Genomic DNA, 460,088 nt, shown 5'->3' with positions numbered 1-460,088 from the left:
GGGTCTGTCGTCGGTATCGAGCACCACGGCCGCACCGTGGCTGCGCTTGTCGATCAAGGTGACCGCGTTGTGCACGGTGTCGGTGGACGAGAGCACCACGGGGGACTCCAGCACCGGGTGCCGGGACTTCACCGAGGCGATCGTGCGTGCCACCTCCTCCAACGGCAAGTCCTGGGGCAGGATCGCCACGCCCCCGCGGCGGGCGACGGTCTCGGACATCCGCCGCCCGCTGACCGCGGTCATATTGGCCACCACCACCGGGATCGTGGTGCCGGCGCGATCGACCGGGGTCAGGTCGACGTCGAACCGGGAGCCCACATCGGAACGGGACGGGACCAGGAAGACGTCGCCGTAGGTCAGATCGGAACTCACGGTGTGCCCGGGCAGGAATCGCATGGTTCCAGGGTAAGTGGCTTTGACCATCACGCTGCACCGGGTCTTCGAGTCCCCGGGACAGGATCGACAGTTCTGCCGGCTCCTAGGCGCCCGATGTGTGCCGCAGCAGTGCCTCAAGAACACGGTCCCACTCCGCTTCCGGCGGTAGTTCGTGGCCCACGCCCTCCAGCGGCAGCAGAGCGGCATTCGGGATTGCGTCCGCGAGCGCCTCGCCGTGGGCGAACGGGAACAGCGGGTCGGCGGTGCCGTGCACGACCAACGTCGGCACGTCTATGTCGGCGAGGGTGCCCTCTGGGTCACGTCCGGGATCAAGGTGCTGATGATTGACCATCGCCGCGATGTCGCTGCTGCGGTCCACGATCCGTTCAACGACCCCGCGCACTCGGGCCTCACTGAAGCCGCCCCGCATCAAGGCACGCTGGTCCTCGATCAGCATCTCGACGACTGCTGTCCGGTCTGCCCAGTCCGGCTCCGGCCGTCCGCCGGCCGCTTCGAAGTATGCGGCCAGTTCAGGGTCGGTCTGCGGCAACCCCTCGGGTGAACCGGGCAGTGCTGCGGTGGTAGCAATAAGGGTCAGGGAGCCGACGCGATCGGGGAACTCGACGGCAACACATTGAGCGATGACGGCGCCCATCGAAACCCCGACGAGGTGAGCCTGCAGGATTCCGAGGGCCTCGAGCAGGGCGACCACGTCGCGGCGCAGGTCGGCACCGGTGTAACCCGGCTTTCCTCGCGGGTACGTGGTAGAGCGACCGGTGTCCCGGAAGTCGTAGCGAACGACGTAGCGCCGCCCGGCAGCAAGACGCTCGCAGAACCCGTCCTCCCACCAGTCCATGGCGCTTGACATCCCGCTGATCAGCAGGACGGCGGGATCGCCAGGCTGGCCAAACGCCTGGGTACACAGTGCAACGCCGTTGACGTGAGCAAAGCGCTCAATGCTCATGGGTCGCGACATTACCTGCTCGAGAGTCATCGGGTCCGATTGGCATACGCTCCCGCTTCGAGCCGGTCGCACGATCGACGCTAATTGCGACTCCCGTCCGTTCGAGGTGTGTGGGTCAACCGGCCGGCACGTTTGCGCACGGTTGACTACCGATAGCACGGTGCGTTGTCGCACACCTGGCACACCAAGTGTTGGTCCAGGACGAGCGTCGTACCCTGTCAAACCGACTGTCTGCCTACTTCACGTCCTCTCGGACGAAATTGGGGTCCTAGTTGAACTGCGGTAGAGCCGGCCCACTGACCGAGGCCACCACCACCACCGTGGTTTATCATGAAGCGCGCGCACCGACGCGTGCCACTACCCTGCGGATCAACGACACCCCAGTCGACGTCGCTCGGGTAGGGAAGGAGACACGAGTGGGTGAACTTCAACGCATCACCTCCCCGTCGTCCCTGCGAGGTCTGAGTCCACGGCGGCTGCGCGCCCTCGCCGCGGAGATCCGCGCCTTCCTGGTCGCCGAGGTGTCCAAGACCGGAGGGCATCTCGGTCCGAATCTGGGCGTGGTGGAGTTGACCATCGCGCTGCACCGGGTCTTCGAGTCGCCCCGGGACCGGATCGTCTTCGACACCGGCCACCAGGCCTATGTGCACAAGTTGCTCACCGGACGCACCGACTTCTCCGCGTTGCGTAAACGCGGCGGGTTGTCCGGCTACCCCGCGCGGGCGGAGTCCGACCACGACGTGGTGGAGAACTCCCACGCCTCCACCGCGATCTCCTGGGCTGACGGCATCGCCAAGGGCAACGTCATCGCCGGGCGCACCGACCGCCACGTGGTCGCCGTGATCGGTGACGGTGCGCTGACCGGCGGGATGGCCTGGGAGGCCTTGAACACCATCGCCGACGGCCCGGACCGACCGCTGGTGATCGTTGTCAATGACAACGGGCGCTCCTACTCACCCACGATCGGGGGACTGTCCCGGCACCTGGACGCCATGCGCGTCGACCCCAACTACGAACGCCTCCTGGGCTGGGGGAAGCGCACCCTGAACCGTGGCGGCCCACCCGGACGGTTGACCTACGACGCCCTGCACGGCATGAAGAAGGGCATCAAGGACGTGCTGCGGCCCTCGGGCTGGTTCGAGGGGTTGGGGATCAAGTACCTCGGCCCGGTGGACGGGCACGACCTGCACGCGCTGGAGCGCGCACTGCGCGCGGCAAAGGACTTCGGTGCGCCCGTCATCGTGCACACCATCACCCAGAAGGGCCGCGGTTATGCCCCGGCCGAGACCGATGCTGCCGACCGGTTCCACGCCGTCGGGGTGATCCACCCCGAGACCGGGCTGCCGGTGCAGGCCTCCCGGTTCGGGTGGACCAAGGTGTTCGCCGATGAGATATGCAGGATCGCGCGGGTGCGCTCCGACGTCGTCGGGGTCACCGCGGCCATGCTGGGCCCGGTGGGCCTGGCGCCGATGGCCGAGGAGTTCCCGGACCGGGTTTTCGACGTCGGCATCGCCGAACAACATGCCGTGACCTCCGCCGCCGGGCTGGCGTTCGCCGGGATGCATCCGGTGGTGGCGGTCTACGCCACCTTCCTCAACCGTGCGTTCGACCAGGTGCTGATGGACGTCGCCCTGCACAAGGCCGGGGTGACCTTCATGCTGGACCGCGCCGGATTGACCGGAGACGACGGCGCCAGCCACAACGGTATGTGGGACATGGCACTGCTGCGCAGTGTGCCCGGGTTGCGCCTGGCCGCCCCGCGCGATGAGGACACCCTGCGCCGTGCGCTGCGTGAAGCCGTCGACGTGCGCGACGCCCCCACGGTGCTGCGTTACCCCAAGGGTGCCCTGCCCGAGGCGATCCCCGAGATCGGCAAGCAGGGCACGGTGGATGTGCTCGCCAGGACCGCCGGTGACGGCGGGGCCAGGGTGCTCGTGGCCGGATTCGGCGCTTTCGCACGCACCGCTATCGAGGTGTCGCAACGGTTGGCCGACCAGGGGATCGGCGCCACCGTGGTGGACCCGAGGTGGGTGCTGCCGGTTCCCGATGACCTGGTGGAACTTGCCCGTGCCCATCACCTGGTCGTCACCATCGAGGACGGTCTGGTGAGCAACGGCCTCGGCTCGGCGATCCGGGACCGCCTGGCCGAGCGCGGGCTGCACACGCCGGTGCAGGCGCACGGGATTCCACTGCGGTTCCTGAGCCACGCCACCCGGGCCGAACTGGTCGCGGACCTGGGCCTGCGCGGCCAGGATGTCGCGTTGCAGGCGGCCTCGGTGGCAGTGGAACTGACGCACCAGGCAACGGTGGGGCGCGAACAGTTTCCGCGCACCGCGGTGGATCGCTAGGCTCGGGAAGATCCTTCACACCTCGATCGAACCTCTAGGGCGGGTATGCGCAACATCGTGGTCTTCAGCGGCAGCGCTCATCCGGGGTTGGCCGGGCAGATCTGTGCACACCTGGGTGTGGAGGTGGCACCCTCACGCGTCAAGCGATTCAGCAACGACTGCCTGGAGGCCCGACTGGGGGAGAACTGCCGCCAGCGCGATGTCTACATCATCCAACCACTGGTGCCGCCCACCCAGGAGCACCTGATGGAACTGTTGCTGATGATCGACGCCGCCCGCGGCGCCTCGGCCGCGCAGATCACCGCGGTCATGCCGCACTTCGCCTACGCCCGCTCGGACAAGAAGGACGCCTCCCGGATCTCCCTGGGCGGGCGCCTGGTGGCGGACCTGCTCACTACCGCCGGCGCGAACCGGGTGCTGACGATGACCCTGCACGCACCCCAGGTGCACGGGTTCTTCTCCGTTCCGGTGGACCACCTCACCGCGCTGGGGGTACTGGCCGAGCACTTCCGGGGTCGGATCAATACCGAGGAGACGGTGGTGGTCTCACCGGACCTGGGCAACGCGAAGTCCGCCACTGTGTTCGCCCGGTTGCTCGGGGTGCCGGTGGCGGCCGGCAGTAAGCAGCGCCTGACCGATGACCGAGTGGTGATCGACGCCATCGTGGGAGATGTGGCTGGCAAGCGAGCCATCGTGCTCGACGACGAGATAGCCACCGGGGGCTCGATCGTGGAACTGCTCGAGCGGCTGCGGGAGGAGGGATGCGTCGAGGCCGCGGTGGCGTGCACGCACGGGCTGTTCACCGGCCGGGCTGTGCCGCGGCTGAGCCAGCATCCGATGATCTCCGAGGTGGTCACCACTGATACCGTTCCGGCGCCGGAGGGGTGGCCGGAGTTACGGGTGCGCTCGATCTCGGGACTGTTCGCCGAGGCGATCCATCGCATCCACCTGGGTGAGTCCGTCTCCAGCCTCTTTGACGGCGTGGACCCCGCCTACGCCCCGCCCCAGCCCGGTCTTTTCTGACTTCCGCCGCTCCGGGCTGGGGAGGGGCCCGGGGTCAGGCCGTGCGTGCCAGGTAGGGGGTGATGCCGCCCAGGTGGAACGGCCAGCCGGCGCCCATGATCATGCCCAGGTCGATGTCCTCCCGGTCTCCCACGACGCCCTCGGCGAGCATCAGGTCCACCTCCTGGGCCAGCGCGTCGCGCACCCGGTTGAGCAACTCGGTCTCACTCTGCGCGCCGGCCTGCTCGGCGCGGGAGCCGAAGTAGGAGCCGATCTGCAAGTTCACCGGTGAACCGGCGCCGGGCCGGCCCTCGAACTCCACGAAGCGAGCGCCGTCCTCCACGATCCGGCGCAGGCCGGGCGAGGTGGGGTACCGGTCGCCCAACTGCTCCCGCAGCGTTTCCAGCACATGTTCGGCCACCGCCGGACCCACGAGCTGCAACAACTGGAAGGGTCCCATCGGCAGCCCGAGGGGACGCAGCGCCGCATCGGCCACCTGCACGTCGGTACCGTCCTCCAGTGAGCCGAGGACTTCACCGAGCAACCGCACCAGCAACCGGTTGACCACGAACCCGGGGGCGTCGGCCACCGCGATCGCCGTCTTGCGGCACTCCTTGGCGAGAGCGAACGCGGTCGCGTAGGCGGCGTCATCGGTCTGCTCCGCACGCACGACCTCCACCAGCGGCATCTGCGCGACCGGGTTGAAGAAGTGCAGGCCCACCACCCGCTCCGGATGGTTCAGACCGGCGGCCATGGCCGTCACCGACAGCGCGGAGGTGTTCGTCGCCAGGATCGTTTCGGGCGCGATGACCTGCTCGAGTTCGGCGAAGACCGCCTTCTTCACCTGCAACTCCTCGAACACCGCCTCGATCACCAGGTCCTTCCCGGCCAGGTCGGCCAGGTTGGTGGTGACGGTGACCGCCGAGCGCAGCCGGTTGGCCTCATCGGCGCCGATACGTCCGGACTCGGCGAGTTTGTCAACCTCGGCGTGCACGAACGACAGGCCCCGCTGAGCACGCTCGTCGTCCAGGTCCCGCATGACCACCGGCACCTTCATCCGTCGGGCGAACAACAGCGCCAACTGGCTGGCCATCAACCCGGCACCGGCGATCCCGACCGAACGCATCGGGCGGGCCAGTGCCGAATCGGGTGCACCGGCAGGATTCCTCGCCCGTCCGGTGGTCAGCCCGAAGGCGTACACCCCGGCGGAGAACTCCGGAGACAGGATGAGTTCGGCTAGTGCGTCGTTCTCGGCTTCATAGGAGACCTCCCGGTCACCCCGGGACGCCACCTCGAGCAGGTCCAGGGCCCGATAGGGGGCCGGTGCGGCGCCGTGCAGGCGTTGGTCCACCTTGGCCCTGGCGCCCTCGATCACCTGCTGCCACACCTGTGAGTCCTCCGGATCAGGCCGGTTCACCTCTACCTCCTCGCGCAGGATCGCCGCGCTCCAGCGCAGGGACTGGGCCAGGAAGTCCGCAGAGTCAAGCACCGCATCAGCCAGCCCCATCTGCACCGCCTGGGTGGCATCGAGTTGACGGTTGTTGCGAAGCGGGTTCTCGATGATCACCTTCACCGCGTTCTCGATCCCCACCAGGTGCGGGACCAGGAACGTGCCGCCCCATCCGGGGATCAGGCCCAGGAAGGTCTCCGGGAGCCCGATGTTGCGCACCGGCGCGGCCACCGTGCGGTAGGTGGCGTGCAGCGCCAGTTCCAGCCCGCCACCCAGGGCGGCGCCACCGATGTAGGCGAAGGTGGGCACCGGCAGGTCGGTGAGCAGGGCGTACACCTCGTGCCCGGTCTCGGCGATACCGCGCGCATCGGCCTCGGTGATGATGGCGGCGGCGCCGTGCAGGTCGGCACCCGCGGCGAAGTGGAACATCTTGCCGGTCACCGCAGCCGCCACGATCTCGCCCGCACAGGCACGGGCGGTGATGCCCTCCAGCGCGGTGCGCAGTTCGGCCATCCCGCCGGGCCCGAGCGTGTTCGGCTTGGTGGGGCCGGCCTGGTTGTCCAGGGTGATCAGGGCCAGGGTGCCCACGTCCTCCAGTTCGACGTCGCGCACCAGGGCGCGGGTGATGCGTTCGCTCATCGGCTCTCCTCGGTGTGGTGGGGGTTCTCCCAGATCACGGTGCCGCCCTGGCCGAGACCGACACACATGGTGGTGATGCCGTAACGCACCTCGGGGCGGGTTTCGAAGGCCCGGGCCAGCTGGGCCATCAGGCGCACCCCGGAAGCCGCCAACGGGTGACCCACAGCGATGGCACCGCCGTAGGGGTTCACGCGGGGGTCGTCGTCGTCGATGCCGAAGGCATCCAGGAAGGCCAGCACCTGCACGGCGAACGCCTCGTTGATCTCGAACAGGCCGATGTCCTCGATGCTCAGCCCGGCCAGTTCGAGGGCACGGTGCGTCGCGGGCACCGGGCCCACGCCCATCACCTCCGGTGCGACGCCGGCATAGGCATAGGAGACCATCCGCATCCGCGGCGCCAGGCCCAGTTCGGCTGCGGTGTCAGCGGCCATCAGCACCGCTCCGGTGGCGCCATCGGTCAACGGGGAGGAGGTGGCCGCCGTCACGCGTCCGCCCGGACGGAACGGGGTGCGCAGGTCTGCCATTGCGGCCACGGTGGTGCCCGGGCGCGGGGGTTCGTCCGCAGTCGCCAGGCCCCAACCGCGTTCGGGGTCGGGAATCCCGATCGGCACCAGATCGGCCCCGATGTGCCCGTCGGCGAGCGCCTGGGCGTACTTGGCCTGGGAGGCGGCGCCGTAGGCGTCGGCACGCTCCCTGGTCAGTTCGGGGTAGCGGTCGTGCAGGTTCTCGGCGGTGGCACCCATCACCAGGGCGTCGGAGGAGACCAGCCGCTCGGTCATGAAGCGCGGATTCGGGTCCGCGTCGCCGCCGAGGGGGTGGCGGCCCATGTGCTCCACCCCACCGGCCAGGGCCGCATCGATCGCCCCCACGGCGATCGAGGCCGCCACCTGGGTGACCGCGGTCATCGCACCGGCGCACATCCGGTCGATCGCGTACCCGGGCACGTGCTGGGGCAGCCCGGCGAGCAAGCCTACGGTCCGGCCCAGGGTCAGGCCCTGGTCCCCGGACTGGGTGGTTGCGGCGAAGGCCACCTCCCCGAGGCGCTCCGGCGGCAACTCCGCGTTGCGGCGCAGTAGGTCCCGCACCACCGCCACCGCGAGGTCATCGGCGCGGGTGTGGGCGTACAGGCCGTCCGCGCGGGCACGCCCGAACGGGGAGCGCGCGGCATCGACCAGGACGACATCACGACCGTGCAACGTCATCGTCTACCTCCAAAGCGTGAGACTGTCAGTACTAGATACTATTGCGCACTTTATCTCACGGCGAGGCGGTAGTGCTCAGGGGGCGTTCTCGCCTGCCGTTTCGGGGGCCTCGTCTGCCGTTTCGGGGGCCTCGTCCGCTGTGTCGGCGACCTCGGGCACCCCGACCGGCGTTCCGGTGGCCAGCGCCTGGGTGAGGCGTTCGGTGACCTGCTCCACCTGCCAGCGTCGGGCACCCAGGTCCCGGAGCGCCTGGGCGACGAGTTCCTCGGCGGCCGACGACGGCGGTCGCCAGGCAATGCGGCGCTGGGTGTCCGGGGAGAGCAGGTTCTCCTGCGGTAGTTCCAGTTCGTCCGCCAGGGCCCGGATCGTAGGCCGCACCGCATCGAGCCGGACGGCGGCCTCGGGGTTACGGTCCTTCCACGAGCGTGGCTGGGGCAGGGCGTCGGGGGAGTGCGGGGCTCGGTGCGCGGGAAGTTCGTTCTCGGGCAGTTCCAGCGCCGTCTCGATGGCGCCCGCCCAGGTGCGCAGCCGGCGGCGCGCACCACGGTTGGTGAACGGACGCAGTGCCAGAAGTTCATCGGTGTTCTTCGGCAACGCCTGGGCGGCGGCGATGATCGCTCGGTCCGGCAGCACCCGGCCCGGCGCCAGGTCGGCCTGCGCGGCCGCGGCATCACGAGCGATCCACAACTCCCGGACCACCGCCAGACCGCGCCGGTCACGGATCTGGTGGGTCCCGGAGGTGCGCCGCCAGGGGTCCACCCTCGGGGGAGGAGGGGGCGCGGTGCGGACGTACTCGAACTCCTCCAGGGCCCACTCCAACTTGCCCGCCTCGTCCAACTGGCGATACAGGATCTGGCGCAACTCGATGAGCACTTCCACGTCGAGAGCGGCGTAGCGCAACCAGTCGTGCGGAAGCGGACGGGTGGACCAGTCGGCTGCGGAATGCTCCTTGGCCATGGTCAGGCCGAGTTCGGCCTCCACCATGGTGCCCAGGCCCACCCGGGCCCGTCCCAGCAGTCGCCCCGCCAGTTCGGTGTCGAAGAGCGAATCGGGGCGAAGCGCGACCTCGGCCAGGCTCGGCAGGTCCTGGTTCGCGGCGTGCAGCACCCACTCGGTACCGCCGAGGGCCCGTGACAACTCGCCCAGGTCGGGCACCCCGAGCGGGTCGATCAGGGCGGTCCCGGCGCCGGCCCGGCGCACCTGGACCAGGTAGGCGCGCTGACCGTACCGGTACCCCGAAGCCCGCTCGGCATCGATCGCGACGGGTCCGGTGCCCTGCGTCAGGCGCTTGATGACTTCGCGCAACTGCGCGCCGGTGGCGACCACCTCGGGTACGCCGCCGGACGGCTCGGTGAGGGGCTGCGGCTGGTTCATCGGCGCCGGTTCAGCGACGAGACGTTATCCGGCATCGGAGGCAGCCCGGCCGCCTGGCAGGCCAGGAGCGCCCAGGCGCGCAGGTGCGGGGCCAGGTCGGTGCTGGTGGGTGTCCAGGATGCACGCACCTCGATCTCCACCTCACCTCCGCGCAGTTCCAAGCCCCCGAAGGTCTCCGAGAGCACCCGGGTGACAGTACCGGACAGGGAGTGGTAACCCGCATCCTCGGTGGCCAGGGCGTCGGTGAGCCAGCTCCAACCGACCTCCCCGAGCATCGCATCGGCGCCCAGTTCGTCCTCCAGGCGGGCCCTGGCCATGACGATCACCCGGAAGGTGCCGTTCCAGGCCTCCTGACCCTCCGGGTCGTACAGGACCACGAAGCGGCCGTTGCCCAGGAAGTCATCCGGGTCGGTGCTCGGGTTGATCTCACCGGTCAGGGCCAGGGCATAGGGAGCGATCCGCGTGGGCGGAGGCACTTCCTCCAGGCGCAGCTCCGGGCGCAGCCGGTGCCCACGCAGACTCAACAGCGCGGCCTCGAACTCCTCGGGCGCGACCTGACCTGGTGCGTTCACCCGTCCAGGTTATGCCGGGTGGCACGTGGCGCCGGTAGGGCGCGCCGCTCCCGACGACACCGCCCGTTGGGTAACGTAGCCAGGTGCGCACCAAGGACTCCCGACCCTCCGATACGCCGGGCGCCCCAGCGGTCCGGCCCATCCTGGTGGGTGGTGATATCGGCGCCTATGCCACCGCGAGGGCCTTCCATGAGGCCTATGGCGTCTCCAGCGTGGTGCTGGCCGGGGTGCAGGTGGGCGCGGTCGCCCACAGCGCGATCGTGGACCTGCGGATCCGCGCCCGGCTGAGCAACACCGACACGCTGGCCCAGACGATCCTGGAGGTGATGGCCGAGCAACCGGATTCCACCCACCTGGTGCTGGGCAGTGCGGACTGGCTGGTGACCGCGATCGTGGCGGTCCGGGACCGGCTCGAGGACACCGGCGCGGTCGTGCCCTATCCCGGAGCCCACCTGCTGGAGCAGGTCGCGGACAAGTCGGTGCTGATGGCCATGGCCGAGGAGGCCGGCGTGCCCCATCCCCGCACCGCCCGGGGTGTGCCCGCCGAGGAGGAGCCACCGGGCGGCGATCTGGACTTCCCGGTCGTGGTCAAACCCGCCAGCACCGCCGCCGCGCAGGACGTGGACTACCCGGGCAAGGCGAAGGTGCACACCGTCGCCGACGCCGGGCACCTGCGCGCACTATGGCACACGATGGCCACCGCCGGGGTGTCGGTGCCGATGCTGGTGCAGGAGTACATCGACGGCCCGGACAGTGCGATGGCGGCGGTGAACGTCTTCATCGATCCCGGTGGGCGGGTGCGCCTGGCCCAGTTCGGTCAGGTGCTGCTGGAGGAACATGCGCCCAGCGCGGTCGGCAACTCCGTGGCACAACTCACCGGAGACCCGGTGGGCGCTCAGGCCCGAGCGGTGGCACAGGTGGTGAACCTGCTGCAGGCCATCGGATGGCGGGGATTCGCCAACGCGGATCTGAAGCGGAGCCCGGACGGGCACTACCAACTGCTGGAGATCAACCCACGCGTGGGGCGCAGTGGGTACGCGGTGACCGCCTCCGGGTACAATGTCGCAGCCATGTACGGCCAGGCCTTCCTGGACCTCGGTCCGGGCCGGGATGAGCGCGCGGGTCCGGTGCGCCAGATGACGGCGCAGGCCGGCGGCGGCGAACCCATTCCGGTGGCAACGGCCCAACACCTCTTCGCCGTGGTGCCCTGGCCGGTGCTGCGCCGCTACCTGCCCCCGCCCGGGCGCGGGCAGGTGAACCGGATACGCCGCAGCGGGGCGGTGACGAACCCGCTGTACTACCGGGCCGAGCGCCACCCCCGGCGGCTGCTCTACGTCGCGATGGCGATGGTGAACTACGCCCGGAAACTGGCCCGGCACCATCCGGGGGCCTGAGGGTCTGCGGCCCGGCGTAGGCGACCGTCAGCCGACGTGGTCGGTACCGGAGTAGAAGTGCAGCACCGGCACCTCAAGGGTGTCCTTGGCCGTACTGGCCCAGTCGGAGTTGAAGATCTCCTGCACCGCCTGGGGCTCGGTCACCACGATCAGTTCGGTGATGCTGCGATCCCGTTCGGCGGCCGTCAACTGGGCCATCGGATCGGCATTCGTCAGTGCCCCGGTGGCGGTCGCCCCGGCCTGTTCGAATAGGCCAAGGGAGGAGGCCAACGCGTCCCTGGCCGCGGCCCGGTCCGCCCCGGCGTCCTCGGTGCCGGTGGCCGTATCCCATGCCTCGCGCAGGTCTCCCAGGCTCAGATGGTTGATCACCTCGGTCACCGTGGAGGCATCGGACCCCACGGGGACCAGCACCAGGTACTGCATCTGCTCGGTTCCGGCGTGCAGTTGCAGGATCCGGTGCACGTCCCGGGGTCGCAGGGCTTGCGCGGTCAGAACGGCGGTGCGTGGCATGGCACCGAGTCTACGGACGGGCCGGCGCATCGCCACCGCAGTACCGTGGCTGCATGTTGTTCGCCTTCTCCATCGCACCAGCCACCACCGACGCACCGGACGGCTCGGTCAGCGCCGCGGTGGCCGACGCCGTCCGGGTGGTCCGCGACAGCGGGCTGCCGCATGAACTGACGTCGATGTTCACCACCATCGAGGGGGAGTGGGAGGAGGTGATGCCGGTGATCAAGGGCGCCTGTGACACCGTCGCCGCCCACTCCGACCGGGTCTCACTGGTGATCAAGGCGGATCTGCGCCCGGGACGTCGAGGGGAGTTGACCGGCAAGGTGAACAGGGTCGAGGAGTTGCTCGATGAGTGATCCCGGTGCGCACCGCCGGGGAGCGGGCCGCCACCACCACTTGGACGACTACGAGATCGGCCCGTTGCGCCCTACGCGGGGTTGATGAGCGCACAGTCGCTGGCACGGTGGCCCGTGGCAATGACCGTGCGGTGGCGTTCTACCGCCGCCAGGGGTTCACCACCGACGGCGCCAGCCGGGAGCGCCGGGACGGCATGACCGAGATCCGCATGCTCCGCCGCGCCGCGGGCTGACTCCCAACCCCGGTCATCTCCATCCGGAGGTGACCTCACCCCTGCGGGACGAACTCGCTGTGGCCGTGGGCGCGCAACTGGGACCGCAACTGTTCGGCGGCTGCGTCCATAGCGGCCGGGTCCGGGTCGCGCTCGGCGTTGCCCGGGTCGAAGTCATCGGGGGAGACGCTCGGCCAGACGTGCAGGTGCACGTGCGCCACCCCGTAGCCCTCCACGAGCAGGCCCACCCGGCGCGGGTCGAACGCGTTCCGCTGTGCCCGGCCGATGTGCCGGGCCACGGTGAACAGGTGCTGGGCCAGGTCATCGGGTACGTCCAGCCAGTGATCGATCTCGGCACGGGGAACCACCATGGTGTGCCCGGGCCGTAGGGGCTCCACCGTCAGGAACGCCACGCACTCCGGATCGGACCAGACGAACCGGCCCGGGATCTGCCCGTCGATGATCTTGGTGAAGACGCTGCTCATTCCGCCACGGTACCGGTCCTGGCCGGGGCCGGTCCTGTCGAAGGGATCCGCCCAGCAGCGCCGTGAGCGGACGGAAGGGCTCAGCCGAGGACGACGACGCAATCCGCACCCAGGTGCACCCGGGCGCCGTCGTCGGTCAGGAAGGTGCCGTCCGGATCCCAGGCCGCCAGCACACCACGCCCGGTGCCGGCGGGAAGCGGGACCTGCTGGGCGGTGCCGGTGGTGAGCGCGACGACGGCGGAGCCGCGCCGCATCGTCAACCAGCCGGCGTCGTCGTCGAAATCCACCGTGGTCACGGTGCGGTCGCCCCCGGCCAGGTCCGGGTGGTCTCGGCGTAGCGCGACCAGGTCGGTGTAGAAGGCGAGCAGCCGGGCGTGGTCTGCCCCGGCGGGTTCGGACCAGTCCAGCACCGAGGCGGCGAACGTTCGCCGATCCTGGGGGTCGGGCACCGTCAGGTCGGCACGGCCGTAGAGCTGGGCCCATCCGTGATCGCCGAACTCGGCCTGGCGGCCCGCACGGATCGCCTCGGCCAACCCCTCCTCGGCGTGGTCGGTGAAGAAGAGCCAGGGGGTGGTGGCACCCCACTCCTCGCCCATGAACAGCATCGGGGTGTAGGGGCCGGCCAGCAGTAGCGCCGCCCCGATCGCCAGTCGCCCGGGGCTCAGGGTGGCACTGGGACGGTCGCCCAAGGCCCGGTTGCCGACCTGGTCGTGGGTGTTGAGGGAGGCCACGAAAGCATGTCCGCTGACCTCTGGCGGCACCGGTGCGCCCCAGTGGCGGCCGCGGAAGGAGGAGTAGGCGCCGTCGTGCACGAACACCCGCGTGAGCGCTTTGGCCAAGGTGGGGGCATCGCCGAAGTCGGCGTAGTAACCGTGCCGCTCTCCGGTGAGGTAGGCGTGCATCGCGTGGTGGACGTCGTCGGCCCACTGCGCGTCCATGCCGCGCCCGCCCGCGGTGACGGGGGCGACCATGGCGGCGTCGTTGAGGTCCGATTCCGCGATCAGCCCCAGGGGCCGGCCAACCCGGCTGCTCAGGTCCGCCACCGCGCGAGACAGTTCGGCGAGCAGGTGCTCACCGGAGTCATCCTTCAACTCGTGCACCGCATCCAGGCGCAGTGCGTCGATGTGGAAGTCATCCAGCCATCGCAGGGCGCACTCGATGATGAAGGCGCGCACCGGTGCGGAGTCGAGGCCGTCGAGGTTGACCGCCGCGCCCCAGGGCGTGTGGTGGCGGTCGGTGAAGTAGGGGCCGAACTCGCCCAGGTAGTTACCGGAGGGCCCCAGGTGGTTGAAGACGACGTCCAGCGCCACGCCCAGGCCCGCGTTGTGGGCGGCGTCGACGAACCTGGCAAGCGCGGCCGGACCACCGTAGGGGTGCTGTACGGCGTACAGACCGACGCCGTCATACCCCCAGCCGCGTTCACCCGGGAAGGCCGCGACCGGCATCAGCTCCACGATGTCCACACCCAGGGCCACCAGATGGTCCAGCCGTTCGATCGCGGCGTCCAGCGTTCCGCCCGGGGTGAACGTGCCGATGTGCAACTCGTAAATCACGGCACCGTGCACGCCCTTGCCGGCCCACTCCCGGTCGGTCCAGTCGAAGTCGGTCGGGTCGTACCAGCGTGAGGGTGCGTGCACGCCCTGGGGCTGCCACGGCGAGCGGGGATCGGGGCGCAGCGGGCCGCCGTCGAGGCTGAAGGCGTAGTCGGTGCCCGTCTCCAGTACCGGCTCGCTGGCCCACCAGCCCTCGCCCTCGGGACGCATCGACGCTCGCGCACCGATGCCGGGCAGGTCGATCTCAACCCGTTCGGCGTTCGGGGCCCACACTCGGGCGGGGACGCTCAACTCTCCTCCTGGTCCGCGGGGCGGTCGGCTACCTCCAGGACGGCGACCGGGCCGTGTCGCAGGACCTCGCTCACCGGTTGGGCGCCCCCGGGATGCTCGGCGCCGCTGATCACGTCATGCCAGTGGCCAGGTGGCAGCACCACGGTGTGCTCACCCCACCCACCCAGGCGGCCCAGGGCGACCGGGAGCCGGGTCGCGATCGTGACCGCCTGTGGTTGCTCGTCGGCCGAGCGGGCGAACGCGATCGCGTGGCCGGTGGAGGTTGCCAGTGGTTGGTAGCCGGCGCGGGCGCCGACGAAGACCTCGGGACGGCGCCGGCGCAGTCGCAGTACCGCGGCGACCAGGCGCAGTTTCTCCTCCACCAGCCCGGAGGGTCCGGCCCCGGAGTCCAGCCGGCTGAGCATCTCGGTGAGTGCGTGGTGATCCACGGGGCCGCGGTTGTCCGGATCCACCAGGGCCACCCGGGTGGTCTCGCTGCCCTGGTACACATCCGCCACGCCGGGCACCGTCAGTTGCAGGGCCTTGGTGGCCAGGGTGGCCACCCGCACCGATTCGGTGGTGCGAGCCACCCAGGCCTGCATCAGTTCGTGCACTGCCGGGTCGGTCACCAGGTGCTCGGCGAAGTCGACCAGGGCCTGCTCGCCCTCGGCGTCCACGGAGGTCCAGGTGGTCCAGTCCTTGGCCTCCCGGGCCGCCTTGATCAGGTAGTCGCCCAGCCGGGAGGCGTTGATCGGGCCCTTGCCGGTCCAGGTGCCGGCCAGGGTCTGCCAGGTCAGGTTCTCCGTGCGTCCGTGCAGGTCCGGTCGGACCGGGGCGGTGACCTCACGCAGTTGGTGCACCAGGTGGATCCACGCCTCGGCGTGCTCGGAGATCACCCCGATGCGGGCCCGCACGTCCTCCCCGCGCTTGTTGTCGTGGGTGGATCCGGCGGTCATCGAGGCCGGCCGTGCGGTCTGGATGGCACCGGCCCACGCGTGCAGTTCGTCCGGTCCCACCGAGAAGGCGCCGGGGGCGCCACCGACCTCACACAGGCTGGTCAGGTGCGTCCACCGATAGAAGGCGGTGTCCTCCACACCCTTGGCGGTCACCGCGCCACACACCTGCTGGAATCGTGTGATCACCTCGCCGCGGCGGGCCTCGTGGCGTCGTCCGGCGCTGCCGGTCTCGCGTCCCAGGACCAGGTCGGTGACGACGTCGAGGGTCTCCAGCCGCTCCGGGGACAGCCGGGTCGCGGCCTGCTCGGCCCACTGGGCCACCACCGCCTGTGCGGCGGCGGGGGCGGGCTCGCCCGGCACCACGTAGGCCCGGTACCGGTCTGCGGCCACCACCAGTTCGGTGAGACAGTCGGTGATCGCGGCGCGGGTGTGATCGCGCAGCCGCACGTCGTCGTGGCAGATCTCCGAGATCACCCCGGCCAGCCGGCCTACCTCGGCGCGCAGGGAGGTGGTCAGGATCTCGCGTTTGGCGTCCGCCACCAGTTCCGGGAGCAAGCCGAGGGTGTCGCCGGTGAGTTCATGCATCAGCGCGCCCAGCGGGGCAGACCCGGCCGGGTCGATGAGCACCTGCCCGATCCGCCACGACGCGTCGTACCCGGTGGTCCCGGCCGTGGGCCAATCGGCGGGGATCGTCTCGTGCGGTTCCAGGATCTTCTCCGCCACGCTCCACCGACCACCGGTGGCCTCGTGCAGGCGCCGGAAGTACTCACGTGGATCGGCCAGCCCGTCCGGGTGATCGATCCGCAGGCCATCGATCAGGCCCTGCTCGATCAACTCCAGCAGCAGTGCGTGGGTGGCCTCGAACACCGCCGGTCGTTCCACCCGCACCGCCAGCAGGGTTCCCACATCGAAGAAGCGCCGGTAGTTCAGTTCCTCATCGGCCACCCGCCAGTACGCCAGCCGGTATTGCTGGCGTTCCAGCAGTTCGGCCAGGGGCAGGTGCTCGGTTCCCGGGCGCAGTGGGAAGCGGTGTTCGTAATAGCACAGCACCGGGTCCGTGCCATCCAGGCCGTGCCCGGGTTCGTTCACATGGGCCACGGTGAGTTCCCCGGCCGCCATCGCCGCCCCCAACCGCCGCCCGAGCACCGGCATCAGCACCTGAGAGTCCTCAGCCCAGTCCACGTCGAACCACTCGGCGTAGTCGGAGTCCGGACCGTACGTGAGCATCGACCACAGTGCCGCGTTCTCACTCGCAGGGGTGGGTGCGGCCATGTGGTTGGGAACCACGTCCACCACGATGCCCATCTCGCGGGCTCGGGCGGTGGCCACCAGTCGTTCGAATCCGTCCCGCCCGCCCAGAGCAGGGGAGATCCGGGAGTGGTCCACGACGTCGTAGCCGTGGGTGGAGCCGGGCGCGGCGGTAAGGATCGGGGAAAGGTACAGGTCGGTGACGCCCAGGGAACTCAGGTAGTCGATCCTGGCGGCGGCGGCATCGAAACTCAGGTCCGGTCCGAGTTGCAGCCGGTAGGTGCTGATCGGGGTGCGCGGCATCAGCGGTCCTGGTGGCGCGTCGGTTCCTGTTCATCGCCCTCGTCGGTGCCTTGGGAGGGCGGCCGGGACAGCACCACGATCGAGCGCGAGGTCACCGTCAGCGCCGCGTCCGGGTCGTGCAGGTGCGTGAGGTCACTCTCGGGGTCGGTGCTGACCGCCACCACCCAGGAGTCGCCGTAATCGGGTCCGGGCAGGTGGAAGGTGAGGTCCTCGTTGCCGGAGTTGATGAGCATCATGAAGGAGTCGTCCACGACGCGCCGGCCCCGATCGTCGGGCTCCTCGATCGCTTCACCGTTCATGAACACCGCGACCGCACGCTGATCCTCGTCCTCCCACGCCTCGGGATCCATGGGAGCCCCGGAGGGGTTGAACCACGCCAGGTCGGGAAGTTCGGGCAACCCGTTGGAGGCTGAGTGGGAGCCGTCGAAGAACCGGCGCCGGCGCAGCACCGGATGGTCCTGGCGCAGGGCGATCAACCGCGAGGTGTACTCCAGCAGGGAACGCTGCTCCTCGTCGAGGTCCCAGTCCATCCAGGCGATCTCGTTGTCCTGGGCGTAGACGTTGTTGTTCCCACCCTGGGTGCGGCCCATCTCGTCGCCGTGGGAGAGCATCGGAACCCCCTGGGACAGCAGCAGGGTGGTGAGGAAGTTGCGCTGCCGACGCAGCCGCAGGGCGTTGACCTGCGGATCGTCGGTGGGTCCTTCGACGCCGCTGTTCCAGGACCGGTTGTGATCCTCGCCGTCCTGGCCGTCCTCACCGTTGGCCTCATTGTGCTTGTCGTTGTAGGAGACCAGGTCACGCAGCGTGAACCCGTCGTGGGCGGTGACGAAGTTGATCGAGGCCACCGGGGTACGGCCGGTGTGCTCATACAGGTCGGAGGAACCGGCGATCCGGCTGGCGAACTCACCGAGTGTGCCCGGCTCGCCGCGCCAGAAGTCTCGGACCGTGTCGCGGTACTTGCCGTTCCACTCCGTCCACAGCGGCGGGAAGCCGCCCACCTGGTAGCCGCCCTCGCCCAGGTCCCACGGCTCGGCGATGAGCTTGACCTGGGAGACCACCGGGTCCTGGTGGACCAGGTCGAAGAAGGAGGAGAGTCGGTCCACCTCGTGGAACTGCCGCGCCAGGGTGGCGGCCAGGTCGAACCGGAAACCGTCCACGTGCATCTCGGTGACCCAGTACCGCAGCGAGTCCATGATGAGTTGGAGCACGTGCGGGGAGCGCATCAACAGGGAGTTGCCGGTGCCGGTGGTGTCGAAGTAGTGACGCTTGTCGTCATCGACCAGCCGGTAGTACTCGGCGTTGTCTATCCCACGGAAGGACAACGTGGGGCCCAGGTGGTTGCCCTCGGCGGTGTGGTTGTACACCACGTCCAGGATCACCTCGATGTCGGCCTCGTGCAGGGCCTTGACCATCGACTTGAACTCCGCCACCTGCTCACCCCGGCCCCCGTAGGCCGCGTAGGCATTGTGCGGTGCGAAGAAGCCGATGGTGTTGTAGCCCCAGTAGTTGCTCAACCCCTGTTCCTGCAGGTGGGGGTCCTGGACGAACTGGTGCACCGGCATCAGTTCGATCGCGGTGACACCCAGGTCCTGCAGGTGCCCGATCACCGCGGGGTGGGCCAGGGCCGCGTAGGTGCCGCGGATCTCCTCGGGTACCTCCGGGTGCAACCGGGTCAGCCCGCGCACGTGCGCCTCGTAGAAGACGCTCTCGTGGTACTCGTGGTTGGGTGGCCGGTCGTGGCCCCAGTCAAAGTAGGGGTTGGTCACCACCGAGGTCATCGTGTGGGGGGCCGAGTCCATGGCGTTGAGTTCTCCGCCCTCACCCTGGGCGAAGGTGTAGGAGAACAGCGCCTCGTTCCCATCGATCTGCCCGTCGATGGCGTAGGCGTAGGGGTCCAGCAGGAGTTTGGCCGGGTTGCACCGGTGTCCGGCGTCGGGGTCGTGCGGCCCGTGCACCCGGTATCCGTACCGTTGCCCGGGTCGCACCGAGGGCAGATAGACGTGCCACACGAACGCATCGACCTCGGTGACCTCGATCCGCTCCTCGGAACCCTCGTCGTCCAGCAGGCACAACTCAACTCGCTCGGCGGCTCCGGAGAAGATCGCGAAGTTCGTTCCGGAACCGTCATATGTGGCGCCCAGTGGATAGGGGCGGCCGGGCCAGGTTTGCATGACGACTAGGGTCTCACGCTCATCCCTCGAGCGCGCTCCGCATCAGGTGGACGAGGGCGTCGAGCTGCACCGAGTCACCGGTGCCGACCTCGACGTCGGCGCCATCGAGTGCCCGCGCGGCCAGACCGGCCTTGGCGTCGATCAGTTCGGCGATCTTGGTGTCGATGGTGTGCGCGGCGAGGATCCGCCAGGCGGTCACCGAGTCATCCTGGCCGATCCGGTGCACGCGGTCGATCGCCTGCTCCTGCTCGGCTGCCGTCCAGGACAGTTCTGCCAACACCACGTTGGAGGCCGCGTGCAGGTTCAGCCCGACGCCAGCGGCTGTCAGCGAGCACACCGCCACCGCGACCTCCGGATCGCTCTGGAAGGCGTCGATGGCGCTCTGGCGGGCCTTGGCTGACTGATCCCCACGCACCGAGACCGTGCGTAGGCCTGCCTCGGCGAGCATCTCCTCAGCGGTATCCATGACGTCGATGTGCTTGGCGAAGAAGACCACCTTGCCCACCGAGCGCACCAGCTGGGCGGTGTAATCGGCGGCCAGGGCGGACTTGGCCTGACCGATCTTGCGCACCATGGTGAACACGTTGTCGCCGCTTTTGGCGTTCCGGGAGGATTCCAGTTCGGCCAGGGCCACCTTGCGCAGCAGGGCCACGTCGAGTTGGCCCGGGGGAACGTAGGAGACCTCCTGGGCCGCCTCCAGTCGGCGGTACTGGGCGGCCAGACGGCGACCGACCTCGGCCTCGGCCGCACGGATCGAACGCCCGATCTCATCGTCCAGTTCCACCGGTAGGTCGGCCACGCGCTTGGCCGGCAGGTCCTTGGCCACCTCGGACTTGGTGCGGCGCACGATGCCCAGATCGATGACCGCGGCGCGGGCCGCCGGGTAGAACGCACGGTCGGCCGGGGTGAGCCCGGTGGCCTCGAGCGCCTGCATCAGCTCGGTGCAGGCCTGTTGCCCGTCGGTCCAACCCAGGAACTGCCAGATCGCGTTGAAGTCCTCCACGTCGTTGATCAACGGGGTACCGGTCAGCGCCATCATCAGCGGCTTACCACCGGGCGCGCCGGCGCGGATCTGGCGGGACAGGTTGAGCACATGCTGGGAACGCTGGGAGGACAGGTTCTTGATGAAGTGGGCCTCATCGACCACCATCGAGCGGAAGCCGAGGGTGGACAACCAGGACAGGTGCCGGTCCAGCACGGTGTAGTTGACCACGAACACGTCGGCGAAGGCGTCCATGTCATCGCCGTCGCCGTGGATCACAGTGACCCGGCGCTGCGGTGTCCACCGCTGCACCTCCCGCGCCCAGTTGATCTTCACCACGTTGGGCACCACCGCCAGCATCGGATAGGTGTCCGCGACGGAGGCGGCCAGCACCGACTGGGCGGTCTTGCCCAGCCCCGGTTCGTCGGCGAGCAGGAACGAGCGGTGCCCGCGACGCACCGCCTCCAGGAGCCGTATCTGGTGCGGCATCAGGTCCATCCCGGGTGGGGAGAACCGGTCGAAACGAGGAATCGGCGGCAGGTCCATGGTGGCCACCCCACCCCCGGAGCCCTGTTCGAAGGCCCGGTACAGGGGATCCATCAGGTCCCATCCGGACAGGTACCCGGGGCTGGACTCGGCGCGCAACTGCTGCAGGTCCGGGGCCAGGAACGGGTTGGCCCTGATCCTGGCCTTCACGGAGGCCGGCACCACCTGCTTCTCCGCCAGTTGGGCCGGCACGGTCTCCCGCTCGGGTACCTGTGGGGCCTTGATCTCCATCTCATCGGCGCTGAGGGCCTTGCCCGAGTCCAGCAACCAGTCCCGACGCATCCGCTGGGCGGCCGGGGAAGGGGTGGCGTCGTCCTTGAGGACATTCAGCAGACTGGTGTCCTGGGCGGCGGTGCGGGCCAGGATGGTGGCCACCCCATCGAGCCGCTTGAGCAACTCCGTGCGGGTGGCTGAGGAGATGTCCTCATCGGCCTTGATCCGGGAGCGTTCCTCGCGGACCAGCAGGGCGATCACCTGGAACTTGGTGCGGTTGGTCGGGCCCACCCGGCCGCTCTTGGCGGCCTTGGCCTCCACCTCCCGAACGCGGCGCGCCAGGATCGGCAGCAGGGGTGCGTCCTCGTCGGGTCGGATACGGCCCGACGGGCGCCGCCGAGTAGTGGTCGCCACATGTCCTCCAGTGCATGGGTGCGCGCGGATCTGGGAATGCGTACACCGAACGCCCCATCCGCTGGTCGAGTGCGGATGTGCGTTGGTGGGCGATACTGGGATCGAACCAGTGACCTCTTCCGTGTCAGGGAAGCGCGCTACCGCTGCGCCAATCGCCCGTGAGGTGGGTACGGGATTCGAACCCGTGTATACGGCTTTGCAGGCCGCTGCCTCGCCTCTCGGCCAACCCACCAGTGCTGCTTCTAGGACCCGATGAGTCCCGCGTGGGCCGGGCCACCGAGCGGACGACGGGACTCGAACCCGCGACCCTCACCTTGGCAAGGTGATGCTCTACCAACTGAGCCACGTCCGCGTGCCACGCTTGTGCGTGCGTCCAGAACTTTAACCCACCGGCGTCGGCTGAGTCCAACCGGGCTCGCCGTTACGGTTGAGGCATGAATCACGGTCGGGCGGAATTCGCCGGGGTGGTGGCTCGGCGGGCCGTCGACTACGCCGATCTTCGCACCGATGCCCGCGCCCTGGCCGGTGGGGGCTGGTGGGCCGTGGTGGCAGAGTTCGACGGACCCTGGCACGCCTGGCGCTTCGCCGATGTGCAGCGGGAGGCACCCCCTGGCCATGCCCGGTCCGGCGAGCCGGCCCGGGCCCGCGAGGCTGACGACGGCGATACGGCGGACGCGGGTGCCTGGCACGGCCCGGCGGGGTCGTCCTGGGTGTCATCAATGTCACAGCAGGACTATGTGGATGCGGTGGTCCGGGTGCGTCGCTACATCCGGGACGGCGCGGTCTACCAGTCGAACATCTGCCGGATACTCGCAGCGTCCATGGCAGCACGTCCCGACGCCGGCGCCCTGGCCGCGATGCTCGCCGAGGGCAACCCTGCGCCGTACGCCGGCTACATCGACGTCCCGGGTGGTGCGGGCGCCGACGGCGCAGTGGGCCTTCCGCCCGCGTGGGTGGTCACCGCGTCCCCGGAACTGGGTCTCGGAGTCTCTGCGGGGATGGTCACCTCCGGTCCGATCAAGGGCACCGCACCCGCGCCGGAACTGCTCGCGGCGAAGGATCGCGCGGAGAACCTGATGATCACCGACCTGGTGCGCAACGACCTGCACCAGGTGTGCGATCCGGGAACGGTGGCGGTCACCGACCTGCTCGCGCTGGAACACCATCCGGGCCTGGTGCACCTGGTGTCCCGGGTGCAGGGCCGGCTCTCGGCCGCGGATCTGAACGTCGGCGGTGCCGGCTGGTCGGACCTGCTCGCGGCGACCCAGCCCCCCGGGTCGGTCTCCGGTGCGCCGAAGGCGGCCGCGCTGGAGATCATCGGGGAACTGGAACCGGCTCGTCGCGGACCCTACTGCGGGCAGATCGGCTGGATCGACGCCGACGCGGGTACCGCGTGCCTGGCGGTGGGCATCCGGACCTTCTGGTGGGAGTCGGGCACCCTGCGCTTCGGCACCGGAGCTGGGATCACCTACGGGTCGGACCCGCAGGGGGAGTGGGCCGAGACCGAGCTCAAGGCCGCGCGACTGGTGGGCCTGGCCTCGTCCTGACCCCAACGCGGGGACGAGGCGGTGGCGGCCACCGGGTAGGAGCGGGGTGGCGGTGCACCGCCACCACCTCTGGCACAGTAGTGACCATGATCGTGTGGTTCGACGGATCCATCCGCCCCTTTAGTGCCGGCCTCGTTGACGCCCTCGACCACGGACTGACCGTGGGTGACGGGGTGTTCGAGACCTGCGAACTCCGCCGGGGGCAAGTCTTCGCCCTGACTCGGCACTTGCACAGGCTCCACCGTTCGGCCACCGGGCTGGGCCTGAAGGCGCCGCAGGAGCAGCAGGTGCGCGAGGCTGTGGAGGCAGTCGCCCAGGAGTGGCGGCGCACCCGGGGCGAGGAGGAGTTGGGCCGGTTGCGGATCACCTGGACCGACGGGCCCGGGCCGCTGGGCTCGGAGCGCTTGGAGACCCCCGGCACGCTGGTGGTCGCCGCTGCCCCCGGCAAGGCTCCCGGGCCCGTGCGGGTACGGGTGGTGCCGTGGACGCGCAACGAACGCTCCGCCGTCGCCGGGCTGAAGACCACGTCCTACGCCGAGAACGCCCGCGCGCTCGCCTACGCCGCCGAGCAGGGCGACGGGGAGGCGATCTTCGCCAATACCCGGGGGGAGCTGTGCGAGGGCACCGGTACGAACATCTTCCTCGAGTCCGACGGGGTGCTGATCACCCCGCCGTTGGAGTCGGGCTGCCTGGCCGGTATTACCCGAGCGTTGGTGCTGGAGTGGGCCGGGGATTACGGCATTGAGGTGCGCGAGGAGACGTTGCCGCTCTCGGCGCTGCACGAGGCGCAGCATGCGGCCCTGACGTCCTCCACGCGAGGGTTGGTACCGGTCGTGGCGGTGGACGGACGCGAACTCCACCCCGGCCCGGCCACATCGATGCTCGGGCGGGAGTTCACCGCTCGCTCGGTTCAGCAGATCGATCCGTAGCACGCGAGGCAACTGCGGCCCCGATCACGCTCGCGGTGTGCAGAACCTGAGCGCGGGGCTGGTAATATCGTCTACTGCGTCCACACGACGCCCCGGGCGATTGGCTCAGCGGTAGAGCGCCTCGTTCACACCGAGGAGGTCACTGGTTCGATCCCAGTATCGCCCACCACACCGAGAGGCTCCGGGCCGGTGGAGTCCGCGGACCGGAGCCTTTCGCATATGTACCAACGGTTCCGAGCCGGGGGTGCCGGCACGTGTCGTGTGCGGAGGGCCGGGGTCGCCGGCATTGCCGTGTGAGGACCTGGGCGTCCCTGGGTAGGATCAACCGGTCCCTGCACCCCACCTGAACCAGGAGTTCGCCGTGTCCGATGACGCAGTGCACGCCCCGTCCCAGCAGCACACCGGGGGCGAGCCGGGCACCACGGGAACCGACCTGTACGGCGATCGCCGCGAGGTAGTCGCGATGCGGGTGAACGGGGAGTTGCAGGACCTCTTCCGCAGCGTGCCCGCCGGCGCCGACGTCGAACCGGTGCTCATCGACAGTCCCGACGGCCTGGACATCCTGCGCCACTCCGCTGCCCACGTACTCGCCCAAGCCGTGCAGCAGGCCGACCCGCAGGCGAAGCTGGGTATCGGACCGCCGATCAAGGACGGCTTCTACTACGACTTCGACGTCGCCGAGCCGTTCACCCCGGAGGACCTGAAGAAACTGGAGAAGGCGATGCAGCGCATCATCAACTCCGGGCAGACCTTTGCCCGCCGGGTGGTCGGTGAGGACGAGGCACGCGCCGAACTCGGTGCCGAGCCGTACAAACTGGAACTCATCGGGTTGAAGGGCAGTAACGCCGCCGACGACGCCGAGGGTGCTTCGGTGGAAGTCGGTGGCGGTGAACTGACCATCTACGACAACCTCGACCGCACCGGCGAGGTGGTCTGGGGCGACCTGTGCCGGGGCCCGCACCTGCCCAGCACCAAGATCATCGGCAACGCCTTCACCCTCATGCGCAGCGCGGCCGCGTACTGGCGGGGCAGTGAGAAGAACCCGCAACTGCAGCGCATCTACGGCACCGCCTGGCCGAGCAAGGCTGAACTGCGCGGGCACCTGGACCGGATTGCCGAGGCGGAGCGCCGCGATCACCGCAGACTGGGCGTGGAGTTGGACCTGTTCTCCTTCCCGGAAGAGTTGGGCTCGGGCCTTCCGGTGTTCCACCCCAAGGGGGGTGTGCTGCGCCGTGAGATGGAGGACTACGTGCGGCGCCGCCACATCGAGGAGGGGTTCGAGTACGTCGCCACCCCGCATGTGACCAAGGAGGGCTTGTTCCACACCTCCGGCCACCTGCCCTACTACGCCGACACCATGTTCCCGCCGATGGAGTTCGAGGGCTCGAACTACTACCTCAAGGCGATGAACTGCCCGATGCACAACCTCATCTATCGCTCGCGCGGCCGCTCCTACCGGGAGCTGCCGCTACGGCTGTTCGAGTTCGGCTCGGTGTACCGGTACGAGAAGTCCGGGGTGGTGCACGGCCTGACCCGGGTACGTGGGCTGACCATGGACGACTCCCACTCCTACGTGACCGCCGAGCAGGTGCCCGGGGAGATCCGCCACCTGCTGGACTTCATCCTCGGGCTGCTGCGCGACTTCGGCCTGACCGACTACTACCTGGAACTGTCCACCCGCGGGGAGGGGGACAAGTTCATGGGAACCTCCGAGCAGTGGGAGGAGGCCACCGCGGTGCTGCAGCAGGTGGCCGAGGAGTCCGGGCTGGAACTCGTGCCCGACCCCGGCGGTGCGGCCTTCTACGGACCGAAGATCTCGGTGCAGGCCCGCGATGCGATCGGGCGCAGTTGGCAGATGTCCACCGTGCAGTTGGACTTCAACCAGCCCGAGGGCTTCGACCTGGAGTACCAGGCCGCCGACGGCACCCGGAAGCAACCGGTGATGATCCATTCGGCCAAGTTCGGCTCCATCGAGCGGTTCATCGGTGTTCTCACCGAGCACTACGCCGGTGCGTTCCCGCCCTGGCTGGCGCCGGTGCAGGTGGTCGGGATCCCGGTGGCGGAGGTGTTCAACGAGTACCTGGAACAGGTCGCCGAGACGTTGCGGGCCGAGGGCATCCGGGTGGAGGTGGACACCGGCGATGACCGGTTCGCCAAGAAGATCCGAACCCACACCAAGGCCAAGGTGCCCTTCCAGTTGATCGCCGGTGGCGAGGACGTGGAGGCCGGGGCGGTGTCCTTCCGGTTCCGGGACGGTTCCCAGCGCAACACGGTGCCGGTGGCCGAGGCAGTAGCGCTGATCATCAAAGCGGTGCGGGACCGGGTGCAGGTCTGATCGCCCGGCCTCGGGTACGGGCGTGCACGTGCCGGCGAACAGGGCTTCCCCGCCCGCAGTCCGTAGGATCACCGGTATGCCGATCGGACCAGACCAGCCACCGGAGCAGGACGGGGCGTCCCTGCCCGGGACCCCGGACGGCTTCGAGCGGCTGTGGACCCCGCATCGGATGGCCTACATCGACGGTGAGGCCAAGCCTCGTAGTTCGGATGCCGGTGCGGACTGCCCGTTCTGCCGGGCACCCGAGGGTGAGGATGCCGAGGCCCTGATCGTGCACCGCGGTGACCACTGCTACGTGGTGCTGAACCTGTTCCCGTACAACCCCGGACACCTGCTGATCTGCCCCTACCGGCACGTGCCGGACCTGACGGACATGGACACCGGAGAGCGTCACGAGATGGTGGATCTGAGTGAGACCGCCATGCGGGTGCTGCGTACCGCGAAACGGCCCGACGGGTTCAACCTGGGCATGAACTCCGGCCACAGCGCCGGAGCGGGGGTCGCCGCACACGCCCACCAGCACGTCGTGCCGCGGTGGGCGGGTGATGCGAACTTCCTTCCGATCATCGCCCGCACCAAAGCGGTACCCGAACTGCTCGCCGACACCCGAGCGGCGCTGGCCGCGGCGTGGACCGGGTGAGCCGGTGCTGGGCAAACACGGCAGGGGAGTGAGCGGCCGGATCTTCGGGCCGCTCGCGCAGTGGCTGCTGCGCCGGGGGATCGGGCCCAACACTGTGTCCGTCACCGGCACCGTGGCGGCAATCGTGTCCGCGCTGGTCCTGCTCGGAACGGGCCGGTTGGTGATCGGGCCGATCGTGATCGGTCTGATCCTGTTGACCGACTCGATCGACGGCATCATGGCGCGTGAGGGCCCCGGGCCAACGGATTTCGGTTCCTTCCTCGACTCCACCCTGGACCGCCTGGCCGATGCCGCGGTGTTCCTGGGACTGGTGATCTACTTCGTACGGTTCGCCGAAGGGCCCGTGAGCGATTACGGGGTGGTCGCCGCGACGGCGTGCATGGCGCTGGCGATGACCGTCTCCTACTCCCGGGCGAAGGCCGAGTCGTTGGGACGGACCGCCAGTGTGGGGCTGGCCGAGCGGGCCGACCGGCTCGTGGTGACGCTGGCTGCCGCTCTCGCCGTCGGGCTGGGGCTGAGTCCGTGGCTGCTGGTGGCGGTGCTGGCACTGTTGGCGCTGGCCAGCGCGGTCACGGTGACCCAACGGATCGTGGCGGTCTGGCGTCAGGGGGAGGCCCGATGACCTCCGCGCGTCTGTTCGCCCTGGCCTGGCGGGTGCTGCCGCATCTGCCGGAGGTGTGCACCCGGGCGCTGTTCGACGTCGCTGCCCGGGCGGTGCATGTCCTACGGATACCGGTGGTGGGTCAGTTGGAGGCCAACCTGTCCCGGCTACGCCCGGACCTGGACCGGCGGGCGCTGCGCCGGGTCAGCCGGGCCGGGATGCGCTCCTACCTCCGATACTTCGGTGAGGTCTTCACGCTGCGGGGACTGCGTCCGGAGCAGATCTCGGCCCGGGTCCGCGCCGTCGATGACCGGGTGGTCCGGCGCCACCTCGACCAGGGCCGGAGCGTGGTCGCGGCGTTGGGGCACACCGGCAACTGGGACCTCGCCGGGGCCTGGTGCGGTCAGCACCTGGCCCGGGTGCTGACCGTGGCCGAGGTACTGGAACCGAAGGAGTTGTTCGAGGAGTTCCTGCGCTTCCGGGCCGATCTGGGGATGGACGTGCTCGGGCTGACCAAGGACGGCTCGGTGCTGCGCACCCTGATCCGCAGATCCCGTGAGCGCACGTACCTGGTGCCGTTGCTGGCAGACCGGGACCTGAGCCGGCGCAGCGTGGAGGTCCGGGCCGCCGGGCACCCGATGCGGGTGGCCCCCGGCCCGGCGGCGTTGGCGCTGGCGCTGAAAGCGCCGCTGGTGCAGGTCTTCATCCGGCACGAACGGTTGCGCGGGCGCTCCCGCAAGGCAGCAGGCTCACCGTGGGGGACCGTGATCGAGTTCGTTCCGATCGAGGTCCCGCACCACCTCAGCGGGAGCGAGCGGCTGGTTGCGATCACCCAGGCCTGGGTGGACGTGCTCGTCGAGCGCATCCAGGCCTATCCGGACCAGTGGCACATGCTCGCGCGTGTCTTCACCGCTGACCTCGACCCACAGCGCCTGGCCCGGGCGCGCGCCGGGGCCGACGACGACGTGCTCGCCGGCGTTGTGGCGAACGACGACGTCAGGGACCGGGGGGCGACGACGGTCACCGACGACGGCGGCGCGCCCGAGGCGGCCACAAGGCCCGAGCAGGACGGGCCGGGGCAGCAGCGGCCCGAGAACCGCGAGGGCGATCGCTGATGCGAATCGGTCTGGTCTGCCCCTACTCCTTCGACATGCCAGGCGGCGTGCAGTTCCACGTGCGTGACCTGGCTGAGAAGCTGCTCGAGCAGGGCGAGTCGGTGCAGGTGCTGGCCCCCGCGGATGAGCGGACCGAGATCCCGGACTACGTCACCTCCTCCGGTGGGGCGCTGCCGGTGCGCTACAACGGTTCGGTGGCCCGCTTGAGCTTCGGGCCGGTTGCCGCCGCCCGCACCCAGCGCTGGCTGGCCGGCGGTGAGTTCGACGTCGTGCACATCCATGAACCGTTCGCTCCCTCGGTCTCCCTGATCGCACTGCGCCAGGCGGAGGCACCGGTGGTGGCCACCTTCCACTCCGCCCAGACCCGGTCCCGGGCACTGCAGGCGGCCTACCCCCTGGTGCGCCCGGGTCTGGAGCGTATCCGGGCCCGGATCGCCGTCAGCGAGGATGCCCGCAGCACCGTGGTGGACCACCTCGGCGGGGACGCGGTGATCATTCCCAACGGAGTGTTCACCAGGCGGTTCGCCCAGGCCCGCGGCGAGCAGGAGTGGGTGGGGAGCGCCGAGGAGCCCACGATCGCCTTCCTGGGACGGTTGGACGAGCCACGCAAGGGCCTGCACGTGCTCGCCACCGCGGTGCCCATGGTGCTGCAGCGCCATCCGGGAGCCCGGTTCCTGATCGCCGGGCAGGGCGATGCCGCACCGGTGCGTGCCGATCTGGCGCACTACGGGGCTGCGGTGCAGTTCCTCGGCGGGATCAGCGAGCGGAGCAAGTCGGCGCTGCTGTCCTCGGTGGACCTCTATATCGCGCCCCAGACCGGAGGGGAGAGTTTCGGGATCGTGATCGTCGAGGCGCTCAGCGCCGGCGCCGGGGTGATCGCCTCCGATCTGCCGGCCTTCCAGCGGGTCCTCGATGGTGGCCGTAGCGGGTACCTGTTCCGAACCGGGGACGCCGCCCATCTGTCCGAGGTCATCGATGAGGCGCTCACCGACACCGATGGACGCCTCCGACGGCACGAGCACGCGCGCGAGGCGGTGCGCCGGTACGACTGGGACACCGTCACCGCCCAGATCCGGGAGGTCTACCAGATGGTCGCCGAGGCCGCACAGGTCCAGGCCACCCCCCGACGCCCGAACCTGCGCGACTGGCTGGGCCGGAACCGATGAGCGCCGCCGAGATCGTCCTGGTCGCCCTCGCGGTGGCGGCCCTGCTGGCCCTCCTGCTGTGGAGCGTGGCCCAGCGCCTGGATCGGCTGCACCGCCGCGAGTTCCAGACCCGCGCCACCCTGGAGGCACAACTGGTGCACCGCGCAGACACCGCCGCGGAACTGGCTTCCAGCGGGCTGTTGGATCCGGCAAGTTCGGTGCTGGTGGCCGATGCCGCGCTGGCCTCGATGGGGGCGGTGCGCCTGGTCGGGGAGGAGGAGACCAGTGGAGCGGGCACCGCGGAGCGCGGGCTGATCGAGAGCGACCTGAGTCGTACCCTGCGGGCGGCCCTGGATGCCGAGGGAGAGGGCGCCCGGCCGGTGCCACCCCAGCCGGGGGACGAGGCCGACCTGGTCGGCAAGATGCGCCAGGTGCAGAACCGGGTGCAATTGGCGCGCCGGTTCCACAATGACGCGGTGGTGCAGATCCAGCAGATCCGCCGGCTGGCGCTGGTGAGGATCTTCCGGTTGCCCGGGCACGCACCGATGCCGGTCACCTTCGAGATGGATGACGCGCGTGTGTGAGTTCTGCCTCTAAGGTATTCCCCATGTCGGAGAACCTGCCGCCCCAGCAGAACGGCTCGGGGGCGCGCAATGATGCGTGGAGCGTGCATGACGCACGCCCGGGGGCCGCGCATCAGCACGGGGATCAGCCGGCCGGGGCGCCCTACCCACCACCGGCCCCCGCGCCCGCCGGCCAGCAGTACCCGCCGCCGCCGGTCCAGCAGACTGCCCAGCCACAACAACAGAGCGGGGTACGGTCGGCCGCTACCGGGCACACCTATCCCCGAGCGGTACGCCCCGGTGGGTTCGCCCCCTCTCCGGCCCAGTACGGCAGCATGGCCGCCGGCCACGCACCGCCACAGAACACCACCGGGGAACTGGAGCAGGTGTGGTGGTCCGGGCAGCCGGAGAGCAACCGGTGGGTCTTCAACTGGGTCGCCTACGCCGCCGGTGGGTTGATGATGCTGATCCTGATCGGGATCATCATGTACAACACCGGGACCTCGGCCACCCTGGCCGGCTTCCTGCTCGCATTGGTTCCCCTGACGATCGTGCTCGCCGGCGTGGTGTGGCTGGACCGTTGGGAACCAGAGCCCAAGTCGCTGCTGCTGGTGGCCCTGTTGTGGGGTGCGGGCGTATCCACGCTGACCTCCTACTGGCTGAACACCGCAGTGGTCATCCGGATCTTCGAGGCCACCGGCGATCCGGAGCAGGCCACCCTCATCGGTGCGGTGGTCGTGGCCCCGGTGGTCGAGGAGATCACCAAGGGCCTGGGCATCCTGCTGATCTTCCTGCTCCGCCGCGAACACTTCGACGGCCCCGTGGACGGCGTGGTCTACGCCGCCACCGTCGGTGCAGGCTTCGCCTTCACCGAGAACATCCTGTACTTCGCCCAGAGCGAGGACGTGGTCTGGCTCGTGTTCGTGATGCGGGGCCTGGCTTCGCCGTTCGCGCACGCGTTGTTCTCCGCGTGCGTGGGTATCGCCCTGGGACTGGCGGCCCGCCGGTCCACCGCGGTTGCGGTCGGGCTCGCCTTCCCCGCCGGTCTGGTGGCCGCGATGGGCCTGCATGCACTGTGGAACGGCAGCGCCAGCCTGGGCAACACCTTCCTGCTGTTGTACTTCGTGGTACAGGTGCCCCTGTTCATCGCGACCATCGTGCTCATGGTGTGGCTGCGACGGCAGGAATCGGATGTGGTCCGGGCCCGGTTGTCCGAATACGCCCACGCCGGTTGGTTCGCCTGGCACGAGGTGGACATGCTCGCCTCGCTGCGCACCCGCAGCCAGGCCCGGCAGTGGGCAGGGACCTTCGGTGAGTCGGCCAAGCAGGCGATGAAAGCCTTCCAACGCGACGCCACCCAACTGGCCTATCTGCGCCAGCACGTGCTCACCGGGCGCGGAATGAAGCGGGCCCACCGCAGCGAGCACGAGATCCTCAACCAGCTCCAGCAGGACCGGCACACGTTCGTCTCCCGCGCCCAACGCTGATCGGCCCGGCATCCCAGGGTGGGGCGCAGTAGAGTAGAAGATGGTCACCTGACCCCACATCAACTCACGCGGAGGTTCACACCCGTGGCAGACGTCCCTGTTTCCCCCACCACCGGCACCGCGCGCGTCAAGCGCGGTATGGCGGACATGCTCAAGGGGGGTGTGATCATGGACGTGGTCACCCCCGAGCAGGCCAAGATCGCTGAGGACGCCGGTGCGGTGGCGGTGATGGCACTGGAACGGGTACCCGCCGACATCCGGGCTCAGGGCGGTGTCTCCCGGATGAGCGACCCGGACATGATCGACGGGATCATCGAGGCAGTCTCCATCCCGGTGATGGCCAAGGCCCGGATTGGTCACTTCGTCGAGGCGCAGGTGCTGCAGGCCCTCGGCGTTGACTACATCGACGAGTCCGAGGTGCTCAGCCCGGCCGACTACACCCACCACATCGACAAGTTCAACTTCACCGTGCCGTTCGTGTGCGGGGCCACCAACCTGGGTGAGGCCCTACGGCGCATCAACGAGGGCGCGGCGATGATCCGTTCCAAGGGGGAAGCCGGCACCGGGGACGTGTCCAACGCCGTGCAGCACATGCGCACCATCCGCACCGAGGTTGCCCGCCTGGCCTCCCTGCCGGCCGATGAACTGTACGTGGCCGCCAAGGAGCTCCAGGCGCCCTACGCCCTGGTCCGCGAGGTCGCCGAGGCCGGGCGGTTGCCGGTGGTGCTGTTCACCGCCGGGGGTATCGCAACCCCGGCCGACGCGGCCCTGATGATGCAACTCGGGGCCGAGGGCGTCTTCGTGGGCTCGGGAATCTTCAAGTCCGGTAACCCCGCCGAGCGCGCAGGGGCGATCGTCAAGGCCACCGCCGCCTACGACGACCCCGACGAGTTGGCGAAAGTCTCCCGCGGGCTCGGGGCGGCCATGGTCGGGCTGAACGTCGATGACATCCCGGTGCCGCACCGGCTGGCCGAACGCGGCTGGTGAGGCCCCGGGCAACCAACCTCGGCCCCGGCTGGAGCCTGGGCGAGGACGGGCTGTTCTGGCGCCGGGCCGCGCGAGTGCTGCTGGTCGATGAGCAGAACCGGTTGCTGCTGGTGCGCGGGCATGACGTGGACCAGCCCGAGCGCACCTGGTGGTTCACCGTCGGCGGCGGCATCGACCCGGGGGAGAGCGCGCGGGAGGCGGCGGTGCGCGAGGTCAGGGAGGAGTCCGGACTGGCCGTGAGCGCAGCGGACCTGGTGGGTCCGGTCCTGACCCGCTCGGCGATCTTCGACTTCCAGCGCGAGCAGGTGCGTCAGGACGAGGAGTTCTTCATGGCCCGGATCGAGCGGCCCGGCGCCGTCCGTACGGACGGCTGGACCGCCGTCGAACGCAGTTTCATGGACGAGGCGCGTTGGTGGGATCTGGCCGCACTGGCTCGGGTGCAGGTGGAGGTGTTTCCGGAGAACCTCGCCGAGTTGACCCTGCAACTGTTGGGCGGCTGGGACGGCCGGGTGCGCCACCTCGGCCTGGCCCCCGGGACCGACGACGCCGCCTCCACGCCCCGCCGGTGAGCACGCCACGGGTGGGGGTGCTCGCCGTCCAGGGGGACGTGCCCGAGCACCTGCGTGCCCTGGAGGCGGTGGGCGCACGTGCGGGCACGGTGCGCCACCGCGCCGACCTGGGGACCATCGACGCCCTGGTGCTACCGGGCGGGGAATCCACGACGATCGCCACGCTCCTGGTGCACCGGCAGATGATGCAGCCGATCCGCGAGGCGATCGCCGCCGGGATGCCGGTGTACGGGTCCTGCGCCGGCATGATCCTGCTGGCTGATGAGGTCCTGGACGGGGCTGCCGGCCAGCGTGGTCTCGGTGGCCTGGACATCACGGTGCGACGTAATGCGTTCGGCTCGCAGGTGCACTCCTTCGAGACCGATCTGCTCGCGCCGGAGGTTCTCGGTGGGGACAGCGACGCGGAACCGCTGCGGGCGGTGTTCATCCGCGCGCCCTGGGTCGAGCGTGCCGGTCCCCAGGTGCAGGTGCTGGCCCGTGTGGGTGCCGGCCCTGCTAGCGGTAGAATCGTGGCCGTCCGCCAGGGTGTGTTGATGGCGACGGCATTCCATCCGGAGATCGGATCGGACCTTCGCATCCACCGCGCATTCGTCGACATGGTCCTCACGCACCTGGGTTGAGCGCAGGAGAGGAAGATATGGCCGGTCACTCGAAGTGGGCCACCACCAAGCACAAGAAGGCAGCCAACGACGCCAAGCGTGGCAAGTTGTTCGCCAAGTTGGTCAAGAACATCGAGGTGGCTGCTCGCACCGGGGGTGGTGACCCGGCCGCGAACCCCACCCTGTACGACGCGATCCAGAAGGCCAAGAAGACCTCGGTCCCCAACGACAACATCGACCGGGCGGTCAAGCGGGGGTCTGGCCTGGAGGCCGGCGCCGCTGACTACGAGACCATCATGTACGAGGGGTACGCGCCCGGCGGTGTCGCGGTACTGGTGGAGTGCCTGACCGATAACCGCAACCGCGCGGCCTCCGATGTGCGGGTCGCCTTCACCCGCAACGGCGGCTCCCTCGCCGACCCCGGCAGCGTGTCCTATCTGTTCAACCGCAAAGGTGTGGTGATCGTTCCCAAGGCGGACGGCCTGACCGAGGACGACGTGCTGCTGGCGGTCCTGGAGGCCGGGGCCGAGGAGGTCAACGATCTGGGGGAGGCCTTCGAGGTGCTCAGCGAGGCCACCGACTTCGTGTCGGTGCGCTCCGCGCTGCAGGAGGCCGGGATCGACTACGACTCGGCCGAGGCGTCCTTCGTGCCGACCACCCAGATCGAGGTCGACGCCGACGGCGCCAAGAAGGTGCTCAGCCTGATCGAGGCGCTGGATGACTCCGACGACGTGCAGAACGTCTACGCCAACTTTGACGCCTCCGATGAGGTGCTCGCCGCCGTCGAACTCTGAGATCGCGGCGGGAATGCTCCCGTGTCGCTGCGCCCCGGTGTGGGCGCGCGGTGACACAGTGCAGACATGACCTATCGCATCCTGGGCGTGGATCCGGGCCTGACCCGGTGCGGGATCGGGGTGATCAGCGTGGGCCCGGGCCGCAGCGTGCAACTGGTCGAGGTCGAGGTGCTACGCACCGACGCCGCCGACCCGCTGGCCCACCGTCTGACCGCTTTGGACCGGGCGCTGACCCAGTGGCTGACCCGGCTACGGCCGGACGCGGTGGCGGTGGAGCAGGTCTTCGCCCAGCACAACGTGCGCACGGTTACCGGGACCGCGCAGGTGGCCGGTCTGGCGATGGTGGCCGCCACCCGCGCCGACATTGCCGTAGCCACGCACACGCCCAGTGAGATCAAGGCCGCGGTCACCGGCAGCGGACGAGCCGGCAAGGACCAGGTCCAGGAGATGGTCCGGCGGATCCTGCGCCTGGCCGACAAACCCCGCCCGGCCGACGCCGCCGATGCCCTGGCACTGGCGATCACCCATGCCTGGCGGGCGGGCGCCGCAGGGCCACGGCCCGCTGTCACGATGACCCCGGCCCAACGTTCCTGGGCCGAGGCCGCCGCACGCAGCCGTCGCACACCGGCCGCGCCGCGCACGGGCACCGGTGCGGCGGGTCGGCTACGCGCGGGCGGTGCGATCGGTTAGCCTCGTACGCATGTTCGTCGCTGGAAGTTCCTCATGATCGCCTCCCTGCGGGGGCACGTCCGCCACATCGGGCTGGAGTTCTGCGTCCTGGAGACCGGGGGAGTCGGCTACCGGGTGCACGCCACCCCCGGGACGCTGGCCACCCTGCGTACCGGCGCCGAGACCGAACTGGCCACCTCGATGGTGGTCCGGGAGGACTCGATGACGCTGTACGGGTTCGCCGAGCCGGACGAGCGGGACATCTTCGAGCGGCTGCAGAGCGTGAGTGGTGTGGGTCCGCGGTTGGCGCTGGCGATGCTCGCGGTGCACACACCCGATGGCCTGCGCAGCGCCCTGGCCACCGAGGACGTCAAGGCCCTGACGAAGGTCCCCGGGATCGGGGAGAAGGGTGCCCGGCGCATCATCGTCGACCTGGGCGACAAACTCGGGCCACCGAGTTCCGGCGCCGCACCGGCACAGGCGGCCCTCCCGGGCGCGCGTTCGCGCGCCCAGGAGGACGTCTCGGCTGCGCTGGAGGGGCTGGGATGGCCCGCCAAGGCCGCGGCCAAGGCCGTGGACAAGGTGTTCGCCGAGGACCCCGGCTTGGAGACGGCAGCGGCGTTGCGCATCGCGCTGCAGCACCTGGGAGGCGGCGGGAATGGCTGAGGAGGACACCGAGGGTCTGCTGGCCGCCGAGGCCGACGAACTCGAACGCGCCGCCGAGACGGCCCTGCGCCCGCGCCGGCTGGAGGAGTTCATCGGACAGGCCGTGGTGCGCGACCAACTCTCCCTGGTCCTGGACGCGGCCAGGGCCAGGCGGCGCAGCCCCGACCACATCCTGTTCGCCGGCCCTCCGGGACTGGGTAAGACCACCCTGGCCATGATCGTGGCGGCCGAGGTGGAGGGGTCCTTGCGGTTGACGTCGGGGCCGGCGATCCAGCACGCCGGTGATCTGGCGGCGATCCTGTCCTCCCTGATGGAGGGGGACGTGCTGTTCATCGATGAGATCCACCGCTTGGCCCGTCCCGCGGAAGAGATGCTGTACCTGGCGATGGAGGACTTCCGGGTTGATGTGGTGGTCGGCAAGGGCCCCGGTGCGACCGCCATTCCGCTCACGTTGCCGCCGTTCACGGTGGTGGGGGCCACCACCCGGTCCGGGCTGTTGCCGGCACCGCTGCGGGACCGGTTCGGGTTCACCGCACACATGGACTTCTACTCCCCGACCGAATTGGAACAGGTGTTGACCCGGTCCGCACGGCTGCTGGACGTGCACCTGCAGCCCGAGGCTGCCACCGAGATCGCCACCCGCTCCCGGGGCACCCCGCGGATCGCCAACCGGTTGTTGCGCCGGGTCCAGGACTGGGCCCAGGTGCGCGGCAGCGGGGCGGCGGACCTGCAGGCGGCGAAACGCGCCCTGGAGGTCTTCGAGGTCGACGCCCGCGGGCTGGACCGGCTGGACCGGGCCGTGCTTACCGCGCTGTGTCGCCGGTTCGGTGGCGGTCCCGCCGGTCTGACCACCTTGGCGGTCGCGATCGGGGAGGAACCGGAGACGGTCGAGACCGTGGTCGAGTCGTTCCTGGTGCGGGAGGGGCTGATCGCCCGGACTCCACGCGGCAGGGTGGCCACGCCCGAGGGATTCGCCCATCTGGGCCTGGCCCCGCCGGCCCCGGAAGGGACCCTGTGGTCCTGACCGACGCCCCGATGGCCTAGAATCGGCCAGACCCTTTCCGTTCGCTGGTGGAGACGTGCCCATGGATCCCGTAATGCTCATCTTCCTTGTTGTCATCTTCGGGCTGTTGCTGTTGATGATGAACAAGAATCGCAAGCGGCAGCGCGATGACCTGGAGATGAGGCGTTCGTTGTCGGTGGGCGATGAGGTGATGACCTCCTCGGGCATGTACGGCACCGTGACCTCGGTCGATGGCAACGTGGTCACGATCGAGTCGACCCCCGGGGTCCCCTCGCGCTGGTATCTCCCGGCGATCGGCAAGAAGGTCGACCCGGCCACCGAGTACGCCAGCGCCGATGATGAGACCACCGCATCGGAAGCGGCAGCCACCGAGTCCGATGCGGGCGGCACCGGGACCTCGACCCCGGACGGATTCCTGTCCGAGGACCAGGTGCGCCGCCCGTACCGGGACGACAAGAAGGACTGATCCACTCGGCCCGCCACCGGGCCGCTGACACCGGTACCGCGGGTGCCGGACGGGAAGAAGACGACGTTCGTGGCGAAACCAACTCCCTCAGCCGTGCGCCCGGTGCGCACGCTGGTGATGTTCTTCATCGTGTTCGGCATGCTGTTCGGCACCCTCACCGCCGGCACCATGCTCAGCGACGCGACCTGGCGGCCCAACCTGGCGTTGGACCTGGAGGGTGGCACGCAGATCATCCTGACCCCGCGCACCGATGACGCCGCCGAGATCACCGACGAGCAGGTCGGCCAGGCCATCGAGATCATTCGCCAGCGGGTGGACTCCTCGGGTGTGGCTGAAGCGGAGATCTCCAGCCAGGGTGGCTCCAACATCGTGGTCGGGCTGCCCGGGGAACCGACCGAGGAGACGCTGAACCTGGTGCGCCAGAGTGCGCAGATGCGGTTCCGGTCCTTCCTGGCCGAGACCGGCCCCGGACCGATCGACCCGGACATGCTGACTCAGGCTCCAGAGGACCTGGACCTGGGGGATCTCGACCCCGAGGACCTGGACCTTGGGGATCTCGACCCCGAGGACCTGGACCTGGAGGACCTCACCGGGTCCGACGGCGTCGAGGAGGAGCAGGGCACCGAGGACACCGGCGCCGATGGCGCCACCGGTGGCGTCGTGGCGGCCTCCACGCAGGACCAGGGCAGCGAGGACGAGAGTGCAGGGGAGGGGGCCGAGGAGGAGGCCGCACCGACACCGCCGACCCGAGAGGAGATCGAGGAAGCGGCTTTCGCGGCTGCGGACCTGGACGGGGACGGTGAACTCTCCGACACCCCCGAGTCGACCCCGACCGATGCCTCCGACCAGGCGTGGGTGACCGAGCAGATCCTGTTCGACTACTACACCCTGGACTGCACCGACCCGGAGAACCTGGTCGGCGGTGGCGGGGACGATCCCGATGCCGCCCTGGTCGCCTGCTCGGTGGATGGCACCTCCAAGTTCATCCTGGGCCCGATGGAGATCCCCGGTACCGACATCGAGAGCGCCAGTTCGGGCTTCCGCGTCACCGAGGGTGGCGTGGTGACCAACGAGTACGCAGTGTCGATGCAGTTCAACAGCGAGGGTGCGGCCACGTTCCTGGAGGTCACCCAGCGCATCTCCCAGCCGCAGTACGTCCAGTCCGGAACCCACCGCTTCGCAATGGTCCTGGATGGTCTGGTGCTGATGGCACCCACCGTGCAGAACCCGATCCCGGGCGGTTCGGCTGAGATCAGCGGTAACCTGACCCGGGAATCGGCCCAGCGCCTGGCCAGCCAACTCAACTTCGGTGCACTGCCGATCGAGTTCGAGGTGCAGAGCGAGGAGCAGATCTCGGCCACCCTGGGTTCGGAGCAGTTGCAGCGAGGGCTGCTTGCCGGTCTGATCGGGCTGGGCCTGGTGGTGGTCTACGCCCTGATCCAGTACCGGGCGCTGGCGATCATCTCCCTGGCCAGCCTGGTACTCGGCGGCAGCCTGACCTACCTGGTGGTCGCGCTGATGTCATGGCAGATGGGTTACCGCCTGTCCCTGGCCGGCGTTGCCGGGTTGATCGTGGCGATCGGGATCATCGCCGACTCCTTCATCGTGTACTTCGAACGCATCCGGGACGAGGTCCGAGAGGGCCGACGCCTGCAGGACGCGGTCGATCAGGGTTGGAAACGTGCCCGGCGCACCATCGTGGCCTCCGATGCGGTGAACCTGATGGGTGCGGTGGTGCTGTACTTCGTGGCCGTGGGCGGGGTCCGTGGCTTCGCGGTCATGCTGGGCCTGATCACCCTGATCGACCTGCTCGTGTTCGTCTTCTTCACTCACCCGTTCATGAAGGTGCTCGTCCGTACCCGCTTCTTCCAGGAGGGTTCGAAGATCTCCGGGCTCGATCCCGAGCATCTGGGTGCGGTCGTCTCGGCTTACCGTGGCCGGGGCCAGATCCGCTCCCGCGCGGAGCGCGAGGCCATCAAGGACAACGCCGCGGCTGGTCAGTTGACCATCGCTGAACGACGCCGGGCCGAGGCCCTGGCAGCGGTCTCCGCACGTGCCTCGGCGAGCCCGGACGAGCCCATCGGCGCAGAACCCGAGGATCCGGATTCGGCCACCACGAGCGAAGGTGAGGACCGATGAAGAAGTTCTCCGAACTGGGCAATGAGTTGTACACCGGGAAGAAGTCCTTCCCGATCGTGCAGAACCGGCGCCGGTGGTTGAGCATCGGCCTGATCCTGATCGTGGCCTCGCTCTTGGTGCTGGGCATCCGTGGGCTGAACCCGGGCATCGAATTCCGGGGTGGTTCGGAGTTCACCGTCTCCGGGACCCAGATCACTGACCAGCAACCCGCCCATGATGCGGTCGCGGAGATGGATTCCGGCCAGGTACCGCGTGTCTCCAACATCGGTTCCGACACCATCCGCGTCCAGACCGAGCAACTCGATGACGCCGAGACCACCCGGTTGCGCGAACTGCTCGCCGAGGCCTATGAGGTGCCGGTCAATGACGTGACCAGTTCGTTCGTGGGGCCCACCTGGGGTCAGGACGTGACCGCCAAGGCGTTGCAGGGCATGCTGATCTTCCTGGTCCTGGTGGCGGTGGTGATGGCGGCCTACTTCCGGCACTGGAAGATGGCGGTCGCCGCGCTGACCGCCCTGGTCCACGACCTGCTGGTCACCGTGGGCATCTACGCCCTGGTGGGCTTCGAGGTGACCCCGGCCTCGATGATTGGGTTCCTGACCATCCTGAGTTACTCGCTCTACGACACGGTGGTGGTTTTCGACAAGGTCCGGGAGAACACCACGCTGTACTCCGAGCAGACCAAGTACACCTACGCCGAGGCCGCGAACCTGGCGGTGAACCAGACCCTGGTCCGTTCCATCAACACCTCGATCGTGGGTCTGCTGCCGGTGGGTGGGATCCTGTTCGTGGGCGCCTTCCTGATGGGTGCCGGAACGTTGCGTGACATCGCGCTGGCCCTGTTTATCGGGTTGGCCGCCTCCACGGTCTCCTCGATCTTCATCGCCACGCCCATTGAGGTGGCGCTGCGCGAGCGCGACCCGGCGGTGCGCAAGCACACAGCCAAGGTCCTGGAACTCCGGGAACGCCGAATCGCCCAGGCCGAGGCCGAGGGCACAAGCGTGGACTCCTCACTGACCGCGGCCCGGGCCGGTGGCCTGGTCGCGGGGGAGCACCTTGGCCAGGCAGCCCAGCCCAGGCGCCGCAAGCCTCGGGGGCGCGGGTGAGCCCTGATGCCCTGGCGTCCTCGATCCGTGCTGGGTTGCGCCAGGTACCGGATTACCCTGAGCCCGGCGTGCTGTTCCGCGACATCACGCCGCTGCTGGCCGACGCGAAGGCATTCGGTTCGGTGATCGAGGCCTTCGCCGGGTTCTTCGAAGGCCAGGTCGATGTGGTGGCCGGGATCGAGGCACGCGGGTTCCTGCTCGCCGCGCCGCTGGCGGCGGTCCTCGGCACCGGGGTGCTCGCGGTACGCAAGGCCGGCAAACTGCCCCCACCGGTGCACCAGCAGCGTTATGACCTGGAGTACGGCAGCGCCGAACTGGAGGTTTCCGGCGTCGGGATCCGGTCCGGGCAGCGGGTCGCGCTGCTCGACGACGTGCTCGCCACCGGTGGCACAGCGCGGGCCGCTGCACAGTTGCTGGAGCGTATCGGCGCTCGGGTCGAGGGCATCGCGGTTCTGCTGGAGTTGGCGGAACTGGGTGGCCGGGGCAATCTGACCGACTGGCCGGTGCACGCGCTGCTGACGGACTGAGGCGGCTCAATCGGCGCAAGGTTGCGTACCATGGGTAGATGGACGAACGCACCCCGGTGAGCACCACCACTCCCGCCCCGGCGGACCCGGTGGTGCCCGGATCGCGTGTGCGATCTGCGCTGGGCAGGTTCGGCGCCCGGACCAGCACCACCCCGAAGGCACTGGAGCCGCTGCTGGCCGTGGTGCGGTCCAACCATCCCAAGGCGGATCTGTCCCTGATCGAGCGCGCCTACCAGGTCGCGGCGCGAGCCCACGAGGGCCAGTCGCGCAAGAGCGGGGACCCCTACATCACCCACCCGGTAGCGGTGGCCACGATCCTGGCCGAGTTGGGACTGACCCCGCCCACGCTGGCCGCCGCGCTGCTGCACGACACGGTGGAGGACACCAGCTACAGCCTGGAGCAGCTGCGGGAGGAGTTCGGCGACGAACTCGCGCTCCTGGTCGACGGCGTCACGAAACTGGACCGCGTCTCCTACGGCGAGGCCGCCCAGGCCGAGACGGTGCGCAAGATGGTGATCGCGATGGCGCGAGACATCCGGGTGCTGATGATCAAGCTCGCTGACCGTCTGCACAACGCCCGGACGTGGAAACACGTCTCGGCCAAGTCCGCGGCCCGCAAGGCCCGCGAGACGATCGAGATCTACGCCCCGCTGGCCCACCGGCTGGGCATGAACACCATCAAGTGGGAGTTGGAGGACCTGTCCTTCGCCACCCTGTACCCGAAGGTGTACGAGGAGATCGTGCACCTGGTGGCCGAGCGCGCGCCGGCGCGCGAGGAGTTCCTGAACAAGGTCCGCACCCAGGTGATCGATGACCTCAAGGCGGCCAAGATCAAAGCCACGGTCACCGGGCGGCCGAAGCACTACTACTCGATCTATCAGAAGATGATCGTGCGTGGGCGTGACTTCGCCGATATCTATGACCTGGTCGGGGTGCGCGTGCTGGTGGAGTCGGTGCGGGACTGCTATGCCGTGCTGGGTGCGCTGCACGCGCGCTGGAACCCGGTGCCGGGGCGGTTCAAGGACTACATCGCGATGCCGAAGTTCAATATGTACCAGTCCCTGCACACCACGGTGATCGGCCCCACGGGCAAGCCGGTGGAGATCCAGATCCGCAGTTATGACATGCACCGTCGGGCCGAATACGGCGTGGCCGCGCACTGGAAGTACAAGCAGGCCGCGCGCAGTGCGGGCCGGCGCAGCACCGATGCCGACGAGATGCCGTGGCTGCGCCAGTTGGTGGACTGGCAGCGCGAGACCGCTGATCCCGGTGAGTTCCTGGACTCCCTGCGGTTCGAGATGTCGGGAACCGAGGTGTACGTGTTCACCCCCAAGGGGGACGTGCTGGCGCTCCCGTCCGGGTCCACGCCGGTCGACTTCGCCTACGCGGTACACACCGAGGTGGGTCACCGCACGGTTGGCGCCCGCGTGAACGGGCGGTTGGTGCCGCTGGAGTCCGCGCTGGAGCACGGCGACACCGTGGAGGTCTTCACCTCCCGGGCCGAGGGCGCCGGCCCGAGCCGGGACTGGCTGGGTTTCGTCAAGAGCCCCCGTGCCCGCAACAAGATCCGCCAGTGGTTCACCAAGGAGCGCCGCGAGGAGGCGATCGAACAGGGTAAGAGCGCGATCGCCCGCGCCCTGCGCAAGCAGAACCTGCCCATCCAGCGCATGCTCAGCCACGACACTCTGATCGTCCTGGCCGATGAGATGCAGTACCAGGATGTCTCCGCGTTGTACGCGGCGGTAGGGGAGGGGAACATCTCCGCCAGCACCGTGGTGCGCAAACTGGTGGCGGGTCTGGGCGGTGAGGACGGTGCTGAGGAGGATATGGCCGAGGTCGCCCGCCCGGGTGCGGCCAGGACGCGATCCCGCACCGGGGAGTCCGGCATCATCGTCGCCGGTATGGACGACGCCGATGTCTGGACCAAGTTGGCGCGCTGCTGTACGCCGGTGCCGGGCGACCCGATCGTGGGGTTCATCACCCGCGGCTCGGGGGTCTCGGTGCATCGTGAGGACTGCGGCAACCTGGAGGGCTTGCGCGATCAACCGGACCGGATCGTGGCGGTGGAGTGGTCACCCTCGGCCCAGAGTGTCTTCCTGGTGCAGATCCAGGTGGAGGCACTGGACCGCAGCGCCCTACTCTCCGACGTGACCAAGGTGCTCTCGGACAATCACGTGAACATCCTCTCGGCGAACGTGACGACCTCCCAGGACCGGGTGGCGATCCTGAAGTTCGTGTTCGAGATGGCCGAGCCGTCACACCTGGGCCACGTCCTGCGTGCGGTGAACCAGATCGACGGTGTCTTCGACGTGTTCCGTCTCACCGGAACCAAACCGGCCGGTCCGCCGCAACGCGCAAGCACCGCGGTTGAGTCGTCGCCGCAGCGGCCGGAGTCGCCCGATCCAGCTCCGGCGAGGTTGTCTTCTGGTACCAAGTCGGACCAGGACCAGCCTGCTAAGAAGCCACAGGGTGCCGAGGGCGAGCGCGTTGTCCCGCCGGTGCGCACGCCTCGAGAGGTGCTCACCGGACGCAGCGTCGAGGAAACCTGAACCGGTTCGCCGGCGGGTGGGTCCGGTCAGCACCCACACCGGCCGTCGTCGCCGAACTGTGTCGCCGCTGCCGGTGCACCCTGTCAGCGGCGCAATCTCAGCGGGCGTCGTCGGCGGCCTGCAGTACCTGTTCGAGCCAGGCCTTCCGGGCGGCCAGAGCATCGGAGGCCTTGGTGATCGCCTTCTCGTCGCCGCTCGCCTCGGCCCGGGCCAGGTCCTTCTCCAGGCTCTCGATCGCCGCCTCCAACTGGGCCGCGGCGCCTTCGGCGCGGGCCCGCACCCTCGGGTTCGACTTGCGCCACTGCGCCTGTTCCACGTCCCGGATCGCCTGCTCCACCGCCCGGAGGCGCCCTTCGACCCGGCCGATATCGGCGCGGGGCACCTTGCCGGCAGCCTCCCAGCGGTCCTGGATGTCGCGCAGTGCCGCCTTGGCCCGGTCCAGGTCGCGCACCGGCACAAGGGCCTCGGCCTCGCTAAGCAGCTGTTCCTTGACCTTCAGGTTCTCGCCGTACTCGGCGTCGATCGCGTTGTTCGCGGCCTGCCTGGCATCGAAGAACACGTCCTGCGCGGCGCGGAACCGCGCCCACAGGGCGTCGTCGTCCTTACGGGAGGCACGCCCGGCGCGCTTCCACTCCTCCATCAACTCACGGTAGGCGGCTGAGGTGCCGCCCCAGTCGGTCGAGGTGTTCATCGCCTCGGCGCGGGCGATCAATTTCTCCTTGGTGGCCTTGACCTCGGCGTGGACGCGGTCGAGTTCGGCGAAGTACTGGCGCCGCACCCGGTCGAAATGGGTGCGGGCTGCGGAGAAGCGCTTCCAGAGCGCGTCCTCGGTGCCACGGTCCAGTCGTGGCCCCGAACGCTGGGCCTGCTTCCACTGCTCGAGCAGGTCCCGCAGTCGCTGCCCGTCCTGGCGCCACTGGATGCGGGCCGGGTCGCGCTCGGCGATCTTCTCCGCCCGCTCCACGATGGTGTTGCGTTCGGCCAGCGCCTTCTCCTTGGCTGCGGCACGGTCGGCGGCCAGTTCGGCCTTGCGCAGTTGGGCCTGGGCCTCCAGGGCGGCCACCTGGTCGCGGAGGGACTGCAGATCGCCCACCACAGCGGGTTCGGCAATGGCCTCACCCAGGGTGGCCAGCGTCGCATCCAGGTCCTTGGCCCCGAGTTGACCCAGCCGTGCGGCGAACAGGTCCACCTGAGCCTTCAGGTCCAGGTACCGGCGGATGTACAGTGCCATGGCCTCCTCGGCGGAGACTCCGGGGTACTGGCCCACCACCCGGTCACCTGAGGGTTCCTTGACGTAGACGGTGCCATCGTCGTCGACCCTGCCGAACTCCGCGGCCGCCGCGACCTGCTCGGGGTCCATCGGTGCCTCGGCACCGCCGGGCTGTGCGGCAGTGGCCCGAGCGGCAGGCGGGTTCGGAGCGGCCGCAGCCACCGGTGCGGGCGGACCACCGGGGCGGGGCCGGGCGAGCATGCTCGGCTTGGGTACCGAACTCGGCTTGGGCGTCGGCCTTGGCTCTCGCGCGGGCGACTCCTCGGCCGCAACCGGCTCGGCTCCTGCTTCCTCGGTGCCGTCAGCCTCGTCCGTGGCTGCGCCCGCTTGGGCGCCTGTGTCCTGCTCGGTGGCTGCGGCTACATCGCCTCCATCAGCCGGTGCGCTGACGGCGTCGGCATCGTGGATCACCTGATCTGCTCCGTCGTGTGTGGTGCCCACGGGCTCGGGCTGCGCCTCGGGGGTGCTGGGGTGCTCCGGTGCACTCATTGGATCTCCACATTCTCGATGATCACGTCGATCGCAGGTCGTTCGCCCTCGGTTCCGAGTCCGGCGGACCCGACCTCGGCAAGGAGGTCCAGGCCTTCGGTGACAGTACCGAACACGCTGTACCCACCGGCGTCGTCGGCCGGCAGCGGCACGTCGGCGAAAACGAGGAAGAACTGGGAGCCCATGGACTCCCCATCCCCGCCCACGCGGGCCATCGCCACGGTACCGGCGGGATAGACGTCGTCCTCGGGTGCGTTCTCGATAGGGCCGAAGCTGTACCCGGGCCCACCCGTCCCGGTTGCGGTGGGGTCACCGCACTGCAGGAGGGACTCGGGCAGCAGCCGGTGGCAGGCGGTGCCGTCGAAGTACCCGTCCGATGCCAGGTGCACGAAGTTGGCCACCGCCTGGGGTGCCGCAGCACCGTCGAGTTCGAGTTGGACCGTGCCCACGCTGGTGTCGACGGTGGCCTGCCAGGTACGGTCTTCGGCCAGCGAGGCGTCCGGCGCGGCGTCGTACTGGGGGGCGTCGATGCTCGGCAGGGGCTCGGGATCGGCTGGTGGCGCATCCTGGTCGGCTTCATCGATCGGATCGGTCTGCGCGCCGGGGTCGGTCGGGGTCTCGGCCTGATCGGAGTCGTCACCACCGAAGCCATAGGTCAGCAGAGCGATGACCAGACCGGACAGCACCAGGGTGCCCACCACCACGATTGCGATGGTGCGCTGACGCCGGACTTTGGCCCGTTGCTGGCGAGCGAGGCGCTTGTCGTGCAACTGGCGCGCCCGTTCGCGCTCTCGTTTGCTGGGGCTCAAGCCCGGTTCCTCCTGTAGTGCGTCGGTGCTGGCGCTTGCTGAGCGCACACCAGTCTAGATAAACGCTGCCATATCTGCGGCCGCCACTAGCGCTCTTATGGGTCACGGGATGGTCACAAAGCACGGTGCGTGCCGGTGCCACCGGTTCCGGGCACGGCCCACGATGCGGCCGCTGCGTCGGGGCCGGCCGCTTCGGTGCCAGAATGTGCCCATGGCCCGTCCCGCACCACTGTCCGGATTCCCCGAACTACTCCCCGGCGAACGCATCGTGGAGGAACACATCACCGCCACCGTGCGGCGCGTGTTCAGCCTGCACGGCTACGCCGGCATCGAGACCCGGGCCGTGGAACCCCTGGACCGGCTGGTGGCCAAGGGCGAGACGTCGAAGGAGGTCTACCTGCTGCGCCGGCTGCACGCGGACGAGACCGACACCACCGACGACCGCACGCTGGGCCTGCACTTCGACCTGACGGTGCCGCTGGCCCGCTACGTGGTGGAGAACGCCGGCCGGTTGCAGTTCCCGTTCAAGCGGTTCCAGATCCAGAAGGCCTGGCGCGGGGAACGGCCCCAGGAGGGCCGCTACCGGGAGTTCCTGCAGGCCGATATCGATGTGGTCGGCGCCGATGAACTGCCCTTCCACTACGAGGTGGAGGCGGTGCTGGTAGCCGCGCACGCGCTGAACGCGCTAACCGGTGACGGGCTACCGGCGGTGCGCATCGGAGTGAACAACCGCAAGGTCTCCCAAGGGTTCTACGAGGGCGTCGGGGTCACCGACGTCGAGGGCACCCTGCGCACCATCGACAAACTGGACAAGATCGGCGACGACGGCGTACGGGCCGTGCTGACCGACCAGATCGGGTTGACCCGGTCCCAGGCCGAGGCTGCCCTCGAACTGGCCCGGATCAGTGGCACGGGCGCGGAGGTGGAAGCCCGGGTGCGCAACCTCGGGGTGAGCCACCCCCTGCTGGAGGAGGGCCTGGGGCAACTGCGCGCACTCGTCGACGCCGCCGGGGCCGAGGTGCCGGGCGTGGTCACGGCCGATCTGCGGATCGCCCGTGGCCTGGACTACTACACCGGGACCGTTTACGAGACGGTGCTGGTGGGGCACGAGGACCTTGGGTCGATCTGTTCCGGGGGCCGGTATGACTCCCTGGCCACCGACGGACGGCGCACCTATCCGGGGGTGGGCCTGTCCATCGGAGTGTCCCGGCTGACCTCCAGGGTCCTCTCGGCAGGCCTGATGCACGCCACCCGGTCGGTACCGGCCGCGGTGCTCGTGGCAGTCACCGATGAGGACGAGCGTGCCCGCAGCAACGCCGACGCGGCAGGGTTGCGTGCCCGTGGCATCCCGGCGGAGGTGGCTCCCAGCGCGGCGAAGTTCGGCAAGCAGATCCGGTACGCCGACCGGCGGGGCATCCCGTTCGTGTGGTTCCCCGCCGGGACCCGGCGCGAGCGCGCCGAGGTCAAGGACATCCGGTCGGGGGAGCAGGTCGCCGCCGACGCCGCCGCGTGGACACCGCCGGCTGACGACCTGTGGCCCCGGGTGCTGCCGGGACCGGCTCCGGCCTGATCGCAGGTCCGGCGCGGCCGCGCACGCCGAACCCACGAGCCCGCGGCCGCGCACGCCGAACCCGCGCGCGGTCAGCGCTGCCGGCCGGGGCGGGTCCGCGCAGCGGTGTGCCGGGGCTTGCGGCCCTGCTTGGCGGCCGTGGGGACTTTGGCTGCCCTCGCCGGCTTCGTCATCGCACGCCGTCCGCTGCCGGCGTCGTGCGTGCGCCGGGGCCGGGCGCCGCCCCGATCCGCGGTGCCGCCCGGTGCTCCGGTGTCGGGACGAAAGTGCATCGGACGGCCGGCCACGACCGCCCGGTCGAGGCGACGAGAAGCCTCGTCGGTGACCTGTGCGTTGACCTCCACGAGGGAGAAGCGGGAGAAGATCTCGATCTTGCCCAGGTCGGATCCGCGCAACCCGCCCTCGTTCGTGATCGCACCGACGATCGCCTCGGGACGGGCGCCGTGGGTGTGCCCGACGGCGACCCGGTAGACCGTGCCCCGAGAGGTGCGCCCGGGGGTGCGCCGGGTCATGGGACGGTCGGCCCCGGAACGGGCGGAATCGAACCTGGCACGCGCCGGCCGCTCATCGCGGCCGGTGTGTGCCGATGCAGCCACGGCGCCGGGGCGCCGAGCGGCGCCGGAACGATCGGCGCCGGCCACCCCGAGCGTGCCGGACTCGCCTCCGGCGCGGTCCTGGCGGGGAGCCGGGCCGTCATCACCCACCTGTAGTGCCAGTAGTGCCGCCGCCACCTCGAGGGGTTCGACCGCGCCGTCGTCGGTGTAGGCCTGCAACTGCTCGCGGTAGAGGTCCAGGCGGCCGCGGCCGATCCGCTCGCCCAGTTCGGCCAGCACGCGCTGGGCGCGGTGCTTGCTCACCTGGGCCGGAGTAGGGATGTCCACCTCCTGCAGCGAGCTGCCCGTGACCCGCTCGATCGCGGTCAGCCGGTTGCGCTCGCGCGGAGTGAAGAACGTCAGTGCGGTACCGGAGCGCCCGGCCCGGCCGGTGCGCCCGATCCGGTGCACGTAGGCCTCGACCTCGCGCGGGACGTCGAAGTTGACCACCAGGCCGATCCGGTCCACATCGAGGCCACGTGCGGCGACGTCGGTGGCGATCAGCACGTCCAGGCCGCCGCTGCGCAGTCGTTGCACGATCCGCTCACGTTCCCGCTGGGGCACGTCCCCACTGATCGACGCCGCGGGGGTGCCGCGGGCGGTCAGTTCCAGGGCGACTTCCTCGGCGGTGTCGCGGGTGCGCACGAACACCAGGGTGGCATCGGCTGCCGTCGTGGCCAGCACCCGGGACAGCGCCCCCACCTTGTGCCGGAACGGCACGACGGCGTAGGTCTGGGTGATCATGGTGGTGGTGGAGGACGGAGCGGACGTGGCCAGTTCGACCGGGTTGTTCAGGTGCTCCCTGGCCACCTTGCGGATCGCGGAGGGCATCGTGGCGGAGAACAGGGCGACCTGCTTCGGGGTGTCGGTACCGGTGTGGGTGAGGATCACCTCGACGTCCTCGGCGAAACCCATCCGCAGCATCTCATCGGCCTCGTCCAGCACCAGATAGGAGACCCCGCTCAGGTCCAGGCTGCCGCGCTCGGCCAGATCGATCACCCGGCCGGGGGTGCCCACCACCACCTGCGTGCCCGACTTGAGGGCACGGAGCTGGGTGACATAGGAGGCGCCGCCGTAGATGGGAAGCACGTCCAGGCCGGGGGAGGTCGAGGCCATCTGGGTGAGTGCATCGGCCACCTGGATCGCCAGTTCCCGGGTCGGGGTCAGCACCAGGGCCTGCACGCCCGCCCGGTCGGCGTCGACGGCGGCCAGCAGGGGCAGGCCGAAGGCGGCGGTCTTGCCGGTCCCGGTCTGGGCGACACCGGTGACGTCGCGTCCGGCCAGCAGCGGCGGGATGGCCGCGGTCTGGATCTGGGTCGGCTCGCGATAACCCATCTCGGTGATCGCGGTGAGCAGGTGCGGGGCAAGACCCAGGTCCGCGAAATTGCTCGTGGCAGGGGTGCTGGCGTCAGGCATGACGGTGTCCAATCGAAGACGAGGTGGAACTGTGCGGACCCGGTTGGTCCGCGTCCGCCTCGGCCCGACGCCGCCGATGCGCTTCTCGCACCACGGTCGATGGTCACGAAGGTGCCATCGCAGGGCCTGTGCGCGGCTCGTGCGCTCCAGAAGGCACCACTGTATCGCCCAGCGCTCCGCCCGCCCCAGCAGTGTGCGCAACCTCACCGGCCTTCGCGCGGCCACATCGCGGGCCCGGCGAGCCGGTCGGCACGCCGTGTGCCGCGAGGATGCGGCTGGCATGATCGCAGTATGGAGGCAGCGCTGGGACAGTTGCGTGCGTCGATCGCCCGCGCGCAGTTTCCGCTGACCACCGCGACCAGTGCGGCGGCCACCCAGGACCGGTCGCGGCTGCTGGATCAGATCGACGACTACCTGTTGCCTCGTTACGCGGACGTGGACGCACCGCTGCTGGCGGTGGTGGGCGGGTCGACAGGGGCGGGCAAGTCCACCCTGGTCAACTCCCTGATCGGTGCCCCGATCAGTGCCTCCGGAGCCCTGCGGCCCACCACCCGCAGCCCGGTGCTGATTCACCACCCGCAGGACAGGGACTGGTTCGCCGGGAACCGGGTACTTCCGACTCTGGTGCGCACCCACGGCGAAGGGACCGCACCACAAGCCAGTTCCGTGGATGTGCCCCCGGGGCGCGCCGCCCTGCGGATGGTGACGTCGGAGGCACTGCCCGCGGGCCTGGCGTTGCTGGACGCTCCCGACCTGGACTCGGTGGTCGAACAGAACCGGGAACTCGCTCATCAACTGCTCGCCGCGGCCGACCTGTGGCTGTTCGTGACCACAGCCCACCGGTACGCCGACGCGGTGCCCTGGGAACTCCTCAACCTGGCGGCCGAGCGCAACGTGGTCATCGCGGTGGTGCTGGACCGGATTCCGCCCCGGGTGCGGCAGGAGGTACACGCCGACCTGACGCGGATGCTCCGCGGCAACGGGCTGGGCGCGGCGCCCCTGTTCGACATACCCGAGTCGGACCTGACGAGCCAGGGCCTGCTGCCGGACGGTGCGGCGCAACCGGTACGCGACTGGCTGCACGGATTGAGCGCGGACGCCCAGGCCCGCGGTGAGGTGGTGCGCCGCACCCTCACCGGGGCCACCGGCCACGCCCTGGGCCAGGCCGAGACCCTGATCGAGGCACTCACGGACCAGGACGCCGCGGCCCAGCATCTGCACACCCTTGCCACGCAGGCCTACCGTACCGATGCGGTGCGCGCGGCCCTCAGCGACGGCGCGATGCTGCGCGGGGAGGTGCTGGCCCGCTGGCAGGACCTGGTCGGCGCCGGCGAATTCTTCCAGAATCTGCAGTCCCGGATCGGCCGCGCCCGGGACCGGATCAGTGCTTACGTGACCCGGAGGCCCCCGCCGGAGCAGCAGGTCGAGGTGGCGATCACCGACGGGCTGCACGCACTGCTCACCGCCCACGCCGACGCCAGCGCCGAGCGGGCCCGCGCGGCCTGGGCGAGGGACGGTGCCGGACGTGATCTCGCCGCCCGGGCCCTGCCCGGGCGGGCAAGTGCGGACTTCTCCGAGCGGGCCGCCGGGCAGATCCGCGCATGGCAACGGCACCTGCTCGAACTGGTCGGCTCCGAGGGCGCCGGGAAGCGCACCACCGCCCGGTTGCTGGCCTTCGGGGTGAACGGCGTCGGGGTGGCCCTGATGGTGCTCGTCTTCGCCTCCACCGGCGGTCTGACCGGAGGGGAGGTGGCCGTCGCCGGTGGCACCGCCGTCGTCGCCCAGAAGGTCCTGGAGGCGGTCTTCGGCGACGACGCCGTGCGACGGCTGACCACCGCCGCACGAACCGACCTGCTCGCGCGGGTCGAGGACCTGATGTCCGTCGAGGTCGCCCGGTTCACCGACCTGGTGCCCACGGACCCGCCCCGAGACGCCCGCGCACGGCTCACCGAGGCAGTGGCGCTGGTGCGCGCGAGGATGAACACGTGAGGCGCGTTGGCGGGGACCTGGCCTCGCGTATCGGCGCCCTGGAGCAGGCCACCGCCCTGGTGGAGGGATTGGACCCCGCCACCCTGCCCACGCCCGGCCCGGTGCAGCAGGCCCGGGCGGTTCTGGACCGGGTGGCGGCACGGCAGGGTCTGTCCACCGCGCACACGGTCGTCGCCTTCGCCGGTGCCACCGGGTCGGGCAAGTCCTCGCTGGTGAACGCCGTCAGCGGAACCCAGGCGGCCACGGTGGGAGCCCGCCGGCCCACCACGGCCACCGCGGTGGGGGTTTTCTCCGGCGACGCCGACGGGGCCGCTTTGCTGGACTGGCTCGAGGTGGACCAACGCCGGCACGAGCCCGAGCTGGCCGAGGGCCTGATCCTGGTGGACCTGCCGGATGTCGATTCGGTCCACATCGACCACCACCGCATCGCCGACGCTCTGATCGAAACGGTGGATGTGCTCCTCTGGGTGCTGGACCCCCAGAAGTACGCCGACGCTGTGGTGCACACCCGGTACCTACGCCCGATGGCACAGCATGCCGAGGTCACGGTGGTGGTGCTGAACCAGATCGACACGCTCACCCCGGACGACCTTCAGGCGGTGCTGGCGGACCTGGACCGGCGCCTGGCCAAGGACGGGATCGCCCCGGCGCACGTGCTGGCCACCTCCGCCACCACCGGAACCGGCGTGGCGCGGTTGCGGCAGGTGGTCACCGACTTCGCCGGAGCCCGCACGGCGGCGCACGCCCGCCTGGCGGCCGAAGTGACCGCCGCCGCGGACGAACTCGCGCGGGCCTACCCGCCCCCGCCGTCGGCGTCACTGAGCACGGTCCAGGTGCGCGAGGTGCACACGGCGATGGCGCGGGCGGCCGGGGTCGAGCGGGTCGGTGCGGCCGTGGCGGGTTCGTTCCGGCATCGCTCCCGGGCCCGCACCGGGTGGCCCTTGACCCGCTGGGTGCGGCGTCTGCGCCCCGACCCGATCAGCAGGCTCCGCCTGCCCACCACCGCGCCGGACCGGGCCAGGCAGATCATGCCCCAGGGGCCTGAAGACCGGAGCGAGGAGCAGGAACCGGTGACCACCGTCACCTCGCGCCCGGACCCGGGGGCGGTCGAGGTGGCCCGGGTGGACGCCGCCCTGGCGCGGATCGGCCGCACCCTCGCCCAGGACGCGCGCGAGCCCTGGTACACCTACCTGCGCACGGCGGCACAGGTAACCGCTGAGGCGCTGACCGACACCCTGGACGCCGTGGTGGTGCGCACCACCCCGCGACCCCGGCCGGCCCGGTGGTGGCCGGTGGTCTCCTTGCTGCACTGGGTGCTGCTGGCGCTGCTGGCCGCCGGCGCGTTGTGGCTCGGTGTGCTGGCGGCGGCCGGCTACCTGCAGATCCCCACCGGTCCACCGCCCCGACTCGGCCCGGTTCCGCTCGGCCAGCACGGCGCCGTGCTGCCGGCAATCCCGTGGCCTACCGCACTGTTCCTGGCCGGCCTGGCCGGCGGTCTGCTCCTCGCCGGCATCTCCCGGATCGCAACCGGCATCGGAGCCCGACGGCGGGGCGCGCGTGCCGTGCGTGACCTCACCCGGGCCGTGGGTTCGCGGGTGGATGAGGCCGTCGTGGCCCCGGCCCAGCGCGCCGCGGAGACCGGGGCACGCTACGCCGAGGCGGTGCAGGCCGCCCGGGAGGGGCCACGGTCCAGACGGCGAGCCGGCTCGGCGGTGATCTAGGATCGTCGGTGCGCCGGGTCAACCCGTGGCCGGTGCACCGATGAGGAAGGACCACCCGTTGCTACGCACCCACCCCGCAGGTGCCCTGCGGACCACCGACACCGGTTCCACCGTGACCTTGGCCGGGTGGGTGGATCGTCGCCGTGACCACGGCGGGGTGGCGTTCATCGATCTGCGCGACGCCAGCGGCATCGTGCAGGTGGTGATCCGGGACGAGGAGGTAGCCCACCCGCTGCGGAGCGAGTACGTGCTCTCGGTGACCGGCACCGTCGGGGTGCGACCGGAGGGCAACGAGAACCCGGCCCTGGCAACCGGTGAGATCGAGGTCACCGCGACCGAGGTCGTCGTCCTCAACTCCGCCGCCGCACTGCCATTCCAGGTCTCCACGGCCCTGGAGGAGAGTGCTGCAGTGGGAGAGGAGGCGCGGCTGAAGCATCGCTACCTGGACCTGCGCCGCCCGGGCCCGGCGCGCGCGCTGCGGCTGCGATCGGCGGCGGGCGCGGCGGCCCGGGATGTGCTGGCCGCCCACGACTTCGTCGAGGTGGAAACTCCCACGCTGACGCGGTCCACCCCCGAGGGGGCGCGGGACTTCCTCGTGCCGGCGCGGCTGCAGCCCGGCTCGTGGTATGCGCTGCCGCAGAGCCCGCAACTGTTCAAGCAGCTGCTGATGGTGGCCGGGATAGAGCGCTACTACCAGATCGCCCGCTGCTACCGGGATGAGGATTTCCGGGCCGACCGGCAGCCGGAGTTCACCCAACTCGACATCGAGATGGCATTCGTCAGCCAGGAGGACGTCATCGCCCTCTCGGAGCGGATCATCGGCGCCCTCTGGGCGCTCATCGACGTGTCGATCACCACCCCGCTGCCGCGGATTACCTACGCCGAGGCGATGGCTCGCTATGGCACCGACAAGCCGGACCTGCGCTTCGACCTCGAGTTGACCGAGTGCACCGAGTACTTCGCCGACACTCCCTTCCGGGTGTTCCAGGCACCCTACGTAGGTGCCGTGGTGATGCCCGGTGGCGCCGACCAGCCCCGCCGGCAGTTCGATGCCTGGCAGGAGTGGGCCCGCCAGCGCGGGGCCAAGGGCCTGGCCTACGTCACGGTAAGCACCGACGGCACCCTCGCAGGCCCGGTGGCCAAGAACCTCTCCGACACCGAACGGGACGGCCTGGCCGCACACGTGGGCGCCGCACCCGGGGACGCGATCTTCTTCGCCGCCGGACCGGTCAAGGCGTCCCGGGCGCTGCTCGGCGCAGCCCGGGTGGAGATCGCGCAACGGTGCGGGTTGATCGACCACGACGCATGGTCACTGCTGTGGGTGGTGGACGCTCCGGTGTTCGAACCCGCCGGTGAGGCCGTCGCTGCCGGGGACGTGGCGGTGGGTACCGGTGCCTGGACCGCGGTGCACCACGCTTTTACCGCACCGAAGCCGGAGTTCCTGGAGACCCTCGAGGACGACCCGGGCGCAGCCTTGGCGCACGCCTACGACCTGGTTTGCAACGGGCACGAGATCGGCGGCGGCTCGATCCGGATCCACCAGCGCGAGGTGCAGCAGCGCGTCTTTGCGATCATGGGCCTGTCGGAGGAGGAGGCGAACGAGAAGTTCGGGTTCCTGCTCGAGGCGTTCGCCTACGGGGCGCCCCCGCACGGCGGCATCGCCTTCGGCTGGGACCGGGTGGTGGCGCTGCTGGCCGGTAGCGAGTCGATCCGCGACGTGATCGCCTTCCCCAAGTCCGGCGGTGGGATCGACCCTCTCACCGACGCGCCGGCCCCGATCACCGCCCAGCAGCGCAAGGAGGCCGGCGTGGACGCCCGCCCGGCACCGGCAGGTGCGCGCGGTGACGACGGGGATCGGGACGGCGGCAGGGACGAGGGCGCATCCGCGGGAGCAGGCGGTGGGCAGTAGCCCGACCCCGCCCGAACCACCACCCCTGACCGGCCTGCCAGGGCCATGGGCGCAGCACCCGTTCGTGATCGGGGACCGCTGGCGCTGGCATGAGGCCCGGTACCTGTGCGCACCGCGTGCGCTGGTGGTGGGCATGGCCGCCCGGGCCGGTCACCACCCGGGGCGGGCCCGCTCGATCACGGCGCTCGGGGATCCCGGTGCGGTGGCCGAGTTGGTGGCGAACCGGAGCGAGGAGGTGCTGCACGGGTTCGCGCCGCAGAGCGTGTCACTGCCACCGGGCGCTTGGGACCTGCTGCCGGCCGCGCTCCGTGACCGGTGGAACCTGCCGCGCCGGGGGCGCTGGGACTGGATGTGGACCGAGCAGGTACCACCGGCGCACCACCTCGAGGACCAGGTGGTGCCCTTGGAGATCCCCCGGCACCTCGAGCAGATCCACGCCGTGCAGGCGGTGGCTTTGCCCGGAACCCACTTCGGGCCGGACCGGTCCGGGAGCACCTGGTTCGGCATCTGGCGGGGCGCCGCCGAACTGGCCGCGGTGGCCGGGTCCTTCGACTGGGTCAACGCGGTGCACCTGGGCGGCATCGGAACCCGCCCGGACCTGCGCGGCTCCGGCCTGGGCAGTGCCCTGACCGCCGCCATCACCCGCGCCGGGGTGTCCCGATTCGGGCGGGTCAGCCTCGGTGTGTACGCCGACAACCTTCGGGCCAAGGCGCTCTACGCCCGGCTCGGCTACGCCGTCGGGCATGAGTTGGACTCCCGGCATGTCGCCGCCTGAGGCGGCGAGGCACCGCGACGGAACCGCGGGCACCTGAGCTGGCGCGGTCCACCTGGAGGTGGCACGGCGAGATCAGTGCGTGATGCCGAACCGGGCGTACAGGGCGCGCATCGGGCGCGGCGCCCACCAGTTGTAATGGCCCAGCAGTGTCATCGAGGCCGGCACCAGCAGCATCCGGACCAGCGTGGCATCGATGAAGACCGTCACGGCCAGGGCCACGCCCGCCTGCTTGATGGCCAGCAGATCGCCGGCCACGAACCCCAGGAACACCACGATGATGACCAGTGCGGCGGAGGTGATGATCCGCCCGGACCGCTGCAGGCCGTACTTCACCGCGTGATCGTTGTCGCCGGTGGCGTCGTAGATCTCCTTGATCCGGGCGAGCAGGAACACCTCGTAGTCCATCGCCAGGCCGAACCCGAACGCCACTGCCACCGCCACCACGTAGGACTCCAGCCCACCCACGGAGGTGAAGTTGAGCAGACCCTCCAGTTGCCCCTCGGCGAAGATCCAGGTGGTGACCCCCAGCGAGGCAGCCAGTGAGAGCAGGTTCACCACCAGGGCCTTGGCCGGGATCAGCAGGGATCCGGTCATCAGGAACAGCAGGATGAAGACGGCCAGGACAACCACGGCGGCGGCGTAGGGCAGCCCGTCCAGCAGGGCCCGGGTGAAGTCAACCTGGTTGGCACCCTCCCCGTAGACCCAGAACGTCGGCAGCGACGGATCGGTCTCGCGCAGTTGCCGGATCTGTTCGACCACGTCCGTGGCCAGGGACCCACCGGGGTCATCGGTATCCACACGCACCCCGAGCAACACGTAGTCCGCGCCGACCTGCTGGCCGGGGTCGATGCCCAGGACCTCGGGGACGTCGGTGATCCGGTCACCCAGGCCGTTCGCCCCGGCCTCGGTGCCCTCCACCAGCACCCCCATCGTGGGCGCCGCGGCCAGCGGGTAATCCTCGTTCACGATCGTCAGGAAGTCGCGCTGGTCGGAGTCGCTGGGCAGCAACTCGGTGGTGGAGTTGCGCAACTGCAGGTTCATCAGCGGTGAGGCGGCCAGCATCAGCAGCATCGAGACCAACACCAGCACCAGCCACGGACGGCGCTGCACCCGTCCGGCCAAGCGGGAGAACATCCCATCGGCCGGGGGCACGTCGCCCAGACCCGCCACGATCCGCCGCAGGCCGGGGATGCGCCGCAGCAGCGGTGGTTTCAGCATCCGCCGGCCCATGAGCACCAGGAGGGCAGGCACCAGCGTGATGGCGGTGAGTAGGGCGATCAACACCACCGCCACCCCGGCCGCTCCCAGGGAGCGCAGGATGTCCGGGCGCAGCAGTAGCAGGCCCAGGATCGAGATCGCGACGATCAGGGCCGAATAACTCACCGTGCGGCCCGCGGTCCTCAGCGTGGCCCGGACGGCGGTCCGCACCACGTCATCGCCCCCGGTGGAGCGGCGCCGTCGCCGGCGGGCGGGTACGGCGTCGGTCGCGGCAGCTGCGGCGGACAGTTCGGCGCTATGGGCGTGCAAGAGTTCCTCCCGGAAGCGCGAGACCACCAGCAGGCCGTAGTCGATGGACAAGCCCAGACCCAGGATGGTCACCACGTTGACCACCACCGAGTCCAACTCGATCACGTGGCTGAACGCCAGCAGCGCTCCCAATCCGCCGGCGATGGAGGCGAGCGCGCCGGCCAGGGGCATCCCCGCGGCCAGGAAGCCACCGAAGACCACCACCATGATCAACAGCGAGACCGGCAGGGCGACCAGCTCCCCGGTGATCAGGTCCCGCTCCATCTGGGAGATCACCGCCTCGGTCATCAGGTCGCTGCTGGCCACGATCCCGGAGGCCACCGGTGAGACCCGTCCGGGGAAGTCCCGCAACAGGTCGGTGACCTCGGCCACCGCGGCGTCGTGCACCTCGGGGTCCAGGCCGAGCTGCAGGGTGACTGTGAGCAGGAACCCGTCGGCGTCGGCCGAGGTCAGTGCCGCCGCCCGGGGATCGGACAGCCCGCCGGGGAACACGAACGGGCTGAGGACGCCGTCCACACCATCGACGGTGAGCAACTGGGAGTTCAGCGTCGCTGCGGCCCGGCCGGCCTCGGCCACCCCGTCGGGGTTGTCCAGATCCAATCCCAGCACGATCAGGGAGATCTCCTCGCCGCTGGGGGAGTGCTCATCGAGGAGTTCCCGGGCCTTGGTGCTCTCCGAACCCGGCACGGTGGGCTCCCCGGAGTGCAGCCGCTCGAACAGGCCCTGGCCACCGAAGCCGGTCATCGTCAGGGTGAAGAGGAACGCCGTGAGGAGGAACCACGCCAGTACGATCCTGCGCGGATAGCGGGCTGCCAGCCGCCCCAGTCGGTCGAACACGATGTGATTCTATGGTGGCCGGGGCGCGCGCGGGACCGGTGCCGTCACGGGGCGGCCTAGGCTTGGGTCGTGGACCTGTTCGACTCAGTCAGCACCGATGAGGCCGGGGTGCCCCGGGTGGATGACCGGGCACCGCTGGCGGTGCGAATGCGCCCCGCCGGAATCGATGAGGTGCTCGGCCAGGACCACCTGCTAGCCCCGGGCGCCCCGCTGAACCGCCTGGTGACGCCGTCGGAGGCGGGTTCGCTACCGCCGTCGTCGGTGATTCTCTGGGGTCCGCCCGGTACCGGAAAGACCACTGTCGCCTACCTGGTGGCACGTGCCGGTGGGCGGCGGTTCGTCGAACTCTCCGCGGTGACCGCCGGGGTCAAGGACGTACGGGCGGTGATCGATGACTCCCGGCGCCGGCTGGCCGGCAGCGTGGAGACGGTGTTGTTCGTCGACGAGGTGCACCGGTTCTCCAAGACCCAGCAGGACGCGCTGCTGCCGGCGGTGGAGAACCGGTGGGTCACCCTGGTGGCGGCCACCACCGAGAACCCGAGCTTCTCGGTGATCTCCCCGTTGCTGTCCCGGTCGTTGATGCTCACCCTGCATCCACTCGCGCCCGAGCACGTCGACGAGTTGCTCACCCGGGCCCTGGCCGACGAGCGTGGTCTGAAGGGCCGGTTCAGCCTGACCGCCGATGCCCGGGCGCATCTGCGCCGGCTGGCCGGTGCGGATGCGCGTAAGGGCCTGACGATCCTCGAGGCCGCCGCGGGCACCGCCAGCGCCGGTGGGCGGACCGAGATCGACCTGTCCGCGGTGGAACGGGCCATCGACGTGGCCGCGGTGGCCTACGACCGGGCCGGGGACCAGCACTACGACGTGGCCTCGGCACTGATCAAGTCGATGCGGGGTTCCGACGTCGATGCCGCGCTGCACTACCTCGCCCGGATGGTCCACGCCGGGGAGGATCCGCGTTTCATCGCCCGGCGGATCGTGATCGCGGCGAGTGAGGAGGTCGGCATGGCCGACCCGAGCGCGCTGCAGACCGCGGTCGCGGCCGCGCAGGCGGTGGCGATGATCGGGATGCCCGAGGCCCGTATCATCCTGGCCCAGGCGGTGGTGCACGTGGCCACCGCCCCGAAGTCCAACCGCTCCTACCGCAGTATCGACGCCGCGCTGGCCGATGTGCGGGCCGGCCGGTCCGGTTCGGTCCCGGTGCACCTGCGCGACACCCATTACGCCGGCGCGGAGCGCCTGGGTCACGGCGCCGACTACGTCTATGCCCACGACCAACCGCACGCGGTCGCCGCCCAGGAGTATCTGCCGGAGGAGTTGCGCGGTGCGCGGTACTACCGGCCCAGCGACCGCGGGTACGAACGCTCCGTCAGCGAGCGTCTGGAGCGGATTGAGACGCTGCTCGGCCGCACCGAGCCGGAGGATCCCGCGACCTAGTCCGATCGCACCGGGGCGAACGGGGACGATCCCGCCGGGTGGTGCGCCCCGGCCCCGCTCAGGGGTCCGTGCGACCCGGGTCGCGGGGGATGAGCAGCGCGCCCAGTACACCGATGATCGCGATGCCGACGAACACCGGCAGCCGGGTGCCGGTGGCCTCGGTCACGAACCCGGCGAGGACCGGGCCCACGGCCGAACCCAGTCCCCAGATCATCGAGTACAACCCCAGGAACAACCCGATCAGGCGCACCTGCACCACCTGGGCCGAGTAGATGCTCTCCAGGGTCGAGGAGGCACCGACAGAGGCACCGGCGACGACGGCGAAGGCCACGGCCACCACCACATTGCCCGAGACCAGCAGCAGCAGGGAGGAGATGCCCACCAGCGCCAAGCCCACCTGGAACACCTGCCGGGCGCCGTACCGGTTCACCAGCCATGGCAGTGGCAGCCTGCCGAGCAGTTGGAACAAGCCACGCAGGCCTGCCAATGCCGATGCCAGGCCGAGGACGAGACCGGCCGAGACCATCGCCGGGACCTGGTAGAGGAACAGCACGGAGGAGGCCACCCCGGAGCACACCGCCACGTACAGCAGGCGGCGCATCGTCTCATCTCGGATCGATTCGGCAAGAGCGGCCCGCAGTGTGCCGGCCTCGCCCCGGGAGACCCCGGTGCCCGACGGGCTGACCGCGGCCCCGAACAGGAAGCTCCCCGTGACCAGCACCCCGGACAACACCATCGCGGGTCGCCAACCCCAAGCCTGGGCAACGAAACCCAGCAGCGGCAGGAACACCGGGCTGGCGAAGGCGCCCCACATGGTGTTGACGGTGATCGCCCGGGTCCGATCGGCCGGGACCCGCCGGGCGATCGTGGCGTGCACCACGGTGTAGTAGCCGGCAGTGCCGACGAAGCCCTGGGTCAGGACCGCCCCGGCACCGAAGGCCAGGGGCGTGTGGGCGGTGACGACGAGGGCGGTTCCGGCGATCACTCCGGCCGCGGACACCACGAAGACAGGGCGCGGCCCCACGGTGTCCACCACCCGGCCGGCGGTGACGGTGCCCAGCCCCACCGCGAGCATGCCGATGCCGTAGGCCGATGACAGCACCGACTCGCTCCACCCGGTGTCGACGCGGATCGGTTCCAGTAGCACCCCGTACCCGTACAGCCATGAACCGAAGGCACAGATGACCACCAAGCCGAAGGCGATCGTGGTGGTCAGCGGGAGTCGATCCGGCCGTGCTTGCCTCACGCGGGCCACTATCGCACGGTCGCTGGCGGGTCCCGCGCTGGGGTGCCGCCGGGGCCGACCGGCCGGCCCGGGTGAGCACCACCACGTCCGAGGCTGATCGAACGGCGTGCCACGGTGCGCTAAACTAGGGAAGTTGCCCAGTCCGGGCACACCTGGGGTCCTAGCCAGCAGCGGCGAGAATCGACCGGCCGAGACAGCCGGTGTCCCTCCGCTCAGAGTCGGCCCCACACCCGCGCCGCCAGCGGATCCGCGGGTGTGACGTTACGAGAACACGACAGGAAGAACACAACACACATGGCCAGCAAGAACCAAACCCGCCGTCAGGTCCGGCTCTCCCGGGCCCTGGGTATTCCCCTGACCCCCAAAGCGGTCAAGTACTTCGAGAAGCGACCCTACCCGCCGGGTGAGCACGGCCGCGCTCGTCGCCGGACCGAGTCCGACTACGCCGTGCGACTGAAGGAGAAGCAGCGTCTGCGGGCCCAGTACGGTCTGCGTGAGGCTCAGATGCGCCGCGCCTTCGAGGAGGCGCGCCGCGAGCAGGCCCTGACTGGTGAGTCCCTGGTGGAGTTGCTGGAGATGCGTCTGGACGCCCTGGTGCTGCGCGCCGGGTTCGGCCGCACCATGGCCCAGGCCCGTCAGGCTGTGGTGCACCGCCACATCCTGGTGAACGGCAGGGTGGTGGACCGTCCCTCCTACCGGGTCAAGCCCGGTCAGGTGGTGCAGGTCAAGCCCCGCAGCCAGACCATGGTGCCGTTCCAGGTCGCCGCAGCCGGCGCCCACCGGGACGTGCTGCCCGAGGTTCCAGCCTACCTGGACGTGCAGTTGGAGAAGCTCAGCTTCGAACTGGTGCGCCGACCCAAGCGGGCCGAGGTCCCGGTCACCGCTGACGTGCAACTGGTGGTGGAGCACTACTCCCGCTGATCCCGGGGGCACCCGATCTGTCCGGCGCCCTGGTTCATGGCCCTTGCCGTGTACCGGGGCGCCGGTGTCTATAACCCGGGTAGTGTCTGACCAGTTGCCGCCGATCGTGAGAATTGGAGGATTCATGTCCGTAGGAGACATCGCCGGCCTGATCGCTGCCGTGGCGTTCGTGGCATTGGTGGGGTTTCTGGCCGTGCCGATCCTCAAACTCGGGCGGGTGCTGGACGAGGCCCGCCTCTCGGTCCGGAACATCACCACCCAGACCCTGCCGGTCATCGATGAGACCGCCGAGACGATCCGCTCCACCAACAGTCAGTTGAGCAAGGTGGACACCGTCACGACCGCGGCCGCGGAGGTGAGCACGAACGTCTCGGCCCTGACCTCCCTGGTGGCCGCCACGATCGGCGCTCCCTTGGTCAAGGTGGCCGCGTTCTCCCTGGCGGTCCGGTCCATGTTCGGCCGGAAGGGCACGCCGTGAAGCGCCTCTTCTGGATCGGCGTGGGAGTCGCGGCCTCGGTGGTGGTGCTGCGCAAGGTCCAGCAGGTGAACAGCCAGATCGGCGAGGTCGCCCACGCCGTCAGTCCCGCCGGCATCGCCGACTCGGTGAGTTCAATGGCGCGCAACCTCAAGGAGGCCGTCACCACCCTGCGTGAGTCGATGGCCGAGAACGAGGCGGCCCTGTCTGCGGCCCTGCTGCCCAGCGAAGCAGAACAGGAGCGCGCCCGGGCTCACCGTCGCTCCGCCCGGGCCGAGGAGCCCCGCGGCTGGGACGACGACGAGGACGCCTTCTTCTGACGCCGGGCCATCCCCCTGACGATCGACAAACCAGAGCACCCATCGAGGACGTATGCGTACCGCCGAGATCCGCAACCGCTGGCTGGAGTTCTTCCGGCAGCGTGACCACGCGATCGTGCCGAGCACGTCGCTGGTCTCGCCCGACCCGTCGATCCTGTTCACGATCGCCGGGATGGTGCCGTTCATTCCCTACATCCTGGGCACCCAGAAGGCACCCTGGCCGCGCGTGGCCAGCGTTCAGAAGTGCCTGCGCACCAATGATATCGAGAACGTGGGCCGGACCACCCGGCACGGCACGTTCTTCCAGATGCCTGGCAACTTCTCCTTCGGTGACTACCACAAGGAAGGGGCAATCAACCTTGCCTGGGAACTGCTGACCGGCTCGGTCGAGTCCGGTGGCTACGGGTTCGATGCGGACCGTCTCTGGGTGACGTTGTGGGACCAGGACGCCGAGTCCTTGGACGTGCTCACGAAGGGTCTGGGCCTGGACCCGCGCCGCATCGTGCGGCTGCCCCAGCAGGAGAGTTTCTGGGACACCGGGCAGGACGGCGGGCCGGCCGGTCCGACCGCGGAGTGGCACTACGACCGCGGCCCCGAGTACGGGCCCGAGGCGGCCGGCGGTGCCCAGGCGGTCTGGCCCGGCAGCACCGAGGGCGAGGACCGCTACATCGAGGTGTGGAACCTGGTCTTCGATGAATTCATCCGGGGGGAGGGGACCGGCAAGGACTACCCGCTGGTCGGGACGTTGGAGCAGAAGTCCATCGATACCGGCGCCGGCCTGGAACGGATCGCCTACCTGCTCCAGGGCAAACAGAACATGTATGAGATCGACGAGGTCTTCCCGGTCATCTCCCGGATGGAGGAGATCTCCGGCAAGCGCTATGGCGCCGACCCCGAGAGTGACGTGCGGCTGCGGGTGATCGCCGACCACGTGCGTTCGGCCCTGATGGTCATCGGTGACGGCGTCCGTCCGGGCAACGAGGGCCGTGGGTACGTACTGCGGCGCCTGGTGCGCCGCGCCGTGCGGGCCGCACGGCTGCTCGGTGTGGACACGGCCGCGCTGCCCGAACTGCTCCCGGTCTCGCGTGACGCGATGAGCCCGTCCTACCCCGAACTGGCGCAGGACTTCGACCGGATCAGTCAGGTCGCCTACGCCGAGGAGGAGGCCTTCCTGCGCACACTGACTACCGGGACCACCATCCTGGACACCGCGGTGTCGCGCGCACGGTCGGAATCCGGCTCGGGAACCCCGGAACTGTCGGGCGACCAGGCGTTCGCACTGCACGACACCTACGGTTTCCCGATCGACCTGACCTTGGAGATGGCCGCCGAGCAGGGTGTCCGCGTGGACGAGGCCGGGTTTGCCGACCTGATGGCACAGCAGCGCCAACGCGCCCGTGCCGATGCCTTGGCGAAGAAGACCGGCCAGGTCGAGGTCGCCACCTATGCCGATCTGGCTCGCCGGCTCGATGCACCGGTGCAGTTCCTCGGGTACACCGACGCCGTGGCCGAGGCCCGTGTGATCGGGCTGCTGGTGGACGGCGAACCGGTGCGTTCGGCCCAGGCGCCGGCCGATGTGGAGGTGGTGCTGGACCGTACCCCCTTCTACGCCGAGGCCGGCGGTCAGCTCGCCGATCAGGGCACCATCAACTTCTCCGGCGGTGGGATCGTCGACGTCGCCGACGTGCAGAGCCCGGTCACCGGGCTGTCGGTGCACCGTGGCCGGTTGCTGGAGGGCACCCTGGCGCTGGACGAGACCGGCGTGGCCGCGATCGACACCGAGCGCCGCCGCCAGATCGCCCAGGCCCACACCGCCACCCACATGGTGCACAAGGCGCTGCACGAGTTCCTGGGCACCCAGGCCACCCAGGCCGGATCCGAGAACGCCCCATCCCGGATGCGGTTCGACTTCCGGCACGGCTCGGCAGTACCCGCCTCGGTGGTCTCCGAGATCGAGGAGCGGGTCAACCTGCGCCTGATCGAGGACCTGGACGTCACCGACGAGGTGATGAGCCAGGACGAGGCCCGCGAGCAGGGTGCCATCGCGCTGTTCGGAGAGAAGTACGGCGACCGGGTCCGGGTGGTCTCCATCGACGGGGACTGGTCCAAGGAACTGTGCGGAGGCACCCACGTGCGCCGCTCCGGCGAGGTCGGGCAGGTGACCCTGCTCGGGGAGTCCTCGATCGGCTCCGGGATCCGTCGCGTCGATGCCCTAGTGGGTTACGGCGCCTACGCCCAGGGAGCCAAGGAGCGCGTGCTGCTGGGCCAGCTCACGCAACTGGTCGGGTCACGGCCGGAGGAGCTTCCCGAGCGGATCTCGGGCCTGCTGGGCAAGTTGAAGGAGAGCGAACGGGAACTGGACAGGATGCGTTCGGCCCAGTTGCTGGCCGGGGCGGCGGAACTGGCCGGACGCGCCCGGGAGGTCGGTTCCGTGCAGGTGGTCGCCGCCGACACCGGACAGATCTCCGGTACCGACGCACTGCGCACACTGGTCCTCGACGTGCGCGAGCGGCTGGGCGCCGACACCCCGGCGGTCGTGGCGCTGGCCGGGGTCAGCAACGACCGTCCGGTCATCGTGGTGGCCACCACGGGGCCGGCCCGTGCCGCGGGCATCAAGGCCGGCGCACTGGTTCGTACCGCCGCCCGGGTTCTCGGCGGCGGTGGCGGCGGTAAGGACGAGATCGCCCAGGGTGGCGGCACCGACCCGGGGGCGGTAGGCGCCGCACTGTCCGCACTGATCAGCGACCTGGGCGGTGATGATGCCTGAGACGCCAGACCATCCGGCCCCGGTGCGCACCGGCGTGCGTCTCGGCGTGGACGCCGGCAAGGTCCGGGTGGGCCTGGCGTTGTCCGACCCCGAGGGTCTGCTGGCCACGCCCGACCGAACCCTGGTACGGGCCCGGGACGACGACGGCGTGGCCGCGATCGCGCAGCAGGTCGCCGAGGCCGGGGTGATCGAGGTCGTGGTCGGCCTGCCCCTGCACATGTCGGGTCAGGAGGGCGCTGCGGCCCGGGATGCCCGGACGTACGCCGCACGGGTTGCAGCCGCGATCGCGCCCGTACCGGTGCGCCTGGTCGACGAGCGGTTGAGCAGCGTCACCGCGCACGCCCAGCTTCACAGCGCCGGACGGCGTCAGAAGCAACACCGCGAGGTGGTGGACCAGGTTGCGGCCGCGGTGATCCTGCAGAGTGCCCTGGACGCCATGCGTGGCGGTCACCAGGTCGGTGAAGTCGTTAAGGTGTGTGAGGATCCACCGGTCGATGAGGAGGCGCGGACGTGACCGACTTGTTCGATGAACAATTCGGCACCGAGGAGACCCCCGCTGCCGCGACATCCACCGGGCAGCGCCGGGCCAGTCGGGAGCGTGCCGCGAAGCGCCGGGCCCAGCGTCGGCGCAACGCGATTACCTTCGTGGTCATGGTCGCATCGATCGCGCTGCTGTTGGGCGGCGCGTTCGTGCTGATCCGCCCCCTGTTCCAGGGGTCTCCGGAGGAGCCGGAAGTGACCGACTTCCCCGGTCCGGGATCCGGCGAGGTCGAGGTCGTGGTGAACACCGGCGACACTGGCACCGACATCGGGCGCACACTCGTGGAGGCCAACGTGGTGGCCACCGTCGGCGCCTTCACCGAGGCGTACAACAACAACCCCCAGGCCGTCCAGATTCAGGCCGGCACCTACACCCTGCGCGAGGAGATGGCCGCGGTCGATGCGGTGCAGGCACTGCTGGACCCCGGCAGTCGCGCGGACCTGACCGTGACCATCCCGGAGGGCTGGCGGGCAACCCAGATCTACGAACGTGTCGCCGCCCGGCTGGAGGTGCCACTGGAGGATGTAGAGGCCGCCGCCGAGGAGTTCGCAGCCTCCGAACTCCCGGATGCGGCCGAGGGTGAGATCGAGGGTTGGCTGTTCGCGTCCACCTACACCGTGGAGACCGACACCGAGCCGGCGGAACTGCTGCAGCAGATGGTTGACCTGACGGTGCGCCAGCTGGAGGAGCGGGAGGTCCCCGAGGACGAGTGGCAGGACACCCTGATCATTGCCTCCATCCTGGAACTGGAGGTGAACAACCCCGAGCACTGGGGCCAAGTGGCCCGCGTGGTCGAGAACCGCCTGGCCGGCTGCTCCGGTGACGGCACCCTGGGGATGGACACCACCTACGCCTACGGTCTGAACAAGCCGGCCTGGGAGATCACCCGCAGTGAGTGGCAGGAGGACCACCCCTACAACACCCGTCGCGTGGCGGGCCTGCCCCCCACCCCGATCGGTGCACCGGGCGAACCGGCTATCGAGGCTGTGCTGAACCCGCCGGAGGGTGAGTGGTGCTACTTCGTCACCGTCAACCCCAACACCGGCGAGACCCGGTTCACCGATGACATCGACGAGCACCGGCAGAACCAGGAGTTGTACCGGGAGTGGCTCGCCCAGCAGGACGGGGACGAGGACGAGGACGGCGAGGACTGAGCAATGCCCGACCCGCGCCGCGCAGCGGTGCTCGGCCATCCGGTGGCGCACTCGCTGTCACCGGTGCTGCACCGGGCCGCCTATGCCGAGTTGGGCCTGACCCACTGGACGTATGAGCGGCACGACGTGACCGAGGATCGGTTCACCGCTTTCCTCACCGGGCTCGATCCCAGCTGGGCCGGGCTGTCGGTGACGATGCCCCTGAAGCAGGTGGCGCTGCGCTCGGTGGATCACATCGAGCCGCTCGCCGAGGTGGTCGGGGCGGTCAACACCGTGCTGTTCCCCGGTGGCGGGGTCCGGGTAGGAACGAACACTGACGTATACGGCATCGTGACCGCACTGATGGAGGTGGCGCCCACACAGTGGCAGCCGCGTACCGGGGTGATCCTGGGTGGGGGAGCCACTGCCAGTGCAGCGTTGGCGGCGCTGGGCCAACTGGGAGTCACCTCCCCAGCGGTGGTGGTGCGCTCACCCGGGCGCGCGGGCGCCGTGGTGCGGGCCGCGGCTCGGATGGGGGTGTCGCCGTCGTTGCTCACCTGGGGCACACCCAGGGCCGACGAGGCCCTGCTGCGCGCCGACGCGGTGGTCAGTACCGCACCCCGAGGCGCCGCGGACCCCCTGGTCCCGTTGATCCTCGAGGCCGACGTGCATCCCGCGCAGGTGCTCCTGGACGTGGTGTACGACGGCTGGCCGACCGCGATGGGCCGCGCCTGGGCCGCGCGGGGCGCGCCCGTGGCCGGCGGGCACCTGATGCTGCTGCACCAGGGGGTGGAACAGGTGCGCCTGATGACCGGACGCAGCGCACCGACCGAGGTGATGCGCGTTGCGTTGGAGCGGGCACTGGCGGAGCGGTCCTGATGGGGCCCGTGGTGGTCGTCGGGGTGGCTGGGCTGTTCGGCCTGACCGCGATGGCGCTCACCCCCTGGCTGGTCTCCCTGGCCCGGACCGAATCGGTCTGGTTGCGCAGCGGGCTGCACCCGCTGTTGGCAACGCTGGGTGGTGCCGGGGCGGCCTCCTGGGCTGATAGCGTGTTGGAACTTCTCGTGCTAGGGACAGTCGCACTGGCCTGTTCCCTGCTGGTGGTGGTGGACCTGGCCGCGCACCGGCTGCCCGACATCCTCCTCACTCCGCCCTACCCGATCGCGCTGGGCTGTTTCGCGGTGCTGGGTGTCGTAGAGGGGGACTACTCCGACCTGTGGCGTTCCGTTCTCGCCGGTGCGGCACTGGCCGCCGGCTACCTGGTGCTCGCGCTGATCTCTCCTTCCGGGATGGGGATGGGGGATGTGAAACTCGCCGGCCTGCTCGGCGTGGTGCTCGGGTGGTACGGCTGGGAGGAGGTACTCACCGGCACGATTGCTGCGTTCGTGCTCGGGGGGTTGTTCGCCGTGGTGTTGCTGGTCACGGCCCGGGCCGACCGGAAGACCCAGGTGGCGTTCGGACCATGGATGATCCTGGGGTCCGTGGCGGGCCTGGTCTGGGGCGGCGCGGTATTCGGCGGATGAGCAGACAACGACGACCACAGGTACGCGTGCGAGCCTCCAACGAGGTCCCCGGAGGGCCGGGGCCATGACGGCGCACCGGCCCGCGAGCCAAGGGCTCAGCGGAGCCTGAGCGTGCGCAGCGTCGGCCCGCCCGAGGTGCCCCAGTGGGAGAGTTGGGCCAGGAACAACTCGGCGCAGGCGATCGCGTCGGTCAAGGCGTCATGGGCGGCGTACCGGGGCAGCCCGTACCGCCCGCGCGCCGCCGCCAGGTTCAGGCCCGCGTTCTCCTGATCGCCCCGGTTCCACCCCAGGATCCGGCGCTGCAGCGCGAGCGTGTCGATCACAGGAGGCACGAACGGGGCGCCGTACAGCAGTTCGCATGCACGGGAGAGCAGGGTGGTCTCGATGGTGGCGTGGTGGGCCACCAGGACCCGCCCGCGGCATGCGTGCAGCATCTGTTCGACCGCCTCCGGCAGCGGCGCTCCGGCGGCCACCACATCGTCGGTGAGCCCGTGCACGGTCACGTTCGGCCCCACCTCCCGACCCGGGTTGACCACCACCCGGCGGCCGCGGCCGAGCAGGATGCGCCGTTCCTGCACCGGCACCCAACCGATGCTGAGGATGTCTGCGGAGTCCAGGTCCAGACTCGTGCACTCCAGATCCACGGCCAGCACGGCGAGGTCACCGGCGGGGGTGGAGTCCGCGGGCGCCGGCTCGCGGTAGTAGCGCGCCAGGGGACCGCGTGCATCCCGTGCGGCCCTGGCCCGGCGGCGATGCAGGGAGTCGGCGAACCAGGTGACCATGATCTAGGAGACCATCTCGGTGCGGTACAGGTAGGGGAGCGTGGCCTGGACGCGCCGCACCACGGCGAAGGCACCCTTGAGGTGGCGCCGTTCGAACGGGGACAACTGCGCGGGCAGCACCCGGGAGTTCAGCGACTGCCCGCGCGCATGCTGCTCGACCTGGTGCCTGGTGCGCAGGGCGGTGACGAACTCGTGGGCATCGACCAGATCCGCGGCGTGGTCCGCCGAGAGAACTCGGGTACCGGCCGCGGCCTGCAACCGGTCCACGGTGCTCAGCGCACGCCGTCCCAATGCCAGCGCGGACAGCCGGGCGATCTGGGTGATCGGCGCCAGTGCGCCGGCCTTGATGTCCAAGGTGGCACGCTGCTCGCCCGAGCGCTCCAGGACGAACTCGCGGAAGAATCCCAGTGGGGGCTTGGTCCGCTGGGCGGCATGGGCGAGGTGGGCCAGGAAGAGCCGGGATTGCGGGGCCCGTTCGAGCTCGACCTGTCGGATCGGCTCGAACAGGGAACGATCGCCGGACACCGGGCGCATGTCGAAGAAGATCTGGGCGTGCAACAGGGCCTGCGGCTCCGGATCCCCGATCCAGTGGATGAGGTAGTTGCGCCACTGGTCCACCGGAACCCGGAACCGGGGGTTGGTGGACATGATGTCGCCCGGGCACCTCGGGTACCCACTGGCTTCCAGGCCACCGACCACACGCTCGGCCAGTTCGGCGAAGTACCGGCTCTCGGCACGGTCCGGCCTGCGGGCCAGGACCAGGGCGTTGTCCTGGTCCGAGTGCAACCCGGTCTCCATCCGGCCCTGGGACCCCAGGACCACCCAGCAGTACCGCATCGGGGGCGGGCCCAGGTCGGATTCGGCCAGGTGTAGCAACCGGCGGGTGACACCGTCGGCCACCGCGGTGATCAGCCGCGACACATCACCCGGGGCGGCGTGCGTACTTGTGGCGGAACTGACCACCTGCGGTAGCCGCGAGACCACCGCCGCCAAGGCGCGCGTCGAGGTCTGCTTCGTGATCTCGGTCAGTAGCAGGGTGGGGTTGTCGCGGGCCAAGCGCATCAGGTCCCCGGCGGTGATGACGCCGAGGAGCCCGCCGTTGTGGATCACCGGGAGGTGATGGAAGCCGTGCAGGGTCAACTCGGCCAGCGCCTCCATCGCCAGCCGGTCGGAATGGATCGTGACCGGGCCGGGCGTCATCACCGTCGAGACCGGGGTGGAGACCGGCAGGCCACGGGCCACCACCCGCGAGCGCACGTCCCGGTCGGTGAAGATCCCGACCAGGTCCTGCTTCTCCGTGACCAGGAGCGCGGAGACCCCTTCTGCCTCCATCAAGTCGGTGGCCTCGGCAACCGTGGCCATCGGGGTGGTGGTGACCGGAGCGCGGTGCACGAGTTGACTGATCCGGGTACGCAGCAAGGCGCTGCCCGGGTCCTGCACGTGGACGGTGGGAACCGTATCGCGCAGCCGCCCCACCTGCTGGCGCATGAAGAACTGGGCGAACGCATCCGAGCGCGCCATCAACCGGCGGAAGTCCCGGGCGGGCAGCAGGTAGCACAGCGAGTCCTCCACCGCCACGATCCGGTAGAGCGACGGACCGGCCGTCAGCACCGAGGACAACCCGAACGAACTGCCCGGCTCGTCCCGATCGGCCAGGGCACCCAGGGAGTCCAGGATGTCCACGGCTCCGGAGCGCAGGATGTGCACGTAATCGTTCCCCGCTCCCAGTTCGACCACGACCGTTCCGCGCCGGAAGTAGGCCACCTCCAGGGACTGGGGCAGTTCGTCCAGCAGTTCGGGGGGGAGATCCTGGTACGGCTCGTGTGCGGCCAGGAAGTCCCGGATCTCGGCCAGTTCGGCGTCCATGCCCCGATCCAACCGCATCGGTCGCGCCGGGGCGATCCGCCGTGCCGTCGGGGAGTCGGTACCGGCCTGGTCCACAGCGCGGACGGCGGGTGCTCGGGCCGGACCTGGCGTGGGAGGATGGACGGATGCTCAGATGGTTGACCGCAGGTGAGTCCCACGGGCCGGCGCTCGTCGGGGTGATCGAGGGAATCCCGGCAGGGGTGGAACTGACTACCGCGCAGATCCAGGACCGCCTGGCCCGGCGCCGACTGGGGTACGGCCGGGGCGCGCGCATGTCGTTCGAGGCCGATGAGGTGCGACTGCTCGGTGGGGTGCGCCACGGCCGGACCCAGGGTGGACCGGTGGCGATCGAGATCGGTAACACCGAGTGGCCCAAGTGGGAGCACGTGATGGCTGCCGACCCCGTCGATCCGGCGCTGCTGCAGGTCGACGCCGGTACCGGTGACGCCCGCGAGGTGGCCCGCAACAGGCCGCTGACCAGGCCCCGGCCCGGCCACGCCGACCTGACCGGGATGATCAAGTACGGCTTCGACGAGGCCCGGCCGGTGCTCGAGCGGGCCTCAGCGCGTGAGACCGCCACCCGGGTTGCCCTCGCCACCGTGGCCGAAGCCCTGCTGCGGCAGAGCGCCGGGATCGAACTGGTCTCCCAGGTGGTAGCCGTGGGTGAGGTGGAACTGCCGGACGACGCCTCGCGCCCCACCCCGGCGGACGTGCCGGCGCTGGACGCCGACCCGATCCGGTGCTTCGACCCGGAGACCTCGGCGAGGATGGTGGCCGAGATCGACGCCGCGAAGAAGGACGGGGACACCCTCGGGGCAGTGGTGGAGGTACTGGCCTACGGACTGCCCCCGGGGCTGGGCTCCTACGCGCATGGGGACCGCAAACTCGACGCCCGCCTCGCGGGCGCGCTGATGGGCATCCAGGCGTTCAAGGGCGTGGAGATCGGTGACGGTTTCGCCACCGCGCGACGGCGTGGCTCCGCAGCCCACGACGAGATCGAGCGGGTCGGCGGCCGCGTGCGGCGGCGCACCAATAGGGCCGGCGGCATCGAGGGCGGGATGAGCAACGGGGAGGTGCTGCGGGTGCGTGGGGCGCTGAAGCCGATCTCCACCGTGCCTCGCCCGCTGGACACCATCGACACCACCAGCAGCGAGGCGGCCAAGGCCATCCACCAGCGCAGCGACGTCTGCGCCGCTGCGCCCGCGGCGGTGATCGCCGAGGCGATGGTGGCGCTGGTGCTGGCCGAGGCGCTGACGGAGAAGTTCGGCGGCGATTCCCTCCCCGAGATCCGCCGCAACCTCGAGCATTACCTGCAGACGATCCCGGAGCACCTGAGATGACCGCCGCGGTGCTGGTTGGCCCGCCGGGCGCGGGAAAGTCCACCATCGGACGCATGGTCGCCGAGGTGCTCGAGGTTCCGTTCGCCGACACCGACGCCATCGTGGAACAGACCTCCGGGCGGACCATCTCCGACATCTTCATCGTCGATGGCGAGGAGACCTTCCGGGAGATGGAACGCCGCGCGGTCCAGGAGGCGTTGGCCACCCACGAGGGCGTGCTGGCCCTGGGCGGTGGCGCGATCCTCGACGAACGCACCCGCGCCGATCTGGCTGCTCATACGGTCCTCTTCCTGTCCGTGGGCCTGGCCGATGCGGCCAAACGGGTCGGGCTGAACACCGCCCGGCCGCTCCTTGTGGGCAGCCCGCGCCGCCAGTGGCAGGAGTTGATGCAGGCCCGGCGCCCGCTCTACCTGGAGGTGGCCGACGCGGAGGTCTCCACCGCAGGGTTGAGCCCCACCCAGTCCCGCGATGCGATCCTGGCGGTGCTGGAGCACCGATGAACACCATCTGGGTCGATGCCGAGCACCGCTACCCGGTGCAGGTGGGAACCGGGTTGCGCACCGCGCTGCCTGGGCACCTGCCCGGCGCAGCCGCCCAGGTGCTGCTGGTGTACGCCCGGGCACTGGGCGGCGCCGCCGCCGACCTGGCCGACCAGGTGCGGGCCACCGGTCGCAGCGTGGTGCCGATGGAACTGCCGGACGGCGAGGCCGCCAAGGAACTACCGGTGATCGCCCGGGCGTGGGACCTGCTCGGTGAGCACGCGTTCACCCGCACCGACGTCGTCGTCGGCCTGGGTGGGGGCGCGGTCACCGATGCGGCCGGGTTCATCGCCGCGTCCTGGTTGCGTGGCGTGGGGGTGGTGCACCTGCCCAGCACGTTGCTGGGGATGGTGGACGCTGCGGTAGGAGGCAAGACCGGGATCAATACCGCGGCCGGGAAGAACCTGGTGGGCGCCTTTCACTCACCGCTGGCGGTGTTGTGCGACACCGACCTGCTGGGCACCCTGCCCGAGGCGGACCTGCGTGCCGGGATGGCCGAGGTGGTCAAGTGCGGATTCATCGCCGACCCGGCGATCCTGGAATTGATCGAGTCCGACCCCGCTGCGGCACTGGACCCGGCCGGCGCGGTCCTGACCGAGCTGGTCCACCGGGCGATCACGGTGAAGGCCCGGGTGGTCAGCGCCGATCTGCGCGAGGCCGACCAACGCGAGATCCTCAACTACGGGCACACCCTGGCCCACGCGATCGAGAACGCCGAGTCATACCGGTGGCGCCACGGCGATGCGGTCGCGGTGGGGATGGTCTTCGCGGCCGAACTGGCCTGGCGCACCGGCCATCTTGGTGCGGACGTGCTGGAGCGGCACCGTCGGGTCCTGAGGAGTCTCGGGCTTCCGATCCACTACGACGGGGCGCCCTGGACACGGCTGGCCGAGGCGATGCGCCGCGACAAGAAGGCCCGGGGCGGTGTGCTGCGGTTCGTGATCCTGGAGGGGACCGGTGCCCCGGTACGGCTGCAGGGTCCGGATGAGGAGGAACTCGTGGCCGCCTTCGAGTCGGTCAGCAGCTCCGGGGCTGTGGCGCCCTAGGATTCGAGGGTGGCTACCGTGCTGGTCCTGAACGGACCCAACCTGTCCCGGCTGGGCGCCCGGGAACCCGAGATCTACGGGCGCTGGGACGCCGAGCGCCTCCGTTCCGCCGTGACGGGGTGGGCCGCGGATCTGGGCCTGAGCGTGCAGTGGCACCAGAGCGATGACGAGGCCGAACTGGTGCGGTTGCTGCATACCGCAGCCGATGACGGCACCGACGTGGTCATCAACCCGGCCGCCTTCACGCACTACTCCTATGCGCTGCGCGACGCGGCCAAACAGGTCACCGACGCCGGCGGGCGGTTGATCGAGGTGCACCTGTCCAACCCGGCGAGCCGGGAGGTCTTCCGACACACCAGCGTCATCGCCGGTGTGGCCTCGGGCACCGTAGCCGGGTTCGGGGCGCACTCCTACCGGCTTGCCCTGCACGCCTTGAGTGATCAAGCACGAGGCGTTGATTCTACCGAATCAAGTCCCTAGGCTGTTGCCATGTTCGTCATCACGGCTGATCAGGACGCCTCCAGCAGGACCGGTGACAAGGTCGAGCAGATTCTGAGGCGGATGGCCCGGGCGATCCCGGCCCAGGAGGTGGTGCTGCCGTTCCAGCGGACGGTGGGCGATGAGATCCAGGCGGTGTTCGACTCCGCGCCGGTGGTACTGGCTTCCGCGCTGGAACTGACCCGGGCCCAGGATTGGGCGGTGGGCATCGGTATCGGGGCGGCGGACCTGGCCGAGGAGGCCCGATCCTCCTCCGGCGCGGCGTTCGTGTGCGCCCGCACCGCGGTTGAGCGGGCCAGCAGCAAGGCGGTCACCGTACCGCTTGCGGTGGTGGCCGACGGCGTCGAAGAGGGGGCCGCCGATGAGGTCGAGGCGCTTGTGCAACTTCTCGCAGCCGTGGTGCGCAGGCGCAGCGACGCCGGATGGGAGGTGGCCGACCTCCTGCGCGATGGCGCCGGGAGTCAGCGGGCGGTTGCGGCCGAACTGGGCATCACCCCGCAGGCGGTAGGGCAGCGGCTGCGGGTCGCGCTGTGGAGCGAGGAGCAGGCGGTGCACCCACTCGCCGCACGCCTGCTGGCCGGACTGGACCGGTCCGCCGACGCCCACGGGGAGGGGCGATGACGGTGCTGTTCACCGTACTGGTGGTGCTGGCGGCACTGGGCTTGTCGGCCGGGGTGGGTTACCCGGTGGCGGTCTGGGTGCTTCGACGAGCCGAACGCGTCGATCGGGCAGAACGCGTCGACGGGGATGCCGAGGTCCCTGCGGACGAGGGCCCTACTGACGCGGTCGGTGCTGCGCACCCCGGGGCCTGCCGTGCACCGATGATGCGCCCGGAAGAGGTGCTGCGCGGGGGCACCTGGATCGGCATCTTGGAGCGACTGGCGATCACCGGAGCCATTCTGGCCGGGTACCCGGCCGCGATCGCCGTGGTGGTCGCGGTCAAGGGGCTGGGCCGCTTCCCCGAACTCAACACCGCCACGGGGGTCTCCGAACGCTTCATCATCGGCACCCTCGCCTCGGGACTCTGGGCGGCCGCGGTGGGCCTGGGCGCACTGTGGGGCCTGGACGCGTTAGGCTGAGGCGCCCTTTCCCCTCCACGACGAAGGACCACGTGTGGCCACGACGAACGACCTGAAGAATGGCATGGTGCTCAAGATCGACGGACAGTTGTGGTCCGTGGTGGAGTTCCAGCACGTCAAGCCCGGAAAGGGACCGGCCTTCGTGCGTACCAAGATCAAGGGCGTGCTCTCCGGCAAGACGGTCTCCAAGACCTTCAATGCCGGTGTGAAGGTGGAGACCGCCAACGTCGACAAGCGGGACATGCAGTACCTGTACGCCGACGGCGAGGACTACGTCTTCATGGACACCAGTGACTACGAGCAGTTCCCGGTATCGGGATCGATCGTGGGCGATGCCGCGAACTTCATGGTTGAGGGCCAGGAGGTCATCGTGGCGATGCACGACGGTACCCCGCTATACGTGGAACTCCCGCCGTCGGTGAACCTGACCATCACCTATACCGAGCCCGGCCTGCAGGGCGACCGTTCCTCCGCCGGGACCAAGCCGGCCACGCTGCAGACCGGATACGAGATCCAGGTACCGCTGTTCGTGGACGCCGACACCACGGTGAAGGTGGACACCCGGAGCGGGGAGTACCTCGGTCGCGTGAGCGGCTGAGGTGAGCGCCCGCAGCAAGGCCCGCAAGCGGGCCCTCGACGTGCTCTACGAGGCCGATCAGCGCATCCGCAGTTCCGCCGGCGAGGGAGCCGGCGAGGGCGCACCCCCGGTTGGCGACGTGCGGGCAGTGATGATCCAGGTCCTGGCGGACCGAATCGCCCACCCGGGTACGCAGACCTCGCTGCCGGAGTACTCGGTGCAGATCGTCGAAGGCGTCGCTGAGCACGTGGACCGCATCGATGAGGCGCTGAGCACCTTCTCCCAGGGCTGGACCCTGTCCCGGATGCCGGCCGTGGACCGGGCCGTGCTGCGGCTGGCGAGCTGGGAGATCCTCTATCACGAGGAGGTTCCCGACGCGGTCGCGATCGATGAGGCGGTGCGGCTGGCCAAGTCGCTGTCCACCGATGAGTCACCGGCGTTCGTCAACGGGTTGCTCGGACGGATCGCGCAGATGGGTTCCAGCCTGCTGGATTGAGACGGGTCGAGGCCCGGACACTTCCCGGTGGGGTGATCGGGTCCGCCGAGGCGGTAGAGTGTCCCTCGGCACTGATCCTTTAAGCCCGTCCCGTGAGGCGGGGAAGGAGGCACGCCGGATGAACTCTGGCAGCCCAGGGACCGAGGTTCTCGGTCCCGGCGATATCTCCCGAGCACTGACCCGGATCGCACACGAGATCCTGGAACGCAACAAGGGCGCAACGGACGTGGTGCTGCTGGGCATCCCCACCAGAGGTGTCCCACTGGCGCAGCGACTGGGCCGCCGCATCGTCGAGGCCGAACCCGACCTCGGCCCGGTCGGGAACACCGAGCAGTTGGTCGGGGCGGTGGACATTACGATGCACCGCGACGATCTGCGCATCAACCCGACCCGCGCGCTGACCCCCACCCACCTGCCGGCACGGGGGATCGACGACGTCGTCGTCGTGCTGGTCGACGATGTGCTCTACTCCGGTCGGACCGTACGCGCGGCCCTGGACGCGATCTCGGACCTGGGCCGTCCGCGTGCGGTCCAACTGGCGGTCCTGGTGGACCGCGGCCACCGGGAGCTGCCCATCCGAGCCGACTACATCGGCAAGAACCTGCCGACCTCACGCGCAGAGCGGGTGAGCGTGCACCTGGAGGAGTTGGACGGGCGGGACGCGGTGGTACTGGCATGAGGCATCTGCTCTCCACCGCCGACCTGTCCCGGGCCGAGGCGATCGGGATCCTCGATACCGCCGAGACGATGGCCCAGACCCAGTCGCGCCAGATCAAGAAGTTGCCGGCGCTGCGTGGCCTGACCGTGGTGAACCTGTTCTTCGAGGACTCCACCCGGACCCGGATCTCCTTCGAGGCGGCTGCGAAACGGCTGTCCGCTGACGTGATCAACTTCTCAGCCAAGGGATCCTCGGTGTCCAAGGGCGAGTCGCTCAAGGACACCGCGATGACACTGCAGGCCATGGGTGCCGACGCGGTGGTGATCCGGCACGGTGCCTCCGGCGCTCCGCACCGGCTCGCGCGCGCGGGGTGGATCGACGCCCCGGTGCTCAACGCCGGCGACGGCGCGCACCAGCATCCCACTCAGGCCCTGCTCGACGCTTTCACGATGCGCCGGCGCCTGCTCGGCGGGCAGCCGCGCGGGGCGGACCTGGCCGGGCGACGGGTGGTGATCGTGGGGGATGTGCTGCACTCCCGGGTGGCGCGGTCCAACGTGGACCTGCTGCACACCCTGGGGGCGCAGGTGCTGCTCGTGGCGCCGCCCACGCTGCTCCCGGTGGGGGTGCGGGCCTGGCCCTGCCAGGTCACGTTCGACCTGGACGCCGCGATCGCGGACTTCGAACCCGATGCGATCATGACGCTGCGCGTGCAGCGGGAGCGGATGTCCAGCGCCGGGGGAGGCTTCTTCCCTTCTCCGATGGAGTACGCCCGGCGTTACGGCCTGGACGCCACCCGGGTGAACGCCCTGCCCGAGCACGCGATCATCATGCACCCCGGACCGATGAACAGGGGCCTGGAGATCAGCGCCGCGGCCGCGGACTCACCGCGATCGACGATCGTGGAACAGGTCACCGGCGGTGTCGCGGTGCGTATGGCAGTGCTCTACCTGCTGCTCGCCGGCGCCGATCCGTCCGTCCAAACCGAAGTCTCGCTAGAGGAGTCCTGAGTCGATGCCGAACAGTTACCTGGTGCGTGGTGCCGCGCTCCTGGGGGGTGAGCCCACGGATCTGTTCCTGACCGAGGGTGCCATCGCCGCCGTCGGCGCCGAGGCCGGAACGGCCACCGACGGCAGCACGCAGGTGGTCGACGCTCGCGGCCTGATCGCCCTGCCCGGGCTGGTGGACCTGCACACCCACCTTCGGGAGCCGGGCCGGGAGGACGCCGAGACGGTGGCCTCCGGGACCAGGGCCGCTGCGGCCGGAGGCTTCACCTGCGTGCACGCGATGGCCAACACCGATCCCGTGGCCGATACCGCCGGCGTGGTCGAGCAGGTGCTGCACCTGGGCGATGCGGCCGGCTGGGCGCAGGTACGTCCGGTGGGCGCGGTCACGGTCGGTCTGGCCGGGACACAACTGGCCGAACTCGGCGCGATGGCCGACTCAGCGGCTGCGGTGCGGGTCTTCTCCGACGACGGAAAGTGCGTGTCCGACCCGGTGCTGATGCGCCGGGCACTGGAGTACGTCAAAGCCTTCGACGGCGTGATCGCTCAGCACGCCCAGGAGCCGCGGCTCACCGAGGACGCGGTGATGCACGAGGGGCGGGTCTCGTCCCGGCTGGGCCTGACCGGCTGGCCGGCCGTCGCCGAGGAGGCGATCATTGCCCGCGACGTGCTGCTCGCCGAGCATGTCGGCTCGCGGGTGCACATCTGCCATCTGTCCACGGCCGGGTCGGTCGATATCGTGCGCTGGGCCAAGGCCCGCGGCATCGCGGTGAGCGCCGAGGTCACTCCGCACCACCTGCTGCTCACCGATGACCTGCTCACCGACTACGACCCTGCATACAAGGTGAACCCGCCGCTCCGGACGGCCGAGGACGTCGCCGCGGTGCGCGCGGGCCTGGCGGACGGCACCATCGACATCGTCGCGACCGACCACGCGCCGCACACGGTGGAGGACAAGGACTGCGAGTTCGCTGCGGCCGCCTTCGGGATGACCGGCCTGGAAACGGCCGTGAGCGTGGTGGTCGAGGCGATGATCACCTCGGGCGAGCACGACTTCGGTTGGTCCGATATCGCCCGGGTACTCTCCAGCGCCCCGGCGCGGATCGGCGGGGTCACCGGGCAGGGCCAGGATCTGGTGGCCGGCGCTCCGGCGAACCTGACCCTGATCGACCCGGGCGCACGCACCGTGGTGGACCCGCTGACCCAGGCCACCGCCAGCCCGAACAGCCCCTATGCGGGACGGACCCTTCCCGCGGCAGTGGTGGCCACGTTCTTCCGCGGACGGCCCACCGTCCTGGACGGGCAGCCGCAGGATGACCGGAGGACCTCATGAGCAACCCGAACGAGCCGGCCTACGGTGAGCGCGAGGCACTCCTGGTGCTGGAGGACGGCACCCTCGCCCGCGGGCGGGCCTACGGAGCCCGGGGCACCGCCCTGGGAGAGATCGTGTTCGCCACCGGGATGACGGGCTACCAGGAGACGCTCACCGACCCCTCGTACCACCGTCAGATCGTGATGATGACCGCCCCGCACGTGGGCAACACGGGCATGAACAGCGAGGACCCGGAGTCCCAGCGGATCTGGGTGAGCGGATTCGTGCTGCGCGACCCGGCCCCACGGGCCTCCAGCTGGCGGGCCGACGCCGAACTCGAGGATGAACTGCGCGAGCAGGGTGTGGTGGCCATTGCCGAGATCGACACCCGGGCCATGACCCGGCACCTGCGCGAACTCGGCGTGATGCGCGCCGGTATCTTCTCCGGACCCGACCTGCCCACCGTCCCCGGGGCCCAGGGTGTGGCCGCACTCGTCGAGCGGGTCCGGGCCATCCGGCCGATGGCCGGGCAGAGCCTGTCCGAGGAGGTCAGTACCTCCCGGGCCTATACCGTGGAACCGCCCGAAGGAACCCCGGTGCGCGGCACCGTGGTCGCGGTGGACCTGGGCATCAAGGCGATGACGGCGCAGCGACTGACCGAGCGGGGGCTGCGGGTGCACGTGGTGCCCGCGACCACCACCCTCGACGAGATCCTGGAGCACCGCCCGGACGGGGTGTTCTTCTCCAACGGTCCCGGTGACCCTGCCGCTGCCGACGCGCAGGTGGACCTGCTCCGCGGTGTCCTGGAGGCCGGCATCGGCTTCTTCGGCATCTGCTTCGGCAACCAGTTGCTGGGCCGCGCCCTGGGCTATGACACCTTCAAGCTCGACTACGGGCACCGCGGACTGAACCAACCGGTCCGGGATGTCCTGACCGGGAAGGTGGAGATCACCACCCATAATCACGGCTTCGCCGTCGACGTTCCGGTGGGTGAGCCCTCGAACTCCCCATACGACGGCGGCCGCTACGGCCGGGTCCGGGTCTCGCACGTCTCCCTGACCGACGGTGTGGTCGAGGGCCTGCAGTGCCTGGACATTCCCGCCTTCTCCGTGCAGTACCACCCCGAGGCCGCCGCCGGACCGCACGAGGCGGCCTACCTGTTCGACCGGTTCGTGGCGATGATCGCCCCCGAGACGGCGGCCATGTCCGCCGGTGAGGACACCTGATGCCCCGTCGCACCGACATCTCCAGCGTGCTGGTGATCGGCTCCGGGCCGATCGTGATCGGCCAGGCCGCTGAATTCGACTACTCCGGGACCCAGGCCTGCCGGGTACTGCGCGAGGAGGGCCTGCGCGTGATCCTGGTCAACTCCAACCCGGCCACGATCATGACCGATCCCGAGTTTGCTGACGCGACCTACGTCGAACCGATCACCCCCGAGGTGGTCGCCTCCATCATCGCCAAGGAGCGGCCGGACGCGGTATTGCCGACACTGGGCGGACAGACCGCGCTGAACACCGCGATCGCCCTGGACGAGTCCGGGGTGCTGGCGGAGTACGGCGTGGAGATGATCGGGGTCAATACCGCCTCGATCCACCTGGCCGAGGACCGGGAGGCGTTCAAGGAGGTGGTGGAGCGCTGTGGTGCCGAGAGCGCCAGGTCCACCATCGTGCACACCCTGGAGGAGGCTGTCGCGGCGGTTGAGGACCTGGGCTACCCGATCGTCGTGCGCCCCTCCTTCACGATGGGCGGGCTCGGCTCGGGCATCGCCTTCGACGAGGAGCAGTTGCGCCAGATCGCCGGCACGGGCCTGCACTACTCGCCTACCACTGAGGTGCTCCTGGAGGAGTCGATCCTGGGGTGGAAGGAATACGAGCTCGAACTGATGCGCGACTCCGCGGACAACGTGGTCGTGGTCTGCTCGATCGAGAACGTCGACCCGGTGGGGGTGCACACCGGTGACTCGGTGACCGTGGCGCCGGCAATGACGCTGACCGACCGGGAATACCAGAAACTGCGGGACGTGGGCATCGCGGTGATCCGCGAGGTCGGTGTGGACACCGGCGGCTGCAACATCCAGTTCGCCGTGCACCCGCGCACCGGCCGGGTCGTGGTGATCGAGATGAACCCGAGGGTGTCGCGTTCCTCCGCGCTGGCCTCCAAGGCCACCGGTTTCCCGATCGCCAAGATCGCCGCCAAACTGGCCACCGGGTACACCCTGGACGAGATCCCGAACGACATCACCTCACCCGGAGGAGCGCTGCCGCCGGGGTCGGCGCGGGAAGGCAGGCCCCCGAGCACGACCGCGGCGTTCGAACCCACACTGGACTACGTGGCTGTCAAGGTGCCCCGGTTCGCCTTCGAGAAGTTCCCCGCAGCCGATCCGATGCTGACCACCACCATGAAGTCGGTGGGGGAGGCGATGGCGCTGGGACGCAACTTCACCGAGGCACTGCAGAAGGGGTTGCGTTCGATCGATGCCCCGGAGATCGCCTTCGACTACTCCGGTCCTGCACCGGACGCGGACGCCACGGCCGAGTTGCTCGAGGCGATGGCCACCCCGACCCCGGACCGCCTGATGCAGGTGCAGCAGGCGCTGCGCGGAGGCGCCACCGTGGAAGCGATCGTCGAGGCGACCGCGATCGACCCGTGGTTCCTGGACCAGCTGGTCCTGCTGCAGGAGGTGGCCGAAGAGCTCGCCGGGTCCCAGCGCCTGGACCGTGACGTGCTCGCCCGAGCCAAACGGCACGGGTTCTCCGACGTCCAGATCGGCGCGATCCGCGGCCTGAGTGCCGCGACGGTGCGGGAGTTGCGCAACGCCTTCGACCTGCACCCGGTGTACAAGACGGTGGACACCTGTGCGGCGGAGTTCGCGGCGCGCACTCCCTACCACTACTCGACCTACGAGTCCGAGACCGAGGTGGTACCGCGGGACCGTCCCGCCGTGCTGATCCTGGGATCGGGACCGAACCGGATCGGGCAGGGGATCGAGTTCGACTACTCCTGCGTGCACGCCGCACTCGCGCTGCAGGAGCAGTACGAGACGGTGATGATCAACTGCAACCCCGAGACCGTCTCCACCGACTACGACACCGCGGACCGGCTCTACTTCGAGCCCCTCACCCTCGAGGACGTGCTGGAGGTCTATCGCGCCGAGTGCGCGGTGGGCGAGGTTGCCGGAGTGATCGTCCAACTCGGTGGGCAGACCCCGTTGTCGTTGGCGGCGGACCTGGAGGCTGCCGGCCTGCCGATCTGGGGCACCCCTCCGGGTGCGATCGACGCCGCCGAGGACCGCGGCCAGTTCGGCCAGGTGCTGGTCTCGGCCGGCCTGCCCGCGCCCGCGTTCGGGACCGCGATCTCCCTCAACCAGGCCAGGGAGGTGGCCGACCGGATCGGCTACCCGGTGCTGGTGCGGCCCTCCTACGTGCTGGGGGGACGCGGCATGGAGATCGTCTACGACGAGGCGCAGCTCGGGGACTACCTCTCCCGTGCCACCGGTGTGCACGGGGAGCACGCTGAATACGCCGCGCTACCGGCCCCGGTCCTGGTGGACCGGTTCCTGGACCAGGCCATCGAGGTCGACGTCGACGCCATCTACGACGGCGAGGAGTTGTTCCTGGGCGGGGTGATGGAGCACATCGAGGAGGCCGGGATCCATTCCGGAGACTCATCCTGCGTGCTCCCCCCGATCACGCTCTCGGACTCCATGGTGCAACGGATCCGTGCCTCCACCGAGGCCATCGCGGCCGGGGTCGGGGTACGGGGGCTGTTGAACATCCAGTTCGCCCTGTCCGCGGACGTGCTCTACGTGCTGGAGGCCAACCCGCGTGCCTCCAGGACCGTTCCGTTCGTGTCCAAGGCCACCGGCGTCCCACTCGCCAAGGCCGCGGCACTGGTGATGTCGGGCACCACGATCGCGCAGTTGCGCGCCGACGGGCTGTTGCCCCAACAGGACGCCGCGGCCACCGGCGTGCATGCACCGATCGCGGTGAAGGAGGCGGTGTTACCGTTCAAGCGGTTCCGCACCGCCCAGGGCAGGGTGGTCGACACCGTGCTCGGGCCGGAGATGCGCTCTACCGGTGAGGTGATGGGCTTCGACGTGGACTTCCCGTTGGCCTTCGCCAAGTCCCAGTCGGCCGCCTTCGGTGGGCTGCCGGAGAGCGGCACCGTGTTCGTCTCCGTGGCGGACCGGGACAAGCGCTCCCTGGTGCTGCCGGTCAGCCGGCTGGTCGAACTCGGCTTCACGATCCTGGCCACCAGCGGCACCGCCAGCGTGCTGCTGCGCAACGGGATCCCGTGCACCGTGGTGCGCAAGGCCTCCGACGGCCCGGGCCCGGGCGGTGAGGGCACCATCGTGGACCTGATCAACGCCGGCGGCGTGGACATGGTGGTGAACACACCCGGCTCCCGGCGAGCCCGCGCCGACGGGTATGACATCCGTGCCGCGACCACCGCGGCGGATAAGGCCATCGTCACCACCACCCAGCAACTCAGCGCCGCCGTCCAGGGCATCGAGGCACGCCGGCGCGGCCCGTATGAGGTCCGGTCCCTGCAGACCTACGCCCAGGTCGACCGGGTCGGGCCGTGAGCGCGGACTCCGCCGCGGCGCCGGCCCAGGGAAGCACCGGGTTCGGCAGCAGGCTGGCCGCGGCGATGGACGCGCGCGGTCCCCTGTGCGTGGGGATCGACCCGCACCCGCAACTGCTGGCGCACTGGGGCCTGGACACCGGAACGAGCGGCGTGCGTGAGTTCTCCCTGCGCGCCCTGGAGGCGGTCGGCCCGCACGTGGCCGCCGTGAAACCGCAGGCGGCCTTCTTCGAACGGCTCGGCAGCGCGGGCTCGGCCCTGCTGGCCGAGGTGGTGCAGGCGGCTCGCTCGGCCGGGGTGCTGTGCATCGTCGATGCCAAGCGCGGTGACATCGGCTCCACGATGGCGGCCTACGCGCAGGCCTTCCTCGGCGACGACTCGGATCTGGCCGGCGATGCAGTGACCCTCTCCCCGTTCCTGGGCTATGACTCCCTGGCACCTGCACTGGACCTGGCCCGCCGCACCGGCCGTGGGGTGTTCGTGCTCGCCCTGACCTCCAACCCCGCCGGTGCGACCATCCAGCACGCCCGCGCCGAGGACGGACGCACCGTGGCTGCCACGATCGCCGCCCACGCCGCTCGCAGCAACGCCACCGAGGTGGCCGCCGGTGCCCCCCTGGGCAGCGTCGGACTCGTGGTCGGGGCCACCGTGGCGAACGCTCCGGAGATCACCGGAACCGACCTGGCCGCCGTGCGGGGTCCGTTGCTCGCCCCGGGGCTGGGTGCTCAGGGCGCCAGCGCCGCCGACCTGCCCGGCACCTTCGCAGACGCGATCCCGGCGGTGCTGGCCACCGCCTCCCGCAGTGTGCTGGGTGCCGGACCCGACCCGGCCGCGATGGCCCGGACTGCTCGTGCCCTGGCCGGGGAACTGGCCGAGGTCACCGGTCGCTGATGCCGACAGACCCAGGGACCGGCACCGAGGGCATGCGCGGTTCGATTGAACTGCCTACCCGCTGTGGGCTAGGTTGCAACTCATCCCATTCGTCGAATCGAGGTCGAGCACCGTGGCCCTACCGCCGTTGACACCCGAACAACGAAGCGTGGCGCTGGAGAAGGCAAAAGCCGCACGTGCCGCGCGCGCCGAGGTGAAGAACCGCCTGAAGTACTCCGGAGCCACCCTCTCGGAAATCCTGGAGGAGGGACGCAGCGTCGACGCCGTCGGAAAGTTGAAGGTCCTCGCCCTGCTGGAGTCCCTGCCCGGAGTCGGAAAGGTGACCGCACGCTCGGTGATGGGCGAGATCGGCATCTCCGAGTCCCGCCGGGTACGCGGCCTCGGTCCGCACCAACGTGCCAAACTGGTTGAGAAGTTTGGCTGAGCACGACCTACCCGCCACCACCCACTCCCGCCTGACCGTCCTGGCCGGCCCTACCGCGGTGGGGAAGGGCACCATCTCAGCCGATGTGCGTCGCCGCTATCCCCGCGTCTGGCTCTCGACCTCGGTCACCACCCGCCCGCCCCGGCCCGGAGAGGTCGAGGGCGTGCACTACCACTTCGTCAGTCCCGAGCGCTTCACCCGGATGCAAGAACAGGGGGAGTTGCTGGAGTGGGCGGTGGTGCACGGCCGGAACTCCTACGGAACCCCGCTGGCGCCTCTGCAGGAGCGGCTGCGGGCGGGGGAGCCGGCGTTGCTGGAGATCGACCTGCAGGGTGCCCGCCAGGTGCGGATGCGCATGCCTGATGCGCGGTTCGTCTTCCTCGCCCCGCCCAGTTGGGCCGAACTCGTGCGCCGCCTCACCGGACGGGGCACCGAGGATGCCGAGGAACGCGAGCGCCGCCTCGCCACCGCGAGGGTGGAGATGGCCGCGGTGGATGAGTTCGACCACATCATCGTCAACGACGATGTGGCGCGCGCCACCGATGAGTTGGTTTCCCTCATGACCGACGGGTAAGATGGGTCGCTGGACCATCTATCGACGTCGCGTGAGGATCACTGAACACCATGGCAGGAACTGTCGCTGCACCCGAGGGCATTACCGACCCACCCATCGACGAACTGCTCGAGGCTGCTGACTCCAAGTACGCCTTGGTCATCTACGCGGCCAAGCGCGCCCGGCAGATCAACTCCTACTACGCCCAGCTCAACGAGGGGCTGCTGGAGTACGTGGGTCCGCTGGTGGAGACCGAGCTCCAGGAGAAGCCGCTCTCGATCGCGATGCGGGAGATCAACGAGGGTCTGCTCACGGTCGAACCCAACAAGGGCTGAGTCCCTCGTGCGCATCATCCTCGGTGTCTCCGGGGGGATCGCCGCGTACAAGGCAGTCCTCGCGCTCCGCCTCCTCACCGAGGCCGGCCACCAGGTGCGGGTCATCCCCACCGAATCCGCGCTGGCGTTCGTGGGAAGGCCCACCTGGGAGGCACTGTCGCACCAGCCGGTGACGACATCGGTCTTCGACGGCGCGGACACCGTCGATCACGTGCGGCTGGGCCGGGAAGCCGACCTGGTGATCGTGGCACCGGCGACGGCGGACCTGCTCGCCCGGGCCGCCACCGGGCGTGCCGATGACCTGCTCACCGCGACCTTGCTGACCGTGCACTGCCCGGTGCTGATCGCCCCAGCCATGCACACCGAGATGTGGCACCACCCCGCCACCCGGGACAACGTGGCCACCCTGCGCCGCCACGGTGCGCATGTGCTGGACCCGGACAGCGGGCGCCTCACCGGTGCCGACACCGGCCCCGGACGCCTGCCCGAACCCGCTGACATCGTGGCCGCGGCCCTTGCACTGGTGCACCGGGACGAAACCCCCGGCGCCGCCGCCGGTCCACAGGCCGTGGCGCCGTCGGCGCCCCTGGCCGGGTGCACCGTGGCGATCAGCGCAGGCGGCACCCGCGAGCCCCTGGACCCGGTCCGCTTCCTGGGAAACCGGTCATCGGGCCGGCAGGGCCTGGCCCTGGCACGGCTCGCCGCGGACCGGGGTGCCACGGTTCACCTGGCTGCGGCGAACGTCGAGGCCGCCCTGCTGGCGGACCTGCCACCGCAGGTCCGGATCGAGCAGGTGGAGACCACCGCGGAGCTCCAGGCGGCGATGACCACCGCCGCAGCGAACGCCCACGTGGTCATCATGGCCGCCGCCGTGGCCGACTTCCGGCCGGCCAGCATCGTCGAGGCCAAGATCAAGACCCACGACGCCGACGGCAACCGGCGGCAGACCCCGGCGATCGAGTTGGTGGCCAATCCGGACATCCTTGCTGCCCTGGTGGCCTCCCGGCCGCCCGGGCAGGTCGTGGTCGGCTTCGCCGCGGAGACCGGTGCCGATTCCGCCGAGGTGCTGGAGCACGGCCGCGCAAAGGCACGCCGCAAAGGGGCGGACTTGCTCGCCGTCAACCGGGTGGGTGCGGGCGCCGGATTCGGGGATGTCCCGAACGAGGTGGTCATCCTGGACTCCGACGGCGGCGAGATCGGCCGCGCCGGGGGCACCAAGACCGAGGTGGCGGCCGGAATCCTGGACGCGATCGCCGCCCGCCTGGGCTCGGCCGCGCGCTCCTGAGCGAACGTCGCCAACGGCGAGGCTGGAAGGGATTGCCCGGAACGCGGGCGTGCCCCGGTCCCGACGGGCTCGTGTGGGCGCGAACCACTAGGCTCGCGTCGTGAGTATTCGACTGTTTACCTCCGAGTCCGTCACCGAAGGGCATCCGGACAAGATCTGCGACCTGATCTCCGACTCCATCCTGGACGCCATGCTGAAGCAGGACCCGGCCTCCCGGGTCGCCGTGGAGACGATGGTCACCACGGGGCTGGTGCACGTAGCCGGTGAGGTCACCACCGACTCCTACGTGGAGATCCCGCAACTGGTTCGTGATGTCATCACCGAGATCGGCTACACCTCTTCCGACATCGGCTTCGACGGTCGCTCGTGCGGCGTGTCGATCTCCATCGACCAGCAGTCTGCCGAGATCGCCGCCGGGGTGGACACCTCCCTGGAGACGCGCCAGGGCACCGCAATCGACGACCAGGACCTGCAGGGCGCGGGGGACCAGGGCCTGATGTTCGGTTACGCCTGCTCCGACACCCCCGAGTTGATGCCGCTGCCGATCCTGATGTCGCATCGGATCACCCAGCGTCTGGCCGAGGTCCGCAAGCAGGGCATCGCGGCCGGCCTGCGACCCGATGCCAAGACGCAGGTCACCATCGGCTACGAGGGCGAACGCCCGGTGACGGTGGACACCGTGGTGCTGTCCACGCAGCACGAGGCGCACCTGGACCCCGAACGCGACCTACCGCCGCTGCTGCGCGAACACGTGATCGATCACGTGCTGGGCGGGTTCGCCGCGGGCATGGACCTGGACGTCTCCGACGTCACCACGCTGATCAATCCCTCCGGTGCGTTCGTGCTGGGCGGGCCGATGGGCGATGCCGGGCTGACCGGCCGCAAGATCATCGTCGACACCTACGGCGGGATGGCCCGGCACGGAGGCGGGGCGTTCTCCGGAAAGGATCCCTCCAAAGTTGACCGTTCGGCCTCCTACGCGATGCGTTGGGTGGCCAAGAACGTGGTTGCCGCCGGTCTGGCCAGCCGTTGTGAGGTCCAGGTCTCCTACGCGATCGGTCGGGCCCACCCGGTGGCGGTGTACGTCGAGACGTTCGGGACCGAGACCGTTCCGGCGCAGTCGATCCAGAACGCCATCACCGAGGTGTTCGACCTACGTCCGCTGGCGATCATCGACCACCTCGACCTGATCCGGCCCATCTACGCCGCCACCAGTAACTACGGCCACTTCGGCCGCGAGGTACCCGAGTTCACCTGGGAGCGCACCGACAAGGTGGCGGACCTGCGAGCAGCCGCCGGCTGAGCACCGCCGCACCTGGACCGGCACCGCGACGGGTTTCCCGCTGTGGGCGCTTCATGGTGGGATCGGCACATGAGCACCCACCAACCCGCCCTGCTTCAGGTGGATGCTCCCGGCCCCGAATCCGAAACTGGCCCCGGGCTCGTGGCCCAGGTTCTGGTGGTGACCCCGCTGGCGCACCTGGACCGCCCCTTCGACTACGCCGTGCCACCGGAGATGTCGGCTGCAGTGCGTCCCGGGGTCAGGGTCAAGGTCCGGTTCGCCGGTACCGAACGCGATGGCTTCGTCATCTCCCTCGGCCCACCGGCCACTGCCGGGCGTGCCCTGTCGCCGCTACGGCGGGTGGTCTCGGACCTGCCGGTGCTGACCGAGGAGGTGTTGGCCCTGTGCCGGGCGGTAGCCCGGCGGTACGCCGGCACCGTCACCGACGTGCTGCGCCTGGCCGTCCCGCCCCGGCACGCCGGCGCCGAGAAGGCGGCCCTGCAGCGCATCCTCGCCGCGAGCGGGCAGGGCCAAGCGGACGCCGACGACGACTCCCCCGCCCAGCAGGCCCCGTCCGGTGGCGACGGGGTCGGCCCGGGCTCGACCCAGGAGGTCAGCTGGCCCACGGTCACGGCGGTCGCGGATGAGCAGGTGTGGTCGCCGTATCCCGGGGGTTCTGCGTTCCTGCGCCGGCTGGCGGCGGGGGAGTCGCCCCGCGCGGTCTGGTCGGCGCTTCCGCGCGCCATCCAGGGAGCCCACTGGGCCGAGGCGATCAGCCACGCCGTGCTGGCCACCTGCACCTCCGGGCGATCCGCCGTCGTGGTGCTGCCGGACACCACGGACGTGCACACCCTTGGCGCTGCCCTGACCCGCGTCGGCGTGGCGCACGAGGTCCTCGCCGCCGATCAGGGCCGCTCGGCCCGGTACCGCCGGTTCGTCCTCGCCCTGACCGGACAGGTGCAGGTGGTGATCGGGACCCGGTCAGCCGCCTTCGCGCCGGTGCCTGACCTGGGCCTGGTGGTGTGTTGGGACGACGGTGACGACTCCCTTGCGGAGATGCGCACCCCGTACCCGCACGCCCGCACGGTGCTGGTCCAGCGTGCCACCGGTGCCGGCGCCGGTGCGCTGATCGGGGGGTACGTCCGCACGCCGGCGGCCCAGTTGCTGGTGCAGCAGGGCTGGGCCCGGTCACTGCACGCCGACCGGACCACCGTGCGTGCCGCGGTCCCCAGGGTACAGGCACCCGGCGAGGTGGAACTGGAAGCGGAGGGCCCGGCCGGGCGGGCTCGCATCCCCGGGGTGGCGTGGCGGTTGCTACGGAGCGGTTTGCAGTCCGGCCCGGTTCTGGTCCAGGTGCCGCGCAGGGGGTACCTGCCCGCGATCTCGTGCGCGGGCTGTCGCACCCCGGCCCGGTGCCGGGCGTGTCACGGCCGGCTGCGCCTACCGGCCCGGGGAGCCACACCCGGGTGCGGTTGGTGCGGGCGAATCGCGACCGGCTGGCGGTGCGCCGAGTGCGGGCGCGCCGAACTGCGGTCCGCCCGCGTGGGTAGCGACCGAACAGCGGAGGAACTGGGCCGCGCCTTTCCCGGTGTGCCGGTGCTCGTCTCCGGCCGGGACGGGGGAGTGGTGCCCGGTGTCGATGACCGGCCCCGGCTGGTGGTGGCCACCCCAGGGGCCGAGCCGGTGGCCGAGGGCGGCTACTATGCCGCCGCGCTGCTCGATGCGGCGGTGACCACCGAACGTCCCGAACTGGACGCCGGGGTGGAGGCATTGCGGCGGTGGTTGCGGGCGGCGGCGCTGGTGCGATCGGCCGCGGACGGGGGCGGGGTGATCCTGCTCGGTCACGGTGCCCCGGTGCCGTCCCAGGCCCTGGTGCGGTGGGACCCCATCGGGCTGGCGCAGCGCGAACTGGATGAGCGGGCCGAACTGGGCTTCCCCCCGCAGGCCCACATGGCCGCGCTGTCCGGCCCGGCTTCCGCGGTGCGCTCCTTCCTGCGTGCGCTGCAACTGCCCTCTGGTGCGGAGGTGCTCGGGCCGGTCGAACTGCCCGGCGTCCCGCAGGCCGAGGGCTCCGGCTCCGGGCCGCAGGCGGAGGAAACGATGGTGCGCGCCCTGGTGCGCGGGCCCCTGGGCCAGGGCGAGCCCATCAACATCGCACTGCTGCACACCCAGGCCCACCGCAGTGCGCGCAAGGAGCCGGGTACCGTCCGGGTCCAGGTGGACCCGGTGCAATTGTGGTGAGGGCCAGCACCTAGACTCGGGAGGCCGCCACCGGGTGCGGCCGTGGACGAGGGAGAGGCGAGATCGATGCGCGTGCTGTTCTGCGGGACTCCCGCCGTGGCGGTGCCGACGCTTCGTGCCCTGCTGGACAGCGACCACGACGTGGTCGGCGCCCTGACCCGCCCTCCCGCGCCGGTGGGGCGGCGCCGCCGGTTGACCCCCAGCGCGGTACACCAGGCAGCATCGGAGCACGGTCTACCGGTCGTCACCACCGACCGGCCCCACGGCGAGGATGAACTCGCACAGATCACCGCCCTGGAACCCCAGATCAGTGCCGTGGTCGCCTACGGCGCGCTGCTGCGCGAGCCCGCCCTGTCCGCGCTGCCCCACGGATGGGTCAACCTGCACTTCTCCCTGCTGCCGGCCTGGCGCGGTGCTGCTCCCGTCCAGCACGCGATCCGGGCCGGGGACACCCGGACCGGAGTGAGCACCTTCCGGATCGAGGCCGGGCTGGACACCGGCCCGGTGTATCTCACCCAGGACCATCCGATCCGCCCCTGGGACACGGCGGGAGAGCTGTTGACCGAGCTGGCCGATGTGGGTGCGCCGCTGCTCGTGCGCACCCTGGATGAAATCGAAGCCGGCACCATTTCGCCGGTTCCGCAGCCGGAGACCGGGGTCAGTCACGCCCCACGACTCAGTGCCGCCGACGGGCACGTCAACTGGTGCGCGCCGGCACAGGTGGTGGACCGGCAGATCCGGGCCACCACACCGGCACCCGGGGCCTGGACGACCTATGAGGGCCGCCGGATGAAGATCGGGCCGGTCCGTCCCGATGCGCAAGCCGCTGCCCTGGCGCCCGGGGTGCTCGAGGCAGGCGCGCAGGCCGTGCTGGTGGGCACCGCCTCCACCCCGGTGCGCCTGACCGATCTGGCGCCGGCCGGTAAGGGATGGATGGATGCCACCGACTGGGCCCGCGGAGCCAGGTTGCCCAGCGACGCCCGGTTCGAGGGGACCGATGATGACTGAGGAGCACCGCGGGCGCCGGGGCACCGGCCGGCCCGGGCCGCGAAGGGGGCCGGACGGCGCGCGAGGTGGGCCGAGGCGTGGGGACCGGCGGCAGACCTCGGGCCGGCCCAGCCGCGGGGGCACGTCCGGTACGCCCGGGCCCCGTGCAGGCAGCCGGAATCCGCGCGCACAGGCTTCCCCCGCGCGCGTGGTGGCACTGGAGGTGCTCACGGCGGTCGCCGAGTCCGACGCCTACGCCAACCTGGTGTTGCCACCGTTACTACGCGAACGCGGAATCAGCGGGCGTGATGCGGCGTTCGCCACCGAACTCACCTACGGCACCTTGCGACTGCAGGGCCGTTATGACGCCATCATCGGCCTGGTCTCGGACCGGGCGGCCAGGAGCCTGGACCCGGCGGTGGCCCGGGTGCTGCGGCTGGGCGCCCACCAGATCCTGGCCATGCGCGTGCCGAACCACGCCGCCGTCTCGGAGTCCGTCGCCCTGGCACGCGGCTCCATCGGGGCCGGCCCGGGCAACTTCGTCAACGCGATTCTGCGCCGGATCAGCGAACATGCACTGGAGCACTGGCTCACACAACTGCCCAGCCCGGTCACGGACACCGGACTGGACGTGGACGCCGCCGCCATGGTCCACTCCCACCCGGCCTGGGTGGTCCGGGCCATCCGGGCCGCACTGGGACCGGAGGCCGGCGCGGACCAGGTCGAGGCGGCGCTGGCGGCCAACAACACCGCGCCCGCGGTTTCGTTGTGCCTGCGTCCCGGCCTGGCCGTTCCCGGGGACCTGCCTGCCGACACCGCCACACCGGGCCGGTGGGCGCCGACGGCGCAGATGCTGGCCTCCGGGGACCCTGGCGCCTTGGCCGCCGTGCGCGCCGGCACCGTCGGCGTACAGGACGAGGGGAGCCAACTGGTCACCCTGGCCCTTGCGGACACCGATCTGGAGGGCACCGACTCCACCTGGCTGGACCTGTGCGCCGGCCCGGGCGGGAAATCCGCACTCCTGGGCGCCCTGCTCGCCGAACGCGCGCCCGAAGGCGTGCTCACCGCGAACGAACTGGCCCCGCACCGGGCGGCGCTGGTGGCCGACTCGGTGCGGGCGGTGCGAGGCGTACTGCCGGGACTTCAGGTGCGCACCGGTGATGGTCGCGACGTGGGCACCGCCGAGCCCGGTCGGTACGACCGCGTCCTGGTCGATGCGCCGTGCACCGGCCTGGGGGCGCTGCGCCGTCGGCCCGAATCCCGGTGGCGTCGCACCCTGCAGGACCTGGCCGCACTGACCACCCTGCAGCGCGAACTGCTCACCTCGGCCCTGCGCGCCGTCCGTCCCGGGGGAGTGGTGGCCTACGTCACCTGCTCCCCGCATATGGCCGAGACCAGTGTGGTGGTCACCGACGTGCTGCGAGACTTCCCCGGCGCCACGCTGCTGGACGCCGCTGCCGCGCTCGGCCGGGTCTCGGTCACCCCGCCCGGTGACCTCACCGGGCCGATGGCGCAACTGTGGCCGCACCGGCACGGCACCGACGCGATGTTCCTGGCACTGATCCGGCGGTGACGGCCACGGCCATGAGGTGCCGGTCGAGGAAGTAGGCTGGCGAGCCATGGCGATCCTCATCTCACCAAGTGTGCTGAACGCGGACCTGTCCCGCCTCACCGAGGAGGTCGAACGGATCAGCGCCGCCGACTTCGTGCATCTGGACGTCATGGACAGCCACTTCGTCCCGAACCTGACGTTCGGGTTACCGGTGGTACGGGCACTGTTGGAGCACGTCTCCACCCCGGCCGATGTTCATCTGATGATTGAGGACCCGGACACCTGGGCGCCGCAGTTCGCCGAGGCGGGTGCGGCCTCGGTCACCTTCCATGCCGAGGCGTCCGTCGCCCCGATCCGGCTGGCCCGGCGGCTGCGTGAAGCAGGTGCGCGCGCCGGGATCGCGCTGAAACCCGACACCCCGGTGGAGCCCTACCTGGACCTACTCGGCGAGTTCGACATGGTCCTGGTGATGACGGTGGAACCGGGGTTCGGCGGCCAGCCGTTCCTGAGTTCGATGCTGCCGAAGATCACCCGGGCCCGACGTGCGATCGAGCAAGCCGGCCTGGACGTGTGGGTGCAGGTGGACGGCGGCGTCTCCCGGGACACGATCGCCCAGGCCGCCGGCGCCGGTGCGAACATGTTCGTCGCCGGATCCGCGGTGTACCGGGCCGCGGACCCGAACGCGGAAATCGCCGCCCTGCGCGACCTCGCCACCGCCGCCTACCCGGCCTGACGGGCCTCCCGGGGAAAGCGCCGTGCGGGCACAACCGGACCCGGATGTGGCACACTAAGGCCAGCAAGAGACGTGCTCCGGGGTCGGTGAAAATCCGAACCGGCGGTGATAGTCCGCGACCCGGCCGACGCATTCGTGCGGCGGGCGGTTGACCTGGTGGAATTCCGGGACCGACGGTTAAAGTCCGGATGGGAGGATGCACGCGGCGCCGATACGTATCGGCGCCGGCCGAGGTTGCGCCGCGCAACCCAGGCGGACCCCGGGTCACGCCTGGGAAGGAGAGGCCGCCGTGGCCCGCAGCACCGTCACCTTGGTGGCGCCCCGAGCAGGACCCGCGCTGAGCGTCCTGGCCCCGGTGGTGGCCGGCATCTCGGTGCTGCTGGGCTGGGAACTCCTCGCGTGGTCGTTGGACTCCCGTTCCCTGCCAGCGCCCAGCGCCCTGGGCCCGCGGCTGCTCACCGAGTGGCGTGAGGGCGGCCTGGCCGGATACGCCACCACCACCATGGCCGAGGCACTGCTGGGGTGTCTCATCGGGTTCATGGTCGCGGTGCCGCTGGGTTACCTGATCGCCCGCTCGGCGGCTGTCTCCGCCGCCCTGGGACCCTACGTTGCCGCGACCCAGGCGATCCCCGCCGTGGCGCTGGCGCCGTTGCTGGTGCTGTGGATCGGGTACGGCCTGGTGCCGATCGCTCTGTTGTGTGCCCTGCTGGTCTTCTTCCCGATCCTGATCAACACGACCCTCGGCCTGACCACGCTGGACCCCGATGTCATCGATGCGGCCCGGGTGGACGGAGCCGGCCGGGGCCGGTTGCTCTGGCACATCGAGGCACCGCTGGCGCTGCCGTCCCTGCTCGCCGGGGTACGTAACGGCTTCGTCCTGTCCGTCACCGGCGCTGTGGTCGGGGAGTTCGTGATGGGCGGTCAGGGTCTGGGGATGCTGCTCACGGTTTACCGGGACCGGCAGGACACCGCCGGCCTGTTCGCCGTCCTCATCGCACTGTCCGTGTTGGCGATGACCTTCTTCTTCGCGATCCGCTACCTAGAACGACGACTGCGTTGGTAAGGAGAACCATGAACGCACCCGCCGCCCTCCGCCGCTCCCGCCCCCGCATCCGCGGCCACCGGGTCCGACGGCGTACCACCCGCGCCCGGGGGACGATCGCTGCGGCCGCACTCGCCGTCGCCGTGCTGGCCGGCTGCGCCGGACAGTCCGGGCCGGGGGATGTGGAGGGAGCCGGCGCCGGGCAGCAACCCGACGCCGCGGAGTCGACCGAGGTGACCATCGGGCTGACCTACATCCCCGATGTGCAGTTCGCGCCGTTCTACCTGGCGCAGGACGCCGGATACTTCGAGGCCGAGGGTCTGGAGGTGGACCTGCGCCACCACGGCGCCTCGGAGTCGCTGTTCGGCGCTCTGGAAGCGGGAGAGGAGGACGTGGTGATCGCCGGGAACGATGAGATCCTGCAGGCGGTCAGCCACGGCACCGACGTGGTGTCGCTGGCCACCATCTACCAGGACTACCCCGTGCAGATCTTTGTGCCGGCCGACTCCGAACTGACCGAGGTCGCTGATCTGGCCGGGCGCAACCTCGGGGTTCCCGGGCCTTTCGGACAGAGTTGGTTCGGGCTCCTGGGCTACCTGGACCGCGCCGGTCTGAGCGAGGATGAGGTGAACATCGAGCACGTGGGTTTCACCTTGTTCAACGCGCTGTCCGAGGGTCACGTGGACGCCGTGGTGGGCTTCGTCACCGCCGACGCCGCTGCCTTCGCCACCGCCGACTTCCCGGTGCGCACGATCGCTGATCCCGACGTGCTCCCTCTGGTGAGCGTCGGACTGGGTGCCTCGCAGGAGTGGCTCAACGACCACTCCGAGGCCGGACCCGGTCTGATCCGGGCTGTGGAACGAGCGGTGGATGACATCCGCGCCGATCCGCAGGTAGCCGTGGACGCTGCCAGCGCGCACATCCCCGGGACCATGACCGACCAGGATGAGGCAGCGGCACTGCTCACCGCGGAGGCGATGGTCGAGCTCTACGGCACCGGAGAGTTCGGCGCGCAGGACCCGGAGGCGTGGGAGGAGATGGCCGAGTTCATGGACCAGGTGGGACTGCTCGACGAGCCCGTCCCAGCAGATGAGGCCTACACCACGCAGTGGCGCTGAGCGCAGTAGGCTGGGCTTCCGTGAAGACGTTCGAGGAGCTGTTCGATCAACTGCAGCAACGTGCTACCGACCGCCCGGCAGGTTCGGGCACGGTGGCGGCCCTGGATGCCGGTGTGCATACGATCGGGAAGAAGGTCATCGAGGAGGCTGCCGAGGCCTGGATGGCGGCCGAGCACGAGAGTGCCGAACGCACCGCGGAGGAGATCTCCCAGTTGCTCTACCACCTTCAGGTGCTGATGCTCGCCCGCGGGCTGACCCTGTCCGACATCTACCGCCACCTGTGACCACCCGGCGCTGACCAAGGAGAGACGCGTGCTGCGAATCGCCGTCCCGAACAAGGGATCTCTCGCCGAGCCCGCCAGCCACATGCTCCGTGAGGCCGGCTACCGCCAGCGTCGCGACGGACGCGAACTGGTGCTGCCCGACCCCGACAACAACGTGGAGTTCTACTTCCTCCGGCCCCGCGACATCGCGGTTTACGTAGGGGCCGGAACCGTGGACGCGGGCATCACGGGCCGGGACCTGCTGCTGGACTCCGGGGTGGACGCGGTGGAACACCGTGCGCTGGGCTTCGCCGGCTCCACGTTCCGGTTCGCCGCCCCGGCCGACCAGATCGCAACCGTGGCCGACCTCGCCGGTAAACGCGTCGCCACCTCCTACGCAACCCTGGTCGATGACCACCTGAGGGCCCGGGGCATCGAGGCCGAGGTGGTCCGGCTGGACGGGGCGATCGAGTCGACCGTGCGCCTCGGGGTGGCCGATGCAGTGGCCGATGTGGTCGAGACCGGGGCCACGCTCCGAGCCGCGGGACTGGAGGTATTCGGTGAGCCGATCCTGCAGTCCGAGGCGGTTCTGATCCGCCCGGCCGGGCCGGAGGCTCCCGGGCTGGTGGTCCTGGATCGTCGCGTGCACGGGGTGCAGGTGGCCCAGCGGTACGTCCTGATGGACTATGACTGCCCGGTCAGCGTGGTCGAGCGTGCGGTCTCGGTGACGCCCGGTTTCGAATCACCCACCGTTTCGCCGCTGCACGACAAGGGGTGGGTGGCGGTCCGGGCGATGGTGGAGCGGGACCGCACCAACCAGATCATGGATCAGCTCTACGAGGTGGGTGCCCGGGCCATCATCGTGACCTCCATCCACGCCAGCAGGATCTAGCGGCACCATCCCGCCCGGGCTGCGCACGAGCAGGTGGCCGCTGCGGATGCGTCCCGGCAGCCACGGATGCACGATGGAGCAGGAGGTCGCAACGCACCATGTCCCGCCAGGACGATCCGTACCGGCCCTTCCGGCCGCGCGCCACGCGCGTGATCATCCCCATCCTGTTGGTGGCCTGCATCGCCGGATCCGCAGCAATCATCGTGCGTCTGGTGCAGTTCTCCGGTGACTACTCCGCCCAGATCCTCTCGGTCGTCCTGGTGCTGGCCCTGGTGGTGAGCTTCCTGCTCCGGGTGCTGGCGATCCGCGCCGTCCCCGACACCGAGGGGCTGCGGGTGTACAACATCGTGCTGCGCCACCACCTGCCCTGGCAGCGGATCGTCTCGGTGCACTTCGGGGACCGGTCCTGGGTCCAACTGGACATCGCTGACGGCACCACGTTGTCGGTGATGGCGGTCCAGCGCGCCGATGGGACCTACGCCCGCCAGGAGGCCGCCCGGTTATCGGCCCTGGTCACCGCCGCTGAGGGTGTGGGCGAGGACCCCGGCCACCGCCGCGGTCAGGAATGAGGCCGGGTCCTGGTCCAACCCACGTCCCATGGTGGACAGCGGTACCGGGCTCTGCGCCAGCGCCTCGGAGAGCCCGTCGGTGCCGACCGGATACAGGCGGTGCCCCGCCGCGGTCAGCGCACCGGACTGCTCCTGGATTCGATCGGCCACCTCGGCCAACGCGGCCGGCAGTACCGGAACCGGGATGTGCACCGGACGCAGCGCCACCTTGGTCAGCGCGGTCAGGGAGTGGTGCGAGATGCCGTAGTGACGGGTGCGCCGGTCGGCGCCGGAGACCCGCAACACCGCCACCGGGGCGCCACCGAGAGCCGCGGCGGCGTTCAGGGCCTCGCCCACGGCCACCCCGGAGAAGCCCCAGGCGGTCCCGGTACCCACGTTCCCGGGGCCCTGGGCCACGACCACCAGATCTGCGCCCAGCACGTGCCGGGCGACCAGGAGGCCGGTGTGAACGTTCACCGCTTCGTGGTCTCCGCCGAAGGCCTGCCCCACCGAGATGGTCCCGATCAGCCAGTCTGCCTCGCGCAAGCCTGCCACGGCGCGGGAGAACCACACCGGCAGCGCGGCGTCGTCGGTCATCAGATAGGCGACCCTGGGCCTGGCTGCACCGGCCTGTCCGGCCGCCCACCGGGCGCCGGCCAGCACCGCCGGGAGGGCGGAGTGCAGGTCCGCCACCACCACCGGCAGACCGTTCAGGTCAGCCGCGTCAGCCAATTGGGAATGGAACGGGGACTCCTGCTCATCGGCCGCGAGCACCATAGTCTGCAGCGGGGTATAGCGGGACTTGATGATGTGGCCGGGTCCGGGCGGTGGATCCGGGGGCAACCGATCCGGGAGCGCCACCACGAAGGCGTATCCGCCGGTACCCAGGCCGCGGGCCAGGGCGGTGGTGTTCAGCAGCACCCGGTCGCCCGGGCGCGGATGTCCCACCAGATCGGGGTAGGCGAGGGCGCGTAGCGTCTCATCGCCCACGCTCACCTGCACCTCGATCGACCCGGTCCAGGCCCGACCGAGTTCGGTCACCACACCCTCGCGCCACGTGATCACCTGGGCAACCTACCCGCTTCCCGGCGCTCCCGGGCTGTGATGACCGGCGCACTGGCGCCTCACGGGCACGGTTTCGAGCCAGGGCTGCGGTGCTCCACCCGCAGGTTCGGCATTAGCCTGGGGGTATGAGTGCACGCCTGGACGCCGCCGAACGGCTGCTGGCGCTGGTGATTGCGCTGTCCCACACCACCCACCGGATGACGAAGGGGCAGATCCGTGCGGGCGTGGCCGGGTACGCCGATGCCCGGTCGGATGAGTCCTTCGAGCGCATGTTCGAGCGGGACAAGGACACCCTGCGCAGCCTGGGCGTGCCCCTGGTCACGCTGACGGACCCGACCCACGAGGATGATGTCGGCTATCGCATCGACACCACCGCCTACGCACTGCCGGCGGTCGACTTCACCCCGGCGGAAGTGGGGGTGCTCTCGCTCGCGGCCCGGGTGTGGCAGGACTCGCGACTATCGGCCCAGGCCCAGCGCGGCCTGACGAAACTGCGGGCCACCAGCGCCAGCGCCCAGGAACTGGAGCCCGCCCTGGCGCTCCGGGTACGGGGCCCCGATGCTGCCTTCGACGAACTTCTGGAGGCGATCATGGCCCGCCAGGCCGTGCAGTTCGACTACCGGGCGGCCAACACCGGGACCGTGGCCCGGCGCACCGTGGAGCCGTGGCGATTGTTCGCCAAGGACCGGGGTTGGTACCTGGTCGGATTCGACCGGGACCGGGACGCCCAGCGCCGTTTCCGGCTCTCCCGTATTGCCGGGCGCGTGCACCGGGAAGGGCCGGCCGGTGTCGTCGTCATCCCCGGCCCGGAGGCTGGCCGGGACCAGGCCCCGCGCACCCGGGTCCGGGTGGGGGTACTGCCCGAGCGGGCCGCAGCGCTGCGGGTCAGGGCCACCGCCCCCGCGCAGCCGGACCCGGAGGGGAGGCGAGAGGTGCTGGAGATCGACGCTGCCGACCCCGAACTGATCGCGGAGGAGCTCGCCGGGTACGGCGAGGCCGTGGTGGTGCTGGATCCGCCGCAGGTGCGCGAAGCGGTGTTGCGACGGCTCCGGGCGATCGCGCACGTCCACCCCGGGCAGGACGGAGTACCCCGTGCGGGCTGAGAACTCCGCGGACCGGGTGGTGCGTCTGCTGGCTCTGGTGAGCTATCTGGACGATCACCCCGGGGTGAGGGTGGCCCAGGTCGCAGAGCACTTCGGCGTCAGCGAGGCCCAGGTGCTCAAGGACGTGGACACGTTGTGGGTCTCCGGTACTCCGGGGTATCAGCACAACGACCTGATCGACTTCGCCGCCGATGATCATGAGCGCAACATCCTCACCCTGATCGAGCCCCAGGGGATGGAGACCCCGTTGCGACTCGGTGCCGTCGAGGCGGTGTCGCTGCTGGTGGCGTTGCGCTCCCTGGCCGAGACCGCGGGGGCGGGGGAGCAGGAGGTGGTCGCCTCGGCGCTGGAGAAGCTCACCGCCGCTGCCGGGAGCGCCGCGCACGCGGCCCGGTCTATCGATGTAGGCACGGGCCGGTCCGGATCCGACGGGATCGATGATCGGCTGGACCAGGTGCGTATCGCGATCGAACAGGGCCGCCAGCTTCACCTGAGATATGTCTCGGCTGCCGACGTGGTCTCGCATCGCACGGTGGACCCGTTGCGCTTGCTGACCGACTCCCAGCGCTACTTCCTGCACGCGTGGTGCCACCGCGCACAGGACCTGCGCCAGTTCCGGGTGGACCGCATCCTGGACCTGGAGGTCCTGGAGGCATCGGCTGCCGACCATTCCGACCTGCACACCGCCGACACACCCGATCCGGAGCTGGCCAGCGCGCGCTGGCGGGTCCGCCTGGAACTGGCGTCCCGGGCCCGGTGGGTAGCCGAACAGTTCGAGGTGGCCGGGGTGACCGAACTCGGCGAGGGCCGCTTCGCCGTACAGATCGATGTGGTGGACCCGTCCTGGTTGCGCAACCTGGTCCTATCCCTCGGCCCCGACGTCTTGGCGGTGAGCCCGCCCGAGGTCGCCGCGGAACTGTCCGCCTTCGCTCGCCAGGCGCTGGGAGCCTACGACGAGGACGCGGCAGCCACCGGTCAGTAGCGGTGGGACCCGCGCATGGCCGGGGGCGCCTAGACTGCGGGATATGTGGTTCGCGATCTGGACGGTGCTCATCCTGGGCGCGCTGGCCTTCCTCGCCTACCTGGGATGGCGGTTGTGGCGGGGCTCGATCCAGCCGCTACTGGTCGAGTTCGGCCGGGCCGCAGAGGTCACCGGTCGCCTGGCGGTGCAGGTGGCGCAGTTGCAGCAGGCCCACCCCGACCCGGTGTTCACCTCGGACGTCTTCGCCGATGCCGCCCAGCGCGAGGGATTCGCGCGGTTGCGTCATGAGGTCAGGCAGATCCGGCGAGATCGCAAGGCCGAGCGCAGAGCCCGTACCTACACCCGATGGCGGGAACTGGGTCAGCCGTTCTGAGACCGGCGTTGCCGGAGCGGTCGGGGTAGGAGCGGGCCGGGGAGTTCACGACGTGTTCGTTCAGCGACACTGACGGCACCGGTCAACGGGGGATACACTCGGCAGGTAGACTGGGTGGAAATACGCCTCGTCGTGGAGGGATCCTTTATGTTGCGCAATCCGGCCTTCTGGGTCGTCCTGTTCCTGGTCATCGTGCTGCTCTTCGGGGCGAACAAGCTCCCAGCCCTGGCCGGCAGCGTGGGCAAGTCGCTGAAGATCTTCAAGAAGGAGGTCAACGAACTCCAGGAAGATGGTGAGGCCAAGTCCGAGCAAGACTCCGGTACCGCCACCATCTCCTACGACCAGCCCACGGCGAGCACGTACCAGCCACCGCAGGCAACCCGGCACACCAGTTCACCCGCTGAGCCTCCGAAGTAGGAGTGGCGCAGCGCAACACCCGGCGCCGCGACCCTGAGGGACGGATGTCCCTGTCCGCCCACCTGAAGGAGTTGCGGCGGCGGTTCATTCTGGGTGCAGTGGGCGTCCTCGTCGGCGCCATCGCGGGCTGGTTCCTGTCCGATCAGGTGCTGGTGATCATGCAGGAGCCGATCGAGCGGCTCCAGGCCGAGGGCCTGAGCGCGCAACTGAACTTCCAGGACGTCACCTCCGCACTGGATGTGAAGGTGCGGGTCTCCTTGACGCTGGGCCTGATCCTGTCCAGCCCGTGGTGGATGTACCAGGTCTGGGCCTTCATCAACCCGGGCCTGACCACCAAGGAGAAGCGCTACACGGTCGGCTTCGTGGGCGCCGGTGTCCCGCTGTTCGTCGGCGGGGTGGCGATGGCGTGGATCGCCCTACCCAACACGGTCCGGCTGCTCACCCAGTTCACCCCTTCGGGCGATACCGCCTCGAACTTCATCAACGCCACCGTCTACCTGAAGTTCGTCATGCAGTTCGTGCTGATCTTCGGGTTCGCCTTCCTGCTGCCGCTGATCATGGTGGCACTGACGTTCCTCGGTGTGGTGCGTGGCGTCACGTGGCTGCGGGGGTGGCGCTGGGCAGTCATCCTGATCTTCGTCATCGCCGCACTGGCGACCCCCACGGCTGACCCGGTCACCTTCATCCTGATGGCTATCCCGGTGATCATCCTGTACTTCATCGCGGTGGGCGTGTGCGTGCTGCGCGACCGCAGCAGGGACAAGAAGGCCGCCGCGGACGACTCAGCGGCCGAGGGGCCGGGGGACGAGGGACCAGCACAAGGCCGAACACGCGACGACGACGGCGCACCAGGCGGCGGTGGCACCGTGGGTGAGGGGTCGGTCGAACCGGCCGGCCAGATAGCCGGGGGCGGTGCAGCAGAGACCGCCGCGGACGACCCGGTTGAGGAACTTCCGCGCGGGACCGGTTCGGGCACCGCCCCGGCGTGAGTCGTCCCCAGCCCAGTGGGCCCGTTCCCGGCTGCAGGGCACCCGTGTGACCACCGTCGGTGTGGTAATCAACCCGACCGCCGGGAACGGGCGAGCGCAGGCACGGGGCCTCGAGGTGATGGCGACGTTGAGCGCCAACGGCGTCCGTACGGTGGACCTGAGCGGTCAGGACGCCGAGCACGCCCTGGCCCGGGCCCGGGCCGCCCTGGACACCGTCGACGCTCTGGTGGTGGTCGGTGGTGATGGGATGGCGCACCTGGGCGTGAACGCGATCGCCGGTACCGGTGTCGCGCTCGGTCTGGTGCCGGCTGGTTCGGGCAATGACCTGGCCCGCGCGCTGGGCGTCCCGGTCGGTGACGTACCCGGCGCAGTACGGATGATCCTGCAGGCCGTGGCCGAGGGACCCCGGTACATCGACGCGATCGCGACTAACTCCACCGTCGCTCCGGCCCGGGTACCGCGCTGGACGGCCTGTGTGCTCTCCGCGGGCCTGGATGCGGCCGTGAACGCCCGGGCGAACACCTACCGCTGGCCCGGTGGTGCGGCGCGGTACCTGCGCGGAGTGGTGGCGGAACTGGCGACCTTCACGCCGTACCACTACCGGATCACCATCGATGGGCAGGTGCGCACCCAGTTCGCCACCTTGGTGGCACTGGCCAACGGGCCCACGTTCGGTGGCGGCCTGAAGATCGCCCCGAACGCCGAGTTCGACGACGGCTTGATGGAGGTGGTCATCGCCGACACGCTGAACCGGCGCCAGATTCTTCGGATCTTCCCGCGCCTGTACAACGGTACGCACCTGTCGCACCCGGCCGTACACGTGGTGCGGGCGCGGGAGGTGACCCTCGAGCCCGGGGGAGAGGTCCCCCCGCCGCGAGCGTTCGGCGACGGAGAGGACCTGTTCGCATTGCCGCTGACGGCGAAGGTGCTGCCTCGGGCGGTGCCGTTGCTGGCACCCAGCCCGGAATCGTCGCCACGGCGCCCGGCACACCGGCGTTGAAGCCGCTCGGGCGCTACGGGCACGGCAGCGGGGTGCCACGGCACTTAGGGTGGTGAGTATGGCCAGTCCTGCCGAACGATATGCCGCCGCACGGGCGAGGGCACGGATCGAACGTAGCCAGTTCGGAACCTTCGAGGCTCGGATGGAGTTCGAACTGGATGACTTCCAGCGCGAGGCGTGCCTGGCGGTTCAGGACGGACACGGAGTCCTGGTGGCTGCCCCCACCGGGGCGGGCAAGACGGTGGTGGGGGAGTTCGCGGTCGACCTGGCACTGGCCACCGGTCGCAAGGCCTTCTACACCACCCCCATCAAAGCGCTGTCGAACCAGAAGTACCTGGATCTTGCCCGCGAGTACGGCACCGAACGGGTCGGACTTCTCACCGGGGACACCTCGATCAACTCCGAGGCGCCGGTGGTGGTGATGACCACCGAGGTGCTGCGGAACATGCTCTACGGTTCCTCACCCACTCTGGCCGGCCTGGGGTTCGTGGTGATGGATGAAGTGCACTATCTCGCGGACAAGTTCCGCGGCCCGGTCTGGGAGGAGGTGATCCTGCACCTGGCCGGCGACGTGCAAGTGGTCTCGCTGTCCGCGACGGTCTCCAACGCCGAGGAGTTCGGCGAGTGGCTCACCGCTGTGCGGGGCGGTACCGCCGTCATCGTGGCCGAGCGCCGTCCGGTCCCCTTGTGGCAGCACGTCATGGTCGGCTCACGCATGCACGATCTGTACGCCCACGACGTCGATCCCACGGACCCGGGGGTGGACCCGCCCATCAGCCCGGATCTGATCGAGGCGATCCGCACCGCCGAACGGCCTCGGGACCACCGTTCCCGCGGCCGCAACCGCCACCCGGGCCGTCGTCCCCGGGGCCCGGTGGTGCGCCCCGCGCCGCGTTCGGTCGTGGTGGAGCAACTGGACCGCGCCGGACTGCTGCCGGCCATCGTGTTCGTCTTCTCCCGGGCCGGCTGTGAGGGTGCGGTGGCCCAGCTCCAGGCCAGTGGGATCAGATTGACCACCGTGGCGGAGGAGAAGCGGATCGCGGCGATCATCGAGGAACGCTGCGCCGACCTTCCTCCCGAGGACCTGCAGGTGTTGAACTTCTGGTCCTGGTCCCAGGCGCTGCGCAACGGGATCGCCGCGCACCACGCCGGCATGCTGCCGGTGTTCAAGGAGACTGTGGAGGCGCTGTTCACCGCCGGGCTGGTCAAGGTGGTGTTCGCGACCGAGACCCTGGCACTGGGGATCAATATGCCGGCCCGCAGCGTGGTGCTGGAACGGCTGACCAAGTGGGACGGGCAGACCCATGCCGAAGTCACGCCGGGGGAGTACACCCAGTTGACCGGCCGAGCGGGGCGACGCGGTATCGACACCGAGGGACACGCCGTCGTGCTGTACTCATCCGGTTTGGACCCGGTGGCGCTGGCCGGCCTCGCCTCCCGGCGCACCTACCCGCTGCGCTCCAGTTTCCGGCCCACCTACAACATGGCTGTCAACCTGATCGCCCGCGCCGGCTACGCCCAGGCGCGGGAGGTCCTGGAGACCTCCTTCGCCCAGTTCCAGGCTGACCGCGGCGTGGTGGGACTGGCCCGCCGGGCCCGGCGGCTCACCGAGGCGATGGACGGTTACGCCGAGTCCATGCGCTGCCACCTGGGGGACTTCGCCGAGTACATGGACCTGCGTCGGTCGATCTCGGACCGGGAGTCGGAGTTGTCCCGGGCGCGTTCGCGCGCCCAGCGCCAGGCGGTCTCCGACCTAGCCGCCACACTGCGGCGCGGGGATGTGATCCAGGTGCCCTCCGGGCGCCGCTCCGGGCACGTGGTGGTGCTGGAGGCCCCCTCGGCTCCGAGCCTGGACGGGCCGGTGGTGTCGGTGATCACCGCCGATGCACGACTGCGCAAGCTCTCCGGTGCGGACCTGCCCTACGGGACCACCGCGGTGACCCGGATCCGCATCCCGAAGGGATTCAACCCGCGCAAGCCCGCGGAACGGCGGGACGTGAGCTCGGCGATGCGCACCGCACTGGGTGCACTGGCCCATGATGACCCGGCGACGATGAAGAAGGCCCGCGCCAAGGTTCCTTCCACCGCTGCCACCGATGACACTCTCGGATCGCTGAAGAAGCAGTTGCGTGCCCACCCCTGCCACGGGTGCTCGGACCGGGAGGAACACGCCCGGTGGTTCGAACGCTGGCACAAACTGCGCCGCGAGCACGAGGGTGTGATGAAGCGGATCGAGGGCCGCACCTCCTCCATCGCCCGCGACTTCGACCGCGTCTGTGACGTCCTGCTCTCGCTGGGCTATCTGCGGCACAAGGACGATGAGTGGAGCCTGACGGGTCAGGGGTCGTGGTTGCGCCGGCTGTACTCGGAGAAGGACCTGGTGTTGGCTGAGTGCCTGCGCTCAGGACTGTGGGACGGGCTGAACCCGGCGGAACTGGCTGCGGTGGTCTCGGGCGTGCTCTTCCAGTCACGCTCGGATGAACCTGCCGTACCACCGATCCCGGGCCCACCCGACGGTGTGCTGGCGCTGGCTGTCACCGGGACCGCGCGCATCGCCCGGCAGATCGCCGCAGCAGAGGCGGATCGCGGCCTCAGCCCTACCGAGCCGGTGGACCTGGGCCTGGTCCGGGCCATGTACCGGTGGGCCTCCGGCCGCGGCTTGGAGGATGTGCTGGAAGCCGACGAACTCGCTGCCGGTGATTTCGTGCGGTGGGCGAAGCAGGTCCTGGACGTGCTCGACCAGTTGACCCATGCTGCCCCGCAAGAGGATCTGAGGACCAACGCTCGCGAGGCGATCCGGACGGTTCGCCGGGGCATCGTGGCCCACGGCACCTGGTGACATCCCGCCCGCCCGGGGCACCGGGCCACGCCATCCGGCGACACGCCGACAGATCACGATTCCTGCGCCCGTCCTGACCTGCGTGGACATTGTTGACCTGCACGAACACCAGGTTGGCGGAACCGGGTCGGGCAGGTATCTTCTCTCTGGTACTGCTGGGGACCCATTGAGGCAGGCAGTGACCGACCAGGCCCGCACGTTCCATAGAAAACGTGAACCCTCCTGCGGTTCCGGACCGAAGGATGTGCGGGCCGGTCGGTGCCCCTGCACCGGCGCGCTCCTGCTGGCCGTCCCCCCGGTGCGCACCGACGACGTATCCTCAGGTGGTGCCCCACACGACCTCCCGCCGACTCCCGGCGTCGCTGCTGGCCGCCCTTGGCGGCGTGCTCACCGACGCGGCTTTCCCGGACCGGTCCATTTGGCCGTTGGCCTTCGTCGGCGTCGCGCTGCTGGTGCTGTCCATCCGGAGGGACTCGGCCCGGTGGGCCTTCGCGATGGGCACCGTGTGGGGCCTGGGGTTCTTCTTGCCGCACGTGTGGTGGGCCAACTACGCCGTCGGGGCGGTGCCGTGGGTGGCGCTGGCGCTGTCACAGTCGTTGATCACCGGCGCGGGGCTGGCGATCTGGGTGTGGGTCCGGCGTGGCTCGCACATGCAACGCCTGCACCTGATGGCCGCGATCCCGTTCGCCCTGGTGTGGGTGATCACCGAGCAGGTGCGCCAGGTCTGGCCCTTCGGTGGCTTCCCCTGGGGCCGCCTCGGCTTCTCCCAGACAGACGGCCCACTGCTCGCGCTGGCCTCGGTAGCGGGTGCGCCGCTGGTCTCGGCCGCGGTGGTCGGCATCGGGTACCTGTTGGCCAGTGCGGTCGTGCGGCTGGCGCGGATGGACCTGGTGCGCGGGCCGGGGGCGTTGGTCGCCGCCTTCGCCCTGGTGGGTGTTTCGGCGCTGATCCCGCTGCCCACTCAGGCCGAGGAGGGCACCCTGCGGATCGGGGCGGTGCAGGGGAACGTGGCCACCCCGGGCCTGGACGCTTTCGCCCAGGCCCGGGAGGTGCTGGACAACCACGTCTCCGGCACGCGCAACCTCCTCGCTGAGCACGGAGAGGGACTGGATCTGATCGTGTGGCCGGAGAACTCCTCCGACTACAACCCGCGTGTGGACGAGATCGCCGGTGCCGGGGTCGAGGAGGTCCTCCGGGCCGGCGACGTTCCGTTGCTGATGGGAACCGACCGGCACACCGGGGACGCCAGGTTCAACGAGATGGTGCTGTGGGAGCCCGGGCAGGGCGATACCTTCGCCTACGCCAAGCAGATCCCGGCTGCCTTCGCTGAGTACATCCCGATGCGCGAAGTCGCCCGGTTGTTCTCCCCGGCCGTGGACCTGGTGCGCACCGACATGGTGGGCGGCACCGCTCCTGCCGTCGTGCCCGTACCGGCGCCCGCCCTGGACCGGGAGGTGCTGGTGGGCACCCCGATCTGCTTCGAAGTGGCCTACGACGCGTTGAACCGTGAGGCGGTGCTTGCCGGCGCGGAGGTGCTGCTGGTGCCCACCAACAATGCCTCCTTCGGGTTCACCGCCGAATCCACCCAGCAACTTGCCATGTCCAGGCTCCGGGCGGTCGAACACGGGCGGGCCACCATCCAGATCTCCACCGTGGGCGTCAGCGGCGTGATCACGCCCAACGGGGTGCTCACGCGGAGCACCGAGCTATTCACCCCGGACCACTTCGCGACCACGGTGCCGTTGCGCTCCACCCTGACGATCGCCGACCGGATCGGGGACTGGCCGATCATCGCCTCCACCGGGGCGGTTCTGTTGTTGTTCGGGGCCGGCATCGTTACCGGGCGGTCGAGCCGACGTGCGGCCGCCGGATCAGGGACAGCGCGAACCCGCCAGGGCTCCGCACCCCGACGGGGGACGTCGGAGGGGTCGAGGGCCGGCGCTCCGAGGCGGGCGGTGGCTACGAAAGGGACACGGTGACCGCCAGTGCCGCCAGGGTGGTGGTGGTCATCCCCACCTACAACGAGCGCACCTCGCTCCCGGTGACTCTGTCCCAGTTGCGTCGGGCGGTACCGGGCGCGGACGTCCTCGTCGTCGATGACGCCAGCCCGGACGGCACCGGGGCCTGGGTGGACGCTGCGGCGACGGACGACCCACAGGTGCACGTCCTGCACCGCGCCGGCAAGGAGGGACTCGGCCCGGCCTACCTGGCCGGGTTCGCCTGGGCCTTGGGCCGCGAGTACGACGTGGTGGTGGAGATGGACGCCGACGGATCTCACCGTGCCGAGGATCTGCCCGCACTCCTGACGGCGCTCACCCCGGGAGTGGACCTGGTCATCGGGTCACGCTGGACCCCTGGGGGAGCGGTGCAGAACTGGCCCGCGCACCGTCGGTGGCTGAGCAGGAGTGCAAATCGGTACGCCAAGGTGGCCCTGGGCCTGGGTGTTCGCGACGCTACAGCCGGTTTCCGGGCCTACCCCGCCGATACCCTGCGGGGCCTCGACCTGGCCGGGGTGGCCTCCCAGGGGTACTGCTTCCAGGTCGATCTGACCTGGAGAGTGCACCGCGGCGGGGGGCCGATCGTGGAGGTCCCGATCATCTTCGTGGAGCGTGAACAGGGCACCTCCAAGATGGACCGGGCCATCGTCGTGGAAGCGTTGTGGCGGGTGACCGCGTGGGGCGTGCAGGCCCGCGCCTCGCGGTTACGTGCATGGGCTCAGGCGCTCTGGCGGCGCAACTGACCGCTGCGTAACAGGGCCAGGCGCTCGTCCAGCAGTTCCTGCAGTTCAGCCTCGGTACGCCGTTCCAGCAGCATGTCCCAGTGTGTCCGTACCGGTTTTGTCTGTTTCGGCTCGGGCCGGGAGGCATCGCGCAGTAGGGCTTCGCCCCCACCGGGTGCCTCCCACACGGGTGGGATATCGGCATCGGCGGCGAAAGGGATCACCAGGGTGCGCCCGTCCGGGCAGTCGTAGACCGCCTCGATCCGGGGGGCAAGTTCCACGCCCTCCTCGGTCTCCAGACTATTCGCGCCGATCAGCATGCCTCGTAGTGCTCGTTCAGCCATCGCCCTCTCCTTCCGGGATGGATGGTGCGTCCACCTACTACAACCAGTAAGCATGGGCCGGTGTTCCGGGTCGCGGGTGAAGGTGCTGTGAAATTCACGCGCGGGGTACGTGCGTTGCCGGTAGGCCTAGGCTGTGGGGTATGAGCGAGATCACGATGAAGTACCGGCAACTCGGCCCTTCCGGTTTGACTGTCTCAGTGGTGGGGCTGGGCTGCAACTCGTTCGGGGTAACGGTGCCCACAGAACGGGTCACGGATGTGGTCCGGGCGGCACTGGACGCCGGGATCACGTTCTTCGACGTCTCCGACACCTACGGGTCCACAGCCGGGGAGTCGGAGGAACTGCTGGGAAAGGCGTTGGGCTCCCGGCGTGCCGATGCGGTGGTGGCGACGAAGTTCGGGATGGACACCGGCGGCTTGAACGGGCCGGACTGGGGTGTTCGTGGCTCCCGGCGGTATATCCGAAAGGCGGTGGAGGGCTCGCTGCGCCGTCTGGGCACCGATCACATCGACCTGTACCAGATGCACCGGCCCGACCCACACACCCCGGTCGCCGAGACCTTGGCGGCCTTGCACGAACTCGTCGCCGAGGGCAAGGTGCGCTACCTGGGTTCATCGAACTTCACCGGATGGCAGATCATCGATGCGGACTGGACCGCGCACACCGCCGCAACGACACCGTTCGTCTCGGCCCAGAACGAGTACAACCTACTCAGCCGGGGCCTGGAGGCCGAGGTGATCCCGGCCCTGGAGCACATCGGCGGCGGGTTGCTGCCGTTCTTCCCGCTCGCCTCCGGTCTGCTCACCGGCAAGTACCGGCGCGGGCAGGACGCCCCCGAGGGCACCCGGCTGGCGCGACGGCCGGACAGGCTTGCCGGCGCCGACTTCGACATGATCGAAGCCCTGCAGCACTTCGCCGAGGAGCGGGACCTGTCCATGCTGCAGGTGGCAATCGGCTGGCTGGCGGCCAAACCCGGCGTTGCCTCGGTGATCTCCGGAGCCTCCAGGCCCGAGCAGGTGCGCTCCAACGCCGCGGCCCTGTGGCACCCCGAGCCGGACGATCTGGCCGAACTGGATCGCATCACCGACCCGGCCACGTAAGCGACGTCCGCGTCCGGAGCCGAGCACGGTCACTCCGGGCGCACAGGAATTCCCCTTGGGGGCGTGGGTCGGGAGGAGTAATCTCCAAGACCTGCACCTCGGCGATCGGATGGAGCGGTATGACCACGGCGACAGCAACCGCCGCTACTGTCGAGAGGCACCCGGCAGACAGCCACGACCTGCTGCGGGTCCACGGGGCGCGGGAGAACAACCTCACGGGTGTGGACCTGACGATCCCCAAGCGCCGCTTGACCGTGTTCACCGGAGTGTCGGGGTCGGGCAAGAGTTCACTGGTCTTCAACACGATCGCCGCCGAGTCCCAGCGGATGATTAACGAAACTTACCCGGCGTTCGTGCAGGGCTTCATGCCCGCCATGCCCCGCCCGGACGTGGACCTGCTGGATGGCCTGACCACCGCGATCATCGTCGACCAGGAGCCGATGGGCGCCAACCCCCGCTCCACGGTCGGCACCGTGACCGACACCGGCACCATGCTGCGGATCCTGTTCGCGCGCCTCGGGCAGCCCCACATCGGCTCGGCACAGGCGTTCTCCTTCAACGTCGCCTCGATCAGCGGCGCCGGGGCGGTGGCGTTCGAACGCGGCGGGCGCGAGGTCAAGGAACGGCGGGATTTCAACATCGTCGGCGGGATGTGCCCGCGCTGTGAGGGCCGGGGAACGGTCTCGGACTTCGACCTGGAGGCGTTGTATGACTCCTCCAAGTCCCTGGCGCAGGGGCCGTTCAGCATCCCGGGTTGGGGCCCGGACGGTTGGTACGGACGTATCTACCAGGGCACCGACTTCCTGGACGCCCACAAGCCGATCGCGGACTTCTCGGCCAAGGAACTCGATGCGCTGCTGTACAAACCGGCGACCAAGATCAAGGTCGACGGCGTCAACGTCACCTACGAAGGCGTGATCCCCAAACTGCAGAAGACGATCTTGGCCAAGGACAGGGAGGCGATGCAACCGCACGTGCGGGCCTTCGTCGACCGGGTGATCACGTTCCGGACCTGCCCGGACTGCGAGGGCACCAGGCTCAACGAGACCGCTCGGTCCTCTCGGATCAACGGCCTCAACATCGCCGAGGTCTCCGCGATGCAGATCACCGATCTGGCGGGGTGGGTGCGCGACCTCGCCGACGAGGCTGACGGCGGCACGGGGGGTACCCACCAGGAGCATGGCAGCGCCGGGCCGTTGCTCGATACCCTGGCGGCCACGCTGGACAACTTCGTCCAGATCGGGCTGGGTTATTTGTCGCTGGACCGCCCCTCCGGCACCTTGTCCGGGGGCGAGGCTCAGCGCACCCGCATGATCCGGCACCTCGGTTCGGCGCTGACCGATGTCACCTACGTCTTCGATGAGCCCACCATCGGGTTGCACCCCCACGACATCGAGCGAATGAACACCCTGCTGCTGCGGTTGCGTGACAAGGGCAACACCGTGCTGGTGGTCGAGCACAAGCCGGAGGTGATCGCGATCGCCGACCACATCGTGGACCTGGGCCCGGGCGCCGGGAGCGCCGGGGGGCAGGTGGTGTTCGAGGGGGGCCTCGCCGATCTTCGCACCAGCGGGACCATCACCGGCGAGCACCTCGATGATCGAGCCGCCCTGAAGGACCAGGTGCGCACCGCCGCGGGCGCTCTGGAGGTCCGGGGCGCCAGCACGCACAACCTCAAGGACGTCGACGTCGATATCCCGCTGGGAGTGTTGTGCGTGGTCACCGGGGTGGCCGGGTCGGGCAAGAGTTCGCTCATCGAGGACTCGGTGGCGGGCCGGGACGGCGTGGTCGTGATCGACCAGGGTGCGATCAAGGGCTCGCGGCGCTCCAACCCGGCCACCTACACCAGCGCGCTGGAGCCGATCCGCAAGGCGTTCGCCAAGGCCAACGGCGTCAAGCCCGCACTGTTCAGCGCCAACTCCGAGGGCGCCTGCCCGGCCTGCAGGGGTGCCGGGGTGATCTACACCGAACTGGGCTTCATGGAGACCGTGGAGTCGGTGTGCGTGGAGTGTGAGGGCCGCCGGTTCCAGGCGGCGGTGCTGGAGTACACCCTGGATGGGCGCACGATCGCCGAGGTGTTGGCGATGTCGGTCGCCCAGGCCGCCGAGTTCGTCGCCGACGGTCCGGCGCGGACCCCGCCGGCGCACAAGATCCTGCGCCGGATGGTAGAGGTAGGCCTGGGGTACCTCACCCTCGGCCAGCCGCTGACGACATTGTCCGGCGGCGAGCGGCAGCGGCTGAAACTGGCGACCCGGATGAGCCAGAACGGCGGAGTGTACGTGCTGGATGAGCCCACCAACGGTTTGCACCTGGCCGACGTGGAGCAACTGCTGGAGTTGCTGGACTCCCTGGTGGAGCAGGGCACCTCGGTGATCGTGATCGAACATCACCAGGCGGTGATGGCGCACGCGGATTGGATCATCGACTTGGGGCCGGGCGCCGGGCATGACGGCGGGCAGGTCGTCTTCGAGGGCACCCCCGCCGACCTGGTGGCCACCCGGGCCACCCTGACCGGTCGGCACCTGGCCGACTACCTCAGAACCCGGTGACGCCGACCTTGCACCGCCGCTTCGCCGACGTGGCTGACGGAGGCACCGGTCGGCGAACGCCCGGGAGCGGGCCTCAGCGGGGAGCGGTGGCCTCGTAGATGCGTTGGTCCTCGCGCACGCCGGCGAAGCGGAACGGGCCGCGCGTCTCGTGCCGGTTGCCGTAGTTCGACGGGTCACTGCGCGGCATGATGCGCTGTCGCGCGAGGTAGGTGTTGTCATCGATCCGGGGACGATCGGCCAGGATCTGCTCGTTGGTGCCGTTGCGGATCTGTGCCCGGTAGCCGCTCATGACCGTGCCGGTGAGGAACTCCGCGACGGCGCCGGAACCGTAGCTGGCGATCGCCACCCGCTCACCGGTGAGGTCCGCGGGATCGTCCAGCAGGGCCAGCAGCGCCAGGTAGACCGAGGCGGTGTAACTGTTCCCGATCCGGCGGTTGTAACCCATCGTCGGCGCGACCTGGGCAGTGAGCGTCTCGGTGGGCACATCCGCGCCGGCGTGCTTCGCCAGGTACTGGTGGGCCTTGGCGGCCATCTTGGTGAACGGCTGGTGGTAGCAGAACCGGTTGATCGCCTCGAATGCCGATCCGCCCTGGGCGCGGTAGTCATCGAAGGCACCGGCGACGGCGTCGAGGTAGGCGCTGATCGAACTGTGCCCGTCCACGATGGCGGTCACCCGGTGGTTGGGGCGCCAGAAGTCCATGACGTCCTCGGTGAACACCCCGGCGGCCGGCTCCAGGGCGAGCAACGCCGGATCGGCGGACACGGTGAACGCTGCAGCCCCGGCGCCCTGTGTGGGCTCGGCGGTCGAGCCCAGTTCGTAGCGGGCGATATCGCTGGCGATGACCAGCACTTTCTCGGCCGGGTTACGGGCCACGAGCGCGGCGGCGAACTGCATGGCAGCGGTAGCGGAGTAACAGGCCTGTTTGAGTTCGACCACCCGAACGTTCGGAGGCAGGCCGAGCAGCCGGTGGGCGTAGACACCGGCCGACTTCGACTGGTCGATCCCGGTTTCGGTGGCGAACAGCAGGGTGCGGATTCGCTCGCGACCGGCCCGCTCCACCACCGGTAGAGCCGCCGCCGCCCCGAGGGTGACGATGTCCTCGTCCTCGGCCACCACGCTCATCTCGGTCTGGCCCAGGCCCCGGTAGTACTTCGCCGGGTCGGCCCCGAGCCGTTCGGCGATGTCCGCCAGGTCGATGCGGAAGCCGCCGGTGGCCATCGCGAGGTCGTCGATACCGATCACGGAACTGCTCACTCCTGGTTCGAGGGGTTGGATGTCTGGGTGCTGCGTTCGTTGCGTTCGATCGCCACATGTGCCGCCATGAGTTCACCGGGGTTGGTCTGGGCTGCGAGCAGGGACAACTCCCCGCACCACACCGCGGCGGCACACAATCCGGCGAGCCTACGCGCGTTCTCCCCTGGTGCGCGATCGGCGCGCAGCCCGAGCCGGGTGAGGGTGTCCTCCACGAACGTCAGACCCTTGCCGCTACCGACCGTTCCCACGATCAGATTCGGCAGCGTGCAGGAGAAGTAGAGGTCACCACCGTCGACCTCGGCCTGGGTGATGCCCTGCGAGCCCTCCACGATGTTGGCCGCGTCCTGTCCGGTGGCCAGGTAGAAGGCCAGCAGCATGTTGGCGTAGTGGGCGTTCGCCGACCGGATACCACCGGCCAGGATGGTGCCCACGAGGTTCTTGCGGGTGTTCAACTCCGCGATCTTCTCCGGGGTGCTGCGCAGCCACTTCTGCACCACCTCGCGGGGGATGTGCGCCTCGGTGACCACGTGCTTGCCGCGGCCCAGGATTCCGTTGACCGCCGTCGCCTTCTTGTCCGAGCAGTAGTTGCCCGAGATCGAGCCGTAGCGCAACTGCGGCCACTGCGCCATCAAGTGCGTCATCAACCGCTCGCTGGCCAGGGTCACCATGTTGTGGCCCGAGGCGTCCCCGGAGAGGATCTCGAAGCGCAGGAACAGCAGCCGCCCGGCGATCTCACTGTGCATGTCGATCAGTTCGGCGAACCGGCTGCTCGCCGACACCACCTGCTGTAACTCGGCGAATCGGCTGCGGATCTCGCTGAGCACCTGCACCGCGACGCCTGCGCCGTCGAGTTCGAAGTAGACCGAACGGCTCATCCGCTCGGTCACCAGCGTGGTGCCGATACCGTTTTCGATCAGCCGGGAGATCCGGGCCCCGCGGCCCACCGAGGGCCACAGCGGGGCTTCATAGGTAGCCAGCGGGACCTCGTGCTCGCCGGCGATGACGTTCCCGCTCAGTCGTATCGGCCCGACCCACCTCAGGGGTACGGGCGCCGCCTGTTCGCTCATCGCTCTATCATCCTCACTGCGCCGTCACGACGCTCGTGCGTGGGGGCCGCGGCCAGCGGCAGTCTGCGCACACCGGACTGTTCCCAGTGCCGCAACATCGGCTCGAGGTCGCTGCCGCAAGGAGCGAGCACGATCCCGCAGTCACCCCCGCCGGCCCCGGAGGCCTTGCCGGCAGCCCCGATGCGCTCGGCGGAGGTCACCAGGTGAGCAAGCGCCGGTGTCTCGATTTCTATTCCCAGTCCTGCGCCCAGACCGATCAGCAGGTTCCGCGCTGCCCGCACCGCCGCGAGCACGGCCGCACTATCGTGCTGTTGCAAGCCCGTGATCAGGTCCTGCACCCGGGCGCGGCTACCCGCCAGGAACGTCTCGTAGCGCACATCCTGGGACAGACGTCGCGCCCGCACTTCAGCGACCAGCGACGTCGTCGAGGCCGCCGCGCCGGTCCAGCCCACGATCAGGTCGAGGCCACTCGGTGCGGGCAGCGGGGTGACCTGCAGCAGCGGCCACGGCGCACGCATCGCGGCGAGCACACCCACCCGGTGGCGAAGAGCCGCGACCGCGGCCCGGTCGGGGGAGTGGTAGGCGAGCCACCCGCCGAAGGTGCTCGCCGCGACGTCGCCCCCGGAGGCCGAGGGCGACACCTCGACCGTGGCGAGCAGTGCCACCTTGAACTGTTCGAACGCGGTCAGGCCCAGTCCGTAGAACTGATCGAGCGCCCGCACCACGGCGACCGTCACCGCCGCGCTGGAGCCGAGCCCGTATTTGCGGCCGTCGGCGTCGTCGAGTTCGCTGGCGATATCCAGGCTGTGCCAGCGGGGCTCGATTCTCAGATCGGCCACGAGTGCCTCGACCGTGCGGATCGCCGACAGCACGTGGTCCAGCGGACGTTGCCGCGGTTCGGGCACCACCCGGGCACGTTCGTCCCGCTCCCAGCGCAGTGGCTGCGGCCCGTAGTGCGCCGAGCGGACGGCGCCGTGCCGCTGCGCGGGGGCCACGCGCACGCTCACGTACCGGTCGACGGCCACGAGCACAGCGCTGCCGCCGGGTTCGACGACTGCGTACTCACCGGCGATGAAGAGTTTGCCCGGCGCCTGGATCATCGGGTGCTCTCGACGCACACGCCGGGCCCGGGGCCGGCGATGAGAAGGTCTACACCCTCGAACGCGGCGGCGAAGCGTTCGGTCACGGCTGTCGTGTCCGGTGGTCGGCACAGCACCTTGACGTTGGGTCCGGCGTCCATGGTGGCGTAGGCCGGCACGCCGTCGGCGCGCAACTGCGCGACCAGGTCGAGCGCGGCGACCGTGTCGGCATTCCAGTACCGCACCGGTGGTGCGGCGCCGAGCATGGTGGCGTGCATCCGCAGCGCGTTGGCCTCGGCCAGTTCCCCGACGGCCTCGAAATCGGCGCCCGCGATCGCCCGGCGCATGGCCGCCAGTTCGGTTGGTACCGAGGCCACCCAGGCCGGGAAGAACGGGGAGGTCGCCGCGGTGCGGCGCATCGCCTCCCGGCTGCCCACCGGCTTGCGCCCGGGGGACAGGACTGCGACGACGAGTGCCAGCTCGAGCGCCGACGCGGGGAGGGGCTCGGCGTAGGAGGAGGCGTCGTCGCGGCCGGCGTGCCACTGGACCAGGGCGCCGAAGACCGATCGGGCCGCCGAGCCGGAACCGCGGCGTGCCAGTCGGGACAGGTCCCGCTCGCTCAGTTCCAGTCCGTAGGCGCTGCTCGCCGCAGCGGCAAGTGCGGCGAAGCCCGAGGCGGACGATGCCAATCCGGCGCCAGTGGGGATCTCGTTGGCGGTCTCCACGACGGCCCGTACCGGGCTTCCGGCCAGTTCGCGCACCAGATCGAGGAAGGAGCGCACCCGGGTGAGGTCATCGCCGCTCATGGCCTCTCCGCGCCAGGTCGCGACGTCGTCGTCGGCCTCGGGCGCCAACGTGACGGTGGTTCGGGTGGGGGCCACGTCGAGAGTCATCGACAGGCTTCCGGTGGCCGGTAGGTTGAACGACTCATCGCGCTTGCCCCAGTACTTGATCAGCGCGATGTTCGGATATGCCACGGCGGTGATGCTCATGTCGCCCCCAGCGTGACGATCCACCCGGCGACGGCACCCGCGGCCGTCATCGCCGACTGCACCGCCTGCCCGCTGGCGGCGTCCGGCGTCACGGCGATCACGCAGCCTCCGCGTCCGGCGCCGGTGAGTTTGGCTCCCGCTGCGCCGGCGTGCAGGGCTGCAGTGACCAGACGGTCGATCGCCGGGTGCCCGACGCCCAGGTCGGTGAGCGCATCCTGCGCTTCGGTGAGCCGCCGGCCGAAGGCGGTCAGGTGCGCCTGCTCCAGATCCAGCACCGCGGCTCTGGTCAACTCCCCGAGACGGGCCAGCAGCGAGCGGCCCAGGGCCGGGTCGGCGTCCACGATCTGGCGCACGCCGGCGACGGCATCATCGGTGGAGGCCCGCACGCCGGTATCAGCGACCACGAAGCACACTGGGGCGCCCAGGGTCAGAGGGGTGGCGACATGGTCGGCGAACAGTAGCGGTTCCCGGGCCCGGGTGGCGTGCGCATCGATGCCGCTGGGGTTCCCGTGGGCCACCCGCTCGGCGGTCTGCACGAGTGCGAAGCGGCTCGCATCGTCCAGTGCTGCCCCCGCGTAGGCCCGCACGGCCTCGACGATCGCGTTCGCGGCAGCCGCGCTGGCACCCAGGCCCGCCTGAGGTGGGATTCCGCTGCGTACGACGATCTCGACATCCTCGGCCGGCAATCCGAAGAACGTCAGCGACTCGACCGCGGCGACGCCCACCGAGGCGAACCGCTGGGGTAACTCGGTCACCGGCAGGCTCGCATCGCCCGTGCTCAGCCGGAGCGGACCGGGGCAGTGGTGCACCTCGGCAACTGTGCGCAGCGGGGTGATCGGCAGTGCGATGGCCGGGTGGCCATAGACGGCGGCGTGCTCACCGACCAGGATCGCCTTGGCGTGCGCCGAGCCCGTGGGCAGGACGGCGGGTGGAGGCATCCAACGGCTTTCGGCAAGGCGGACGTGAACGGAGACCATCCTAATGACTCAGCGGGCGCTGAAACCCCACTCGGCGAGCCGGGGAAGAGCGATCTGCCACACATGGTCGAACCAGGCCGTGAACGGCTCCGCGGCGCGCAACCGGGCCAGGTCGTCCCCCGTGACGAAGACCACCTCGTCGACCTCGCCCGGCTCGGGCACGAGCGAGGCCGGGTCGACCCGCCCGGCGAAGACGTGGTTGTACTCGTGTTCGTACAAGCCGCTGGCGCTGTCATGTACGTGGTACCGGACGGTGCCCAGTTCCACCAGGTCGGTGACCGGGGCACCGAGTTCGTCCTGATGGCGCCGCGCGACGGCGTCGGCCGGCAGTTCGCCGGGGAAGGGGTGCCCGCAGGTGCTGTTGGTCAACATCAGGGGAGAGTGATACTTCACCGCGGCCCGCCGCTGCAGCAGCAGCCGGCCGTCGTGGTCGAAAGCGAACAGCGAGAACGCGCGGTGCAGCGTGCCGGGTTCGCGGTGGACCTCGAGTTTCTCCGCCACCCCGGTCGCCCGGCCGTCCTCGCTGACCGTTTCCACGAGGATCTTCTCCTGAGCCGCCATCCGTACCACCTTTGCTGTTCGGTCATCCGGCTGTGATGACTGATTCACTTTACCCGGGGCGTACACGCATCAGATGGAGGGAGCGGCTCGAGCTCCCGGTGGGTGCCCACGACCCGGTCTTCACCGCCCTCGCCAGGCAGTCCGGGCTGGTGGCAGGAGATGGCGACGCCACCGCGTGGATGGAGGCCTCCGCGCGGCCGCAGCCGGCCGGGGCAGAGCGGGTGAAGGTCTCCTCTGAGTCCGCCCCCGCAACCGCCCTCCACCACGGTCTCGGATTCCGGCAGTCGTCCACGACGCCGTGGTACCGAAGGCCGCCACGAGGCAGGAAGGCTCCTTCGTGACGGAACTGCGACGGAACTGCGCTAGCGCAGCCGGGTAAGTTTGTCCGGGTTGCCCAGGACATAGGCCCTGGTGACCACACCGTGACCGATGTCGATTCTGAAGACGCGCTCCACGCCGTCGGAGATCAGTCGGAACGCCGGACGTCCGTTGACGCCAATGAGGTCGGTTCGGCTCGGTGGTGTCTTGGTTGTCACGCCCACCAGGAACCGGATCACATGATCGGGGCCGTAGATCGGGCGGAGTGCGGCGCGTGTTCTGCCGCCGGCGTCGCTGAGCAGCACCACGTCGGGGGAGACCAGCGACATCGCCGTGGCCACGTCGCCGTCCATGATCGCGGTGCCGAGCCGGTTCAGGAGGCTCCGGTGCCGGTTGAGGTCGGCCTCCTGGGGGATGGGACCGAGTTTGGCCCCGGCCCGGTGGCCGAGTTGGCGGCAACTGGCCGGGGTGCGGCCCAGCATCGGGGCGATCTCGGTGTAGGGGTAGTCGAAGGCGTGGCGCAGCACGTACACCGCGCGCTCCTCCGGGCTCAGCCGGTCCATGAGGTGCAGCAGGGCGAAGTCCAGGCTCTGCCGCTGATCCGCGCTCTCATGCGGTAGGAGCGCGGTGTCGATCGGTTCCGGTAGCCAGGAGCCCACGTAGTCCTCCCGGCGGCGTTGCATGGTGCGCAGCCGATCCAGGCTCAGCCGGGTGGCCACGGTGGTCAGCCACGCCTGGGCCTCGCGCACGTGCTCCGGGCGTTGGGTGTGCCAACGGATCCACGATTCGGCCGCGACGTCCTCGGCATCGGCCCAGCTGCCGAGGATCCGGTAGGCCACGCCCAGCATCCGTCCATTGAGCCGTTCGAACTCCTCCTTGGCCAGTCCGAGCGGCTCGGTCGGGGCCGAGGTCATAGATCCTGGGCCTGGAGACCTGTGGCGATCGCGATCCGGTTCCATACATTGATCGTCGCGATCGCGATGATGAGGTGTCCAGTGCCTTTCTCCCCCCAGCGCCGCACCGCCTCGTCCCAGACCGCATCACTGACTCCGTGCTCACCGAGTCTGGTGACCTCATCGGTCAAGGCGAGCGCGGCCTCCTCGGCGGGCGACCACAGGTCCAGCCCGCTCCATCCGGTCTCCAATGCGGCGATGCGCTCGGCAGACTCACCGAGTTTGCGGGCGTCGCGGGTGTGCATGGCCAGGCAGTAACTACACCCGTTTATGGCCGAGGCCCTGATCTTGACCAGTTCGTAGGTGCGCTGGTCATTGACCTTGCGCGCGTAGCTCTCCAGCGCCAGCACGGGGGCGTAGGCGAGCGGAATGACTTTCTGTAGGTGCATGCGGGGCATCGTGTCCTCCTGGCATTCGGGGATCGCTCTCATCACACAGGACGTCTGCGCCGCCGGGAGCGTGACAGCGCGACACGTGCTGGTGAGTACCGCAAGGCTGGGCCCGGCAGAGCTGCCTTGGCTATAGTCATCAGAGGAGCCAGGAGAACCTGTCGACCGTGATGTTGCGGGGGAGCGAGCAAGTGGCGGGCAAGTCCGGCAAGAACCGCGGAACGCTTTCCGGCGGGCAGGTGTTCTCCTACTCCCTCGGTGATGTCGCAAACAATGTGACGTTCATGATGACGTCGATGTTCCTCATGGTCTACATGACCGATATCGCGGGCCTGTCCGCCGGTGTGGCGGGCGCGATCTATGGCGTCACCAAGATCTGGGCGGGCGCTGCAGATCTGATCGCGGGCCAGGTCGTGGACCGGATCAATACTCGCTGGGGCCGGCTGCGTCCCTGGATCCTCTTCGGCAGCACACCCCTGGCGATCGTGTTCGTCCTGCTGTTCAGTGTGCCGGCGGGTCTGAGTCCCGCGCTCACGATCGCCTGGGTATTCCTGCTCGATGCCCTGTTCCAGTTGGCCTACTCCTTCGTCAACATCCCCTACGGGTCGTTGGCGGCGGCGATGACGCAGGACCCGGTCGACCGATCGAAGTTGTCCGGTGCCCGGTCGATCACCAACTCGTTGACCGCCGTCGTGCTCTCGGCTGTGGTGGCTCCGCAGTTCCAGGACACCACCGGGGACCACGTCCGTCTCCAGTTCACCCTCACCACCGCCGCACTGGGCGTGGTGGCCGTGGTGTTGTACCTCATCTGCTTCAGGAACGTCAAAGAAGTGGTGCCGCGCAGCGCCACCAAGATCTCACTGAAACGCACCTTGCGGATGATCCGCCACAACCGCCCGCTGATCGTGCTCTGCCTGGCGGCGTTCTTCCTGCTCGCGGCCATGTTCATGATGAACGCGGTGGCGTTGTACTACGCCCGGTACATCCTGGGCAATGCCGGTTGGTACACCTTCCTGGCGTTGGCACAGACGGTGGGGACGGTACTGGTGGCCTCGTTCGTGCCCACCATCACCTCGCGGTTCGGGAAGCGCAACGGCTATATCGGGGCGGCAGTCGTCACCGTGCTGTCGTTCGCAGTGATCTATCTGGTTCCCGACGGGAGCCTGCCGTTGGCGATCCTGGGGTGGTTCTTGTTCGGGGTAGGCACCGGCGGGACGAATGCCTTGATGTTCTCGATGCAGGCGGACACGGTCGATTTCGGAGAATGGAAGACCGGAGTGCGCGCCGAAGGCGGGTCCTACTCGATCCTGTCCTTCATCCGCAAGACCGGACAGGGGGTCGGCGGTTGGGCCGGTGCGGCGGTGATCGGTGCGTTCGGGTACGTGGCGCAGGCGGAGGCCCAAGACGCCACCGCGCAAGAAGGGATCCGCTTGGCAACCGGGGGAGTGCCGGCATTGGTGGCCGTGATGGCCACCGTGGTGATGATCTGGTACAACCTCGACCTCGACCAGCACCGCACGATCGTACGTGAACTCAACGCCCGTCGCTCCCAAGGAGTAGTCAGCGCTTCCTACGGCGTGGAGACCTCCCGGGTGCTCGTGCAGGAACTGGGGGACGAACGTGACCTCCTGCTTCGGCCCCGGAAACTGGGCACCTTGCCGGTGGTCACGATCTTCGAGCGGGAAGGGGCTGGCGCAACCGATATCGGGCCGGCCGTGGCCGAGAAGCTGGGGGTGAGGTTCGTCGCGCAGAAGTTCACCTCCGATGAGGTCGCCGAGGCCGATGCCGAGGTGCTGGTCTCCGATAGCGCTTTCGAACGGTGGCTGCGCACGGTGTCCTTTACCGGCACCCAGGACGCGGACATGGCCAGGGCACTGGAGACGGCGGAGGATCATTCGATCGCCGAGCGGAACCGCCGTGAAGTGTTGGAGTCCGCCCGGGACGGCGCGGTGATCGCCGGTCGCAACGGTGCCCTGGTGTTGGGACGGGCGGTCGGGGCGCTGCACGTGCGATTGACGGCACCGCTCAGCACCCGGACCGAGCGGGTCATGTCCAAGACCGGGCTGGATGAGCAGGGAGCAAGGGCCCGGATCGAATTCGAGGACCGGGTGCGCGCCGAGATGTCGGCCAACCTGTATCAGTGGGACCCGCACACCGATGAGTACTACGACCTGGTGATCAATACCGGCACGGTGACCTACGCCCAGGTGGTGGACATGATCGTGGGTTTCTATCGCAGCAAGTATCCGCACGGGGAGGAAACTGCGCCGGTGGACCGCTGAGCGTCACGACCCCCCCCGGCGGCACCCGCATCGCAACGCATCCCATCGCGCAAGAGGAATCGAGGAACTCATGTCAACGCGTTCTGAACCCGAACAGCCGGCTCTCGGCGTGCGGTCCAAGTCGACGATCGAGGTGGACGGACTGCGCTTCCGCAACCTCGACGACGACGGGCAACTGGCCCCGTACGAGGATTGGCGATTGCCGGCGGGGCAGCGGGCGGCGGATCTGGTGTCGCGGATGACGCTGGAGGAGAAGGCCGGGTTGATGCTGATCGACACCGTCAACGCCGGCTGGGGTGGCGCCCTCACCGACGTGGCCCGGGACTACGTGGGCCGTCAGCACATGCGCCGCATCGTCTTCCGCAATGTGGTCGCGGTGCCCGGCCAGGAGCGCCAGGGCGATGACAGCCACCCGTTCATTGCTGGTTCCTCGGTGACGCCGGAGCAGGCGGCATTGTTCATGAACGCCGTCCAGGAGATGGCCGAGGGAAGCCGGCTGGGGATCCCGGTGCTGGCCAAGTCCAATGCGCGCAACCACATCGACCCCGATGCCCGGGCCGGGATCAATGAGAGCCACGGTGCCTTCTCCGGATTCCCCAAGGAGGCCGGCCTGGCTGCCGCTGCACTTGGTGCCGGCAGTATGGAGCCGATCACCGAGTACGCCAAGGTGATGGGCGGGCAATGGCGCGCGATCGGGCTTCGCGGGATGTACGGGTACATGGTCGACCTGATCACCGAACCGCGCTGGTATCGCAGCCATGAATGCTTCAGCGAGAACGCCGAGCACACCAGCGACATCGTCACGGCCCTGTTGCAGACCCTGCAGGGCGCCGTTGTCACCGACGGTTCCTCGCTGAGCACCACGAGCGATGTGGCCATGACGATCAAGCATTTCCCCGGCGGGGGCCCGCAGGAACTGGGTCTGGATCCGCACTATTCCTTCGGCAAGACCCAGGTGTACCCGAGGGAGAACTTCGGGGAGCACCTGGAACCATTCCGGGCGGCGGTCGACGCCGGGGCGGCGGCGATCATGCCCTACTACGGGGTGCCGATGCACGTCACGTACGACGGCGTCACCTACGACCAGATCGGGATGGCCTTCAGTGAGCAGATCGTCAACGATCTGCTGCGTGAACGCTTGGGATTCACAGGTTATGTCAATTCCGACACCGGCATCGTCACCGATCGTGCGTGGGGCCTGGAGGAGGCCTCCGTGCCCGAGCGAATCGCCGCTGCGATCAACTCCGGCAGTGACACCCTGTCCGGCTTCCACGACGCCAACGTCATCATCGACTTGGTCCAAAACGGTCTGGTCACGACCGAGCGCATCGATCTGGCGGCACATAGGCTGCTCGTCCCGCTGTTCCGCATGGGCCTGTTCGAAGACCCCTACGTGGAGCCGAGCAGGGCGAACGAGGTATTCGCCAGCCCGCGGTCGGCGCAGGTCGCACGGGACGCTCAGCGCCGCTCGGTGGTCCTGCTGGAGAACCGCGACCGGGGTGATGCCACCGGCCCGGCGTTGCCGTTGCGCGCCGAGTCCACGGTGTACGTCCTGGGAGAGATCGACACCCAGACGCTGGCTGCGCGAGGCTTCACCGTGATCGACGGCAACGCGCCGGACCGTCCCAGCGCCGCCGGCGTTGACCACGTGCTGGTCAGGCTGAGCGCCCTGACGCTAGGTACAGCGGACTACAAGAGCGCCGATCCCGGCTCGGGGATGCGCCCGGACAAGGTCAACCCGATCGTCTTCCCCAGCGTGCGGGGCTTGGACGGGCAGAGCCCCTACGGGGCCGCAGACGCGGGCGTGGCCTATGGGGCCGAGGAGTGCACCGACGACGGCCTACTCTTCGGCGGTCCATTGCCCTGGGAGGTCAGCATCATCGACTTCTCCGGCATGGCGCAAGCCGAATCCTGGCGCGTGCAACCCTGCCTCAGCACGGTCCAGCAGGTCATGGCTGAGATTGGCGATCCGACGAAGGTGATCCTGGACGTCTACTTCCGCCAGCCCTTCGTCCTGGATGAACACAGCGGGTTGCGGGATGCCGGCGCGATCGTGGCGACCTTCGGCATCTCCGATGAGGCCCTGCTGGACGTCCTCACCGGCGAGTTCGCGCCCCGGGGGAGGATGCCCTTCGCGCTGGCGGGCACCACGGCAGCCATCGAGGAGCAGGCCAGCGACCTGCCCGGCTATGACGACACCGCGGACGGGCCGCTGTACCCCTACGGACATGGGCTGACCTACGTGGACACCGCGCCGCCGGAACGCACCTGACCGCGGCTGTCCCCACTTCCGGCGCAGTCGGAGGCAGCACGAATCACCGCGCCTTGGCTCAGGCCGCGTCGAGAAGCGCGATCTCCTCGGCGGTCAGCGCCAGATCCGCCGCCGCGGCAGAGTCAGCGATCGATGCTGGGCGCTTCGCCCCGGGAATCGGGATCACCACCTCGCTCTGGGCGAGTTCCCAGGCGAGCGCCACCTGCTGCGGGCTCACTCCGCGTTCCTGCGCCACCTGCGCGAATGCCGGGTGCTTCGCCGCCAGTTCCTTGGCATCGGTCAGTCCGCCGAGGGGACTCCAGGCCAGGAACGCCAGGCCGAGTTCGGCGCAGACAGCGACCTCGGGCAGGCTGCTGCGGAACTTCGGGCTGAACTGGTTCTGCACACTCACCAGAGAGTCACCGAGGACTGCGTGCGCGGTCCGGATCTGGGCCGGGTCGACGTTGGACAGACCGACCATGCCGACCTTGCCGGTGTCGACGATCTCCTGCAGGATCCCGATCGTCTCGTCATAGTCTCGGGTCGCATCAGGGCGGTGGTGCTGCCACAGCCAGATCTGGTCAACGCCAAGCCGGGACAGGCTCGCGTCGACCGCGCTGTGCAGATGTTCGGGTGAACTGTCCTGGGACCAGGAGCCGCCGTCGCCGCGCACACTGCCGCCCTTGGTGGCCAGGTACACCTGGTCCCGGAGCCCGAGTTCGTCGAGCAGTCCAGCGATCAGTTTCTCGTTCTCGCCCTGGGCCGCCACCCCCAACTGCTCACCAGGCCCATAGGCATCCGCAGTGTCGAACAGTGTCACCCCGGCCTCGAGTGCGGTGCGGATCGTCTCGGCGAGTTGCGCCCGTGGCTGCTCGCCGGTCTGGTCGAAGGTCATCAGGCCCAGGCCGATCGCTCCGACCTCGACGCGACCGACTGTGCCGTTACCGATTGTTCGTTGCTTCATGTCGTTCACCCTACGGTGAGTGTGCGATGGCAGCGAGGTTAGGGCGAGGACCGGCGCCTTTGTCGCTCAGCCGAAACCTAGGGGAACTGGCTCCAGTCCGCGGGAAGCTACCATGACGGGCTCGACTCGGCGAGGGCCCACACACCCGATGCCTGAACACCGATAATGCACATTATGTCATTCCATCGTGGGGGGCGCACACCCCTGCGTGCACGCCGCCACTCCCCTCATGTCGACCGCTGTCAGCGTCCCGGCTTCTGCAGCAACCGTCCCGGGCGTGGCCAGCGCGGGACCTGCTCGGTGAAACGAACGTAGTGATCGCCGAAGCGTCGACGCAGCCGCGGCTCCTCATAGAGATGCAGGGTCAGGTTGAAGCACGTGGCGACAACGGCGCCGTATGCCAGGATCCGCGGACTGCGCCACAGCACCGCCTGCCCGGCGATGATCGACAACACCCCCAGGTACTGCGGGTTCCGCGTATACCGGTAGAACCCGGTGGCCACCAGGTCTTCGGTCTCGGCCACAGGCGCAGGTGTCCCCCGTGCGCGGACGAACCGGACGAAGCAATCCGTCACGATCGCGCTACCGCCGAGCACGAGTCCCAAACCGAGGATCCGTGACAGCGGGCCCCCCGGAAGGTGTGCCGAGGCCTCCCCTCGCACCTGCCACGGCAGCACGCCGGCCACCATCCCGGGCGCGGCGAACGCGAAGATCGTTGTGGTGATCGCCGCTGTGCGCTTCTGCACCGCTGGTCCTTCCGGCCGGAGGGGCAGATTAGCACGGTATCAGCGGGGTTCGGGTCCTGCTGCGCCGGGTTCGCCCCGCTCCCCCGGATGACGTACAGCGGCCCCCACCGTCGCACCCAGGTAGTCTCGATCAATGGATCACCTCACCCCGAACCCGGATCTGTACAACGTCGCGTACCAGGCCGAGGACTTCCAGGGCATGCCCTACCGCTACGTGGGTTCCTCCGGTCTGCGCTCCCCCGCGATCGGCCTGGGCACGTGGAAATTCGGCTTCCCCGACACCGGGGACGGTGCCCGCTCCGATGAGCAGACCGCACTGCAGATTCTGGACCGCGCACACGAGTTGGGCGTGCTGTTCTGGGACACGGCGAACCGTTACAACGCCGCCTCGGGCAACTCCGAGCGGATCATCGGCCGGTGGCTCGGCGTAAACCCGGGGCGCCGGCGTGACGTGGTGCTGGCCACCAAGACCCATGGCGGGATGGACGGGCACACCCCGAACCACTCCGGGCTGTCCCGGCTGCAGATCACCGAGTCGGTCAAAGCCTCCTTGGCGCGCTTGCAGACCGAGTGGATCGACGTGCTCTGGTTCCACCGGTTCGACCCGGTGGTCCCCATTCAGGAGAGCCTGGAAACGGTCGCCGACCTCGTCAGCCAGGGCAAGGTGCACTACCTGGCGGTCTCGAACTTCACCGCTGATCAAGTGCGTGCCTACCTGGAGGTCAGCGAAGGCATCTCCCGGCGAACCCGGCCGATCGCGGTGCAGAACCGGTTCGACCCGTTGAACGGTGAGGTACTGCCCGGGGTGCTCCAGGTGTGCGCCGACCAGGGCCTGGCATTCGTGCCGTACTCCCCCTTGGCCCAAGGGCTGCTCACCGACCGCTACCTCGATGCCAACAAGGTCGGCCCCGGAGACCGGCTGCACGATGAGGGTATCGAGATCGACCCCGCTCAGATCGCGGTGGTGCGCCAACTCGGCGAGCTCGCACAAGCCTGGGACCTGCGGATCAGCCAACTCACCCTGGCCTACCTCCTCACGTTGCCGGGAATGGGCACCCAGATCCCGAGCAGCTCGACCCCGGCCCAATTGGAGACCAACGCGGCCGCCGGCCGGGTGCACCTGTCCGAGCAGCAATGTGACGCCGTCGCCCGGGTGCTGGGCCGGGAGTGCTAGTACCCGCGACGGCGATCGGGGCATTCGTAGGCACCATCAGGAGCCCCCGTAGCGGGTGAGCAGTTCCGCGCCCAACCGGGCGAGTTCGGCCCGCACCGACTCCGGTTCGAGGACCTCGACGGTCGCGCCCCATCCGGCGAGGTGCTCGGCGATCGACAGCGGCAGGTGGGCCGCCAAGCGGACCCGCACGCGCCCGTCCCCGGAGGTCTCGAGCAGTTCGCAGTGCCGGCCGAACTGGCGCTCGAGGACGGGGAGCGCGCGGGCCGGCGCAAGCACCGTCGCGGCGACGCCCGAGCGCAGGTGCTCCACCTCCTCGACCACCTGCTCCCACTCCCGGCCCAGATCCAGGGCCGCCGGCCGGGCCGCCGCCTCCGTCAGCATGGTCGCCTCGCGGATCCGGTCGACCCGGAAGGTGCGCCGGCCATGTGGGGTCCCGGCGACGAGGTACCAGACGCCGCCCTTGTCGACGAGCCCCCACGGGTCCACCGTGCGCGTGGCCGCCGCGTGGGTGCGGCCCTCGTACTCGAGCGAGAGTCGGCGGTGGCCGACGACGGCCCCTTGCAGCGTTTCCAGGACTGGCGGCCGTTCCCAGCCGTACGCGCCCCATCCGGCGGTGTCGGTGGTCACGGCGTCGGCGGCGGCCGCGGCGTCCGCACGGAAGGTTTCCGGAAGGGCGCGCATGAGTTTTCGCAGGGCCGACCTGGTCGCCCCGGACCCAGCCCCTGCGTGGCCGGCAAGGAGGAACAGTGCCTGGCTCTCGGCAGCGGTCAGACCGGTCAGGTCCGTGCGGGCGCCGCCGACCAACGACCAGCCACCGCCCCGGCCTGGCTGGGAGTAGACGGGCACCCCCGCGGTTGACAACGCTTCGAGGTCGCGGCGAGCGGTGGCCAGGGAGACCTCGAGTTCGGCGGCGACCTCGGAGGCGGTGACGCGTCCACGTGCCTGCATGAGCAGGAGCGTGGCCACCAGACGGTCGGCGCGCATAGATCGAATTCTTGCAGGAAAAGTGCTCACAGGATGAGTACTTATGCGGTGCAGCATGGTGGCATCGCGGTCCGGAGCACCGGCCGCTACACCACCAAGGAGGACCGATGTTCCGGGGATTCGCCACGATCAGTTTCTACGCCGACGACCTTGCCAAGGCGTCCGAGTGGTACACGGAATTGTTCGGCTTCCCGCCCTACTACGCCTTCCCACCCGCCCCCGCCGAGGCCGCCTACATCGAGTTCCGCATCGGCGACGACGAGGACGAGTTCGGCTTGATCGATCGCCGCTACGCTCCCGCGGGAGCGGCGAACTCGCCCGGGGGTGCCGTCATGTACTGGCACGTCGACGACCTGCCCGCAACGGCCGAGCGGCTGCTCAGCATGGGCGCGACGGAGTATGAGCCGATCACGCCCCGCTCGGCCGGGTTCACCACGGCGTCCTTCGTCGACCCCTTCGGCAACGTCCTCGGGATCATGCACAACCCCCACTACCTCGGTATCGCCGAGTCTCGGGCCCAGCGGGAACGCTAGAACGCATTCCGGCGAACGGAACCTTGAGTCGCCGCCCTCATTGCGCCGCCCGAGGCCCAGCGGTGCTCAGTTGCGCCAGTAGTTGTTCGCCGCCGCCACGGTGGCGAACTCCACCGCCACCACGTGCGCGGCGGCAGTCAGCGAGTCCGGGTTGGTGGCGTAACCAGGACGAAGCAGTTGGCGGACGCTGGTGTCGGGCTGCATGGCACCGACGGTCTTGCGGGCCAGCATGATCGCCAGCTCGCGGCCCTGCTCGGGCGTATCGGTGATGAGTGTGTTGTCCGGTACCAGGGCCACAGCCGCCTCCGTGTGTGCATCGATGGGTCGAGGACCGTTCAAAGGGCCCCGGCTTCCCAGCCTACTGCCGGTCATGACATTCTTCTAGATCGACTTGTGAAAACTCCGCGCGTGGTGCTGGGAGGCAACCCGGCCGCAGACCTCCAGGGGGTGGCCGGACCGTCTCAGGTTCCGTCGTCGTCGGCTGCCTCATGCAGTGCCTGCAGCCACTCGCCCCAGAACGCTCTCCAATGCTCCACAGCGGCCGGACCGGCCAGGTTACTGTGCGTGACGGTCACCCGGACCTGGCCGTCCGGGCGCGGGTCGAAGGTGAACAGCACCACACCCTCGTCGACCCCGAGCCGTACTGCTGTGGAGGTCGGTCGAGATCGCAGAGTGGAGGCCAACCCGCCGAGCAGATCGGCGCGGCCGGACTCATCGAGCAGGCCCGCGCGTAGCGCGGTGCCGGCCAACGGCAGGGTGCGTGAGACGCCCGCCTCAAAGGTGCCGTCAGCGCGTTGATGAGGCGCTCGTATCCCGGTGATGCGTTCATACCCGACCGTCACCGCCTGCGCCCACCAGCCGCCGATCTCGTGATTCTGCTCCAGGAACGTGGCGATCGCGGCGTGTCCCGCGTCGCGACCAGGACCGGCGTCGATCACCTCGCGCCACTGGTTCCAGGTGCGGCCAGTGCGCTCCACGACCTGCTCGTCGCTTTGCTGGGGCGGGTGTACCCAGCCGGGTTCGCCGGCGGCCGGCGACAACCTCCGGCGGGCGGCACCGGATACCTCCCCGGTCTTGGCCATCCGTTCGCGCACACGCCGTGTGAAGGACTCCTGCTTGGTCATATGAGCCCCTTTCGCGGATACCGGGGCGGTGCCGCGTTCAGCGTGCGGAGGGGCTAGGCAGGTACTGCGCGAGGGCAGGTGCACCAGTCGGCATCGGCGACCTGGGCGCGGACCTCGGCGACGTGATCTCCGCAGCCCTCCCACGTGGTCTTGCGACAACGCGCGCACTGTACCGGCTTGCACATGAACATCGGCTCCTTACCTCGGGTCCAACCAGCCTAGTAGTGCCTGCGGGATGGGTGCGGCGGTGCGGCGACTACTCCCCACCTAGCCGTCGGCGTCGCCCTGGTGAGCCGCGGGGCGCTCGAAGGCTCCGGTGCCCCCACGCTGCCAGGGCTGCGGGCCGCCCAGGGGTCGGTAGTCCACGCCCACAGCGTCCAGACGCTCCAGGTGCCCGGTCAGACGGGGTGTGAATTCGTCCCAGGTGCGCCCGGCCGGGTCGGACCAGGCGACCTCGGCGTGGGCGCAGGCGCGCGGGAACAGGTGGTATTGCGCCCGGCGCATCGTGGGGATGTACTCGGTCCACACGTTGGCCTGCGTGCCCAGGATCTTTCCCCTGTGCTCCGGTGGCACGCCCTCGAGGGGGTCGAAGGCATAGACCTTCTCGACCGGGAGGTGTCCGCCGATGCTGTACGGCTCGTCCGGATCGTTGCTCTGGTAGTAGTCCAGGTACAGGTGGGAGGTGGGCACCATGACCACCTCTCCCCCGGCGCGGGCGGCCTCGACCCCGTACCCGGCGCCTCGCCAGGCCATCGTGACCGCACCGTCGAGGTGACCCTCGTCGTTGATCTCGTCCCACCCCACCAGGATCCGGCCACGCTCGGCCAACCAGTCCCGCACCTGCCGGGTGAACCAGTTCTGTAGATGGGAGGCATCGGGCAGTCCGCGGCGTTCGGCGAGTTCGGCGGCGGCCCGGCTGGCCAGCCACTCGGTGCGGGGAGCCTCATCGCCGCCGGCGTGGATGTAGCGGGAGGGGAAGACGTCCAGCAATTCGGTGAACACCGAGAAGACGAACTCCATCGCCTCGTCGGACAGGTTCAGCACCTCATCGAAGATGCCGAAGGTGTCGGCGACGGTGTGCCCTTCCCCGGGGTTGTTGCTCAGTTCGGGGTAGGCGGCCAGGACCGCGCGCACGTGGCCCGGGAAGTCCAGTTCGGGCACGACCTCGAGGCCGCGTTGGGCGGCGTAGGCCACGACTGAGCGGAGTTGGTCCTGGGTGTAGTAGCCGCCGTGCGGGGTTCCGTCGCCGTCCTCAGCCCCAGGTCTGCGAGTCTGGTGCCGGGTGCTGCCAACCTCATGCAACCGGGGGTGGGACTTCGACTCCATCCGCCACCCCTGGTCCTCGCTCAGGTGCAGGTGCAAGACGTTGTACTTGTGCGTCGCCAGGAGATCGACGAAGGAGTACAGGTCCGCAAGTGGCATGAAGTGTCGGCCCACATCGAGCATCACTCCGCGCCAGGCGAATCGCGGGGCATCGGTGATCGTCACCGCGGGGACCTGCCACTGGGCGCCGACGGGCGCGGGCCGGTACACCGCCGCCGGCAGCAGTTGTCGCAACGTCTGGACCGCCCAGTTCAGGCCCCGGTGATCTCCGGCGTGCACGTCGATCCCGTCGCCGGTCACCTCCAGCCGGTAACCCTCGTCCGGCAGCGACTCGTCCCGGTGCAAGCGAAGCGCGCCATCATCCCTGCCGGGCAGGTCCAGGCCGGTCCCGGGCGCCAGCAGGCGGCGGACGACGGCGGCCCACTCCTTGGGGCCGGCGATCGCCAGATCCTCGGCGAGGGTGAAGGACCCCTGCCCAACCTCGGTGGACCGGGGTTGCGGGACAAGGGTGAAGGAGCCGGACATGCGTGACCTTTCTCGTAGGGGTCGGACCAGCCTAGTTGGTGCCGATGTGCCCGGTGGCCCCGGCAGGGATGTCGGTGGCCTGGGGCACACTGTCCAGGGTGACCAATCGCCCCACCGTGCCCCTCGCCTGGGTCGACCGGATCGATGAGATCCTGACCGCCTTGCCGCAATGTGAGATCGAGGACGCCTGGACCGGTGTGCGCTGGCGGGTCGCCAATGCCACCGTGGCGCATGTGTTCGGGGGTGAGGACCAACTCTTCCGCATCATGTTCCGCGCCGAACCGGCGGAGGTGATGGCCTTCGAGCACCTGGGTGAACCGTACTTCCGGGCCGAGTGGGGTGAGAACGTGGTCGGGCTCGTCCTCGATGAGCGGACCGACTGGGGCGAACTGGCCGAGTTCCTCATCGACTCCTACTGCGTGCAGGCACCGGGGCACCTGGCTGCCACGATCGACCGCCCGGGCTGATCACTGGAAGGGCGCAGGGTCACCGGCGCCGATGCGGACCACCTCGGCGTCGCCTTCGGACAGGTCCACCACCGTGGTCGGCATGCTGCCGGACTCACCGGAGTCCAGGATCGCATCCAGGGCGTGATCCAACTCCTCCTTGATCTGCCATCCCTCGGTCAGCGGTTCGGACTCCCCCGGCAGCAGTAGCGTGGAGGACAGGAGTGGCTCGCCCAACTCCTCCAGCAGTGCCTGGACCACCGTGTGGTCCGGGATCCGCACCCCCACCGTCTTGCGTTTGGGCTGCAGCAACCGGCGCGGCACCTCCTTGGTGGCGGGCAGGATGAAGGTGTACTGACCGGGAGTCGCAGCCTTCACTGCACGGAACACGGCGTTCTCCACGTGCACGAACTGCCCGAGTTGGGCGAAGTTGCGACACACCAGCGTGAAGTGGTGGCGGTGGTCGAGTTGTCGCAAGGCCACGATCCGGTCTTTTGCCTCCTGGTTCCCCAGGGCCGCGCCCAGGGCATACCCGGAATCGGTCGGGTAGGCGATCAGGCCCCCCGCACGCAGGATCTCCACCACCTGACGGATCGAGCGGGCTTGCGGGTTGACCGGGTGTAGATCGAAGTAGCGCGCCATGGTTCACCCTAACCAGATGGCTGGGGCCTCGCCCACCTCGCTCCGCGCAGGGTTCCCGGCGGGTGAACCGCCGGCGGGTCGAATCGGCTGGGTCAGCCGGTGCGACGAGCCGCGCGCCGTCGCGCGAGTTCATCGCCGCGGACATCCGCCGGTTCATCGCTGGCCCGCTCGGTCGGGAACTCGGCCAGGCTGCCCTCAACCTCGCGCCACACCCTGCCCACAGCGATACCGAACACTCCCTGGCCGCCCTGGACCAGGTCGAAGACCTCATCGGCGGAGGTGCACTCGTACACGCTGGCACCATCGCTCATCAGGGTGATCTGTGCGAGATCCTCGACACCGCGCTCGTGCAGGTGATTGACCGCCGAGCGGATCTGTTGCAAGGACACCCCGGTGTCGAGGAGTCGCTTGACCACCTTCAGCACCAGGATGTCGCGGAAACTGTACAGCCGCTGCGTTCCGGATCCGCTGCCGGGACGGATGCTCGGCTCCACCAGCCCGGTTCGGGCCCAGTAGTCCAGTTGCCGATAGGTGATACCTGCCGCGCGGCAGGCCGTGGGGCCCCGGTAGCCGGTGTCGGCGTCCAGGTCCGGGAGGGTGTCCCCGAACAACATCCCCTGCGCGCGTTGCAGGGTGTTCTCGGCGGCGTCCGCCTGTGCATCCATGCCGCTGCCACCCATCGTCCGTCCTCACGTTCGCTCTTGAACACTCTACGCCCCGGCGTCGTGATTTGCCCATCACCACGCCCGGATGTCATGAACGCTATTGCCCAGGGCGGGACAGGTCAACGACATGCGCAGTTCAATGCGGTTCGGCGTGTCGCGACGGCGTGTCTTACCTTCAACCTGAGGTTGAGGTTTACGCTACTCCTCGCGGGGGTCGGCGAAGTCTTCCGCGGCCACCGAATCGAGGAACTCACGAAAATGTGCCACCTCGGCCTCTGCTTCGTCGATACCGACCGGCTCGCTCACCCGCATGTTGCCGTCCGTGTCGGTCTCCAGCACCACCGCTGCCTCATCGAGCACGTCCTCCGCGCACCACACATCCACCTGAGCCCGCAGAGCCAGCGCAATGGCGTCGGAGGCCCGGGAGTCCACCCGCGCGCCGTTGGAGAGCACCAGTTCGGCGATGAAGGTGCCTGCGCGCAACTCGACGATGTTCACCTGGGTCAGTGCCACGCCACAGGACGTCAGCACACTGACCATCAGATCGTGGGGGCCGGGCCGGGGCGGCTGCATCCCGGCGTGGGCAGTGGCGATCGCTACGCCCTCATGCGGCCCGATCACGATCGGCAGGGAGCGCTCGCCCTCGGCCTCCCCCAGGAGCACGAGCACGTCCTGCTCGGGTGCCTGCATACGCACCCGGACTCCGGTGACGCCCATCTTTCGCACACCTCCAAACTACGCCGCCGCGTGCGAAGTGGACAGCCCAACCGGCCACCGTGATCCAGTTGTGTCCGATCAGGTCAGCCGGTCCGCCCCTGCCCGCAGTATGGCGGTGTGCACCTGGGCCAGAGTTTCGGCCAGGTCCGCCGCCATCGACTCGGCCCGCGCGCGTGCCCCCGTCGAGGATGGACCACTGCGCACCGAGCGCACCGGTGCGATCACCTGTTCGATCAGGTCCACCTGACGCTCCGCCGCGATGCGGATCGCACGCAGGTGGCGTTCGTCGATGCCCTGCTCTGCCAGTTCACCGGCGAACTTGGCTACCGGCACCAATGCGCCGGGGAACTTCCCCCCGGCGTCGGCCACCAGGACTCCGGCCTTGACCAGCGCCTCGATATCGGCCTCGGTCCGCCCGCTCGCTTCAGCCAGTTGAGCGGTCGTGTAGCGAGCGCGACCCGCCGCCACCACCAGGTCGCCGTCCTCAGTCACCACCCGGGCACCGGGAGGTGACACTGCCGCCAGACCGGCATCGAGTTCGGCCAACCGGTCCCGGATCACTTTCAGCGGCAGGAAGGAGTCACGCTGGGCGGCCAGCACGAATCGCAGGCGCTCCACGTCCGATTGGCTGTAGCTGCGGTAGCCCGACGGGGTGCGACGCGGCGAGACGAGCCCCTGCTCCTCAAGGAAGCGGATCTTGGAGACACTGGCCGCAGGGAACTCCCGTTGCAAGATGCCCAGTGCCGATCCGATGGACATCGTGGGCACCCGGGACACCCCGGGCGGCCATGACTCGCCGTCCCCGTCCCCGGTCTGCTCCTCCGCCCGGGCGGTGTTGGAACTCACCTGCCCGGCTCACCTGCGTCGTCGGCTCCGGTGGAGCGGTTCGGTGAGGGGTGGAAGGTCAGGCGGTACTTCCCGATCTGGACCTCATCGCCCATCTGCAGCACGCCTTCGTCTACCCTGGTCCGGTTCACGTAGGTGCCGTTCAGACTGCCCACGTCGCGGACCACGAAGTTGCCGCTCTCCTTCAGGAACTCGCAGTGCTTGCGCGAGACGGTCACGTCATCGAGGAAGATGTCGGCCCTGGTGTCACGGCCGGCGGTGGCCCGGTCGGCGTCCAACAGGAACCGGGCGCCTGCGTTGGGTCCGTGCTGGACGATCAGCAGTGCGGATTCCGGGGGCAGTGCCTCCACGGCTGCACGGGCGTCAGTGTCGATCGGGCCGTAAGCACGCTCCTCGGGCTCCCCGGGCGTGACCTTGCCCAGATGCGCGGTCGTGTGCACCGCCGAAGGGCCGTCCTGGGCCCCTGGATCGTCCTGACCCGTGCTCATCGCAACTCCTCCTATGACCTCGATCCACCCGAGGGTGCCGGTCGTCCCCACTCTAGGCCCCATGAGCCGACCAGGGGAACGTCTTGTCAGGACCCGGCGCCGGTTCAGCCAACCGGTACCGGTCGCCTCGAACTCAGTCTTCCGCCTCCACAGGGACCGCGTAGCGGGGCGCGTCGACCTCGCGGATCGCGGTGATCTGGACCAGGTCGCGCTGCTCGACCTCCACGACCGCCCCCACGTTGCGGAATCCGGCCAGCGCACCGCCAGGGATGTTCAGCGCGACCGAGATCGTCTGGGGGTCCCCGATCGCACGCCACTCCATCTGCTCGCCGAGGGCCCGGCCGTCCGCGAGTACCCCCTCCTCGGAGTCCACGAACGCGGAGGAGGCGATCAGGCGCTGCCCGGAGACCTCTACGGCCTCGGCTCCGGCGTTGCGCAGTTCTTCGAGCATGTGCACCATCGTCTGCGCGCTTACTTCGTGGGCACCACCCACCGTCACCACGACCCCGGGGCCCTCCACCGGCTCCGTCCCGGCCAGCACCCCGTGCACTACCTGGTACTCCTCAGCCAGGCGCTGGGTATCCGACCCGCTGCGCAGGGTGCTGCGGTCGCGCAACAGTTGCTCACGTTCTGCGGTCAGATCCTCGTTCCGCTGGGTCACCTCATCGAGTAACCGGACCAGGTCGTCCTGCCGCAGGGCCGCGAACTCATCGCCCTGGGTCTGGCGCACCTGTACCACGATGCCGAACCCGAGCACCGCGCACATCAGTGCGATCAGGAACTGGGACCGGAGCGCAACGGGCTTTCGTCTGCGTTGGGGGTCGGTCCGGCCGGTGCGCGGCTGCTCTGCCACAGGGGGCTCATCGCCGCCCGAGCGGTCTGCCTCGGGCAGGTCGGTGGCGCCTGCGTCCCGGTCCGCATCGCTGCCGGGCACCGCATCGTCCGCATTCCTACGCATGGTTCAGGCCTTGAAGACGTGGCGACGGATGGCGGCCGCATTGGAGAAGATCCGGATCCCCAACACCACCACCACGGCGGTGGACAACTGCGAACCCACACCCAGCTGGTCGCCGAGGAAGACGAGGAACGCGGCGATGAGCACGTTGAACAGGAAGGAGGTGATGAACACCCGGTCGTCGAAGACGTCCTCCAGCCGGGCCCGCAGCGCACCCAGTAGCGCGTCCAGTGCCGCCACCACCGCGATCGGTAGGTACGGCTGGAGTTCGGAGGGCACACTGGGCTGCAGGAGCAGCCCGAGGAGAATGCCGAGGATCAGGCCGATCACCGCGACCATGGCATCCCTCCCTCCGTCCGGCTCCTACCTGCGTTCCAGGGCTCGCTGCGGGCCTGAAGCGCTCCGCACTTGGCCAAGTCTCGCACGTCAGGCTACCCGTCTGCTGGGCCATCGATGCTGATCTCAGGCCTCGTCCACCACCTCGGCGTGCCGGAGGGAGGAGTACCCGGCCCCCGGTAGACGCAGGTGCTCCTCCTGGGTGAGTGAACTAGGAATCGAGAACGCTGCGGACAACGCGGTCAGATGCGACTGGGCGCTGGATCGAGCGAACGCGGTCCGCATCGATTCGGGATCCCCGATCGCCTCGATCCGGTAGGGCGAGACCAGCGGTTGCAGGTCCACCAGGATCGCCGCGCCGGCCGATCGGATCGCGGTCATGCTCGTCAGCCGGTGCCCGTTCACCGCCACCGCCTCGGCTCCGGAGGCCCACAACCCGTTGGCCACGACCTGCAGGTCGAAATCCTGCACCCGTTCATCCTCGGAACCCGGTTCGTCCGCCGCCGCCCGCACCGAATCCTCCAGGGTGATCACCAGGCCCGGCCCCTGCACCGGCACCGTTCCGACCACGGCCTCCAACTCGGCGGTGCGGGCCAGGAAGGCCTCGTCCTCATCCCCCAACGCCTGGCTTTGCAGTTCGGCGATCTCATCGCGCAACTCGGAGTTCCCGGTCCTAAGGTCCTCCCCGGTGGCACTGCGTTCTCGGATCTGCTCCACGATCAGGGTTCGCGCGCTGCTCGCGGCCGGCTGCGGCGCGCGGAGCGCCTGGGTCGCCACCACGGTCCCCATCCCGATCAGCACGGCGAGTACCAGAACCACCAGGCGCCGCCGCAACGTCGTCGGTGTGTTGATCCCGGCCGCCCGGGCCCGCGCCACGGCGGCATACCCGGGGTCCAGCGGCTTCTCCATCACCGCGGTCAGCAAGGTCATCGAGGCATCCTTGCGGCGATGCCGGCTCTGCTCCTGTTCCATTGCCTACGGCCCTGGTGTTGACTGCGGACCGCGCCGGTGCGTGGAGGCGCGCGCATCCGAGACCACGATGGCACGGAACTGGTTCAGATAGGCCAAGCCGGCGCACCAGTACAGGTAGACCCCCCACAGCGCCGACGCCCAGCCGAATGCCCAGGCGATATCGGCGGCCAGGTGCCCGGTGAGTTGGTCCACCTGGGTCAGCAACAGCACCGGGAAGGCGTACATGAGCGCGAAGGTGCCGGCCTTGCCGATGTCGTGCACCGGGAATCCGGGGAAACCGCGTGCGACCAGGAAGGGCACGCACAGCCCCACCACCAGGTCGCGGGCGAACACCGCCACCAGCAGCCACCAGGGCACCACCTGTTGGACCGCCAGGCCGATGATCACCACCGCGATGAAGAGCCGGTCCGCGGCAGGATCGAGCAACCGGCCTAGACGGGAGGCCTGGTTCAGCGCGCGTGCGATCGCCCCGTCCACCCAGTCGCTGATCCCTGCCAACGCCAGGACTACCACCGCAGCCAGGTACTGCTCGCTGAGGATGAGCACCGCCACTACCGGCACCATCAGCAACCGCAGCGCCGAGATCACGTTGGGTACGGTCAGGATCCGGTCACTCGCCGCATCGGTGGCGCCCACAGCCTGGGCCGCGAGCTCGGCCTCCCCACCTCCGGCACCGATCCTCCCGTCGCGGACAGCCCCGGTCCGGCCGGCTCCGGGGGCGCCCGGAGCAGAACCGGCCGGGGGGTCTGCTCGCTGTCTCACCCGCTCAGCGTACCCAGTGCGGACCCGGGAGTGGGTGCAGCCGGCACACTCCCGACCCGCTCCGCTGCGCACAGGTTCCCACCGCTGCCGCGACCCGTCCAGGCAGCGGCGGCCCACCGCCGTCGTCTCCTGCCCTGGACTCACCCGACCGAGATCACCCGGAGCTCCCGGCATCGTTCTACTCTGGTGCTCACACCAATCCGGCGGCGCCGCTTCCGAGTTTCCCGGGATGGTGCGGAAAGGGGTCGGAGCAGCCGTGATCGAGATCCTCACCGGGCTCGGGTTGGCGATGTCCGCGGGACTCTCTGCCTACATCCCGCTGCTGGCCCTGGGCCTGCTGGGTCGCTACACCGGCATCGTGGAGTTGACCGCGCAGTGGGCCTGGCTGGGCAATGGGTGGGTGCTGCTCGTGCTCGGGGTTCTCCTGGTGCTGGAGGTCTTCGCCGACAAGATCCCCGCGCTGGACCACCTCAACGACCTGATCCAGACCCTGATCCGACCTGTCGCGGGCGGGGTCGCCTTCACCGCCGGGTCCAGTTCCCTGACCACCGGCAACACCGATCCCGGCCAGGTCTTCAGCGAGGGCGCTCTGCTGCCGTTCCTCATCGGCCTGACGCTGGCGCTGGCCGTGCACGTGGCCAAGGCGACGCTGCGTTCGGTGGTCAATCTGTCCACCGCGGGCGTTGGCGCACCGGTGGTGTCCACGGTGGAGGACATCTCGGCGGTTTCGATGACGATCATCGCGATCCTGCTCCCGGTGCTCGTCCTGGTCTTCCTGGTCAGCGCCGCGGTGATGGGCCTCTGGATGATGCATCGCCGGCACGCTCGCGCACTGCGGGCTGCCGACGCGTGATCGTTACGCGTAACCTGTTCCTATGCAGATCGGCTACTTCCTCCCGCAAGGCTGGCGCTTCGACCTCGTCGGCATCGATCCCTCCCGGCACTGGGAGGTGATCAACGGCCTGGCTGCACGTGCCGACGCCGGCCCGTGGGACTCGGTCTGGGTCTACGACCACTTCCACACCACTCCGGTACCGAGTCAGGAGGCTACCCACGAGGCGTGGACCCTGATGGCCGCCCTGGCCGCCAGCACCAGCAGGGTCAAGCTCGGCCAGATGTGCAGTTGCATGGGCTACCGGAACCCGGCCTACCTCGCGAAGGTCGCCGCCACCGTCGACATCATTTCCGGTGGGCGCGCTCAGATGGGTATCGGTGGGGGCTGGTACGAGCACGAGTGGCGGGCCTACGGGTACGGCTTCCCACGAGCGGGCATCCGGCTCGCGATGCTCGACGAGGGTGTGCAGATCATGCGGCAGGCCTGGCGTGAGGGACAGGCCACCTTGGAGGGCAAGCACTACCAGGTCGACGGCGCGATCGTGCAGCCGCAGCCACTGCAGCCCGGCGGTCTGCCGTTGTGGATCGCCGGCGGCGGGGAGAAGGTGACGCTGCGGATCGCCGCGAAGTTCGCGGACTACACCAACTTCGATGGCACGCCCGAGGGCTTCGCGCACAAGAGCGCGATCCTGGCTGAGCACTGCCGCAACGAGGGTACCGACTTCGAGGCGATCACCCGGTCGGCCAGTTACAACGTGCTCCTGGGTCGCGACCGGGCCGAGGTCGAGGCGAAGATCGCCGCCTTGGGTGAACGCCTGCTCCCGCACCTGGGCCAGGACAGAACCACGGAGGCGCTGGGGGCCTACACCTCCGAGGCCGCGCTCGGCGTGGGTACCCCGGAGCAGGTTGCCGAACGCCTCAGCGCGATGCGGGACGCGGGCGTGGGGTACGGAATCTTCTACTTCGGCGACGCCGCCTACGACACCTCCAGCATCGAACTGTTCGAAGAGCAGGTGGCGCCCGCGCTGCTGTCCTGACCGGCCACCCCAAAGGGAGCGACATGACCCGCCCGGACCAATCTCACCCACCAGATCCCGGGGATGACCTCCCGCCGCGCCCTGAGGAGGAGATCGCCGATGCCGGTCGGGCGGCCCCAACCGGGCCGGACGACGACGTGAGTGCTCCGGGCGCCTCAGGTCCGGTCCCGGAGCGGCGGGGCAGAATGCCGGACTATCCGCCCAGCCCACGGCCCCTGGACGGTTCGATCACCTCCCCCAGCCCCGAGATCGCCGATCCGGGTTATCGTCCCCCGGATTATCCCACCGAGGACGCCGGGCCGGAGCAGACGGAGCAGAACTGAGCCGGATCGACATGGCGATGGCCACGGCCGCCGACGCCGGGGGCATCGTGGCCCTGCGCGACCACCTCGCCAGGTGGCAGATCAGCAGGGGGATCCAGCAGTGGCGGCCCGGTGAGGTCAATCCTGCGGTGATCGCCGACCAGGCCTCCGGTGGACAGTGGTTCGTACTCCGGGACCTCTCCGGATCCGGTGCTGCTGCCGCTGTCATCGCCAGCGCCCGGGTGCTCAGCGCGGACCCCCATGCCTGGGGGTCTGACCTGGGTAACGACGGAACTGCGGGCTACCTGCACGCACTGATGGTCCATCGCGACCACGCGGGCCAGGGCCTGGGCGCCGCGGTGCTGTGCTGGTTCGAGCGCTTCACGCTCGCCTGCGGGCGCACGCTGGCCCGGCTGGACTGCGTGGCCGGTAACGCCGTCCTGCGTGGCTACTACACCGGCCACGGCTACCACGAGCACGGCATCACCGAGTTCGGCCCGGACCGGCAGTGGAGGCCGGTGATGCGCCTGCAAAAGGTCCTCGACGGTTCCGACGCCGGATTCCGATAGGTTCGGGAACCATGAGCGATCACGGCATCGACGTCACCTTTACCGACCTACCCGCCCGGGTTCTGGCCGACGCCGCACTGCAACGGGCCAAGGACCTTGGTGCCACCCACGCGGACTTCCGGTTGGAGCGCATCCGAAACCAGTACCTCGTGGTCCGCGATGGCCGGTTGCAGACAGCCACGGATACCGAGGACCTGGGTCTGGCGGTGCGGGTGGTGTACCGCGGTGCGTGGGGCTTCGCCGCCGGAGTGGTCCTCACCGCCGCCGAGGCGGTGCGTCTGGCCGAGCAGGCGGTACAGGTGGCGACCGTGGCTGCTCCGATGACGACCGACCCGGTGCAACTGGCCCCCGAACCCATTTACCGTGACGTCACCTGGTCCAGTTCCTACCGGGTGAACCCCTTCGGGGTGGCCACCGCGGACAAGTCCGAGGTCCTCATCGACTGGACCCGGCAACTGCTCCGGTCCGGCGTTGTTGACCATGCCACCGCGTCGTTGCTTGCGGTCCAGGAGAACAAGTTCTACGCCGACCTCGCCGGCACCGTCACCACCCAGCAGCGCATCCGCATGCACCCGGAGTTCGAGGCGATGGGCGCCGATGAACGCACCGGGGTTTTCGACTCGATGCGCTCCATCGCCCCACCAGCCGGGCGCGGCTGGGAGTACGTGGCTGAGGCCGGCTACGACTGGGACACCGAATTGGCCCGGACCCCGGAACTGCTCGCCGAGAAGCTCACCGCTCCCAGTGTGCAGGCCGGAGAGTACGACCTCGTCATCGACCCCTCCAACTTATGGCTGACCATCCACGAATCGATCGGGCACGCCACTGAACTGGACCGTGCCCTGGGCTATGAGGCCAACTACGCCGGGACCTCCTTCGCAACCCTGGATCAACTCGGCACCCTGCAGTACGGCTCCCCGGCGATGAACGTCACCGGCGACCGCACCACCGAGCACGGCCTGGCCTCGATCGGGTACGACGACGAGGGCGTGGCCACCCAGTCCTGGGACATCATTTCCGACGGGGTCCTGGTGGGTTACCAGCTCGACCGCTCGATGGGTGCGGCCCATCCCGAACTCAACGACGGACGCTCCAACGGGTGCGCCTACGCCGACTCCCCCGGACACATCCCGATCCAGCGGATGGCCAACGTCTCCCTCCAGCCGGCGCCGTCCGGGCCGGACACCGACGGCTTGATCTCCCAGGTCGAGCGGGGGCTGTACATCGTCGGTGACAAGTCGTGGTCGATCGATATGCAGCGCTTCAACTTCCAGTTCACCGGCCAACGCTTCCACCAGATCATCGACGGCGAACTGGGGCCGCAGGTGCGCGATGCCGCGTACCAGGCCACTACCACCGACTTCTGGGGCTCGATGGAGGCTGTCGGCGGCCCCCAGACCTACGTCCTCGGAGGCGCCTTCAACTGCGGCAAGGCGCAACCGGGTCAGGTCGCCTCCGTCTCCCACGGGTGCCCCTCGGCACTGTTCCGCAGCGTCCGGATCCTCGACACCACAGCAGAGGCAGGCAAGTGAGCATGAGTACCGCCACGCCCCAGCAGCTCATCGAGCATGCCCTGGCCGGATCCTCGGCCGAGCACACCATCGCCCTGGCCCGTGTCGGTTCCAGTGCGAACCTGCGCTGGGCGAACAACACCCTGACCACGAACGGGGCCATGCGCGAGGTGCAGGTTACCGTGATCTCCTTCCGCGGCACCTCCGATGGCGTCGCCACCGGAGCCATCACCGGCACGGCCGCCACACTCGAGCAGGTCGAGTCACTGGTCACGGCCGCCGATGCCGCTGCCGCGGTTGCCGACCCGGCCCAGGACGCTACCGAGTTGCTCACCGCCGCCGAAGCCACGGCTCCGAGCGAGCCCTGGGACGATCCTGCCGAGCAGACCTCCATCGAGGTCTACCGGGACTTTGCAGCCGAGTTGGGTGAGATCTTCACCCGCGCCCGGGAGCGCCGGCAGGTCCTCTACGGGTTCGTCGACCACGAGGTGGTCACCACCTACCTCGCCTCCTCCACGGGCGTGCGGCTTCGGCACACCCAGCCCAGTGGGCACTACGGCATCACCGGGAAGAACGAGGCGTTGACCTCCTCGGCGTGGGTGGGCGGCGCGACGCGGCAGTTCACCGATGTTGACCCGGCCGCGCTGGAAGTGGACCTGATCCAGCGCCTGGAGTGGTCCGAGCGGACTGTCTCCCTGCCCGCCGAGCGGTACCAGACCGTCCTGCCGCCCACCGCGGTCGCCGACCTGCTGATCTACGCCTACTGGTCCGCCGGTGCGCGAGTGGCTCACGAGGGGCAGTCGGTCTTCTCCAAGCGTGGCGGAGGCACCCGCATCGGGGAACAGATCGTCAAGCCGCAGGTGCGGCTGTACTCCGACCCGGCCTACCCCGGTCTGGAGTGCGCGCCCTTCGTGCAGGCAGCGGCGTCCTCCAACGTGTCCAGCGTGTTCGACAATGCCCTGCCGCTACGCAGCACCGACTGGATCGCCGACGGCAGGCTCACCTCTCTCCTGCAGACCCGGCACTCTGCCGGGCTGACCGGTCAGGAGGTGACCCCCGCGATCTCCAACCTGGTGCTGGACGTCGAGGGAGGGGCTGGGACCACCCAGGACCTGGTCGCTGGGATGGACCGGGGCCTGCTGGTGACCTGCCTGTGGTACATCCGTGAGGTGGATCCTCAGAACCTGCTGCTGACGGGTCTGACCCGCGACGGGGTGTACCTGGTGGAGGGCGGTGAAGTGGTCGGTGCGGTGAACAACTTCCGCTTCAACGAGTCCCCGGTGGGTCTACTGAGCCGCTTCGACGCGGCCTCGGCCACCCAGGCCAGTTTCTCCCGCGAGTGGGGCGACTACTTCCCGCGCACGGCCACCCCGGCGCTGCGGATCGGTGACTTCAACATGTCCTCGGTCTCTCAGGCCCAGTAGCCCGCCGGGCCGGACACGACCCTCAGGCGAACCGCACCTGCGCGGTGAACTCCTTCCCGGCGTCCATGCTCAGGTCCACCAGGCGCAGACCCGGGGGCATCTGGGCGTTCAGGTCGATCGTGGTGTCGGTGTACCGGGCCAGTTTCTTGCGCACCACCACGAGCACGAGTGAGACCAGGGGGTTGCCCGAACGCGCCTGGATCTCCCCGATCCGGGCGACCATCCCGGAATCGACCTCGGCCTCGAGCCGGATCTGTGCCGATGCCGAGAGCAGGCCCTTGCGGACCCGGGCGGTCACGTCCAGGTGGAGACGGCGCGCGGAGGGTGTCTTGACCTCCACCTGGAGAGAGGTCAGGGTGAGCCCCGAGTTCGCCAGTTCCCCCGCCACGAGATCCTTGGCGCGTTCCACGGCTTCCTTGATCGGAACCGAGACCCGTCCGTGACCGTGCGACTGGGCGGTCGCGGCGCCCGGGTCCATCAACGCCCACAAATTCTGATGGCCGTCGTAGGCCACACCGGCGGGGATGTCCTCCACCTCGACGTGGGCCGTCACCGGGATACCCTCCACATGGATCGGCTGGGCGAGCACCTCGAGGTGGTGCACCGTGACCGGCTCGGCGGAGGCGACCGGAGGCACGTCGGTCAAGTCCGCACTGTCGAGCCTCAGCGAGCGGTGACGCTCCTCCAGGCGCATTCCGGTCAGGTCGACACGGACGTCCCCCAGGTCGGTCCCGGCCGGCACCACCTGTACCCGTACCTGCTCCCAGAGGCGGGCTGCGTCGTCGTTGTCGTCGTCGTCGTCGATAAGGCTGAGCACGCCCTGTCGGATCCGGTGTTCCCAGTCCGGCCCCGATTGCGGGACCGGTCCGGTCCCGAGGTTCAGGCCGGCGACCTCGGGGGTGGTGGAGACGCTTGATCGCGCAGGTTCAGTCATGGGCTCACGGTACAGCCGGGGCCCGCGATCGTCCCAGCGCCGACCGGCGGGTGAGGGATCAGGTGTCGCGCAGCGCCTCGATCAGGAGTTACGCAGGGCCTCGATCAACTCATCCTTGCTCATCTTGGACCGCCCGTCGATGTCGAGTTCGGCCGCACGGTCGTTGAGCTCGTCCACGGTCCACTCCTCATAGGCAGGCGAGGAGCCACCGGACTCGCCCACATCGGACCGGGAGGTGTTGGCTGCGGCGTTAGCGATCCGCGCAGACTTCTGCTTGGACTCGCCCTCCTCACGCAGCCGCTCGTACAATTCCGGATCCTTCACGCTCGGGCCGGGGTCCTCGCTACCGCCTTGCTTCGCCATCGTGATCTCCTTCCGGGATGACGCGTCGGGATCAGCACGCCGCACCTGTCGCATCAGCACCTCGATCGTGTCACTCCTGGAACCGATCTGCATCCCGGAGATCCCACGCCGGGCCGCCGGGTGCAGCGGTGGCGGCTGGTGCGGATGCGCACCGGCACCGAACCGGCGACCATTGTCGACATGGTTACCGATGAGAACGCCCTGACCGACTTGCCCCAGCAGCACCAGGACTGGCCCGGCCGGACAGCTGCCCTGGATCCGGTGCCCGATCACGGCGAGGCCAGTTACACCGGCCGGGACCGGCTGGTGGGCAAGCGTGCCCTGATCACCGGAGGGGACTCCGGAATCGGCCGTGCCACCGCGATCGCCTTCGCCAAGGAGGGGACCGAGGTGGCCATCTCCTATCTGCCCGAGGAGGCCGAGGACGCCGAACAGACCCGGCAGGAGGTGGAGCGCACCGGTCGTTCCTGTCATCTGCTACCCGCTGACCTGCGCACCGAGCAGGCCAATCTCGAGGTAGCCCGGGACGCTGTCCGGGCGCTGGGTGGCGTTGACGTGGTGGTCGCGAACGCTGCCTACCAGATGGCGGCCGGATCCCTGGCCGACTTCCCCCCGGAGCAGATCGAGCGCACCTTCGCCACCAACGTGTTCTCCACGTTCTGGCTCATCAAGGCCCTCGACGATCACCTGGACGCAGGCGCCAGCATCATCATCACCACCTCGATCCAGGCCTTCGAACCGTCCGAACCGTTGCTGGATTACGCCGCTTCCAAGGCGGCCCTGAACAACCTGGCGGTGAACCTGGCCGGTGAACTGGGCCCGCGGGGCATCCGCGTGAACGCCGTCGCACCCGGACCGATCTGGACACCGCTGATTCCCAGCACGATGCCACCGGAGAAGGTGGACGGGTTCGGATCGGACACCCCCCTGGGCCGGGCCGGTCAACCGGTGGAGGTGGCGACCGCCTTCGTCTACCTTGCCTCGGATGAGGCAAGTTACGTCTCCGGCACGGTCCTGGGCGTAACCGGCGGACGCGGAGTGTTCTGACACGGCAGAATGCCAAGCGGAGCCAGGACCGAAGGAGGGTGCTCAACACGATGGAACTGACCCGCGAACAACTGGATGCGCTGTATAACCTGACGGTGGTCTCCGATGACGGGCAGACCATGGGGCCGGTCGGGCACATCTACATGGACGACCAGACGCAGCAGGCCACCTGGATCACCGCCAAGACCGGCCTCTTCGGCCTGCGTGAGGTGTTCATCCCGTTCCAGGGTGCCAGGGTGGAGCCGGAGGCGATCAAGGTCCGCTACACCAGGGACTTCATCATGGACGCCCCCCGGTTCGACTCCGACGGACACATCAGTGACGCCGAGCAGGACGAACTCTTCCGCTACTTCCGGGTGAGCCGTCCCCAAGCCTCAGACCCACCGCTCGACCCTCCCGTGCCGGCCGAACCGGCAGGTGCGCCGGTGAGCGACGAGGCGGGTCCACTGTCGGACCGTGAACCCGACCTCCCGGTGGACGACGGGCTCGACCGGAACGGCGGTGAAACGTCCGTGGCCGCCGATCCGGATCCGGTACCGGTGGAGCAGGCGGTCACCCCGGACACGGAGGGTCCGGACCCGGGCGCCGGGACGCCGGGTGGGCAGGATCCGGGCCACCCCCGCAGCCAGACCCCGGAGGCGGAGCCCGGGACCACCGACGACCGTGCCTGAGGCTCCCGATCTGCACGTGGCACCCGATGGGCTCGCACGTCCCGCGTGGGCGGCACGGAGTGAGTTGCTACGCCACTACTACGACAATGAGTGGGGCATGCCGGTGCGTGATGAGCGTGGCATGTACGAGCGTCTCACCCTCGAGACCTTCCAGTCCGGCCTGTCCTGGGCAGTGATCCTGACCAAACGACCTGCGTTCCGGGACGCGTTCGGCGGCTTCGACCCCGACGTCGTGGCCGCCTACACCGGTGCCGACGTGGACCGGCTGCTCGCGGATGCGCGGATCGTGCGCAACCGGGCGAAGATCCTGGCCGCCGTCACCAACGCCCGCGCCACCATCGACCTTCGCGCCGAGGGCGGGCTGGCCGACTTCGTCTGGTCCTTCCAGCCTGTGACCACCCCGCGCCCACGACGGATGTCCGAGGTACCCACCCGGTCGGTCGAGTCGGAGGCGCTGGCCAGGGCGCTGCGCAGCCGCGGGTTCACTTTCGTGGGGCCCACCACGATGTTCGCCCTGATGGAGGCGGTCGGGATGGTCGACACCCACCTCGTGGGCTCTCATCGCAGGGGCTCCTCCGGAGTCTGGCCCGCCTGACGGCACTGGAGTTCGCCGCCGGGGTTTGCCAGGATGGCTGGCGATGTCTGCCTACGTACTCGCGATTCGAAACCATCCTGAATCCGGTCCCGGCCGGTACCCCGCCTGGCTCAGGGCTGCCGGCCTCGAGGTGGAGGTGCGTCCCGGAGAAGACGGACTGCCCGGTGACCTGCGGGGCATCAACGGGCTGATCATGCTCGGTGGTGGGCTCATGCCCGACGACGACGCTGCCGCACCCTGGCTGGCCGAGGAGCGCACCCTGGTGGCCCGGGCTCTGGAGGAGCACGTGCCCGTCCTGGGGATCTGCCTGGGCGGGCAATTGCTTGCCCACGTCGGCGGTGGGCAGGTGCGCGCCGATCACGGTGTGATCGAGCGGGGCGCTACGCGCATCCGTTTGACGCCGGCGGCAGCCGAGGACGGTCTGCTCGGCCGGTTGCCGGCGAGTTTCTACGCGATCGAGAATCACCGGGACGCGATCACCGAGCTACCTCCGGGGTCGGTGCATCTGGCCTACTCCGAGGACTGCCCGAACCAGGCGTTCCGCCTCGGCGACGTGGCGTGGGGCCTGCAGTTCCACCCCGAGGCCAGTTCCGCCAATGTGGCCCGCTGGGACCCGGCGAAAATCCGGGCCGACGGGTTCGACCACGACGAACTCATCCGACTCGCGCAATCGGTGGAACCCGAGAGTGAGCGCGCCTGCCGCCAGATCGCCGAGGCGTTCGCCACCGCGGTGCACCAGCACGCCGCAACCTGATGGCTCAGCGATCGGGTGCCGGATCTGCGGGTAGGTCGCCGCAAAAGGCAAGGTAGGCGCCATCGTTATCGGCCAGCACCCGAAGCACGTTCTGGTGGCCGAGTTTGCCCAACTCCTCCTCGGACCAACCGCGGCTGCGCAGTTCATCCATCAGGTTGGGATAGCCGGCTACGTCCTGCAGGCCCGCGGGCATCGTTCCGGCGCCGTCGTAGTCCCCGCCCAGGCCTACGTGGTCGATGCCGGCGACCTCGCGGACGTGCTCGATGTGGTCGGCCACCGTGGCCACACCTACCTGCGGAGCCGGTCCGCCCTGCTCGCTGCGCCGCCAGTCCCAGTAGGCCGCGGAGAGGAATGACGGCACGAACGTGACCATCTGCACTCCCCCGTTCCCGGGTAGGGCCGCGATCACCTCATCGGGCACGTTCCGCGGGTGCGGGTTGAGCGCGGCGCAAGAGGAGTGGGTGAACAGTACCGGGGCTACTGTTCGCTCCAGCGCCTGCGCCATGGTGCTGGGCGCCACGTGGGACAGGTCCACGACCATCCCGATCCTGTTCATCTCGGCGACGACCTCGTGGCCCCTCGCGGTGAGCCCGCCGTGTTCGGGAGTGTCCGTCGCCGAGTCCGCCCAGGTGGTGTTGTGGTTCCAGGTGAGTGTCATGTACCGCACCCCTAGACGCGCGTACTGGCGAAGCGCAGGCAGGGAGTCGGCGATCTGGTGGCCACCCTCGATCCCGATGAGGCTGGCGATCCGGCCGGTGTGGAGCAGCGCCTGCACGTCCGCGGCGGTGCGTGCCAGGTGCAGGTGCTGAGGGTATGCCGCCACCATTCGGTGGATCAGGTCGATCTGCTCCAGGGTGGCCTGCACCGCGGCAGCACCGGTGAACTCCGACGGTAACCACGCCGACCAGAACTGCCCCGCCACTGCTCCGCGGTGCAGCCGGGGCAGATCGGTCTGCATCTCGTCCTGGTGGGTGTCCAACCCGGCCACGCTGCGGCCCCGGGCGGCACGGCATTTCCAGGGCAGGTCGTTGTGTCCGTCGATGATCGGGATGGGTGCCGTCATGGTCCCACCCTGGCACGGATCCGGTGGCAAGCAGGTCGACGTCGGCGATGCCCGGGTAGGGCCTTCAGGTACGGGGTTTGCCCACCACCGCGACCGGGCAGGGAGCGTGATGCAACACACCGTGGCTCACCGAGCCCAGGAGCACCGAGCGTGTCACGCCGCGGCCCCGGTTGCCCACCACGAGGAGGTCGGCTCGCTGCGCGGCCAGCCGTAGCGCCCCGGCCGGGTGTCCCATCAGGGCTTTGCCGTCGACGTCGACGTCCGGGTATTCCTCGCGGAACGGTGCCAGTTCCTCGCGGATCATGCCCTCGGTGGCGCGGGTGGCGTGCATCATGTACTCCCCGTAGCCACCGGCGGGCCCGTACCAGTTCGGGTCGGGCATCACCCGCACCGCCGTGAGTTGGGCCTCCCGTCGCTGCGCCTCGCCGAAGGCGAACGCCAGCGCCTCCCTGGACGTGGCCGAGCCATCGATGCCCACCACGACCTGGTCGTAACTGGTTTCGCTGGGCCCGGGAATCACGATCACCGGCGCCTGAGCGCGTGCGGTCAACCGCATGCTGCTCGAACCGAGCACCAGGCCGGAGAAGCCGCCCCGACCCCGGCTGCCGGTCACCAGTGCGTACGAGCCGGCGGACTCCTTGGCCAGGGTCTCCACCACCTCACCGGTGAAGTGCTGGGTGGAGATCTCCAGTTCGCTGAAGGCCTCCCGGGCGATCTCGGCGCCGGTCTTCAGGATCTCCGTGGCCATCTCCTTGTGCGCGGCACGCAACTCCGGGGTGATGCCGTAGGGGTCACCCCAGGGTTCCTGGACGGTGACGATCCGCAGTTCGGCGCCCATCCGGTCCGCCTCGCGGGCCGCCCAACTGATCGCTTCCTCGGCGTGGGCGGAGCCGTCGGTGGCCACCACGATCGGTTTGATGGTGTTCACGGGGAAACTCCTTCAGTGGTCGGATACCTCTATCGGACCGCGGCACAGCACCGGAAACCAGGTCCGAAGGTCCTGCGGTCTCAACCCAACCGTATTGTGGTCAGGCAGGTCGGCGCTTGGACATCGGTGCTGATGTGCTGGGTGGCGCTGAGCCCGTCGACGGAGACCTCGAGTGTGGCCTCGACATCCTTGGGCAACCAGACGCCGATGAACCCGTTGTCGAAGGTGGTCATCTCCTCGTCCACGTAGACCTCGCCATCGGCGCCGGTGATCATCACGTCCATCGCCGTGTTCGGCAACTCCGCCTGGCAGGTGGTCAGGGAGTGGTAGAAGCAGTCGTGGGTCTGGTTGAGGTACGGGGCGAAGGAAAGGTAGAACTCTTCACCTTCGATCGGCACTTCCTGCTCCGTCGTGCCGTCGCTGAGCAGCAGGGTGTCGGCCCGCACCGAGGCGAGCAGGTCACTGGGGCGGTCCGGACCCCCGAGGCGGTCCATGTGGTCGATCAGGTCAGCGGTCTGCATGCCATCCAGACCGTGCGGGGCCAGCAACTGCTGTGCCGGGTCCTCCTGGTCGGCCGAGCATCCGACCAGGACCAGTCCCAGGGCAGCAGTAAGGGCGATCAGGGCTCGTCTCATGGGGAAACGGTAACGACCGCACCAGCCCTGGAACTAGGACCAAGGGCCCGGCCACCGGATCCACCGGCCGTCCCGGTCCGCCGTGACCCACGAGCGCAGGGCGGCCCGTCCACGCCGCCCGAGGTGCGCAACTGCCACATTCGCGCCCATGATGGACCACGATGACCGAACGCCATGATGAATTCTGGAACGAGCGACTCGCTCAGGACTGGACGAGTTCCGGCGTGGGCTACCAGGCCCTGGGCCGCCCGTTCAACACCTGGATGTATCGCATCCGCCGACACGTCTTCGCCCGGGAAGTCGCAGCCCTTGGTGTCGACTCCCGGACCCAGGTGCTCGACGTCGGCTCGGGTACCGGTCTGTACCTGGCCTGGTGGCAGGCCGCTGGTGCCGGGCACGTCACCGGATCGGACCTGACCCCGGCCGCGGTGACCCGGCTGCGCGAACGTTTCGGGACGCTGCGGATCGAGGAGTTCGACGTGACCGCCGGACCGGGCCCGTTCGAGCCGGGTAGTTTCGATGTGATCTCCTGCATGGACGTGCTTTTCCACATCACCGACGACGAGTTGTACCGCGGCGCCCTGGCCAATGTCGCGGCGCTGCTGCGCCCGGGCGGACGGTTCATCTTCACCGAGAACTTCCTCAACCGGGCACCGGACCGCTCCGAGCACCAGGTGAACCGGTCACGGCAGTGGATCACCCGCGAACTGGCGCGCAATGGCCTCCGCCTGGAGCGTCGCACGCCGAGTCTGGTGCTGATGAACGCCCAGGTCGATGCGCCCTGGTGGTGGCGTAAGACGTGGGGCGGACTCCTGCGTGGGCTCACCCTGACCCCACCCACCGGCTGGGCCACAGGTGCGCTGCTGTACCCGCTTGAACGGGTGCTCACCCGGGTGCTGGCGGAGAGCCCGACGACGGAACTGGCCATGGCCAAGCGGGTCTGACCCCTGCCGGGCCACCACCGAGCGGTTGGTGGCCCGGCTTGGGTCGGCGTGGGCTCAGCGTTCTCCGGCGAGGGCGCCGGTGGCGCGGTGTGCCAGCGGCATGATCATGGCGGCCAGGATCCACTTGATGATTCCACCGAGGAGGAACGGGACCACACCGACGGACACCAACGTTCCGACGTCATGGGGCATCCCGAGCATCGACAGGACCACCCCGAGGTAGGGCACCCCGATGATGAACGGGATGAGGCTGGCACCGGCGAACCCGGCCAGCGCCAGCAGGGGACGCCGGTCCCAGTGCCTTTGGGCCAGCCAGCCGATGAAGGCCGCGGCCGGGATGAACCCGATGATGAAGCCGAAGGACGGACTTGCCACGCTCGCCGGTCCCCCCATCGCACCGGCGAACACCGGCAACCCGGCCACCCCGGCCAGCAGATAGGCCATCATCGCTGCAGCCGCCCGACGCGCGCCAAGGCTCGCCCCGACCACCAGCACCCCGAGGGTCTGCCCCGTCACCGGTACCGGCCACAGCGGCACCGCCACCTGGGCGAGCAGGGCCACCAGCGCGGCACCGGCGATGACCAGCCCCACCTGCGCCGCGGTGCTGCGGGAGCGGATCAGCGCATCGGCAAGGACCGGACGGGCCATCCCCCAGCCCGGCGCGGGGATCGCCGCGCTCATCGACGCAGCGACGCCAGCGCCGCGTTGAACGTCGCCGAGGGTCGCATCACCGCGTCGGCCTTGGCCGGGTCAGGGCGGTAGTACCCGCCCAGGTCCACCTCCTGGCCCTGTACGTCGAGGAGTTCTGCCACGATCGTCTCCTCCTGCGCGCGCAGGGTCGCGGCCACCGGTCCGAACACCCCGGCCAGGGCCGCGTCGTCGGACTGGGCGGCCAGTTCCTCCGCCCAGAACAGCGCCAGGTAGAAGTGGCTGCCACGGTTGTCGATGCCGCCCAACCGGCGGGTCGGGGACTTGTTCTCCTCCAGGAAGGTCCCGGTAGCCCGGTCCAGGGTGTCCGCGAGCACCTGGGCCCGGGCGTTGCCCTGGGACTGTGCCAGGTGCTCGAAACTGACCGACAGGGCCAGGAACTCACCCAGGCTGTCCCAGCGCAGGTAGTTCTCCTTCTGTAGTTGCTGGACGTGCTTGGGCGCCGATCCTCCGGCACCGGTCTCGAACAGGCCCCCGCCGTTGATCAGCGGGACCACCGAGAGCATCTTGGCGCTGGTACCCAGTTCCAGGATCGGGAACAGGTCGGTCAAGTAGTCGCGCAGCACATTGCCGGTCACCGAGATGGTGTCCGTTCCGGCACGCATCCGCTCCAGGGTGAAGCGGGTGGCAGCGACCGGGTCCATGATGTGCAGATCCAGCCCGTCGGTGTCGTGCTCGGCCAGGTAGGTGTTCACCTTCTCGATCAGCCTGGCATCGTGGGCCCGGTCTGCGTCGAGCCAGAACACCGCGGGCGTGCCGCTGGCCCGGGATCGGTTCACGGCCAGTTTGACCCAGTCCCGGATGGCCACGTCCTTGGTCTGGCAGGAGCGCCAGATGTCGCCGGCGGTCACGGTGTGCTCGGTGAGCACCGCTCCGGCCGAGGTGACCAGGCGGACCACCCCGTCGGTGGCGATCTCGAAGGTCTTGTCATGGCTGCCGTACTCCTCGGCGGCCTTGGCCATCAAGCCCACGTTCGGCACCGAACCGATGGTGGCCGGGTCCAGTGCGCCATGGGTGCGGCTGTCATCGATCGTGGCCTGGTAGACCCCGGCGTAGCTGGAGTCCGGGATCACCACCAGCGTGTCGGCCTCCTCCCCGTCCGGACCCCAGGCGCGCCCGCCGTTGCGGATCAGGGCCGGCAACGAGGCGTCGATGATCACGTCGCTGGGCACGTGCAGGTTGGAGATCCCGCGGTCCGAATCCACCTGGAACAGGCGCGGACCCCGCTGGAGTTCGGCGGTGAAGGAGTCGCGGATCTCCTGCCCGGCGGGCAGGTCATCCACGCCCGACAGGATCGATCCCAGACCGTCGTTCGGGCTCAGCCCGGCCTCGGCGAGCACCTGGCCGTACGTGGCGAACGTCTCCGGGAAGAAGGCCCGGACCGCGTGCCCGAAGATGATCGGGTCGGAGACCTTCATCATGGTCGCTTTCAGATGCACCGAGAACAGCACGTCGGCATCCTTGGCGGCCTGCACCTGGGCCTTGAGGAAGGCCTGCAGGGCATCGGCCCGCATCACGGTGGCATCGACGACTTCCCCTGCCTCGACCGGCACCTGCTCGCGCAGCACGGTGACCGTGCCGTCTGCGTCGACGTGCTCGATGCGTAGGGTGTCTGCCTCGGTCAACACCACGGACTTCTCGTTGTTGCGGAAGTCGTCCTCGGCCATGGTGGCCACGGTGGTCCCCGAATCACTGGACCACTCCCCCATCCGGTGCGGGTGCGCCTTGGCGTAGTTCTTCACCGACGCCGGTGCCCGCCGGTCCGAGTTGCCCTGCCGCAGGACCGGATTCACCGCGCTGCCCATGACGCTGTCGTACCGTGCGCGCGCGTCCCGCTCGTCGTCGGTGGCGGGGTTGTCGGGGTAGGGCGGTAGGTCGACCCCCTGGGCACGCAACTCGGCGATGCCGGCCTTGAGTTGGGGCACCGAGGCGGAGATATTTGGCAGCTTGATGATGTTGGCCTCCGGAGTCTCGGCCAGTTGACCGAGTTCGGCCAGCGCGTCCTCGGTGCGCTGCTCCGGCGGGAGCACGTCAGCGAATGCGGCGATGATGCGGCCCGCGAGCGAGATGTCCCGGGTCTGCACCTGCACGCCCGCGCTGGCGGCGAACGCCTCGATTACCGGCAGGAGTGAGTAGGTCGCCAGTGCCGGCGCCTCATCGGTCTGGGTATAGATAATCGTGGGAGTAGCCACAGGGTGCACTTCCGTCCGGGTCGACAGCGGTTGTTCGATATCAAGATATCGTCTTCCGCCCCGGTCGCGCCCGGTGCGCAGTCCTGACCGGCCGCGCCCGCCCACCGGCCCGGGTGAGCCGGCAGTACTGACGACGCCCACATCCTCACGGAAGCGTAACGATCGGGCGTGACCTTGGCCACGTGGTGCGGAGAGGGCCGGGCGGGGTGCGCGGGTGTCCCCGGTGGAGCCGCACAGGGGGCGTACGGGTACCGAGCCACGCCCCACCGAAACCCCAGCGTGCCGCATAGACCGCGGGATCGTGCGGGTTGGACCGGGGCCCCGGGGTCCGCCGACGTGGGCAGGCACGGGTCGTCGCCGGAGTTCGGCGCGTGCGCCGGCGCTGCCGGTTCCCGCGTGCACTGGCGCTGCCTCCCCTTTCGGAACAGCACCCAGCGGCCCCTGGCATGTGCCCGCCGGGATCTTCTATGCCAGACTGACATGCGTTGTTTGCCAGTGGATGGTGATCGGGCGGGCTTGGGATAGGTCGCTTCGCTCGGGTGTGCGCCTGCGTCACGTCCTGCGGAGTCATCCTCGCCTCAACCCTGGACCGCACCCTGTGCCGCATCCCGACGGCGGGACACCCCCGCCGAGAACTGGAGACATTCTCAGGTGCCAGTGATCGAAGCCCATGGCGTGTACAAAAGATCTTCGGGCGTCGGCCGGAGCGGGGCGTGGGGTGGCTCCAGTCCGGTGCCAGCCGGGAGGAGTTGCGCGAGCGGGGTCTGACCGCTGCCGTCATCGACGCGTCCTTCGACGCCAACGACGGGGAGATCTTCGTCGTGATGGGCTTGTCCGGTTCGGGCAAGTCCACGCTGATCCGGATGGTCAACGGACTGCTCGAGCCCACCGCCGGCGACATGATCGTCGCTGGTGACAACATCACCGGCTTGCGAGGCCGTGCGCTACGGGAGATGCGCCGGCAGAAGGTGTCCATGGTCTTCCAGCACTTCGCGCTGCTCCCCCACCGCACTGTCGGGGAGAACGCCGCGCAAGCCCTGGAAGTGCGCGGAGCCAACCGCGCCGACCGGCAACGGGCCGCCGAGGAGGCGCTGCGCATGGTCGGGCTGGACGGCTGGGGCGGGTCCTATCCCGATGAACTCTCCGGCGGGATGCGTCAGCGGGTGGGACTGGCCCGCGCGCTGGCCTCCGGCACCGACGTCATGCTGATGGATGAAGCATTCTCCGCGCTGGACCCGTTGATCCGCCGGGAGATGCAGGATCAGTTGATCGACCTGCAGCACACCCTGGGAAAGACGATCCTGTTCATCACCCACGATCTGAACGAGGCGATGCGGCTGGGCGACCGGATCGCGATGATGCGCGACGGCCGAATCGAGCAGATCGGCACCTCCGAGCAGATCCTCAACGACCCCGCGAACAGTTATGTGGCCCAGTTCATCCAGGACGTCGACCGCACCCGGGTGCTCACCGCCGGGGCGATCATGGAGCGACCGGTGGCGGTGATCGGAGCGGAGTCAGGTCCGCGCACCGCACACAAGTTGCTGCGCGAACACCAGATGTCCGCACTGATGGTGGTTGACCGTAGCCGACGGCTGCGTGGGGTCGTCTATGAGACGGACGTCGCGCAGGCAGTGCGATCCGGAGCGAACAGCCTCGAGGGTGTGCTCGGGCAGGCGCACCAGGTGCACACCGACGACACCCTCGCGCAGTTCATCGCGACAGCAGCGCAAGCCAAGGTGGCGCTGGCCGTGCTGGACCGCGACGAGAGGCTGGTCGGCGTGATTCCCAGGGTGACGTTGCTCAACGCCCTAGCCGATCCGGAGGACCCTGAGATGACCGAGAACCTGAGAACCGGTCCGGTTGCAGGCGCAGCGAGCGCGGGAGCGGGGCTGCCCTCATGAACCTCTATGCGGATGAGACCGATGGCACCGGAATCCCACGGTTGGACATCGGGGAGTGGATCGAGGCGGGGTTCCGGTGGATCCAGGACAACCTGAGCGTGGTCTTCGACGGAATCCAGAGCCTCATCAGTTGGGCGACCACCAACCTGGCCGGCCTGCTGAACACCCCCGATGCTCTGCTGCTGGCTGTCCTGTTCTCCGCCGTTGCCTGGTTGCTGCGGGACTGGAAGCTCGCCCTGCTGTCGCTGGGCATGTGGCTGTTCGTGATCAGTGTCGAGCAGTGGCAAGGCGCGATGCTCACCCTGGCCATGGTCATCATCGCCACGTTGGTGGCCCTGCTGCTGGCCATACCGATCGGCATCGCGGCGGCCAAGTCGGACCGCGTCTCCCAGATCGTGCGCCCGGTGATGGACCTGATGCAGACGATGCCCGCCTTCGTCTGGCTGGTGCCGGTCATCACCCTGTTCAGCGTCGGGGTCGTCCCCGGGGTGATCGCCACCGTGATCTTCGCGCTTCCTCCGGGGGTGCGCCTGACCGAACTGGGCATCCGGCAAGTGGACGCCGAAGTCGTCGAGGCCGGGCAGGCCTTCGGCAGCACCGGTTCGCAGATTCTTGCGCGGATCCAATTGCCCCTGGCGATGCCCACCATCATGGCTGGGGTCAACCAGGTGATCATGCTGGCCCTGTCGATGGCGGTGATCGCGGGACTGGTCGGTGCCGGGGGTCTGGGCGCCGAGGTCACCCGCGCGATCAGCACCATCGACATCGGGCTGGGTTTCGAAGCAGGCCTGTCCGTCGTCGTCCTTGCCATCTACCTCGACCGGGTGACCGCCGCTGTCGGCGGACGCAAACCCGGAACACCGAGAGCCGCGCGACTCAAGAAGCTACTACGCGCCGGACGTGTGTCCACCCATCGGCCCGGTGGGGACCGCGACCACCAGTCCACAACTGCATGAATCCGGATCGAGAGCCGACAATGGGTCCCGCTGAGCGCGGCGGCCCCGACATGGAAGGAAACAGATGAGGACCTCCCCACGACGTACCCGGAGCCTGCTCGCCGTGACCGCTGCGAGCGCCCTGCTACTGGCTGCCTGCAACGGCGACACCGACACCGACGATGACGGCGCTGCGCCCGACAACGGCGCCGAGGCCGAGGAGAACGGCGCCGCCGGTGCCGAGGGTCCGGTCATCCTGGGCATCCTGCCCGACTGGACCGACGGCCTGAGCATGGGCTACCTGTGGCAGGAGATGCTGCAGGACCAGGGCTATGAGGTGCAGATCGAAGAGATCGGCCAGGCCGGGCCGCTGTACACCGCCGTGGCCGGCGGCGACTACCACGTCTACCCCTCCGCATGGCCGGAGGTCACGCACGCCGAGTACATGGACACCTACGGCGATGACCTGGAGGACCTGGGCCACTACTACGAGGGTGCGGTCCTGACGCTCGCCGTCCCGGAGTACACCGAGATCGATTCGATCCCGGAACTGGCCGAGAACCCGGACATGTTCGACGGCCAGGTCATCGGAATCGAGGCCGGCGCCGGACACATGGGCGTCACCGCCAACTCGGTGTTCCCGACCTACGGGCTGGATGAGAACTTCACCCTGGTCGAGTCCTCCACCGCGGCGATGCTCACCGAGTTGAGCAGCGCCATCGACGCCGAGGAGGATGTTGTGGTGACCTTGTGGCACCCGTTCTGGGCCAACGCCGAGTATCCGGTGAAGGACCTGGAGGACCCCGAGCAGGCGCTCGGTGAGCCCGAGTCCCTGAACTTCATCGCCAACTCCGAGTTCTCCAGTGAGTTCCCGGAAGTCGCCGAGGCGATGGGCAACTTCCCCGTCCTGGACAACGACCAGTTCGGTGAACTCGAGGATCTGATCGTGAACGTACACGAGGGCGACCCGGCCGCCGGCGCGCGCGAGTGGATCGAGAACAACCAGGACATCGTGGACTCGGTCTTCAACTAAGGACCAGCGTTCCTGACGAACGTGGGGCCCGGCCGGACGGCCGGGCCCCACGTTGTCTCTCGGCCGAGCACGTGCAACGGCGGTACGCCCGGCTACGGCTGGGTCAGGGTCAGCTGCTGGGACCGGCGTGGATCTCATCCCCCGACGCGATCGGCTGCGCCATCCCCTCCACCAGCACTCCACCGTTGGTTCCCGGGGGCATCCGCTCCACCCGACGTCGGCCGACCTCCAGCCGCTGCACGGTGCCGGAGTCGTAGGACTCACCACCGCGCAGCACCCGCACGTGATCCCCTTCAGTCAGGTAGCCGCTGGCGAGCTTGCCCACGGCCATCGTCCCCCGGCCGGTCTGGGTGAAGGTCTGCTCGACGACGAACCGGGCAGGTTCGGCCGCCTGCACCGCATCGTCGGGGCCCGGTTTGGCCGTCGTGTCGACCTGACCGGGCTGCGCCGAACCGGCCGCCCGGGTCGGGCTGGAGACCTCGTAGTCCCGGCCGAACAATCGCTTGAGGAAGCTCATGGGGGCAGTCTAGGTGGGGGGTCACCCGCTCCAGGCCCCGTCCATGCCCTCGAGACCATCGAGCCACCAGGAGTAACGCAGTCGCAGGGCTCGCTCGAGCAGCGCCAGCAGGCCGGCCACGGTGATGCTCGTGTTCAGCACCGGTCCGAGATTCCAGGGGGAGGTGTAACTGAACTGCGCCAGGATCCCGACCAGACCGGAGAGGTTCTCGGGGAGGTCGGAGGCAACGTCGTCGCTGAGATCGGCCAGCCACTCCAGCCCCTGGGGCACCTGCAGCACGATCACCGCGAGTAGCACCATGAAGGAGGTCACGCTGATCGTGGTGCTCAGCCCCGGCCGTCGCCGCTCCAGGTCCGCGCGCCACCGTTCGGCGCTGCCGGGCACCGGGACGAGTTGCTGCTCCTTCCCTTCGGGGCTGACCAGGTGGGCCCGCCGGATGCCATAGGTGCTCGTGCGCACGTCGATCCCGGATCCGTCATCGAGTCCGAACCGGGCCGGCAACCGCTGGGTGCGGTCCTGGCGTCCGTCGCGGTAGAACGCGACGCGTCCGTCCCAGTCCAGGAAGTTGACCTCGACGTGCCAGTGAGCGTCGTCGTGCTCGATGGCGAAGACGCTCCGCCACAGACCCTGCCACCAGTGGAAGGGCTTCAGCGGCTTGCCGTCCCCCGGCTTCTCCTTGCTCATCGGCACTGATCGTAGGGGCTGTGCTGGCTATCATGTGCACATCAGTCCCGGCGCTCCGGGCCGGGTGGCGACATGGGCGCGTGGAGGCAACCACGGAGATCACTCATCAGGTGGTGGTGTTCGACGCCGCCGACCTGAACTCCGAGAGTCGGTTCTGGGCCGGCGTGCTCGGCGGGACCGTGGACTACGAGGACGACTGGCACACCGTGCTCGTGGATGGCAGCGCCAAGGTGGCTGTCCAGTTGGCCCCTGAGCACGTGCCGCCGCAATGGCCCGACGGGAACCCGCAACAGATCCATCTGGACCTGTGGGTCGCGGACATCGAGGAGGCGCACGAGGAGGTACTCGCGCTCGGCGCCGTATTGCTCAAAGCCGTCGACGACGAAGCCCCCGGTGAGGGCTTCCGCGTCTACGCCGACCCGGCCGGGCACCCGTTCTGCCTGTGCTGGGTGAAACGGTCCGAGGCCGCCTGATCCGTGGCGACGGCGACGTCGAAAGCCTTGTAGTTCGTCGGCCCGAGGAGGATGCTTGATCGTGTGAAGCCGATCGAGTTCGAGCTCGAACGCACGATCGGGGCGCCGATCGAGCAGGTGTTCGCACGCCTGGTCGACATCGAGGGGCACAACGACTGGATGGCGGAGGCCGGAAGCATGCTGAAGCACACTCGGCAGACCTCTCCCGGCGAGCCCGGCGTCGGAACGACCTTCGTCGATGAAACGACTCAGGGCACCATGCCCGGGGAGATCGTGGAGATGACGGCGCCCCACACGGTCGTCTTTCACTGGTGGGATAGGTCGAAGTCGGGCACACTCAAGTTCGAAGGCTGGCCGAGTTACCGACTGGAACCCGCCGGTGACAACGAGACACGGGTCCGCCATCGCGGCAAGTTGATCTCCTACGGGCTGTGGCGCCTCGGCACACCCATCTGGCGGCGCTTCGCGGTCAAGGAACGAACCATCACAGTCGACGCCCTGAAAGCCTCCTTCGAGCGGACTCCCACGCTCTAGGGAGTTTGGTGGGAAGGCGTGGTCCCGAACCCGCTGCGGATTGGTGTTCTCGCCGGCGCTCAGCACGCCGGTACGGATTCGATCCATGCTCCGATCGGAGGCGAACAGTGAGCGCATCGAAGGTTGTCTTCCTGCCCGGGGCCGTACTTCCCGCGGCGCTGGCCTACTCCGAACTCGTTGACCTGTTGGGCGATGACGTCGAGGCGATAGTCAAAGACCTCGAGGTCTATCGCGGGGCCTCCCCGCCGGCAGACTACTCCCTGGACACGGAGGTCGCCGGGGTTCTGCGTGAAACCGGGGCTCGCGGGTGGACTCGCTTTCACCTGGTGGGCTACTCCGGCGGTGGCGCCGCAGCCCTGGCGTGTGCGGCATCGGAGCCGTCGCTCCTGTTGACCCTGAGTCTGCTCGAACCGGCGTGGGGCGGCCACTGGGACTGGAGCCCGAGGCACGAGCGGTTGTGGTCCGAGTACGACGCGCTGGCTCAACTTTCGGACGAGGATTTCATGGCGGCCTTCACGCGGTTACAGGTGCGGTCTGAGGTTCGGCTGCCTGAGCCGCGATCAGCGCCACCGCCGGTGTGGATGTCCCAAAGGCCCGCTGGGATCCGGGCCCTCATGCGCACCTTCAAGACTTACGATCTGGACCGCAATGCCTTGAGGCGGTTCGACCGTCCTGTCTACTTCGCGCTCGGCGGCTTGAGTAACCCCGACCAGTACGGCGAGATTGCCGAACGGCTCGGTGGGGTATTTCGTGACTTCACGCTCGAGGTCTTTCACCAGCGGCACCACTTCGACCCGCCACATCGTCAAGAGCCGAGCCGGCTCGCGGAATCGCTGCGCAGTGTCTGGTTGCGCGGTGATCTGCTGGCGTCAGCGGGCGCCGACTGACCGATCACGCCAGGCGTTCACGGGCGCGGGTCAGATCCTGGCGGTGCTCCGACAACACCTGCCACAGGTCCCCTCTTCTTCTTCCGCGCCTGCAGGGTGAGCAGGTCCGGAGCGCGGCGCACCAGTGCCTCCGCGACCGTGCGGGCGAAGGCACGTACGGTCTCGAAGTCCGCCTCGGGCCGCAGCGGCACCACCACGTGGTACCCGCGCGAGCCGGTGGTCTTGAGGAAGGTGCGCAGCCCCAGGTCGTCCAGCACCTCCCCCACCATCACGGTGGCTCGCCGCACCGCCCCGAGCCCGGGAACGGTGGGGTCAAGGTCGAAGATCAGTTGGTCCGGATGATCCAGGTCCGCAGCCGTGCTCAACCATGTGTGCGGGTGAGGCACGCCTGCCGGGCCAGATAGACCAAGGTAGCCTCGTCCTCGATCATCACCTGACGTTGTGGACCGTCGGCGGTCCGCACCTGCACGGTGGCAACGAAGTCCGGGAAGTGTTGGGGAACCCGCTTCTCGTAGAACGAGGGCCCTTCGATCCCATCGGGGAATCGCTGCATGCCGATCGGACGGCCCCGCACGTGCGGCAGCATGTCGGTGGCGATACCGGCGTAATAGCGGGCCAGGTCCTCCTTCGTCACCTCCGGGGTCTCCGTTGCCGGGAACAGCACCTTCTGCGGTTTGCTGACGTCCACCCCGGCGATGGTCAGACTCATGCACGCCAGCGTGCGCGCCACGGACCGGCGCGACAACTTGGGCGACGGCAGGATGCGCCGCCGGCCCGTGCTCTCGCTGAGGCCCCGGTTCTGCCTTACAGTGTGGGAACCACCGGCCAGGAGGCAGTCGTGACCACCCTCCTACGCATCGTGCGGACGTTGCCGGACCTGCCTGACGGGCCGGCCGTTCAACTGCGTGCGGTTCAACGACATCAACGCCCTGGCCCGCGCCGACGGTTCCTACAAGGCAACAGCGGACGGGCAGCCGGTGGGGTCGAGTTTCTTCGGTCAGTCCTCCTTCGGTACCCATGCGATCGTCAGCGAGCGCAACCTCGCCAAGGTGCCCGAGTGGCGCCCGACGACGAGTACCTCCTGGGATCCTTTGGTTGCGGCGTGCGGACCGGCGCCGGTGCGAGGACCAGGTCGAACAGATCCACGACCTGACCGGCGGAGGCGCCACCCATGCGTTCGACACCACCGGTGTGGGGCGCGGGAATGACACTGGACCTATTACCCGTGATGCCGTTGCGCGACACTCCGGCTACTCGGGCCACCGTCCTCGTGCTGGATTCGGCGCACGTCGATCATGGTTACTTCGCCCGTTCCTTGTCCGTGGCTGCCCCGGACGCCGCGCCGCGCGCCCTCGCGGGGATGGGACTGCTGCCATTGGCGCCGGAGCGTGTCGACACCGAGGAAGCCGTGCAGACCTAGTCGGGACCACCTGGCCGGACGAGGCCCAACTCGTACGCCGCCACCGCAGCCTGGGTGCGGTCGCGCAACTCCAGTTTGCGTAGCACCGCGGCTACGTGCGTCTTGACGGTACCCTCGCCGAGGTACAGGCTCGACGCAATCTCCAGATTTGACCGACCCTGGGCGATCTCCCGCAACACCTGAGTCTCTCGTTCCGTGAGCCGTTGTAGTGCGGTAGCGGGAGCCACCCTCCGGGCGGCGTACTCTCGTGCCAACCGGTCGACCAACTCCGGCGCGAGCGCCATTTGGCCATCTGCCGCTGACCGGACGGCGTGGCGTATTTGCTCGGGCGGCATGCTCTTGAGGAGATAACCCACCGCCCCGGCGCGCAGGGCGTGCACAACGAGGTCGTCGTCCGCGAACGTGGTGAGAGCCACTGCTCGGACACCACCCAGTCTTGGATCGGATGAGATCCGTCGTGCAGTCTCGATGCCGTCGAGCACAGGCATCCGAATGTCCAGCAGCGCCAAGTCAGGGAGGTGTTCGGCGACGCGCGCCAGCGCCTCCCGACCGTCCGCGGCCTCGGCTGCCACGATCACGTCGCCGTCGAACTCGAGCACCATCCGCAGTCCCTGGCGGACGAGCGGCTCGTCGTCCGCGATCACTACCCGCACCGTGTTCACGCCTCAACGCCCGCGAGCGGGATGCGGGCCTCCACTCGCCAGCCGTCCGCGTGCCGATGCGACGCCAGGCTGCCGCCGAACAGGTCGAGGCGCTGGCGGAGGCCGTCCAGCCCACGCCCTGTGCCGGCTGTCGGCGATGGCCGAGCCGGGCCGGGGTCTGTCACGACGGTCACCAACTCGCCATCCTTGTGACAGATGCGCACCCGAGCCGTGCAGGCATTGCTGTGGCGAGTCACGTTGGTCAGCGCTTCCTGCACGACCCGGTAGATGGTGGTGGACACGCTGCCCGGAATCGCGCACGCCTGGACGTCAAGGTCCACGGTCAGCCCGCCGCCGCGAAACCCCTCGACCAGATCAGGTAGATGTGCCATGCCCGGCGCATCGTCGGTGGCCGGTCCCAGAAGGCCGAGCGCCCGGTGCATGTCCGCCAGCGCCTCGCGCCCGACCTGCTCGATCGCGCCGAACGCCTGAGCCGCTGAGGCCTGCACGACCCGCTCGCGAGCCCCCCCGGCCCGCAGCGTGATCAACGTCAGGGCGTGCGCCAGCGAGTCGTGCAGGTCCCTGGCGATGCGGCCGCGCTCCGCAGCGACCGCATCCCGCGCCGCGCGATCTGTGGCCACCTCCACGGCCACTCGTCGGTCGGTGGCGACCCGCAGCCCATGGCCGGCCATCCAGGCCGAGCCGATCAGCACTGCGTTGACGACAAGGTCTGCCACCGGTTCTGCCCCGCTGACCGCGTCGTACCCGAGACCACAAGCGAGCGTGGCCGCGACGCCGACCAGTCCCCTTCGCAGGGATGCGAACCAGCCGAGCGAAGCCAGCAGGAACAGTAGCGCGAGATAGGGCACTGCCACCGCCACCGGACCGACCAACGGGGCGGCGAGCAAGCCGACTGCAGCAACAAGTATCGAACCCAGTGGTGCGCGTCGTCGTAGCCCTAGTGCGGGCAGGATCAGCACGTGTTCAAGATGGTGCCAGACACTCGGCCCGGCCCCGTCCGCGGCGATCAGGAGCAACTCTGCCTGTGCGGCGGCCGTCACCGCCACGCCCAGGAGGACGTCACGAGTAAGCGGTGAACGGGGCAGCGCGGCCACGCCACAATTCTAGGGAGGGCGTGCACCGAGTACCTCTATCTCAAGGCAGAGACGATCGAGACCTGCGTGGGATGTGACCCGACCGCGAACCCGCTTCATTTGAAGGGTACTGAGTTGGTACATCACAACCCGCTCTCGGAGAGGAGCCCCCATGTCGACCCCTGTGCCCACCCCCGCTGTGCCATCAACGACTCCCCCTTCGACCATCGAGACGCGGATACGCCGAGCGAGGATTGCGGCCGCTCTGGCTGCGGCAATCCTCATCGTCAACGGCGTGCTCACGTTCTTCGACGGCGACCTCAGCGACCACACGACCGGCATCGGGCTCGTATCGGAGGTGACCGCGGGTGCCGCCTTCCTGGCGGGTGCCCTGGCATTGGCCCTGATCGTGCCCGTCACCGGCTGGGGGGCGCTGCTGTGGTGGCTCGCGCCTGCGGGCTTAACGATCGCTGGGGTGATCATGCTCGGCGTCCCGATCACCGGACAGGAGCCGGCGGAGTGGCTGTTCCTGCTGGCGGTGGTGCCGACGTCCCTCGGGCTCATCGCTGCCGGCGTGCTCGGCAGCCGCCGTCGGTGGCCGTGGTGGACCGGCGCCGGGCTCGCCCTGTTCCTGCCGATCATGTTCTTGGCGCCGTTCAACGGCCTGCTGATGGCGCTCGTGTGGTTGGCGGTCGCGATAACCCTGCGAGCCGAGTGAAACCCCATACTGGCGCCCCGCACGCCGGCCGCGACTATATTGTCGAGGGCGTCTCGGTGCCGCGTGTGTTCATCCCCCGTCAAGGCCGTGCTGGTTCATTAGCGCCGAAGCCCGAGCCGGCGTTCGGACAGCCCCGGGACCAAGGACCCTGGCTTGCCGTTCTGACCGTCGATAGCGTGAAGTCTCATGGGAGCACCGGCGATCTCCTGCCAGGGCCTCACCAAGCACTACGGTGGGGTCATCGCTCTCGATGGGCTCGATCTGGTGGTCCCCGAGCGGTCTCTGTTCGGGTTTCTCGGTCCGAACGGGGCGGGCAAGACCACCCTGATGCGGCTGCTCCTCGGCTTGGCCGCGCCCTCGGGGGGCACGGCGCAGGTACTCGGATCCGACATCGTCAGTGCGAGCATGCAGGTGCGCAGGCAGGTCGGCTACCTCGCCCAGCAGCCACGGTTCCATGAGGACCTCACAGCCCGGCAGGTTCTGCGGTACGCGCGTGGGTTCTACCCCCTCGACCCCGACGCTCGCATCGAGGACGACATCACCGAGACGCTGGACCTGGTCGGTCTGACCGCGAAGACTCACGCCCGCTCCGGTGAGCTCTCCGGTGGCCAACGGCAACGACTGGGGATTGCGCAGGCTCAGATCCACCGCCCCAGGCTTCTCATTCTCGACGAACCCGCCGCGGCGCTGGACCCGCTGGGCCGACGCGATGTCCTGGACGTCATGCGCCGACTGAAGGAGACAACGACCGTCTTCTACTCCACCCACATCCTCGACGACGTCCAGCAGATCAGCGACGAGGTCGCAATCCTGCGGAACGGCCGCCGTGTCCTCCAGTCCTCAATGGTCGATCTCCTCGACGAGGCCGACACCTTCGTCCTGACGTTGACCGGGGCTGTCGGTCCCGCCGTGACCAGCCTGCGGGCTCAGCCCTGGGTCACCGAGATCCGCGAGGTCCCCGGCGACGACCGAGTCTCCGTCACGGTCCGGGTGAGTGACGAGGAGCTCGCCCAGGCTCAACTGCTGCGGCTGGTCCTGAGCCACGACGAGGTCCGGGTGGTCGAGTTCGGTCGCCGCAGGTCCGAACTCGAGGACGTGTTCATCAACGTCGTGGAGGGAGACGTTCGATGACAACGCCATCGTCCTTGTCCGGGCTGACCAACCAGTTCCGTCGGGAATCAGGTTCTTGGTGGAACACCCGGCGGTGGTGGACGCAGGCCCTCGTGTGGTCCGCTCTGACCAACGCGCTGGTCGTGTTGGTGCTCTGGGTCCTGCCCCGGCTGGACGTCGCCGCTGGCACGAGCGACATGACCCCGACCGAGAGTGCGGTCCAATTCGCTGGCATGGCAGGCATTCTGGTCTCCGTCGGCGTGGTCGTCACCGCCCAGGGCATCCTGCTCGACGAACGGCGCAGCGGCGTGCTGGAGTGGATGCTGTCCAAACCGCTGGCTCGTAGTGCATTGCTTGCGGCGAAGTTCCTCGGCCACGCCCTCGCCCTGTTCGTCGTGATCGTCCTCGTGCCATGGCTCGGCGTGCTGGCCCAACTCTCCCTTGCCGACGGAGCGCTGTGGCCGCTAGACCAGTGGCTCGGTGCCGTTGCACTCATCGGCTGCCTCGCGGTCTTCCACCTTGCCGTAGTGCTCATGCTCAGTGCGCTGACCTGGTCGCGCGCCCTGGTGGTCGCGCTGCCGCTGGCCGGCATACTCGGCACCGACCTCCTCGTCGCTACCGCGCCCCGCGCCTTCGAAATACTGCCTTGGAGTCTGGCACGCATAGCCGGGCCGGTCCTGTCCGACGGGATGCTCATGACGATCGGCCCGCTCATCAGCACCGCCGTGCTCACCGTCATCAGCCTCGCAGTGGCATCCCTGGCGCTGAAGCGGACGGAACTGTGAGCAGCAGAGCAGGCGGGCGGCGACTATTCAGGTGGCCCGAATCGGGGATCACTCTCTGTTGGCGGTACGCATCGTGACGGGTGTGGGCAGCTCCACGGTCCGCGACACCGTGCACTCCCGGTCATGGCTGGCCTTGATAGCGGGCGCGATCCGGGCCCGCGCGGCATCGCCCTCGGCACCGGCCGGGAAGCGCAGGTGGAAGGTGACCTCGACGTCCTGCAGGTGGTTGCCGTCGTCGTCGGAGACCTTCGTGCCGGTGCACCGGACGGTGAACTCCTCGGGCTCGGCGCGGCGGCTGGTCATGTGATCCACATCGACGCTGGAGCACCCGGCGATCGCGGCCAGCAGCACCTCAACCGGTGTGAAGTCCGTGCCGGTGCCGTCCCCGAGGCTGATCACACCACCTCGGGCGTTGCGCACCTCGTAATGACCCAGGGAGGTGCGTTGCAATTCGACGCTGCGATGGCCGGGCGCGCCGCCGCGCTCATCGGGCTCGATTGATTGGCTGTGGTCGGTCACTGCTGCTCCCTGGTCCGAGTCGTGGGCTTGCCGGGCCGGCCGGATGAGTCCACGGCTCCTCGGAGGATCCGGTGGATATCCGGCCTGCACCGATGTCTCGGGGATTCGCGGAGTCCCCAGTATCGGCCAGCGGTCCCGGCGATTCGCGTGGACTGAGTCTAGTGGCCGGCGCACGAGGCCCCCGATCAACGTGTTCGTCACGCAGACCCAGCGCCTACGGCCATCGCATGAGCAGCAACGGTGCAGCGAGTGCGGGCATGACAACGGCGATGACGCCTGAGGTGAGCATGACTAAGGCATCTGACCAACGTTCATGCTGGTCAGACGCCCCACTGCGTCGGGCTGGCGGGATTTGAACCCACGACCCCTTGACCCCCAGTCAAGTGCGCTACCAAGCTGCGCCACAGCCCGTTGCCCCGCGCCGATCGCCTTCCGGCCGACTGGGACGCGACGATGCTACCCCACTCCCCCAGGATGGGCCGAATCGGCACGTACCCGGCCGCGGACCGGCATGATCAGTTCACCCACCCCAAGCGATGAGGCTCGCTCACCCCCCATGCAGGTCCTGTTCATACACCCGGATGAAGGTGGGGTCGGCCATGTGGATCGGACTCTCGTGCACCAGCGTTCCGGGGCTGCGGGCGGCGATGTGATGACCGTCGCCGGTGTAGATCCCGATATGCCCCGGCCACCACACCAGGTCACCGGCAACGGCCTCCGCTGCCGGGATCCGGTAACCGGCACCGGCCTGCAAGTCCGCCGTGCGGGGCAGGTCGATGCCCACCTGGACGAAGACATACTGCACGAACCCGGAGCAGTCGAAGCCGGCCGGGGTACCCCCGCCCCACACGTACGGCACCCCGTTGTACTGGCGGGCGACATCGATGACGCGATGCGAGGAGGCTGGCCCCTCCGCGATGCTCGTGGAGGCCGGCCCCTCCCCGAGGCTCGTGGACGTAGGCTCCTCCTGCCCGGGTGAGGGTCCATCGAGCGCCGCCGCACTGGCACCGCTGGCGATCAGGGCAAGAGCCGTTGCCGCCGCGACCAGGCAGCGCACCAGGACGGGGCCACCGCGCCGACCCCCGTTGCGATACGCGCCGCCCGCCCGGCGGCCCGCAACACGAACCGGCTGCTGGGTCCGGACCGTGACCATGGCGTTCCTCTTCCCGCTGGGCCGGTGCGGGGTGTGGCAATGCTAGAGCAACCCGCGCCACCGGACCAGCCCCGCGCCCGAGCTGGAACACCTCCCTCGTTACCGGCAGACTGAGAGGATGCCGATCACTTCCGTACGCAACCGGATGAGCCGGGCCCTACTGGGCATGGTGGCCGGGCCCGACGGCGCCCAGGCCAGGTACCGCATCCACGGCACCCCCGGCCCGCGCTGGTACGGCGCAGGCTCACCCATTCAGATCGTGCACGGGGACGCCTCGATGTACATCGGCGGAGTGCGCGCCCTCCTGCTGCAGTCGCTGCACCCACTGGCCATGGCCGCTGTCGACGACTTCTCCGACTACCGCACGAACGTGTGGGGACGCCTGGCCCGCACCGCTACCTTCATCGCCACCACCACCTTCGGCACGGCCGAGCATGCCCAGGAGGCAGTCGATATCGTCCGCGCGGTCCATCGGCGGGTCAACGGCACGGCGCCCGACGGCAGGCCGTATCAGGCCGACGACCCGCACCTGCTGGCCTGGGTGCACATCGCCGAGATCGACTCCTTTCTCACCGCGCACGAACGCTTCGGCCGTCGCAGCCTCGACGAGGCCGATTACGACACCTATGTCTCCCAGTCCGCGAGGGTGGCCCTAGCCCTGGGGTCATCGGAGGTGCCCACCACGCGGGCCGAGTTGCAGCACAGGCTCCAGCAGTTCCGGCCGGAACTGCAGAGCACCCCGGCCGCCCGTGATGTGGCGACGTTCATCCACACCGTGCCGGTGCCGGTGGCGGTTCGACCCGGCTACCGCGCCCTGGTGCGAGCGGCGGTGGCCACCTTGCCGCGGTGGGCCCGCGAGCCCCTGGGGCTCCCGGACCGCCCGCTCCTGGACCGAACTCTGCACCGCCTCAACGGCACCGCGATGACCTCCGCGATCCGCTGGCTCACCACGGCCGAACCCATGCAACGTCCCGAGCGTCGTCCACCCGGCCCAGCCGCCGGTTCCAGGAGCCGTGCACACCAGGCCTAATCATGACGAATGGCACTGGACGCACCCTGTCCAGCCTTGTCAGGCTGCCTGCGATGCCTACTGAAGCCGCCATCGGCACCACCCGCGCCCCACTCGTCGTACGGATCGGACTGGTTCTGGCCGCCGGCGTGGGTATCTGGGCCCTGATGTCCTGGCTCACCGCCAACCTCTACGGCGGGCAGTCGAGCATCCCGGTGCGCCTGGCCAACGCCGCCCTGATCTCAGGTTTGGCGATCCCGATGGTCTTCCTCGCCCGTCGCTATCTGGACCGGCGCGCATGGTCCGGGTTAGGACTTGGCGTGTCCGCGAGGGCATGGCGTCCGTTCCTGATCGGCGTGGTCGCCTTCCTGGTGCCCAGTGCCCTGGGACTTGGTGTCGCCCTGGGCACCGGGTGGCTCAGCCTGCAGGCCCACGTGCCGGTGGCGCACATCCTGGGCTGGGCCGTGTTGTTGGTGGTCCTGGTGTTCTTCTTCGAAGCGCTCCCGGAGGAGTTGATCTTCCGCGGATACCTGCAGCGCAACCTCACCACGGTGATGGCCCCGTGGCTGGCGGCCATCGCCCAAGCGGTGTTGTTCACTGTGTTCGGGACCGCCCTGTGGGTGGCCTCGGAAGGGTGGGGGGTACTGGCTGAGCGCGGCATCATGTTCCTGGCAATGGCAATGGCCGTGGTGCTGGGTCTGCTGCGGATCCAGACCGGCAGCGTGTGGACGCCGGTCGGTTTCCATCTCGCCTTCCAGGTGGTAGCCCAGACCGTGCTGAGCCAGCGGGTGGGCACCGCCAACGAACCGGGCCTGATGATCGCCGCAATCATCAGCGCCTTCGTGCTGGGCACCACGGTGGTGTCACTGCTGCACCGCACCGAGGCGAACTGGTCCCGCCCCGAACCGGAATGAGGGCGCCGATGTGAGGTACCTCATAGCGTGTTCATCTGGCGTTTACCTGGATGTCGTCTGAATCTCGCCTGCGAGTGCTGAAGTGTTGGTGTGCGAGTACTAGTCACCCAGGCCAGGGCCGCGTGAGTACCACCCAGGTCGGCCTCCCCCCGGCAAGCGCAGTGCAGGCACCCGTTGCTCCCCTGCGCAGTCCCTTGCATTTCCTCCCCTTCCACGGGAAGAAGCTGCGGGCCGCGGAATGGGTCATGGTGTCGATCGGGATCTACGTCCTGATCACCGCAGTGGCCCTGATCGGGTCCGGGTTCAAGCTGGCTGCCGGCGACGGCGCAGGACAACTGTTCCAGTTCGCGTCCAACCCGTTCATCGGGCTGATGATCGGACTGCTGGCCACCGCGCTGACCCAGTCCTCCTCCACCACCACCTCGATCACGGTGGGCATGGTGGCCGGCGGGCTCCCGATCGGGATCGCCATCCCGATCATGATCGGCGCGAACATCGGCACCACGATGACCTCCACCCTGGTGAGCCTGGGCATGTCCCGGGACAAGGAGACCTTTCGCCGGGCCTTCGGGGCCGCCACCGTGCACGACATGTACAACCTGTTGTCGGTGGCCATCTTCTTGCCCCTGGAACTGGTCTTCGGGATACTGCACCGTTCCTCGGCGTGGCTGACGGCGCAGACCTCCGGATCCGACGGCGGAGTCGTCGCCACCGTGTTCACCGCGGTGGGCGAGGTGGTACGAGCGGTCACCTCTCCCGGCTCGGCGTTCCTGACCGGCCTGGTCTCCCCGTTGCCGGCCGTGGCCGCCGGGCTCATCCTGATCGTGCTGGGTGTGCTCGGCATCCTGGCCGTGATCAACCTGATCGGCAGACTCCTCAAGGTGCTGATGGTGGGCCGGGCCCAGCGCATTCTGCATGCGGCGATCGGCCGCGGCCCGTTGAGCGGGATAGCCTCGGGCACCCTGATGACCGTGATGGTCCAGTCCTCCACCACCACCACCTCACTCGCGGTGCCGCTGGCCGGGTCCGGAACGTTCTCCCTGAAGCAGATCTACCCCTTCACCATCGGCGCGAACATCGGTACCACCCTCACCGCACTGATCGCGGCTTTCGCCTTCACCGGTGCCGAGGCGGGGCCGGCGCTGCAGGCGGCGTACGTTCACTTGCTCTACAACGTCTTCTGCGCCCTGGTGATCTTCGGCCTGCCACTGCTGCGCCCGCTACCGGTGCTCGGCGCGCAATGGCTGGCGAGCCTGGCGGTCAGGTCCAAGGTGTACGTGGCCGCCTGGGTGCTGGGTATGTTCGTGATCGTCCCGATCACGCTGATCGCCGCTACCGTGTGGTGATGGCACCTTCTCCGCTGCCGCAGCCCCAGCACAGCAATGGTGATGAGGCGAGCCTGAACGAACTGCTCGCCGAGGCTGAGCGCACCGTGGAGCGGTTGCGCCAGGAGTTGGCGCAACGGCAGCAGGTACGTGCCGAGAAGGAGCTTACCGCGGCCCAGCACGCCGAGATCGATCGGCTCACCGAGCACCTGGCCAATGCCCAGGTGCACTGGGGCCAGGTGCGCTCATTCTTCGCGGCCGCTATGGCCGAACTCGTCGAGCCCGAGTCCGCAAACCAGGAGCGCGGCGGGCAGCACCAGCCCCGGGCCTGATCACCCCGGGTGGTGGATGTGATGGCGCGGTGGCCGGTCTGTTCACACCCTCAACGGCGCCGGCGCTTCTCCCGCACCCGTACGCTGATCTCGATCGGGGTGCCGGTGAAACCAAAGGTCTCCCGTAGCCGTCGTTCGATGAATCGCCGGTAGCCGGGGTCCAGAAATCCGGTGGCGAACACCACGAACCGGGGTGGGCGGGTGCCGGCCTGGGTGGCGAACAGGATCCGGGGCTGCTTGCCCCCGCGCACCGGGTGGGGGTTGGCCGCGGTCAGGTCACCCAGGAACGCGTTGAGCTTCCCGGTCGGTACCCGGGTGTCCCAGGACTCCAGGGCGGTCTCCAGTGACCGGACCAACCGGTTCGTGTGCCACCCGGTCAGGGCGGAGATGTTCACCCGGGGCGCCCAACGCACCTGGACCAGGTCCAGTTCGATCTCCCGCTCGAGCAGGTCCCGGCGTTCCTCATCCATCAGGTCCCACTTGTTGAACGCGATGACCAGGGCTCGCCCGGCGTCGATCGCTTGCTGGATCACTCGGGTGTCCTGCTCGGTCAGCCGCTCCGAGGCATCGATCAGCACCACCGCGACCTCGGCCTTCTCCAGCGCTCCCTGGGTGCGTAGCGAGGCATAGAAGTCAGCCCCGTAGGTCTGGTGCACGCGGCGCCGGATTCCTGCGGTATCGACGAACCACCAGTCCCGCTCGCCCAGCCGGACGAGTTCGTCCACCGGGTCCCGTGTGGTGCCGGCGACCTCGTCCACCACCACCCGGTCGGTGCCGGTCAGGGAGTTCAGTAGAGAGGACTTGCCCACGTTCGGGCGTCCGATCAGGGCCACCCGTCGCGGTCCCTCGGCCAGATCCCGCCCGGCAACCTGGGAGGTGGCCGGCAGCAGTTCCATGGCCCGGTCCAGCAGGTCACCTGAGCCGCGCCCGTGCAGCGCCGAAACCGGGTAGGGCTCGCCCAGCCCGAGTGACCACAGCATCGCCGCGTCGGCCTCGGCCCGCTGGCTGTCCACCTTGTTCGCGACCAGGACCGTGGGCCGGCCGGAACGACGCAGCAGCCGCACCACGTGCTCGTCGGTGCTGGTGGGTCCCACCGTGGCATCGACCACGAACATCACCGCATCGGCGACCTCGATCGCGGCCTCGGCCTGTTCGGCCACCCGACCCGGCAACCCCTTCGCGTCATGCTCCCAGCCGCCGGTGTCCACCAGCATGAACCGCCGCCCAGCCCACTCCGCCGGGTAGAGCACCCGGTCCCGGGTCACGCCCGGGGTGTCCTGGACCACGGCCTCGCGCCGGCCCAGGATGCGGTTCACCAGGGTCGACTTGCCCACGTTCGGGCGCCCGATCACCGCCAGCACCGGCAGCGGGCCCTCCGGTTCCTCGCCGGTGCCCTCGGTGTCATCGCCGGACAGCAGCGCCAGGTCCGCGTCGGCCAGGTCGTAGGCCTGCAGGCCGGCACGCAGCGCCTCGGCGCGCTGGGCCTGCTCGGGTGATTCGCTCAGATCCGGCGACTGCTGCTCCCAGGCGGCGGCGTCGTCGTCGGGCATGGCGGGGTACTCGGTGGAATTCACCCCGCCATCATCGCGCACCGGCACGGGTGTGCGCGCCCTCTGCTGCTGTGACGGAGGTTTCAGATCTCGGTCGCCGAGTGCAACGGCACCCCGGTGGTGGTCGAGGCCTGGCGCACGTGCTCGCTCATCTTCTCTTGAATCACCGTCATTGCCTCGGCCACGGCCGCGCGTCCGGTGCCAGCCTCGGGATCGGCCGGCACGAACGGCGCCCCGTAGACCACGTGCAGTTTGGCGCGTGGGCCGGGTACGTGTCCGGCCTTCTCCCCCGGCGGCCGGGTGCCCAGGATCGCCACCGGCACCACCGGGGCGCCCGAGCGTACCGCGAGCCATGCGATGCCGGCCTTGGTCGACCTGACGTCGCCACTCCCGCGGCTGCCCTCGGGGAAGACCCCCACCAGGCGGTCCTCGTTCAGCATCGTCAGCGCGGTGAGCAGCGCCGCCCGGCCGTTCCGGCGGTCCACCGGGATCTGACCGGCCCAGCGCATCAGGAAGCCGATGACGAAGACCTTGAAGATCTCCTCCTTGATGATGATGAACGACGAGCGCGGGATCACCCCGTGCAGCAACGGACCGTCGATGATGCCGGTGTGGTTCGCCGCGATCAGGACCCTGCCGGTCCTGGGCACGTGGTGGGCGCCGATCACCTTGGTATTCCACAGCACCTTCGCCAGCACCCAGCCCACGCGGCGCGACCAGATCGGGCCCCATCGGCGGATATGCTCGGGCTTGATCGCCTGCCCGGGGCTGGACGGGTCGGGCTTCGCCGTCCGTTTCGGCTTCGGGCCGCCGGGTCGTGCGTCACTCATCGCGTTGCCTCCACCAGATCCCGGACCGCCGCGACCGCCTCATCCAGGCTCATCTGGGAGGTGTCCACCGGGATCACGCCCGGCGCGGCGGTGCTGAAGTTGGACACGGTGCCGTCCTCGGCGTCACGGCGCAGCACCTGGTCACGGGTCGCCTCGATCGCCTCGGCATCGACACGCCCGTGAAGTTCGTTGGTGCGCCGAGCCAGGCGCGCGTGCTCATCGGCGAGCAGCAGGATCCGCACCTGAGCCCGCGGGGCCACCACGGTGGTGATGTCGCGGCCCTCGGCGACGATGCCGCGGCCTTGGCTGAACCCGCCGGGACGGCCCTCGGCGGCGATCACGGCACGCTGACGCTCTTGCAGTTCGGCCCGTACCGCCAGGTTCGTGGCCACGGCCGAGACCCGGGTGGAGATCTCCGAGGTGCGGATCCGGGTGGTCACGTCGTGATCGCCGACGGCGAAGGCCGGGTGGGCCGGGTCGGTGCCGATCCGGAGCGGCATGGCGCGGGCCTGAGCGGCCACCGCGTCGGTGTCGGTCAGGTCGATGCCCTGGTGCAGGCACCACCAGGTCAAAGCCCGGTACATGGCCCCGGTGTCGAGGTAGGCCAGGCCGAGGTCGGCCGCAACGCGCTTGGAGATGGTGGACTTGCCGGTGCCGGAGGGGCCGTCGATGGCCACCACGAGACCGGACGGGCTGGTCATGGCGCCACCACCCGCCAGCCCCGGTCGCCCAGGTCTCGCTCGAGCCGGCCGGCGGCATCGGGCAGTACCGACACGATCGCCATCCCTACCTTCTGTTTCGGGGAGTGTTCCATCGCGAAGTCCTCGATGTTGACGCCGATCTGACCGATCTCGGTGAACAGCCGGCCCAGCTCGCCGGGTTCGTCGGGAACCAGCACCGTCACCTCGGCATAGTGGCGGCGAGCACCACCATGCTTGCCCGGTATCCGCCCGGCGCCCTCGTTACCGGCACCGATCAGTGCCGAGACCGCACCCGCGGCACCCTCCGCGAGGGGTCCCTCGGTGGCGGCCCGCTCCAGGGCGGTGATCACCTCGTCCAGGTCCGCCCGGACCGCTCGCAGGCCGTCGTGAACCGCGGCGGCATTGCCGGTGATGATCGCCGCCCACAGGCGTGCGTCGCTGGCCGCGATGCGGGTGACGTCGCGCAGGCCCTGACCCGACAGGGCCAGCGCCTCCGGCGCGGCACCCACCAGCCGGCCGGCCACCAGGGACGCCATCATCTGGGGCAGGTGGGAGACCAGCGCCACGGCCTCGTCGTGCTCAACCGGCTCCAGGTGCACCGGGCTGGCGTCCAGGTCGGCGGCCAGGTGCCGCACCGTGCGCACCGCAGCAGGGTCCACCTCGGGGTGGGCGGCGATCACCCAGGGACGGCCGGCGAACAACTCCGAGGTGGCGGCGGCCGCACCGGCACGCTCCCGGCCCGCCATCGGGTGCGAGCCCACGTACCGGCGCAGGTCCAGCCCCTCGACCTCGCGCAACTCCTCCAGCAGGACCCCCTTGACGCTGGCCACGTCGGTGACCACGGCCCCGGGGAACTCCCGCAGCGCCTCAGTGATCAGGTCTGCGGTGACGTCGGGCGGGGCGGCGATGATCACCAGTGCGGGGTCGGTGTGCTCGGGTCCCCGGATCTGGCCGGCGCCGACGTCACGCGCCAGGGCGACGGCGGTCGGTGAGGCGTCCTGCAGCCACACCGGCACATCGAGGCTGCGCAGGCCGAGACCGATGCTGGCGCCGAGGAGACCGGTGCCCACGATCAGGACCGGACCGGTGGTCGAGGCCAGCGAATTCACGTCCCGCACCATACCTCGCATTCGCGAGTCGGCCCCACCACCCCGGCCTCAGAGGCCGACGTCAGCCATCAGCCGGCCCAGTTCGGGTCCGTCGATGACCCGGGTGCGTCCCGGTTTGAGCCGGTCGAGTCGGATCGGGCCCATCCGGGTGCGCGTCAGTCGCGTCACCGGGTAGCCCACCTGCGCCAGCAGCCGACGCACGATGTGGTTGCGGCCCTCGTGCAGGGTTATCTCCACCAGGCTGGCCTCCGGGGAACTGTCCAGCACGGTGAAGGCGTCGGCGTGGACCGGGCCGTCCTCCAGGACCACCCCGGACTTGAGGGTGCGGCCCAGGCCGCGCGGGACCTGCCCCTGCACCTGGGCAACATAGGTCTTGAGCACCTCGTAGGAGGGATGGACCAGGCGGTGGGCGAGTTCGCCGTCGTTGGTCAGCAGCAGCAGACCGGCGGTGTCGGCGTCCAGGCGTCCGACGTGGAAGAGTCGCTCGGGGCGGTCCGCCACGTAGGTGCTCAGGTCCGGGCGGCCCTGCTCGTCCGCCATCGTGGAGTACACGCCCAGCGGCTTGTTCAGGGCCAGGGTGGTGACCTTCTCGTCGAGCTGCACCCGCAGCCCGTCCACGTGAATCACCGCGGTGCGCGGATCCACCCGGACCCCGAGTTGGCGCACCACCTGTCCGTCCACGCTGACCCGGCCGGCGCTGATGATCGCCTCGCACTTGCGCCGGGACCCCAGGCCCGCCCCGGCCAGCACCTTCTGCAGCCGTACCCCCGAGGGGGTGTGCACCTGTTCGCTCATCGTTCGTGCGCTCCCATCAGCCCAGTCCGTCCACATCGGCCAGGGAGTCCAGGTCCGGGAGATAGGGCGCCAGGGGCGGAAGGTCCTCGATGGTGCGCAAGCCCAGTCGTTCCAGGAAGTAGGCCGTGGTGCGGTAGCGCATCGCCCCACCCTCCTCGTCCTGCCCGGCCTCCTCGATCAGACCACGGGTCAGCAACGTGCGCACCACCGAGTCCACGTTCACCCCGCGGATGGCGGCGATCCGGCCACGCGAGACCGGCTGGCGGTAGGCGATCACGGCCAGCGTCTCCAGGGAAGCCTGCGTGAGCCGGGCGGTCTGGCCCTCGAGCACGAACGCCTCGACGGCGTCGGCGAATGCGGGCGCGGAGTACACGCGCCACCCTCCCCCCGCCTCGCGCAGTTCGAAGCCGCGGGGGCGCGGGCCCTCGGCGTAGTCGCGGACCAGCTCGGCCAGGGCGGTGCGGATCTGCTCGGTGGGGACCTTCAGCACGCTGGCCAGGTGCTCGGTGGCGACGGGGGCGTCGGTGACCATCAGGATCGCCTCCAGCGCCCCGTGCAATCCACCGGGCTCACCCAGCACCGGCAACGGCCCCTCGGTGTCCGCACCGCCGGCTTCGGACGGCGCGGAACCGTCGTGGCCCGCGGGAGTTGCGTCGTCGTCGGTGATAGCCGCACCGGGATCGCTGGGGTGCTCCTGGTTCATCGTTCCTCCGTTGCATGAACGGCATCGGCGTGCCGGCCCGGACCTGCGGGCGCGGCGACATCGTCATAGTCATCGGTCACGTCGACGTCGCCGTCGTCGCCGCCGGTCCACCTGATGGTCAGTTCGGACAGCGCGTCGGCCTGGTCGAAGGCCACCACGTCCTCACGATAGAGCTCCAGCAGCGCCAGGAAACGAGCGACCACCACGTTCAGTGCCGAGGCATCCTGGGCGAGTGAGCGGAAGGTCACGTTGCGCTGGCGGCGCAACCGCTGCACGATCATCGCGGCCTGCTCTCGCACGCTCACCACCGGGTTGTGCAGGTGGGACAGGTCGACCCCGGCCGGTTCGTCCTTGGGCGCCAACGTGGCCGCAGCCAGCGCCGCGAACTGCTCAGGTGTGACGCGCAGGATCAGTTCGGGCAGCAACTCGGCGAACCGGGGCTCCAGGCTCACGCTTCGGGCGTGGGAACGTCCCAGCCGGAACCACTCGCGCTGGAGGTGGGCGGCGACCTCCTTGAACGCCCGGTACTGCAGCAGCCGGGCGAACAGCAGGTCCCGGGCCTCGAGCAGTTCCAGGTCCTCGGCCTCATCAGCGCTGCCCCGCGGCAGCAGCCGTGCGGCCTTCAGGTCCAGCAGCGTGGCGGCGATCACCAGGAACTCACTGGCCTGGGACAGGTCCCACTCGCTCTGGGCGCGCAGGTGGGCGATGAAGTCGTCGGTGACCACCGCCAGGGCCACCTCGGTGACGTCCATCTTGTGCTTGGCGATCAGGGAGAGCAGGAGGTCGAAGGGCCCGGAGAAGTTCTCCAGCTGGACCTCGAAGCCCGGTCGGGAGGCCAACTGCACCGACCCGGCGGGCTGGTCGCCCGCGTCGCCCGGCTCTTCCTCGGCGCCGCCCGTCTGGTCGCCGACGTCAGGCGACGTCGCCACGGTTGATCAACTCGCGGGCGAGTTTGCGGTAGTTGTAGGCGCCGGCGTGGTTCGGGGCGTAGGAGGTGATCGGTTCGGTCGCCACCGAGGCGTCGGGGAACTTCACCGTCCGGGTGATGACCGTTTCGAACACCTGCTCCCCGAAGGCCTCCTGCACCCGGGCCAGCACCTCGCGGGAGTGCAGGGTCCTCGCGTCGTACATGGTGGCCAGGATGCCGTCCACGTGCAGGCGCGGGTTGAGCCGGTCGCGGACCTTCTCGATGGTCTCCACCAGCAACGCCACCCCGCGCAGGGCGAAGAACTCGGTCTCCAGCGGGATGATCACCCCGTGTGCGGCGGTCAGGGCGTTCACGGTGAGCAACCCCAGGGAAGGCTGGCAGTCGATCAGGATGACGTCATAGTCCTCCGTGGCCGGGCGCAGCACCCGGGCCAGCGCCTGCTCACGCGCCACCTCGTTGACCAGTTGCACCTCGGCGGCGGACAGATCGATGTTGGCCGGCACCAGGTCCAGGCCCTCCACCGAGGTGGGATGGGTCACCGCCGTGATGTCGGGTCGTTGCGCCATCAACTCGGTGTAGATCGTCCGGTCCAACTCCAGCGCGTTCACGCCCAGCCCGGCCGAGGCGGCACCCTGCGGGTCCAGATCCACCAGCAGCACCTTGCGCCCGTACTCGGCCAGGGCCGCGCCGAGGTTGATCGTGGTGGTGGTCTTGCCGACCCCGCCCTTCTGGTTGCACATCGCGATGATCCGCGCCGGCCCGTGCGCGCCCAGCGGCTCGGGGACGGGAAAGTCGCGCGCGGTCTGCGCCGGGTTGTCGGTGCTCACGCCGCCAACTTACTGCCCGGAACAGTCAGGACAAACTATGCGCGCCGGGCAGCCCTCCGGTACCCGCGACGTTCCATGTCCTCTAGGCTCCGGGAGTGCCCTTTCAGATCAGGCGACTCGGCGCTGCCGACAAGACCGAGGCGATCACGCTGGGCCGGGAGGCCTTCGGCTTTCCCGTGGGCCCCCGGCACGGGGATGCCCAGCGCCGTCCGTGGCCTCCCCCGGGCACCACCGAGTGGGGCACCTTCGACGGTGCCACCCTGGCAGCCAAGGCGGCGCGCCGTGCCTACCGGTCCCATTTCGGTGGCGCGCTCGTGCCCACGTGTGGTCTCGCCGGGGTCACGGTCGCAGCCGAGTACCGGGGCCGCGGTCTGCTCTCCCCGCTGCTGGCGCAGGTGCTGGAGCACGCCCACGGCGAGGGTGACGTGATCTCAACCCTGTTCGCCTCCGCCCCCGGGATCTACCGCAGGTTCGGTTTCGAGCTCATCGCGAGTCAGGACACCGTCGAGATCGCCAGCACGGTCGCGGCCGAGGTGCGGCCCGGCACCCCCCTGGTGCGTACCCGGCGTGCCACCGCCGCAGACTTCGACGCGGTGTTCAAGGTCTACACCCAGTGGGCGAGCAAGCAGAACGGGCCGCTGACCCGCACCGGGCCCTGTTTCCCGGCGGTGGACCTCACCGAGGAGTTCACCGGGGTGACCCTCGCCGTGGGCCCGGACGGCCAGGTCCTGGGCTACGCCTCCTGGGATCGCGGGAGCGGGGACGGATCGGATGCCGTGCTGAACGTCGTGGAGATTCTCGCCCTGGCCCCCGAGGCCTATCGCGCGCTCTGGCGGACCCTGGGCTCCTTCAGCGCGGTGGTGGCGCGGATCAGGTTGCGCACCTCCGGGGCGGACGTGGCCCGGTTGTTCCTCCCGCCGCGGCAGTGGCGCACCACCTCGGTCAACCCGTACATGCTGCGCGTGGACGACGTCGCCGCCGCCTTCTCGGTGCGCGAGGTCCCGGTCCGCCGGGAGACCATCTTCGCCGTCGCTGGGGACGGCCTGGGCAGCATGGACGGCACCTACCGGCTGCGCCCGCCGGGCGAGGCCGACGACGACGCCCCGGCGTGCTCGCGCATCGGCGCCGTGGGGGATGGACCTCCGGATGCGCCGGTGTACACCCCCGGCGGGCTGGCGCTGGCGTGGTCCGGTGCACAGTCGAGCGCGAACATCCGCATGGCCGGTGGACTCAGTGGCGGGGACGCGGCCACCGACGCCGTCCTCGACCAGGCCCTCGGCGGCTGGCCGGTCCACATTCGTGACGACTTCTGAGCCGGCACCGCTCGGTGCACACGCCGCGGCACAGGTCCCGGTGACGCCTCCCGGTGGGGCGAGCGTCCGTCGACACACCTGCCCGCGCGGCCCTGCCGGCACGGGCGTGCCGACTCACCCGAGCGCGCGGGGGTGGGAGGCGGCGTAGACCTCGCGCAGCGTCTCGCGGGTCAGGTGGGTATAGATCTGGGTGGTGGTGACCGAGGCGTGCCCGAGCAGTTCCTGCACCACCCGCACGTCCGCTCCCCCGGCGAGTAAGTGGGTGGCGTAGGAGTGGCGCATGGTGTGCGGGGACAGGTGCGCCTGCACTCCGCCACGTTCCGCGGCCTGCTGCAGCACCGCCCAGGCGCTCTGCCGGCTGAGCGGGTTGCCCCGCTGGTTCAGGAACAACGCAGCGTTGCCCTTGCCCTTCGAGGCCAGCACCGGACGCCCCCGCACCAGATAGGCCTCCAGTGCCTGCACCGCGAACCGACCCATCGGCACCACCCGCTCGCGCCGGCCCTTGCCGAACAGGCGCACGCTGGCCGCGGACCGGTCCAGCCCCACGTCGTCCACGCTCAGTCCCACCGTCTCGCTGATCCGCGCGCCGGTGCCGTAGAGGACCTCCAGCAAGGCCCGGTCGCGCAGTCCCAGCACCCCCGGGGCAGCCGAGGCACCCTCGAGCACCTGCTCGATCACCTCCACCGGAATGGCCTTGGGTAACCGCTTGGTGGCTCCGGGAGGCTTGACGTTGGCGGCCGGATTGTGCGTGGTGCGGCCCTCCAGCGCCTCGAATTTGTGCCATCCCCGCACCGCGACAACCGTACGGGCAGCGGAGGACGCCGAGAGCGCGGTCCCCCCGTCGGCACCGGAACGAATCGCCTCCACGAACGCCCCGACATCGGTCTCGGTCACGTGCTCCAGGTCCGTGCGCGGCAGGGCGGCCAGGAACCGGGCGTAGCGGTTCAGGTCCCGTCGGTAGGCATTCAGGGTGTGCTCGGACAGGCCCCGCTCGATGCCCAGGTGCGCCAGGTACTGGCGCAACACATCCGTGAAGGTGGCCGCGCCGTCGTCGTCGGCTCGCGCCGGGTCGGCCTTCGCTGGGCTGGCCACCGGCTCAGAAGGGCAGGAACGGATCGACTGCAATCGCCACGAACAACACGGTCAGGTATGTGATCGAGGCGTGGAAGACTTTCATCGCGCGCAACTTCTTGCCATCGCCATCGCGGGCCCGCCGGAACAGCGACAGGCACAACCACAGGAACCAGCCCCCCGAGCCCGCAGCGGCCACGAGGTACAACCAGCCCATACCCGCTACCGGCACCAAGGCCAGCGAGCAGGCGATCATCGCCACGGTGTAACCGATCATCTGCCGGGCCACCCGGGTGTCGGCGGAGACCACCGGCAGCATCGGGACGTTCGCTGCGGCGTAATCAGCCTTGAACTTCATCGACAGCGGCCAGTAGTGCGGCGGGGTCCAGAAGAAGATGATCCCGAACAGCAGCACCGGCGCCCAGGACAGGGACCCGGTCACCGCCGACCACCCGATCAGCACCGGCATACAACCGGCAGCGCCGCCCCAGACGATGTTCTGGGTGGTGTGGCGTTTGAGCAGCATGGTGTAACCCACCGCGTACATCACGATCGCAGCCAGGCACAGCACTGCGGCCACCCAGTTGACCACCAGCCCGAGCCAGGCCACCGAGAAGACGCCGAGAGCGAAGGCGAAGACCATCGCCTGGCGCACCGTCACCTCTCCGGTGACCAGCGGGCGGTTCTTGGTCCGATTCATCACCGCGTCGATGTCGCGGTCGTAGATCATGTTGAACACGTTGGCCGAGCCGGCCGCGGCCGCACCGCCGATCAGGGTGACCACCACCAGCCACCAGCCCGGGAAGCCGCCCTGGGCCAGGAACATCGTCGGCACCGTGGTGATCAGCAGCAGTTCGATGATCCGCGGCTTGGTCAGGGCGACATAGGCCTTGAGGGTGGATCTCCAGGTCCGCTCGGGGTCAGCGCCTTGCCGCGCGGATGCCTGCGGACCGACCGCCGCGGACGCGGGCGGCGTCCCGGCTACCGCCGGACTGGTTGCCTCGGTGTGCGACACGACCTCACCATCTCCATGCAGCACAACCGAATCCGACTGCCGGGGACCCAGACCTGTGCTCACTCGTCTGCCTGCCAGTCTAGGGGCCCTCGGCCGTGGTTCGCGCATAGGCCATGCCACCGCGCGACGTCCACAAGGTGGGAAGGTGCTGTTCCCCCGAGACGGAAAGCGCTATCCTCGAATCAGATGCGTTGGCGTGGGCCCATCGCACCCGGCTCCGGCGCACCAGGTGTGCGAGCGGGGGAAGTCGGTAGGCTCGCACCAGCAGAACCAACCCCGAGCCCCTGCGCGATCCGCGCACCAGGCTGGTGCAGCCCACCAGCATCCCAGAACTGCACGTCCACCGGCCCCGCCGCGGGGTCATCGAAGGGAAGCCCGTGAACGCCAAAGCCCCCAAGGCCACCACCACCGGATGGACCGACCTTGATCTGCGCGCAGTTGATACCGCTCGCGTGCTCGCCGCCGACGCGGTGGAGAAGGCCGGCAACGGCCACCCTGGCACCGCGATCAGCCTCGCGCCTCTGGCGTACCTGCTGTACCAGAACACCATGGCTTCAGACCCGACCGATCCGCACTGGCTCGGCCGGGACCGGTTCGTGCTGTCCGCCGGGCACTCCAGCCTGACCCAGTACATCCAGTTGTTCCTGGGCGGGTTCGGCCTGGAGGTTGCCGACCTCGCGGCACTGCGCACCTTCAACTCCAAGACACCCGGCCACCCCGAGTACGGCCACACCGACGGTGTGGAGACCACCACCGGTCCGTTGGGACAGGGGCTGGCCACCTCGGTGGGGATGGCCTACGCCCAGCGCCGGGTACGCGGTCTCCTCGACCCCGACGCCGCGCCGGGTGAGTCGCTGTTCGACCACCACGTCTATGTGATCGCCTCCGACGGCGACCTGCAGGAGGGCGTCAGCGCCGAAGCCTCGGCCCTGGCCGGCACCCAGGAACTGGGCAACCTGGTGGTGATCTGGGACGACAACCAGATCTCCATCGAGGGCGACACCGACATCGCCTTCACCGAGGATGTGACGGCCCGCTACTCCGCTTACGGCTGGCATACCCAGCACGTGGACTGGACCAACAACGGCACCGAGTACCGCGAGGACGTCGACGCCCTGGCTGCTGCCCTGCAGCGGGCCAAGGAGATCACCGACCAGCCAAGTTTCATCCGGTTGTCCACGATCATCGCCTGGCCGGCACCCACGGCCCAGAACACCCACGGCGCCCACGGCGCCAAGCTGGGCACCGAGGAGGTCGCGGGGCTGAAGAAGGCGCTCGGGTTCGACCCGGAGCGCGACTTCGAGGTGGCCCCCGAGGTGCTCACCCATGCCCGGGGCCTGGTGGACCGGGGCGCCAAGGCACACGCGGACTGGAACACCAGGTTCGACCAGTGGGCGCAGGACAACCCCGAGCGCGCCGCGCTGCTCGAGCGCCTGCGCGGGCGTGAACTCCCGCCGGGCTGGGCCGATGAGCTCCCGGTCTTCGAGGCCGGGAAAGACGTGGCCACCCGCGCTGCCTCCGGTGCCGTGCTGGCCGCCCTGGCCGACCCGCTGCCCGAACTGTGGGGCGGCTCGGCCGACCTGGCCGGTTCGAACAACACCACCATGAAGGGTGAGCCGTCGTTCCTGCCGGCGCACCGCTCCACCGAGCAGTTCGAGGGCAACCCCTACGGGCGCACCCTGCACTTCGGAATCCGCGAGCACGCGATGGCGGCGATCGTGAACGGGATCGCGCTGAACGGGCTTACCCGACCCTACGGCGGCACCTTCTTCACCTTCAGCGATTACATGCGTCCGGCCGTGCGGCTCGCCGCCCTGATGGGTGCTCCTTCCACGTTCGTGTGGACCCACGACTCGATCGGGCTGGGTGAGGACGGTCCCACCCACCAGCCGGTGGAGCACCTGGCCGCGGTCCGGGCCATCCCGGGGCTGGCCCTGGTGCGCCCGGCGGATGCCAACGAGACGGCCCGGGCATGGCGGACGATCCTGGAGCGTGACCAACCAGCCGGCCTGGTCCTGACCCGACAGGGTGTGCCGACCTTCCCCCGCGGCACCGACGGGTTCGCCGAAGCCGACGGCCTGTCCAAGGGTGCCTACATCCTGCAGGAAGCCTCTACCGGCGAACCGCAGGTGCTCCTGATCGCCACCGGCTCGGAGGTGCAGCTGGCCGTCGAGGCCCGGACCGCGCTGGAGGCCAAGGGGGTGCCGACGCGGGTGATCTCGGCCCCCTGCCTGGAGTGGTTCGAGGAGCAGGACGACGCCTACCGCGAAGAGGTGCTCCCGGCCACCGTGCGTGCCCGGGTCAGCATCGAGGCTGGTGTCGCCCTGTCCTGGCACCGATACCTCGGCGAGGCGGGGCGCGCGGTCTCCCTGGAGCACTTCGGTGGGTCCGCCGACTACAAGACGTTGTACCGCGAGTTCGGCATAACCGCCGAGGCCGCCGTCGCCGCTGCCGAGGAGTCCCTGGCCGCAGCCGGCGGGCCAGCCTGAGCGAAGGAGAACTGCCATGACCGACACCGCCCTGACCCGGATCAGCCGCGCCGGCGTTTCGGTGTGGCTCGACGACCTGTCCCGCACTGCGCTGCGCGACGGCAGATTGGCCGATCTGATCGATACCCGGAACGTGGTGGGGGTGACCACCAATCCCACCATCTTCGCCGGCGCGGTCAGCAAGGGCACCGCCTATGACGCCCAACTCGCCGAACTTGCCGCGGCCGGGTCCGACGCCGAGGCGGCGGTACTGACGTTGACCACCGACGACGTACGCACCGCCTGCGACTTGTTCGCCGACGTGTACGACCGAAGCGGCGGCCGGGACGGGCGGGTCTCGATCGAGGTCGACCCCCGGTTGGCGCACGATACCGAGGCGACGGTGGAGGCCGCGCAGATGCTGTGGGAGACGGTGGACCGGCCCAACGTGATGATCAAGATCCCGGCCACCCCCGAGGGCCTGCCGGCGATCACCGCTGCGATCAGCGCCGGGATCAGTGTCAACGTGACCCTGATCTTCTCCCTGGACCGCTACCGGGCCGTGGCCCAGGCATACCTGGACGGGTTGGAGCGGGCACACGCCGCTGGACGCGACCTGTCCACGATCCGATCGGTTGCCTCGGTGTTCCTCTCCCGGATCGACTCCAAGGTCGATGCCGCCCTCGATGAGATCGGAACCGACAAGGCCGCATCCCTGCGTGGACGCAGCGCGATCGCCGGGGCGCGGCTGTCCTACCAGGTGTTCGAGGAAGTCTTCTCCTCCCCGGTCTTCGCCGAACTCGCCGCGGCCGGTGCCCATCCCCAACGTCTGCTGTGGGCTTCCACCGGGACCAAGGACGACGCCTACCCCGACACCATGTACGTAGACGAACTCGTCACCACGGACGTGGTCAGCACGATGCCGGCCGCTACGCTGGCCGCCGTCGCCGACCACTCCGGCGCCACCGGCGTTGACACCGTTCGGGGAACGTACGAGCAGTCCCAGTACGTGATCGACGAGGTGCAGCGCCTGGGCGTGCACTACGACGAGATCCTCGACGACCTGGAGGCCGCCGGCGTGCAGTCGTTCATCGACAGCTGGGAGGAATTGCTGGCCACGGTCGAGACCGGCCTGCGCGAGGCGACCGAGGGAACCACCCCCGGTGTGTCCGTATGAGCCTGGTCCGTCCCGAGGGCGCCAGTGCCAACCCGCTGCGTGACCCCGCGGACCGGCGCCTGCCCCGCATCCCCGGACCGTGCGGAGTGGTGCTCTTCGGGGTCACCGGTGACTTGGCCAAACGCAAGTTGATCCCCGCGATCTACGACTTGGCCAACCGGGGTCTACTTCCCCCGGGCTTCGCCCTGACCGGCTTCGCACGGCGGGACTGGGATCGGCAGGACTTCGAGCAGATCGCTTACGAGGCCGTCCGCGAGCACGCCCGGACTCCGTTCGACGAGGACGCGTGGCGCCAGCTCCGGCAGGGCATCCGGTTCGTCCAGGGTGAGTTCACCGACCCGGAGGCATTCGAGAGACTGGCCCGCACCGTCAAGGAACTCGACGTCGAACGCGGCACCGGCGGGAACCATGCGTTCTACCTGTCGATCCCGCCGGCGCAGTTCCCGGTCGTGTGTGAGCGGCTGGCCGCCTCGGGCCTGTCCCGGGACGACAACGGCGCCTGGCGTCGGGTGGTCATCGAGAAGCCTTTCGGGCACGACCTGGCCAGCGCCCGCAGCCTGAACGAGGCCGTGGAGCGGGTGTTCCCGGCCGAGTCGGTATTCCGGATCGACCACTACCTGGGCAAGGAGACCGTCCAGAACCTGCTCGCGATCCGGTTCGCGAACATGATGTTCGAGCCGGTCTGGAACGAGGCGTACGTGGACCACGTCCAGATCACCATGGCCGAGGACATCGGTATCGGTACCCGGGCGGGCTACTACGACGACATCGGCGCGGCCCGGGACGTCATCCAGAACCACCTGCTCCAGCTCCTCGCCCTGACTGCGATGGAGGAGCCGGTCTCATTCGACGCCGACGCCCTCCGGGCGGAGAAGGAGAAGATCCTCTCCGCAGTACGGCTGCCCGCGGACCTCGGCAAGCACACCGCCCGCGGGCAGTACGCGGCCGGTTGGCAGGGTGGTCGGCAGGTACAGGGCTACCTCGCGGAGGAGGGCATCGACCCGGCTTCGGTTACCGAGACCTACGCCGCGATCCGGCTGGACATCGACACCCGCCGCTGGGCCGGGGTGCCGTTCTACCTGCGCACCGGCAAGCGCCTGGGCCGCCGGGTCACCGAGATCGCGGTGGTCTTCAAGCGCGCCCCGCACCTGCCGTTCGACCTCAATGACACCCAGGTGCTGGGCCAGAACGCCATCGTGATCCGTGTCCAGCCCGATGAGGGCGTCACGCTCCGGTTCGGCTCCAAGGTTCCCGGGACAGCGATGGAGGTCCGGGACGTCACCATGGACTTCGGGTACGGGCACGCCTTCACCGAAGCGTCCCCGGAGGCCTACGAGCGGCTCCTGCTCGATGTGATGCTCGGCGACCCGCCGCTGTTCCCCCGCCACCGTGAGGTGGAACTCTCCTGGCAGATCCTGGATCCCATTATCGAGTACTGGAAGGCCAACGGTAGCCCGGATCCGTACCGGCCCGGGAGTTGGGGCCCCGAATCGGCCGAACAGATGCTGGCCCGTGACGGACGCACCTGGAGGCAGCCGTGATCGTCACGCTGCAAGGCACCACCAGCGCCGAGGTCGGCGCAAAACTGGTCGAACTGCGTGAGCAGGGCGGGGCTCGAGCGCTCGGCCGCGTCCTCACGCTGGTGATCGTCTCCTCCGGGGGCGACGTGGAACCCGCGGTGGAGGCAGCCAACCGGGCCAGCAGGGAACACCCGTCCCGGGTGGTGGTGATCGACCCCGGTGACGCCGATCATCCCGCCCGCCTGGACGCCGAGATCCGGGTGGGCGGAGACGCCGGGGCGAGCGAGGTGGTGATCCTGCGCCCGCTCGGCACCACCAGGGACGCTGTCGACACCTTGGTCACACCCCTGTTGCTGCCGGATGCCCCGCTCGTCGCGTGGTGGCCCAAGGAGCCCCCCGCGAACCTTGCCGAGGACCCGTTGGGCCGGATGGCCCAGCGCCGGATCAGTGACGTCGGCGAGGTCTCCCGTGGGGTGGAGCGCCTGCACGAACTGCGGGAGGGCTACTCCCCCGGCGATACCGATCTGTCCTGGGCCCGAACCACCCTGTGGCGGGGCCTGAGCGCCGGCGTCGTCGAGGGCGACCCGGGCGCCACCATCACCGCCGTCACCGTGCGCGGCAACACAGACCGGCCCTCACTGCACCTGCTCGCCGCATGGTTCGCCAGTGCCCTGGAGTGCTCGGCCCTGGTGGTGCACGACGAGGAATCCAGCGTGATCAGCGGGGTGGACCTGCACCGCGAGACCGGCACCATCTCGTTGCACCGCCCCGAGGGCTCGGCGACGGTGACGATCTCGACCGAGCACGAGCCGCAACGGCAGGTGGCGATGGCCAAGCGTCCGCTGGAGGACTGCCTGATGGAGGATCTGCGGCATCTGGACCCCGATGTCATCTACGGCCGGGCACTGCGCTCGGGCCTGAAGCACGTGGAGGTGCGATGAACACCCTCGAACGGTTGTGGTACACGGTGGACGGCTACTTCGCTGACCAGCTCCGACCCCCGGACCCGATCCTGACTGCGGCGATGCGTGACGGTGCCGCGCTGCCGCAGATCCAGGTCTCCGAATTGCTCGGAGGGTTCCTCAGCGTGCTGGCCCGCGCAGCAGGGGCGCGCCGCGTCCTGGAGATCGGGACGCTCTTCGGCTATTCCACGATCCATCTGGCCCGTGCTGCGGGTGAGGACGGGGCGACGGTTTCGCTGGAGTACTCCTCGGAGCACGCCGCGGTGGCCCGCGGGAATATCGAACGGGCCGGGCTGAGCGAGAGGGTGGAGATCCTTGAGGGCCCGGCCGTCGAGTCGCTGCCGAGCCTGGTCGATGGTGATCCGTTCGACCTGGTGTTCATCGACGCGGACAAGGAGAACAACCCCTCGTACCTGGACTGGGCCCTGCGGCTCACTCATCCGGGGTCGGTGATCGTTGTGGACAACGTGGTGCGCGCCGGTGCTGTGGCCGACGCCGGAAGTGACCGGCCCGATGTCCAGGGCACCCGCACCATGGTGGAGGCGATCGGGGCAGCGGTGCGCGAGGGCACCCTGGAGGCCACCGCGATGCAGTCCGTGGGCGCCAAGGGCTATGACGGGTTCCTGATCGCCTACGTCGTGTAAGGAGTGGCCCGGTGCGGCCCGGGCCGTTGGCTGACGCGACCGGGCAGCCACCAGCCCATGGTCAGCGACCGCGACGCTTGCGCAGTGCCTCCAGCGCTTCATCCAACAGCGCCGCGCCGTCGTCATCGGAACGCCGTTCCTTCACGTACGCCAGGTGGGTCTTGTACGGCTCGTTCCGGGGCGGCTCGGGCGGGCTGCTCTGGTTCTGTCCGGCCGGCATCCCGCACCGTGGGCAGTCCCAGGTCTCGGGGATTTCGATGCCCGCCTCCTGGGCGAAACTGGGACGGGTCTCGTGGCCCGCCGCGCACCAGTAGGAGACGTGCACGCGCGGTGCGGCGTCGCCTCGCTCGGCCTCTCCCATCGGTCCGGCGCCGACTCGGGACCCACGGATCGCACTACCACTTGCCACGAAGGAACTCCTAGATCGCGAACTTCTGGACCAGACCCAGCAGCACGATGACCGTGCCCCAGATCACGGCACACCCGATGGTGATCCGGTTCAGGTTGCGTTCGGCAACTCCGGAGGATCCCAACGATGTGGACACGCCCCCGCCGAACATGTCCGACAGGCCCCCACCCTTGCCCTTGTGCATCAGGATGGAAAGGATCAGCATCGCGCTGGTCAGCACCAGGAGCACCTGGAGGACGATGTTCAATGCGTCCACGTACGAATCCTCATCTATTGAATCAGCGCAGCCGGGATCACCGGCCGCAGGGCACCGGCATGAGTTTACGCGATCAATGGCCGCGGAGGGAAACCCGCCTGCTACAGTCCGACCTGGTGCGCCTGGTATCGGGCGATGTTCGCGAACTCCTGCGCGTCCAGGCTCGCCCCACCCACCAGGGCGCCGTCGACGTCGGCGTGGGCCATGATCGAGGCGACGTTCGCGGACTTGACCGATCCGCCGTAGAGCACGCGCACCGAGGCGGCGACCTCCTCGCCGTAGAGTTCGGCCAGTCGGGCCCGGATCGCCCCGCACACCTCCTGGGCGTCCTCCGGTGTGGCCACCTCACCGGTCCCGATCGCCCACACGGGTTCATAGGCGATCACACTGTGGGCGACGGCCTCGGCGGAGAGCCCCTCGAGCGCACCGTCCACCTGGGCCAGCGTGACGGGTACGTGGCGGCCCTCCTGGCGCACCGCCAGGCCCTCGCCCACGCAGATGATCGGGATCAGCCCGGTCTTCAGTGCGGCCCGGGCCTTGGCGTTGACCAGGGCGTCGTCCTCGGCGTGGTATTGCCGCCGCTCGGAGTGGCCCACGATCACATAGTCGACCCCCAGGCGGGCCAGCATCGTGGCGGAGATCTCTCCCGTGTAGGCGCCCTGCTCGTGTGCGGAGACGTCCTGGGCGCCGACCTTGATGCTGAGTTTGTCCGCATCAATCAGGGTCTGCACCGAGCGCAGGTCGGTGAAGGGCGCACACACCGCCACCTCGACCGACTCGTAGTCGTGCTGGGCGTCCCGGAGCGTCCAGGCCAGTTTCTGCACCAGATGTGTGGCCTCGTGGTGGTCCAGGTTCATCTTCCAGTTGCCCGCCATCAGCGGGGTGCGTGCTTGCGTCATCTTCTGCCTCTCTTGGCTCTGCGGCGCGGTCGACGGTGGCTCACCTCGCCGGCTCCACCGGCGCCGTCGGATAACTCGGACCTCAGTCGGTCAGAACGTCGATCCCGGGCAGCGTCCTGCCCTCCAGGAACTCCAGGGAGGCCCCGCCCCCGGTGGAGATGTGCGCGAAGCCCGCCTCATCGAAGCCGAGCAGGCGCACTGCGGCCGCGGAGTCTCCACCGCCGACGATGCTGAAGGCCCCGGCGCTGGTGGCATCGATCATGCCCTGCGCCACCGCCTCGGTCCCCCCGGCGTAGGCCGGAAACTCGAAAACCCCCATCGGGCCGTTCCACACCACCGTGCGGGCCCCACGGATGACCTCGGCGAAGGCCGCCGACGACTCCGGACCGATGTCCAGCCCGATCTGGTCGGCGGGGATGGCGTCGGCCGCCACCACCGTCGGGGCGGCGTCGGCGGAGAACTCCGGGCCCACCAGGATGTCGGTGGGTAGCAGGATCTGCACGCCCCGCTCGGCCGCGGTGGCCAGGTAGCCCTTGACAGTCTCGATCTGGTCCGACTCCAGGAGCGACTTGCCCACCTGGTGCCCCTGCGCCGCGAGGAACGTGAACACCATGCCCCCACCGATCAGAAGGGTGTCGGCCTTGGTGAGCAGGTTCTCGATCACGCCGAGTTTGTCGGAGACCTTCGATCCACCCAGCACGACGACGTAGGGTCGGGCCGGGTCCTGCGTGGCCCGTTCCAGTGCGGCGACCTCACGCTGCACCAGCCCTCCCATCGCGTTCGGCAGCCGCGTGGCCACGTCATAGACGCTGGCCTGCTTGCGGTGCACCACGCCGAAGCCGTCGGAGACGAAGACATCGGCGAGTTTCGCCAGGTCATCGGCCAGCGCTCCGCGCTCGGCGTCGTCCTTGGACGTCTCCCGGGCGTCGAACCGGATGTTCTCCAGCAGCACCACCTGCCCGGGACCGGCCGCGTCGACCGCGGCGCGGGCGGCCGGTCCGACCACGTCACCGGCCAACGTCACGTCCTGGCCGAGGAGTTCACCCAGCCGCCTGGCGACCGGGTCCAGGGAGTAGTGCGGGTCGACCTTCCCCTTGGGCCGGCCCAGGTGAGCGGTCAGGACCACCACGGCACCGGCCTCGATCAACCGGCTGATGGTGGGCAGTGCCGCCCGGATACGGCCGTCGTCGGTGATGGTGTCACCGTCCAACGGAACGTTGAAATCGGCCCGGACCAGCACCCGCTTTCCGTGCAGGTCACCGAGTTCGGCGAGGGTGGGCATCGTGTCTCCTTCTCGTCTCTCACATGATCTGCCGGGCCACGCCGGCGGTGCAGTCTCAGACAACCGCGCCCGCGTGCATCGTGCACGCGGGCGCGGTGACCGTCACTGCTCTCAGAGCTGCTCGCCGATGTAGTTGGTCAACTTCACCAGACTGGTGGAGTAGCCCCACTCGTTGTCGTACCAGGCCACCACCTTCACCTGGTTGCCGATCACCCGTGTCATCGGAGCATCGAAGATGCTCTGGTGGGGGTTGGTGATGATGTCGCTGGACACCAGCGGGTCCTCGGAGTACTGCATCGTGCCGGCCAGGTTGCCCTCGGCGGCGGCCTTGGCGGCGGCGTTGATCTCCTCCACCGTGGTATCCCGGGACGCGATGAACGTCAGATCGATGGCCGAACCGGTGATGACCGGTACCCGCAGCGCGAAGCCGTCCAACCGCCCGTCCAGTTCCGGTAGCACCTTTCCGACGGCCTTGGCCGCACCGGTGGTGGTGGGCACGATGTTCTGTGCCGCTGCGCGGGCCCGGCGCAGGTCCTTGTGCGGTCCGTCCTGCAGGTTCTGGTCCCCGGTGTAGGCGTGGATGGTGTTCATCAGGCCGCGCTCCAGGCCCACGGCCTCGTGCATCGCCTTGGCCAGCGGCGCGATGCAGTTGGTGGTGCAGGAGGCGTTGGAAATGATGTGCTGGTTCGCCGGGTCATAGGTGGTGTGGTTGACGCCCATGACGAACATGCCGTCGTCGTTCTTGCCGGGGGCGGACAGGATCACCTTCTTCGCACCGCCGTCCAGGTGCGCCTTCGCCTTGGTGCCGTCGGTGAACAGGCCGGTGGACTCGATCACGATGTCGGCACCGAGTTCGCCCCACGGCAGCGCGGCGGGGTCCTTCTCGGCCAGCGCCCGGATCTTCTTGCCGCCGACGATGATGTTCTCGTCGTCGAACCCGACCTCCTGGCCGAATTTGCCCAGCACGGTGTCCCAGGTGAGCAGGTGGGCAAGGGTCTTGTTATCGGTCAGGTCGTTGACACCGACGATCTCGATGTCGGCACCGCTCTCGGCCACGGCGCGGAAGTAACTCCGTCCGATACGACCGAAGCCATTGATTCCGACGCGAATGGTCACTATGTCCTCCTCGTCGCGCGAAAGGCGCGTCCTGTGCGGTAGTCGGCGGGCCTGTGGGCCCGGCCTCGGACGTGGCACACACCCGGCTGGTGCCGGTGTGTGCCCCACGGTTAACGCTACACCCGTGTGTGGCGGGACACCTTGTGACAAAGGTCCCAGCCGCCGGGCGTCCTACATGTCGAGCATCTCCTGGGTCAGGTTCGCCTCAGTGTCCGGCACGCCCAGTTCGTAGGCGCGCTTGTCTGCCATCGCCAGTAGCCGGCGGATCCGCCCGGCTACGGCGTCCTTGGTCAGCGGGGGGTCGGAGAGCTGACCGAGTTCTTCAAGAGAGGCCTGCTTGTGCTCCAGGCGCAGCCGGCCGGCCTGGAGCAGGTGCTCGGGCACGTCCTCCCCGAGGATCTCGAAGGCCCGTTCCACCCGTGCTCCGGCGGCCACCGCTGCCTGGGCCGACCGACGCAGGTTCGCGTCGTCGAAGTTTGCCAGCCGGTTGGCGGTGCCGCGGACCTCGCGGCGCATCCGCCGTTCCTCCCAGACCAGGACCGCGTCGTGGGCGCCCATCCGGGTCAGGATGGCGCTGATCGCGTCCCCGTCGCGGATCACCACCCGGTCCACCCCTCGCACCTCGCGCGCCTTGGCGATGATGTCCAACCGGCGCGCGGCGCCCACCAGGGCCAGGGCGGCCTCCGGGCCCGGGCAGGTGACCTCCAGCGCCGAGGAACGGCCCGGTTCCGTCAGGGACCCGCGGGCCAGGAACGCTCCCCGCCAGGCGGCGACGGCGTCACCTACGCTCGCTGAGACCACCTGCGGGGGTAGGCCACGCACGGGCCGGCCGCGGGAGTCCAGCAGACCGGTCTGGCGGGCCAGTGCCTCACCTTCGCGGACCACCCGCACCACGTAGCGGTTCCCCCGGCGCAGGGCACCCCCGGAGACCACGATCACCTCGGAGGTATGCCCGTAGATCTCATTGATTGCCTGGCGCAAGCGGCGGGCAGCGATCCCGGCGTCCAGTTCGGCCTCGATCACGATCCGGCCGGAGATGATGTGCAGGCCACCGGCGAACCGAAGGGTGGCGGAAACCTCAGCCTTGCGAGCCGAGACCCGGTCCACCTTCAGCCGGGCCAGTTCATCCTTCAGGTCCGTGGTCAAAGACATGAGCGTCATCCTGCCACTCATCCAGACTTCTCCCCTACGTCGCCAAGGAACCGGTCGAACGCATCACGATACGCCGCCGCGAGCCGCAGCGGGTCATGATAGGGACCACCGTCACCCTGGCCGACCTGCCGTAGCAGCAGCCGGGCCCCATGGGTTCTGGCGTGGCTCTGCAATTCGTCCAGGTCCTCGATCGATGCGGGGTCGGCGATCACAGTGTCCAGTTTCAACCCGGGTGCGTAAGACTGCAACGAGTGCAGGTGATCCACCGCGGTGTAGCCGGTGGTTTCGCCCTGCTGCGCGGAGAGGTTGAGCGTCAGGGTGAGGCGTGCCTCGTGCAGCGCTTCGGCGATCTCGGGCACCATCAGATGCGGCATGACCGAGGTGAACCACGAGCCCGGTCCGAGCACCACCACATCGGCCTGCCGGATCGCCTGCACAGCGTCAGGGCAGGCCGGCGGGTCCACGGGGATCAGCCGGACCCGCTGCACCACCCCGGAGGTCACCGCCACCCTGGACTGGCCGCGCACCAGCGCCTCCTGCCCGTTGGGCAACTTCACGTCCGCCTCGATCTCCAGGGGCACCGCCGCCATCGGCAGTACCCGGCCTTCGGCACCGAGGAGTTTGGCCACCCAATCGAGACCGGAGACCTCATCGCCGAGCAGCTCCCAGAGCGAGACGATCAGCAGGTTCCCCAGCGCGTGCCCGTCCAACGGCCCGGAGGAGGTGAATCGGTGCTGCAGAACGTCGCTCCAGGTGTGCCCCCAGTCGGACTCGTCGCACAGTGCCGACAGCGCCATCCGCAGGTCCCCGGGGGGCAGCACGCCCAGTTCCTGGCGCAGCCGGCCCGAGGATCCGCCGTCATCTGCCACCGTCACCACCGCGGTGACGTCGCTGGTCACGTGCCTCAGTGCGCGCAGACTCGCGGCGAGGCCGTGCCCCCCGCCCAACGCAGCGACCTTCAGCGGGTCCGGTCTGCCGCCCGGGCCCCGTGGTGACGTCGGTGCCGCCGTCATTCCCGGCCCAGGTCGCGGTGGATGACACCGGCGCGTTGGCCGCGGGATCGCAACTCCGCGGCCATCGCCTCGCTCAGCGCGACGGACCGGTGCTTACCTCCGGTACATCCAATCGCGATGGTCACGTACGGTTTCTGCTCGCGCAGGTACCCGTCCAGCACCGGCTCGATGGCATCGATGTACCGGGTGATGAAGTCGGAGGCCCCGGGCAGGGACAGGACGTAGTCCCGGACCGGCTCGTCCTTGCCGGTGAGGTGGCGCAATTCGGTGACCCAATAGGGGTTGGACAGGAATCGCACGTCCACCACATGGTCGGCGTCCAGCGGGAGTCCGTACTTGAAACCGAACGACACCACGGTGATCTTCAGGCTCTGGTCGCTCTCCTCGGCAAGCAGTTCGCGTACCGCACGGGCCAGGTCGTGCACCGAGGTGTTGGAGGTGTCGATCAGCACGTCGGAGCGTCTGCGCAGGTTGTCCAGCAGCCCGCGCTCCTCCTTGATCCCATCCAGGAGCCTGCCCTCCCCTTGCAGCGGGTGCGGGCGGCGGACCTGCTCGAACCGGCGCACCAGGACCTCGTCGCCGGCGTCGAGGAAGATGAGCCGGTACTCCACACCGCGCCGGCGAAGGTCGTTGAGCACCTCGATCAGGTCGGCGAAGAACTCCCGGGAACGCACATCCACCACCGCGGCCAGGCGGCGTACCCCGCCCTCGTTCGACGTCATCATCCCGGCCAGGGCCAGCAGCATCCGGGGTGGCATGTTGTCCACCACGTACCAGTCCATGTCCTCCAGCACCGCAGCGGCGCGGGAGCGCCCGGCTCCGGACATGCCGGTGATGATGATGATCTCCGGCCGGGTGTCCTCCGGAGGCGGCGTCTGCTCTTCCAGCAGCGGGATTCCCCGGGGGAACGTGGAGGGCGCCTGATCCCCCGGCTCTTCGGTACTCATGCCACTAGGTTCTCACGCCATCGCCACCAGGTGGCGGGTTCGGGACGCCGCCCGTGCCCGGCGTCGGATTGAGCACGGCATGGACGGTTCGGGCGAGCCCCGGCCCGATCCCGGGCACGGCCAGGATCTGGTCCACCGACGCGGCGCGCAGTTTCTTCACCGACCCGAACTCGGTCAGCAGCGCCTGCTGACGGGCCGGCCCCAGGCCGGGGATGGCATCGAGCACCGAGCGGGTCATCGCCTTGCTGCGCCGCTTTCGGTGGTGGGCGATCGCGAAGCGATGTGCTTCGTCCCGGATGCGCTGGAGCAAGAAGAGAGCGTCGGAGGTGCGGGGCAGCACCAGCGGGTAGTCCTCGCCCGGTAGCCACACCTCCTCCAACCGTTTGGCCAGGCCCACCACGGAGACATCCTCGATGCCCAGGTCGTCCAATGCTAGAACCGCAGCGGCCACCTGGGGGGCGCCGCCGTCGACCACCACCAGTTGCGGCGGGTAGGCGAACCGTTTCTGGGGCCGTGCCGCTGGGGCGGCCGACGACGCCTCCCCCGGTGTGAGGGCCCGGGGTGGTGCCTGGTCGGGCACCGAGGCCGCCCGCGCCGTGCTTCCGGGGTCGGCGTGCGGCTGGGTGAGCAGGTCCGGACGCGGAACCGACGGATCCGGCCCGGGGGCACCGTCCTCCACTGCGGCAGCGACGTCGTCGTCCTCGGTTCCCGACCCAAGCACCCCGGCCAGGTAGCGCCGGAAGCGGCGGCTGAGCACCTCATACATCGCCTCGGTGTCATCGCGGGCACCGTCGCCGTGGGCGCCGCGGACCACGAAGTGGCGGTACTCGCTCTTACGGGCCAGGCCGTCCTCGAACACCACCATCGAGGCCACCTGCTCACTGCCGGCGGTGTGGGAGATGTCGTAGCACTCGATCCGGAGAGGTGAGGTCGGCAGATCCAGCTGCTCCTGGAGTTGGGCCAGCGCGTGGGATCGGGCCGTCAGGTCACCGGCGCGGCGGGTCTTGTGCAACGCCAGAGCCTGCTGGGCGTTGGCCTCCACCGTCTCGGCCAGCCGCCGCTTGTCCCCGCGCCGTGCCACCCGCACACTCACGTTCGCCCCGCGCAGGCTCCGCAGCCACTGCTGCACCTGGGCGAGGTTGTCCGGCTCGGCCGGAACGATCACCTCCCGGGGTACCGCCTGCGGATCGGTGGTGCCCCCGTAGACCTGCTGGAGCAGCCGTTCGACCAACTCACCCTCGGACAGGTCCTCCACCCGCTCGGTGACCCACCCACGCTGGCCGCGGATCCGCCCGCCCCGGACGTGGAACACCTGGACCGAGGCCTCCAGTTCGTCGGCGGCCATCGCGAACACGTCGGCGTCGGTGCCATCGGGCAGCACCACAGCGTTCTTCTCCACCACCTTGCGCAAGGCGCCCAGGTCATCGCGCAGCCGTGCGGCACGCTCGTAGTCCTGCTCGGCCGCCGCCGCGCGCATCTGCGCCTCGAGGCGGCGCTCGAACTGCGCGGTGGTCCCCGCCATGAAGTCACAGAAGTCCTCGGCCAGATCCCGGTGCTCCTCCGGCGAGATCCAGCCCACGCACGGGGCCGAGCACTTGCCGATATAGCCCAGCAGGCACGGGCGCCCGGCGGCCTTGGCCCGTTTGAACACCCCCGCCGAGCAGGAGCGGATCGGGAACACCCGCAGGAGCAGATCCACCGTCTCCCGGATCGCCCAGGCGTGGGAATAGGGACCGAAGTAGCGGGTGCCGGGCCGCTTCGCGCCGCGCATCACCTGCACTCTGGGGAACTCCTCACCCATGGTCACGGCAAGGAACGGGTAGGACTTGTCGTCGCGGTACTTGACGTTGAACCTGGGGTCGAACTCCTTGATCCAGGCGTACTCCAGCGCCAGGGACTCCACCTCGGTGTTCACCACGGTCCAGTCCACCGAGGCGGCGGTGGTCACCATCTGCTGGGTGCGCTGGTGCAGGCCGGCGAGGTTGCCGAAGTAACTCGACAGGCGCGAACGCAGGTTCTTCGCCTTGCCCACGTACACGACCCGCCCGTGGGAGTCCAGGAAGCGGTACACCCCCGGTGACTCGGGAATCTCCCCGGGACGGGGACGGTAGGTCGAGGGATCAGCCACGGTTCCACCCTAGTTCGACCCGCGCCCGGTCAGCGCCGGGGTAAGGGCGGCTCAGGCGCTCTTCTTGGACCGTGCCTTGGTGGCCCGCCGGACCGAGCGTGCCTTCGGCCGCGACGGGGTGGCCACCAGCGTGATCGGCTTCGTCCGCACGACCGCGTCGGTGCCGACGATCTCGGCGATGAACCTGCCGGTGTGGCTCGCCCCCACCTGGGCCACCTGCTCGGGTGTGCCGCTGGCCACCACGGTGCCACCACCGATGCCGCCCTCGGGACCCATGTCGATCACCCAGTCGGCGTTCTTGATCACATCGAGGTTGTGCTCGATCACCACCACGGTGTTGCCCTTGTCGACCAGGCCCTGCAGGACACCCATGAGTTTGCGGATGTCCTCGAAGTGCAGCCCGGTGGTCGGCTCGTCCAGCACGTAGACCGTGCGGCCGGAGGAGCGCTTCTGCAACTCCGAGGCGAGTTTGACGCGCTGAGCCTCACCGCCGGACAGGGTGGGGGCGGGCTGACCCAACCGCACGTACCCCAGGCCCACATCGACAAGGGTCTTCAGGTGCCGGGCCACGGCGGGCACGGCAGCGAAGAAGTCCGCGGCCTCGGTGATCGGCATGTCCAGCACCTCGGCCACCGTGCGGCCCTTGTAGTGCACCTCCAGGGTCTCGCGGTTGTACCGGGCCCCGTGGCACACCTCGCATGGCACGTAGACATCGGGCAGGAAGTTCATCTCGATCTTCAGCGTGCCGTCACCCGAGCACGCCTCACAGCGACCACCCTTGACGTTGAAGGAGAACCGGCCCGGGGTATACCCGCGCACCTTCGCCTCCTGGGTCTCGGCGAAGAGCTTGCGCACGTGGTCCCACACCCCGGTGTAGGTGGCCGGGTTGGAGCGCGGGGTCCGCCCGATCGGGCTCTGGTCCACGTGCACCACCTTGTCCAGGGTCTCCAGGCCGGTGACGCGCTTGTGTCGGCCCGGAACGGTGCGTGCCCCGTTGAGTTCGTTCGCCAGCACCTTGTACAGGATGGAGTCCACCAACGTGGACTTACCGGAGCCGGAGACCCCGGTGACGGCGATGAAACAGCCCAGCGGAAAGGGCACGGTGACGGACTTGAGGTTGTTCTCCCGCGCCCCGTGCACCACGATCTGGCGCTTCGGGTCCGGTTCGCGCCGTTGGGCCGGGATCGGGATCTCCCGTCGCCCGGCCAGATACGCCGCGGTCACCGAGTCCTCCTGGGTGAGCAGGTCGGCGTAACTACCCGAGTGCACGATCCGTCCGCCCAACTCCCCCGCTCCCGGCCCGATGTCCACGACCCAGTCGGCGGTCCGGATGGTGTCCTCATCGTGCTCGACCACGATCAGGGTGTTGCCCAGGTCACGCAGCCGGCTGAGGGTGTCGATCAGACGCCTGTTGTCACGTTGGTGCAGCCCGATGCTCGGCTCGTCCAGCACGTACAGCACCCCGACCAGGCCCGAGCCGATCTGGGTGGCCAGCCGGATCCGCTGGGCCTCCCCTCCGGAGAGGGTCCCCGCGGCCCGGGACATCGACAGGTAGTCGAGCCCGACGTCGAGCAAGAAGCCCATCCGGGCGTGGATCTCCTTGAGCACCTGGCCGGCGATCGCCGCCTCGCGGGGGCTCAGTTCGAGCGCGTCCAGGAACTCCTTGGCCTGGTCGATCGGCAGACTGCACACCTCGGCGATGGACTTGCCGCCGACGCGCACCGCGAGCACCTCGGGTTTCAATCGCGCCCCATGGCAGGCCGGGCACGGTACCTCCCGCATGTAGCCCTCGTAGCGTTCGCGGGACCAGTCCGAATCGGTCTCGGAGTGGCGCCGTTCGATGAAGGAGATCACCCCTTCGAAGCCGGTGGAGTAGGACCGCTCCCGGCCCCACCGGTTGCGGTAGCGCACGTGCACCTTGTGGTCCTTGCCGTGCAGGATCGCTTCCCTGGCGCGCCTCGGCAGGGCCCGCCACGGCACGTCCATGGAGAACTCGAGTTCCTCGCCCAGGGCGCCCAGCACCCGCTCGAAGTAGGCCGCCGACCCGGTGGTCCACGGCGCCACGGCACCCTCGGCCAACGTCAGGTCCTCATCCGGGATGACCAGATCCGGGTCCACCTCCAGGCGGGTCCCGATCCCGGTGCACTCGGGGCAGGCACCGTAGGGTGCGTTGAAGGAGAAGGTGCGCGGCTCGATCTCATCGAGTGTCAGTGGGTGGTCGTTCGGGCAGGCCCGGCGCTCGGAGAACCGGCGCACCCGCTCCGGGTCCTCCGGCTCGGCGTCGACCAGGTCCACCAGGAGCAGTCCCTCCGCGAGCCGCAACGCGGTCTCCACCGAATCGGTCAGTCGCTGGCGGATGTTCTCCCGGACCACCAGCCGGTCCACCACCACCTCGATGGTGTGCTTGAGGTTCTTCTCCAGCGTGGGCGGTTCTGCCAGTGGAACGGTCTCACCATCGACCCGAGCCCGGGCGAATCCTTGTGCGCCCAGGTCACGGAACAGGTCGGCGTACTCCCCCTTGCGGCCACGGACCACCGGAGCGAGCACCTGGAACCGGGTCCCCTCGGGCATCTGCCGCAACTGATCCACGATCTGCTGCGGGGTCTGGGCGATGATCTTCTCGTCACACACCGGGCAGTGCTGGGTACCGGCCCGGGCGTACAGCAACCGCAGGTAGTCATACACCTCGGTGATCGTGCCCACCGTGGAGCGCGGGTTGCGGTTGGTGGATTTCTGGTCGATCGAGACTGCGGGTGACAACCCCTCGATGAAGTCGACGTCCGGCTTGTCCATCTGCCCCAGGAACTGGCGGGCGTAGGCGGACAGGGATTCCACGTACCGGCGCTGCCCCTCGGCGAAGATCGTATCGAAGGCCAGCGACGACTTCCCCGAACCCGACAGCCCGGTGAAGACGATCAGCTGGTTCCGGGGGAGGTCGAGGTTGATGTTGCGCAGGTTGTGTTCCCGCGCGCCGCGGATCAGGAGGTGGTCACTCACGTCACCAATGGTAAACGCTGGCACCGACATCGTACAACTGTTCGACTGCGTGTGTTCGGCCACACCGCACCCGCCGGTCACCTGCGGTGCACCGGCCACACCGCACCCGCCGGTCACCTGCGGTGCACCGGCCACACCGGCACAATGGGTCGATGAACACCTCCGCAGCCTTCGTCCCCGGCCACGCCGAGCCCGGAGGTCCCAGCATCGCGTGGGACCTGGGCGTCGTGCAGATCCGCAAGGCCTCGGTATCGGAGCAGGACAACAACGCCTACCTGCTCACCGAGACTTCCTCCGGAGCGCACCTTCTCATCGACGCCGCCGATGATGCCGACCGGCTGTGCGCACTGCTCGCCGAGCCCGGCCCCGCCGGCGAGGTCGCCGCGATCGTGACCACGCACCAGCACTGGGACCACCACCGGGCCCTCCCGGCCCTGGTCGAGCACACCGGTGCGCCCGCCCTGGCAGGAGCCGACGACGCCGCGGCGCTGCCCGTGCCCGTGCACCGTCACCTCCGGCACGGGGACCGCGTGCGGCTGGGCGCGCAGCATCTGGACGTGATCGGACTGCGCGGACACACCCCCGGGTCGGTTGCGCTGGCCTGGACCGACACCAGCAGCGGGGTGGTGCACCTCTTCACCGGCGACAGCCTGTTCCCCGGGGGGGTGGGCCGAACCACGAGCGAGGAGGACTTCGACTCACTACTCACCGATGTGCAGACCAGGATCTTCGACGTCTACGACGACGATGCCGTGGTCCACCCCGGGCACGGCGACAACACCACCCTGGGCGCCGAACGTCCCGAACTGGACCATTGGCGCGAACGCCGGTGGTGAGCCTCGCGTACTAAGGTCGGCGCATGAGGATCTTCGCCGTCGAGTACATCTATGACGTCCAGCGCACCGAGGACCTGAACGAACTGCGGCCCTCGCACCGGGAGTTCCTCGGGAGACTGCACGACGAGGGCACGCTCCTGGCCTCCGGTCCATGGCTGGACAATGCGGCCCCGGGTGCCCTGCTGATCCTGCGCGGCGAGTCCGACGCCGAGGTGTCCCGCCTGCTCGACGAGGACCCGTTCCAGCGGGCCAAGTTGATCACGCACCGTACCCTGCGTGCCTGGAAGCCGGTTTTCGGGCCGTTCGAGGACGACTGAGCAATCTTCAGTTCCCCAGTGCCCGCGGTGGTTTCACCGGCTTGGGCTTACCCTTCCGCCGGCGTCCGATCGTCAACGAGGCCACCGTGGTGACGATCAGGATGCTCAGGACCGCCAGCAGGGAAACATTCGTCGGGATCTCCGGCACCACCTCGATCGGCTCACCGCTGTTGAGGAAGGGCAGGTCGTTCTCGTGCAGAGCGTGGATGATGGCCTTCACCCCGATCAGCGTCAGGATCGCGGCGAGTCCGTAATGCAGGTAGACGAGTTTGTCGAGGAGCCCGTCGATCAGGAAGTACAGCTGGCGCAGGCCCAGCAGTGCGAACGCGTTCGCGGTGAGGACCAGGTAGGTCTCCTGGGTGACGGTGAAGATCGCGGGGATGGAGTCCACCGCGAACAGGACGTCGGCAGACCCGATCGCGATCATCACGATCAACATCGGGGTGACGTACAGGAGGCCGTCCTGCCGGACGAAGAGTTTGTCGTCGGCGTAGTCGTCGGTGGTCCGGAACAGCCGGCGCACCAGCCGCAGCATGGCGTTCTCCTGGTACTCCCCCTCCTGTTCGGAATCCTGGCGCAACTGACCGATCGCCACCCAGATCAGGAACGCGCCGAAGATGTAGAAGATCCAGGCGAACTCGTTGACCGCGGCGGCGCCGACGAAGATGAAGATCGTGCGCAGCACCAGCGCGATGACGATGCCGATCAACAGCACCTTCTGCTGGTACTGCCGCGGCACCCGGAAACTCGACAGGATCAGCACGAACACGAACAGGTTGTCCACACTCAGTGACTTCTCCAGCACGTAGCCGCTGAAGTACTGCTGGCCGTACTCCGAGCCCCAGGTGACCCACACCACGACGCCGAAGATCAGCGCGATGAGCACGTAAGCGGCAGACCAGAGGCCCGCTTCCCTCAACTGGGGCTCATGCGCCTTGCGCACGTGACCAAGGAAGTCGACCAAGAGCATGGCCACGATGACCCCGACCGTGACACCCCACACCCACAGGGGCACATCCATACCTAACCTCCGGCGACACTCATGATGGGCACCGGAGGTCTCTCCCACCCACACTCGTGGGCTGGCGGCACCGGATGGACACCTACGCTCATCGTGATGACGACGCCGCCATGGTCGGGATACTCCCCTCCAACGGGCTCACGCTAACAGGTGCCCGCGCAGTTCGACACCCGCACGCCCCTGTCACCTCCATCACAGCGGGAGCGCCGCGGTTGGTCAACGAGCTCCGTAGCGAGCCGACCGAGGGTAACCTTCGTACATCACGCGGGCTCGCTAGCTCGAATCCACCACCCGGAGGCCTTCACGTGAGCATCCAGTCCCAGATCCAGGCCAAACGCGGCTTCCTGGCCCCTTCGATGCAGCGAGTGGCCGATGTCATCCTGACCGACCCCCACGTGGTCCTGGAAGGCACGATCTCCGAACTCGCGCGCCGCTCGTCGACGTCGGAGACCACGATCGTGCGGTTCTGTCGTACCCTCGGGCTGCACGGCTACGTGCAGTTGCGCCTGGCCCTGGCTACCGAGATGGGCCGCGAGGATGCGCGCCGTCTGGACACCTCCTTCCACGGTGCGGATCTGACCGGGGGCGCGGAGGCCGACGACACGTCCCTGGGGTCGATGATCGCCACCATCGGTTTCACCGAGAGCCTGGGCATCGAGGAGACCATCGCGAAACTGGACCTCGGGGTCCTGGAACAGGTGGTCTCCGCCATCGACCGAGCGGACCGCATCTCCGTCTACGGCGTCAGCGCGTCCGGCTGGTCGGCGGCAGACCTGCACCGCAAGCTCTTCCGGATCGGGCGCCACTCGTCCCACTTCGTCGACGGCCACGAGGCGGTCCTGTCCACCGCGTTGATGCGGCCCGGCGACGTGGCGATCGGTCTCTCCCACCGTGGCACGACCACGGAGGTGATCGGCTTTCTCGCCGCAGCCAAGAGCCGGGGGGCCACCACGGTCGGGATCACCAACGTGGCCGGGTCTCCGGTCGCCACAACCTCCGACCTCAGCCTGTTCACCAGCGTGCGCGAATCCCAGTTCCGGGCTGGTCCGATGGCCTCGCGGACCGCGCAACTCGTGCTGGTGGACTGTGTCTTCGTGGGTGTGGCCCAGCGCCGGCTGGATGACTCGGTCGCGGCGCTCCGGGACACCTACGACACGGTTGCCAAGTACCGGCAGACGTGATGGACGGCCTGGAGGCGACCCTGCAACGGGCTCTGGACTCGGCGACGCTGGCCGCGCGCGCCCCGGTCACGCCACCGGGTCACCACGGCGAGCCGGGTGCGGAACCACGAAGGGGTACACCGGCTGCGCACGCGGTGATCGCTCACCGGGGTCATGTCGTGGCGACGGCGCACGCCGGTGCCGCTGAACTCTTCACGCCCGACGGCGGCCTGCTCGCCGACCCACGCCCGCTGGGTCCCGGCGATGTCTTCGACCTCGCCTCGTTGACCAAGGTGCTCGTCGGGGTGACCGCGCTGACCCAGGTGCGCTCCGGCGTCATCGGCTTGGAGGATCCGGTGGTGCGGCACCTGCCGGCGTTCACCGGCGACGGGCGCGAGGACGTGCTGGTGCGGCACCTGCTCATCCATACCTCCGGCCTGCCCGCGATGTTCGAGCACTGGGACACTCCGGCGCACCGGGGCGAGCGGGTCGCGGTGGTGCTCGCCCAGCGCCTGCGGCATCGGGCCGGCCGCGTGCACAGCTACTCGTGCGTGGGCTACCAGGTACTCGGCCTCCTGCTCGAGCAGGCCACGGGGCAACCGCTGCCGGAGTTGCTGGCGCGGGAGGTCACCGGCCCCCTGGGCATGGCCGATACCGGCTACCACCCCGCCGAACCCGACCGGGTGGTGCCCACCGAGTACCAGGACGACCCGGCCCGGGGGCTGGTGCGCGGCCAGGTGCACGACGAGGCCGCGTGGGTGCTGGGCGGCGCCGGGAACGCCGGGGTCTTCGCCACCGCTGCCGATGTCCTGACCTTCGCCGAGGCGATCCGTACCGCGACCGGCCCGATCGATGACGCCATGCGCAACCTCCTCAGCACGGATCTGCTCGATGCCCGCGGGCGCGTCGCCGCCGGGTTCGGCCAGGCCGTCGGTCTACGGGTGGGCGACGCCTCATTCATGGGCGTCGACGCCGACGGGCTTCTCGGGCACACCGGATTCACCGGCACCTCGCTGGTCATCGACCCGGCCCGGGAACTGTCGGTGGTCCTGCTGACGAACCGGGTGCACCCCTACCGTTCGGCGTTCACGGTGATGGGGTTGCGCCGGGCCGTGGTGGAGTTGGCCCAGGCATGGGTGGATCGGGCCTGATCAGCCCTGTTCCAACGCCTGCCGCAGCACCCCCCCGGCCTGGTCCAGCGCCTGCTCGGCGCCGGTCCGGTCCAGTCCGTGCCGGATCATCAGCGCCGCCACCGGAACGCGCAGATCCGATTCATCCAACGCTCGGCTCGCCTGCGCCCTATCCACACCGGTGACCGCCATCACCAGCCGCTCGGCCCGGTCCCGTAACTTCGCGTTCGTCACCGATACGTCCACCATGAGGTTGCGGTAGGTCTTGCCGAGCCGGATCATCACCCCGGTGGAGATCATGTTCAGCACCTGCTTGGTGGCCGATCCCGCTTTCAACCTGGTGGAGCCGGCCAGCACCTCCGGTCCGACCGCTACCTCGAGTGCGTGATCGACCACGAGGCCGAGTTCCGATCCGGTGTTACAGGCCAGTCCTACTGTCAGCGCTCCGGCCTCGCGGGCAGCACGGAGCGCACCCAGCACATAGGGCGTGCGCCCGCTGGCTGCGATCCCCACCACCGCATCACCGGCTCGCACCGAGGCGGCGGCAACGTCCTGGGCGCCTTGGTCCGGGGAGTCCTCGGCCCCCTCGACGGCGTCGAACATGGCGGTGCGGCCACCGGCGATGATGCCCTGGACCAAGGAGGGATCGGTGTGGAAGGTGGGTGGGCACTCGGCCGCGTCCAGCACTCCGAGCCGCCCGGACGTCCCGGCCCCGAAATAGAACAGGCGGCCACCGGCCCGCAGGCAATCCGCGACGGCGTCGACCACCGCCGCGATCGCCGGCAGCACCGCGCCCACCGCTGCCGGGACCTGCTGCTCCGCCTCGTTCATCGCCGCCATCACCTCTAGGGTGGGAGCCAGGTCGAGGCCCTGGTGGCGGGGATCGACCTGTTCGGTGGCCAGTGCGTCGATCGTTCGATCAGGTGGGGTGGGGGCGTGGTGACTTGTCATGTTCGGCACAACGCTGGTGCGCAACCAGCCGACTCCTCGGGATCGCCGGCGAGGCAGACTCGCCGCTGCGTGGGGGTGGGCCCGTCCTCCCGCGGGCCGCGGGAGAACGGGGTGGGCGGACTATTTCATGGTTCCCTGGGCAACCGACCCCTGGAGGCGACGCTGGAATATGACGTAGATGACCAGCACCGGGATGACCGTGATGACCACGGCGGCGAACATGGCGCCGTAGTCGGTGCGGTAGCCGGCCGAACTGACGAAGGAGGCGATGCCCTGGGACAGTACCCAGTTGTCCCGGTTGGTGTTCAGCGCCACCGGGAGCAGGTACTGGTTCCAGAGCCCGAGGAAGTTGAAGATCGCCACCGAGGCCATCCCCGGTACCGCCATCGGCAGCATGACCGAGAAGAACGTCCGCCAATGCCCGGCGCCGTCGACCTGCGCTGCTTCGCTCATCTCCACCGGCAGACTGCGGAAGAAGGCGTACAGGAAGAACACCGTGAACGGAAGTGCGAAGGCCACATACACAACGATCAGCCCGGGCAGGGTGTTGCGGATGCCCAGGTTCTCCATGACGAAGAACAACGGCACGATGGCCAGGAACACCGGGAAGGTCAGCCCTGCGAGCATCATGTAGTAGATGCCCCTGCGCCCGGGAAACTCATACCGGGCCAGGATGTAGGAACACATCGCCCCCAACAGCATCACGAGGAACAGTGCTCCGCCCACCACCAGGACGGTGTTGACGAAGTACCCCCCGATCCCGTGCTGGGTCCACGCCGTGACGAAGTTGTCCAGGTTCACCCCCGTCGGCAATGCGAACGGGGACGAAAAGATGGCCGTGTTCGTCTTGAACGAGGACATCAACGTCCACAGCATCGGGAGGATCACGATAATGGCCCAGATCGCCAGCACGACGTGGGCGCTGCCCATCACCACCCGGTCCCGGCCGTCCTCGCGACGGTGACGCACCTTCACCGCCCCCGCTGCCGGGGGCCTGGCTTCGGTTTGCAGGCTCATCAGGATGTTCCCTTCTCATCGCGTCCGCCGAGGAGACGGTTGACGCTGAAGACGATCGCCGCGAAGAGCAAAGTCACCAGGGCCAGCACCACGCCCATCGCGCTGGCGATCCCGAAGCGTCCGTCGGTGAAGGCCGTGCGGAACAGGTACTGCGACATCACCAGGGTGTCGTTCGCCGGACCGCCACTGGGGTTGAGGGCTTGGACGTAGACGAAGCCGTCCAGGGCGATGATGCCCAAGTAGATCCAGGCCGTCTGCACGTTGTTGCGGATCAACGGCAAGATGATCGAGCGGATGGTCCGGAACCGACCGGCCCCGTCCAGGCGGGCAGCCTCGAACGTTTCGGCCGGCACCCCCTTGATCGCTGCGATGAACAACAGCATGTAGAACCCGACCATGCCCCAGATGATCACGAACATCGTCACCGGCATCGCGGTGGCAACCCGGCCCAACCAGGGATAGGACTCGAACTGGTCCAATCCGAAGGCGGTGAGGATCCCGTTGATCAGACCGATATTCGGGTCGAAGATCAACCGCCACATCAGCGCGATCACGATCGCCGGGATCGCGTACGGGAAGAAGGACACCACCCGGTAGAAGTCCGATCCGGCCAGGCCACGCACATTGCCCCTACCGGCACCACCGACGGTGATCAGACTGGCGAAGATCAGCGCAATCGTGATCGTCACGAACGGCACAACCAGGGCCAGGCGGGTGCTGTTCCACACGGCGGTACGGAACAGATCATCGTTGAACAACCGGACGTAGTTGGACATACCGATCACGTCGAACTCGGCGGTGAAGCCGGTCCAGTTGGTCACCGAGTAGTAGGCCGCTTGCGCGAACGGCCAGATCACGAAGACGAGGAACAGGCCCAGGGGCAGGCCGAGGAACATCACGAAGAAGCTGATGTAGTCCAAAGTCAGCGGGTGGCGCCGACGACGCCGGGGGGTCTTGATACCCCCCGGCGTCGGCCCAGCCGTGACGGCCAGGGCACGCCCTGGGTCCTGGCTGGTGGCAGTCACGTCACCTCGATGATCTCGATCGAGTCGTCCTCACGGATCTGGTCGCTCTGCGACTGCAGCGCCTCAGTGAGTTCGTCCACGCTGGTCTGGCCATCCAGGAAGGAGTTCCAGTGCACCAGCATCTCCTGGTTCATCCCATAACGACTGACGAAGTCGTGGGTGTAGATCGCTCCGGAGGCCGCTTCCAGCATGTCCGTCTGGGAGACCAGTGCGGTGGATCCGAAACCATCCTCGGGTACGGTGCCGGCGACGATGGTCGGAGCCAGCTTCTCCTGAGCGAAGTACTCCGCCGCCTCACGAGAGAGCATCGTGCGCAGCAGTTCCTTGCCGGCCGCAAGGTTCGCGGCGTCGGCGGGAACGATGAACGGCTCACCAGCGGTGGAGTGGAGCGCCGTTGCACCCAGTGCCGGACTGTCGGTCAACGACATCGCGGGGAATCCGCGCATCTCGAAGCCGTCGGCGGTCTGGTCGGACATTTCGTTCTCGATCCAGGAGCCCGAGGGGTACAGGATCGCCTGCTGCTCCTGCGACCACTGTGCCTGCGCAGCAGTGAACTGAGTGCCGGAACCACCGGGCAGGAAGTAGCCGGCGTCCACGATGTCCTTCATGTGCTGGAAGACCTCCTGGAGCGCTTCGTGCCTCCAGGCATCCGGCTCCAGGTTCTCCAGGGCCAGTCGGAGTTCGTCGCCGGCCTCCTTGATCGCCGAGTCGATGGCCAGCGTCTGGTAATAGGTCGCAGCCTCCTGGCCCCACACGAACAGATACAGGTCCTCGTCCTGGGCTGCCGCCCCGAGTTCCTTGGCCTCATCCCAGGTGGTCGGCGGCTCCCAGCCGTACTCCTCGAACAGCGACCCGGAGTACCAGAGGCCGTAGACGGTCAGCACATAGTTGATCGCGACGAGCCGGCCACCGAAGGTGCCCGGTTCCAGAACGCCGTCGAACAGGGTGTCCCGGATCGTCTCACCCTCCAGGTTCGGAGCGTCGATGACGTCGTCGAGTTCCTCGAGCTGGTTGAGAATCGTGGTGAAGCCGATCTGCTGGGCACCGGCGTTGTCGATCAGGTCCGGTGGGTCACCACCGACGAACCGGGGCTGCAGTTCCGGCGCGATGTTGACGGTGCCGGAAACGTCGAAATTCATGTCGGGGAACCGCTCCGCCATGATGTCCGCGGCGAACTCGACGTAGTCGATGCCGTAGCCACCGTCGAAGATCACCGCCTCCACCGATGACGTCTCGTCCACGCCGAACGGGTTCTCCGTGTCGACTTCTTCCGCCTCGCCGTTGCCATCCTCCGTCGGGTCCTCGGTCGGATCACCGTCGGAGCCGCCAGTGGCACAGGAGGCGAGGGTCACGCCCAGGGGCGCGCCCATCGCGGCAATCAAAATGCTACGTCGCTTCATCGACGTACCGTTGCTGGTCATCACTGACACCTTTCTTCGGGGTTTCGCGCTGCGGCGGGCTCTGCCGCAGCCGGGTCGGGGTGGATGCGTGTGTGGTGTACCGGGCCTGGACCGCCTTGATCGCTCACTGCGGCACCGCCTGGGCCGGACGTTCGCGCCGGTCCGGCCGCTCGGCAAGGCGGTCGGTCCGACCGGGCCTGCGGTGACCGAGCACCGCGGCGGCCGAGGCGGCGATCCGCTCCAGGGTGGCGTCGTAGTTGCGCTGGGCCACCAGCAGGTAGAGCAGGTCCAGGACGAACAATTGCGAGTGCTTGGCCGACAGGTCCGCCGGGTGCAGGTACCGCTCGGGTACCGAGGCGATCAGGCAGGCATCAGCCAGTTGGCCCAGAGGCGAGGTGAGCCGGTTGGTGATGGCCACGGTGTAGGCCGCAGATGACTTCGCCCGCCCCAGCATCTCGATCGTCTCGCTGGTCAGCCCGGAGTTGGAGATCCCGATCGCCACGGTGTGCTCATCCTGGATCGAGGCGCTGGCCAGGCCTGCGTGCACATCTCCCCAGGAGTGGGCGTTCACCCCGATGCGATAGAGCCGGTTCCGCAGTTCCGATGCCATCGCCGCGCTGCCACCGGTCCCATAGATGTCGAGGTGACGGGCGCCTGCGATCCGGTCGGCCACCTGACCGCAGAGTTCCAGGTCAAGCAGCGCGGCGGTGGCGCGCAGAGAGCGTTCGTGGGCGTTCAGCACGTTGCGCAGCACGTCCTGGGCGGAGTCGTCCGGTCGCAGACTGCGGCCGATGTCGGCGCGACGCTCCTCATCGGGCGTCCGGGCGGAATCAGCCGCGACTGCCACGCGGAACTGCACGTAGCCTCCAAACCCCAGTAGCCGGCAGAACCGGGTCACCGTGGCAGCCGAAGTGCCTGCCCGGTCAGCGAGGTCGGTGATCGACAGTTCCAACGGCGCCGTGGGCTGGGCCAACAGGAGTATGCCGATCTTGGCCATCGTCTCCGACATCTGCGGCAGCAGCGCCTCGATCCGCTCGATCACCCGGACGGGTGTATCGGCGGAAAGCGACGACTCTGACCTCATGAAAATTCCTCTCACGCCTCGGCGCGCTTACGTGAAAGATATTCTCACCACCGCGCAGGGTCAAGGATCCCTTGGTCACAGATTGATCACAGGTGCTCGTGAAGGTAGAGATAGCGTCATCCGTGAGCATTGGCTCAGGTGGGCCCTAAAATGGGAAGTCGGACCAAGGAGGTACGACGATGGCAGAGGCCGACCGCGCAGGTGACGCGCCTAAGGACCGCCGACGGAACGACGGCGGTCGGCCCGGGCGCGACGTAGGGCGAGACGCCCAGGATGTTCCGCCCCACTGGCGCACCGAGGGCCTGCCGGACTCCCCCCAGCCGCCGCGGTTCCGCTGGGGCCGGATGCTGGTCCTGGTGGTGGTCGGCTGGCTGGTGCTGTTCGGCCTGACCACGACCCAGGACCAGTTGGCCTCGCGGGTCACGACCATCCCGTACTCCGAATTCACCGAGCAGGTTGGCGAGGGCAACGTCGAGACAGTGTTCTCCAGGGGTGACACCATCGAGGGCGTACTGATCGAGGCCGCCGAACTGCCCGAGGACGGGGGCACCTACACCGAGTTCGTCACCGAACGCCCGACCTTCGCACAGGACGATCTGCTCTCCGAGTTGGAGCAGCACGGCGCCGTGGTGGCGGCCACCCCGCTCGTGCAGGAACGCGGGATCCTGTCCAACCTGCTCATCTCCCTGTTGCCCTTGGCCCTGATCGTGGCCTTCTGGGTATGGCTCTTCCGGCGTCAGGCCAAGGCGATGGGGGGCATGGGGGGCGAAGGTCTGCTCGGCAGCGGCTCCAAGAAAGTCAAACCGGTTGAGCCCGAGTCGGTCCGGGTGAATTTCGACGACGTTGCCGGTATCGATGAGGTCAATGCCGAACTCACGCAGGTGGTCTCCTTCCTGAAGGAGCCCGACCGCTACACCAACCTGGGTGCGAAGTTGCCCAAGGGCGTGCTCCTGGAGGGGCAGCCCGGCACCGGAAAGACGCTGATAGCGAGGGCAACCGCGGGCGAGGCGGACGTACCGTTCTTCTCTGCCAGTGGTTCGGAGTTCGTCGAGATGATCGTCGGCGTCGGGGCCCAGCGGGTCCGCCAGTTGTTCGAAGAGGCGCGCAAGGTGGCCCCGTCGATCATCTTCATCGACGAAATAGACACCATTGGTCGCGCCCGTTCAGGACCACAGGCTTCCGGGTCCAACACCGAGCAGGAACAGACCCTGAACCAGATCCTCACCGAGATGGACGGATTCAGCGGCTCCGAAGGAGTCGTGGTGCTGGCGGCTACGAACCGTTCGGACATGCTCGACCCCGCGCTCACCCGTGCCGGACGGTTCGATCGCAAGATCACCGTTTCGGCTCCGGACCAAGTGGGCCGCCGACAGATTTTGGAGGTCCACACCCGCGGCAAGCCACTGGGCCCGGACGTGACCCTGGAGGACGTGGCGAAGTCAGCCCCGGGCATGACCGGCGCCGACCTGGCCCACCTGGCCAACGAGGCTGCCATCCTGGCCGTCGAGCGCGGCGGTACCGCACTGATCGCGCGCGATTTCGCGGTCGCCCTGGAGAAGGTCCAACTCGGCAGCGAACGTTCGATGGTGATGCCCCAGGAGGAGAGGGTCCGCACCGCCTATCACGAGGCCGGACATGCCCTGCTCGGTATGCTGCAACCTGGTGCGGATCCGGTGCGGAAGGTCTCGATCATCCCCCGTGGCCGCGCGTTGGGCGTGACCCTGTCCACCCCCGAGACCGATCGGTACGGCTACGACGTGGACTACCTCAAGGGCCGCATCATTGGCGCCCTAGGCGGTATGGCGGCTGAGCAGGAGATCTTCGGTGTCATCACCACCGGTGCCGAGTCCGATCTCCAGCAGGTCACCGCGATAGCGCGGCAGATGGTGGGCCGATGGGGAATGTCACCGACCGTAGGGCCGATCCAGGTGTACCCGCGCGAAGGTGATCCCCGCCAGTCCGGGGCCTCGGACCAACTGCTCGCCACCGTTGACGACGAGGTCCGGGCCCTGATCGCTTCGTGCTACGACGCCGCCAGGCACCTGCTGCGCGAGCACAGGCCCAAGCTCGATGCCATCGTGGCGGCGCTGCTGGAGCATGAAACACTCGATGAGTATCAGGCTTATGAGGCCGCGGGCGTCGAACAGGCGCCCGCGCGCCCGCTCCTGGTCGGAGCGCTGCCGGGCTCACCTGGTCATGACTCCGGCGGAGCGCAGCAGCAATCCACAGCCGACGGCACGTCCCGCGACTGAGCGCGCTCAGGCGGTCGCCTCGCTCATCTGTCGCAGTTCCTTCTTCAGATCGGCGATCTCATCTCGTAGCCGTGCGGCCAGTTCGAATTGCAGTTCCTCGGCAGCGGTGTGCATCTGATCGGAGAGTTCCTGGATCAGCCCCGCCAGATCCGATGCGGCCGCACCAGCCAGTGCCTGCCGTCCGGTGGTCTGGCTGCGCGGAGTCGGTGCCTGGCCGCGGCCCTTGCCCTGCTGACGGTAGCCACCGGACAGGAGTTCGGCGGTGTCGATGTCCTCCCGGGCGAGCATGTCGGTGATATCCCCGATGCGCTTGCGCAGCGGCTGCGGGTCCACGCCGTGGGCCTTGTTGTAGGCGACCTGCTTCTCCCGGCGCCGGGAGGTCTCCTCGATCGCGGCACGCATGGAGTCGGTGATCCCATCGGCGTACATGTGCACTTGGCCGGACACGTTCCTGGCCGCGCGCCCGATCGTCTGGATCAAGGATGTCCCCGAGCGCAGGAACCCCTCCTTGTCCGCATCGAGGATGGACACCAGGGAGACCTCGGGCAGGTCCAGTCCCTCACGCAACAGGTTGATCCCGACCAGCACGTCGAACACCCCCGAGCGCAGTTCCCGGAGTAGTTCCACCCGGCGCAAGGTGTCCACCTCCGAGTGCAAATATCGCACCCGCACCTGTTTCTCCAGGAAGTAGTCGGTCAGGTCCTCGGCCATCTTCTTCGTCAGGGTGGTGACCAACACCCGCTCATCGCGCTCGGCGCGCGCGTTGATCTCGGCGAGTAGGTCGTCGATCTGGCCCTGGGTCGGCTTGACCACCACCTGGGGGTCCACCAGCCCGGTGGGCCGGATGATCTGCTCGACCACCCCGTCGGACTGGGACAGCTCATACGGCCCCGGGGTCGCCGAGAGATAGACCGTCTGCCCGATCCGGTCCAGGAACTCCTCCCAGCGCAGCGGCCGGTTGTCCATCGCGCTGGGCAGGCGGAACCCGTGCTCGACCAGGGTGCGCTTGCGGGACATATCACCCTCGAACATCGCCCCGATCTGGGGCACCGTGACGTGCGACTCGTCGATGACGAGCAGGAAGTCCTCCGGGAAGTAGTCCAGCAATGTGTGCGGTGCCGACCCCGCCGGCCTGCCGTCGATGTGGCGGGAATAGTTCTCGATCCCGGAGCAACTACCGATCTGACGCATCATTTCGATGTCGTAACTGGTGCGCATCCGCAGCCGCTGGGCTTCGAGCAGTTTGTTCTGTGACTCCAGGACCTGCAGTTGCGCGGTGAGTTCGTCCTCGATCGACTCGATCGCCCGCTCCATCCGCTCCGGGCCGGCCACGTAGTGCGAGGCGGGGAAGAGGTAGGTCTGGGTCTCCTGACGGACCACGTCCCCGGTGAGTGGATGCAGGGTGTACAGCGCCTCGATCTCATCCCCGAACATCTCGATCCGTAGCGCTAGTTCCTCATACACCGGGATGATTTCGATGGTGTCACCGCGCACCCGGAACGTGCCCCGGGTGAACGCCATGTCGTTTCGGGTGTACTGCATCTGCACGAACTGGCGCAGCAGGTCATCCCGCTCGATCTGTTGGCCGACCTCCAGCGGCACCATCCGATCCACGTACTCCTGCGGTGTTCCTAATCCGTAGATGCAGGAGACCGAGGCCACGACCACCGTGTCCCGGCGGGTGAGCAGGCTGTTGGTCGCTGAGTGCCGCAGTCGCTCCACCTCGTCGTTGATCGAGGAGTCCTTCTCGATGTAGGTGTCGGACTGCGGGACGTAGGCCTCGGGCTGGTAATAGTCGTAGTAGGAGACGAAGTACTCCACCGCGTTGTTCGGCAGCAGGTCACGGAACTCGTTCGCCAGTTGCGCCGCGAGCGTCTTGTTCGGGGCCATCACCAGCGTGGGGCGTTGCACCTGTTCGATCAGCCAGGCCGTGGTCGCCGACTTCCCGGTACCGGTGGCACCCAGGAGCACCACATCTTTCTCCCCGGCGTTGAGCCGCTCGGTGAGTTCGGCGATGGCGGTCGGCTGGTCCCCGGAAGGGGTGAAGTCCGAGACCACCTCGAAGGGCGCTACCGCCCGCTGCAGATCGGTCACAGGTCGCATGCGACCACAGTACGACCTCGCACCGACATCGGCCCGGGTCATTTCTCCCCCGGCGTCGCCGCGCAAACCCCGAGGCCGTGCACGCGCACCCGCGCCGGTCCGCAGCCACCTCGGAATACCAGCCACAGGGCCTACCGTGCCCGGCGGACTCCTAGACTGGCGCCCATGACCGCTCCCCCGACCCACCTGCCCGTGGACGATCGAGCGGTCCTCTGGTCCGTGCCGGAGCCGGACCGGTCGCGTGCCCTGGCCGAACGGCCACTGCTGGTGATGCTGCACGGGTTCGGCTCCAACGAACACGACCTGGCGAGCCTGTTCCAGGCCCTGGGTCACCGGTACCTGATGGCGAGTCTGCGTGCACCGCTGCCCCTGCAAGGGTTGAGTGGCTCCTACGCATGGTTCCCCCTCGACCCGGAGCGACTGGCCGCGCCGAACCCTGCCCTGGCCGACGCCGCCACCCGTGGGGTGCTGCGCTGGTTGGAGCACACCCATGCCCGGGTGCGCACCGCCGGCCCGGTGGGCCTGCTCGGATTCAGTCAGGGTGCGGCGATGTGCCTGCAGATGCTGCGTCACCAACCGGAGGCCTTCGCTTGTGCTGCGTTGCTCTCGGGCTTCGTGGTGCCCGGCCTGCACGGCGGCGATGAGGCGCTGGCCCAGATCCGCCCGCCGGTGTTCACCGGGGTCGATCCGGCCGACCCGATCATCCCGCCGGCGGCGCGGGAACGCCTGGAATCGTTCGCCCGGGAGCACACCACCCTGTCCGCCCGGACCTACCCCGGCGTCGGGCACGGAATCTCCTCGACGGAACTGCACGACGTCGTCACGTTCCTCGAGGAGCACCTGCCTCGCAGTTGAGGCGCTCCGGCACGTGCGCCCCACCGGGAACGTGTTCTCGTGCTATACCTCTTGTGCTGACTGAACATTCAGTCATATCGTAAGGACATGCCGACCACACCGCATCCACCACCCCCCGATCCCACCGAGGATCCGCAGACCAGCGCCGGCAAGTCACGAATCCTGCAGGCTGCCACCGAACTCTTCGGAGAGCGCGGCAGCAGCGCCACGAGTTTCAAGCGGATCGCCGAACGCGCCGGCGTCGCCCCGGCCCTGATCGTGCACCACTACGGTTCGAAGGAAGGGCTGCAACTCGCCTGCGATCAATACGTCGTGGACACGGTGCACCGGGTCAAGACCGAGGGCGCGCCCGGCAGTTCCCTCGATCCCCTCGGCCCGCTCTGGGCCTTCAAGCAGTACGGTCCCGTGATGCGCTACCTCGCTCGCCGCCTCGGTGAGGACAGCGACCACGTCAACGACCTGGTGGACAGCATGGTTGATGACGCCACGCAGCGAACCGCCGAGGCCGAGCAGATGGGCATGATCCGGCACAGCGACGACCCCCGCACCATGATCGCCGTGCTGACGGTGTGGTCGTTGGGCGCGCTGGTGATGCACGACCACCTGGAGCGGCTCATCGGTGAGGATCTGCTCGGCGGCTCCGGACCACCGCTCTCCTACCTGCGCGCCGCCACCGAGATTCTCGGCGAAGGGATCCTCACCCCCGATGCGTACCAGGCACTACGCGCCGGCATCACCACACCCCCACGGAAAGGGAACGCAGATGAATCCCGTGATTGAGACAACCGACCTGGTCAAGACCTTCGGCTCCACGCGCGCGCTGGACGGCCTCGACCTGCGGGTGGAGGCCGGGGAGGTGCACGGTTTCCTCGGACCCAACGGTGCCGGGAAATCCACCACCATCCGGGTGCTGCTGGGCCTGCTCCGGGCCGACGGTGGCACAGCCAGGCTGTTCGGGTCCGACCCGTGGGCGCAGTCGGTCTCGCTGCACCGGCGCCTGGCCTACGTCCCTGGTGACGTCGAACTCTGGCCCAAACTCACCGGAGGTGAAGCGATCGACGTGTTCGCGCGCCTGCGTGGCGGAGTGGACCGGCGTCGCCGGGACCGGTTGGTCGAGCGGTTCGACCTGGACCCCACGAAGAAGACCCGCACCTACTCCAAGGGCAACCGGCAGAAGGTGGCGCTGATCGCGGCGCTGGCCTCCGAGGTGGAGTTGCTGCTCCTGGACGAGCCCACCGCGGGCCTGGACCCGCTGATGGAGGTCGTCTTCCAGGAGACCATCCGAGAAGCACGCCAGCAGGGCACCACCGTGCTGCTCTCCAGCCACATCCTGGCCCAGGTGGAGGTCCTGGCGGACCGGATCTCGATCATCCGGCAGGGCCGGATCGTCGAGAGCGGATCACTCCGTGACCTGCGGCATATGACCCGCACCACGTTCATCACCGAGACGAAGACCTCGCCGGAAGCACTGGGCGAACTGCACGGGGTGCACGACCTGACCCGGCAGGACGGCCAATGGCACTTCGATGTCGACGGTGACCGGGTCGACGAGGTGCTGCGCGCCCTCAGCGCATTAGGGGTGCAGTCCATCGTGGCCCAACCCCCGACCCTGGAGCAGTTACTCATGCGCCACTACGGGGACGACGTCGCGGCGCGGGTGGAGCAGACGCCGGGCGAGCGGTCATGAGCACGATCACCGCCCGTCCCGCGGAACACGCGGAGCGCTCCGTGCAACGCAACAGCCCGGGTACCGGTACCGCCGCCCTGGTGCGCCTGGCACTTCGACGCGATCGGATCAGAATCCCCGCATGGGTGGCCGGCTTGGGGCTGTACGTCGTGTACGTCTCGACCGCACTGCCCGCGATCGCCGGCACTGAGGAAGAACTCGGCGCCCTGGCGCCGCTGTTGGAACAGCCCGTGGGACGGATGTTCACCGGACCCGCCTACGGCATGGACGCGCTGACCCATGAGCGATTCTTCGCCAGCGGCTACGTGCTGTACCTGTTCGTCCTCGCCGCACTGATGTCCATCCTGCTCATCACCCGGCACACCCGGGCCGAGGAGGAGTCCGGCCGGGCCGAACTGGTCCGCGCCAGCGTGGTCGGGCGGCACGCGCACCTGACCGCGGCTCTCATCGTGGCCGCGCTGGCCAACCTCGGCGTACTGGTGGTCATCACGGCGATGTCGGTGGCCGGAGGGTATGGCGCTGTGGGCTCGCTGCTGATCGGAACGGGCACCGCCCTGGTCGGCATGGCCTTCGCCGGGATCGCCGCGGTCACCGCCCAACTCAGCGAGAACAGCCGTCCCGCATCTGGCATGGCCGGCGCCGTACTCGGGGCGGCGTTCGCGTTGCGCGCCCTTGGCGACATGGCGGCGGTGGGTGGCACGGCGCTTTCGTGGGCCTCGCCCCTGGGCTGGGCCTCCCAGACCGCGCCGTTCGTGCACGACCGGTGGTGGCCGCTGGCCCTGCTGGTCGCCCTGGCGATCGCGGCCGTCGCGGCCGGTTTTGCCCTACAGCACCGACGGGACCTGGGCGCAGGCCTGCTTGCGTCATCGAAAGGCCCGGCGCGGGCACGCGACGTCCTCGGCACTCCCCTGGGCCTGGCCGCGCGGCTGCAGCTCGCCGCCGTCGTCGCCTGGGGGCTGTCCATCACCGCCCTGGGCGTCCTCAACGGTGCCTTCACCCAATTGATGGTCGAGGCCGCCGACGACATGCCCGAGGCATTCCGGGACGTGTTCGGTTCCCAAGCACTGATGGAGGGCTACCTGGCGTTCATCGCCGCGTTCAATGCCTACATCATCGTGGCCTACATCGTCTTCGCCGTCCAAGGGCTGCGAGCCGAGGAGACCGGCGGGCGCGCCGAGGCGGTGCTGGCCACCCCCACCAGCCGGGCAACGTGGGCAGGCTCGCACCTGCTCGTCATCGCACTCGGTGCGACGGTGATCATGATCGTGGCCGGTGTGGGAACCGGGCTGGGTGCGGCCATCTCCACCGGGAACTGGTCGCTGGTCGGCACCCTCCTGGGCGTGCATCTCAACCTGCTTCCCGGGCTGCTGTTGGTGCTCGGGCTGAGCGGGTTGCTGTTCGGCTGGCTTCCGACGCTGATGGCCCCCCTCGGATGGACAGTGGTGGGTCTCGTCGTGGTGGCCGGCGTCTTCAGCGACCTTCTCGACCTGCCCGACTGGGTGCAGCAGTTGTCACCGCTGAGCCACCCGGCGCAACTACCGGTGGAGGACTTCGCCGCGACGCCGTTGGTGTGGCTGGGCGGGCTGACGGTGCTCGGTGCGGGGCTGGGGCTGGTGGGCCTGAGCCGGCGCCAGATCTACGTGCGCTGAGACCTGCGGACGCGCCGGCGCGACTGCGGTGAGGTGCCCACCACGTGGGACGCCATGCCTTGAGTGCCGGCTCCGGCTGCGCCTGGCGCGGGGAACAGGCAGGATGGCCACGTCACTGAATCCACGGATGAGGAGTACACCATGGCTGTTGTCAGCAAGGCGAGCACCGCATGGAAGGGCGACCTGTTCAACGGCTCCGGAGCCACCAGTCTGCAGACCTCCCAGGTGGGCACCTTCGACGTCTCCTGGAAGGCACGAGCCGAACCGGGCGCGGGCACCACGAACCCGGAGGAACTGATCGCGGCGGCGCACGCCTCCTGCTTCTCCATGGCCTTCGCCAAGGAGTTGGCCGACAACGAGACACCCCCCACGGCACTGGAGACCAGGGCCGAGGTCACCTTCGAACCGGGCACCGGCATCACAGGGATCACGCTGCGCGTGACCGGCACGGTCGAGGGCATCAGCGCCGCGGACTTCGAGCGGCTCGCCGAGGGCGCCAAGGACGGGTGCCCGGTCTCCCAGGCGCTGGCCGGGGTCGAGATCCACCTGCAGGCCACCCTCGCCTGAGCAGGGCGCAGGGTCGCGGTTCACCCTTGGCCCGGATGCCAGCCGGTCTTCCCGATCCAGGACTGCAGACGAGGCCAGGCGGCGGTGAACCACGGCTCCTTGGCCTCTGCATACTCACCGGTCGTGGCCGTACCGGCGACGGTGCGTCGCTTCAGGTCGGCATACTCGGCCCGCGCTTCCCCGTCGGCGCGCAGCCAGTCCCGGAACGCCAGCGCGTAGCGCCACCCGGGGCCACCCACGTGCCGCACGTGCAGGTTCACCGGCCTTCCCGGGTCGGCGTTGGTGTAGAGGCGTTTGCGCCACTGCGCCGGTTCGGGTGCGTGGGGTTTGGGTACATCGCCCTCGATCGCGGTGTGCCGGATGAACCCCGCGGTGCGTAACGGCTCATCGAGGTCCACCGCGGCGTCGAGGTCTACGACGCCCAGCTGCAGGTCGATGACGTCCTTGGCCACCAGGCCGGGGACCGCGGTCGAACCGATGTGGTCGGCCGTCTCGACCTGCTCCCCCACGGCGTGCCGGATCCGGGCAAGCAGGTGCTCGGCCTGCACGGCCCAGGGGCGATCCAGCCCGGTCGGACCGGCACCCGTTACGGCACCCGTGCCCCCGGGAGGCTCCATCAGCATTGCGGGGCCCGGCCCACGCTCGGCCCGCCGGTTCTGCGCGATGTTGTGCGCGAACGGCGCCAGCCGGGTGTGCCACAGGTCCTCGATCTCCCCGCGCACCTGCGCCTTGGGTCGCTCGGTTTCCAGCCACACGTCCGCCACGGCTCGGCGGCGCTGATCGTCGGTCTGTGCCCGTATCCGCGACCAGGCATCTGCCTCGGAGAGTCCGCGCCCGGTCACCAGGCGGCGATGACGCTCGATTTCGCCCGCTCCTGCCACCAGGACCAGGTGATACCGGTCGGCCAGGTCATTCTCCACGATCAGCGGTACGTCGTGCACCACGATCTGCCCGGGTGGCATCCGGCTCAGGAGTGCCCGGGTGCGGTCGGTGACCAGCGGGTGGACCACCGCCCCCAGCCGCGCGCGGGCCTCCTCGTCGTTGAACACGATCCGGCCAAGGGCCGGCCGGTCCAGGGAGCCGTCGGGTTGCAGCACCTCGGGCCCGAAGGCCCGCACCACCTGGGCCAGGCCGTCGGTGCCCACCTCGACCACCTCCCGGGCGAGGACGTCGGCGTCGATCAGGCGTGCGCCGAGGGCGGTCAGCACCGCCGCCACGGTGGACTTCCCGGCCGCGATCCCGCCGGTGAGGCCGATGTTGAGCACGCTCCGACAGTAGTGGTTCGGGCGGCGGTCGTGGTGCGCCCGGCTCCGCACCGTGCTCGTGCTCAGTCCACCGCGCCGTCAGGCACGACGTCGTCGGTCTCGGTGGCCAGGGCACACTCCACCGCCGCGACCACCGCCCGGGTGGCCCCGGCCACGCCGAGCACCTCGACCGGCGGTAGGTGGGCGAACCCGGCCCGCGTCGTCGTCGGCCCTTCCACGCGCCATCCCCCTCCTGCGGCGGCATGCAGCCCGGCGTACATGACCGCGTTGCACCCGTAGGTGCCCGCGCTCAGGGAGAGTTCTGCCTCGATGCCGACCTCATGGATCGCCCGCCGCATCGCCTTCACCGGCAAGGTGGTGAAGTAGGCGCTCGGGCCCGCGGGGATCACCGGTACGTCCACGGGCTGCTCCCCGGCGTTGTCCGGGATCCGCGCGTCGATGAGGTTGACCGCCACGCGTTCCAGGCCAAGGCGTTCCCGGCCCGGCGCGAGCCCCAGACTGAGGACCACCTGCGGGCGGTATCGCCTGACCAGGTCGCCGATGAGCCGCACGCAGCGCGAGAAGTCCACGGGGAGGACCTCGGTCTCCCAGCCGGGGTGATCCTGCAACGCGGTGGCCACCTCGAGCGAGGGGTTGCTGGCGTGGCCACCGAAGGGTTCGAAACCGGTGATCAGCACTGTCGTCGTGGACATCGCGCCCACTCTAGCCACCGGACAGAGCAAGGCCCCTCACCCGAACCCGGGTGAGGGGCCTTGCGCGGGCTGATCAGTGTTGATCAGCGTGGACGGCTCAGTTGCCGGTCAGCTTCTCCCGCAGGGCAGCCAGCGCCTCATCGGAGGCGAGGGTGCCGCCGGTGTCGGCCGGCGCAGCGGTGTAGCTGCTGCTGGAGGACGAGGACGGGGAAGCGGACGAACCGCTGTCCTCCTCGCCGACCGGAACCTCGGAATCGGCCTCGATCGCGGCGGCCACCTGCTTCTTGTGGGCCTCCCACCGGGACTGTGCCTCGGCGTACTGGGACTCCCACGCCTCGCGCTGGGCCTCGAAGCCCTCGAGCCACTCGTTGGTCTCCGGGTCGAAGCCCTCGGGGTACTTGTAGGTGCCCGCCTCGTCGTACTCGGCGGCCATGCCGTACAGCGACGGGTCGAACTCGTCGCTGTTCGGGTCCACACCCTCGTTGGCCTGCTTCAGGGACAGCGAGATGCGGCGACGCTCCAGGTCGATGTCGATGACCTTGACGAACACCTCATCGTCCACGGTCGCGACCTGCTCGGGCAGTTCGACGTGACGCTGGGCGAGTTCGGAGATGTGCACCAGGCCCTCGATGCCGTCCTCCACGCGCACGAACGCACCGAAGGGCACCAGTTTGGTGACCTTGCCCGGCACCACCTGACCGATCGCGTGGGTACGGGCGAAGGCCTGCCACGGGTCCTCCTGGGTGGCCTTCAGCGAGAGCGAGACACGCTCGCGCTCGAAGTCCACGTCGAGCACCTCGACGGTGACCTCCTTGCCGACCTCCACGATCTCGCTGGGGTGGTCGATGTGCTTCCAGGACAGTTCCGACACGTGCACCAGACCGTCCACGCCACCCAGGTCCACGAACGCACCGAAGTTGACTATCGAGGAGACGACACCGGGGCGGACCTGGCCCTTGGCCAGCGTCTGCAGGAAGGTGGAGCGCACCTCGGACTGGGTCTGCTCCAGCCAGGCGCGCCGGGACAGCACCACGTTGTTGCGGTTCTTGTCCAGTTCGATGATCTTGGCTTCGATCTCCTGGCCGATGTAGGGCTGCAGGTCACGCACCCGGCGCATCTCCACCAAGGAGGCGGGCAGGAAGCCGCGCAGCCCGATGTCCAGGATCAGGCCACCCTTGACGACCTCGATCACGGTGCCGGTGACGACGCCGTCCTCTTCCTTGATCTTCTCGATCGTGCCCCAGGCACGTTCGTACTGGGCGCGCTTCTTGGACAGCAGCAGCCGGCCTTCCTTGTCCTCCTTCTGCAGGACAAGTGCTTCCACGTGCTCGCCCACCTCGACGACCTCATCGGGGTCGACGTCGTGCTTGATGGACAACTCGCGGGACAGGATGACGCCCTCGGTCTTGTACCCGATGTCGAGGAGGACCTCGTCACGGTCGACCTTGACGACAGTGCCCTCGACGATGTCACCGTCATTGAAGTACTTGATGGTCGCGTCAACGGCTGCGAGGAAGTCTTCTTCCGAGCCGATGTCATTGACTGCGACCGACGGGACGCTGGTCGAGGCGGGGGTAGTGATAGTCATTGAGTAGTGGACTCCGTTGCGGACAGGGATTGTTGGGATATCTGGCGTGGCACGCCGCACCCGGATTGACCGGGACGGGCCGAGTCTGATCACAATGACCGGACAACAGGCCCGCTTTCGACCGCGACACCACGTGGATGACAAGCCATCCGGGCATGCGGGCACGAGGCACCGACAACGCAGTCTAGTGCCTGCGGGCAACCGTGAGCAACGTGATCTGCGCAGCCAGGTTCCGGCCCGCCCCGAGCCGCCTATGCGGGTTAGGCTCGGAGGATGCTAACCCAGCAGCGCACGCCCCGGGCCTTCGTGATCACCGTGTCCGATCGGAGCGCGGCCGGAGAACGTGAGGACCGCTCCGGTCCGCTGGTCGAACAACACCTCACCGACCACGGTTTCGCGGTGACCCGTCAGATCGTGCCCGACGGCGTGGAAACGGTGCGTACCGCCCTCACCCAGGCGCTGGACGGCGGCGCCGACGTCGTGTTCACCCTGGGTGGCACCGGCGTCAGTCCGCGGGACCGCACCCCGGAGGCGATCGCACCCATGCTGGAACTGGAACTGATCGGGGTGGCCGAGGCGATCCGCGCACACGGGCTGAGGACCACGCCGACGGCCGCGCTGTCCCGCGGGCCGTGCGGTGTGATCGGAACCACCGTGGTGATCGCTCTGCCCGGCTCCTCGGGTGCCGTACGCGACGGTCTCGAGGTGGCGGTTCCGTTACTGCCCCACCTGCTGGACCAATTGCGCGGAGGAGACCACTGATGACGGTGACGCACAAGGATGAACGCCTGAACATGATCCAGGTGACCGAGCAGACCCTGGACGTCGCCGAACACATGGCCGCAGTGGACGATCCCCGGTGCGGAGCGGTGACCACCTTCGTGGGGCAGGTGCGCGATCACGACCCGGGCGTGCCCGGCGCGGTCACCTCGATCAGTTACTCCGCCCATCCCGACGCCCAGTCGGTGCTCGAGCGTATCGTGGCCGAGGTCTCCGGCGGCGACGATCCGCTGCGGATCGCGGTGAGTCACCGGGTGGGTGACCTGGTTGTGGGCGACCTGGCCCTGGTGGTGTGCGTGGCCAGCCCGCACCGCCCACAGAGTTATGCGGCATCGCGTGAGGTCGTGGAACGGATCAAGGTCGAGCTGCCCGTCTGGAAGAAGCAGCACACCGCCGATGGCGCCGGCCACTGGAGCGGCATATGAGTTCCCAGCCGGTACCGGTGACGATCGGGTCCGCTCCTGTCCCGCCCCGGACGGTTCCGGACCCGGACCCGCGGCGCGGCAGCCCACTGGTGGACACCTTCGCACGGGTGCACCGGGACCTGCGCATCTCCCTGACCGACCGTTGTTCGCTGCGCTGCACCTATTGCATGCCCGAACAGGGCATGGAGTGGCTGGCCCGCTCCTCGATCCTCTCGGTGGATGAGATCGTCCGGGTCGCCCGGATCTGCGCCGAGGCGGGCATCTCCACGTTCCGCCTCACCGGCGGTGAACCGCTGCTCCGCCGCGACATCGTCCAGGTGGTCTCCGAACTGGCGGCGCTTCGCACCCCGGACGGCAAGCCGGTGCAGGTCGCCATGACCACCAACGGCATCGGCCTGGACAAGGTGATCACCGCCCTGGTCGATGCCGGCCTGGCCCGGTTGAACATCAGTTTGGACACCGTTCAACCCGAACGCTTCGCCGAACTGACCCGGCGCAACCGGTTCAAGGACGTGATGGCCGGTATCGAGGCCGCCTCCCGCTCCGGGCTGCGCCCGTTGAAACTCAACGCCGTGGCGATGCGCGGGGTCAACGACGACGAACTGGTGGACCTGGTCGAATTCGCCCTGTCGATGCAGGCACAGATGCGGTTCATCGAGCAGATGCCGTTGGACGCCGGCCACACCTGGGACCGGAAGCAGATGGTGACTCGCGAGGAGATCCTGGCGGCCCTGGGCAAGCGCTGGGAACTCCACCCGGTGCCGGGTCGTGGCGGTGCTCCCGCGGAGAAGTTCCGACTCGATGACACCGACAGCCACGTCGGGGTGATCGCCTCGGTCACCGCCCCGTTCTGCGGGGCGTGCGACCGGTTGCGTCTGACCGCCGACGGCCAGTTGCGCAACTGCCTGTTCTCCACCGACGAGTACGACCTCATCCCGGTGGTGCGGGCCGAGGACCCGGAGTTGAACACCGATGAGCGCATCGACGCGGTGCTGCGGGCCTGCATCGACGCCAAGAAGGCTGGGCACGGCATCAACGATCCGGGCTTCCTGCAACCTGCACGTGGGATGAACGCCATCGGCGGCTGAACCCCCAGGCGCCGACCCGGCACAGGGCGGGCGTCAGCCCCCGGCGAAGGGCGGCAGCACGTCCACGGTGGCGCCGGCGGGCACCGGATCCTGGGCCGAGGACGACCGGCGCCCGTTGACCAGGATCGAGCACCGGTCCAGCACGTCGCCGGTGCCCGGACCACCGTGTGCGGTCAGGTCCCGGAGCAGGTCACCGACCGTGCCTGCGGCGGACTGCACCTCGGTCCGCCCGATCATCTCGGCAGCGACGGCGAACAGCCGCACCCGCACACTCATGCCGTCCTCCGCGATTCATCCGCGGGCGCCGCGCCGCCCGCCGGCGCCGGTGGCCCGTCGCCTGCCTCCTCACGGCGCCAGGACCCGGACCGGCCCCCGTCCTTGGCCTCGAGGCGTACGTCGGAGATCCAGGTGGCCCGGTCGATGCCCTTGACCATGTCCACGACCGCCAGGCCCGCCACCGACGCCGCGGTGAGGGCCTCCATCTCCACCCCGGTGCGGTCCGCGGTGCGAACCGTGGCGACGATGCGCACCCCGCCCTCGGCCGGCTCGACGTCAACGTTCGCCCCGTGCACCCCGATCACATGGGCCAGCGGCAACAGATCCGCACACTTCTTGGCGGCGTTGATTCCCGCGATCCTGGCCACGGCGAACACATCGCCCTTCGGTGCGGTGCCGTCGTGCAGATGGCCCATCACCTCAGCGTTGCAGTGCACGAACGCACTGGCCGTTGCCGACCGTATCGTGGGTGACTTCTCGGTGACATCGACCATTCGGGCGTGGCCCGCCTGGTCCAGGTGGGTGAAGGCGGTCATAGATGTCCTCCCGGTTCGACGACGGCCTCGACGATGTCGCCGGGCTCGACATGATCGATGTGCCCGGGAACGATGGCGTACCCGTTTGCCCGTGCGAGGCTGGCCACCAGGTGTGACTGGGACCCGTGCCTGGCGGCCGGGCTGATCTCGGCGTGCCCATCGGCGCCGGGCCGCACCCGGGCGGGCAGGTACTGGTCCCGCACGGGCGGGGTGCGCCATCCCTGGGTGGCCCGGGCCGGCACAGTGGCGGGCAACATGACGTCCGGCGGTGCACCGTGCAGCAACTGCAGCGCCGGCCGGACGAACACGTGGAAGGACACCCATGCGCTGACCGGGTTCCCGGGCAGGCCGAACAGCCACGCGCCGCCGTACCGGCCGAACGCCTGGGGCTTGCCCGGCTGCATCGCGACCTTGCTGAAGGTGACGTCCTCGGACCCGGCGAACACGCGGGTCAACGGGTCGTAGGCGCCGGCGCTGACTCCCCCGGTCAGTACGATCACATCCGCCTGCGGCTCAACCTGGGCCAGGTGGTCGGCCAGTTCGGCGGGGTCGTCCCCGACCGGTGCGGCGCTCACCACCTCGGCACCTGTCTGGCGGGCCAGCGCGCTGATGAGTAACGAGTTGGAGTCCGGGATCTGGCCCCTGGCCAGGTCCGCGCCCGGTGGCAGCAGTTCGCTGCCGGTGGCGATGACGGCGACCTTCGCCCGTGGGTGCACGCCGACCCTGCCCTGGCCGGTGGAGGCCAGCGAGGCCAGGGCCGTCGCGTTGAGGTACGTGCCGGCCGGTGCGACGAGGTCCCCGGGCATCATGTCCCCGCCGGCGGATCGCACGTGCCGGCCGTGCGTCTGGTGCTGGTTGATGGTCACGGTCGCGGCGAGTGCGCCGTGCGGGTCGGTGCGGTCGGTGTGCTCCAGCTGCACCACGGTGTCGGCGTCGGTGGGCAGCACCGCCCCGGTCATGATCCGGGCCGCCTGCCCCTGCCCGAGCGCCGGGTCCAGGCCGCTGCCCGCGGGCAGGTCGGCGACGACGTCGAGCGTGACCGGGGTATCTACGGCTGCACCGGCCACGTCGGCGAACCGGACGGCGTAACCGTCCATGGCCGAGTTGTCCCATGGCGGAACCGGGAAGCGCGCGTGCACCGCTTGGGCGAGGCGTAAGCCGTGGGCCTCGGTCAGCGGGAGGTGCTGGGCCGTCAGCGGCCGCATCCCGGACAGGATGCGCTCGCGCTGGTCGGACACCGGGATCAGGTCACTCATACCAGTTCCGGTTCCTGGCGTAGGTGGTCCACGGCTCCGGGGGCCAGCACCGCACTGGTCCAGCCGGCCCGGATGAGCAGGCGGGTGGCCCGTGCAGCTCGAAGGCCTGCGGAGCAGTAGGTGACCACATCCTGCTCATCGTCCAGTCCGGCCCGGCGCAGCAGGTCCGTGACCGCCTGCGTCTCGTCTGCCCCCCGGGCTGCCTGCAGCAGCGCGCTGATCGGCACGTTCACTGCTCCGGGCAACGCGTCATGGGCGGCCTCATCCGGCTCGCGCACGTCCAGCAGCACCGTCGCCACCTTGTCGGTCCGGTCTCGGCGCTGCTGGAATGCACCCAGGTCCAGGGTGGTGACCCCGTCCGGTGGCCGGACCGCCCCCAGGGGGTTCCCGACTGCGGCGCCGGGCGCGGACGCGGTTGCGCCCATCGCCGGCACGGCCTCATCGGCGCCCCGGCCGGTGTGCAACGGGACCTCGTGAACTCGCATCGTGAGCGCGTCGATGACGGCGACCCGGCCCAGCAGCACCTGGCCCATCCCGGTGATGAGTTTGATCGCCTCGGTGCCCATCATCGAGCCGGCGATGCCGCACAGGGACCCGATCACCCCGGCCTCGGCACACGAGGGCACCGTGCCCGGCGCCGGCGGGCGGGGGAACAGGTCACGCATCGTGACCGGCGCGGCGGGTGCCGGTGGCGCGGACCAGAACACCGACACCTGGGCGTCGAAACGCAGCACCGAAGCCCACACCAGCGGGATCGCCAACTCCGCGCAGGTGTCTGCCACCAGATAGCGGGTGGCGAAGGTGTCGGTCCCGTCCAGTACCAGATCGTGCCCGGTGAGGATCCGGGCCGCGTTGTCATCGGTAAGCCGCTCTTCGTGCAGTCGCACCTGTGCACCGGGGTTGAGCCCGAGCACCCGCCGCCGGGCGGTCTGCGCCTTGGAGGATCCGAGGTCTTCATGGGAGTGGATCACCTGCCGGTGCAGGTTCGAGGCCTCGACCACGTCGTCGTCGATGATCGTCAGGCTGCCGACCCCGGCAGCGGCCAGGTACTGCAGCACGGGTGCACCGAGTCCTCCGGCTCCCACCACCAGCACACGGGCGGCTGCGAGACGGCGCTGGCCGATCTCACCGAACTCCGGCAGCAGCGTCTGACGCGCGGTGCGGGCCGCTTCCGTCGCGGACAGAGCCGGCACCGGTTCGACCAGGGGCGGCAGGGACGTCATCGCTTCAGTCTAGGTCTGAAAAACTCCACGTGCCCTCGCCTACTCGGTCACCGTGACGATCCCCGAGGCACCTCTTTCGGCATCAGCCATCACATGGCTGACCATCGGGTAGTTCCCGGCCTCGCCGAAGACGGTCTCGACGAACCCGCCCTGGGCCACCGCGACCGAGAGCGCCTGACTGCCGCCGCCGGTGTTGCCGAAGGCGTCCACCCCGCGGTTCAGGTGGTAGCCGCCCTCGTGGAAGACGGTGTCGAACTGCGAACCGACGATGTGGAAACTGCTGCCCCGGTTGGGGCCGGCGTTGAGCACCCAGAACCGCACCCGCTCCCCCACCCGTGCCGGGAGCGGCTGCTGACGATACTGGAAGGCGATGCCGTTGAACGCGACCGCATCAGCGGAGCCGGCCCGGGCGCGGTCGGCGTCCACCTCGGCAGCGTTGCCCCGCTCGTGCCCGCTCGCCCGGAGGTAGGCCTCGGACTGGACCAGCACGTAGTTGCGGTCCACCGGCTCCAGGTCGTCGGGTTCGATGATGACCGCCCCGAACATGCCGGCCCCGATATGGCTGGTCATCGGGTCGGTGCCGCAGTGATAGAGCCAGATCCCGGCCATCCCGGCAGTGAAGCGGTAGACCAGCGACTCCCCCGGGGCGATCGTGCGCATCGGCTCGTCGGGGGCCAGCGACCCCGCGTGGAAGTCGATCGAGTGCCCGATCGTGCCGTCGTTGACCAGGGTGATCTCGAAGACGTCCCCGACCCGCCCGTGCACCGTAGGACCGGGCACCTGACCGTTGAAGGTCCATCGGCGCTGCCACACTCCCGGGGCCACCTCCAGTTCCACCTCCTGGGCGGTCAGGGTGAGTTCGTGGACGGTGCCCGCGTCGGTGTCCAGCGGCGCCAGCTCGGGATCGACGAAGCCGGTGACTTCTGCCGCGTCGGGCAGGATCGGTGGTCGTGGCCCGGCGGCATCGTCCTGCCCGCCTCCGTGCCCGGCGTGACGATGGCTGCCCGCCGCGGCGACGTCGTCATCGTCCCCTTCCGGCCCGGACGGGCCGGTCGGCGCCGGCCCGTCGCTGCCGACCGCGCTGACGCTGAGCACCATTCCCATCTGCCGGTGCCCCACGATGGTGCACCAGCCTTCCAACGACCCGGAGATGACACCGGCGTCCAACGTGGCCGAATCCCCGGCGGCCAGCCGCGGCGTCTGCTCACCGCCCAGGATCAGGTCGTGTACGTCGGAGGTGTCCTCATTGATCAGTTCGATCACGAGCCTGTTCCCCACGGGGACCTCGATGTGGTCGGGGCTGAACCGCATGTCGTCGGCCACCACCTGCACGGTCGTGGTCCGCCCGGTCGGGACGACGTCCTCGGCCGCGCCGGTCCCCGCAGTACCGGCGGGAGTGCCCAAACCGGCTGCGGCCGGATCCATACCCACCCCCACGGCGGTCGCCACCGCCAGCGCGGTGATCGCCCCCACGAACTGACCGCCACGCCAGAACGGGCCCCGGACCTGCTCACGGGAGACCGCCGCAGTGCTCTCCGTGCGCTCGGCGCTCCCGGCATCGGCAGCCGCTGCCTCCTGTTCCTTGCGCAGTGCCCGGCGGGCCCGGATGGCCCCGAGCATCAACGGGATGAACCAGGCCAGACCGGCCAGCGTCACCACCGAGGTGGTCACCCGCACCGCACTGGGCACCGGGAGCAGGAAGATGACCAGGCCGAGGTTGATGAGGACCAGGCGGGCGGCACCGGCCCGGTTGAACCACCATTGGGTGGTCCGCACCGCCGCCGGGCCCCCACCCAGCACGACCGGGATCAGGTAGGACATCGCGCCGGTGAGGAGTTGCGCGGCGAAGCCGGCCACGATCACCGCCACGACGGGGCCGAACCCGGCGGTCAGTTCCCCCCAGGTCGAACTCATCATGGTGTTCAGCGTCAGCCACCCCAGACCGACTACCGCCCAGATCATCGCGGCGGCCACCGAGGCCGGGGCGAACTCGCGCGGCGGGCGGGTGCGCGCGGGCCGCACCAGCGCCCGGCCCCACCAGACCAGCGCCAGAGCGTAGGCCAGCAATCCCGCGCCGACCACGGCCAGCACACCGGCCAGCGCCCCGGTCAGGACCACCACCAGGGCCGCGCCGAACACCGGTAGAGCCCGCTTGGCCAGGTGCTCGGCCCGCTCGTCCATCCGGGTGCGCAGCATCGTGGGCCACAGCGTGATCAGTGTGCCGGTCACGGTCAGTCCCACCCAGCCGAGCACATTCAGCATCGAGTGCGCCAGGAGCAACTGGCCGTGCAGGGGGTCGGCGTACCCGCGCGCCAGCAACACCCCGAACAGTGCGCCGACCGGGAGGAAGACGGCCGCGGCCAGGTAGTAGTGCACGGTGATCCGCATCCGGCCCGGCAGTGCGTGCCGCAACCGGCGCCACAGCGCCAGGAAGTGCGCCGCCACGGCGGTGACCACCAGGACGGCGCCGGCCACCGTGAGGGGCCAGATCGTGGTGGGCACCCCGATCATCACCACCGTGACACCGACCAATAGGATGGCCAGCCGCCGGGACTGACGACGGCGGTCATCCAGTTCCGTGGGAGTCTTCAGCAGGGCCTGGGCGAAGTAGACGCTCCAGACCATGATCGAGTGGGTGGCGGCGCCCAGGAGCACCAGGTGCACCATCAGCCAGCGGGACTCGGGCACGAACGGGTGGGCGATAGCCATGATCACCGCCACAACGAGCCACAGCAGGGCGGGCCGGTCCCGCATCGCCCAGACCCCCCGGGTGGTGGACGCACCCGCATGCGGCGGGGAGGTGGTGGTTCTCATGCCCGGGCCGCCGGTGTCGATCGGCTCCTGCCGGCCCAGACCGCCACGCCCACCGCGCTCAGTGCCAGCAGCAGCAATGCCGCGATCGTCAACAGGCCCCCGACCTGCCACACCCTGTTCACTTCCGTCACCATTCCCAACATGCGAACCACCATCCCGGCGTGCAGGACCGTCAGGGGCGCCCACAGCACCGGGTGATAGGGCAGCGAGATCCTCAGTACCGCCGGCAGGATCACCGGGGCGTGCGCCAACACCATCGACATGCCAAAACCCAGGAAGATCCCGTGCACCACCAGGTCATACCAGTGCGGCACCCCGGCCGGTGCACCGATCATCCAGACCAGGCCCGCCACGGCCAGCCACGCGTACCCGGCGAGCATCGCGACCGCGGCGAACCTGGGCAAGCCCTTGGCCCGAACCATCCGGCGGGCCACATCATGCCACCCGAGGTAAGCGGCCAGGAGGAGCAGCGTGAGACCGAAGGCGGCCGCTCCCGCACGGGAGAAGACCATGGTCGCCAACGCCGCGAGAACCAACGCACCGGCCAGCGTCAGGACGATCGGCTCGGCCCAGCGGGGCAGGGAGATCCGGGCCAATTCCACCCGTTCGGCGGCGATGGTGAGCACGATGAATCCGGACAACAGCGCGACCAGGTCCACGATCTCCACCCGGATCCAGAACGCGGCCGCGAACAGGGCCAGCAACGCACCGAGCAGTTGCACCAGCACGGTGTTGTCCCAGGACCGCCGCCAGAGTTGCAGGTAGACCGCGCACAGCACGGCCGCCCCGTTGACCAGTAGCAACTGGCCCAGCACCGCCGGTGCCGGGCTGAGCAGCGCCAGGGCGCCACCACCGAGCAACGTCGGTGCGAGGAAGCCCCAGGCGCTGCGCAGCGCGACCGCGCGCTCAAGCGAGATCAGGGCGCCCAGGAAGCCCAGCACCATCAGCATGCCGTGCAGCACGGGCAGACCCGCCGAGGTCACCGGGGCGGGCAGACCCAGCAGCAGCAAGGCGGCATTCAGCCCGGCGAGCATGCTCACGCCGGCGGCCAACAGCAGTACCAGCCGGCCTGCTCGCGTGCTCCGGCCGGTTCCGGTCGCCGGTCGGACCGGTTGCGCCGTCGTCGTCAATGACCCCTCCGTGCTAGTCGCGCTGCAGCCGCAGCCGCCAAGCCTCCGGGCCCTCCTCCAGGTAGGTCACCGAGATGCTGCCGGCCTCCCGTTCGGCGATCTGGGCCAGCAGCGGCTTGGGGTCGTGCGGGGCTACCAGCACCATCGCCTCACCGGAACCGATCGCGGACAGCGCACCGAACACGCTCCCATGCCGGATCCGGTGCGGGATGAGGCGTACATCCAGTTCGGGCAGGTCACCATCGTGCTCACCGCAGGCGCACCCGGCGGGCTCCTGGATCACGTTCAGCATCGGGCGGGCGTCGGTCATCGCTGGCTCCTCGGGTGAGCGTCGGGCTGGGACGCCTAATTATTACATATGCAGGTTGTGCAAATCCCCAAGCCGCCGCGACACCCCTCACGTGCCCCCGGGCGCACCGCGCTGGAGACCTGTTGCGCTGCCGGACCGGAGCCGCGATGCGTCCTGGAAATCCCATCGGGAATACGCACGCGGCGCAGCCGGCAAATGCCCGAACGGTCATCCTAATGCATTCTCCGCGACGGTTGGAATAGAGCGCTCAAGCCGCATTTTCCAAGGCCAGCGTTGCCAAATTCAATGGTCAATTGATTCGGCAGGAACGCTTGCGGGGGCCCCGGGATCGGCCTAGATTGCTCGTGAGGGCAGTTCCTTCAAATTGCGAGGATCCAATGATGGACCGGCAGCCGGTGGATGGTTTGGGAGTACTGGAATCGCCGGTGCGCAAGGAACTCCTGGAACACCTGGTCGAGTTGTTCCACAGCCGTGACCTGGATTCCGCAACACCGCCCGGACGCACGGCCAGGGAATTGGCCGAACTCACCGGCCTGCACGTGACCACGGTGCGATTCCACCTCGAGCGACTGGTCGGCGCCGGCTTCCTCGACGCCCACTTCGAGCCGCCCGCCGGGGTGGGCCGTCCGCGCAAGATCTACACCTCGCACCTGAGCCGCTGGCCTGCGCCCACCACGAGCCGGCACCACGAGGCGCTGGCCGGACTCCATGCCGGTCTCGAGGCAGGCAAGGACGGACCCGCCCGGGCCGAAGAGGCCGGGCTGGCCTGGGCCCGGGCTCGGGTGCAGGCCGGACCCGGACTCTCACCGGCCCCGGCTCGCACACCCGGCACCTGGCTGGCCAAGATCGGCCGGCTGATCGATGAACTGACCGATTGGGGCTACGGGCCGAACGTGCGCACCACCGGCGCGTCGGTGGAACTGACGTTGCACTACTGCCCCTTCCTTGCCCTGGCCACCGAGGATCCCGATGTGGTCTGCGCGGCCCACCGCGGTCTGCTGCGCGGCACGCTCGAGGCCATCGGGGAACCCGAGGTGCGAGTCAGTCTGCAACCCAAGGTGGGCCCGCACGCCTGCCGCGCCCACCTACGAACGATGACACCGCTCACCGGAGGTCCAGCATGACCACCACCACGCCCCCCACGATTGAAGGCCCCCTCAGCGGCGCCCTGGTGGGTACCCGGCGCTTCTTCGGTAGCGCCGAGGTCAGCGAGGACAAACGCAGCCTGCACCTGTCCGGCGGGCGCGCCGGGGACTCCTTCTACCGGGACCGGTGGAGCCATGACAAGGTGGTGCGCTCCACCCACGGGGTCAACTGCACCGGTTCGTGCTCCTGGAAGGTCTACGTCAAGGACGGGATCATCACCTGGGAGGCCCAGCAGACCGACTACCCATCCGCGGGGCCGGACCGGCCCGAGTACGAGCCCCGCGGCTGCCCACGGGGCGCGGCCTTCTCCTGGTACACCTACTCCCCCACCCGGGTCCGCTACCCCTACGTGCGGGGGGTGCTGCTGGACATGTTCCGCGCCGCGAAGGCCAAGTACACCGACCCGGTGGTGGCCTGGGGCTCCATCGTGCAGGACCCCGAGTCGGCGCGCACCTACAAGAGCGCCCGCGGCAAGGGTGGCATGGTCCGGGCCACGTGGACCGAGGTGGTGGACATGCTCGCGGCCGCGCACGTCTACACGATCAAACGCTGGGGCCCGGACCGGATCGCCGGGTTCTCCCCGATCCCGGCGATGTCACCGGTCAGTTACTCCTCCGGCTCCCGGTTCCATGAACTCATCGGTGCGCCGATGCTGAGTTTCTACGACTGGTACGCCGACCTGCCCAATGCCTCTCCGCAGATGTTCGGGGACCAGACCGACGTGCCCGAGTCCGGGGACTGGTGGGACGCCGGATACCTGATCATGTGGGGCTCCAACGTCCCGGTCACCCGCACCCCGGACGCGCACTGGATGATCGAGGCCCGCTACCGCGGGCAGAAGGTGATCTCGGTGGCTCCCGACTACGCCGAGAGCGTCAAGTTCGCCGACGAGTGGGTCGCCTCGGCTCCGGGCACCGACGGTGCGCTGGCGATGGGGATGGGTCACGTCCTGCTGAAGGAGTACTTCGCGGACCGGCAGGTGGACTTCTTCACCGACTACAACCGCCGCTTCACCGACCTGCCCTACCTGGTCACCCTCGATGAGGTCGAGGACACCGACGGCACCTACCGGCCGGGGAAGTTCTTGGTCGCCGGGGACTTCGACAACCCCCAGCGCGACAGTGAGAACGCGATGTGGAAGCCGGTGGTGCTGAATGAGACCAACGGCGAGGTTGCGGTCCCGAACGGTTCGATCGGGCACCGGTTCGGCCCGGAAGGGTCCGGGAAGTGGAACCTGGACCTGGGCGACATCAAACCGGCGCTGAGCCTGTACGGCTATGACGACGGCGGTTCGGCCGCCCTGGTGCAACTGCCGCGGTTCGACAATCCCGAGGGCGCGCTGAACCTGGACGTTCGGGGCGTGCCGGTTCGCCGCATCGGTGGGCACCTGGTCACCACGGTGCTGGATCTGCTGCTGGCCCAGTACGGAGTCGCCCGCCCCGGTCTACCCGGAGCCTGGCCGGTCGACTACGCCGACCCGTCGGTTCCCGGCACCCCGGCGTGGGCCTGCGACATCACCGGGGTCCCGCCGGAGCAGATCATCCGGCTGAGCCGGGAGTGGGCCCAGAACGCGATCGACACCCAGGGTCGCGGGATGATCCTGATGGGCGCCGGGACGAACCACTGGTACCACTCCGACCAGATCTACCGGGCGATGCTCCTGCTCACCACGATCACCGGCTGCCAGGGCCGCAACGGTGGCGGGTGGGCGCACTACGTGGGCCAGGAGAAGATCCGGCCGATCATGGGGTTCCAGCACCTGGCCTTCGCGCTGGACTGGATCCGCCCGCCCCGGCACATGAACCAGACCGCCTACTGGTACGTCAACACCAGCCAGTACCGGTACGACACCTTCGGTGCCGAGAACCTCAACGGTTCCACCGGGGTGTTCAACGGCAAGAGCACCATGGACCTGCTCGCCCAGTCCGCCAGGTTGGGATGGACCCCCAGTTACCCGCAGTTCGACCGGAGCAGCCTGGAGGTCGCCGACGAGGCCGCGAGGGCCGGGCAGGACGTAGGCCAGTACGTGACCCGGGCCCTCAAGAGCGGGGACCTGAGATTCGCCGTCGAGGATCCCGAGGCGCCGCAGAACCACCCGCGGATCCTGTCGCTGTGGCGAGCCAACCTGTTCGGGTCCAGCGCCAAGGGCAACGAGTACTTCCTCAAGCACCTGCTGGGCACCGACAACGCCGTCAAGGCCACCGAGGCGCCGCCGGAGCATCGTCCGGAGGGCATCGCGTGGCCCGAACGGGCACCGGAGGGCAAGCTGGACCTGCTGCTCAGTCTCGACTTCCGGATGACCTCCTCCACCCTGCTCTCCGACGTGGTGCTACCGGCGGCGACGTGGTACGAGAAGCACGATCTGAACACCACCGACATGCACCCCTACGTCAACTCATTCAACCCGGCGATCGACCCGCCGTGGCAGTCCAAGACCGACTGGGATACGTGGAAGGCCATCGCCAAGCGGTTCTCCGAGTTGGCCGTCGACCACCTCGGTGTGCGCAAAGACGTGGTCACCAAGCCGTTGTGGCACGACACCCCGGAGGCGATGGCCACCGTGCACGGGCGGGTCAAGGACTGGAAGACCGGTGAGGTCGAACCGGTTCCGGGCAAGACGCTACCGGTCCTGGCCGAGGTGGTGCGGGACTACCCGGCCACATACGAGCGGATGACGGCGGTCGGCCCGTTGCTGGAGAAGGTCGGCATGCTCACCAAGGGAGTGGCCTACGACGTCAAGCGGGAGGTGGATCTCCTCCGCCACCGCAACGGCACCGTGCGTTCCGGTTCGGCCAAGGGCCAGCCACGCCTGGAGACCGATGTCCAGTTCGCCGAGTCCATCTTGCACCTGTCGGCCACCTGTAACGGGCACCTGTCCACGCTGGGGTTCAGGAACCTGGAGCAACGCACAGGTACCCGACTGCACGACCTGGCCGCCGAGCACGAGGGCAAGCAGATCACCTTCGCCGACACCCAGAACGCGCCGGTGCCGGTGATCACCTCCCCGGAGTGGTCCGGGTCGGAGAGCGGCGGGCGGCGCTACAGCCCGTTCACCATCAACATCGAGCGGCTCAAACCGTTCCACACCCTCACCGGGCGCCAACAGTTCTATGTCGATCACGACTGGATGCTCGGGATGGGCGAGGGTCTGCCCGTGTACCGGCCGCCGCTGAACATGACCGACCTGTTCGGTGAATCCCCGATCGGGAGCCAGAACGAACTAGGGGTCTCGGTGCGTTACCTGACCCCGCACAACAAGTGGTCGATCCACTCCGAGTACCAGGACAACCTGTTCATGCTCAGCCTGTCCCGGGGTGGGCAGACGATCTGGATCTCCGACGTCGACGCGGCCAAGATCGGGGTGGCTGACAACGACTGGATCGAGGCCGTCAACCGCAACGGCGTCGTGGCCGCCCGCGCCATCGTCAGCCACCGCATGCCCGAGGGCACGGTGTACATGCACCACGCCCAGGACCGGCTGATCGACGTACCGCTGACCGAGACCGACAACAAGCGCGGGGGGATCCACAACAGCCTCACCCGGATCCTGATGAAACCGAGCCACATGATCGGCGGATACGCCCAACTGTCCTACTTCTTCAACTACATCGGACCCACCGGCAACAACCGGGACGAGGTGACGATGATCCGCAAACGCACCGCCCCGGTGCGTTACTGACCCCCAGAGGCGCTGCCCACGTTCCCCGGCCGGGCCCTCCCGGCCCCGAGAAGGAGATCACATGCGCATCATGGCCCAGATGGCGATGGTGATGAACCTCGACAAGTGCATCGGGTGTCACACCTGCTCGGTCACCTGCAAACAGGCCTGGACGAACCGCTCCGGCACCGAGTACGTCTGGTTCAACAACGTCGAGACCCGGCCCGGCCTCGGGTACCCGCGCGGCTATGAGAACCAGGAGGAGTGGAAGGGCGGCTGGGAACTCAACTCCCGCGGACGCTTGAAACTCAAGGCCGGCGGCCGGATGAGGAAGTTGGCCACGATCTTCTCCAACCCCAAGATGCCCTCCATCCAGGACTACTACGAACCCTGGACCTACGACTACGAGACGTTGCTGAACGCCCCCGCTCAGCAGACCTTCCCGGTGGCTACCCCGCAGTCGCTGATCACCGGGGAGCGCATGAACATCACCTGGTCGGCGAACTGGGACGATGACCTGGGCGGCTCCGGCGAGCACGCGGCCAAGGACCCGATGCTCGCGGGCATCGAGGACAAGGTGAAACTGGCCTTCGATGACACCTTCATGTTCTACCTGCCCCGGATCTGTGAGCACTGCCTGAACCCCAGCTGCGCGGCCTCGTGCCCATCGGGCGCGATATACAAGCGCAGCGAGGACGGGATCGTGCTGGTGGATCAGGACAAGTGCCGCGGGTGGCGGATGTGCATCACCGGCTGCCCGTACAAGAAGGTCTACTTCAACCACAAGACCGGCAAGGCCGAGAAGTGCACCTTCTGCTACCCCCGGATCGAGGTCGGCATCCCGACGGTGTGCGCCGAGACCTGCGTGGGCCGGCTCCGTTACATCGGCCTGGTGCTCTACGACGCCGACCGGGTGCTGGAGGCGGCTTCGGTGAAGGACGAGCACGCCCTCCTGGATGCCCAGCGCTCGGTGTTCCTGGATCCTCATGACCCGCAGGTCCAGGCCGAGGCCGAACGGGCCGGCATTCCGCTGGACTGGATAGAGGCGGCCCAGCGGTCCCCGATCTACACCCTGATCAACGCCTTCGAGGTGGCGCTGCCGCTGCATCCGGAGTACCGCACCATGCCGATGGTGTGGTACATCCCGCCGCTGTCCCCGGTGGTGGACGTGATCCGGGACACCGGCCACGATGCGGAGGACCAGGACAACCTGTTCGCCGCGATCGACGCCCTACGGATCCCGGTGGAGTACCTGGCGAACCTGTTCACCGCCGGAGACACCGCCCCGGTGACCAAGGTGCTCCAGCGGTTGGCCGCGATGCGTTCCTACATGCGCGACATCAACCTGGGCCGGGAGGCACAGGCGATCATCCCGGAGTCGGTGGGGATGAGCGAGGAGGAGATGTATGAGATGTACCGCCTGCTCGCCCTGGCCAAGTACGAGGACCGCTATGTGATCCCCTCGGCTCATGGCGAGGACGCCCACGCCCTGGAGGAGATCGCCACCGACTGCCCGGTGAGCGGCTTCGACGAGGACCTGATGACCGGTTCGGGACCCTTCGGAGAGGGGTCCGGGCACGGCCAGGGCACCAGGGTGGCCGCGGAGAATTTCGCGGTGCTGCAGGAGCGCCAGACCTCCGACACGCTGGTGGGCGGGCAGCCCAAGTCCGGTCGGGTCAACCTGTTGAACTGGGATGGCAAGGGCGTGCCGGAGGGGATGTTCCCACCGGCGCCGGAGTCCGAGGAGTCGGGGTCCCGATGAAACGTTGGCTGCGCCACCGCCGCTCCCGGCCCACGCTGAGCCCCCGGGAGCAGGCTGACACCTGGCAGATCGTGTCCTTGCTGCTCGGTTACCCCGAGCCCCGGCTCCTGGCCCTGTTACCCACCCTGGCCGAGGTTGCCACGAGCCTGCCGGAGCGGGTCGCCGGACCCCTGAACGACTTCCTCGAGCATGCCCGGCGCAGTGATCCCTCGGACCTGCAGACCCAGTACGTGGACACCTTCGACGTCACCCGCAAGTGTTGTCTGCACCTGACCTACTTCCTGCACGGGGACACCCGCAACCGTGGCGCCGCCCTGGTGCAGTTCAAGCAGGCTTATCGCAAGGCCGGGGTGGTGCTCCACGATGAGCGGACCGAGCTGCCCGATCACCTGTGCGTGGTGCTGGAGTTCGGTGCCACGGTGGACGCCGACGCCGCCTGGACGCTGCTGAACCATCACCGGGTCGGTATCGAACTGCTGCACCAGGGCTTGCTCCGCCGGTCCGCCCCCTGGGTCGACGTGGTGCGGGCATTGCGAGCCACGCTGCCGGATCTGGATGAGGACGACAATCTGGCCCTGGCCCGGCTGATCGCCGAGGGACCCCCGCACGAGGACGTCGGTATCGACAACGCGCCCTACGCGCTGGATCCGGCGCTGGACCAGTTGCGCACACCCCCCGGGTCCGATGGGTGCGGCACACCCACGGGCGCCCAGGAGCCCACGTTCCTGGGCTCCACCATCGACGTTGGAGTTCCGCGATGACCACGTTCCTGTGGGTGATCTTCCCCTACATCTGCCTGACGATCTTCGTGGGCGGTCATATCTGGCGCTATCGCTACGACAAGTTCGGCTGGACCACCCGCTCCTCGCAGTTGTATGAGTCACGGTTGCTCCGGATCGGCAGCCCGTTGTTCCATTTCGGGATGCTGTGGGTGGTGATGGGCCACTTCCTCGGACTGGTGATCCCCAAGACCTGGACGCAGACCGTCATCAACGATGAGGCCTATCACGTGGTCGCCGTGACCGGCGGCATGCTGGCCGGCGCCGCAGCCCTGTCCGGCCTGGTGATCCTGATCTACCGGCGCCGGATGACCGGTCCGGTGTTCTCGGCCACCACGGCCAACGACAAGTTCATGTACCTCGTGCTGGCGGTGGTGATCCTGCTGGGCTGCCTCAACACCATCCAGTCCTCCGGGATGATCGCGGTGGCGGGCACCGAGCACTACGACTACCGCGAGGGGGTGTCGGTGTGGTTCCGTTCCATCTTCTGGTTCCAGCCTCAGCCCGAACTCATGACCGGGGCCCCGTGGAGTTTCCAGGCGCACTCCCTGACGGCGTTCTTCCTGTTCGCGATCTGGCCGTTCACCCGCCTGGTGCACGTCTTCTCCGCCCCGTTGGGCTACGTGGTTCGGCCCTACATCGTCTACCGCAGCCGGGATGAGCGCCCCGTCGCCGCGGTGGGCAGCCGGGCCCCGAAGCGGGGCTGGGAACAGAACCGTTGAGCCCCGGGGCTACCCCCTCCTTCGACGTCGTCATCCTCGCCGGTGGCCGTGGACGCCGCATGGGAGGGCAGGACAAGGCCGCCCTGCCGGTAGCCGGGCGGCCGATGCTGGCTCGGGTGCTGGAGGCTGCGCAAAGGGCCCGCGACGTCGTCGTGGTCGGGCAGGTGCATACGCCCGACGGCGTACGGCAGGTCAGTGAGGAACCTCCCGGTGGCGGACCGGTCGCCGGGATCAACGCCGGTGTGGCCGCCCTCGGCGAGCCGGCACCGTGGACGTGTGTGCTCGCGGTGGACCAGCCGGACGCCGGGGCTGCGCTGAGCGCGATCATCGGCGCTCTACCGGCCATCGACCCCCTGGTGGAGGTGGTGTGCCACCTCGATGCCACGTCTCACGCGCAGTGGCTCCTGGCCGCCTATCGCCACGACGCACTCGTCCAGGCTCTCGCCCCGCACGGAACCGGCCACGGCGTCCCTGTCGGGCGCCTGGTCTCGGACCTGCGGTTCCAGTACCTGCGGGCCGGGGCCGAGCACGTCGGCGACATCGACACCTGGGCAGACCACGCCCGCTGGGAGCAACGCCTCGGCGGGCACTGAACCACACCGCAGGCGCGCGGGTGTAGGCTAACTACCGCTTGTAGTACTACACCCCTCGTTCTGCGGGAGCGTCATGGAAGCGTTGGAACTGGCCCGGTGGCAGTTCGGCATCACCACGGTCTACCACTACTTCTTCGTGCCGATCACGATCGGGCTGTCACTGCTGGTGGCCATCATGCAGACCTGCTGGCTGCGCACCCGCGATCCGCAGTGGCTGCGGCTGACCAAGTTCTTCGGCAAACTCTTCACGATCAACTTCATCCTCGGACTGGTCACCGGCATCGTGCAGGAGTTCCAGTTCGGGATGAACTGGTCGGACTACTCCCGGTTCGTCGGCGACATCTTCGGCGCACCCCTGGCGATCGAGGCCCTGCTGGCGTTCTTCCTGGAGTCGACCTTCCTGGGCCTGTGGATCTTCGGCTGGGGCCGGATCCCGGAGAAGCTCCACGCGGCCAGTATGTGGATCATCCATATCGGCACCGTCCTGTCGGCCTACTTCATCCTGTCCGCGAACTCCTTCATGCAGAACCCGGTCGGGTACCACATCAACGAAGAGAACGGCCGCGCCGAACTCACCGACTTCCTCGCCGTGCTCACCAACAAGGTGCAACTGGCGGCCTTCCCGCACGTGCTCACCGCGGCCTGGATGACCGGCGGGGCGTTCGTGCTGGCCTTCACGCTGTGGCACCTATGGCGCAGCACCGACCAGACGCCCGCGGCGGACAAGCCGATGTATCGCAAGGGCGCCAAACTGGGCGCCTGGGCGCTGCTGATCTCCGGGGCGCTGGTGATCGTCACCGGTGACGTGCAGGGCAAGGTCATGTACGACGTGCAGCCGATGAAGATGGCCGCCGCCGAAGGCCAGTACCACGACGTCCCGGAGGGAGTGGGCGCCCCCTTCTCCATCATCACCGTGGGCACCCTGGACGGTCGGGAGGAGATCTGGGCGTTGACCGTCCCCAAGTTGCAGTCCTACCTGGCCACCGGGTCACTGACCGGTGCCGTGGAGGGTATCAACCACATCCAAGAGCGCTACGAGATGACCTACTCCGGCCACGAACTGACCGAGGCGGATGACTACCGCCCGATCATCCCGGTGACGTACTGGAGCTTCCGCCTCATGATGGGACTCGGCTTCGCCGGGATGGCGGTGGCTGCGGCGGTGCTCTGGCGGTTGCGAGGCCGGGGCTCGGAGCACGATGAGGACCGGGTCAGCGACCGGCACTGGCTCTGGGCGGCGGCGACGGTGCTGTTCATGCCGCTGCTAGCCAACAGTTTCGGGTGGATCTTCACCGAGATGGGCCGCCAGCCCTGGTTGGTGATGGGCCTGATGACCACCCGCACCGGCGTCTCCCCGGGTGTGACCACCTTCGAGGTCGCCACCTCCCTGGCGGTCTTCACCCTGCTCTACGGGGCCCTTGCGGTGGTGATGGTGAAACTGAGCCTGCGCTACGGCCGGGCCGGCGCCGAACACGTACCCGAGGACGCCTCCTTCGACCCGGGCGAGCGGTCCGACGACGACGAATTCGTCTTCACCTACTGAGCAGCGCGGAAGGACTACGACTGATCATGGAACTGACCACCATCTGGTTCGTCCTCATCGCGGTGCTGTGGGTGGGGTACTTCGTGCTCGAGGGGTTCGACTTCGGCGTCGGCATGCTCCTGCCGGTGCTCGGCCGGGACGATGTCCGCACCGAAACCCTCGACGTGAAGCCGGAGAGCGGCGAGACCCGGCGGCGTCAGATGCTCTCCTCGATCGGTCCGGTATGGGACGGCAACGAGGTGTGGCTGCTGACCGCCGGCGGGGCGACCTTCGCGGCGTTCCCGCACTGGTACGCCACCTTGTTCTCCGGTTTCTACCTGCCACTGCTGTTAATCCTGGTGGCGCTGATCATCCGCGGTGTGGGGCTGGAGTACCGCGGCAAGGTTGACTCGGCGCTGTGGCGGGCGCGGATGGATGTGATGATCGTCGTCGGCTCGCTGCTTCCCGCGGTGTTGTGGGGGGTGGCGTTCACCAACATCGTCCGAGGGGTTCCCATCGATGCCGAGATGGAGTACGTCGGCGGGTTCTGGGCCCTGCTGAACCCGGTGGCCCTGCTCGGCGGGTTGGTCACGCTGGCGCTGTTCCTGGTCCACGGCGCCTTCTTCATCGCGTTGAAGACCGATGGGCAGCTACGTCACGACGCGCGCGCCCTCGGCCTCAAACTCGGGGGTGGTGCCGCGGCGTTGGCCGTGGTGTGGTTGGTCCTCATGCAGTCCGGGACCGGCACGGCGCTGTCCTGGGCGATGGCGATGGCTGCGGCCGTGGTCTTCCTCGGCGGCCTCGTGATGGCCCGGCGGGGACGGGAAGGGTGGGCCTTCACCGGCACGTTCGTGACGCTCGGGCTGGCAGTGGCCTCCCTGTTCGTCGCGCTCTTCCCCGACGTGATGCCCTCCACGCTTGATCCCGCGAACTCCTTGACGGTGCACAACGCGGCATCCTCGGAGAAGACTCTGGGCATCATGACCTGGGTCGCGGTGATCTTCATCCCGATCGTGCTGGCCTATCAGGCATGGTCCTACTGGATCTTCCGCAAGCGGGTCTCCGGGCACCACATCCCCACCGGTGTGCACATCGCCGCGGTGACCGAGGAGAGCACCACGCAGCGATGAAACCCTTCGACCCTGCTCTGCTGCGTGACCTGCCGGCTATCCGAGGGCCGGTCGGGTTGCTCGGCGTACTCGGCGTCGTCTCCGGGATCGCTGCGATCGCACAGGCGGTGCTGGTGGCCGTCGCGGTGGCCAGGGTGGTCACCGGCACGCCCTGGGGCTGGGTGCTGGGGGCAGTGGTAGGCCTGATCGTCCTGCGCGGACTGCTCGCTGCCGCGGCCGAGTACGTCGCCCGGGTCACGGGGCAGAAGGTGGCAGGCATCGTGCGTCTCACCGTGATGCGGCACTGGTTGACCCATACGGCGGAGCAGCGCCCCAGCGACGATGAGGCGGTGACCCGCGCAGGGGAGGGTGTGACGACGATCGAGCCGTACATCTCCCGGTACCTGCCGGCGCTGGTGACCGGTGTGGTGGTGCCGGTCCTGGCGGTGGCGACATTGCTGTGGGTGGATTTCTGGAGCGCCCTCATCGTGCTGCTCACGCTGCCCCTGCTGCCGGTCTTCGCGGCACTGATCGGTCAGCACACCGCGGCCGAGACCGAACGACGCTGGGCAGCGATGGAGTTGCTGTCCGGCCACTTCCTGGATGTGGTCAAGGGCCTACCCACCCTGGTCACCTACGGGCGCGCCCGCGCCCAGGTGGGCGTCGTCCGCAGTGTCGGTGAGCGCCACCGGCGGGCCACCGGGAAGACGCTGCGCACCGCGTTCATGACCACCACCGCCCTGGAGTTGTTGGCAACCATCTCGGTGGCGCTGGTGGCGGTAGCGGTCGGGCTGCGCCTGGCCTACGGAGCGATGGACCTGCAGGTCGGCCTGATGGCGATCCTGCTGGCGCCGGAGGCCTACTGGCCGATCCGTCGCGTCGGTGCGGAGTTCCACAACGCCGCCGACGGCGCCACCACCCTGGACCGGGTGCACGGGAGTTTGCGCACCAACCGACTGCACCGGGGCGCCTCGCCCGTACCGCAGGTGGGGCCCGCATCCACAGCCACAGTCGGGCTCAGCGGCGTCAGTTACGCCCACCCGGGTCGCACCCGAACGCTCGTTGACGTCACGCTGAACACCCCGGCCGGGCCCGGCCTGACCGTGCTGACCGGCCCCTCCGGTGCCGGCAAGACCACCGTCCTGGAACTCATCGCCGGCCTGCGGGAACCTGCCAGCGGCGCCGTGCGCGGCGGTGATGTGCATCTTGCCGCGCAACGTCCGGTGATCCTGCCGGGCACGGTCCGGGACAACCTGGCCCTCGCCGGTGCGAGACCGGACGAGGCACGCATCGCTGCCCTGGACCGGGTCGGTCTGTGGACTGCGCTACGTGACCGGGGCGGGCTGGACACCGACCTGGGCGACGACGGCTTCGGCCTGTCCGCCGGTCAGTTGGCACGCCTGGCCCTGGCGCGTGCAATGCTGAGCGAGGCTGACCTGGTGCTCCTGGATGAGCCCACGGCCAATGTCGCCGCAACTGCGTTGCCGTGGCTGCATGAGTCGATCACCGACCTGGCCGGGACCCGCCGGGTCATCGTAGTCACCCACGATGAGGACCTGGCCGGGCTCGCCGACCAGCGTTGGCGGATCGATCCTGCTCCTCGTCCGGCCCCGCCTGCGCCGGTCCGGCCCGAGGCCGAAGTCGATACTGGCGCCGGGGCGGTGGGTGCGCAGGTCGCGGCCCCGCGCCCCGGTCAGGTCGCCCCGATCGTCACGCCGGACGGCCGGCGCGGCCTGATCCTGGCCTGCGTCCTGGGTGGACTCGCGCTGGCGGCCGGGATCGCCCTGACTGCCACCTCCGGGTGGCTGATCGTGCAGGCCTCCACCCAGCCGGTGATCCTGACGTTGCTGGTCGCGATCGTGGGGGTGCGTGCCTTCGGCCTGGCTCGTCCGGTGTTGCGTTACGCCGAGCGCATCGTCTCCCATGACGTGGCCCTGGAGGACCTGGCAAGCCGTCGGGCGAACGTCTTCGCCCGGCTGATCCCGCTCACCCCGGCCCGGTTGGGCCGGCGCAGCCGCGGCCAGTTGCTCACCGCCCTCGTCCGGGACCTGGACGACGTGGTCGATGACCAGATCCGGGTCACCGTGCCCGGGTGGTCGGTCGCCATCGCCTCGGTGATCGGTAGCGGCATCGCGCTCTTGCACTCACCGGCCGCAGCCGGGGCGGTGCTGGCCGGGTCCGCGCTCGTGGGGATGATCGGGTGGCTTGCCACCCGCGCCGAACTGACCGCCCAGCACCAGGCGGTCCTGAGCCGGGGTGAACTGCAGCATCGCACCACCGCGGTGGCCGGGCGGATGCTTGCGGTCCAGGCGGCCAGCGGCATCCGGCGCCTGCGCCATGACACCTCAGCGTTGCTGGCCCCGGTGGCCCTGGCCCAGCGGGCGCACCAGCGTGCCGAGCGCCGCCTCATCGGGGTGCGCGCGATGGCCTTGGCCGCAGTGTGGCTCACGCTCGCGGGCACGGCCGCGGTGGTGCTGATGCTGGCGTGGCAGGCGCACTCGGTCGGATCACTGTCGGCTCCCTACGCCGCGTTGCTGGCACTGCTGCCGATGGCCCTTGCCGACGTGTGGGGGGAGGTGCCGGACATCGCCGGTGCCCGGGCCCGGGCGCGCGCCGCCGCGAGCCGGGTCTCGGCGCTCCTGGACTCCGAGCCCGCCATCGCCGATACCGGTGCGAGGCCGGTGCCCGGCGACCAGCGCCACGGCCCGGACCTGGCGTTGAACCGCCTCAGCGCGCGGTGGTCCAACGATCCCCTCCGGCCACCGGCGCTGACCGGACTGGACCTGAAGCTGCCCCCGGGCGCCCGGGTCCAGCTCACCGGGGCGAACGGATCCGGTAAGTCCACCGCTCTGGCTGTGCTGGCTCGCCACCTCGATCCATCCGCAGGCCGGTACCTGCTCGGTACGGCGAGCACCACCGACCTGCAGACCGAGCAAGTGCGGGCGCTGCTCGCCGTCGTCGACGACGAGCCGCATGCCTTCGCCGGGCCGCTCCGGGCGAACCTGGCCCTGGCCCGACCCGAAGCCGACGACGAGGAGCTGGTCGCCGCGCTCGTGGCTGCGCACCTGAGTGACTGGTACGCCACCCTCCCCCACGGGTTGGACACCACCATCGGCGGCCTCTCCGGTGGCGAGCGTGCGCGGCTGGCCCTGGCCCGTGCGGTGCTGTCCCGGCGCCCTGTGGTGCTGCTGGATGAGCCGGCCGCTCACCTGGATGAGTTCACTGCGCAGACCACGCTGCGGTCCATGCTGGAGGCCCTGATGCCCGGGACCACAATCGTGCTGGTCAGCCACCGCAGGGTGCCCGGCGCGCACTTCGATGAGGTGGCCCTGGGCGGCGCTGGATCCGGGACCGGTGGCACGCAGGCGGCGGCGTTGGCCGGAACCAGCGGCTGAAGAAGGCCGGCGGTCATACTGGGCTGCATGGGTGAACTCACCGGAGCCGGCTACTTCGAGGTCGACCGCGAGGCGGCAGCACACGCCAACCGGGACTGGTGGAGTGCCGTCGCCGATGACTATCTGGGCGAGCACGGCCCTTTCCTCGGCGACGCCGACTTCTGCTGGTGCCCGGAGGGCCTGCGCGAGAGTGAGGCGCAGCTCCTCGGTCCGTTGGAGCGGCTGCGCACCGAGGATGTGCTGGAGGTCGGCGCCGGCGCGGCCCAGTGCTCCCGGTGGCTGCGCGGCCAGGGCGTGAGCGCCATCGCCTCCGACGTGGCGCCGGGGATGATCGCCGCCGCCGCTGAACTGGACCGACGCACCGGCATCGCCGTGCCGGCGCTGGTGGCCGACGCTCGCGCGTTGCCGTTCGGCGACGCCTCCTTCGACGTGGTGTTCACCGCCTTCGGTGCCATCCCGTTCCTGGCCGACGCCGATCGGGTGCACACCGAGGTGGCCCGGGTACTGCGCCCCGGTGGCCGGTGGGTGTTCTCCGTGACCCACCCGATCCGTTGGGCCTTCCCCGACGACCCCACCAGGCACGGCATGTCGGTGGTGCGCTCCTACTTCGACCGGACCCCCTATGCCGAGACCGGACCCGAAAGGGAGGTGCTCTACAGCGAGTTCCACCGCACCATGGGCGATCACATCGGCGACCTGGTCGGCGCCGGGCTGCGGGTGACCGGCCTGGTCGAACCCGAGTGGCCGCCGGGCAACACCAACATCTGGGGCGGATGGGGGCCCGAGCGCGGGGCCTTCCTTCCCGGGACCGCGATCTTCGCCACCACCCTGCGATGAGTGGTCCCATCGGCGGGCGGCGGAAAATCAGGGTGATATTCCGCCGGCTGCTCGTACCGTATTTCCATGGCCTCCACGACATTCATCCCCACCGGATTCAGACCCCCGACTTCCCTGGTCACCGACCAGTTCCGGCTCGAGCCCCTGGGCCCCCAGCACAACGATGCCGACCTGGCGGCATGGACATCGAGCGTGGAGCACATCCGGAACACCCCGGGCTACCCCGATGGCCGCTGGCCTCCGCATGAGGGGATGTCGCCCGAGGACAATCTGCGGGATCTGCGACGCCACGCGGACGACTTCGCCGCCGGAAAGGGCTTCACCTTCACGGTCCTGGACCCAGCAGACGGCGACGTCATCGGCTGCGTGTACCTGTACCCCGCCGCCTCGCCGGACTACGACGTCGACGTCCAGTCGTGGGTGCGGGCCGACCGCGCGGATCTGGACACGCCGCTGGCCGACGTTCTGCACTCCTGGCTACGCGCGGCCTGGCCCTGGCAGCGGCTGAACCGCTTCGGGCGCTGACACCGGCGCAGGTCACCGGAGCCGGCCCCCGGAGCGGCCGATCCTCAGTGGCCGGCGGTGCGCCAATCGGTGCCCACGCCCACCGAGACCTCCAGCGGCACCGTCAACTCGGCGGCACCGGACATCTGCTCGCGCAGGATCTGCTCGACCTCTTCGCGCTCGCCGGCCGCCACCTCCAGAACCAGTTCGTCGTGCACCTGCAGCAGCATCCGGGAGGCCAGGCCGCGATCAAGGAGGTCGCGCTGCACACCGAGCATGGCCACCTTCATCAGGTCCGCGGCGCTGCCCTGGATGGGGGCGTTCAGGGCCATCCGTTCGGCCATCTCCCGGCGCTGGCGGTTGTCGCTGGTCAGGTCCGGCAAGTAGCGGCGCCGACCCAGGATGGTCTCGGTGAACCCGGTGCTGCGGGCATCCTCGACCACGCCGGTCAAGTAGTCGCGCACCCCACCGAAGCGTTCGAAGTACTCCTCCATCAGGGCCCGCGCCTCGGCGGTGGCGATCTTGAGTTGCTTGGACAACCCGAAGGCGCTGAGGCCGTAGGCCAGGCCGTAACTCATCGCCTTGACCTTCGCCCGCATCGGGGCGCTCACCTGGTCAGGTTCCACCCCGAACACCCGCGAGCCCACGAAGGAGTGCAGGTCCTCCCCGGTGCGGAACGCCTCGATCAAGCCCTCATCACCGGACAGGTGGGCCATGATCCGCATCTCGATCTGGGAGTAGTCGGCGGTGAGCAGGGTCTCGAATCCCTCGCCCACCACGAACGCCTGCCGGATCCGGTGACCCTCCTCGGTGCGGATCGGGATGTTCTGCAGGTTCGGCTCCGCCGAGGACAACCGGCCCGTGGCCGCGATCGTCTGGGAGTAGGTGGTGTGGATGCGCCCGTCCTCGGCCACGGTGCGCAACAGGCCCTCGACCGTTTGGCGCAGCCGGATCAGGTCCCGATGGGTGAGCAGGTGCTGCAGGAACGGGTGCTCGGTCTTGACGAACAACTCCGCCAGGGCGTCGGCGTCGGTGGTGTAACCGGTCTTGGTCTTGCGGGTCTTGGGCATATCGAGCTGGTCGAAGAGGACCTCCTGGAGTTGCTTGGGTGAGGACAGGTTCACCTCCCGACCGATCACGTCGTAGGCGCTCTGAGCGGCCTCACGCACACCGGCGTCGAACTCCGACTCCAGGCCGCGCAGGTAGCCGGAATCGGCGGCGATGCCGACCTTCTCCATCTGTGCCAGCACCTGCGCCACCGGCAGTTCCAGGTCCTGCAGCAACCCCGTCGCCGCCCGGGACTCGACCTCCTCGGCGAGCGCGTCGCCCAGCGCCCGCACTGCCGCAGCCCGGGTGGCGCTGAGGGTGGCCTCATCGGGGCCGTCCAGATCCAACGTCTGCTGCCCGTCGGCCTCCTCGGTCCGCAGTTCGCGCTGTAGGTGGCGCACGGTCAGGTCCGCCAGGGCGTAGCTACGCTGATCCGGGTAACACAGGTAGGCCGCCAACGCGGTATCGAAGGTGACCCCGGCCAGCGCCAGCCCCCGCCCGCGCAACCGGTGCCAGGCACTCTTGGCCTCGTGCATCACCTTGGGCGCGTCCGGATCGGCCAACCAGCGCGCCAGTACCTGCTCCTGCTCGGGTGCTACGTCGGCGAGGTCCACCTCGATGGCGTTGCCGTCGTCGTCGGCGATCGCCACCGCCCACGCGTCCGCACCGGCCGGCCCTCCGCTGCCGCGCACATCCAGCCCGAGCACCTTCCCGGTACGGGTACCCAGCCACTCCCCCGGTGGTTCGGTGGCCAGGGTGACCTCGAAGACACCGGCGTCGGCCGACTCGGCGTCGGTGGGTTCCATCGCGAACAGCCGGTCCCGCAGCACCCGGAACTCCAGGGCATCGAAGACCTGGTGCACCTGTTCACGCTGGTACGCGCGCCGGGCCAGATCGTCCAGGGTGTAGGGGAGCTCGAGATCCCGGCGCAGTTCGTTCAGTTCCCGGTTCAGCATGACCTGATCGAGGTGGTCGCGCAGTTTCTCCCCAACTTTGCCCTTGATCTGCGGGGCCTGGGCGATGATGCCGGCCAGGTTCTCATACGCCCCGATCCACTTCGCGGCGGTCTTGGGGCCAACGCCCGGAACTCCGGGCAGGTTGTCACTGCTCTCCCCCACCAGGGCGGCCAGGTCAGAGTAGCGGGCCGGGGGTACCCCGTACTTCTCCTGCACCGCCTCCGGGGTCATCCGCACCAGGTCCGAGACACCCTTGCGCGGATACAGCACCGTGGTGGCGCCATCGACGAGCTGGAAAGTGTCCCGATCGCCCGAGCACACCAGCACCTCCATCCCTGCCCCCTGGGCCCGGGTGGCGTAGGAGGCGAGGATGTCATCAGCCTCGAAGCCCTCGATTCCCACCGTCGGCACAGCCAGGGCGGCCAGCACCTCCTCGATGAGGGGTATCTGGCCCCTGAACTCATCGGGGGTCTCATCACGGGTGGCCTTGTACTCGGGGTAGCTCTCCTTGCGGAACGTGGCGCTGGAGACGTCGAAGGCGACCACTACGTGTGTGGGGGTCTCATCGCGCAACAGGTTAATCAGCATGGAGGTAAAGCCGTACACCGCATTGGTGGTCTGCCCGGTGGTCGTGGCGAAGTTCTCCGCCGGGAGGGCGAAGAACGCCCGATAGGCCATCGAGTGGCCATCGATCAACAGGAGCCTGGGTCGCGCGTTCTCACTCACGCCTGACAGCCTATGACCCATGACCGACACCGACGAGAACAACACCATCTACACGCCCGAGGAACTCGCCCACACGCTGATCGTCCGTCTGGGCATCGAACTGGACCAGATCGGTGCTGAGCGCGCCACCGGACGGATGCCGGTGGCGGGCAACACCCAGCCGGCAGGACTCTTGCACGGCGGCGCCAGCGCGGCCCTGGCCGAGACACTGGCGTCGGTTGCCGCCCACGCCCACGCCACGGCCGGTGCAACGGGAGGTCAGTCCCGCAGCGCCGCAGGGGTGGACCTGAACATCACCCACCACCGCGCGGTACGCAGCGGCTGGGTGCACGGGGAGGCCCAGGCGTTGTACCTGGGCGGGCGCACCGCCAGCTACCACGTGGTCATCACCGACGACGACGGCGCTCGCGTGGCGACCGCGCGCCTGACCTGCCAGTTGATCACCATGCGCTGACCGGCTCGCGCTCCCGCGCGCCTACGCCCGTCCGTCTACTCGCGGCTACGCGCTCCGTCGGCGAGGAGGTCCTCGGCCCGGTCGGCCAACTCACTCAGTGACACCCCGGCCGGTGGTGTGGGCGGAAGACCCCGGGAGCGACGTCGCCGGGCGATCAGTTCGTCGATACCACGTCCGCGCCGCTCCCGACCCTTGGCCTGCTGCTCCATGCGACGTAGCAGCGCTGCGGTGGGGGTCATCCTGCGGGCGCCGACCACGGTGAAGCCGAGTCCGGAGAGGAAGCGCTGCTCGCTACGTGAGCCGCTGATCGGCATCGTGACCACCTGCTCGGCACCCGCCCGGGCGCCCACCAGGCCCAACTGGCCCATCAGCGCCCGGCCGGCACCCCGGCGTCGGAACGCGGTCTGCACATAGAGGGCCTCCATCTGCAGGTAGGCCACGTCGGAGAACAGGTTCGCCTCGATCACCTGCGCCAGGGCGACCCCGACGACCTGGTCATCGGCTTCGGCGAGGACCATGTAGGCGTTCGGAAGGGCGTACCAGGCACGCAGGTGCCCGTCCAGGTCCGCATCGGGGTTGACCAACTGCGCACCCAGTGGGGACTCGGCACGCACTGACCGCAGCACCGGGACGACGGCATCCAGGTCAGCGGGCTCAGCGAGCCGGGCCTGCACTACGCGCACCAGTAGTTCCCTTCGACGACTTTCGGCACCTTAGCGCAATTCGTTGCCGAATTGTGACCTTCGAGTTCAGTCGTCGGAACGGCCGCCGACCTGCTCGATCACTGCGTCGGCCACCTCGCGCATCGTCAGGCGCCGGTCCATGGAGGTCTTCTGGATCCACCGGAAGGCCTCAGGCTCGGTCAGACCCATCTTGGTCATCAGCAGTCCCTTGGCCCGATCCACCCGCTTGCGGGTCTCGAACCGATCGGTCAGATCGGCGATCTCCGACTCCAGGGCGGTGATCTCCTTGTGGCGCGACAGTGCGATCTCCAACGCCGGGAGCAGGTCCTCGGGCGTGAACGGCTTGACCACGTAGGCCATCGCGCCGGCGTCCCGGGCCCGCTCCACGAGCTCGGTCTGGGAGAACGCAGTGAGCAGCACCACCGGAGCGATGCGAGCCTTGGTGATCCGCTCGGCGGCGGAGATGCCGTCGAGCTGGGGCATCTTGACGTCCATGACGACGACGTCTGGTTCCAGCTCGGTAGTCATCGTGACGGCGGTCTCGCCATCCCCGGCCTCACCCACCACCTCGTAACCGGCGTCCTGCAGGGTCTCCACCACATCCAGGCGGATCAGGGCCTCGTCCTCGGCGACCACGACGCGGCGCTTGGGCCGATCCGGGTCGCCTCCGCCACTGCGCTCAGCAGCGGGGACCTGGATGTCGTCCAGGTCCAGGGGCTGGTTGTCCTTGGTGCTTTCCGGGGCCGCAGCGCCGTTCTGATCCTCGCTCACAGTGACAAACTCTATCCCTCCCGAGCGTCCGAGCGCGCGGCTGTTGACGCTTAGGCTCGTGTGAGACTCGCGACAGTGTTCTCGCTACGCTGTCCGGCAGCGGTAGGCTGGTGCCGGATCCGCCCCGATAGCCCAACCGGCAGAGGCGTTCGGCTCAAACCCGATCCAGTGTGGGTTCGAATCCCACTCGGGGCACCACATTTGCCAGCAAGCGATACACCCGGAGCGGTGTTTTCGCAGGTCACGGCGTTATGCATAGTGACATCATCGCCATTTCGCGCATCTGGCACAAGGGGCTACAGCCCAGAAGTGTTGTCAAAAGTGTTGTCACGTCGACACCCCAGGAGCTTCGTGGAGATCATCCTGTTGCTCACCACCAAGAAGGGCAGTTACTCCGGCAGCGCCAACGGGGTACCCCTGTTCTGACCCCACCACGAACGATCCTGCCGGGCGTCGCCCACTGCCAACACGGGTGCTGAACCGCACTGGGTTCGATGGAGACTCGGATTATTGGATTCCGACCAGGGGTTGGTCGGTCCGTTGAGCAGCATAATAGGCCTGCTCGTGCTCGGCTGGCGGTAGGTCGCCGAGGTAGCTGTGCAACCGGTCGTTGTTGTGCCAGTGCACCCAGCCCAGGGTGGCCAGTTCGACGTCCTCGACGGCCTTCCAATGGCCGCGCGCTCGGCGCGGATCGGACCGCGGATGAGTTCGGCCTTGTAGTAGCCGTTGGTCGTCTCGGCTAGGGCGTTGACGTCCCTATAGGTCAAGACTTGGCGTGGGAGCCTCTTGAGCGGCTCGTTGCCGGGCGCGGTGGTCGGTCATGACGGCCTGGTAGATCTCGCGGGCGAGGTACCGCTTGAGGCAGCGGATGATGTCGCGTTTGGACAGTCCTTCGGCCGTGCGTCTGGTCACGTAGTCGATGGTCGGTTGGTGGAAGCGCATGCGGACGATGACCTGAGTTGGCTCACGGCCAACTCAGGCGATGCCCAGCGGGGCTCTGAGCGTCGGTGCGTGGGCGCGTGTGAGGTCGTCCAGGATGGTGTCGTGCTGGCCGATCTCGGTGTTGAGGCTCTGGTAGCGCCTGGCCAGCGTCCGCAGCGCGTGCTTGGCACTGGCGGTCGGGGATGAGACCGCTCCCGGACGCAAGGCTGCGCACCTGTCGATGAGGACCATGTCCGACAGGCCGGTGAGCTTCTCACGCAACTCGGCGGGCACGGTCACGATGAGGGCCTTGAGCGTGACGACCGCGCTGGTGCGGGCCTTTTGCGTGCGGTGTCGCGCGCGATCTTGACCTGACGGATCATCTCGGCGGTGCCGTCGGCGGACTTCGGGATCGCGAGGGCCTCGCCGCCGAGAACTGCACGAGCGGCTGCTTCAGCATCCAGGGTGTCGCTCTTGCCGTTGCTGCGTCGTCCGCGGCGGTCGCCACGGTTGACCTCGATGACGCGGTGCCCCGTCCGGCGCAGGAAGCTGGCCAGACCAACGCCGTAGCTGCCGGTGCCCTCGACCCCGAAGGCGATGACGCGGCCGTTCCCGGCCAGCGACGCTGCCCACGCCTCAAGCTGGGCGTACCCCTGGCGGTTGGCGGCGACGTGCTGTGCTGCGATCCGTGCGCCCAGGTGGTCGATGGCGACGTGCACGTACTTGTGGGTGTCGACGCCGACGATGAGTCGCCGGGCGGCAATCTGCTCGACGGGCACTACGGTCATACTGGTCATGGCTGCCCTTCCGGTGGTCGGAGCCAACTGGCCAGGGCGGGCAGGACAAGACTGTGATGGGTCGGGTTTGACGATCAGGCCCCTATTGCGTCACCGCCTCCCCGGCCAGCCGGCGTGTGCGTTGATCGCCACCTTGACCCGTGTGCCGACAGATCAACGCCAAGGCACCACGGCCAGTCGTAAGCAAGGGCCAGGCACCGGCCAGGCAGCGCTCTCATTCTGCTCACAGTCATAACTGTCGCCGACGGTGCCGATCGAGGGGACCGCGCCGATCTCGGCGAGGTGTTCGCCGTAGCGCAGCGAGGTGAACTGGGACCCGGCATCGGAGTGGCACCGAAGCCCGTCCAGGTGGGTGCCGCGGGACCAGCGGGCCATCTCGATGGCATCCAGGACCATCTGGGTGCGCATGTGCCCAGCGACCCGCCAGCCGACGATCATCCGGGAGAACGTATCGATGATGAAGCACACGTAGGCGATCCCGGCCCAGGTCGGTACGAACGTCAGATCCGTCACCCACAACTGGTTCGGGGCGGTGGCGGTGAAGTCGCGCTTGACCAGGTCCGGATGCCTGGGCGCGCCCTGGTCCGGGCCGGTGGTGCGCACCCGTCTGGTGCGCACGGCCCCGGCGATGCCCTCAGCGCGCATCAGCCGAGCGACCTGGTCCCGGCCTACGTTGTGGCCGGCCCGGCGGGCCGCCTTCCACAGTTCGCGCACCCCGTAGACGCGGTAGTTGTCCTGCCACAACTGGCGCAGCACCGTCCTCAACTCGACATCGCGTACCGCCCGGGCTGAGGGCTGGCGATTCTTGGCGGCGTAGTAGGTGCTCGAAGCGATCTGTACCCCTGCCGTGCGCAGGACGGTGCAGATCGGCTCGACTCCGAGCCTACGACCATCGACGACCTCCTCCCGATTGGCGTCGTTGAACGCCACGATCACTTGTGTTGGCGGTCGAGCTCCGCCCCGAAGAAACTGGCGGCCCGCTTCAGGATCTCGTTGGCCCGGCGCAACTCACGTTTCTCCTGCTCCAGCGCCTTCTCCCGGGCGCTGCGCTCAGTGCTGATCCCCGGCGCGTCTGCGGCGTCGATGTCGGCCTGCTTGACCCAACTCCGCACCGACTCCACCCCATAACCCAGTTGATCAGCGACCCTCAACACCGTCCCCTGCGACGTCCCCAACTCTGCACGCAGGGCGCGCACCATCCGCACCGCAGCCGCCTTCTCTTCCTCGCTGTACCGACGTGTCGTCGGCTTCCCAGCAGAACCTTGTCGTGGCATGAGACCACCCTCGTTCCCAAACTCAGGAGTCTCTACCAAACCCAGTGCGGTTCAGTGGCACCCCAGTAGGCGTACCAGCCGGCCCCGCCCAGCGCACCGGCGAACAGCGCCCAGCCCCACCAGGGCGTCCCGCGCAACCACGACGACAAGTTGTGCATGAAGCCGCCGCGTGCAGGCGTCGGTGGTGCGTCGCCCGTGCCCTTGTAGGGGTCAAGGATGTCCACAGTCGCCTCCATGTTGGATGGTGGCGCTCTATGTGCGGCAGATGGTCAGTCTGTGCAGTCGGCCAGGAACCGCAGCAGCATGGTGGCCTCGTCCGTGGAGAACAACTCATCCAATGCCAGGTTGAACTCCAGCTTCCGTGCCACCGGCACGTTCACGGTGTCGTACCCACTGGACATGAGGATCCCGGAGGCCATGAGTCGTGCCGTGCGTTTGTTGCCATCGAAGTAGAACTGCGCCCTGGTGGCCGAGGCGAAGTAGATCAACGCCCGCTTCCTGGGGTCGGCGACAGTATTCAGATACTCCACCATCCCCTCATACCGTGCCATTAGGTCGGCACCGCCGGCCCCGTGCTCGATACCCTCCACGGTCCCACCGCTGGCCAGTCTCACGCTCCCCCCACCGGTGACATCACCTTCACCGCGAAAGTGCCCAGACTCGATCGCTTCGTGCCTGGCCAACAGGCCGTGCAGCCGGTCGGAGGTGTCTTTGGACATGATGAAGGTGCCATCGGCGACCATCTCGTCCAGTTCGTTGTACGCCTCGGACAGCGCTAAGACTTGGTCTTGCTCGAAGCGTGTGCGACCGCCCACGGTGCCGCCCTCCAGCAGGGTGCGCACATCGGGCAGGGTGAACGTATTCCCTTCCAGGGCGGCAGCGTTCCACACCAGATCTGGCAGGCGCGCCCTGAAGCGAGCCCGGGCCCGATCGGTACCCGAAGGTTTTATGCCGTCCACGTCGAAGTGATCGAAGGTGATGCCAAGGGCGTCGCGCTGCGCATGCCGCTCAACGGGGTCCACCGGTGCGGACAGGTGCACGTCTTGCGGCTCATCGCGGCCGGGTCGGGGGCGCTTGAGGTACTGATTGGAGCCAACAGCCCACTTGCCTGGCCTGTTCACCATGTCGAGGCCTCCTTCAGTGCTATATCGGCAACCTCGCCGCCGAGGCTGATGGAGTCCATGACGATCTGCATGGGGGCGGCGTAGCTGACGTGGTTGTGCACGAACGACCCTTGGTGCAGTTCAGGTTCGGCGGGTACCACGATTAGCGCGGCCCCGGCTGGTGCTGGGCCTTGGTACCACTGTCGTCCTGTGAGCAATCTGGTGAAAGCAGACGGGTCCTGGTACCACACCACTGTGGGCTCGGGGCAATCGTCGGTCAGGTCCGGCAGGATGAGCCCGGCTGCACCTGAGACAGCCCACGCTTCTCCGTAGGTGTGACCGGTAGAGGCGATGTGCCCCAAGGTAGGGGCTTTGCGGGTGTAGAAGGCGCCTGGGCGCAGTCGTACGCCTGCTGCTTCGCCGGCCTGGCGGGCAATCTCCAGCGGCTCACCGTTGGCCCAGCGCTGCAGGCGGTCCTGCCAGGTGCTGATGGGTAGTTCACCGGGGTTGTAGTCGTCCAGCATTGCGCGTGCGGCTGCCGGCGCCAACGGGTCTGATAGTGGCTCGGTAACGGCGGGGATCGATTGTCCGCAAGCGGCGAGGATCTCTACTAGCGTCGCGATAGACGGGGAGACTTCCGATGCGAGCACGCGGTGGATCGTGGAAGCGGACACCCCGGAGCGCCGGGCGACCTGACTGATAGTCAACCCGGAGTCCCTGATGGCGGCCTGAACTAACGACCCGAATGAGTCTCGCATATATGGGAGCATAGCAGGCAGGTAACGCATATATGGGAGCCTGTGGCCTAAACCTCGATCCACCGATCGGGTAACCGGGCGGTGGATCGAGGCTTAGCGATGTGCAGTCCCCCGATCCTGGGGATGGCGTGCAGTGTGAGCAGCCGGTGGTAACTGTCCCATGTGCTTTCTGAGACGCGCTTGCTCTTGAGCCACTTCAGCGCGTAAGGCTCGAAGGTGTCGGCGCTTACCGTGGTGCGCTGCCCCCTCTCCGCCTTGGAGAGCATGTCCCTGAGTTCCTGGCGCGCTGCTCGCTCTGTTTCGAAACCACGTCTGGTGCGTTGGCGTCGGCCGAGTTCTGGCCGGTCTGGGTCCTTGTGTTCGCGCCAGGAGATTCGCCACCTGGGACCGGTGGCCGATTGATATGGGGTGATCGAACCTTCACCATCGCTGCGTCTGCGGCGTGTGCTCATGCTGCGGTCTGGGGGATGTCGAAGGCGTCGAGTACGGCATGGGTGGGGATGAGAAGTTTGCGGCCCAACTTACGACCGGGGAGTTCCCCTTTTTCGATGGAGCTGGCCACGGTGCGGGCGTCGATGCCGAGTAGGGCGGCGACCTCGGTGTGGGTAATGGCGATCCTGTCGGTGGTGCGCAGGTCGTGGACGGAGGTGATGCGTTTGTTGTTGGTCATGATCCCCCTATGTGCGGCAGATGCGACTGCGTGTCCTTGGTGCTCCGGCGAGGCCGATTCGGGCACTGAACGCGCCATGTGTCGCGGCCCGTTTTGAGATGTTCCGCTTCTGAAGTGTTGTCAAAACCTGTTGTCACGCCGTAGTGACAGCAAGCTCTGAGTGGAGAAAGTGATGTATCGTTGCAGGTCACAGCGTTATGGTCGGTGAAAGGGCCCAGTGTTGGTGTGGGGGTTTGAATCCCACTCGGGGCACTGACATACTGCCACCTCCAAACCCTTCCGATTGCACCGACGGCTTGCTCTCGCGGTGAGTTCCGGGGCTGTGGGGCCCGGTCGATCTCATCCTGCCGCCGGCGACGCTATCGCCGTGCGCCGGTGCGTCGTGATCTTCACTGGGGTCGAGGCAGCAGAAAACAGTGTGCGGATACCCCCACGGCACGATCAACCTCGCCAGTCAAAATGAGACCCACGTCACATTTGCGGCTAAGGTGGAGAGAACTCGACGGGGAGGTTGAGATGCCCACGCACTCAGCGGCTGAGAGCGGCCGGGGGGCCGCCGACGGCACCAGTCCGCGACCGGTCGTGACCATCTGGGGACAGTACGGCGCCGGAGCCGAGGCCATCGGAAGGGTCGTGGCCGAGCGGCTCGGACTGCCCTACCACGAGCAGGCCTTCAGCTCCGAGGAGATCGCGGGTGGTACCGATGCCGGATCGTTGAAGAACCGGGCGACCCTGGCCCAGGTCTTCTCGGCGATGGGCGGGGCCTACGGAGGCTTCGAGGGGCGCGACGTCGTCACGACCCAGAAGGAGAAGCGCGACCTCGTCGCCGACAACAACGACACCGTGTGGCGCTACGCCGAGGAGGGCGGGGTGATCATCGGGCGTAACGCGACGGTCATCCTGGCCGCGCGACCGCGCACCGTGCACGTCCTGCTCACCGGCGACGTCAAGGACCGGGTGCAGCGGGCGGCGGAGGCCACCGGGATCCCGGTCGACAAGGCGGCCCGGCGTCAGGGCCGCGAGGACCAGGTCCGCGCCGACATGTCGCGGGTCCTGTACGGCTGGGATCCGCACGATCCCGCCCGCTACGACCTCGTCATCAACACCAGCCGCATCCCTGAGTTGGCCGTCGCCAACGTGATCGTCGACGTCATCGAATCGAGTACGCGATGAGCACCATCCACCCCGGAGGGGCAGCAATGGCCGCCCCCACGCCATCTTCGCCATTGACCGGCCCGCGCACTCTGACCCTGCGGAACTACCTCGCCTACGCCGCCGGAGACGCCGCGAACAACCTGTCCTTCACGATGGCCGGGATGTTCCTCATCCTCTACTTCACGAACGTCGTGGGAGTGGAGGGGGCGATCGTCGGCACAATGTTCCTCTTCGTGCGCCTCGTCGACGCCATCAGCGACGTCGCAGTGGGCCGGCTGATCGACGCCAAGAAGGCCGGGCGACTGGGCAAGTTCAAGCCGTTCATCCTGTGGTTCTCGTTGCCACTGCTGGTGTCGAGCTGGGCGATCTACTCGGCGAAGATCATTTTCCCCGACATCTCCGGCGGCGCGGCAGTCGCCTATATGTACATCACCTACATCCTGATGGGATCGATCTTCTACACTCTGGTAAACATCGCCTACGGATCGATGGCGCCCTCGATCACCCAGGTCCCGGCCGAGCGCGGAAAGCTCGCCGCCTTCCGCGGCTACGGCGCCGCACTGGCCGTCCTCGCGCTGGCCTTCATCATCGCCCCGCAGATCCGGGCCAACGAGCAGGACCCCGCGGCTTTGCAGCAGTCGCTGTTCATCACCACCGGCGCCTTCGTCGTCGTCGGCATGCTGCTCTACCTGTTCCTCGTGTTCAACACCCAGGAGCAGGTCGCCCGCCCTATGGCCACCGTCTCCCTGCGCGACAGCCTGCGCACCCTGGTCGCGAACAAGCCCCTGTTGCGGCTCTCGCTCGGCGCCGTGCTCTTCCTCACCGGGATCACCGCGTTCAGCACCCTGGGCGCCTACATCGCTATCTACGTCCAACGCGACGCCCAGTACATCGCCTGGAACACGCTGGCCCAGACGCTGGCGATCTTCATCGTCGGGCCACTGATCCCCACCCTGGTGCGCACGATCGGCAAGCGCAGCGGATACTTACTGTTCGGTGGCGTCGGCATCCTCGGCGCCGCAGTTCTCGGGCTAGCCCCCCTGGGCGAGATCGCGATGCTCGGCCCGGTCGCGTTCTTCTTCGTCGGCATCGGCCTCAATGGCGTCAATACCCTCATGTGGGCCCTGGAGGCCGACTGCGTCGAGTACGGCGAGTGGCAGACCGGCCAGCGCACCGAGGGCACCACCTACGCCGTCTTCTCCTTCACCCGTAAGATGGGCCAGGCGCTCGGCGGCTTCGTCGGCGGCCTGGCGCTGACCTGGGCAGGATTCAGTGCGACGGCCGCCTCCTCCGGGGAGGACCAGGCGGCCGGGGTCGCCGGCAACATCCAGATCTGGGCCGGCGGGCTGGTGGGCGGATTCATCCTGCTCTCGCTGCTGGTGATGGCTGCCTATCCGCTGACTGAGAAGAAGTTCCGCGAGATCACCGAGGCGATCGCCATCCGCCGCACCAACGAGCCGCGCTGACCGGGCCGGCGGGCTCCTGACCTCTCGGTTGGCCGCCTACCCGCCCGACGGCGGCTCTGGATCGGCCCGAAAGTCCTGGCGCGGCGGGGCAGGCTGGGGCGGGTTGGGTCGATACCGCCCAGACGGAGTGTTAGAGCAGGTTCTCGTAGCCCAGGGCGACGAGGTTCTTTCGGGAGGTGGCCAGGCAGTCGAAGGGGTCGCGGCCGTACTGGTTGTCCTGCTCGATGAACAGGTACTTGGCTCCCGCCTCGATGGCGGTGTCGATGACTTCGCGCCACTCGAGGGTGCCCTCGCCCACCTCGGCGAACTGCACCACCCCGGTGAAGGCCTGCATGAAGGCCTGGAGGTCCCCGGCCCTCAGCGCCTCGAAGGCCGAGGGGTCGAGATGTCCGATCCGGTAGTCCTTGAGGTGCACCAGGTCCACCAGGCCGGCGTACCTCTGCAAGGTGCGAACCGGATCCTTGCCGCCGCGCTGGACCCAGTGCACGTCGATCTCCAGGCGCATGTTCGGGGCGGCGTCACGGATGATGTCGAGGATCAACTCCCCGTCCAGCTTCGCGAACTCGATGTGGTGGTTGTGGTAGTGCAACGTAAGCCCGTGCTCGGCCAGCCGCACGGCTGCCTCGTCGGCCTGCCGGCAGAAGTCCAACAACTGCTCGTGGGAGGCCATCGCGTCGAAGGGCATCATCCCGATGCGCAGCCGCTCGGCACCCAGCGCCTTGGCGTCCGCGACGATCTTGTCGAAGTCGGAGGTCAGCGAGTCGTTGGGGGCGCCCTCGGGCGCCTGGACGGCGGCTGACAGCGCCCCGAAGTCGATGCCAAACTCCTCGCGGGCGCGTACCATCTGGTCGACGTTCTCCGCCGTCATCGGGATCTGCGAGACCTCCACGGCCCGGAACCCGACGTCTTTCTTGAGCCGGCGCAGTATCTCGAACGGTCCGGCCTCCTCCACCGCGGACTTGAGCATCATCATCTGCACACCGATGGTGGCCATTTGGATCTCCTCCTGTGATCGTGGCCGGTAGCCGGCTCGGGCGGGTGGTCAGTGCGTCGTGGCGGCCTCGCGGAACAGTTGAGGGTGGCTCTGGGCATAGACCTCCTGGACGATCCGCAGGCTCTTGAGTGCCTCGGCGGGAGTGATCCAGAAGGGCTGGTCGTCCTCGAGCCGACGGTAGAAGTCGTCGATGAGGATCTCGTGGGACACCCCCCAGTAGGTGCGCCCGCTGGTGGGCGCCTCCCGTTCGGTCACCACCTCCACCCGGCCGTCGGCCCGAGTGATGCGCAGGTCCCCGCGTAGGGACAACGAGCCATGCTCGGCGAAGACGTCGAGGGTGACGGGGCTGTGCACCACGTTGGCGAGGGTGCCGTAGAAGACGCTGCGTGCGCCGTCCTCATGGGTGAGCAGCAGTTCGGCGGTGTCCTCCACCTCGATCACGTCCGCGTACATCCGCGTGGTGGCGCAGCCGGAGACGGTGGCCACGTCCCCCACCAGCCACTGGAGCAGGTCGATGGTGTGGATCGCCTGGTTGATGAGCAGGCCGCCACCGGCTGTCTCCCACCGCCCGCGCCAGGGCTTGGCCTGGTAGTAGCCGGCCGTGCGGGTCCACATCACCGTTGCGCTGGCTCCCTGCACCGCGCCGAGTTCGCCGGAGTCCAGCACGCGCCGGGCCGCCTGGGAGGTGAGGTTGTAGCGGTTCTGCAGGCACACCCCGATCCGGGCCGAACTCTGCGCGGCGGCCGCCACAATCCGCTCCCCGTCCGACAGCCGGTGCGCCAGTGGCTTCTCGAGCAGCACGTTGACACCGGCGGCCAGGCAGTCGATCACCACCTGGGTGTGCTCGTGGTGCGGGGTGCAGACATGGACGATGTCGGGGCGCACCTGGTCCAGCATCGAGCCGTGGTCCGGGAAGGCCGGGACCCCGTAGCGCTCGCCCGCCGCCGCCGCTGTGGCCGGGTCGATGTCGCAGAGGGCGATCAACTCGATGTTGTCGAGGTCCTCAATGGCCTCGAAGTGGACGGTGGACACGTCCCCGCACCCCACCACGGCAGCGGTTCGCTTCATCTGGTCCTCCAGCAGGGGCAGGCCGGCCGCGTGCTCGTCGGTACTCGATGCCCTCGGCCACCTCGGCGAGGGCACGCATCCGGCGCAGGACCTCCTCGCGGTGGTCGTCGGGGCGGATGAAGAAGGAGAAGATCCGCACGTACCTGGCGCCGAAGTGATGGGCCACCTCCACCGCGTGCTGGGCGCGCTGGAGGTGGGCATCGAAGTCCTCGTCGATGAAGACCTTGCCGATCGGTGACCCGATCGCCGAGACCTTGAGGCCGTGCTCGGCGAGGATCCGGGCGGCGTCGGACAACTGCTGGGGGGTCGAGGTCCAGGACGTTGACGTCCCAGGCGCTGCGGAACTCCAGGTGCGTGAACCCCAGCCGGCCCAGCACCGCGCACTGTTCCTGCAGGTCGGGCGAGATCTCATCGGCGAATCCGGAAAGGGTCCACATGGTGATGTTCTCCTCGTTGAGGTGCTGATCGGCCTGAGCCTGATCCTGCTCAATCCGGGCCGTGCTCGCACCTCGAGCCTAGTCGTTGTCACCCTTTGCCACCGGGGCACCGCTTCACCTCTCGTGACGCACGTGACTGGGGCACACTAGGTTGACCGGTACCTAACGGAGGGGTTGTCATGGCGGACAAGGTCAGGCTCGGCATCATCGGCTTCGGCGCCCAGGGCCGGGTCTATGCCGACTTCATCGACAAGGATCTGGTGCCGAACATGTCGATCGGGGCGATCGCCGACATCGACCCGACCGCACTGGAGCGGGCCGCCCAGGCGTATCCCGAGGTCCCCCGCTACGAGGACTACCGCGAGGTCCTCGCCTCCGGGAAGGTGGACGCCGTCATCACTGCAACCCCGCACTACCTGCACCCGCAGATGGGCATCGCCGCCCTGGATGCCGGGATCCACGCCCTGGTGGAGAAGCCCGCCGGGGTGTACACCGCCCAGGTCAAGGAGCTCAACGAGTTCGCCGCGACCAAGCCCGACCTCACCTTCGGGATCATGTTCAACCAGCGCAACAACCCGCTCTACCGGCGGATCAAGGAGGTCGTCGGCGCCGGGGAGATCGGCAAGATCCGGCGGACCAACTGGGTGATCACCACGTGGTGGCGCCCCCAGCCCTACTACGAGCAGTCCGCGTGGCGGGCCACCTGGGGCGGTGAGGGCGGCGGCGTGCTGGTCAACCAGGCCCCGCACCAGTTGGACCTGTGGCAGTGGATCTGCGGGGTACCCAAGTCGGTGCATTCCAAGGTGGCCTACGGGTTCCGCCGGGACATCGCCGTCGAGGACGAGGTGACGGCGGTGGTCGACTACGGCGACGGCGCCACCGGGGTGTTCGTCACTGCGGTGCACGACATCGTGGGCACCGACCGCTTCGAGATCCTCGGCGACAAGGGCAAGATCGTCGTGGACGGCTCCCAGACCGCTACCGTCACCCGCCTGGTGAAGGACGAGCGGGAACTCTCGGACGAAATGGACATGGAGGACGTGCGCAAACTGTTCATGGGCGAGTTGGACCCCTCGAGCCTATACACCCAGGAGGTCCTCGAGTTCGACTCCCCGTGGGGTGCCCAGCACGCCGGGGTGCTGGAGAACTTCGCGGCGAACATCCTCGACGGCACGCCCCTGCTTGCGCCGGGCGACGAGGGCATCAACGGTGTCCGCCTGGCCAACGCGATCCACCTGTCCTCCTGGCTCGGACGCGAGGTCCCGCTGGACTTCGACGAGTCCGAGTACCTCAGGCTGCTCAACGACCGGATCCGTGCGGAAGGCAAGTTCCCCGAGCGCTGACCTGCCCGCGACGCTGCGCCGCGCCTCACCCGATAGCGAACGAGCACACGTTGAGTCGACGATCGCCGCCTCAACCGCCAACCGTGCCGGAGCGGTAGCGTCGCAGCGCAGGGGCGAGGTGCCTGCTGTCCTGGCAACACGGCAATGGAGATCACACGTGGCAGCACGGCCCCGCTTCGAGGAACTCGCGTGGCGATCGACCCCGATCGGTGAGCTCAGCCTGCGCCGCCGGGTGGAGCCGACCCTCGGGGTCGACGTGTACGAGGGCTCGCCTCGCGCTGGCCGAACTCGACGAGCAGGCCCTCGACGTCGTCGTTGGCGGAATGGGGCTGGGGTATACCGCGCGGACGGTGCGGGGCTTCCACGCCATCCTGCTGGACATCGACCCATTGACAGATTCAAACGACTCTCCGTAGCGTGCACTGCGCTGAGTCGAAACGCCAAAGGAAGCTCCAGAGAATGCAAAGAGGCATCACTTCCACGCGCATGATCGCCGCTACGGTCGCGCTTCTCGTCGCCCCCACGCTTATTGGGGTAGCGCCCCAGGCCACCGAGGTCAGCAACGGGTGGGAGGGCCCGTTGCCAGCACCGATACGCCCGGACATACCCCCAGGAATCGAGGCCTACGGCGGTGAACTGCCACTGGGCTCCCCGAGTCTGACTGAGGAGCGTGAGGTTGTCGACCTGGCGCCTGGCGTCACCTACACGGCGGTGACCCGGGGGGAGGCCGACGGCGTCTACACCGTCAACGTGCTGTTCACCACCGATCAGGCCGAGGCCCGCGAACTGAGCCGCGATCTCACCGCCGACGGATACCGCAATCGCGTGGAGCGGATCGTCCGGGAGATTCCCGACGACCCATCGTCCACCTCACCGGTCGGCTGGGTGGTGCGAACCGGGAACTTCGCCAGCACCGAGGCAGCGGCCGAACTGCAGGACGTCCTGGAGTCTGATGGACACCCGCGCGGTGCGGTGCGCCACACCGGTGAGGACGGTTTCCGCACCTCAGGGCCATGGGTGGTGAACATCCTGGAGATCGATCCCACCGAGTTCAACGGGACAGTGGAGCCAGTGCTCGCGAACGGCATGATCCCCGGTCTGGCGACCGTGCCGGAAACCGCCGTCGAGCATGAGGCCCTCGCCGCGGTGAACGGCGGGTTCTTCTGGGTGGCTGGTGAGGACGGCGTGGACGGGCAGATCGCCGGCCTTGCCATGACCGACGGCGATCTCGTCAGCGGACAGGCACAGGTCAGCCCGAACACCGACTTCGTGGACTTCCGAAGCGCTCTGCTGTTCCAGCCCGGTACTGACATGGTTGCGTCCGTGGACTCCGTCGGCGCTGAGCTCACGGCGACCTCCGGTGCGGTGAGCGCGCATGTGCACGGACTGAACCGCATCCCGCTCGATAAAGAACTGGTCCACCTCACCCCGGCCTTCGGCCCTGATACCGCGCCGGCTGCGGCCACCGAGCCCGGCACCGGCATCGAGGTAGCGCTGGACGAGGACGGTGTGGTCAGTGAGGTCCGGGAAGAGCGCGGCGGGGCCATCCCGGCCGATGGGTCGGTGCTCGTGGGGATCGGCTCCGGTGCGGAGTGGCTGGCCGAGCACGCTGCGGTGGGTCAAGCGCTGGCCGTCGACCACCACGTCACCACGGCCATCGGGGAGGCACTCTCCGATGAGGTAACCGGCTTGGTCAACGGTGGTCCACGGCTGGTGACCGATGGGCAGAAGGACCTGCAGCCCTGGGCCGATGGGTTCGCCGGATCTGCGGACTTCTTCTTCAGTTGGAGCATCAGCCGCCACCCGCGCACCGTGGCCGGAATCGCCGAGGACGGCACCGTCTTCTTCGTCACCATCGATGGTCGCCAGCCGGGGGTCAGCGCCGGGGCAAGCATCTGGGAAGCAGCCCGCGTTGCCCTGTCACTGGACGCCGAACACGCCGTCAACCTCGACGGCGGTGGGTCCACCACGATGGTGATCGACGACGTGCTCGTCACCAACCAGCCCCTGCGCGCCATCGCCGATGCGATCGTGATCGTGCCGCAGGAGTAGGTCCGGCAGAGTCTCGGCGTCAACCGCTGCCCCGATTGCTCTGGGACCTCGACACGGTCACCAGGCCTGGGCACCCCAAAAACCGTTCGGCGCGAATAGTCGCGCGACGCAGTCCTCCAAGTGCCCGACTTGCGCCATGAGGTCGACGACGGTGAATCGGTTGCGGATCATGTTTGATCGAACGTAACTCTCCCGGAACTTTTGCATGTCGAGGCCGATCTGAGCTGGGTGGGAGACAGCGCCGACGGCGTCGAGCCATTCCTGGACCTTCCCAGCGGGGACGAGTTGGTCGCGCAGTCGCCTGCGAAGTCCGGGCCATAGGTGCCGGATGGTCTCCAACCGTGCCCGCAGGTGCTCGGCGTCGACATATTTCTCCAACGAGCGCGCGACCGATGGCTCCACCATCGGGCCGTCCAACGCCGCTCGGACCGTGCGCTCCGCCTCCTCGCGGCTCGGCCAGGCCGCCACCGCCGCGTCCACGTCGATCCCCGTCAGGTCTAACTCCAGGACAACCTCGTACAGTGCTGCGACTGCTACGGTCCCCAGACCGACCTTCAGTCCGTGAGAGAGCGGGGGGTCAACGGTCATTCCCAGACCCTCCATCTCCCACAGGTGCGAGAAGTGGTGACCCGAACCGGATGCGGGTCGCGAACTCTGGTGCGCTTGCATCGCCAGACCGGACATCACCAGGCCCTCGGTGAGTTTGCGGACCGCTGCGGCCTCTCCGCGGACAAGACTTACCGGATCGGCCAGAGCGTCACGTAGCGGGTCCTGGACCAGACGCCAGATGTGATCATCGACCGGCTCGATCCCCAGGGCATCGGCGATGAGCCAGTCCGCACCGGCAGTCAGTTTCTCAACCAGGTCGCCGTAGCCCGTCGCGGTCAACCATGAGGGCGCCGCCGCAAGAATCCCCAGGTCCCCGACTATTCCGGCCGGAGCCGGGCAGTTCCGGGTGATCTTGAATCCGTCCCTGGTGATTGAGGCCCCGAACGCGGCGTAACCGTCCTGGGAGGGTGCGGTGGCGACCACCAGGTACTCCCGGTCCGATTCACCGGAGGCAAGTTTGGTGATGTCGTTCAACGTCCCCGATCCCACACAGACCGCGTGCGCTGCGACATTCGCGAGATGGTCGCGCAGCGCTTGCACGTTGGTGTAATCGCCGTACAGCGTGGGTGTACCCGGGAAGATGAACGCCGGCTCGACCTCGACACCGGCAGCGCGAAGCGACTCCTCGACTCGTCGGCCGGCGACGGCGTAGGTGTTGTCATCGGCAATAACGATCGCCCGGGCTGCATGGCCGAACAGATCGGTGAAGACGATGCTGACCTGCGCCAGCGCATCGTTGCCAAGCGCGATCCGGCGGGTATCGGTTGCTGCGGCCAGGGCGGCGTCAATGCGTTGATTCGTCATGGTTTCCCTTCATGGCGCGAGTGGCCGCTCGCCGGCTGCGCACGCGAACTCATCCCTTCACCGTTCCGGCAGTCAGCCCGCTGACGATCCAGCGCAGGGAGAAGATGGCGAAGAGGATCCCGGGCAGGATGGAGATCATCGTCGCCGCGGCCATCGGACCCCAGTCGATTGACTGGTGGGAGATGTAGGACTGGATCCCGGTGGTGACCACCGCGGTGTTCCGGCCGCCAAGAACCAGCGGCAGGATGTAACTGTTCCATGCCCAGACGAAGGACAGCATCAGACTCGCTGCCAGTCCCGGCAGGAGCAGTCGGAGCAGGACATGACGGAACGCTGTCCACCGGGTTCCGCCGTCAACGGCGACTGCCTCTTCGAGTTCCGGGGGCAGGTCCTCGATGAACGAGCGCAGCATCCACACCAGCATCGGCAACGTGACCAACTGGTAGGCGAGGATGAGGCCGAGATAGCTGTCCCGCAGGCCCACGCTCTGGAACATCAGGTAGAGCGGAAGGATGATGAGGAGTTCCGGAGCGAACCGTAGCGACAGGATCCCGAACGCGATGCTCTCCTGGCCCTTGAACCGGAACCGGGCAAGGCTATAAGCCGTGGGCAGTCCGATCACCAGGGTGAGTACCAACGAGCCGAGCGTGACGATCAACGAGTTGATGAACGGCTGCAGGAACCGGTCGTCGCTGAAGACGGTGAGGTAGTTGTCGATGGTCGGGGTGAAGACGAACTTGGGCGGGTAGGTGATGATGTCCTGCGGCGCCTTGAGCGACATCATGAAGATCCACACCAGCGGGGCTAGTGCGAACAGGCACCACAGCGTCAGTGCCCCGGCGGCGACCGATTGCTTGATCAGCCTGCGTCGTCTTCTCCCGCGCTGGTACTGCACGTCGGGCATGGTCACGACAGTGCCTCCTTCCGCCGGAACTTCAGCATCAGGTACGAGCTGATATAGCACAGCAGCCACAGCACGATCAGGCTTGCCATCGCCGCACCGAAGTTGAGGTTCCGGATGCCGTCGAGGTAGGCCTGTACGTGCAGGTTCGTGGTGGCGTTGACCGGTCCCCCTGCGGTGGTGGTGTAGATGATGTCGAACATCTTCAGTGAGTCGATCCCCCGGAAGGTCACGATCACGACCAGGATCGGCACCAGCAGCGGCAGGGTGATCTCGAAGAAGTTCCTGACCGGTCCAGCACCGTCCACGGCGGCCGCCTCGGCCAGTTCCTGCGGAACACTGCGCAGACCGGCTTGGGCGAGAAGCACAACGAACGGGGTGAAGATCCACACGTCGATGAGAATGACGGACATCAGCGCGGTGTCGGGACTGCTCAGCCACAGCAGGGTGGGCAGCCCGGCCGATTCCAGGATGTAGTTGACGACGCCGTTCTCGGTCAGCATGACGTTCCACATCAGCGCCGCGATCACTGGGGGCAGCAGTAACGGCAGGACGATGACGAGCCTGAAGTAGGACCCTAATCGGCTGTAGTTGAGCAGCAGAGCCAGGGCCATCCCGATGAGCAGTTCCAGTGCGACCACGCTCAGTGCGTAGGTGAAGGTGATGTTGATGGCGTGCAGGCCGTCGCCTGAGGTGAACAAATTGACGAAGTTCCGACCCCAGTTGAATTCCGGGTCGCCCCGGTTCAGCCGGTAGGACGTGAACGCCCAGTACGTGCCGGTGAGGAAGGGATACAGGATCGCGACGATCACGGCGATACCAGGCAGGACGAGTAGGTAGGGCAGTGCTGGTCTGTGCTTCATAAACTCAAGTCCCGATGTGGGGCCCAGGGGCAGGGCGGAACGTTCTGGGGGTCGGCGGGTCGGCTTCCACGGCGGCACCGGACGAGCGATCCCTGGTGGCCCGGGCGAGCCGGGGCCACCAGGGTCTCGCCGCCTACTCAATGACGGCGTCGATCCGTTCCGCAGCGTCGTTCAGCGCGTCCTCGACGGACTCCTGCCCGAGGACGGCGGACTGGATCGCCGTAGCCCATATGTCGCCCGCCTCAGTCCAGGTGGCGGAAGGGGAGTATGCCCATTCGGCGTACTCATGCAAGATCTCCTGCCAGACCTCGTTGTAGTCACCCCAGTCCTCGGTGGCTGCTGACATCTCCGGGCCTTCGGCCACCGAGACGCGGGTGGGGTTCATGTTCCCGTGATCAATCGCCTCGGTCATGACTTCCTTGGACGTTGCCCACTGCATGAACAACCATGCGGCTCCCTTGTCCTCGGAGTGCGCGTTCATTCCCAGCGACCAGATCCACATGCTCGAGCCCCGTCCGGCCGGCCCTTCCGGCGGCAGGGCATAGCCCACTTTCCCGGCGATGTTGCTACCTTCACGCTCGAAGTCCGGTGCCATGTGGTCGGCGTCGATGTAGAAGGCGGCGTTGCCCGCGAGGAAGTCCTGCTGTGCCTCATACCAGGTGTAGGTGGCCGCTGCCTGCGGGGCGTGACTCATTAGGTCGACCCATTGCTGCGTTGCTGCGATCGACTCCGGTGAGTTGATCGCGGCTTGGCCGTCGACGATGTCGACCGCGCCGTGGGCAAGAAAGAAGGTGCTGAAGGGGTTGAGGGTCGGGAACGTTCGATCGCCGCGGCTGACGAAGCCCGAGACCGTCTGTCCTTCGAACTCGTAACCGTCCAGGCGTTCGGCCGCCTCGATCAGTTCATCGATCGTCTGAGGCACCTCGACGCCGGCATCCTCGAGAATGTCCTGGCGATAGAACAAGGCGTAGCCTTCCTCATTCGCCGGAAGTGCCCACAAGGATCCCTCCCCCGCGCCGCCCCACTCCGTGGTGTCCCAGCGCTGAGAGGCGATGGCGGCATCGAAGAAGTCGTCGAAGTCCCAGTCCGGTGCGGTGTAGCGCTCGTCCTCGACCCAGGGGTCGAGTTCCTCGAGCCACCCGGCCGCCGCGTACTGATAGTTCATCGGTTGCGATGTCATCAGGACGTCGTAGTCGGAACTTCCAGCCTGGAGTTCGGTGAGGACGCGGACCATGTAGTCGGTCTCGGTGAGGGTCTCAAGCGTGACGTCTATGCCCGTCAAGTCCTCGAACTCCGGCAACTGCGCGGACAGGGCGTTGGCCAGCGGGTGCTCATTGAACAGGAGGTTGAGCTCGCTACCTTCGTAGTTCCGCCAATCGAACGATTCGACTTCGTCCTCGGGCGGCCCTTCTGAGCCGCCTCCATTCACACAGCCGGCCATCAGTGCCAAGACGGCGATGGTGCCCAGCCCCGTGACCAAGCCGCGACGTGTGGACATTCGGTGGTGCTGTCGCATGAGTTCTCCTTGGGCTCCTTCGCGAGCGGCTTTACTCGCGTGATCCCACAAGGTAGACCAACTGCTCGTAAGTGTGCGTACAGTGCTCATATGAGCAAAGTGCAGTTGGAGACACAAATGCGCTGCGCCTATGCCGCGATGCAGCATCTGCGCTACGGACGGTCCCTCATCGAAATAGCCGAGGAGCTGGGCATCTCGAGGTTCAAAGTCGCTCGTATGGTAAAAGAAGCACGCAATCTCGGTCTGGTGGAGGTGCGCCTGCACGTACCGGACCACGTTGATACCGAGATGTCGTATGCGCTCGCGCGGCGGTTCGGTCTGCGGAGCGCCGTCGTGGTGGCGACCTCAGTCGATGAGCCTGTGGCGGTCCGTGAGCAACTGGGGCGCGTAGGCGCCAGGGTGGTCGCAGAAGCCGTGCACGAGGACGACGTCGTCGGCGTCACGCCTGGGCGCACCATTGCCGAACTGTGCCAGGCGATCACCCAGTTTCCCACCTGTGATCTCGTGCAGGTGACTGGTGTTGCTGCCACCGACTGGGAGAAGGGCATGCAGGGGATCATGTCCCTGGGTGCACTGGCGGGGAGCCTGTACCCGCTGCATGGCCCTTTCGTCACCACCGACGAGTCATCCGCACGGGTGATCGCATCTCAACCCAGCGTGGCGCGATCCCTGCGGAAACTGGAGCACCTCGACAAGGCAGTGCTGTCGATCGGTGGCTGGCCCGACGGGTCCTTGCTTGCCACACAGTTGGAGGAACTGGGTGAGTTGAGATCGCTACGGGAACGCGTCGTCGGGGAGATCGGCACCACCCTCCTCGATGCCGACGGCCAGGTGGTCGACGCAATCCAGGGCCGAGTCATCGGCATCACGACCGAGCAGTTGGCTGCGATACCGGTCCGGATGGGGGTGGCCGGCGGTCCCGGGAAGCGCAAGGCTGTCCGAGCCGCCTTGCGGTCCGGGCTGATCGATGTGCTGGTCACAGATGTGCGAACGGCGCGCTATGCGATGGAGGGGCCTGGACGGATTGGACCCTAGTTCCTATGGAGAGTCCTGCGTGGATGCCCAGATGTGGCGCAACTGGTTGAGCACCACAGCGCTTGCCGGGGTGAGGTAGCGGCGCGGGTGGAGTAGTACGTGGACCTCGCAGTCCGGCAGTCTCGGTCCATCAAGCACGTGGAGGAGGCCGTCGCTGATGTTGTCGGTGGCGGCGATCGCCGGGAGGGCGGCCCAGCCCAACCCGACTGTCACGCATCGCTTGATGGCCTCAATGCTGCCGAAATGAGACCGGCGCCCGGCGGTCTCACCGTAGTGACGGAGATTGGTGGCGATGTTGTCGCTGTAGCCGCATCCCTCCTCGATGAGTAGCGCATCCTGGCGCGCAAGCAGTTCCCAAGTGACGGGGCCGTCAGGTGCCCTGCCTGGGCCGGTGAGCAGAACCAGTGCCTCATGTCCGAGCAACTCTGATCTCAACTCCGAGGCGGGAAGGCTGGGCTCCAATGTGAGTGCGAGGTCGACCGTACCTCGCCGGACGTGCTCCATAGCTTGACTGATTCCCCCGGGCGTCAGCCATATATCGATACCCGGTTCCGTCTCTCGCAGAACGGTCACGACGGGGGGTAGCCGGTAAGTACACAATGACTCCGGCGCCATCATGCGCACGGTGCCTCGGACGTCGTCGTCATCGTGAGTGGCGACGGCTTCCAGCCGGCCCTGTGCGTCCAGTACGTCTTCAGCGCGGGGAATCAACTGTGCCCCGGCCTCGGTAACGTGCACTCCGCTGGGCAGGCGATCCAGCAGCCTCGTGTGCAACTGGTGCTCAAGTTTCTGGATGTGACTGGTCACCGTGGACTGGGTGTAACCCAGTTCCAAGCCCGCATCCGTGAAACTGCGCAGGCGTGCCACGGCCAAGAAACTCCGCAACAGACGAGTATCCATTACCCCTCCTATCAGGAATGGCGATATGAACGATCGCCATTCATCGTTGGACGCGATACCGGTCCCGGTCTCACTGTAGAACTATGAGCGGACCAAGCCCTCAGCAGAACGAAGCGACGCTAGGTACCACCCCAGGAGGAATGGGGAGAACGGCGTTGCTGACGGTGACCGTCCTGACGTTTCTCAACTACGCGGCGTTGCTGCCGGTGGTACCGATGTGGGCGTCCAGCGGCGGAGCCGGGGGCCTTGCGGTGGGAAGCACCACAGCAGTGATGATGGGCGCCACCGTGGTTGCTCAATGTGCGGCACCCCTGATCTTCAAACTGTTCCGGCTGCGCGAGATGATGGTCCTCGGCGCACTCCTTCTCGGCGTGCCCGCCCCGTTCTACATCCTCTCCGCGCAGATGTGGGCCATTAGTGCCCTCACGATCATCCGTGGCCTCGGCTTTGCGCTGGTCGTGATCGCTGGTGCCACTTTGGCTGCTGACCTTGCCAGGACAGGCCGCCTCTCATCATCCGCTTCTCTCTACGGGACTGCGGCCGCACTGCCCAACCTGGTTGCGTTGGCCGGTGGGCCCTGGGCCGCACAGGCCTTCGGCTTCGGCCTGGTGTTCTGGCTCTCGGGAGGTGCCTGTCTCGTAGGCGCCGGACTCTCCCTCATGCTCCCCGCCCGGGCTCGCGGTAGATTCACGCTCGGTTCGGTCCGCAACGTAGGTCGGATAGCCACTCCGATCGGGCTTCTTCTACTCACCGCCGCGGCCTTCGGAGCAACCACAACATTCCTGCCGATCTCGGGGCCGAGCACAGCAGAAGCCTCCGTCGCCTTGCTCGTAGCCTCCGTGATGCTGATCGTCGGACGACTCGGAGCCGGCGTCATCGGTGACCGAACTCGACCCGGAAATCTCTCGCTAATCTCCGCACTGCTGGTAGCGGGCGGACTGGCCCTGACCTCCGAAGCCCTCCGCGGCACCCCATCGGTACTACTCGTCGCGGCGGCAATGATCGGGGCCGGGTTCGGCGCCAGCCAGAACGACACTTTTGTGCTGACGCTCCACCGTCTCGGACCTTCTCGATCCGGCACGGCTAGCACCCTATGGAACATGGCCTACGACGGCGGACTCGGAGCCGGCGCACTCGTGCTGGGGTGGACTCTCGGCAACACTGGCTACGTTGGCGCATTCTTGTTGATGAGCATCGCCATCGCCGCCATCGCAACCACGACGGCAGGGCTGCACCTGCGCCGTCGTCACCGCAGCGCAACGGTCCTCAACCCACTGAACTGACCTAGTTGTCCTGCCGCACCAGCGGTCCCAGGACGCCGGGATGGCCGGGCGTCGCCATCGGGCCAGGTCCTCGGGACCGGCTACCGACTGGATCTTCTCGAGGCTGCGAACCACTCTTCGTGGTGAACGCCGTCGGTGCACCAAGAACGCATCACTGTGCCAGTTCGGCGAGGAAGGCGAGCAGGAGTCTGTTGAACGCTTCGGGGTTGTCCTGGTGCGCTTGGTGACCGGCCTCGGGGATCTCCTCATAGTGGAAGCGCCCACCGTCGACCGGCCACCGCCTCGCGGTCATCGCTGTGAGCCGACCGGCCGCACTGGCATCAAGCGCCCCTCGGGTGGCAAGGACGGGCACAGCGAACCGCTTGCCCTGCAGTCCGTCTCCAGCGCCGCGAGAGACATCGACAAGCCTGCCAAAGTCTTCCCGGGTGACACCCGATGTAGTGGCACGCACATACTCCCGGGCCCCTGATGTTGTTGCGGTGCCCTGTGGCAGTTGCTTGCGGATCAGCCGGGTTGGCAGCAACGCGCCGATCATCCCGGAGAGCCGCCAGGCAAGACGCAGTCGTGCCTTGACGCCTCGGCCGGTGGGGTTGATGCACGGGGCGCCGATAGTCACAAGTCCGGCGGCTCGTTGGGGACTCTCCAGGACGACTCGCTGAGAGACCATCCCACCCAACGACTGGCCCACCAGTACGGCACGGTCCGAGCCGTTGACCTCATCCAGCAGAGCCAACAGATCCGCACTCATATCATCGGCAGTTGGTTCGTCCAGGCCGTGCGGGACGGACGCGCCATGGCCCCTGAGATCCCATAGCAGGACCCGATATCCAGTTGCGACCATTGGCTGGACCTGGCCGTCGAACATGCGGCGGTCCATCCACCCGCCATGGGTGAAAACAACCAGCGGCCCGCGCGACGGTCCGTGCACCTCGGCTTCGAGCACGGTACCGGCCCTGGGCACCTGCACCGGCTCAATATGTGGGAAAGCGTCCATGTCTTCCTTCCACTTCTGAGGTTCTTTCGGGTGTGGCTGCACTCAGGTCAAGCATGCCCGCAGTGAGGCCTCGACCTCTTCGGGACCGGCGTCCGGGCCGAACGCGAGGTGATGCAGGATCGCGCCGTCCACCTGAGTGAGGACGCGGCGCGCGGTGGCAAAGGGTTGTGGGAAGCCCAGCGTTTCCAGGACCCTGGCTGCCGCGCTCTCGACCTGGCTGCGACCCGCCGCGAGCACGGCTCGTACCTCTGGGTCGTGGAAGGCCTCGGTGAACAGGGCGAGGCGCGCTGCGGTCAGGGTGCGCTGTGGTCCGGTGGCCTCGCGGATGAAGGTGCTGAGTGATGCCACGAGATCATCGACGTTCTGCGGCGGGCCCTCTGCGGCGAAGGTGTGCTGCTCGGTCGCCACGAGATGGTCGACGACAGCGTGGAGCAAGTCTGCGCGGGTACGGAAGTGGTTGGATGCGGAGCCCTTCGGTAGGCCAGCGGCCGCATCGACCCGCCCATGAGTGAGGGCACGTATTCCCTGAGTGCCGAGCAGCTCGACGGATGCGTTCAGCGCTTGGTCACGTGTGCCCATGGCGCCCTTCGTCGTTGCCGTTGTCGTCTGCTTGCCTTGTTGAGGCGAAACGCGACAGTACGTTCATGGCGCGATACCTGACCGTCGGAAGGCGTCTGGCCGTCGATATGCGGCTGAGGACCCGGGAGGCCCTGACCATGCGTTGCCCAGCCCGGCGCCGTCGTCGATCGAAGTCCTGCAGACCTTGCGTGGTCGAACCTGCCGTGCTCAGGCTCTCCGCGAGGGTGACGGCGTCGACGATGGCCTCGCAGGCGCCCCGGCCCGCGTTCGGAGCCATCGCGTGGGCGGCATCACCGAGGATGACCCTGTGGTCACGACTCAAGGAGCCAATCGGAGGCATGTCGTAGAGCACCCGCTGGTCGATGTCGACCGGATCAAGTCTGGTTACCACCTCGCGCACGATCGGGTGCCAGTCGCCGAAGAGGGCGGTGAGAAGTTCGGCGACGTTTCGGTAGCTCGGCTGCTCGGCCAGAACGTCCTCGCGCACGGAGGCGAACCAGTTGGTCATCCCCGCCTCCTGGGGTGTGACGCCGAAGACCCGACCCTCTCCCCCAGGTCTCGCACGCTGCCTCGACCCGACCGGGGACGACACCCCGGAAGGCCACCGCACCCAACGGCCGCGGATCCACCGTTCGGCCGGCGACCATGGTTCGAAGGCGACTGTTGATGCCGTCGGCTCCGATCACCAGGTCGGCCTCGGGCAGATTGGCCGCGTCTTCCACGGGCGTGGCCCAGCGGACTGCGCCCTCAAGTGCGCCCTCGTACAAGATGCGGTGCAGTGCCGGCCGCGAGATGAGATAGGCGGGTTCACGCGAGGTGATCCGGGCGAAGGTGGTCCCCTCCGGGCGTCGGAAGGTCGCACCGTGCTGGGCGACGCCCGCCTCGCGCACCCGATCTCCTACGCCCAAGCGGTCCAGCGCTGCGATGGCCTCGGGCCACATCCCCAGGGCCGTCCCGGCCTCCGGTAAGCCGTCGGCCCTCTCCAGGATCTCCACCCGCCACCGGGTGGCCAGCAACGCCCTGCCCACGGCGAGTCCGCCGATGCCAGCCCCGACAATGATCGCCCGTCCGGTCATCCCCAGATAGTACTACGTTTATAGTACGCATTAACCTAATCAGTAGTGTCAGGCGCTGGGGCGAGGTAGCACCAGGCGCTGACGCGGGCCGCCCGACGGCTGGCCGTTGGCGCGGGCTCCCGCCACGACTGAACTGCGGACCCTCGGTACAGTAACTGCGTCCCCATCGACGGAATCGGAGCCCGTGATGAGCCAGTATCAGGTGATCAACCCAGCCTCGGGTGAGCAGGTGGCTTCGTTCCCAGCATTCACCGGTGAGCAGGTGGAGGCGGGGATCGCTGCTGCCGCTGAAGCGTATCGCACGTGGAGGGCGACGCCGGTGGCTGAGCGCGCCGCCGGGGTGCGCCGGGCAGCCCGGCTGCACCGCGAGCGTCGGGAGGACCTGGCCCGCATCATCGTGCAGGAGATGGGCAAGCCCTACCTGCAGGCGATCGAGGAAGTCGACTTCGCAGCCGACGTCAACGACTTCTATGCCGACCACGCCGAGGCGATCACCCGGGAGGAACCGGTGGACATCCTCGGAGAAGGAAGCGCGGTGGTGCGACGTGCACCGCTGGGCGTGCTGCTGGGGATCATGCCGTGGAACTTTCCCTACTACCAAGTGGCCAGGTTCGCCGCACCCAATCTGGTGGTGGGCAACACGATCCTGCTCAAGCACGCCCCGCAGTGCCCCCAGTCGGCTGCGGCGATCGAGCAGATCTACCGGGACGCAGGTCTGCCCGAGGGGGCATACGTCAACGCCTACCTCACCAACGACCAAGCCGCCGATGTAATCGCCGACGACCGGGTCCAGGGTGTGTCGCTCACCGGTCGGAGCGGGCTGGGGCCGCGGTCGCGGAGGTTGCCGGGCGGCACCTGAAGAAGGTTGCCCTGGAACTGGGTGGATCGGACCCGTTCATCCTGTTGTCCACTCACGACATGGACGCCACCGTGCAAGCGGCGCTACTGGCGCGGTTGGACAACTCCGGGCAGGCCTGTTCGGCCGGCAAACGGTTCATCATCATCGAGGAGTTGTACGACGAATTCCTGGAGAAGTTCCAGGCTGCGATGGCGGCGGTGGAACCGGGTGACCCCACGTCGGTGAACACCGAACTTGGCCCGTTGTCCTCCGTGCAGGCGGCCCGGAACCTGCAGGACCAACTGGACCGTGCCGTAGCCGACGGTGCCACGTTGCGGCTCGGCGGCCAACGTTCCGGGGCGTTCTTCCCCCCGGCGGTGCTGACCGACGTCACCCCGCAGATGAACGCCTACGGGGAAGGGTTCTTCGGTCCCGTAGCCATGGTGTTCCGGGTGAGCAGCGAGCGGGACGCCATTGAACTGGCCAACGACACCGGGTTCGGCCTGGGTTCCTACGTCTTCACCACCGACCAGCAGCAGGCGGACCGAGTGGCCGACGAGTTGGACGTGGGCATGGTGTTCATCAACATCGTGGCCGCCGATAGCCCCGAGTTGCCTTTCGGCGGTGTGAAGCGCTCCGGGACCGCGCGGGAACTCGGCCTGCTGGCACCTTCATCGACCTGCTGTGCGACGACGACGCTCGCGCCCGGGCGGCGACCGAGTTCGCCGAGCGGTCCGAAGCCGAGGGGATGGAGCCGCTACTGCCGGCGAACTTCCAGCCGCCGACCCACCTGCCGTGGCCGGAGTACGTGCGCGACCGGGAGGGCAACCGTCGCTGGCTCGGTACCGGAGCCCACGGCTGAGGCGGTCCCGCGCCGTCCGCATCTGAGAAGCCCGCACGCCCGGCCCGGCACCGATGCCGGGCCGGACGGGCTGCCCGGGAGCCCTCAGCAGGTCAGCGCGGCCGCCTCACCCTTCTGCCACGAGCACTCCAGGTCCGGGTCGGACTCGCTCGCGGGATCGATCGCCATCGGGGCAACCGCCGCACCACCGTCCTCGGAGTGCGACGCCAGGGTCACCGCGATCTGGTCCTCGATGTCGCCGATGCCCACCAGATGGTTGTTGAACAGCATCGCGAACACCAGGTCACGCCCGTCGGCGTCGGTGACATAGCCGCTCAGGGCGGTCACGCCGGTCAGACTTCCGGTCTTGGCGTGCACGTTCCCCTGGGCCGGGGTCTCACACATCCGCGAGTTCAGGGTCCCACCGACCATCCGCTCCCCCGCGCAGGCCACCGGGAACTCGGCATACCAGTCCTCGAACCAGTCGGCCTCCTGCACCTCGTACAGGAAGGTGGCGAACTCACCGGCGGGGATCTGGTTGCCGCGGGACAGGCCCGAGCCGTCCACCAGACGCAGCTCACTGGTCACCCCCAACGACTCCAGGTAGCCGCGAAGCACCTCGGCGCCGCTGGACCAGTCGCCACTGCCGGCGACCTCATCGCCGAGGGTCTTCAGGAGCACTTCGCCGTGGCCGTTGTTGGACAGTTTCATGAACGGGTTGAGCAGTTCCGTCAGCGTCATCGACTCGTGCGTTGCCACCACCTCGGCACCGCTCGGTGTGGACACGCCCGTCCGGATGTCACCGGTGACCTCGACGCCATGGTCCTGCAGCGCCCTGTCGAACACCGCCGCGGCCTTGCCGGCCGGCTCCCACACCGCGCGCCACACCCGCCTGGCATCGGCGTCCGCGGCAATCGTGCCACTGACCGTCCAGGTGTTCGAGCCCCGCTCACGCGTCACGCTGATCGAGGTCGACCCGCCCGGCGCCACGGTGGTGGCTTGGTTGTCGATGGTGATGTAGTCGGATTCGGGGATGACCGAGACCTCAGCGGCCTCGCCGGCACTGCCCGGAGCGGTGTCGATGATGACCGTGCCGGCGTCGTAGTCCTCATTCGGGCCCACCGACAGTGCGGAGATCTGGGCGGAGTAGTAGAAGTCCTCATCGCCCCAGGACCAGAACGGGCCCAGTCGTTGACTGTCGAACCGGGTGTCGTCGGCAACCAGGTCCCCGTGCACCCGGCGGATACCGGCGTCGGCCACTTGCTCCGCCAGCGCGGCGTAGTCCTGCTCCAGCATGGTGGGGTCGCCGTCGCCCTTGAGGTACAGGTCCCCGTGCACCACCTCGGAGTTCCCGCGCCGCTCACCGTCGGTGAGCACCGTGGTGGTGTAGGTGTAGTCCGGCCCGAGCAACTCCATCGCCGCCGCCGATGTCAGCATCTTCACGTTCGAAGCGGGCATCAGTCGATAACCCGGGTTGTGCTCGTACAGCCGCTCCCCCGTCCGGGCGTCCTGGACCACCACCCCGGCCAGCGCCCCGTCCAACCGGGAGTCTGCCAGGATCCGGTCGACGTCCTCGACCCAGGCCGGAGCATCCCCGCTGGGCATGGTGTCGTTGCCGGTCATCGGTGCCTGTGCGGCGATCACACCGGCCGCCAGCGCCACCACCGCGCCCAGCGGTGCCTTGTATCCACGCAACATCGAGTGCCTCACTTCGTCGTAAGAAAGGGACGCCCGGACCGTAGCGCGGTAACCAAACGTCGTCAACCATGGTAAATGTCTTTCGAGCGGTTTCAGCCGGACCTGGCCAGCAGCATCACCACGTTCAACACCGCAATCGCCATCGCCCCGTAGAACGGCAACCGGCGCGGTGCCGCCACCGAGGCGGCTGCCAGCACCCCCGCGACCGCGAGCACCCCCCAGGCCCACCAGGGCACCGGTCCCGCAGGCCCGAGCACCCCTACGGCCGTACCGGCGAGAAGAACGACGACGGCAAGGCGCCCGCAGGTAGGTGCGCCGAGCCGGTGGCCCAGCCCGCGCACCCCGGTGGCGGCATCATCGCTCAGGTCCGGCAGCACATTGACCAGATGCGCTCCGACCCCGAGCAGACCACCGACGGCGAGCATCCACCAGGGCGGCAGCATCGCGGGAGTCAACGCCAGCCATGGAACGGCCGGCAGTGCAGCGAATGCGGCGGCATAGGGCACCCATGACCAGACCGTCGCTTTCAGTCCGGCGTTGTAGACCCAGCCCGAGCCGACCAGCACCAGGTGCGCCAACGCCGCAGGCCAACCCAGCGCCAGGCTCGAGGCGAGACACACCAGCGCCGATGCGACAAGAGCCGCCACGACCATCGCTTTGGTCAACTCGCCCGTGGCCAGCGGCTTGTCCGTACGCCCCACAGCCCGGTCCCGGTCCGCGTCGAGCAGGTCGTTGGACCAGCCGATCGTGAACTGCCCGGTCAGCACCGCCAGTGCTATGACGGCGATGGTCCCGGCGTCGTGATCTGCCTCCACAGCCAGCAGCGTCGCCAGGGTGGTGACCACCACGGAAGGGGCGGGATGGGTGGCACGCAGCAGAGCGATGACGATGCGCACCCCCCGAGGCTACGCGGTCCCGCCCGCGCCGGCACAGGACGCGAACCCTGGCGAATGTCCGTACGCTCGAGAAATGACACAGGTGCTCGCCGTCGCGCCGGTGCTTCCTGCGCACCGGTACAGCCAGAGCCAGCTCACCGATGCACTGGTGCCGATCATCGGAGTGGACGCCCCGGGCGAACGCATGCTGCGGCGCATCCACGGCGGCTGCGAGGTTGACTACCGGCACCTGGCACTGCCCCTGGAGCGTTACGCCGCGCTGTCCGATTTCGGGCAGACCAACGACGCATTCATCGAAGCTGCCGTCGAGTTGGGTGCCCTCGCCCTGACCAACGCCCTGCGGGAGGCCGGGCTGACGCCGCAGGATGTCGACCTGGTGGTCTCGGTCACGATCACCGGGCTTGCCGTGCCCTCGCTTGAGGCGCGGATAGCCGAACGGGTGGGGTTGCGCCCCGACGTGGTGCGGCTGCCCATCGTGGGCCTCGGGTGCATGGCCGGCGCCGCAGGCACGGCGCGGCTGCATGACTTCCTGCGGGGACGGCCCGACGGCGTTGCTGCCCTGATCAGCGTGGAGCTGTGTTCCCTGACGATCCAGCGTGGTGATGACTCCGGAGCGAACCTGGTGGCCAGTGGGTTGTTCGGCGACGGCGGTGGCGCGCTCATCGCGACCGGAGCGGATCACCCGAGCGTGCCGAGCAGCACCGGCCCGCGGGTGCTGGACTCGGCCAGCCGCCTCTACATCGGAACCGCCGAGGCCATGGGCTGGGACGTGGGCAGCACCGGACTGCGCATCGTGCTGGGAGCGGAGGTACCCGATCTGGTCCGCGACAACGTGGGCGACGACGTCGCGGCCTTCCTCGCCCGCAACGGCCTGACCATCGCCGATGTGGGCTGGTGGGTGTGCCACCCCGGTGGCCCGAAGGTGATCGACTCCCTCGCCGAGACCCTCGGCCTGCCGCACGCGGCCCTGGAACTGACCAGCCGATCCCTTCGGGAGGTGGGCAACCTCTCCTCGGCCTCGGTCCTGCACATCCTGCGGGCCGCCTTGGACCGCTCGCCCGAGCCGGGTACCTCCGGCCTGATGATGGCGATGGGCCCGGGGTTCAGCCTGGAACTGGTGCTGTTGGAGGCCCGATGACGTCCCAGATCCTGTTCACCGTGCTGATCGCGGCCGTCGGGCTGGAGCGGGTGGCTGAACTGATCGTCGCGCGCCGCAACGCGGCGTGGGCCTTCGCCCGTGGCGGCTGGGAGGCCGGTGCCGGTCACTACCCGGTGATGGTGGTGCTGCACACCGGGCTGCTCGCCGGCGCCCTGGTGGAGGTCTGGTTGACCCCGGCCCCGTTCGTGCCGGTGCTCGGGGTGACGATGCTGGTGCTGGCGCTGGGCTCCCAGGGATTGCGCTGGTGGTGCATCTCCTCCCTGGGACCGCGCTGGAACACCCGGGTGATCGTGGTGCCCGGGCTGCCCTTGGTCCAGGGCGGCCCGTACCGGTGGCTGCGCCACCCCAACTATGTTGCCGTGGTGGTGGAGGGCCTCGCCCTGCCGCTGGTGCACTCTGCCTGGATCACCGCAGCGGTGTTCACGGTGGCCAACGCCGCGCTGCTCACCGTGCGGATCCGGACCGAGAACCGCGCGCTCGTCGCCGCAGCACCGGCACAGGGCTGAGGCGTGGCCGTTGATCTGGTCATCGCCGGTGGCGGCCCGGCCGGGCTGGCCACCGCACTGCACGCGGTCGCGGCCGGAATGTCGGTGGTGGTGCGTGAGCCGCGCGAGGGCGTGATCGACAAGGCTTGTGGGGAGGGCGTGATGCCCGCAGGGATCGCCCACCTGGAGCGACTCGGTGTGCACCCGAAGGGGCAGGACCTCAAGGGAGTGCGGTACTGCACCCCGGGTCGGCAGGCCGAGGCGCGTTTCCTGGGCCCGCCGGGGCGCGGGGTGCGTCGCACCGAATTGCACCGCGCACTGCTGCGGGTCACTCGCGAGGCCGGTATCGCCATCGAGCACACCCGCGTGCGGGCGGTCGAATCCCACGCCCGGGGCGTCATCGTCGATGGCACCGTCGCCGGGTACCTCATCCTGGCCGACGGCCTGCACTCCCCCGGGCGCCGGATGCTCGGACTGGACCGGCCCACCCGTGGGCCGGGACGGTACGGGTTGCGCCAGCACGTACGCCTCGCGCCGTGGACCGACCATGTCGAGGTGCACTGGTCCGCCCACGCGGAGGCGTATGTGACCCCGGTTGCCGAGGACGAGGTCGGCATCGCGATCCTGACCAGCCGACGGGCACCCTATGAGACCCAGCTGGCCGAGTTCACCGACCTGCGCGCGCGCCTGGCCGGGGCGGCGCCCGCCTCCTCGGTGCGCGGCGCCGGACCGTTGCGCCAGCATGCCCGACGGCGAGTGGCCGGCCGCGTCCTCCTGGTCGGCGATGCCGGTGGGTACCTCGATGCGATCACCGGTGAGGGCGTCAGCCTGGCGCTCGCCCAGGCCCAGGGCGCGATCGAGGCGATCGTGCAGGACCGTCCCGGCAGGTATGAACGGACGTGGCGCCGGATCGTGCGCCGCCACTCCATCCTGACGCGGGCGCTCGTGGTTGCTGGCGCCTCCCCGCTCCGGCCGCACCTGGTATCGGCAGCCCAACGCCTACCGTGGTTGTTCTCCGCCGCCGTCAACGAGGTCGGACGCGCCTGAGCAGGGCTCGGTCCGGAAGCCGATCGCCTTGTGGCTGCCGTCGCAGAACGGCTTGATGGTCGAGACCCCGCAGCGGCACAGTGCCACGGTCCGGCGCGCCATGGGGATGGGCGTGCCATCGGCTCCGAGGAGGGTGACACCACCCCGGACCAGGAGCGGTCCGTTCGGATAGGCGGTGATGCTCGGTTCAGGGGGCTGGTTCATACAGGTCCTCCGTCACGGGGTCAGGCATCGGTCAGCGGCTTGCGCAGGGAGGAGCGACCCTGCTGCCAGGCATCCAGCAGGTGCGCCCCGACCCAGTCATCGACCCTCAGGCAGGCCATGGCGCCGAACACGATGTCCTCGAGGAGTGCCGGCTCATCCTCGGCGAGCGAGCCGGCCATGTCGTGCCCGGCGATCTGTTCGTGAACGGCGTCGGCCTCCACATGCTCATCGAAGTACCAGGTCACCTCCGGTCCGAACCCGAGCCGGCGGAAGCCTTCACCGTAGTGCCGGTTGGGGATCGAGGAGGTCATCTCGAAAGCCGCGAGGTGCCCGATCACGGCACCCCGCAGCCTGCCGTTGATACCGAACATGGACATCAGGTTGTGCGAGGCCAGCGTGACCGCCGGGACATGGTCCACGTAGTGCCCGTAGTGGTCGCAAAGGCCCGCCCCACGCACAGTGCCGGCGAAGATCGCCGAGTGCATCCGTCCGGGATTGCCGCCGCCGTACTCATCGGCCTGGATCTCCACCAGGGCGGCCTTGGCGCGGCCGGTCAGGCGTGGGATGGCCCAGGAGTGCGGGTCCGCCTCCCGGAGGGTGTAAATACTGCGGTGTACCAGGAACTCCCGGGCCTGCTCTGCGGTGGCGTGCTTGGCCACATAACGCGACAGGCTCGGACCGCTGGGGCCGGGAGCGGTCAAGTCGAACAGCGCCTCGGCAACCGCCCCCGCAGTGGCCGCCGGCAACTCAGGAGGGCGGATCCGCTCCCGCAACGCGGACTCGAAGGCGTGCTCGAGGTCGGTGCGCAGCCGGATCAATTCGGGGGACCACTCCCACCGGTCCCCGAACTCGTCGAAGGATCCGTAGGCCAGGCTGTAGAGCGCGAACAGGCTCAGTTGCACATCGTCGTCGGTGATGACCTCACCCGCGCGCGCGAGCGCGTGGTCACCGATCGTGGCCAACTCACCGACTCCGTCTATACCAGGACCGCTGAGGAGGTTGAGCAGGTACGAACTCAGTTCCCCGCGGGGTGAGAAGGGGCTGAACGGTGCTGAACCCGGCGGGAGTGCGGCCACGGTCCGGACCTGCTCGCCGAGGGTGTCTTGAGTCATGTTTGCGCTCCCGTATCGGGCCGCGCCGCGGTGGCGCGAGCCTGAACGCACTTTCTCACCGGCATCTGCGGTGTGCATCTCGGCTCGGGGCCCACATCACCACCGTTGCCGCCGGCGCCGGGATACCCGAGACTAGGGGTACCCGCGTCGATGCAGGAGGCCGTCATGGTGCCGAGACCCGAAGTGGACGAACGCGAGGCCCGACGGGTCGCCGAACAGTCCCGGGACACCCGGTGGGACCAGCCGAGTTTCGCCAAGGAACTGTACCTGGGCCGCTTCCGACCGGAGATCCTCCAGAACCACCTGGCCCCGGATTCCGACCCGGATGAAGGCGGTGCGGCCTTCCTGGGGCGACTGCGCGAGGTTCTGGCCGGCATCGACGGTGCCGCGATCGAACGCGCGGCGAAGGTCCCCCAAGATGCCCTGGACGCTTTGGCGCAGGCCGGGGCCTTCGGGATGAAGATCCCGACCGAGTACGGTGGTGCGGGCCTGGGGCAGGTGTACTACAACCGCGCGCTGATGCTGGTGGGAACGGTCAGCCCCGCGCTTGGTGCGTTGTTGTCGGCGCACCAATCGATCGGGGTACCCGAGCCGGTACGCCAGTTCGGCACCGAGGAGCAGAAGGCACGGTTCCTGCCCAGGTGCGCTGCCGGTGAGATCTCCGCATTCCTGCTGACCGAGCCCGACGTGGGCTCCGACCCTGCCCGTCTGCACCTGAGGGCCACCCCCGACGAGGACGGCAACTACGTGCTCGACGGCTCCAAACTGTGGGCGACCAACGGGTCTATCGCCGATCTGCTGGTGGTCCTGGGCCGGGTCCCGGAGCAGGACGGACACCCCGGCGGGATCACCGCGTTCGTGGTCGAGGCGGACTCCCCCGGCATCACCATCGAGCGGCGAAATGCGTTCATGGGTCTGCGCGGCCTGGAGAACAGCCTGACCCGCTTCAGCAACGTCGTCGTTCCGGCCGCGAACATGCTCGGCCAGGAGGGCCGGGGCTTGAAGATCGCGCTGAGCACGCTGACCACCGGGCGGCTGTCGATCCCGGCAATGTGCGTCGCGGCCAGCAAGTGGTCCCTCAAGATCGGCCGGGAGTGGGCACGGGAGCGGGTGCAGTGGGGCCGGCCAGTGGGCGAGCACGCCGCAGTGGCGCACCGGATCGCTTTCATGGCCACCAACACCTACGCCCAGGAGGCGGTGCTCGAACTCACCTCCCGGCTGGCCGACGCCGACCGCGCCGACGTGCGGATCGAGGCAGCCCTGGCCAAACTCTTCACCTCCGAGCGGGCCTGGCTGATCGCCGACCACCTCGTCCAGATCCGTGGGGGCCGCGGGTACGAGACCGCGGACTCCCTACAAGCCCGCGGCGAGCGTGCGGCGCCGGTGGAGCAGGTCCTGCGCGACCTGCGCATCAACCGGATCTTCGAGGGATCCACCGAGATCATGCACCTGCTCATCGCCCGGGACGCGGTCGACACCCACCTGTCGGTGGCCGGTGACATCATCGACCCCGACGCCGCCGGGCAGGACAAGGCCCGCGCCGCCGTCCGGGCGGCGGGCTTCTACGCCGCCTGGCTCCCCGGTCTGCTCGCCGGCCAGGGGATGGTGCCGGGGTCCTACGCCGACTTCGGCCCGCTGGCCAGGCACCTGCGGTTCATCGAGCGGGCCAGTCGCCGGCTGGCCCGGTCCACCTTCTACGGGATGGCCCGCTGGCAGGGCGGGCTCGAGCACAAGCAGGGTTTCCTGGGCCGAGTGGTGGACATCGGCGCCGAACTCCTCGCGATGACCGCGGTGTGCCTGCGCGCGCGGACGCAGCAGGAGGACGGTAGCGCCCCGAATTCTGCTCGGTTGGCCGCGTCGTACTGCCGTCAGGCGCGGCGCACCGTGGCCCGGCTGTTCCACGACCTGTGGATCAACACCGATGCCTCGGATGAGCAGACCGCCCGAGCCGTACTCCGCGGGGACCTCAACTGGCTGGAAGCGGGAATCCTGGACCCCTCCGAGAACACCGGGCCCTGGATCGCACCGGACGAGGCTCTGCGCTAGCCCACCGGGGGCCCAGCATGCGGACGCCGCCGGCATGCCTGTGTCCGCACCGACGCGGCTCTGCGAGGCTCAGGTCACCAGCGAACGGAGGACGTATGCCCAGCAGCGAGACGCAGAGCCCTGAGACGCCCTTCGATCCCGTGCTACGCGAGCAGGTGATCGAGCGTGCCATCAGCCTGCTGGACGAACTCGACGAACTGGCCGGCGCCCTGCACGCCGACCCAGAGACGGCATTCGACGAGCACCGCTCCGCTGCCCGGATCGCCGACCTGCTCACGCGCCACGGCGCGGACGTAGAGGTGGGGGCCTACGGATTACCGACGGCGTTTCGCGCCGGCGCCGGCACGTCCGGCCCTAAGGTGGCGATCCTGGCCGAGTACGATGCCCTGCCCGAGATCGGGCATGCCTGCGGACACAACCTGATCGCCGCAATGTCGACCGGGGCGTTCCTGGTGGCCCGGGACCTGCTGTCTCAGGCCCACGACGGCGACCCTGCGTCGGGTGCCGGCACCGTGGAACTCATCGGCTCCCCGGCCGAGGAGGGCGGTGGCGGCAAGGAACTCATCCTGCGGGCAGGCGGCTTCGACGACGTCGACGCCGCCCTGATGGTCCATCCCGGCAACACCGACCGACTCGACGGGATGTTCCTGGGCATGCGGCATGTGGAGGTCACCTACACCGGGACAGCGGCCCACGCAGCGGTGGCCCCGGAGCGCGGGTACAACGCCCTGGATGCTGTGGTCACCGCCTACCAGTCGGTGGCCCAGGTGCGCCAGCACATCCTGCCGACCGACCGGGTGCACGGCATCATCACCGACGGCGGTCAGGCGCCCAACATCGTCCCGAACCGAGCGGCGGCGCACTTCTACGTACGCTCCGCCGGTGTGGACAGCCTACGTCACCTGTCCGCCCGGGTGGACGCGGCACTGCGCGGTGCCGCGACGGCCACCGGCACCACCGCCGAGATCGTCTGGGACCGCCAGCCGGCCTACCTGCCGGTCCGCTCCAACTCGGTCCTGACCCGGAGTTTCGCGGGTGCGCTGTCCGGACGGCGCGACCTGTCCGCCAGATCCGGCGGCGGTGCCTCCACGGACATGGGGAACGTGAGCCAGGTGGTCCCGGCGATCCATCCCAGTCTCGACACCACCGGCGCCGACATCCCCGCCCACACCGCCGAGTTCGCCGCCTCCACCCGCACTCCCCCCGCCCGGGACGCCCTGTTGGAGGGGGTGATCGGGATCGCGGGCACCGTGCTGGACGTGCTCAGTGATCCCCAGGTGCTGGCAGCCGCCCGGGCCGAGTTTGCCGAGACCGGCGGGCCCGTGCGCTGGCAGGACTGATCAGTCCACCTCCAGGGAGTCCACCAGTTGTGCGCAGCCGGCCTCGATCAGCTCGCGCTCGCTGGTCCACTGGCAGTACAGGTGCAGGAGCTGGTCCTGGGAGAAGAGCCAGTAACCGAGGTAGTCGTAGTTGCTCAGACGCACCGACTGGGTGATCGCGGGGTGGCCGGCCAGCAGCGTCATCTCCGCCTCAGAGATCTCCTCGGCCCCGATCTGGTCGCGGTAGTCCGCCAGCCGGTCCTCCACGGCCGCCAACGGCACCCGGTTGCACCCGTCGGCGGCGCCTTCCCAGTCCAGGCCGTCGTAGATCGCGACGTTGACCACGTTCAAGATCACCGGATCCGCCACTGGCTCGGCCACCCACAAGTCCACCAGGTTCTCCACCGGATTGTCCTCGTAATAGGAGAACGTCTCCACGAACCCCTCCGGGGTGGACCACTGGGCACCGGCCAGGTCCAATGACGCCAGCATCAACCCTTCGTCCTCATCCAGGGCGTCCGGATCACCGCACTCCAGGAACTCCGGGGGCAGGGTGACGCGCTCACGATCGCCGCTGTCATCGCCGTCGGGCTTCTTGGCCTGGTCGGCTCCCGGGGCAGCCCCACCCGGGTGCTGAACCTCATCCTCGGGGGTGCACCCCAGGAGCATCCCGGTCAGCCCTGCCGCAGCAAGCGCCGCTGCCCAGCGGTTCGCGCGCATCACGACGTCCTCCTGTCGACCGATCTCACCGGGCCGTCGGCCCCGCCGATCAGATTAGCTCAGTGCCCGCCGGAGGACCTGCGGTCCTGGCGAAATGTGTGTCGTGGCACACACGGGTAACCAAGCACCGCTATGGTGGTGCATCTGGCAAACCGTTGACCATCCCGGCCGCGGTTCGTCAGGACACCGACGTCCAGTGCCACGCTGATCAGGAGGCCGAACGAATTATGACCCACGGACGAGGAATGTGGCGCAGGATCGCCGCCACCGCGGGGGCGATCGCCGTAGGAGCGGCCCTCACCGTCCCGGCCCATGCCGCCGGTGAGGACGAGGAGGTCGAGGACGACCTCGACGAACAGGGCGAGTACGACGAGTTCGCCGGTGACGACGTCCTGACCATCGCCACCGGCCAGTCCATCGAGAACTGGAACCCCTTCATCCAGATCTACGTGATCGAGCACCAGTTCCGGCAATTGCAGTACGAGCCCTTGGTGCGGATGAGCGCTGAGGACTACAGCCCCTCAGAGGGACTGGCCGAAGACTGGGAGGAGTCCGAGGATGGGCTCACCTGGACCTTCCACCTGCGCGAGGCCACCTGGCACGACGGAGAGGAGTTCACCGCCGACGACGTCGTGTACACCTACCACATCATCGAGAACGACCCAGTGATCAGTGCCCGCAATGCCGACGTGGTGGAGTTGATCGAGAACGTCGAGGCGATCGATGACCGGACCGTGGAGTTCACCCTGAGCAGCCCTTCGGTGAACCTGGAGGGCAGCGACCAGGTGATCGTGCCCGAACACATCTGGTCCGAGTACGAGGGTGAGTGGAACGAATACGGGAACGACGACTTCCCGATCGTCGGGATCGGTCCGTACCAAATGGTGGACTTCTCCACCGACGCCTACATCCGGTACGAGGCCTTCGATGACTACTGGCAGGGCGCGCCCGGCTTCAGTGAACTCGTCTACCAGTACTACACCGAGCCGGACACCGCGGTGGCAGCCCTGGAGGCCGGTGAGGTCGACCTGGTCGGCGGGTTGAACGAGGCCCAACTGGGCCGGGTCGAGGGCCTGGACCACGTCACCACGAACGTGGCCCCGGACCGGCGCTGGCTGGCGTTCCGGTTCAACACCGGTGCCGTCACCCGCGATGGTGAGGAGTTCGGCAGCGGGCACCCCGCCCTTGCGGACCCGCAGGTGCGCCGCGCGCTGCACCACGCGGTGGACAAGCAGGAACTGATCGAACGCGTCCGCGGCGGCTACGGCGAGGTGGCCCACTCCATCGTGCCGAACGTGTTCAGCACGATCCACTGGGAGCCCAGCGACGACGAACGGATGGACTTCGACCTCGAGGAGGCCGGCCGCTTGTTGGATGAGGCCGGCTACGAGATGGGCGACGACGGCGTGCGTGTGGGTCCCGACGGCGAACCGTTGTCCCTGGTGTTCGGCGTGGATGCCGGCAACGCCGAGCGCGAAGGCACGGCCCAGTTCATCGCCGAGTGGTTCAACGAGATCGGCGTGGAGACCGAACAGCGCATATCCGAGGACGTCCAGGACGAGTTCGACGAGGGCAACATCGACCTGGCCTTCACCGGCTGGGGCATCAACCCGAACCCGACCTACAACCTGAACCGGCAGAGCTGCGGGCAGTTGCCCGCCGCACCCGGCGACGGCACCACGGACACCTTCTACTGCAACGAGGAGTTCGACTCGCTGGTGCGGGACCAGGAGTCCGAGACCGACCCGGACGCCCGGGCGGAGTTGTTGTTCGAGGCCCAGCGGATCCTGTACGAGGACTCCCCGATCATCTTCCTCTGGTACCCCACCGTGATGGAGGCCTACAACAGCACCGCTGTCGGGGACTTCACCACCCAGCCGGCCGATGAGGGCATGATCATGGGCCAGATCGGCTCCTGGGCCTACCACTCCGCGAGCCCGACCGGCGAGAGCGTCGGCGGGGCGAGCACGGCCGTGCTCATCGGTGTCGGTGTGGTGGTGCTGCTCGGGGTGGCCGTCCTGGTGGTGGTCCTGGTGCGTCGTCGTCAAACCGCCGAGGAACGCGAGTAGATGACGTCCGATACAACGACCGCGCTGCCGGCCGGGTCCGGGGACGACCCGGCTGGTGGCGCGCCGGACGCCCGCGCCCGATCGGGCGCGGGCACGGGGCTGGCGAAGTATCTGCTGAACCGGGTCAGCGGCGCGATCGTGTCGCTGCTAGCGGTGCTGTTCACCGCGTTCTTCATCTTCCGGATCCTGCCCGGGGACCCCATCCAGAACCTGATGACGGACATGCAGTCGGCCTCTCCGGAACTGGAGCGGGCACTGCGGGCCGAGTGGGGTCTGGACGACCCCCTGCACATCCAGTTCTGGTCCTACCTGACCGGAACCCTCAGCGGAGACTTCGGCACCTCGATCCAGTACCAGGTCCCGGTTCTGCAACTGTTCGCCGACCGGGTGTTGCCCACGGTGCTGCTGGGTGGGGTGGCGCTCATCCTGTCTGTGCTGATCGGGTTCTCACTCGGCGCGAAGTCGGCCTGGCTGAACGGCTCGAAGTTCGACCGGCGCAACGTCAACATCGCGCTGATCTTCTTCTCCGCTCCCACCTTCTGGGTGGCGATGATCGCCATCATCATCTTCTCCCGGGAACTGCGCCTGTTCCCGACCGGGCGGATGGTCTCGGCGCACACCCCGGACCGGTTCTGGCCCCAGCTCCTCGACATCGCCCACCACATGGTGCTGCCCACCATCACGCTCACCGCGATGATTTACGCCGGGTACCTGCTCACCATGAGGGCCTCGATGCTCGACGAGATGGGCAATGACTACATCACCACCGCGCGCGCCAAGGGGTTGCGTGATGTGGTGGTGCGGCGCCGGCACGCGATGCGCAACGCCCTGTTGCCCACCACGACGTTGGTGTTCATGGCGATCGGCAACGTCATCAACGGTGCGCTGGTCACCGAGATGATCTACACCTGGCCCGGCCTCGGCTACACCTTCTTCCAGGCGATCGCGGTGCCGGACTACCCGGTCCTGCAGGGACTCTTCGTGATCTTCGCCTCGGCCACGGTGCTAGCCAACCTGGCCGCCGACATCCTGTACTGGTTCATCGACCCGAGGGCGCGCAAGACATGAGCACCGAGAACGCCGCCGCCACCGTGCGCAGCGCGCGCGCACTGCGTATGCGCCGCTGGCGCCAGTCCATGCGCACCATCTGGAACGACTTCCGCCTGCAGCGATCCGGGGTCGCCGGCCTGATCGGGCTGAGCGTCTTCGTGATGATCGCGATCATCACCCCGATCGTGGTCGCAGAGGAGTCGCTCAGCGTGACACAGGCGACCGGTGGCCGGATGGCACCGCCCACCTCGGAGTACTGGCTGGGCACCGACGAGTTCGGCCGGTCGGTGCTGCTGCTGACCCTGTACGGCACCCAGGTCACCCTGGTGATCGGGATCGCCGCGGCCCTGGTGGCGATGGTGATCGGCACGTTCGTGGGCATCGTCGCGGGGCACTTCGAGGGCCGCGTCTCCTGGGTGCTGATGCGGATCGCCGAGTGGTTCATGAACCTGCCCACCCTGGTTCTGGCGATCGTGCTCGTGGTCGTGCTGGGACGGAGCATGTGGGTGCTGATCATCGCGATCGGCATTACCTCCTGGGCCGGGACCTCCAGGGTGATCCGGGCGCAGACGCGTGGTATCGAGGGCCGCCCCTACCTGGAACGTGCCCGGGCCCTGGGTGCCGGGCACTGGCACCAGATGGGCCGGCACGTGCTGCCCAACGTCACCCCGCTGGTGCTCGCCAGCACCATCATGGCGATCGCCGGGGCGATCCTGACCGAGTCCACCCTGGCGTTCCTCGGCCTGTACGACCCGAACAACCTCTCCTGGGGCATGCTCCTCAACCGCGCTTGGTCCAACGGTGCGATGAGCGCCGGGGCCTGGTGGTACGTGCTGCCCCCGGGCTTCATGATCCTGCTCGTGGTGCTGAGTTTCACCCTGTGCGGCCGGGCCCTGGAAGTGGCCCTCAACCCCCGATTGCGTCGGTGAGCCTCGTGACATTGCTTCAGATCCAGGACCTGCACGTCACCTACTCCGGCTCACGCGGGACCATCCCGGCGGTGCGCGGGGTCGACCTGAGCCTGGACCCCGGCCGCACCATCGGCCTGGCCGGTGAGTCCGGGTGCGGCAAGTCCACCCTGGCCGCGGCGATCCTGCGGTTGCTGCCCCCGCGGACCGAGGTGACGGGCAAGATCCTGCTCGACGGCAAGGACGTCCTCGAGATGTCCTTCGGCGCGCTGCGCGCGGTCCGGTGGTCCTCGGCGTCGATCATCTTCCAGGGCGCGATGCACGCGCTGAACCCGATGCACAGGATCGGGGTGCAGATCGCCGAACCGATCCTGCTGCACGAGCAGGTCGAGGAGAAGGTCGCGCGCAAGCGGGTGGCCGAGTTGCTCGACCAGGTCGGGCTCCCGGTGTGGCGATCCTCGAGTTACCCCCACGAACTCTCCGGCGGGCAGCGCCAGCGGGTGATGATCGCCATGGCCCTGGCGTGCAACCCGGACCTGATCATCGCCGACGAGGCCACCACCGCGCTCGACGTGATGGTCCAGGCCCAGGTCCTGGACCTGATCAGCAATCTGGTCCGGGACCGTGACGTGGGGATGATCATGATCAGTCACGACCTGTCGGTGCTGGCCGATACCTGCGACGAGGTGGCGGTGATGTATGCCGGCAAGGTGGTGGAGCAGGGCCACGCGCACGAGGTGTTCGCCGGCGCCCGCCACCCCTACTCCGACGCGCTCGCCTCCGCATTCCCGGTAATCGGGGACGTCGAGGCCCGGCACCGCCCACGCGGTCTGGCAGGAGACCCGCCCGACCCGACCGACCTGCCGAGCGGGTGCACGTTCCACCCGCGCTGCCCGGTGGCCCGGGACGACTGCCTCACCGTGGTCCCGCCGCTGGAGGCCCTGGCTGATGATCCGCAGCGGCGCAGCGCCTGCCACGTCGCCCAGGACGGTCTGCCGATCCGCACGCCCGCTCCCGTCCGAATGGAGGAGTCCACCACGTGAGTGACCAGATCCTGTCCGCACGCGACCTGCACGTCACCTTCGGCCTGCCCGATGGCCGTGAGGCCAAGGCGGTCGCCGGGGTCAACCTCGACGTGGCCCCCGGGGAAATCGTGGCCCTGGCCGGTGAGTCCGGTTGTGGCAAGACCACGCTGGCGCGCACGCTGCTCGGGCTGGAGGTGCCTACCGCCGGCACGGTAACCTTCGGTGGCAGGCCGCTGGGCACCAAGGTCCGGGAGTTGCGTGCCTTCCGGAAGAAGGTGCAGTTGGTGCTGCAGGACCCCACCGGCGCCCTCAACCCCCGGCACACCGTCTACGACGCGGTCGCCGAGGGTCTGCGGATCCACGGGATCGACGACGACGAGCACACCCGGGTCTGCGAGGCGCTCGCCCAGGCCGGGCTGCGCCCGCCCGAGCGGTTCCTGCTGTCCTACCCGCACGAACTCTCCGGCGGCCAGCGTCAGCGAGTGGTGATCGCCGGGGCACTCGCGCTGGATCCGGCCATCATCATCGCCGACGAGCCGGTGGCCTCCCTGGATGCCTCGGTGCGCGGGGAGATCCTGGCGCTGCTGCTGCGCCTGCGCCGGGACTTCGGCCTGGGCGCCCTGGTCGTCACCCACGATCTCGGTCTGGCCTGGTCCATCGCGGACCGGATCGCGGTGATGTATCTGGGCCGGATCGTGGAACTGGGCGATGTGGAACAGATCCTCACCAACCCCCAGCACCCTTACACGAAGGCGCTGGTCTCGGTGCTGCCGGACTCCCCCGTCGGCGATCACATCGTGCTCGCCGGTGAGCCACCCGATGCCACGTCGGTGCCGGGCGGGTGCCGGTTCCACCCGCGCTGCCCGGTGCTGGCCAGTGGTGAGGCGGACCACGCCGGGGTCGCGTCGGACTGCCGCACCGTGGATCTGCCGGTGCTGGCCGCCCACTCCTCCGAGCGGCAGGTGGCGTGCCACTACGCCCATCGGGTGCTCGGAGCGAGCCTGGGTCCGGGTGCCGGTGAGACCGAGCAGGTGCGGGCCGACCTGACCTGATCTGCCCGCGCCCCGGGATCTCAGGTCAGGGCCGGCTCGTCCAGGTGGATCGCGGCGTCCTCGACCACGGCCGGTACTCCCAGCGGGACCGTCGCCGAGCGGGTGCCATGACCGAACCCGACGTCGGTCAGCACCGGCACACCGAGCGGTCTGAGGCGGTCGGTCAGGACCTCATCGATCCCGTCCTCGCAGTCGTGCCAGGACCCCGCGACCACCGCGGCGACGCCGGTCAGCCAGCCCGATCGCAGGAGTTCGGTGAGCATCCGGTCGATCTGGTAGCGCTTCTCATCCACATCCTCGATCACCAGGATCGACCCGGCCGCGCTCCGTGGTCCGGTGGGCCCACCCACGCCGCTGGCGAGCAGGCTCAGGCACCCGCCCATGGTGATCCCGCCGGCCCGTCCCCCGATCAGGGCACGGGCACCGGTGGTGGTGATGGTCCGGACCAGTTCGGGTTCGAACAGCATCCGGCGCAGCATCGCCCTGGTGGGTTCGTCGCTGGTGAAGGGTTCGGCACCGATCATCGGGGCGTGCAGGGTGACCACACCGAGGCGGGCGCCGATGGCCTGGTGCAGGGCGGTGACGTCGGAGTACCCGGCCAGGATCTTGGGCCGCGCCCGGCTCATCGCCTCGAAGTCCAGCAGGTCCACCATCCGGAAGGCACCGTACCCGCCCCGGGCACAGAGGACCGCATCGATCCCGGGATCGCACCAGGCGGCTTGGAAGTCGGCAGCCCGTTGGGCGTCGGTGCCGGCGAGGTAGTCCAGTTCGGGGTGGGTCACCACAGCATGCGGGGCCACGGCCACCTCCAGGCCCCAGGAACGCAGCACCTGCACGCCACGCTCGAGCCGGTCGGCCGGGACCGGGCCGCTCGGGGACACCACCGCCACGGTGTCCCCGCGCCGCAGCCGGGGCGGCCGGATGCGCTCGGGCTCCACCTCAGCCGTACCGGTGCTCGGTGGCCGCAGAGACCAGCGTGCAGACGGCCTTGAAACACCGGATCATGTCGTAGGCCGTGGCGCTGGTGAACTCCACGGTACGGTCCCCGGTCCGCACCACCGTGGGCACCACTGTCGCGGCCTCGGCGAGTTGGGTGGCGTCGGTCTCGACCTGCACCGTGAAGGGACCCTGGTTCACACCCTCGACCTGCCCGGCCAGGGACATCGCGGCGGCGGCGGACTCCTTGATCTGGGCGTGGGTACGCGCGGGCGGCCGGCAGTTCGCGGTGTACCGAGCCACGTAGTCCTTGACCGCCACCGTGCGCGCCTGCGGCGCGTAGGTGGCGGCATCGGCACAGGTGCGATCATCACCGGTGATCAGCACGACCGGCACGCCGTACGCGGCTGCGACGTGGGCGTTCAACAGCCCCTCACTGCCGATCCGACCGTTCACCAGCACGCTGGTCAAGGACCCGGGGATGTAGGTGTGCGAGAGCACGCCCTGGGTCCCGGCCGCGGTGTGATAGCCCAGGAAAGCCACGCCATCCACCGCGCCGCGCTGGATACCCTCGACCATCGTCAGTTCCTTGTGCCGCCCGGTGATCATCGTGGCCCGTGGGTCCAGTTCCTCCAGGAGCAGGTTGCGCATCGTCGAGTGGGCCTCGTTGACGAGCACCTCGCTCGCGCCCCCATCGAAGAATCCCTCGATAGCGGCGTTGACGTCGGAGGTGAACAAGGGTCGGCAGCGTTCCCACTCGGGCGCCCCCGGTTCGCAGTCCGCGGGCCAGGTGACGCCGGTGGCGCCCTCCATGTCCGCCGAGATCAGTATCCGCATCCTCCTACCGTAGCCGCGCACGCTTCGCCGTTTGGTTCAGCGCGCGGAGAACTCCTCCCCCACGGTGTGCAACCGGATGGAGTTCGTGGTGCCCGATTTCCCGGGGGGCATTCCGGCGACGACGACCACCTGGTCCCCGTCCGCGGCGAGGTCATCCCCGCGTAGCACGTTGTCGAGCTGGTCGACCATGTCGTCGGTGTGCTGGACCTGGTCCACGGTGAAGCTCTGGATTCCCCAGGACAGCGCGAGTTGGTTCCGGACACCTTCATCGGGGGTGAACGCCAGCAGCGGGATCGCCGAACGGAGCCGGGACATCCTACGCGCGGAGTCACCGGACTGGGTGAAGCAGGCCAGGTACTCCGCCCCCAGGGTCTCTCCGATCTGGGCGGCGGCCTTGGTGATCACACCACCTCTGGTGTGCGGTGTGGCCCGTAGCCGGGTGACCCGTTCCAGGCCGTGCACCTCGGTGTTCGTGATGATGCGTGCCATCGTCTCGACGCACTCGATCGGATACTGGCCCACCGAGGTCTCCCCGGACAGCATCACCGCGTCGGCACCGTCCAACACGGCGTTGGCGCAATCGGAGGCCTCGGCGCGAGTGGGCCGGGGCGCGGAAATCATCGACTCCAGCACCTGGGTGGCCACGATCACCGGTTTGGCGTTGCGCAACGCCAGTTCGGTGGCACGCTTCTGCACCAGCGGCACCTGCTCCAGCGGGAGCTCCACGCCCAGGTCGCCGCGGGCCACCATGATGGCGTCGAAGGCATCGACGATCTCCGCGAGGTTGTCCACCGCCTGGGGCTTCTCGATCTTGGCGATCACCGGGACGGTCCGTCCCTCCTCGTCCATGATCGCCTTGACGTCGTCGTAATCGGCTGCGGAGCGCACGAAGGACAGCGCGATCATGTCCGCCCCCAGGCGCAGCGCCCAGCGCAGGTCCTCGGCGTCCTTCTCCGAGAGCGCCGGAACGTTCACCGCGACCCCGGGCAGGTTCAGTCCCTTGTTGTTCGACACCGGGCCGGGGACCTCCACGCGGGTCACCACGCGTGGGCCGTTCACCTCGGTGACCCGTACCGCGACCCGGCCGTCGTCGATCAGGATCCTGTCGCCGGCGTTCACGTCCCCGGGCAGGCCCTCGAACGTGGTGGACACCAGATCCTTGGTGCCCGGGACGTCCTCGGTGGTGATGGTGAAGATGTCACCCTCGGCGAGGTCGTGGCCGCCTTCGACGAAGCGTCCGAGCCGGATCTTGGGACCCTGCAGGTCCACCAGCACCGCCACCGCACGCCCCGAGGCCCTGGCCGCAGCACGCACGTTGGCGTACACCGCCTCGTGGGTGGCGACGTCGCCGTGGCTGCGGTTGATCCGGGCCACGTCCATCCCGGCATCGACCAGTTTCCGAACCATGTCCATCGATTCGGTGGCGGGGCCCAAGGTGCACACGATCTTCGCTCTTCGCATGCTCCAACCCTATTGTGTCTGCGGGGTGGCTCGTGCCACTGCCCCGGGCCGCTCACCCGACTTTGATCGCTACCGTGCCGGCCGCGATCGGGGCGGGAAGTTCGGTGTGCCCACGCAGATAGGAGTCCACCGACGCCGCCGCCGACCGGCCCTCCGCGATCGCCCACACGATCAGGGACTGCCCGCGTCCACAGTCGCCGGCCACGTAGACGCCGGGCACGCTGGTGCCGAAGTCCTCACCGCGGACGATCCGGCCCCGCTCATCGACCTCCACCCCGAGTTGGCTCAGCAAGCCGTCGGCGGGCACACCGGTGAAGCCCATCGCCAGCAGGACCAGTTGTGCCGGGATCTCCCGCTCGGTACCCTCGATCGGCTCCGGGCGTCCGGAACTCAGGTCCACCTGCACCACCCGCAACGCTCGCACCCGGCCGTCGTCGTCGGCCAGGAACTCCGCGGTGGAGGTGGCGTAGACGCGTTCGCCACCCTCCTCGTGGGCGCTGGAGACGCGGTACAGCATCGGGTGGGTCGGCCAGGGCTGGTTCTGCGGACGTTCGACCGGTGGCTGGGGCATGATCTCCAGTTGCAGCACCGAGCGCGCCCCCTGCCGGTGCGCGGTACCCACGCAATCGGCGCCGGTGTCACCGCCGCCGATCACCACCACATCGGCGTCGGTCGCCAGGATCTGATCGGGGACGTCCTCACCCACGGCGGCCCGGTTGGCCTGGGGCAGGAACTCCATCGCCTGGTGGATCCCGGCCAGGTCGCGCCCGGGTACGGGAAGGTCGCGGGCCAGTTCGGTGCCCATGGCCAGCACTATCGCGTCATATCGCTCCCGCAGATCGGCGCCGCTGAGGTGGCCCGGACCGCCGATATCCACCCGGGGACGGAACCGGGTTCCCTCGGCCTCCATCTGCGCCAGCCTGGCATCCAGGTGACGCTTCTCCATCTTGAACTCCGGGATCCCGTAGCGCAGTAGCCCGCCGACCCGGTCCGACCGTTCGAAGACCGCCACGGTGTGACCGGCCCGGGTCAGTTGCTGGGCGGCGGCGAGCCCGGCGGGGCCGGAGCCGATCACCGCAACGGTGGAGCCGGTGAGGCGGTCCGGGATCTGCGGGGTGACCAGGCCCTTGTCGAAGGCGACGTCGATGATGGTCTGCTCGATGTTCTTGATCGTCACCGGCGGCTGGTTGATCCCGAGCACGCAACTGGTCTCACACGGCGCCGGGCACAGTCTCCCGGTGAAGTCGGGAAAGTTGTTCGTGGCGTGCAGCCGCTCGATCGCTTCGTCCCACCGGCCGGTGCGGGCCAGGTCGTTCCACTCCGGGATCAGGTTGCCCAGCGGGCAGCCGTTGTGACAGAAGGGGATGCCGCAATCCATGCAGCGGCTCGCCTGCCGGGTGAGCATCGCCGAGTCCTCCGCGCGACGCTCTTGCACCTCCTTCCAGTCCCGTATCCGGACCGGTACCGGGCGGCTGGCGGGCAGTTCGCGTTCGCGCACCCGCAGGAAGCCTCGGGGATCAGCCATGGGTCGCCTCCAGCACTCGGTTCCAGACATCGGGTTCACTCAGGTCCGCGCCGGCGGCCTCGACCTCGGCGAGCACGTCGGTGACGCGGGTGAAGGCCAGCGGCACCACCTTGGTGAAGCGGCGGGCCAGGTCTTCGGGATCGGCCAGGAGGTGTGTGGCCACCGGGGAGTCGGTCTGCTCGGCGTACTCGGTGAGCAGCGCGGTCAGCTCCGCCGCGTCCGCAGCGCTGACACCGGACAGGTTCAGGTCACCCGACGCCAGGGCCTGGGCGTTGATCAGTTCCGCCTCGAGGTCCAGCACGTAGGCCGTCCCCCCGGACATGCCGGCGGCGAAGTTGCGCCCCGTTCCGCCCAGTACCACTACCGTGCCGCCGGTCATGTACTCACATCCGTGGTCACCGACGCCCTCGACCACCAGCGTGGCGCCGGAGTTGCGCACCCCGAACCGCTCCCCGGCGGTGCCGCGCAGGAACACCTGGCCGGACGTGGCCCCGTAGGCGATCACGTTGCCGGCGATGACGTTCGCGGCGGCGTTGAAGGTGGCCTCGGCCGGTGGCCGTACCACCACCCGTCCACCGGACAGGCCCTTGCCGACGTAGTCGTTGGCGTCCCCGAACAGGCGCAGGGTGATCCCCGGCGGCAGAAACGCTCCCAGGGACTGCCCGGCCGATCCGTGCAGGGTGACGTCGATGGTGTCCCGGGGCAGACCCTCGCCCCCGTAACGGCGGGTCACCTCGTGACCGAGCATGGTGCCCACGGTGCGGTTGATGTTGCGTACACCGACCTCGATCTGCACCGGTTCGCCCCGTTCCAGGGCGGCTTCGGCGCGGGCGATGAGTTCGACGTCCAGCGCCCGATCCAGCGCGTGGTCCTGGCTGATCCGTTGCCGTGGATGGGACCCCGGCGGCAGTGACGGCTTGGCCAGGATCGGGGTGAGGTCCAGCCCGGCGGCCTTCCAGTGGTCCACCGCGGCGGAGGTGTCGAGCAGGTCGACCTCCCCGATCGCCTCATCCAGCGACCGCAGCCCGAGTGAGGCCAGGATCTCCCGGACCTCCTGTGCCACGTACTCGAAGAAGGTGACCACGTCTTCGGGTCGGCCGGTGAAGCGCGCGCGCAGGTCCGGGTTCTGGGTGGCCACCCCCACCGGGCAGGTGTCCTGGTGGCACACGCGCATCATGACGCAGCCCGAGACCACCAGCGGGGCGGTGGCGAACCCGTACTCCTCCGCGCCCAGCAGGGCTGCGATGACCACGTCCCGGCCCGTCTTGAGCTGACCGTCGGTCTGGACCACGATGCGGTCCCGCAGGTTGTTCAGCACCAGGGTCTGCTGGGTCTGGGCAAGGCCGATCTCCCAGGGTGCCCCGGCGTGCTTGAGCGAGGTCAGCGGGCTCGCACCGGTGCCGCCGTCATGGCCGGAGATCAGCACCACGTCCGCGTGCGCCTTGGACACGCCGGCAGCGACCGTGCCCACGCCGATCTCGGAGACGAGCTTGACGTGCACCCGGGCCGCGGGGTTGGCGTTCTTGAGGTCATGGATGAGTTGGGCGATGTCCTCGATGGAATAGATGTCGTGGTGGGGTGGCGGTGAGATCAGCCCGACCCCGGGGGTGGCATGCCGGGTCTTGGCCACCCACGGGTAGACCTTCGCCCCGGGGAGCTGTCCGCCCTCACCGGGTTTGGCGCCTTGGGCCATCTTGATCTGCAGGTCCTGGGCGTGCACCAGGTACTCCGAGGTCACCCCGAACCGCCCGGAGGCGATTTGCTTGATCGCGCTGCGTCGCCGTGGGTCGAGGAGTCGCTCGGTGTCCTCCCCGCCCTCCCCGGTGTTGGACTTGGCTCCGAGCCGGTTCATCGCGATCGCCAGCGTCTCATGGGCCTCGGCGGAGATGGACCCGTAGGACATCGCCCCGGTGGAGAACCGTTTCACGATCTCGTTGACCGGTTCGACCTCGTCGATCCCGATCGGCGCGCGCCCGGAGTCCGCGAAGGAGAACAGCCCTCGCAGCGTCATCAACCTGCTGGCCTGGGAGTCCACCCGGCGCGCGTAGTCCTTGTACAACTCGTAGTTGCGGGTCCTGGTCGAGTGCTGCAGACGGAACACGGTCTCGGGGTCGAACAGGTGGGGTTCGCCCTCGCGGCGCCACTGGTACTCCCCTCCGATCTGCAGCCGCCGGTGCGCCGGGGCGATACCGCTTCGGGGATAGGCGGTGGCGTGCCGGGCCGCCACCTCGGCGGCCAGCACCTCCAGGCCCACCCCGCCCAGGGGCGTCGGGGTGGCCGTGAAGTAGCGGTCGACGAGGTCCTGGGACAGCCCGAGTGCCTGGAACACCTGGGCACCGCGGTAGGAGGCCATGGTGGAGATGCCCATCTTGCTCATCACCTTCAGGACTCCCTTGCCCAGTCCCTTGATGAGATTGTGCACGGCCTGTTCCGCGGAGATGTCGCTGAGCACACCGGAGTGGACCAGTTCCTCCACCGATTCCATCGCCAGATAGGGGTTCACCGCGGCGGCGCCGTATCCGACCAACAGGGCCACATGGTGTACCTCGCGCACGTCACCGGCCTCGACCAGCAGGCTGATCCGGGTGCGGGTGTGCTTGCGGAGGGTGTGGTGGTGCACGGCCGCGCACAGCAGCAGGGACGGGATCGGAGCCAGGAGGGCGTCGGAGTCACGGTCGGAGAGCACCACGAAACTGCTGCCCTGCTCGATCGCGGCGTCGACCTCGGCGAAGATCTCCTCCAAGCGGGCCTGCAGCGCGCTCGCGCCGCCCTCCACCCGGTACAGCCCGGAGATCGTCACCGCGGCGAAGCCGCGCCCCGGACCCGGGGTGCGGTGGATGTTCTTGATCTTGGCGAGTTGATCGTTGTCGATCACAGGGAAGGGGAGGACGAGTTTGCGGGCGTGCTCACCGGTGGCCTCCAGCAGATTGGGCTCGGGACCGATGGCCCCGCCGACGGCGGTGACGAGTTCCTCGCGGATGGCGTCCAGCGGCGGGTTCGTCACCTGGGCGAAGAGTTGGGAGAAGTAGTCGAACAGCAGGCGGGGGCGCTCGGAGAGCACCGCGATCGGCGTATCGGTACCCATCGACCCCAGTGCCTCCGCACCGGTGGCCGCCAGCGGCCGCAACAGGATGCGCAGTTCCTCCTCCGTGTAGCCGAAGGTTTGCTGCCGGCGCAGCACCGAGGACCGGGAGTGCGCCACGTGCTCGCGCTCGGGTAGGTCCTCCAGGTTGATCTGGTTCTCCGCGAGCCACGTCTGGTAGGGATGGGCCCGGGCCAGTTCGGATTTGATCTCCTCATCCTCGATCACCCGGCCGGCGCCGGTGTCCACCAGGAACATCCGGCCCGGGGCGAGGCGTCCCTTGCGCACCACCTCGGCGGCGGGCAGGTCGAGCACGCCGGACTCGCTGGCCAGGACCACCAGGCCGTCGGCGGTGATCCAGTACCTGCCCGGGCGCAGCCCGTTGCGGTCCAGCACCGCGCCGATGTACCGCCCGTCGGTGAAGCACATCGCCGCGGGTCCGTCCCAGGGCTCCATGAGGGTGCCGTGGTAGGCGTAGAACGCGCGCCGCTGCGCGCTCATCGAGGTGTGGTTCTCCCATGCCTCGGGAATCATCATCAGCACCGCGTGCGGAAGGGACCGACCCCCAAGGTGCAGCAGTTCCAGCACCTCATCGAAACTGGCCGAGTCGCTCTGCTCCTCACGGCACACCGGCATCAGCGGCGCCAGGTCACCGAGCGCCGGGGAGACCAGGGTGCCCTCCCGGGCAGCCATCCAGTTCCGATTCCCGCGCACGGTGTTGATCTCCCCGTTGTGTGCCACCGCGCGGAACGGTTGCGCCAGTGGCCAGGAGGGGAAGGTGTTGGTGGAGAACCGGGAGTGCACCAGCGCGATCTCGGAGGCGAATCGCGGATCGGACAGGTCGGTGAAGAACGGCTTCAACTGGGTGGTGGTGACCATCCCCTTGTACACCAGCGTGCGGGATGAGAGGGAGGCGAAGTACACCCCGGCCTCGTGCTCGGCTCGCTTGCGCAGCCGGTAGGCCCGCCGGTCCAGATCCAGCCCGTGCAGGGCGCCGGCCGCATCGGCGACCACGAGATGGCGGAAGGTGGGCATGCAGGCCCGGGCGGTGGGGCCGACCAGGCCGTCCTGCACCGGCACATCCCGCCAGGCGAGCACATCCAGGCTCTCCTCGGCGGCGATCCGCTCCACCTGCTCCGCAGCGCTGTCGGCACCGGCTGCGTCCAGCGGCAGGAAGGCCAACCCGATAGCGTAATATCCGGCGCCCGGAAGTTCCGCCTCGATTACCGCACGTACGAACGCATCCGGGACCTGGGTGAGAATGCCCGCGCCGTCGCCGGAGTCCGCCTCGGCGCCGACCGCGCCCCGGTGGTCCAGATTCGCCAGTGCGCGAAGTCCGGCGTCGACGATGTCACGACCGGGTGTGCCCCGCAGCGTGGCCACGAACGCAACTCCACAGGCGTCACGTTCGGCGCCGGGATCGTACAGTCCTTGCGCCGGAGGGATGGCGCTGAACGTTGCGTAGGGTCCTGCGTGCTGCGGGCTACCGCTCATCCGATCATCCTTGCCGCCACCAGATCAGATCATCCGGTGGACTTTACCGACGCTTGAAGGTTGGGCAAGATAAGCCCATAACGGATTTACAGTACCTATGCTGTCAAGCCGCAAAGGGTCACTAGGCCCTACCGACGTCCTCCGGGTCGATCGTGGAGGTATCGGGATCGATGTGCGCCCCCGTGCTCCCACCGGGGCTCGTCCCCGCCGCGGTGTCGTCGTGGGTCGACCCGGCGTCACCGGATGTCTCGTCGCCGTCGGGCGCCTCGGCGTCGAGGCCCTCGCCGGCCTCTTCATCCGCGGGCTCGCGCCCCGGCAGCCACACACTCGTGTCGTGGTGGGAGCCCCGCCTGCGCAGTACCACGAATGCGATCAGCGCCGCCACCGCCAGGCCGAGGGCAGCCCAGGCGTTCAACCGGATACCGGCGAACTCCAGGGCCGGGTCCATCCGCAGCCCCTCGATCCAGAACCGACCCGAGGCGTACATCAGCACATACAGGGCGAACACCTGGCCGCCGCCGAGCCGCAGACGCCGGTCCAACAGCACCAGCAGCGCCGCCATGAACAGGTTCCAGATGAGTTCGTACAGGAACGTCGGGTGAACCAGCGTGCCCGCCTCGAGGCCGTGCGCGGCGAGGATGTGCCCGTCGATCTGCAGGCCCCACGGCAGGTCGGTGGGACCACCGAAGAGTTCCTGGTTGAAGTAGTTGCCCAGCCGGCCCACCGCCTGGGCGACCAGCAGCGCCGGCGCGATGGCGTCGGCCATCGGAGCCAGGCGCAGGCCCCTGCGACGCAGGACCAGCCACCCGGCCAGGGTGCCCAGGGCGATGGCACCGATGATGGCCAGCCCCCCGCGCCAGATGTACAGGGCCTCCAGCGGGTCCGCACCGGGCCCGAAGTAGGATGGGTAATGGGTGAGCACGTGGTAGATCCGGGCACCGATGATGCCCGCCGGGACGGCGACGATCAGCATGTCCGCGAACGCCCCGTCCGGGCCGCCCCTGGCCCGGTATCGCCGGATGGTGATGATGCTCGCGAGCAGGATCCCGGTCAAGATCGCCAGCGCGTAGGCGCGCAACGGCAACGGCCCGAGATACCAGACCCCCTGAGCGGGACTCGGGATACCGGCGGTGGCGAGCAACTGGCCCATCAGTGCTCCCGGCTCACGGTCGACCGGTCGGCCGCGCGCACGCCCTCGGCGAGCTCAGCGGTCAGCGCACTCAGGTCCGCAAGGGCCGCGTCCCGGTCACCATCGGTGCGGACCAGGGTGCGGACCAGTGCCGAACCCACGATCACCCCGTCGGCGTAGGCCGCTACCTGGGCCGCCTGCACGCCGTTGGAGACCCCAAGGCCCACACACACCCGGCTCGCACCGGCGGCGCGGGTCGCCGCGACCAGATCCGCCGCGCGCGCCCCGACTTCGGCCCGGACGCCCGTCACCCCCATGGTGGAGGCGGCGTAGACGAACCCGCGGCATGCGGACGCCGTCATCGCCAGGCGCTCGGTGGTGGAACTGGGCGCCACCAGGAACACCCGGTCCAGGTCATACTCCTGCGCCGCACTGATCCACTCCTGTGCCTCATCGGGAATGAGGTCCGGGGTGATCAGGCCCGCTCCCCCGGCGGCCGCCAGGTCCCGCGCGAATTCGCGCACGCCGTACCGCAGCACCGGGTTGTAGTACGTCATCACCAGCGTGGGGGCGCCGGTGGCGGCGACCTCGCGGACGGCGTGCAGTACGTCGGTGGTGCGGGTGCCGGAGTCCAGGGCCGCTTGCACGGTCTGCTGGATCACCGGCCCGTCCATGCCCGGATCGGAGTAGGGCAGTCCGAGTTCGATGATGTCCGCCCCGGCCGCCACCGCGGCCTTGGCCGCGGCGATCGAGCCCTCCAGGTCCGGGTAGCCCACCGGCAGATAGACCATCAGCGCCGCCCGGCCCTCGGCCCGGGCGGCATCGAGTACAGCAGCGGTGGCGCTCATTCGGCGTCCGGCTCCTCATCGATCAGGCCGAACCAGTCGGCCGCGGTGGCCACATCCTTGTCACCACGCCCGGACAGGCTGACCAGCAAGGTGGCCTCGGAGCCGTCGCCGGCCTCCGCGGCCAGTTCAGGGCCCAGTTGCAACGCTCCGGCCAACGCGTGGGCGCTCTCGATCGCCGGGATGATGCCTTCGGTGCGGCACAACAGCGCGAAGGCGTCCATGGCCTCGGTGTCACTGATGGGGCGATACTGCGCACGCCCGATATCGGCCAGCCAGGAGTGCTCCGGGCCAACCCCCGGGTAGTCCAACCCGGCCGAGATCGAATGCGAGGGCAGGGTCTGACCGTCGGCGTCCTGCAGCAGATAGGAGTGTGCGCCGTGGAAGACGCCCGGTGAGCCCTTGGTAATGGTGGCCGCGTGCCGGTCGGTGTCCACCCCGTCACCGGCCGCCTCGCAACCGATCAGGCGCACCTGAGCATCATCGAGGAAGGCGTGGAAGATGCCCATCGCATTCGATCCGCCGCCTACGCAGGCCACCACCGCATCGGGGAGTACCCCGTAGCGCTCCAGCACCTGCGCGCGGGCCTCGGTCCCGATGATCTTCTGCAGCTCCCGCACCATGGTGGGAAACGGGTGCGGGCCTGCCACGGTGCCGAAGACGTAGTTGGTGGTCTCGACGTTGGTGACCCAGTCCCGGAAAGCCTCGTTGATCGCGTCCTTCAGGGTGCGGGTGCCGGTGCGCACCGGCACAACCTCGGCTCCGAGCAGGCGCATCCGGGCCACGTTCAACGCCTGGCGCCGGGTGTCCTCCTCGCCCATGTAGATCGTGCACTCCAGGCCGAACAGGGCAGCCGCAGTGGCCGTGGCCACGCCGTGCTGCCCGGCGCCGGTCTCGGCGATGATGCGCTTCTTGCCGACCATCTCGGTGAGCAGGGCCTGGCCGAGCACGTTGTTGATCTTGTGTGAGCCGGTGTGGTTCAGGTCCTCGCGCTTCAGCAGCACCCGGACTCCACCGGCATGCTCGGCGAACCGGGGCACCTCGGTGATCGGGCTCGGCCGGCCGGTGTAGTCGGCGTGCAGGGCGTTCAGCCGGGCGGCGAAGTCCGGCTCCGTCCTGGCCTTCTCCCAGGCCGCGGAGAGGTCGTCCAGCGCGGCGATGAGAGCCTCGGCCACGAACCGGCCGCCGAAGTCACCAAAGTAGGGGCCCACGGCCAGTCGCAACTGCTCGGCGCGATCCTGCAGGGTCATCGGGACCGGACCGCACGCAGGGCCGGGTGCGAACCGGCGGCCACCATGTCCGCCACCGCCGCCCGGGCATCATCCCCGGTCACCAGTGCCTCCCCGACCAGCACCGCGTCGGCGCCGGCGCGGGCGTACTCGAACACGTCGTGCGGTCCTCGCACACCCGAAGCCGCGACCTTGACGATGCCGGAGGGCACCAGGGGGGCGAGTTCGTTGAACCTGTTCCGGTCCACCTCCAGGGTGTGCAGGTTCCGGGCGTTGATGCCCAGCACCGAGGCCCCGGCGTCCACGGCGCGGTCCACCTCCTCGGCGGTGTGGGCCTCGACCAGCGCGGTCATCCCCAGCGAGTGGATCCGCTCGGTCAGGGCCGTGAGCACGTTCTGCTCCAGCGCCGCCACGATCAGCAGCACCACGTCGGCACCGTGGGCCCGGGCCTCCCACACCTGATAGGGCGTGACGACAAAGTCCTTGCGCAGCACCGGCACGTCCACCACCGCCCGTACCGCGGACAGATCGGCCAGGGAACCGCCGAACCGGCGGGCCTCGGTGAGCACGCTGATCACGCACGCTCCCCCGGCCTCGTAATCAGCGGCCAGTTTCGCAGGATCGTCGATCGGTGCCAGGGAACCCTTGGACGGGCTGGACCGCTTGACCTCGGCGATCACCGTGACGGCATCGGCCTTGGCGATGACCTCGCGGGCCTGCATCGCCGAGGGGCGCGCGTCCGCGCGCTGCTTGAGTTCATCGAGGCTCACGTCGGCCTCGCGTGCGGCGAGATCCTCACGGACCCCTGCCACGATCTCCTCCAGAACAGTCACGCTGCACTCTCCTCCCGGTCCCATCGTAGGGGCCTGAGGTCGTGTGGATGACCGAGGGCCCGACTACCTGTCCGCGTCCTGCGCTTCGGCCTCCCTGCTCTGACCCCCGTCGCCCTCGGCGGACTGCACCTGTGCGGCCGGGGACTGCCCGTCGTGAGCCTCCGGTGCCTCGGGAGGTGCGCCCTGCAGATCGGACTTGCGCGATTCGGCGGCGATCGGACCGGGGCTGCGCAGGTGCGCCAACTCGTCATCGGGGTCCGACCTCGCGGGCTGGCTGGGTTGGCCCATCCCCAATCCGCGCAGCACCAGTGAGATCACCGCACCGGCCACCAGCACGATCACACCGGCCAGGATCACCGGGGTGGACGGCAGGATGATCCCGATCGCCACGATCACCGCACCCATGGCCGACACACCCGTCAACGCCCAGCCTGCTGGTGTCCCGCCGTGGTTGGCGTGCGGGGCGTGCGACGGTGGCTCGGACGGCGGCAACGGCGGGTACTGGGACGAGTTCGACATGGGTGCAGATCCTCCTGGAATGCGGCTGGACACAGCCTATCGTTCCTGACCGGAGGCATCGCGCCCAGCGCCCCGCTCGCCGGGCTCGTCCTGCCCACCGTGCTCATCGTCGGTCACGCTGGGATCCAGACCCCTACTGAGCGCATCCCAATCCGCCCGGGAAGTAGCCTGTCCCGCCGCAGCGCCGTTTGTTCGCGTCCCGGCCGCCCCAGCACCCTCGGCGCGCACCGCAGCGCGTTCGTACCTGGCCGCCGCCGGCGCCCAGGTGCCGGCCCGGAACGGCAACACCAGGGCCACCAGGACGGTCGATGCCAGCAGCACCACCACCACCCAGGGCCACACGGTCAGTTCGGCCGCGCCCGTGATTTCCCGGACCCCGCCGACCTCCCCGGCCGCCGAGCGCGCCGCCGGGTCCGGGTCGGCGATCAGCACGATCCCGGCGATCAGGGCCACCACCGCCGCCAGGGCCGCCGCTGCCGGTGCCAGGATCCGCACCACCGGGCCGGACAGGCCCACGGCCAGTCCCGCGACCACCACGACCAGGGCCGCACTGGGCACCACTGGCGCCGCTCCGGCACCGGAGACCCGCACCGGCTGGGGACCCAGCGTCGTCACCGCCTCGGCACCGACCCAGGTGAGCAGGCTCAGACCGAACGCGCCGGCACCGAGCAGCACCAGCACCAGGACCACCCGGCCGCGGCTCATTCCTTCGCCCCGGCCACCACGGTCCGCACCCCCGCGGCCCGCTGCACCGCCCGGACAGCAGCCGCCGCCTTGTTCCGGGACTCGAGGTACTCGCTCTCGGGGTCGGAGTCGGCCACGATCCCACCGCCGGCCTGCACGGTAGCCCGCCCGTTCTTGATCACGGCGGTGCGGATCGCGATCGCCATGTCCATGTCCCCGGCGAAGTCGAAATAGCCCACCGCACCCCCGTAGATCCCGCGGCGCGCCGGCTCGAGCTCATCGATCAGCGCGATCGCCCGTGCCTTCGGCGCGCCGGAAAGAGTCCCCGCCGGGAAGGTGGCCGTGAAGGCCTCCAGCGCCGTGGCATCGGGCCGCAGATGCCCGGTGACGGTGGAGGCCATGTGCATGATGTGGCTGTAGCGCAGCACCTGCATCAGTTCCACCACGGTGACCGTGCCGGGTTGGCACACCCGGCCCAGGTCGTTGCGGGCCAGGTCCACCAGCATGATGTGCTCGGACCGTTCCTTGGGGTCGGCGAGTAGTTCCTCGGCCAGTTCCTTGTCCTGCGCCGGGGTTGCTCCCCTGGGCCTGGACCCCGCGATCGGGAACCCGGTCACCTCGCGGCCCTCGACCTTCACCAGCGTCTCCGGGGAGGAGCCCACCACATAGAAGTCCTCCCCTTCGGTGTCGGCCAGGTGCAGGTAGTACATGTATGGGCTGGGGTTGATGGTGCGCAGCACCCGGTAGACGTCCAGCGGGTCGGCGGGGCTGTCCAGGTCGAGTCGCTGGGACAACACCACCTGGAAGACCTCGCCGTCCACGATCGCCTGCTTGGCGGTGCGCACCCCGGAGAGGAAGTCCTCCTTTGGGGTTCGGAACCGCAAATCGGGCTCGACGGCGGCGTCACCGGTGACCAATGGTTGGGCGGGCGCGGGCGTGACCATGGCCTCCTGCATGGCGTCCAGGCGAGCCACCGCGTCGTCGTAGGCCTCCTCGACGCGGGCGTCGGTGTCATCGAAGTTGATCGCGTTGGCGATCAGCCACACCGACCCCCCGGCGTGGTCGACGGCAGCGAGATCACTCGCCAGCCCCAGGCACACCTCCGGCACGTCGAGCTCGTCCGGAGCGTGCCCGGGCAACGAGGGCTCCCATTGATGGATCACGTCCCAGCCCATCGAGCCGACGAGGCCGCCTGTCAGCGGCGGCAGGCCCTCGATGGCGGGCGTGTGCAGCTTCTCCAGAGCCTCACGCAGCACCTCGAGGACCGGACCGGTGGTGGGGATGCCGGCCGGGACGTCACCGCGCCAGCGGGCCCGGCCCTGGTGGCACGTCAGTACCGCCCGGGCCCGGACGCCCACGAAGGACCAGCGCGACCAGACTCCGTCGGCACCGGCCGACTCCAGGATGAAGGTGCCCTCCCGTCCCGCGCTGAGCCGGCGGTACAGGCCCACCGGGGTCACGTCGTCGGCCAGCAGCCTGCGAACCACCGGGATCACCCTTCGGTGGTCGGCGGCCATCGTCAGGAAGTCCTCCCGGGCCGGCCACGTGTGGCCCCAGGGCAGGTCCGTGGGCGGATTCGGTGTGCCCGGGGCGGGCGCGTTCATGCCCGCACCGCCGAGAGTGCACCGCCGGCGTCGAAGCAACTGTGGGTACCGGTGTGACAGGCCGCGCCGTGCTGGCGTACCTGCACCAGCAGCGCGTCGCCATCACAGTCCAGTTCCACCCCGCGCACTTCCTGGACGTTGCCCGAGGTGTCACCCTTGCGCCAGTACTCACCGCGGGAGCGGGACCAGAACGTCACCCGCCCGGAGGTGAGGGTGCGATGCAGGGCCTCATCGTCCATCCAGCCGACCATCAGCACCCGTCCGGTGCTCTCCTCCTGGATGACGGCGGCCACCAGGCCCTGGTCGTCTCGTTTCAATCGCGCAGCGACCTCGGGCGCCAGCGTTGCGGGGGATTCTTCAGGCACGGTGTCATCCTCCCACGCTCGCGGCGCTCTTCCACGCCCGCGCTCAACCGCTCTGCACCACCCAGGAGGCGTACATGTCGGCGTACCGGCCGCCGGCCTGCACCAGTTCGTTGTGCGGCCCGAACTCCACAATCCGTCCGGCGTCGACCACCACCACCAGATCTGCTGCCTCGGCGGTGGACAGCCGGTGCGCGATGGCCACCGAGGTGCGTCCGGCGGTCAGGGAGGCCAGCGCCCGGCTGATCCGGGCCTCGGTGGCAGGGTCGACGGCGGAGGTCGCCTCATCCAGGATCAGTACGTCCGCATCGGCCAGGTAGGCGCGGGCGATCGCGACCAGCTGGCGCTCCCCGGCGGACAGGGACTCCCCCCGCTGGCCCACGTCGGTGTGCACCCCGTGGGGCAGGGTGGCCAGCCAGTCGTCCAGGCCCAGGTCCCTCATCGCGGCGGCGACTTGTTCGGCGCCGGCGCGGGTGCGTCCGTACGCGACGTTCTCGGCGATGGTGCCGTCGAAGAGGAACCCCTCCTGGGGCACGATCACCACCCGCTGGCGCAGATCGGCCAGCGCGATCCGGCGCAGGTCCACCCCGTCCAGGCTCACCGTGCCGGTGGCCGGATCCATGAACCTGGTGAGGAGTTTGGCCAGGGTGGTCTTGCCCGAACCGGTCTCCCCCACGATCGCCACCCGGGCCCCAGCCGGGATGTCCAGGTTGATGCCGGTCAGCACGGAGTCACCACCGGGATAGGCGAAACTCACGTCGGTGAAGTTCAGGGCCGCCGGGCCGCGCGGCCCGAGCGGAGCGGGTTCGGCAGGCTCATCGATATCCAGCGGGGTGTGCACGATGGCGATCACGCGCCGCCACCCGGCCACGGCGTTCTGTAGTTCGTTGAGCACCTCGGTGGCGCTCTGCACCGGGCCCACGAAGATCTGCACCAGGAACAGGAACGCGAGCAGGACGCCGATGCTGATCCCCCCGTCCAGGCCCAGGTACACCCCGGCCACCACTACCCCGGCAAGCGCGACCGAGGACAGCAGCACCCCGGAGGAGAAGGCGATCGAGGCGTACGTCTGGGCGCGCACCGCGGCGTCGCGGTGGCTGGTGATGGCCTGCTCGATCCGGCCCCTGGTCCGCTCGCCCGCCCCGTAGGCACGGATGGTGGAGGCACCCACGACCGCCTCGGAGACCGCAGCCAGCATCGCACCGATGCGTACCCGAACCTCGCCGTAGGCCTTGGAGAGTGCCTTCTGCGCCCGGGGCGCCAACAGCATCATCGGCACGAACGCGGCCCAGACGAGCAGGGTGAGTTGCCAGGAGTAGACCAGCATCACCACGGTGGCCCCGAGGATCTGCAGCGAGGACAGGATGAGCATCAACCCGCCCCACTGCACGAACAGCGAGATCGTGTCCACATCCGAGGTGACCCGGGAGACCAGCGACCCGCGGCGCTCGGTGTTCTGCGTCAGGGAGGACAGATCGTGGATGTGCCGGAAGGCGCGAACGCGTAGTTGGGCCAGGCCACCCTCGGCTGCGCGGAACAGCCGGTAGTTCACCCAGGACGTGCACGCTCCGGTCAGCAGCAGTCCCACCGCGGCGATCGCGCACAGGCGCATCACCAGGCCCACGTCCACCCCGCCCGGGGCCAGGATGCCGGCATCGGTGGTGCGTTGCACCGCCAGCGGCACGATCAGGCGTCCTGCGGTGGCCACCAGGGCCAGGGCCATGGTGAAACCGATTCCGACGCGCATGGCCGGGGAGAGTCGGATCCCTTCGGCGACGGTGCCGAAGACCCCGAGTTCGGAGGCTTCGGAGATGCGTGCGGAGGATCTCTGCTCGCTCATCGTCACTCCCGCTGCCCCTCTCGCTCCTGGCGTTGCACCTGGTAGGCGGTGACGATCTGGCGGTAGCCGGCATCGCGGGTGAGCAGTTCGGCGTGGGTGCCCCGATCCACCACCTGCCCTCGCTCGAGGTGCAGCACGGAGTCGGCCATCGCGATGCTCGCTGTGCGGTAGGCCACCAGCACCACGCTGACACCGCCCACGTGCTCACCCAGGCCGCGCAGGATCTGCTGTTCCACCATGGGGTCCACCGCGGAGGTGGCATCGTCCATGATCAGCAGCCGGGGGCGGCGGATCAGGGCGCGGGCGATCGCGAGGCGCTGGCGCTGCCCCCCGGAGAGGCTGGAGCCGCGCTCCCCGATCACCGTGTCCAGGCCCTCGGGCAGGTCCTTGATGAAGCCGTCGGCGCGTGCCACTTCCAGAGCGGACCACACGTGCTCGTCGGTCCACGCCGACGACTGTTCGAGGGTGACGTTGTGACGCACTGTGTCCTCGAACACGAAAGCCTGCTGGGACACCAGGGCCACCGCCCCGGTGCGATGGGCGGTGGACACCTCACGGGCGTCGAGGCCGTCGTAGCGCACCACCCCGGAGGTGGGGTCGCTGAGCCGGGCGAGCAGGTCCACCAGCGTGGACTTGCCCGAACCGGTGGAGCCGACCACCGCGAGGATCTGGCCGGGCTCGACGGTGAAGGAGACGCCGGAGAGCAGGTCCTGGGTGCCGGCCGAGCCGTCCGCGTCGCGGCGCGGCACCGTCAGTGTCACGCACTCGGCGGACAGGTGCATCCCACCGCCGGCGGTGAGCACCCCGGTGCCCTCGCTCAGGTACCCGCGCGCGTCGACCACCCGGGAGATCCGGGCGTGCCCGACCAGGGACCGCGGTAGGTCACCGAGCACGAACCCGATGGCCCGTACCGGGAAGGTCAGGATGGTCAGCAGGTACGCGGTGGTGACCACCCCGCCGGTGTTCATCAGGCCTGCCTCGATCCGGACCGCACCCACGGCCAGCACCCCCAGCGTGGCCAGGGCGGGCAGGTACTCGATTGCGGGATCGAACACCGAGCGGATCCGCCCGACGCGCACGTTCGCAGCCCGCAGGTCGTCTGCTGCCGCAGCGAACCGCTCCTCCTCCAGCGCCTCGGTGCCCAGCGCCTTGACGACGGCGGCGGCCTCGAAGCTCTCGTGCGCGGAGTCGGCGACCACCGCTCGCTGATGCTGCACCTCGGTAACGGCCGGGTTGACGAAGCGCCGGTAGACGGCGTTGAGCACCAGCACCATCGGGAGCACCGCCACTCCGATCAGCCCCGTGACCGGATCAGCGATCAGCATCGCGGCCGAGGCGATGGCGATCATCACCAGCACGCCCAGCGCGAACGGCAGGGCCTGGAACACCCCGCCGGCGGCCTCGGCGTCGGCGTTGGCGTTGGAGAGCAACTGTCCAGCCGGGTGCCGCCGGTGCCAACTCATCGGCAGGCGCAGGTACTGCCGGGTGACCAGGCGGCGGTGACCGGCCTGCACATCCATGGTGCCCCGCCCGGCGAAGACGCGGCGGAGCGCCACACTCAGGGCGGTGACCAGACCGATCCCGAGGAGCACCAGACCCGCGATCCAGATGCGGGCTGTCGGGACGTCGGACCCGGACAGCGCCGGCACCACCACGGAGTCGGTGATCTGACCCAGTGCCCACCCCGAGCCCACCAGGGCGGCCCCGTAGACGGCACTGGCCGTGATCGCGACGGCGAACGTGCGTTTCTGCGACGCGATTCCCCGGCCGATCAGCAGCAGCGAACGGCGCAACGCGCCACCGGGAAGTGCGTATGCCCGAGAGGTTGCTGCCTCAGGCGGTCCTGCCATGACGGGATCTGCTCCTCGATGGTGATGTGCGCACCATGCTCCCATGCGCCGCCTACCGTCATGTACAACGACACTGTGACGTAGGTCCTGTTGTGCGATCGTGAGGGGATGGACTGGTATCGCTGGGAGCAGCGCGAATTGGCGAGCACACTGCGGGCGGTGGGTCCCGACGCTCCCACCCTGTGCGAGGGGTGGCGGAGCCGGCACCTAGCCGCGCACCTGTACCTGCGGGTGCACCGCCCGGGAGGGTTGGTCACCGGGCTCCTGCCCGGACTGACCGATACCGACACCCGCACCATGGAGTTGGGTGAGGCCCACGCCGATCCGGAGGCTTACGAGGGGTTGCTGGATCGGTTCCTGGCCGAGCCTGCCGCCTGGAACCCGATGGCACTGGCCGGAGATGCGATCCACCTGCTGGAGTACGTGGTGCATCACGAGGATGTCCGCCGCGCCGACGGGCCGGTGCAGCCGCGCAATCTGGCGCCGGAACAGTTGTCTACCCTATGGGTGCAGGTCCGCCGGGCAGGCAGGACCACCCAGGCCCGGGCCCGCACCGGTATGGTGCTGGTGGTGCCCGGTGGGCCCAGGGCGGTGGTGCGCCGCGCGCGGCGCAGCATCGCTGTCACCGGCGAACCGGTGGAACTCGCGCTGTACCTGACCGGCCGCACCGAGCACGCCGACGTCGACGTCGTCGCGGTCGCAGCGCAGGAGCCGAGGTGTGAGCAGTGATCTGCAGTCAGCGACGGACGGGGAACCCGGCCCCGGCCAAGGCGTCCTTGACCTGACCGATCGTGAGGGTGCCGTAGTGGAAGACGCTGGCCGCCAGCACCGCATCGACTCCGCAGTGGGCGACCGCAACGAAGTCCTCGACGCTGCCGGCGCCGCCGGAGGCGATCAGCGGGACGCTGACCCGCTCACGCACCGCCGTGGTCATCTCCAGATCGAAACCGGCTGTGGTGCCGTCGGCGTCCATGGAGTTCAACAGGATCTCCCCCACCCCGGACTCGGCCGCCTGCACCGCCCAGGACACCGCGTCGATGCCGGTGCCGCGCCGCCCGCCATGGGTAGTGACCTCGAACCCGGATCCGGTCGTGGTGCCCTCGGGCACCCGCCGGGCGTCCACGCTCAGCACGAGCACCTGGGACCCGAACCGCTGGGCGATCTCGGCGATCAGTTCCGGACGCTGGATCGCGGCTGTGTTCACCCCGACCTTGTCCGCTCCGGCACGCAGCAGCGCATCCACGTCGGCCACGGTCCGCACGCCACCGCCGACCGTCAACGGCACCGACACCTCCTCTGCCGTGGTGCTGACGACGTCCACGGTTGTGGCCCGGTCCTCGGTGGAGGCCGAGATGTCCAGGAACGTCACCTCGTCAGCCCCCTCGGCCACGTACCGCTTGGCGAGTTCGACCGGGTCGCCCGCGTCGCGCAGGTGGGCGAAGTTCACCCCCTTGACCACCCGTCCGCCGTCCACATCCAGGCACGGGATCACCCGTAGCGCCACGCTCATCCGGTGTCCTCCTCCTCGTTGCTGCCGTCCTCGCCGTCCTCGCCGTCCTCCCCGTCCTCGCCGTTCTCCTCCATCGCCGAGACCGCGAGCACATCGATGAGGAACACCAGCGCCTCGGTGCCGAACGCCAGTTCCGGGGGCGTCACCAGGATCAACCGGGATCCGACCTGCTCATCGACAAGCCCGTTCTGCCAGGCCGGGATCAGGCCGGTGAAGGGGATTGTGGTGGGCAACATGCCCTCCCCCCAGAGGGTGTCGGTGATCTCGCCGGTGCTCCAGGAGTAGGTGGAGTAACGCACCGTGACGGCCTGTCCGTCGCGGACCTGGGGGCCGTCACCACGCAGCACCGGAACCACCTGCAGGTCTACCGGTGGGTCGGCATCGGGTACCTGCACCACGGGGATCCCGTCGTCGTCGGTACCGACCTGCGGGGTCTGGTCGTCATTCTTGGGTGCCGGCACCGGTTCGCCCCAGGCGGTGGTGTGGCGGATGTCGTACACCAGCACGGTGGGGTTTGGCCGTTCCCGGGTACCCAGTTCCACCCGGAGCAACCGCGAACCCTCGGTGCGTCCGAGGAGTTCGGCGTGCAGCACCCCGGCTTCCTCACCGAGCACCATGATCTCCGGGGTCTCCTGGTAGTTCTCCCTGATCGTCTCCCCGGTCACCGCGTCGATGGCGAGGTAGGACAGCATCACCGCGGCGTCATCGCGCAGTTCGGTTCCCTCGCCGGTGATGATTTCCTCGGTGTAGGGCGCCGAGATGCTCAGTGGCGTCTCGAAGTCGACCCGAGGCTTCGTGCCGAACTCCCCGGAAACCCACACCTCGCCGTCGGACTCCGGATCCGGTTCCTGCCGGCAGGCCACGGCCGCACCGAGCGTGGCCAGGCTCAGCGCACTCAGGACGGTTCGGCGGGATGGCAACACAGATCCAGAGTCTACGGCTCCCGAGCCACTGCCTCAGATCACCGGCATCGGACCCGGGTGGGCCTCATCCATGCTGGCGATCAACCGGTCCACGCGCTCATCGGAGGAGCGGAACGGGTCCTTGCACAACACCGTGCGGCCGGAGTAGTCGTTCAGTTTCAGGTGCACCCAATCCACGGTGAAGTCCCGGCGGCGCTCGGTTGCGGCACGGACGAAGTCGCCCCGGAGCTTGGCCCGAGTGGTCTGCGGCGGTGTGGTGGTCGCCGTCTCCACCTCCTCCGCCGAGACCATCGTGGCGGCCAGGCCGCGGGCCTCCAGTTTCGGGAACAACCCGTGCCGCGGTGAGATGTCGTGATAGGCCAGCAGCAGCCGGCTCACCCGGGCGTCGGTCAGCGGCACGTTCTTCCCGGCCAGGTACCGGTCCAGGAGCCGTTTCTTGATCACCCAGTCAAGTTCGGTCTCAACCGGTTCGAGGTTCCCGGTGCGCAACCCCTCCAGCCCACGCGACCACAGGTCCAGCACCCAGCCGTCGTAGGGGCCGTGCTGGTCGCTGGCGGACAGGAAGGTGCGGGTGCGCTCCAGGTAGTACTCCTGAACATCCAGAGCACTGGCCGTGGTGCCGTGCGCCAACGGAACCTGGGTGGAGGCGGTCAGGTCGTGGGAGATCTGGCGGATCGCCCGCACCGGGTTGGCGAAGGTGAAGTCACGCAGGATCACCCCGGCTTCCAGCATCCGCAGGATCAGGTCGGTCATGCCCACCTTGAGCATCGTGGTGGTCTGGGACATCGAGGAGTCCCCGCTGATCACGTGCAGGCGGCGGTACAGGTCGGCGTCGGCGTGCGGTTCGTCCCGGGTGTTGATAATCGGGCGGGACCTGGTGGTGGCCGAACTGGTCGCCTCCCACATGTGGTCGGCGCGCTGGGAGAAGCAGTACCGGGCCCCACCGCTCCCGGGCAGCACGTGCCCGGCACCGGTGAGGATCTGGCGGGTGATGAGGAACGGGATGAGCGCGTGGGCGATACGGCTGAAGTCCGAGCGCCGCCGGATCAGGTAATTCTCGTGGCACCCGTAGGAGTTCCCCGCCGAGTCCAGGTTGTTCTTGAACATGTGGATGGTGCCGTCGATACCGTCGGCGGCCATCCGTTCGGCGGCGTCGGTCAACAACCCGACCATGATCTGCTCGCCGGCCCTGTCCTGAATGAGGAGTTGGCGGAGGTCATCACACTCGGCCGTGGCGTACTCGGGGTGTGACCCCACATCCAGGTACAGGCGCGCACCGTTGCCCAGGAACACGTTCGACGACCGGCCCCAGGCCACGACCTTGCGGAACAGGTACCGGGCGATCTCCTCGGCCGAGGGCGTGCGTCCCGAGGTGGTGGCCGAGGTGATGCCGAACTCGGTCTCCAGGCCGAAGATGCGCGCGGTCATTCGTTCAGCAACGATTCCAGGGCACTCGCATCGAGCCGACGGAACGCCCGGCGGGGCCGAGTCCGGTCCAATATGGCCGCTTCCAGGCCGGTAGCGGGTATCCGGCGCCGTTTCCCGTCCTCCTCGACCTCCGCATCCGGACTGCCCAGGGCACTCACCGCCAGGCGCATCACCTCGCTCAGCTCCAGGCCGGTGCGCCACTGCTCGGCCACGATCCTGCCGAGCCGGTCAGCCGCACCACCCATGACCACGAAACCGTGCTCGTCGCTGACCGACCCGTCGTAGGAGAGCCGGTAGATCTGGTCGGTGTCCTGATCCGCGCCAACCTCGGCGACGGCGATCTCGACCTCCAGCGGCTTGGACTCAGTGGTGAACACCGCCCCCAGACTCTGCGCGTAGGCGTTGGCCAGGCCCCGGGCGTTGACGTCGGTGCGGTCGTAGGAGTACCCACGCAGGTCCGCGTAGCGGATCCCGGCCACCCGCAGGTTCTCGAACTCGTTGTACTTGCCCACCGCGGCGAAGGCGATCCGGTCGTAGATCTCGGAGATCTTGTGCAGTGCCCTGGAGGGGTTCTCGGTGACGAAGGCGATCCCGCCGACATAGCCCAGAGCCACCACCGAGCGGCCGCGCGCGATGCCCTTGCGCGCGAAGTCCGCCCGGTCCTTCATCAGTTGTTCCGGGGAGACGTAGTACGCCTGCGTCATGACCGGTCTCCTTCCTCGGTCTCGGCGAGCCGGGCGTTGATCTCCTCCGCGTGTCGGCCCAGGTCCGCCGCCGGGATCCGGGTGAACCCCTCGACGTCGATGCGCACCACGATCGGGTAGATCTTGCGCAGCAGGTCCGGGCCGGCCGTGGCCGAGTCGTCATCGGCCGCGTCGACCAGGGCCCGCAGCGCGGTACGCACCGCGGCGTCGGGATCGAGGTCGGGTTGCCAGAGCTTCTTCAGTGAACCGCGGGCGTAGACCCCGCCGGACCCGACGGCGTGGTAGTCACGTTCCTCATACCGCCCGCCGACGACGTCGTAGGAGAAGATCCGACCGGTCCCCTCGCCCTGGTCGTAGCCGCCGAACAGCGGGATCGCGGCCAGACCCTGCAGAGCCAGGGGAAGGTTGGAACGGACCATCGTGGCCAGCCGGTTCGCCTTCCCCTCCAACGACAACAGCGCACCCTCGATCTTCTCGAAGTGCTCCAACTCGAGTTGGAACAGGCGCACCAGTTCCACGGCGAGGCCGGCGGTGCCGGCGATCCCGATCGCGGAGAACTCGTCGGCGGAGAACACCTTTTCCATCCGCCGGTGCGAGATCTGGGAACCCATCGTGGCGCGCCGGTCCCCGGCCATCACCACACCACCGGGGTAGGTCAGGGCGACGATAGTGGTGGCGTGGGGGGCCGGTAGCGAAGCCACGTCCAGTTCCTGCCCGGCATAGCGTCGCCCGGGAAGGAGTTCGGGTGCCGCCTCAGCCAGGAATTCGGTGAACGAGGCGCTACCCGGACGGGTATAGACCGCCGGCAGCCGGTCCCCGGCTGCGCCGGTCACTGGCCGCCCTTCTGCACGAAGCCGCGAACGAACGTCTCCGCGTTGGTCTCCAGCACCTCATCGATCTCATCGAGGAGCGCATCGACCTCGGCATCCTGGGCGCGGGCACCCGCGCCGGTCGGGGCCGGAGTGGGTACGTCGTCGTCGGGCGGGTCGGACGGGCGCTTCTGCTCGAACTGGCGGGCCACCGATGCCTCCTAGGTACGCCGGGAGAACTGTTACCTCGATCCTACGACGCGCGGGCTCGCCCCGGCGTCATGGATTGCCGAGTGCGGCAATCAGATCCTCTGCCCGCGGGTGGGCAGCCAGCAGATCACCCACGTGCTCGGCACTGCCCCGGTAGGGGTCGGAGGTCGGCACCCGCGTCAGGTGTGCCCGGCCGGGCAGGTCGAAGACCACCGCGTCCCAGTTCGCCGCCTCCACCTGGGGGCCGTACCGCCGGAGCGTCTCACCGCGGAAGTAGGCCCGGGTGTCGGACGGGGGGTTGGCGATGGCGTGCTCCACCTGCTGGTCATCGACTAGGATCTCCACTCCCCCCGCTGCGGCCAGGCGGGCGTAGACGCCCTTCTCCGGGCGTAGATCGGACCACTGCAGATCCATCGCGGCCAGGCGGTGGTCGTCCCAGTCCGTCCCACGGCGGGCGCGCATGCCCTCCAGCAGGCGGAGTTTGGCCACCCACTCCACCTCCCGGGCGCACTGGGCCGGGTCGGTGGCCAGCCTGGACAGCACCTCGCGCCATCGCAGCAGGACGTCCCGGGTCTGCTCATCGATCCGGCCGCGCTCGTGCAGCGCCGCCCCGATCACGTCCGCGTAGATCTGTTGGATCTGTACCGCGGTCATGCTGCGGCCATCCTCCAGATCCACCTTCTCCCCCAGTGTCGGGTCCCGGCTGATCGTGCGGACCGCCGCGACCGGGTCGGCCAGTCGGAGCGCGGACAGTTCCAGCGGGACCTGCCCGGTCTCCAGCAGCCAGAGCAGGAGCGCGGTGGTCCCGAGCTTCAGGTAATTCGACACCTGGACCAGGTTGGCGTCACCGATGATCACGTGCAGGCGCCGGTAGTCGCGGGGATCGGCGTGGGGTTCGTCCCTGGTGTTGATGATGGGGCGGCGCAGGGTCGTCTCCAGGCCGACCTCCGCCTCGATGAAGTCGGCCCGCTGGGAGATCTGGTAACCCGGGTTCTCGCCATGCTGACCCAGGCCCACCCGGCCCGCGCCGCAGAAGATCTGCCGGGTCACCAGGAACGGGGTGAGGTAGTCCACGATGTCAACGAAGGGCACCCGGCGGTCCACCAGGTAGTTCTCGTGGGTGCCATAGCTCGCACCCTTGCCATCGGTGTTGTTCTTGTACAGGGTCACAGTAGGCATGCCGGGGATCTGGGCGAGCAACCTGCTGGCTCGCAGCGCGATCTCGTCGCCGGCCCGGTCCCAGGTAAGCGCTGCCAGCGGTCCGGTGGTCTCGGGTCCGGAGTACTCCGGATGGGCGTGGTCGACATAGAACCTGGCTCCATTGGTCAGCACGGCGTTGGCCACCAGCCCCTGATCCGGCTCCGGCGCGCCGCGGCGCTGTTCCCGGATGGCCGGCCAGTGTGACGTCGAAGCGGCATCGCTCGCCTCGGATCCAGGGGTATCGGTGAGTTGGCTCGGATGGGCCGCCCCGCGCTCCAGCCGCCAGCCCCGGGCATCGTTGAGCGGATCCTCATCGGAGTAGTCCCACCGCGGTGAGGTGCCTTCCGGGAGCGCGTGCCGGGCGTAGGCGGTGACCATCTGGGCCGACATCAGCATCGGGTTCAGCCCGGGACTGTCGCCCATGATGCCGAACTCGGTCTCCATGCCCACGATACGCCGCACACTCACCCACCCAGCCTAAGCGGCCGATCGCGGCGACGCCGCGTGTGCCTAGAGGTACTGGCCGGTGGGGCGCACGGACTCGATGGTGCGGCCGGCCTCGGGTGAACCCTTGTGCTGCACGATCGTGCGGATGAACACGATCTGCTCACCCTTCTTGCCCGACACCCGCGCCCAGTCGTCGGGGTTGGTGGTGTTGGGCAGATCCTCGTTCTCCTTGAACTCCTCCAGCGCGGCGTCCAGCAGGTGCTCCACGCGGATGCCCCGCACCCCGGAGGCGAGCAGATCCTTGATGGCCTTCTTCTTGGCCCGGTCCACCACGTTGGCGATCATCGCCCCGGAGTTGAAGTCCTTGAAGTACAGGATCTCCTTGTCCCCGCTGGCGTAGGTGACCTCGAGGAACTGGTTGTGAGGTTCGGTGGCGTACATCCTGCCCACCACCTGCTCGATCATCGCCGCCACGGCACAGTCCGGGTTGCCGTCGTGCTCGGCCAGGTCGTCTGGGTGGATCGGCAGGTCGGCCGTGAGGTACTTGCTGAAGATGTCCCGCGCGGCCTCGGCGTCGGGTCGTTCGATCTTGACCTTCGCGTCCAACCGCCCGGGCCGCAGGATCGCCGGGTCGATCATGTCCTCCCGGTTGGAGGCACCGATCACGATGACGTTCTCCAGTCGTTCCACGCCGTCGATCTCGCTGAGCAACTGGGGCACGATCGTGGTCTCCACGTCCGAGGACACCCCGGTGCCGCGGGTGCGGAACAGCGACTCCATCTCATCGAAGAACACCACCACCGGGATCCCCTGGGAGGCCTTCTCCCGGGCCCGGGAGAAGATGAGGCGGATGTGCCGCTCGGTCTCCCCGACGAACTTGTTCAGCAGTTCGGGGCCCTTGACGTTGAGGAAGTAGGACCGCGCCCGCCCGGCGGCGTCGGTTTCGGCGTCCTGGGCGGTGGCGGTCCTGGCCAGCGAGGTCGCCACCGCCTTGGCGATCAGGGTCTTTCCGCACCCGGGCGGGCCGTACAGCAACAGCCCCTTGGGGGGTTTGAGGCCGTGTTCGCGGAACAGTTCCGGGTGGGCGAACGGCAGCTCCACGGCGTCACGGATCTGGTCGATCTGGGCCGCCAGGCCTCCGATGTCGGAGTAGTCCACGTCCGGGATCTCCTCCAGCACCAGGTCCTCCACGTCCGAACGCAGGATTCGCTCGAAGGCGAACCCGGTGCGCCCGTCCACGGTCAGGGTGTCCCCCACCCGTACGTGCTCGTCCTGCAGCGACCCGGCCAGTCGCACCACGCGCTCCTCATCGGAGCGGCCCAGCACCAGTGCCCGGTCCTTGTCGAGCATCTCCCGGACCGTGACCAGTTCCCCGACCGGCTCGAACCCGCCGACGCCGACCACGGTCATCGCCTCGTTCAGCTGCACCTCCTGGCCCAGGGTCAACTCCTCCAGGGCCACCGAGGGTGAGACCCCGAGCCGCAACTTGCGGCCTGCGGACATCACATCGGCGGTGCCGTCGGAGTGCGCGCGCACGAACAGCGCGTAGGACCCCGGCGGCTTGCTCATCTCCTCCAGTTGGGTGCGCAACTCCACCAGTTGGGCACGCGCAGCGCTCAGTGCCTCGACCAGGCGTTCGTTCTTGCCGGCGAGGTCGATCGCCTGCTGGCGCAGTTCGCGCTCGCGCCCCGAAGGCGCCCCACCGGTGTCCACTGAGGGCATCTGAACCTCCTGGTGACCACTGTAAGCCAGGACCGACGACGACGGCGCAGCGGAGTCGGCCTGGTGGCCGCACCCTGATCAGGGCGCTGGGTCTTGGTCAGGCGCTGAGTCTTGATCAGGGACTGGGTCGGCCCCGGTACCGGACCGGTCTTCCGGTGGGTTCGGGGAGTCGGCGGCCGCCGCACGACGGCGCTGCTCGCGGCGTACCTTGCGCAGCCTCTTCGCGCTCAGATCCCGCTCGGCCAGGTCAGCGGAGAGATCGGCCTCGTCGAAGTCGGCCGCCGGTTCGGAGTAGGCCCCCGGCGCCGGACGACGACGGCGCAGCGGTGCCGGGGTGTCCGGTGCCATCCGCCGGGTGGTGAGCAGGAATCCGGTGTGGCCGATCATGCGATGCTCGGGCCGCACCGCCAGGCCCTCCAGGTGCCAGCCGCGCACCATCGACTCCCAGGCCACCGGCTCGGTGAACCGCCCGTCGGCCTTCAGGTCCTCGGCCAGCCGGGAGAGTTGGGTGGCGGTGGCCACATAGGCCAGCAGCACCCCACCGGGGGCGAGCGCGTCGGCGCACACCTCCAGGTTCTCCCACGGCGCCAGCATGTCCAGCAGGATCCGGTCCACCGAGCCCGGTTCGGCGCGCTCGGGCAACACCTCGGCCAGGTCCCCCACCGCCAGTTCCCACGCGGGGTGGTCACCGGCGAAGAAGTCGGTCACGTTGCCCTGGGCGATCTCGGCGAAGTCGGCGCGACGCTCCACCGACAGCAGCGAACCGTGATCACCCACCGCCCGCAGCAGCGACAAGGTCAGCGCCCCCGAACCCACCCCGGCCTCCACCACGCACGCCCCGGGGTAGATGTCGGCCTGGGTGACGATCTGCGCGGCGTCCTTGGGGTAGATCACCGCGGCACCACGGGGCATGGACAGCACGTAGTCACTCAGCAGGGGTCGCAGCGCCAGGTAGGCCACCCCGCCACTGGTGGTGACCACGCTGCCCTCGGGCGCACCGATCAGTTCGTCGTGGGCGAAGGAGCCCCGGTGGGTATGGAAGATCTTGCCGGTCTCGAGCACGATGGTGCTCAGCCGTCCCTTGGGGTCGGTCAGTTGCACCTTGTCGCCCGGTCGCAGCAGGCCTCGGCGGACCTGGGCTCCGGTAGGGATGTCGTGGCTCACGGCCGGTGAGTCTACGCGCCCAGCGCGTCGATGACGTGCTTCACGTCGAGCACCCCGCGGATGCCGGTCCGCCCGCTCGCCGGCGCGCCGAGCACGACGATCGTGCCGGCACCTGCCTGTGCAGCCCTGGCGACCTGGGCGACCGCCTCACTTCCGCGGGTGGTGGAGATCACCGCCACCGGGGGCACCGGCACCGAGACGGCGCCGAGCGTGGTGCGCGGCCGGGACGGCGCCGGCACCGAAGCGGCGGCCTGGTCCTGGACCAGTCCGGTCGGAGCGCCGTCGGCGGCGGTCAGCACGGTCACCGCGTGGCCCCCGCCGGCGCGGTCCCAGTCGGTCAGGCTGGCGGTCTCGGGCAACACGAGCGCCGGTTGCACCAGGGCGCTCAGATCCACCCCGGCGGTGGCTCGCTGGGCCTTGGCACGGCGCACCTCGGACTGCGCACCGAACCACAACACCCCGGCGATCAGCAGTGCCCAGACCAGGCGGAAGGTGCCGGTTCCCCCCAGCAGCAACGGCCACAGGCCCCAGAGGGCCACCCCCAGGGCCAGCACCTGGCCGCCACGGGCAGCCACCATCGTGCCGCTGGCGCGGTTGCCGGTGAGTTTCCAGACCGCAGCCTCCAGGATCCGGCCCCCGTCCATCGGCAGGCCCGGGAGCAGGTTGAACGCCGCCAGCACCGCGTTGACGTACACCACCGCGGAGAGCATCACATCGGCGGCGCTCCCCTGGCCCGCTGTGATCGGTATCCACATGAGCCCGGCGATCAGGGCATTCGCGGCCGGTCCGGCCACCGAGACCACAGCCGAGCGGCCCGGCCGGTCCAGGCCGTGGTCGAAGGCCGTGTGCCCGCCCCACAGGGTGAGCACGTACTCGGTGACGGGCACCCCGTAGAGCCGGGCGGTGAGCCCATGAGCCACCTCGTGGACCAGGATCGAAGCCAGCAGACCCGCCGGCAGCAGCGCCGCGATGAGATAGGTCCGCGGCGAGTCGCCGAGCAGCGCCTGGAATGTGGGCAGGAAGAGCACATACAGCACCGCCCCGAGCACCACCGAACCGGGCGCGAGGATCAGCGGCGTTCCCGCGATCCGCCCGATCCGCCAGCCCCGGGTGCGTGAGCGTCTCATCCCCGCCTGGTGCTTCCGGGCATCCTCACCGGCGCTGCCGGCAGGCGGTGAGGATCTGGCGCAGGTGGTGTACCGAGACCCCCTCGAGGGTGTCCAGCAGGACTCTCCCGGGTGCGGCGGGGATGGGCAGCAGCGCCGGAACCCCGATGGTGCAGGCACCTGAGGCCTGGGCAGCGGTCAGCCCCGGGACGGAGTCCTCGATCGCGATCGAGCCGGCGGCACTGACGCCCAGCCGGTCCATCGCAGTGAGATAGGGCTCGGGGTGCGGCTTTCCGTTGCTGACCGTGTCACCGGTGACCACGGCGGAGAAGGTCCCCTCGGGCAGGGAGTCGATGAACACGTCGGCCAGTTGCGCGTACGACATCGTGACCAGTGCCAACGGCACGCGCCGGGCGCGCAGTTCGTGCAGGAGTTCGGCCGCCCCGGGTCGCCATGGGATGCCGCCGTCCGCGACCCGGAGGGTGACCCGGTCCAGCAGGGTCTGCACGATCTCCTCGGTGGTGCCGCGGATCCCGGCCCGTTCGCGCAGGTGCTGGGCCGAGACCGACAAGGGCAGCCCCACCAGTTCCAGGGCGAGGGACTCATCCCACGTTCCCCCGTGTTCGGCGCACAGTTCCTGCTCAGCGGCGAGCCAGTGCGGCTCGGAGTCCATCAGGGTGCCGTCCATATCCCAAAGGACCGCTTCCAGTGGGTACCGCGGCTCAAGGGTCTCCTGACCTGCGAGAACGCTCTGAGAAGGGACATCCAAGTTGGGCTCCAGCCGTCGTCATCCGCGAAACGATGTGCAGGAACAGGCTAGTCGCATCGAAGTGCCCGGTACCGCCACCGGATCAGCCGTGGTCGAAATGCTCGTGACGTGACCCCACCTTGCGGGCTACCGTCAGATGGCCCCCGAGTTGTCCCGCGGATGCCAGGGCGCCATTGGCGAGCATGCTGAGCGTCACACCGGCACCGTGACGACCGCGGCGGCGCAGCAACCAGGAGGCAGCGTGCAGCCCGAGGGCCACCGAGTTGGCGCCGGCGTGCACCAGGCCCACCCGCCGGCTGCGGGCGTCGGTGCCGGCCCACTCGGCCCACCCGGTGATCGCGGTCGGCAGCGCTGCCAGGATGCCGAAGCCCAGCAGTCGCCTGGCGGCGGGGCGGGCGCGGGCGCCGCCGGTCACGTCCAGCACCGCGGTGCTGAGCCAGGCGCCGATCGGTGCGTCGCTGAGCAGGGGATGCAGTGCGTGTCCCAGTGCATGACCGTGCAACATCCGCCGTCGGCCCGCATCGGCGACGAGCGCATCAGCCAACGGTTGGACTGAATCGGCGTAGTCGTCCAACACGTCGGCTTCTTCGATCCGACTCATCATGCGGACCATCGTGGGCAGTCGACGACGCCTCATCCGAGGCTCCTTTGCGGAGCGGACGAGCACCTGGTCATGTGGATCTCCTTGGGTCGCCTCGAGCGCACGATGCCAGTGTGCGTCAGGGGTGCCCCACGTGCATCCCGAGCAATCCGGTAGGCGTGGCCGAGCGGGCCGTTGAGCTGGCTCGCGCCGCAAGCCGGGTAGGACCGTCTCACACCGGCCGGGGCATCCCGATGCGCACGTGCACCAGTGGGGAGAAGTGCACCACCGGTGACGTGTGCGGGTGCGGTAGTGCGTTCGCGGCGAACAACGCGGCCGGATCGCACCTGGCCCGCGCGGTGTGCAGCGGCCAGGGCTCGTGCTCGATCGGGGTACGCCAGATCCGTCCCCGGGTACGGCCGTACCCGTTCCATCTGCCGGTGAGGAAGTTCTCGAGCGGGCTCGGATGCTCAATCCGCTCGCCGGCCTCCACCTCCGCGCCGAACCATCCATGGCCCGCCCGGCGCCGGGAGGTGTACTGAACCGCGCCGCCGCGCTCACGCTGATCCGTGGTCGAACGCTGGTAGGGCAGGCCGAGTTGGCGCAGCAGCACGGTGACGGGCAACCGTGAACACTCCAGGGAGAAGAACCAGACCCCGTCGTGCCCATCTACGCCGTGTACGTATGTACGCACGTTCACCTCGGTGAAGTCCGGCACGAGCGCGAAGGCGCCCTCCGGTGCACCGAAGTACTGCATCCGGAAGGGAGTGATGCTCACCCATGCGGTTCCCTCGAAGGTGTCCACCACCAGAGCCGGCGGTATCAACGCCTGCAACCTCGCCGCCTCGATAGGCCAGTGCAGGAAGGTCAGGTTTCGCCAGTGCTGAACATTGATCGCGACGGGTACCCGGTGCTCCGGATGTCGACTGGGCATCGTAATCCTCCGCCTCTGCCGGTGCCGCCGGACTCGCAGATGCTGAGCAGCACTGGGCGGCTTAGCCTCAAGTATGGTTTCCGACCGCAACTCCGACCGCAACCCCGCACACGAGGTTCCGTCCGCCTCCCTCCTGGATGGGGTGCGTGCGCTAACCCGGGTTCTGACACCGGTGGCGGCCGGCGGTGCGATCGTGCGCCGCCCACTTATGATGCTGCTCTCTCAGAAGGCCGGCCTCGACAAGCAAGCGGTCCGCACCATGCAGCACCTGCGAGACCGGTACGGCCCCGGACCGGTGCAGGTGCGGCTGCCCGGGCGTCGGTTCACCTTCGTCCTGGAACCGGACCAGGTGCACCGGGTGCTGAACGAGTCACCGGAGCCGTTCTCCCCCTCCACCCGCGAGAAGCGCGGGGCCTTGGGTCACTTCCAACCCGAGGGAGTGCTCATCTCCTCCCCCGAGGAGCGCACCGTCCGCCGCCCCTTCAACGAACAGGTCCTGCAACCGCAGCGCCGTACCCATGAGCACGGGCAGCGGATGCGCGCGGTGGTCGCCGAGGAAATGAACGCCCTGCTGGACCATGCCCGCCTCACCGGCACCCTGGACTGGCCGGGTTTCGCGACTGCCTGGCACCGCATGGTCCGCCGCGTCGTCCTCGGCGGTACAGCCCGCCACGATCACGCCGTGACCAACGATCTGTTGCGCCTGCGCAAGGACGCGAACTGGTCCTTCCTCAAACCTGCCCGAACGAGGCGCCGGCAACGGTTCCTGGAGCGGCTGGCAGACTACGTGGAGCTGGCCGAACCGGGCAGTCTGGCCCAGATGGTGGCCCGCACCCCCGGCCCGGAGGGCACCGCCAAGCACCACCAGATCCCGCAGTGGCTGTTCGCCTTCGACGCCGCGGCCTGGGCCACCTACCGTGCGTTAGCGCTCCTGGCCACCCATGACGGACATGCGGGCACCGCCCGGGAAGAGGTCGAAACCGCGGGGGCCGACGCTGACTTTCCCTACCTGCGTGCCTGCATCCTGGAGTCACTGCGCCTGTGGCCCACCACCCCCGCGATCCTGCGAGACACCACCCAGGCCACGACCTGGGCCGGTGGGACGCTACCCGCCGGTGCCTCCATCATCGTGTTCGCCCCGTACTTCCACCGCGACCACACCCGGATCTCCCGCGCGCACCGGTTCACCCCGGACCTGTGGCTGCGCGCGCGCACCGATGAGGACTGGCCGCTGGTGCCGTTCAGCGGTGGGCCGGCGATGTGCCCGGGGCGCAACGTCGTCCTGCACACCGCCGGCGCGGCGCTGGCGCAGTTGGTCAGCGCCGAGGAGTTCACGCTGGTGGATCCACCGCTGAGCCCCCGGCGGGCACTGCCCGGTGGGATCAGTCCGTTCCATCTGCGATTCCGGCTCTCCGGGCCGTGACGACGTAGGCTATTGGGGTGAGTTCCGTCCCCCGCCACCGCCGTAGCGAAGAGCCCGACCCGGCCGATGAGATCCCGCCTGCCATGATGCTGGCCTCCTTCGAGGGCTGGAATGACGCCGGTTCCTCGGCGAGCACCGCGCTGAAGATGATCGCCGATGCCTGGGACGCCCGGGAGATGCGCCAGATCGACCCGGACTCCTACCACGACTTCCAGGTGAACCGACCGGTGGTCCAACGCACCCCGGACGGCTCCCGCGCGCTGACCTGGCCCTCCACCACCGTCTCGGTGACGGTGACCCCGCAGACCGGTCGGCGGCTGGTGCTCGCCCGCGGCACCGAACCCTCACTGCGTTGGCGGGCGTACTGCAACGAGTTGCTGGACGCCGCCGAGGACCTGGACGCGGGCACCATCGTGTGCGTGGGCGCCCTGCTCGCCGACGTGCCGCATACCCGGCCGATACCGGTGCAGACCAGTTCGGACGACCCGCGCGTGCAGGCCCTGCTCGGGGTGGAGGACGGCGACTACGAGGGACCCACCGGGATCGTGGGCGTGCTGGCGCAGATGGCGCTGGACCGCGGCCTGCACTCCTTGTCCATCTGGGCTGCCGTTCCGCACTACGTTGCCCAGCCCCCTTCCCCGAAGGCCACCCTGGCCCTGCTGACCGCTCTGGAGGAACTCCTCGGTGAGCCCGTGCCCACCGGGGACCTGGTCGAGGACTCCCGGGCCTGGCAGGACGGGGTGAATGAACTCGCCGAGGAGGACCCGGAGGTGGCCGAGTACGTGCGCCAACTGGAGGAGGCCAAGGACACCGCCGACCTTCCCGAGGCAAGCGGTGAAGCCATCGCGCGCGAGTTCGAGCGGTTCCTGCGCCGCCGCGACACCGGCGGCGGACCCGTCTCCGGGAGCTGACCCCGGTTTCAGCCGGCCACTGCGCCCCGACCGGCGCGCAGGTCCACACCGAGTAGAGCATCGACGGCGTCCGCCACCAGGGCGGCATCGGCGGCGGTGGAGGTCCCGTCCGCCCAGGCGTCCACGGCCGCGAGTGCAGCCGGCGTGTCCAGATCCTCGGCGAGCGCCGAACGGACGCGGGCGAGGACGTCCTCGCCCGCCGAGCCCGCTCCCGAACCCGGTTTGTGGCCGGCGGCCTCGGCGTGCTGCAGCGTCCCCTGCCAGCGCTCCAAGCGCCGGGTGGCTTCGGTGAGCAGTCCGGTGGTGTACTCCCAGTCCACCGAATAGTGGTTGGCCAGGACCGCCAGGCGGATGGCTGCCGGTGGTACGTCGTCCAGGAGGTCGGAGACGAACACCAGGTTGCCCAGGGACTTACTCATCTTCTCGCCCTGGTAGGCCACCAGTCCGGTATGCACGAACGACGACGCCGGCTCAGGGTTCCCGGTCAGCACCCGCAGGTGGGAGGTGCTCATCTCGTGGTGGGGATAGATCAGGTCGGTGCCCCCGCCCTGGACGTGGAAGGGCACGCCCAGGAAGTGCTCGGCGATCACCGCGCACTCGATGTGCCAACCGGGCCGGCCCCGGCCCAGCGGACCGCCGTCGAAGTCCGGTTCGTCCGGCCGGGCGGCGCGCCACAGCAGTGGGTCCCTCGGGTGCTTCTTGCCGGGCACCTGCGGGTCACCGCCGCGTTCGGCGAAGTAGCGGTCCATGGTGGCCTCATCGAGCCGCCCCACACTGCCGGCTCGGTCATCGGAGGCGATGTCAGCATAGATGTCCGGTCCCCGCTCGTCGTCCCCCGGGTGCACTCGGTACGCTCCGCCGGCCTGCAGCATCCGCGCGACCGCCTCGGCCACCAGGTCCGTGGTCTCGGCCACCCCGATGTAGTGATCCGGGGCCAGCACGCGCAGCGCGCTCATGTCTGAGACGTACAGGGCCACCTGGTCCCGGGCCAGTTCCTGCCACGGCACGCCGGTCTGGCGGGCCCGCTCCAACAGCGGGTCGTCCACGTCGGTGACGTTCTGCACGTAGTTCACCTGGAGGCCGGCATCACGCCAGGCGCGGACCAGGGTGTCGAAGGCGATGTAGGTGGCTGCGTGGCCCAGGTGGGTGGAGTCGTACGGGGTGATCCCGCATACGTAGATCCGCGCCTGCTCCTCCCTCACGGGTTGGGCCAGGCCACCGGTAAGGGTGTCGCGAACCCGGGGCGCGATACCGCCGACAGGAAGGGTGGGCACGGGAGGGGAAGACCAGGACTGCACGTACCTCACCCTATCGGCGAAATGAGGGCATCCTCCGGCAGCGCTGTCAGCACCCCGGCGGCCAACAGACCGAATACCACCGCAGCCAGGATGATTCGGTAGATCACGAACGGCAGGTAGGAGTAGGTGGACACGATGCGCAGGAACGCGATGATCACCACATAGCCCACGACTGCGGCCACGAGGGTGGCGAGTGCGGTGTTCGCCGGCCCCGCCTGGCCGCCGGTGCCGGCGGAGCGGATCAGCTGGAAGAATCCCGAACCCATCACCGCCGGGATCGCCAGCAGGAAGGAGTACCGCGCGGCCGCCTCCCGGGTGTAGCCCATCAGCAGCCCCGCGGTGATGGTGCCGCCGGACCGGGACACCCCCGGGATCAGCGCCATCGCCTGGGCCAGGCCGAACAACAGCCCGTGCTTCCAGGTCAGTTCCTCCAGGGTGCGCCGCTTGGCTCCCACCCGGTCCGCCCAGCCCAGGATCAGGGCGAAGATGGCCAGCACGGCGGCGGTGATGTACAGGTTCCGCAGCGCGTATTCGATGGTTTCGGCGAACGTCAGACCGGCGATCACGATCGGCAGGGAACCCAGAATGATCAGCCAGCCCATTCTGGCGTCGGGATCATCGGTGGAAATCTGCCGCCGCCAGGGACCGATCGGCAGCGATTTGAACCAGTGGCTGATGATCCGGGCGATGTCCTTGCGGAAGTAGACCAGCACCGCGGTCTCCGTGCCGATCTGGGTGATCGCGGTGAACGCAGCACCCGGGTCGGTGCCGCCGGGCAACAACTCCCCCACGATTCGCAGGTGCGCGCTGGAGGAGATCGGCAGGAACTCCGTGAGCCCCTGCACCAATCCCAGAATGATCGCTTCCCACCATGTCACGACGCCCAAGACTAGACGTCCCGGACCGGTAGCCTTCACTGCCATGGACCTTCGGCGTGTGGGCAACAGTGGACTGCGGGTGGCCTCTGTCGGCCTGGGCACACTCACCTGGGGCCGCGACACCGATGAACACGAAGCCGAGGAGCAGCTCCGGGCCTACCTCGATGCGGGCGGCAACCTGGTGGACACCTCGGCCACCTATGGCGACGGCAGGGCCGAGGAGGTCATCGGCGCGCTCCTGGAACGCAGCGTGGACCGGGAGGAGGTGCTGCTGTGTTCCAAGGCCGGGGTGCGCACCGATGCCGCCGGCGCCCGCCCGGACACCTCTCGCGGGGCGCTGCTGGACTCCCTGGACGCCTCGCTGGACCGGCTGGGCACCGACCACCTGGACCTGTGGCTGGTGCAGGCCCCGGACGGGAGCACCCCGTTACGGGAGACGCTTTCGGCGCTGCGTGCGGCGGTGGTGTCCGGGCGCACCCGGTACGTGGGGCTGTCCAACTTCCCGGCCTGGCAGCTGGCCCGGGCGGCGACCCTGCTGGACGCCGACGAGACGTTCCTGACCGCTGCGCAGATGGAGTACTCGCTGCTGCAGCGCGGCATCGAGCGGGAACTGGTGCCGGCAGCCGATGCTTGCGGCGTGGGCATCCTGGCCTGGTCCCCGTTGGGACGTGGGGTGCTGTCGGGCAAGTACCGCCGCTCGGTGCCGGCTGACTCCCGGGGAGCCTCTCCGCACCTGCGGGGCTTCGTCGAGCCGTACCTGACCGCTCACGCCCGCTCGGTGGTGGAGGCCGTGTCCACCGCCGCCGAGGGGCTGGGCCGCTCCCCCGTCGAAGTAGCCCTGGCCTGGGTACGGGATGCACCCGGGGTGGCCTCCGCCGTCGTCGGGGCTCGTACCCCGGCACAGTTGCGCGGTTCGCTGGCCGCATCCGACCTGGAACTACCCGGGCAGATCCGGCAGGTGCTCGATGAGGTCACCGAGGTGGAGTTCGGCTATCCCGAGCGACGATGATCGCGCCCGCGCTCGTTTCTCAGCGGTCGGCGTCGGGTTCATCGAGTTCGTCGAGTTCTTCCACCGCCGGCAGATCGTCGTCATCATCGTCGTCCACGTCGATGATGTCGACGTCGTCCTCCCAGTCGTCGTCATCGTCGTCGCCGTCGTAGACGACGAACGGGGTGTCCACCTCGTAGGCGTCGTACAGCGCCTCGTCATATGTGTCGAAGGCGTCCATGAGCGTGTCGGCGGCATCGATCACGGCTGGAGCGTCGCCGTCCCGGGTGCCGGCGACGGCGTGCAGGTGCGCGCTGAAAGCAGCGAAGAGCCGGTCCAGGGCGGCCTGCGGATCAGTTGCCATATGCGCACGGTAGCGCGCATTGACCACGGGCGACAGACCTATAAGGTGTGCCCATGCAGGACGTGTCGATACTGCCGGCGCAGACCGGCTCGGCTCATTACGAGACGCGGGTGTTCACCCTCCCCGCCCGATCAAGCCGGCACGATGTGCGCCGGTTGCTCACCGAGCACGCCGAGTACGGCCGGTGGGAACTGGCCCGGCTGTGCCTGTATGCCGGCGGGGAGCGCAAGGTGTGGCTCCGACGCAAGATCTACCGGGTGCACTCCACGCTCTGAGGGCCTCAACAGGTGCGCAGGAACCGCTCCAGCACCCGGACCCCGAACTCCAGCGAACTCACCGGTACCCGCTCGTCCACGCCGTGGAACATGCCGGCAAAGTCCAGTTCGGGCGGCAGCAGGAGCGGGACGAACCCGTAGCCGGTGATGCCCAGTTTCGACAGGGCCTTGTTGTCGGTGCCACCGGAAAGCATGTAGGGCAGCACCACCGCACCGGGGTCCTCGGCATCCAGGGCGGCGATCATCGCCTCGACCAGGTCGCCTTCGAAGGGAACCTCCAATGCGGTGTCGCGGTGGATGGGCTCCACCCGGACGTGCTCACCGGCAAGTTCGGCGATCTTGTTCACGGTGGCTTCTTCCTGTCCGGGCAGGAACCGCACGTCGATGGCCGCCTCGGCGCTGCCGGGGATCACGTTCGCCTTGTACCCGGCGTCGAGCCGGGTGGGGTTGGCGTTGCCCGAGAGGGTGGCACCGACGAACTTGCTCGCCCCACCCAGGGAGTTGATCAGGACCCGCAGGTCCTCCGGATTGTCCGGGTCCACGGTGGTGCCGGTCAGTTCGGCCACTCCGTCCAGGAGTTTGCGCACGGTGGGGCCCAGGGTGATGTCCCATTGGTGCGCCCCGATCCGGGCCACGGCCGCGGCCAGGTGGGTGACGGCGTTCTCGGTGTTGATCTGTGAACCGTGGCCGGCGCGGCCCTCGGCGATCAGCCTGGTCCAGGCGATGCCCTTCTCGGCGGTCTGCAGCAGATAGGCCCGGCGTCCGTTGACCTCCACACTGAAACCGCCGACCTCGCTGATCGCCTCGGTGGCTCCCTCGAACAGTTCGGGCCGGTTGTCCACGCTCCAGTGCGATCCCCACACCCCGCCGGCTTCCTCATCGGCGAAGAAGGCCACCACCAGGTCACGGGGCGGGCGCCAGCCGGTGCGCTTCATGTCGCGCAGGACCGCCAGGATCATCGCGTCCATGTTCTTCATGTCCACGGCTCCGCGGCCCCAGATCATCCCGTCCATCTCGTCGCCGCCGAACGGGTCCATCTTCCAGTCCTGGGCCTGGGCAGGCACCACGTCGGTGTGCCCGTGCACCACCAGCGCGGGCCGTTCCCGGTCGGTTCCCGGGATGCGCAGCACCACGTTGGCACGCCGGTCGGTCGACTCGAAGTACTCCGGGTCCCAGCCGACCTCGGTCAGTTTCTCCATCACGAACTCGGCGGCCTCCCGCTCCCCCGGGCCGGACCCGTCACCGTAGTTGGAACTGTCGATCCGGATCAGCGCACGGCACAGGTCCACCACATCGAGTTCAGGGGTCATCTCTTCCACCAATCCACGTCGTTCCGGCACGGGCGGGCGCAAGGGCCGCATCAGGGCGGGCACGAGGCCTCATCTGTTCGCACGATACCGGTCGCGGGTGGAGCACCCGGCCGACGTCGACCGGCTGCCGTGGCCGACGTGTCAGTATCCGAAGGCCAACGGCGCCTCGTCGTCGGTCTCCACCCACACCGACTTCGCCTGGGTGTACTCCGCCAGCCCGTCGGTTCCGCTGGAGCGGCCGAACCCGCTGTCGGCGAACCCACCGAAGGGTGACATCACGTTGATCGTCTTGTAACTGTTCACCCACACGGTTCCAGCGCGGATACCCCGTGCCACCCGGTGTGCCCGCTCGACGCCGCCGGTCCAGACGGCGCCGGCCAGGCCGAATCGGGTGTCGTTGGCCAGGGCGATCGCTTCGTCCTCGTCCTCGAACGGGATCGCGGCCACCACCGGACCGAACACCTCCTGCTGGGCGATGGCATCGGAGTTGGTCACATCGGCAAGGACCGTGGGCCGGTAGAAGTAGCCGTGGGCGGGCATCGCCGTGGACTTGGTCACCGCCCGTGCGCCTGCTTGCGCGGCGGCTCCGACCATCTGGCGGACGCGCTCGAGTTGGGGCTTGTTCTGCAGCGGCCCCACCTGGGTGCTCTCGGACAGGGGGGGACCCACCGTGATCCGATCGGCCAGTTCGGCCAGCCGCTCCACCACCTCGGCATAGGCCTGTCGCTGAACCAGCAGCCGGGAACCTGCCACGCAGCTCTGCCCGGCTCCGGAGAATATCGCCGCTGCGGCACCGCCCACCGCCCGGGAGATGTTCGCGTCGGCGAAGACGATATTGGCCGACTTCCCTCCCAACTCCAGCACGCACGGGATCAACTCGGCGGCAGCCGCCGCTGCTATCCGGCGCCCGGTGGCCGGGGACCCCACGAACACCACCTTGTTGACGCCGGGGTGAGTGACCAGGCGCGCGCCAGCAGTCGGCCCCAGGCCCGCGATCACGTTCACCGCCCCGGCTGGGACACCGGCCCGCTCAGCGAGCCGGGCCAGCACCACCGTGCTCAACGGCGTGGACTCCGAGGGCTTGATCACCACGGCGTTGCCTGCGGCGAGGGCCGGTGCGATCTGCCACCCACCGGTGAACACCGGGGCGTTCCACGGAGTGATCTGGGCGATCACGCCGTAGGGCTCCCGGATGGTGTAGTTCAGGTGGGAGGTGGGCACCGGAATGACTTCTCCGTGCTGCTTGTCCGCCCAACCGGCGTAGTACTCGAACATCTCGGCCACCTTGGCCACTTCGGCACCGGCGTCGCGCAGGGGTTTGCCCGCCACCGTCGCCTCCAGGTGCGCCAGCGGCTCGGCCTCGGCCCGGACCTCTTGCCCGAGTTGCCACAGCGCCTGCCCGCGGGCCGAGGCGGTCATCTGCTGCCAGCGGCGGGCGCCCTCGGTGGCTGCTGCCACCGCCGCGTCGACGACATCGGCTCCACCATCGGCATAGGTGGTCAGCACCTGACCGGTGGTGGGGTCCACCAGGTCCACTGCCTGCCCGGTGCCGCTGAGGAGCTCCCCGCCGACGTGACTACCGGTGCTCGAACCGGGAAAGTACGTCTCGACACTGTCCATCAGAGATCGACCATCCTGTTGAAGTCCGCCTCCGGCCCGGCGGTGGTCAGCAGGTCCTGCCAGGCGCTCACGGCTGTGCCCGACAGCGGGTTGTCCACTCCCATTTGCCGGGCCACCTGATCGGCGAGCGCGACATCCCGGGCCATCAGTTTCACCGGGAAGCCGGAGTCGTAACTGCCGGACAACACCCATCGGGGCATGTTGACCTCGGTCACCGCGCTGCGTCCGGAGGCTCCGTTGATCGCGGTGAGCAACCGCTCGGCGTCCACCCCGGCGGCTCGGGCCATCGCCCACGCTTCCCGGGCGGCAGTGAGGTGAATGGCGCAGAGCAGGTTGTTGGCGAGTTTGGCGATATTACCCGCCCCGACCTCGCCGACTCGGGTGATGGTGGTGGCCATCGGCGCCAGTACCCGCTGGACGCGCTCCAACTCGGCCTCGGGGCAGCCCAGGAAGACGGTCAGGGTCTGGTTGCGCGCCCCTGCCGGTCCCCCGCTGACCGGTGCGTCCACGAGCACGTGATCGTGCCGCGACAGGGTCTGTGCCAGTTCGCGGGTGCTGGCCGGGTCGGAGGTGCTGGTGTCCACGATCAGTTTCGCGGGCAGATCCAGGTCCACCAGACCACCCGGGCCGGTGAGTACGTGGCGGACTTGCTCCGAACCCGGCAGGGACAGCAGGACTACGTCGGCCTGGGTCAGGGCCTCGGTGAGGTCGGCGCGCACCACGCCCTCGATCGTCACCTCGACCACCGGGTCCACCCCGTAGACCGTGCGCCCCGCTAGGCGTTGAGCCCGCGCCATCCCGCTGCCCATCTGGCCCAGTCCGATCACCGCGCAGGTGCTGTCCTGTTCCCTGCTGCTCTCCTGGGCGTCCGTGGTCGTCTCACGACCACTCATGTGGTCAGGCCCAGCATCAGTTCGGCGATCAGGACAGAGCCCAGGTAGGTGCCGACGAACACGAAGATCGCCACCAGCAACAACTTCCAACCCGACTTTCGCATCACCTTCAATTCCCGCTGGCTCACCGCCAGGCCGGCATAGGCCAGCGCCGGTACGGCCATCGCCAGGAAGTCCAGTTCGCCCACCAGGGAGACGACGAAGTCGCCCCAGGGAAGCATCGGCAGGGTCGCGGCGATCCCGACCAGGGAGATCCACGCCACGCTCGGCAGGTAGAACGGCACGAACTTGGTCAGCAGCACCCCGAGTACGCAGATCACGTACAACGCCCCCAAGCCCAGGGCGATCTCACCGAGGTTCATCTCTGTGGCGATCGCCTGTAGCGGGATGTTGACGATGGAGATCCACGCCACGTCGCGCAGGGTCTGCCCGAGGCGCATGCTGCGTTCATCTGCTTCGGCGGGTACGTCGTCGTCCACGCCGGACTGGTTCGCGCCGGCCTCGGGGACGAACCCCTCGTTCTCTGCGTGTGCGGTCATCGCACTACTCCCTTCCGTGCCGGCACGGGATCATTGGGCCGGGCCTTGCGATACATCCACTCCACCAACGGCAGCGCAACGAACAGGCTCATGTACATGCCGGTGGCATAGGTGAGCAGGTTGGAGGCGCCGGCCATAGCCAGGATCAGATCGGCAGATTCGGGCACCGTCTCGGCCAGACCACCCGAGCACGCGGCCATCATCGACCCGCTACCCACACCGCAGGCCATGGCCAGCGCCTCGATCCGGAAGACGTCCAGTGAGGCCAGCAGCGAGGCCATGAGCGCGAAGATGAAAGTGCCGAACAGCGTGCCCATCACGTACACCCCGAGCACGCCCATCCCCTCGGGACTGCGCAAACCGTACCGGTCGGCGATGATCGCCACATTGGGTTCACGTGCGATCGAGTGCACCGCGCCGATCGCCTCCCGGCGCAGTTTGAGCACCCATATCGCCAGCGGGAATGCCAGCAGGACCGTGGCCAGGTTGCCCAGTTCCTGCAGCACCAGGGCGGCCCCGGCGTCGATGATGTCGTAGATCGACGGTCCGATCGTGGTGCCGAATTTGGCGATGAAGGGCATGATCGCGATCACGATGAGCGGCGCGGCCGCGGCGGCCCGGCGGTCACTGACCAACTTCTTGGCCGCCGGGATCACGTGCGGGTTGAGGAGCAGGCACAGCACGAAGGCGTACAACATCGGCAGCAGCAGGATGGTGCCGAAGCCCAGCGGGATGGACTGTACGCCGATGAACTGGCTCACGACGGCCACGACGAGCACCGCCAGATGTAACGGCCAAAGCCGCAGGAATGTCTTCATCGACATCCACCTCTTTCCTATCCGTGGATGCCCAGAAGTTAGCAACATCACACCGTGTTGCACGAGACATCAACTCGGTCCCCACGGTGTTGCTCTCTAGGCAACACCCGCAGCAGTGGTGGAACTATGGCTGTGGCTGCGGGCGGCCGCCAAACATGGCGGCCGCGCACATCCACACGAGCGCGCGGGCCGCCGGAACCAAGCGCCGGTCTCGCCGGATCAACAGTCCGGCCCGAACCCTGGACAGTTGGGCATCGGCGATCGGGACGGTGGCCACGTCGCCGGCGTCGAGGGCGGAGCGCACCGCCACGGTGGGCAACAGGGTGACCGCACGGCCGCTGCGCACCGCCCGGATGAGGGTGGCCTGGGAGGCGCTCTCCAAGCGAGGTGTGACACTCACCCCGTGGTGCCGCAGGAACTGATCCTGGAGTGCGCGGATCCCGAACCGCTCGGGCAACATTGCCAGGAAGGCACCGTCCAGATCCGCCGGTCCCACTGCGTCCAGGCGTGTGAACGGGTGATCGGGCGGACACACCACCTGGAGCGGCTCCTGCCTGCTGCGCACGATCTGGACCTGGGGATCCGGGCGTGGGTGCAGCACGATCGCCACATCGGCGGTGTCGGTGATGAGCAGATCCACCAGATCATCGCTTCCAGCGGTGTGGAGGCAGACGCTGACGCCTGGGTGCTGCTCGAGGAAGCCGTCCAATGCCTTGCGCCACAAATCGGCAATGAATCCTTCACCGGCCGCGATCGTCACCGTCCCACGCGCCAAGCCCTTGAGGCCATCGAGTTGCGCGGCCAGTTGCACGCCAAGATCGTGCCGGTCGTGCGCCTGAGCCACCACGAGACGCCCTGCTTCGGTGATCTCGACACCCCGCACGCTGCGCTCGAACAACTGCATCCCGATCATCCGTTCCGCGGCGGCGATGGAGCGTTGCACGGCCGAGGCAGCCAGACCCAGTTCGCGTGCCGCGGCGCGGATCGACCCCAGTCTGGCCACCACTGCGACGTTGCGCAGTGCACGGTCATCGAGCATTCGCCGAGTGTGACACAGCCCACGGGGACACCTGGGGGGCCTCAGGGGCGCCCAGACCTGTACGGCGGCGGATCGGCGCGGATTGCCGCTCGTGGCCGCAGGAGCCCAAGTTCACGCCCACCGAAGGCGTGTGAAGTTCCACGGCCGACACGGCGCCACCATGTTGAGTACGGGTTAACACCTTGTACACTGGTCACCGCCGGGAAAGAGTCCCCGTCCCCCTCGGAGACGTTGAGATCCCGGCTAAGTCGCGACGGCCGAACGGCCCCCCTCTGAACGGCCGGTCGCGCGACGGCCCCGAGGCCTTGCCTCGGGGCCGTCTTATATCTGCGGCCGCCGATGTGGCCGGTTACCCGCCCCGAGGACGACGTGGCCGGTTACCCGCCCGATGACGACGCAGCAGGCCGGTGAACAGGTGTGCGCAGGCCGCAATGGAAGCCGCGGCGAGGGTGTCCCGCACCACGCCCGCGGCGGTGCGTGCGGGGCGTCCGGGACCGTGTTCGCGTGATATCTTGGCGGGCGTCGTTTGGAGTTCACAGGACGCGAGCGACACCCAGGTCCAGGTGGCGGAATTGGCAGACGCGCTAGCTTGAGGTGCTAGTGCCCTTTATCGGGCGTGGGGGTTCAAGTCCCCCTCTGGACACTCACACCTAGACACATCTAGACCCTTCTCGTAGCAGCCAACCGCATGATTTGGCGGTTCTCGCGGTCTTGGTTTCGCATCCTATGGCATCTAGTTCCACGGCGATACCCGCTGCGCAGCACACTAAATGGCACACCGATTAGCACACCAGCCGTAGCGGGGCACCGCCAACTGTCCCCCATCACCGAGGACGTCGAGGTGGCCCCAGGGCTGGTTTACCGGCCGCCCCGGAAAGCGGGACTAGTTGAGGGTCAAGCACCGCGAAACCCGTGAGTCATCTGCCTGCGCATGGGTCTAAGTAGACCGCTATTGCGTGCCAGCGGTCCGCAGGGTGCGCACCATCCGCACCGCAACGGCCTGCTACTCCTCGCTGTACCGACGTGCCGGCGGCCCTCCAGCGGTCTGTTTGTTCGCCATGACTCCATCCTCGCTTCCAAGGTCTGGAGTCTCCACCGAACCCAGTACGGTTCAGTTGCAAAACCCGCTGAACTGCGCCCACCCGCTTGGGACCGGATCCCACTGAAACCGGCGCTCCAGTCCAATGAGGCCGACGAGGGACGTGTGCTAGATGTGATAAATGTGAATATCGGTGTAGATGTTCACAAAGCTATTGGTGTGCCCTACGGTGTGCATGTGACAGGTCAACACGACACGCCGAAGCACTAGGCGCAGTTTCTCTCGGGATGGAGCGGTATGGGTTCAGCGCGGCCCGCACGTCGTGGTGTGGCATTCGTTTCTGCGCTTCTGTTGGGCGTCGGGCTCGGTGTCGGCTCAGCGGCTGCTAGTCCGCAGATCCCCAGCGAAGATGAGATCGACCAGTCCTGGCGGCAGGTCGAGGGTACTGCCGGGCAGGTAGCACAGCTTGAGGTACAACTGGCCGCCAACGCGGCTGACGTGGAGACCGCGCAGCAGGACGCGGCGATCGCCACCGACCAGTACAACCAGGCCGTGGTCGACCTGCAGGACGCCGAGGCCGCTGCGCAAACTGCCGCCGCCGACGCCGAGCGCGCGGATGCCGAGTTGCTGGTGGCCAGCCAGGACGTGGCCCGCCTGGCCATGGCCGCCTATCGCGACAACGGTGGGCTGGGCCACCTGGAGATGTTGGTCTCCTCCAGCGGAGTCAGCGATGTGCTCTACCGGGCCTCCGCCTTCGATCGGCTTGGGGGCGGTGCAGACGATGCGTTCCAGCGGTTGGACGCCGCTGAGATCATTGCCGCGCTGATGCACCTGCGCGCCGAGGAAGCGCTTGCCGAGCAGGCCGAGGTGGCGGCCGAACTCGAGATCGCCCACGACGAGGCCGAGCAGGCAGTCGCACACGCCGAACAGACCCAACAGGACACCCAGGCCCAACGCGGCGTGCTGATCGGGGAGTTGGCGCAGTTGCGCCAGACCTCCTACGAACTCGAGGAGCAACGTCAGGATGGGCTGGAGCAGCAGCGGCGGGAGCGGGAGAATGCCGCGGCAGCCGCAGCGCTGAACGTGCAGCCGGCGGCATCGGAATCGGATGTCTCCGCAGACGCAACTGGTGAGGACTCCGGTGGTGTCGACTCTGCTGATGAGGGCTCTGCTGCTTCCGACGACTCCGCGGACTCGGGACGTGCTGAGTCCGAAGACGACAGTTCCGATGGCCCCGGGGACTCCACCCCTTCACCAAGTCCGAGCCCAAGTCCAAGCCCGAGTCCGAGCCCGAGCCCAAGTCCGAGTCCGAGCCCGACCACCCCTCCTTCGGACGATGGCGGCTCCGGTAACGGTGACTCTGGCAGCGAGGACTCGGGTAACAGCGGTGGCAGCAATGGCGGCACCGGCGGGTCCGCTGCCAGCACCGGCCAGGCCGCGCTGAACTGGGCCATGGGCCAACTTGGTACGCCCTACCAGTGGGGTGGTGCCGGCCCGAACGGATATGACTGCTCCGGCCTGACTATGCGGGCATACCAGAACGCCGGGGTCAACCTGCCGCGTACCTCCAGGGAACAGTACGACGCCGTCAACAAAGTGCCTTTGGACCAGAGGCGACCCGGCGATCTGATCTTCTACTCCAACAACGGGCAGGCCAGTGGCATCTACCACGTGGCAATCTACGCCGGGAACGGCATGCGGGTGCAGTCTCCCCGGCCAGGTTCAACGGTAGAACACGTAACGGCATGGTGGACCAACGTGCTGCCGATGGCCGGCCGCCCCTGACCGGGCACAAGTTCAACTCGAGTTCGATAACGGTCGAGTTCGATGACTTGTGTTAAGTCGCAGGACATCGGTGCCGAAGACCAGCCGCACGGCGTCGGAGTCGGTTGACAAAGCCCTGGGCAGTTCGGCCTGCATGCTGGCCGGCCAGGTGTGCGGACCGGACCGGCACGTGCCACATGCGGGCGGCTATGTGCGGGACTGTCCAAGTTCGACACTTCTGTCATAGGCGGTACGCACCTGCTCCAGGTCCACACCGGCCCGCACGCAGTCGGCGATGCCGGCGGGGCCGAGGTTGCGGTCCAGGTAGGCCCCGAAGTCGGGCTCGTCTTTACCGGCCGGCACCCACCGGGCGCACTCGGTAGCGTTGTTGCCGGCGAAGGTTGCCGCCGTCTGCAGGTCTCCTGCCAGTCCGATTTCGTCCAGGTGTGCAAGTTCATCGGCGTCGAGTCCGCGGTTCCAGCGCTGGATGCAGCCTTTGCGCCATCCGGGTCCGCGACGGGCCATCGGCTCGGGCAAGTCGTACGGCATTTCGGAGGGGTGGGCGCGGGTCAGTTCACTGCCCGCCCAGTGGGAGTCCTCACCGACGAAGCCGAATGCTCCCCGGTATGGGTCGTGCCAGGCGCGGGCGTCGGAGGCCAGCCACGCCGGCGACGCAGGTGCGTGGCACCCAGTGGGTAGCCGAGTGCACCACGGCCAGGGGCTTGCGGGCGGCTTGCCCCGGTGAGCGGTCAAACGGGGACTCTTGTGACATGTGCGCTGCGATGTCCGAATCGAGTCATCTGCCGACGACGGTGGCTTAAGGCGCAAGTTGCAGGGCCACATCTGAGGTGACGCGGGGCAACTCGGCGAACTGGCCACCGCTCGGTTGGCCTAAGGGCTGGCGTGCGATGTCCTGATTTCTCATGGTCATCATGTGTGCGGGACGAGTGGAGACGTCGAGGTCACGAGCGGGTGGCCTACTGGTGCCGGTTGTCGTCCAATGGTCCCCTGCTCAGCCAGCAGTACGTGCATTGCCGGGCTCGTGGTGGAGCACCCGCATGGGTACCGATCGCGACGGGGTGAGGTCCAACTTGTCAGAGTTGCAGCCAGGCATGGGGAAACCGTGTTCAGCCAGTCGATGGCCAACCCTCGGCGCGGGGATGATGTGGTCGATGAAGACTCGATGAAGATTCGCCGGTCTCCGATCGTGGCGGCCTGTCCCCGCGTGCGGCGTGGTTAGCCTGGACGAAACCCCTCAAGGGGACGACCCTGCGGCTGGGAGGTTGCTGCGGTGCTCATGCCCGCCGGCCCGGGTCGAACGAAATTCACTAGATCTTGGAGAGCCGTGCCACCCACCACCCGACTCACCACAGTTGTGGGTGGGATTTCGCTTGCCATAACTCTGGCCGCGTGCGGCGATAGCGGGGTTACCCCGTCGAGCGAGCCAGCCAGCGTTACCGCCGTCGAGACGACTGACAGCCCACCGGGAATCGATGACCACGGTTGGCATAACGACGACGACACGATGTTCGCTCAGATGATGATCATCCACCATGAGGGTGCCATCGAGATGGCTGACCTGGCCGTGGAGCGGGCCGACAGCCAGCAGGTGCGTAGTTTGGCTGAGGGCATCTCTGCGGCTCAGGGTCCTGAGATTCGACAGATGACTTCGTGGCTGGAGTTTTGGGACGAAGAGGTCTCCCCGCCGGCGCACGACGTTATGGCTCATGAGGGCATGGAGATGGAGGGTATGAACCAGCAGGAGGCCATGTCCGAGTTGGAGTCGCTCTCGGGTGCTGGCTTCGACCGGCGCTTTTTGGAACTCATGATCGCTCACCATCGTGGTGCGGTCGAGATGGCCGAGACCCATGTGTACGCGGGACAAAACCGCGAAGCGCTGGAACTCGCAAAAACGATCATCATTGACCAGCAAGATGAGATAACCCAGATGGAAGAACTTCTTGAAGGACTCTGACGCCTTGGCTTCGGCGGATAAGTTGCTCCGGCTCCTCCGCTGGTCTCTGATCCCGCTCTCCGGAAGGCAGCAGGCCATCCCGGCTAGAAAGGGCATATACCACCCGAGGGTCCCCGCCGGCGGTCGGAGTGATGTGAGTTCATGATCGAGCCCATTGGACAGACGGTCGCGAGCAAGGCACGCAAACCGCGAGCGTACGCCGCCGGTAAGAGAGTTGGCCGTGCTCGCGTACTAACGCCGAGGGGATGGGTCCTGAGTGTCGTGATGGTTCTGGCGTTGGTGGCTGGATGCACGAGCGCCGATGGCGGGAGCGGCGACGCCGCATCCGATGTCGCGGGTGCCGGATATGTCGCCGGGGATGGCAGCGTGGAGACGTGGGCGGCTGCGGACCGCGGTGCAGCGGTGGACTTGTCCGGGGTGTCCTATGACTCCGAGGACATCGACCTGGCGGACCTGCGTGGTCAGGTGGTGGTGGTGAACTTCTGGTACGCCAATTGCCCCCCGTGCCGCAAGGAAGCCCCCGACCTGGCTGAGTTGTCCGAGCAGTACGAGCCCGACGGCGTGCGGTTCCTGGGAGTGAATCACATCGACGCACCGGGTACCGCTCAGGCTTTCGAGCGGCGTTTCGCCATCCCTTACCCATCGCTGCATGACAGTGAGTCTGCTGGGGTGGCCGCCATGCAGGGGGTGGTGCCGTTGCGGGCGATGCCTACCACGGTGGTGCTGGACCGCGAGGGCCGGGTGGCCGCCCGGATACTGGGGTTGGCCGAGCGCAGCGTCTTGTCCACGCTGATCGCAGAGACGCTGGAGGAGTAATGGGCTGGCTGGAGCAGTTGGGCGCTGATTTCGCCCAGACCATCTATAGCGGTCCGGTGCTGGCCGCGTTGCCGGTGGCGCTGCTGGCCGGACTGGTCTCCTTTGCCTCCCCCTGCGTGCTGCCGTTAGTACCTGGTTACGTGGGTTACGTCTCTGGGATGAGCGGGGCCGATACGCCGGGTCAGGGTGAGGCCGGGCGCGGTTCCAAGATGCGGCTGCTGTTCGGGGTGGGCCTGTTCATTCTCGGGTTCACCGCGGTGTTCGTCGCCCTGACGATGGCGCTGAGCACCGCCGGGTTGTGGCTGGTGCGCTGGCAGGACCTGATCACCCGGCTGCTGGGGGTGCTGGTAGTGGTGTTGGGTTTGGCGTTCATCGGCAAGGTTGGGTTCCTGCAACGGCAGTTGCGTCTGCCGGTCAGCCCCAGGGCTGGGGTGTTGGGCGCTCCGGTACTGGGCGTGGTCTTCGGGTTGGGCTGGACCCCGTGTATGGGTCCCACCCTGGCTGCAGTGCTGGCCCTGGCCCACGACGCCGCTGACCCCGGCCGGGCACTCGTGCTGGTGATCGCCTACTGCCTGGGTCTGGGAGTGCCGTTCGTGATGGTGGGCTTGGGGATGAAGTCCTCGGAGAAGATGATGGGATTCATGCGTCGTCACCGTGTGGTGATCATGCGCACCGGGGGAATCATGCTGGTGCTCATCGGCCTGGCTCTGGTCACTGGGTTGTGGGGGGCGTTGACGCAGTGGATGCAGGGCTACATCGCCAACTTCGAGACGATCATCTGATGCCCGGCTACATCCCAGAGGGCCTGCGCGGCTCGGAGCAAGACGACTCCGGCCTCCCAGCACCGCACGGCCCCGCCCCGTCGGCGGGCAGTGCCGGCGATGCCGTTAAGACCGCGCAGACGTCCGGGGCAACCAGGACCGACCTGGCTGCCCATCAGCGGTCTGCCACGGCAAGTGCGGGCGGGCGAGTTGCGTCGTCGTCGGGTCGTTCCAAGGGATTAGGGGTACGTGGCTGGGCGCGTTGGATGTGGCGCCAGTTGACCAGCATGCGGGTGGCGTTGCTGCTGCTGTTGCTGTTGACGGTGGTGGCCATGCCCGGGGCGTTCTTTCCCCAGCGGCGGGTCGACCCCAACCTGGTGAACCAGTTCTATGCGGACAATCCGACCCTGGCGTCCTGGCTGGACCGGGCGTACATGTTCGATGTGTTCTCCTCGCCGTGGTTCTCCGCGGTCTATCTGCTGTTGTTCACTTCCCTGATCGGGTGCATCGTGCCGCGAAGCATTGCCCATGCCAGGGCGTTGCGGGCCGAACCGACCAAGGTGCCGGCTCGGTTCTCCCGGTTTCCGGTGCGCTCCCAGCGCTTGGTGCACGCAACTCCTGAACAGGTGCGTGCGCGCCTGCATGAAGGCATGGGACGGCGCTACCGGACCAGATTGGGCACCGAGAACAAGCCCAGGCAAGGCGCGGTGCATACTATCTCCGCTGAGCGCGGGTACGGCAAGGAGACCGGCAATATCATCTTCCATCTAGCGTTGGTGGGGCTGCTGGTGGTCACGGCCTGGGGGGAACTGGTGCATTACCGGGGGCAGGCGATGATCACCGAGGGATCCACCTTCGTCAACTCTGCGCTGGACTATGATTTCTTCGAGGCCGGGGCGTTGTTCGACGTCGATGCGGTGGACCCTTACCGGATCCGTCTTGATGAGTTCGTGCCGGAGTTTACCGTCGATGCCCAGGCCCGGGACTTCACCGCCTACGTCACCTTGTTCGAGACCGACGGTACCACCAGCGAGCCGACGATCCGGGTGAACCACCCCCTGAGCGTGGGCGGGTCGCGGGTGTATCTGATGGGCAACGGGTTCGCCCCGGACCTGACCATCATCGATGCCAGCGGGCAGGTCGCCCACGACGGGCCGGTGCCGTTCATTCCGGCCGATGATGACCCGGGGTATGGCTCCACCGGGGTGGTGATGGTGCCCTCTGCGAATGACGGGGAGTTGCAGTTGGCGTTCAATGGCTCGCTGCTGCCCACCGCAGCGCAGGATGCGGAGGGTGCCTATGTGTCCTCGATCCACCCGCTACCGATGGACCCGGTGATGCTGCTGCAGATGTACACCGGGGACTTGGGCCTGGACGAGGGCGTGCCGCGCAATATGTTCGTGCTGGACACCGATGGTCTGGAGCAGGTCACCACTACCGGGCAGGACGGCACCGAAGGTCCGGTGCAACTGGAGCTGCGCCCGGGCCAGAGCGTGGACCTGCCCGACGGGCAGGGTACGTTGACCTTCAACGACCTGCCCCGGTTCGTGGCGTTGGACCTGCGTTATGACCCGGCCCCGCTTTGGCAGGGGATCTTCGCCACGCTGGCTTTCGGCGGGTTGATCGCCGCGCTGTTTCTGCCCCGGCGGCGGATCTGGGTGCGTCTGGTGCCCGGGGAGCGGGGCACGACAGTGGTGCATGCCGCAGCATTGGCGCGCAATGACGACTCAGGTCTGCGCGGTGAACTTGATCGGGTCCTGAGTGTATTGCCCGGTCCGGGCGCAAGGGAGAAAAAATGAACGAGCAACTGGGCACGATTAGCACGTTGTTGATTTACGGCACCATCAGCGCCTACGTGGTGGCGATGGTGGGCTTCGCGGTGGACCTGTCCGGGTTCGGCAAGGGGGCAGACCCGGGCCGGGCCCGCAAGGCGGTGGGCATCGCGATGAGCACCAGTTGGCTCGGGCTGATCTTTCACGTCGGGGCAGTGGTGCTGCGCGCGATCGCCGCCGAGCGGGTGCCGTGGGCGGACATGTATGAGTTCACCCTGATGTCGACGATGTTCACCATGGTGGTGTTCATGGTGGTCAACCGGCACAAGGATGTCCGTTACCTGGGGACGCTGGTCTTGCTGATCAACGTGGTCGCGCTGCTCATTGCTATCACGCTGCTGTACACCGTCGCCGACGGGGTGCAGCCGGCACTGCAGTCCTACTGGCTGGTGATCCACGTATCGGTTGCCTCGCTGGCGACCGCGTTGTTCTGCGTGGGCGCAGCACTGTCAGTGCTGCAACTGGTGCGTGGAGGTGACGAACGACGGCGGGAAGCCGAGCATGCCCAGTCCGGCGGATCAAGGCGGCAGCCGTTAGGCGGCCGCGGTGTCGAGGGCCGTAGCGGTGCGCACGGTGCTCGCACGGGCAGTGCTAGCGCAGGCGCCGACGGCACCCGGGGTGCCACGCTGGTGGCGCAGGAGGCACAGCCCACCGAGGGTGAAGTCGCATCGATGGACCTGGGCGGACAGGAGCCACAGACGTTGCCGGCCCGGCCCACGTTCTGGTCCCGGCTGTTGGACGCCTTCCCCGCAGAGGAGACCCTGGAGCGATTGTCCTACCGGCTGAACGCCGTGGGCCTAGTGGGCTGGACCTTCGTGCTCATCACCGGATCGATCTGGGCCGAGTACGCCTGGGGCCGGGCGTGGGGCTGGGACCCCAAGGAGGTCGTCTCGCTGATGGTGTGGATCATCTATGCCGCATACTGCCACGTGCGGCTGACCACCGGCTGGAGCAAGAAGGCCTTCGCCTACTTCTCCCTGGCCGGGTTCGCGGCACTGATGTTCAACTACTACGGCGTGAACATTTTCATCAACTCCCTGCACTCCTACGCCGGGGTCTGAGCGGGCAACAACTGCGTTCGTCGGGTAGGGGCCAATGGCGGTGACATGGCGGGTCAGTGACGAGGGGCCAGTTCGTCACCGGCGCCACAGCCGCAACGCTGCCTCCAGTGGGCCGCGGGAGAAGAAGTGCCGCCAGGCCACCGCCGCTCCTACCAGCACCAGTGCCATCACCGCGGTGATGGCCAGACCGTCCTGGGCGGTCTGCGGCCCGGGACGCACCACCTGCGCGATGGCGAACAAGTGGACCACATACACCGTCAGCGCCAACTGCCCCGTGGCCACCAGCGGCCAACCAAAGCGGCCCAGGTAAGGCAGCACCAATAGTGTCAGGGCCAGCACCGCCACGGCCGAGGCGCTGCCCCGGATCAGCCACAACGGCATCTGCGAATGCGCCGCCGCCGAGAGGAACCAGTCCACAGCCGGCTCTCTACCGGGCCGCCCCAGGAACACTTCCAGCACCCGGGAGCCGAGTTCGGCAATCAAGGTCAGCACCACTGCCGCCACAGTCAGCCGTATCTGGACCCACCGGTCGTGCAGCCGCAACCGGCCTAGCCACATCCCGAATAGGAACGGCGCGAGCCAGGTGATCACCGGGTAGGGCCCGGTCAGCAGTGTCGAGGCCACGATCTGCCCCGGCGCGTCCAGTATCGTGGCAGGCTCGCGGTCGAAGACCTCACCGGTTCGCAGTTGGACACCCAGCCACACCAGTGGCCCAGCGGCAACTGCCACGATCGAGGCGGTCAGCAGCAGCCCGGACGGTGCCCGCACCACCACCAGTCCCACGAGGAAGAGCACCGCATAGGTGGTCAGGATGACATCAGAGCCATGACCCGCTAACTGAGTACTCAACCCGATCAGGCTCAGCAGAACCGTCCGCCACAACACCTGCCCCCACGGCAGCGCGCCACCGTCACGGGCTCGCCGGGTCAGCAACGAGTACCCGATCCCGGCCAGCAGCACGAACAACAATGAGGCCCGCCCGTGCGGCAACCGCATGACGAGCCCAGCAATGCCGTCGTCATACAGCGGACCGATGTTGACCGCGACCATGCCCACGATGGCCAGCGCCCGTGCCGCGTCCAGCCCGGTGACCCGGCCATGGGGTGCGCTGGCATCCGGGGAGGCGCCTGCCGTGTGCGCCGCGCTCACCGATGCGCCATCCTGCTGCTCCGCCCTGGCACAGGTTGTGACCGCGCCCATCCAAGTGTCATGTCGACCCGGTGAAGGGACCCTGGGCCGACTAGGTGCGAGGCCCTCTGAGCCCCTCCGCGGCCGGCCCGGGCGTTCCTACGTCAGTTGGAGGGTGGTGAGGCAGGTCGCGCCCTCGTCGGTGGTGGAGAAGTCGGCTGACCCGGTCAGGCCGTCATAGTGAACCTCAATGGTGCCCTGGACATCGCGCGGCAACCAGAAGCCGGCGAAGCCGTTCGCATAGGTCGTCACCTCTTCATCGATGAGCACCTCGCCTGTTGCATCGTCGAGGATCCGCACCTGGAGGTCCTCGTCGGTCAGCTCACCCTGGCATGTGGTCAGGCTGTGGTAGAAGCACTCGTGAGTCTGGTTCACGTAGGGGGCTACGGAGAGGTAGAAACGGTCCTCGGGCATGGGCAGGGTAAGTTCTTGCTGCCCATCGGAGAACATCAGTTCATCGGCTCGGATGGAGGCCATGTAGTCGGTGGGGCGTTCGGGCCCACCGAGTCGATCGAGGTGGTCGATCATCTCCGCGACCTCCATGCCGGCCAGGTCATGGGTGGCGAGGAACTCGGCTTCATCACCCTCGGTGGTTGGCTCGGAGGCCGGATCCGCCGAGGAGCAGCCGGCGAGGATCAGCACCAGCGCCCCGACGATCGCCGCAATTCTTTTCACGTTCTTCCACCTGTCCTATCAGTCCCGGCGCATCTTCTGACCAGCACGGCAGCAGGTCATACTTACCAAGGATTCTTGCCGATCAACTGGGTCATCGTAGGCAACTGCTGCTGCCGAGAGTTTAGGTCTTTCGTCCCGGACCCAGGCGGAGCCTTCCTGCGGCGCCTATTTGAATCGCCCCAGCAGGCCGTTCTGGGCCGGCGCGGGCGCAAGTAGCCCTGTCAACTGATGGTGGCGAGGAGTTCGTTGCAGGCTTCCTCGCAGGCTCGGCACGCCTCTGCGCAGATGCGGCAATGGTCATGGGCCTGTGCGTGACGGGCGCACTCATCGCCGCAGGACTGACAAGCCTGGGCGCAGGCCTGCAACTGAGCACGGATGAGGTTAGCGTCATGACCGGTTTGTCGGGACAGCATGCGGGCCGTGGCATCGCAGATGTCGGCGCAGTCCAGGTTGGTACGTATGCACGTGCGCAACTCGGCAACCATTTCCTCGCTCAGACAAGCGTCTGCGCAGGCGGTACACGCCTGGGAACAGGCCACGAGGGCATCGATCGTTCGGGCCAGTAGATCCCGGTCCAGAGTGATCTGGGCAGGGTGGGTATCCATCATCTCTGCGGTTCTCATTGTCGCTCCCGTTTCGATAACCATCACAGCATTGGCTCTCGACGTTACGACAGCAGCGGCAGGCATGCAGCCGGCGAGGCGGGGTGTGACGATGAAGGTTTGATGAAGTATTCCGGTAATCCCGTGATCAAACCGTGATCTGAGGGTTTGCGGTAGGTACTGTCACTCTTGCTCCCCGCGCCGTGCGGGAAGCCCACAAGCGGACGCCGAACCCTGCCACCGCACCGTGGTCATCGATTAAACGCCGGGCAGGGGCGGGGGACCCAACCGTCGGTGCGCGAGCACCTAGGGGTGAAGTCCCGCCTGGGAAGCCAGGTGAGACCGGGTGAATCTCCAACCCGAACCCGACAGCTGACCTCGTAGGCGACTTGGAGAATCGAATTGACTGAACCAACAACCGGCGCCCGACACCGTGCGGCCTGCCGCCCCTCCACCCCACTGACCGTTCTTGGTCACGCAGTCACTGGGACCACCGGCAGACGGGCGCTGGCCGTCTTTGCCTCCTCCGGCTTGGCGCTCACCATGGGCGCCTCCAGCGCTGTAGCCCTCCCCCAGGTGTCGAGTTCGAGTTCCGGCGTTGGCTCCCTGGCCAACGTGGTGCTCGACGCCGACCTCGACAAGGTGACCACCTCACCGACCGTCTCGGTCGATGCAGACATCGCCTGGGACTTCGCCGCCGCCGAGGTCTCCTCCGAAGCCCCGCCCCCTCCCCCGCCGCCAGAGCCGGTCATCACCGCGCCGCAGCGCCCCACCCAGGACGCCGCCCCGGCCTCCCGCACCGGGCAGCGCACCGAGCAGCCGGCTCAACAGCCGGAGCAGCAGGCCGAGGAGCAGGCCGGGGAAGGCTCGGGCGGGTCCAGCGAGCAGGTCGCAAGCACCTCTTCCGGTTCTGCGGTCGTGGACGTCGCCCGACGCTATGTAGGCACCCCGTATGTGTGGGGCGGCTCTACCCCGGCGGGTTTTGATTGCTCGGGCTTCACCGCCTATGTCTTCGCCCAATTCGGGGTAAGTCTGCCTCGGACATCCGGTGCCCAGGCGGGTGCCGGACGCATTGTCTCGGCAGCCGAAGCCCAGCCGGGTGATCTGGTGGCGTGGCCCGGTCACGTGGGCATCTACACCGGCAATGGCAACAACATCGCCGCCCGAAACCCCGGCACCGCGCTGTACGAGGGACCCATCTTCCATAACAACCCCACGTTCATCCGCGTGCTCTGAGCGCAGATCTCAGCACTCTGCATCGGCCCGCCCTGCCCCAGGGGCGGGCCGATGCTCGTGCTGTGGGTGCCGACGAGGACGCATCCCTTGAGGTGCCCATTGGAGTTGATATCAAGCCTGTGAATGCTGACGACTTAACGGCAGTTCGATAGTGAACACCGCGCCGTGGCCAAGCCCCGCGCTGTCCGCTCTCACACTGCCCGCATGGGCCTGGGCGATGGAGTGGCTGATGGCAAGGCCGATCCCCGACCCTCCGTGCGCGCGGTCACGAGCAGCATCGGCACGGTAGAAGCGCTCGAACAGGTGGGGCAGATGCTCGGCGGCTATTCCGCTGCCATTGTCCTGCACCCACAAACGCAGGCGCGATCCAATCCGGTCGGCGCCCAACTGGACCTGACCTCCCTTGGGGGTGTGCCGCACGGCGTTGTCCAGCAAATTTGTCAAGACCTGCCCGAGCCGGTCAGGGTCGGCGGTGATGACCGCCTGGCGTTCTGACCTTGTGGCCACGATCGCCAGGTCAATGTCCTTGCTAGTGCACTTCACGCTTGCCTGTGCTGCGGCGTCTTCGAGCAGGTCACCGACCCGCACCAGCTGCCATCGCATTTCTAAGCGTCCCTCGCTAGCGGCAGTCACCAGGGCCATGTCCTGGGCCAGACGGGCAAGTCGTGCCACCTGCTCACGCAGCATGACTATGGTCGGTTCATCAGCCGGCACGACACCGTCCACAATCCCTTCGAGGTAGCCATCCAGCGTCGCCACCGGGGTGCGCAATTCATGAGCCAGGTCGCCCAACATGCGAGTGCGGGTCTGTTCGATCCCACCAAGGTCGGTGGCCATGGTGTTGAACGCGCCGGCGAGGTCATCGAACTGCGCACCCATGCGGACCGCTGGCACATGGGCGTTGTAGTCACCGCTGGCGACCTTCGCTGCTGCTTGGCGGAGGCGTTCTAACGCCATGGTGATGCGTCGAGTAAGGAAAATGCTGACCAGCACTGACGTCAGGAGAGCGACGAGGAGCGCCAGGGACAGAGACAGGGTCCATGCCGTGGTGAAGGCTTGCCTTGCGTGCGCCACGACCTCGGAGTCAGCGGGCTCGGCCATGAGCATGTGATCGTGGAAGAGCATTGGCCCGATCACCGAGGCCACAGCCCATGCTGTCCCGGCGGCCACCAAGAGGACCGCGACGATCGCTGCCAGGAGCCGAGCACCCAGCCCCCACTGTTTTCGCGGCCGCTTGGTCATGATCCCGTTCCCATTCGGTAGCCGACCCCCCGCACAGTGCGGACGAACCTCGGCGCGGATGCCTTGTCGCCGAGTTTGCGCCGCAGATGCCCGATGTGAACATCGACAAGGTTGTCATCGCCCACCCAATTGGGCCCCCACACCGTCTCGATGAGTTGGCGCCGGGAAAAGACCATGTCCGGGCGCCCCGCCAGCGCCGCCAGGACGTCGAACTCAGTGCGCGTCAATTGGACACTCTTTCCGTCGAGGAACACTTCCCGCCCCAGAGCGTCAACGGTCAATGGCCCGAACGACGCCACTGCGCCATGGTGGCCCGGTGAGTTCTGCCGCGGACGACGCAGCATCGCCCGCACCCGTGCCACGAGTTCACGCGCGCTGAACGGCTTGGTCACATAATCATCGGCGCCCACCGACAGGCCGATAAGTTTGTCTACCTCCTCCACGCGAGCGGTGAGCATGATGATGTAGCAATCAGAAAACACCCGCACCCTCCGGCACACCTCGATGCCATCGAGGCCAGGCAGACCAAGGTCCAGCAGCATCACCCCAGGGCGCCACTGCTGCGCACGCTGTACCGCGTCATCACCGTCCCCGCAGGTCTGGACCTCGAAGCCATCGCGCTCCAGATAGTTCGCAACCAATCGCGCCAAGGGGGCTTCGTCATCGACGACCAGAACCCGGGGCAGGTTCACTTCCGAATGAGCAAGTGAAGTCATGACTCCATAGTGAACCAAGTAGACCGTCACTAAAAGCGTGAGTGTCCCCACCATCCTCGGGCAGCACCGAGGCGATGACGGCCTGGAAGGCTGGAGTGAACGTCGCCGATGCCAACTGGAGCAGGAAGATGAGGATGTAGATCTGCCAGGCCTCCGCCACAAACGGAAGGGGACACGGCGACCGCGGCCAGGATCAGGTCCGTCCTGCCAGGTTCAGGAGATCAGTGCGGGTTCACGATCGTGTCGTGTGATGGACAGGCCTATCGGCCGTGTCTTGATGGGTTGCGGTTTCGTGCTGTAGTTCGTCGATGAGGACCCTGGTGTTCTCGGAGTAGTCCACGGGCACGGCGAGGAGTTGCACTCCGCCCTGTGTGAATGCGTGCTCCAGGGCGGGGCCGAGTTGTGCAGCGTCGGTGACGTGGGTGCCGGTCGCGCTGTAGGCCTGTGCATAGGCGACGAAGTCTGGGTTGTCGAACGTCATTCCGTAGTCGGTGAACCCGTCGACGGCTTGCTTCCAGCGGATCATGCCGTAGGCGTGGTCTTCGAGGATCACGACGACGAGGTTGAGGCCGAGCCGCACGGCGGTTTCGAGTTCTTGACTGTTCATCATGAACCCGCCATCGCCGCAGACGGCCATCACGCGACGGCCCGGGTGCAGGAGCGAGGCCATGATCGCAGACGGCAGTCCGGCTCCCATTGCGGCTAGTGCGTTGTCGAGCAGAAGCGTGTTCGCTGTGATGGTGCGGTAGTTCCTGGCGAACCAGATTTTGTACATCCCGTTATCCAGGGCGACGATGCCGTCATCCGGCATGACCTGACGGACCTCGTGCACGATGCGCTGCGGGGTCAGCCGATCTTCGGTCGCCCGGTCGGCGACGTTCGCGAGGATGCCTTCACGCAGCGGGAGCAGCGCTTGGGCGTGGGGCACCTTGCCATCCAGCCGGTCTGTGAGGGCGTGCAGGGTGTGGTGGAGGTCGCCGATGACCTCGACCTGCGGGACATAGACCTCTTCGATGGTGGCGGGCTGGTAGTCGAGATGAACGATGGTCTGCCCGCGGGAGTGCATGGTGAACGGGGGTTTTTCGACGGTGTCGTGGCCGATGGTGATGATCACGTCGGCCTGGTCGATGGCCTCGTGCAGGTAGTCGCCCTCGGTCAGGGCCGCGGTGCCCAGGTAGAGGTCGGTGCACCCGGAGACGGTGCCCTTACCCATCTGCGTGGTGAAGAACGGGATCCGCATGCGCGCAACGAACTCCGACAGGGCGTGGGTGCATCGTGGCCTGGCGGCGGCAGCACCGAGCATGATCAAGGGGCGCCTGGCGCCCGAGATCACGTCCGCGGCTGCGGCGATCACGTCGAGGCTGGCGACGGGAAGAGTCGCAGGGGTGGGCGGGATGAGATCGACCTGAGGTGCGGTGGCGGCGGCGATATCCTCGGGAAGTTCGAGGTGGACCGGGCCGGGTCGTTCGGCCTGTGCGACTCGGAAGGCCTCTCGGATCACGGTGGGGATGGTGGGAGGCGAGATTATCTGCTTGGTCATCTTGGTCACGGGTGTCATCGCGGCGATCGTGTCGACGATCTGGAACCGTGCCTGCGCGGCGGTGAGGATGCTCTTTTGCCCGGTGATCATGACCATAGGCATCGCACCGAGCAGCGCGTATGCCGCGCCGGTGGAGAGGTTGAGCGCTCCTGGGCCGAGGGTGGTCAGGCACACCCCGGGACGGCCGGTCAGGCGTCCGTGGGTGGCGGCCATGAAGGCGGCTGCCTGCTCGTGGCGGGTCAGTATCAGTTCGATACCAGAGCGGCGGATCGCTTCGAGGAGGTCGAGGTTCTCTTCGCCCGGTATTCCGAAGATGCGCTCGACGCCTTCGTTCTCGAGAGCTTTGACCAGCAGGTCTGATGCGGTGTGTGTGTTGGGCATGATGCGGCTGTCCTCCTTGGCTTCGTCAGGTGAGTTGCAGGGTGGTGAGGCTGTGGAAGTGGCAGTCATGGGCCTGCTGCAGATACGGGGCGAGGGAGAGGTAGAACTCGTCCTCGGGCAGCGGGATCGAGGATTCGTTCCCCTCGCCGTCGAAGGGCACGAGCGAATCGGGTTCGACCGAGGCGATCAGACCCTCGAGGCGGATCGCATCGAGGTGCTCGGTGATCTCTCGCCCGTCGAGCCCGTTGAGCTCATACTCGGCAAGCCAGCTCTCGGCGATGTCGGTGGTGGCCGAGGCGGCGCCGGTGGAGCAGCTGGCGGTGAGCAGCGCTGCTAACAGGACCGCGATGATCGTGGTGACGGTTCGGGTGGTGGACTGTTGAGGCATAGGTCTGCGCTCGTGTCTGACTCAGGCGGGCACTACGGGGTTGTGGGTTCGGGTGGCTGGTGCAGGCGGGGTGCCCACTCGCGGACGAGCGCGACGGCGTCGAGTCCTGTGGCCGCGACCGGGGCGCCCTCGTGTTCGTGGATGACTAGCACCGGGTCGGTGGAAGCCAGTCGTGTTGTGGTGCCAAGGCCAGTGTGGCCGGCTCCGGCGAGGATGTGTCCGTAAATGCTGGAGGTAAACGTCGAGAACGGCCGATAGACACCGGGGGCGTCACCGAGGCCGTGGTCGTGCAGCAGGGTGCGTGCGGCGTGGGTGCCTTGGGCTGCGGCATCGTCCCAGTGGTCAATCCGGTAGGTGCCGAGGCTGGGGTGCTCGTGGAGGGCGACGCCGCCGGCGGCGTAGATACGCTGCCCTGGTGCTTCGCGCAGGCGGAGCTGGTCGTCGACCGGTATTCCTTCTGGTCTGTTCCAGGGTGAGGGGGCTGTCGGGAGGGTGCCGTGGGCGATGATCGCCAGATCGCCTTCGACCCGCTCGCCACTGTCGAGAACGATGGTGATGTGGTCGGGGTGGGTGCGCACGGCTTGGATGGTGGCGCCCAGGTAGGTAGCGCCCCGAGCGCGATGCAGTTCCAGGAGTTCACCGGCGATGTGCTCACCGAAGGTTGAGGAGCCAGGCAGAGTTGAGCGGCTAATCAGTGCGACTTCGTGCCCGGCGGTGCTCAGCAGTGAGGCGGTCTCTGCCGCGAGCAGTCCACCGCCGAGGATCAGGACACGGGCCGAACTGTGGAGCGCGGCGATCTGGTCGCGGACACCGGCGGCATCGGCGAGCGAATGCAGGGTGGTGAGCCTGCCGGTGGCCATGGCCTCGTCGCGCCCAAGGACATTCTCGCCCAGGGTGCGCGGCCTACTGCCGGTGGTGACGATGAGACCGTCGTAGGTGCGGCTGTCGCCGGAGGAGAGGTCGACCTGGCGGGTGCGCGGGTCGATACCACGCACGGTGTCGGCCACCAGAGTTGCGCCGGTCTTCGGCAGTGCGCTCTGCTCGGGTGTGAGCAGACCGATGGCCACCCCCTTGTTGACCAGGGTGCGGTTGAACGGTTGCTCCCCGGTGCGGGTGAGCAAGTCAATCTGCGCTTCAGGTACGGCGGCTTGCAGGGACTTTGCGGCAGCGGCTCCTGCCGCGCCCGCTCCGATGATGCCAATAGTTTGCGGCCTCATCGCGGTTCCTGCGGCTGGGCGTTGGTGAAGGCGGGCAGCAGGATCGCGCCAATGAACCAGGGGGCGTCGTCGGGGCTGAGTCTTCCGGTGCGTACTTCCTCGGCGGCACCATTGAGCACGACGTGGGTGGTGGTCAGCAGCCACGACACGGGCAGGTCGGCGCGGAAGGCACCCTCGTCCTGGCCGCGCAGCAGTAGGCCGCGCATACGGGCCTCGGACTTCTCGTGCAGTTCACGGATACGGGCCGCGGACAACTCCTTCTGGGCCGTGGCCAGCAACGCGCGGGATTGGTCGACGAACACCCAGCTGGAGGTCACCAGCCGCTGAAACGCCTCGCGGGCATCCCCGTCGAGCGGCACCTCGCTGAGCACGTCCTCGGCGCGTTCGAGACTCTCCACCAGGGCGGCCTCAATCAGTTCGGCACGGTTCTGGAAGTGCCCGTAGAGGGTCTGACGGCCCACGCCGGCCTCGGCGGCGATATCAGCGACCGAAGCATCGGGGTTCTTCCGAATCGCGGTGACGGTACCGGCCAGGATCTTGGCTCGGTTGCGCAGGGCATCAGCCCGCTGGTTCGCCGCGCCACGCCTGCCGGCACCGGTCGGCGGGCGCTCACGATTCGTGGTGGTCTTCTTCGTCACCATTGCTCCACCTTTTATCTCAGACAGGAATGTATGAGATAGTCTACCCGTTACAAGTCGTACGCGCATGTATGAGTTTGCGTGTGGGTGAGCCGACAGGTCGCTCGAGACAGGCAAGGAAGGAGCACGAGAGCCATGAGAACGACAATCACGACACGCGCAGGAGTTGAGCGATCATGAACCAGACCGAAGCACCGGCTCCCACGGCGGGAGCGAAGCAGTGGTGGGGGCTGGCCGTGCTGGTCACACCCTCGACGCTGCTGTTCATGATGCTGACGATCCTGTTCCTGGCAGCGCCGAACATGGCCGCCGATTTGAATCCAACGAGCACGCAACTGCTGTGGATTCTGGACATCTACGGGTTCGCCATGGCCGGGTTCCTGGTCGCCATGGGCGTGCTCGGAGACCGGATCGGTAAGCGTCGATTGATGGTGATCGGCGCGATCCTCTTCGCGGGCACCTCGATCGCGGCCGCGCTCACGACCAGTCCGGAACTGATGATCGCCTGGCGTGCGCTATTAGGCCTGGCCGCCGCCATGATGATCCCAGCCACCCTGGGGTTGATCTTCGTGCTGTTCGCCGATGCGAAGCAGCGCGGCGTCGCCATCGGAGTGTGGGCCGGCGGCATCTCCGCCGGTGTGGCGCTTGGCCCGCTGCTTTCCGGCCTGCTATTGGAGGGCTTCGGCTGGCAGGCCACGTTCTTGGTGGCGGTGCCGATCATGGCGCTGGTGGTCATCGGTGCTCCGCTGCTGCTGCCCGAGCACAAGGACCCCACAGCACGGATCGATCTGTTCAGCGCCCTGCTGCTGGTCGGCGGTCTGCTGGCGATCATCTACGGCATCAAGCGCTTCGCCGCCCAGGAGCCTGCCGGCCCTTCGGTCGCCCTGTTGGTCGCAGGTGCCCTGGTCGGGTTGTGGTTCGTCATCCGTCAGCTGCGGGCCGAGAAGTCCCTGCTGGATGTGCGGCTGTTCGCCAACCCCACCGTGAGCGGAGCGCTGGCGGTGTTCTTGCTGTCCGCGGCGGCGCTGGGTGGGGTGTACTCACTGTTCACCCAGTACCTCCAGCAGGTCCAGGAACTCTCACCCCTGCAGGCAGGGCTCTCGATTCTGCCGGCGGCGGCGGTGCTGATCGTGGTCGCCACGCTCTCGCCGGTCTTCGCTCGCAAGTTCCGGCCCGGCAATGTGATCGCGATTGGCCTGTTGACCCAGGTGGTCGGTTACATCCTATTCACCCAACTCGACGCCAGCACCGGGCTGGCGCTGGTGATCGCGAGTTTCGTGATCACCTACCCCGGCGTGGCCCCCTCGATGGCGCTCACCACGGACCTGGTGGTCAGTTCCGTGCCGCCGGAGAAGGCCGGTGGCGCTTCCGGGCTTGCGACCACGGCGAATGATCTGGGCATCTCACTCGGTGTCGCGGTGATCGGTAGCGTTGGTATCGCCGCTTACCGGGGTCAGATCGGCGGGCTTCTGCCCGATGGCCTGCCCGCCGATGCTGCCGCGGTGGCATCGGACAGCGTCGACGGGGCCATGGCCACCGCAACTGAGTTGCCCGGCTCGCTGGGCGAGCAGCTCATCGCAGCCGCGCAGGAAGCCTTCACCGGCGGACTGAACACCGCCGCGATCGTCTCCGCCGTCATCGCCGCCGTGGCGGCAACCATCGCGGCCACCCGCCTGCGCCACGTCCGCCCCACGGGAGAGGCACAGCAGGCCGAGGAGGTCAGCACCAGTTGACCCATACCCCCTATAGGTATAATCTCGAACGACCCGTACACAGATGAAGGAGTTACATACTATGGCAACCACGACCGAGTACCAGGTGACCGGGATGAGTTGCGGGCACTGCGAGACCGCGATCGGCGCCGAGGTTTCCGAGATCGCCGGGGTGACCGGGATCGAGGTCAGTGCCCAAACCGGGCGTCTGGCGGTGACCGCCGAGCAGCCCGTCGAAGATGCCGCGGTGATCGCCGCCGTTGACGAGGCCGGCTACACCGCCGTCAGAAACTGAGCATGAAGGCCCCTGCACGGCTGGGCCTGTACGGGCTGGTCCTCGTGGTCGTGTTCGCCGTGGCTGGATTCACGGCGAACGCCGTCATCCCCGAGGACACCGTGCAGGCCTGGGTCGAAGAGACACCAGAAGACCATCATGGACAAGGAGACGATGAGATGAACAGCGGCGGGCACGAAGCTCATGGGGCTGACGCAGCCTCTCTTGGCCTCGGCCTAGCCCAGGACGGCTACCAACTCACGGAGGTGGGCACACCCGACCATACCGGCACCGAGGACGAACTGACCTTCGCGCTGACCGGACCCGACGGACAGCCAGTGACCGACTTCGAACTCGAGCACGAGCAAGAGATGCACCTGATCGTCGTCCGCGCTGACGGGCAGCATTTCCGCCACGTGCACCCCAAACGTGACGAAGCCGGCACCTGGTCGATCCCTTGGGAATGGGCCGCCGCCGGCACCTACCGGATCTTCGCCGACTTCGTACCGGCCCAGACCGGCGAGGGCATGACCCTGTCGACCGCGGTGCAGGTTGCCGGTGACTACGACCCGGCACCGGCCGATCACCCGGTCACCGAGGCCGCGGTGGACGGTTTCGATGTGGCCGTCGAGGGCGACCTTGTTGCCGGGAGGGCCTCCGACCTGACCATGACGATCACCCGCGAAGGTGAACCCGTCACTGAACTGGAGCCCTACCTGGGTGCCTTCGGGCACCTGGTGGCCCTGCGTGATGGGGATCTGGCCTACCTGCATGTCCACCCGCACGGGGATGCTCCCGAGGCCGGTGAGACATCGGGTCCGGAGATCGTCTTCGAGGCCACCGCGCCCACCGCGGGCCGGTACCTGCTGTACCTGGACTTCCAGGTCGACGGGCAAGTCGACACCGCCGCCCTGGTGATCGACACCACCACCGGCGATACCACTGGCAATAACACCGACAGCGGCGACTCGGACACCGGCGAGGAAGGAGCCGACCATGACCACTGAGCACACCAGCACCGAAGTGAATCTCACCGGCGTTGAGTTGAAGATCGGTGGCATGACCTGCGCCTCGTGCGCGAACCGAGTCGAGAAGAAACTCAACAAACTCGACGGGGTCCATGCGAGCGTGAACTACGCGACCGAGAAGGCAACCGTCACCGCTCCTGCCGGCTATGACCCCCAGTTGCTGATCGCCGAGGTGGAGAAGACCGGCTACACCGCCGAACTCCCACCCTCTGCCAAGGACAACTCCAGCGCCTCTGGTGATGAGAGCGAGTCGTCCGAGGATGCTGAGATCAGGGTGCTCAAGCAGCGCCTGATCGGCGCGGCGGTCCTGTCGGTGCCGGTCATCGCGATGGCGATGATCCCGGCGTTGCAGTTCGACTACTGGGGCTTCGCCTCCCTGGTCCTGGCCACACCGGTGGTGGTGTGGGCGGGCTGGCCCTTCCACAAGGCCGCCTGGGCCAACCTTAAGCACGGGGCGGCCACCATGGACACCCTGATCTCGGTGGGCACGACCGCCGCGTTGATCTGGTCGATCATCGCCCTGTTCTTCGGCACCGCCGGGCAGCCAGGCGTGGTGCACCCCTTCGAATTCACGATCTCCCGCTCCGATGGCCTCGGGCACATCTACCTGGAGGTCGGGGCCGGGGTGATCACCTTCATCCTACTGGGCCGCTATTTCGAGAAGCGCTCCAAGCGTCAAGCTGGGGCAGCCCTGCGTGCCCTGATGGAACTCGGGGCGAAAGAAGTCTCCATCCTGCGAAACGGGCAGGAGGAGCGGGTCTCTATCGATGAGCTCTCCGAAGGCGACGAGTTCGTGGTCCGTCCCGGTGAGAAGATCGCCACCGACGGGGTGATCACCTCGGGTAACTCCGCAATTGATGCTTCGATGCTGACCGGCGAGTCCGTGCCGGTGGAGGTCACAGTGGGTGACCCGGTGACAGGGGCCACGGTCAATGCTGGTGGCCGCCTCGTGGTCAAGGCCACCCGGGTGGGTTCGGACACTCAGTTGGCGCAGATGGCCAAGATGGTCGAGGACGCCCAGTCCGGCAAGGCCGAGATCCAACGGCTGGCCGACCGGGTCTCGTCGGTATTCGTGCCCGTGGCCATTGCGGTCGCGATCGCCGCCCTGGGTGCCTGGCTCGGGGCCGGGTTCCCGGTCAGCGCCGCCTTCACCGCCACGGTCGCGGTGCTGATCATCGCCTGCCCCTGCGCCCTGGGCCTGGCGACACCGACCGCGCTGCTGGTCGGCACCGGGCGTGGCGCGCAGATGGGCGTGCTCATCAAGGGCCCGGAGGTGCTGGAGTCCACCCGAAAGGTCGACACCATCGTGCTGGACAAGACCGGCACCGTCACCACCGGCAAGATGACCCTGACCGAGACGATCACCGCCGACGGGGTGGACCGCGAGGACCTGCTGCGTATCGCCGGCGGCCTGGAGGACTACTCCGAGCATCCCATCGCCCGGGCCATCGCCGCCGGAGCCACCGCGCAGGTGGGCGAACTGCCAACCCCGGAGTCCTTCGAGAACATCGAGGGCAAGGGTGTCCAGGGCGTGGTCGATGGTCACGCGGTGCTCGCCGGCCGCGAGACGCTGCTGAATGACTGGTCGATGTACCTCGACGAGCACCTCAAGGCCGCCAAGCAGGCCGCAGAGGCCGAGGGCAAGACCGCGATCGCCGTCGGCTGGGACGGTGCCGCCCGGGGTGTGCTGGTCGTCTCCGACCAGATCAAGCCCACCAGCGCTGAGGCCATCTCTCAGTTCAAGGAGTTGGGTTTGACTCCGGTGCTGCTGACCGGGGACAACCAGACCGTGGCCGAGCAGGTCGCCTCCGAGGTCGGCATCGACCAGGTCATCGCCGAGGTGTTGCCCAAGGACAAGGTCGACGTCGTCGCCCGCTTGCAGGACGAGGGCAAGGTCGTGGCGATGGTCGGTGACGGGGTGAACGACGCCCCGGCTCTGGCGCAGGCTGACCTCGGTCTGGCGATGGGCACCGGGACTGACGTCGCGATCGAAGCCGCCGACATCACCCTCGTGCGCGGAGACCTGCGAGCTGCCGCGGATGCGATCCGCCTGGCACGCAGGACGCTACGCACGATCAAGCAGAACCTGTTCTGGGCCTTCGGGTACAACACCACCGCGATCCCGATCGCCGCCTTCGGACTGCTCAACCCGATGCTCGCCGGCGCGGCCATGGCCTTCTCCAGCGTGTCCGTGGTCACCAACAGCCTACGGCTGCGCAGGTTCAAGGCCAAAGCCGACCAGCACACCACCCCGGACGCCTCCGAAACCGCACCGGCACGCGAGCCGGTGAACACCTGACGCATCGTCGTCGACACCAGAGAAGGGAACACAGAAGATGACTGCACACGACCACCACGCCCACAACCACGGGGATACTTCTGGCGGCTGCAGCGGACACGCGCCCAAGACCGAAGACCTCGCCGCAGCGCAGGGTGACGATGTTACCGAATGTCTAGTGATGCCCGGGACCCCGGTGATCAAGTCACAAGCCGAAGAGGCAGGGCTCTACCGCGACTACCAGGGCCAGCGGTATTGGTTGTGCTGTGACGCCTGCGGGCCGCTATTCGACGCCGATCCCGACCGGTACGCGAACGCGGCTTGAACAATCAGTATGAGCGATTCCGGGCTTGCCGAGGTGACAGATCGGCCCCGATTCCTCGGTATTCGAAGAACACCGGACCACGGCGGTGATCACGGTGATGAGGACACCGACCCTCACGAGGATATGGACCACCTGGCAGACGGCGGGCCGGTGCCCGAGGGCATGACCGAGCCCGCCGACCCCGAATACCCGGTGGGCAGCGAAGTGAGGTGGACGGCTGACCACATGGAAGGCGTGGAGGGAGTGACGGCCACGATCGCATCATCAACCGAGGAGACCGGCTACGTCGTCAACCATGAAGCTGACGGAATGACGAGGACCAACCACAAATGGGCCGTCGAGAGCGAGATCGACCCCGATGCCCGAGCGGGCCCCGCACAGAGCCAGTAGCGCTCTGTGATGAGGTGCCAGCCGTGCATCGAAGAGGAGGAATGAGACCGGTATGAGCAACCAGCACAATGCGCACGCCCAGCACGAGGGGCAGCCCGATCACCACAACCACCGGGCCAATCCCGGTCACGACCACCAGCATGAGGCTCACCACCAGCACGAGAATACCCACGATGGGCATACCGGGCATGAACACCACGGCGGTCACGACCACGAGGGCCACGAAGGTCACGGGCACGAAGGTGAGCACCACGCTGGTCATGAAGCACATGGCGGGCACGCGGGGCACGGCCACGGCGATCACGGTGACCATGTCGGGCAGTTCCGGCGGCTGTTCTGGATCATGCTCCTGCTGGCGGTGCCGGTCGTGGGCTTCAACCACATGTTCGCCGACTTGCTCGGCTACCAGCTGCCCGATGCCGCGTGGGTGTGGTGGGTCTCCCCGGTGCTGGGCACGATCATCTATGTCTGGGGTGGTCAGCCGTTCCTGACCGGCGCGGTCTCAGAGATCCGCGCCCGCCAGCCTGGGATGATGTTGTTGATCGGGTTAGCCATCACGGTGGCGTTCATTGCCTCCTTAGGTGCAAGCCTTGGCCTTCTGGACCACGAACTGAACTTCTGGTGGGAACTGGCGCTGCTGGTGGTCATCATGCTGTTGGGCCACTGGATCGAGATGCGGTCGCTGGCCCAGACCACCTCGGCGCTGGATTCCTTGGCTGCGCTGCTGCCCGATGAGGCCGAGAAGCTTCAGGGTGATGACATCGTCAAGGTGGCACCGGGCGACTTGGTGCTCGGCGATGTGGTGATCGTGCGGCCCGGATCGTCGGTGCCGGCTGATGGCAGGATCGTGGACGGTTCGGCCAGTATGGACGAGTCGATGATCACCGGTGAGTCCAAGGCGGTGCGTCGTGATAACGGTGACCAGGTGATTGCCGGCACCGTCGCTACCGATTCCGGCCTGCAGGTAGAGGTCACCGCCATTGGCGATGACACCACCCTGGCAGGGATCCAGAAACTGGTTTCCGATGCCCAGTCCTCCTCTTCGCGGGCGCAGCGCATCGCCGATACGGCCGCGGGTTGGCTTTTCTGGTTCGCCCTCGGTGCGGGCCTGATCACTGCGATCGTGTGGTCTTTGCTGGGCGTGCCGGATGCTGCGGTGGTCCGGACCATCACCGTGCTGGTGATCGCCTGCCCGCACGCTCTGGGTCTGGCGATTCCGCTGGTGGTCTCGATCGCCACCGAGCGTGCCGCACGCGGTGGGGTGCTGGTGAAGGACCGGCTCGCGCTTGAGTCGATGCGGACAGTGGATTCCGTTCTGTTCGACAAGACCGGGACCCTGACCAAGGGAGAGCCCACGGTCTCCGGCGTCGAACCGGTCGGGCAGCGCAGTGCAGATGAGGTGCTGGCACTGGCAGCGGCCGCAGAGTACGCAAGTGAGCATCCCTTGGCCAAGGCGATCGTGGGCGCCGCACGCGACCGCGACCTGCACCTTGCCAGTGCCCAGGACTTCTCCTCCTCTCCGGCAGTCGGAGTTAAGGCCACCGTCGAGGGCGCTGCCATCGAGGTGGGAGGCCCGTACTTGCTGGACCAGCACAGCCTGAGCGAACTGGCTGTCGTAGAGGACTGGCGAGCCGAGGGTGCCATCATCCTGCACGTGATAGCCGACGGGGAAATCATCGGGGCACTGCGCCTTGATGATGAGATCCGCCCGGAGTCCCGTGATGCTGTCGATGCGCTGCACGCTGCAGGTGCTCAGGTGGTGATGATCACCGGGGACGCCCAGGCGGTTGCCGATACGGTGGCCGCTGAACTAGGCATCGACCGGGTCTTTGCAGGTGTGCGACCGGAAGACAAGGCAGCGAAGGTCGAGGAACTGCAGAGCGAGGGCCGTAAGGTGGCGATGGTCGGGGACGGTGTCAATGATGCCCCTGCACTGGCTCAAGCAGACGTGGGCATCGCGATCGGTGCCGGGACCGATGTGGCGATCGGGTCCGCAGGGGTGATCCTGGCCTCCTCCGATCCCCGTTCTGTGCTTTCAGTGATCGACCTGTCCCGAGCCAGTTATCGCAAGATGAAGCAGAACCTGTGGTGGGCTGCGGGCTACAACCTCGCCGCAGTCCCCCTGGCCGCTGGTGTACTCGCACCGATCGGGTTCGTGCTGCCGATGAGCGTCGGTGCCATCTTGATGTCTGCGTCCACCGTCGTGGTGGCGCTCAATGCCCAACTGCTACGCCGCTTGGACCTGGAGCCGGCTGTCAGCACCGCCAAGTTCCTCGACCAGGCCCCGGCCGAACGATCGGCCACCAACACCAGTGCAAAGACTCATCAGGAGCAGAGATGACTACCACAGCAACCTCACCGCAGTCCCGAGAAGAACCTGGTCACGGCTACATCAGCGACAAGCACCGCTACCTCGCCCGTCTCAAGCGCATCGAAGGGCAAGTCCGCGGCATCCACCGAATGGTCGACGAAGAGATCTACTGCATCGACATCCTGACCCAGGTCAGCGCCGCAACCTCCGCCCTGGAAAACGTGGCGCTCGGCTTGCTGGAAGACCACCTCAAGCACTGCGTCGTCGGTGCGGCCAAGGCCGGCGGAACCGAGGCCGAAGAGAAGATCAAAGAGGCCTCGCAAGCGATTTCCCGACTCGTCAAGTCCTAGAAGGAGGGCTCGTGGGCACCACCCGCACAGTTCTCAGCACCCTCACTGGACTCCTCACCAACGCGTTGGCGACTGAACTCTTCAGCGCGGCACCACGAGCGTCTCGAAACGGCTGCGAATCCAGCATCACGGCAGTTCCAACGCATTGGGCCCTCGAGATCACGATCCGCGCCAGGGCGCGTTGTTGACCCCATCCCGGTGCACCTGACACAGGCGTGGGCGAGCCGTAACCCTACTCAGGTCGATCGTGACCAAGCCAGCCTCAGTTCATCCAAGCCCGACCGAGTCGTGCTGCTTGGAGACCCGATTCGCGGGGCGCGATGCGCGTACCCACGCCACGACAGCCAAGACGGTTCCGAGAACGCCTATGACGCCCAGAACGAGGGCGATCGCGGGCATGCCGATGCTCGCGCCAAGGATGCCTGCCAGGGGGTAGGTGATAAGGAAGCAGGCGTGGGATAAAGAGAACTGCGCGGCGAACACCGCGGGCCGGGTCTGCTCGGTGCTATTGCGGCGCAGCAGCCGCGCGGAGGGGGTGAGGATGGCCGAGGTCGCGGCCCCGAGCAGTACCCACACCGTCAGTAGCGCGAGCCACTGCGCAGTGCCGTCCATCCACGCGATCACCCCCGCCCCGGTGAGCAGAATGAGCGGCAGGGCGATACCGCCAGTGAGCATGACCCGTTGGTCAGGCAGGGTGTCGAGGAGTTTGGGCATCCCGAGGGCGACAAGCATCGAACCCCCGCCGTAAGCGCCGAGCATCAGGGCGACATCGGCTTGGGAGCGGCCCAGATCGCCCTGGACGAGGACGACGGTGTTGACAATCACCATCGCGGTGGTGGTCGCGACGACGAGGTTTAGCCCCATCAGGCCCCGCAGTTCGCCGCTGGCCCAGAAGGCGCGCGCACCCCGGGTGAGGCGCTCGAAGAACGGCGAGGGTGGCGGTGCTTCGATGTGCGGGAAGCGGGAGGCGATCACCAGGGCCGCCGAGGCGAGGAACCCGAGCACGGTTCCGACGAAGAGGTTGTGGTAACTGATGACTGTGAGCAGGAGGGCGGCGAGCATCGGACTCACGAGTGATTCCAGGTCGTAGGCCAGCCGTGACAGCGAAAGCGCGCGAGTGTACTCCCCCTCATCGGGCAGCACCGAGGGGATGACGGCCTGAAACGCTGGAGTGAACGTCGCCGACGCCGACTGGAGCAGAAAGATCAGGATGTAGATCTGCCAGGCCTCCGTCACGAACGGAAGAGATACGGCGACCGCGGCCCGGATCAGGTCGGCCCCGATGAGCAGTGCTTTGCGGGGCAGACGCGCGGTCAGTGCCGTAGCGATGGGCGAGACGGCGACGTAGGCGACCATCTTGATCGTCATTGCTACCCCCATCACGATCCCGGCGTCACCGCCGGCGATGTCGAAGGCGAGCAGCCCGAGCGCAACGGTGAGCAGGCCCGTGCCGAGCAGTGCGATGACCTGCGCGCTGAACAACTTCGCGTAGGTCGGGTTCCGCAGGACGGCGATCATGAGGTCGGGCCTAACAGGTCGAGAATGAACAATGCGACAGCCCTACTGCGGGGGCGGGTGATGGTGCGGCGGGATCTGTCCGTTCGCCACGGCGTGCTCGGCCTGCTTGATCGCCTCGACCACCAGTGCCACGGCATGCTCATCGGTGAGGCGGTAGAGCACGCTCGTGCCCTCCTGACGGGTCGTGACCATCCGCGCCATCCGCAGCCTGGCGAGGTGCTGGGAGACCCCGGACGGCTTCTTACCCACCAGTTCGGCCAGCGCGTTCACCGGGAGCTCCTCAGCCTGCCGCAGCGCGAGCACGATCCTGATTCTCGTCGGGTCGGACAGGATGCCCAGCACCTCAGCCGCCAGGTCGACGTACTCCGATGACGGGTCCATCCCGCAAGACTTAGTGCCTGCATTCATACGCAGACACTAACACGCGCCGTGTGGCACTGTCCGCGGACGGGGGATCCCTTCGTACCACGTTCCATAACTCTCCCCCTCGGACGAAAACCTGGCAACACGCTGACATCGGGGTTCTACCGTGAATTCGGCGGCGATCGAAACCAATCTCCGGAGCGTCCGGCGTGTTTTCTCCAGCGATGTAAAGGAATCAGGCAACGGGGCTTGTCCCACGCAACGGTGTGCTACCCGGGCGCGATCCAACTTATGCCACCCGTATGAATCCACCGAAGACGAACCTTCTAGTTACAACGACGCGGGTGCTCGGCTTCGCAGACTGCACGGAGAACGGGTCGCTGGCACACAAGCCGTACCCCGTGGGGAATTTCGTGCCCCATCGGCTGTTTGCGTCGGGCGCGGTTGTCGCGGGCCGTTAGTCCCAGGCCTTTGCTCTCCGTTGCCCGTAGCCTGGAGGCATACGACCACTTTGGGATGTGACACCATGACGACCTTCGACGTCCAGCCCGATCTCCAGCCCGCGTGGCGTGGGTTCGCCGAGGGGCCGTGGACACGGACGATCAACGTGCGCGACTTCATCGCACGCAACTACCAGCCGTACCACGACGGGCCGGAGTTCCTGGCCGGTCCCACCACCAAGACCAGTGACCTATGGGAGACCCTGGAGCGCGACTACCTGTCCGTGGAGCGAGAGCGGCGGGTCTATGCGGTGGACACCACCACCCCTGCAGACATCGACGCGTTCGCTCCCGGGTACATCAGCGCCGACGATGACGTCATCGTCGGGCTGCAGACCGATGTCCCACTGAAGCGCGCGATGATGCCGGCCGGCGGCTGGCGGATGGTGGAGACCGCGATCGGTGAGGCCGGCGGCGAGGTTGATGAGCGGATCAAGGAGATCTTCACCAAGTACCGCAAGACCCACAACGACGCGGTGTTCGACATGTACACCCCACGGATCCGCTCGGCGCGTTCGGCGCACCTGATCACCGGGCTGCCGGACGCCTACGGGCGCGGCCGGATCATCGGTGATTACCGGCGGGTGGCCCTGTACGGCGTCGATGCGCTGATCGCGCAGAAGACCCAGGCGCTAGCGGATCGGGCCGGAGATGGATTCTCCGAGGAGTGGGCCCGGTCCCGAGAGGAGCACGCCGAGCAGATCAAGGCCCTCCGTAAACTGATCACGCTGGGCACCCAGTACGGGTTCGATCTGACCCGCCCGGCGGCCGATGCCCGGGAGGCGGTGCAGTGGACGTACCTGGCCTACCTGGGGGCGATCAAGTCCCAGGACGGTGCCGCGATGAGTTTCGGTCGGCTCTCCGGGTTCTTCGACATCTACATCGAACGTGACCTCGCCGAAGGGGTGCTGACCGAGAGCCAGGCCCAGGAACTCATCGATGCCCTGGTGATCAAGTTGCGGATCGTACGGTTCCTGCGCACGAAAGCCTACGATCAGGTCTTCTCCGGAGACCCCTACTGGGCCACTTGGACCGACGGCGGGCTGGGTGAGGACACGCGGACCATGGTCACCCGCACCTCCTTCCGGCTGCTGCAAACGTTGCGCAACCTGGGCCCGGCACCGGAGCCGAACATCACGGTGCTGTGGGACGAGTCGCTGCCGTCGGCCTACAAGGACTTCGCCGCAGCGATCAGCGTGGAGACATCCTCGCTGCAGTACATCTGCGATGACCACGTGCGAGAGCATTTCGGTGACGACGCGGCGATCGCGTGCTGTGTCTCGGCGATGCGCATCGGCAAGCAGATGCAGTTCTTCGGGGCCCGAATGAATATCGGCAAGACGTTGCTGTACGCGCTGAACGGCGGCCGTGACGAGAGGTCCGGTCAGCAGGTGGTGCCCGGCTTCGAACCGGTGGCCGGGACCGGACCACTGGACTACGAGGAGGTCTGGGCGAAGTTCGACGCCATGCTCAACTGGGTGGCTGAAACCTACGTCGAGGCACTGAACATCATCCACTACAGCCACGACAAGTACGCCTACGAGGCGATCGAGATGGCCCTGCATGACAGCCAGATCGTGCGCACCCTGGGTTGCGGGATCGCCGGGTTGTCGATCGTGGCGGACAGCCTCGCGGCGATCAGGTACGCCCAGGTCACCCCGGTGCGCAATGAGGCCGGGCTGATCACCGACTACCGCACTGAAGGGGACTTCCCCCGCTACGGCAACGACGACGACCGGGCCGATGACATCGCCCGGCTGGTGGTTACCACGGTGATGAACAAGATCCGTGGGTTGCCCCGCTACCGCAACGCGGTGCCCACCCAATCGGTGCTGACGATCACCTCCAACGTGGTCTACGGCAAGGCCACCGGGTCTTTCCCGTGTGGGCACCAGGCTGGAACTCCGTTCTCCCCCGGCGCTAACCCCGGCAACGGCCGGGACACCCATGGCATGGTCGCCTCGATGCTGTCGGTGGCCAAACTCCCCTACGGCGACGCGCTGGATGGGATCTCCCTGACCAACACGATCACCCCTTCCGGGTTGGGGCAGACCAAGGACGAGCAGGTGGCGAACCTGACCGGGGTGCTGGACGCCGGGTTCGGCTCAGGGTTGTTCCACGCGAACATCAACGTGCTGAACAAGGACACCCTGACCGATGCGATGCAGAACCCGGAGAACTACCCGAACCTGACGGTCCGGGTCTCGGGCTATGCGGTGAACTTCGTCAAACTCACCCGTGAGCAGCAACTCGACGTGCTGTCCCGTACCTTCCACACCTCCTCATGACGGCCCTGAATGGTGCGTGCGGGGCGGCCGCGCCGGGCGATGAGGGCTTCATGGCCCCCCGGCAGCGGCTGGCCGGCGCCGGCCTGGCCGGACTGCCCGAGGCGGCACTGGACCAAGGTGAGCGCTTCGCGGCCATGCGCAGTGGCGAGTTGGGCTCGGTGCACTCCTGGGAGTTGTCCACCGCCGTTGACGGGCCGGGCACACGGCTGGTGGTGTTCCTCGCCGGGTGCCCGCTGCGCTGCCAGTTCTGTCACAACCCCGACACGCTGCGGATGGAGGACGGGCACGCGGTGATGGCCGACGACGTACTCGCCCTGGTGCGCCGGTACCGCAAGGTTTTCGCTGCCACGGGCGGTGGGCTGACCCTCTCCGGCGGTGAGGTGCTGATGCAGTCGGCGTTCGCGGCCCGCATCCTGGCCGGGGCCAAGCAGATGGGCGTTCATACCGCGATCGACACCTCCGGGTACCTCGGCGCGGCCTGCACGGAGGCGATGCTGGGCGATGTCGACCTGGTGCTGCTGGATGTGAAGTCCGGTGATGAACAGACCTATGAGCGGGTGACCCGCGCGTCACTGGCGCCCACGCTTGAGTTCGGCGATCGGCTGGCCGGCGCCGGGGTGGAGATCTGGGTGCGTTTCGTGCTGGTGCCCGGGCTGACCGATGCTGCCCAGAACGTGGATAACGTGGCCGGCCACGCGGCCCGATGGGACACCGTGAGCCGGGTCGAGGTATTGCCGTTCCACCAGATGGGCCGGGACAAGTGGACCGCCCTGGGCCTGGATTACACACTCGCGGACACCGAGCCGCCGTCGCCAGAACTGACCGAACGGACGCGCGAGCAGTTCCGGGCCCACGGCCTGACCACGTACTGAGTAGTCAGCCGGTTTCCCTCACGATTGGTCGATGCAGGCCGATAGGACGAAAGGAGACAACGAACGGAGGACGGTGGACCGGATCCTCGCCATCTCTCATCGCGTGGCGCAGATCGAGGCGACCCTCGGCTCGGTCTCGGTTCCGCGCGTGCAGCCATCCGCAGGTTCTGTCACATCGTTCGCCGGCGTCCTCGCCAACGCCGTCGCTGACACTGCCCCGGCTGCGATTGCCGCACCTTCCAACTTCGGACCGTCTGGGTTCCAGGTCAACGCCGACGGTGTGCCGGTCGATCTTGCCGCGTACGGAAACGGCCGCATCCCTCGTGAGGCTCTGGAACCGGTAGGCAACACCGGCCACAGACTGTGGGCACCCGCCGCCCAGTCGTTCGAGAAACTGCTGACGGCGGCTGCGGCCGACGGCGTGAGCATCGGCGTCACCGACTCCTACCGCCCGTACGATGTGCAGGTCGACGTCGTTCGACGCAAGGGCCTGTACTCCGAGGGCGGCCTGGGCGCCAGGCCGGGCACCAGCCAACACGGCTGGGGAATGGCCGTGGACCTCGACCTGAACGCACCGGCGCAAGCATGGATGCGCACAAACGCCGCACAGTTCGGATTCGTCGAGGACACCCCGCGCGAGCCCTGGCACTGGGCATTCCAACCCTCCTAAATACGGAGATCCGGTACCCGCCGATTTCAGCCCACACTCTGGGTGTTGCACGCGCCGGTAACGCTTGTGGATGACTGCCCGCGAGCCTGGGACCAATACCTGCGCCGACCGCGAGAATGAGGGACATGAATTCTGAACCTTCTGAGGTGAACCTGCCCCGAGTACTTGTCGTGGACGATGAGCCACCGCTGGCACGACTGGTCGGGAACTACCTGGAACAGCACGGTTTTGAGGTCCAGGTCACTGGTGACGGCAGCGACGCAATCCAGCGGGCTCGCCAGTGGCATCCCGGCGTGATCGTGCTCGACCTCGGCCTGCCGGGAACAGATGGTGTCGAGGTTTGCCGCGCGGTACGCACCTTCTCCGACTGTTACATCATCATGCTCACCGCCCGGGTGGAGGAGGTAGACAAACTCATCGGGCTGTCGGTGGGCGCCGATGACTACGTCACCAAACCCTTCAGCCCGCGTGAGTTGGTCGCCCGGGTGCGGGCCATGCTGCGTCGCCCACGCCAGGACACCGGGCCGCGCGGGGCGGGCGTGTCCTTCGGCCCGCTGAGCATCGATGTCCTGAGCCGGGAGGTATACATCGAGGGGGAGCCCGTGGGGCTGACCCGCACTGAGTTCGACGTCCTCGCGGCGCTGGCACAGCGCCCGGACATGGCCTTCTCGCGCCGTCAACTCATCGAGACAGTGTGGGGACCGGGGTGGGTGGGTGATGAGCGCTTGGTCGATGTCCACATCGCGCAACTGCGGCGCAAACTCGGGGATAGCGCCTCGGCGCCGAAGTTCATCAGGACGGTGCGGGGCGTGGGCTACCGGATGGGCCGCGGGGAGTGATCCCCGCACCGCGCGGTCGGTGGGGCTCGGCGCCCGGCTCCTGGCCACCCTGCGGCTGTCGGTGGCAGCCGGATCGCTGCCGCACTACCGCATCTCTTCGAGCGCCTCGACCGCGCCGACGCGGCTTGCGACCGCGCCCATGAGGGGCAGGCATCGGGCTCGCCATCATTCACTCCATCGTCCGAGCCCACGGCGGCACCGTGACCGTGGACAGCGCAGGCCCAGAACACAGCGCTGTCTTCACCGTCGAACTGTCCCTGGACGCCTCGAACCGGCCGCAGCACCGCTCAACCTGACGGCGTGCTCTCCTTGGCGATCCTGATCGGGCAACTCGGGAGCCGATCGAGTCTCGTCGCGTGCCTCGGCGCCGGGAAAGAGAGCTCTGATGGCCCACATGCCAAGGGCCATGAAGACCAGGCAGATCGTGAGAAGCGGTATCCAAACGCCGATATCCATGACGGGTCCTCCTGCCTTTCCCGGTCCGGTCACCTGACGGGTTGAGACACGCCCGGCTCGGGGACCACGTGGTCTGCAGACCGCTGATGAGTGCCGCTGCGAACAATCAGGACGATGCCGACGGCGATGCTGACCAGCGCCCACAACTGGGGCTGGGTCAGGCCAAGGATGACCGGGTCGTTGGTCCGCAGGAACTCCACCAGGAAACGTGACAGGCCCGACAGGCCCAGATACGCCCCAAAGACTGCCAATGGCGCCCACCGCCGGACAAGCACCACCAGGACGGCGGCGGCAACCGCTGCCAGGATCGCCTCATACAGCGGGGTGGGGTGGACAGGCACATCTGTGGCGACCACGCCGGAGGGGAAGGCCATCCCCCACGGCAGATCGGTGGGACGCCCGTAGGTTCCATCACCACTGACGAAGCAGCCCAGCCGGCCGATGCCGTACGCCACCGTCAAGGGTATGGCGACCGCCCCGGCGACGGTGTCTACCGGTAACTGATGGCGCCGAATGACGACTAGTGCCGCAATGACGCCCCCCACCAGGCCGCCGTACCAGGTGAAGCCCATCCCGCCCAGGTCGTGCACGGTGATGGCGGGATACTGTTCGAGCAGGTAGTAGATCTTCGCGCCGACGAACCCCCAGAGCGTCGCCCACAGCACCAGCGCGTGGGCGGATTCCTTCTTCAGACCCTGACGTTCGAAGGCCCGCCCAAGCAACCACGCAGCCACCAGGGCAGCGGCCGCCTTGCTCACTCCGTAACTTTGAACATCGATCCCGAGGATCGTGAACAATTCCGGACGCATGCTCTCCCCACTTCTCGTGTCACGCATCACCGCTCCGCCGGCGGTGTCTTTCACACCACGATGACCGACGTTCACGAAGAAGACTTGCGCCGTTGGATGAAGGTTCGCTGAAGACACTGAACGCCCGCTTTGAGTAGTCACGGGCGAGTTGCCGCGCGACTGCGCCCACCAGGCCCTCGAGCCCTTCGGCGCCTCCCACCGCGGGGCGGCGGTCGCTTCTTCGAAGGTTCTTCGCTCTGAATTCTCGAATGGGGGTCTGGCCGTGGCCCGGAGGCACCGCTCCCCCGTTCCTTCAAGCCGTGCAGCAACCGCCACCACGTCTTCATGGTTTCTTCATCGTCCCTTCGGCGGTATGGACACATTCGGGTGGTTATCTGGTACGCATACCCAGCAGGGGTATAGGAGGTGTGGGACTGTGAAGACGAAGGTGTATCGAGTGTGGGGGCTGACGTGCGAGGTGTGCCTGGCGCGGCTGCTGGAGCGGGTGCGCAACTTGCCCGGTGTGAGGACCGTCGCGCTCGATCTGGTCAGAGATGGTGAGTCGCGTCTGGCGCTCACCGCCAGCCCCGCCCTCCCGCCGCAGGCCGTTCGTGCCGCGGTCGAGGACACCGGGTTCTCCCTGTCCGCCCCGGCTGCCGAGTCAGCAGCATCTACGGAGGTGTGATCGTCATGAGTGTGCTCGATTGGTCAGTGATAGTCGGCGGTGTTGTGTTGACCGCGTTGCTGGTGTGGTACTTCTTCGGCCCGAAGCAGTCGCGCCGCGCCGAAGTCGCCGGCGGCGTGCAGGAAGTGACGGTAACGGTCAGGGGCGGCTATAGCCCCGACCTCATCGAGGTCCAGGCCGGGATGCCGGTGCGGTTGCTGTTCGACCGGCAAGAAGGCGGGGACTGCTCCTCCCGGGTGATGTTCCCCGAGTTCAAAATCAACCAGGGCCTGCCGGCCAACACTGTCACCGCGGTGGAGTTCACCCCCACCTCCACCGGGGAGTACGGCTTCGCCTGCGGGATGAACATGCTCCAGGGCAGGGTGCGGGTCGTGGGCGAGCCGGGCCACGAGTCCGCCGACGGGCGCGCGGCAGTTGCGGTGGCCGAACGGCCCGGACATGACCACGGCGGGGTGGCCCCGCGCATCCAGGACCACCACGGCGCACCGAGCGGCGAGGTCGGGCACGGGGAGCTGGTGGATGGTGTGCAGGTCGCCGAGGTCAGGATCCGTGGCGGCTACCACCCGCAGGTCCTTCGACTGGCCCCCGGTGTGCCGGCACAGTTGGTCCTGGTCAGGCAGGAGAGCGGGGCGTGCTCTGAGCGATTCACCATCCCGGCACTCGACGTGGACGTCGCCGTCCCCGGCTTTGGCAGCACTGTCCTGAACGTTCCCGCCCTTGCCGAAGGGCGGTATGAGTTCACCTGCGGGATGGGGATGCTGCACGGTGCCCTCGAGATCGGTGACCCACCCGGCACAGACACCGGCACCGGCACCGGTTCCACCGGTGCCGAATCCCCGGCCCCGGTGGCGGTTTCACCGCCGGTAGCACCGGAGGAGGACGCTGAGGAGCAGGAGAGAGCCGCAGAGATCACCGACCTGCGCCGGCGGGTGCTGCTGGGGGCCGTGTTGAGCCTGCCGGTCGTGCTGGCGGTGATGGCGGTGGAGTTCTTCGCCGCAGCGTGGGTCCCGGACTTCTTGATGAACAATTGGGTGCAGTTGGCACTGATCACCCCGGTGATGTTCTACACCGGCTGGCCCATCCACAAGACCGGGTGGCTAGCCCTGTCCCACCGCACCGCGGAGATGAACTCCCTGATCACCCTCGGCACGATCGCCGCCTACGGCTACAGCCTGGTGGTCACGTTCGCCCCGGGGCTGCTGCCCGTGGAGACCCGGGAGGTCTATTACGAGGCGGTCGGGGTCATCATCACCCTGATCTTGCTGGGCCGGTTATTGGAGACCAAGGCCAAGGCCGGCACCGGGGAAGCGATCCGGACTCTGATCGGTCTACAGCCGCGCACCGCTCGGGTGGTACGCAGTGGGCAGGAACTGGAGATCCCTATCGATGAGGTCGTGGCCGGTGACGTGGTCGTGGTCCGTCCCGGGGAGAAACTGCCGGTGGACGGACAGGTTGTGGAGGGCACCTCCACGGTGGATGAGTCGATGGTCACTGGGGAGCCGATCCCGGTGACGAAGTCCTCCGGTGATGAGGTCATCGGCGCCACCATCAACCAGACCGGTTCTTTCCGGTACGCCGCTACCAAGGTCGGTGCGGACACGATGCTGGCCCAGATCATCAACCTGGTGCGCCAGGCGCAGGGGTCCAAGGCCCCGATCCAGCGCCTGGTGGACAAGGTCTCCAGCTACTTCGTGCCCGCGGTGATCCTCATCGCGATCTGGGCGTTCGTGGTCTGGACTCTCGTGGGCCCCTCACCGGCAATCATCTTCGCCCTGGTCGCCGCGGTCTCCGTGCTCATCATCGCCTGCCCCTGCGCGCTGGGGCTGGCCACACCGCTGTCCATCACCGTGGGCACCGGCAAGGGCGCTACCGCCGGCATCCTCATCCGGTCGGCCGAGGCCTTGGAGACTGCGCACAGACTCGACACGGTGGTGCTGGACAAGACCGGCACGATCACCAAGGGCGCCCCGGCCCTGACCGACGTGCTGCCCGGCGAGGGCTTCACCGACATCGAGTTGCTCACCCTGGTCGCGGCGGTGGAACGCTCCTCCGAGCACCCGCTGGCCAGCGCCATCGTCGCCGGCGCCCAGGACCGCGGCGTGCGGCTTCCCGAGGTGGCCTCGTTCGACTCGGTCACCGGGCAGGGCGTGCGTGCCTTGGTCGAGGGCCGGGAGGTCCTCGTTGGTAACCGGCGCCTGCTGGGCAGTGTCGGGGTGCAACCGCAGACTGACGCCGCGGACCGTTTGGCCGCGGACGGCAAGACCCCGATGTTCGCCGTCGTCGACGGGCGTTTCGCTGGGGTGCTCGGCGTGGCCGACACGCTCAAGGACGGGTCGGTGGACGCCATCGCCGCCTTGCAGAAGCGCGGCCTCGACGTGGTGATGATGACCGGGGACAACCGTGCCACGGCTGCGGCCATTGCCCGCCAGGTTGGTATCACCCGGGTGGTGGCCGAGGTCATGCCCGAGCATAAGGCCGCCGAGGTCACGCGCCTGCAGGGCGAGGGCCGGGTGGTAGGCATGGTCGGTGACGGCATCAACGACGCCCCGGCCCTGGCTCAAGCTGACGTCGGCTCGGCGATCGGCACCGGCACCGACGTGGCGATCGAGTCCTCCGACATCACCTTGATCTCCGGGGCACTGTCCGGAGTGGTCACCGCGGTGGACCTATCTCGGGCCACGATGCGTAACATCCGGCAGAACCTGGTCTTCGCGTGGATGTATAACGCGATGGGGATACCGATCGCCGCTGGGGTGCTCTACCCCGCCCTGGGCCTGATGCTCAGCCCGATGATCGCTGCGGCCGCGATGGCACTGTCCTCCCTGTCCGTGGTGGCCAACGCCAACCGCCTGCGCGCTTTCACCCCTTCGACTGTCCCCGAGGTCACCAACATCCCCGCCTCCGACCCGGTGGTGGAGGTTGGGCTCGACGACGAACAAGGAACGCAGAACACCATGTCCAACAACTCTGCACAGGTCACCGACCCGGTGTGCGCGATGAGCATCGACCCAGCATCCGCCGCCGACAGCGCCGAGCACGAGGACAACACCTACTACTTCTGCTCCATCCACTGCGCGCAGACATTCCGGGCAGACCCGGCCAGATACGCCACCTCGCTGGCTCCCTAACCCACACACCCCGCGGGCGCCGGCATCACGCCGGTGCCCACGAAGATCCCGGGAGGCGATCACGATGACCACCGACCAGCACACACGGGCCCTGCTGCTCCGGCTGCGCCGGATCGAAGGCCAGGTCCGCGGCATCGCCCGCATGGTCGAGGACGACAAGTACTGCATCGACATCCTCACTCAGGTTTCGGCCGCTTCCCGGGCGCTGCAGAGCGTGGCATTGGTGCTGCTTGAGGGGCACATGGCCCACTGCCTGCTTGACGCCGCACAAGTTGACGAACTCCAGCAGGAAGCCAGGCTCAAGGAGGCCTCCGATGCCATCGCCCGCCTGGTCCGCAGTTGAGGGAGGGGGAAGTTCGTGGCCATCGACTATGACGCCCCACGCCCCCGCGAGGAGGATGGGCCCGACACGATGCCCCTGACCGCGCTGACCCGGGCAGCGCCGGCGCACCAGGAGGAGGCCGACGAGGCCCGAGTTAACCGAGCAGTATGAGTTGCCCGGCGCGGACCTGTCAGGTGAGGAGCTGGCCGTGGCGGTGGTGCCCCCACAGAAGGACGAGTTCCTCTGCACCCGGTGCTTCCTCGTCCACCACCACAGCCAACTGGCCCACCACGACGCTGGCCTGCCGGTGTGCGCCGAATGCGCGTCCTGACCGCGGGGCCATCGAAGGCATGATGACAAGAACGAAACGAAGGAGAGTTGAGATGAACGTTCAGGTAGCCATCAACGGTTACGGCGTGATCGGTAAACGAGTGGCCGACGCGGTGCGGGCCATGCCCGACATGGACCTGGTGGGGGTGGCGGACGTGGCCACCGACTGGCGAGTGCGTACCGCGACCGAGCGGGGCATCCCCGTCTTTGCCGCCACCGAACAGGCCGGTGCAGCCATGGCCCAGGCCGGGGTGCCGATGGCCGGCACCCTGGATGAACTGCTGGCCCAGGTCGATGTCGTGGTGGACACCACTCCCAAGAAGGTCGCCGCCACCAACGCCGAGGTCTACCGCGCTGCCGGGGTCAAGGCCGTGTTCCAAGGCGGGGAGTCCCACGCCACCACCGGGCACTCCTTCGTCGCCCAGGCAAACTACGACACAGCACTAGGCCTGCAGGCCACCCGGGTGGTCTCCTGCAACACCACCAGTATCGTGCGCGTGCTCGGCGCGCTGCAGGATGCGGGCCTGCTCGCCCGTGCGCGTGGGGTGCTGATCAGGCGGTCCACCGACCCCAGCCAGTCCCACCAGCGCGGCATCATGAACACCGTGGTCCCCGAGGGCTCCATCCCCTCCCACCAGGGTCCCGACGCCCGCACAGTCCTGCCGAAGTTGGACGTGGTCACCATGGCCGCCAAGGCGGCCCACACCCAGACTCACAACCACTTCTGGACGCTGCAGTTGACCCGCCCGGCCAGCCGGGAGGAAGTCCTGGACGTCCTGCGGGGCGCACCCAGGATCGCGTTCATCCGCATGGCCGACGGCCTAACCGCCTTGAATACCACCGTCGAACTCATGGGCGACCTAGGCCGGCCCCGCGGTGATATGTGGGAGGTTGCAGTCTGGGAGGACGTCCTGACCGTCGAGGGCGACGAGGCCTACCTGACCTACCAGGTCAACAACGAGGCCATCGTCACCCCCGAGACCATAGACGCGATCCGGGCCCTGACACAGACCGCCACCGACGGTGCAACGTCGATCGCACTGACCGATGAAGTCCTCGGGATGCGCCGCGAGTTCCTCCCCAGCCCTGTCCCCGTGACCGACTGACACCAGCCGGTGCTCGGCGCCCAGCACATCACGGCCGTGTGGCCGAGAAGGAGGCGATCATGACCACCACTGGTTCCACGGTCATCGTCACGATCAATGCTCTGCTGCTCAAACGGCTCCGGCTGCCCGCCCAACAAGCCCCGGACGCACCCCAGCGCGCCGTCCGGGAGCCGAAGCCCACCGCACCGGTGCCGGCCGGCACCCGCTGACCGGGGTCGACGTGGAAGTACATTCTGGCACCACCGCTTCGGCCGCTTCGGTAGCCGAAGCGGTGCCGCAGCGGCCGCGGCCGTTGCGGATGCTGTGGATCACCGCAGCCTGGGGGGCGTGCTTCGTGGTGATCGAGTGGGGCCTGCGCGACGCCCCGCTGCTGTGGTACGCCGCACTGCGTGCCCTGGTCGCCGGCGCCGCACTGGTGGCCCTGGGAGCCATCCAGCGCCGTCCGACCCCCCGCAGCGCACGTGCCTGGGGGCTGATCACGGTCCTCGGGCTGGTCAACGTCACGCTCGCCTTCTCAACCATGTTCGCCGGGGTTGCCGGTGGTGCGACCGGCACCGCCGCGGTGCTGGCCAACGCCCAGCCGCTGATGATCCTCCTGCCCGCCTGGTGGCTCTACGGGGAGAAACTCTCCCCCCGGACCACGTCCGCCCTGGTCGTCGGCTTCGCCGGGCTCGTCCTGGTCGCGCTGCCCGGCGGCGGGGGTAGCGGCGCCGCCCTGTCGCTGCTCTCGGCAGTGGCCGTGACCGCCGGCACCCTACTCTCCCGCCGTCTGGTCGGACTGGACCTGGTCACGGCCACCGGCTGGCACCTCCTCATCGGTGGGGTGGCCCTTGCCGGCCTCGCCGCGGCCGTGGAGGGTGCTCCGGTGATCAACTGGACCCCCCGCTTTGTTGTGTCGCTGGCGTTCCTGGCGCTGGTGGGCACCGCGGCGACCACGGTGGCGTGGTTCGGCGAGGCCCGCCGCAGCCGACTGGACACCCTGACCACCTGGACTTTCCTGACCCCCGTCCTCGGCATCGCCCTGGCCGCCGTCCTGCTGGGCGAACGCCCGGGCGGGTGGACCGCTGCCGGGCTCCTCGCCGTGCTGGCAGCCATGTGGATTACCCTGCGGCCACCACGCCGCACCACGACTCCCGCGCAGACCACCGGCCCGCCAGAAGTGGGCTTCGTCCCAGACCCGCGCCCGGGCATATCCGACAGCCGCCAGATGGCCACCGCACCGGACTTACCAACCGAAGGAGAAACGTGACGCACCCGACGACCCACCCGAGCCCGTCACCGGCGGCACCGGCCCCCACCGGGGCGGTCCCCCCGCAGGAGGCGGTGATCTTCGACTTGGACGGGGTGGTGACCGACACCGCCACACTGCACGCCCAGGCGTGGCGACAACTCTTCGATGAGGTGCTCACCGACCCACGCGCCGGCGAACCCGGCACCCACGCCCCGTTCGACGAGGTGGGTGACTACCGCCGCTACGTCGACGGACGCTCCCGCCAGGACGGTGTGGGCGCCTTCCTCACCGCCCGTGGCATCGATCTGCCCGCAGGGACACCGCAGGACCCGGGCGGGTCCTGGACGGTGCACGGGATGGCCACCCGGAAGAACGAGTTCTACCTGGACCTGCTCACCGAGCACGGCACCAAGGCTTTCACCGGCACCGTGGACCTGCTCGACCGGCTGCGGGCCGGTGGGGTGCCGGTGGCGCTGGTCACCGCCAGTCGCAACACCAGCGCGCTGCTCGGGACCGCAGACCTGGCGGGGGTCTTCGACGTGATCGTGGACGGGGACCGTGCTGCCGAGTTGGGCCTGCCTGGCAAACCCGACCCGGCGATGTTCCTCACAGCAGCCGCTGAACTGGGCGTGAACCCGGCCCAGGTCGCCGTTGTGGAGGACGCTGTCGCCGGTGTCCAGGCGGCCCGTGCCGGCGGGTTCGGCCTGGTCGCGGGCATAGCCCGGGCCGGGCAGCGGGCCGAGTTGGAGGCCGCCGGGGCCCACCTGGTGGTCGAGGACGTCGCCCAACTCGATCTGGGTGCGTTACGCGCCGACCCCTGGACGCTCGTCTACGAAGGTTTCGACCCCGCCCACGAGGGCCACCGCGAGGCACTGACCACCTTGGGTAACGGCTATCTCGGCACCCGGGGCGCGGCCCCGGAGCGTGCCGCCGACGGGGTGCACTATCCCGGCACCTACCTGGCCGGTGTCTACAACCGGCTCGTCTCCTCGGTCCATGGCCGCCAGATGGAGGACGAGCATCTGGTCAACGCCCCCAACTGGCTGGTCCTCGACCTCGGCGCACAGGACGAGCAGTCGTGGTGGTCCACCGGCGGCCTCACCGTGTCCGGGGAGAGACGTGAGCTGGACTTGCGCCGCGGTGTGCTCACCCGCACCGCGGTACTCACCGACCCGGGCGGGCGACGGCTGCGGCTGCGGCAGCGGCGCCTGGTCTCTATGACCCGGCCGCACCTGACGGCGCTGGAGACGACCGTGCTCACCGACGGTTGGAGCGGGATACTGAAGGTGCGCTCCGGCATCGACGCTGGTGTCCGCAACGGCAACGTCGCCGAGTACACCGCGTTGGCCGACCGTCATTTGCGCACCACCGGCACCGAGAAGGCCGGGCCGGGCACTCTTCTGGTGGAGGTGGAGACCGTCCAGAGCCAGGTCCGCATCGCCACGGCGGCCCGTACCACCGTCAACGGGGGCATCCCGGACGCAGACTTCGAGCGCGACAACGAACTGCACTCCCTGGTACTCGAAGTGCCGGTCACAGACGGTGAACCGGTCACCATCGACAAGGTTGCCGCCGTGTACACGTCCAAAGATCCGGCGATTGCCTCGCCCCGGTTGGCGGCCCTGGGCGAGTTGACTGCCGCTCCGCGAGGGTTCGACGGGCTCCTCGACGAACACGTGGCGGCGTGGGAGCGGCTTTGGGACCGCTTCGGGATAGAACTGGAGGCCGACACCCAGACCCGGCTGGTGCTCAACCTGCACGTCTTCCACCTACTGCAGACCCTGTCCACGCACACCGCCGAGTTGGACGCCGGCGTGGCGGCCCGCGGCCTGCACGGAGAGGGCTACCGCGGGCACGTGTTCTGGGACGAACTGTTCATCCTGCCGGTGCTCACCACACACCTGCCACAGGTCAGCCGCGGACTGCTGGACTACCGGTGGCGTCGCCTAGACGCCGCCCGTCGCGCCGCAGCGCAGGCGGAACTGCCCGGTGCGATGTTCCCCTGGCAGTCCGGCAGCGACGGGCGGGAGGAAACCCCCGTCATGCTGTTCAACACCCGCTCCGGACGGTGGATGCCGGACAACTCCCACCGCCAGCGCCACGTTGGCCTCGCTATCGCCTACAACGCCTGGGAGTACTACCAGGCCACCGGCGACCTCACCTGGCTCGCCCGTCGCGGCGCGGACCTGATCATCGAGGTCGCACGGCTCTTCGCCGCCCTGGCCAAGCACGACCCCAGCACCGACCGCTTCCACATCAGGGGTGTGATGGGACCCGATGAGTATCACGACGGCTACCCCGACGCGCCCGGCGAAGGCCTGACCGACAACGCCTACACCAACGTCCTGGCGGCGTGGGTATGCCAGCGGGCACTGGACGTCCTCCAGACCGTGGCTGGCCACGAGTGCGACGACCTACACGCCCGCCTCGACATCGCCCCAGACGAGCCCACCACCTGGGAGCACCTCAGCCGGCGCCTGGCCGTGCCGTTCCTGCCCGATGGGCTCATCGCCCAGTTCGCCGGCTATGAAGACCTCGCAGAGTTGGACTGGGACCACTATCGGCGCACCTACGGCAACATCGGGCGCCTGGACCTGATCTTGGAGTCCGAAGGGGATGCGACTAACCGGTACAAGCTGGCCAAACAGGCAGACGTCCTCATGCTCATCTACCTCCTGGGACCCGGCGGGCTATTGAACATGCTTCACCGCCTCGGCTACCCCACCACCCGCCAGGTACTGGCCCGGACCGTGGACTACTACCTCACGCGCACCGCGCACGGCTCCACCCTCAGCCGAGTCGTGCACGCCTCGGTCCTGGCCCGCCTAGACCCTGCCCGCGGGTGGGCCACCTTCCGTGAGGCCCTTGCTGCAGACCTGGACGACACCCAGGGCGGCACCACCCAAGAGGGCGTCCACCTGGGCGCCATGGCCGGCACCATCGACATCCTCATCCGGTCCTTCGCGGGCCTTCACACCCAGGGCCCAACCGTTGTCCTGGACCCCGCACTACCGGCCGGACTGCCCGCCATGCGCTTCCGTATCCAGCACCGCGGCCAACGCCTCCACATCATCCTCGACGAGAACACCCTGACCGTCACCGCCGAGCCGTGCGCGGCCAACCCACACATCCGACTGCGAGTCGGGGAGCACGAAAGCGCCCTACCAGCCGGCACCACCCAGCGCTTCTCTGGGATCCCGGGCGCCGCGGTGACTCGGTTGTCCGGCCTATCTGAATAACTCTGGCGTTGTCTGGCCGGGGTGTGGACAGTCTCGAACGCCAGCGACACCAACACCGAGCCACGTGGCGCCACCGCCGCGCGATCACTCATGTCCCCTGAGCGGTCAGCGTGCGCGGCGCTCGAGCATCCACCCGTGCGGACCCGTGAGACGCTCAGCCTCCTGCGGCCCCCACGAGCCGAGCGCGTAAGGCAACGGGGGCGGGCGCTGGGGGCCCTGCACCGGCGCGAAGGCGGTGAAGGCCGCCCGCAGGCAATGGGAGGTGGTGAACAGCGAACGGTCCCCGACAAGAACATCGTGGAGCAAGGAGGCATAGGCGGAGATCGGCTCCCCGCCCGGCACCTCAGCCAAGTCAAGTTCGGTGTGCGCGAAACTCAACGCCCGACCCGGTCCGGGGGTGCTGACAGTCACACCGACAGCAAAGGCCCCGGGTCCACTGAAGTCGATCTCGATCGTGTTACGCCCAGTGACGGCCGCGCCCAAAGGACCCTGGGGCGGACGCATGATCAAGGTGATTCGCTGAGCCTTACGAGCCATGCGCTTCCCGGTGCGCAGCACGAACGGGACGCCCCGCCACCGGTCGGTGTCGATCCACAGCCGGGCAGCGACAAACGTGTCCTGCCCGGAACCAGCCGCCACCCCGGCTATATCGGTATAGCCCTCGAACTGCCCCAGCACGACGTCCCTGACCGGATCCAGTGGCCGGAACGCCCCGATGACCGCATCCCGTGCGGCCACAACCGACTCCGGGTCCTGCACGTCCGCCGGCGGATCCATCGCCACCTGGCTGGCCACGTGGAACAGATGGGTGACCAGCATGTCCAGCGCCGCGCCGGTAGCGTCGTAGAACCCAGCCCGCTGGGCGACGTCGAGGTCCTCGGGCACGTCGATCTGTACCTGCTCAATCCCGTGGGCATCCCATTGCGAGCCGAACAGCCGGTTCGCAAAGCGCAACGCGTAGATCGCCTGCACCGCCTGCTTGCCGAGGAAGTGGTCAATGCGGAAGACCTGCTCCTCGGTGAGCACCTTCTTCACCAGCGCGTCCAACGACTCAAAGTCTGCCAGCGACCTGCCGTAGGGTTTCTCGAAGACCACCCGGGCGCCCACCGCCAAGTCATGACGTCCCAGCCCCCGAGTAATCACCGGATACGCCGCCGGTGGCACGGCCAGAAAGTGCACGACCAACGGCTCACCGCCGCCCTCGGCCGCTAACTCACGCCGCGCGCGAACGAGAACCTCAGGCAGTGCACCGGGGTCGTCATCGGTGAACCCCCCGCCCGCGTAGCCGACCCGCAGGCATACCTGGTCCCAGTCCTCGGGCAGACCCAACTCGCTGCCCAGCAGGGAATCCCTCAGCCGGGCACGGAAGGCCTCCTCATCCAACCGGTCTGTGGAACAGCCGATCAAGCGCCACCTCTGGGGCAGCAATCCGCGCTCGTGCAACTCCACCAGGGCCGGCATCACCATGCGGTGAGCCAGGTCACCAGTGGCACCGAACAACACCACGATCACAGACTGAGTGGTTCCGGTCGCACTCCCGGGCGGTGATAACGATTCCAACTTAGACCTCCGTCAAAGATACCGGCGGAACGCTCAGGTTGCCGTGGTGTAGGCCTGCGGGTCGGCGTCGAATTCGGCGCAGCGCCCGCAGCAGACGCAGTAGCGCTCGCCCTCGAAGTCTCGCACGAACCCGTTCACCTCCGACTGGGACTTCGCCTGCGCGCCTGCGCGGTGCCCCTCACCGGGCAGGTGACCAGTACCTCACCCGGACCGGCGTGACGTCGTAGTGACCACGCTCACGGTCCCCGCCACCACAACACCCGCCGCCACCATGATCTTCCTGACCGTGGCCCCTCACGCTCCTCCTTCTCTTCCTCCCTACCTGAGGACGGCGACCTGCCGCCCATCACGTAGGCGGTTGCTATCCCGGGAACGACATCCCCGATCCTACCCCCAGGGGGTACTGTACGGGTGCGTAGGCGCCTGCCAGAGAACTCATCACCGTAGTTTCACAAAGGGTCGTTGCGGGCCGAGTCTCGATGCTCATTGTGGGGCACGAGGGGCCGGGACAATAGCGACAATCGCGCATGGCCCAGTGGTGCCACTGATGAAAACCCTGTTACGCACAGATCGTTCGAGCGGTGGGCCATGGCAGTTGCAATTTGGGATCGGCGTGTCCACACCAACGTCATCAGCGCACCGACGAACACCACTGCGCCCGAGACGAGGACTTCGCCGCCGTAGGGAGCCAGCTGCACCAGCGGCGCGTCGGTCTTGGAAAATGCCAGGATGCCCCACGGGAAACCGCCAAACGGCCAAGAGCCCCGAAACTGCTCGACAGCCACCCAGATGAGGGCACCGAGACAGGTCTGCACCACGGGGTGATCCCGTACCCAGACCGCCCGCCAGCAGATAGATCTTCCCGACCGACAGGTAGTTCGCCGCGCGCTACCACCCGTCGATCCGAGCGATGGTGGCGTCGTCCGGGTCCTGCCCGACGCCGGGGTGCCAGATAGTCGGGGAAGCACTTACGCTCGTCATGATTCAGCACTCCTGTGCCATGGGCCCGCCAAGCGGCAGGCTGGTTTCCATCACCATGGCCCACTTCGCCCGCCTCTCTCCTCCTACTTTGGTCTCGGTGTGCCTCAGTTTCTGCATCTGCTCGCTGTCACCCAGGCGTCCTTGTGTCCGATCGCGTGACCGCCGAGTTCACTGGGAAGGTTGCCATCATGCCGACCATGTCCGTTCTTGAAGCCTTGCTCTGCCGCAGCGGACCATGGCGGTGCTTGGCGCGGCGAATCCTGCCGTGGAGTACTCAAGGGTTTTCGCTTGCAGGTGAGGTGCTCGAGATCGGCGGCGGAAGTGGTGCCATGGCAGCAGAGCTTGGCCGCACCAACCGGCAGATTCGTCTCACCGTGACCGACCTGGACCCCGCCATGGTTCGTGCCGCACGGCAACGGTTGGTACAACTACCGCACGCCGTGGTTTACCAGGCCGATGCCACACAACTGCCGTATGGAAATGGGTCCTTCGACGTGGTGATGAGCTTCCTCATGCTCCACCACGTGATCGACTGGGAAAGCGCAGTGAACGAAGCGTGCCGTGTCCTGCGGCCCGGGGGAATGTTCCTGGGATACGACCTGGTCGCCTCCCCCGTGGCATCAGTGGTGCACCTTGTGGACCGTTCCCCCCACCGACTCATCGAGCGCGGAACACTGGAGCCCGTCTTGGCCCAGGCCGGCCTCCAGATCGTCAACGTACAGTATTCGCTGCACGGTCTTGTTCTACGCTTTGCCGCCCGCAAAACGTGCCCGCCCTAGCCCGGTGCCGGCGCGTTCGGGCCGACCTATCCAGCCACGGGCCAGGATGCTCCTATGGATGTCAAGTCCGGTCCGGGGTGGTGGTGAGGTCGGTCTTGATGGCTTGGTAGACCTCGCGGGCGATGGCTCGTTTGAGGATGCGCAAGCGTCTTTTCTAGGACCGCAAACGCGCCCAAGGAAAGAAGCACAACGCCGCCCCTATTCGCCTCGCCCGCCGCCGCATCGACGTCCTACACGCCATGCTCAAAACGGCACCCTCTACGAACCCCGACCATCCCCCAAGCCGCTTGACACAGGACATTGGGACACCCCCAGGGAACGACTTCCATCGGATGCACTGAGCGGCTGGATCCCGAGCGCGATCAGTACCCGACGAACTCCTCGAAGTGCACCCTGGAGGCGTCCACTCCCACGACGTGTAGAGCGCTGCGGACGGCGTCGACCATCATCGGCGGCCCGGCAACATACCACGTGCGCTCCAGGTCATCGATCTTCTTGCGGATGAACGACTCGTCGAGGAGACCGAACCGCGTGCACAACGTCAGCCGGGCGTTGCCGCGCGCCATCTCGTCGAGCTCATTGAGGAATACGGCAGACCGGGCGTTCTTGTTGGCGTACAGCAGAGTGATCGGGGGCCAACCGTCCTCACGGCCGTCCAGGGACCGCAGCATGCTGACGAAGGGCGTGACACCGATGCCTCCGGCCAGCAGCGCCACCGGCCGCACCGGTTCGCGTGGCAGCGTGTAGAACCCGTGCGGCCCCTCGATCTGCAGTTCAGACCCGAGGTCGAGCTCTCGCAGGGTCCGCTTGAACCCGCTGCCGGTCTCCCGGTAAGCGATCGAGACTCTCTCCTCGTCATGTGACGAGGAGACGATGGAGAAGACGCGCGATCTTCCCCTGGCGTCTCGGTGCAGCAGTTTCGGCGCCCGGACCTGCAAGTACTGTCCGGCATCGAAGACGAAACCGTCGGGCCGCGCGAACGACACCTCTAGGGTGTTCTCCGCAACCTGTCTGCGGCCCGTCAGCGCGGTGGTGAAGACTCGCCGCCGTCCTCGCAGCCTCACTCCGCTACCTTCCCACCGCGCGCCGCTGGCGGACCGTCTTCACGAATGCGGCGGCCTGAGCCCCCATGACCGAGAGCACCATCACGACGTAGGCGAAGCGCAGGATGTTCTCCGGGTAGGCGGTCGGCAACCCCATCATGACTCGGTACGGGGAAGGCGTGTAGTGCATGAAAGCGAAGTACAAGGTGTGCAGCGCCATGGTGTAGAAGACGACGTAGGAGAAGGTGTGCAGCCATTTCCATGACGAGATTCCCAGGAAGCTGACCGCCCGGTCGAACGACGTCGCTGCCAGGACGAGCGCGAACAGCAGCGCGAGGAGACCCATGAGGTTGGCGAGCCCGAATCCTGGCTCAAAGCGCAGGTAGGCGTCCAACTCGGGCACGTACTGGAACCCCAGCAACTCCCGGACGGACCAACGCGCCCAGCCGTCCCAGACGAGGGCGAAGTGCCCGAGCACCACCAGGGTGAACCAGACCCCGGCCTCCCGCCGCCAACTGACGAGCCGTGTCAACGCCGGCCACAGCCGCGCGGCCGGTCCCACGAGGGCGACGAACCAGATGAGCGCGGCGGCGCCCACGCCGAACGACTTCCACAGGCGCATCTCGCGATCCCATTCGCCGTTCGCCTCCCAGCCCCCGTAGACCGCCAACCCGGCGAGCCCTCCGACGAGGAGATGGCGCAGCACAACCTCCCTCGTGCTCTTGACCCCGAGCAGCATCGTCGTGGTTCCACCTTCCATTATTCGGGTGTGTGCGGGGCCGGATGGCCGACGCCCGTCGGACCCCACCCTCCAGTGTGGAGTGGTGGACGTAGGCCGCTCGCGCGCGAGCGGCTCTGCTGTTGTCGTCTATGCCGTCTCTAGTCCGGTGTGGCGTCTCCTTCCTCGTATGTGTCGGCCAGTGGCCGGCGTACTCTCAGGCGAGTGCTTCGGACCGGATACGTGCGCGCGGCCGTCGCCTGAGTCCTGACAGGGCGCGGGAAGTTTCTTCCCGGCTCCCCAGCACGAGGAAGGCGAGCAGGACACCGTAGAACGGAAGGTGCCCGAGAAGCTCGGTCGCCCCGAAAAGCGCCAGCGTCGCGGTGAACGGCACAGCCGCCAGGAGCGCGACCACCTGCGGCAGAGCGCCGGAAATGACGAGCAGCCCGAACAGGAGCTCGACGGACCCGGCAACCACCGCGAAGGCGTCGGCGCTCACCCCGAACGGGGCAAGGAGATTGAGGAGGGGCTCCTGCTCGAGCATCGCCCGCGCCATCGCGGGATTAGCGAACTTTTCAACGACCGCGAGGGAGATGAGGGTTACTCCCGCACCGAGTTTGAGGCCCAATGCCGCGCGGCGCAGTGTCGGCGGGTCAAGGTCCGTGCGGCCTCCATCCTTCAGACGCGGCGGCAACATAAACAAGAACGCCGCGATGCCGACGAACACTGCCAGGGTGACGAGCGCCTCGGGACCCTGCAGAGCCACGAGCAGCGGCCCGGTGAGCATGATCGCCACACTCGCCGCGCGCACCAGGACACCGGCGATGAGCAGCCCGCCCACCACGGCCTGCGGCACGAGCAGCAACGTGCCCCCCGCGCCGTCCGGGACATGGATACCGGGATCCAGGACCGCCCGGTCGAACGCCAAGACCAGCAGGCTGACACCCAGATGCGCAGCGAGCAGCCGCGGCACCCACGGCACGAACGACGCCAGCCGCCGTGCCGGCTTGATCACCGCCAGTTCGGGAGCCGGGAGCCGCGCCGCCACCGGCCGCAACAACACCGTCACCGCGACGGTTGCGGCCACAGCGAGGACGACGCCGGGTCGCAGCAGCGCCCCCAAGTCCAGTGGATAGGCCTCCGGGTCGCTGACGAACCACTCCTGGTGAGCGCCGGCCGGTACACCGCTGCCCACGACGACGAACCCCACAACCAGGGCAACCACGGCCCCTCGAGCGACCACACGCACGGTATGACGCCTCCTAGGAACAATCGAGGGGATTAGGGTCAGCCACGCGAGTCCAGCGCCGCCGTCGTCGACGTGGCCGACACGGTGGCCTGGCCCTGGGGGATCGTCAGCACCTCACCGACGCAGATCAGCGCCTGCGCGTTGAGGCCGTTGGCCGCGACGCTCGCCGAAACGGTGCTGTCGTGGCGCTGCGCCAGTTTCAAGACCGTGTCACCGGAGACGACGGCGCGGGTGGACCTCCGCCGTCTCGGCGCCGCTCGCCTGGAGGCCGCAGCACGGCGCGCAGCCGGACCCGTCAGGTGCGGACCCAGCGATGAGAAAACGGTGACGGGACGACGCTCGGGACGGTGCCGCCCAGGGTTGCGGCTAGATGTCACGGGTAAACCTCTCCAAGGCGCCTACGAGGCCAACTGTCGGGTTCGGGTATGAGCACACCCGGCTCAGGCATCGGACTTCATCCCAAGGACCTTGAAAGCGGGCCCACATCGGGTTCCCCGTCCCTGCCACGGACGATCAAGGACCACGGTGCGGTGGCAGGGCTCGGCGTCCGCACGTGGACTTCCCGTGAAGGGGGACGAGAAGCAGAAGCGACGTTACACAAACGAACCCCCACGATCACGGTCCGCCAGCGGCTCCAGGTGAGAGTTCATCAAACCTTCATCGTCGTCACGACTCCTGCCAGGCACCCCAGGGTCCTCGCGTAGCGTCGCAAGCCCGCACCGTCACGGAGCAAGAAACCGGAGCTGGAGGAAAGAAATGAGAACCACTGAGACGATCACCACCCACCCAGGCGAGATCCTCGACCGCGACCTGCTCGCACGGGATCGACACCCTTGTCGCCTGTTCCCAGGCCTGTACCGCCTAGACGCCTGCCTCAGCGAGGACATGGTCGACCAACTGCGCAAGTGCATCCGGACCAACCTCGACTGCGCCGACATCTGTGACACCACAGCGGGTGCTGTCCCGCCACACCGGGTACGACTCCAACCTCACCCGAGCCATGCTCCAGACCTGCCTCGAGGCGTGCCGCTCTTGCGGGGATGAGTGCGCAGCCCACGCCGGCCACCATGAGCACTGCCGGTCAGTGCCGAGGCCGACCACGCCTGCGAGCAGGCCTGCACCGAACTCCTAGCGGCGGGACGCGCCGAGGTGTCGCAGATCCCCGGAGTTCAGGCCATCGAGGTCAGCGCGGCGGCGGGCCGCCTGACCGTGGCCGCAGATGGCCAGATCGACGACGCGGCAGTCATGGCCGCCATCGACGAGGCCGGCTACCAGAGCACCCAGCTGATATGCGAGCCCCGGCACGGCTCGGCTCGTACGGGCTGCTCCTCGTGGCCGTGTTTGCCGTAGAAGCCGGTGACGTCATCGCCGGCGTCGGTTCAAACGGCAGGTCCACCGGGCCACATGTGCACTTCGAGAGCCACGCCGACGACAAGTTGACCACCACAGCTGGTCTGGCTGCAGGTTTAGGGCGCAGTGGACGTCATCGCACTCCAAGAGCGTAATCCCAGCCACAACGTATACCGTCAGCGGCCGAGCACCTCGCACCTCACCTGCCGGTCGCGGCGCTGACAGGTCGTTGCGCGGTGAGGTCCTCGTGCGGGCGGTCCTCAGTGAATGCCTCAGGGTGTTGACCTGAGACGCGGTGCACCTGGCTACGACGGCGGCCCAGAACTCCGGCTGCCACGCCGACTCCAGCCAAGACCCAGACGGCCACTACGGGCACCGAGCCAAGCCGAGCGGCTAGTGTCAGGGTCGTGCGCAGCGGGAGGGTGGCAGCCATCTCCTCCGCCGTGAACAGTCCGGTGCGTGCAACGACGCTCCCGTCGGGCAGGATGATGCCGCTGACCCCGACCGTGGAGATCTGGATTGTTGCCCGCCTGTGTTCCACCGCACGGAAGCGTGACATCGCCAGTTGCTGGGTCGACTCCTGGGAGTACCCGAAGGAGGCGTTGTTGGTCGGGATGATGATGAGTTCCCCGCCTCCCACCACGCCCTGGCGGATCAGTTCGGCGTAGGCGACCTCGAAGCAGATGCCCACCGCGACATCGACCTCACGTGACAGTCGCTCCATCGGGATAGGCATGAGCCCCGGGCTCTGCCCCGCAGCCATGTCGGTAGAAACCCGGTCCACCATCGGGGTGATCCGCCGGAACAGGTCCCGGTAAGGGACGTATTCCCCGAACGGAACTGGGTGTTGCTTGGCGTAGGCGCCGCCGACCGCCTGCCCTTCCTGCCACAGCACCAACTCGTTGTAACGGATGTTCTCGCCGGTGGGGAACCGCTGCGTGCCCAGCAGGACCGGGGCGCCCGCCGCTTCGGTGGCCGCCTCGACCAGCGCGGCCTGCTCAGCGTCGGTGCGCGGGTCGATGTCCGCGGCGCTCTCCGGCCACAGCACCAGGTCCAGCCGCTCCTCTACACTTTCGACCAGCCTGCCGGTGCCCCGGGCGTGGTTCGCCGTGATCTCCCGGGCCTGCACGGCCCAACCGGCACCCTGCTGGGGCACGTTGCCCTGAACGGCACCGACACGAAGGGTCCCCACCTCCGCTTCGGCATCCAGCGGCAGAAGCGCCGGGCCCAGAGCCAAGATGAGCACCACTATCGCGACGCCCATGGCAGCCGCAAGTTGGGATCGTCGCGTCCACACCAACGCCATCAGCGCGCCGATGAACACCACTGCGGCCGAGACGAGGACTTCGCCGCCGTAGGGAGCCAGCCGCACCAGCGGCGCGTCGGTCTGGGAAAAGGCCAGGATGCCCCACGGGAAACCGCCAAACGGCCAGGAGCCTCGAAACTGCTCGACAGCGACCCAGATGATGGCACCGAGACAGGTCTGCACCACCGGGTGATCCCGTACCCAGACCGCCTGCCGAGCAACCGTCCACGCGGCGGCGAAGCCCGCGATGTACAACGCCTGCATCACGCTCAACGCAATCCATGGCACGAGCGAACCTGTCGCATGGACGACCCAGTACACGTGTGGGAGGAAGAACGCCACACCCCACACCCATCCGGTCGCCGCTGCCGGCGCCATCCGCGCCCCACGCACCGCGAGCAGCAGCAGCGCGATGCCCAGGTAGGCCAACGGCCACCATCCACGATCGGGAAACGCCAGGTTGGTCAGCACCCCACCGCCGGCGGCCATCATCACCGGCCACACAGCCTCCGAGAAGACCGGTGCCGGCGAGTCTCCAGGTGACCGTGTGGACGACGTCACGGCCACGCCCACACCACCTGCAGCCTTACCAGGCACACGGATCCCTCGACGATCGTGCTTGGCCCCGCACGCGGCCAATCACCCCGAGGACTGCGACAGTCAGTGCCGGTGCCCACGGTCAGCGTGGTCGCCAGCGCTATGCGGGAGCACATCGTCCAAGGGTGGCGACTCCTGCGATCTCCGTCGATCCCCATGCCCTCTGTGGCCACCGAACATCATCATGACCATCATCACCGGACAAGCCAGCACAGCCGCGTACAGCAACGCCTGCCCGCCGGGCAGGCCGAAGAGCCGCAGGGCGATGAACAGTCCACCCATGAGCAAGACCATTGCCTTGAGGTGACCCCTGCCGCTGTGGTTCATCGTCACTCCTTCTCAACAATGCCTCACCGAGCGGTAGAGGCAGTCCCGCACGCAACGCCTGGGCTTTCCCCTCATTTTCTGACGCTCACCTGAATAACGGGTCTCCGTTCTGTAGCGTTTTGGTGAATCCGTTGCCCCACAGCACATCACAGCGTGGACTCGCACGACCCACTCCACCCAGGGGTATCTATGCCGGGCGGCGTGGAGTTCTCGAACCGCGCCCGGCGTGGGCGAGGTGGCGGATCTCTGGCGAGCGGGTGGAGAAGTCCGTGTGCCTTCAGCGCGGATCGGGCCGACCCTCATACAAATTGGCGTGCGGGCAGAGCCGCTACTCGTTGTCACCGCCGGTGTCGTACTGCGGACCACCGACTGCGGTGCCGGTCTCTCCGACGTCGGGCCACTGCCACTCGGCGACTTCGGGAGTGTCCATGCCGTGCTCGCGGGTGTACCGGCGGGCCGCCAGCCGCGCGTCGGACATCCGCTGCCGCAGACCCGCGTAGCGCGCACCGAGGCCCGGGACGCGATCGATGACATCCATGACGAGGTGGTATCGGTCCAGGTCATTGAGCATGACCATGTCGAAGGGCGTGGTCGTGGTGCCTTTCTCCTTGTACCCGCGCACGTGGAGGTTGGCGTGGTTGGTGCGCCGGTAGGTGAGCCGGTGGATGAGCCAGGGGTAGCCGTGGAAGGCGAAGATCACCTTCTTGCTCGTGGTGAAGATCGCGTCGAACTCCGAGTCGGGCAGCCCGTGCGGGTGCTCCTTGGGGTCCTGCAGGCGCATGAGATCGACGACGTTGACCACGCGCACCTTCAACTCAGGCAGGTGCTGGCGCAGTAGGTCGGCGGCGGCAAGCACCTCCAGGGTGGGGATGTCCCCGGCGCACACGAGCACGACGTCGGGTTCGCTGCCGTCCTCCTCGGTGCCAGCCCACTCCCAGATGCCCAGGCCGCGGTGGCAGTGGTCCTGTGCCTGCTCCATGGTGAGGAAGTCTGGGCCGGGCTGCTTGCCGGCGACGACGACGTTGACGTACTGCCGGGTGCGCAGCACGTGGTCGTAGGTCGCCAGCAGAGTGTTGGTGTCCGGCGGGAGGTAGACGCGCACGAGGTCGGCGCCCTTGTTGACGACGTGGTCGATGAACCCGGGGTCCTGGTGGGAGAAGCCGTTGTGGTCCTGGCGCCACACGTGCGAGCTGAGCAGGTAGTTCAGCGAGGCGATCGGTCGGCGCCACGGCAGTTCGTCGGTGACCTTCAACCACTTCAGGTGCTGGTTGACCATGGAGTCGACGATGTGGATGAAGGCCTCGTAGGAGGTGAACAGACCGTGACGGCCGGTGAGCAAGTAGCCCTCCAACCAGCCCTGACATTGGTGCTCGGACAGGATCTCCACCACCTGACCAGCGCGGGCCAGGTTCTCGGCGCGGTCGCTGTCCAGCAGGTCAGCGTTCCACTGCTTGGCGGTGACGTCGTAGACCGCCTGGAGCCGGTTGGAGGCAACCTCGTCCGGCCCAAAGAGGCGGAAGTTGTCTGGGTTGAGCCGCATCACCTCGGTGAGCCACCTGCCCAATTCACGGGTCGATTCGGTGATCGGGGCGCCGGGGGCCGGCACGTCGATGGCGAAGTCGCGCACGTCCGGCATCCGCAAGTCGCGCAGCAGCAGGCCCCCGTTTGCGTGCGGGTTATCGCTCAGCCGCAGGTGGCCCTCGGGGGCCAGAGCAGCAACGTCCTCGACCAGCCGACCCTCCTCGTCGAACAACTCCTCAGGTCGATAGTCGCGCAACCAGTCCTCGAGCACCTGCAGGTGCTCGGCGGTGTCGCGGGCGTTGGCGAGTGGCACCTGGTGGGAACGCCAGGAGCCCTCGGTGAGGGCACCGTCGACCTCCTTCGGCCCAGTCCACCCCTTGGGGGTACGCAGCACGATCATCGGCCAGCGGGGACGCTCGACCTCCTCGGCGTCCAGCCCTGCGGCATGCTGTTTGATGTCGGCGATCTCGTCGAGTAACTCATCCAGGAGGGCGGCGAACCGGGCGTGGATAGAACTGTGATCCTCCTCGTCGAAGCCGGCGGTGAACACGTACGGGCGGTGGCCGTAGCCGCGCATGAGGTCGGTCAGTTCGTCCTCCCCGATGCGGGCGAGCACGGAGGGGTTGGCGATCTTGTAGCCGTTGAGGTGCAGGATCGGCAGCACGACACCGTCGGTCTTCGGGTTGACGAACTTGTTGGCGTGCCAACTCGCGGCCAGCGGCCCTGTCTCGGCCTCACCGTCGCCTACGACGGTGAAGACGAGCAGGTCCGGGTTGTCGAATACGGCGCCGTAAGCGTGAGCTAGGGAGTAGCCGAGTTCTCCGCCCTCGTGGATGGAGCCGGGCACCTCGGGAGCGACGTGGGAGGGAATGCCGCCGGGGAAGGAGAACTGGCGGAACAGGCGGCGCAGGCCCTCGGTGTCCTGGGAGACGTCGGAGTAGATCTCGGAGTAGGTGCCCTCCAGGTAGCCGTTGGCAACCGGCCCAGGCCCACCGTGACCAGGGCCAACGACGTAGATCGCCGACTGCTCGCGCTCCTGGATCACGCGGTTGGCATGGGCGGAGACGAAGTTGAGACCCGGCGTGGTGCCCCAGTGACCCAGCAGCCGCGGCTTGATGTGATCGCGATGGAGCGGCTCGCGCAGCAGCGGGTTGTCCAACAGGTAGATCTGCCCGACCGACAGGTAGTTCGCGGCACGCCACCACGCGTCGATCCTCGCGATTGTGGCGTCGTCCGGACCCTGCTCGCCGCGGTGGCGCCAGGTAGTCGGGGAAGCACTTGCGCTCATCATGGTTCATTACTCCTGTCTCGTGGATCCCCGCCAAGTGGCAGGCTCGTCGACTTCCTCATGGGCCAGAATTCGCCACCGTCCCGCAGGGGTGAATCAGTGGCGGTGCGCTGAAACCTCGTCCTCGCGTGGCGCAGGGACCTCTGCGCCACCGGCGGAGGGCACCTTGGGGGCGCCGTGCGCGGCGGCGGTGCTGGCCTCGGGGCTGAGGTCCAGCCGGCGCAGCAACTGGGCGTTAAGCGCCACCACGATGGTCGACACGGACATCAGGACGGCGCCCACCGACATCGGCAGGATGAACCCGATCGGCGCCAACACCCCAGCCGCCAGTGGGACGGCGGCAATGTTGTACCCAGCGGCCCACCACAGGTTCTGCTTCATCTTCCGGTAACTGGCTCGCGAGAGCTGGATCACCGACAGCACCGAACGGGGGTCGTCTGAGACCAGGATGACACCGGCCGAGCCGATGGCCACGTCGGTGCCGGCCCCGATGGCTATCCCCACGTCGGCCTGGGCCAACGCCGGGGCGTCGTTGACGCCGTCCCCGACCATGGCCACGATGCGGCCCTGGTGCTGCAGTTCAAGGACCTTGTCGCTCTTGTCCTCGGGCCGGACCTGGGCGAAGACCTGGTCGATGCCCAGGTCGGCGGCCACCGTACGGGCCACCGGCTCGGCGTCACCGGTGATCATCACGACCCGGATGCCCAACTGGTGCAGTGCCTCGACCGCCTGGCGGGACTCCTCGCGGATCTCATCGGCCAGCGCCACGGCCCCGGCCACCTTTCCGTCGATCAGCACATGCAGGACGGTGGCCCCGGCCTCCGACCACGCCGTGCTGGCTCGCAACGGCTCAGCGGAGTGCTGGGCGAGCAGCGCCGGGCCACCAACCTGGACCTCGTAACCCTCGACGGTGGCGCGCACCCCGACAGCCGTCGCGGCGCGGAAGTCGCTGGCCGGGGGCACCTGCAGTCCTCGGTCCTCGGCCGCGTCCACGATCGCCCGCGCCAGCGGGTGCTCGCTCTCGGCCTCCGCGGCCGCCGCCAGACGCAGCAGGTCACCGGCCTCGTAGGCACCGGTGGTGGTGATGTGGGTGAGCGCGGGCTCGCCCTTGGTCAGGGTTCCGGTCTTGTCGAACAGCACGGTGTCCACCACGCGCATGCGCTCCATCGCGGCGCGGTCCTTGATCAGCACTCCGCCACGGGCGGCACGCTCGGTGGAAATGGACACGACCAGCGGGATCGCCAAGCCCAGGGCGTGGGGGCAGGCGATGACCAGAACGGTGATGGCTCGCGCAAGCGCGCTCTCAGGTACCCCCAACCACAACCAGATGACCGCGGTGACGATCGCAGCGATGACCGCGTACCAAAACAGCCAACCGGCGACCTTGTCCGCCAGCAACTGGGCCCGGCTGGTAGAGGCCTGGGCCTCGGCAACCAAACGCTGAATACCGGCCAATGCGGTGTCCTCACCAATAGCGGACACCCGCACCCGGAGCGCGTTGTCAGTGGCCACGGTACCGGCCACCACGTGGTCTCCGACGGTGCGCAGCACCGGCTTGGACTCACCGGTGATCATCGACTCATCCACATCAGCGCCGCCATCGACGACCTCACCATCGGCCGGCACACGGCCACCCGGACGAATGATGACGACATCCCCGAGGCCAAGGTCTGCCGGGGCGACGGTGACGATCTGATCGCCCTCCACCCGCTCGGCCTCATCGGGCAGGAGCGCGGCCAGGGAGTCCAGCGCGGAGGTGGTCTGCGCCAAAGAGCGCATCTCCAGCCAGTGCCCCAGGAGCATGACGACCACCAACAGGGCCATTTCCCACCAGAAATCCACCTCGTGGGAGAAGATCCCCAAACTGGCGCCGAGCGAGGCGATAAACGCGGCGGTGATCGCCATCGCGATCAGGAGCATCATTCCCGGCTTGCGGGCACGCAACTCGTCGACGGCGCCAGTGAGGAAGGGGCGCCCACCCCATACATAGATGACCGTCCCAAGAACCGGGGAGACCCACTCGACCCCCGGTACGTCGGGCAGGGTGTACCCCAGGAAATCCGCAAACATACCGTTGAGCAGCACGGTGGGAATCGCCAGGACGAGCATGATCCAGAACAGGCGCCGGAACATTCCCACATGATCCCCATGTCCCTCGTGTCCGCCGTGCCCTCCATGGGCGTCATGACCAGCGTGAGATTCATGGCTGCCGTGGCTGTGGTGGGAGTGGTCCTGGCCGGAGTGCGCCGCGGCGGTCAATGGGTCGGTGACCTGGCCGGTCCTCGTCGGTATCGCCTGCCCATGGGTGGTCTGGCTCCCGTGTCCGGCGCCATGGGCGGTGTGGTGGTCGACGGGACCGCTTCCATCAGGCGTGATCTCGCCGTGCCCGTCATGGTGCTCTGGCGTGCTCATACGTTCCCCTCGTCGACAATCTCCATTCATACCCCTACAATGCATCCCTGCTGGGTGCAAAGGGGCCGAGGTGCGGCTGATCTTCATGGGTTCTTCATGAGAAGTTGCCGATTGGCGGGATCAGGCGGTCGATGATTTCGGTGGTATGTGGTGTGGTACCAGTCCGGCTCGGGTAGCGACTACCCCTCGATGTGGTTCGAGCCAATTCAGATCCTCAAGGAGGCAACCTTGCGCCTGGACTGATGCGCCACAGTTGGTGAACCGCCGGGTGGCACGTAAGCCTGAGACCCTGAGGTCCTGGAGGCTTGGCAAGAACGGCTGTGCCGAGGTAACTGACTGGTTCAAGACCTCCGGCCAGAGATCGCGCTGTGCGCAGGAGTCCTGCGCGTCGTCAGTTGGCGATCACGTTGTTTCCACAACGGCCATCATGCCGGCGTCTTCGTGGTCGAGGATGTGGCAGTGGTAGACGCTGCGACCTGGGTGGCGGGTGAAGTCGGCCAGCACACGGACCTGCCCTTGGGCGGGGACGTTGACGACGTCGCGCCAGGACGGTTGGTCAACGGGCTCTCCGTTGTCCTCGATGAGCTGCATGGGCCAGACGTGGAGGTGGAAGGGGTGGTCCATCGGGGTGGGATTGGCGATGGTCCATTCCTCTACAACCCCGGCCGTGGCGCGCTGGTCCACCCGGTTCGCGTCGAAGGCTCGGCCATCGAACCCGAGGTCCATCATGTCTCCCATTCCGCCGGGCCCCATCATCCTTCCGCCCATGCTCATGGTGAAGGCAATCTCCCGTCGGCGGTCTACGGTCCGCTCACGTAGATCCGGGTCCACCGGGCGCCCGGGCACCGGGCGCACAGTGCCCGCGTGCTGCCCGGTGACGGTGAGCGTGGCCAGGGTGACGGGCCCAGACATGCCTGCGCCCATCATGCCCATCCCGCCGCGGTCGTAGCCGAGCGCGCGGAAATCGCTGGTCCCGTTGCGCATGGTCACGAGCAGGTCCGCGCGGTTGCCAGGGGCCAGCACGACATCCTCCACCATCCGGGGCGTCGGCTCGTGACCGCCGTCGATACCGAGCAGTTCCAGGTCTTGACCGGGCAGAGCCAGGCGCAGGTAGCGGGAGGTGCAGGCGTTGATCACTCGCCACCGTTCCCGCTCACCGGGCCGGGCGACCAGGCGTGGCTGGTGCTGGCCGTTGACCAGGACCAGGTCTCCTTCGCGGCCCATCATCACCTCCTGAGCCGATACGGGTGCGATCTCTCCGTCGGCGGTCAGGGAGATATCGGAGATGATGAGGACACGTTCCGAGCTGACCGGGATCTCATCTCCGGTGACGATGATGGCCCCGTACAGGCCGCTGAAGATCTGCTCGGCCACCGTGCCGTGCCGGTGGGGGTGGTACCAGAACACCCCGGTGGGGTGATCTGGTGGCAGGTCGATGCGGTAGTCGAAGTTCTCGCCGGGCTCGATGCTGATGAACGGGTTATCTCCGTTGCCCTGCGGGGAGACCACCAGCCCGTGGGTATGCAGGTTCGTGGCCGTGTCGAGTTCGTTGCGCAGGCGTACTTCGATGCGGTCCCCGGGCCGAACCTGCCAGGTCTGCCCCGGGAGGGTGCCGTTGTAGGTCAGCACCTTTGCTTGCCGCCCGGCGATCTTGTTCACCTGGGCTGCGGGCACGAGATCCACGCGCAGCAGACCGTCCCGGCTGGCAACTAGTTCCGGCTCCACCAGTTCTGCGGCCGCGCCAGCACGTCCTGCGGTTGGAGCCAGCGGGACGCCTCCGGGATCAGTCCACGGCAGACCGGTTTGGGACAGGCCCACCCCGCCGACCACAACACCGAGCGATCCGGCTACTCCTAGTTGGAGCGCCTGGCGGCGCGTGATCGGTTCCACGTCTAGTTCTCTGAGTCTTCATCGAGTCGCCGACGCCGCTCGTCGTACTCCATGGCGTCGATCTCGCCCCGAGCGTACCGTTCGTCAAGGATCTCACGCGCTCGACCACGTCGGGCCCGGACCGGGTCTGACCGGTGGCGACGGCCGCCCAGACCTCCGACCAGCGCCACCACCAGCACCGCGATGCCGATCACCAACAGGACCAAGAAAATCCAGCCCCAACCCATTCCCCACGATCCCATGTGGCGCCAGTCCACAAGCACACCTCCGCTGTGGTTCGCCGCCTCCGGTTTCCAGAGAGGTCCAGCTCCCCGATCACTCTTGCCTCACGGCGTCGAGCATCTGTTCCATCTCGGCGATCTCGGCTTGTTGGTCATCGATGATCTTCTGAGCCAACTCCAGCGCCTGGGGGTTCTCCCCGCCGTCGAGCTCGGCCTGGGCCATGTCCACCGCGCCGCGGTGGTGAGCGATCATCAGTTCCAGGAACCGCTGGTCGAACTCGGCGCCGGATAGGGACTCCAGTTCGGCCATGGCCTCCTCCTGGCTCATGCCTTCCATGTCCATGCCATGGTCCATACCCTCCATGCCACCCGCCGGGGAGGTCTCCTCCCCCCAGGTTTCGAGCCAGGAGGTCATCTGTTTGATCTCCGGGTCCTGCGCGGCGGAGATCCGCTCCCCGATGGAACGCACCTCTTCGCTGTCAGCCTGCTCCTGGGCCAGGTCAGCCATCTCGATGGCACCCTCATGGTGGATGATCATCATCTGCGCGAACATCGTGTCTTCGTCGTTATGCATGCCCTCTCCTTCCGTCTGCGAGGTGTTGTTGGTTGTCTCCTCCGCAGCCGGCTCATCCGGCGTGCCCTCCCCTCCGTCAACGCACGCGGCGAGGGAGAGAGTCAGAGCGATCCCGCCGGCAACGGCCGCGAGTCGGGTCCTGCGTGTCACGGGGTTCTCCATCTGCTGAAAGTCGGCGACGAGCAACGTAGGCCCAGCCGCAGCCGGCAGACCTTTCGTCCGCGGCTAAAGGAGCCTAACCACGCACGACGCACCGACACCAAGGCCCGAGCGGCCTCACGGGGATTCTTCATCGAGTCTTCATCCCCTTTACCTGCTTCGGCCCGGTGGGCGCAAGGGCTGAGTCGTTAAGGCGTGAGGCCGTTGTGGGCAGGGCTGTTCAGCCTGTTCCCCGGTAGTTGCCAATGCCCTGCGAGCGGGTGGTTGGGTCAAGGGGGCGCGGTAGCGCTCGCGTAGCGACGCCGTAGGCGCCCTTGAGGCGGCCGCCCGGGAGCAGATCATGATGGCCTTCGGGGGGCAGGATGCTGGGAGTGGAACTGGTCCACGGTTGCAGGCAAAGGGGTCAGGGGGCCTCCTGGTCGTTGGTGGTCTTCGGTGTGATCGATGGTGTGGTTACCTGGGGGTGCGGATCTGGTTCGGGCCGAAGCATCCAGCCTTACCTAGGTCCGCGGAGCCCTTCCTGGCTCCGGTGACATGATGATGGATTGGGTGTCTCCCGCCAGCGGGAGACGCGGCCGCTCAGTCTTTTGAGGCCGTCCGCATAGTCCCTGCGCGGCAGGGACGTCAAGCAAGGCGGACAGGGGGCTTGCTGGAGCTGGCCGCGTGGGCACATCGGTTTGATGATGGCGCCACTGCCCGTACCGATCCTCACTCGCCAGTGACCACACCGCTGCTCACACCCGGGTGAAGGCGTCGTCGCCGAGTTCGGAGAGGATGTGGCAGGCCCGTCGAGTGATCTTGCGGGCTTCCGACAGCGCCGCGCGTTTGCCGTCAATACGGTCCTTGACCTGGGCGTAGTAGCCGTGGTCCGGGGCGCTGACCCGAGCGTGAGTCTTACCGGCCTCATAGACACACCATCGCAACACCGGCGGACCTTGGCGAGACAGGTGTCCCGGTGAGCGCTTCCCGGCCGAGGAGTACACGGTGATGTCCAGCCCGGTGAAGCGGACCGCCTTACGGGTCGAGGAGAACCGATCCGCACCCGCGAGCCAGCAGGTCAGCGCCAGCGCGGTGACCTGCCCGACCCCATAGATCGAATCGGCCAACACCTTCGAGCCCTTGAGGTGGCGGGCGATACCACCCAACTGTCGACGCAGTTGGTCCAGGTGTGCCTCAGTAGCCTCGAGCATCTCGGTCCCGGTCCCGACCTGGACCTTGCCTACGGCCGAGAGTTGGGCTGCGGCGATCTCGGTCAGCCGCCGGCGACCCTCCCAGGTGCTCAGCCCTGCCTCACCGAGCCCGGTGGCGCCCTGATGGAACAACACCGCATGGATGCGCTGGACCCAGGCGGTGTGCTCACGCCGTAGGTCGTGGTACAACTCCAGCAACGCCCGATACTCCAAGATCTGGCTCGGGGGGATATAGCACTCGGGCAGCCGGTCATCGGTGAGTAGTTCCCGGATCAGCCGCGCGTCGGCCCGGTCGGTCTTCGCGCGACGCTTGGGCCCGCGCGCCGCCGCGGTCTCGGCCGGCTCAGCCAAGTGCGCCCGCACCCCCGCCCGGGTCAGTTCCTCGACCACATATCGCCACCCGGTGCAGCCCTCGGTAGCGAACTCAACATCGTCGCGACCGGCGAACCGTTCCAGCCACGACCTCAGCCGGGATCGATCGGCCGGGACGATCTGCCCGGTCTGAACCTCACCGGTGAGCGTATCGAGATAGTCGAAGGTGATCTGCTTTCGGTGGACATCGAGTCCGCCTATGATGGACATTGGGACCTCCTCAAGCTCCAAAGACACCACGTTGTCGAACGCAGTCTCTGCTGACACCAGCAATCATCCTGCGTCTGAGCTGAGGAGGCCCCGCCATTCACCCCCAGTCCACCGAGGCCCACCCGGCTCAACCAGCCACCTAGGCCGGATGCATGTCATCTTTGTCAGGGCAGGGGCGGGAGTGGGTCGGCAAGCGGGACTGGCTGAAGGTCAAGCACCGCCACACCCGGGAGGTGGTCTGCGGGGCCGTCACCGGCAGCCTGTCCCAGCCCCAAACACTCGTGGCGGGCCTGAAAGTCGGCGGCCGCTTGCGCATCGTTGGGCGCACCACCCCGCTGCGGCCCGAGCAGCGCCGCGCCCTGGCACCACTACTGCGCTCCCCCACCGGCACCCACCCCTGGCCCGCAGAAGTGCCCCCATCTGCCATCGACCGCTTCACCAAGGACCGCTCCCCGGTCCACCTGGTCCTGGTCGATCCGATAGTCATCGAGGTCAGTGCCGACACGGCCTGGTCCGGTTCGTCCTTCCGGCACGCGCTGCGGTTCATCCGGCCTCGCCCGGAAGTGCAGCCAGGTGACGTGCATCCCTGAGTTTCCGCAAGCGGCGTCGCTCGGTGCCTGCGCATGGGTATAGGTAGACCCCCTTAGTGCGTAGCAGTGGAAGGAGCGACCCCGGTGGCCAGCAAGATCGAACGCATCAGCGTCAAACTCCCCGCGGGTTTCGACGCCCGCAAGCACACCAATGCGGTGCTGGCCAAGATCAGCCAGAAGCACGGTGAGGGCTGGGAGGTGGACTCCATCGATCCCAAGGCGGGGACGCTGACCGCTTCCCGGTTCGCTCAGGTCACCGAGGTCAGCGCCACCGAATCGGCCAACACGATGGTGCTCGGGTTGGCCCGGGGCACCAAGCCCAGCGACGGGGAGAAGATTGCCGCAAAGTTCGAGGACGCCCACCCGGGGTACAAGTTGACCAAGTTCGACCCCTACCTGGGGCAGGCGACGATGACGAAACTGACCGGCCCGGTAATCCGAGCCCGTGAGGCCATCCGGGTCGCCCTGGGCGTCAAGCCCTGGGATGTGCAGGTGCGCCAGACCCGCGACGGTGGCTTCGCGGTGGAACTGCCCAACAGTTACGTCCCCTCCAAGCACGACGACAAGCTCACCGAGGTGGCTGAGGGAGTCATCGGCCGGCCAGGGTGGTTCGTCACCACCGACCCCGCGAAACTCAACGCGAAGATCACCCCGGCAGACCCGCCCACGTTCCCTGCCGCGATCCCCTACCCAATGGACAAGATGAGGGGGTTGGACCACAACTACATCCCGATCGGGATGGACCTGCCCGGCAGCGGAGAGAAGACCGGCAGGGACACCACCATCTCCTTCAAGGCCGCCTCCTACATGCTGCTGGGAGGTATCCCCCAGTCCGGTAAGAGCGTCACCCTGGATACCATCGTTGCCGGCTCTCTGGCCTCGGGGTCCGAGCTGATCCTGGTGGACACCCCCGAAAAGTCAGTGGATTTCCTATGGTGCCGGGACTTGGTGCGCCCCGGTGGGTGGGGGTGCGACAGTCTGGAGGCGGCAGTGACGGCCCTGGCGTTGATGTACGAGGAGGGTCAGCGGCGCGCATCGATCCTGCGTGAGCACAAGGTGGTCAACTGGACCGAGTTGCCCAAGTCGGTCCAGTTCTCCCCGCTCATCGCCATCGTCGATGAGTACGCCGCGCTGGTGGGCGCTGAGAAGGTGCCATCAGGTATTCCCAAGACCCATCCCATCGTGCAAGAAGCCTTGCAGACCAACCTGCTCAAAGCACAACTGGAGCGGTGGGTCTCCAAGATCACCGCTGAGATGCGGTTCGTCGGGCTGCGCATGGTGCTGTCCTCTCAGGTGACCAACGCCACCACCGGGCTGCCGCCGGCGATGAAGGCCAAACTCGGTCACCGGTACCTCATGGGGGCCAACCCATCGAAAGCAGCCCGCAACCAGTCCTTCAACGACGAATCGGCCGTCCCTTTCACACCGGAGTACATCCGCAAGGATGAGGCAATCTCCCGCGGTGTTGGCGCCTACGAATCTGAAGGCCGCTCTCCGTCTGTGTTCAAGTCCTACTTCGCCTCCAGCCAGGAGTACCGCAAGGTGCTGGGCAGGCTTGGAGTCCCCACAACCAACCAGCCTGCGCCGACCGCCGAGCAGATCGCCCGCCACACCCCTTCCTTGGACGATGACGGTATGGACGATGGCCCGCCACCTTCACGCCTGGATGGGAGTGGATGGGGTGAGCAGGACGGACGCGATGCACCACCGCCGAAGTTGAAGGGGGCCGCCGCAGCCGCTCACCAGTTGCGGGTGGAGGCCGCCCAGACCGCGCAGCGTGGTTGAGCCCTTCCCGGGCTAGCACTCGGGAAAGGAGTAGAAGATGAGCCGTTACGCAGAGAACACCAAGGTGCCCGTTGACCGGTCCCGTGCCGAGATTGAGCGCACCCTGGAAAGGTATGGGGCCGACACCTTCGCTTACGCCACCACCTCCGACCGGGCGATGGTGGAGTTCTCCGCGCACAACCGGCGGGTGAGGTTCCTGCTGCCGCTGCCGGAGGCATCCGAGCGGCGTTTCACCCACACGCCCACCGGTCAGAAGCGAACCGCACCGGTCGCCAAGGCCGAACGGGACAAGGCGGTGCGGCAGGCGTGGCGGGCACTGGCGCTGCTGATCAAGGCCCAGCTGGAAGCAGTGGAAGCAGGAATCGTAACCTTCGAGGTCGCCTTCCTGCCCTACACGGTGCTGCCCTCAGGTCGGACCGTGGCCGACGACGTGGAACCGCTGGTGCAGCGCGCCTACGCCGATGGGCAAGTGGCCCCGCTGCAGATCGGGCCACCGGGCACCTGAAAGCGCGCTACACCCACAGCCCGGACACATCACCGACATGAGCACTCACGACGTCGCCTGGAGGTCTCCAGCCCGCCAGCCCTCCGGCCAGCCCACTGGGGGCCAGTTCGCCGAGACCAGCAAGCCCGCTTCGGGGGTGAACCTTTCGCCTCCGGGCCAGGCCCCTGAAGGCATCCAGCCCTGGGAGTTGATGGAAGCCATCCGTAGTGGCGCCGTCTGGGACGTGGAGACCGTGGCAATCCGCGACAACTGGGGGGCCAAGGACTGGGATGAGTGGGAGGACGCCCGCGAGCAGGCCGAGCTGGAAGAGGCTCGCGCTGAGTCCGTGCAGTATGAGGGCCTCACCGCCGGCGTCCACACCTCAGAGATCGACGGCGCCCTGGTGGTCCAGGTGGACACCGAAGAGGGGGCCAAGGGACGCAACATCCGCATCGTGGTCAATGACGGCGACCCGGTGTACGACGGTAACCCTGAGCAGGACGAGACGGTAGAGCAGAAGGTCTACGGACACTCCCCCGCCGGACCGGCACACCAGTTGGACAAGGTGATGGATGAGTACCACCGCATGACGATGCGGATGGAGCAACTCTCGGCTCAGGTGGTGGCCGGAGCGGTCAGGGCTGAGTTGCCCGAGGCCAGGTACGTGTCCCTGGAGGAGTCTGACCAGGGTGACTACTGGGACGGTGCGGCAATCCTGGACGCCGAGCGAAACGTCATCGGACACTGGTCGGACATCGACGCAGAGAATGACGACGCGATCGCGCTGTCGAACCTTCGCCCCGATGCCTCCTATGAGTTCATTCCGCCGCGGAGTGATGACCGCAAGTTGCTCGACCTGGACCTGGCCGGCCAATACGGGCGCAACTGACCGACCCGCAGGAGCAGAAGGACACCCCTGGACGCCGCCTGGACTGGAGTGCCCGGCTACGCCTTCTCGGCGGTGTCCCCATCATGTTGGTCAGGTCGGCGTGAACGGCCTCACGCGGCCACGTCCCCCTCCCGTGGAGCACCGGCCAGTGATACGTGCAGGGGCACCTCGCGCCACTTCGACTGCGGTGCGTCCTGCGCACCTGCCGGAGTGGTCCAGCGCACCCCGGCGCGGCCGGTGTAAGTCGGCAGGAATGGGGCGAGGATAAACAGCACCGGCTCCTCGGACTCTTGGAAGCGGTTGTCAATGTCCCGGCTGCGCCCCAAGGTGGCGCGCAAGGTGAACCGGTCGGAAGCATCCACCGAGATCTCATCCACCGACATCGAGTTACGGGCCGCGGTGTCGGCATGCTCACCAGGTAGTGGGAGCATGACGATGTTCTTGCCCTCACGCACCTTGAACGGCCCATTGATGCGGTAGCGCTGCCGGCCAAGTCGAGACAGTGGAAACACGGTGCCGTCCAGCATCGCATGGTGGCGCCCAAGGGTGTCGGTCTGCGTCAAGAACTCCCACCGCGAGGTAATGCCGACCACTGAGTCGAACCGGCCGCAGTCATGTGACAGGGACCCCGCCCCGGCGTAACGCATCAGTGCTGACTCCTGGGTAGCCATCTGGCGGGCGATCTGACCCATGCGCTCGGGCTTCTTAGCAGGAAGGCCGACGCCGCTTGTGCCTCCGAGCCCGGCGTAGACCGTTCCAGCCAGCTCACGTGCCGCACTGACCGAGCGCGGTGAGGCGATGCCGAAAGCCCTGGCCCAATCGGACAGGTCTTCGGTGTCGTATCCGGTCGGGGCGAAGAACTTCGCCGACAGCGCCTTGGGCAACTCCACCAGGCGGGTGGAAGCGGGCAGGGCTGCGGCCAGTTGCAGCGCCCTGCCAAGGTGCGACCCGGCCTCAGCGGCACGGCGGATCAGGTAGCGGGTGGTGGGGGCATCGGGGGTGAAGATGACACCACCGATGCTGGTCAGCCAACGCCCATCCTCTTCCACAGTGCGGGTGGGCAGGAACTTCTCAGCCAGCGCGGGAAAATCAACCGGTTCCCACTGCGAGCTGTCATCAGCCGGGTCGCGGTCGACCAACTTGCCACCCTTGCGAGTGACGAAAGTGAAGGACGGCACGGTGGCACCTGGGTCCAAGCGGGAGGTGTCGGGGTACATCACCGATGGGATCGCCAGGCGCTCCAGCGGGCGACCGGCGTGGGCGGCGCGGTTGCGGTTATCGATCTCGAACCGCTCGAATCGAGAGGTGGGGCGCGAAGGGGTGATGGTCGAGGTGGTCATGCCTCATGGGTGTGCGGGTGTGCCGCGCTTGTGCCACCGGTGCTACTGCTGGCTGGCGGCATGCAGCAGTTCGGCGATGCCACGAACACCCTTGGCCCAATCGGTGGTTCGCACCGGCGGTGGCACCTGGCCGTCGTCGTGGTGCTGGATGAGCGCCCGCACTTGCGGCATGCGGTAGTCGCGCACCTGCTCGACCACTTCCTGAGTGCTCACCTGTGGGGCGAGTTTGATGGCATCTGCCACCAGGTGCACCAACTGCACGTGGGCCTGGTCGTACTGGCCGGCCAGGGCGTGGTCCAGCACCGAGAAGTAGTAGGTGTAGTGGGCCTCATCTACCCATGTGGCGGCCGTGTCGGTGGCGCTCACGGCTTGATCCTGTTCTTCGTCAGCGCCTTACGAACCGATAGGTGGCCTGCGGCCTCCTGTTCGTCCATGGCGGTTGCGGTAATGACCTGGCGCCAGTCGTTGGAGGTCACCCACGTCAGGTGCGTAATGTGCCGGGAGGCCATCACACACAACCTGCCCAGGGACCGGGAGTGGGAGGAGCCGACCGGGGAGCCGAAGAACGGGTCCACGGCCACCACTACTGCCCACTGCCCGCCCTGCAGGCGGTCTGCGGTGCCCACAGTGACCTTGGCCAGCCCCCTGGCGCGCAGGAGCGCAGACAGGGCCGAGGTCTGCTCGTTGCGCGCGGCCACCACCGCCACGTCCTCAGGGGCGACAGTGAACTGCCCACCATCGGAGGTCACGGTACGTCCAATCAGGTCCTCCACCCGCTGCGCGGTTGCCTCCATCGCCTTGCGGTCCGACACGCCCTCAGAAGGGTCCACAATGAGGGCTTCCAGTTCCCGGGCGCCGGACAGTGCCACGTCGGGGCGGGCCGAGTCGAAGGTGAAGTCGTACAGCGGTGTGATGGCTTTGACGGTTTCCGGGCCGAGCCGGTAGGAGTGCGGCAGCCGTAGTTCCACAGCATCGGCGCGCCGCAGGAACCCCTCAGGTGCCCGGTGGTGCGGGGCGATGCTCAGCCGGTCCCACGGTGCGGTGTCCACCGTCGTTGGCGGGCCGATCTGGCCGGGGTCGCCCACCAGTAGCACCTGCTCGGCGCCTTCGGCCGCGGAGGTGGCATCAGCGAAGGTGACTTGGTAGGCCTCGTCGATGATGAGCAGGTCGGCCACTGGGGGGCTCATCTTGCAGGAAGCCACTGTGCGCACGATGAGGGAGTTGTTGCGCTTGGCCAACTCCCGCTCCACCGTTGACCAGCCGGGGGTGATGACATCGCGCAGATCCTTGGTGAAGGAACGTCCGGACACCTCCACCGCGCCAATGCCTGCACGCTGGGCGATGCGCACCGCCAGGGCTTCACCGGCTGCCACGGTCGGGGTCGCCAGGACCACCTTCAAGTCCGTCTCGTGCTGCAGTCGGTGCGCCACGGCAGCCACCAATGAGGATTTCCCCGCCCCTGGCGGACTGTTCACCACGGTCACCGGGTTTCCCCGCCACGCCTGCCAGAGCGCCTGGGCCTCCACCGAGCCAGGGGCCAGTTCGCCGGGGGCATTGGGGTCGGGCTGTTGGGATGGGGGCAGTACCTGCGTCGGCTCGGGGGTCACAGCGGGCTTCAGGCCCAGATCTTCAAGGTTGATCACGGGGTGCTCCACAAGTTCTCGGCGGCGGTGTCTTGCCCCTTGGGTGTGCGACCGGGCCTTGCTCGCGCCACAGGCGACCGGCCTGAGCCCAGCGCCGGGGCGCGTGGCGCCTGCACGAAGCCTCCGCACACCTTGGGTGCATAGGCAGACCAACCCCCCAAGGAGCAATCATGGACACCCACCCTTCCCACCGGGCGATTGCCGCTGCGATAGCCGCAGGCGTGCCCGCGCATATCGAGGGTTCCCCTGGCGAAGCTAAAACTGCGTCGCTGACCGCGTGGGGAACCCAGTGGGGCCGTCAGGTGGAAGTCGTCACCGGCTCCTCCCGCGATAAGGGCGACTTCATGGGCATGCCGGTGGAGGCCGACGGGAAGGTCGTGTACTCCCCGCCGGCGTGGGTGCGGCGCCTGCAAACGGCGAAGGCAGGTCTGCTGGTGCTCGATGAACTCCAGTCGTCCTCGGAGTCCTTTGCGATCTCCATGCGTATCGTGCAGGAGCGTGCAGTTGGTGAGGCGCCGCTGCCCGAAACCACGTCCATCGTGGCGATCTCCAACCCGGTCGATGAGGCCGTGGACGGCCAGGAGTTGCCAGCTCCGGTGGCCAACCGGTTCCTGCACATCGACTGGTACTTCGACTTCGATGCGTGGGCTGAGGGGATGCTGACCGACTTCGCCGAGACGCCCGCCCCGGCGCTGCATCGCATCCTGGCCGGCGACGATGATGAGGTCGCGGCGAACCGGGCGCGCATCCAGGGTTCGGTGCTGGCGTTCCTGACCCGCCGTCCCGACCTGCGCAAGGCCGTACCGACCGACCTGACCAAGGCAGGTAAGGGGTGGCCCTCACCGCGGTCTTGGACCAACGCGATTCGGGCAATGGCGCAGTTGAAGTCCGGTGATGAGGATGCCCGTGACCTGGTGCTGCGCGGGTGTGTGGGTGAGCAGGCGATGGTGGAGTACCTGTCCTGGCTGGCCACCTCTGACCTGCACGACCCGGCCGAAGTGATGGCTGACCCCTCCATCATCGACTGGTCCGGTGAGCGTCCTGACCGGCTGTTCGCGCTGGTGTCCTCGGTGCGGTCCATCGCGCTGTCCTCCGGGGATGTCAAGACGTGGAAGCAGGCCATGGCGGTTATGACCGCTTGCGCCGAAGGTGGAAAGCCGGATGTGGCCACCCCTGGTGCCCGGTCGCTGTTCTCCCGGATGCCCAAGGGTGCCAGGGTTCCCGCTGCTGCCAGCGCGGCGTTTGAGGACATGTTCGCCAAGATTGGCGGGGCGGAGCGGGCGCGCATCTGACCTGCTGGCCTACTGCGGTCAGGGGTGGAAGTCGTCTACCTTCCACCCCTGGTCGGTGCGCTCCAGTTCGACCATGGCGTACACCGAGTCCGCATCGGCCAAGTGCCGGTTCTGGCGTGGGGAGTTGTCCACCACTGCGCCCTCCACCCGCACGAGCACCCGGTCGGCGGTGAACGGCTGGTCCGGCTGGAAGGTGGCCTGGCGAACCGCGGCATCAGTCACCCGCTCATCGTGCGCCCATTCCACCCACCACACCTCCCGGCCGGAGCCTTCAAGCAGTTCGGCGCGGTGGTCGTAGTAGCGGTCGGTGACGTGCGGGCGTATTTGCTCCAACACCTGAGCAGGGCCATCGGGGTGGTCCCACCGGCGTTCGGTGTTGGCAACCCAGAAGTCTCCGGCCATCTGGTGGATCTCGTCCAGTTCTGCCACACCGGGGGCATCATCCAGGTCCCCGTGGGTGTGGTCGTGCATGTCGGTGCCGGTGTCGGACTCATGGTGCCCGGGGTCGGCACCGCCATCAGCCTGGCCACCGTCGTCGTCCGGCTCTTCGCCGTTGCCCCCATCCTCACCGGGCACTTCGATGATGGCTTCCGACCCCGGAGAGGTGGTCTGCTCCTCCGGCTCGCTAGTCGTACACGCCGCAGACAGCATCAGGACCAGCGCCCCGGTGGCGGCAATCAGTGCCCGTGGTGTTCTCATGCATAGACCCATGCGCAGGTTGCGCCCGGTCAACGCTCGATGGGCACCCCCACGCCGGGCAGAAACTGCTCGGGGTCCACGAACTGGTGCGGTCCGGTCAGCACTTGGAAGTGCAAGTGCGCCCCGGTGGTGCCCCCGGAGAGTCCCACCTGGCCGATCTCATCTCCAGCCGACACCTCCTGACCCAGCGACACCGTGGTGGAGTTCACCAGGTGGTTGTAACTGGTGTGCACCCCGTCGCCGTGGTCGATGGCCACTACGTAACCGCTCACCCAGTAGTCGGAGTCCATATTGAGGTTGTCAGCTCCGCGAGCAGCCACCACCACACCGTCCTGGGCGGCCAGCACCGGGGTTCCCACCGGGGCAGCCCAGTCGGTGCCGTTGTGGTTCATGTACACCCCGAAGATCGGGTGGAACCGGGGCCCGAACCCGGACGTGAGGGTTCCGCTTGGCAGTGGGTGGCTCCACCCTTCGGCGGAGAACTCCGGGCTGGCACATGTGGCGCCGCCCACGTTGCCCACGATGTCGGTAGCAGCAGACTCCCACTGATCGTAGGCGTCAGGGAAGGCACTGATCTGCACCGCTTGGGCGGCCTGGCCCGGCCCCATGCCCTCCCAACTGTCCACGTCCAGGAGCCGCTCGAAGAACGTGCCGGCCGAGTAGCGCGGGTCCATGACTTCTTCCACGCTGCCCCAGCCCATTGACGGGCGCTGCTGGAACAGTCCGACCGAGTCCCAGTCCGCGCCCACCCCGTCGTTGGGTAGGTTCAATGACTCGATCACCACGTCCCGGTCGGTGGCGCTCAGGCGGGTATCTGAACCGTCGTTGGCCAGGTTGCGCAACACCGACTCCTGCAGTGCGGTCATCAAGGAGATGATCATGCCCTGCTGGCTGATACCTATGTCGTGTCCGGCGCCGATGATCTGGGCGGCGTTGGCCACCTGGGTGGCATCCAGGATGAGAGTGCCGCTGCCGTTACGCCCGGCTACCTCCAGTCCCGCCAGGTTCCCATCCCCAGAGATGGTGCACTGGCCACCGCCTGCGGAGATGTCGGCATGGATGCCCAAGTACCAGTTGCGGGCAAGGTCGAAGACCTGCTCGGCGCGCTGTTCGTCCATGCCCTGCACCGGAAGTTCGGAGATGGCCGCCACATAGGAGGCCTTCACCCCTTCGGCCGCGGCTGCATCATCGGCGCTGATGTGCTGCCGGTCTGCGCCGGTGGCATCCTCGGGGCGAACTGCCAGGGCCCGTTGGTGGTTGTCCAGTCGCACCGCCCCGGTGTCGAGGCCCAGCCCGTGCACGCCCTGATGGCTCTGCAGGTCCTGGTGCAGGAGGTTGGCCACGAACCGGCCAGCGGCTTCAGGGTCTTCAGCCTGTTCTGGGGGCAGGCCGGCGTCATCGGTGAGGTTGTACGGGCCGAGCCCGCCACCGCTGGCCCCACCGGAGCTACCGCCACCGCCGCCGAATGAGCCGCCACTGTTCACTGAGACGTGGATGTGGTCCAGGTGGTCCAGCGTCGGGTTGGACCCACCGGAGGGGTGGGAGTAGTTGGTCCAATCACCGCTGCCTGCGGTCCACTGCTGGGCGTCCCACAGTACGTAGTTGATGTTGAACGTCTCGGCGTGCTGGGTGTACCAATTCGCCATCTGCCAGCCCATCTCGTTGCCGGCAGTGGTGTCCCAGCCCGGGATCATGGCATCCACGGCATGGCCGGTGGGGTGGTCAGAGTTGGGGTTGTTCGTCCGGTCCCCCACCCCGTGCCAGGTGGTCACCTCAGGGAACGCCTCGGCACCACAACGCAGCACCAACAGGGCATCGGAACTGAGCCCCTCTTCGGCCACGTGCCCGGTGTCAGGGCACTCCATGTCCTCCGGCGGGCTGATATTGGCGATCCCACCGGGGCGCGCTGAACCGGACCCATCGGTGCTCAGTGCGGCCAGCACCTGCCAGGGCACCAGGGTGGCGTCGGTGGCGTACCCGAACTCCAGTTGCTCACGGCGATCGATATCTAAGTCGGTGGCGACGGTCTCTGCTGACTCAGCCTGTCCAGCCTCCTCTTCGGCCAGCGGGGCAAGGACACCTACCAGTGAGTTGAACGCCAAGATCCCCATCAGCGGGATGGCGGCCATGAAACCGGCAACCACGACGATCGCCTTCCGAGCCCGCTTCGACTTCAGCGTCGCCTTTCCCAACCCCTTCAGGGCACCGGCGGCCATCCCAGCCCAGCCACCAGCGGCCCCCTTGGCTGCACCTTTGACGACTTCCTTCGCCGCGTCGGTGGCCTCCTGCTTGCCGGTCTTGGGTTCGCGTGCTTCCCGCACACCACGGGCCACGTTCCCAGCCTTCGCGAACTTTCCGGTGCCAGCGGCCTTGCCCAGCGAGGCCGCACCAGCAGCAGCCTTCCCAGCGCGTGCTGCCTTGCCTGCGGACTTGGCGCCCTGCGTTGCGCCCTTGGCCTTGGTGGCACCACCATCTTTGCTCTTGGCTGGTCGGCGGGCAGCAGAAGCGGCCCCTGGGCCGCGGCGGGTTGTTGAGGGTTGCTCGGGCTTGCTGGCACCACTGGAGTCAGTCTGCCCCCTGGCGCGGCCACTGCCTGCGGCGTGGTCCGGAGGCGCTGGTGGGCGGCGCGAACCGGGTGCGGGCTGCACCTGCTTCGGTGTGGGGGTCGAACCAGGGGTCGGGCGGGAGAGGGGTGAAGTTCCTCGTCCGGCCCCTGGGGCTTGTGGCGCAGGCCGCTGCGTCTTGCGCGGCGTGCCGGGGGCTTGCGGAGTTGCCGATCTTACCCGGGCAGTGGGACCGGGCGCTGGTGGTCGGCGCTTCCCCGAAGTTGGCGGGAGCGGCGGTTTGCGGGCAGGCGAAGATGGCGAGGTGGGCTTATCGCCGTTTCGCTCCGGTGTCTCCTGCCCTGCCAAATCCCGCTACCTCCGCCTGCTCCTACTAGGACTCATGCGCAGGTGATGTGTCCGGGCTCAGGCAAAAAGGGAGGGCTGGCGCCACTGCACGGTCGCATCGTGCCCGGGCGGGAAGTACCTTCGGCGGCGGCGTTGCAAGCGCCAGAGATACAGCGAACTGGGCACCTTGGCACTCTTACGGGCGTTGTGCATCTGGCACAGGCTCTGCCCGTTGGCCAGCGTCGTCGCCCCACCGCGGGCGTGAGGGTAGATGTGGTCGGCCTGGGTGCCAGGCGAACGACAGCGGCGCCACAGCGGGTGCTTGTGCTCACACCTGCCCCCGGCGCGAGACTTGATCAGAGACCGCTGAGCGGAGTCGAACAATCGCTGGCCATCACGGGGCGCCCCACCAGCCTGCCGGAGCCAGTAGACCCCGAAGGCCACCGCCACCAGCACCACGAGCACCAGCAGTAGTCGCGGGTCATCCAGCACGGCGTCGATCACGGTTTGCACGCTTGTCCTCAACTGCAGTTTCCGTTGCCAGCCCACTCGTTGGCGATGTTCACGTTGCCGTCCGCGGTTGCGATGGCGCTGACCGTGCCCCCGCCGCTGACGCTCGTCGAAGCGGACACCGACCCCGACCCCGAGCCGCTGACCGAACCGGACAGGACTACGTTGCCCCCACCGGATGCGTGGAAGGTGATGGTGACATCACCTGTGCAGGTCAGGCTGGTTGTCTGGGACACCCGGGCCGGAGCCGGCGGCTGCGTGGGCTCCGACACGGCCTCCTCGTCTTCGTCTTCGGACTTAAATTCGGGTTCTTCACCCACACTGATGGTGCGCCAGTGGTGGGTGGTGTTGCCGGCAGAGTCTTCGATGCCATACCGGATGACTTGGCCCCCAGAGGTGGTGGTGTCCACCTCACCGCGTATCTCGATGTCGTCGGTGATGTCCCCGTCTTCTGGGTCCAGTGCTCGCACACCGTCCATCGGGTCGAAGTCGGCACCGAAGTCCGCTTCGATGTCCTCCGCCCCGTACAGCACCGGGTCGCCGTCGATGATGACCGGGTCCTGCGGCTCGGAGGGCGACGGCTGGGGGTTCGTCTGCTCCTGCCACCAGGCATCGGCAGCCGGGATGGCGTACAGCGTCACGGCAGCACCGGCCAGGGCGAGAGTGAGGATGGCGGCCAGGAGTTTGGTCGCCGGGGCGGTCAGGAACCACACCAGGTCCGCTCGGCGGGTGCGGATCAGTGGCGAGGACTCCCCCTTGTCGGTGTAACCCGGCCGCCCGCCTGAAGCGGCAGGTGCAGGCGTGGGCTCAACAGGGATGGGCGATGAGGCGGGGGTCTGCCGCTGGCTGTCACCGTTGTGGGTGGGCAGGCTCAAGCCATCGAGCACATCGTCCCAAGTCGTCTCGGTGTTGTTGCTCATGGTCTCCTTGAAGCCCTCCAGTTAGACCCATGCGCACACCAAAGGGCCGGCACCTGGTGGGACCGGCCCCTTAGCGTGCGCATCTTCAGGGAACGTCAGAAGACGTCGTCATCCTCATCGGAGGCCTTGGCCTTCGACTTGGACTTGACCTTCGACTTGCGCTTCGGCTTCTCCACCTCCTCTTCTTCGTCGTCCTCGTCCTCGTCCTCGTCACGGGGCTTCGGCTTGACCCTGGTCACGTCGGCTTCTGCCCAGCGCAGGTCCGGGCCGATGGCCGAGACGGTGAAGGACGTCATGGTCAGGGAGACATCGTCCCCGTCGATCTCCACGTCCTTGTCGTAGGTGTTGACCCGTCCGGAGGCCACCACACGGGTGCCCTTGCCCAGCGAACCGGCCAGGTTCTCCGCCAGCGTTCCCCATGCAGTGCACTGCAGGAAGTGGCTGCGGCCTTCGTCCTCCCCCTCACGCGGACGCTCGTTCTCGGCGATGGTGAAGATGGCCCGCGGGGTCTTGCCCTTGGTGAACAGGCGCGGGGCGTCGGTCAGGTTCCCAACGATGGTGATCTGAGCCATGGTGCTTCTTCTTCCTATTCGTTGCTCATAATGAGCACTCGGTTTGCCGGGTTATCCCGACACTTCTTCTAGCCCGGCTGTTGGTCGGCCACCTGTCATTTGCTGGTTGCCGGCTACCGGTTGTCCCCGGACCCGGACAGTGCCCCACGGGCAGCCCGCGATGCGAGTTTGTCCAGGTTCGACTGGGCCACCGCTGCCAGGTCGGTGTCGAACACCGCCGCCAGGGATGCCAGGTTGGCCAGGAACGTGCACAGGGTGGTGGTGATGTCTGCATCGGGCACCGAGTCGTGCCCATCGCGCAGGCGCTTCTTGATGCGGCCAGCCACGTAGCCACTGGTGCCCCCCAGGTCGTCGAAGATCTGGTCGGGGTGGCCGATACCAGTGCGGGCGGACAGGTCCCATTGCAGGCGAAGTGCGTTGGTTCGGGCCACCATCGCCACGTACCACAGGCAGTCGCCCATCTCGGCCACCACTTCACTTCCCGATGCATCACCGGGCAGCGTGATCAGTTCGGCCACCTCTGAGCACAGGCCCAACGCGGTGTAGGCGGGCCCATGCTCAGTTGGGAAAATGGCGGTCGTAGCCGCCTTGGCGGCATAGTCACTCAGCAGCATCAGGCCGCGGCCCCCTGGTCGGCCAGGCCCAGCGCCTGGCGGTAGGTGCGTAACTCGTGCAGCGACGCGCGGATGTCCTCCATCGCCTTGTGCGAGGAAGCCTTGTTCGCCTCGATGTCGGCCACCACTTGCGGGTGCCAGTCGCGCAGGGCCTCCTTGAAGGTGGACACGTCGATAACGCGGTAGCCGAGGCGAGAGAACACCCCCGGCATGTGCCGGCGCAGGAACTCGAAGTCGAACTTCACGCTCGACCCCGCCAGGGTGACCCTGTTGTCCAGGCCGTGGTCGCCCATCCAGGTCGCCATGGCCTGGTCGATCGCTGGCAACGGCTGGGCGGCCGGGGAGTCGACCTGCTCCAGCAGGCCCGTTTCGGTGTGCATGTTGCGCACGAAGTCATCCATGCGGCGCAGGTCGGCCTTGCTGGTGCGCACTGGGAAGGGACCGAAGACCGAGATCTCGTTCAGGTGCGCGTCGGTGATGATGGCCGCCACCTCCAAGATGACGTCCTCGCGGTAGTTCTGCGGCCTGGACATCTCATAGCCCAGGCCGGTGGTCTCTAGGTCAACCCACAGCCAGCGCCTGATCTTGCCGGTCATTATCCGTTCTCCTTGCCGTCGTCATGCCGCCACCAGGGCGGCCTGTTCGCCGGGGACATAGACCGTCCAGGCGCTGAAAGGGATCTCTTCCCAGTGCTCGTCATCTGGGTGTGCGGGCAGATGAACCTGACGCCACTTGGGGTCCTTGGGGTCGGCCCCCTTGGGGACCACCACTAGGTGCAGCGGGGCACCCGTCCGTCCGTCGTCACCCACCTGCACCGGCAGCAGTCGGTAGATGCGCAGGTGCTCCCGTGGCTTCAGGAAGTCCGTCGGCAGGCCCACCATGTCGGGGTAGTTCTTCTTCAGGTGCGTCATCCCGCGCCACGGTGGCTTGCCGGCGGTAGTGACGATTGTCTTTGCGTGGTGCTGCGCGCTGGTTTCCGGGCGGCGCCGCTTTCCTGGTGCCGTGGCCTTCTGGGTGCTGCCCGTCGTGGCCGGCTCACCCCCCGACTCCGTGGGCACCGGGGCGATAGTCGCGGCTGCCCGATCGGGGTGGAACAGGTGGGCTGCCAAGTCCACACCCAGTCCCGGGTCAGCGGTGGTGGCTCCGGTGTCGGTGTACTCGATGGGCCACATGTTGACCACCGTCAGGGAGTGCATCGTGGTGGTGATGGTGTTGCCCACTTCGTCCTGGTGGTCGATCTCGCGGGAGCGCACCCGGGCGTGCACGCCCACCACCGACCCGACACCGACCTCGCGGGCCTGCTTGCGCAGCGACCTCAGGGTGTTGTTCCACACCACCGCCTCGATGCGGCCCCTTGACCCCTCCAGCCGCAGGTCAGCGCGCTGGCCACCGCGGTTGTCGGCCTTGACCTTCCACCCGGTGACCAGTCCGATGGTCACCACGTCGGTCTTGCCCGATGCCAGCACCTTGTGCAGGGGCATGGGCTTGGACCCGATCGGGTTGCCGTGGTCGTCGTGCAGGTCGGGGTTCCAGCCGCGCACCTGGTCCGACAGCACCCGCATCGGGTGCTGTCCCAGTGACAGACCAAGTCGTCCGTGCTGACGCACAGCCCGCTCCACCTCGCCCCACTCATCACCGGGAACGGTGACCTCGGAGCGACCGGACATGCCCCGAAGCGCCCGCGCCTGGCCCTTGCGGGGCCCGAACTCATCCAAGGCCCCAGCCTCAATCAGTGCCTCAACAGTGGTGACGGTCAGCCTGGAGTGCTGCCCTGACTCGTTGCCTGGCATCCGTGTGCGCTTCAGGATGTCCGTGGCGCTGGTGAATGGTCCGTTCTTGTCTCGTTCGGCCAAGATGTGAATGGCCGCTTTGCCCACACCGCTGACCTCCTGCAGGCCAAGGACCACCGTGTCGGCGTCCAGAGCGGTGGTGGACACCTGCGCGGAGTTCACTTCAGGGGGTAGGACCGTGATGCCCTCGCCGACCAGGGAGTTCAGTGCGTGGGCACGCTTGTCGTCATCGTCGGTGTGGGACAACACAGCGGCGCCGTAAGCAGCCCGCCAGTTCGCTTTCAGGAACGCTGTGACGTAGGCCAGTTGCCCGTAGGCGACCGCATGGGAGTTATGGGACACGATGCCGTTGGCCAGGAAGTTGTGGTCGGTGCCTTGCGCCATCTCAACGTCATAGACCGGCTCTACGCCGTCCGCGACGATGGAGACAACCAGGGAGGCAGCCCTCAACCTGCCCTTCTCGAACCGGCGGCGCCGGCCGTTGTGGCGGTAGTCGTGCGCCTTGTGGTGGCTGACGCACTTCCAGTGCAGGTTCGATGGGGAGTTATTGGTCCGGTCCCCGTCCAGGCGGGCACGCTCTAGCCTTCTCTCGGAGCGAGTCATGTTGCACTCATCGCACGAGGCTGTGCCGATGGTCTGCCTCGTCCACGCCTTCAGGGCGCCCGATCCCCCATCGACGTACCCGATGTTCTCCTTGCCGGGGGTGTAAACCCGACCGACGCCTCGCCGCGGTCCACGGGTTAGCCGGTAGTCGCCCGGTTGGTGCTGTTGCGGCTCAACTCCTCCGTCTACTGACAGCACCGTGTGTCCGGGAATCATGTCGTCAACCGTGATGTAGGTCTGGTCGTGGGCCATGAACCGGTGGTTGCCGGTCGCCCGGACAGTGCGCCCGTCCGCGAGCGTGACCCGGTACACCTGGTGGTGTCCGTTGAAGTGGACGTCGGCGACGCGCTGGGGGCGGATGCGGCCATCTTTTGCGTCCACCGCAAGCAGACTCAGCCCGCGCTCGGGGTCGTTGAACTTGAATAGCCACGAGGCGCACGCGGCGCAGCGCTCCCCTTCGGAGGCGGGACGTGCGGGCCGCTTATGGCAGCGCGGGCATGTGTCCCCCGGGCCTCTGCCCTGACCGTGTAGGCGCCTGTACAACTCGGCGATGGTGTAAGTGACATCCCGCCCGCCGGTTTGGACCACTGTGTCTGCGGTCAAGCATTTGTTGAACACATAGTCTGCCCCGCCCTTGATGGCGTCCCACACCTTGTTCGCGGTGCGCGGGGAGAAGGCAAACTTCGCAGAGCCGTCGGAGGTCACATCGGAGGTGGCACCGGCGATGAACAACTCACCCACGGCGTTCACCTCTCCGGGGTCCTTCTTCGACACCGCTTTGCGTAGCCGGTTGCGTTCGGCCGGCCCAAACCCGGCCACCACATCACCCAGCAGCATGTACTGCTCCTGGTACACAGCCACCCCAGAGGTGGCGTCCAGCACGCGGGCGATCTGCTCCTGCTCGGCGGGGTTATTGGTGAAGATGCCGTAGTCCACCTTCTCCCGGCCGTTCTTGCGGGCGGCATATCGCGTGTGCATGTCCGCTGACAGCGGGCCGGGCCGGAACAGGGCAACCAGGGCGGCCAAGTGCTCCATGGACGATGGGGCCACATCCTGGGCCAGTTCAGTCATGCTGCGCGATTCCAACTGGAACAGCCCGGCGGTGCGCCCACTGGAGATCAGTTGCCAAGTCTTGGCCACCCGCTCGTTGTCCAGGTCATCGCCATCGGGCAGGTTGTCGATGTCGATGTGCTCACCGGTGAGTTCCTCCACGGTGTTGGCCGCGGCGGAGACGATGTCCATGGTGCGCAGGCCCAGCACGTCCAACTTCAGCAGCCCGATGCCGTCATCGACACCGCCGGCGTCCCACTCGGTGACCAGCGGATCGTCGGGGCTGGAGTCCTTGCCATTGTCCTTGCGCATCGGGATCAGGTCGGTCAGCGGTACGTCAGAAACCACGGTGCCGCAGGCGTGAATGGAGGGACCGGTGGTGACGTTCTCGAACTGCCGGGCCAGGTCCACAACCTCCTCGGCGCGTGAGTCGGAGTCCACGACTTCCCAGAACCCTGCGCCGGCCTTGTCCCGTTGGGCGTCCAGTTCAGCGAAGGCGAAAGCCTCTGCGCCCTTCATCGGCACGACCTTGGAGAGTCGATCGCCCAGCGAAGCCGGGTGGGACAGCACCCTTGCTGCGGACTTCAGGGATGCCTTGGTCTTGGACACTTGGAAGGTGCCGATGCGGGCGACGAAGTCCTCGCCGTACATGTCCACCAGGTGCGCCAGGACCTCATCGCGGCGGCCCTTCTCGAAGTCGATGTCGATGTCGGGCATCCCCACCCGGGTGGGGTCCAGGAACCGCTCAAACAGCAGGTCGAACCGCAACGGGTCCACACCCACGATTCCCAGCGCGTAGGAAACTGCACTTCCGGCTGAACTGTTGTGCACCACGTAGGAGTCAGTCATGTAGGAGTGGTCGACGGGCACCTCGATATCGAAGATCTCCCCGGCGTGCGGGGTGCGCATGACGCTGGTCACCTCAGCGGAGGCCTGGCCGTCCTCACTGACGTGGACGAGCTGGTCCCCCACTGCCACCTGGCTCGCCGCAACCCACTCCCGGCGGCCGCCATCGCCAATCCGGAGCACCTTGTGGTCGGCAGTCATGGTGTTTCCGTGGCCACTGGTTTCAATGCGAACCAGCGGCTCGTCGCACTCGTACCGCATGGTGTTCGCAACCTGGCGCAGTGCACCAGTGTGGGTGCGGACCGTGTCCCCGATGCGAACGTCCCGCAGCGCCTTGTATCCGCCCGGGGTCCACACCAGATCATCACCGGTGAGGCACCCTCTCCCGGGACCCACCCGGATGCCCCGAGAGCGGGCCCAAGTGATGAGTTCGTGCACGATGAGGGAGTAGTCGATGACACCCAGTTCGGCGTACACCTTCAGCTCGGTGTTCAGCCGCTGCGCGACCTCCTTCGGGTAGGGATCACCCCACCTCTGCTTCGCGCCTTCCTTCACCAGGTGGATCAGGTACGCCCGGGAGTCGGCAAAGCCCTCAGGGACAGGGAACTTCGGCAGGCGCAGATAGTGCCCTGGCATCAGGTCACCGGACACCCGCTCGGCGAGTTTCACCGTGTTGTCGCACGCCTTGGCCCACCACTTCTCGGTGCGGACCGCGCGCATCTCCTTCTCGGTGCGTACGTGGTAGCCGGTGCCGTCGAAAGCGAACCGGGGCGGGGTCGGGTCAGCCAGGGTCTTCTGGGTCTGCATCGCCAGCCACGCCTCGTGAGCGCGCGCACCATCGGCGTGGACATGGTGGGAGTCGTTGGTGGCAATCAGCGGCAGGTCGTAAGCCTCGGCGAGCTTGGCCAACTTCGGCAGCGTTCTGGTCTCCTGGGCGATGCCATGCTCCATCACCTCCACGTACACGTTGTCCTTGCCGACCGCGTCGATGAGCGCCTCGATGCCTTCTTTGGCGCCTGGTTCATCGCCGCGCGATAGTGGCCCCATCACCGGTCCGCCCAGGCACCCGGTGAGCACCACCAGACCCTCAGCGTGTTCGGTCAGCAGGTCGTGGTCGATGCGCGGGTGCTTACCCCACATGGTGTGTTGGGAGGCGTTGTGCATCGCGACCAAGTTGGACCAACCGGCGGCGCTGGTGGCCAGGATCGTCAGGTGGTCGTACTTCTTCACCTTGGTGTTGCCCTGCACCTGGTCACCGGAGTCGGTGGCGGCGCCATCAGCGGGAACCTCGATGGTATTTCGTTCGTGGCGAGAGCCGATCGCCAGGTACGCCTCGATACCGGGAATGACCTTCACACCAGCCTTGGCACCGGCCCGCACTGCGGTGTAGATGCCGGCCAGGGTGCCGTGGTCGGTGATGGCGATAGCCTGCTGGCCGTCGTCCTTCGCGGCGGCGATGATGTCGGGCACGCGCGCGGTGGAGTCCAGGCCGGAGTGCTCTGAGTGCACATGCAGGTGCACGAATCCGCGGAACATGACAGTTCTAGCCCGGAAGCGACCCGGCGGCCGGTTCAGGCCGCCCGGCGAGGCGTCAACTGCGGCAACTCAGTCTGCAGGTCCTCACCTTCGCCATACCAGGGGCCCTCTGTGTCGTACATCGGGTCCTCAGTTGAGTCCAGGTCGGTGTCCTGCTGCCGGTGGTAGCCGGCCCACTCCACATCGGCAGCGTGGAAGGTCAGATCCACCTCTGGCAGCACTCTGGCATCGTGGTCCGATAGCACCGGCAGCGCTTTCGCCGGCTCAGCGGGGCTGGCCAGGGTCAGGCCGGAGGCCGCCTTGGGCGAGGTGGTGAACTGTCCGCCGGCGGGCTGTCCGGAGGGGGTACGGGGCTTGTCCATGATTCGGCTCCTCACATGTGGCTATGAACCCCATGTGTGCGGGCCAGCACCGCTGGCGCCACGGACGCCGCCCCACCCCTGGTCCAGTTAGACCGTTGCCGCCATCTGGTCCAAGTTATCCAGCGCCTGGGCGTAGGCGTTGGCCACGACAGTAAGGGCGTCAAGAACCTCAGCCAGTGGGCCCTCCCGCAGTTCCTGCGGGTCATCGCCGACCGTGTGGAGCCCGTCGGAGATTTGCTCCAGGCGCTGCGCCAGGCTCAGGTCAAGGTCGATGACAGCATCCCCTGCCCACAGGCTGCCCATGCGGATGATCTCTTCGATGTCAGTGCGGGTCGGCCCGGCTTCGGCCATGCCCTCGGCAATGAAGATGAGGTCGGTGGCGGTGATCGACCAGGAGCCCGCGATGACGTCTGCGAAGATCACCGCAGCAACCTGCACTGCCCAGTCGGGCTGGTCGGAGGAAGAGATGTAGGCATCCAGGTCAATGGCGTCGAGTTCAGGGTCCACCGCCCCCTGCAGCCAGGCTTCGATGCGGTCCACCTGCCCAGGGGCTTCAATGTCGATGTCGTGCAGGGCCATCACGTCTAGCCATCCGCCGGTCTCGGGGTCGTACATGCCCGAGGCGGTCATCTCCAGGGCCACCCGGATCGCCCACTCATCCACGGTTTCCAGACGCTCTTCGTCCTCTTCGACGATCATGTACGGTTCGGCGAGGCGCTGAGGCATCCACATCAGCGGGTGCCACATGACGTGGGGGCGCAACCCGTCCCAGCGGCGTTGGCCGGCCTCGATGCGCCCGGCGTACGCAGGCAGCGGGGTGGCAACCAGCGGAGTGGAGATCACGTCAGCCTCAGCCAGTCCGGTCTCAGCGGTCCACTGCGCCAGTCGATGAGCCTGCTTCACGATCGCCGGGGTGCCGCTCTCATCGTCCGTGTCGGGGTCGGGGGTGGACAGCAGTAGCCCCTCCCCCGGCTCCAGGAGGTACTTCCAGCGTCGGTTGTCGTCCATCGTGCATCTGCCTTCCGTGTAGGTCTGCGGGAGGCCGGGTGTGGGCCATCTCCTACACAGACCCATGCGCAGTTCCTCACAGTCGCGTCAACTGCCAGGGCCGGGCGTCGAGGCTTTCGGGTGTAAAACTCCTAACGGCGCCCGAACTGCACCACTACTTCCTGGTTGGCCGGGTGCACTCCTGCACGATCTCCAGCAGTCGCTGGCGCACACTGAGGAGGCTGGAGCCAAGAACGTCCGGGTGGTCGTCGGCCACCGGCTCGGCGAGCCGGGTCCAGGGTGTGGTGCTCGGCTCTGCGCCCTCGAACTCATCTGCCAGGAACGCATCGGCAATCTCGGCGCCGGCATCCCTGTTCAGCCCAGCCCGGTGGAAGACCCGGCCTAGGTGCACACGGAACTTGCGGCGTACCGCCCGGGACACTCCTGGCATTGGGGAGAGTGCGACCAGGGCCAGGGTTTGGGCTGCTGCGACTGACCGTGGGGACTCCAGGATGACCCGTGCGTCCCACTCGGTGTAGTCCGACCACAAAGGCGCCAGCCTCTTGGTGCTGGTGGCACGCTCAGGGCTCAACCTGGCCTGAAGGGCCCGGTGCGCGGAGGTGAAGTCCTTGCCGACCTCATCAAGCATCTTCGCCCTGCTGGCCGCATCCAGTGGCCGGGTGGCCGGCGGGACCTCGTAGTACGCCCGCAGCGCTTCGCCACGCTTGTGGGTGCGCCCAGAGGCGGACTGGCCCCGGGCTTCGTCTAAGTAGTTCGAGCGGGTCACATCGGCGCGCAGGTCATCCAGACGATTCTCCTCGCCGCCGGTCGCATCGTCCCACTCCCGCAAGGTGGCTGCCAGAGCCGGCGTCAGGCCCGCGGTGGAGGCCCCGGAGATGAGGTTGGCGTCAACCAACTCTTGATCGTTGCGGCCGAGCCCTGAGCGTCGTTCGATGGTGCGCAGGAACTTGCGCATGTCCATTAGCAGGCCCTTGCGTAGGTATCCGACCGCGGAGGCCCCGGACCGGATGCGGTCCAGGTCCATCAGTGTGGCCATCTGCTCACCGGTGTCGATCATGTACTGGCCAACTGCCCGGCCGGTGATGGCTCGGATGAGCCACTCCTCGGCGGCGAACACTAGGTCGTCGTGCAGGTATGCCTGCTCCCGGCCGCGTCCGGCGAGCCAGTACCGCACCGTTGAGGCCAGTAGGTCACAGGAGTAGACGGCCACCAGGATGTCGTCACGGGCTTCAGCTTCGTCCTTCAGCCCGGCGGCTACCGCGGTGGCCAACTCCCGGATCTGTGCCTCCAGGTCGGGGTACTGGGGCAGACCGGAGTGTCGGGATTTGCTCTTCATGCCCCCTCGGTGTGTGGCGGGCAGGGTCTTGTGCCACGAAGGCATCGATAAAGCAGTGTTGATACACATGGTGAGCGCGGGAAGGGGCCGCTCACGCCACCCCGACGCGGCCGGCAGTGGTCAGACGACCGAAGACAGGTGGGGTGCCGGTACGGGTCAGGACGTAGCGGGCCAGCCACGCCTCATACGGGGCGACCATCACCGGGGTTCCGGTGCCGGTCAGGTGGGCCACCCGGTGCTGCCGTGGTCGGGTCAAATAGCCATAGGGCCCCTCGTCGTCACGAACCCAGTCCAAGGCCTTGGAGACCATCTTGAACTCCACCGCCTCATCGCCCAGGTCGGCCGGTGAGGTCAGCCAGGATGCGATCCAGCGCACGGTGCCGGACCGAGCGCGGGGGTAGGGCACCAACCCCAGGGCGTAGTCCAGGTCGCCGTTGCGGGCCTGCGCCACGGCGTCGGTGGCTGCCGATCGCAGCGCGAGGCCAATGTCTTTCAGGGCCAGGTTGCGCACCTGGATCGCGACGTCAGTAAACACGTGCAGGTCACCGGTGTCCTCCTTGCGCCCGGCCCCTAGTTTGCGCATCGCCCTAGGAACCACCAGGGGTGGGGACTGTTCGATCAGGAATGCCACAGCCTCACGCTCAGCGCGGTCGCCTTTGGCCTTCGATGGGTTAGCCATGGAGGTTCTAGCCCGGCTCAGTTGGCCTGCCGGGGGTCTTCCTGTACCAGCCGGTAGTCCACGTGCCCAGTGTCGGCAACATCAACATCTTCCACCCCGAGGGAGCGGGACACTTCGACACCGAGGTGGGTGGCGTACTCGAAGTAGGCGTCAGCAGAGGTGTTGGCCGAGGGTGCCGACCACTCCCCGCACGAGCAGGTCACCACCGCCGGTCCGTACCCGGTGGAGGTCTGCGGCTGGTGGTCATCCAAAACACCCCCAAGGGCGAACTGCCCGGGCTCCCCCGGCTGGACCAGTCGCAGCCCGGAGGAAGGTTTGATGGTCTCGGCGAACTGGCCCCCTTCGGGGCGTCCGTGGGGCTGACGTGCGATGCTCTGACTGTTCATGCAGACGATGTGTGCGGGACAGCCTGGCTCACGCCACGGCCCGTGCCCGCTGTACGTGAGATCGGGGGCGCAGCGATAGCACGCGGGCCAGGTCGGCATCAGCGATCTGTGCGATGTGGGTGAACATTTCCGCGGCGAACACATCTCGCGCGGACGCCCCAAAACTGGCTGCGATGCGGCGCAGCACCGAAGGCCCCAGCGGCAGGCCAGTGGCGAGGTCCACCAACTGTATGCGGTATCCGGTCAGTACTTGCCCCCGAACAACCTGGCCGTCCAGCGCGTAGTCGATCAGGGACAGTCGCCCATCGGGGCGGGTTAGAGCGCCTACGAACCTGTGCAGGTCTGTGGCGCCCATTTGGGAAGCGGACTGGCGCACGATGGCCAGCGCCTCATCAGGGGTGTGCATGGCGATGGGGTGTGAGGGCGGTGGCTCGGTCGCCACATCAGGCCGCCGGCCGGGCGGCCTGCTCAGTACGGAACGTGGTGGTGACGAGTTTGCGCCGGATCTCTTCGGCCACCGCAACGATGGGGTCGCCATCAGCGGCGATGGCGATGTCGTCGTAGTCACTATCGACGATAGCGCCGGCTGCCCCAATGGGTCCGCGCAGCGAACCATCAGGGCTGACACGGAAGGCGGCGGGCAGGTGGTTGTTCAGCACTTCCATTTCGTCGTCGTACAGGGCCGGGCCACCCCATGCTGGGAACTGGGTGAACTGTGTCAGTTGGACGGACGGGCCAGAGGCGTCGTCGATGCGCCGTCCCTCCACCCACCACTGCTTGGTCATGCGACCAGCCGGGGTGACGCGCACCAGTGCCGGGCCGTCGGTGCGGTGCAAGCGACCGAATGCGTCGGTGACCTGCACGATGTTCGCCCCGCACTCCTCACGAAGGCGCAGAACCACGTCCTGCGGACCCTTGGCGTGCTCGCGGGGGTCCTCCAGGGTGCCGAGCACCTCGGTGGCCTTAAGCCCGCTCGGTAGCCGCACTGGCAGGGCATCCTGCACGGGCTCGGCGAAGGGCGACTTGGGGGCGATGTCGATGAGTGTCATACCCATCAGGTGTGCGGGGTGGCGCGCCTCGCGCCACACGACAGAGGCCCCGCCCGCGTGCCGAACGAAGCCTTCCGTCAGAACCCTGGTCAGAAGTCCCAGCACCAGTCGTCGTCGGATGTCTCCTCCGCGGTCCCCACGACGTAGCTGGACCCGCTGCCGGAGAAGAAGTCGTGGTTCTCATCGGAGTTCGGACTCAGCGCCGCCACGATAGCCGGGTTCACGTTCGTCTCAGCGGCCGAGAACCGGCCCGGGTAGCCTAGGTTCATCAGCGTCTTGTTGGCGTTGTACCGCAGGAACGCCATCACGTCCTCGGTCAGACCCAGCGGGTCGTACAGGTCGCGGGTGTAGTGCTCCTCCACCTCGAACATCTCATCGAGCATCTGGTTGGTGAACCGCTCCAGTTCGTCTTGGCGCGCGTTGGTTTCCCGTTCCAGGTTCCGCTGATACTTGTAGCCGATGTAGTACCCGTGGATCGCCTCATCGCGGATGATCAGGCGGATCAGGTCGGCGGTGTTGGTGAGTTTGGCCCGTGAAGACCAGTACATCGGGGCGTAGAACCCGGAGTAGAACAGAAATGACTCCAACATCACCGAGGCGATCTTCCGCTTCTGGGGGTCATCGCCCTCGTAGTAACTCACGATCGTCTGGGCCTTGGCCTGCAGGTACTCGTTCTCAATCGACCAACGGAACGCCTGATCGATCTCCTCGGTGGACAGCAGTGTGGAGAAGATCGAGGAGTAACTCTTGGCATGGATTTGTTCCATGAACACGAGGTTGGACAGCACCGCCTCCTCGTGCGGGGTGATGACGTCGGGGATGAGGCTCACCGCCCCGCGGGTGCCCTGGATGGTGTCCAGCAGCGTCAGCCCGGTCAGCACCCGGGTGGTCATCGTCTTCTCATCGTCGGTCAATGTGGCCCACGATTGGATGTCGTTGGACAGTGGCACCTTCTCCGGCAACCAGAAGTTGGTGGTCAAGCGGTTCCATACCTCCAGGTCCTTTTCGTCTTCCACTTTGTTCCAGTTGATGGCGTGCAGGGGGCTCATCAGGTCGTAGTTCAGGGTCCTGCCGGTGATAGTCATGGGTCCTTCTCTTTCGCAGGTCTGTCGGGGACGGGGTCACCAGTAGTGGGCGACCCCGTCCAGTCGGCTCAGCGGATCACAGCGTGCAGGAGATGCACTCACTCTCGGTTCCGGCCAGGGCCTGCTGCCGCAGGCGCACGTAGTACAGGGTCTTGATTCCCTTGCGCCAGGCGTAGATGTAGGCACGGTTCAGGTCACGAGTGGTGACGGTGTCAGGGAAGAACAGCGTCAGGGACAAGCCCTGGTCCACGTGCTGGGTAGCAGCGGCGTAGGTGTCGATGATCTTCTCGTACCCCACCTGGTAGGCATCGGAGTAGTACGGCAGGGTCTGCTCCGACAGGTACGGCGCCGGGTAATAAACCCGGCCGATCTTGCCTTCCTTGCGTATCTCCACCGGCGCGGCCACCGGATGAATCGACGACGTGGAGTGATTGATGTAGGAGATCGACCCCGTGGGCGGCACCGCCTGCAAATAGGCGTTGTAGATGCCGTGGGCCATCACCGAGGCCTTCAACTCCCGCCAGTCATCGACCGTGGGGATGCGCACCCCCGCATCGGCGAACAACTGACGGACCCGCTCGGTCGCCGGCTCCCAGGTCTGCTCGATGTACTTATCGAAGTACGCACCGGAGGCGTACTTGGAGTCGGCGAACCCCTCGAAGACCTCACCCTTGTCGATGGCCAGCCGGTTCGATGCTGCAATCGCGTGGAAGGCCACGGTGTAGAAGTACATGTTGGTGAAGTCGAGGCCCTCATCGGACCCGTAGTGGATGCGCTCCCGGGCCAGGTACCCGTGCAGGTTCATCTGCCCCAACCCGATCGCGTGCGACGCATCGTTCCCGCGACGAACCGACGGCACGGAGTCGATGGTGGTCATCTCTGAGACCGCGGTCAGAGTGCGCACCGCCGTGTCTACCGTGGCGCCAAGGTTCCCGCCGTCCATGGCCTTGGCGATGTTCAGCGACCCCAGGTTGCAGGAGATGTCGCGGCCCACCTGCTCATAGGACAGGTCGGCGTTGAACGTTGAGGGGGTGGACACCTGGATCACCTCGGAGCAGTTTCCAGTAGCAATCCCGTTGAAGATGACGCTGTGCCCGTTCTCAACGGTCACGTCGTAGACATCCTCAACGCCGTCGAACTCAATCGAGGCCACCGTGGCCACCCAGCCATGGCGGGCCTTGACGCGCCGCTTCGGGGTGCAGCCGTCGATGACGTCGCGGTGCTGAGTTGTCCAGTCAACGATCTGGTCCAGCCTCTCCCGAGACTCCAAGTCGGAGACGATCAACCGCCACGACGCAGACCGGTTCCACATCTTGGTGCCGCCGTTGCCATCCGAGAGCATGGCTTGGTCAGCCTCAGGGTTCACCACATGGATTCGTGAGTAGATACCGAACTCCAGCAGTAGCACCTGCAGCCTCCCCAGCAAGTCTCGGCCGGTGGAGGTGATAGATGCACACCAGTGGTTCCCACCCGGCGTAGCCCACACCGAACCGTCCATCTGCATCAGACCGCTGATGAACGACTTGCGGGTTTCCGCGTCGCCCTCCATGACGAACTCGGGCACCTGCAACTTTGAGTCCCTGGTCACCCCGTAGTGAGCCAGCACCTTGGCCAGGGCTGCGGAGTAGAGCCGAGACAGGTCCTGGTCGTCGTGGTGGGTGAACCTGGGCAGTTCGCCGTTGCGAGGCCCCACGAGTTCCCCGTGAGCGGCGATAACCTGAGCGATCTCTTCCTCCAGCTGTGCGGTGAACTGACGCTTGGCGCCATAGATCGGCAAGTTCACTATCGAGTGGTTTTCGCTGCGCTCACTAATCGAGCCGTCTGCAGCGACCACGCCGGCGACGTGCGCCAGGGCCGGCTGGTGGATATTCCCATGCACTCCTTCACCCGACTGGATGAGGAGCTTGTCGCCAGGGATCACTTCGGCAAGCGGGATCTTGACGACCTCGCCGTGCCGTTCGACGTACATCTTGTGCCAGAGCGTTCCACGCAGGCTGAAGCCCTCGGCCGTGGTGACCTTATACACCTCGGCATCCTGAGCGGTCATGAACATCCTGGTGGACTTCTCCACGCTGGTTCCCGTCTTTTCGATGTCCATGTCACGGGCACGGGTGTCTACCAGGACCTCGAAGTCCTCCTGGGTTTTGTACAGGTCGTCAAGTCGGCGGTAGCCCCTGGTGGTGTTGATGCGCACGTCCCCGGTCTGGCATAGGTTGCTCATGGAAATTCGCCCGGCGATCGGGTTCGCCTCATTCACGGTGTCCTCGAAGACCAGGTAGGGGTAGCCGGACTCGAACTGAATCTCTGCCAGGGTCTGGAAGAAGCCGCGGGCCTTGATCTTGGTCTTGCGGATGCGCTTGTCGCCCACCATCTCGTCGTACTTTTCCGACACCGAGATCTCGGTCATCGCCCGCCCGTAGACGCGCTCGATGTCGTAGGGGGAGAACAGGTACATGTCCTCGTTGCGCCGGGCCAATTCGAAGGTGATGTCGGGGACCACCACACCCAAGGACAGGGTCTTGATGCGAATCTTCTCGTCGGCGTTCTCCCGTTTGGTGTCCAGGAAGCGCATGATGTCGGGGTGGTGGGCATGCAGGTACACCGCTCCCGCGCCCTGGCGGGCTCCGAGCTGGTTGGCGTAGGAGAAGGAGTCCTCCAGCAGTTTCATCACCGGGATGATCCCGGAGGACTGGTTTTCGATCTTCTTGATCGGGGCGCCCGCTTCGCGGATGTTGGTCAGGGACAGGCCCACTCCCCCGCCGCGTTTGGACAGTTGCAGGGAGGAGTTGATCGCGCGGGCGATGGACTCCATGTTGTCCTCAACCCGTAGGAGGAAGCAGTTGTGGACGACGTTTCCTGCGGCGGAGTAGGTGTGATTCCCATCGACTTCAAGGTTGAAGACCTTGTTGGTACCCGGTTCGTGGTTGATGCTCTTCACCCTGTAGGTGGGCTGACCGTCCACAAAGCGGTACTGCGTTGCGATTCCGGAGGAAGGTGTGAAGCGCTCGATGTTCTTTCCGACCTCCCGGATGAACTGCTCATTTGCTCCGGGAAGGCCACGAACCGTGACCTGCCCGGTGGGGTTGCCTGCGGCGTTTGCATACTCGCGGAAGACCGGGAGGATGCCAAGGCCGAGGGCGATCTGGCGCACTTGGCGCACAAGATCCACATTCACCAGGTCAAGAATCAGCCCGGTGCCCCAGGTGCACCCGTCCCCGCGGAACAGCCCGACAAGCAGGCCACGCCGGAACTCATCGGGACCGGTAGCGACCGAGGCGGGCAGCCACTTGCGATTGTGTCCGGTTCCGACCAGGGAGTTGACGAAGGCCCCGACGATCGTCGAGTTGACGTTGACCGTCGTTGAGCCGTCAGCGCGCACGTGCTGCCTGGCGCTCACTCCGAAAATGCCCGAAGTGAGGGCCTTAGTGTCCTCGATAAGGTGATGGTCGGCACTGTTGAAGGTGAAGACCACACCGCTAAACGCACCGTTGTTGGTGCGGCGGGCGACATGGCCTTCAGCGAGGTAATACCCGAGCCAGCGGCCGAAGTCGTAGTTGAACTTGACCTGATCGTGCACCGGGACGGTCTGGTTGGATGAGTCGTCGCCCTTCGCGCGATTCCTCTTAGCGTCGGTGGTGATGCGCACGACGTCACCCTTACGAACCTCGAAATCCAGTCCAAGGCCGCCGGTTTCACGCACGCTGACCACTTCCTGCCGGTCGGTCTGCAGCAGGCGGGCCTGCACGACCTCATCGCCCACCCGGACGTCCTTCGCAGCGGCCCAGAACAGGTTGGCCGTGGCACCGTCCCCGTCGATGATGACGTCAGGGCGCAGCCCCTTAGGGCGGAAGATGAGTACCGGGTGTTCGGGCGTGCACCGCAGTGGCTGAGATCCGACCACGTCGATCTGGATGATGCCGGTATCGTCGATGCGGCTCATCACGTCGGTGACAGCCTGGTGACGACCGTTGTGGCTAAGGACCTGATCTCCTGGCCGGATGTCGCGGATGGCACGCCGCCCCAGAGGGGTGTCAATCAGGGTGTCGCCCTCGAAGCAGGACACGAACTCCCCGCGCTGCTTCTTGCCGGCGTTCAGGAACGTGGGCGTGGCCGGCTGGAACCGGCCGGTGATGATCTCATCGATCACACGGGAGGCCATGTCAGCGTCCCCGCGGGCCAGGGCCAGGGCCACCATGACCACGCGGTCCTCGAAGCGCTCCAGGTACCGGTTCCCGTCGAAGGTCTTCAGCGTGTAGGAGGTGTAATACTTCAGCGCCCCAAGGAATGAGGCGAAGCGGAACTTGTGGCCGTAGGCCTGCTTGAACAGGTCCTTGATGGTCTCGAAGTCGTAGGCCTCCAGCACCTGCGCCTCGTAGTAGTCGTTCTCCACCAGGTAGTCGAGTTTCTCGGCCAGGGTGTGGAAGAAGACGGTGTTCTGGTTGACGTGGTCCAGGAAGTACCGGCGGGTGGCTTCCTTGTCGGCGTCCAACTGCATATGGCCGTGCCCGTCGTACAGGTTCAGCAGCGCGTTCAGGGCGTGATAGTCCAGCCCTTGATACTTGGCGGGGGCGGCCGGCTTGGTCTGGTCAGGCGTAAGCGTGGTCAAGGGTCTTCTCCAATGCGTGATGGACCGCGTCGATGTCTTCGGGGGTGCCGAGCAGTTCGAAGCGGTGCAGGTGTGGGACGCCCAACTTGCGGGCGATGATGTCTCCGGCGAGGCAGTAGCCGGGTCCGAAGTTGGTGTTTCCGGCCGCTACCACCCCGCGGCACAGGGAGCGGTTGTGGGCGTCGTTCAGGAACTTGATGACCTGCTTGGGCACCGCTCCCCGGGGTGTGCCATGTCCGTAGGTGGGGGTGATGAGGACGTACTCGTCAGTGCCCACGTGCAGGAACGGCTCGGTGGGCCGAAGCGGAATGCGCTCGGCCTGCACGTCGAGCCGCTGCACGAACCTGTGGGTGTTGTTGGATACCGAGGAGAAGTAGATGACCCGCGCCATGGTCACTCAGGCCGCCGCGGGCACCAGGTCGTTGGCCTGGGCCAGTGCCTTGATCTTGTCCGGGCGGAACCCCGACCAGGAATCGTCGCCTGCGAATACCACCGGTGCTTGGACGAACCCGAGTTCCTTCACCCGGGCCAGAGCTTGGGCGTCGGCGGACATGTCCACCACCTCATAGGGAAGTCCGCGCTTGGTCAGTTCGCGGGTGGTGGCGGTGCACTGGGTGCAGGCGGGCTTGCTATAGACGGTGATCATCGTGCTTCCTTCTTTCTCAGGTTCGGTAGGTGTCAGTTGCCCGTCGTCGGGTGAGGGGAACTGGTGTGTGTGCGGGTGGGTGACCGGCAGCCGGTAACACTCGGCGCGTCTTGGCGATCGCCCTGGTGTCCGTGAAGGTGGTCTCCTGTAACTGGTGCCTCCGGCAGCAGGGATCAGGACCAGGGCGGCCAGATAGCCAAGCAGGCGGCCCGGACCGCTGCACGGTGGTGGCTCTGGGGCGATTCGGTCAAAGGGCATAGGTCTTCTAGCCCGCCCGCCCAATGCCAGTGCGCCGGCCGGTTGCGCTCTAGCCCGGGGCCTTCGTTTCGCCCGGACGCACCCGGTTCGAAAGGACTAGCGCACCCCATCTGCGCATGGGTCTAGGTAGGCCCGAGCCGAAGGAGAAACATATGGGAACCGTCGATTTTGTCAGCGCCTGGAACAACCTGTGGACCCCGATCCGGTCCGCCGTGGGCGGGCAGTTCATCACCATCCTCGCCGTCATCGGCGTAGCCCTGATCGTCCTCAGCCTGTTCCAGTTCTTCTGGCAGCGGCGCCGTGGCGGAGGTATGAACGGGCTGGGCAGCCTGACCATGCCCCTGATCCTGGGGGCGCTCCTGGTCGCACCGGACGTACTGGTGCCGACCTTCCTGTGGTGCGCCCAGGGGGTGGTCAACGTGTTCGTGGCCCTGGCCAGCACCCTGACCACCGGCTGACCGCCCAGTGGCACCGATCCGCCTAGCCCACTAGCCACCCGGAAGGGAGGTAAGCCCTGATGTCTGAGGACGCCGTGCGAGCCCCGCACCTGTTTACGCTGACCAAGATCACTGGCCGTCGTCGCACCGACGACAGGACCATCATCGTGAGTTCCTTCGAGTTCAACAGGCGCCAGTTCAACGTCTTCCTTACAGGGCTCGGGCCCACAGTGCTCATTGCCGGCATCGCCGCCACCATCATCGGCATCTACGCGCTGCTGGTGGCGGTGGTGGTGATGGTGGGTTGGTTCATCCTCGTTGAGCGGCGCTCCAAGAGCGGGTTGCGTACCCGTACCTGGCAGACCCTGCTGGACAAGCGCCGCACCCTGGCGGGCAAGTTCATCCAGTCCGGTGTAGTTATCACCGATGACTTCTTCGACCACTACCAGGTGGTGCACTCGGCGGTTCCGCTCAGCCGGGTCTCCCTGGCCCAAGAGGCCACCGAAGTGCTCGCCGGCTCCGACGGCCCCGCCCTTGTCGGCCAGCCTGCCGCACCCCAGCCCGCGCAGGTTCCTGCTCGTCGGCGCCGCAGTAAGCGCAACCCCGAACCGGACGTTGCGGCGACTTCGCCGGGCTACGACCTCGACGACATTCTCCCCGGAGGGTCCTCTTGATTGCTGCGCCCACCACTGTCCCACTGAGCAGGCACCTGGTGCGACTGCTCGTGCTCGCCATCCTCCTGGTGGGCATCTTCGTGGGCTCGGCCGCTGGGGCTACGGCCACCCCCGACCAGATCGACGACTCGCCATCACCTCAGGACCAAGGCACACCGGCATGCCCGAGTGGGACCTCCGAGTGGAGCATCGGGCAGGACAACTTCCTGCCGGTGAACCGGTGGAGCGGGGAGACCTCAAGTTTCCACTCCCGCACCGCCGGCGGGCTGTCGCTGGACATCTTCGGCAAGGTTCAACGTGACATCGGTGCAGGCACGCTGCTGTCGTTTGGCGACATGCTCTGGGCGGGCACCTCAGGAATCGCCACCTTCGCCACCGGGTTCTGCGCCCTGGACTCCTTCGGGCACACCGTCGACCGGATGGGCGCCACCCTGGGCACCGCGCTGCTGCACCCTTCCGGCGGGGGACTGCTGGTGACCGGTCTGCTGGTGATGGGGGTACTCGGCTCGGTGGTGTCCTCCTACCGGCGCACCGGTCAGGCAGCCTGGCGCGAGCTGGTCTCCAAGGTGCTCGTTGTTGGCCTGTTCGCCGTGATGCTCAACGGCGCCTCCAACACCACAGAGGAGCGCTTCGGCCAGTTCTCCCCCGGATGGATGATCTCCACCCTCAACGGGGTAGTGACGGTGGTTGCTTCAACCCCGGCAACGGCCCTGAGCATCGGAGACATCACCGGTGAGCAAGGACCTGAGGAGGCCAGCGGCGATGCCATGTCCTGCGAGAGGTATGTCAGCGAGTTGCGCCAGCGGTACTGGAGCACCTATGGGCACTACGGGCCTGCGGCATCCATGCCGCTTGTGCTGAACAACATCTGGGAGTCTACCGGGCTGGAGGCTTGGAAGTCTGCCCAGTTTGGCCACAACGAACATGCCGACTGGGTCTATTGCCGGATGCTGGATGACTTCGCCGACGTCCGGGTGGGTGAGTTGGGTCCGGCGGGCTCGGGACGCCTAAACGTGATGAATGCCTACTGGGGTAACTCGATGCCCGAGCCGAACCCGGATGCGATCGCGTGGCTGCCGGTCAGTGACAAGACCCGGGACGTGTCCATCATCGGGTGGGCCGTGTGCGAACCGGACGGCAGTGGCGGCTGGCGGTACCGCTCCGCGGCCACAGGTGATGGCGACAGCGACTACGGGCTCCTGAGCAACCGCGGAAACGATGTGCTGGATGAACCCAACCACGGCACCGGGGACGAAGACGGTGGCAAGGCGTGCGGCGGATGGTGGGAGCAGCCCGCCGTCGCCGGTCCCGGTGGCTTCAACGACGGGTCCTCAATCCTCAACTGGCGACCGGACCAGGAAAGCATCATCGCCAGCACCGATGGTGATGACCGCGACTTCCTGCTGACGTTGCACTCCAACAAAGCCGGGAACTCCACGATGATAGCCGTGGGCTACCTACTGTCGTCACTGGCCATGTTCGCAGTCTTCGGGTTCCTGTCGGTGGCAATCATCGTCACCAAGTTGCTCATGGTAGTCATGGTCATCTCCGTGTTCGCACTCCTGGCGATCTCACTGATTCCCGGGGTGAGCGCCGGGCGGCAGTTGGCTGGTTTCACCTCCAAGTTGCTGGGGATCATTCTGCTGTCGGCTGGGGCCACCTTGATCTTCTCCCTGGTGGGCGCTTTCACTCGGATGATGATCATGTTGGGTGAGACTGGCTTTACCCGGGGTTCGGTGGTGCACATCCTGTGGTCGGGAGCGGCACCCGTTGCTGCCATCTTCGCCCTGTCCTACGTCTTCACCAAGGTGCTCAAAGTGCCCAACCCGATGTCCCTGAGGGGGGCAATGGCATGGAGCAGCGCAGCCGGGGCCGTCGGAGGCGCCGTTGGTGGTGCTGTGGGCGGAAGCATGGCCGGCAACCGCATCAGCAACGCCCTGCGCGGTGGCGCACGGCGCGTGGGTGGCGACGCGGTGGACTCTGCGGTGCACAAGGCCACCGGCGGCCGGCTGGGCCGCCCAGGCGGTGGGCAGCGGCGCGGGATGGACCCGTTGCGTCGTCGCCACGACCGCCGCGGTAAGGCGTTCAACACCTCAGCCGCAGGTGCAGCAGGTGCCGGCACACCTGAGGGCGAGGAGCAGACCGGCAAGGGCGGCAAGAAGAGTCATGGCCTGAGCGCCCACCAGCGCGCCGAGGGTCGCCGTAATCGGGACCAGGAAATCCTCGATGAGCTCGGCATCAGCCGTGATGCCGATACCGCGACGAAGAAGCAGGCATTGAAGGCTCATCGCAAGCAGCAGGTGAAGGAGGCCCGCGAACTCACCGGTGAGCAGTGGCGGGCCCGCAACGGTGACTCGGTGCGCTCGGCGATCGACACGCGCCGCTCTAAGGACGCCGCCGCGATGAAGCCCACCTCGGGCAAGCCGCTGCGTAGGGCTACTTTGAAGCCGCGCCACATCGCCGGCGGTGCCAAGGACGTGGCCGCGGACCGCCTGAAGGATGCTAGGGACTCCTTCAAGGCGGCCCCGCTGACCAGCATCGGCCGGGGCGCGAAGAAGACCGTGAAGACTGCCGCGAAGGTCGGCGGGGTGGGCCTAGCTGCAGCAGCACTGGGTCCGGCTCTGCCATTCGCTGCCGCAGGCGTTGGTGGCCTCATGGCGGCCAACAGGGTCCGCAAGACCCAGAAGTACGACCGTCTCACCGGTAACCGCCGCGCCCTGCAGGCACTGTCCGACCACAAGGCAGCCGAGCAGTCCCAGGACCGCGGTGGCCTTGAGCCGGCGCCTGCGCCGGGCAGTGGAGATTCCTCCGACGGCAGTGAGGGTGATGGCACGCCACCGACTGCCGGAGGTGGCACACCACCGCCACCCCCGCCCACAGCCGGGGGCAACCAGCCACCACCACCAGCATCTGGCGGTGGTGGCACCCCGGGTGGTCCGGACAGGACAGCCGCACCTGGGCACACCACCTCAGACAGGACAAACGCCCCCAGGCAGCCTGAAGGAACCCCTGCACCCAGGGTGCAGCGCCAGTCGGTGATCAACCGGCAAAGCGGTGCCCAGAAGCCTGCCGACATCGGCGCCAAGAAGCAGGCACCAGGCGGGGACGGAGATCATAGGGCGTCGCCCAACCCAACTCCCAGTCCCAACCATGAGACCAGCGCGCCAGGAGAGCCATTACGATGACCGGATCTGCCACTATCAACCGCCATCCAGTGGGACGACCTGAAGGTGGGCAGTTCACTGGGCTGGCCAAGCCGGGAGCCGAAGTGTCACTGGATCTGAGCGATGAGGCGTACAACGCCGACGGCACCTACCTCTTCCCGCCCATCCCGCGTTCTGTGGAGCAGCACATCGCGTTCTGGGAGAAGGTGCCGATCCATGATGAGGTGATGTCCAACGTCGCGGTGCAGTACAAGCACAACCGCGAGGAGCAGGTCACGCAGGCCTGTGAGCGCGCAGCCGAGGCATGGAAGGAAGAGAACCCCGACCCCACCCTGCCCCACATGCCGCGCATCAAGGACAAGGACTACCACCGGGTGGTACAGACCTGGAAGGACAAGGGCCGGGCCGTATGGGACGAGACCGAGGCACGTGAGCAGGCGGCCCGGCCGGCCGGAATCCCCCACACGCACATGCGGACCATCCTGCGCGCCCACGGCATGACGCACTACGCCCACGTCATCGGCGATGAGGCGGTCGATCAGGTTGTACAGCATGAACTGCCCTGGAACGCCGACGAGACCGCAAGTGTGGGATGGATCAACGACACCTACCGGCTTTGGGAGATTGGCGATGAGACCCGCACCCCGATGCGGTGAGCACGAGGAGGCACACATGAAGAGGACCGCTCAACTGGCAACCCTGGCCGCCGGTGCAGCACTGCTGCTGACCGCGTGCGGGCACCCCCGATGTGGAGGTCGACACCTCATCCGCTGAAAGTGTCGCTGCCGGAATCATCGTCCTGGCCGCACACGAGCAGTTCGAGCAAGCGTGTGAGCACGCCAGCAACGACTTCGAGGACTGCCTCGCCGACCTGGAGGCTGCTCACACCCGGTGGGCTGCTGACGCCGGCTACCCCTCGCGCCTGGAGCAGGCCAGGGGGGTCACTGCCGAGGACTTCTGGCCGACCAACGCTGGCCTGACGGAACTGGACAACCTCCCAGGCTTTTCCTACGACGGTACCCACTGGAAGCCCACCTACAGCGACGACAGCGACGGGCCCATCCAATTGAGCACCTACTATCTCGGAGACGCAAGCCGCTGATTCATTAGCCACCCGGCTCTGCCGGGTCGTAGAACCACCGCATTTCGCCCCGTTTTCTGGGGCAGGTGATCGGTAGTCGCACCTGATGGTGGGGCCTGAAATCGCCCGGACACATCTGGGTCATGAGCACCCAGAACCCGGTTCAGCCACGCCAACCCAGTGGTATCCCGATCGGGGGTCAGTGGGCCGAGAAGGCACTGGCCTCCTCCGGCCTGACCCTGGACGGCGCTGTGGCCCGTATCGACGGGGACCTGTTCCCCGCACGCCGGGAGCAGTTGGCCGCCGGCGGGTATGTGCCCGCAGTCGCCGCTGAGGCCGTTGTCTCCCCTACCACCACGGCCCGGGGTGATGACTGGTGGGACACCCACTTCGTGCAGGCTGAGTACAACGCCGAGGACGGCGGGTACGCCCAGATGCCCGATGACTACACCCCGGCGATGACCTCGGGCCATGCGATGTCGGGGCACCGGCGCACCCACCGCATGGCCTACTCCGCCGGCGGTGTGGCCGTACGGATGCCTTCACGCACCGCGATCAACCGGTTCGCCACCGAGAACAAGGGCAACACCTTCGACGTGCCCGTATCAGCCTCCCTGCCCTCCGGGGATGTGCAGGGGTGGGTGCGGGTGACCAAGGTCGGCCCCGGACGCTGGGAGACCAGCGGGGTGGGCTTCACCGGGGACGCCGAAGTTGGTGTGGCTGAAGCGGTCGGTGCCACCCTGGAGGGCCGTTCATCTGCGATGAAACCGCAGTCGTTCAACGACCTCATTGAGCGGCGCAAGCAGCGCATCGCCGAGCAGGGCTTTGAAATGAGCGAGGTGACCAGCACCTGGATCGAGTCCGTCGGGTATGACAAGAACAGCGGCGTGCTGGCCACGCTGACCTCCGCGGGCCGCATGTACGGGCACAAGGTGCCGCACAAGACCTTCGACGCCCTGAGCCAGTCCCGCTCCCCCGGTGCGCTGTTCAACAAACTCGTCAAGGGCAATGAGCGCACCGAAGTACACCGTTGTGGTGACTGTGGGCGTTACACCACCGCCGGCGCGGCCCACACGTGCCCCGCCGGCCACAAGGCCCCCACCGGGCAGGTGGACACCCACGCTCAGGCGGCAATGGCGCGCGCCACCCGCGTGGCCGCAGCCGCTCGCCCGTCCAGCCCCACCCCTGGCCAGCCAGCACCAGCCCCGGAGCAGATGCCCGACCCAGGTTCGCAATTCGGACCGGCCGGGCACATCTTCGACCCCGATGCCAAGCAGATGGACCTGAAGCAGTGGCTGACCGACGCCGGTGACCGCGATCTCCGTGAACCGGGCGACAACGGCATGTACGGCGACCGCGGGTGGACCCAGAACGTGGCTGAAGACCTGCAGCGCTTCACCTCCAGCACGTACAACAGGTACGCCTACTCCGACGCACTGAGTCCCACGATGCCCGCGATCAGCAACGGTGACATGGGTATCGCCCGTTTCAGTGGTGTGGACGGCCAGGCAGCAACATCCCTGGCAAGCAAACTGCCTGAAGGTGCCGGTAAGGACCGGCAGAACAACGGCCCGTCGTTGAACGTTATGCTCGCCAGCGCCGCACAGAACCCCGGCACCGTCGAGTTGTCCGGGTATGTGGTGGGCCAGGACCGCACCGATGAGCGCGTCAGTGTCGATGGGGTCCTCATCTTCGATGCCGAGTTGACCAGGACCGAAGACCCGGTGGCTGCGATGCACGCCGCCAAGAACGTGTACGGACTGGTTGACGCTAAGCGCCGCCCAGATGAGATTCACCTGGTGGACGTCCCTTGGCGTCCCGGGCAGAAGGCTTGGAGACTCTGGTGGGACTGAGGAGCAACCGAGAGGAACAGGTACGCCAGCCCTCTGGGCGGCCTACCGGTGGGCAGTTCGCTGAGCACGCCAAGTCCTCCTCTGGGCTCACCCTGAAGGCGGCCGGTGAGCAGGCTGATGGCAGGCTATTGGAGTTCGATGGTCCTGACGGGGCTGCCTACGAGGTGACCAACCTGGAAAATGACCTGTACGCCCTGAGCCGCGATGGCGATCAGGTTGGATACTTCATCCACTCCGATGACCCTGAAGACCATCAGACCATTGAAGTCGCCGCAAGGGGGCTCTTCCCGATCCGCCGGCGCGGAACCCCGGGGCAGGCACGTGCCCGGGCGTTGGCCAAAGAGTTGACCCAGGCCCGTAGGCGCGGGCAGCGCCCTGACGCCGACCGAGCCTTGCTGTCCGATACCGACATGTCCGGTGCGGACCTGCGGGGCGGGGACTTCTCAGTGACTGTGCTGGACCGCGCCAAACTGGTCGGGTCCGACCTTCGCGATGCCGACCTTGGTTCCGCGTCGATGTACCGGGCTGACCTGACGCGGGCGAAACTGGGCGGGGCGGACCTGACCGATGCGCAACTGACCAGCGCCACCATGGTCGAAGCGGACCTGGAAGGCGCCAACCTCACCAATGTGCACCTGGCCGGGGCTGACCTTCGCCGGGCCAACCTGCGTGGCACCACACTGAGCGGTGTTGACCTGGTGGGTGTGGACTTTCGCGGTTCGGACATGTGCGGGGCGAATCTGGAAGGCGCCCTCATCGACGGCAACGAGGTGGATGACCAGGGCGGACTGGGCGCGCTACCCGAAATTGATGCTGGTCTGACCCGCAGCGAAGTCGCAACCAAGACCGACTTCATTGGCCGAGCAGCCGGTGCCTGCATCAACTGCTGGGTTTGGCCGATCTGGTGTAGGTTCCGCCGCATCTTGTCCACAGTGCACGACGCCGACCTGCGACGTGACAAGTTCGCCGCGTGGATGACGTCCAGGCTAAGTTGTCCGGATCCTTGGCTGATCCCGAGGCGAGCGGGCAAGGCCGCACTCAACTCCTGACGTGCGCCCGGCTCGCATGAAAGTGCAAGGTCGAGGATGACTATTCGCCATCGGCTGAGGACCGCCCGGCCGGTCGAGCCGTAGCGGTCGATGGGACGCACAGGCGCATGGTCACACATCCGCACACATTCGTTCCCTTCTCGGTCGTGTCCCGCAGAGGGGTCTCAGCGAGAATCTTCAACGGGCGGGGGTTACGGGATGGCCGGACGGACGCGTGCACGCTGGCCTGCGCTGTTCCCGTTTGGGGTTCCCTTTGTGGGACTCGCGAGCCCTTCTAGTCGGCGTGGCGGCCGCTCAGTGCTGCGGCGGGATGTGGAAGTCGATGGCGTTGTCGCGCACGGTACCGTTCTCATCGCCGACGGTGGCGATGGTGTATGGATCCAGGTTGATCGTGTCCCCCGCGTATAGCGGCATCTGACCGGCGGGATCCAGCATCGAGGTGGGTTCGCCGCGGCGGATGGCGTTGATCCACTCGAGGTAGGGGTAGTGGTCGATGCAGAAGCGAGCGGCGATGGCGGTCATGGTGTCACCGGGTGCGGCAACGTAGGCGACCGGCTGGCCGTCCTCGTTATCAATCGCCTCGCCAGTCGCGCCGGTGATCGGGCCGACGTCGCGCAACTCCGAGTACCAGTACCCGAAGACGCGGTCCTCGTTGTCGTTGGACCGTGGCTCCAGACTGGGCAGGCCCTCGCAGCCTTCCCCGGCTCGCTCCGGCACCATCGCCTTGCCGTCGTTGACGACGTAGTACCCCTCAGGAACGTCCTCGAACGCCGAGGACGGCGGGTCGGTCGTGGTGTCTGTGCCGGCAGATGGCCGGGGTGTGTCGCTATCCGGGCTCGGCGGGGGCGAGTCAGTCGCGCCAGCATCCTCAGTGACCGACACCGGCGTGGTCGTCGACGACGGTCCCTCCGTGGATGACGGCGCCTCCGTGGAACTGCACGCCGTCACCACCGTGAGTGACAGGACCACGGCTGCCAGGCCGCAGGTACGGCCCAACTGACGTCCCCGGGCGGTCACGACATGCCTCATCCGCCGGTGAAGACGTTGATCGCCACGGGAGCGCCGAGGTCGTCACAGGCGGCACCGAGGACGCCCTTAACGTCATACCACTCCTGGGAGCGCACACCGGCCGGCTCATACCCTGCTCCGGCCGGAATGGCGGGCGCGATCTCCTGCAGTTGGGCGATCGCAGTGTGGACGGCGCTGTCCCCAGTGGAAGACAGGCGATCGAGAGTGCGGGTCGCGAGCCGGTACCAACCCTCATGCTCCTGCGCCTCCATGCGGCCGTCCGCCAGACCGAGGTCGGCGTTCTCCACGATGGTCAACACATCGCCGAAGGCGGTGCAGATTGCGGCGCTATCCATGCCTTGGTCCGCTCCAGGCGCGGCTGCGTCAGATTCCTGCCTGACGTCCTGCGTCGCCCCGCTCTGCTCTGCTTGAGCGTCGCCATCAGCGCTGCACCCGCTTACCACCACAGTGCCGAGCACCGCCGCCGAAACCACAACCCTTTGCCTAACCCGCATCCCTGCACGCGCCTAACGTCGACACCTGATGGGTCGAGACTACGGTCTAAGAGCCATCGACGTGCGGGGAAGAGCAATGGGACCGGCGAGTCCTGGGTAGTTCCTGCAATTCGCGCCTCAGCTGCGTGGTCGGCAATGCTGTACGCATGGAGTACGTGTCCAGGGCGCCGCGGCCGCCGCTCGACGGCCTGGTCCACGACATCTACTACCTGGCGGGCGAGCCGCCGTACCCCCGGTTGACGCTGCCGGCGGCGCCGGCGCCGCTGCTCATCGTGAATCTCGGGGCGCCGTTTCACATCCGTGCGGGCAACGCCGTCGAGGCGGCAGAGTACGCCGACGGCTGTGTGGTCAGCACGCCCACCCGTGCGTGGGACTTCAGCTACCCGATTTCCAGCCGGTCGGTCGGCGTGCACTTCAAGGCGTGGGGGCTGGCACCGTTCCTGCCGATGGCCGCAGACGAGTTGCGCGACCGGCCGGCGACCATCGAGCAGGTGTGGGGCCGGCCCACCATCACCGAGTTGCGAGACCAGCTGGCTGCAGTGGCCGAACCCGACCAGATGCTGACCCTGCTCGAGGCGGCGCTGACGCGTCAGTTGCGGGATATCCCCGGGCTGGATCTGGTTCGCCATGCGAGCGCCGCCATCGCGGCGACCGGTGGGACGGTGCCGATCGGCGATCTCATCGTGGCGAGAGGTGTCAGCAGCACCCTTCTGGCACGACGTTTCAAGCAGGTCATCGGCGTCACGCCGAAGCGGCTGGCCCGAGCCCACCGCTTCTCCACCACCGTGCTCGCCCTCGATCCCGCCGACCCGATCGACTGGGCAGACTTCGCCGCTCGCGCCGGCTATTTCGACCAGGCGCACTTCGCTCACGAGTTCCGAGAGTTCACCGGCTTCACGCCGACCCGGTACGTCGAGGTCCGGAGGCGTTTCCTGCGCGAGCATCCCGGCCACGTGCTCGACGGCTGGCCGTTGCCGGCCGATTGAATTCTTACAAGAGCGAGCAACTCGACGCGCGCAGACTGCAGGGACAGATCCCCCCATCGAAGGAGTCCCCATGAGCAAGGTAGTCATGTACGCGTCGGTGTCGGTCGACGGCTTCATCGCAGCCGAGAACGACGACCCCGGGCCGTTGTTCGAGTGGCTGGTCAGCGGTGAGGTGGCGCTGGATGAGAGCGGCGTGTTGAAGGTGTCGCAGGCGTCTTACGACTACGTCCGCCCCTACTGGGACGAGCTTGCGGTGACGATCGCCGGGCGCCACGTCTTCGACATCACCGACGGCTGGGACGGGCCGCCGCCGGCTGGGGTTGACCACGTCGTCGTCGTCAGCCACCGCCCGCCCCCCGAGGGTTGGGACCCAAGGCCGCCGTTCCACTTCGTCGACGGTATCGAGGCAGCGGTGGCCAAGGCGCGGGACCTCGCGGGTGACCGCACCGTCGAGGTCGCGGCCGGAGACGTCGGCGGCCAGTTCCTCGCCGCGGGCTTTGTTGACGAGGTGCGCATGGACGTGGTCCCCGTCGTGCTCGGCTCGGGCAAGCGCTTCTTCGGGTCGGTCGATGTTCAGCACCTGTTGGACGATCCCGACCTGATCATTCAGGGCAACCGAGTGCTCCACCTGCGCTATGGCGTACGCCGGCTGCCGAACTGAGTACGTCACGTGCATTCGTAGAGGCCGAGAACCCCAGCCTGCCATGTCCGGATGTCCCGCGGCCGGATCCGCCTGCGGAACGTTGACCTATCAGCAGGCTCGTTGAAACTGGACGCGCGTCACTGCGCCGGAACAAGATCTCGGCTGGGCGCGCATATCAGTCTGCGTGTCCCGCAGTATGAATCTGCTCCTGATCGAGGTCGACGGAGGAGCCGTCAGCCAGGTGCAGCCGTAGGGTGATGTCCCGCGCGTCAGATATCCATGAAGGCACCCAGGCTGCCAGAATTCCATCGTCGATGCTGGCATGCACGGGTTCAGGTGTGCCGGGCACGTGCAACTCAGCACCTTGGACCAGATGGCCGGATCGGGCACTGATGAAGACCAAGTGCTCCCCGTCGTGTTCGCTGTTCGTCAGGACTGCTGCACTGATCCCATCTGGCTCCGGCTCGTCGTAGTTGCCGACGTGCATGAGCGAGCCGGAGTACGCGGTTGGGTCCTCAAGGTCACCCTCAAATAGGCAGCCCGCGCGAGCAGAGGCAGAGTGCAGCACCACGTAGGTGAACACCCCGCGATGTTCGACGATTTCCGCATCGCTGCTGCCGGGCACCGCAGTGGGACTGCCAGAGGCACTTTCAGCCGCTGCATTGACCTCGCCCATCAACATACTGCAGGCTTCGGCGGCGGCGGAACTAACATCAGCGCTAGCTGGCGTGGGCACTGCGGTCCACGTGGCATAGGCATCGTCACCGGTCAGCCCGGGGACGAAGACCAGCGCGCCAACTACCGCCGCGGCGGCTGCACCTGCCAGCAGCAGGATGCGCCTGGAGCCTTGGCGCCGGATGGTGGCAGGCTCAACCGGGTGCGCCATGATCTGCTCGGCAAGTCGTTGCGCTTCGGGTCGCTTGTGCGCAGCCGAATCGGCAGGTCCGGCCGGATCAATGCGCCTGAGTTCATCGAGGTACGTCATAACTGCTCCTCAGAATGGGTGTGGGGGCTGAGTGGGGTCGATGCATCCCAACTCGTAGTCGGCGACGGGCCCGATGCAGTCGGACACGGAAGGCACGTGCCGTGATGGACAGGACCGAGGCGGCTTGGGCCGAGGTCAAGCCTTCCCACACGACCAGTGCCAGGACCTCCTGGTCCTCTGGGCTCAGTCGGGAGAATGCGCGGGAGAGGTCGATGCGGGTGTCTGCTGCTTCGAACTCGTCCTCGGACGGAACATCTGAGGGCTCCCACGCCACCAAGCGGGCATCCTTGCGGCGTTGGTTGGCCATGAGGTTATGCGCCACGGTGAACAGCCAGGCCCTGCCTTCACCCTCACCGAGCGGGACCTGCTCCAGCGACCGCCAGGCAACCAGGTAGGTCTCGGCAACAACGTCATCACCCTCACGGATTCGCCGCCGGACGAACCGCGTGAGGTCGTCAAAACTGGCATCGAACAAGGCCTGAAAGCGTTGCTCGCGCGAGCCATCGGGCACGTCAACTCCTCCCTCGGACGGACTTACCCTGTACATGTCCCCAGGACCGTAAGTGTTACCCACCATCGCCCAACGGCACGGTGGCTCCCTCCGTTGTTCAGTGTTCGTGCGGGAGCCCGGTTACCAACCGCTGCAAGCAAGATAGATATCTATCGACTTTCGATCGAACGCTAGTTACGCTCGAGGGCATGAGTAATCGCTTCGTCGTCGTTGCCCTGCAAGCCATGCTGGTGGCTGCCCTGGTCGTCATCGCTGCGGTCCAACTAGTTGGCCTGCCTTGGCTGTCTGGGGTGGTGGCGCGCGATCTGCCAGATGAGGCCCATATGCGCTGGCCCATCCTGACGCTGGCGATCTTGGGTCTGATCTGTGTCCAGGTCGGCATCATCTGCACCTTGCGGCTACTGGGGTTTGTCCGAAGCGGTGAGGTATTCTCAACCCGCGCCTTCGGCTGGGTCGACGGAATCATTGGAGCCTTCCTCGGCAGCAGCCTCGTCTGCATGGCGACGATCGCCTACCAGTCAGCGACTGTAGCGGGCCCGCCGCTGTGGGGCCTGATGTTGATCGGTGGTGCCCTGACAGGCTTGGGGCTTGCTCTGCTGATGACAGTTATGCGCACACTTTTAGTCCGTGCCACCACGCTCAAAAGCGAAATGGATGTAGTCATCTGATGGCCATCGTCGTTCGCATCGATGTTGAACTGGCCAAGAAGAAGATGCCGGTGGCTGAGTTCGCCGAACGAGTAGGGATCACCCCGGCGAACGTCGCAGTCCTGAAAAACGGTCGGGCGAAGGCGATCCGGTTCAGCACCCTAGCGGCGATGTGCGAAGTACTCGACTGCCAACCGGGTGACCTCCTGGAATGGGTAGCCGACGGCGACCCTGAGTGACAACCCTCGCGCCAAACAATGCACGCGAGCGGAGTTGTGTCGTAGGGCCCAGTGGCAGATGCGCCCCGGGGACTGCTCGCTGTGTTCGCGAGCGGCAAAGGATGCCCCTCGTAGGTCTCATCGAATTCGTCTCGTAAGCGGAACGTCAACCGGGATGTCAGTTTGTGAAGTCCGCGATCGGTGCGAAGTCGGAACGGACGGACGCCGACCTGCAGCGGCGACAGGACCTCGCCACATAACCGCCAAGCAACATTTCGTCCGTTCGAATGGAGGATGCAGCGGGGTGCACCCTAATGGGACGGGCCTCGTTCTGAGCCGGTGGACAACGGCGAGCGTGATGAGATCTCCAGGAGGTCGAGTGGGGCGAGTTCGTTCGCCTGGACCTCCGGAAGGGTCTGCAGGAGCGGATAGAAGTGTGGATCGCTGAGATGGCCATCGAACATCACCGGAACTCCGGCTGCCTCCTCGAGGACTTTGGCCATGCACGCAGCGACAGCCCGTCGAGCACCTGGGTGCTTCGGTACCAGGGCCTCGGTGATGGCCTCGAGTTCGGTGTCGTTTGACGTGCCGAAGACGAAGCACGCGGCGACCAGGCCCCCTTCGATGAGGCTCAGGGTCGAGCGCTCGGTATTGAGTTCCTCGGCGATCATGGGTCCAAACTCGGCGAGAAGCGCCGATCGTTCGGCGGTTGGCGACCATGAGGCATGCACGACCTCATAGAGGCGCGTCCACGCGTCGTTGAGGTTCTCGTTCGTCCACCCAGAGGCAGATTCAACCGGTGCATTATGGTTGGCCTCACACCAGGCCTGGAGTGATTCCGATCCAGTGGACACGAGTTCGGCTGGGCAGTGCTGGTACCGGATTCCTCCCACCGAGAGCACCGCGGCCTGCTCTCGACTGCACGGCCGCGTTTTGATGGACATCGGTAGGCCACCAACGTCCACGAGCGCATCGAGAAGGCCGCTCGGCCCTGTCCTGGGTAGCTGAAGCCACGCGATTTCTCGTGTCGGGTGCACGCGGTTCGGACATCGCATTGCCGCACCCACGATCTGATCGCCCGCCAACTCCACGAACGAGTGACCGTTCGGCCGCCAGCCGTCCGGCTTCAGCCACGGTACGTGGGCCTGGGCCAGGTCCTCAAGGGTCGTCCGTCGGATCACTGAAGCAACGATCCCAGACTCACCCCAATGCGTACAGTTCGCTTGGCCCTGGGGCGTTTTAACTCCGACCGCCCGCCACAGGTCTGTGGCGCAGGGTGTACCCCAACGCGAGGCCGGCTCCTCAACCTGCTGCCGCGCTCCCTACCGGTGAAGGATCCTCATGCGGGTGCTCAACCGGGTCGATGGAGTGCTCATCGCGACTCGGGTTGTGATCCTTACACTCCTACTTATGGACCTTCTAGACCTGGGGCGGATCATTGTCGGGTTGGTGCTGCTGGT

At 68.2% G+C, this 460,088-nt stretch carries 414 protein-coding genes, 7 tRNA genes, 10 pseudogenes and 3 riboswitches (1 of these 434 running past the window's edge); of the genes and pseudogenes, 209 read left to right on the top strand and 222 right to left on the bottom strand.

Annotated elements, in window-relative coordinates; all coding sequences use genetic code 11:
- A protein-coding gene (locus tag ACO0LU_RS09480; protein WP_424791117.1) for a GuaB1 family IMP dehydrogenase-related protein crosses the window boundary here: on the bottom strand, positions 1-396 show its 5' portion. The gene continues 1,062 nt to the left of window position 1, outside the view; the window shows 396 of its 1,458 coding nt (coding positions 1-396); the start codon lies at positions 394-396; its stop codon lies off the left edge, out of view.
- A gap of 82 nt (positions 397-478) precedes the next feature.
- A complete protein-coding gene (locus ACO0LU_RS09475) occupies positions 479-1,339 on the bottom strand; it encodes an alpha/beta fold hydrolase (RefSeq protein WP_424791116.1) in 861 nt (286 codons plus the stop codon).
- A 416-nt stretch (positions 1,340-1,755) separates the two neighbouring features.
- On the opposite strand from ACO0LU_RS09475, the gene dxs reads away from it, so the two are divergent.
- Complete coding sequence (gene dxs / locus ACO0LU_RS09470; protein WP_424791115.1) at positions 1,756-3,687, top strand: 1-deoxy-D-xylulose-5-phosphate synthase; 1,932 nt, start codon at positions 1,756-1,758, stop codon at positions 3,685-3,687.
- A 45-nt stretch (positions 3,688-3,732) separates the two neighbouring features.
- Positions 3,733-4,710: a ribose-phosphate diphosphokinase gene (locus ACO0LU_RS09465; protein ID WP_424791114.1), complete on the top strand. Its 978-nt coding sequence runs from the start codon at positions 3,733-3,735 to the stop codon at positions 4,708-4,710.
- 34 nt (positions 4,711-4,744) lie between these two features.
- On the opposite strand, the gene ACO0LU_RS09460 is transcribed toward ACO0LU_RS09465, so the two are convergent.
- The 4 genes from ACO0LU_RS09460 to ACO0LU_RS09445 all read right to left on the bottom strand — a co-directional run bounded on the left by ACO0LU_RS09460 (position 4,745) and on the right by ACO0LU_RS09445 (position 9,926).
- Positions 4,745-6,778 carry a 3-hydroxyacyl-CoA dehydrogenase NAD-binding domain-containing protein gene (locus ACO0LU_RS09460; RefSeq protein ID WP_424791113.1) on the bottom strand — a complete coding sequence of 678 codons (2,034 nt, stop codon included), beginning with the start codon at positions 6,776-6,778 and terminating at the stop codon, positions 4,745-4,747.
- Positions 6,775-7,980 (bottom strand): thiolase family protein, encoded by a 1,206-nt coding sequence (locus ACO0LU_RS09455; protein WP_424791112.1) that lies wholly within the window; start codon positions 7,978-7,980, stop codon positions 6,775-6,777. Before ACO0LU_RS09455 ends, ACO0LU_RS09460 begins: the two co-directional genes overlap by 4 nt.
- A 75-nt stretch (positions 7,981-8,055) precedes the next feature.
- Entirely contained in the window at positions 8,056-9,354 is a 1,299-nt protein-coding gene (locus ACO0LU_RS09450) for an HRDC domain-containing protein (RefSeq protein WP_424791111.1), read from the bottom strand.
- Complete coding sequence (locus tag ACO0LU_RS09445; RefSeq protein ID WP_424791110.1) at positions 9,351-9,926, bottom strand: DUF3000 domain-containing protein; 576 nt, start codon at positions 9,924-9,926, stop codon at positions 9,351-9,353. The genes ACO0LU_RS09450 and ACO0LU_RS09445 overlap by 4 nt, the downstream gene beginning before the upstream one ends.
- Positions 9,927-10,009: 83 nt before the next feature.
- Between ACO0LU_RS09445 and ACO0LU_RS09440 the strand changes: the two genes are divergently transcribed.
- A complete protein-coding gene (locus ACO0LU_RS09440) occupies positions 10,010-11,320 on the top strand; it encodes a carboxylate--amine ligase (protein ID WP_424791109.1) in 1,311 nt (436 codons plus the stop codon).
- A gap of 27 nt (positions 11,321-11,347) precedes the next feature.
- Here ACO0LU_RS09440 and ACO0LU_RS09435 read toward each other — a convergent pair whose 3' ends face one another.
- A complete protein-coding gene (locus tag ACO0LU_RS09435) occupies positions 11,348-11,830 on the bottom strand; it encodes a hypothetical protein (protein WP_424791108.1) in 483 nt (160 codons plus the stop codon).
- A 53-nt stretch (positions 11,831-11,883) separates the two neighbouring features.
- Here ACO0LU_RS09435 and ACO0LU_RS09430 point away from each other — a divergent pair, with 53 nt between their 5' ends.
- Positions 11,884-12,186 carry a thiamine-binding protein gene (locus tag ACO0LU_RS09430; protein ID WP_424791107.1) on the top strand — a complete coding sequence of 101 codons (303 nt, stop codon included), beginning with the start codon at positions 11,884-11,886 and terminating at the stop codon, positions 12,184-12,186.
- 107 nt (positions 12,187-12,293) lie between these two features.
- Positions 12,294-12,419, top strand: coding sequence for a hypothetical protein (locus ACO0LU_RS09425; protein ID WP_424791106.1), 126 nt, complete (start codon positions 12,294-12,296; stop codon positions 12,417-12,419).
- Between the two features lie 35 nt (positions 12,420-12,454).
- On the opposite strand, the gene ACO0LU_RS09420 is transcribed toward ACO0LU_RS09425, so the two are convergent.
- The 8 genes from ACO0LU_RS09420 to ACO0LU_RS09385 all read right to left on the bottom strand — a co-directional run bounded on the left by ACO0LU_RS09420 (position 12,455) and on the right by ACO0LU_RS09385 (position 21,891).
- On the bottom strand, positions 12,455-12,883 hold the full coding sequence (locus ACO0LU_RS09420; RefSeq protein WP_424791105.1) for an HIT family protein: 429 nt from the start codon (positions 12,881-12,883) through the stop codon (positions 12,455-12,457).
- A gap of 80 nt (positions 12,884-12,963) precedes the next feature.
- Positions 12,964-14,727, bottom strand: coding sequence for a malto-oligosyltrehalose trehalohydrolase (gene treZ, locus ACO0LU_RS09415; RefSeq protein ID WP_424791104.1), 1,764 nt, complete (start codon positions 14,725-14,727; stop codon positions 12,964-12,966).
- Positions 14,724-17,213: a malto-oligosyltrehalose synthase gene (treY, locus tag ACO0LU_RS09410; protein ID WP_424791103.1), complete on the bottom strand. Its 2,490-nt coding sequence runs from the start codon at positions 17,211-17,213 to the stop codon at positions 14,724-14,726. Before treY ends, treZ begins: the two co-directional genes overlap by 4 nt.
- Positions 17,213-19,384: a glycogen debranching protein GlgX gene (gene glgX, locus ACO0LU_RS09405; RefSeq protein ID WP_424791102.1), complete on the bottom strand. Its 2,172-nt coding sequence runs from the start codon at positions 19,382-19,384 to the stop codon at positions 17,213-17,215. Before glgX ends, treY begins: the two co-directional genes overlap by 1 nt.
- A 19-nt stretch (positions 19,385-19,403) precedes the next feature.
- The gene (locus tag ACO0LU_RS09400) at positions 19,404-21,539 is read right to left on the bottom strand and encodes a DEAD/DEAH box helicase (protein WP_424791101.1); all 2,136 of its coding nucleotides are present in this window, start codon (positions 21,537-21,539) and stop codon (positions 19,404-19,406) included.
- An 83-nt stretch (positions 21,540-21,622) separates the two neighbouring features.
- A tRNA-Val gene (locus ACO0LU_RS09395) sits at positions 21,623-21,697 on the bottom strand.
- 3 nt (positions 21,698-21,700) lie between these two features.
- A tRNA-Cys gene (locus ACO0LU_RS09390) sits at positions 21,701-21,771 on the bottom strand.
- 47 nt (positions 21,772-21,818) lie between these two features.
- Positions 21,819-21,891 (bottom strand) — tRNA-Gly (locus tag ACO0LU_RS09385).
- Positions 21,892-21,973: 82 nt separating this feature from the next.
- On the opposite strand from ACO0LU_RS09385, the gene ACO0LU_RS09380 reads away from it, so the two are divergent.
- The 22 genes from ACO0LU_RS09380 to ACO0LU_RS09275 all read left to right on the top strand — a co-directional run bounded on the left by ACO0LU_RS09380 (position 21,974) and on the right by ACO0LU_RS09275 (position 43,996).
- Positions 21,974-23,086 (top strand): chorismate-binding protein, encoded by a 1,113-nt coding sequence (locus tag ACO0LU_RS09380; RefSeq protein ID WP_424791100.1) that lies wholly within the window; start codon positions 21,974-21,976, stop codon positions 23,084-23,086.
- Positions 23,087-23,172: 86 nt separating this feature from the next.
- A complete protein-coding gene (locus ACO0LU_RS09375; protein ID WP_424791099.1) occupies positions 23,173-24,015 on the top strand; it encodes an aminotransferase class IV in 843 nt (280 codons plus the stop codon).
- Between the two features lie 94 nt (positions 24,016-24,109).
- Positions 24,110-24,184, top strand: a tRNA-Val gene (locus tag ACO0LU_RS09370).
- A gap of 192 nt (positions 24,185-24,376) precedes the next feature.
- Positions 24,377-26,350 (top strand): threonine--tRNA ligase, encoded by a 1,974-nt coding sequence (gene thrS / locus ACO0LU_RS09365; RefSeq protein ID WP_424791098.1) that lies wholly within the window; start codon positions 24,377-24,379, stop codon positions 26,348-26,350.
- A 76-nt stretch (positions 26,351-26,426) separates the two neighbouring features.
- Positions 26,427-26,990 carry an HIT family protein gene (locus ACO0LU_RS09360; RefSeq protein ID WP_424791097.1) on the top strand — a complete coding sequence of 188 codons (564 nt, stop codon included), beginning with the start codon at positions 26,427-26,429 and terminating at the stop codon, positions 26,988-26,990.
- A gap of 4 nt (positions 26,991-26,994) precedes the next feature.
- Positions 26,995-27,612 (top strand): phosphatidylinositol phosphate synthase, encoded by a 618-nt coding sequence (gene pgsA / locus ACO0LU_RS09355; RefSeq protein ID WP_424791096.1) that lies wholly within the window; start codon positions 26,995-26,997, stop codon positions 27,610-27,612.
- Complete coding sequence (locus ACO0LU_RS09350; RefSeq protein WP_424791095.1) at positions 27,609-28,706, top strand: phosphatidylinositol mannoside acyltransferase; 1,098 nt, start codon at positions 27,609-27,611, stop codon at positions 28,704-28,706. The genes pgsA and ACO0LU_RS09350 overlap by 4 nt, the downstream gene beginning before the upstream one ends.
- A complete protein-coding gene (locus ACO0LU_RS09345) occupies positions 28,706-29,872 on the top strand; it encodes a glycosyltransferase family 4 protein (RefSeq protein ID WP_424791094.1) in 1,167 nt (388 codons plus the stop codon). Before ACO0LU_RS09350 ends, ACO0LU_RS09345 begins: the two co-directional genes overlap by 1 nt.
- On the top strand, positions 29,869-30,435 hold the full coding sequence (locus tag ACO0LU_RS09340) for a hypothetical protein (RefSeq protein WP_424791093.1): 567 nt from the start codon (positions 29,869-29,871) through the stop codon (positions 30,433-30,435). Before ACO0LU_RS09345 ends, ACO0LU_RS09340 begins: the two co-directional genes overlap by 4 nt.
- Positions 30,436-30,458: 23 nt before the next feature.
- Positions 30,459-31,901 carry a PrsW family intramembrane metalloprotease gene (locus tag ACO0LU_RS09335; protein ID WP_424791092.1) on the top strand — a complete coding sequence of 481 codons (1,443 nt, stop codon included), beginning with the start codon at positions 30,459-30,461 and terminating at the stop codon, positions 31,899-31,901.
- Between the two features lie 84 nt (positions 31,902-31,985).
- The gene (gene pdxS, locus ACO0LU_RS09330; RefSeq protein ID WP_424791091.1) at positions 31,986-32,888 is read left to right on the top strand and encodes a pyridoxal 5'-phosphate synthase lyase subunit PdxS; all 903 of its coding nucleotides are present in this window, start codon (positions 31,986-31,988) and stop codon (positions 32,886-32,888) included.
- A complete protein-coding gene (locus ACO0LU_RS09325; protein WP_424791090.1) occupies positions 32,885-33,457 on the top strand; it encodes an NUDIX hydrolase in 573 nt (190 codons plus the stop codon). The genes pdxS and ACO0LU_RS09325 overlap by 4 nt, the downstream gene beginning before the upstream one ends.
- Positions 33,454-34,077 carry a pyridoxal 5'-phosphate synthase glutaminase subunit PdxT gene (gene pdxT / locus ACO0LU_RS09320; RefSeq protein ID WP_424791089.1) on the top strand — a complete coding sequence of 208 codons (624 nt, stop codon included), beginning with the start codon at positions 33,454-33,456 and terminating at the stop codon, positions 34,075-34,077. Before ACO0LU_RS09325 ends, pdxT begins: the two co-directional genes overlap by 4 nt.
- A 17-nt stretch (positions 34,078-34,094) precedes the next feature.
- The gene (locus tag ACO0LU_RS09315; RefSeq protein WP_424786007.1) at positions 34,095-34,850 is read left to right on the top strand and encodes a YebC/PmpR family DNA-binding transcriptional regulator; all 756 of its coding nucleotides are present in this window, start codon (positions 34,095-34,097) and stop codon (positions 34,848-34,850) included.
- Between the two features lie 66 nt (positions 34,851-34,916).
- Positions 34,917-35,540, top strand: a complete 624-nt coding sequence (gene ruvC / locus ACO0LU_RS09310; protein ID WP_424791088.1) for a crossover junction endodeoxyribonuclease RuvC — start codon at positions 34,917-34,919, stop codon at positions 35,538-35,540.
- A gap of 33 nt (positions 35,541-35,573) precedes the next feature.
- Positions 35,574-36,185 carry a Holliday junction branch migration protein RuvA gene (gene ruvA, locus ACO0LU_RS09305; RefSeq protein WP_424791087.1) on the top strand — a complete coding sequence of 204 codons (612 nt, stop codon included), beginning with the start codon at positions 35,574-35,576 and terminating at the stop codon, positions 36,183-36,185.
- Complete coding sequence (ruvB, locus tag ACO0LU_RS09300; RefSeq protein WP_424791086.1) at positions 36,178-37,209, top strand: Holliday junction branch migration DNA helicase RuvB; 1,032 nt, start codon at positions 36,178-36,180, stop codon at positions 37,207-37,209. The genes ruvA and ruvB overlap by 8 nt, the downstream gene beginning before the upstream one ends.
- A gap of 61 nt (positions 37,210-37,270) precedes the next feature.
- A complete protein-coding gene (yajC, locus tag ACO0LU_RS09295; RefSeq protein ID WP_424791085.1) occupies positions 37,271-37,675 on the top strand; it encodes a preprotein translocase subunit YajC in 405 nt (134 codons plus the stop codon).
- A 69-nt stretch (positions 37,676-37,744) separates the two neighbouring features.
- Entirely contained in the window at positions 37,745-39,814 is a 2,070-nt protein-coding gene (gene secD, locus ACO0LU_RS09290) for a protein translocase subunit SecD (protein WP_424791084.1), read from the top strand.
- A complete protein-coding gene (secF, locus tag ACO0LU_RS09285; RefSeq protein WP_424791083.1) occupies positions 39,811-40,920 on the top strand; it encodes a protein translocase subunit SecF in 1,110 nt (369 codons plus the stop codon). The genes secD and secF overlap by 4 nt, the downstream gene beginning before the upstream one ends.
- Positions 40,917-41,447, top strand: coding sequence for an adenine phosphoribosyltransferase (locus ACO0LU_RS09280; protein WP_424791082.1), 531 nt, complete (start codon positions 40,917-40,919; stop codon positions 41,445-41,447). Before secF ends, ACO0LU_RS09280 begins: the two co-directional genes overlap by 4 nt.
- A 38-nt stretch (positions 41,448-41,485) precedes the next feature.
- Entirely contained in the window at positions 41,486-43,996 is a 2,511-nt protein-coding gene (locus tag ACO0LU_RS09275) for a RelA/SpoT family protein (protein WP_424791081.1), read from the top strand.
- A gap of 97 nt (positions 43,997-44,093) precedes the next feature.
- Here ACO0LU_RS09275 and ACO0LU_RS09270 read toward each other — a convergent pair whose 3' ends face one another.
- Both ACO0LU_RS09270 and ACO0LU_RS09265 read right to left on the bottom strand, forming a co-directional pair.
- Complete coding sequence (locus ACO0LU_RS09270; protein WP_424791080.1) at positions 44,094-45,755, bottom strand: DUF349 domain-containing protein; 1,662 nt, start codon at positions 45,753-45,755, stop codon at positions 44,094-44,096.
- Entirely contained in the window at positions 45,752-46,564 is an 813-nt protein-coding gene (locus ACO0LU_RS09265; RefSeq protein ID WP_424791079.1) for a peptidylprolyl isomerase, read from the bottom strand. Before ACO0LU_RS09265 ends, ACO0LU_RS09270 begins: the two co-directional genes overlap by 4 nt.
- Before the next feature lie 211 nt (positions 46,565-46,775).
- Between ACO0LU_RS09265 and hisS the strand changes: the two genes are divergently transcribed.
- Positions 46,776-48,134, top strand: a complete 1,359-nt coding sequence (gene hisS / locus ACO0LU_RS09260; protein WP_424791078.1) for a histidine--tRNA ligase — start codon at positions 46,776-46,778, stop codon at positions 48,132-48,134.
- 71 nt (positions 48,135-48,205) lie between these two features.
- Here the strand turns inward: hisS and ACO0LU_RS09255 are convergent, their stop codons facing one another.
- Complete coding sequence (locus ACO0LU_RS09255; protein WP_424791077.1) at positions 48,206-50,143, bottom strand: DEAD/DEAH box helicase; 1,938 nt, start codon at positions 50,141-50,143, stop codon at positions 48,206-48,208.
- Positions 50,144-50,434: 291 nt separating this feature from the next.
- Here ACO0LU_RS09255 and ACO0LU_RS09250 point away from each other — a divergent pair, with 291 nt between their 5' ends.
- Genes ACO0LU_RS09250 through ACO0LU_RS09235 form a run of 4 tightly spaced genes read left to right on the top strand, consistent with a single transcriptional unit; the run spans position 50,435 to position 56,537 of the window.
- On the top strand, positions 50,435-52,132 hold the full coding sequence (locus ACO0LU_RS09250; RefSeq protein ID WP_424791076.1) for a dynamin family protein: 1,698 nt from the start codon (positions 50,435-50,437) through the stop codon (positions 52,130-52,132).
- Positions 52,129-53,853, top strand: coding sequence for a GTPase (locus ACO0LU_RS09245; protein WP_424791075.1), 1,725 nt, complete (start codon positions 52,129-52,131; stop codon positions 53,851-53,853). The genes ACO0LU_RS09250 and ACO0LU_RS09245 overlap by 4 nt, the downstream gene beginning before the upstream one ends.
- A 58-nt stretch (positions 53,854-53,911) precedes the next feature.
- Positions 53,912-55,762 carry an aspartate--tRNA ligase gene (gene aspS, locus ACO0LU_RS09240; protein WP_424791220.1) on the top strand — a complete coding sequence of 617 codons (1,851 nt, stop codon included), beginning with the start codon at positions 53,912-53,914 and terminating at the stop codon, positions 55,760-55,762.
- Positions 55,752-56,537, top strand: a complete 786-nt coding sequence (locus ACO0LU_RS09235; RefSeq protein ID WP_424791074.1) for a GNAT family N-acetyltransferase — start codon at positions 55,752-55,754, stop codon at positions 56,535-56,537. Before aspS ends, ACO0LU_RS09235 begins: the two co-directional genes overlap by 11 nt.
- A gap of 72 nt (positions 56,538-56,609) precedes the next feature.
- Here ACO0LU_RS09235 and ACO0LU_RS09230 read toward each other — a convergent pair whose 3' ends face one another.
- Positions 56,610-58,901, bottom strand: coding sequence for an MMPL family transporter (locus tag ACO0LU_RS09230; RefSeq protein ID WP_424791073.1), 2,292 nt, complete (start codon positions 58,899-58,901; stop codon positions 56,610-56,612).
- Positions 58,902-58,970: 69 nt separating this feature from the next.
- On the opposite strand from ACO0LU_RS09230, the gene ACO0LU_RS09225 reads away from it, so the two are divergent.
- The gene (locus ACO0LU_RS09225; protein ID WP_424791072.1) at positions 58,971-60,338 is read left to right on the top strand and encodes a replication-associated recombination protein A; all 1,368 of its coding nucleotides are present in this window, start codon (positions 58,971-58,973) and stop codon (positions 60,336-60,338) included.
- Positions 60,339-60,396: 58 nt separating this feature from the next.
- Here the strand turns inward: ACO0LU_RS09225 and ACO0LU_RS09220 are convergent, their stop codons facing one another.
- Positions 60,397-61,584 carry an MFS transporter gene (locus ACO0LU_RS09220; RefSeq protein WP_424791071.1) on the bottom strand — a complete coding sequence of 396 codons (1,188 nt, stop codon included), beginning with the start codon at positions 61,582-61,584 and terminating at the stop codon, positions 60,397-60,399.
- 294 nt (positions 61,585-61,878) lie between these two features.
- Between ACO0LU_RS09220 and rpsD the strand changes: the two genes are divergently transcribed.
- From rpsD to ACO0LU_RS09180, 8 genes are all read left to right on the top strand, one after another.
- Positions 61,879-62,505 (top strand): 30S ribosomal protein S4, encoded by a 627-nt coding sequence (rpsD, locus tag ACO0LU_RS09215; RefSeq protein WP_424791070.1) that lies wholly within the window; start codon positions 61,879-61,881, stop codon positions 62,503-62,505.
- Between the two features lie 124 nt (positions 62,506-62,629).
- Complete coding sequence (locus ACO0LU_RS09210; protein ID WP_424785987.1) at positions 62,630-62,983, top strand: DUF948 domain-containing protein; 354 nt, start codon at positions 62,630-62,632, stop codon at positions 62,981-62,983.
- Positions 62,980-63,300: a hypothetical protein gene (locus ACO0LU_RS09205; protein ID WP_424791069.1), complete on the top strand. Its 321-nt coding sequence runs from the start codon at positions 62,980-62,982 to the stop codon at positions 63,298-63,300. The genes ACO0LU_RS09210 and ACO0LU_RS09205 overlap by 4 nt, the downstream gene beginning before the upstream one ends.
- A gap of 52 nt (positions 63,301-63,352) precedes the next feature.
- A complete protein-coding gene (gene alaS / locus ACO0LU_RS09200) occupies positions 63,353-66,067 on the top strand; it encodes an alanine--tRNA ligase (protein WP_424791068.1) in 2,715 nt (904 codons plus the stop codon).
- Entirely contained in the window at positions 66,060-66,581 is a 522-nt protein-coding gene (gene ruvX / locus ACO0LU_RS09195) for a Holliday junction resolvase RuvX (protein ID WP_424791067.1), read from the top strand. Before alaS ends, ruvX begins: the two co-directional genes overlap by 8 nt.
- The gene (gene mltG, locus ACO0LU_RS09190) at positions 66,578-67,762 is read left to right on the top strand and encodes an endolytic transglycosylase MltG (protein WP_424791066.1); all 1,185 of its coding nucleotides are present in this window, start codon (positions 66,578-66,580) and stop codon (positions 67,760-67,762) included. Before ruvX ends, mltG begins: the two co-directional genes overlap by 4 nt.
- Positions 67,763-67,765: 3 nt before the next feature.
- A complete protein-coding gene (locus ACO0LU_RS09185) occupies positions 67,766-68,620 on the top strand; it encodes a shikimate dehydrogenase (RefSeq protein ID WP_424791065.1) in 855 nt (284 codons plus the stop codon).
- Positions 68,620-69,264: a prepilin peptidase gene (locus tag ACO0LU_RS09180; protein ID WP_424791064.1), complete on the top strand. Its 645-nt coding sequence runs from the start codon at positions 68,620-68,622 to the stop codon at positions 69,262-69,264. The genes ACO0LU_RS09185 and ACO0LU_RS09180 overlap by 1 nt, the downstream gene beginning before the upstream one ends.
- A gap of 95 nt (positions 69,265-69,359) precedes the next feature.
- Here ACO0LU_RS09180 and ACO0LU_RS09175 read toward each other — a convergent pair whose 3' ends face one another.
- Together ACO0LU_RS09175 and ACO0LU_RS09170 are read right to left on the bottom strand one after the other, a co-directional pair.
- On the bottom strand, positions 69,360-70,046 hold the full coding sequence (locus ACO0LU_RS09175; protein WP_424791063.1) for an exonuclease domain-containing protein: 687 nt from the start codon (positions 70,044-70,046) through the stop codon (positions 69,360-69,362).
- Between the two features lie 3 nt (positions 70,047-70,049).
- Entirely contained in the window at positions 70,050-71,912 is a 1,863-nt protein-coding gene (locus tag ACO0LU_RS09170; RefSeq protein ID WP_424791062.1) for a DUF294 nucleotidyltransferase-like domain-containing protein, read from the bottom strand.
- A gap of 125 nt (positions 71,913-72,037) precedes the next feature.
- Between ACO0LU_RS09170 and aroC the strand changes: the two genes are divergently transcribed.
- From aroC to ACO0LU_RS09030, 28 genes are all read left to right on the top strand, one after another.
- Positions 72,038-73,252 carry a chorismate synthase gene (gene aroC, locus ACO0LU_RS09165; RefSeq protein ID WP_424791061.1) on the top strand — a complete coding sequence of 405 codons (1,215 nt, stop codon included), beginning with the start codon at positions 72,038-72,040 and terminating at the stop codon, positions 73,250-73,252.
- The gene (locus tag ACO0LU_RS09160) at positions 73,249-73,752 is read left to right on the top strand and encodes a shikimate kinase (protein WP_424791060.1); all 504 of its coding nucleotides are present in this window, start codon (positions 73,249-73,251) and stop codon (positions 73,750-73,752) included. Before aroC ends, ACO0LU_RS09160 begins: the two co-directional genes overlap by 4 nt.
- On the top strand, positions 73,749-74,837 hold the full coding sequence (aroB, locus tag ACO0LU_RS09155; protein ID WP_424791059.1) for a 3-dehydroquinate synthase: 1,089 nt from the start codon (positions 73,749-73,751) through the stop codon (positions 74,835-74,837). Before ACO0LU_RS09160 ends, aroB begins: the two co-directional genes overlap by 4 nt.
- Positions 74,838-74,846: 9 nt before the next feature.
- Positions 74,847-75,317 (top strand): type II 3-dehydroquinate dehydratase, encoded by a 471-nt coding sequence (locus tag ACO0LU_RS09150; RefSeq protein WP_424791058.1) that lies wholly within the window; start codon positions 74,847-74,849, stop codon positions 75,315-75,317.
- Positions 75,318-75,326: 9 nt separating this feature from the next.
- On the top strand, positions 75,327-75,956 hold the full coding sequence (locus ACO0LU_RS09145; protein WP_424791057.1) for a hypothetical protein: 630 nt from the start codon (positions 75,327-75,329) through the stop codon (positions 75,954-75,956).
- On the top strand, positions 75,953-76,414 hold the full coding sequence (locus tag ACO0LU_RS09140) for a hypothetical protein (protein WP_424791056.1): 462 nt from the start codon (positions 75,953-75,955) through the stop codon (positions 76,412-76,414). The genes ACO0LU_RS09145 and ACO0LU_RS09140 overlap by 4 nt, the downstream gene beginning before the upstream one ends.
- A 34-nt stretch (positions 76,415-76,448) precedes the next feature.
- Positions 76,449-77,012: an elongation factor P gene (efp, locus tag ACO0LU_RS09135; RefSeq protein WP_424791055.1), complete on the top strand. Its 564-nt coding sequence runs from the start codon at positions 76,449-76,451 to the stop codon at positions 77,010-77,012.
- A 1-nt stretch (position 77,013) separates the two neighbouring features.
- Complete coding sequence (gene nusB / locus ACO0LU_RS09130) at positions 77,014-77,487, top strand: transcription antitermination factor NusB (protein WP_424791054.1); 474 nt, start codon at positions 77,014-77,016, stop codon at positions 77,485-77,487.
- A gap of 118 nt (positions 77,488-77,605) precedes the next feature.
- On the top strand, positions 77,606-78,166 hold the full coding sequence (pyrR, locus tag ACO0LU_RS09125; RefSeq protein WP_424791053.1) for a bifunctional pyr operon transcriptional regulator/uracil phosphoribosyltransferase PyrR: 561 nt from the start codon (positions 77,606-77,608) through the stop codon (positions 78,164-78,166).
- A complete protein-coding gene (locus tag ACO0LU_RS09120) occupies positions 78,163-79,152 on the top strand; it encodes an aspartate carbamoyltransferase catalytic subunit (protein WP_424791052.1) in 990 nt (329 codons plus the stop codon). The genes pyrR and ACO0LU_RS09120 overlap by 4 nt, the downstream gene beginning before the upstream one ends.
- Before the next feature lie 4 nt (positions 79,153-79,156).
- Positions 79,157-80,479, top strand: a complete 1,323-nt coding sequence (locus ACO0LU_RS09115) for a dihydroorotase (RefSeq protein WP_424791051.1) — start codon at positions 79,157-79,159, stop codon at positions 80,477-80,479.
- A complete protein-coding gene (gene carA / locus ACO0LU_RS09110) occupies positions 80,476-81,684 on the top strand; it encodes a glutamine-hydrolyzing carbamoyl-phosphate synthase small subunit (RefSeq protein ID WP_424791050.1) in 1,209 nt (402 codons plus the stop codon). Before ACO0LU_RS09115 ends, carA begins: the two co-directional genes overlap by 4 nt.
- Positions 81,684-85,046: a carbamoyl-phosphate synthase large subunit gene (gene carB / locus ACO0LU_RS09105; RefSeq protein ID WP_424791049.1), complete on the top strand. Its 3,363-nt coding sequence runs from the start codon at positions 81,684-81,686 to the stop codon at positions 85,044-85,046. The genes carA and carB overlap by 1 nt, the downstream gene beginning before the upstream one ends.
- Positions 85,043-85,936, top strand: coding sequence for an orotidine-5'-phosphate decarboxylase (pyrF, locus tag ACO0LU_RS09100; RefSeq protein ID WP_424791048.1), 894 nt, complete (start codon positions 85,043-85,045; stop codon positions 85,934-85,936). The genes carB and pyrF overlap by 4 nt, the downstream gene beginning before the upstream one ends.
- Positions 85,937-86,048: 112 nt before the next feature.
- Positions 86,049-86,360: an integration host factor, actinobacterial type gene (gene mihF / locus ACO0LU_RS09095; RefSeq protein WP_424785964.1), complete on the top strand. Its 312-nt coding sequence runs from the start codon at positions 86,049-86,051 to the stop codon at positions 86,358-86,360.
- Positions 86,353-86,934 (top strand): guanylate kinase, encoded by a 582-nt coding sequence (gene gmk / locus ACO0LU_RS09090; RefSeq protein WP_424791047.1) that lies wholly within the window; start codon positions 86,353-86,355, stop codon positions 86,932-86,934. The genes mihF and gmk overlap by 8 nt, the downstream gene beginning before the upstream one ends.
- A gap of 50 nt (positions 86,935-86,984) precedes the next feature.
- The gene (rpoZ, locus tag ACO0LU_RS09085) at positions 86,985-87,248 is read left to right on the top strand and encodes a DNA-directed RNA polymerase subunit omega (protein ID WP_424791046.1); all 264 of its coding nucleotides are present in this window, start codon (positions 86,985-86,987) and stop codon (positions 87,246-87,248) included.
- Between the two features lie 7 nt (positions 87,249-87,255).
- Positions 87,256-88,533: a bifunctional phosphopantothenoylcysteine decarboxylase/phosphopantothenate--cysteine ligase CoaBC gene (gene coaBC / locus ACO0LU_RS09080; RefSeq protein ID WP_424791045.1), complete on the top strand. Its 1,278-nt coding sequence runs from the start codon at positions 87,256-87,258 to the stop codon at positions 88,531-88,533.
- Positions 88,534-88,633: 100 nt separating this feature from the next.
- The gene (gene metK, locus ACO0LU_RS09075) at positions 88,634-89,836 is read left to right on the top strand and encodes a methionine adenosyltransferase (protein WP_424791044.1); all 1,203 of its coding nucleotides are present in this window, start codon (positions 88,634-88,636) and stop codon (positions 89,834-89,836) included.
- A 69-nt stretch (positions 89,837-89,905) separates the two neighbouring features.
- Positions 89,906-92,056, top strand: coding sequence for a primosomal protein N' (locus ACO0LU_RS09070; RefSeq protein ID WP_424791043.1), 2,151 nt, complete (start codon positions 89,906-89,908; stop codon positions 92,054-92,056).
- A gap of 66 nt (positions 92,057-92,122) precedes the next feature.
- Positions 92,123-93,064, top strand: coding sequence for a methionyl-tRNA formyltransferase (fmt, locus tag ACO0LU_RS09065; RefSeq protein ID WP_424791042.1), 942 nt, complete (start codon positions 92,123-92,125; stop codon positions 93,062-93,064).
- Entirely contained in the window at positions 93,057-94,616 is a 1,560-nt protein-coding gene (locus ACO0LU_RS09060) for an RsmB/NOP family class I SAM-dependent RNA methyltransferase (RefSeq protein ID WP_424791041.1), read from the top strand. Before fmt ends, ACO0LU_RS09060 begins: the two co-directional genes overlap by 8 nt.
- Positions 94,617-94,662: 46 nt before the next feature.
- The gene (gene rpe / locus ACO0LU_RS09055; protein WP_424791040.1) at positions 94,663-95,328 is read left to right on the top strand and encodes a ribulose-phosphate 3-epimerase; all 666 of its coding nucleotides are present in this window, start codon (positions 94,663-94,665) and stop codon (positions 95,326-95,328) included.
- 69 nt (positions 95,329-95,397) lie between these two features.
- Positions 95,398-95,533, top strand: a riboswitch (FMN riboswitch).
- A gap of 84 nt (positions 95,534-95,617) precedes the next feature.
- Positions 95,618-96,391, top strand: a complete 774-nt coding sequence (locus ACO0LU_RS09050) for an ABC transporter permease (protein WP_424785955.1) — start codon at positions 95,618-95,620, stop codon at positions 96,389-96,391.
- Between the two features lie 8 nt (positions 96,392-96,399).
- Positions 96,400-97,488, top strand: a complete 1,089-nt coding sequence (locus ACO0LU_RS09045) for an ABC transporter substrate-binding protein (RefSeq protein WP_424791039.1) — start codon at positions 96,400-96,402, stop codon at positions 97,486-97,488.
- Positions 97,489-97,508: 20 nt separating this feature from the next.
- On the top strand, positions 97,509-97,772 hold the full coding sequence (locus ACO0LU_RS09040) for a phosphoribosyl-ATP diphosphatase (RefSeq protein ID WP_424791038.1): 264 nt from the start codon (positions 97,509-97,511) through the stop codon (positions 97,770-97,772).
- Positions 97,773-97,800: 28 nt separating this feature from the next.
- Complete coding sequence (gene hisG, locus ACO0LU_RS09035) at positions 97,801-98,643, top strand: ATP phosphoribosyltransferase (RefSeq protein WP_424791037.1); 843 nt, start codon at positions 97,801-97,803, stop codon at positions 98,641-98,643.
- A 98-nt stretch (positions 98,644-98,741) separates the two neighbouring features.
- On the top strand, positions 98,742-99,212 hold the full coding sequence (locus tag ACO0LU_RS09030; RefSeq protein ID WP_424785951.1) for a PH domain-containing protein: 471 nt from the start codon (positions 98,742-98,744) through the stop codon (positions 99,210-99,212).
- Here the strand turns inward: ACO0LU_RS09030 and ACO0LU_RS09025 are convergent.
- Positions 99,144-100,256 (bottom strand): DUF3866 family protein, encoded by a 1,113-nt coding sequence (locus tag ACO0LU_RS09025; RefSeq protein WP_424791036.1) that lies wholly within the window; start codon positions 100,254-100,256, stop codon positions 99,144-99,146. The genes ACO0LU_RS09030 and ACO0LU_RS09025 overlap by 69 nt on opposite strands.
- A gap of 125 nt (positions 100,257-100,381) precedes the next feature.
- Between ACO0LU_RS09025 and ACO0LU_RS09020 the strand changes: the two genes are divergently transcribed.
- The 9 genes from ACO0LU_RS09020 (at position 100,382) to ACO0LU_RS08980 (ending at position 110,699) form a co-directional block, all read left to right on the top strand.
- Positions 100,382-101,359, top strand: a complete 978-nt coding sequence (locus tag ACO0LU_RS09020; protein ID WP_424791035.1) for a helix-turn-helix transcriptional regulator — start codon at positions 100,382-100,384, stop codon at positions 101,357-101,359.
- Entirely contained in the window at positions 101,349-102,341 is a 993-nt protein-coding gene (locus tag ACO0LU_RS09015) for a helix-turn-helix transcriptional regulator (protein ID WP_424791034.1), read from the top strand. Before ACO0LU_RS09020 ends, ACO0LU_RS09015 begins: the two co-directional genes overlap by 11 nt.
- A gap of 43 nt (positions 102,342-102,384) precedes the next feature.
- Positions 102,385-102,714, top strand: coding sequence for a hypothetical protein (locus ACO0LU_RS09010; protein ID WP_424791033.1), 330 nt, complete (start codon positions 102,385-102,387; stop codon positions 102,712-102,714).
- Positions 102,715-102,861: 147 nt separating this feature from the next.
- The gene (tatA, locus tag ACO0LU_RS09005; protein WP_424791032.1) at positions 102,862-103,131 is read left to right on the top strand and encodes a twin-arginine translocase TatA/TatE family subunit; all 270 of its coding nucleotides are present in this window, start codon (positions 102,862-102,864) and stop codon (positions 103,129-103,131) included.
- A gap of 2 nt (positions 103,132-103,133) precedes the next feature.
- Positions 103,134-104,120, top strand: a complete 987-nt coding sequence (gene tatC, locus ACO0LU_RS09000) for a twin-arginine translocase subunit TatC (protein ID WP_424791031.1) — start codon at positions 103,134-103,136, stop codon at positions 104,118-104,120.
- 46 nt (positions 104,121-104,166) lie between these two features.
- Positions 104,167-105,120, top strand: a complete 954-nt coding sequence (locus ACO0LU_RS08995) for a diacylglycerol/lipid kinase family protein (protein ID WP_424791030.1) — start codon at positions 104,167-104,169, stop codon at positions 105,118-105,120.
- A gap of 58 nt (positions 105,121-105,178) precedes the next feature.
- On the top strand, positions 105,179-107,959 hold the full coding sequence (locus tag ACO0LU_RS08990; protein WP_424791029.1) for a DEAD/DEAH box helicase: 2,781 nt from the start codon (positions 105,179-105,181) through the stop codon (positions 107,957-107,959).
- Positions 107,960-108,285: 326 nt separating this feature from the next.
- A complete protein-coding gene (lnt, locus tag ACO0LU_RS08985) occupies positions 108,286-109,938 on the top strand; it encodes an apolipoprotein N-acyltransferase (RefSeq protein ID WP_424791028.1) in 1,653 nt (550 codons plus the stop codon).
- Positions 109,935-110,699 (top strand): polyprenol monophosphomannose synthase, encoded by a 765-nt coding sequence (locus ACO0LU_RS08980; protein WP_424791027.1) that lies wholly within the window; start codon positions 109,935-109,937, stop codon positions 110,697-110,699. The genes lnt (ACO0LU_RS08985) and ACO0LU_RS08980 overlap by 4 nt, the downstream gene beginning before the upstream one ends.
- Here the strand turns inward: ACO0LU_RS08980 and ACO0LU_RS08975 are convergent.
- Positions 110,675-111,022, bottom strand: a complete 348-nt coding sequence (locus ACO0LU_RS08975) for an RNA polymerase-binding protein RbpA (protein WP_424791026.1) — start codon at positions 111,020-111,022, stop codon at positions 110,675-110,677. The two genes, ACO0LU_RS08980 and ACO0LU_RS08975, sit on opposite strands and share 25 nt — an antisense overlap.
- 140 nt (positions 111,023-111,162) lie before the next feature.
- On the opposite strand from ACO0LU_RS08975, the gene ACO0LU_RS08970 reads away from it, so the two are divergent.
- Positions 111,163-112,122, top strand: a complete 960-nt coding sequence (locus tag ACO0LU_RS08970) for an aldo/keto reductase (RefSeq protein WP_424791025.1) — start codon at positions 111,163-111,165, stop codon at positions 112,120-112,122.
- A gap of 119 nt (positions 112,123-112,241) precedes the next feature.
- A complete protein-coding gene (locus ACO0LU_RS08965) occupies positions 112,242-114,671 on the top strand; it encodes an ATP-binding cassette domain-containing protein (protein WP_424791024.1) in 2,430 nt (809 codons plus the stop codon).
- A 73-nt stretch (positions 114,672-114,744) separates the two neighbouring features.
- On the opposite strand, the gene ACO0LU_RS08960 is transcribed toward ACO0LU_RS08965, so the two are convergent.
- The 8 genes from ACO0LU_RS08960 to ACO0LU_RS08925 form a co-directional block, all read right to left on the bottom strand.
- Complete coding sequence (locus tag ACO0LU_RS08960; protein ID WP_424791023.1) at positions 114,745-115,926, bottom strand: hydroxymethylglutaryl-CoA synthase; 1,182 nt, start codon at positions 115,924-115,926, stop codon at positions 114,745-114,747.
- The gene (locus tag ACO0LU_RS08955) at positions 115,923-116,993 is read right to left on the bottom strand and encodes a hydroxymethylglutaryl-CoA reductase (RefSeq protein ID WP_424791022.1); all 1,071 of its coding nucleotides are present in this window, start codon (positions 116,991-116,993) and stop codon (positions 115,923-115,925) included. The genes ACO0LU_RS08960 and ACO0LU_RS08955 overlap by 4 nt, the downstream gene beginning before the upstream one ends.
- Complete coding sequence (locus ACO0LU_RS08950) at positions 116,990-118,093, bottom strand: phosphomevalonate kinase (RefSeq protein ID WP_424791021.1); 1,104 nt, start codon at positions 118,091-118,093, stop codon at positions 116,990-116,992. Before ACO0LU_RS08950 ends, ACO0LU_RS08955 begins: the two co-directional genes overlap by 4 nt.
- Positions 118,090-119,064, bottom strand: a complete 975-nt coding sequence (gene mvaD / locus ACO0LU_RS08945) for a diphosphomevalonate decarboxylase (protein ID WP_424791020.1) — start codon at positions 119,062-119,064, stop codon at positions 118,090-118,092. Before mvaD ends, ACO0LU_RS08950 begins: the two co-directional genes overlap by 4 nt.
- Positions 119,061-120,002 carry a mevalonate kinase gene (gene mvk, locus ACO0LU_RS08940; RefSeq protein ID WP_424791019.1) on the bottom strand — a complete coding sequence of 314 codons (942 nt, stop codon included), beginning with the start codon at positions 120,000-120,002 and terminating at the stop codon, positions 119,061-119,063. Before mvk ends, mvaD begins: the two co-directional genes overlap by 4 nt.
- A gap of 48 nt (positions 120,003-120,050) precedes the next feature.
- Entirely contained in the window at positions 120,051-120,602 is a 552-nt protein-coding gene (idi, locus tag ACO0LU_RS08935) for an isopentenyl-diphosphate Delta-isomerase (RefSeq protein ID WP_424791018.1), read from the bottom strand.
- 362 nt (positions 120,603-120,964) lie between these two features.
- Positions 120,965-121,834 (bottom strand): RNA polymerase sigma factor SigJ, encoded by an 870-nt coding sequence (gene sigJ / locus ACO0LU_RS08930; RefSeq protein ID WP_424791017.1) that lies wholly within the window; start codon positions 121,832-121,834, stop codon positions 120,965-120,967.
- Positions 121,831-122,262 (bottom strand): carboxymuconolactone decarboxylase family protein, encoded by a 432-nt coding sequence (locus ACO0LU_RS08925; protein ID WP_424791016.1) that lies wholly within the window; start codon positions 122,260-122,262, stop codon positions 121,831-121,833. Before ACO0LU_RS08925 ends, sigJ begins: the two co-directional genes overlap by 4 nt.
- A 191-nt stretch (positions 122,263-122,453) precedes the next feature.
- On the opposite strand from ACO0LU_RS08925, the gene ACO0LU_RS08920 reads away from it, so the two are divergent.
- Entirely contained in the window at positions 122,454-124,544 is a 2,091-nt protein-coding gene (locus ACO0LU_RS08920) for a glycoside-pentoside-hexuronide (GPH):cation symporter (protein WP_424791015.1), read from the top strand.
- A 70-nt stretch (positions 124,545-124,614) separates the two neighbouring features.
- Positions 124,615-126,816: a glycoside hydrolase family 3 N-terminal domain-containing protein gene (locus tag ACO0LU_RS08915; RefSeq protein ID WP_424791014.1), complete on the top strand. Its 2,202-nt coding sequence runs from the start codon at positions 124,615-124,617 to the stop codon at positions 126,814-126,816.
- 58 nt (positions 126,817-126,874) lie between these two features.
- On the opposite strand, the gene ACO0LU_RS08910 is transcribed toward ACO0LU_RS08915, so the two are convergent.
- Positions 126,875-127,759, bottom strand: a complete 885-nt coding sequence (locus ACO0LU_RS08910) for an aldo/keto reductase (protein ID WP_424791013.1) — start codon at positions 127,757-127,759, stop codon at positions 126,875-126,877.
- Between the two features lie 242 nt (positions 127,760-128,001).
- Positions 128,002-128,505, bottom strand: a complete 504-nt coding sequence (locus ACO0LU_RS08905) for a methyltransferase family protein (protein WP_424791012.1) — start codon at positions 128,503-128,505, stop codon at positions 128,002-128,004.
- Between the two features lie 133 nt (positions 128,506-128,638).
- Here ACO0LU_RS08905 and ACO0LU_RS08900 point away from each other — a divergent pair, with 133 nt between their 5' ends.
- Positions 128,639-129,679, top strand: coding sequence for an aldo/keto reductase (locus tag ACO0LU_RS08900; RefSeq protein ID WP_424791011.1), 1,041 nt, complete (start codon positions 128,639-128,641; stop codon positions 129,677-129,679).
- A 36-nt stretch (positions 129,680-129,715) separates the two neighbouring features.
- Here the strand turns inward: ACO0LU_RS08900 and ACO0LU_RS08895 are convergent, their stop codons facing one another.
- Entirely contained in the window at positions 129,716-130,663 is a 948-nt protein-coding gene (locus tag ACO0LU_RS08895; RefSeq protein ID WP_424791010.1) for a helix-turn-helix transcriptional regulator, read from the bottom strand.
- Between the two features lie 107 nt (positions 130,664-130,770).
- On the opposite strand from ACO0LU_RS08895, the gene ACO0LU_RS08890 reads away from it, so the two are divergent.
- Positions 130,771-131,196: a VOC family protein gene (locus ACO0LU_RS08890; protein ID WP_424791009.1), complete on the top strand. Its 426-nt coding sequence runs from the start codon at positions 130,771-130,773 to the stop codon at positions 131,194-131,196.
- A 66-nt stretch (positions 131,197-131,262) separates the two neighbouring features.
- On the opposite strand, the gene ACO0LU_RS08885 is transcribed toward ACO0LU_RS08890, so the two are convergent.
- The 3 genes from ACO0LU_RS08885 to ACO0LU_RS08875 all read right to left on the bottom strand — a co-directional run bounded on the left by ACO0LU_RS08885 (position 131,263) and on the right by ACO0LU_RS08875 (position 134,168).
- On the bottom strand, positions 131,263-131,493 hold the full coding sequence (locus ACO0LU_RS08885; RefSeq protein WP_424791008.1) for a hexameric tyrosine-coordinated heme protein: 231 nt from the start codon (positions 131,491-131,493) through the stop codon (positions 131,263-131,265).
- Between the two features lie 164 nt (positions 131,494-131,657).
- A complete protein-coding gene (locus tag ACO0LU_RS08880) occupies positions 131,658-132,320 on the bottom strand; it encodes a DUF4287 domain-containing protein (RefSeq protein WP_424791007.1) in 663 nt (220 codons plus the stop codon).
- A 267-nt stretch (positions 132,321-132,587) separates the two neighbouring features.
- A complete protein-coding gene (locus tag ACO0LU_RS08875; RefSeq protein ID WP_424791006.1) occupies positions 132,588-134,168 on the bottom strand; it encodes a beta-N-acetylhexosaminidase in 1,581 nt (526 codons plus the stop codon).
- A gap of 98 nt (positions 134,169-134,266) precedes the next feature.
- On the opposite strand from ACO0LU_RS08875, the gene ACO0LU_RS08870 reads away from it, so the two are divergent.
- Positions 134,267-134,635, top strand: coding sequence for an MmcQ/YjbR family DNA-binding protein (locus tag ACO0LU_RS08870; RefSeq protein ID WP_424791005.1), 369 nt, complete (start codon positions 134,267-134,269; stop codon positions 134,633-134,635).
- Here ACO0LU_RS08870 and ACO0LU_RS08865 read toward each other — a convergent pair whose 3' ends face one another.
- The 9 genes from ACO0LU_RS08865 to ACO0LU_RS08825 all read right to left on the bottom strand — a co-directional run bounded on the left by ACO0LU_RS08865 (position 134,636) and on the right by ACO0LU_RS08825 (position 140,997).
- Entirely contained in the window at positions 134,636-135,256 is a 621-nt protein-coding gene (locus ACO0LU_RS08865) for an L-threonylcarbamoyladenylate synthase (RefSeq protein WP_424791004.1), read from the bottom strand. It abuts the gene before it with no gap.
- Positions 135,257-135,348: 92 nt separating this feature from the next.
- Positions 135,349-135,921 carry a MerR family transcriptional regulator gene (locus ACO0LU_RS08860; RefSeq protein ID WP_424791003.1) on the bottom strand — a complete coding sequence of 191 codons (573 nt, stop codon included), beginning with the start codon at positions 135,919-135,921 and terminating at the stop codon, positions 135,349-135,351.
- 198 nt (positions 135,922-136,119) lie between these two features.
- Positions 136,120-136,638 carry a bifunctional nuclease family protein gene (locus ACO0LU_RS08855; protein WP_424791219.1) on the bottom strand — a complete coding sequence of 173 codons (519 nt, stop codon included), beginning with the start codon at positions 136,636-136,638 and terminating at the stop codon, positions 136,120-136,122.
- Between the two features lie 78 nt (positions 136,639-136,716).
- A complete protein-coding gene (locus tag ACO0LU_RS08850) occupies positions 136,717-137,484 on the bottom strand; it encodes a MerR family transcriptional regulator (protein ID WP_424791002.1) in 768 nt (255 codons plus the stop codon).
- Positions 137,481-137,972 carry an FHA domain-containing protein gene (locus ACO0LU_RS08845; protein WP_424791001.1) on the bottom strand — a complete coding sequence of 164 codons (492 nt, stop codon included), beginning with the start codon at positions 137,970-137,972 and terminating at the stop codon, positions 137,481-137,483. Before ACO0LU_RS08845 ends, ACO0LU_RS08850 begins: the two co-directional genes overlap by 4 nt.
- A gap of 133 nt (positions 137,973-138,105) precedes the next feature.
- A complete protein-coding gene (locus ACO0LU_RS08840; protein WP_424791000.1) occupies positions 138,106-138,930 on the bottom strand; it encodes a DUF881 domain-containing protein in 825 nt (274 codons plus the stop codon).
- Positions 138,931-138,933: 3 nt separating this feature from the next.
- Positions 138,934-139,266 (bottom strand): small basic family protein, encoded by a 333-nt coding sequence (locus ACO0LU_RS08835; protein ID WP_424785912.1) that lies wholly within the window; start codon positions 139,264-139,266, stop codon positions 138,934-138,936.
- A 123-nt stretch (positions 139,267-139,389) separates the two neighbouring features.
- Entirely contained in the window at positions 139,390-140,193 is an 804-nt protein-coding gene (locus ACO0LU_RS08830; protein WP_424790999.1) for a DUF881 domain-containing protein, read from the bottom strand.
- A gap of 45 nt (positions 140,194-140,238) precedes the next feature.
- Complete coding sequence (locus ACO0LU_RS08825) at positions 140,239-140,997, bottom strand: CDP-alcohol phosphatidyltransferase family protein (RefSeq protein ID WP_424790998.1); 759 nt, start codon at positions 140,995-140,997, stop codon at positions 140,239-140,241.
- Positions 140,998-141,253: 256 nt separating this feature from the next.
- On the opposite strand from ACO0LU_RS08825, the gene ACO0LU_RS08820 reads away from it, so the two are divergent.
- The 6 genes from ACO0LU_RS08820 to ACO0LU_RS08795 are packed head-to-tail and all read left to right on the top strand — an operon-like array spanning position 141,254 to position 146,674.
- Positions 141,254-141,850: a DUF4126 domain-containing protein gene (locus ACO0LU_RS08820; RefSeq protein ID WP_424790997.1), complete on the top strand. Its 597-nt coding sequence runs from the start codon at positions 141,254-141,256 to the stop codon at positions 141,848-141,850.
- Positions 141,851-141,872: 22 nt separating this feature from the next.
- The gene (locus tag ACO0LU_RS08815) at positions 141,873-142,868 is read left to right on the top strand and encodes an LLM class F420-dependent oxidoreductase (RefSeq protein ID WP_424790996.1); all 996 of its coding nucleotides are present in this window, start codon (positions 141,873-141,875) and stop codon (positions 142,866-142,868) included.
- 23 nt (positions 142,869-142,891) lie between these two features.
- Entirely contained in the window at positions 142,892-143,191 is a 300-nt protein-coding gene (locus ACO0LU_RS08810) for a hypothetical protein (RefSeq protein WP_424790995.1), read from the top strand.
- 11 nt (positions 143,192-143,202) lie between these two features.
- A complete protein-coding gene (locus tag ACO0LU_RS08805; RefSeq protein ID WP_424790994.1) occupies positions 143,203-143,739 on the top strand; it encodes a GNAT family N-acetyltransferase in 537 nt (178 codons plus the stop codon).
- Between the two features lie 11 nt (positions 143,740-143,750).
- Positions 143,751-145,271: a TldD/PmbA family protein gene (locus ACO0LU_RS08800; RefSeq protein WP_424790993.1), complete on the top strand. Its 1,521-nt coding sequence runs from the start codon at positions 143,751-143,753 to the stop codon at positions 145,269-145,271.
- Between the two features lie 2 nt (positions 145,272-145,273).
- Positions 145,274-146,674, top strand: coding sequence for a metallopeptidase TldD-related protein (locus ACO0LU_RS08795; RefSeq protein WP_424790992.1), 1,401 nt, complete (start codon positions 145,274-145,276; stop codon positions 146,672-146,674).
- Positions 146,675-146,696: 22 nt separating this feature from the next.
- Here ACO0LU_RS08795 and ACO0LU_RS08790 read toward each other — a convergent pair whose 3' ends face one another.
- Positions 146,697-147,608, bottom strand: a complete 912-nt coding sequence (locus ACO0LU_RS08790; protein WP_424790991.1) for a hypothetical protein — start codon at positions 147,606-147,608, stop codon at positions 146,697-146,699.
- An 81-nt stretch (positions 147,609-147,689) separates the two neighbouring features.
- Positions 147,690-147,971 (bottom strand): DUF7218 family protein, encoded by a 282-nt coding sequence (locus ACO0LU_RS08785; RefSeq protein WP_424790990.1) that lies wholly within the window; start codon positions 147,969-147,971, stop codon positions 147,690-147,692.
- Positions 147,972-148,151: 180 nt separating this feature from the next.
- Here ACO0LU_RS08785 and ACO0LU_RS08780 point away from each other — a divergent pair, with 180 nt between their 5' ends.
- The 4 genes from ACO0LU_RS08780 to ACO0LU_RS08765 are packed head-to-tail and all read left to right on the top strand — an operon-like array spanning position 148,152 to position 151,038.
- On the top strand, positions 148,152-149,018 hold the full coding sequence (locus ACO0LU_RS08780) for an SDR family oxidoreductase (RefSeq protein WP_424790989.1): 867 nt from the start codon (positions 148,152-148,154) through the stop codon (positions 149,016-149,018).
- A 50-nt stretch (positions 149,019-149,068) separates the two neighbouring features.
- Positions 149,069-149,689, top strand: a complete 621-nt coding sequence (locus ACO0LU_RS08775) for a PRC-barrel domain-containing protein (RefSeq protein ID WP_424790988.1) — start codon at positions 149,069-149,071, stop codon at positions 149,687-149,689.
- Positions 149,682-150,284 carry a DNA-3-methyladenine glycosylase I gene (locus ACO0LU_RS08770; RefSeq protein ID WP_424790987.1) on the top strand — a complete coding sequence of 201 codons (603 nt, stop codon included), beginning with the start codon at positions 149,682-149,684 and terminating at the stop codon, positions 150,282-150,284. Before ACO0LU_RS08775 ends, ACO0LU_RS08770 begins: the two co-directional genes overlap by 8 nt.
- Before the next feature lie 43 nt (positions 150,285-150,327).
- Positions 150,328-151,038 (top strand): type 1 glutamine amidotransferase, encoded by a 711-nt coding sequence (locus ACO0LU_RS08765; protein ID WP_424790986.1) that lies wholly within the window; start codon positions 150,328-150,330, stop codon positions 151,036-151,038.
- Between the two features lie 4 nt (positions 151,039-151,042).
- Here the strand turns inward: ACO0LU_RS08765 and ACO0LU_RS08760 are convergent, their stop codons facing one another.
- The 3 genes from ACO0LU_RS08760 to ACO0LU_RS08750 form a co-directional block, all read right to left on the bottom strand.
- Positions 151,043-152,101: a dipeptidase gene (locus tag ACO0LU_RS08760; protein WP_424790985.1), complete on the bottom strand. Its 1,059-nt coding sequence runs from the start codon at positions 152,099-152,101 to the stop codon at positions 151,043-151,045.
- Positions 152,102-152,165: 64 nt separating this feature from the next.
- Positions 152,166-153,029, bottom strand: coding sequence for a universal stress protein (locus tag ACO0LU_RS08755; RefSeq protein WP_424790984.1), 864 nt, complete (start codon positions 153,027-153,029; stop codon positions 152,166-152,168).
- 80 nt (positions 153,030-153,109) lie between these two features.
- Positions 153,110-153,664: a CueP family metal-binding protein gene (locus ACO0LU_RS08750; RefSeq protein ID WP_424790983.1), complete on the bottom strand. Its 555-nt coding sequence runs from the start codon at positions 153,662-153,664 to the stop codon at positions 153,110-153,112.
- Positions 153,665-153,825: 161 nt separating this feature from the next.
- On the opposite strand from ACO0LU_RS08750, the gene ACO0LU_RS08745 reads away from it, so the two are divergent.
- The gene (locus ACO0LU_RS08745; RefSeq protein WP_424790982.1) at positions 153,826-154,608 is read left to right on the top strand and encodes a class I SAM-dependent DNA methyltransferase; all 783 of its coding nucleotides are present in this window, start codon (positions 153,826-153,828) and stop codon (positions 154,606-154,608) included.
- Between the two features lie 54 nt (positions 154,609-154,662).
- Here ACO0LU_RS08745 and ACO0LU_RS08740 read toward each other — a convergent pair whose 3' ends face one another.
- Positions 154,663-155,289 (bottom strand): biotin transporter BioY, encoded by a 627-nt coding sequence (locus tag ACO0LU_RS08740; RefSeq protein ID WP_424790981.1) that lies wholly within the window; start codon positions 155,287-155,289, stop codon positions 154,663-154,665.
- Positions 155,286-157,508 (bottom strand): NADP-dependent isocitrate dehydrogenase, encoded by a 2,223-nt coding sequence (locus tag ACO0LU_RS08735; RefSeq protein WP_424790980.1) that lies wholly within the window; start codon positions 157,506-157,508, stop codon positions 155,286-155,288. Before ACO0LU_RS08735 ends, ACO0LU_RS08740 begins: the two co-directional genes overlap by 4 nt.
- Positions 157,509-158,221: 713 nt before the next feature.
- Here ACO0LU_RS08735 and ACO0LU_RS08730 point away from each other — a divergent pair.
- From ACO0LU_RS08730 to ACO0LU_RS08720, 3 genes are all read left to right on the top strand, one after another.
- The gene (locus tag ACO0LU_RS08730) at positions 158,222-159,412 is read left to right on the top strand and encodes a quaternary amine ABC transporter ATP-binding protein (protein ID WP_424790979.1); all 1,191 of its coding nucleotides are present in this window, start codon (positions 158,222-158,224) and stop codon (positions 159,410-159,412) included.
- Complete coding sequence (locus ACO0LU_RS08725; protein ID WP_424790978.1) at positions 159,409-160,368, top strand: ABC transporter permease; 960 nt, start codon at positions 159,409-159,411, stop codon at positions 160,366-160,368. Before ACO0LU_RS08730 ends, ACO0LU_RS08725 begins: the two co-directional genes overlap by 4 nt.
- 64 nt (positions 160,369-160,432) lie before the next feature.
- On the top strand, positions 160,433-161,380 hold the full coding sequence (locus ACO0LU_RS08720) for a glycine betaine ABC transporter substrate-binding protein (RefSeq protein WP_424790977.1): 948 nt from the start codon (positions 160,433-160,435) through the stop codon (positions 161,378-161,380).
- A 109-nt stretch (positions 161,381-161,489) separates the two neighbouring features.
- On the opposite strand, the gene ACO0LU_RS08715 is transcribed toward ACO0LU_RS08720, so the two are convergent.
- The gene (locus ACO0LU_RS08715) at positions 161,490-161,897 is read right to left on the bottom strand and encodes a hypothetical protein (RefSeq protein WP_424790976.1); all 408 of its coding nucleotides are present in this window, start codon (positions 161,895-161,897) and stop codon (positions 161,490-161,492) included.
- A 21-nt stretch (positions 161,898-161,918) separates the two neighbouring features.
- A complete protein-coding gene (locus tag ACO0LU_RS08710) occupies positions 161,919-162,581 on the bottom strand; it encodes a hypothetical protein (protein ID WP_424790975.1) in 663 nt (220 codons plus the stop codon).
- A gap of 80 nt (positions 162,582-162,661) precedes the next feature.
- Between ACO0LU_RS08710 and ACO0LU_RS08705 the strand changes: the two genes are divergently transcribed.
- The 3 genes from ACO0LU_RS08705 (at position 162,662) to ACO0LU_RS08695 (ending at position 164,475) form a co-directional block, all read left to right on the top strand.
- Complete coding sequence (locus tag ACO0LU_RS08705) at positions 162,662-163,054, top strand: VOC family protein (RefSeq protein ID WP_424790974.1); 393 nt, start codon at positions 162,662-162,664, stop codon at positions 163,052-163,054.
- A gap of 51 nt (positions 163,055-163,105) precedes the next feature.
- Positions 163,106-163,588, top strand: coding sequence for an SRPBCC family protein (locus ACO0LU_RS08700; RefSeq protein WP_424790973.1), 483 nt, complete (start codon positions 163,106-163,108; stop codon positions 163,586-163,588).
- 107 nt (positions 163,589-163,695) lie between these two features.
- Entirely contained in the window at positions 163,696-164,475 is a 780-nt protein-coding gene (locus ACO0LU_RS08695) for an alpha/beta fold hydrolase (RefSeq protein WP_424790972.1), read from the top strand.
- Between the two features lie 17 nt (positions 164,476-164,492).
- Here ACO0LU_RS08695 and ACO0LU_RS08690 read toward each other — a convergent pair.
- Positions 164,493-165,061: pseudogene (locus tag ACO0LU_RS08690) on the bottom strand (hypothetical protein).
- A 585-nt stretch (positions 165,062-165,646) separates the two neighbouring features.
- On the opposite strand from ACO0LU_RS08690, the gene ACO0LU_RS08685 reads away from it, so the two are divergent.
- A complete protein-coding gene (locus tag ACO0LU_RS08685) occupies positions 165,647-165,895 on the top strand; it encodes a hypothetical protein (RefSeq protein WP_424790971.1) in 249 nt (82 codons plus the stop codon).
- Here ACO0LU_RS08685 and ACO0LU_RS08680 read toward each other — a convergent pair.
- Positions 165,892-166,539: a response regulator gene (locus ACO0LU_RS08680; protein WP_424790970.1), complete on the bottom strand. Its 648-nt coding sequence runs from the start codon at positions 166,537-166,539 to the stop codon at positions 165,892-165,894. The two genes, ACO0LU_RS08685 and ACO0LU_RS08680, sit on opposite strands and share 4 nt — an antisense overlap.
- A gap of 14 nt (positions 166,540-166,553) precedes the next feature.
- Entirely contained in the window at positions 166,554-167,651 is a 1,098-nt protein-coding gene (locus ACO0LU_RS08675; protein ID WP_424790969.1) for a sensor histidine kinase, read from the bottom strand.
- A gap of 151 nt (positions 167,652-167,802) precedes the next feature.
- On the opposite strand from ACO0LU_RS08675, the gene ACO0LU_RS08670 reads away from it, so the two are divergent.
- From ACO0LU_RS08670 to ACO0LU_RS08660, 3 genes are all read left to right on the top strand, one after another.
- Positions 167,803-168,348: a hypothetical protein gene (locus ACO0LU_RS08670; RefSeq protein ID WP_424790968.1), complete on the top strand. Its 546-nt coding sequence runs from the start codon at positions 167,803-167,805 to the stop codon at positions 168,346-168,348.
- Positions 168,349-168,534: 186 nt separating this feature from the next.
- Positions 168,535-169,479, top strand: coding sequence for an ATP-binding cassette domain-containing protein (locus ACO0LU_RS08665; protein WP_424790967.1), 945 nt, complete (start codon positions 168,535-168,537; stop codon positions 169,477-169,479).
- Complete coding sequence (locus ACO0LU_RS08660) at positions 169,476-170,243, top strand: ABC transporter permease (RefSeq protein WP_424790966.1); 768 nt, start codon at positions 169,476-169,478, stop codon at positions 170,241-170,243. The genes ACO0LU_RS08665 and ACO0LU_RS08660 overlap by 4 nt, the downstream gene beginning before the upstream one ends.
- Before the next feature lie 48 nt (positions 170,244-170,291).
- Here the strand turns inward: ACO0LU_RS08660 and ACO0LU_RS08655 are convergent, their stop codons facing one another.
- The 3 genes from ACO0LU_RS08655 to ACO0LU_RS08645 all read right to left on the bottom strand — a co-directional run bounded on the left by ACO0LU_RS08655 (position 170,292) and on the right by ACO0LU_RS08645 (position 171,915).
- Entirely contained in the window at positions 170,292-170,762 is a 471-nt protein-coding gene (locus ACO0LU_RS08655) for an OsmC family protein (protein WP_424790965.1), read from the bottom strand.
- A 337-nt stretch (positions 170,763-171,099) separates the two neighbouring features.
- Positions 171,100-171,173: transfer RNA gene (locus ACO0LU_RS08650), tRNA-Pro, on the bottom strand.
- Between the two features lie 136 nt (positions 171,174-171,309).
- On the bottom strand, positions 171,310-171,915 hold the full coding sequence (locus ACO0LU_RS08645; protein WP_424790964.1) for a C40 family peptidase: 606 nt from the start codon (positions 171,913-171,915) through the stop codon (positions 171,310-171,312).
- Positions 171,916-172,033: 118 nt separating this feature from the next.
- Here ACO0LU_RS08645 and ACO0LU_RS08640 point away from each other — a divergent pair, with 118 nt between their 5' ends.
- The 4 genes from ACO0LU_RS08640 to ACO0LU_RS08625 all read left to right on the top strand — a co-directional run bounded on the left by ACO0LU_RS08640 (position 172,034) and on the right by ACO0LU_RS08625 (position 175,495).
- Positions 172,034-172,945, top strand: a complete 912-nt coding sequence (locus ACO0LU_RS08640; protein WP_424790963.1) for an oxygenase MpaB family protein — start codon at positions 172,034-172,036, stop codon at positions 172,943-172,945.
- Between the two features lie 53 nt (positions 172,946-172,998).
- The gene (locus ACO0LU_RS08635) at positions 172,999-173,838 is read left to right on the top strand and encodes a lysostaphin resistance A-like protein (RefSeq protein WP_424790962.1); all 840 of its coding nucleotides are present in this window, start codon (positions 172,999-173,001) and stop codon (positions 173,836-173,838) included.
- 122 nt (positions 173,839-173,960) lie between these two features.
- Positions 173,961-175,184, top strand: a complete 1,224-nt coding sequence (locus tag ACO0LU_RS08630) for a Na/Pi cotransporter family protein (RefSeq protein WP_424790961.1) — start codon at positions 173,961-173,963, stop codon at positions 175,182-175,184.
- Positions 175,184-175,495 (top strand): hypothetical protein, encoded by a 312-nt coding sequence (locus ACO0LU_RS08625; RefSeq protein ID WP_424790960.1) that lies wholly within the window; start codon positions 175,184-175,186, stop codon positions 175,493-175,495. The genes ACO0LU_RS08630 and ACO0LU_RS08625 overlap by 1 nt, the downstream gene beginning before the upstream one ends.
- 50 nt (positions 175,496-175,545) lie before the next feature.
- Here ACO0LU_RS08625 and der read toward each other — a convergent pair whose 3' ends face one another.
- The 8 genes from der to ACO0LU_RS08585 form a co-directional block, all read right to left on the bottom strand.
- Positions 175,546-177,045, bottom strand: coding sequence for a ribosome biogenesis GTPase Der (der, locus tag ACO0LU_RS08620; RefSeq protein WP_424791218.1), 1,500 nt, complete (start codon positions 177,043-177,045; stop codon positions 175,546-175,548).
- 83 nt (positions 177,046-177,128) lie between these two features.
- The gene (locus tag ACO0LU_RS08615; RefSeq protein WP_424790959.1) at positions 177,129-177,875 is read right to left on the bottom strand and encodes a lysophospholipid acyltransferase family protein; all 747 of its coding nucleotides are present in this window, start codon (positions 177,873-177,875) and stop codon (positions 177,129-177,131) included.
- The gene (cmk, locus tag ACO0LU_RS08610; RefSeq protein ID WP_424790958.1) at positions 177,872-178,576 is read right to left on the bottom strand and encodes a (d)CMP kinase; all 705 of its coding nucleotides are present in this window, start codon (positions 178,574-178,576) and stop codon (positions 177,872-177,874) included. Before cmk ends, ACO0LU_RS08615 begins: the two co-directional genes overlap by 4 nt.
- Positions 178,573-179,685, bottom strand: a complete 1,113-nt coding sequence (locus ACO0LU_RS08605; protein ID WP_424790957.1) for a prephenate dehydrogenase — start codon at positions 179,683-179,685, stop codon at positions 178,573-178,575. Before ACO0LU_RS08605 ends, cmk begins: the two co-directional genes overlap by 4 nt.
- 48 nt (positions 179,686-179,733) lie before the next feature.
- Positions 179,734-180,480, bottom strand: a complete 747-nt coding sequence (locus ACO0LU_RS08600; RefSeq protein ID WP_424790956.1) for a pseudouridine synthase — start codon at positions 180,478-180,480, stop codon at positions 179,734-179,736.
- 16 nt (positions 180,481-180,496) lie between these two features.
- Positions 180,497-181,183: an SMC-Scp complex subunit ScpB gene (gene scpB, locus ACO0LU_RS08595; protein WP_424790955.1), complete on the bottom strand. Its 687-nt coding sequence runs from the start codon at positions 181,181-181,183 to the stop codon at positions 180,497-180,499.
- Positions 181,180-182,112: a segregation and condensation protein A gene (locus tag ACO0LU_RS08590; protein WP_424790954.1), complete on the bottom strand. Its 933-nt coding sequence runs from the start codon at positions 182,110-182,112 to the stop codon at positions 181,180-181,182. Before ACO0LU_RS08590 ends, scpB begins: the two co-directional genes overlap by 4 nt.
- The gene (locus ACO0LU_RS08585; RefSeq protein WP_424790953.1) at positions 182,096-182,938 is read right to left on the bottom strand and encodes a ParA family protein; all 843 of its coding nucleotides are present in this window, start codon (positions 182,936-182,938) and stop codon (positions 182,096-182,098) included. The genes ACO0LU_RS08590 and ACO0LU_RS08585 overlap by 17 nt, the downstream gene beginning before the upstream one ends.
- Before the next feature lie 95 nt (positions 182,939-183,033).
- On the opposite strand from ACO0LU_RS08585, the gene ACO0LU_RS08580 reads away from it, so the two are divergent.
- The gene (locus tag ACO0LU_RS08580) at positions 183,034-184,251 is read left to right on the top strand and encodes a GNAT family N-acetyltransferase (protein WP_424790952.1); all 1,218 of its coding nucleotides are present in this window, start codon (positions 183,034-183,036) and stop codon (positions 184,249-184,251) included.
- 114 nt (positions 184,252-184,365) lie between these two features.
- On the opposite strand, the gene ACO0LU_RS08575 is transcribed toward ACO0LU_RS08580, so the two are convergent.
- Both ACO0LU_RS08575 and ACO0LU_RS08570 read right to left on the bottom strand, forming a co-directional pair.
- Positions 184,366-185,343 (bottom strand): site-specific tyrosine recombinase XerD, encoded by a 978-nt coding sequence (locus ACO0LU_RS08575; RefSeq protein WP_424790951.1) that lies wholly within the window; start codon positions 185,341-185,343, stop codon positions 184,366-184,368.
- A 4-nt stretch (positions 185,344-185,347) separates the two neighbouring features.
- On the bottom strand, positions 185,348-186,337 hold the full coding sequence (locus ACO0LU_RS08570) for a heme o synthase (RefSeq protein ID WP_424790950.1): 990 nt from the start codon (positions 186,335-186,337) through the stop codon (positions 185,348-185,350).
- Positions 186,338-186,714: 377 nt separating this feature from the next.
- On the opposite strand from ACO0LU_RS08570, the gene tkt reads away from it, so the two are divergent.
- The 5 genes from tkt to ACO0LU_RS08545 are packed head-to-tail and all read left to right on the top strand — an operon-like array spanning position 186,715 to position 193,108.
- Complete coding sequence (tkt, locus tag ACO0LU_RS08565; protein WP_424790949.1) at positions 186,715-188,826, top strand: transketolase; 2,112 nt, start codon at positions 186,715-186,717, stop codon at positions 188,824-188,826.
- A 16-nt stretch (positions 188,827-188,842) separates the two neighbouring features.
- Entirely contained in the window at positions 188,843-189,982 is a 1,140-nt protein-coding gene (gene tal, locus ACO0LU_RS08560) for a transaldolase (protein ID WP_424790948.1), read from the top strand.
- Positions 189,979-191,523: a glucose-6-phosphate dehydrogenase gene (zwf, locus tag ACO0LU_RS08555; protein ID WP_424790947.1), complete on the top strand. Its 1,545-nt coding sequence runs from the start codon at positions 189,979-189,981 to the stop codon at positions 191,521-191,523. The genes tal and zwf overlap by 4 nt, the downstream gene beginning before the upstream one ends.
- Positions 191,520-192,443, top strand: a complete 924-nt coding sequence (locus tag ACO0LU_RS08550) for a glucose-6-phosphate dehydrogenase assembly protein OpcA (RefSeq protein WP_424790946.1) — start codon at positions 191,520-191,522, stop codon at positions 192,441-192,443. The genes zwf and ACO0LU_RS08550 overlap by 4 nt, the downstream gene beginning before the upstream one ends.
- Complete coding sequence (locus tag ACO0LU_RS08545) at positions 192,440-193,108, top strand: O-methyltransferase (RefSeq protein WP_424790945.1); 669 nt, start codon at positions 192,440-192,442, stop codon at positions 193,106-193,108. The genes ACO0LU_RS08550 and ACO0LU_RS08545 overlap by 4 nt, the downstream gene beginning before the upstream one ends.
- A gap of 61 nt (positions 193,109-193,169) precedes the next feature.
- On the opposite strand, the gene ACO0LU_RS08540 is transcribed toward ACO0LU_RS08545, so the two are convergent.
- The 10 genes from ACO0LU_RS08540 to uvrA all read right to left on the bottom strand — a co-directional run bounded on the left by ACO0LU_RS08540 (position 193,170) and on the right by uvrA (position 205,307).
- On the bottom strand, positions 193,170-193,517 hold the full coding sequence (locus ACO0LU_RS08540; RefSeq protein WP_424785860.1) for an RNA polymerase-binding protein RbpA: 348 nt from the start codon (positions 193,515-193,517) through the stop codon (positions 193,170-193,172).
- A 10-nt stretch (positions 193,518-193,527) separates the two neighbouring features.
- Positions 193,528-193,773, bottom strand: a complete 246-nt coding sequence (secG, locus tag ACO0LU_RS08535; protein ID WP_424785859.1) for a preprotein translocase subunit SecG — start codon at positions 193,771-193,773, stop codon at positions 193,528-193,530.
- Positions 193,774-193,874: 101 nt separating this feature from the next.
- Positions 193,875-194,672 carry a triose-phosphate isomerase gene (gene tpiA, locus ACO0LU_RS08530; protein WP_424790944.1) on the bottom strand — a complete coding sequence of 266 codons (798 nt, stop codon included), beginning with the start codon at positions 194,670-194,672 and terminating at the stop codon, positions 193,875-193,877.
- Between the two features lie 82 nt (positions 194,673-194,754).
- Positions 194,755-195,954: a phosphoglycerate kinase gene (locus ACO0LU_RS08525; RefSeq protein WP_424790943.1), complete on the bottom strand. Its 1,200-nt coding sequence runs from the start codon at positions 195,952-195,954 to the stop codon at positions 194,755-194,757.
- 111 nt (positions 195,955-196,065) lie between these two features.
- Complete coding sequence (gene gap, locus ACO0LU_RS08520) at positions 196,066-197,070, bottom strand: type I glyceraldehyde-3-phosphate dehydrogenase (protein WP_424790942.1); 1,005 nt, start codon at positions 197,068-197,070, stop codon at positions 196,066-196,068.
- Between the two features lie 171 nt (positions 197,071-197,241).
- Positions 197,242-198,222: a DNA-binding protein WhiA gene (whiA, locus tag ACO0LU_RS08515; RefSeq protein WP_424790941.1), complete on the bottom strand. Its 981-nt coding sequence runs from the start codon at positions 198,220-198,222 to the stop codon at positions 197,242-197,244.
- A 17-nt stretch (positions 198,223-198,239) separates the two neighbouring features.
- Positions 198,240-199,235: a gluconeogenesis factor YvcK family protein gene (locus tag ACO0LU_RS08510; RefSeq protein ID WP_424790940.1), complete on the bottom strand. Its 996-nt coding sequence runs from the start codon at positions 199,233-199,235 to the stop codon at positions 198,240-198,242.
- Positions 199,232-200,182, bottom strand: a complete 951-nt coding sequence (gene rapZ, locus ACO0LU_RS08505) for an RNase adapter RapZ (protein WP_424790939.1) — start codon at positions 200,180-200,182, stop codon at positions 199,232-199,234. The genes ACO0LU_RS08510 and rapZ overlap by 4 nt, the downstream gene beginning before the upstream one ends.
- 4 nt (positions 200,183-200,186) lie before the next feature.
- Entirely contained in the window at positions 200,187-202,310 is a 2,124-nt protein-coding gene (uvrC, locus tag ACO0LU_RS08500; protein WP_424790938.1) for an excinuclease ABC subunit UvrC, read from the bottom strand.
- A 51-nt stretch (positions 202,311-202,361) separates the two neighbouring features.
- Complete coding sequence (uvrA, locus tag ACO0LU_RS08495; protein WP_424790937.1) at positions 202,362-205,307, bottom strand: excinuclease ABC subunit UvrA; 2,946 nt, start codon at positions 205,305-205,307, stop codon at positions 202,362-202,364.
- A 152-nt stretch (positions 205,308-205,459) separates the two neighbouring features.
- Between uvrA and ACO0LU_RS08490 the strand changes: the two genes are divergently transcribed.
- Positions 205,460-206,143, top strand: a complete 684-nt coding sequence (locus ACO0LU_RS08490; protein ID WP_424790936.1) for an MBL fold metallo-hydrolase — start codon at positions 205,460-205,462, stop codon at positions 206,141-206,143.
- 23 nt (positions 206,144-206,166) lie between these two features.
- On the top strand, positions 206,167-206,460 hold the full coding sequence (locus tag ACO0LU_RS08485; protein ID WP_424790935.1) for a YciI family protein: 294 nt from the start codon (positions 206,167-206,169) through the stop codon (positions 206,458-206,460).
- Positions 206,461-206,467: 7 nt separating this feature from the next.
- On the opposite strand, the gene ACO0LU_RS08480 is transcribed toward ACO0LU_RS08485, so the two are convergent.
- Positions 206,468-207,481 carry a TerC family protein gene (locus tag ACO0LU_RS08480; protein WP_424790934.1) on the bottom strand — a complete coding sequence of 338 codons (1,014 nt, stop codon included), beginning with the start codon at positions 207,479-207,481 and terminating at the stop codon, positions 206,468-206,470.
- Between the two features lie 305 nt (positions 207,482-207,786).
- Between ACO0LU_RS08480 and ACO0LU_RS08475 the strand changes: the two genes are divergently transcribed.
- Together ACO0LU_RS08475 and ACO0LU_RS08470 are read left to right on the top strand one after the other, a co-directional pair.
- On the top strand, positions 207,787-208,662 hold the full coding sequence (locus ACO0LU_RS08475) for a MurR/RpiR family transcriptional regulator (protein ID WP_424790933.1): 876 nt from the start codon (positions 207,787-207,789) through the stop codon (positions 208,660-208,662).
- Positions 208,662-209,792, top strand: a complete 1,131-nt coding sequence (locus tag ACO0LU_RS08470; protein WP_424790932.1) for a serine hydrolase domain-containing protein — start codon at positions 208,662-208,664, stop codon at positions 209,790-209,792. Before ACO0LU_RS08475 ends, ACO0LU_RS08470 begins: the two co-directional genes overlap by 1 nt.
- Here ACO0LU_RS08470 and murQ read toward each other — a convergent pair whose 3' ends face one another.
- The 5 genes from murQ to ACO0LU_RS08445 form a co-directional block, all read right to left on the bottom strand.
- Entirely contained in the window at positions 209,793-210,722 is a 930-nt protein-coding gene (murQ, locus tag ACO0LU_RS08465) for an N-acetylmuramic acid 6-phosphate etherase (RefSeq protein WP_424790931.1), read from the bottom strand.
- Positions 210,723-210,842: 120 nt separating this feature from the next.
- Entirely contained in the window at positions 210,843-211,739 is an 897-nt protein-coding gene (locus ACO0LU_RS08460; RefSeq protein WP_424790930.1) for a carbohydrate ABC transporter permease, read from the bottom strand.
- Positions 211,739-212,764, bottom strand: a complete 1,026-nt coding sequence (locus tag ACO0LU_RS08455; RefSeq protein ID WP_424790929.1) for a carbohydrate ABC transporter permease — start codon at positions 212,762-212,764, stop codon at positions 211,739-211,741. The genes ACO0LU_RS08460 and ACO0LU_RS08455 overlap by 1 nt, the downstream gene beginning before the upstream one ends.
- Positions 212,761-214,185 (bottom strand): N-acetylglucosamine/diacetylchitobiose ABC transporter substrate-binding protein, encoded by a 1,425-nt coding sequence (ngcE, locus tag ACO0LU_RS08450; protein WP_424790928.1) that lies wholly within the window; start codon positions 214,183-214,185, stop codon positions 212,761-212,763. The genes ACO0LU_RS08455 and ngcE overlap by 4 nt, the downstream gene beginning before the upstream one ends.
- Before the next feature lie 103 nt (positions 214,186-214,288).
- A complete protein-coding gene (locus ACO0LU_RS08445) occupies positions 214,289-215,248 on the bottom strand; it encodes a MurR/RpiR family transcriptional regulator (protein ID WP_424790927.1) in 960 nt (319 codons plus the stop codon).
- Positions 215,249-215,427: 179 nt separating this feature from the next.
- On the opposite strand from ACO0LU_RS08445, the gene ftsH reads away from it, so the two are divergent.
- On the top strand, positions 215,428-217,500 hold the full coding sequence (gene ftsH / locus ACO0LU_RS08440; protein ID WP_424790926.1) for an ATP-dependent zinc metalloprotease FtsH: 2,073 nt from the start codon (positions 215,428-215,430) through the stop codon (positions 217,498-217,500).
- Positions 217,501-217,506: 6 nt separating this feature from the next.
- Here ftsH and uvrB read toward each other — a convergent pair whose 3' ends face one another.
- Positions 217,507-219,603, bottom strand: coding sequence for an excinuclease ABC subunit UvrB (gene uvrB / locus ACO0LU_RS08435; RefSeq protein ID WP_424790925.1), 2,097 nt, complete (start codon positions 219,601-219,603; stop codon positions 217,507-217,509).
- A gap of 165 nt (positions 219,604-219,768) precedes the next feature.
- On the opposite strand from uvrB, the gene ACO0LU_RS08430 reads away from it, so the two are divergent.
- The 5 genes from ACO0LU_RS08430 (at position 219,769) to ACO0LU_RS08410 (ending at position 224,361) form a co-directional block, all read left to right on the top strand.
- The gene (locus ACO0LU_RS08430; protein ID WP_424790924.1) at positions 219,769-220,458 is read left to right on the top strand and encodes an alpha/beta hydrolase; all 690 of its coding nucleotides are present in this window, start codon (positions 219,769-219,771) and stop codon (positions 220,456-220,458) included.
- Between the two features lie 87 nt (positions 220,459-220,545).
- The gene (locus ACO0LU_RS08425; RefSeq protein WP_424790923.1) at positions 220,546-221,238 is read left to right on the top strand and encodes a TetR/AcrR family transcriptional regulator; all 693 of its coding nucleotides are present in this window, start codon (positions 220,546-220,548) and stop codon (positions 221,236-221,238) included.
- Positions 221,222-222,145 (top strand): ATP-binding cassette domain-containing protein, encoded by a 924-nt coding sequence (locus tag ACO0LU_RS08420; RefSeq protein WP_424790922.1) that lies wholly within the window; start codon positions 221,222-221,224, stop codon positions 222,143-222,145. The genes ACO0LU_RS08425 and ACO0LU_RS08420 overlap by 17 nt, the downstream gene beginning before the upstream one ends.
- Positions 222,142-223,794: an ABC transporter permease gene (locus tag ACO0LU_RS08415; protein WP_424790921.1), complete on the top strand. Its 1,653-nt coding sequence runs from the start codon at positions 222,142-222,144 to the stop codon at positions 223,792-223,794. The genes ACO0LU_RS08420 and ACO0LU_RS08415 overlap by 4 nt, the downstream gene beginning before the upstream one ends.
- Positions 223,795-223,935: 141 nt before the next feature.
- On the top strand, positions 223,936-224,361 hold the full coding sequence (locus tag ACO0LU_RS08410) for an OsmC family peroxiredoxin (RefSeq protein ID WP_424790920.1): 426 nt from the start codon (positions 223,936-223,938) through the stop codon (positions 224,359-224,361).
- 20 nt (positions 224,362-224,381) lie between these two features.
- Here the strand turns inward: ACO0LU_RS08410 and coaE are convergent, their stop codons facing one another.
- The 3 genes from coaE to rpsA form a co-directional block, all read right to left on the bottom strand.
- The gene (gene coaE, locus ACO0LU_RS08405; RefSeq protein WP_424790919.1) at positions 224,382-225,626 is read right to left on the bottom strand and encodes a dephospho-CoA kinase; all 1,245 of its coding nucleotides are present in this window, start codon (positions 225,624-225,626) and stop codon (positions 224,382-224,384) included.
- A 62-nt stretch (positions 225,627-225,688) separates the two neighbouring features.
- The gene (locus tag ACO0LU_RS08400) at positions 225,689-226,318 is read right to left on the bottom strand and encodes a pyroglutamyl-peptidase I (RefSeq protein WP_424790918.1); all 630 of its coding nucleotides are present in this window, start codon (positions 226,316-226,318) and stop codon (positions 225,689-225,691) included.
- A gap of 97 nt (positions 226,319-226,415) precedes the next feature.
- The gene (rpsA, locus tag ACO0LU_RS08395; protein ID WP_424785831.1) at positions 226,416-227,906 is read right to left on the bottom strand and encodes a 30S ribosomal protein S1; all 1,491 of its coding nucleotides are present in this window, start codon (positions 227,904-227,906) and stop codon (positions 226,416-226,418) included.
- Positions 227,907-228,179: 273 nt separating this feature from the next.
- On the opposite strand from rpsA, the gene ACO0LU_RS08390 reads away from it, so the two are divergent.
- From ACO0LU_RS08390 to moaA, 3 genes are read left to right on the top strand one after another with little or no spacing between them, the layout of a single operon-like run.
- A complete protein-coding gene (locus ACO0LU_RS08390; protein ID WP_424790917.1) occupies positions 228,180-228,668 on the top strand; it encodes a MogA/MoaB family molybdenum cofactor biosynthesis protein in 489 nt (162 codons plus the stop codon).
- The gene (locus tag ACO0LU_RS08385) at positions 228,668-229,111 is read left to right on the top strand and encodes a molybdenum cofactor biosynthesis protein MoaE (protein ID WP_424790916.1); all 444 of its coding nucleotides are present in this window, start codon (positions 228,668-228,670) and stop codon (positions 229,109-229,111) included. Before ACO0LU_RS08390 ends, ACO0LU_RS08385 begins: the two co-directional genes overlap by 1 nt.
- Positions 229,108-230,199 carry a GTP 3',8-cyclase MoaA gene (gene moaA / locus ACO0LU_RS08380; RefSeq protein ID WP_424790915.1) on the top strand — a complete coding sequence of 364 codons (1,092 nt, stop codon included), beginning with the start codon at positions 229,108-229,110 and terminating at the stop codon, positions 230,197-230,199. The genes ACO0LU_RS08385 and moaA overlap by 4 nt, the downstream gene beginning before the upstream one ends.
- A gap of 33 nt (positions 230,200-230,232) precedes the next feature.
- Here the strand turns inward: moaA and ACO0LU_RS08375 are convergent, their stop codons facing one another.
- From ACO0LU_RS08375 to ACO0LU_RS08345, 7 genes are read right to left on the bottom strand one after another with little or no spacing between them, the layout of a single operon-like run.
- Positions 230,233-230,475, bottom strand: a complete 243-nt coding sequence (locus ACO0LU_RS08375; protein WP_424785827.1) for a MoaD/ThiS family protein — start codon at positions 230,473-230,475, stop codon at positions 230,233-230,235.
- On the bottom strand, positions 230,472-231,011 hold the full coding sequence (moaC, locus tag ACO0LU_RS08370; RefSeq protein WP_424790914.1) for a cyclic pyranopterin monophosphate synthase MoaC: 540 nt from the start codon (positions 231,009-231,011) through the stop codon (positions 230,472-230,474). Before moaC ends, ACO0LU_RS08375 begins: the two co-directional genes overlap by 4 nt.
- On the bottom strand, positions 231,008-232,267 hold the full coding sequence (gene glp, locus ACO0LU_RS08365; protein ID WP_424790913.1) for a gephyrin-like molybdotransferase Glp: 1,260 nt from the start codon (positions 232,265-232,267) through the stop codon (positions 231,008-231,010). Before glp ends, moaC begins: the two co-directional genes overlap by 4 nt.
- The gene (locus tag ACO0LU_RS08360; protein ID WP_424790912.1) at positions 232,264-233,490 is read right to left on the bottom strand and encodes a ThiF family adenylyltransferase; all 1,227 of its coding nucleotides are present in this window, start codon (positions 233,488-233,490) and stop codon (positions 232,264-232,266) included. The genes glp and ACO0LU_RS08360 overlap by 4 nt, the downstream gene beginning before the upstream one ends.
- Positions 233,491-233,529: 39 nt before the next feature.
- Positions 233,530-236,304, bottom strand: a complete 2,775-nt coding sequence (locus ACO0LU_RS08355) for a multicopper oxidase domain-containing protein (RefSeq protein ID WP_424790911.1) — start codon at positions 236,302-236,304, stop codon at positions 233,530-233,532.
- The gene (locus tag ACO0LU_RS08350) at positions 236,301-237,434 is read right to left on the bottom strand and encodes a hypothetical protein (RefSeq protein WP_424790910.1); all 1,134 of its coding nucleotides are present in this window, start codon (positions 237,432-237,434) and stop codon (positions 236,301-236,303) included. The genes ACO0LU_RS08355 and ACO0LU_RS08350 overlap by 4 nt, the downstream gene beginning before the upstream one ends.
- Before the next feature lie 13 nt (positions 237,435-237,447).
- Positions 237,448-237,744 carry a DUF2249 domain-containing protein gene (locus tag ACO0LU_RS08345; protein ID WP_424790909.1) on the bottom strand — a complete coding sequence of 99 codons (297 nt, stop codon included), beginning with the start codon at positions 237,742-237,744 and terminating at the stop codon, positions 237,448-237,450.
- A gap of 380 nt (positions 237,745-238,124) precedes the next feature.
- Between ACO0LU_RS08345 and ACO0LU_RS08340 the strand changes: the two genes are divergently transcribed.
- The 11 genes from ACO0LU_RS08340 to ACO0LU_RS08290 all read left to right on the top strand — a co-directional run bounded on the left by ACO0LU_RS08340 (position 238,125) and on the right by ACO0LU_RS08290 (position 253,792).
- Positions 238,125-238,868, top strand: a complete 744-nt coding sequence (locus ACO0LU_RS08340; protein WP_424790908.1) for a helix-turn-helix transcriptional regulator — start codon at positions 238,125-238,127, stop codon at positions 238,866-238,868.
- A complete protein-coding gene (locus ACO0LU_RS08335) occupies positions 238,865-242,569 on the top strand; it encodes a nitrate reductase subunit alpha (RefSeq protein WP_424790907.1) in 3,705 nt (1,234 codons plus the stop codon). Before ACO0LU_RS08340 ends, ACO0LU_RS08335 begins: the two co-directional genes overlap by 4 nt.
- 61 nt (positions 242,570-242,630) lie before the next feature.
- A complete protein-coding gene (gene narH / locus ACO0LU_RS08330) occupies positions 242,631-244,310 on the top strand; it encodes a nitrate reductase subunit beta (protein WP_424790906.1) in 1,680 nt (559 codons plus the stop codon).
- Positions 244,307-245,071 (top strand): nitrate reductase molybdenum cofactor assembly chaperone, encoded by a 765-nt coding sequence (narJ, locus tag ACO0LU_RS08325; protein ID WP_424790905.1) that lies wholly within the window; start codon positions 244,307-244,309, stop codon positions 245,069-245,071. Before narH ends, narJ begins: the two co-directional genes overlap by 4 nt.
- A complete protein-coding gene (gene narI / locus ACO0LU_RS08320; protein ID WP_424790904.1) occupies positions 245,068-245,811 on the top strand; it encodes a respiratory nitrate reductase subunit gamma in 744 nt (247 codons plus the stop codon). Before narJ ends, narI begins: the two co-directional genes overlap by 4 nt.
- A complete protein-coding gene (mobA, locus tag ACO0LU_RS08315; protein WP_424790903.1) occupies positions 245,808-246,404 on the top strand; it encodes a molybdenum cofactor guanylyltransferase in 597 nt (198 codons plus the stop codon). The genes narI and mobA overlap by 4 nt, the downstream gene beginning before the upstream one ends.
- Positions 246,405-246,477: 73 nt before the next feature.
- The gene (locus ACO0LU_RS08310; RefSeq protein ID WP_424790902.1) at positions 246,478-247,947 is read left to right on the top strand and encodes a cytochrome ubiquinol oxidase subunit I; all 1,470 of its coding nucleotides are present in this window, start codon (positions 246,478-246,480) and stop codon (positions 247,945-247,947) included.
- 26 nt (positions 247,948-247,973) lie between these two features.
- Positions 247,974-249,056 carry a cytochrome d ubiquinol oxidase subunit II gene (gene cydB / locus ACO0LU_RS08305; protein WP_424790901.1) on the top strand — a complete coding sequence of 361 codons (1,083 nt, stop codon included), beginning with the start codon at positions 247,974-247,976 and terminating at the stop codon, positions 249,054-249,056.
- Positions 249,053-252,430: a thiol reductant ABC exporter subunit CydC gene (gene cydC, locus ACO0LU_RS08300; protein WP_424790900.1), complete on the top strand. Its 3,378-nt coding sequence runs from the start codon at positions 249,053-249,055 to the stop codon at positions 252,428-252,430. Before cydB ends, cydC begins: the two co-directional genes overlap by 4 nt.
- A gap of 27 nt (positions 252,431-252,457) precedes the next feature.
- A complete protein-coding gene (locus tag ACO0LU_RS08295) occupies positions 252,458-253,267 on the top strand; it encodes a class I SAM-dependent methyltransferase (RefSeq protein WP_424790899.1) in 810 nt (269 codons plus the stop codon).
- A 66-nt stretch (positions 253,268-253,333) separates the two neighbouring features.
- Positions 253,334-253,792: a GNAT family N-acetyltransferase gene (locus ACO0LU_RS08290; RefSeq protein WP_424790898.1), complete on the top strand. Its 459-nt coding sequence runs from the start codon at positions 253,334-253,336 to the stop codon at positions 253,790-253,792.
- 44 nt (positions 253,793-253,836) lie between these two features.
- Here the strand turns inward: ACO0LU_RS08290 and polA are convergent, their stop codons facing one another.
- Positions 253,837-256,521: a DNA polymerase I gene (gene polA / locus ACO0LU_RS08285; RefSeq protein WP_424790897.1), complete on the bottom strand. Its 2,685-nt coding sequence runs from the start codon at positions 256,519-256,521 to the stop codon at positions 253,837-253,839.
- Here polA and ACO0LU_RS08280 point away from each other — a divergent pair.
- Positions 256,520-256,954 carry a PaaI family thioesterase gene (locus ACO0LU_RS08280; protein ID WP_424790896.1) on the top strand — a complete coding sequence of 145 codons (435 nt, stop codon included), beginning with the start codon at positions 256,520-256,522 and terminating at the stop codon, positions 256,952-256,954. The two genes, polA and ACO0LU_RS08280, sit on opposite strands and share 2 nt — an antisense overlap.
- A gap of 35 nt (positions 256,955-256,989) precedes the next feature.
- On the opposite strand, the gene ACO0LU_RS08275 is transcribed toward ACO0LU_RS08280, so the two are convergent.
- Positions 256,990-257,637: an N-acetyltransferase family protein gene (locus tag ACO0LU_RS08275; protein WP_424790895.1), complete on the bottom strand. Its 648-nt coding sequence runs from the start codon at positions 257,635-257,637 to the stop codon at positions 256,990-256,992.
- Between the two features lie 66 nt (positions 257,638-257,703).
- A complete protein-coding gene (locus ACO0LU_RS08270) occupies positions 257,704-258,345 on the bottom strand; it encodes an ANTAR domain-containing response regulator (protein WP_424791217.1) in 642 nt (213 codons plus the stop codon).
- Between the two features lie 184 nt (positions 258,346-258,529).
- Between ACO0LU_RS08270 and ACO0LU_RS08265 the strand changes: the two genes are divergently transcribed.
- Positions 258,530-258,606: transfer RNA gene (locus ACO0LU_RS08265), tRNA-Leu, on the top strand.
- A 309-nt stretch (positions 258,607-258,915) separates the two neighbouring features.
- Here ACO0LU_RS08265 and ACO0LU_RS08260 read toward each other — a convergent pair.
- The 10 genes and pseudogenes from ACO0LU_RS08260 to ACO0LU_RS08215 all read right to left on the bottom strand — a co-directional run.
- Positions 258,916-259,157: pseudogene (locus ACO0LU_RS08260) on the bottom strand (integrase core domain-containing protein); the annotation flags it as partial.
- Positions 259,158-259,239: 82 nt separating this feature from the next.
- Positions 259,240-259,362, bottom strand: a pseudogene (locus tag ACO0LU_RS08255) (IS110 family transposase); the annotation flags it as partial.
- A 21-nt stretch (positions 259,363-259,383) separates the two neighbouring features.
- A complete protein-coding gene (locus ACO0LU_RS08250) occupies positions 259,384-259,629 on the bottom strand; it encodes a hypothetical protein (protein WP_424790894.1) in 246 nt (81 codons plus the stop codon).
- Complete coding sequence (locus ACO0LU_RS08245) at positions 259,626-260,108, bottom strand: IS110 family transposase (RefSeq protein ID WP_424790893.1); 483 nt, start codon at positions 260,106-260,108, stop codon at positions 259,626-259,628. Before ACO0LU_RS08245 ends, ACO0LU_RS08250 begins: the two co-directional genes overlap by 4 nt.
- A gap of 246 nt (positions 260,109-260,354) precedes the next feature.
- Positions 260,355-261,400, bottom strand: a pseudogene (locus ACO0LU_RS08240) (IS3 family transposase); the annotation flags it as partial.
- Positions 261,401-261,432: 32 nt separating this feature from the next.
- Positions 261,433-261,624: a hypothetical protein gene (locus ACO0LU_RS08235; protein WP_424790892.1), complete on the bottom strand. Its 192-nt coding sequence runs from the start codon at positions 261,622-261,624 to the stop codon at positions 261,433-261,435.
- A gap of 45 nt (positions 261,625-261,669) precedes the next feature.
- Positions 261,670-262,524, bottom strand: a complete 855-nt coding sequence (locus ACO0LU_RS08230) for a Fic family protein (RefSeq protein WP_424790891.1) — start codon at positions 262,522-262,524, stop codon at positions 261,670-261,672.
- Complete coding sequence (locus tag ACO0LU_RS08225) at positions 262,518-263,261, bottom strand: helix-turn-helix domain-containing protein (protein WP_424790890.1); 744 nt, start codon at positions 263,259-263,261, stop codon at positions 262,518-262,520. The genes ACO0LU_RS08230 and ACO0LU_RS08225 overlap by 7 nt, the downstream gene beginning before the upstream one ends.
- 47 nt (positions 263,262-263,308) lie before the next feature.
- Positions 263,309-263,713, bottom strand: a complete 405-nt coding sequence (locus ACO0LU_RS08220; RefSeq protein ID WP_424790889.1) for an Arm DNA-binding domain-containing protein — start codon at positions 263,711-263,713, stop codon at positions 263,309-263,311.
- Positions 263,710-263,931, bottom strand: a complete 222-nt coding sequence (locus ACO0LU_RS08215) for a helix-turn-helix domain-containing protein (RefSeq protein WP_424790888.1) — start codon at positions 263,929-263,931, stop codon at positions 263,710-263,712. Before ACO0LU_RS08215 ends, ACO0LU_RS08220 begins: the two co-directional genes overlap by 4 nt.
- 516 nt (positions 263,932-264,447) lie before the next feature.
- Here ACO0LU_RS08215 and ACO0LU_RS08210 point away from each other — a divergent pair.
- Together ACO0LU_RS08210 and ACO0LU_RS08205 are read left to right on the top strand one after the other, a co-directional pair.
- Positions 264,448-265,104, top strand: coding sequence for an AAA family ATPase (locus ACO0LU_RS08210; RefSeq protein WP_424790887.1), 657 nt, complete (start codon positions 264,448-264,450; stop codon positions 265,102-265,104).
- Positions 265,101-266,552 (top strand): glycoside-pentoside-hexuronide (GPH):cation symporter, encoded by a 1,452-nt coding sequence (locus tag ACO0LU_RS08205; protein ID WP_424790886.1) that lies wholly within the window; start codon positions 265,101-265,103, stop codon positions 266,550-266,552. Before ACO0LU_RS08210 ends, ACO0LU_RS08205 begins: the two co-directional genes overlap by 4 nt.
- A 130-nt stretch (positions 266,553-266,682) precedes the next feature.
- On the opposite strand, the gene ACO0LU_RS08200 is transcribed toward ACO0LU_RS08205, so the two are convergent.
- From ACO0LU_RS08200 to ACO0LU_RS08190, 3 genes are read right to left on the bottom strand one after another with little or no spacing between them, the layout of a single operon-like run.
- Positions 266,683-267,546: a sugar phosphate isomerase/epimerase family protein gene (locus ACO0LU_RS08200; RefSeq protein WP_424790885.1), complete on the bottom strand. Its 864-nt coding sequence runs from the start codon at positions 267,544-267,546 to the stop codon at positions 266,683-266,685.
- A gap of 48 nt (positions 267,547-267,594) precedes the next feature.
- The gene (locus ACO0LU_RS08195) at positions 267,595-268,614 is read right to left on the bottom strand and encodes a Gfo/Idh/MocA family protein (RefSeq protein WP_424790884.1); all 1,020 of its coding nucleotides are present in this window, start codon (positions 268,612-268,614) and stop codon (positions 267,595-267,597) included.
- The gene (locus ACO0LU_RS08190) at positions 268,550-268,909 is read right to left on the bottom strand and encodes a sugar phosphate isomerase/epimerase family protein (RefSeq protein ID WP_424790883.1); all 360 of its coding nucleotides are present in this window, start codon (positions 268,907-268,909) and stop codon (positions 268,550-268,552) included. The genes ACO0LU_RS08195 and ACO0LU_RS08190 overlap by 65 nt, the downstream gene beginning before the upstream one ends.
- A gap of 321 nt (positions 268,910-269,230) precedes the next feature.
- Here ACO0LU_RS08190 and ACO0LU_RS08185 point away from each other — a divergent pair, with 321 nt between their 5' ends.
- Together ACO0LU_RS08185 and ACO0LU_RS08180 are read left to right on the top strand one after the other, a co-directional pair.
- Complete coding sequence (locus tag ACO0LU_RS08185) at positions 269,231-270,394, top strand: Gfo/Idh/MocA family protein (RefSeq protein WP_424790882.1); 1,164 nt, start codon at positions 269,231-269,233, stop codon at positions 270,392-270,394.
- A gap of 486 nt (positions 270,395-270,880) precedes the next feature.
- Complete coding sequence (locus ACO0LU_RS08180; RefSeq protein WP_424790881.1) at positions 270,881-272,446, top strand: phosphodiester glycosidase family protein; 1,566 nt, start codon at positions 270,881-270,883, stop codon at positions 272,444-272,446.
- A 57-nt stretch (positions 272,447-272,503) separates the two neighbouring features.
- Here the strand turns inward: ACO0LU_RS08180 and ACO0LU_RS08175 are convergent, their stop codons facing one another.
- The 4 genes from ACO0LU_RS08175 to ACO0LU_RS08160 all read right to left on the bottom strand — a co-directional run bounded on the left by ACO0LU_RS08175 (position 272,504) and on the right by ACO0LU_RS08160 (position 277,139).
- A complete protein-coding gene (locus ACO0LU_RS08175; protein WP_424790880.1) occupies positions 272,504-273,859 on the bottom strand; it encodes a sn-glycerol-1-phosphate dehydrogenase in 1,356 nt (451 codons plus the stop codon).
- 49 nt (positions 273,860-273,908) lie between these two features.
- Positions 273,909-274,763, bottom strand: coding sequence for a carbohydrate ABC transporter permease (locus tag ACO0LU_RS08170; RefSeq protein ID WP_424791216.1), 855 nt, complete (start codon positions 274,761-274,763; stop codon positions 273,909-273,911).
- 2 nt (positions 274,764-274,765) lie between these two features.
- Positions 274,766-275,623 carry a carbohydrate ABC transporter permease gene (locus ACO0LU_RS08165; RefSeq protein ID WP_424790879.1) on the bottom strand — a complete coding sequence of 286 codons (858 nt, stop codon included), beginning with the start codon at positions 275,621-275,623 and terminating at the stop codon, positions 274,766-274,768.
- A 133-nt stretch (positions 275,624-275,756) separates the two neighbouring features.
- Positions 275,757-277,139, bottom strand: a complete 1,383-nt coding sequence (locus ACO0LU_RS08160; protein ID WP_424790878.1) for an ABC transporter substrate-binding protein — start codon at positions 277,137-277,139, stop codon at positions 275,757-275,759.
- A 90-nt stretch (positions 277,140-277,229) separates the two neighbouring features.
- On the opposite strand from ACO0LU_RS08160, the gene ACO0LU_RS08155 reads away from it, so the two are divergent.
- Positions 277,230-278,174, top strand: coding sequence for a sugar-binding transcriptional regulator (locus ACO0LU_RS08155; protein WP_424790877.1), 945 nt, complete (start codon positions 277,230-277,232; stop codon positions 278,172-278,174).
- Between the two features lie 3 nt (positions 278,175-278,177).
- Here ACO0LU_RS08155 and ACO0LU_RS08150 read toward each other — a convergent pair whose 3' ends face one another.
- Complete coding sequence (locus ACO0LU_RS08150; RefSeq protein WP_424790876.1) at positions 278,178-279,074, bottom strand: LysR family transcriptional regulator; 897 nt, start codon at positions 279,072-279,074, stop codon at positions 278,178-278,180.
- Positions 279,075-279,214: 140 nt separating this feature from the next.
- Here ACO0LU_RS08150 and ACO0LU_RS08145 point away from each other — a divergent pair, with 140 nt between their 5' ends.
- Positions 279,215-280,357 carry an MFS transporter gene (locus ACO0LU_RS08145; RefSeq protein ID WP_424790875.1) on the top strand — a complete coding sequence of 381 codons (1,143 nt, stop codon included), beginning with the start codon at positions 279,215-279,217 and terminating at the stop codon, positions 280,355-280,357.
- A 151-nt stretch (positions 280,358-280,508) separates the two neighbouring features.
- Here ACO0LU_RS08145 and ACO0LU_RS08140 read toward each other — a convergent pair whose 3' ends face one another.
- The 4 genes and pseudogenes from ACO0LU_RS08140 to ACO0LU_RS08125 form a co-directional block, all read right to left on the bottom strand.
- Positions 280,509-281,351 carry an alpha/beta fold hydrolase gene (locus ACO0LU_RS08140; protein ID WP_424790874.1) on the bottom strand — a complete coding sequence of 281 codons (843 nt, stop codon included), beginning with the start codon at positions 281,349-281,351 and terminating at the stop codon, positions 280,509-280,511.
- Positions 281,352-281,393: 42 nt separating this feature from the next.
- Complete coding sequence (locus ACO0LU_RS08135; RefSeq protein ID WP_424790873.1) at positions 281,394-281,930, bottom strand: TetR/AcrR family transcriptional regulator; 537 nt, start codon at positions 281,928-281,930, stop codon at positions 281,394-281,396.
- Entirely contained in the window at positions 281,917-282,438 is a 522-nt protein-coding gene (locus ACO0LU_RS08130) for an FAD-dependent monooxygenase (protein WP_424790872.1), read from the bottom strand. The genes ACO0LU_RS08135 and ACO0LU_RS08130 overlap by 14 nt, the downstream gene beginning before the upstream one ends.
- Before the next feature lie 250 nt (positions 282,439-282,688).
- Positions 282,689-283,006: pseudogene (locus tag ACO0LU_RS08125) on the bottom strand (FAD-dependent oxidoreductase); the annotation flags it as partial.
- A gap of 187 nt (positions 283,007-283,193) precedes the next feature.
- Here ACO0LU_RS08125 and ACO0LU_RS08120 point away from each other — a divergent pair.
- A pseudogene (locus tag ACO0LU_RS08120) lies at positions 283,194-284,512 on the top strand (aldehyde dehydrogenase family protein); the annotation flags it as partial.
- Positions 284,513-284,790: 278 nt separating this feature from the next.
- Here the strand turns inward: ACO0LU_RS08120 and dacB are convergent.
- Positions 284,791-286,383 (bottom strand): D-alanyl-D-alanine carboxypeptidase/D-alanyl-D-alanine endopeptidase, encoded by a 1,593-nt coding sequence (dacB, locus tag ACO0LU_RS08115; protein WP_424790871.1) that lies wholly within the window; start codon positions 286,381-286,383, stop codon positions 284,791-284,793.
- Between the two features lie 92 nt (positions 286,384-286,475).
- Complete coding sequence (locus ACO0LU_RS08110) at positions 286,476-287,279, bottom strand: UbiA family prenyltransferase (protein WP_424790870.1); 804 nt, start codon at positions 287,277-287,279, stop codon at positions 286,476-286,478.
- A 73-nt stretch (positions 287,280-287,352) separates the two neighbouring features.
- On the opposite strand from ACO0LU_RS08110, the gene ACO0LU_RS08105 reads away from it, so the two are divergent.
- From ACO0LU_RS08105 to ACO0LU_RS08095, 3 genes are read left to right on the top strand one after another with little or no spacing between them, the layout of a single operon-like run.
- A complete protein-coding gene (locus ACO0LU_RS08105) occupies positions 287,353-288,417 on the top strand; it encodes a type III polyketide synthase (RefSeq protein ID WP_424790869.1) in 1,065 nt (354 codons plus the stop codon).
- On the top strand, positions 288,414-288,944 hold the full coding sequence (locus tag ACO0LU_RS08100) for an isoprenylcysteine carboxyl methyltransferase family protein (RefSeq protein WP_424790868.1): 531 nt from the start codon (positions 288,414-288,416) through the stop codon (positions 288,942-288,944). The genes ACO0LU_RS08105 and ACO0LU_RS08100 overlap by 4 nt, the downstream gene beginning before the upstream one ends.
- 3 nt (positions 288,945-288,947) lie before the next feature.
- Complete coding sequence (locus ACO0LU_RS08095; protein WP_424790867.1) at positions 288,948-289,970, top strand: NAD(P)/FAD-dependent oxidoreductase; 1,023 nt, start codon at positions 288,948-288,950, stop codon at positions 289,968-289,970.
- On the opposite strand, the gene ACO0LU_RS08090 is transcribed toward ACO0LU_RS08095, so the two are convergent.
- Together ACO0LU_RS08090 and ACO0LU_RS08085 are read right to left on the bottom strand one after the other, a co-directional pair.
- Entirely contained in the window at positions 289,923-290,174 is a 252-nt protein-coding gene (locus ACO0LU_RS08090; RefSeq protein WP_424790866.1) for a CDGSH iron-sulfur domain-containing protein, read from the bottom strand. The genes ACO0LU_RS08095 and ACO0LU_RS08090 overlap by 48 nt on opposite strands.
- 20 nt (positions 290,175-290,194) lie before the next feature.
- A complete protein-coding gene (locus ACO0LU_RS08085; RefSeq protein ID WP_424790865.1) occupies positions 290,195-291,286 on the bottom strand; it encodes an iron-containing redox enzyme family protein in 1,092 nt (363 codons plus the stop codon).
- 165 nt (positions 291,287-291,451) lie between these two features.
- On the opposite strand from ACO0LU_RS08085, the gene ACO0LU_RS08080 reads away from it, so the two are divergent.
- Entirely contained in the window at positions 291,452-293,332 is a 1,881-nt protein-coding gene (locus ACO0LU_RS08080; RefSeq protein ID WP_424790864.1) for an acyl-CoA dehydrogenase family protein, read from the top strand.
- Between the two features lie 95 nt (positions 293,333-293,427).
- Positions 293,428-294,672 carry an amidohydrolase gene (locus tag ACO0LU_RS08075; RefSeq protein WP_424790863.1) on the top strand — a complete coding sequence of 415 codons (1,245 nt, stop codon included), beginning with the start codon at positions 293,428-293,430 and terminating at the stop codon, positions 294,670-294,672.
- On the opposite strand, the gene ACO0LU_RS08070 is transcribed toward ACO0LU_RS08075, so the two are convergent.
- Positions 294,673-295,374: a hypothetical protein gene (locus tag ACO0LU_RS08070; RefSeq protein WP_424790862.1), complete on the bottom strand. Its 702-nt coding sequence runs from the start codon at positions 295,372-295,374 to the stop codon at positions 294,673-294,675.
- A gap of 224 nt (positions 295,375-295,598) precedes the next feature.
- On the opposite strand from ACO0LU_RS08070, the gene ACO0LU_RS08065 reads away from it, so the two are divergent.
- Genes ACO0LU_RS08065 through ACO0LU_RS08045 form a run of 5 tightly spaced genes read left to right on the top strand, consistent with a single transcriptional unit; the run spans position 295,599 to position 301,475 of the window.
- Positions 295,599-297,440, top strand: coding sequence for an ABC transporter substrate-binding protein (locus tag ACO0LU_RS08065; protein WP_424790861.1), 1,842 nt, complete (start codon positions 295,599-295,601; stop codon positions 297,438-297,440).
- Positions 297,441-298,508: an ABC transporter permease gene (locus ACO0LU_RS08060; protein WP_424790860.1), complete on the top strand. Its 1,068-nt coding sequence runs from the start codon at positions 297,441-297,443 to the stop codon at positions 298,506-298,508.
- Positions 298,505-299,419, top strand: coding sequence for an ABC transporter permease (locus ACO0LU_RS08055; RefSeq protein ID WP_424789127.1), 915 nt, complete (start codon positions 298,505-298,507; stop codon positions 299,417-299,419). The genes ACO0LU_RS08060 and ACO0LU_RS08055 overlap by 4 nt, the downstream gene beginning before the upstream one ends.
- Entirely contained in the window at positions 299,416-300,441 is a 1,026-nt protein-coding gene (locus ACO0LU_RS08050) for an ABC transporter ATP-binding protein (RefSeq protein ID WP_424790859.1), read from the top strand. The genes ACO0LU_RS08055 and ACO0LU_RS08050 overlap by 4 nt, the downstream gene beginning before the upstream one ends.
- Positions 300,438-301,475 (top strand): ABC transporter ATP-binding protein, encoded by a 1,038-nt coding sequence (locus ACO0LU_RS08045; protein WP_424790858.1) that lies wholly within the window; start codon positions 300,438-300,440, stop codon positions 301,473-301,475. The genes ACO0LU_RS08050 and ACO0LU_RS08045 overlap by 4 nt, the downstream gene beginning before the upstream one ends.
- A gap of 20 nt (positions 301,476-301,495) precedes the next feature.
- Here the strand turns inward: ACO0LU_RS08045 and ACO0LU_RS08040 are convergent, their stop codons facing one another.
- The 15 genes from ACO0LU_RS08040 to ACO0LU_RS07970 all read right to left on the bottom strand — a co-directional run bounded on the left by ACO0LU_RS08040 (position 301,496) and on the right by ACO0LU_RS07970 (position 321,705).
- Entirely contained in the window at positions 301,496-302,356 is an 861-nt protein-coding gene (locus ACO0LU_RS08040) for a S66 peptidase family protein (RefSeq protein ID WP_424790857.1), read from the bottom strand.
- A 58-nt stretch (positions 302,357-302,414) separates the two neighbouring features.
- Complete coding sequence (locus ACO0LU_RS08035) at positions 302,415-303,248, bottom strand: M55 family metallopeptidase (protein WP_424790856.1); 834 nt, start codon at positions 303,246-303,248, stop codon at positions 302,415-302,417.
- A gap of 36 nt (positions 303,249-303,284) precedes the next feature.
- Positions 303,285-304,709, bottom strand: a complete 1,425-nt coding sequence (pyk, locus tag ACO0LU_RS08030; protein WP_424790855.1) for a pyruvate kinase — start codon at positions 304,707-304,709, stop codon at positions 303,285-303,287.
- A gap of 52 nt (positions 304,710-304,761) precedes the next feature.
- Positions 304,762-306,234: a glutamate synthase subunit beta gene (locus ACO0LU_RS08025; RefSeq protein ID WP_424790854.1), complete on the bottom strand. Its 1,473-nt coding sequence runs from the start codon at positions 306,232-306,234 to the stop codon at positions 304,762-304,764.
- Entirely contained in the window at positions 306,227-310,810 is a 4,584-nt protein-coding gene (gene gltB, locus ACO0LU_RS08020) for a glutamate synthase large subunit (RefSeq protein WP_424790853.1), read from the bottom strand. The genes ACO0LU_RS08025 and gltB overlap by 8 nt, the downstream gene beginning before the upstream one ends.
- 121 nt (positions 310,811-310,931) lie before the next feature.
- Positions 310,932-311,960 (bottom strand): prolipoprotein diacylglyceryl transferase, encoded by a 1,029-nt coding sequence (lgt, locus tag ACO0LU_RS08015; RefSeq protein ID WP_424790852.1) that lies wholly within the window; start codon positions 311,958-311,960, stop codon positions 310,932-310,934.
- A complete protein-coding gene (gene trpA, locus ACO0LU_RS08010) occupies positions 311,960-312,787 on the bottom strand; it encodes a tryptophan synthase subunit alpha (protein ID WP_424790851.1) in 828 nt (275 codons plus the stop codon). The genes lgt and trpA overlap by 1 nt, the downstream gene beginning before the upstream one ends.
- Positions 312,784-314,034 carry a tryptophan synthase subunit beta gene (trpB, locus tag ACO0LU_RS08005; protein ID WP_424790850.1) on the bottom strand — a complete coding sequence of 417 codons (1,251 nt, stop codon included), beginning with the start codon at positions 314,032-314,034 and terminating at the stop codon, positions 312,784-312,786. The genes trpA and trpB overlap by 4 nt, the downstream gene beginning before the upstream one ends.
- Positions 314,031-314,846, bottom strand: coding sequence for an indole-3-glycerol phosphate synthase TrpC (gene trpC / locus ACO0LU_RS08000; protein ID WP_424790849.1), 816 nt, complete (start codon positions 314,844-314,846; stop codon positions 314,031-314,033). The genes trpB and trpC overlap by 4 nt, the downstream gene beginning before the upstream one ends.
- A 63-nt stretch (positions 314,847-314,909) precedes the next feature.
- On the bottom strand, positions 314,910-315,365 hold the full coding sequence (locus ACO0LU_RS07995; RefSeq protein WP_424790848.1) for an HGxxPAAW family protein: 456 nt from the start codon (positions 315,363-315,365) through the stop codon (positions 314,910-314,912).
- 36 nt (positions 315,366-315,401) lie between these two features.
- Entirely contained in the window at positions 315,402-316,070 is a 669-nt protein-coding gene (locus ACO0LU_RS07990) for a Trp biosynthesis-associated membrane protein (RefSeq protein ID WP_424790847.1), read from the bottom strand.
- Complete coding sequence (locus ACO0LU_RS07985; RefSeq protein WP_424790846.1) at positions 316,067-317,653, bottom strand: anthranilate synthase component I; 1,587 nt, start codon at positions 317,651-317,653, stop codon at positions 316,067-316,069. Before ACO0LU_RS07985 ends, ACO0LU_RS07990 begins: the two co-directional genes overlap by 4 nt.
- Complete coding sequence (hisI, locus tag ACO0LU_RS07980; RefSeq protein ID WP_424790845.1) at positions 317,650-318,018, bottom strand: phosphoribosyl-AMP cyclohydrolase; 369 nt, start codon at positions 318,016-318,018, stop codon at positions 317,650-317,652. Before hisI ends, ACO0LU_RS07985 begins: the two co-directional genes overlap by 4 nt.
- A 43-nt stretch (positions 318,019-318,061) precedes the next feature.
- Positions 318,062-319,855, bottom strand: coding sequence for an ABC transporter ATP-binding protein (locus tag ACO0LU_RS07975; protein ID WP_424790844.1), 1,794 nt, complete (start codon positions 319,853-319,855; stop codon positions 318,062-318,064).
- A 2-nt stretch (positions 319,856-319,857) separates the two neighbouring features.
- Positions 319,858-321,705: an ABC transporter ATP-binding protein gene (locus ACO0LU_RS07970; RefSeq protein ID WP_424790843.1), complete on the bottom strand. Its 1,848-nt coding sequence runs from the start codon at positions 321,703-321,705 to the stop codon at positions 319,858-319,860.
- Between the two features lie 108 nt (positions 321,706-321,813).
- Here ACO0LU_RS07970 and ACO0LU_RS07965 point away from each other — a divergent pair, with 108 nt between their 5' ends.
- Positions 321,814-322,434 carry a TIGR03085 family metal-binding protein gene (locus ACO0LU_RS07965; RefSeq protein WP_424790842.1) on the top strand — a complete coding sequence of 207 codons (621 nt, stop codon included), beginning with the start codon at positions 321,814-321,816 and terminating at the stop codon, positions 322,432-322,434.
- 7 nt (positions 322,435-322,441) lie between these two features.
- Here the strand turns inward: ACO0LU_RS07965 and hisF are convergent, their stop codons facing one another.
- From hisF to ACO0LU_RS07900, 13 genes are all read right to left on the bottom strand, one after another.
- Entirely contained in the window at positions 322,442-323,215 is a 774-nt protein-coding gene (gene hisF, locus ACO0LU_RS07960) for an imidazole glycerol phosphate synthase subunit HisF (RefSeq protein ID WP_424790841.1), read from the bottom strand.
- Complete coding sequence (locus ACO0LU_RS07955) at positions 323,212-324,138, bottom strand: FKBP-type peptidyl-prolyl cis-trans isomerase (RefSeq protein WP_424790840.1); 927 nt, start codon at positions 324,136-324,138, stop codon at positions 323,212-323,214. Before ACO0LU_RS07955 ends, hisF begins: the two co-directional genes overlap by 4 nt.
- 33 nt (positions 324,139-324,171) lie before the next feature.
- Positions 324,172-325,566: a Pup--protein ligase gene (gene pafA, locus ACO0LU_RS07950; RefSeq protein WP_424790839.1), complete on the bottom strand. Its 1,395-nt coding sequence runs from the start codon at positions 325,564-325,566 to the stop codon at positions 324,172-324,174.
- Entirely contained in the window at positions 325,563-326,270 is a 708-nt protein-coding gene (gene prcA / locus ACO0LU_RS07945; protein ID WP_424790838.1) for a proteasome subunit alpha, read from the bottom strand. Before prcA ends, pafA begins: the two co-directional genes overlap by 4 nt.
- On the bottom strand, positions 326,267-327,103 hold the full coding sequence (gene prcB / locus ACO0LU_RS07940; RefSeq protein ID WP_424790837.1) for a proteasome subunit beta: 837 nt from the start codon (positions 327,101-327,103) through the stop codon (positions 326,267-326,269). The genes prcA and prcB overlap by 4 nt, the downstream gene beginning before the upstream one ends.
- Positions 327,100-327,291 carry a ubiquitin-like protein Pup gene (locus ACO0LU_RS07935; protein ID WP_424789151.1) on the bottom strand — a complete coding sequence of 64 codons (192 nt, stop codon included), beginning with the start codon at positions 327,289-327,291 and terminating at the stop codon, positions 327,100-327,102. The genes prcB and ACO0LU_RS07935 overlap by 4 nt, the downstream gene beginning before the upstream one ends.
- A gap of 67 nt (positions 327,292-327,358) precedes the next feature.
- Positions 327,359-328,957 (bottom strand): depupylase/deamidase Dop, encoded by a 1,599-nt coding sequence (gene dop / locus ACO0LU_RS07930; protein ID WP_424790836.1) that lies wholly within the window; start codon positions 328,955-328,957, stop codon positions 327,359-327,361.
- 42 nt (positions 328,958-328,999) lie between these two features.
- Complete coding sequence (arc, locus tag ACO0LU_RS07925) at positions 329,000-330,658, bottom strand: proteasome ATPase (protein ID WP_424790835.1); 1,659 nt, start codon at positions 330,656-330,658, stop codon at positions 329,000-329,002.
- Between the two features lie 78 nt (positions 330,659-330,736).
- The gene (locus ACO0LU_RS07920; RefSeq protein ID WP_424790834.1) at positions 330,737-331,822 is read right to left on the bottom strand and encodes a tRNA (adenine-N1)-methyltransferase; all 1,086 of its coding nucleotides are present in this window, start codon (positions 331,820-331,822) and stop codon (positions 330,737-330,739) included.
- An 11-nt stretch (positions 331,823-331,833) separates the two neighbouring features.
- Positions 331,834-332,949, bottom strand: a complete 1,116-nt coding sequence (locus ACO0LU_RS07915; RefSeq protein ID WP_424790833.1) for a site-2 protease family protein — start codon at positions 332,947-332,949, stop codon at positions 331,834-331,836.
- Positions 332,950-332,974: 25 nt separating this feature from the next.
- Positions 332,975-333,697, bottom strand: coding sequence for an HAD family hydrolase (locus ACO0LU_RS07910; protein WP_424789156.1), 723 nt, complete (start codon positions 333,695-333,697; stop codon positions 332,975-332,977).
- An 82-nt stretch (positions 333,698-333,779) separates the two neighbouring features.
- Complete coding sequence (locus ACO0LU_RS07905) at positions 333,780-334,334, bottom strand: DUF2231 domain-containing protein (RefSeq protein ID WP_424790832.1); 555 nt, start codon at positions 334,332-334,334, stop codon at positions 333,780-333,782.
- Between the two features lie 175 nt (positions 334,335-334,509).
- Entirely contained in the window at positions 334,510-335,211 is a 702-nt protein-coding gene (locus ACO0LU_RS07900; protein WP_424790831.1) for a YqjF family protein, read from the bottom strand.
- 193 nt (positions 335,212-335,404) lie between these two features.
- Here ACO0LU_RS07900 and ACO0LU_RS07895 point away from each other — a divergent pair, with 193 nt between their 5' ends.
- Both ACO0LU_RS07895 and ACO0LU_RS07890 read left to right on the top strand, forming a co-directional pair.
- Entirely contained in the window at positions 335,405-336,634 is a 1,230-nt protein-coding gene (locus ACO0LU_RS07895; protein WP_424790830.1) for a cytochrome P450, read from the top strand.
- Between the two features lie 83 nt (positions 336,635-336,717).
- The gene (locus ACO0LU_RS07890) at positions 336,718-337,545 is read left to right on the top strand and encodes a PAC2 family protein (RefSeq protein ID WP_424791215.1); all 828 of its coding nucleotides are present in this window, start codon (positions 336,718-336,720) and stop codon (positions 337,543-337,545) included.
- Between the two features lie 8 nt (positions 337,546-337,553).
- Here the strand turns inward: ACO0LU_RS07890 and mshC are convergent, their stop codons facing one another.
- Positions 337,554-338,843, bottom strand: coding sequence for a cysteine--1-D-myo-inosityl 2-amino-2-deoxy-alpha-D-glucopyranoside ligase (gene mshC / locus ACO0LU_RS07885; protein WP_424790829.1), 1,290 nt, complete (start codon positions 338,841-338,843; stop codon positions 337,554-337,556).
- A gap of 5 nt (positions 338,844-338,848) precedes the next feature.
- A complete protein-coding gene (locus ACO0LU_RS07880; RefSeq protein ID WP_424790828.1) occupies positions 338,849-339,721 on the bottom strand; it encodes an undecaprenyl-diphosphate phosphatase in 873 nt (290 codons plus the stop codon).
- 43 nt (positions 339,722-339,764) lie between these two features.
- Here ACO0LU_RS07880 and ACO0LU_RS07875 point away from each other — a divergent pair, with 43 nt between their 5' ends.
- Positions 339,765-340,730 (top strand): aldo/keto reductase, encoded by a 966-nt coding sequence (locus tag ACO0LU_RS07875; protein ID WP_424790827.1) that lies wholly within the window; start codon positions 339,765-339,767, stop codon positions 340,728-340,730.
- A 19-nt stretch (positions 340,731-340,749) separates the two neighbouring features.
- Here the strand turns inward: ACO0LU_RS07875 and ACO0LU_RS07870 are convergent, their stop codons facing one another.
- On the bottom strand, positions 340,750-341,073 hold the full coding sequence (locus ACO0LU_RS07870) for a DNA primase (protein ID WP_424790826.1): 324 nt from the start codon (positions 341,071-341,073) through the stop codon (positions 340,750-340,752).
- A 53-nt stretch (positions 341,074-341,126) separates the two neighbouring features.
- Here ACO0LU_RS07870 and ACO0LU_RS07865 point away from each other — a divergent pair, with 53 nt between their 5' ends.
- Positions 341,127-341,348, top strand: a complete 222-nt coding sequence (locus tag ACO0LU_RS07865; protein WP_424789165.1) for a DUF5703 family protein — start codon at positions 341,127-341,129, stop codon at positions 341,346-341,348.
- Between the two features lie 5 nt (positions 341,349-341,353).
- Here ACO0LU_RS07865 and ACO0LU_RS07860 read toward each other — a convergent pair whose 3' ends face one another.
- From ACO0LU_RS07860 to ACO0LU_RS07835, 6 genes are all read right to left on the bottom strand, one after another.
- Positions 341,354-342,658: a M20/M25/M40 family metallo-hydrolase gene (locus ACO0LU_RS07860; protein ID WP_424790825.1), complete on the bottom strand. Its 1,305-nt coding sequence runs from the start codon at positions 342,656-342,658 to the stop codon at positions 341,354-341,356.
- A 141-nt stretch (positions 342,659-342,799) separates the two neighbouring features.
- A complete protein-coding gene (locus tag ACO0LU_RS07855; RefSeq protein ID WP_424790824.1) occupies positions 342,800-344,278 on the bottom strand; it encodes an aldehyde dehydrogenase family protein in 1,479 nt (492 codons plus the stop codon).
- Complete coding sequence (locus ACO0LU_RS07850) at positions 344,278-345,171, bottom strand: NAD(P)-dependent oxidoreductase (RefSeq protein WP_424790823.1); 894 nt, start codon at positions 345,169-345,171, stop codon at positions 344,278-344,280. Before ACO0LU_RS07850 ends, ACO0LU_RS07855 begins: the two co-directional genes overlap by 1 nt.
- Positions 345,168-345,710 carry a hypothetical protein gene (locus tag ACO0LU_RS07845; RefSeq protein ID WP_424790822.1) on the bottom strand — a complete coding sequence of 181 codons (543 nt, stop codon included), beginning with the start codon at positions 345,708-345,710 and terminating at the stop codon, positions 345,168-345,170. The genes ACO0LU_RS07850 and ACO0LU_RS07845 overlap by 4 nt, the downstream gene beginning before the upstream one ends.
- Complete coding sequence (locus ACO0LU_RS07840; RefSeq protein WP_424790821.1) at positions 345,707-346,528, bottom strand: DUF3100 domain-containing protein; 822 nt, start codon at positions 346,526-346,528, stop codon at positions 345,707-345,709. The genes ACO0LU_RS07845 and ACO0LU_RS07840 overlap by 4 nt, the downstream gene beginning before the upstream one ends.
- Positions 346,529-346,652: 124 nt before the next feature.
- The gene (locus ACO0LU_RS07835) at positions 346,653-347,567 is read right to left on the bottom strand and encodes a LysR family transcriptional regulator (protein ID WP_424790820.1); all 915 of its coding nucleotides are present in this window, start codon (positions 347,565-347,567) and stop codon (positions 346,653-346,655) included.
- 557 nt (positions 347,568-348,124) lie between these two features.
- Between ACO0LU_RS07835 and ACO0LU_RS07830 the strand changes: the two genes are divergently transcribed.
- A tRNA-Leu gene (locus tag ACO0LU_RS07830) sits at positions 348,125-348,210 on the top strand.
- Positions 348,211-348,933: 723 nt separating this feature from the next.
- Entirely contained in the window at positions 348,934-350,391 is a 1,458-nt protein-coding gene (locus ACO0LU_RS07825) for an NlpC/P60 family protein (RefSeq protein WP_424789168.1), read from the top strand.
- A gap of 186 nt (positions 350,392-350,577) precedes the next feature.
- On the opposite strand, the gene ACO0LU_RS07820 is transcribed toward ACO0LU_RS07825, so the two are convergent.
- Positions 350,578-350,919 carry a hypothetical protein gene (locus ACO0LU_RS07820; RefSeq protein WP_424789169.1) on the bottom strand — a complete coding sequence of 114 codons (342 nt, stop codon included), beginning with the start codon at positions 350,917-350,919 and terminating at the stop codon, positions 350,578-350,580.
- A gap of 796 nt (positions 350,920-351,715) precedes the next feature.
- On the opposite strand from ACO0LU_RS07820, the gene ACO0LU_RS07815 reads away from it, so the two are divergent.
- From ACO0LU_RS07815 to ccsB, 5 genes are all read left to right on the top strand, one after another.
- Positions 351,716-352,345, top strand: a complete 630-nt coding sequence (locus ACO0LU_RS07815; protein ID WP_424789170.1) for a DUF305 domain-containing protein — start codon at positions 351,716-351,718, stop codon at positions 352,343-352,345.
- A gap of 264 nt (positions 352,346-352,609) precedes the next feature.
- Positions 352,610-353,161 (top strand): TlpA family protein disulfide reductase, encoded by a 552-nt coding sequence (locus tag ACO0LU_RS07810; protein ID WP_424789171.1) that lies wholly within the window; start codon positions 352,610-352,612, stop codon positions 353,159-353,161.
- Entirely contained in the window at positions 353,161-353,943 is a 783-nt protein-coding gene (locus ACO0LU_RS07805) for a cytochrome c biogenesis CcdA family protein (protein WP_424789172.1), read from the top strand. Before ACO0LU_RS07810 ends, ACO0LU_RS07805 begins: the two co-directional genes overlap by 1 nt.
- 266 nt (positions 353,944-354,209) lie before the next feature.
- Positions 354,210-355,721 (top strand): cytochrome c biogenesis protein ResB, encoded by a 1,512-nt coding sequence (resB, locus tag ACO0LU_RS07800; RefSeq protein ID WP_424789196.1) that lies wholly within the window; start codon positions 354,210-354,212, stop codon positions 355,719-355,721.
- Positions 355,718-356,815 carry a c-type cytochrome biogenesis protein CcsB gene (gene ccsB / locus ACO0LU_RS07795; RefSeq protein WP_424790819.1) on the top strand — a complete coding sequence of 366 codons (1,098 nt, stop codon included), beginning with the start codon at positions 355,718-355,720 and terminating at the stop codon, positions 356,813-356,815. Before resB ends, ccsB begins: the two co-directional genes overlap by 4 nt.
- A 75-nt stretch (positions 356,816-356,890) precedes the next feature.
- Here ccsB and ACO0LU_RS07790 read toward each other — a convergent pair whose 3' ends face one another.
- The 3 genes from ACO0LU_RS07790 to ACO0LU_RS07780 all read right to left on the bottom strand — a co-directional run bounded on the left by ACO0LU_RS07790 (position 356,891) and on the right by ACO0LU_RS07780 (position 359,301).
- Entirely contained in the window at positions 356,891-357,964 is a 1,074-nt protein-coding gene (locus ACO0LU_RS07790) for a heparan-alpha-glucosaminide N-acetyltransferase domain-containing protein (RefSeq protein ID WP_424790818.1), read from the bottom strand.
- Between the two features lie 138 nt (positions 357,965-358,102).
- A complete protein-coding gene (locus ACO0LU_RS07785; protein ID WP_424789175.1) occupies positions 358,103-358,678 on the bottom strand; it encodes a CueP family metal-binding protein in 576 nt (191 codons plus the stop codon).
- A gap of 221 nt (positions 358,679-358,899) precedes the next feature.
- Complete coding sequence (locus tag ACO0LU_RS07780; RefSeq protein WP_424790817.1) at positions 358,900-359,301, bottom strand: four-helix bundle copper-binding protein; 402 nt, start codon at positions 359,299-359,301, stop codon at positions 358,900-358,902.
- 232 nt (positions 359,302-359,533) lie between these two features.
- Positions 359,534-359,682, top strand: a riboswitch (cyclic di-AMP (ydaO/yuaA leader).
- Between ACO0LU_RS07780 and ACO0LU_RS07775 the strand changes: the two genes are divergently transcribed.
- The gene (locus tag ACO0LU_RS07775) at positions 359,683-360,516 is read left to right on the top strand and encodes a C40 family peptidase (protein ID WP_424790816.1); all 834 of its coding nucleotides are present in this window, start codon (positions 359,683-359,685) and stop codon (positions 360,514-360,516) included.
- 111 nt (positions 360,517-360,627) lie between these two features.
- Here ACO0LU_RS07775 and ACO0LU_RS07770 read toward each other — a convergent pair whose 3' ends face one another.
- The 6 genes from ACO0LU_RS07770 to ACO0LU_RS07745 all read right to left on the bottom strand — a co-directional run bounded on the left by ACO0LU_RS07770 (position 360,628) and on the right by ACO0LU_RS07745 (position 366,641).
- Positions 360,628-361,758 (bottom strand): ATP-binding protein, encoded by a 1,131-nt coding sequence (locus tag ACO0LU_RS07770; protein ID WP_424789178.1) that lies wholly within the window; start codon positions 361,756-361,758, stop codon positions 360,628-360,630.
- Positions 361,755-362,474, bottom strand: a complete 720-nt coding sequence (locus ACO0LU_RS07765) for a response regulator (RefSeq protein ID WP_424789179.1) — start codon at positions 362,472-362,474, stop codon at positions 361,755-361,757. Before ACO0LU_RS07765 ends, ACO0LU_RS07770 begins: the two co-directional genes overlap by 4 nt.
- Before the next feature lie 232 nt (positions 362,475-362,706).
- A complete protein-coding gene (locus ACO0LU_RS07760; RefSeq protein WP_424790815.1) occupies positions 362,707-364,395 on the bottom strand; it encodes an acetolactate synthase large subunit in 1,689 nt (562 codons plus the stop codon).
- 25 nt (positions 364,396-364,420) lie between these two features.
- Entirely contained in the window at positions 364,421-364,783 is a 363-nt protein-coding gene (locus ACO0LU_RS07755; protein ID WP_424789181.1) for a hypothetical protein, read from the bottom strand.
- A gap of 32 nt (positions 364,784-364,815) precedes the next feature.
- Positions 364,816-366,000, bottom strand: a complete 1,185-nt coding sequence (locus ACO0LU_RS07750) for an FAD-dependent oxidoreductase (protein ID WP_424789182.1) — start codon at positions 365,998-366,000, stop codon at positions 364,816-364,818.
- Positions 365,997-366,641, bottom strand: coding sequence for a TetR/AcrR family transcriptional regulator (locus tag ACO0LU_RS07745; protein ID WP_424789183.1), 645 nt, complete (start codon positions 366,639-366,641; stop codon positions 365,997-365,999). The genes ACO0LU_RS07750 and ACO0LU_RS07745 overlap by 4 nt, the downstream gene beginning before the upstream one ends.
- A gap of 173 nt (positions 366,642-366,814) precedes the next feature.
- Between ACO0LU_RS07745 and ACO0LU_RS07740 the strand changes: the two genes are divergently transcribed.
- The 8 genes from ACO0LU_RS07740 (at position 366,815) to ACO0LU_RS07705 (ending at position 375,306) form a co-directional block, all read left to right on the top strand.
- A complete protein-coding gene (locus ACO0LU_RS07740) occupies positions 366,815-368,371 on the top strand; it encodes an MFS transporter (protein ID WP_424790814.1) in 1,557 nt (518 codons plus the stop codon).
- 61 nt (positions 368,372-368,432) lie between these two features.
- Positions 368,433-368,645: a heavy-metal-associated domain-containing protein gene (locus ACO0LU_RS07735; protein ID WP_424789185.1), complete on the top strand. Its 213-nt coding sequence runs from the start codon at positions 368,433-368,435 to the stop codon at positions 368,643-368,645.
- 2 nt (positions 368,646-368,647) lie between these two features.
- Positions 368,648-369,631, top strand: coding sequence for a heavy-metal-associated domain-containing protein (locus ACO0LU_RS07730; protein ID WP_424790813.1), 984 nt, complete (start codon positions 368,648-368,650; stop codon positions 369,629-369,631).
- Positions 369,621-371,951, top strand: coding sequence for a heavy metal translocating P-type ATPase (locus ACO0LU_RS07725; RefSeq protein ID WP_424789187.1), 2,331 nt, complete (start codon positions 369,621-369,623; stop codon positions 371,949-371,951). Before ACO0LU_RS07730 ends, ACO0LU_RS07725 begins: the two co-directional genes overlap by 11 nt.
- Before the next feature lie 37 nt (positions 371,952-371,988).
- A complete protein-coding gene (locus ACO0LU_RS07720; protein WP_424790812.1) occupies positions 371,989-372,255 on the top strand; it encodes a YHS domain-containing protein in 267 nt (88 codons plus the stop codon).
- A gap of 9 nt (positions 372,256-372,264) precedes the next feature.
- Positions 372,265-372,645 carry a DUF1541 domain-containing protein gene (locus ACO0LU_RS07715; protein ID WP_424789189.1) on the top strand — a complete coding sequence of 127 codons (381 nt, stop codon included), beginning with the start codon at positions 372,265-372,267 and terminating at the stop codon, positions 372,643-372,645.
- A 52-nt stretch (positions 372,646-372,697) separates the two neighbouring features.
- Positions 372,698-374,986, top strand: coding sequence for a heavy metal translocating P-type ATPase (locus tag ACO0LU_RS07710; protein ID WP_424789190.1), 2,289 nt, complete (start codon positions 372,698-372,700; stop codon positions 374,984-374,986).
- Positions 374,983-375,306, top strand: a complete 324-nt coding sequence (locus ACO0LU_RS07705; RefSeq protein ID WP_424789191.1) for a metal-sensitive transcriptional regulator — start codon at positions 374,983-374,985, stop codon at positions 375,304-375,306. The genes ACO0LU_RS07710 and ACO0LU_RS07705 overlap by 4 nt, the downstream gene beginning before the upstream one ends.
- Before the next feature lie 267 nt (positions 375,307-375,573).
- Here ACO0LU_RS07705 and ACO0LU_RS07700 read toward each other — a convergent pair whose 3' ends face one another.
- The gene (locus ACO0LU_RS07700; protein WP_424789192.1) at positions 375,574-376,824 is read right to left on the bottom strand and encodes an MFS transporter; all 1,251 of its coding nucleotides are present in this window, start codon (positions 376,822-376,824) and stop codon (positions 375,574-375,576) included.
- A gap of 42 nt (positions 376,825-376,866) precedes the next feature.
- Positions 376,867-377,205, bottom strand: coding sequence for an ArsR/SmtB family transcription factor (locus ACO0LU_RS07695; protein ID WP_424790811.1), 339 nt, complete (start codon positions 377,203-377,205; stop codon positions 376,867-376,869).
- A 508-nt stretch (positions 377,206-377,713) separates the two neighbouring features.
- On the opposite strand from ACO0LU_RS07695, the gene pflB reads away from it, so the two are divergent.
- The 4 genes from pflB to ACO0LU_RS07675 all read left to right on the top strand — a co-directional run bounded on the left by pflB (position 377,714) and on the right by ACO0LU_RS07675 (position 382,356).
- Positions 377,714-379,975, top strand: a complete 2,262-nt coding sequence (pflB, locus tag ACO0LU_RS07690; protein WP_424790810.1) for a formate C-acetyltransferase — start codon at positions 377,714-377,716, stop codon at positions 379,973-379,975.
- Entirely contained in the window at positions 379,972-380,847 is an 876-nt protein-coding gene (gene pflA, locus ACO0LU_RS07685; RefSeq protein ID WP_424789381.1) for a pyruvate formate-lyase-activating protein, read from the top strand. Before pflB ends, pflA begins: the two co-directional genes overlap by 4 nt.
- Before the next feature lie 31 nt (positions 380,848-380,878).
- The gene (locus tag ACO0LU_RS07680) at positions 380,879-381,517 is read left to right on the top strand and encodes a M15 family metallopeptidase (protein ID WP_424790809.1); all 639 of its coding nucleotides are present in this window, start codon (positions 380,879-380,881) and stop codon (positions 381,515-381,517) included.
- Positions 381,518-381,642: 125 nt separating this feature from the next.
- Positions 381,643-382,356, top strand: a complete 714-nt coding sequence (locus tag ACO0LU_RS07675; protein ID WP_424789327.1) for a response regulator — start codon at positions 381,643-381,645, stop codon at positions 382,354-382,356.
- A gap of 485 nt (positions 382,357-382,841) precedes the next feature.
- Here ACO0LU_RS07675 and ACO0LU_RS07670 read toward each other — a convergent pair whose 3' ends face one another.
- A complete protein-coding gene (locus ACO0LU_RS07670) occupies positions 382,842-383,648 on the bottom strand; it encodes a prolipoprotein diacylglyceryl transferase (protein WP_424789326.1) in 807 nt (268 codons plus the stop codon).
- Between the two features lie 388 nt (positions 383,649-384,036).
- Between ACO0LU_RS07670 and ACO0LU_RS07665 the strand changes: the two genes are divergently transcribed.
- The 8 genes and pseudogenes from ACO0LU_RS07665 (at position 384,037) to ACO0LU_RS07630 (ending at position 393,641) form a co-directional block, all read left to right on the top strand.
- On the top strand, positions 384,037-384,285 hold the full coding sequence (locus ACO0LU_RS07665) for a heavy-metal-associated domain-containing protein (protein ID WP_424789325.1): 249 nt from the start codon (positions 384,037-384,039) through the stop codon (positions 384,283-384,285).
- A 5-nt stretch (positions 384,286-384,290) separates the two neighbouring features.
- Positions 384,291-387,413 (top strand): heavy metal translocating P-type ATPase, encoded by a 3,123-nt coding sequence (locus ACO0LU_RS07660; protein ID WP_424789324.1) that lies wholly within the window; start codon positions 384,291-384,293, stop codon positions 387,411-387,413.
- A gap of 64 nt (positions 387,414-387,477) precedes the next feature.
- Positions 387,478-387,756, top strand: coding sequence for a metal-sensitive transcriptional regulator (locus ACO0LU_RS07655; protein WP_424789323.1), 279 nt, complete (start codon positions 387,478-387,480; stop codon positions 387,754-387,756).
- A gap of 15 nt (positions 387,757-387,771) precedes the next feature.
- A pseudogene (locus ACO0LU_RS07650) lies at positions 387,772-388,066 on the top strand (DUF4193 domain-containing protein).
- 52 nt (positions 388,067-388,118) lie between these two features.
- Positions 388,119-389,171 (top strand): type II glyceraldehyde-3-phosphate dehydrogenase, encoded by a 1,053-nt coding sequence (locus ACO0LU_RS07645; protein WP_424789322.1) that lies wholly within the window; start codon positions 388,119-388,121, stop codon positions 389,169-389,171.
- A 59-nt stretch (positions 389,172-389,230) separates the two neighbouring features.
- Complete coding sequence (locus tag ACO0LU_RS07640; RefSeq protein ID WP_424789321.1) at positions 389,231-389,380, top strand: hypothetical protein; 150 nt, start codon at positions 389,231-389,233, stop codon at positions 389,378-389,380.
- Positions 389,381-389,391: 11 nt separating this feature from the next.
- A complete protein-coding gene (locus ACO0LU_RS07635; RefSeq protein ID WP_424789320.1) occupies positions 389,392-390,420 on the top strand; it encodes a DMT family transporter in 1,029 nt (342 codons plus the stop codon).
- Positions 390,417-393,641 carry a beta-phosphoglucomutase family hydrolase gene (locus tag ACO0LU_RS07630; RefSeq protein WP_424790808.1) on the top strand — a complete coding sequence of 1,075 codons (3,225 nt, stop codon included), beginning with the start codon at positions 390,417-390,419 and terminating at the stop codon, positions 393,639-393,641. The genes ACO0LU_RS07635 and ACO0LU_RS07630 overlap by 4 nt, the downstream gene beginning before the upstream one ends.
- 105 nt (positions 393,642-393,746) lie before the next feature.
- On the opposite strand, the gene ACO0LU_RS07625 is transcribed toward ACO0LU_RS07630, so the two are convergent.
- Together ACO0LU_RS07625 and ACO0LU_RS07620 are read right to left on the bottom strand one after the other, a co-directional pair.
- Entirely contained in the window at positions 393,747-395,147 is a 1,401-nt protein-coding gene (locus tag ACO0LU_RS07625) for a glucose-6-phosphate dehydrogenase (RefSeq protein WP_424789318.1), read from the bottom strand.
- A 503-nt stretch (positions 395,148-395,650) separates the two neighbouring features.
- The gene (locus ACO0LU_RS07620) at positions 395,651-396,169 is read right to left on the bottom strand and encodes a hypothetical protein (protein WP_424789317.1); all 519 of its coding nucleotides are present in this window, start codon (positions 396,167-396,169) and stop codon (positions 395,651-395,653) included.
- Between the two features lie 201 nt (positions 396,170-396,370).
- Between ACO0LU_RS07620 and ACO0LU_RS07615 the strand changes: the two genes are divergently transcribed.
- Complete coding sequence (locus tag ACO0LU_RS07615) at positions 396,371-396,961, top strand: class I SAM-dependent methyltransferase (RefSeq protein ID WP_424789316.1); 591 nt, start codon at positions 396,371-396,373, stop codon at positions 396,959-396,961.
- Positions 396,962-397,323: 362 nt separating this feature from the next.
- Here ACO0LU_RS07615 and ACO0LU_RS07610 read toward each other — a convergent pair whose 3' ends face one another.
- The 12 genes from ACO0LU_RS07610 to ACO0LU_RS07555 all read right to left on the bottom strand — a co-directional run bounded on the left by ACO0LU_RS07610 (position 397,324) and on the right by ACO0LU_RS07555 (position 413,388).
- Entirely contained in the window at positions 397,324-398,025 is a 702-nt protein-coding gene (locus ACO0LU_RS07610) for an FAD-dependent oxidoreductase (protein ID WP_424789336.1), read from the bottom strand.
- 4 nt (positions 398,026-398,029) lie between these two features.
- Positions 398,030-398,764, bottom strand: coding sequence for a hypothetical protein (locus ACO0LU_RS07605; RefSeq protein ID WP_424789335.1), 735 nt, complete (start codon positions 398,762-398,764; stop codon positions 398,030-398,032).
- A 175-nt stretch (positions 398,765-398,939) separates the two neighbouring features.
- Positions 398,940-399,845: a hypothetical protein gene (locus tag ACO0LU_RS07600; RefSeq protein WP_424790807.1), complete on the bottom strand. Its 906-nt coding sequence runs from the start codon at positions 399,843-399,845 to the stop codon at positions 398,940-398,942.
- A 164-nt stretch (positions 399,846-400,009) separates the two neighbouring features.
- Entirely contained in the window at positions 400,010-400,174 is a 165-nt protein-coding gene (locus ACO0LU_RS07595; protein WP_424789333.1) for a hypothetical protein, read from the bottom strand.
- Positions 400,175-400,351: 177 nt separating this feature from the next.
- A riboswitch (cyclic di-AMP (ydaO/yuaA leader) is annotated at positions 400,352-400,525 on the bottom strand.
- A 995-nt stretch (positions 400,526-401,520) separates the two neighbouring features.
- Entirely contained in the window at positions 401,521-403,116 is a 1,596-nt protein-coding gene (gene lnt, locus ACO0LU_RS07590) for an apolipoprotein N-acyltransferase (RefSeq protein WP_424790806.1), read from the bottom strand.
- 171 nt (positions 403,117-403,287) lie between these two features.
- Positions 403,288-403,551 (bottom strand): DUF2933 domain-containing protein, encoded by a 264-nt coding sequence (locus tag ACO0LU_RS07585; RefSeq protein ID WP_424789331.1) that lies wholly within the window; start codon positions 403,549-403,551, stop codon positions 403,288-403,290.
- Between the two features lie 328 nt (positions 403,552-403,879).
- Entirely contained in the window at positions 403,880-406,360 is a 2,481-nt protein-coding gene (locus ACO0LU_RS07580) for a phosphoketolase family protein (protein WP_424790805.1), read from the bottom strand.
- A gap of 96 nt (positions 406,361-406,456) precedes the next feature.
- On the bottom strand, positions 406,457-408,772 hold the full coding sequence (locus ACO0LU_RS07575; protein ID WP_424790804.1) for a heavy metal translocating P-type ATPase: 2,316 nt from the start codon (positions 408,770-408,772) through the stop codon (positions 406,457-406,459).
- Positions 408,773-409,174: 402 nt separating this feature from the next.
- Positions 409,175-410,662 (bottom strand): multicopper oxidase family protein, encoded by a 1,488-nt coding sequence (locus ACO0LU_RS07570; RefSeq protein WP_424790803.1) that lies wholly within the window; start codon positions 410,660-410,662, stop codon positions 409,175-409,177.
- A 2-nt stretch (positions 410,663-410,664) separates the two neighbouring features.
- Positions 410,665-410,919, bottom strand: a complete 255-nt coding sequence (locus tag ACO0LU_RS07565; protein WP_424790802.1) for an SHOCT domain-containing protein — start codon at positions 410,917-410,919, stop codon at positions 410,665-410,667.
- A 58-nt stretch (positions 410,920-410,977) separates the two neighbouring features.
- A complete protein-coding gene (locus ACO0LU_RS07560; RefSeq protein WP_424789372.1) occupies positions 410,978-411,457 on the bottom strand; it encodes a DUF305 domain-containing protein in 480 nt (159 codons plus the stop codon).
- An 893-nt stretch (positions 411,458-412,350) separates the two neighbouring features.
- Positions 412,351-413,388, bottom strand: coding sequence for an IS110 family transposase (locus ACO0LU_RS07555; protein WP_424789373.1), 1,038 nt, complete (start codon positions 413,386-413,388; stop codon positions 412,351-412,353).
- A 152-nt stretch (positions 413,389-413,540) separates the two neighbouring features.
- On the opposite strand from ACO0LU_RS07555, the gene ACO0LU_RS07550 reads away from it, so the two are divergent.
- The 4 genes from ACO0LU_RS07550 to ACO0LU_RS07535 all read left to right on the top strand — a co-directional run bounded on the left by ACO0LU_RS07550 (position 413,541) and on the right by ACO0LU_RS07535 (position 417,136).
- The gene (locus tag ACO0LU_RS07550) at positions 413,541-413,978 is read left to right on the top strand and encodes a hypothetical protein (protein ID WP_424790801.1); all 438 of its coding nucleotides are present in this window, start codon (positions 413,541-413,543) and stop codon (positions 413,976-413,978) included.
- A gap of 84 nt (positions 413,979-414,062) precedes the next feature.
- Positions 414,063-415,763: a cell division protein FtsK gene (locus ACO0LU_RS07545; RefSeq protein ID WP_424790800.1), complete on the top strand. Its 1,701-nt coding sequence runs from the start codon at positions 414,063-414,065 to the stop codon at positions 415,761-415,763.
- A gap of 37 nt (positions 415,764-415,800) precedes the next feature.
- Positions 415,801-416,268: a hypothetical protein gene (locus tag ACO0LU_RS07540; protein ID WP_424790799.1), complete on the top strand. Its 468-nt coding sequence runs from the start codon at positions 415,801-415,803 to the stop codon at positions 416,266-416,268.
- A gap of 37 nt (positions 416,269-416,305) precedes the next feature.
- Complete coding sequence (locus ACO0LU_RS07535) at positions 416,306-417,136, top strand: hypothetical protein (protein WP_424790798.1); 831 nt, start codon at positions 416,306-416,308, stop codon at positions 417,134-417,136.
- A gap of 110 nt (positions 417,137-417,246) precedes the next feature.
- Here the strand turns inward: ACO0LU_RS07535 and ACO0LU_RS07530 are convergent, their stop codons facing one another.
- From ACO0LU_RS07530 to ACO0LU_RS07520, 3 genes are read right to left on the bottom strand one after another with little or no spacing between them, the layout of a single operon-like run.
- Positions 417,247-418,476 carry a hypothetical protein gene (locus ACO0LU_RS07530; RefSeq protein ID WP_424790797.1) on the bottom strand — a complete coding sequence of 410 codons (1,230 nt, stop codon included), beginning with the start codon at positions 418,474-418,476 and terminating at the stop codon, positions 417,247-417,249.
- Between the two features lie 42 nt (positions 418,477-418,518).
- The gene (locus ACO0LU_RS07525) at positions 418,519-418,842 is read right to left on the bottom strand and encodes a hypothetical protein (RefSeq protein ID WP_424790796.1); all 324 of its coding nucleotides are present in this window, start codon (positions 418,840-418,842) and stop codon (positions 418,519-418,521) included.
- The gene (locus ACO0LU_RS07520) at positions 418,839-420,119 is read right to left on the bottom strand and encodes an AAA family ATPase (RefSeq protein ID WP_424790795.1); all 1,281 of its coding nucleotides are present in this window, start codon (positions 420,117-420,119) and stop codon (positions 418,839-418,841) included. The genes ACO0LU_RS07525 and ACO0LU_RS07520 overlap by 4 nt, the downstream gene beginning before the upstream one ends.
- A 170-nt stretch (positions 420,120-420,289) precedes the next feature.
- On the opposite strand from ACO0LU_RS07520, the gene ACO0LU_RS07515 reads away from it, so the two are divergent.
- A complete protein-coding gene (locus ACO0LU_RS07515) occupies positions 420,290-421,411 on the top strand; it encodes an ATP-binding protein (protein ID WP_424790794.1) in 1,122 nt (373 codons plus the stop codon).
- 18 nt (positions 421,412-421,429) lie between these two features.
- Here the strand turns inward: ACO0LU_RS07515 and ACO0LU_RS07510 are convergent, their stop codons facing one another.
- From ACO0LU_RS07510 to nrdH, 21 genes and pseudogenes are all read right to left on the bottom strand, one after another.
- Positions 421,430-422,110, bottom strand: coding sequence for a hypothetical protein (locus tag ACO0LU_RS07510; protein ID WP_424790793.1), 681 nt, complete (start codon positions 422,108-422,110; stop codon positions 421,430-421,432).
- 29 nt (positions 422,111-422,139) lie between these two features.
- On the bottom strand, positions 422,140-424,443 hold the full coding sequence (locus tag ACO0LU_RS07505) for a M23 family metallopeptidase (protein WP_424790792.1): 2,304 nt from the start codon (positions 424,441-424,443) through the stop codon (positions 422,140-422,142).
- 636 nt (positions 424,444-425,079) lie between these two features.
- Complete coding sequence (locus ACO0LU_RS07500) at positions 425,080-425,514, bottom strand: HNH endonuclease (protein WP_424790791.1); 435 nt, start codon at positions 425,512-425,514, stop codon at positions 425,080-425,082.
- An 8-nt stretch (positions 425,515-425,522) separates the two neighbouring features.
- The gene (locus tag ACO0LU_RS07495) at positions 425,523-426,431 is read right to left on the bottom strand and encodes an immunoglobulin-like domain-containing protein (protein ID WP_424790790.1); all 909 of its coding nucleotides are present in this window, start codon (positions 426,429-426,431) and stop codon (positions 425,523-425,525) included.
- Between the two features lie 95 nt (positions 426,432-426,526).
- Complete coding sequence (locus tag ACO0LU_RS07490) at positions 426,527-427,003, bottom strand: single-stranded DNA-binding protein (protein WP_424790789.1); 477 nt, start codon at positions 427,001-427,003, stop codon at positions 426,527-426,529.
- A gap of 113 nt (positions 427,004-427,116) precedes the next feature.
- On the bottom strand, positions 427,117-427,617 hold the full coding sequence (locus tag ACO0LU_RS07485; protein WP_424790788.1) for a hypothetical protein: 501 nt from the start codon (positions 427,615-427,617) through the stop codon (positions 427,117-427,119).
- On the bottom strand, positions 427,617-428,213 hold the full coding sequence (orn, locus tag ACO0LU_RS07480; protein ID WP_424790787.1) for an oligoribonuclease: 597 nt from the start codon (positions 428,211-428,213) through the stop codon (positions 427,617-427,619). Before orn ends, ACO0LU_RS07485 begins: the two co-directional genes overlap by 1 nt.
- A 21-nt stretch (positions 428,214-428,234) precedes the next feature.
- Positions 428,235-433,442 carry a PHP domain-containing protein gene (locus ACO0LU_RS07475; protein ID WP_424790786.1) on the bottom strand — a complete coding sequence of 1,736 codons (5,208 nt, stop codon included), beginning with the start codon at positions 433,440-433,442 and terminating at the stop codon, positions 428,235-428,237.
- A 35-nt stretch (positions 433,443-433,477) separates the two neighbouring features.
- Entirely contained in the window at positions 433,478-433,804 is a 327-nt protein-coding gene (locus tag ACO0LU_RS07470; RefSeq protein ID WP_424790785.1) for a hypothetical protein, read from the bottom strand.
- 87 nt (positions 433,805-433,891) lie between these two features.
- Positions 433,892-434,812, bottom strand: coding sequence for a hypothetical protein (locus ACO0LU_RS07465; protein ID WP_424790784.1), 921 nt, complete (start codon positions 434,810-434,812; stop codon positions 433,892-433,894).
- A 154-nt stretch (positions 434,813-434,966) separates the two neighbouring features.
- Positions 434,967-436,148, bottom strand: a complete 1,182-nt coding sequence (locus ACO0LU_RS07460; protein WP_424790783.1) for a hypothetical protein — start codon at positions 436,146-436,148, stop codon at positions 434,967-434,969.
- Positions 436,149-436,239: 91 nt separating this feature from the next.
- A complete protein-coding gene (locus tag ACO0LU_RS07455) occupies positions 436,240-436,827 on the bottom strand; it encodes a hypothetical protein (protein WP_424790782.1) in 588 nt (195 codons plus the stop codon).
- Between the two features lie 17 nt (positions 436,828-436,844).
- Positions 436,845-437,213 (bottom strand): hypothetical protein, encoded by a 369-nt coding sequence (locus ACO0LU_RS07450; protein ID WP_424790781.1) that lies wholly within the window; start codon positions 437,211-437,213, stop codon positions 436,845-436,847.
- A gap of 28 nt (positions 437,214-437,241) precedes the next feature.
- Positions 437,242-437,619: a hypothetical protein gene (locus ACO0LU_RS07445; RefSeq protein ID WP_424790780.1), complete on the bottom strand. Its 378-nt coding sequence runs from the start codon at positions 437,617-437,619 to the stop codon at positions 437,242-437,244.
- 37 nt (positions 437,620-437,656) lie between these two features.
- Positions 437,657-438,262, bottom strand: a complete 606-nt coding sequence (locus ACO0LU_RS07440; protein WP_424790779.1) for a hypothetical protein — start codon at positions 438,260-438,262, stop codon at positions 437,657-437,659.
- An 89-nt stretch (positions 438,263-438,351) separates the two neighbouring features.
- Positions 438,352-439,347: a class 1b ribonucleoside-diphosphate reductase subunit beta gene (nrdF, locus tag ACO0LU_RS07435; RefSeq protein WP_424790778.1), complete on the bottom strand. Its 996-nt coding sequence runs from the start codon at positions 439,345-439,347 to the stop codon at positions 438,352-438,354.
- Between the two features lie 76 nt (positions 439,348-439,423).
- Positions 439,424-442,189 (bottom strand): annotated as a pseudogene (locus tag ACO0LU_RS07430) (LAGLIDADG family homing endonuclease); the annotation flags it as partial.
- Between the two features lie 24 nt (positions 442,190-442,213).
- Positions 442,214-443,287: pseudogene (locus tag ACO0LU_RS07425) on the bottom strand (LAGLIDADG family homing endonuclease); the annotation flags it as partial.
- A gap of 111 nt (positions 443,288-443,398) precedes the next feature.
- A pseudogene (locus tag ACO0LU_RS07420) lies at positions 443,399-443,953 on the bottom strand (ribonucleotide reductase N-terminal alpha domain-containing protein); the annotation flags it as partial.
- Positions 443,934-444,344 carry a class Ib ribonucleoside-diphosphate reductase assembly flavoprotein NrdI gene (nrdI, locus tag ACO0LU_RS07415; protein WP_424790777.1) on the bottom strand — a complete coding sequence of 137 codons (411 nt, stop codon included), beginning with the start codon at positions 444,342-444,344 and terminating at the stop codon, positions 443,934-443,936. The gene nrdI and the pseudogene ACO0LU_RS07420, both read right to left, overlap by 20 nt.
- Before the next feature lie 6 nt (positions 444,345-444,350).
- Positions 444,351-444,599, bottom strand: a complete 249-nt coding sequence (nrdH, locus tag ACO0LU_RS07410; protein WP_424790776.1) for a glutaredoxin-like protein NrdH — start codon at positions 444,597-444,599, stop codon at positions 444,351-444,353.
- Between the two features lie 410 nt (positions 444,600-445,009).
- Between nrdH and ACO0LU_RS07405 the strand changes: the two genes are divergently transcribed.
- The 7 genes from ACO0LU_RS07405 (at position 445,010) to ACO0LU_RS07375 (ending at position 453,115) form a co-directional block, all read left to right on the top strand.
- Positions 445,010-445,315, top strand: a complete 306-nt coding sequence (locus ACO0LU_RS07405; protein ID WP_424790775.1) for a hypothetical protein — start codon at positions 445,010-445,012, stop codon at positions 445,313-445,315.
- 59 nt (positions 445,316-445,374) lie between these two features.
- Positions 445,375-445,968: a hypothetical protein gene (locus ACO0LU_RS07400; RefSeq protein ID WP_424790774.1), complete on the top strand. Its 594-nt coding sequence runs from the start codon at positions 445,375-445,377 to the stop codon at positions 445,966-445,968.
- A 38-nt stretch (positions 445,969-446,006) separates the two neighbouring features.
- Positions 446,007-449,153, top strand: coding sequence for a tripartite tricarboxylate transporter TctB family protein (locus ACO0LU_RS07395; protein WP_424790773.1), 3,147 nt, complete (start codon positions 446,007-446,009; stop codon positions 449,151-449,153).
- A gap of 29 nt (positions 449,154-449,182) precedes the next feature.
- Complete coding sequence (locus tag ACO0LU_RS07390; protein WP_424790772.1) at positions 449,183-449,788, top strand: hypothetical protein; 606 nt, start codon at positions 449,183-449,185, stop codon at positions 449,786-449,788.
- A 92-nt stretch (positions 449,789-449,880) separates the two neighbouring features.
- On the top strand, positions 449,881-450,234 hold the full coding sequence (locus ACO0LU_RS07385; RefSeq protein WP_424790771.1) for a hypothetical protein: 354 nt from the start codon (positions 449,881-449,883) through the stop codon (positions 450,232-450,234).
- Positions 450,235-450,356: 122 nt separating this feature from the next.
- Positions 450,357-452,066: a hypothetical protein gene (locus tag ACO0LU_RS07380; RefSeq protein WP_424790770.1), complete on the top strand. Its 1,710-nt coding sequence runs from the start codon at positions 450,357-450,359 to the stop codon at positions 452,064-452,066.
- A complete protein-coding gene (locus ACO0LU_RS07375; RefSeq protein WP_424790769.1) occupies positions 452,057-453,115 on the top strand; it encodes a pentapeptide repeat-containing protein in 1,059 nt (352 codons plus the stop codon). The genes ACO0LU_RS07380 and ACO0LU_RS07375 overlap by 10 nt, the downstream gene beginning before the upstream one ends.
- A gap of 294 nt (positions 453,116-453,409) precedes the next feature.
- Here the strand turns inward: ACO0LU_RS07375 and ACO0LU_RS07370 are convergent, their stop codons facing one another.
- On the bottom strand, positions 453,410-453,997 hold the full coding sequence (locus tag ACO0LU_RS07370; protein WP_424790768.1) for a hypothetical protein: 588 nt from the start codon (positions 453,995-453,997) through the stop codon (positions 453,410-453,412).
- Between the two features lie 143 nt (positions 453,998-454,140).
- Positions 454,141-454,479: a hypothetical protein gene (locus ACO0LU_RS07365; RefSeq protein WP_424790767.1), complete on the bottom strand. Its 339-nt coding sequence runs from the start codon at positions 454,477-454,479 to the stop codon at positions 454,141-454,143.
- Positions 454,480-454,784: 305 nt separating this feature from the next.
- Between ACO0LU_RS07365 and ACO0LU_RS07360 the strand changes: the two genes are divergently transcribed.
- A complete protein-coding gene (locus ACO0LU_RS07360) occupies positions 454,785-455,624 on the top strand; it encodes a helix-turn-helix domain-containing protein (RefSeq protein ID WP_424790766.1) in 840 nt (279 codons plus the stop codon).
- A gap of 70 nt (positions 455,625-455,694) precedes the next feature.
- A complete protein-coding gene (locus ACO0LU_RS07355; protein WP_424790765.1) occupies positions 455,695-456,285 on the top strand; it encodes a dihydrofolate reductase family protein in 591 nt (196 codons plus the stop codon).
- A 157-nt stretch (positions 456,286-456,442) separates the two neighbouring features.
- Here the strand turns inward: ACO0LU_RS07355 and ACO0LU_RS07350 are convergent, their stop codons facing one another.
- Both ACO0LU_RS07350 and ACO0LU_RS07345 read right to left on the bottom strand, forming a co-directional pair.
- Positions 456,443-457,252, bottom strand: a complete 810-nt coding sequence (locus ACO0LU_RS07350; RefSeq protein WP_424790764.1) for a hypothetical protein — start codon at positions 457,250-457,252, stop codon at positions 456,443-456,445.
- The gene (locus tag ACO0LU_RS07345; RefSeq protein WP_424790763.1) at positions 457,236-457,763 is read right to left on the bottom strand and encodes an RNA polymerase sigma factor; all 528 of its coding nucleotides are present in this window, start codon (positions 457,761-457,763) and stop codon (positions 457,236-457,238) included. The genes ACO0LU_RS07350 and ACO0LU_RS07345 overlap by 17 nt, the downstream gene beginning before the upstream one ends.
- A gap of 188 nt (positions 457,764-457,951) precedes the next feature.
- Between ACO0LU_RS07345 and ACO0LU_RS07340 the strand changes: the two genes are divergently transcribed.
- Together ACO0LU_RS07340 and ACO0LU_RS07335 are read left to right on the top strand one after the other, a co-directional pair.
- On the top strand, positions 457,952-458,431 hold the full coding sequence (locus tag ACO0LU_RS07340; RefSeq protein ID WP_424790762.1) for a DUF2975 domain-containing protein: 480 nt from the start codon (positions 457,952-457,954) through the stop codon (positions 458,429-458,431).
- The gene (locus ACO0LU_RS07335; RefSeq protein WP_424790761.1) at positions 458,431-458,649 is read left to right on the top strand and encodes a helix-turn-helix domain-containing protein; all 219 of its coding nucleotides are present in this window, start codon (positions 458,431-458,433) and stop codon (positions 458,647-458,649) included. The genes ACO0LU_RS07340 and ACO0LU_RS07335 overlap by 1 nt, the downstream gene beginning before the upstream one ends.
- Positions 458,650-458,939: 290 nt before the next feature.
- Here ACO0LU_RS07335 and ACO0LU_RS07330 read toward each other — a convergent pair whose 3' ends face one another.
- Positions 458,940-459,299, bottom strand: coding sequence for a hypothetical protein (locus ACO0LU_RS07330; RefSeq protein WP_424790760.1), 360 nt, complete (start codon positions 459,297-459,299; stop codon positions 458,940-458,942).
- Between the last annotated feature and the right edge of the window lie 789 nt (positions 459,300-460,088).

It is taken from the genome of Pseudactinotalea sp. Z1748 (assembly GCF_049725185.1).
Lineage (GTDB): Bacteria > Actinomycetota > Actinomycetes > Actinomycetales > Beutenbergiaceae > CALKWS01.
Note: the sequence above shows the minus strand (reverse complement) of the source record. Positions and strands in the feature narration are given on the sequence as shown.

Excerpts from the sequence above, each read along its gene's own strand:
- ACO0LU_RS09475 (WP_424791116.1), bottom strand. The coding sequence starts at position 1,339 with ATGAGCATTGAGCGCTTTGCTCACGTCAACGGCGTTGCACTGTGTACC.
- ACO0LU_RS09465 (WP_424791114.1), top strand. The coding sequence starts at position 3,733 with ATGCGCAACATCGTGGTCTTCAGCGGCAGCGCTCATCCGGGGTTGGCC.
- ACO0LU_RS09460 (WP_424791113.1), bottom strand. The coding sequence starts at position 6,778 with ATGAGCGAACGCATCACCCGCGCCCTGGTGCGCGACGTCGAACTGGAG.
- ACO0LU_RS09455 (WP_424791112.1), bottom strand. The coding sequence starts at position 7,980 with ATGACGTTGCACGGTCGTGATGTCGTCCTGGTCGATGCCGCGCGCTCC.
- ACO0LU_RS09450 (WP_424791111.1), bottom strand. The coding sequence starts at position 9,354 with ATGAACCAGCCGCAGCCCCTCACCGAGCCGTCCGGCGGCGTACCCGAG.
- ACO0LU_RS09435 (WP_424791108.1), bottom strand. The coding sequence starts at position 11,830 with ATGCCACGCACCGCCGTTCTGACCGCGCAAGCCCTGCGACCCCGGGAC.
- ACO0LU_RS09430 (WP_424791107.1), top strand. The coding sequence starts at position 11,884 with ATGTTGTTCGCCTTCTCCATCGCACCAGCCACCACCGACGCACCGGAC.
- ACO0LU_RS09420 (WP_424791105.1), bottom strand. The coding sequence starts at position 12,883 with ATGAGCAGCGTCTTCACCAAGATCATCGACGGGCAGATCCCGGGCCGG.
- treY (WP_424791103.1), bottom strand. The coding sequence starts at position 17,213 with ATGCCGCGCACCCCGATCAGCACCTACCGGCTGCAACTCGGACCGGAC.
- glgX (WP_424791102.1), bottom strand. The coding sequence starts at position 19,384 with ATGCAAACCTGGCCCGGCCGCCCCTATCCACTGGGCGCCACATATGAC.
- ACO0LU_RS09380 (WP_424791100.1), top strand. The coding sequence starts at position 21,974 with ATGAATCACGGTCGGGCGGAATTCGCCGGGGTGGTGGCTCGGCGGGCC.
- ACO0LU_RS09375 (WP_424791099.1), top strand. The coding sequence starts at position 23,173 with ATGATCGTGTGGTTCGACGGATCCATCCGCCCCTTTAGTGCCGGCCTC.
- ACO0LU_RS09360 (WP_424791097.1), top strand. The coding sequence starts at position 26,427 with ATGCCGATCGGACCAGACCAGCCACCGGAGCAGGACGGGGCGTCCCTG.
- ACO0LU_RS09350 (WP_424791095.1), top strand. The coding sequence starts at position 27,609 with ATGACCTCCGCGCGTCTGTTCGCCCTGGCCTGGCGGGTGCTGCCGCAT.
- ACO0LU_RS09345 (WP_424791094.1), top strand. The coding sequence starts at position 28,706 with ATGCGAATCGGTCTGGTCTGCCCCTACTCCTTCGACATGCCAGGCGGC.
- ACO0LU_RS09340 (WP_424791093.1), top strand. The coding sequence starts at position 29,869 with ATGAGCGCCGCCGAGATCGTCCTGGTCGCCCTCGCGGTGGCGGCCCTG.
- ACO0LU_RS09335 (WP_424791092.1), top strand. The coding sequence starts at position 30,459 with ATGTCGGAGAACCTGCCGCCCCAGCAGAACGGCTCGGGGGCGCGCAAT.
- ACO0LU_RS09315 (WP_424786007.1), top strand. The coding sequence starts at position 34,095 with ATGGCCGGTCACTCGAAGTGGGCCACCACCAAGCACAAGAAGGCAGCC.
- ruvC (WP_424791088.1), top strand. The coding sequence starts at position 34,917 with ATGACCTATCGCATCCTGGGCGTGGATCCGGGCCTGACCCGGTGCGGG.
- ruvA (WP_424791087.1), top strand. The coding sequence starts at position 35,574 with ATGATCGCCTCCCTGCGGGGGCACGTCCGCCACATCGGGCTGGAGTTC.
- ruvB (WP_424791086.1), top strand. The coding sequence starts at position 36,178 with ATGGCTGAGGAGGACACCGAGGGTCTGCTGGCCGCCGAGGCCGACGAA.
- yajC (WP_424791085.1), top strand. The coding sequence starts at position 37,271 with ATGGATCCCGTAATGCTCATCTTCCTTGTTGTCATCTTCGGGCTGTTG.
- secF (WP_424791083.1), top strand. The coding sequence starts at position 39,811 with ATGAAGAAGTTCTCCGAACTGGGCAATGAGTTGTACACCGGGAAGAAG.
- ACO0LU_RS09275 (WP_424791081.1), top strand. The coding sequence starts at position 41,486 with ATGGACGAACGCACCCCGGTGAGCACCACCACTCCCGCCCCGGCGGAC.
- ACO0LU_RS09270 (WP_424791080.1), bottom strand. The coding sequence starts at position 45,755 with ATGAGTGCACCGGAGCACCCCAGCACCCCCGAGGCGCAGCCCGAGCCC.
- hisS (WP_424791078.1), top strand. The coding sequence starts at position 46,776 with ATGGCCCGTCCCGCACCACTGTCCGGATTCCCCGAACTACTCCCCGGC.
- ACO0LU_RS09255 (WP_424791077.1), bottom strand. The coding sequence starts at position 50,143 with ATGCCTGACGCCAGCACCCCTGCCACGAGCAATTTCGCGGACCTGGGT.
- ACO0LU_RS09250 (WP_424791076.1), top strand. The coding sequence starts at position 50,435 with ATGGAGGCAGCGCTGGGACAGTTGCGTGCGTCGATCGCCCGCGCGCAG.
- rpsD (WP_424791070.1), top strand. The coding sequence starts at position 61,879 with ATGGCCAGCAAGAACCAAACCCGCCGTCAGGTCCGGCTCTCCCGGGCC.
- ACO0LU_RS09210 (WP_424785987.1), top strand. The coding sequence starts at position 62,630 with ATGTCCGTAGGAGACATCGCCGGCCTGATCGCTGCCGTGGCGTTCGTG.
- alaS (WP_424791068.1), top strand. The coding sequence starts at position 63,353 with ATGCGTACCGCCGAGATCCGCAACCGCTGGCTGGAGTTCTTCCGGCAG.
- ruvX (WP_424791067.1), top strand. The coding sequence starts at position 66,060 with ATGCCTGAGACGCCAGACCATCCGGCCCCGGTGCGCACCGGCGTGCGT.
- ACO0LU_RS09185 (WP_424791065.1), top strand. The coding sequence starts at position 67,766 with ATGCCCGACCCGCGCCGCGCAGCGGTGCTCGGCCATCCGGTGGCGCAC.
- ACO0LU_RS09180 (WP_424791064.1), top strand. The coding sequence starts at position 68,620 with ATGGGGCCCGTGGTGGTCGTCGGGGTGGCTGGGCTGTTCGGCCTGACC.
- ACO0LU_RS09175 (WP_424791063.1), bottom strand. The coding sequence starts at position 70,046 with ATGGTCACCTGGTTCGCCGACTCCCTGCATCGCCGCCGGGCCAGGGCC.
- ACO0LU_RS09170 (WP_424791062.1), bottom strand. The coding sequence starts at position 71,912 with ATGGACGCCGAACTGGCCGAGATCCGGGACTTCCTGGCCGCACACGAG.
- aroC (WP_424791061.1), top strand. The coding sequence starts at position 72,038 with ATGCTCAGATGGTTGACCGCAGGTGAGTCCCACGGGCCGGCGCTCGTC.
- ACO0LU_RS09160 (WP_424791060.1), top strand. The coding sequence starts at position 73,249 with ATGACCGCCGCGGTGCTGGTTGGCCCGCCGGGCGCGGGAAAGTCCACC.
- aroB (WP_424791059.1), top strand. The coding sequence starts at position 73,749 with ATGAACACCATCTGGGTCGATGCCGAGCACCGCTACCCGGTGCAGGTG.
- ACO0LU_RS09145 (WP_424791057.1), top strand. The coding sequence starts at position 75,327 with ATGTTCGTCATCACGGCTGATCAGGACGCCTCCAGCAGGACCGGTGAC.
- ACO0LU_RS09140 (WP_424791056.1), top strand. The coding sequence starts at position 75,953 with ATGACGGTGCTGTTCACCGTACTGGTGGTGCTGGCGGCACTGGGCTTG.
- pyrR (WP_424791053.1), top strand. The coding sequence starts at position 77,606 with ATGAACTCTGGCAGCCCAGGGACCGAGGTTCTCGGTCCCGGCGATATC.
- ACO0LU_RS09120 (WP_424791052.1), top strand. The coding sequence starts at position 78,163 with ATGAGGCATCTGCTCTCCACCGCCGACCTGTCCCGGGCCGAGGCGATC.
- ACO0LU_RS09115 (WP_424791051.1), top strand. The coding sequence starts at position 79,157 with ATGCCGAACAGTTACCTGGTGCGTGGTGCCGCGCTCCTGGGGGGTGAG.
- carA (WP_424791050.1), top strand. The coding sequence starts at position 80,476 with ATGAGCAACCCGAACGAGCCGGCCTACGGTGAGCGCGAGGCACTCCTG.
- carB (WP_424791049.1), top strand. The coding sequence starts at position 81,684 with ATGCCCCGTCGCACCGACATCTCCAGCGTGCTGGTGATCGGCTCCGGG.
- rpoZ (WP_424791046.1), top strand. The coding sequence starts at position 86,985 with ATGGCAGGAACTGTCGCTGCACCCGAGGGCATTACCGACCCACCCATC.
- ACO0LU_RS09070 (WP_424791043.1), top strand. The coding sequence starts at position 89,906 with ATGAGCACCCACCAACCCGCCCTGCTTCAGGTGGATGCTCCCGGCCCC.
- fmt (WP_424791042.1), top strand. The coding sequence starts at position 92,123 with ATGCGCGTGCTGTTCTGCGGGACTCCCGCCGTGGCGGTGCCGACGCTT.
- ACO0LU_RS09060 (WP_424791041.1), top strand. The coding sequence starts at position 93,057 with ATGACTGAGGAGCACCGCGGGCGCCGGGGCACCGGCCGGCCCGGGCCG.
- rpe (WP_424791040.1), top strand. The coding sequence starts at position 94,663 with ATGGCGATCCTCATCTCACCAAGTGTGCTGAACGCGGACCTGTCCCGC.
- ACO0LU_RS09045 (WP_424791039.1), top strand. The coding sequence starts at position 96,400 with ATGAACGCACCCGCCGCCCTCCGCCGCTCCCGCCCCCGCATCCGCGGC.
- ACO0LU_RS09030 (WP_424785951.1), top strand. The coding sequence starts at position 98,742 with ATGTCCCGCCAGGACGATCCGTACCGGCCCTTCCGGCCGCGCGCCACG.
- ACO0LU_RS09020 (WP_424791035.1), top strand. The coding sequence starts at position 100,382 with ATGAGTGCACGCCTGGACGCCGCCGAACGGCTGCTGGCGCTGGTGATT.
- ACO0LU_RS09010 (WP_424791033.1), top strand. The coding sequence starts at position 102,385 with ATGTGGTTCGCGATCTGGACGGTGCTCATCCTGGGCGCGCTGGCCTTC.
- tatA (WP_424791032.1), top strand. The coding sequence starts at position 102,862 with ATGTTGCGCAATCCGGCCTTCTGGGTCGTCCTGTTCCTGGTCATCGTG.
- ACO0LU_RS08990 (WP_424791029.1), top strand. The coding sequence starts at position 105,179 with ATGGCCAGTCCTGCCGAACGATATGCCGCCGCACGGGCGAGGGCACGG.
- ACO0LU_RS08975 (WP_424791026.1), bottom strand. The coding sequence starts at position 111,022 with ATGGCTGAACGAGCACTACGAGGCATGCTGATCGGCGCGAATAGTCTG.
- ACO0LU_RS08970 (WP_424791025.1), top strand. The coding sequence starts at position 111,163 with ATGAGCGAGATCACGATGAAGTACCGGCAACTCGGCCCTTCCGGTTTG.
- ACO0LU_RS08965 (WP_424791024.1), top strand. The coding sequence starts at position 112,242 with ATGACCACGGCGACAGCAACCGCCGCTACTGTCGAGAGGCACCCGGCA.
- ACO0LU_RS08955 (WP_424791022.1), bottom strand. The coding sequence starts at position 116,993 with ATGAGCGAACAGGCGGCGCCCGTACCCCTGAGGTGGGTCGGGCCGATA.
- ACO0LU_RS08950 (WP_424791021.1), bottom strand. The coding sequence starts at position 118,093 with ATGATCCAGGCGCCGGGCAAACTCTTCATCGCCGGTGAGTACGCAGTC.
- mvaD (WP_424791020.1), bottom strand. The coding sequence starts at position 119,064 with ATGAGCATCACCGCCGTGGCATATCCGAACATCGCGCTGATCAAGTAC.
- mvk (WP_424791019.1), bottom strand. The coding sequence starts at position 120,002 with ATGCCTCCACCCGCCGTCCTGCCCACGGGCTCGGCGCACGCCAAGGCG.
- idi (WP_424791018.1), bottom strand. The coding sequence starts at position 120,602 with ATGGCGGCTCAGGAGAAGATCCTCGTGGAAACGGTCAGCGAGGACGGC.
- sigJ (WP_424791017.1), bottom strand. The coding sequence starts at position 121,834 with ATGACCTCGGCCCCGACCGAGCCGCTCGGACTGGCCAAGGAGGAGTTC.
- ACO0LU_RS08925 (WP_424791016.1), bottom strand. The coding sequence starts at position 122,262 with ATGCACCTACAGAAAGTCATTCCGCTCGCCTACGCCCCCGTGCTGGCG.
- ACO0LU_RS08915 (WP_424791014.1), top strand. The coding sequence starts at position 124,615 with ATGTCAACGCGTTCTGAACCCGAACAGCCGGCTCTCGGCGTGCGGTCC.
- ACO0LU_RS08910 (WP_424791013.1), bottom strand. The coding sequence starts at position 127,759 with ATGAAGCAACGAACAATCGGTAACGGCACAGTCGGTCGCGTCGAGGTC.
- ACO0LU_RS08900 (WP_424791011.1), top strand. The coding sequence starts at position 128,639 with ATGGATCACCTCACCCCGAACCCGGATCTGTACAACGTCGCGTACCAG.
- ACO0LU_RS08895 (WP_424791010.1), bottom strand. The coding sequence starts at position 130,663 with ATGCGCGCCGACCGTCTGGTGGCCACGCTCCTGCTCATGCAGGCACGT.
- ACO0LU_RS08890 (WP_424791009.1), top strand. The coding sequence starts at position 130,771 with ATGTTCCGGGGATTCGCCACGATCAGTTTCTACGCCGACGACCTTGCC.
- ACO0LU_RS08880 (WP_424791007.1), bottom strand. The coding sequence starts at position 132,320 with ATGACCAAGCAGGAGTCCTTCACACGGCGTGTGCGCGAACGGATGGCC.
- ACO0LU_RS08875 (WP_424791006.1), bottom strand. The coding sequence starts at position 134,168 with ATGTCCGGCTCCTTCACCCTTGTCCCGCAACCCCGGTCCACCGAGGTT.
- ACO0LU_RS08865 (WP_424791004.1), bottom strand. The coding sequence starts at position 135,256 with ATGGCGCGCTACTTCGATCTACACCCGGTCAACCCGCAAGCCCGCTCG.
- ACO0LU_RS08860 (WP_424791003.1), bottom strand. The coding sequence starts at position 135,921 with ATGGATGCACAGGCGGACGCCGCCGAGAACACCCTGCAACGCGCGCAG.
- ACO0LU_RS08855 (WP_424791219.1), bottom strand. The coding sequence starts at position 136,638 with ATGGGCGTCACCGGAGTCCGGGTGCGTATGCAGGCACCCGAGCAGGAC.
- ACO0LU_RS08845 (WP_424791001.1), bottom strand. The coding sequence starts at position 137,972 with ATGAGCACGGGTCAGGACGATCCAGGGGCCCAGGACGGCCCTTCGGCG.
- ACO0LU_RS08840 (WP_424791000.1), bottom strand. The coding sequence starts at position 138,930 with ATGCGTAGGAATGCGGACGATGCGGTGCCCGGCAGCGATGCGGACCGG.
- ACO0LU_RS08835 (WP_424785912.1), bottom strand. The coding sequence starts at position 139,266 with ATGGTCGCGGTGATCGGCCTGATCCTCGGCATTCTCCTCGGGCTGCTC.
- ACO0LU_RS08830 (WP_424790999.1), bottom strand. The coding sequence starts at position 140,193 with ATGACCTTGCTGACCGCGGTGATGGAGAAGCCGCTGGACCCCGGGTAT.
- ACO0LU_RS08815 (WP_424790996.1), top strand. The coding sequence starts at position 141,873 with ATGCAGATCGGCTACTTCCTCCCGCAAGGCTGGCGCTTCGACCTCGTC.
- ACO0LU_RS08810 (WP_424790995.1), top strand. The coding sequence starts at position 142,892 with ATGACCCGCCCGGACCAATCTCACCCACCAGATCCCGGGGATGACCTC.
- ACO0LU_RS08805 (WP_424790994.1), top strand. The coding sequence starts at position 143,203 with ATGGCGATGGCCACGGCCGCCGACGCCGGGGGCATCGTGGCCCTGCGC.
- ACO0LU_RS08800 (WP_424790993.1), top strand. The coding sequence starts at position 143,751 with ATGAGCGATCACGGCATCGACGTCACCTTTACCGACCTACCCGCCCGG.
- ACO0LU_RS08795 (WP_424790992.1), top strand. The coding sequence starts at position 145,274 with ATGAGTACCGCCACGCCCCAGCAGCTCATCGAGCATGCCCTGGCCGGA.
- ACO0LU_RS08790 (WP_424790991.1), bottom strand. The coding sequence starts at position 147,608 with ATGACTGAACCTGCGCGATCAAGCGTCTCCACCACCCCCGAGGTCGCC.
- ACO0LU_RS08785 (WP_424790990.1), bottom strand. The coding sequence starts at position 147,971 with ATGGCGAAGCAAGGCGGTAGCGAGGACCCCGGCCCGAGCGTGAAGGAT.
- ACO0LU_RS08780 (WP_424790989.1), top strand. The coding sequence starts at position 148,152 with ATGGTTACCGATGAGAACGCCCTGACCGACTTGCCCCAGCAGCACCAG.
- ACO0LU_RS08775 (WP_424790988.1), top strand. The coding sequence starts at position 149,069 with ATGGAACTGACCCGCGAACAACTGGATGCGCTGTATAACCTGACGGTG.
- ACO0LU_RS08765 (WP_424790986.1), top strand. The coding sequence starts at position 150,328 with ATGTCTGCCTACGTACTCGCGATTCGAAACCATCCTGAATCCGGTCCC.
- ACO0LU_RS08760 (WP_424790985.1), bottom strand. The coding sequence starts at position 152,101 with ATGACGGCACCCATCCCGATCATCGACGGACACAACGACCTGCCCTGG.
- ACO0LU_RS08750 (WP_424790983.1), bottom strand. The coding sequence starts at position 153,664 with ATGAGACGAGCCCTGATCGCCCTTACTGCTGCCCTGGGACTGGTCCTG.
- ACO0LU_RS08745 (WP_424790982.1), top strand. The coding sequence starts at position 153,826 with ATGACCGAACGCCATGATGAATTCTGGAACGAGCGACTCGCTCAGGAC.
- ACO0LU_RS08740 (WP_424790981.1), bottom strand. The coding sequence starts at position 155,289 with ATGAGCGCGGCGATCCCCGCGCCGGGCTGGGGGATGGCCCGTCCGGTC.
- ACO0LU_RS08725 (WP_424790978.1), top strand. The coding sequence starts at position 159,409 with ATGAACCTCTATGCGGATGAGACCGATGGCACCGGAATCCCACGGTTG.
- ACO0LU_RS08720 (WP_424790977.1), top strand. The coding sequence starts at position 160,433 with ATGAGGACCTCCCCACGACGTACCCGGAGCCTGCTCGCCGTGACCGCT.
- ACO0LU_RS08715 (WP_424790976.1), bottom strand. The coding sequence starts at position 161,897 with ATGAGCTTCCTCAAGCGATTGTTCGGCCGGGACTACGAGGTCTCCAGC.
- ACO0LU_RS08710 (WP_424790975.1), bottom strand. The coding sequence starts at position 162,581 with ATGAGCAAGGAGAAGCCGGGGGACGGCAAGCCGCTGAAGCCCTTCCAC.
- ACO0LU_RS08700 (WP_424790973.1), top strand. The coding sequence starts at position 163,106 with ATGCTTGATCGTGTGAAGCCGATCGAGTTCGAGCTCGAACGCACGATC.
- ACO0LU_RS08685 (WP_424790971.1), top strand. The coding sequence starts at position 165,647 with ATGCGTTCGACACCACCGGTGTGGGGCGCGGGAATGACACTGGACCTA.
- ACO0LU_RS08670 (WP_424790968.1), top strand. The coding sequence starts at position 167,803 with ATGTCGACCCCTGTGCCCACCCCCGCTGTGCCATCAACGACTCCCCCT.
- ACO0LU_RS08665 (WP_424790967.1), top strand. The coding sequence starts at position 168,535 with ATGGGAGCACCGGCGATCTCCTGCCAGGGCCTCACCAAGCACTACGGT.
- ACO0LU_RS08660 (WP_424790966.1), top strand. The coding sequence starts at position 169,476 with ATGACAACGCCATCGTCCTTGTCCGGGCTGACCAACCAGTTCCGTCGG.
- ACO0LU_RS08645 (WP_424790964.1), bottom strand. The coding sequence starts at position 171,915 with ATGGTCACGGTCCGGACCCAGCAGCCGGTTCGTGTTGCGGGCCGCCGG.
- ACO0LU_RS08640 (WP_424790963.1), top strand. The coding sequence starts at position 172,034 with ATGCCGATCACTTCCGTACGCAACCGGATGAGCCGGGCCCTACTGGGC.
- ACO0LU_RS08635 (WP_424790962.1), top strand. The coding sequence starts at position 172,999 with ATGCCTACTGAAGCCGCCATCGGCACCACCCGCGCCCCACTCGTCGTA.
- ACO0LU_RS08625 (WP_424790960.1), top strand. The coding sequence starts at position 175,184 with ATGGCACCTTCTCCGCTGCCGCAGCCCCAGCACAGCAATGGTGATGAG.
- der (WP_424791218.1), bottom strand. The coding sequence starts at position 177,045 with ATGCCCGACGACGACGCCGCCGCCTGGGAGCAGCAGTCGCCGGATCTG.
- ACO0LU_RS08615 (WP_424790959.1), bottom strand. The coding sequence starts at position 177,875 with ATGAGTGACGCACGACCCGGCGGCCCGAAGCCGAAACGGACGGCGAAG.
- cmk (WP_424790958.1), bottom strand. The coding sequence starts at position 178,576 with ATGACCAGCCCGTCCGGTCTCGTGGTGGCCATCGACGGCCCCTCCGGC.
- ACO0LU_RS08600 (WP_424790956.1), bottom strand. The coding sequence starts at position 180,480 with ATGAGCGAACAGGTGCACACCCCCTCGGGGGTACGGCTGCAGAAGGTG.
- scpB (WP_424790955.1), bottom strand. The coding sequence starts at position 181,183 with ATGAACCAGGAGCACCCCAGCGATCCCGGTGCGGCTATCACCGACGAC.
- tal (WP_424790948.1), top strand. The coding sequence starts at position 188,843 with ATGACCGACACCGCCCTGACCCGGATCAGCCGCGCCGGCGTTTCGGTG.
- zwf (WP_424790947.1), top strand. The coding sequence starts at position 189,979 with ATGAGCCTGGTCCGTCCCGAGGGCGCCAGTGCCAACCCGCTGCGTGAC.
- ACO0LU_RS08545 (WP_424790945.1), top strand. The coding sequence starts at position 192,440 with ATGAACACCCTCGAACGGTTGTGGTACACGGTGGACGGCTACTTCGCT.
- tpiA (WP_424790944.1), bottom strand. The coding sequence starts at position 194,672 with ATGACGCAAGCACGCACCCCGCTGATGGCGGGCAACTGGAAGATGAAC.
- ACO0LU_RS08525 (WP_424790943.1), bottom strand. The coding sequence starts at position 195,954 with ATGCCCACCCTCGCCGAACTCGGTGACCTGCACGGAAAGCGGGTGCTG.
- whiA (WP_424790941.1), bottom strand. The coding sequence starts at position 198,222 with ATGTCTTTGACCACGGACCTGAAGGATGAACTGGCCCGGCTGAAGGTG.
- ACO0LU_RS08510 (WP_424790940.1), bottom strand. The coding sequence starts at position 199,235 with ATGACGGCGGCACCGACGTCACCACGGGGCCCGGGCGGCAGACCGGAC.
- rapZ (WP_424790939.1), bottom strand. The coding sequence starts at position 200,182 with ATGAGTACCGAAGAGCCGGGGGATCAGGCGCCCTCCACGTTCCCCCGG.
- ACO0LU_RS08490 (WP_424790936.1), top strand. The coding sequence starts at position 205,460 with ATGAACACCTCCGCAGCCTTCGTCCCCGGCCACGCCGAGCCCGGAGGT.
- ACO0LU_RS08485 (WP_424790935.1), top strand. The coding sequence starts at position 206,167 with ATGAGGATCTTCGCCGTCGAGTACATCTATGACGTCCAGCGCACCGAG.
- ACO0LU_RS08480 (WP_424790934.1), bottom strand. The coding sequence starts at position 207,481 with ATGGATGTGCCCCTGTGGGTGTGGGGTGTCACGGTCGGGGTCATCGTG.
- ACO0LU_RS08470 (WP_424790932.1), top strand. The coding sequence starts at position 208,662 with ATGGACGGCCTGGAGGCGACCCTGCAACGGGCTCTGGACTCGGCGACG.
- murQ (WP_424790931.1), bottom strand. The coding sequence starts at position 210,722 with ATGACAAGTCACCACGCCCCCACCCCACCTGATCGAACGATCGACGCA.
- ACO0LU_RS08460 (WP_424790930.1), bottom strand. The coding sequence starts at position 211,739 with ATGAGCCTGCAAACCGAAGCCAGGCCCCCGGCAGCGGGGGCGGTGAAG.
- ngcE (WP_424790928.1), bottom strand. The coding sequence starts at position 214,185 with ATGACCAGCAACGGTACGTCGATGAAGCGACGTAGCATTTTGATTGCC.
- ACO0LU_RS08445 (WP_424790927.1), bottom strand. The coding sequence starts at position 215,248 with ATGAGGTCAGAGTCGTCGCTTTCCGCCGATACACCCGTCCGGGTGATC.
- ftsH (WP_424790926.1), top strand. The coding sequence starts at position 215,428 with ATGGCAGAGGCCGACCGCGCAGGTGACGCGCCTAAGGACCGCCGACGG.
- uvrB (WP_424790925.1), bottom strand. The coding sequence starts at position 219,603 with ATGCGACCTGTGACCGATCTGCAGCGGGCGGTAGCGCCCTTCGAGGTG.
- ACO0LU_RS08430 (WP_424790924.1), top strand. The coding sequence starts at position 219,769 with ATGACCGCTCCCCCGACCCACCTGCCCGTGGACGATCGAGCGGTCCTC.
- ACO0LU_RS08425 (WP_424790923.1), top strand. The coding sequence starts at position 220,546 with ATGCCGACCACACCGCATCCACCACCCCCCGATCCCACCGAGGATCCG.
- ACO0LU_RS08420 (WP_424790922.1), top strand. The coding sequence starts at position 221,222 with ATGAATCCCGTGATTGAGACAACCGACCTGGTCAAGACCTTCGGCTCC.
- ACO0LU_RS08415 (WP_424790921.1), top strand. The coding sequence starts at position 222,142 with ATGAGCACGATCACCGCCCGTCCCGCGGAACACGCGGAGCGCTCCGTG.
- ACO0LU_RS08410 (WP_424790920.1), top strand. The coding sequence starts at position 223,936 with ATGGCTGTTGTCAGCAAGGCGAGCACCGCATGGAAGGGCGACCTGTTC.
- ACO0LU_RS08400 (WP_424790918.1), bottom strand. The coding sequence starts at position 226,318 with ATGTCCACGACGACAGTGCTGATCACCGGTTTCGAACCCTTCGGTGGC.
- rpsA (WP_424785831.1), bottom strand. The coding sequence starts at position 227,906 with ATGACTATCACTACCCCCGCCTCGACCAGCGTCCCGTCGGTCGCAGTC.
- ACO0LU_RS08390 (WP_424790917.1), top strand. The coding sequence starts at position 228,180 with ATGCTAACCCAGCAGCGCACGCCCCGGGCCTTCGTGATCACCGTGTCC.
- ACO0LU_RS08385 (WP_424790916.1), top strand. The coding sequence starts at position 228,668 with ATGACGGTGACGCACAAGGATGAACGCCTGAACATGATCCAGGTGACC.
- moaA (WP_424790915.1), top strand. The coding sequence starts at position 229,108 with ATGAGTTCCCAGCCGGTACCGGTGACGATCGGGTCCGCTCCTGTCCCG.
- ACO0LU_RS08375 (WP_424785827.1), bottom strand. The coding sequence starts at position 230,475 with ATGAGTGTGCGGGTGCGGCTGTTCGCCGTCGCTGCCGAGATGATCGGG.
- moaC (WP_424790914.1), bottom strand. The coding sequence starts at position 231,011 with ATGACCGCCTTCACCCACCTGGACCAGGCGGGCCACGCCCGAATGGTC.
- glp (WP_424790913.1), bottom strand. The coding sequence starts at position 232,267 with ATGAGTGACCTGATCCCGGTGTCCGACCAGCGCGAGCGCATCCTGTCC.
- ACO0LU_RS08360 (WP_424790912.1), bottom strand. The coding sequence starts at position 233,490 with ATGACGTCCCTGCCGCCCCTGGTCGAACCGGTGCCGGCTCTGTCCGCG.
- ACO0LU_RS08355 (WP_424790911.1), bottom strand. The coding sequence starts at position 236,304 with ATGAGAACCACCACCTCCCCGCCGCATGCGGGTGCGTCCACCACCCGG.
- ACO0LU_RS08345 (WP_424790909.1), bottom strand. The coding sequence starts at position 237,744 with ATGACCGACGCCCGCCCGATGCTGAACGTGATCCAGGAGCCCGCCGGG.
- ACO0LU_RS08340 (WP_424790908.1), top strand. The coding sequence starts at position 238,125 with ATGGACCGGCAGCCGGTGGATGGTTTGGGAGTACTGGAATCGCCGGTG.
- ACO0LU_RS08335 (WP_424790907.1), top strand. The coding sequence starts at position 238,865 with ATGACCACCACCACGCCCCCCACGATTGAAGGCCCCCTCAGCGGCGCC.
- narH (WP_424790906.1), top strand. The coding sequence starts at position 242,631 with ATGCGCATCATGGCCCAGATGGCGATGGTGATGAACCTCGACAAGTGC.
- narJ (WP_424790905.1), top strand. The coding sequence starts at position 244,307 with ATGAAACGTTGGCTGCGCCACCGCCGCTCCCGGCCCACGCTGAGCCCC.
- narI (WP_424790904.1), top strand. The coding sequence starts at position 245,068 with ATGACCACGTTCCTGTGGGTGATCTTCCCCTACATCTGCCTGACGATC.
- ACO0LU_RS08310 (WP_424790902.1), top strand. The coding sequence starts at position 246,478 with ATGGAAGCGTTGGAACTGGCCCGGTGGCAGTTCGGCATCACCACGGTC.
- cydB (WP_424790901.1), top strand. The coding sequence starts at position 247,974 with ATGGAACTGACCACCATCTGGTTCGTCCTCATCGCGGTGCTGTGGGTG.
- cydC (WP_424790900.1), top strand. The coding sequence starts at position 249,053 with ATGAAACCCTTCGACCCTGCTCTGCTGCGTGACCTGCCGGCTATCCGA.
- ACO0LU_RS08295 (WP_424790899.1), top strand. The coding sequence starts at position 252,458 with ATGGGTGAACTCACCGGAGCCGGCTACTTCGAGGTCGACCGCGAGGCG.
- ACO0LU_RS08290 (WP_424790898.1), top strand. The coding sequence starts at position 253,334 with ATGGCCTCCACGACATTCATCCCCACCGGATTCAGACCCCCGACTTCC.
- ACO0LU_RS08280 (WP_424790896.1), top strand. The coding sequence starts at position 256,520 with ATGACCGACACCGACGAGAACAACACCATCTACACGCCCGAGGAACTC.
- polA (WP_424790897.1), bottom strand. The coding sequence starts at position 256,521 with ATGGGTCATAGGCTGTCAGGCGTGAGTGAGAACGCGCGACCCAGGCTC.
- ACO0LU_RS08230 (WP_424790891.1), bottom strand. The coding sequence starts at position 262,524 with ATGGTGAACAGGCCAGGCAAGTGGGCTGTTGGCTCCAATCAGTACCTC.
- ACO0LU_RS08225 (WP_424790890.1), bottom strand. The coding sequence starts at position 263,261 with ATGCGAGACTCATTCGGGTCGTTAGTTCAGGCCGCCATCAGGGACTCC.
- ACO0LU_RS08220 (WP_424790889.1), bottom strand. The coding sequence starts at position 263,713 with ATGAGCACACGCCGCAGACGCAGCGATGGTGAAGGTTCGATCACCCCA.
- ACO0LU_RS08215 (WP_424790888.1), bottom strand. The coding sequence starts at position 263,931 with ATGACCAACAACAAACGCATCACCTCCGTCCACGACCTGCGCACCACC.
- ACO0LU_RS08210 (WP_424790887.1), top strand. The coding sequence starts at position 264,448 with ATGCCCACGCACTCAGCGGCTGAGAGCGGCCGGGGGGCCGCCGACGGC.
- ACO0LU_RS08205 (WP_424790886.1), top strand. The coding sequence starts at position 265,101 with ATGAGCACCATCCACCCCGGAGGGGCAGCAATGGCCGCCCCCACGCCA.
- ACO0LU_RS08200 (WP_424790885.1), bottom strand. The coding sequence starts at position 267,546 with ATGGCCACCATCGGTGTGCAGATGATGATGCTCAAGTCCGCGGTGGAG.
- ACO0LU_RS08195 (WP_424790884.1), bottom strand. The coding sequence starts at position 268,614 with ATGAAGCGAACCGCTGCCGTGGTGGGGTGCGGGGACGTGTCCACCGTC.
- ACO0LU_RS08185 (WP_424790882.1), top strand. The coding sequence starts at position 269,231 with ATGGCGGACAAGGTCAGGCTCGGCATCATCGGCTTCGGCGCCCAGGGC.
- ACO0LU_RS08180 (WP_424790881.1), top strand. The coding sequence starts at position 270,881 with ATGATCGCCGCTACGGTCGCGCTTCTCGTCGCCCCCACGCTTATTGGG.
- ACO0LU_RS08175 (WP_424790880.1), bottom strand. The coding sequence starts at position 273,859 with ATGACGAATCAACGCATTGACGCCGCCCTGGCCGCAGCAACCGATACC.
- ACO0LU_RS08170 (WP_424791216.1), bottom strand. The coding sequence starts at position 274,763 with ATGCCCGACGTGCAGTACCAGCGCGGGAGAAGACGACGCAGGCTGATC.
- ACO0LU_RS08165 (WP_424790879.1), bottom strand. The coding sequence starts at position 275,623 with ATGAAGCACAGACCAGCACTGCCCTACCTACTCGTCCTGCCTGGTATC.
- ACO0LU_RS08160 (WP_424790878.1), bottom strand. The coding sequence starts at position 277,139 with ATGCGACAGCACCACCGAATGTCCACACGTCGCGGCTTGGTCACGGGG.
- ACO0LU_RS08155 (WP_424790877.1), top strand. The coding sequence starts at position 277,230 with ATGAGCAAAGTGCAGTTGGAGACACAAATGCGCTGCGCCTATGCCGCG.
- ACO0LU_RS08150 (WP_424790876.1), bottom strand. The coding sequence starts at position 279,074 with ATGGATACTCGTCTGTTGCGGAGTTTCTTGGCCGTGGCACGCCTGCGC.
- ACO0LU_RS08145 (WP_424790875.1), top strand. The coding sequence starts at position 279,215 with ATGGGGAGAACGGCGTTGCTGACGGTGACCGTCCTGACGTTTCTCAAC.
- ACO0LU_RS08140 (WP_424790874.1), bottom strand. The coding sequence starts at position 281,351 with ATGGACGCTTTCCCACATATTGAGCCGGTGCAGGTGCCCAGGGCCGGT.
- ACO0LU_RS08135 (WP_424790873.1), bottom strand. The coding sequence starts at position 281,930 with ATGGGCACACGTGACCAAGCGCTGAACGCATCCGTCGAGCTGCTCGGC.
- ACO0LU_RS08130 (WP_424790872.1), bottom strand. The coding sequence starts at position 282,438 with ATGACCAACTGGTTCGCCTCCGTGCGCGAGGACGTTCTGGCCGAGCAG.
- dacB (WP_424790871.1), bottom strand. The coding sequence starts at position 286,383 with ATGTTGCGTGGATACAAGGCACCGCTGGGCGCGGTGGTGGCGCTGGCG.
- ACO0LU_RS08105 (WP_424790869.1), top strand. The coding sequence starts at position 287,353 with ATGACACAGGTGCTCGCCGTCGCGCCGGTGCTTCCTGCGCACCGGTAC.
- ACO0LU_RS08100 (WP_424790868.1), top strand. The coding sequence starts at position 288,414 with ATGACGTCCCAGATCCTGTTCACCGTGCTGATCGCGGCCGTCGGGCTG.
- ACO0LU_RS08090 (WP_424790866.1), bottom strand. The coding sequence starts at position 290,174 with ATGAACCAGCCCCCTGAACCGAGCATCACCGCCTATCCGAACGGACCG.
- ACO0LU_RS08085 (WP_424790865.1), bottom strand. The coding sequence starts at position 291,286 with ATGACTCAAGACACCCTCGGCGAGCAGGTCCGGACCGTGGCCGCACTC.
- ACO0LU_RS08080 (WP_424790864.1), top strand. The coding sequence starts at position 291,452 with ATGGTGCCGAGACCCGAAGTGGACGAACGCGAGGCCCGACGGGTCGCC.
- ACO0LU_RS08075 (WP_424790863.1), top strand. The coding sequence starts at position 293,428 with ATGCCCAGCAGCGAGACGCAGAGCCCTGAGACGCCCTTCGATCCCGTG.
- ACO0LU_RS08065 (WP_424790861.1), top strand. The coding sequence starts at position 295,599 with ATGACCCACGGACGAGGAATGTGGCGCAGGATCGCCGCCACCGCGGGG.
- ACO0LU_RS08060 (WP_424790860.1), top strand. The coding sequence starts at position 297,441 with ATGACGTCCGATACAACGACCGCGCTGCCGGCCGGGTCCGGGGACGAC.
- ACO0LU_RS08055 (WP_424789127.1), top strand. The coding sequence starts at position 298,505 with ATGAGCACCGAGAACGCCGCCGCCACCGTGCGCAGCGCGCGCGCACTG.
- ACO0LU_RS08035 (WP_424790856.1), bottom strand. The coding sequence starts at position 303,248 with ATGCGGATACTGATCTCGGCGGACATGGAGGGCGCCACCGGCGTCACC.
- pyk (WP_424790855.1), bottom strand. The coding sequence starts at position 304,709 with ATGCGAAGAGCGAAGATCGTGTGCACCTTGGGCCCCGCCACCGAATCG.
- ACO0LU_RS08025 (WP_424790854.1), bottom strand. The coding sequence starts at position 306,234 with ATGGCTGATCCCCGAGGCTTCCTGCGGGTGCGCGAACGCGAACTGCCC.
- gltB (WP_424790853.1), bottom strand. The coding sequence starts at position 310,810 with ATGAGCGGTAGCCCGCAGCACGCAGGACCCTACGCAACGTTCAGCGCC.
- lgt (WP_424790852.1), bottom strand. The coding sequence starts at position 311,960 with ATGGGCCAGTTGCTCGCCACCGCCGGTATCCCGAGTCCCGCTCAGGGG.
- trpA (WP_424790851.1), bottom strand. The coding sequence starts at position 312,787 with ATGAGCGCCACCGCTGCTGTACTCGATGCCGCCCGGGCCGAGGGCCGG.
- trpB (WP_424790850.1), bottom strand. The coding sequence starts at position 314,034 with ATGACCCTGCAGGATCGCGCCGAGCAGTTGCGACTGGCCGTGGGCCCC.
- ACO0LU_RS07995 (WP_424790848.1), bottom strand. The coding sequence starts at position 315,365 with ATGTCGAACTCGTCCCAGTACCCGCCGTTGCCGCCGTCCGAGCCACCG.
- ACO0LU_RS07990 (WP_424790847.1), bottom strand. The coding sequence starts at position 316,070 with ATGAGCCGCGGCCGGGTGGTCCTGGTGCTGGTGCTGCTCGGTGCCGGC.
- ACO0LU_RS07985 (WP_424790846.1), bottom strand. The coding sequence starts at position 317,653 with ATGAACGCGCCCGCCCCGGGCACACCGAATCCGCCCACGGACCTGCCC.
- ACO0LU_RS07975 (WP_424790844.1), bottom strand. The coding sequence starts at position 319,855 with ATGAGCGAGCAGAGATCCTCCGCACGCATCTCCGAAGCCTCCGAACTC.
- ACO0LU_RS07970 (WP_424790843.1), bottom strand. The coding sequence starts at position 321,705 with ATGGCAGGACCGCCTGAGGCAGCAACCTCTCGGGCATACGCACTTCCC.
- ACO0LU_RS07965 (WP_424790842.1), top strand. The coding sequence starts at position 321,814 with ATGGACTGGTATCGCTGGGAGCAGCGCGAATTGGCGAGCACACTGCGG.
- hisF (WP_424790841.1), bottom strand. The coding sequence starts at position 323,215 with ATGAGCGTGGCGCTACGGGTGATCCCGTGCCTGGATGTGGACGGCGGA.
- pafA (WP_424790839.1), bottom strand. The coding sequence starts at position 325,566 with ATGACCGCGCGCATCTTCGGCCTGGAGACCGAGTTCGGCATCACCTCG.
- prcA (WP_424790838.1), bottom strand. The coding sequence starts at position 326,270 with ATGACGCAGGCGTACTACGTCTCCCCGGAACAACTGATGAAGGACCGG.
- arc (WP_424790835.1), bottom strand. The coding sequence starts at position 330,658 with ATGCCCTCAGTGGACACCGGTGGGGCGCCTTCGGGGCGCGAGCGCGAA.
- ACO0LU_RS07915 (WP_424790833.1), bottom strand. The coding sequence starts at position 332,949 with ATGAGACGCTCACGCACCCGGGGCTGGCGGATCGGGCGGATCGCGGGA.
- ACO0LU_RS07905 (WP_424790832.1), bottom strand. The coding sequence starts at position 334,334 with ATGAGGCGTCGTCGACTGCCCACGATGGTCCGCATGATGAGTCGGATC.
- ACO0LU_RS07900 (WP_424790831.1), bottom strand. The coding sequence starts at position 335,211 with ATGCCCAGTCGACATCCGGAGCACCGGGTACCCGTCGCGATCAATGTT.
- ACO0LU_RS07890 (WP_424791215.1), top strand. The coding sequence starts at position 336,718 with ATGATGCTGGCCTCCTTCGAGGGCTGGAATGACGCCGGTTCCTCGGCG.
- ACO0LU_RS07875 (WP_424790827.1), top strand. The coding sequence starts at position 339,765 with ATGGACCTTCGGCGTGTGGGCAACAGTGGACTGCGGGTGGCCTCTGTC.
- ACO0LU_RS07870 (WP_424790826.1), bottom strand. The coding sequence starts at position 341,073 with ATGGCAACTGATCCGCAGGCCGCCCTGGACCGGCTCTTCGCTGCTTTC.
- ACO0LU_RS07865 (WP_424789165.1), top strand. The coding sequence starts at position 341,127 with ATGCAGGACGTGTCGATACTGCCGGCGCAGACCGGCTCGGCTCATTAC.
- ACO0LU_RS07860 (WP_424790825.1), bottom strand. The coding sequence starts at position 342,658 with ATGACCCCTGAACTCGATGTGGTGGACCTGTGCCGTGCGCTGATCCGG.
- ACO0LU_RS07855 (WP_424790824.1), bottom strand. The coding sequence starts at position 344,278 with ATGGACAGTGTCGAGACGTACTTTCCCGGTTCGAGCACCGGTAGTCAC.
- ACO0LU_RS07850 (WP_424790823.1), bottom strand. The coding sequence starts at position 345,171 with ATGAGTGGTCGTGAGACGACCACGGACGCCCAGGAGAGCAGCAGGGAA.
- ACO0LU_RS07845 (WP_424790822.1), bottom strand. The coding sequence starts at position 345,710 with ATGACCGCACACGCAGAGAACGAGGGGTTCGTCCCCGAGGCCGGCGCG.
- ACO0LU_RS07840 (WP_424790821.1), bottom strand. The coding sequence starts at position 346,528 with ATGAAGACATTCCTGCGGCTTTGGCCGTTACATCTGGCGGTGCTCGTC.
- ACO0LU_RS07835 (WP_424790820.1), bottom strand. The coding sequence starts at position 347,567 with ATGCTCGATGACCGTGCACTGCGCAACGTCGCAGTGGTGGCCAGACTG.
- ACO0LU_RS07820 (WP_424789169.1), bottom strand. The coding sequence starts at position 350,919 with ATGCCGTACGACTTGCCCGAGCCGATGGCCCGTCGCGGACCCGGATGG.
- ACO0LU_RS07810 (WP_424789171.1), top strand. The coding sequence starts at position 352,610 with ATGGTTCTGGCGTTGGTGGCTGGATGCACGAGCGCCGATGGCGGGAGC.
- ACO0LU_RS07805 (WP_424789172.1), top strand. The coding sequence starts at position 353,161 with ATGGGCTGGCTGGAGCAGTTGGGCGCTGATTTCGCCCAGACCATCTAT.
- resB (WP_424789196.1), top strand. The coding sequence starts at position 354,210 with ATGCGGGTGGCGTTGCTGCTGCTGTTGCTGTTGACGGTGGTGGCCATG.
- ccsB (WP_424790819.1), top strand. The coding sequence starts at position 355,718 with ATGAACGAGCAACTGGGCACGATTAGCACGTTGTTGATTTACGGCACC.
- ACO0LU_RS07780 (WP_424790817.1), bottom strand. The coding sequence starts at position 359,301 with ATGAGAACCGCAGAGATGATGGATACCCACCCTGCCCAGATCACTCTG.
- ACO0LU_RS07770 (WP_424789178.1), bottom strand. The coding sequence starts at position 361,758 with ATGACCAAGCGGCCGCGAAAACAGTGGGGGCTGGGTGCTCGGCTCCTG.
- ACO0LU_RS07765 (WP_424789179.1), bottom strand. The coding sequence starts at position 362,474 with ATGACTTCACTTGCTCATTCGGAAGTGAACCTGCCCCGGGTTCTGGTC.
- ACO0LU_RS07760 (WP_424790815.1), bottom strand. The coding sequence starts at position 364,395 with ATGCCCAACACACACACCGCATCAGACCTGCTGGTCAAAGCTCTCGAG.
- ACO0LU_RS07755 (WP_424789181.1), bottom strand. The coding sequence starts at position 364,783 with ATGCCTCAACAGTCCACCACCCGAACCGTCACCACGATCATCGCGGTC.
- ACO0LU_RS07750 (WP_424789182.1), bottom strand. The coding sequence starts at position 366,000 with ATGAGGCCGCAAACTATTGGCATCATCGGAGCGGGCGCGGCAGGAGCC.
- ACO0LU_RS07745 (WP_424789183.1), bottom strand. The coding sequence starts at position 366,641 with ATGGTGACGAAGAAGACCACCACGAATCGTGAGCGCCCGCCGACCGGT.
- ACO0LU_RS07740 (WP_424790814.1), top strand. The coding sequence starts at position 366,815 with ATGAACCAGACCGAAGCACCGGCTCCCACGGCGGGAGCGAAGCAGTGG.
- ACO0LU_RS07735 (WP_424789185.1), top strand. The coding sequence starts at position 368,433 with ATGGCAACCACGACCGAGTACCAGGTGACCGGGATGAGTTGCGGGCAC.
- ACO0LU_RS07730 (WP_424790813.1), top strand. The coding sequence starts at position 368,648 with ATGAAGGCCCCTGCACGGCTGGGCCTGTACGGGCTGGTCCTCGTGGTC.
- ACO0LU_RS07725 (WP_424789187.1), top strand. The coding sequence starts at position 369,621 with ATGACCACTGAGCACACCAGCACCGAAGTGAATCTCACCGGCGTTGAG.
- ACO0LU_RS07720 (WP_424790812.1), top strand. The coding sequence starts at position 371,989 with ATGACTGCACACGACCACCACGCCCACAACCACGGGGATACTTCTGGC.
- ACO0LU_RS07715 (WP_424789189.1), top strand. The coding sequence starts at position 372,265 with ATGAGCGATTCCGGGCTTGCCGAGGTGACAGATCGGCCCCGATTCCTC.
- ACO0LU_RS07710 (WP_424789190.1), top strand. The coding sequence starts at position 372,698 with ATGAGCAACCAGCACAATGCGCACGCCCAGCACGAGGGGCAGCCCGAT.
- ACO0LU_RS07705 (WP_424789191.1), top strand. The coding sequence starts at position 374,983 with ATGACTACCACAGCAACCTCACCGCAGTCCCGAGAAGAACCTGGTCAC.
- ACO0LU_RS07700 (WP_424789192.1), bottom strand. The coding sequence starts at position 376,824 with ATGATCGCCGTCCTGCGGAACCCGACCTACGCGAAGTTGTTCAGCGCG.
- ACO0LU_RS07695 (WP_424790811.1), bottom strand. The coding sequence starts at position 377,205 with ATGGACCCGTCATCGGAGTACGTCGACCTGGCGGCTGAGGTGCTGGGC.
- pflB (WP_424790810.1), top strand. The coding sequence starts at position 377,714 with ATGACGACCTTCGACGTCCAGCCCGATCTCCAGCCCGCGTGGCGTGGG.
- pflA (WP_424789381.1), top strand. The coding sequence starts at position 379,972 with ATGACGGCCCTGAATGGTGCGTGCGGGGCGGCCGCGCCGGGCGATGAG.
- ACO0LU_RS07680 (WP_424790809.1), top strand. The coding sequence starts at position 380,879 with ATGCAGGCCGATAGGACGAAAGGAGACAACGAACGGAGGACGGTGGAC.
- ACO0LU_RS07675 (WP_424789327.1), top strand. The coding sequence starts at position 381,643 with ATGAATTCTGAACCTTCTGAGGTGAACCTGCCCCGAGTACTTGTCGTG.
- ACO0LU_RS07670 (WP_424789326.1), bottom strand. The coding sequence starts at position 383,648 with ATGCGTGACACGAGAAGTGGGGAGAGCATGCGTCCGGAATTGTTCACG.
- ACO0LU_RS07660 (WP_424789324.1), top strand. The coding sequence starts at position 384,291 with ATGAGTGTGCTCGATTGGTCAGTGATAGTCGGCGGTGTTGTGTTGACC.
- ACO0LU_RS07655 (WP_424789323.1), top strand. The coding sequence starts at position 387,478 with ATGACCACCGACCAGCACACACGGGCCCTGCTGCTCCGGCTGCGCCGG.
- ACO0LU_RS07645 (WP_424789322.1), top strand. The coding sequence starts at position 388,119 with ATGAACGTTCAGGTAGCCATCAACGGTTACGGCGTGATCGGTAAACGA.
- ACO0LU_RS07640 (WP_424789321.1), top strand. The coding sequence starts at position 389,231 with ATGACCACCACTGGTTCCACGGTCATCGTCACGATCAATGCTCTGCTG.
- ACO0LU_RS07615 (WP_424789316.1), top strand. The coding sequence starts at position 396,371 with ATGCCGACCATGTCCGTTCTTGAAGCCTTGCTCTGCCGCAGCGGACCA.
- ACO0LU_RS07605 (WP_424789335.1), bottom strand. The coding sequence starts at position 398,764 with ATGGAAGGTGGAACCACGACGATGCTGCTCGGGGTCAAGAGCACGAGG.
- lnt (WP_424790806.1), bottom strand. The coding sequence starts at position 403,116 with ATGGCCGCCGGCGGTGGGGTGCTGACCAACCTGGCGTTTCCCGATCGT.
- ACO0LU_RS07585 (WP_424789331.1), bottom strand. The coding sequence starts at position 403,551 with ATGAACCACAGCGGCAGGGGTCACCTCAAGGCAATGGTCTTGCTCATG.
- ACO0LU_RS07580 (WP_424790805.1), bottom strand. The coding sequence starts at position 406,360 with ATGAGCGCAAGTGCTTCCCCGACTACCTGGCGCCACCGCGGCGAGCAG.
- ACO0LU_RS07575 (WP_424790804.1), bottom strand. The coding sequence starts at position 408,772 with ATGAGCACGCCAGAGCACCATGACGGGCACGGCGAGATCACGCCTGAT.
- ACO0LU_RS07560 (WP_424789372.1), bottom strand. The coding sequence starts at position 411,457 with ATGCATAACGACGAAGACACGATGTTCGCGCAGATGATGATCATCCAC.
- ACO0LU_RS07555 (WP_424789373.1), bottom strand. The coding sequence starts at position 413,388 with ATGTCCATCATAGGCGGACTCGATGTCCACCGAAAGCAGATCACCTTC.
- ACO0LU_RS07550 (WP_424790801.1), top strand. The coding sequence starts at position 413,541 with ATGTCATCTTTGTCAGGGCAGGGGCGGGAGTGGGTCGGCAAGCGGGAC.
- ACO0LU_RS07540 (WP_424790799.1), top strand. The coding sequence starts at position 415,801 with ATGAGCCGTTACGCAGAGAACACCAAGGTGCCCGTTGACCGGTCCCGT.
- ACO0LU_RS07535 (WP_424790798.1), top strand. The coding sequence starts at position 416,306 with ATGAGCACTCACGACGTCGCCTGGAGGTCTCCAGCCCGCCAGCCCTCC.
- ACO0LU_RS07530 (WP_424790797.1), bottom strand. The coding sequence starts at position 418,476 with ATGACCACCTCGACCATCACCCCTTCGCGCCCCACCTCTCGATTCGAG.
- ACO0LU_RS07515 (WP_424790794.1), top strand. The coding sequence starts at position 420,290 with ATGGACACCCACCCTTCCCACCGGGCGATTGCCGCTGCGATAGCCGCA.
- ACO0LU_RS07510 (WP_424790793.1), bottom strand. The coding sequence starts at position 422,110 with ATGAGAACACCACGGGCACTGATTGCCGCCACCGGGGCGCTGGTCCTG.
- ACO0LU_RS07495 (WP_424790790.1), bottom strand. The coding sequence starts at position 426,431 with ATGAGCAACAACACCGAGACGACTTGGGACGATGTGCTCGATGGCTTG.
- ACO0LU_RS07490 (WP_424790789.1), bottom strand. The coding sequence starts at position 427,003 with ATGGCTCAGATCACCATCGTTGGGAACCTGACCGACGCCCCGCGCCTG.
- ACO0LU_RS07485 (WP_424790788.1), bottom strand. The coding sequence starts at position 427,617 with ATGCTGCTGAGTGACTATGCCGCCAAGGCGGCTACGACCGCCATTTTC.
- orn (WP_424790787.1), bottom strand. The coding sequence starts at position 428,213 with ATGACCGGCAAGATCAGGCGCTGGCTGTGGGTTGACCTAGAGACCACC.
- ACO0LU_RS07475 (WP_424790786.1), bottom strand. The coding sequence starts at position 433,442 with ATGTTCCGCGGATTCGTGCACCTGCATGTGCACTCAGAGCACTCCGGC.
- ACO0LU_RS07470 (WP_424790785.1), bottom strand. The coding sequence starts at position 433,804 with ATGGACAAGCCCCGTACCCCCTCCGGACAGCCCGCCGGCGGACAGTTC.
- ACO0LU_RS07465 (WP_424790784.1), bottom strand. The coding sequence starts at position 434,812 with ATGGACGACAACCGACGCTGGAAGTACCTCCTGGAGCCGGGGGAGGGG.
- ACO0LU_RS07460 (WP_424790783.1), bottom strand. The coding sequence starts at position 436,148 with ATGAAGAGCAAATCCCGACACTCCGGTCTGCCCCAGTACCCCGACCTG.
- ACO0LU_RS07455 (WP_424790782.1), bottom strand. The coding sequence starts at position 436,827 with ATGGCTAACCCATCGAAGGCCAAAGGCGACCGCGCTGAGCGTGAGGCT.
- ACO0LU_RS07450 (WP_424790781.1), bottom strand. The coding sequence starts at position 437,213 with ATGAACAGTCAGAGCATCGCACGTCAGCCCCACGGACGCCCCGAAGGG.
- ACO0LU_RS07445 (WP_424790780.1), bottom strand. The coding sequence starts at position 437,619 with ATGCACACCCCTGATGAGGCGCTGGCCATCGTGCGCCAGTCCGCTTCC.
- ACO0LU_RS07440 (WP_424790779.1), bottom strand. The coding sequence starts at position 438,262 with ATGACACTCATCGACATCGCCCCCAAGTCGCCCTTCGCCGAGCCCGTG.
- nrdF (WP_424790778.1), bottom strand. The coding sequence starts at position 439,347 with ATGACTATCACCGGCAGGACCCTGAACTACGACCTGATGAGCCCCCTG.
- nrdI (WP_424790777.1), bottom strand. The coding sequence starts at position 444,344 with ATGGCGCGGGTCATCTACTTCTCCTCGGTATCCAACAACACCCACAGG.
- nrdH (WP_424790776.1), bottom strand. The coding sequence starts at position 444,599 with ATGATCACCGTCTATAGCAAGCCCGCCTGCACCCAGTGCACCGCCACC.
- ACO0LU_RS07405 (WP_424790775.1), top strand. The coding sequence starts at position 445,010 with ATGGGAACCGTCGATTTTGTCAGCGCCTGGAACAACCTGTGGACCCCG.
- ACO0LU_RS07400 (WP_424790774.1), top strand. The coding sequence starts at position 445,375 with ATGTCTGAGGACGCCGTGCGAGCCCCGCACCTGTTTACGCTGACCAAG.
- ACO0LU_RS07380 (WP_424790770.1), top strand. The coding sequence starts at position 450,357 with ATGAGCACCCAGAACCCGGTTCAGCCACGCCAACCCAGTGGTATCCCG.
- ACO0LU_RS07365 (WP_424790767.1), bottom strand. The coding sequence starts at position 454,479 with ATGGATAGCGCCGCAATCTGCACCGCCTTCGGCGATGTGTTGACCATC.
- ACO0LU_RS07360 (WP_424790766.1), top strand. The coding sequence starts at position 454,785 with ATGGAGTACGTGTCCAGGGCGCCGCGGCCGCCGCTCGACGGCCTGGTC.
- ACO0LU_RS07355 (WP_424790765.1), top strand. The coding sequence starts at position 455,695 with ATGAGCAAGGTAGTCATGTACGCGTCGGTGTCGGTCGACGGCTTCATC.
- ACO0LU_RS07350 (WP_424790764.1), bottom strand. The coding sequence starts at position 457,252 with ATGACGTACCTCGATGAACTCAGGCGCATTGATCCGGCCGGACCTGCC.
- ACO0LU_RS07340 (WP_424790762.1), top strand. The coding sequence starts at position 457,952 with ATGAGTAATCGCTTCGTCGTCGTTGCCCTGCAAGCCATGCTGGTGGCT.
- ACO0LU_RS07335 (WP_424790761.1), top strand. The coding sequence starts at position 458,431 with ATGGCCATCGTCGTTCGCATCGATGTTGAACTGGCCAAGAAGAAGATG.
- ACO0LU_RS07330 (WP_424790760.1), bottom strand. The coding sequence starts at position 459,299 with ATGATCGCCGAGGAACTCAATACCGAGCGCTCGACCCTGAGCCTCATC.